The following is a 461373-nucleotide window of genomic DNA, read 5'->3' as shown; positions in this document are numbered from 1 at the left end:
CTATATTTAAATTTTGCTGACACTTCGAGTTTCGAGACACACAGAGGGTAGAGAATCGGGATTTCCTGCCCGAACTGCCCCCCGAAGGTGGGTGGCCATAAAGCGAATTTTCTCTGAGAAACAGTCGCTGCATCATACTCTCTCGTCTTGATAAATATGAAAAGATGGTCCCAACGCTAGCGGTGATGACAGAGTTTGGTCAAGAGCCCTAACAGAATCCTGACAATTCAACACAGATTGGCATTTAAACTTTGCGAACAAGAGGCACAGCCAAAGCCGCCGTCCCCACACCAATTAAAACCAAAGCTGCAAACTGCGAAGCACTAATAAGATCGCTACGATACGCATAGTGAGCAGCCAATATCTCCATAGCTCCGCGGGCATTCAAAAGAGCCGCCATATTCAGGGAATCACGATGCGACTTTCCCGCCCAACGAGAAAAAAGATACGAGCCCGCCCCCTTTGCGACAACCGCCACTGCAAAAAATTCGATAAACACAAGAAACGAAAAATCCTGCGCAATATTGAGCTTCCATCCCAAGCCGACGAAAAATAGCGGTGCCAGCAACCACAGCTGAAGTTTCAGAACCAACGAATCGTCTTTCAAAGGCTTCCACCGCCCCACCAACAATCCCACGAAAAAAGCCAAGACGATCCAGTGACTGACAATCCAAGAGGCTACATCGTTTTTCGGCAAAAGAAAAAGAAACAACAACCAGGCGATGACATCACAAATACTCGCAAGCGTGATCGTACGCCGACCCACATCCGTGTGGAATAAATTCTTTTCTTTTAAGATTTGAATGGAGACCGGCAAAGCAGAGATCGCCATTGCCAGCGCTAAGAATAAATTCCGGCCTAACAAAAAATATCCCGCCAGCCAGGGGATTACAAAACTCCCCGCCAAAAGAATTCCGTAAAAGCGAAGATCTTTGCGCATGTTTAGAAAACGCAGTTCCCAGCCCGCGAAAAAAAGAAAAATACCACCCGCGATTTGCGAAAGGGATTGGAATATCGAAGGGTAAGGTACATCGATGAAGGTGGGACCTAAAAGAAGGCCGAGAACGAGCCACGCGACAAACTTCACTTCGTCTTCCTACGTGACTTGCGATAAGCAAACCAGCCCAAAGAAACGACGGAGAAAAGCATCGCCAGAACCACGTACACGCGGCCTTCAGAGGAATCCTCCGCCGCTGATTTGATTCCGAAATAGAAAATCACAGTCTTGACGATAAAAGTCGCCTGCAACAAGATCCAAATATAAGAGAACAACTCCCAGAAAATACGGTCTTCTTCTGTTTCCGGTTTCTTCTCTTTTTTTAGAAGCCGGGTTTCTCCCCAAGCGGAGTGTTGATGAAAATCGCGAACGACTTCTGTCCATGCCTCAGAAACTTTCATCTGCGGATTTTTTTGCAGCTGCTCCGCGAGTTTCTGCATTGCCGTTTGACGGAAGACATTGATGGAAGCCTCACTCCATATTCCGCCAACACTTCCCCAAAGATCTTGGGCTATGGACTTTTCCAATTGCTGCAGGAACGCAGTCGTTTCTGCAGTCAGCGGGCCATATTCTCCAAAAAGAGTGGGTAACGAAGTCATATCTATTTTTATCTCAGATAGTTATACAACTCAATGAACAATAGCAGTAATATGTGCGTGTGAACGAAGTCCAAGCATCCACTCTTTCTCAAAGTTTTAGGTACCACGGCGAACAAATATGCGATCTTATTTGCGATGAAGGCATTGTCTTCAGACCTTACCGCAGCACCTTGTTGCCCTATTTTAATTTGCTGACTAAGGAAGATCAGGAAGATGTCGTGCGCGACCTTAAACGGTTTCATGCCATTTGCTCTGAAGTAAAAAAAGAAAATCACAGCCTGAAAGACGTGCGTTTCCTTACGGAGACAGCTTTGAAACATCTTGGTCTTACGACAGATCCGGAGTTTCTGAAACTGATTGAGCCTCATCACCTCACAGAGATTTATACGCTTTCACATTTGCAGATCTTTAGAAGCTTCCGCTTCTTCGAACTTTCTAGTTATACGTTAGAGGATCTTTACTGTCGCAAATGGTATCACCTGTACGATCGTGAAGAAGGGGATCAAGAGGAAGCGTCAAACAAGGCCCTCGAATTCATGAGTTTAAAACCGCTCCGTGCTTTCGAAACGCACATGAAAGAACACAAAATCAAAGAGCGGGATACTCTCGAGCGACTTACTATTTACAGCCAAATTCACTGGCTTATTCCTCTTTACAAAGAGGGCGTATTCAAAGCCTTTCTTGTGATCGAAACCAGTCACAACTAATAAAAAAAGGAAGGTTTCCCTTCCCTTTTTCTTATCTGTCTTCTACGACAATCAAGGTTCGCCATTTCACAGCGCGCATCGCGCGTCCGTAACGGTCCCGTGAAATCATTCCGTTGCGTTTTACAAGTGGCACAAGGCCTCGTCCCTCTTCTTTGATACGCGTGTATAAATACTGCGCGTGCTCTTTTTGCAATCGAACACAGCCCCCCGAAGCGCGGGAACCTAGCTCTTTATAGTGGCTGGGTGTTGTTGCATGCGTAGCAATTCCGCCGTTAAAAAACACACTGTACTCCATTGATGTTTGCCATGTATGCGACCAGTGATCGCGCACTAACTCGCGCGGATAGAAGTATCCGACAGGGGTAACGGAAAAGTATGTACGCCCACTGCGCGCACGCTCCCATCTTTCACGTCCTGTCGAAACCGCCCACTCATGTGTCAGATATCCATTTTGATAAACCCGCATTCTTTGGGATCCAGGGCCCCGGGCTTTTTTATTGATAATAATCACAATTGGAAAAGAACGTAAAAGGTCTACCGCTTCGGTATTGGCGACGTCTTCCACGTTAAGAACGCTGATATCGTCCGCCTCGGTTCTTGGTAAGCCCAATTCCTCGGCGATTTCATCAGGCGCCATAATATCATCCATGGGCGTGTATTCGCCCTCAGTTGCATAAGCGGATGAAAGAAATGATACGAAAAGAACAAAGGACAGAACTATTTTTTTCATGAGAGCCCCCTTCTCATCGGTGATTAAATTATAAAATGCATTCAAGTGATGAATGAACTTAAAAAATCCTAACCACTATAGAGAGATTCGAAAGGGATGTAAGGGGCTTAGTTCATGCTTTTAGACAGATCGATGAGACTTTGTTCGCCCACTTGAATGAGCCCTCGGCCCGGGCGATCTAAATCTTGAATCATGATAATAACGAAGGCAAAAAGTACTGCGAGAAATAAGGACGCCGAATTTCTTTGCCCTTTATAACCTATGACAAAACTCAACGTCGTGAGACCCAACAGAGTAATCAGAATAATGATATAGTACACGATTTCAGGAACGTGATTTTTCGAAGCGAAGACTCTTTCTGTATCCAAATCAATGACATCATTTAATGAGCTTACGAACAGCCCCGCAATCGGTGACTTGTCTTTTTGTGTGACAGTCACGGCCAGCTGCCACATTTGGCTCAGAAGATCCTGGGAGTGTGAATTAAAGGTGGTCACCTTCTGAGCATCTTTCATGACGTCAAAAAAGACCAAGCGATGCTGGGTGTACTGTTTTAAAAGTTCTCGCAAAGGTCGTCCTTGTTCCGGCGCCAGCATTTGCGTGCGCAAATAAGTCGTCCCCAGAGCATTCGCCTCTTTCATAACGAGTGACTTGCGATCTTCGTAGCGATTGATCGCCATCGAAAATGTGAAACCCAGAAGAAGAGCCAACAGACCTAAAATACTTGTCGGCAGAATTTCCGTCACCGCTTCTGCCGACGCATTTGGTTTTTTTCGGGAGATGCGACCCCACCAGTGAGCACCCCACGCCGATCCCACAAAAAGACCTATCAATACAATCGCGATAAGCCACAGAGGAACGCTATAGAGAAACTCCTGTTGCATCGGTCACATCCTAGTAAGATTTAGCGAACAAAACCCATTTCGTCGCTGGTTTGCCAGAGAAAATACAATTTCCCTGAACCGCGTCTTGTTGAAGAGGCGCACAACGAGGAGTGACTTTCAGCTTTGCCAACAACTCATGTCCCATACCTTCTTCACACCAAGGCACCATAGCAAAACCAGGAGCCGTCGTTTCATCGCCGGCGAAGAACTTTTCAAAGTCCTGCAAGTTCGTGATGCGTTTGATGTGTTCATCGCGGAACTTTTTCGCTCTTTCGAAAAGACCGTCTTGAATTTCTTGTAGAAGATTTGCGATTCCTTCAACAAAAGCCGTTTTCGTTTGCGATGCCTTGTCTTTGGGACCACGATCGCGACGACCGACAAACACTTCACCTTTCGCCATATCACGAGGACCGACTTCCACACGCACAGGCACACCTTGCTTGATGTACTGCCATGCTTTTTCACCACCACGCATATCACGGTCGTCGATTTTCACACGAACAGAGCCGCCCGCGTAATTTTGTTGTTTCAAATCTTTCGCCAAGCCTTGAACGTACTCAAGAACTTGCGCTTTTTCCTCGTCGTTGCGATAGATCGGGATAATCACGACGTGCAACGGAGCAATTCTTGGCGGAGCCACAAAACCGTTGTCATCACTGTGGGTCATGATCAAGCCGCCGATAAGACGTGTGGAGACACCCCACGATGTTGTCCAAGCAAACTCTTCTTTGCCTTCCGCACTGAGATATTTGATTTCTGAGGCTTTCGCAAAGTTCTGACCAAGAAAGTGCGACGTTCCCGCCTGCAAAGCCTTACGGTCTTGCATCAACGCTTCAATCGTATAAGTGTCTACCGCGCCCGGGAATCTTTCATCCGGTGTTTTCATCCCTTTGATTACAGGCATCGCCATGTACTTTTCTGCAAAGTCAGCGTAAACATCCAACATCTGCAAAGTTTCCTGCTCAGCTTCTTTCGCCGTCGCGTGCACTGTATGGCCTTCTTGCCAAAGGAATTCCGCCGTTCTTAGGAACATGCGCGTACGCATTTCCCATCTCATCACGTTACACCATTGGTTCACCAAGATTGGCAGGTCACGGTAAGACTTCACCCATTTCGCGAACTGGTGGCCGATGATTGTTTCACTCGTTGGACGAATGATGAGCGGCTCTTCCAACTCGCCATCTGGTACTAGCTTGCCATTGCCGTCGCCTTTAAGACGGTGATGTGTAACAACCGCGCACTCCTTCGCGAAGCCTTCGACGTGAGCGGCTTCTTTTTCCAGGAAGCTTAAAGGAATCAACAAAGGGAAGTAGGCATTCACGTGGCCCGTATCTTTGAACATGCGATCTAAAACCGCCTGCATGTTTTCCCAAACGGCGTAACCCCAGGGTTTAATAACCATACAACCACGAACAGGCGAATTCTCTGCCATGTCAGCGGCGACAATAACTTGTTGGTACCACTCAGGGTAGTTCTGGGCGCGTGTTGGAACAATTGCTGTATCTGCCATCTTCTAATCTCTTTCTCATGGGAAAAGGGAACCTGGTACCTTTTTCCCTAGTTGTCTTTCGTGTCGATGCCGTAGGCTTTGATTTTTCTGTGAAGGTAACTTCTTTCCAAACCAATGACTTCGGCGGTTCTGCTGATGTTTCCGTTGTTCTCGGAAATTTTTCGCAGAAGATATTCTTTTTCAAATTGAGCGCGGGCCTCTCGGAATGTCGAAAGGTCTTGCATCTCGACCGCTTTTTCGTCGTCTTTGTCGATCAAACCTGCAAAGCGCAAGTCATGCACGTCAACGAAATCGCTCGGAGTTAAAATATACACGCGCTCGATGAAGTTTTTAAGTTCTCTCACGTTCCCCGGCCAGAGGTAAGAAACCATTTTCTCGATCGCTTTTTCAGAGAAAACCTTTTTAGGGTAACCGCTTTCACGAGCGACGTTGTCAGAGAAATAGGAAACCAGCACCGGGATGTCTTCCATGTGTTCACGTAACGCCGGCACACGGAAAGGAATCACATTGAGGCGATAATAAAGATCTTCGCGGAAACGGCCTTCTTTAACTTCTTTTTCAAGTTCACGGGAAGAAGCCGCAATCACGCGCACGTCATTTTCGATCTGTTCGTTGCCGCCCACGCGCGAATATTTTTTGGCATCCAAGTAATTCAAAAGTTTTGCCTGGACCGCCATGTTCATTTCACAGATCTCGGCGATATACAAAGTTCCGCCTTGAGCCAGATCCAACTTTCCTTTTTTAGGACGGTCCACACCCGGCATCGCGCCTTTTTCGATACCGAAAATTTCTGATTCGAGAAGATCTTCAGGAATACCGCCGCAATTGATTTCCACAAACGGACGGCTGGCACGTGCACTCATGTAGTGAATGTTCTGTGCGACAAGCTCTTTGCCTGTGCCCGCTTCACCTTGAATCAAAACCCAAGAGTTTGTCGGCGCCACACGCGCGATAATTTGTTTCGTCGTCACAATCGATGGTGCTTCACCGATCAATGCGATTGATTTACGAAGCTTATTCAACAAAAGAACTTTTTCTTCTTTTTGTTGTTGGTAGCTTAAGATGTTTGAAATCACGATAAGGATCTTATCCATCGACAATGGTTTTTCAATGAAGTCCCAAGCGCCTAGCTTCGTGGCTTTCACCGCTGTCTCAATCGTGCCGTGACCTGAGATCATCACGAACTCGACGTGCGGGAATTCTTTGCGAGCCATCGTCAAAACTTCGATACCGTCATATTTGCCCGGCATCCAAATATCGAGGAAGACAATGTCAGGTTGAAAATCGCGAAGCGCTTGCAAACCCGACTCTCCGTCGTGGGCCAAAGAAATCTGATAGCCTTCGTCTTGCAAAGAAGCCGAAAGCACATCCCGAATCGGAGCTTCGTCGTCGATAATTAAAATTTTTGTTGTGAGTGCCGTCATGACGGAACCTTCTTTCTTACTCTCCAGATGGCTTCCATGCCCCAACTTCGTTGACAGGCATTTCGATCACCATCTTCACCCCGCGGGGCTCGTTAGCAGTCGCGCGAATAAAACCATTGTGATCTTCAATGATTCTTTTCACAATGGCTAAACCTAACCCAGTTCCGCCTTCTTTTGTAGAGTAGTATGGCTCAAAAATGCGACTTCGATCTGCCGCAGGAATACCTTCCCCGTTATCCGCCACCGTCAAACGCACCGTTTTAATGTCTTTATCGTATCGAGTCATAACCTGAACTGTGGCCTGTGGCTCTTTTGCAACAGCGGAAACAGAGTTATCGACCAAATTCACAAGGACCCGCTTGATCTGATCGGGGTCAAATTTGAAATCGGGAAGCTCCCCATCCTTATTAAATTCAAAGCGGATCTGCGGATGAGCCTGGCGATAAAGTCCCAATGATTCTTCCACCACGCTGTTCAAGTTCGCCACCACAGGCCGAGCCTGAGGCAAACGCGCAAAGTTACTAAACTCGTTCACAAGATTTTTCAAACCGTCCACTTGTTTCACGATCATCGTCGTGCATTCACTGAACGCAGGGTCCGTGATGGAAGTTCCGAACTTTCTTTGCAAACGTTCTGCGGAAAGTTTGATTGGAGTTAACGGGTTCTTAATTTCATGCGCGATACGACGAGCCACTTCCGTCCAGGCGGCCGCTCTCTGCGCGTTCACAATCGGAGTCATGTCGTCGAACACAAGAATCTTCCCGATCTCTTGGCCCTTCTCATCTTTCAGCATAGAAAGCGTCATCAAAAGAGGAATCGCCTCCCCTTGCACATTCAGACGAAGTTCTTTTTGGATACTTTCGATTTTATGATCCACCATGGTTTTCTGTAATTCCGCGAAAGTACGGAAGTACTCTAACGTCAGAAGATCGCGCACGGATTTGCCAATGAATTTTTCAGGCTCGATTTTCAGCAACTGAGCGGCATGGCGATTGATCGTCGTCACGAAACCCAGTTCGTCCACCGAAATCACGCCCGCACTCACGTTTCTCAACACGGTGTCTGTGTAACGCGCGTGCTGATCGAGTTCTTCAAGCGTTCGCTCCAAAGTGATCGTCATAGAGTTGAAGCTCGCAATAAGATCGTTGATCTCTTCCGATCCGGAGCGCACTTCTAACGGCGTGTAATCCCCACCCGCAACCCGGCGTGTGGCCCGGCCCAATTGCACCAACGGGATGGACAGCTGTTTGGCCAGATAGAAGCCAAACCATGTCGCCGCCAATAGGATCACGAAGGTCATCAAAACGAGGATGTAGAGATAAATCGACTTCAAAGGATATTCGAGCGGATTGATATCGCGGAACTCGTCGTAAGCTGTCGAGATGTCGTTCATCTTTGAAATCAATGAAAGAGGCAAGAAGCTTGAAACCACCACCGCGCCTTTTTCAGCACCTTCTTGTACAGGCACAATCACTCGCACCAAGTTTCCGTCACCGAATTGATGGATGATGCTGGCTTCGGCTTGCAGCTTAATACCTTTTTGCAAGAACTCGAGCGAAACCGCCGGCACTGTCGGAACATTGTCGTCCTCGGCCGTCACAACCTGTCTTTTTCCAAACAGAGAAGGATAGTATTCCACGGCATCTAAGCTGAAATCTTTGCGCAGCTTTTCGATGCGATTCTTGACATCGTTTTGCGAACGCAAAGGACGAATGGAATCCGCGATCTGATGTGCAAAGTGATAGTTCTTTTTCTTCGCATTAAAATAATAAGCGTTCGTCACTTCAATGGAGCTTTTTAAAACGCCCGCCATCTTTGCACTAAACCACTTATCGAAACTCGAATTGATATAAAAGACCGAGATGATAAACATCAACACGGTCGGAACAAAACTGAACGCCACGAATGCGGCAATCAACTTTGCTTTCAGACTGCTGCCGAAGATCTTCCCCTGTCTTTCGACGAACACCTTCACGACGTTTCGGAAAATCATAAAGAGCAGCAACAGCAACAAGATGATGTTGAAGTTCACCAAACCGAAGAAGAAAATACTGTGAACAAAGGGAAGCTGTTGGCTTGTGGCGAAGAGACGAATCTCAAACCAAGTTAGAAGACCAAACAAAAACGACACCACAAGGACCAAGAGGATCTCGCGGCGTCGTTTTCTAAATTCCTGAGGACCAGGAGGCAAGAACTCGTCATTTACAGGTGTATTTTCCATCACCTCTACATGCTAGGTTCTATAGAGACTACTTTCTAGCTTTTTTCTTCTTTTTTGACGCTTTAGCAGCGGTTTTGGAAGTGCTCTTCGCGGACTTCGTCGACTGGCCCTTGGCCATAATCGCAGCGGTTTTCAAAGCCGCAGGAATCTCTTGAGTCAAACCGATCATTTCCATCACGACTTGGGCCGCTTCCGCACCCTTGTTACCGTGCTTACCACCGGCTCTATCAAGAGCTTGCTCTTCGTTTTCTGTCGTCAGGACGCCAAACCCGACCGGTTTTTTATAATCAAGCATCAAACGAGTGATACCGTCGGTCACAGAGTTGCAAACGTAGTCATAGTGAGAAGTTTCACCACGGATCACAGCACCCAAGGCCACCACACCGTCACAACCAGCGTCGAGGAACGCCTGACATGCCAAAGGAAGCTCGACTGCACCCGGAACAAGAGCCGCGAAAATCTCTACGCCATCGCAAGACTCTAGATAGCTGATCGCGCCTTCTTCTAATTTTTCTGTGATTTCGTTGTTAAAACGAGCTGTGACAACACCAACTTTGATACTCATTATTTCTGCCCCTTTATATTTTCGATAGCGACGATTTCTACGATTTCAATTCCGAAGGCTTTGAGGCCTACTTTTTTCTCTGGTTTGTTTGTAAGAAGACGAATCTTATGAGCGCCGATTTCACGCAAGATCTGCGCGCCGATACCGTAATCTCTTTCGTCCATCAATGGCGTAGCTGGACGAACATCCCCCATGCCGACAAGAACTTGCAGTTCTTGCACAAGACCTTGAGTGCGGTTGTTCCCACGCAGCAAAACAAAAACGCCGGATTTTTCTTCGTTGATCAGTTTCAGGCTTTCAACAACTGTCGAGGCGCCTCTTTGCAAAACCGCCATGAAGTCGCGAGTGAAGTTGTCGACGTGAACACGCACCAAAGTTTCAGACTCTGGATGGACTTCGCCTTTTTGAATCACCAAATGTTCAAGGCCATCAACAGTGCTGCGGAAAACACGCGCTTTCATATTTTCGCCGAAAGAAGCCGGAAGATCGAAACCACCCAACTCTTCCACCAAAGTTTCATTCGCCAAACGGTAGGCGATCAAATCCACGATCGTACCAATTTTGAGGCCATGCTTCTTCGCGAACTCTTTGAGGTCGCCGACACGAGCCATAGTGCCGTCAGGATTCATCACTTCACAAATAACAGCGGCAGGATTCAAACCGGCAAGACGCGCTAAATCCACGCTCGCCTCAGTATGCCCCGCACGCTTGAGAACACCGCCTTGTTGCGCGCGAATCGGGAAAATATGTCCCGGCATGTGGATATCAGAAGGTTTTGCATGCGGGTTGGCAGCGACTCTCAAAGTGTGCGCACGATCGGCTGCGGAAATCCCTGTCGAGATTCCTTCAGCAGCTTCGATGCTCACTGTGAACGCTGTCTTGTTCGGAGCGAAGTTCATTTCGTCACGAACCATCAACGGCAATTGCAGACGTTCGATCTGCTGAGCTGTCACAGTCAAGCACACCAAACCGCGCGCCTCTGTGATCATAAAATTAATTGCTTGAGTTGTTACGTGATCTGTCGCGAGGATCAAATCACCTTCGTTCTCACGATCTTCATCATCAACGAGGATGACCATTTTCCCTGCGCGGATATCGTCAATAATTTCAGGAATTGTATTGAAGGACATTAATCTTTCCTCACTTCAAGAGAACGTTGAATAGCGCGAGCCATATAATCAGGCTCGACATTGATCGACGCTCCCACTTTAAGAGCGCCCAAGTTTGTGCGCTTCAAAGTTTCAGGAATCAAACAAACCGACACTGTATCGGCACGAAGATCATTCACCGTAAGGCTCACCCCGTTTAAAGTGATGCTGCCTTTTTTCCACACGTACGGAAGAATGCTGTCTTTGACTTTCACGTCGAGAAAGAAAGACTCACCTTCCAGCTCGGCCCGCATGACCGTCCCAAGACTGTCCACGTGACCTGTCACCAAATGTCCGTGAATACGGTCGCCAAAACGCAAGGATCTCTCAAGATTAACTTGTTTGCCGATCCAGCTCTGGGGATTCCAATTCAAAACCTGGATTGTCTCTGCCGCTAGAGCAAAGGTCATTTGCTCGTTATCGAAGGCTTCAACCGTCAAACAAACGCCATCACAGGCAATGCTGTCGCCAAGTTTTATATCATTGAATTCACTAGGTTTTTTGATTTTAATACGATAGGCGTTTTGCAGTTCCTCAGAACTCACAATGGGCATCACTGATTCTACGATTCCAGAAAACATAAGGGCCTCGAGCTTGAATGGCCGAACCCTACACTTTTGCTCTTGGAATAGCAAGAAAAGTGGCACTTTTACAACCAAGCGCCAGAACCGCGCTGGGAACGCGGTTCTTAGATTTAGCTAGGAGCGTCTTTTAGCCCCGGCCCGGTTTGGAAGGAGCTTGCTGGTCTGGGTTGCTGCCCGGATTTGTCGGGTTCACAGGCTGCACGCCAGGATCTTGCGGTTTGTAATCAGGCGCATGGAACTTAAAGAGTTTCACCTTCGCCCCGATCACCGCGTTTTCATCGTTTTGTTCAATCACGCGACCGCGAGAGATCTCGTCTCCGACCCAGTCGATTTCTATCTTCGCCACGGCCGAACCCGCTTGCGCGCCACCCCCGAGGTAACGAGAATCGCACGGCTCACCTTCCCAATAGTACTCTTCGTTATAGACCAGCAACTGGTCGCCGGGCTCTAACTTCACGTCAGCGCCACCAACAACAATCAAGTGCGTGTCGTGGTTGGCAAGAACGCGCGTGTACCATTCTTCTGACTTAAGCTGCGTGTTCAGATTTCCCACCGCTGTCACCAAAGCATTCTTGGTAACTTGCGCTAGCGGAGTTTGATAATAAGCACTCGGCCCGATCGAGAACGCGCCGAAATTCAAACCGAAGTTGACCTTCGTTTTTGTTTGCTTTGAATTCACGTTCGCGGCCGCCATCACTTTCGAAGTCAAAGGACGGAGAGCCATCATGGAAAGATCCAACTGCGCCCATTCCACGTTGATACCTGCAGAAGCAAGGCCGTTGGTAGGATAGGCGCCATTCGGTGTGAAACCGATGGTCAACCCTCCTCCGCCGATCAATTCAAAAGAGTTCACAGAGCCCGCGATTTTCGCTTGCGGGATGTTCACCATACACCAAGCCGTCTTTGCATATTGCACGTTGTAGTTGTCTTTTCCTGCGGCTTGCGCGAAAGCTTTCATCATCTGACCGTCCGCTTTGGTCAGATTGAAGAAGCTGTTATCCCCCGTCGTAGCTTCCTGCGGAGGGATCGCGATAGGAGGCGCATATCTTAGCGCAAATTCTTTGCTCTCCATGAGCACTCCATAAATTTGTTGATTCGCGACAAATTGAAAATCGAACGCCGTACCGCCAGGGAACATGACGGAACTGGAGCGAATAGAACCAAGTTCGACAAGTTTTTTCAGAGAGCGCGCGGGGGCGGCTTGAGGTTGCTGCTCACATTTTTGGTTACCCATTGTCATCGCAGCACCGGCAATCATAATGCCTGCCTTCATTAGTTTTTTCGACCAAGACGTCCCTTGTAGCTTCATGGCTCTTTCCCTTTCCACGCGTTTTTGTTCGCAGCGGTTCTTGCACAGTATACGGAAAGGAACGCCTGGACCTTAAACCAGCGCTAAGTTATTGACGTCACTTGCAAAAGAAAAACCGGTCTTATCCTGAGACGGGTTAAGTCTTTGATTTCATTCGGAAGGTAAAAAATTTGAATTTACAAAAAAATTTTCGCTTGTCGAAAGTTTCGACTGTTTTGTTCAACCTTTCACCGAAGAAAAATCGAGTTCAAACTCAGTATGTAAATTCTTTATCCACAATCAGTTGAAATAGGATTTAGAGCGGTTCGCGGTACGAACACAATCTTAACTTGCGGTTTCCTCTTCGCGCGTGATTTAAGAGCTGCAAAATCTTGGAGGTCTTATGAAAATGTTCGCACTATTGGCTGCTTTCCTTTTTTCCTTTTCTGCAATGGCGCAAGAGTCTTGCATCAGTGAAAATCAAGCTCGCGAAATTCTACTTCAAAACGAATCTTCATTGATGAAGCAAGTTCGATCGCACGCGAACGTACGTCCTTGCCGCTCGAATGAAACGCCTCACCAAGGCTGCATCACAAAGACTCACTTTGTGAGAGCTATGTTGGTTGCTCACTGGAACGAGGCAAAGCAAGTTTACCTCAGCGCTTCTCTTTACAACTGGCTTTGCGCTGCTGGCGCGGATTGCTGGGTCCACGCGACTGTGAACTGTCAGGGCGAAACAAACGTAACCATTATCGGAGACTAAACTCCAAAAACAGAAAAGCTCCTTGGTTGCAAGGAGCTTTTTTTATTTTCATTTTTCCGTTCAGATTTAATAGTGGACTGGATAGATCGAAGGCGCTCCGTCATTCGACGTCACTGTCACGCTCACATCCGCATTCGCGCCCATAGACTCTGCACGAATATCCACGGCAACGATGCGCTCACCGGCACGAATATATTCCGAGCTTATGGAGCGACCTGCATAGAAAGTTCCTGAATAAGACAAACCGTTCAAGTAAACGCGGCGGCCTGACTCTGTGATGGCATAAGCTTCGTGAATTTGCAAAGCTGCACGGTAAAGTTCCACACGCACGTAATCAATGTAAGAGGGATAGCTAAAGCCAACACGCAACCATTCACCACCAGATTGTCTTGTGACGCCATAGAATTGCACGCTCGCTTCACCATAGTTATGGCGCGGATAATCTGGGTAAGGACGCGGCTCTGGATTGTGACGTGGCGGAGGTGTGTACGGAGGATAATGCGGATTGGGTCTTGGGCGATAACCGCCATGACGTCCATCACGATCGTCGCGGCCGCGGCGTCCTTCACGACCCTCACGGCATTCGTTGCGGTAAGGATTGCAAATCTCACGACCGTGGTCATCACGAGGATTCACACGTCTGTCTCCAGGGCGAGGGTCAGGACGCACTTGTGCGAAGACAGGCGTTTGAAAAAGTGTCGCAGCGACAAGAATACTTGAAAGAATAGGTAGTTTCATAAAGACTCCTTTTAGTCAGCCTAAGGAGCTTATCCAAGATCCATGCCCGGTCAAAGTGACACCAAAGTCTTTGCCTACCTACAAATATTTGTGTTGGGAGTACTTAGAACGAACCGCCGCCAGCCAAAGTAATAAAGTATTGCACTTCATCTTTGTTGAGCACGTTGTCATTTTTATCCGTGCGGTCTTCGAGGTAATGAAAAGCCTGAACGCCACCACCGATACGCAAGCCTCCCAACGCAAAGGTCAGTCCCGCTTTGCCAAAAGCGGCATTGGAATTTTCCGTCGCCAAGCGCACGCCGGGCCCCGCATAAAACTCAACGCCTAAAGCTCTGTCGTCGGTGTAAGCGTCAAAACGAAAAAGGGCCGCAGAATCCAAACCGTACACGGTCTTTACTTCACTTCCAAATTGCGTGAAAAGAGAGTTGCGCCAGTTCAACCACTCCTGAGCATAGTAATTGAGACCCAAGTGCACTTCGCTATACGATTCACCATCGCGCGTTCCCGAAGAACCGCTGATATCGTATGTAAAGCGCGACTGCGCAAATGCATTGCCGGAGAAACCACAAAGTACAACGAAAAGCAGAGTGAGTTTTTTCATGCTTTTATTGTGAGAAGCTTAAACGATTTCGGTCAAACTCTTTTTTGTTACCGGCGCTTTAGACCCGCGAGATCTTATTAAATAAAGAACAATAAGAATATTAATGACAGTGACCGCCACTTTCATCCAGCTAAAGCGTGCGATCAGTTCGTAGACCTCATACGGAAGATAAATACCGCCGGAGACAATTCCAAACCAACGTGCCCAGTTCCGCTCTTTCCACAGGCCGAAAGCTTCAATAAAACGAAGCACACTGTAAAGCACGACGCCGCTAGCGAGCAGAAGAATTTTTTGTTCCGTAACCCCCGAAAGAAGATGCGCCAAAGACTGCGCGTGTTCGGACTGAGGGTTCAGACCGCAAAGCTGCAACACATGTTCACCGAAGGTTTGCATGTGCAAATGAATGTATTCCAAAACACCCAGGCCCGCTGTTAAAACCACGAAGCCTTTCGTGGCTTCCAAGAGGGCGATGAGTTGTAGACCTGTAGGCATGACCGACTCCTCAAGGATGAATGGACTGAAAGTATTTTAAAACTGACTGATGCAGTTTTGAATAATAAGGCTGAGAATAAAAGGAAAGATAAACTGGGACCTTTAGAACCGTTTGCGGAGAAAGAATCTGCAGATTTTTTTCCTGCTTCACCAAATGCAGCGGCAGGACCGCTCGCCCTACGCCTAACTTAACGGCTTCAATAATACCGTGAATCTCATCAAGGTATTGGCGTTTAATATTTTTCTGTTTGACTCCGGCAAAGCGCAAATATTTAAAAGTCGTCGTGTCTTGCTCATCATGATCGAGATAGATATCAGGCCCGTCGTAGTTCTTTTTTTCTGTTAAGACATAGGACTCATCAAAAAGATGCACTTGTTCGAGGTCTTCCCAATCGAGTTTATGATCCAAGAGCATATAGTCGATTTCACCTCTCTTCAACATATCGGGAAGGTGACTCATCTCGCGATTAAAGGCATGAAATGAAACGGACGAATTGTCCTTAAAAAACGGCGCAAATGCCGGAAGCACCAACGAACTCATCACAGACGAAAAAGCGCCTATCCGCAAAACACCTGCAAGCTTTTCCGCCGTTTTATTTTTCAATGAATTAAGAAACTCTTCTTCAAGCTGATTTTTAATTCGGCAATAACGAACAAGTTCGTTCGCGGTCTCAGTCAGCTTTATTCCTCCACGATCACGAATAAACAGAGTTGTGCCGAGTTCTTTTTCTAAATTCAAAATTCTTTGTGACAATGCAGATTGCGTAACATGCAATTCCGCCGCCGCTTTGGTGAAATTCAAATTTCGTGAAACAGCTAAAAATGCATCGAGGTGGGTTGTAGTAAGCATCATGAGCCATTAGATATATCGATTGTTTAATTAAAACAAATAATTTTAATCGCCGCTGCAAACGAGGTAAATGCTTCATCACAACATCTAACGACAAAGGAGAATTTATGAAATCATTAATTACAGGACTTGTTCTACTCATGGGATTGTCTGCTCAGGCTGAAACTTGGAACTGCCAAACTGAAAGCAGTGAATATATTCAAGTTTCATTGCGCACAGACAATAGCGCCTTCGTAAATATCGGGAACGAACTTTTTGCAGGTTCCTACTCCCTGGTATACGGGCATCCGAAAACTAGAAACGCCGGTGTCTCTCAAGGAGTCCTCATTAAGGCAAATACCGGAAATTCATCGGTAAGCATCAATATCAGTCATGAGGGTCAAGGCTCTTTGTCTTTATTTAAGAACGGAAAGTTAGAAACTCAAAGATTGTTCTGCGATTCGATCTAGCTAACAAGGCGCTCCCTCTTTCCTGGAAGAGGAAGCGCCTCTTCCACTCTTAAAAGATCAAATGCGATTCGTTGCCTTTCACTTTCACAGTGTCACCCGCTTTGACTTTGCCAGAGATGATCTCTTTAGAAAGCGGATTTAAAAGCTCCGTTTGGATCACACGCTTCAAAGGACGGGCCCCGTAAATGGGGTCATAACCTTTCTTCGCGAGAAGATCGACAGCGGACTTATCAAAGTCGATGTTGATTTTCTTCGCACGCAATCTTTGCGCGACGAGATCCAGCTGCACTTGTACGATACCGGAAATCTGCGCCTCACCTAATGAGTGGAACATCACGATTTCGTCGATACGGTTTAAGAACTCCGGACGGAATCTTTCACGAAGAGCTTCCATCACGGCGTCCCGTTTCTTGTCCTCGCCCATGTGACTGTCCAAAATGGACTGCGAGCCCACGTTTGAAGTCATGATCAAAACGGTGTTCTTGAAGTCCACGGTTCTGCCTTGACCGTCTGTCAAACGCCCGTCATCCAAAACTTGCAACAGGATATTGAAGACGTCGTTGTGAGCTTTTTCGATCTCATCCAACAAGACCACGCTGTAGGGACGACGACGAACAGCTTCTGTCAACTGACCGCCTTCTTCGTAACCCACATAGCCCGGAGGCGCGCCGATCAAACGAGATACGGAGTGTTTCTCCATGTACTCGCTCATATCGATGCGCACAACGGCTTGTTCGTCGTCGAAAAGAAATTCTGCGAGCGCCTTCACGGTTTCGGTTTTTCCCACGCCCGTAGGCCCGAGGAAAATAAATGTTCCAATCGGACGATTCGGATCGGAGATCTCGGCACGCGCACGGCGAATCGCATCGGAGACGACCGTTAAAGCATGATCTTGGCCGACGACACGTTTCTTTAGAACGTCTTCCATATGCAAAAGCTTTTGCGATTCGCTTTCAAGCATTTTGCTGACGGGAATTCCCGTCCACTTCGCGACGACTTCGGCGATATCTTCGGGACCGACCTCTTCTTTGAGCATGCGGTTTTCGGTCGCCTTTTGCTCTTTGCTTCTTTCCTCCAAAGACTTCAATTTCTTCTCGGACTCGGGAAGCTTTCCATATTTGAGTTCGGCCGCCTTGCCCAGATCCCCCTCACGTTCTGCACGAGAAATCGCGAGTTTCAAATCCTCGATATCGGCTTTGAGTTTCTTAATCTGATCAATGCCGCCTTTTTCAAATTCCCATTGCTCGCGAAGAAGCTGGTTTTTCGCGTTCAAAGAACTGATTTCTTTATCAATGACGGATAGGCGTTCTTTCGAGCTATCGTCTTTTTCTTTTTTCAAAGCTTCTTTTTCGATACGCAGCTGCATCAACTCACGCTCAATTTTATCGACCTCTTCAGGAACGGAACGCGTTTCAATGCCGAGCTTGCTCGCCGCTTCGTCCACAAGGTCGATGGCCTTGTCAGGTAAAAAGCGGTTTGTGATATATCTGTGTGAAAGCTTCACCGCCGCCACCAAAGCAGCGTCAGTAATACGAATACCATGATGTACTTCGTATTTTTCTTTCAGACCACGCAGAATCGTAATCGCATCGTCAACACTCGGCTCTTCCACCATCACCGTTTGGAAACGGCGTTCAAGGGCAGCGTCTTTCTCGATATACTTGCGATACTCATCCAGAGTTGTGGCCCCGATACAGCGAAGTTCTCCGCGTGCTAATGCCGGTTTTAACAACTGACCTGCATCCATCGCGCCTTCAGTTTTTCCGGCACCGACAAGCGTGTGCAACTCATCGATGAAAAGGATGATCTGTCCATCACTCGAGGTGACTTCCTTGATCACGGCCTTAAGGCGGTCTTCAAACTCCCCGCGATATTTCGCGCCGGCGATCAAAGCCCCCATATCCAAGGACATCAGTTTTTTGCCGACAAGATTGTCAGGCACGTCGTGTTTGATAATTCTTAAAGCCAAACCTTCAGCAATCGCCGTTTTACCCACACCCGGTTCACCAATAAGAACGGGATTGTTTTTTGTACGACGGGACAGAACCTGCACCACGCGACGAATTTCTTCATCACGACCGACGACGGGATCTAGTTTGCCCTCGGCAGCCAGCGCTGTCAGATCGCGGGCGTATTTGTGCAGAACTTCATACTTGTTCTCAGGATCATCGTCCGTGACTTTTTGATTGCCACGCATCTCCTGTAGCGCCGTCTTCACAGCTTCCACAGACAGTTTGGATTTTTTTAAAAGATTTAACAGATCACTATCGCCGGCTTTGAACATCGCAAGAAAGAAATGCTCCGTTGAAATATAAGAGTCACCCCATTCTTGGGCTTCGTCTTCGGCGGCTTTAAAGACCTTTTCCAAGCGAGGGCTGGCAAACAGCTTTTGGCCTCCGCCGGTCACTTGCGGAAAACGATCCATCTTAGCACGCAGGTCCGTCAGGAACTGCGCTTGAGGCACATTGAGCTTGTCTAATATACGAGGCACAATCCCTTCCGACTGCTGCACCAGTTCCATCAAAAGATGCTCTGGCTCTACAGAAGGACTGTTCTTGCGTTCCGCCAAGCGCGCCGCTGCTTGCATTGCTTCCTGGCTTTTTCGCGTCATTTTTTCAATATCGTTGCTCATACTCGCTCCATCTGAAATAAAGGATGAGTCTTATTTTTGCATTGTCAAGGAACCTCACAAATGCCCGGAATCGTAAATCCCAAAGGTAAAGGCAAATCACAGCCGCGCTTGCATGCGTCTATCAAAAAGGATGCTGTAAACCCACACGATTACCTCACTTACGATACGCGTTTTTCCTGCGAAGATTGCTCTCACTATGATGGAGACAAGGTGGTTTGCACGATTGGCTACAATCCTCGCCACCATCTCAAGGCCGAGCAAACGCATCAGTATTTGTTAGCGGGCAATATGGCCTTTTGCCGCTTTTTAGAAATCGATTAATTGATTCATTTCAGACATTCGTCCGCTCCCGAAAAATTGACCGATCTTAAGGCCTGTTTCCACGCCTTTTTCCCTCTGAAAGTATTGTGTACAAATGATTCAGGACGAACCTAGGTCTTGAACCCTCGATCTGTCGTTAGACCAGTATTGTAGAAAACAAACAAAACCCGCCCGACGTCCTGTCAAGAGATCGTCTCAAATCCCGATCAATCTCACATCAACGATTCACTCAGAAGGAGTCAGAGAGAGAAGGTCGCTCTCTCTGCATAGGACCGAAAGGAGGGCCTTCAAGGATGACGTAACAGAACAATAGATTGTTCAGAGAACTCTCACTCGGAGAGTAAAAATAAAAAAGGCCATTCAAGCACAGACTCGGATGTCAGTGCCGGCAAAGCAGATGTAGGTTTCTGCGATTGCCAAAAACAAAAATCAAGGAGGGTATTGAAAATGAAAAATAAATATTAACGGAGGAATTTAAAATGGGAATGAGAGTAACAACTAACATCAGCGCGATCAATGCTCAACGTAACCTAGTTGGTTCACAAAGAGCGATCAACGACTCAATGGCGAAACTTGCTTCTGGTAGCCGTATCAATAAAGCGGCAGACGACGCAGCCGGTTTGGCGATCTCTGAAGGCTTGAAAGCTCAGATTCGTTCTGCAGCACAAGCTCAAAGAAATGCGAACGATGGTATCTCAATGGTTCAAACTGCTGAGGGTGGCTTGAACGAAATCGGTAACATCGTGGTTCGTCTTCGTGAGTTGGGAATCCAAGCGGCTTCTGACACTGTTGGTGAAACAGAGCGTGGCATGTTGAATAAAGAGGTTCAGCAATTGAAATCTGAGATTCAACGTATCGCTTCTGTAACTACTTGGGGTACTACTAAACTTCTTGATGGTTCATCTCCGAAGTTTGATTTCCAAGTTGGTTTGTTCAACAACTCTGAAGAAGATCGTATCTCCTTCAACGCTGGTGAAAACGTTGCGACTTTGGACGCTCTTGGATTGAGTGGTGTAGACTTCTCTTCTAAAGAGGGCGCTCAAGAAGCTCTTTCAATGCTCGATGCTGCTCAGACTTCAATCTCTGGAACACGCGCTAATCTTGGTGCCCTCCAAAACAGATTGACTTCAACAGTAGACAACTTGGGTGTTGCACAAGAGAACTTGTCTGCAGCTAACAGCCGTATCCGTGACACAGACGTTGCTCAAGCATCTTCAGAGATGACTCGTAACAACATCTTGTTGCAAGCTGGTACTTCAACATTGGCTCAAGCGAACCAATCTAACCAATTGGCTCTTAAGTTGATCGGTTAATCCGCGGCAGCGAACAGTGATAAGGGCGACATCGTCGCCCGAATCTGAAGTAGTTAAAAACTTAAAGCCCGGTGAATTTGTTCACCGGGCTTTCTTTTATTTAAAATATCTTGTGCAAAGTTTTTTCAGTCCCTGCACTCGATGTGGACATTGCATAAAAAACTGTCAAACTTTTTTACCAATAATTTCAAATATTTAGCTAAAGTTACCGAAAATTTCCGCCGAAAGGTCTAGGGTCACGGAGGAAATATTATGTTCGTTTCGAAATTAACAAACACGATGATGATCCTCGCTGCTACATCATTGCTTGCAGCTTGCGGTAACCAAGGCGGGTTTCAAACTCTTCCTTCCACTATTTCTGACAATACAGGACAGGGCTCCACAGGTGGAGATAACTCTGGCGGCTCGACTCCGACTCCAAAACCTCCGACGGCTTATGACAAACTCGAAATGAATGGTGTGGTGAGTGGGACCTCTTACGAAAACGAACGAGTGATCGCATTAGATAAAGCCAATAACGCACTTCTTCTTTATCTTCCTTTGCCTCCGGGGCCGTTCAGCAATTTATATATAGACGTACCGAACGCAAAAGGCGTGAAAGTCACGACGGTTTTGGATTCTCAACAAAAAGCCCGCGTTGCGGTCAGTATTCCGCTTCGCCTGCTTGCCAAGGACAAACTTTCTTTCCCATCCTCTTCAACCCTTCCGGGGGGCCGCCCGCTTCCTATGATGCCGAGCGGAGAGATGCCATCCCTAGCCCTGGGTCTTAATCCCAACTCCGATAACAAGGTGTACTTGTACTTCGGCGTCAATGCGGTCGGAATGTTCGTGGAAAGCTCCTTCTTTCCAGAGCTTCCCGGTGGAATTAACCTCGGCATTACAGTTCCGATCAAGAACCAAGCGGGAACAAGAACCTTGGGCTACTTTACGATTGTCCCCAAATCAGGCGTGAACAATGGCGGCCTTTTCCTTTCGTTCATCCTTCCTAACGATCTTGCAAAGATCATTGATGATCACTTGAGTGGTATTATCAACTAAACAAGACCGAACAAAAACTCATTCAGTTTTGCATTGCCTGCCCTCTTAGATCTCGCTAGTCTAAGAGGGCAAATCATTTGAACCAGGACCTTTCAGGGAGCGTAATCATGGCAAAGAAAAAAGCAAAAAAGGTAGCTAAAAAAGCAGCAAAGCCTGCGAAAAAAGCTGCTGCAAAAAAAGCAACTAAGAAAACAGCAAAACCTGCGAAGAAAGCTGCAACTAAAAAGGCTGCGAAACCCGCTAAAAAAGCTGCAACAAAGAAAGCCGCGACTAAAAAAGCAGCTCCCAAGAAAGCTGCTACAAAAAAAGCCGCTGCTAAAAAACCTGCTGCGAAAAAAGCAGCTCCAAAAAAAGAAAAAGTAGCTAAGGCCGCTGTTGTCGGCGCTGGCGCTGCTGAAGTTCTTAAACCTACAACTCCTGTTATCGATGACATGTCTTCTGAGTTTGAAGACGAAAACGAAATGGATAACATGATCGACATCGAAGAAGAGTCTGTTTCTGACGACACTGATGAGTGGTCTGATGAAGACGAATCTGAAGAAGAGTCTGAAGGCTCTTTCGGTGAAGACGAAGAAGAAGAAACTGAAGATGAAGTTTCTAAATCTGATGACGACGATGATGACGAAGACGATGAAGATGATGACGACTTCGGTGATGACGAAGGTTACTTCTAGTCTTTAAAAGCTTCATTGCTATCAAGAAAAAGCGCTCGCAGGAGCGCTTTTTCTTTTTGAAGAGCCTGCCGTTAAAGCTATGATGCTCTTATGTACAAACACCTTTACAGTCGTTTTTTACAAGCCCACGCCGAGAGTCTTCATTTCGCGTGTCACAGTCATCACTACTGGCCCGATGTCACCCGGGAAGCCCACTTACAATATTGGGACGATGCCTGCCGCTATGTTGATACGAAGTGGGAGTACATTTTTTCTAAAAAAGTTCCGCAAGCGCAAAAACTGATCGCACACGCTTTAAAACTTTCACACTCTTCGCAAATCGTTTTTGCTCCGAATACGCATGAATTTGTGTTTCGTCTTTTTAGTTCTTTGGATTGGAGCAAAAAAGTAAAAATCCTGACAACCGATTCCGAGTTTTACAGTTTTGACCGTCAAGCCAACCGTCTTTCAGAACTCACCCAGTTTGAAATCACAAAAGTTCCCACCCTGCCCTTCGCGACATTTCATGAACGCTTTGAAAAAGAGCTGCGTTCCCAAGAATGGGACATGGTTTTTATCAGCCACGTGTTTTTCAATTCAGGGCTGGTCGCTGACATTCATAGACTTGCGAAAGCCGCGTCGGAAAAAACTTTGTTCGCTGTTGACGGTTACCATGGCTTTATGGCGGTGCCGACGGATTTGTCGTCCTTGGAAGATCGTATTTTTTACGTCGCCGGTTCTTACAAATACGCCCAAGGGGGCGAGGGGGCTTGTTTTCTTTATGTGCCTCCGTCCACACGCCACCGTCCTTTGCATACGGGATGGTTTGCGGAGCTTTCGCATCTCTCCGCCGTGGGGAGCCAGGTCGGCTATCCCACAGACGCCCTTCAATATGCCGGCAGCACCATGGATTTCTCCGGCCTTTATCGCTTGATCGCGACGCTTGAGACATTCACGGGCGAGGGTCTTACGGTTGAAAGAATTCATGAAATAGTGACTCGCAACCAACAGTTGTTCGTCACAGAGCTCGAAAAAACAGGGCATCCCCTTTTGCAGCAGAAAAACCTGCTTAAACAGAACTCTGTCCATGGACACTTTCTGACGTTCGAACTTCCCGATACGGAAACGACGCAAAAACTGGTTAAAACGCTGAAGGAGCGCGGGCTTCTGACGGATTCGCGCGGAAATCGCCTGCGCTTTGGCTTTGGTCTTTACCATTCCGAAGAAGATATTCTTAAAGCCGTACAAATAATCGCTTCTAGCAAATAAGAATTATTCACCCCAAGCATAATTACTTATTTTTGATGTATTTGATATATGGATGAGGGATTGTTAAACCCTCCTTCGAACAAAACATTTGAAGGAGTTTTTCCCATGAAAAAGATTTTATTCTCCGTTGCCTTTTTTGCATCCGCGATAGCATTCGCAGAGGCACCTGCCCACGTCGAACTTTGTGCTTTGGAAATATACGAAGAACAAGAAGTCCAGTTCACGACGAAAGAACTTTTCGATATTAAAACGGCAAAGAGCATCTCTCCGTTTTTTCTGTCTCTTTTGAATCACTACTATGGTGGTGAACCAAAGACTTTTGCAGAATTCAAAGCTCTTTATGGCGAACACGGTGACGAAAGTTATAACGATCTTATTATCTACGAATTGACTTCAAACACGACAGGCCGGGTTTATCTTGAAGTGAAATCTTGGCCGGGCGACAACCCTGTAGGTTTTGTTCACGATCCGAAAACAGGTGAAGTTTTAGCTTCCAATGGTGACGACAGCTACACCCTTTTCTATGGTAATAACCAGGAGTTTTCTTGTTACGAATTGAACAAAGATAAGTACTAATAAGTCCGCGTTTTGCCGCTGATTTCCTAGAGTATTTATTCGATGCGCCCGACACCTGGGCGCATTTTTTTTGGCACGTATTTAGCTTTCGCTTTCCTAGCTACTTTCAATCGAATTTCCGGTGACGTTTGATTTGGATTTGAAGAGGTTTTAGGTGAAGCGTTCCGCTTTTCTCATAACAATTTTGGCTTTCTTGGGCTCATTTTGCGCCCAGGCCTTAACGTCGACGAGCACCTTGCCCGAAGGGATCAACAGTCCCTCCTTCCGCATGGGAAACATTGAAGGAATCGATCAGCGTTATACTGAAAACGGAACGCTGATGAAGTTAGGAGATTACAAGTCCGTTATCTTTGATGCTCCCACCTTGGCGAAATTTAACTCTGATGCAAAAAGATTGATCGATGCTCTGAACCGTTTCGGCGCGCACAACCTGGGTGACAATTTTAATCTTGGTGTTTTGCGTGTGGAGACGATGCCTAAAGTGCAGTATTTTGCCCCCGTCTTCGCCCGCGGAATTACAAAAAATTGGACGCTAGGTGTGGGCCTGCCGATCGTGTCCTATCAAAATCAGATCAAAGTGTCGCAACAGTTTTCCAATATCGAATATTATCGCGCGCAGTTTTCCGGTTTAAGTCCCGAGCTTGATGACGCTCTTAATACCAATTTGGCGACGGCGACTCACCAAACATTGCAGCAAAAAGGTTATAAACCTTTAGAAAACCGCAGCGAAAGTTTCCTCGGCGACGTGCAAATCGCAAGCATCTATAAGTTCTTTGAAAACCGTTCTTCCGCTTTGATCTATCAGGCGCAAATCAGTCTTCCCACGGGCCCCCGGTATGACCCTGATGATTTGGCGGCTCTGAATATTTTTGGCCGAACGAATATCAATAATACCGTGGCTTACTCGCACCGCCTTTCTTCACGAATCAGCCTGGTGCCGTACATTTCTTACTTTTTAAATATTCCTGACACCGTGACAGCGCGCGTACCGACGAATGAAGATGACACTCTTCCCGATAGTTCCAGCAAAGAGGACGTGACCAGAGAGATCGGAAACACGACCACCTTGGGTGGCAATATGTTCTATGAGCTGACAGACAGTTGGACTCTTGGAGCGGGCTACGAGTATGCAGTGAAGGAAGAGGACCACTTCGCCGGCTCCCGCCCTTCCCGGTATGATCTTTTGTCATTGAATACGGACATGAAAGCGCAAAGAGTGAAGGGAGAAATCTCTTACAGCTCCGTGAAGTCCTATTTCAAAAAAAGGGCGCTGATTCCTATGATCGTGTCTTTGGAAGTTTCTGATGTAATTGCCGGGCACAACGTCGAAAGACAGTTGCTGCAAGAACTGAACGTAATGATGTTTTTCTAAAGGATGGGGAAATGAAAAACGGACTGCGAATTTTTATTGCGACAAGTTTTCTGCTCGGTGCCTGTGCTCCTAAGGTGGAAGATCGCCGTTTTGATGCACCGACAACTTCTTTTGGCCCCCGCTCTTCTGATACCAAGTTAAATTCTGACATTAAGTCTTTTGAAAAAATCTCTCCGAACCTGACGTGGCAAGCGACTGTGCCGACCGCTCTTTTCTTTGAGCAGGCAGAAAATCTGGTGACTCTGGGAAAACTCACCGGAAATGAGGCGTTGAAGGAAAAGGGTTTGCAGTGGATTCGCAGCTTTTATCAGCAGCCTCAAGCGACCCAGTCCGTCGACTTGGCGCAAAGTCCGTTTGCCGCTTTGGCCGTCGCGCAGACTCAGGAAGAAGTGCAGAAAACCTTGCATGACGTAAAAGCGGACATTCAAAACTCCCGCGCCATTCTAAGAGCTGAAATTCTGGCTTTAGGTAAAGAATATCCGTGGCCTGCTCAAGCACAAAGCCTCGATAAATTTGTGGCGCACGCCCAAGCTTTTACGGATTTGTTATTGGAAAAACTTGTCGACGTTGAAATTTCCCCATTAATTCAAGAAGGCGTTCGTGAGGAATTGTTGGCCCAAACAAAACCTTTGTTCACGGATATCCATCAGTTGTTACAGCGGCTGCAAAACAGCGCCACGCTCAGTGAAACACTGAATCTTGTCGAAGCAGCCATTCGAAAATTTGAAGTTTCACTGCCGCCGGAGTTACAAAAAAGTTTGCAGCAAGGACGTCTTATTGGCGCGGGTCTTGATCACATCCAAGACGCTCAGGGTGGTCTGACCGTTTTGATTGATATTTGGCGCATCCTCACTCCGGCGGAACAAGCGATTTACTTTAAAGCCGTTAACGAAGACCTCTATGACTTCTTGAAAGATCAGGATGACAAAGATCTCGACTGTCTTCGCCGTGACGGTTGTTCCGGCGGTATTTTTAAAGGCATCGCAAAGAAACTTTTTATTCTTCCTAAAATCAAAAAATACGGCCTTGAACAGCTGCAACTTGAGATGAATCAAAAAACGCGTGGCTACGTCATTTCCGAGATCGAAAAATTCGCACAAAGTTTTGCGACGGATTTGCCCGGCATTTTTGCCGATAAAATCGAACAAGGTCTTATCGCCAAAAATGGTGAATTAGAGTCGGTGCAGAAGAATTATCACGAGTATATTAAAACCTTGCTTGGCAAATGGGGCGAAAAAGTTCTGCCGCAGTCACAGGGCCATATCTCGGGCTTTGAAGTTTCAAATGTAAAAGTGGATCTTTCAATGAAAACGGCGCTGTCTTTACAGGCCGTCGGCGCTTTGAATGACCTTAAGGCCAACACCGCGGGCACGTCCATGATGGTGAACACATTATTGATGGAACATGGCAATCCGGAAGAAGCCTCGAGCCTGCAATTTGCTTTATCTCAAGTGAACAAGCTGATTAGTATCGGGGGCTACCGCGATTACGAAAATAAATTGATTCCCGCCTTACTATCTCCTGTTGAGTACGAAAAAAAGCCTCTCGACATCATGGACTTTGCCAACAACCTCATCTCTTATCGTATTCCCGACAGAATTCGCATGCGCGATGCTTTTCATGCCGATCACAAGATGATCTATGAGAAAAACTTTTCAGCGTCTGCTTTTGCCGAGCAGATCAAGGGCCTAAGCCACATGCTGCGCCAAACAGCCGACTGGAAAGAGACTAATTTTGATCACATCTTAGGTCATATCAAAGCACAAGAACTCACTGATGAAATTCAAACCTCGGCATTGGATCGCTCTTTATTCCCGAAAGATATGCTTTTTGCCTTGAATATGGGGAATGTCGCGATTCTGCTTCAAGATATTACAAAAAAAGCGACACCCGTCTTTTTGCTCACGCTGAACAACAAAGTGTTGTGGGCCGATCAATACTCTTCAAGTTCAGAAACGGCCATCATGGCGGGAATTGTCGATATCAAAGACGGTCGCAAATCTAATATCGTGCGTGCGCAAGACGTCGCGAAATTTCTTTTGGCTCTCGGTGATTTCCTTGAGGCGACGGACGGCGTGGAAAACACCAAGTCAGCGATCTTGCTTGAAAAGAACGACAAAGGCCGTGCTCCGCTTGATGAACTCAAAGAGGGCCGTAAAGATCTTAAGCTTTTGGTCATCGCTTTGGGCAACTTTATCTCGAATCAGCTCATGATTAAAAAATCATTGGTGCAAGATCACTATTACTTGAATCAACAAGAACGCGCCAACAATCCGGAGTTCAAGGTTGAGGAACAGGCTTATGCTATTCGCGCGCTATTAAAAGCCTGGGAGATCTCGAAGCTCGATGTCTATCTTTGGTCGGCGCAAGAAATCTTTTTTGCCATGAACAAGCAGCTCTTTAATAGCAAAGAAGGCTTCTATAAGAACGGCGACGGAACATCTCTGGATTTCCCTCAACGAATCAATACTCTTTTGGCGCTGATGACTTTGAAACCGCACTTGCCGGAACAAAGCCAAACACAATTAGACATGCTCGCGAAGCCTTGGCTGCAGGCGCTTCAAGGATTGCAATAATCAAATGGTTCCCTTATGGAAGAATCCATAGAGACATGTTATCACTCCAGGAAAAGGACGTGATCCATGAACATGAAACAAGCCGCTTTCTTTCTTATTCTGTCTTTATTCTTCTCCACGAACGCTTTTGCTTATGGCCTGATCTGCCAGTCTTCTTCCGCGCAGGTTCAGTCCATCGAACTCAACCGTGACGGCGGTGAAGAAACTGTGACTGTCGTTCATCCGCACGGCGAGCAACGCTATCTTGTTCTTTATCATCAAACGGGAAATGTTGTCGCGATCATCGACACAGATATCGAAGGCGGCGCCCCTAACCGTGGCATCGCTCTCGTCTATAATCCCAGTTCGGGCCGTGGCTATCTTTCCATGGATGGCAGCATCACCGACATTCATTGCCAAAACAAGTAACTCAAAAATAATAGCGAACTCCAAACCCACTCGCCCAATAGGCTTCGGGTTTGGAGGCATAGCGATTGTTGTTGTAAATCGCTATGGCCACTTGATCTAAAAGTGTCCAATCCCAATAACCTTCCCAATTCCGCCAGTTCAGTTTCGTCGCGAAAACAAGTCCGACACGATAAGCGGTTTCGTCATAATAATTGCTTTCGGGGTAGACGTCCGGATTTGTCACAAAGGTGTCACTGCAAAGGCAGCGGCTCAACAAGGCACCAATGCCAATCCAGTTCGTCGTGACTTCGTGATAAATGCTCTGAAGCGGAGAATAGACATATTTTAAATTGAGCTGCCGAACGCGACCGCCTAAAATTCCCGGAGTTTCCCCATAAGAAAACTCCGTCATATGTCTTTGCGATTCGGAAGTATAATTCACGCCAAAATGCCGGTCTCCCATGTAAGAGCCCGTTCCAGCGCCCACTCCCCAATCGGCATAAGCCATTCCACTACATAGTAATAGCAGGAGGATAATCTTGCTGAGTTTCATAACGACATTCTTTCTGAAGGCATTTCTCCACCTTCACCATGTCGTCCGTGAGCGTGATGCGGGACCAGGCGCCGTTTTGTAGACGTTCTACCTGGTGTCTAAGAACTCCTTCTTTGAATTCAGTTTGATAGATGTGCTTATGTCCATTCATAATCAAACGAACATTTGCATCGCGCACGATATCCCAAAAAAGATCCCGATCCTGGGGTCTAAAGTATTCGAAATTGTCGGGATCGACGTGCATAAAAAGAACAATCGGCAATGAACTTGAGCGCACTTCCAGCGCGAGCCAATTCCAATCTACACCCTCATTTATAAAGTCGAGACGATTGTTGTTAAAAACAATGAATCGATAGCCTTTTAGATCAAAGTGAAAATTGTAAGGGCCGAACAAACGCTGATAAAGAAGTTTGCCTTTGGCAACCGTATCGTGATTTCCGATCACCGTGACGAGCGGTACCTTCAAAGGACTGATCAAATTCAAATAAGCATCGTACTCGAAATTAAGCCCTTGATTTGTAAAGTCGCCAAGATGAACGGCGAAATCCAGCGAGGTGGTATTAGTCACTTTCACCCAATCTTCCAGAGCGGAATAATTCTGATGAGTGTCGGCGACCGCGCCAAAAACGATTTTATCTTCTCTCGCTTGGAGCGAGATTTTTTCATTGAGTGCGACCAACTGATGTTGATTGCGATTTGTTACTGAGCTCTGAGTTTCTTCTGAAAACGGAGAGTTCTTGAGAGGCGCACAACCGAGGGCCAAGCCCACGGTTAATGCCATCAATAGCTGTTTCATAACTCTCTCCAATGTAAATTGGACAGTTAAAGGTTAATTCATACGAAGCAATCCTGTATTTTGAACCATCTTTTCGAGTGCTTTGCCGATGACTTCTTTTTCTTGAGCGTCGAATTGATTCCAGAACGCTGCAATTGTCGGAGCCCACTTCGGAAAGATCTCTTTCAGGGTTTGATCCCCTTTGTCCGTCAACTTAATGACAAAAGAGCGTCCGTCTTTTTGATGAATTTCTCGCGTGACCAGTTCTGCTTTCTCAAGTCCATTGATTAAACCAGAAATCGTCGCCTGAGTAACTCCCACTTTCTGCGAAAGCTCCGAAGGCATTAATCCTTCCGGGGAATCCTTCAAAAGATACAGCAACGTAAAGCGTCCTGCTGAAAGATTGTAGGGAGCCAGCAAGCTCTCGATGTGGTTTTCCAAATCGTTGCCTACTTTTCTGAATAGCAAGTTCGCATACAAAGCCCACGAATCCACGCCTTCGTGGATTCGCGAGAGAGCTGTTTTTACCTGGTCTTGGGACGGCATTTCTTGGATAAAAAGTTTTGCCATAAAATCCTCCTTATTAACTCTCGGATGTTGTTAATGCGTAATCACCCGTAGCTTCATCAGGAGCTGCTGGAGATCTCACTTCTACAACGACCTGTTGGTCTTTTTTCTTTGTGGATGTGAATTTCGCACCAATGTTATTTGCCCAAATTCTAAAACGATCTACGTATGTAAATACCGCTGGTACGACAATCAAAGTCAGAATTGTCGAAGAAATCATACCGCCGATAATCGCAACACCCATCGCCGTACGAGATTTCGAAGCTTCGTTCAAACCGATCGCAACAGGCAATGTACCTGCGATCAACGCGAACGACGTCATCAAGATCGGACGAAGACGCGTTTTACCCGCTTCAACCAAGGCTTCGCCTCTTTCTTTGCCTGCCGCCATCATTTGTCTTGTGTAGTCGACAAGCAAGATACCGTTTTTACCGGCAACCCCGATCAACATGAAGAAACCGAAGATCGCAAAGATCGTCATTGTTTCGCTCATCAAGAACAATCCAAGGAAAGCACCGCACAGAGCCAGTGGCAACGCCACCATGATCGTGATTGGCGTGATGAAAGACTCATACAAGCTCGAAAGGATCAAGTAGATGAACATGATCGCAAAGCCCAACGCAAGAACCGTTGAAGTCGCCAACTCTTGCATGTTTTCCGCGTCACCACCCCAAGAGAAACGCACGCTCGAAGGGAATGCTGTTTCACCTGTCGTCATCATTTTTACCGTATCATTCACGACTTCACTTAAGCCCGCACCTGGCGCAACACCCGCAGTGATTTGAATGTAACGACCGCGGTCTTGACGCTCAATTGATGCAGGACCTGAAGCCAAATCCCCTGTTGCGACGTCAGACAAGCGCACCAGTTTTCCATTCACGTTCGGAACGTAAACCTGGTTGAAGCTTTCTTTAAGGTCACGTTGCTCTGGCATCAAACGCACGCGCACTTCATACTCACGACCTTTTTCACGGAACTTCGCTGGAGTCAGACCTTCTACTTGCGCACGAAGCTCTCCACCCATTGTTTTCGTGTTGATACCATAAAGTTTGGCAGCGCCCGACTTCAAGTGAACTTGCATCTCGGGTTTACCGGGACGGAAGTTCGTATCCACGTCTGTCAAACGAGGATCCGCTTTGAGTTTGGCAAGAACCTTCGTTGCGGCCGCTTCAAGCTCTTGAGGATCGGCAGAGATGATATTCAAAGTAAACGGCTGTCCACCCATACCACCTGTCGCATCGTACTCTTTCACAACAGGATTTGCTGTTGCAGCGAAACCTGCCAATTGTTGACGGATCTTATCGCGGAACGCTTCTGTTGTGTAACCGTTACGAGCTTTGCCTTCTTTCATCTTGACGTAGAAGTTCGATTTATTCGACTCCCCGTAAAGACTTCCGATGATCATCGCAGTGTAATCCACTTCAGGGTTTGCGCGGATGATTTTATCTACCTCATCACCGACTTTGTTCATACCGTCCAAGCTTGTGCCCGGTTGCATTTCAAGAGTTACAGTAAACTCACCGGCATCGTCGTCCGTGATAAACGCCCCTGGAACTTTCGTCACCGTGTAAATACTTAGCACGAACACCATGAACGTCGCTCCGATCGTCATCAAGGGATGACGAAGAGTCACACGCAGAAGCTTTTCGTAGATTTTCTCAAGCCATGCTTGGAAACGGTCGAAACCTTTTACAAGACGACCCAAAGTTTTATCGTACAACGACGCTGGTTTATGATGATTGCTATGCGCTCCGTGGCCTTCGCCACCGAAGTAGGCTGTCAGCATTGGAATGATCGTCATCGCCACGAACCAGCTGATCATCATCGAGAACACAACGGTCATACCGAACTGTTTCAAGAACTGACCGATGGTGCCAGACATCGTACCAACCGGCACGAACACCGCGATCACCACAAGAGTGATGGCCATGACCGCCATTTGGATCTCGGTCGTACCTTTTTCCGCGGCAGTGAGTGAATCTTCACCCAGTTCCATACGACGGTAGATGTTTTCGATAACCACGATCGCGTCGTCGATCAAAAGACCCACGGCCAAAGTCAAAGCCAACATGGATACGATGTTAATCGAGAAGCCCGCAACCTTCATAATCATGAAGGCACCGATCAATGAAATCGGCAAGGAAAGGGCCGTAATAAATGTTGATCGCGCACTTCCCAAGAAGAAGAACACCGTGATGATTGTCAAAACGATACCGATAATGATCGTTTCGTTCACGTCATAAATATTGTTCTTAATTTTTGTAGAAGCATTCGTAACAAGTTGAACTTGGGGAGCACCCTCCATTTTTGCAAGCTCAGGCTTCAACTTTTCGAGTTGTTTAATAACGTCGTCCGCTACTCTGACAGTGTTAGAGCCCGATTGACGATAGACTTGCAAGAAAAGCGCTTTGTCACCGTTCACGAAGGCACGGGACTTTTCATCCTCCAATGTATCTACAACCGTTCCCAGATCTGCAACACGCGTAGGAACCTCGTTTCCGTAGAGGTTTACGAGAGTGTCTGCAATCTCAGGAACGGTTTTAAATTCACCTAAACCACGGAACACAAGTTCTTTCCCGCCTTGTTCCACTTTACCGCTCGGAATATTCTCACCCGAAGCACCGACTTGACCGGCAACTTGGCTGACAGAAATTTCGCGCGCTTTTAATTTTTTACGATCCAAAAGAACGTGAACTTCCCTTTCGCGGCCCCCGAAAATCTCGATCGCACCGACGTTGTTCACTTGTTCCAAACGAGGCTTGATGAACTGGTCTGCGATATCGAATAGTTGGGCGTCTCCCAATCCATTCGCGGTCAATGACACCATGATGATGGGAGTGTCTGAGGGGTCGAACTTTTTGATCACTGGATCGTCGACTTCATCGGGAAGTTTTGGTTTTGCGATATTTACTTTATCGCGAACTTGTTGTTCGGCGTACTTCACGTCAACGCTGCTGTTAAATTCAACGATAACTTGCGAAACACCTTCCAAACTTTTTGAAGTCAAACGTTTGATACCAGAGATGGTACTGACTTCTTCCTCGATAGGACGGCTCACCAAAGTTTCGATCTCAGAAGGACCCGCACCTTGATAAGTCGTTTGCACTGTGACAACCGGGATACTGACGTCAGGGAATAAGTCCACGCTCATAGATTTGAACGAGGCCCATCCAACCACCACGAGGGCGATCGTCACGCACGTAATAAAGATCGGTCTGCTAATGGATATTTTAGGTAAGCTCATGGTTAGTTTCCTCCTTCAACAGAGGCTTGGTAAAGTTTAACTCTTGCTTGTAATCCAAGAATCTGAGCAGCCGCTTGAACGCGGTTTACTTCAGATTGCGAGAAGTCTTGTTCGAAAAGAAGAACCTGATATGTCGTTGTTCTTCCTTGGCGCAGACGTCCTCTTTCGTTTTCAAGTTTGGCTTTTTGCGCATTCACGATGTTCGTCGCCAAACGAAGACTTTCTTTTGCTTCACTCATTTGTTGCACAAGATTTGTCCATTCTTGCTCTTGATTGAACTTCTTGCTTTCATAAGAGAGTTCAGCGGCCCGACTGGCTTTTAAAGCACCAGACTTTACATCTGACGTTGCGGAAAGATTCAAAGGCATCGAAAAACGCACGCCGACATAAGCCGTGTCGTGCTCTGTCTTACCTGCATTCTTCATCGCTTCGTTGAACTCTTCATCACGCCCGTTCAAAGCGTAACTCCCGTAAAGATCCAAACTGGGTTTGTTTCTTTCAGCTGTGAGTTGCGCTGAAGCTTGAGCAAGCTGTGCTTGGGCTCCTGCCGCTTTCACATCGTAACGATCGCCGGGTCTTTGCGTCGGTACAGGAACTTTCTCAAGAGCTCCATAGTTGATACCTTCAAGAGCAGACACCGGAGTCTCTGCCTCTTTATTAATAAAAGTATTAAACGCACGGCGAGCCGCTTTTTCTTGCGTCTCTGCTATTTGCACTTGAAAAGTAACGGCCTCTACCATCGCTTTGGCTTGAAGGACGTCCGCATTTTCTCCCAAGTTCATTTTCGCTTTGCGAGTCACATAAGACAGAATGCTTTGTGCTTGCGTAAGAGCTCTCTTTTGCACTTGCACGAGTTCTTGCGCCGAAGCGAGAGTCCAATAAGCGGCCTCGGCCTCGACCAATGTTCCTTGCGCTTGAGCATCCGCGCCGAATTGTTCAGCAACGTTTTGCTGGCGAGTCAGTTCTTCATTCGCACGCGCGGAACGGCCAAAACCGTTCGCCCACAAAGGCATGGACAATTCTAATGTCGGAGTCGCCGTCCAAAAACTATTGGACATTCCCGCGGGAAGAGTCGCGCCTTCGACTTCAATACGATCCATGGCATAAGATAATTTGGTCTGCAGACCAAAGCTGAAGTCTTGAGAAACACCTAATGAATAGTTTTGTGTTTTCAAGCGATCGTATGTAATTGCAGAAGCAAATTGCTCTTTCCCGTCGTGTCCAATTCGCGCATCAGCGAAAAGACGCGGAGTAAAGAAAAGATCCGCTTCGCGAGACTTTAATTGAGACGCTTCAGACTGCTCAGCGCTCGCTTTATAGCCCAAACTTTCTTGCTTCACTTGATTTAAATATTCATTAAGGCTTATCGCAGAGGCGGAATTCCCTATCAGGGTCGCCGCGAGGATGAGCGACAAACTACACACATTTAGGACATCAGCTCGTTTCATCGGATTCTCCATTATGTAATCGCTTACATACTTAACCTAACCGAAACCACTTAAGTATGCAATCAATTACTTTCTTGCTGTACCATCGGCCTTATGATACATTATATAAAGATAAGCATTTTCAGGTATTTATAGTATTCTCAGGAGGTTTTCATGACGGAAACATCTCACAGCAAAACCCAAAAGGACGTAAGTCCAGCTCACGTTAAGGGCAAAAAAAGGGATCGTTCTGCGTCTGAGGAGCGCCTTATTCAAGCGGGCCTTGAGGTCTTCTCGAAGCACGGCTTTAATGGTGCGACGACAAAAGAGATCGCAAAAAAAGCTGACGTCAATGAGTCCCTCATCGGCCGCTACTTCGACGGAAAAGAAGGCCTGCTTGTCGCCATTATCGAAAGATTTATCGAGGAAGTTGTTCAGGAAGCCCTCCCCTACGAGCCTCAAGAAACTTTAGCCGATGAGCTTGAGCACTATGTAAAGAACAGAGTGAATCAGGGCTGCATGCACGAAGATTTCGCGCGCATCGTTTTTTCACAAGCGCTTGTCGATAAAAAGTTTAAACGTCGCGTGCGCGAAACGATTCCTTTGCAAATCGATCCGCACTTAGTGGAGCGAGTCACTCGTCTTGCGAATGCGGGGAAATTAAACCTTGGAACGATAACTATCGAGGAGATCTGTCAGCAGATCGATACCTATATGGATGGTGTGTTTTTCTTTGATCGCATTCTGCACGAAGAGACGAATGATAACATGATCGCGAAGACCGTACGCTTTATGCGTCTGTACGCGCGATTGTTTGATAAAAAATAATCTCTGCAACTGGAAACAAACCCGCTTGAGAATTACAGCGGCACCGGAAATAAAAAACCCACAACTGAATTTCGGTTGTGGGTTTTGTTTTTTTGACTCAATGACTTCCTTACTCGAAGTTTGGAAGATCCACGATCACACCGCCCTCTGAATCCGACGGAGTGGAAGGCGTTGAAGGCTGCTGTTGTTTTTGCTGCTCTTCCTGGCGCTTGCGCTCTTCTTCTTTTCTACGCGCTTCTTCTTGTTGCTGTCTGCGCACTTCATCTTGCTTGCGGATCTCGTCTTGTCTACGAGCTTCATCTTGTCTACGAATCTCTTCTTGGCGACGGCGCTCTTCGTCTTTACGGCGCTGATCTTCCTGCGCACGTCCTTGCTCATTTTGTCTGCGTTGTTCGTCTAATTTGCGTTGTTCCTCTGCTCGGCGAGCTTCGTCCTTACGACGCTGTTCTTCCGCAATGCGCTTCGCCTCTTCTTGACGTCTCAATTCTGCCTGACGACGCTGCTCCGCCGCTCTTTGTTCAGCAGCACGGCGCTCCGCCTCGATACGACGTTGCTCAGCTGCGCGACGTTCGGCTTCTTTGCGAGCTTTAATGACAGGATCATGTTTTTCAATACATATTCTTGCGGCGTCTTCGCCTGACTGTCCCTTATCGTATAAATCGATGATACAGTCATTCATTTGACGATTTGTCGAGCTTCGGCAAAGGCGGTTTGCATCCGTATATAAATAATTATCCGAAATAACCTGGCCACCCTTAGAGTAAAGCTCCTTTACACAGCTTGCGTATTGGATATTTACACTGCCTTTACAAAGATCCAGGGCATAAGTTCGATAATCAAAATCAGGATAATTACCGTTATCTCTCGTTTTAAAAAATCTCCACAGATCTAATGTACATTGTTGCACTACGCTTCTAACTTCACCTTTTGAACAAAAATATCCGGCCAAACTCAGATTGTCTTTGAAACGTGAAGCCTGACTAATTACGCAGTTCTGAAATTCAACATCGGTTCGCCCATGCATGCAAGCCGCATCCGTTGCTGACTGAAAAGTACTCAATTTTTGATATAAGCTATCAGAACATTCTTCGACACTAATATACCTAGTGCCTTTTTGAATAGATCCATTTCCTTTCACAATCCACGCGTGAGAGACACTGCTTAACATTACGGTTAGTGAGATTAAAATCTTCAATCTACTCATATAAACCCTCGTCACCAAAGATTTGCTTTACAGATGGTGCCACTTCAGTTTTTTCGCCTTCAGTAGCATCAAAGTATTTACGTCGAATTCTATTTTTAAAAAAATCTACAAAATAGCCCGTTAAGACGAGCGCCAGCGCTAAGAATACGCCTCTCATATACATCCCTTTTACATCGTTTGAAATAAATGCAATGGGTACGCCAGGGGTTAAGAGCGTTTGGGTGAGGACTAAGGGCGAGGGTTTGATTAAGAATTAAACAGGAAAGCCAATTTGAGACACTTTATTTGGATGCGAGCAAGTTTCGGTCAAGAGGGTCTCTAGTAGAGTGGGCGTTGCTCCGAAAAGTTCCCTATGAGAACTGGAACGTTACTGCTTCTTCTTGTCTTATTTTGGGACAGTCTTTCTATGGCTGCGCCTAAATACTTCACGTATCAAGGCCGTATCATCAAATCTGATGGAACAACGTTGGAATATAACAACGTCAGTTTTCTTTTTGAAATCACGAATCCCAATGGAACTTGCGTTATTTACCGAGAGCAAAAAGATGGAATCAACATGCAAAGTTCGAAGGGCGTGTTCGATGTTCCTATCGGAAGCGGAACGAAACTTTTTCCGGTCGATCCTCTCTTTACTCTTCTCGATGCTTTTAACAACTCGGTGACACAAAATTGTTATGGCGGATCGACGTATACGCCGGTGTCTGGAGATTCTCGTCTTTTGAAAGTGCAATTTCACGATGGAAGCGGATGGAAAGTCATTGATCCCCCGAATGAAATCCGTACCGTTCCGTTTTCTGCTTATGCACAGTCAGCGGAAAAAATCGGCGACAAACTTCCTTCTGACTTCGTATTAAAGAATGCGGTGACGAGTTGTTCACCAGGACAGTATCTGACTTTCGACGGAACAAACTTCGCCTGTCAAAACGATGCCGGTGGAGCAGGCATGGTGGCAGACATCAATGTCGCGGCTCCCCTCACAAAAGGCGGTACGGCTTCCATCCCTACTCTTGGAGTTTCTGTCGGCACGACGGCAGGAACTGTGGCTGCCGGGAATGATGCGCGTTTCACGGACGCTCGCCCTCCAACAGGTTCTGCAAGCGGAGATCTTAGTGGATCTTATCCAAACCCCACAGTTGCAAAAATTCAAGGCGTGAACGTTTCATCGGGTGCTCCGACTTCGGGTCACTTCATGAAGTTCGATGGAGCACAATGGACAGGGTCCGCCATTGCGATGAGTGACGTTAGTAATTTAAATACGACTCTCAATAACTATCATACTGTGGCGGCCTTTAATACCGCTGTGGGAAGTGGGAACTGTGCGGCCCATCAAACGCCTTACTGGAATTCTGTTTCGGGATCTTTCCAATGTCAGGCGATCAATGTTTCCGTTGCGGGTGATGTGAGCGGAACTATCGGTGCAGTGTCTGTGAATAAGATTAAAGGCGTGGATGTTGATACGACGGGTTTAACTTCCGGCCAGGTTTTGAAATACGATGGAACGAAATGGGCTCCTGCTAGTGATTCGAATGCGGGTGGTACTGTTACGAATATCGCGACGGGCACGGGCCTTAGTGGCGGACCAATTACTTCTACTGGAACTATTTCTCTTGCGAATACTTCTGTGACTGCGGGTTCTTATGGCTCAACAACGCAAGTTGGAACATTCACCGTGGACGCGCAAGGGCGTTTAACGGCAGCAGCGAATTCTGCGATCGCTTTCCCCGTTTCTTCTGTAGCGACGAAAACAGGTGCTGTGACTCTTGATTATGGTGATATTAATAAACTCAGCTCAGCCTTCAGGACTTCAGTGGATCACTCCAACAAACGGAACTGTGACGAGCGTTTCTGGGACAGCACCGATTTCCGTTGCGACCGGAACATCAACACCGGTGATTTCAATTGATGATGCGACAACAACAACAAAAGGGGCTGTGCAAGTCGGTGCAGGTATTGCGGTCTCTGCCGGATCGATCAGCGTGGACCCTGCCAACTTCCCTTCTGCAGTTCCAGTTTCTAAAGGTGGTACCGGAGCAACATCCCTCACCGCCAACAGACTTCTTGCTTCAAACGGCACCGGAAGCGCCGTGACTGCTTTTAACTGTGCAACGGGACAGCTCTTAACGTTCGATGCCACAGGAATGATGACTTGTACCTCATTCGCAAACGGGTCCGTCTTCCTCAATGGCGGTAACTCTTTTGCAGCCAATGCGACTCTTGGCACAAATGACAACTTTGCTCTTCAATTTGAAACTAACTCATCCACAAAAATGACGATTCTTGCAAACGGCAACGTCGGTATTGGCAATACAAATCCAACCGACCTCCTCGAGGTTTACTCAACGGCGGCTGGCGCATTCAAACGTATACATAATAAAAACACAGATGCTACCGGCGGCGCAGGAGTCGCTGCCACAGCCGGAACAAATAGCATTACCATGGGAACGTGGGGCCAAACTGCTTCAAGCACACTCACTTTTATTGAGTCAAATTCTTCGCACGGTCTCTTGATCGATACTTATACAAATACTCCGATAAGATTTGCTACAAACACCGCAAGCAACGAACGCATGCGTATTGATGCCAATGGTCTTGTGGGTATCGGAGATACAACCCCGACGGCACAACTCGATGTTCTGACAACCAATGCAGCGACAACTGTCGTGGGACGCTTTAACAGCATCCCAACACCCGCGGCGGATGTTACAGCGAACTTGCATGGCTCATGGTCGACGATTGCCCCTAGCTCTGCTTATAACTTTACAGGCACTCTTTACGGAGCTGTGAATCGCATCGAAGCAAGTGCAGGTCAAACCGGAACAATTAATGGCGCAACTGGAACCACCGCGGATGTCTATTTGAAATCAGCGGGAACAATAAATAGTGCTATCGGCATTTATGGCGCCGTTTTAAATACCTCCACAGGAACCATTGGCAACGCAAAGGCTGGTTATTTTAGTCTATCCAACACCGGCGGAGGAACCGTCACAACAGGTTATGGCGTTTACATCGATAACGTCACAGGAACCTCAAAATGGGGTCTCTATCAAGCCGATGCCACCGCTCCGAACTATTTCGCAGGCAAACTTGGCGTAAATACAAATGCGCCTCTTGCGAACTTGCATATCGGTAGTTCGGGCACGGGAGCTTCCGCTTATTCATCATTTCAAATGGGTAGTGATGCGACAGCTTCGCAAAACTTCCACTGGGTCAACGAAGTCACTGCAGGAGTAAGAGCTCTTCGCCTTTATAATGGAAACCTGGGATCGGGAACAGCGATTATGTCGGTTTCATCTATGGGTGGAGTCACTATCGGTGAAAACACGATCGGCGCCGGCGGATTGACTCTGAAAGCGGGAACCAGTGATCACACTTATATGCAATTTTATGCACGAACAGCAGCGCCGACACTGCGCTCCGCGTGGATCGGTTATGGAGCAGCCGGCACCAATGAACTTTCTATTACGAACGAGATTGAAGGCGGCCAAGTTTATATCAGCACAAAATCGGGCGGAGCTCAGAGCGCGCGTATTACGTTCTCCGCCGACGGTAACGCTTACAAGCCTGGAGGCGGTTCGTGGTTAGCCACTTCAGACAGTCGCCTTAAAACCGACATCAAAGATTTCAATCCCGGCCTGAATGAACTCCTCAAAGTTCATCCTGTCTGGTTCCGCTATAATGGTAAAGGCGGCACGGTGGATGATGGCAAACAGTACGTCGGGGTTATCGCGCAAGAGCTGGCTCCGATAGCGCCGTATATGGTGCAAAAGGAAAAAGCAAAGATCGAGAAAACAGATAAAGCAGAATCTGAAATTTACAAAGTGGACCCATCCGCTTTCACATATATGATCATCAATTCGGTCAAACAACTGACTCAAAAGTTTTCATCTTTCGAGAACAAGGTGAAGTCATGGTTCAACAATCATGAAGATCGCCTGCAGCGTCTTGAAAACCAAATGGCCGCATTACAAAAGCAAAACGATGAATTGAAGAAACAGAACGAAGAACTTATGAAGCACTTGAAGTCTCAAAGTGAGACGCGCGCTCCCGCTTCGTCGCAATAAGCGCTTAGGAAAACATTGAATTCGGCCGATAAGTCTTATGTCGGAGGTTGTACGTGAAAAAACTAATTCTGCTTTCGCTAGTAGTCTTGGCTACGGGTTGTTCGATGGAAGCATCCCTGCAAAACCTTTCCGAACTCTCTCCAATTAAGTTCCAGGATCCTGCGAAAACTACAGGCCTTGTCTCTGGTTCGACACAAACCGGAACGGCCACTGGTGGCGGCGTTACTTACCACGTGCAAAGCACAGTCGGTAACTATATGTCGGGAATCGAACAAACGACTTCAGACAACACTTATAAAGTCTATAGCTCTGTTCAAGGGGCTATCGTTTCCAACTAAAATCTATTCACTCCTAAAATGCTTTTAAAATCTTCTCTCCTGCGAGAGAAGATTTTTTGTTTTTAAAGCCGTCCCGCTCTCTTGGAGAGCCCTTTCTTCCTTGTAATATGTAGAATCACTCGCAATAAACCGATAAGTTTTTATTATGAAAACCTTGAACGTTTCGGTTATTTTCATGTCTCTTGTTGGGACTGCAACAGCCTTCGCAGTTCCAGGATCTTTAACCTACCAGGGAAGAATAAAAAACTCCGACGGGCTGCCTCTTGAAGTCAACGGAGTGCGTTTCGAATTTTCGGTCACCAACCCCGCCGGCACCTGCGTTTTGTATAAAGAAGTTTCTTCGTCAATTGATATGCGCAATTCTGCCGGTGTATTTGATGTGCCTATCGGAACGGGTACAAAAAATTATCCTGCAGATCCTGGATTCAAACTTCTCGATGCTTTTGATAACACAGTCACGCTGAATTGCGAAGGTGGCGGCACCTATGCACCCGTCGCCGACGATAAACGTCTCTTAAGAGTTCAATTCTATGATGGCACCGGTTGGAAACTCATCAGCCCGGATAGCGAAATTCGCAGCGTGCCTTTTGCCGGGCACGCTCAGTATGCGCAGTCCGCGCAAAAGCTCGGGACGAATATCGCCGCCGACTTTATTCTCAAATCAGGCCTGCCTCTTTGCGGAGCCGGAGAGTATCTGCGACATATCGCGCCCGCGGGAACTTTTGAGTGCACTGTGCCCGCTGTGAACGGGAGTGACGTCAGCGGAAATATTTCAGGCAGCTCCGCAGGCTTTACGGGAAATTTAAGCGGTGATGTCTCGGGAACGCAAAGTGCGACGAGCGTTGATAAGATCAAAGGTGTCTCTGTGAATATGGCCGGTCTCGCTTCCGGAAAAATTCTTAAGTATAACGGTACCAACTGGGCGCCTGCAGACGATACGGATACCAACACGGACGATAAAATTCGCGGCGTTAACGTTTCGGCAACAACACCACAGACGGGACAAGTTTTAGTTCACGATGGGTCTCAGTGGGCACCACAATATTTCGGTATGGGGCAATTGCGTTCGACTGTCACGGGAACCGCGCAAGTTCCAGCTTCGTGCTCAACGGCTGATAAAACTTTGACTTGGAATGCGATCACGGACTCTTTTGCTTGTACGACGATCGCGATCGCCAACACGCAAGTCACCGGTCTTGGTACGGCGGCGACGAAAAACTTCGGAACCTCTTCTGGAAATCTTGTGGAGCTTGATGGTTCCGGAAAAATTCCCGCAGCCCTCCTCCCCTCTTCCGCCGGATCTGTTTTAGACGGAGGCAACGCCACGGGAGCCACGGTGAGCGTCGGTACCAACGATGGACAAGCATTGAGCTTCGAGACGAACAATTCAGCACGCATGACAATCACTAGTGCCGGCGACATCGGAATAGGCACGGCCTCTCCCGGTTATAGACTGCAGGTAAATAAAACTTCTAATTCTACCACAGCCGGAAATGTCGCAGCCTCATTCAACTTCATGTGGGCGGCACCCACAAGTTCCAGCGCCAGCACCTTTGTCGGCCAGTATAACGGAGCCGAGAGTGACGGAACCTCAGCCGCCATTACGGGAGATATTTTGGCGCAAATCAACTACACACATCACAACGGTTCAAACACTTTGAACAAACTCGTTGCTTCGTGGTCAGGTACTTACAATAAATCATCGGCCACGGTGGGAACATCCCTTGGTGTTCAAGGTGAAGTTAACAATGACGCCTCGGGAATTATCACGAACGCAATGGGCTTTCACTCGCGCATAAAAAACAACGGCAGCGGTTCCATCACGAATGCATATGGCGTGTACGTCGACAGTGTGCAAGGAACGAACAAATGGTCGATTTACACCACCGATGCAACGGCTCCGTCTTACTTTGCAGGTAACGTTGGCATTGGCACTGTACTGCCTGATAACGTCAAATTCGAAGTAAATGGACCGCCGCGAGGAACTTTGATCGGCATTCCTGGAAAATATCTTTGGAACATTCACGCCACTGATTCGAGCACTACGGCCGCAGGTGTCGGAGGCGGAATCGGCTTTCAAGGAAAAATAGATGGGAGTGCCACGGCTTGGACTTTTTCTGGAATCCATGGCGGGAAAGAGAACGCCACTTCCGGAAACTACGCAGGATATCTTTCCTTTCACACGCGAGCGAACGGAAGTCATGAAACCGAAACAATGCGCATAACTTCTGCCGGTAACGTTGGTATCGGCACGACAAGTCCTTCGCGCAAACTGGCCGTCAGTGGTACAGCCGAAGTCAGTAATTCTTTATATATCAAAGATACTAACTCTGCTTCGAGTTCTTTCGATGCTGCGGAGCTTAGTACTTATATGTGGGACAACACTGCGGGTGCAGAAGGTTCTGGTCTTTCTATTTATACGAAAACAAATGGTTCACGGACGGCCATCATTGATTTCACAGATAGCATCTTCACTTATTATCCTCTTCGCGCTGAAACAGACTGGACATATTTGGAGCGCGCCGAAAATACGGTCTACGGCCACTGGTTGTACTTCCAAAAGGCGCGCGGCAACTACACGACGACTGCGGCCGTTCAATCCGGAGATGAACTGATGAACCTCGCATCCATCGGCGCCACAGGCACCACTTATAATTGGAGCGGCTATTCAACAAACATTCGCGCACTCGCCACTGAAAACTTCACGGCGGGCGGACAGGGCGGAAAGCTGCAATTTATGACGGCCGCTAACGGCACGACAACAGCTGTAACCAGAATGACAATAGACCAAAACGGCAACGTCGGTATTGGCGCGGCAACCCCCGCAGAACGTTTGGATCTGGGCGGAGGCAATATTAAAATCGGCCACGAAATCGTCGTCGCCAACCAAGCTGCCGGTGCGGCTGCTGGCTGGTACTACGCCACTTGTCCTGCAGGAAAATACGTCACAGGGGGTTCCTGCTCCAGTGGCTCCGGCACAATGAACTTAAACTCAGACCTCACCCAGACCACCTACGGCTGCTACAAACCCGACACCAGCTCCAACATTGTCATCAAAGCCGTCTGCATGAACGTGCGCTAAACCCAAGTCCAGTCGGTGGGACCTTTTTCATCAACCGACCTTAAGTTTCGAATTGAGACAGCCGATAGAGTGATCGAAGTAGTAGTCATTTCAAAAACCATGGAAGGGTTTTCTTATGATGATCACAGCGATTCTTATGATCCTGTTTGGATTCACACACGAATCTAAAGCCGCCGACATCTCTATCGTCGATGTCCGCCGCAACATCACGATGGCTGAAGACGATCCCGTTTATAAAGATTTTTATATCAATGCCGGCCCCACTTCCGGATTAAAAAAGAATCTGGTGGTGACAGCCGTTCGTAAGATCAACATTCGCGATGCCAGCGGAGCCAACGCTGTCGGCGAGATTCTCGTCCCAGTAGGACAACTTAAAATTATCGCCGTCTATGATCGCGTCGCCGTAGCTCGCGAGTTCACCTTGCTTTCACGCGATGAGCTTCCGATGCTTGAACAAACGGGCATTATGGCGGGCGATCGTATCGAACTTAAAGGGTCTTTCATTGACAACTCCAAACCAAAACCTCGTAAGACAGCCTCTGAAACAGCTTTGCCTGCGGGCACAACCACTGTCGTGACGACGACGACAACGACGTTTGTTCCGTTGGCGGCAGCGGCACCAATTGTTCCGTCCCCGATGTCCCCTCCCCCGGTGACGGTCGCCCCTCAAGCTCCCGTGACAGTGGGCCCTGTAGATTCTGCAAAAGTGAAAGCGGATAGCCTCCTTTCGGCTCCCGCTGGAGAAATCCTTGAAAAAACGGCGGATTCTGGTAACAACACTCCCCTATGAGTGACACTTCGTATTTTCGTATCCGTTTAAGCCAGGTTCCTGCTGAACTTGAAGACATCATCACTACACACTGCTTTGAATGCGGAGCCTCTGGAGTTACAGAGGCTTTGGCTTTTACACAGCCGGATCTCACATACGATCCGCAACTTCTGCACGTTCGCGCGCATGAGATGGACGTGTTTTTTCAAGAGCGCCCAGGCTGCCAATTCTTCGATGGTTTGATTGAATACAATCCCGATATCAAGTGGCACATCTTCGAAGAAGAAACCAAAGACTGGCTTGAAGAGTGGAAAAAGGGATTCAAACCTTTCAAACTTGTCGGCGACTTCTGGGTTGTGCCTTCTTGGTTGCAGCCGCCTGCAGAGTGCAAGCACGCGATCTATATCGATCCGGGTATGGCGTTCGGAACCGGCACGCACGCGACAACGCAAATGATGGCGTTCTTCATTCACAAGCTCGCGGAGAAATACAAAAACAATATCGCTGACTGGGCGATGCTCGATGTCGGCACAGGTACAGCGATTCTAGCAATGCTCGCGCAAATGAGCGGCATGGGCTTGGTCACAGGCATTGAGATTGATCCGGAAGCTCGTCGTGTCGCGCGCGAAAACGTGAAGCTCAATCACCTTGAACAAATTGATATTCCTGAAACACAAATCGAAGACATTCGCGAGCAATACGATGTTGTCGTCGCGAACATCATCGATGGCGTTCTAATCAACATCAAAAAAGATCTTCTGCGCGTTTTAAAACCGGGCGGCCACATGCTTCTGACAGGAATTCTTGAGGAACGTGACAACCACTTCTTCGAGAAGTTCATGGAAAACTCGGGCCTCACTGTTATTCGTCGTCTTGAAAAAGATGAATGGGTCGGTTACTGGGTTCAGTCATGAGACGCTATTGGATTGAAAAAAAAGATCTCTTCCAAAATCAAGTGAACTTCACGGGCGATGTCTTTCACCACATCTTCGATGTCTGCCGTCAGGATGTCGGATCTAAATTTGAAGTCCTCACCGAAGACAGCAAAGCATATTTTGTCGAAGTCACTCAGGTAAGCAAAAAATCCGCGACGGCGCAGATTCTGGAAGAGCGCTCGATTCCGCCCTTGAAAGAACCGCACATCCATGTCGCTCTTTCAATTTCCCGCTTCCCTGTGATGGACGCCATCATGGAAAAAGCTGTGGAGATGGGCGTGAAGAGCATTCAACCGTTCTTTTCCGAATTCAGCTTCCTTCGTAAAGAAGATAAACTTTCTGACAACAAGGTCGAACGTTGGGAAAAGATTGTCCGCTCTGCAACCCAGCAATCGGGTCGCGGCGACCTGATGATTATTCGCCCTGCCATTCCTTTCGAGAAAGTTTCAGGTTTGATTAACCGAAACGAAGGCAAAGTCGGTCTATTCGCTTATGAGGGTCCGTCGACTCTAAGCATCAAGGAATATATCAACAAGGTAAAAGCCGAAAATCCTCAAGGGATCAAAGAGGTTTGGATTATTGTAGGCAGCGAGGGTGGCTTCTCTCACGGCGAAGTCCAAGAATTCAGCAAACTAGGCCTTCATCCAGTGACCCTCGGACCCCAGGTTTTGCGAGTTGAAACGGCTTGCATGGCTCTGGTATCAGTCCTAAAGTATGACTTTGATCTGATGTGTTGAAAGGAGAGGGAATGGATCCCTTCGAGGAATTTGAGTTTAAGCCGCTCACGGACGGTCTTGGTTTCCACAAAAAGAAATCATCAACTCCTGCCAAAGACGAAAAGTCTGCGGACTCTTTTTCTAGCACCATGATTAAAAATCAGGGCTTGGAACTCATCGAAGAAACTTCGACGGATCCGTTGCGCCCGCCTCTTCCACGCAAAAAGTCTTCGCCGATCCCACAAGCTCCGGGTTCCCTGACTGAAGTGGGCGGTGACGGGACAGCAACTGGCGCCGTTGACGAAATTCTTAAAACTCTGCAAAAAAACCGTCACTTGGATTTTGAATCTTCCAAACAGAAGATTTCGCAAACAACAGCAAAAGAAGAGTACAAAAAAACTATCTGGAGCTTTTCGGCTGCTTTGCTTGACGGCATGTTAGTGATTGCTTCAAGTCTTCTCTGCATGATTCTTCTTTTAGTCATCACAAAAGTGGACTTGATCGGCAACCTCACGAATCCAGATGCGCAAGGCATGATCTATCTTTCAACTTTGGCGATGTTTGGCGGCGTGGCTTTCATCTATCTGGTTTTGAATCGCATTTACTTGGGATGCACTCCAGGGGAATGGGCTTTCGATCAACGCATCGGTAAACCGGAAGAGCTGAATAAGGCGATGTTCTCTCTCAAGGTAGTAGCTCGCTCCTTCTTGGTGGTGGCTACAGGTTTGATCGTATTCCCTGTTCTTTCTCTTCTTTTCAATAAAGATATGGCGGGCTCTATCACGGGCGCGCAGCTTTACAAAAAGGCCTAACGACCATGGGACAAGTTCGCGATTTGAATTCTATTGAAGCGACCTTGGCCCCTTTGCGCCAGCAGGGAAAGAAAGTCGTTTTTACGAACGGCTGCTTTGACCTTCTTCACGTCGGACATGTTCGTTATCTTCAAGAAGCTCGCAATCTCGGAGACATTCTTGTTGTCGGTGTTAATTCCGATGCGAGCGTGAAACGTCTAAAAGGACCTACTCGCCCCGTACAAATTGAAAACGACAGAGCTGAGATCCTCGCCGCCCTGAACGCGGTGGACTTCACCGTTATTTTTACGGAAGACACGCCAGAGAACTTGATCCACAAAGTCCGTCCCGACATTCTTGTCAAAGGCGGCGACTGGAAGATCGAGCAGATCGTCGGCGCTCCCTTCGTTATGAGCTACGGTGGAAAAGTCATGTCCTTGCAATTTGTTGACGGCAAATCCACGACAAAGCTGATCGAAAAAGCTCAAAAGTAATCTCCGTTCCAATAATCTCAATCCGAAAACTAAGACAGAATCCAGAAAACGGACGCCAGTTCGATTTAAATAGCGTTTCACGCCGTTTTACCGTGGTCCAACAACTGCTTTAGGGGAAGGCCATAACCAAACCCTCAAGGAGTTTAAAATGAAAAAGTTCATTCAACCGTTAATCGCTCTGAGCCTTCTTTATTCAGCCGCCTGTTCCCAGAAAGGCGGTTCTCAGGAAGAGATCGTGTCCCAGCGTACGAATATGAAATCTGAAATCTCGCTCAACAATGAAATGATTGGAGAAATCGAGCGCACGGTAGCCTCTGAAGCTGATATTGAAAAAGCCCGCGAGCGCAAACGTGCCTCCAGTCTTTTACCTTTACCTATTTCACCCGATCATAATGCAACGGTTTTCAAAGTCAGTGGCCTGGCTGACGAGAATCAATATCTTGTCGCACCTCGTGTGTATGTTTACTCGACCCAAACGAACACATTGCCTAAGAACTCCCAAGATGAAGTGATGATCCCTTTTAACATCGCCATCATTGACGGTCTTTCTGCTAATATAAACACCGTCGAGTTCAACGGAAATCAATTCAAGGTTCCACAAGCCTTGCGTGTGACTGACTATGACAATCTTAAGGCGGAAATAATCAATAAAGAAAAACTGAATGCGGAAGGGTTCAATATTGGAGTTCTTCCCGGATGTCCTTCACGCATTTCTATCGTCGCAGCAGGAACTTACTATGATGTTACTCCTAAGGATCTGCGCGAATCCGACTATTGTGAGTTAAATACGCCGTTCACGGTTCACCTCAAAGTTCCAGCCCCAACGGCCCAATACATTCTTGGAACTGCCTTGCGCTCAAATCTCGTCGACATTGTCGTTAACTATGCTGTCATGGCACCAGTGCCCGTCAGTCAGATGTCCGTTAAATTCGATAAGGAAAAACTTTTTGAATCCATTCAGATGAACCTCACAGCTAAATATCCTCCTTACGCTGAAGCTGATGTGCGAATTGCTGTAGAAAAAGTCATGAAATCCAGCCGCATGAATATTCACATTCAAGGCGATTACAATGAACAAATGAAACTCATCGTGCAAAAGGCCATCGAAACCTTCTTTGTGCCTTACAAGCCAGACCCTAAAGTGCCGGCTCCTAGCTCGTGCAACTCGGCTGTATGCTTGAATATCAGTTATACGGCTCAGTCCTATAAGGAATATTTCTCAGTTGAATGGACTCAATCAGAGAACATGAAAATTGAAAAAGTCATCCGTATTGGATCGAAACTTCAACCCATCAATGATCAAACTGTAACTATTGGACGCGACAAAAAATTAAATACCTTGGATGCCATCGAGTTTACAAACATGAATCCGAATCCAGTCACGAACCCCGGCAATGTCTATTCTGTGGGCTTAACTCCGCAGCGCGGAAATATGGTAGAGTTCATTCCAACCGTATATGCCTGGGAACGCCGCGATCGCGGCGAAGAGAAAGAGTTAAACAGCCGCGTCTGGGAAGATTGCACAGGGCGCGTGGGCTGGGAGAATAAATGCAGTTATACAACGAGAATCGAGTCTTTGCGAACAAGAGAATTCTCAGGCGAAGAAGTATGGGTAAAAACTGAAAATCCGTTGGGCTCAGTTCCCCGTCTGATGAGTGGAATCAAAGCTTACTTCCGATTCTCAAACGGCGAAAGCCTAGAGTGCCCTATCGACGTGATGGAAGGTTTTAATCAAACAGACAGAAGGGTCATTAAAATTGAAAACACACCGCAATGCCACCTGTTTGATAATGGAAGAACTACTATCACCGACTTCGGACTTATTAACAGCACAAGACTGGACAACATCACTTATACCGCAGGACAAAGATATGTGACTAACTATGGAAAGGATTGGGACAAGTACAAGACGGTTACTTATTCTCCGGAAGTTCGTATCGCAGGAATGCTTAAGCTGATTGGCGCAGGATTCATCTCAGTTTCAGAAATCAAGTAAACGAAAAAAGGTACGGACTTACTTTTGGTAGAGCATGTGCGCTACCAAAAGTAAGTCCGTACCTAATCGATTATTCTTGAGGGCAGATTAAAGCTCTTTCCGCCGCTGTGATAGAATACTTCACAAGCGGTTTGAATTCACGAAGTCTTCTGCGGATGCTATCAAAACCTTTGTTGTTACCATCCGTATTTTTCATCCAGTAAGCGTCCGCTTTTTCGTTGCTCCAGCCGCAGAACTGCTTCAAGACGATTCCAGAAATCAATCCAGAGGAGTGCCAGCCGTTCCAGCAGTGTGCATAGATAGGACCGTCGAGTTTACCCTTAATACGGTCGTAAACCATTTGCAGAATCTTTTCTTTTTCACCAGCCGCTGCGTACTGTTTGTAATTCAACTTATGATCCTGGTGCGAAGTATCTTTACAAGACACGCTTTTCGGAGCCGTGTTGAAATTTTCAGAGTAAAGATAAACGGCCGCAGAGAAGTCTTCTTTACAGAGGTTGTTCAAACCCACTGTCGGCAAAGGATTTACGTTCGAACGAGGCGTGCTGAGATATTTGTTGTTAGCGCCACCACGGTACATAACCCCGTGAAGAACCACGCGGAAATTGCGTGTGCCGTAAAGCTCATCCACCCCTTGACCTTTGTTATCAGTCAATTTGGCAAAAGTGTTTTCAAGCTCGTATCTGTCTTTGTATTTTTTAACCTCTTGATCGAGGCGAAATCCATTCTCCACCACGGGAGCTTCAGTTGAAGGAGTTTCAGGTGAAGTCGTCTCACCGTTGTTATTTCCGTCTTGGGGTTCCTGCCCCAGAGTTGATTCATCGCCGGGAAGCGATGCGAGTTGATCACCAAGATTCCCTTTCGCACATGCAACAAACTGGACCGCAATAAGGGAAAGCAAAATAAACTTTGTGAGTGTTTTGTGGTTTTGTTTTTTCATTCCTTCATCATGAAGGAAGAATGTCAAAAATCACAAGCTTGCTGGACCGTAATTTTTCGAATGCGAGGTCATTCAGTGACAAAGTTCATTTTTTAGTCCGCAATATTGACGAAAAAGTTCAACTTTAGTCCTACTCGTGGAAATGGATTTCGTTTTGTGGAATTTTTTTGCGGGGTTCGCCGAGGGAGAATTTCATCAATACATTTCTTTCCATCTCATGATTGTAAGGTGTCGTCCCTAGTCTTTGTTCATATAAACACATTTAACTCCAACAATAATAACGAAGGAAACGACACTATGAAATCCTTGGTCCTCTCGAAAATCGTCGTCATTGCGCCGATGACTCTGTCTTTTTCCACCGCCTTAGCGCTCAATCTTAGCGAGCTTCGCGGTGATGCCCGAACGGAGTATCGCTCTCCTCAAGGCCTTACCGAGCTTTGTGTTATTTCGAAAAAATATCCCGGCGGAAAATATAAGAACGGCGATATCGAAAAAGAACGCCAGCTCTGCGCATACAACTTCTATACGAACATGGGTATCTGCCCAAAATACAACTCGACGAACCCGGCTATTTTGATGTTACAGCCTAACGCCAAATACAGCAAACCGGCTATCGATGCCTCTAACTGCAATTTAGACAAAATGGATGTGAAGACAGAAGCCAAATTCAAACAGAGCATTACCTGTTCGCACACTCCGTCGATTTTATCTTACTATCATGTCTCGCGCATTCTTGGCGGAGTAGGACGCGTGCCTCCGACGGTCATTCGCACAATGGATAAATCCATTCATCAAAGATTGACTGTCAAAGCGAACAATTACCTGCGTGGAAGCCGCGAAGAAATAGCGCAAGCCTGGCGCATCTTCGCTGATTGGCATAAATCCCCGCGTTTACATCCGAACGTTTTCGACAATTCGCAAACCCAGGTTTTTGGCGCTTTGAGTGACAACGTCAAGAACGAAGAAAAATACATGGAAGTCAGCGGGCGTGGCAGTTATGAAACTCGTTATGAGCGTTTCATGAAACAGGCTCCGTTCTTGCGCGTTTCCAGCGCCCAGTCCGTGGCACAACTTGCGGGTTCCACGAATTTTAAGAATGTCGCGCAGACAGCTTTGCAGATGAAGGATGTCTCTGACATGATCCTTTTGGACACTCTGCTCAATCAGCAGGACCGTATCGGCAATATTCACTACAAATTCTACTGGTACTATCTTGACCCACAGAATCCCGGAAAAATTCAAAGAGACAAATCAGACGCCGAATGGGTGAACGAGCAACTTGTAGTTCCACCGCAAGAAACTCAAAAGATGGCTCCGTACCAAGCGGCTCTGGTAAAAGAAATGGTCTTAAAGGATAACGATTGCGGCATTTCCAAAACGAATATGATGCGCAAGTATTCCGTACTCGAAAAGGTTCGTCATATGAGCTACCAGACATATAGAAATTTTCTGGCGTTTCACCAAAGCTTGAATACGCAAGACTCGCGCGATTATTTCCAACAAGAGCTGCTGTTCTCTTCAGCGGAATTTGCTTCTTTGCAACAGAATGCCGCGAAGGCCCGTCAAATTCTTGTAGAGAAATGTCAAAGCGGCCAACTGAAGTTTGACGTCGACTTGGAAAACTACGTTCCAGGCGCAAACTTGCCAAGCGTTTCTTGTCTTTAACGATAGAGACTCCCCGGCGATAACACGTCGGGGATGTTTAAGTGCGTGGCCATGGAGTTTCCGAATTTGGAAAAATTGCCACCCACAAGCTGGAAATGTCTGATCATCTCGACCATCCATACCGGAATCTTTTTTTCGCATTTCAATTCCAGAATCACATTGCACCCCGGCTCTTCGAAAGAGTCTGGATGGTCATAATGGCAAAGGGCCTTTTCATCCGGCACCACACACCACTCGTTCTTTTCCTGATAACGAAGGTCACGATCAAAGGTCACTCGGGCATAGTCGTCGACGTGGGAGATATAGGCCTTACGGCGATACTGGGTCAAAATCACAGGTCCCACATTATAAGTTATCTTCTGACGCAGAAAATCCTCGAGGTTCGCTTTTGACGATTCGTCGAGCCCTTCCGGTATCATGTCGTTTTCCAGGATCTCAATCCAATTTTCAGAAACTTTAGCTCTTTTCTTTCGAACAAATTCACGGATCTTGTACTTGGTTTCGAAAAAATAGGGAGGCTTCGGATCGCTTCCGTAAGAACGAATGCGCATATTAAAGTTAAAGGCGTTCGCTCGTTCTTTAAACTGCAGAATATACAAAGCCGGAGTATCCAGATACAAACTGTTAATCACGTAAAAGTGATCAGGAGATATCTCGGAATAATAATCCATGTAACAATACGCCTCCACATACCGAGAGATCGGTTCGATCAGCTCCTTCGGAATCAAATATTTCAGCTCGTATCGCTCCAGACTTAAGGGAGAAACTTGCGTACTCATGGCTGATCCTTCGCCGCCGTTTGCACTAAATAATTCGGTTCCGGATGTTTAATCAGGATTTCACTTTCAAGAAGATAATCAATGTAAAGATTCGTGATCTCTTGCTGTTGATTGAGCAGTTCAATTTGTTCTTCCTGCATCGAAATCTTCCGCTCGATATTGGCCAAAGGATCTAAGCTCCCCGGCGCGTTCGACATAGGCAGTTTTTTCGCCGCTCCATAAATATCGATAAGATTGAGAATTTGAACTTTCAAGGTTTGCAGGCGATCCGTAGTCTCTTCCAAATCCCGCTGTTTCAAGGCCCGTTTCAAAGTCAAATCATTGAGCTTCTGTTTTGCCAATGTATCGTAACCCAAACCGGGAATCTGAATATTAATTCCCAGCTTGTACTTTGTTTCATCGTCGTTATTAGACTGACTGACCTCAAAAGCTTTAATCCATTGATGATCTCGACCGCGAACAATTTCCAGTTCTTGGGTCATCTGGTTGATTTCTTCCTTTGCCAGTTTTTTTGTTAAAGAATCTGTCCCGGAGGAATGTCCCTGCAAAAACTCTGAAATTTTCTTTACACTAATCAAGTTAATCGGCTCAAGTTCTGTGGATTTTTCGTTTACCACCCAGACTTCTAATTTTTTCCGCAAAACTTCTTTTTCTTGCTCGAGAGCGTTTTTGAGGCGCTGAAATTTATAAAGATCTGTCTTCGCCGAAAGAAATGATTTCGATGAGCCTCGGCCCGCCTGCAGCGCCAGAGTTTGCGCCTTAAGATATCCATCGGCAAGACGAATGGCCTCATCGACATATTTCATTTTCTGCCGATTCAATTCCACAAAAAGCAAAACAGTGTAACGATTGCGAAGCGCCCACCCGAGAGAACTATCTTTAAGCAGGTGGGAATCCGTGTCCTTCTTTTGCTCTCCCAGCCGCCATTCCGGCCACGACTTAAGCTGAAACTTAAGGCCAAATTCCGTTTCGCGATCGCTGTTTTTACTATTAGATTCCGTGTTTACAAAACCCTCCACATTGCGCAAAGGATTGCGGGAATCCACGGATTCCATGCCGTCATAGGAAAGATAGGTTTTATCATTCCACGCCGTTTTCAAAACTTGTTCAGACGTCAGAGCTTGCGCTTTGACACCCATCAGAACTAAGAACAAAACAAACATCACAGAGCCCTTTTTCCCACATAAGGAATGGAAACAAACTTGCCGCTCTTCTTGTTGTCAAAGACACCGTAGAGCTGGCGTCGGCCCGGATGCATTGCTAAACCCTCGAGTTTGTCGACGTCAAATTCTTGCAGAAGCTCCGCTGTCTCGAAGCCTTTGGGAATGCGCCAAACAGCGCTGCACTTCGCCCCACGGCAAGACGTTGAAATAAACATGTCGTCACCCTCAAGAACCAAGTCCGTTAAATAGAGTCCGTTATTTTTTTGCGGCAATTTCATTGAGAACTGCGAGGCCACGCTGACGTCGGCTGGAGCTATTTTTCCTTTTCCGAAAATGCGGTCGAAATTTTTAATTTTTAGAATAAGTCCTTGATTCTCGATGAGGATCGGACGCTTAAGAGCCAAATAAAGATCGCCGTCTTTCACAGAGTGCGCTTCAACTTCAAGATCGTCTTTTTTTGTGCCCAAGGAACGACCTGCGATTTCTCTTAAAACCGGATCGCTGGACTTTTCGAGCGCCGAAAGAAGTGCCTTGCGCAGATCCACTTCTTCGACAAGCTCAAACTGCATTCCTTTTCGCGCGACCTTTACAAAAAGCTGCCGCTCTCTTTTGAGTTTTTCTTTTTTCGTCGCGGACAGAGAACTGAGAAGATAAATGTTGTCGTTCGCAGCCGAGATGGACTCGATGTCCTCCATATGTTCAAGGCCCGAAATAGGCAACATTTGTTCTTGAATAGCTCCATTTTCATCCATCAACATAATCATAGGACGGTCATCGGGGTAATCATCAGAGATCAACGCAAACTTGCGAAGTTCTGCAAGATAAACGATACCGGAAATTTCGGGATGAAACTGATCCGTGATATTCATAGGAATCTGAATGTCCATCGTCACAGAGGCGGCATCCCAGCTCTTTTCGCTTTCGTCGGCCTGAGCAGTGCTGAACAAAGTAACTCCCCAGGATTTTTGGACGCTGACTCGTTCACCTAAAAGAAATTCATTCTCTGTCGGAATCTTGACGGTGACTTCACGTCCCCATGCCGGCAAAGTTTGGATGCGCAGCAGGCGATCGGGAATCTGAACAATGCGGGAACCGACGCTGACCACTCGTCCCTGAACGGTTTTTCCGCCAGAGGAAGAAACTTCGACGATTTGTCCAACCTTGATCGTCGAGCGCAGGTTTTCATTCACATATCCATTGACGTAGCTGGGATTGATCGGAAGAAGAGTCAACAACGGCGCAAAGGCCGGTGCTTTCTCGCCGCTTTTGAAATTCACGGCACCGACGGCACCATCGACCTCGGCAAAAACATAAAGATTGCGCAAACGATTTTCGATTAAGTCGATTTCGCGTTTGGTATCCGTGATATCAACCTGAAGCGGATCCGCTCCTTCCGAAAGATACACTTTGTCTCGCGCCAGCTCCGATAATTGTTTACGCAGCTTCATTTCCGCGATGAGCTTATCGTATTTGGAACGTAGAACTCGCAATTGCAAATCCAAATCCGACTGACCTAGTTCCAAAAGCAAATCGCCTTTTTTAACGATCTGACTGGGAATGACGTGCACGTGCTTGATCTCGACAGAATCTGAAAAATTCACCTGGTATTCTCGGGACTCGGCAACCCCTAGTATACTCACCGATTCAGAACTTAAAACAACGCCTAAAGTAAGCACGAGAAAGACAGCGGTACACCAAGAAAAGAAAAGAAGTTTATTGTCTGTACCTACGATGTCTTGAAAAAGGGAACGAACAACCGACTTGAATGTTTTCATATTAAACCTCAATGACCGATTCTTGATTCATAAAATTCAAGCCTCGGACGGACTGAACTTTTCCGAGATCTTCAACAAGCTGTGCAGAAGTTGCCTGAGGTTTCAAACGAACTTGGTAAGAAAAATCAAGACGCTCGCCCTGACCAACTTCGCGAATCGTTGCCAATGCGAAGTGGCGGCACTTTTCCTCCAGGATGTTCTCGACAGCCCGCTGTTCATCCGCGGAACGAGACAAATTAAATCTTAAAAGTCCATCGAACTGCGGTCCAGCGGCGAAGGGTGATCCTTGCAAAATAACTAAGGCAAGAACGAAGCACGCTGTACCTAGGACAGCAATTCCATAAGCATGAACTCCAGAGGCCAGTCCAACCGCCAAGGATGCAAAGATAAAGAACATATCGCGTGGATCTTTGACGTTCGTGCGAAAACGCAAAAGAGACAAAGCCCCGATCATCCCGATACCGCGAGCGACGTTGTCACCGATGGCTTGCATCGCGATCGCAATCACGATGGGTAACAAGACAAGACCGTGCAGAAAATTAAGAGAATAAGAAAGACCTCGAAAAGTTTTGACATAAACAATCGCCAAAACTGTTCCGAGAATAAAGCTAAGTAAAAAAGCGTAGATAATCGAAATCCATGTCGGATTCGAGAATGAAGAATTCAGCACGGAAAAGTCCAACATAAAGGCTCCTCAAAAGCCTCGCCACTATTGAACTATCGCGCATTAAAGTCACATGACAGTCTAGTAAGACACTTCAATTACTTGCCCAGCGACAGTTTTTTCACAGACATCTGAGGCGTGATCGCTAGCTTTCTTGTCTGTAAGAAATACTGATTCAGTCACGATATCTGAGATTTAAAAACGAAAACCGATTTTTCCGCTGTACATGGAATCGACATAACGATCAATTTGCAAAGCGATAAACATTTTTGCAACGTCGACGTTGATACCGAACACCGTATGATCTTCAACCACATCTTGTTCGATGGTTTCTCCGGTATCTGTCAACCCGCCGTAAAACTTCCCGGCGGCGCGCACGCGACCACCGCCGACATAGATGGCAACGTTATCCATTGTCACCGTCGCAAGCAAGTCCGTACCGAAAGTTGAAACGCCTAAAAGATTTTGGAAGTTGGCTCCGCCACCATAGACTGTCGCTGTTAAAGTCAGAGGAAAAAAAGAAGCTTCGTAAAAACCCCAGCGGATCTGACCACCGAAAGTTTGCACCTCTTCACTTTGCGAGAACGGAGCAAAATAAACCATGGTGTCGATGTTGTAATAAAGACCTTTGCCAAAGTTCAAAGTGTAGTAATTGTATTCGCCTTTGTCGTTCGTCTTGTCGCCAAGGCTCGCTAAATCTTCGGCCGGAATGAACTGTGATGACAGACCGACTTCAACACCTGAATACCCACCCAACGGATAAGGATTGTCGAGCGTTTTTGCCGCCGAGCCCATTCCCAAAATTTGCAGCATGCGTGTGCGATCGGAGGAGCTCAGATTTCGCGGCAAATCTGTGGCCGCCCAAGCAAACGAAGAACTTAACAATAGAAAAAGAAAAATACGCATCGCCATGAGAGGCTATTGTTGACCACAATGACCGGGGCTGTCCAGTTTTAAAGAGCAGCCACCGCTGTTGTTTGAATTTGACTCAAAGCCGAACTTGCAAGACCTGCAATTGTCGCATCTTGGCTTTGTGAAAGCTGTTGGAAGATCGGAATGAACTTCGCGTAACCGGCAACTCCGTTCACAACCACGTCACCACGCGAGTTGCGTGGGTCCGAGCCTGGGTTCACACCGTCTTTAGCTTGTTGGTGACCATGCTTCACTACTTCAACCGCTGTCATGACAACTTCTGCATTGGAACTTTGCAGAGCTGACGCCAAGATTGGCAAGCGTCCTGAAACCGCGTAAGTCAACAAGTACGCGTGCGCTTGCGTTTGAACTTCCGGAGTCAACTGATCGTAATACTGTGCCGTGATGCTGAAGCTTTTCACGTTATAGGCGCCTTTAACTGCAACCAATCCCAAAGCTTGAACCTCTGATTTATTGTTGCGGAAAAGATCCGTCACGATCGTATAATACATTTGCTCGTCAATTTCGTTATTCGAAAAGGCCGCCATAAGTTTCGCGACATTTTCTTTCGTTGGCTGCGCCATTAAAAGCGCGCGCCATTGATCTCCACCCATCACATTCTTATCTTCTTTAGCTTGAGCTGGATTGGAATTGTTCGCAGTATCGCTGTAGTTTTGGTTATAGCGCTGTCCTTCTGGGAAGATCTCATCGCCGCCCAATGTTTTTGTATCGTTACCGCCAACAACTTGCACGTCGACTTTAGGCTTTCGAGCCTCCGCCGTCTTTTTAGTATCCTGTTTTTTCTGCGCTACGGGCTTCGCAGGGGCCGCCTTATCGTTCTTTTTAGCATCAGCCGTTTTGGCCGCTTCTTTTTTCGCAAAAGGATTTACGTATTTTCTAGAAACTTCACGGTCACCAAGATCGAACAAAGAAGCCAAGAAGGACTTCTTAGGACGTGGCATTTCGTAAACCACTTCCGCCTCGCTCAAAACCGCTTGAACAGGAGTTTTCAAGACATAACCGAGTCCCCCCACCAGCAAAATGGCGAGACCGAGAATCGCAGTTTCAAGTTTTCTGTCATTGAAGCCCATAAAGCCTCCTGTTCTTACAGACTGTAAGAGCAGCGCTTGTGCCACGAGGGAAGCCATATAGAGGACCTGGCACATACCAGCCTGAGACAGAGACAAACTTGCGTAAAGGGGTGTCTAGAACACTGACAGTCTCAATGTGAGACGCTATTGCGAGGACCCTGGACAAAATCCAGGGCGCGGCCCTATAGAGGGAAACTGACGGCAGGTATCGGGTCGCTTGTCATAGACAGTGCAAAGGCGCGTTTTTGAGTCGAGAAAAAGACAGTCGCGGTTGGCTTTTTGCGAGAGCATGAAGAACTCCGTACCTTGACGGTAAGAGACAATGAAGCCCTCTTTAATTAAACGTTTCGCCATTTTTTTTATGGAGCCCGCTGCCTCATCTTCAGTCACGAGTTGCAGGCGGATTAAATCTGAAAGCTTCACTTCCACAGGCATTGTGCAACAGCCGCCCCAGCAGCCTTTGCACATATCCGTTTTATATAATTTCCAAGTCGAAGGACGGTCTACGTCAGGTCGTTTCATTTTCCATTACGGAAGAGGATTGCTTCTCTTCCTCACCAATTTACTGTTGTATCTTGCATTCGGGTCTGCCGATTGAAGTAATACAACACTGAAGCCTCGCATGTAAAGTTCGCGCAAGAACTGCGGCATAATTTCCGCCGTTCTTCTTTGAATATCATGGAACAAAACGATCCCGCGGCCTTTCGCATCCACTTGAGCCAGGGTATTACGAAGAAGATTTTCATTGGATTGCCCGCGCCAGTCTTCGCTGTCGATCACCCACGCAAATTCCGCCGTCGAATTCGCCTTTAAGAACTGGCGGAGCTCAGGACTTCCTTCCGCATAAGGAAATCTAAAGAAAGGATCTACCCATCCCAAGATGTCATAGATTGCTTGATGGCCGCCTTTGATTTCAGCGACAGCTTCATCAAAACTCAAATTATAACCGTTGTTTCTACGGCAAGCGGCGCTCGTTCCCAAACATTTGTGTCCAATGGAGTGACTGCCAATGGCGTGACCGTCCGCCGCGACTTTTCTGACGATTCCAGGATTCAGCGACGCGTTTTTGCCAAGCTGGAAAAAGATCGCCTTTGCATTCACTTCTCGAAGTGAGCGCAAGATCGACTCTGTGTAAACTCCCGTAGGACCATCATCAAAAGTCAGAACGATTTCCTTGCGGGCGACATCCCCGTAAGAAGCGTAGTACCCTTTTGAGGTATCGCGCTTTTGCACGTTATCGGAAAAACGGAAATTGTTTGGCGAAGGCTGCGTCGAATTCGCGTCTACCGCAACAGGCAGCGTTTCTCTTTCTTTGCTAAAGAAGATGTCGAGTTTAGATAAAAGTTCGTTCTTGCAGGAAGTCACCAGCGGAGCGTTACTTTTTCTGCGCAACTCTTCTTCGAAAATCGTAAGAGCCACTCCATCCAGCGAGTGCAGCGCCGTACATAGCTCACTTTTCATTTTATCTTGCTCGCTAGGGTTCTTCTTAAAATCTTCGCGCCACTGCGCAAACAAAGTTTCCGGATTTCCTTCCGAGAGTTTCCACTCCATCAGGTTCTTGGCTTCTTTATTATCCGTTACCGCTTTTTGAACGCCGGAATCGTATTTATTACCGCAACCAATCAACACAGATACCGACAACAACAACAATCCGCTTACGCACGACTTCATCATAATCACACCCTACTGAGAGATATCGCTTCCTTGTCCTACATTAAGAACATTCCAAGCGATTTTCTCTTGGTCTGTTTCCTCAACGTCACCATCTTTTTTAGGCTCCGGCTTTTTCAGACTGAATTTGATTTTTGAATTCTCGATAATCACGCGTGGATCCACGGAGTGGTTGTCGAAGATAACCAAGTTGCGCGACGCTTGCGCCGTAACCACATGCGGATTCCAAAGGTACCGGAAATAAATAACCAAAGATCCCGCAAATTGACTGATAAGCAAGGACAGCAAACCTAAGCTGAGCAACCCGATCTGCGGCAAAGTGCTTTCCCAGCGGGCTCTTTCCAAAACTTCGAAACGCGTATCGATAGAGATTTTTTGCGCCTCAAGTTTCGCCAATGAAGTTGAAAGCTCTTTATACCGCGCAAACTCAAGCTCTGACTTCTTTTTTAGGTCCTCGACCATTTGTGCGGCAAACGGCAACTGACGGACTTCTTTTCTGAGACGATTAATACTGCTTTGAATTTGGCCGAGTTTTGAAGACAGCAAACTGTTTTCAATTTTAAGACCTTCAATTTTACCGCCCACACCATAAAGAGAACTTTCTCTTTGGCCCGTGCGGCCTCTTTCAAGATATTGAATCATTTTACGATTCTCTGCCATCTTGAGCTTGATTTCATTAGCGCGAACAATGAGCTCCGACACGTAGTCACCCATTTTTTCTTTGGCCGCCAACGGCATCAAGTTTTCATCTTTGTTTTGCAGGTCCGCGAGTTGTTTTCCAAGCACCGCCAGCTTTTGATCAGCGTCGGTTTTCTGTTTCGCCATGAAGTTCTCGACACGAGCGATCTCTTCCAGTTCTCTTTTCTTAAGCGTTTCCGCCGCCAGCTCAGAGGCCGTGTTTGACAAGAACAAAGAAAGTGACTTAATCGGAGTCACCGCGGAAACCTTGATCGCAAAGTCCGAATCTAATTGGATCCGAGTCCATCGATCCAGAGTTTGCAAGACTTCAATACGGTTCGCCGGCTTCTCATTTAAAGCGGCAAGATATTTTTCCTTAAAGATGTCGAAGCCTTTTCTTTCCTCCATCGTGATGGAAGGACTGTTGCCACGCACAGGAATTCGCTGCAGCAAGGCTTCGTAAAACTCGCGCGTTTTTAAATATTCAATGTGTTTGGAAAGAACGCTGCTGCCTTTTTTTGATTCTTGAACGGATTTGGAAAGACCAAAAAACTGATTCGAAAACGCCTGCAAAGACGAGTTCTGCGAGTCGTTAATAACTATCGTCGATGATGCGACGAAAGGAATTTTGACTGCATAGATAAGCGCACTAATGCCAAATAGGACCGCGGTAAACAAGACGAACATTCGCCAATGGGACAAATAAAGCTTTATAATTTCGCCAACTGTTAACTCAGGTTCAATATGTTGATCACTCATATTTCCCCACCTTCTGTGATACGTCCCCTCAAGCACTGGTTGTGCCACTGAAATTCAGCCTTGGCCTCTGTTTAATCTGTAATGAGGATTAAGACTTTGAAATTAGTTCAGGGGTGTGCGGTGAATTGACAGCCTCCACAGGATCAGAACTGATCCAATGAAGAAGCAGCCTGTAAGAGGACCAATGGCAAAACTAAGTCGGACAAATGACGACTCCCCATCTTCGACACGAGCCCATGCCAGAATTTGCCCGGTGACAGCCAAGGCCAACCCTCGAGAGATCTTGCCGATCATCCGCCAAATTCCAAAATAGAGGCCGAGTTCATCGCGACCGGTACGCACCTCTTCCTCTTTCACGATATCGGTCAATAGCGACTCCAAGAGAACTGCAGAACCCACCAGTGCGCCAACCACTCCGGAGGCAAATATTAATGTCCACAACAAGCGTTGCGAAGGTAAGAGCGGATAAATAAGCGAAGCCGAGATTCCCAAAATAAAAACGCCGCCCATAAGCGCTTTGCGTTTTGCCACAAAGCGAACCAGGAAAAGCCACAGCGGAATCGAAAGCGTAAAGACCACGAGGAAACTCAATAAGACTGTGCGTATTTCTTCTTCGCTTAAGCGCAAACGCTGCCGGTAATAATAGAGCGCCAATGAAGAGTTAAATGTCAGTCCCATATTTGCCACAAAGTAAGCGGCCGCCAATGGCATGAAGTGTTTGTTCTTTAAAGGCGACACCAACGAAAATTTTGCGTGCGCCACAGTTTGCGTGACGGGTTTATTATAAGTACGCGCCGTCAACCAAGAGATGCTTGTGCCAATTGCAAGCAGACCGACAATGACCCACGCGGTTTGCGCGTAAGGATCTGCTTCCTTTGCGATAATAAAATAACTTGGAACTGCGATACCGAAAATCGCACCGAGATTGGCAAAAGCCAAACGCCACCCGATCAATCGCGCGCGCTCTCGCTCATCTTGCGACAGATCTCCAACGAGAGCGGAGTAAGGAACGCTTAAGGCTGTGTAAGCGGTGTTCACCAACAAAGAAAAAAGCAAGAGAAAGAAAAACTGGCTCCAGGCGTTTTTGAGAACCGGAGGATGCAAAATTCCTAAGACAGAAAATGATAAAAGCAGAAATCCCCAAGGCAGAAATGAATAGCGCTCGCCCCGGCGCATACGCACGCGATCGGAATAGTAACCCACAATCGGATCAATGATGGCATCCCAAAAAATCGCAAGGCCAAGAGCTAAACCGGCCAGCGCCGAGTTCATGCCCACATGTTCAGTGTAGAAAACCAGGAGATGGAGTCGCAAAAAGATCTCAACACAGTTTATGCCGAGTTCCGCGAAACCATACCCTGGGCCCTTCATGATTTGTCCGTCTGCGAGACCGACATGGCGACAAAACCAAAGACCATCCAATACAAACGATCCGCCATGCCGCCAATAGAAAGATGGATGTGATAAATCACAAGAATAGGTATATGAGCCAAAAGATATATCGCCACTTGCCGTTTGGCGATGTCGAAAGATCCAAGAGCTTTAAAGGATCCAATGATCATAAAGATCACAGCAAAACCGCTTAGAATAAGCAACGGCCATCCCCCGATCACGCCCGCGGAAATAAATATATTATGGGGATCTTTCATCGCATTATAGTTGGAAACGTCAACCTCATTACCCGATGCAAACTTTGACAGAAGCCCCTGACCAAACCACGGTTCCTGCATAAAGATCTGACTGCCCCTCTGCACTTCCTCCCAGCGAGACGCGATACCGTCTTGCGCCTCTCGATTTCCTAAAGCGCTTTCGCCTGTCGCAACACCGTGTGCGAAATCATAAGCTTGCGGGCCGAAAAAAAGAGAGAAGGTAATTGCAATGGATACGAAAGCAAACTTGAAGATACGTCCTTCGTTCGTTTTCGTCTGATGCAGAATCATTGTTACGATGAAAGCCAATAAAGCTGCCGCTGCCGCGGAACGAGTTCCCGTTAAGATGATCGCGGCAAAACTTCCGCCAAGAACCAACACATTCCAAATCTTATGTTTCAAATTTCCATCTTGCAGAAAAGTGCCCAGTGAAAAAATAAAAGCCACCGTCGCACACGTCACCATGTGGGGAATATGCTTAAAGACGCCGACAAAACGGCCGCCTTTAAAAACACTGCCACCGGCGACAAAGTACAATATCAGTGACAAGAGAACTAAAGCCCCCGACCAGCGCTGTATAAAACGAAGAAAGTCTTCAACAGACCACAAGCTCGGAATGATCAATCCGTAAATACCCACCATGAATAGAGAAACACCCAAGGCGCCGATTTGCATAATCGTCGATTCACTCGGATTGACGTAATGAGCCTGCAACAGCGTTTGCACCGTTAAAACCAGCATCATCACGTATACGAACAACTTATAAAAACCACTCAGATGATTCCGCTCCCGCACGCGCAACCACATCAAAATCAAAGGGAAACCGAAAAGAAAACAAAGAAAGACGTTAACGAACGGATGCAGTCCGCCTTGAAAAAGGAGAAAGGAAAAATTGCGTGGAATAGGCAAAAGGCTCCCCAATGAAACTTTGGAGATAAAAATCAAGGCCACCAAGGCCTTGATCAAAAACCGAATGCGACCATCCCGAGCTAAAAGCATTACTTATCCGTGTTTTTATCGATAAGAACCACAGTCAATACGATGCCCAATACTACAGATAAAATCGTGATTCCGCGAGAAGCCTCTTGGCTGATCCAGGGCGTACGTGGAGGTACATAAATAAAATCATCTTGAGCGAGCTTCAGATTTCTTGCTCCGCCATATTTAATAAACTTTTCCGCATCGACTTCATATGCGCCCTGATATTCGCTGATCGCTTTGGATTTAATCTCGGCCCAGCTCTTAGGCTCCATCTTGCGAACCAGAATTTCAGAAAGATCTCCGCCGTTTGTCGTCCCGCCGGCCAATGTCACCAGCTTCAAAAGATCCGTATTCGCCGGGACATAATAAATTCCGGGTTTATTGACAGCACCCAAAAGCTGCACAGTGATCAAGGATTCCTTAGGAGAAGATCTAAAGATGTATTCAGAAGCTTGCTGAGGAGGTTTAATGTCGCTCAACAATCCCATGTCTTGAGCATGCGCCGTGCTCACACATGTTAAACAGAAGATAAAAGCCATAATACCGCGTAGAACTCTTTGCACCGTCATAACTGTCTCCTTCTCACCCTGGACCTAAATCGAGAGCCTCGACTCTTGTCAATAATATTCGATGACTTGACTTCGGTCTGTGCATCACAATGAAGTCTATGACGACTTCCGTTCCTGAGCACGAAAAACTTTTTAATGAAATTTGCAATAAACTCAATGAGCTTAGCACTCAGAATCAAGGAGAGGAGCCACTTTTGCCTCCACAACCGAAGTATGAGCAAATGCAAGTTCAGATGAAGAAATTCCATTCAGAGTTAAAAGGCACACAAGAAGAGCTTCGCGAGAAGATCAAAACTCTTGAGAACGTGTCTTACGGACCTGAAACGTTGGACGCACAAATCAAACAATTGGCGGATCAACTTTCAGCAGAACGCGCGAACAACACAAAGATGAGTGCTGACCTGGCGAAATCTTTAGAGTTGAGTTTACAACTTCAACTGGAAATCCAAGGTCTTAAAGCGCGTGCTTTGCAAATGCAAAGCGAAGAGAAAAAATACAGCCAAGCGCTTTTTGAAAAGAACAAAGTTTTGCAAAGAGACCTCGAGTTGAATCAAGCTCTCAAAGACGAAACGGCCATGGAATTGATGAAGGCGAAAAGCGCCTTTGCCAAGGAACAAGCTCTTTGGGAAGAGCAGCGCGAACAGTTTGAAATGCAGATTCAAGGTTTGCGAAACGACAAACATGAGATGCAACAAACGATTGAGGAACTGCAAGCCACTGTGGCAGAACGCGATCAAACGATCTCGTCTTTGAATGAGGAGATCGAAAAAATCTCGGCGTCATTCAGCGAAGTGGAATCTTCCGCCCAACAACAAAACGATGTGCTTAAAAATCTGATGTCTGTGGCGGAAACCAAAATTGTCGAAATGAAACTCGCTTTGGACAAAAAAGCTTTGGAAGCCCAGGACTACTACAGCCATCTGCAACAGGCTTTGACTCAGTTGGGAGTTTTAAAGCAAGAAAACGCGGCTCTGAAAGAATATGTCGCGAAATTAAACTACTACCATCAGCAAGCACAACATGCACAGATGGCGGTGGCACAAATGGCTCAAGTCGCAGCGGCGCAAGTACAAGCGCCTCAGCAACAAACGGCGCAAATGACCGGCACGACCACGAAAGTCACCCAATAAAAACAAAAAGCCCGCTGCAAACAGCGGGCTTTTTTTATTTCAATTCAAGATTTTCATTTTCAGCGCTAAGAACGATCAAATTCTTAGGAGGAAGTTGCGGGAAGCCTCTTGTCTTTAGGATCTTCTTCGCCGTCTCGCCTTTGACTCGGAAATAAGGAATGTTGGTATTGACGTCGCCAAAACCGATTCTCTTAAACGGATTGGCAGAATCGTTCCAGCTATAAAAACCGCTATAGAAATCAAAGCGCCCGTAACCCTTAATGCCGTGACCCTGATCACGGATTACAAAGTAGCCCGTGTGCTTCGAGCCATCCGGAAGAACCAACCCCACAACAGCCGGAATATAAATAACCTCACCGGGTTTATAAATCTCAAGATCCGCTGCCAATGTGTAAAATGGATCCAAACAAGAACTCTGAACTCCGTAACCAAAGCGGCATCCATCTTCTTCAATCTCGAAAAAACGCGCCTGGCCGCCAAAAACGCCGATGATATTAAACGTATGTGTTTTTTCTTTTTGAATCACAGCACAAGAACCTTGCAGACTGCATGTCGCTAAAGTTCCCGGGCATACGCTTAATAGAACTTTTCCACCGACACCATGAAGATTTACTTTTGTTTCGCAGGTTTTTTTATCTTCGTTGATCACCGCAAAATAGTACACCGTCGGCTTCAAAACACCCGGTCCCACCATTTCATTTTTTGGCGGTGCCGTTGGCGCGACAGGTTGTTTGGGCGTTTCTGGAACAGAAGGAATAGTGGGCTCGCCGGGATTGGACTCTGGCGATTTTTCTTGAGAGACTTTTTCTTTTTCCTTCTCTTCGACTTGAACCTCTTCCACAGTTTCATTGGCATCAAACTCCGGAGCAGGAATCATATCGATTTCCACGGGAGTTTTGCCAGCCACCATGGGCCCCGCAATATTGGCGTTCATGTTCCCGCAGGACACCAAGAACGTCGTAAGAATGAAAAGACTCGCGAACTTCATAGAACCTCTCGCACCCGCGCAGAATACCAATTTCTTTTTCATGGGTGGGAGACTAATTGGTTCCCTTGAAAAGAGGAAAAAAACGGTGACAAAGAACGGCTTTTCTCGACCAAAGGGCCCGCCGACGTTTGTGGAAGTTGCGAGAATCTGCTAGGTTTTCGTGATGAGCACAGATAGTTTTCTTTCCATCGACTTCGGGACCAGCAATTCACTTGTAGGCGCATATCACCAGGGAAAAAGATTTGAAGCCCTGCCTTTGGACGAAAAAGCCGCCGATCCCACGATGATGCGAACTCTTCTCTACTTTCCAAACCCGGATCTTTGTTATTACGGTGCCGACGCCATTGAACAATATATTGAGCAGGATATGGAAGGGCGTCTTTTCCGCTCTTTTAAATCGCATCTTCCGAACCAAAACTATCTGGGAACTGTTCTCGACAACCGTATTCTGACCTTAGAGTCTTTGATTGGTATTTTTCTTCTCGAACTCAAAAAGAGAGCTGAAAAAATATTAGACACTTCGATTGAGAAGGCCGTGATCGGCCGCCCTGCCCGTTACTCAATGGATTCGGTCGCGGATGGCTTTGCCCTCCACCGCATGCAAAAGGCCGCGACGTTTGCAGGCTTTAAAGACGTGCAGTTCGTGCCCGAGCCTTTGGCCGCCGCCTTCGATTATCGCCGCCAATTGCAATCGGAAAAAATCGTTTTGATCGGCGACTTCGGCGGAGGAACCTCTGACTTTACTTTGATCAAACTTCGTCCCGACGGTTTCGCCAAAGAAGACGTTCTGGCGATTGATGGTTGCCCGCTTGCCGGGGATGCGTTGGATAGTGTTTTCATGAGCCATCGACTGAACGAATATTTCGGTGCAAAGTCGCGCTACCGCCTGCCGATGGGCAGTAACGTTCTCACAATGCCGCCGGCCGTATCGCAAAGACTGAATCATCCTGCGCATATCGTGCATCTTAAAGAAAAAGACACTTATGAATTCATTCGCGAAGTAAAAAAGTGTTCCCTGACGAAAAAAGATGCCGACGCCGTCGAGCGATTGTTTATTCTGATTGAAGACCAACAAATTTTCCCGTTTTTCGAAACCATCGAAAAAACCAAACGCGGTCTTTCAAATTCTTCGGAAGTCCTTTTCGATTTCGATTATCCGGGATTAGAAATTAAAGAGAATTTTACGACGGCCCAATTTATTGAATGGGCCCATAACACACGAGAAAAAATCTTTGCCTCATTAGAGGAATGCTTAACTTCGGCAGGCGTTCCCGCCGAAAAAGTCGATCTTGTCTGCCTCACCGGAGGAACCGCCAAGGTCCCTTTCATCCAGCAGGAATTCGAAAAACGTTTCGGCCAGAAGAGATTGCAAACCCAATCGCACTTCCACTCCGTCCTTTCAGGCCTCACAGAATCCGCCGGCTTCTGGTCACAAGGCCAAAAAGTCGTTTAAGAGGTACCCGCTTCCCTTTGTAAAAGAAAGGTACCTTAGACGACGTAGTGGACGTACATTTTTAGGTAGAAGCCTTCTGGGAATTGCATCAGGGTTGGGTGGTCGGCAGCGTGACCTCCGCGTAAAACGCTACGCACTTCCGAGAAGTTTCGGAGTGAGGCTTTGCGAATAGCGTCGCGGAATTCTTCTTCTTCAAGAAGGCCCGAGCAAGAACATGACGCCACGAAACCGTTGCGTTTGATCATGCGGAAAGCATGTGTGTTCATCTTCAAGTAAGCCGCTTTACCGATAGGAATATCTTTTTTAGATTTGATGAATGCCGGAGGGTCCGCAATCACGATATCGTAATGCGCACTCGGCAACTGAGTCAGGCCTTCAGAAACATCCATTTCATGAACGATGACTTCAGCGCCCTCGCGTTCTGCATTTCTTTTTGCGAAAGACAGCGCCGTTTTCGACACGTCCACCAAAGAAACTTCAACTTCAAAGCCAAGAGATTTTAAGGCTCTCGTGATCTGTGTAGACCAGTGGCCCACGTAGCAGCACAAATCTAAGACACGGATTTTGCGCTTCTCTTGCGTCTTGGCCCAGTTTTTAAAGAGATTGATCGCCAAATAAATATTGTGCGTTTGATCGAGAAAGAAACCCGTTTTCTGGCCTTCCGCGACGTCACAACTCATAGCCACAAGGCCGTCGTCACTTGCCGCATTCAGCAGAATTTCAATATTGCTGAGATCAAACCCCGGAAGATCTTTGATCATCTTAGGTTCTTCAACATTCAAACCCTCGAGCTTGCGAATGTTGACGTCATTGCGAATAACGACAGCTGTTTGGTCCCAAGAGTATTCAGACAACCCTTGGGCTTTGGCTTTTTCAACCAAACCTTTAAAAAACTCTTCGGCATTTTTAAGCGCCTCATTCATGCCGGCAGTCACGAGTTGAGCTGCGAAAACCTGCGCCCTTTTTCCGTTTTGCTCTACCAAATAGTAATCCAAAACAAGGCCGGGAATATAATCCGATTCACCGAAGGCCAAACGGAAACTTCCGCGAAAGCCCGCCGCTTTACGCACGGACCATGCTTTCAAAACTTTATCTTGAAGAAAAGAAAAGCTTGTTGGCTCTTGATCCTGACTGGAAAAACTCAAAGCACGAAAAGCAATCAATGAATGAGGATTGCCGTAACCACGCGCTAGAAACTGCCCCTTGGCGTCTTGCAACTCGACTGGCGATCCGGGAATAAGACCCTTCGGGCTTGCAGAAAGTTCATTGGAAAAAACCCAAGGATGTCCGCTACGAATTCTTTTATCAGCTCCGGGACGGAGTCTCCACACTGTCATCATGACTTATTCACCTTCAACTGCGAAAACCAAGAACTCGGTGATTTCATTTTTGGAAAAATTATTGTCACCCATTACAAGCAGACTCTTACGACCGTCTGCCAAAGTCGGACCCCACGCTAGCGCCTCAAAGTTTTGAATTGTTTTTGCGCCACGCTCTTTCGTCAGATCTGTTTCAAAATCGATAAGCTTGATTTTTTCGACTCCGGTAAATTTACCATCACTCAGCTTCGCGAGGCCTGTAATATTCGTGCCTTTAGAAAGATCCACAAGGTACAATGCCACCGTTTGCGCCCACATGTTTTTAGAGAAAATGCGCACGCCTCTTTCAAGCACAATCAGCTTTGTTTCTGAAAGTGCCAGAATTTCCGAAACACCGCGGAAGACTTCTTTGCCTGCTTGATTGTCTTTGAACGCATCAACACGGTAGGCGTACTCTGCAACGGCTTTGTACCCGCCTTGTTGCCCTTTGTCTTCGTACTTAAGAATACGAATCCAGTCGCCCGTCGCATCTTCGCCAGAAACATAGTCTTGCTGTAAAGACGACTCCGTACTTGTGAACACAAATTTGCCGTCAGCAAAACTTGTCAGCCCTTCGAAGGCCGCATTGTTTTGAATGCCCTTTTTTTGTTGTCCTGTCGTTTCGGGCAAAAATTTATCGGGAACAGGCAAGTCAGATTTCCAGGCACCTTCGGAAGAGACGCGGAAAATACGCGGCATCTCGCGAGGCTTCGCATCGTTATTTCCTTCAGAGGAAATCAACAAATCTCCACTTGGCAAACGTACGAGTCCTTCCGGATCCACACCGGCTTTCTTTTCTCCTTCTGCAGGAAGACCCGTAATGAAATGCACAGCTTTCGGAGTCAACGTCACTGTTTTTTTATCGATCGTCACATCGAACTCGTAAAAGCGAGGCTCACCGGCTCTGCCTTTATCGTCGGAAAGCGCGAACAAAGTATTATTCTGCCAAACAATACCTGACAAACCACCGATGGTTGTCTTGTTGTACTTTGTGCCCGTTTTAATGGACGTCTCGCCGACATACTCGAGCTTCATAGCGAAAGCTTGAAGACTGAAAAGAAGAATTGCTAAAGACATTACAAATTTCATTTTAACTTCTCCAACGAAGTTCGGTTTCTTTCACGGGATGCTGGAATTCACGTTTTTGTTCAAGATGCTCGTGGTACTCCGTTTTCAAGGAATAGTACCACTTCGCTTGCGTATCGGCGTCTTTGATCAACATCAAACTTGGATCGTACTTAAGACCGTCTTGCTGTTTCGTCACGGCATCCATGTCCTGGCCCAAGAAATTTTTTGAAAAAGCATTCAAAGCCGGTTTCAAAAGAGAAAGCCAAGGAATATCCCAGTAAGCCAACTGCGTAACACGCGTGTTCATGTCATCCACAGGTGTGAGCGCCGTGAAGGAATAGAAATTGCGCGGACCTACTTCGATGTGCTCAACGCGCACGCAAGGCAAAGTGAAAGTAATTTCCGTCGTCGGAGCTCCGCCCAAGATTTTATACGCTTTGGAATTTTTCGAAGGTTGATGGCGAACCATTTGAAAACCAAAATCCACTGGAGCGAATTTCTTTTTCTTTTCAAGCATGGTTTTTTCAGAACGCCAGAACCAGCTTTTGTGCACATAAGGTCCATGTGCAGGATCCATCAGACCGATCACGGCGTGGTCCACGTGACAAGGAAAGTTCACGACATAGGTGAGCTTCGGTTTCACGTCTTGAGGCAAGGCCTTCATCACCGGAACTGCGGGAGCTTTCGTCATGTCATAATCTTTGTCGCCGACGAAAATCCAAATCAGACCTTGCGCCTCGTGCACAGGATAAGAGCGCACCTTGATTTTATTAGGATTCAAATCTTGATCAGGACACAACGAAGGAATCTCCGTGCACACACCGGAGCCATTGAATTTCCAACCGTGATAAGGACACTCCAGCTGATCATTCACGACACGGCCGTAGCTCAAAGGAATTCCGCGATGAGGGCAAATATCACGCATTGCGGAGGCTTTTCCCTTAGAGTCGCGGAAGAATACCACGGGCTCATTCATAATTTTTCGTGCTTGCGCTTTTCCGATAGCCAACTCATGGCTGGGAAGTCCCACATACCAAACGTTCTTCAAAAATCCAGTGTACATTAATTTCCTCTAACTCTGACTTCTAACGAAAACCGGCCCGCTTTTCTGCGAGCAAACATGTATTTTGCAACAAGGTCGCGATGGTCATTGGTCCGACTCCGCCAGGAACAGGAGTTGCTGCTTTCGCCCATCCTTCAAGCTCCTCAAAGCGCACATCTCCACAGAGTTTTCCTCCATGGCCGCTTTGGTGCATACCAACGTCAATTACGACCGAACCTTTTTTAAAGGCGTCTTTTCCTAACAACCGCGCTTTGCCCGCTGCCACCACGACGATATCCGCGTGCTTCGTGACTTCGTGAAGATCCTTCGTGCGCGAATGACAAAGTGTGACCGTCGCGTTGGCTTCCGTCAGCATCTGCGCCATGGGTTTTCCCACGATGTTGCTGCGACCGACGACAACCGCTTTTGCACCCTCCGTTTCGATTTGGTAGTGCTTGAGAATCGTCATGACTCCTTCCGGAGTGCACGGGCGCACCAAGGGTTTTCCAGCAAAAAAGTAACCAAGGGAAGCATAAGTTAAACCGTCGGCATCTTTTTCAGGGGACACCAGCTTCAGCACTTCATCCGCATTCAAGTGCGGTGGCAGAGGAAACTGAACCAAAATACCATCGACATTTTCGTCCTGGTTTAAAGCCATAATGTGATTGTCGAGTTCTTGCTGGGTGGTACTGACTGGAAGCGCATGAATGGTCGAGGTCATACCGACGGATTCGCAGGCGATTTTTTTATTGCGAACGTAAATATGGCTCGCCTTATCGTCGCCGACGATGATTACTGACAGATGTGGGGCTCTTCCCATGTCTTTGAAAAACTTCAGAACTCGCGGTGTGAGAGATGAACGCACTTCTTTGGCGACTTCCTTACCATTGAGAATGAGCATCGCGAACCTCCCGATTTTGTGTCTTCAATCTCGTCTATTTACTGAAGAAATTCAATGGTTTATTCCATGTCATGAAGCTCCAGAAAACGAGTCTAACTGAACTCTGACAATCCATTTTATTCTTGCTTAAAGACCCCAAGCCGTTGTACAAACCCTTTAAAACATTAGGGGATTTTAGAATGGCTGAAAAAGTTAAACTTTCCAAAGACGGCAGTTCCATTGACTTCGTACAATCTGACAGCCTTCCGACGTCCCTAAAAAAGTTCCGTCAAAGCCCCGAGATCGAGGGTTTCTATCGTTTTATCTTCGAAAACGATTTGCAAAAAGAAGCTTACGAAATCTTGGACCGTATTATTTTGCAGCGTAAGGCTAAAAAAGCCGGCGCTAAAAAAGAAGCCGCTGCTGCTGCCAAAGAAGAAAAAGCAGCTGCCGCAGCCAAAGCCGCCGCTGCTGCAAAATCTAAAAAGAAATAACAATAAAGTCCGGACCTCCGGACTTTATTTTTTGTTTCTTTCGCTTTAGGCCCCGCACCTTCCTTGCTTGTCCTCCCGCTGTGGAGGACTCATGCACAAAAAATCCCTTTTAAAAAATGCAAAAGGCCAAGGCCTTATCGAATATCTCATTATCGTGGCCATCGTCGCGGTCGGCAGTATTTCCGTTATCAAAGTGGTCGGAGCGAATATTGACGTGCAGTTTGCCAACGTCGCACAGGCTCTTGGCGGCAATGATGCCCGAAAAAAAGAGGCACATCAGGTCACAGACACGATGATCAAAAAGCGCGACTTCAGTGACTTCTTCGAAGGCGCTGTGAATCCTTCCAAGTCCGATTCACAACGGAAATAAAATGACACTCTCTTCAGAAAAGGGGCAGGGGCTGGTCGAAACGATACTTCTCCTGCCTCTCCTCATCTTAACCGGCGGAATTTTTATCGCTCTTTTGTATCGTGCCGTACTCTTTTGTTCCGCGGATTATCATCTGCATGAAGCCCTCGTTTGTCTCGAGGACTCGAGCCCCCGCGAGTGTGAGAAGGAACTCAAAAACAGAATAGCGCGACTGCTTGTTTTTCCGACAACTTACAGCGTGATCTTGCGGCGATCGCCGATAGCGCTGTCGGGATCCATCAGCTTCGACCTGAAGCCTCCGCTGAAAATCGAAAAACGGATATCCAAGAACTCGTTATGAAAAACGACAAAGGTTTTGCACTTGCGATTATTATCAGTCTCTTGCCGTTATTTCTTGGCGGCTTCCTTCTTGCTTTTGCAACAGCGGGTTTCATCGCTCATGATCTTTCTCTTAAACATATTTGTCGTGAAGAAGGATTGCGGACTCAGAAAAAGGTCGTGCCTCTGCTTAAAAAACTTCTTTCCTTAAACCCTTTGGCTCGCCGTCTGAAGGAACGCGAAGTTCGTGCACAGAAAAATCTAGCAAAAGCGCAAGCAACGGGATTGCCGAATGTCATCGCGGCCGCAGCAGCGGAGCTGGCACTAGCAAAACTTAGAAGGCTTGAGCTCGATGTAAAACAGAAACAACTGATTCAGGAAAGCAATCGCTTGTTGCGCACGAACCATCTCTTAACGCAACGAAAGCTGTCTTCGAGCACCCGAGGTCTTTCATCGGCGTTTCTCGAAATTCAAAATGTTCGAATAGATGGCACGGCTCCACGGCTGGCTGTGCGTCCGGAGCAAATGGAAATCGCTCCGGCTTACCATCCTCAGCCTGAGTTTGCACAAGCCCAGGCTTTGGCACACGAATGGCATTATCAAACCAAAGTACTTCCGCCCTTCTCGCATTTTTTGAGCGGAGTTTTTCAGTTTCGAAAATCGTGCTCAGTGACTTTAACAGAGGAAAATTCCCAATGGGTAGCAAAAATAATCAAGGGCAGATCTTCATTGAAGTCTGTTTGGTAATGTCTCTTGTGGTACTGGTCGGCTTCGCCGGATTTCACCAGCTTGCAAAGTTAGAAAAGACCTCAAGACGATTTCAATTTAGTGAAAGGACAACTCATGCTGAAAAAAGCTCTTACCTTCGCAAAAAATAATTATCTGCTTGTGGCTTTCTTGTTTCTTGGCGTTTTATCTTTTGTCTTTTCTAAATCTCCAGAAGACAAACCCGAAACCTTTATACCCGCGCCGAGATCCGTGGACACTTTTATTCCCAGAGGATTTGTTCTTGTGCCCATTGAAATTGCCAATGCCTCGTCCCTTGCCTCATTAGTGGGAGATGTCGGCGGCGTTGTCGATCTCTATCTCGCTTCCGGAGAGAATAAAAAAGGTGGATACAAAGTTGGCACAAAATTAAAACTGCTCCGTGCTCCTCTGAATCCTGAACAATATGCCGTTCTAGTTCGGGAGGATGAAAGTTCCCGCCTGCTAAGCCACACCGGTCCTTTTATTGCCGTGGTTCAGAACCCCGATGAGAAGGGCAATCAAGTGGCTTCGACCGCGACATCATCACGCATTCGCGTTGAATATCAAAACTAAGGATTACTTATGCGTATCTTTCTTTTACTTTTGCCTCTGCTCGTTGCGGTTCACGGGAAAGCGGAAACAATTCTGATACAAGCGCCAGGAAGCTCTCCCGGACGTTTTCGAGAATATTTAGATAGTCAGAAATCAACTTTACCGTACAGCGCCTTTGTCTTGCGTGGCTTACAAAAAAATGATCTGCAGGAGCAACGTCTTTTTCAATTAGCGGATTCTTTAGAGAGCGATCTCACAAACGTTTGGATCAATTTAAAAAACATTCAAACGACGTCACCGCTGACAATCACCAGCCTCCGTTACTTGCGGGATTTTACGGAAAACATTTTGAAAAGGAATTTAAGTGCAAACGAAAAAACAGAGGCTGTGCATTTGTATTGTAAGACGGCTTCTCTTTTAAACGAAGCTCCCGGAGCCTTTCGCTGTCCTACCGAGGTTGTTCTTTCATCGACGCTAAAGAAGGCGTTTCCTTCTGTGGATGTTATTGCCATAGAATCTTTGGCCTACTCTGTGTCCGAAGATTGGAGTTTTCAGATTGCGCCGCAAACCGCTTATCAATGGACGTTGGTATCAAACTCACAAAAGCCCGTTCAATTCTACGGCACTTTTGAACAGCTGCTTCACCAACACTTTGTTTTTACGAATTTAATCGAGGGCACTTGTGAACAGTTTTCCAATCAGGAGCTTGAATTTGAGCTCCTACAAAGAGGCCGGATTTTCTTTGATTCCCAATGTGTGCGAAATGCCGATCTTACAGATCGAAAAACTTGGATCGAAAGCAACAAACCCTGGCTTTATACCGCAGGAGTCGTGCTTCTTGGCGGACTCGTTTTATCGTTGCAAGATAAGTCGCTCGTGATTAATTCGCCTTAGTTCGTTTTTGACAATGAAAGTTCCAGCGGTTTGCCGTTGAAAACGATCTCGCGGACCTCATCGTTTTCAATGATCGTGTACGAATTGCCGGCAAAGTTGGGATCCGGATGGGCATGAACAACCGTGATGTCTCCGGTGAACTTTTTAATTTTGGCTTTCACACTTTCATCTAACGCCACTTTATTGCGCCAAAAAGAAGGCGGTTCGATCGGACTGTCACAGCCAAAGGACATTGGAATCTGAGCTGCCCGCAAAGCTTCCCATGGGAATACATAGCGATAAAGATCGCCCAGTTTTTCTTCAAGCCAAACACGGTCGCTCAGCCAGTGACATGGCTGCAAATGGCAACGTACATGCAATGGTTTCATCATCTGAATCGTTTCGGGTCTTAAAAGCTGCGTGTGCTCTAAATTCAAACGGCCCACGGCACCTTGAGCAGAAATCTTTCGTGCAGCTTGAACGATCAAATGTGCGGCCTCATCACCGATCGTATGAACGGAGAACTCAAGACCCGCGGCCCAAGTTCTTTTCAGAATTTCTTCAATATGCGACAACTCCCAAAGAGTCCGACCGCGAGCTCCCTCTGGCATATTACGATAAGGCTTTGAAAGATAAGCCGTTTCAGAACCTAAAGACCCGTCGAAGAAAACTTTCACGCCCTTACAACGAACCAAAGCTCTCTCATCCTGGCGTGCCTGAATAACAGACTTCAGAATCTTGTCGAAGTCTTGCAAGCTGTGAGAGGTGTAGTTCTCTTCAATGGCAACTGTGAGTTCCCCGCGATCCGCCAGCGTACATAGTGAGTTCCATAATGAATCCGTGCACGACATATCACGCACATGCGTAAAGCCTGCATTATTGAAAACACCGCACGCGGCAAGAATGTGCCCACGCTCTTGCGCAAACGTAAAAGCAGGCAAACGCTCCCAAGCTTGCAAATGATCTTTCTCTGTGAGAATGCCTGTCTCTGAATTGACGCCGAAATATTCCAATGCTTTGGAATTCACCCAGCAACGATGCCCGTCATTACGCGCAAAAAATACGGGACGATCAGGAAAAACTTTATCAAGAACATTTTTATGAGGAGCTTCGGGCCAAGCCTTGTCATCCCAGCCGAAGCCAATCAACCAATCGCCACGATAGTAAGCGGGATTATTAAGATCAATGGCGGCGACATCTTGTGCTTTTTGCATCCAGCCCAAATTCAAACCGGCGGCGAATTCGCCGGTGGCAAGAAAGTGAGTATGACTGTCGTAAAGACGCGGGATTTTAAAAAGCATAAGGCCCTCTGTTTTAGCAGAGGGCCCTCTTAATTTTAACTAAATAATTTTATTAGCGAGGTGCAGGGATCGGAGCAGGACCTGTTCCAGTCACACCGCCCGTTCCAGGGACAGGGATTGGAGAGATTGTAGCTCCACCGCCGACAGAACCCGGAAGAGGAGTGATCACACCACCACCAGTAACTCCGCCGATAGCTCCACCGATGCCGATACCGCCACCAATTGAACCACCGATGTAACCGCCCATGCCACCGTAAGAAACTTGCTGGATTCTATACAACAATCCGTAAAGTTCTTGTTGAAGGCCTGCAACGACTTGTTGTCTTTGCATTTGCTGTTGCATGTAAGACTGCTGTTGTTGGATGTACATTTGGTACTGTTGCATTTGCATTTGCATCATTTGTTGCTGCATTTGCAATGCGCCCAGGTTGCCACCCATCATCGGCATACCCATCATACCGCCAGCCATTCCGCCCATCATTGGCATTCCCATCATACCACCGGCCATCGGCATACCCATCATGCCTCCAGCCATTCCGCCCATCATTGCACCCATCGGCATACCCATCATGCCGCCGGCCATAGGCATTCCCATCATTCCACCCATTGGCATACCCATCATACCGCCGCCCATAGGCATTCCCATGACACCGCCAATAGCTCCACCCATCATGGCTCCCATTGGCATGCCCATCATACCGCCCATCGGCATACCCATCATGCCGCCGGCCATAGGCATTCCCATCATTCCGCCCATTGGCATACCCATCATACCGCCGCCCATAGGCATTCCCATGACACCGCCAATAGCTCCACCCATCATGGCTCCCATTGGCATTCCCATCATTCCACCCATCGGCATACCCATCATACCGCCGCCCATAGGCATTCCCATCATGCTACCCATAGGCATGCCCATCATACCGCCGATAACTCCGCCGATCATATTACCCATCGGCATACCCATCATGCCGCCCATCATTGGGTAGCCCATCGCTCCTGGGAATGGTCCACCCATACCCCAAGGACCGGCCATACCCCAAGGGCCCATGCCAGGCATATAAATTCCGCCACCAAGACCGCCCATGCCCATGCCGGCCATTGCATAAGGGTTGCCCCACATGCCGCCACCGTTCATGCCGCCGAAAGGTCCCATCATTCCGTAAGCGCCACCGTTCATTCCCGCACAACCGAAACCACCGGCACCGATACCGCCACCGATTGCTCCATAAATTCCGCTACCACCACCGATCGCTTGACCGATACCTTGAGCAAGGAATGGGAAGCCGTAGCCCCATGCAGGATATGGTTGAGTTGGCCAACCGATATTTGCATTCGCGTTCGCCACCATTTTATTTGTTTGATAACCCATGTAAGTGGCAGCCAGGCCAAGACCGATGTTACCGATCACTGAACCCCAGTCTGTTTCCGGTTTTTGATAAGTGTAACCGCTGCCTTGAGAGATACACTCGATACAAACGCCACCTTCAAGTTGTTCACGCTGTCTTTCACGTTGTTCATCAGCGTAATTTTGTTTTGAATCTTGAATGTCTTCTTTACTACGACGGATCAAGTTCTCGAGACCTTCGATCTCACGTTGAACTTTATTTGATTGAGCATAAGTTTTTCTGTAATCAGTAAGACCTTTTTTACAATCTAGAGACGTCGCACGGCCTTTCTCTGGTTGACGGAAACGAGAGCCGTCACACACGGAGCCGGAAACGGAGCCGCTTTTGTTAGCGTCACAAAGTTGCGACCATTCGCCGATCGTGAAAGAGCGAACTTCGCGCGAACCTGGAGCTTGAACAGCAACATCGCCTTGTTGTCCGCCGGCGATAAACTCTTCGTTGGCACCCATGCCTTTATACTCTTTACAGCTTACGTTGTTCTCGATGTGTTCGAACATGAACTCTGTGTAGTCTTCCGACACCACTTCTTCAACATCTCGGCGAGAACGCTCAAGATTTCTTTCCAATCTTTTCTTTTCTGTTTTCTTAGAGCGAAGTTGCTTTTCAGCTTCACGAATGGCTGCTTGCGCTTCTTTGATTTCATCGAGATAGCTCGAAGAACCAGCCGCTGCGGAGTAATTATATGGACAGGATTGCATCCCTCCATACATACCGGTGCCCCACATTTGAGCTTGAGCACCTACTGCAAAACTCATCACCACAGTGATTGGAGTTGCAATGCGCATCCATAATTTCATACACGATCTCCTGATAAGGATAAAAAACACTTCTACAGTTCTCTCATCGTCAGGAGGCGACTCAGACTTGACTCATTTCTGAGCAAAGTTTGTGGAAAGAGTGTGAAACTAGACTGTGGTCCAGCATAGTTTTTCACTATCTTATCATCATCCATGACAACAAGAAGCCCGCGTGCAAATTTCCCTTTGCACTGCTCTTTTTCAAATCCTACACTAGCTTTCATGACGAAGCACACAATTCTTTGTGTAGATGATGAAATAGATAATGTTGACGCTCTAGAACGACTGTTTCGAAAGAAATATTCAGTACTAAAGGCCACCTCAGGTAAGGAGGCTTTAGCTGTTCTCGACCAACATCCAGGGCCCGTTGCTCTTATTATTACCGACCAACGCATGCCCGAAATGACCGGCGTGGAATTTTTAGAGCGCACATTGGAGTCTCATCCTGAGACAGTGCGCATTCTCCTCACAGGATACACAGATCTTGAGTCTGTCATCATGGCCGTCAATAAAGGGCAGATCTTCCGCTATCTCACCAAACCGTGGGACCCGACGGATCTTTCAAATACTGTTGAACACGCGGTCGAAAGATTCGTTTTAGGCCAAGAGTTAAAACAAAAAAATGCAGAGCTTGCGAAAGCGCTGGATGAATTGAAAAGTTTGGACGTGGCCAAATCGAACTTCATGATTCTGATCAATCATGAATTAAAAACTCCCCTGACTTCGATCTTAAGTTTTTCGTCATTGCTCGCGGAATCTAAGCTCAGTGATGAAGACAAGCTGATGGTCAATCGCATCACCAAGAGTGCCGAGCGTTTGAAGTCTTTGGTCGAAGACGTTCTTCTTATTGTTCGCGCAGAAACCAATCAGCTGAAAATCGACATGCAAAGTGTTTCGTTCACGCAGTTCGACGAGAACTTAAGCAAAGACGTCTTGGAATTACTCGCGAAGAAACATCAAAAGATCACTTCCAAACTCGAAGACGTTCACGTGAAAGCAGACGTCCGCTTGATTAAACAAGTGATGCTGCGCCTGATTCACAATGCCGCGAAATTCGGTGAAGAGAGCAGTGAAATTCACGTCGAAAGCGTTCGCAACGGCTCGCAGCTTCGTTTTCTTGTTTCCAATAAAGGCCCTCACCTGCCGGTCGCTGTCATGGACAAAATCATGAAGCCGTTTTATATCGACGAAGATGTTATGCACCATTCTTCCGGCACAGGTTTAGGTTTGACCATTTGTCAGTCGATTCTTAAATCGCATCAATCCTCGCTGCAGTTTAAGAATACAGATCAGGGCGTGATGGTTTTCTTTGAATTGCCCGTCGGCTCATAGTCAGCGTCCGAACCATGAACTTTCATAGCAAAAGGAAGTTTCGGGAAACTGTCCTTCCTTTTGCTTTCGCCAGAGAGCATGAAAAACTTTTTGCTTCTCTTCTTTCTTACTATTCCCGCTTTTGCCCAACCGAAAAAACTTCTTTTAGCTTTAGGCGACAGTCGGAGAATCACCGTCTCTGGAAACTCATCCGTATGGATTCAGGATCGCGACATTCTTAAAGCGGAGGGTGCGGGCTCTTCCCTTGTCATTCGCGGTTTGCGCGAAGGTACGACCCTTATAAAAACAGGTTCGGATACATTTTACGTTCAGGTCGTACATCCGACGAAAACGAATGCTTTTGCCGCCTTTGAAGCTCACGTCAAAAACATCGTCGGCTTGCAAGCGACTCTCGCCGAGGGCGATCTTCTTATCAGCGGACAGCTCTACCGTTTTCAAGATTGGCTTAAGCTGCGTTCTTTGGCTCTGGATCATACCGTGACTTATCAAATGCGCGCAATGCTTGCACCAGCCGTGAAAGCGGCGGCGGAAAGATACTTTGAAAACCTTTTTGAGCGCACCAAGCTGCCCCCGCAAACAGTTTTGTTTGAACCGCATGCGGAAGTCCGCGTGAATGCCAACGAAGTCTTGGTAAAGAGATATCAGAAAATTCTAGCGCCTTTTGGAATCCACGTTCTGCGCGACGAAACAAGCCTCGACATTGCGCCGACCATTAAAGTTCAAATCACAGTCGCGGAAATTCGCAAAGATTTTTCGTTAAAGTATGGTCTGCGCTGGCCTTCGAGTTATTCAGCTCAGGTTTTGCAAAATGGCGAAGTGGAGGGTTCGAACCTTCCTTTTGATCTTACGGCCCTTGAAGGCAACGGCACAGCCAAAATTCTTGCCAGCCCCAATATTCTTTGTCGCAGCGGCAAAGAAGCTGAATTCCTGGCCGGAGGAGAATTCCCCATCAAGATCATGAATTATAAAATTCAAGATATCGTATGGAAGCGTTATGGAATTCTTTTGCGCGTAAAACCAAAAGCGGATTCCGCGGGAAGAATCAGCTTGTCCATCGATACGGAAGTTTCAACCTTGGACAAGTCCACCGCTGTCGACGATATTCCCGGCGTTCTTACCAACCGAGTTTCCAGCCATTTTGACTTATCGAAACCCAAGACGATTGCTCTTTCCGGTTTGTTGAAAAACGAAGACAGCGATAAGTCGGAAGGTCTGCCCTTTTTATCGCGCCTGCCGATCTTGGGGCCTCTGTTTTCAAGCAAGGATTTTCGCGAAAATCGGACGGAGCTTGTTATTTTTGTTCGCCCCACAATTCTCAAAGATGGCGAAGAAAGTTCCGAGAATCCAACACATCTTAAGGATGGACTTCAATGATTTCCGCAGCCAAGAAACTCTATGATTATATCCAAGAAGATATTCAAAAACTTCCCTTGAATGAATTTATGCTTTCTCCGGAAGAAGCACAGACGTTGCGTTCGCAAAAAGTCAGTCAGATTATTTTAAAGCACACGGAGAGGGCGGATGCTCCGGTCAAGAACCGCCTTCTGCAAGAGCTAAATCACTGGGGCCCCTTGTCTGAGCTTTTCCAAGATGAAGAGATCACAGAAATCATTGTTAACGGGCCTGACAAAATCTGGCTTGAAAAGAACGGCCGCCTGACCCAGCACCCTGACTTCTTTTTCTCTGACTTGAGCTTCCGCAACTGCGTGGACCGAATTTGCCATGAAGCGAAAACACATATCACTAAAGAGCATCCCTCTGCCGACGGAAGCTTTCTGGATTTTCGCTTAAGCCTTATCGGGGCAGATCTTACGCAAGCTTCAGTTCACTTGTCATTGCGACGGCATCCTAAAAATCCTTGGACATTTTCTAAACTCGCGGAAAGATCGTGGTGTTCTGACGAAAAACTTTCTGTTTTTCGCGAGCTGATTGACAAGCGCAAGAACATTCTTGTTATCGGTTCAACAGGTTCCGGCAAAACGTCCGTGTTAAATTCATTTTTAAATCTGCTTCCCGATAACGAGCGGCTTGTCGTGATTGAAGACACGCCTGAAATCGCTCTTCCGAATAAAGCCAGCATGAAACTTTTAACTCGGGAAGACCCGCAAGGAGTTTTACCCAGCGTCGACCAAACTCAGTTGGTGAAAAGATCTTTGCGTTTGCGTCCCGATCGTATTGTGATGGGTGAAATTCGCGGTGCTGAAGCCAAAGATTTTTTGATGGCTTTGGCGACGGGCCATTCTGGAAGTCTCGGGACTCTTCATGCGCAGGACGCGGCTCAAGCATTGATTCGTTTGGAGATGCTGATTCAGATGGGAGCTCCGCAATGGAGCCTGCAAGCGATCCGTCGTTTGATTCAGCTTTCTTTAGATTATGTTGTTGTCACGACACGTGCTTCAGACGGTCAACGCAAATTTGCCGGACTTTACCGGATTTGCTCTTTAGAGGAAAACGGCTTTCTTTTGGAAAAGGAAAACTAGTTGTCCCATTCGGTTTCGGCTTTTTCGATTTTTACTTCCGGCTCTTCATAATGGGTTTCAGTCACGACAGCGGCCGCAAAAGTTTTTCGGCGCAGGAAGTAATAAAGAAATCCGCAAACAATTCCCAACAGAAATCCTACGAAATGCGCTTGATAACTGATCTGCGGATCAAATGCGGTGGACGGCATAAAAACACCTAAAGCGACACCCACCGAGCGCAGAATTCGCTGCACCCATGTTCGCTGTTTATCCAGCAGCAGATAAAGAACAAGCCACATCCCGCCCATCCAATAAACAACCCCTGATACACCAATCAGTTTCACGGTGGGAGGATAAGTGGAAAGTACTAGAGCATTCGTGATACCGCCGAAAACCAAAGCCGCCAGAGGAAAAACCAACACTCCGAAATAACCATTTAAAAAATATCCAAAAATAAAAAAGAGAAGTGAGTTCGAAAGAAGATGCCCTAAATCGGCGTGCGCAAAAAGAGTCGTCCACAATCGCCAATATTGACCTTGCTTAAAGACAGCTTGAAAAGAAGCCGGCATCCACTCGGCGGCGCCTAGATAATTGTTCCAATAAAATGTACTCGCTAATAGAATAAGAAAGACACTCCACGCGGCAACAAACCACGCGAAACGATGAGGCCTCTGTGTAAGCCAAGTCGCACGAACGACCTTCCAGGAAGACAACGCGGATTCCATGAGACCTCCGCCCCTAACGTGTGTTCAGGGCGGCAGATGTCAAGATAGGCTCAATTATTTTGCCTGTATTTGATTTAAAGGCGCTTCGGCTTGAGGGCGCAGTTCTTTTTCAACATAGAAAAGACCTTCATTGTCAGCCGTCTTCGTCAAAGCTTCTTCGGATTTTGTCATATCCCCTTCGCGCGCAATGCCTTTCGGGTTTGCGAAGAATTTTGAGTTCAGATCTTCGATCACTTTAAGCTTTTTTACTTCAGTAGGGTTTTTATAAACAGGTGCTGCTTCGGGCTCAGGAAGCTGTCCTGTGGCTCTAAGTTCTTCCAACTGTTTACTGAGAGTGATGCGATCTCCAAGAGAATTTTTTCCCATAGGACGACCAAGAGCTAAAGCTCCGGGACGCGCCGGCTGAGAGTTTGAAGTATCGACCGCACGTGTTCTCGGGCTTGCCGGAAGAATGCCGCTGATTTTTTCCATTCCACACCTCCGTGTGTGTATTGAGGACACCATCCTGGCATCCACGAGGTATGTATCGGAATTAAACGTTTAAACTTGAGACAGCAAAGAATATTCTAGACCTACGTCGTACAACGACCGCTTAAGTCCAAGAGATAAATTGCCAAGGACTTGCCGGATGCCCCAGAAGTTTTTCACAAATGCCTTTTACTTGCGGATCGTCGGAGCCGGACCAGAATGTTCGACCGATAAGAAAACTTTGCGAAAATTCCATCCAGGTTGTGAAGTGACCCTCGACCAGAGGAGCCAGTTTTAAAACCGCCGCCCAAGCTTGATTGTCGTCCAGATATCCCGCCACAAAACTTAAGCGCACAAGTTGCACATAGCGAGCGGCATCCCAACCGAGAATCCCCGCCTCTTTAAGATATTTATTCGTTCTTTGAATCCACTGAGCAAGCTTGCGATAATCTTCATCGCTCATCTGTAAATTCTGACTGTCTTCAAAATCAAAACAGAAAATCTGCTTAAATTTATCAAGAGAAACGGCGTCCATGCTTCCATCTGCAGGAAGAACGGATCGCAAAACATTGAACTTTGTGCGATGACCTTGAGTGCGAATATTTTCCAAAGTCTGCTCTGCGGATTTGGTATCGCGCACGCCCCAGAAATCTTCGAGAATTTCGATGCAGTCGGCTTTGATATCTGGACCGTAGTTCATATCGAGTCTGAAAAAGTACTCGCCTATTTCATTAAGAATCTGCTCGCGCTGTTCTTCGGAAAGCTCCTGACCGTCTATCAAGTCGGACCCTACCACTTGAAACAGCTCATCAAGAACTTGATTTTCTTCAATAAAAGCGGCACCCAGGCACATCATTTTCATTTCAAGCGCTGTTTCTGGCAGAATTCGTTGCATGTCTTTCCTCGCTCAACAGGCACCAGAATAACTCAAAAACAAAAGAAGCGCATTCTTCAAAATAGTGGTAATACTAAGAACCGGAGTGCTGTCATGTTTAAGAAAATTCTGTTCGGTATAGGCGCTTTATTTTTCGTCCTCACGGGAGGACTGATCCTTATTATGGGATACGTCTTTAACAACCCCGACTCCGTTTTCAATGCTTTCCATTCCGTGACGGACAAACTGATGCAGGGTCAGAAATATGAAGAAAATGGAGAATTTTTTCTTCAAGGTATTTCCAAGCTTGGTTTTGAAACCCGCAACGTCGAAATCGACGTCCAGACACACAACGGTCCCACTTTGAAAGTCCTCTTGGAAGGAAAAGTTCCGCGCTTTGAGCAAGGTCCTTTCATTCTACAAACGGCTGATAGCGAGTCTGTGAATATTCGTTTTCAAGAACCTCTCGCAAGCCACTGGATTCAAATGAACGTGAACGGCCAAGAGGTCACGCAAGATTCCAATGCGAAACTAAAAGCACATGTTTATTTGCCATCATCGTTTAAAGGACACATCTTGATTAGCACCCGCTCAGGCAATATCAAGCTGAGTCTGCCCGAACAAGAGCTCTATGAGTTGGACTTGCAAACTGTTTCCGGGAAAATTGACAACACTTTGGTGGCGAAAGCCGCGCCCGGCGTTTCGCCTGATCAAGTCGGTCACATCAAAGTGACTTCAGAAGAAGGCTCCATCACCGTGGAACCTTCACACTAGGACTTCTTTAAATCTTCGAGATGTTTTTCCGCCAAGTTGCTGAGTCGAACACCGACTTCCGCCAACTGATCACGGCTGACTTCACTTGGGCAATCCGCCATCAGGTCTGTCGCTTTCGCCGTTTTCGGGAATGCAATCACTTCACGAATCGCATCCGTCTCACAAAGTAACATCACAAGACGGTCCATACCCCATGCGATACCACCATGCGGAGGTGTTCCGTATTTCAAAGCTTCCAAGAAGAAACCAAACTTGTGCTGAGTTTCTTCCGGGCTCATACCCAAAAGACGGAACATCGCTTGTTGAATCTCGTTACGATAGATACGAATACTTCCGCCACCCATTTCGTAACCGTTACAAACAAGGTCGTACGCTTTTGCCAACATCTTGCCTAAAACGGCTTCGTTGTTGTTCAAAAGATCTTGTGCGAACTCGTCCTTAGGAGACGTAAACGGATGGTGACGAGCGACCCAGCGCTTTTCATCCGGAGAGTACTCAAGAAGTGGGAAGTCGATCACCCACAAGAATTTATCTTTGGATGTATCGATCAAATTCAACTCTTTACCTAAGTGCAAACGCAAAGTCGAAAGCGAAGCACAAGCCGTATCAAACTCATCCGCAACGACCAAAGCCGCATCGCCAGATTGTGCACCGACGGTTTTGAAAATCTCCGCCAACTTTTCGTTGTTGAAGAATTTCGAAACCGGAGACGAGTACGTGCCATCTGCTTCGGACTTGATCCAGACAAGACCTTTTGCTCCGCCCCGTTTCGCAACTTCCGTCAATTTATCGAATTGACCGCGAGAGAACGTGCCGCCTTTAGGAACCGCGATACCACGCACGATTCCACCACGCGATAAAACGTCGTCGAAAACTTTAAAGCCAGAACCTGTGACCACGGCTTTCAGATCTTTGATCTCCATGCCGAAACGCGTATCTGGTTTATCAATACCATAACGGTCCATGGCCTCTTGATATGTCATACGAGGAATGTCGCCCACATCGACGCCTTTGATCTCTTTCCAGATCGTGCGCAAAAGTTTTTCATTCATCTGCATGATATCTTCTTGATCAATGAAAGACATTTCCATGTCGATCTGAGAGAACTCAGGCTGGCGGTCCGCACGCAAGTCCTCGTCGCGGAAGCAACGCGCGATTTGGAAGTAACGGTCGTAGCCGGAAATCATCAAAAGCTGTTTCAATGTTTGCGGTGATTGCGGCAAAGCATAGAAGTGTCCTGGGTTCACACGCGAAGGAACAAGGTAATCACGCGCGCCTTCCGGAGTCGATTTATAAAGGATCGGTGTTTCAACTTCGATGAAGCCGTTCTCTGAAAGGAAACGACGAACGAGTTGTGCCACTTTATGACGAACCATCAAATGACGAGTCAAACGCGGTGAACGCAAATCCAAGTAACGATACTTCAAACGCAACATCTCGTTGACGTTGTCATCATCCGTTTGGAAAGGAGGCACGGCAGATTCATTCAAAATCTCGCAACGAGTGGCTTCGATTTCGACCTCACCTGTTTTGATTTTTGCGTTTTTCATACCTTCAGGACGGGCACGAACAACACCTTCGACAGCCAAAACAAATTCACCACGCAAGTTTTTTGCCGCCGAAGTTTCTGCTTTATTAGGATCCAAAACGACTTGCACAATCCCTTCACGGTCACGCAGATCAATGAAAACCAAGCTGCCGTGATCTCGGCGAACATCCACCCACCCCATAAGGACAACTTTCTGTCCTACTTGGGGAAGACCTAGACTTCCGCAATAATTTGTTCGTTTTAGCTCTTTTACAAACTTCATAGGTGTACCTTTTTGTGAAGGGAATACTTCAGAGGCCCCAGGTTGACATATTGTGCCTACACAGTCAAAACGCATCTTTTTATCCTTTCCAAAACCGTCCCTAATGGATCCGTAATTACCTCTATAAAGGCCGTTCAAAAAGATCCAGGCGCCATTCCTTAGCTGACACAAAAATAGCAGGATGCTATTTTTGAGCGATAGCCCGAAGGGTTGAGGGCAGGAGCCCGAACCAACGCAGTCGGATGGGTCTTTTTCAACGGCCGGATCGCAGCTATACTCGAAAGACGTTAACAAAGGATGTTACAATGCCGAAATTTACAATCGATCACCAAAGCACTCAGAATGTGGAAGAGGCTTACCAGAAAATTAAAGAATTCCTTTCAAACGATCAGGATATTCGACGCTTCGACCCAAAGATTCAGTGCTCTTTTAACGAGTCCGCGAAAAGTGCGGCGCTAAAAGGTTCGCAATTTAAGGCCGATATGGCCGTTGTTTCCTCTGGCACGGGTTGCAAAGTCTCTGTCACGGTGGATCTGCCGTTGATGCTCACGCCGTTCAAAGGTAAAGTCCAAGAGACCTTGCAAAGGAAATTGGCTAAGTATCTAGCCTAGAACTCTCATGGCAAAAACCAAGGCAAAGACCTCCACCCCGAAAAGTAAGACGAGCAAAGAAAAAGCGGAGCCCGCTTCTTCCAAGGCCGCGTCTACTCGCGGAGCCAAAAAAAAGGTGGAGCCTAGAAACGTCGTCGCCGAGATCGTTGAAGATCCTCACCACGAGGACGTTCACCCCTCTACGGAAGCCGAAAAAGCCTATGCCGTTTCTAACGCCGACGAAGATTTAGATATTAATGAGTCGCTGGAAGACTCGAAATCGCTCGCCATTGCGGGCTCTTCAAAAGCGATTACTTCGGCCGATCCATTAGTGATGTATTTGAACGAAATTCGTCGCTATAAAGTTCTTTCGAAAGAGGAAGAGACGGCCATTGCAAAACGCTATTTTGAATCCAAAGATCCTGAGGCCGCGCAAGCTTTAGTCAAAGCCAACTTGCGTTTCGTCGTCAAGATTGCGGCGGAGTATTCTAAATTCGGCGCAAAAATGATCGATCTCATTCAAGAGGGCAACGTCGGGTTGATGCATGCGGTTCGCGAGTTCAATCCTTACAAAGGAGCCCGCCTTATCACGTATGCGGTATGGTGGATTCGCGGTTACATTCAAGAGTTTCTGATGCGTCAGTACTCAATGGTGCGTATTGGTACGACTCAAAATCAAAGAAAACTGTTCTATCAATTGCAAAAAGAAAAAGAGGCGTTGGACGCCATGGGTATTGAACCCAACACCGCTTTAATCAGCAGCCGTTTGGGAATTCCCGAAGATGAAGTTCGCGATATGGCGATGCGTATGTCAGGCCGCGATCTGAGCTTAGACCGTCCTATTGATGAAGATTCAGGAACAAGCTTGGGAGACATGCAGCGCGATTCTTCGCAACAGCCTTTGGATGAAGTGCTTGCGAAAGAAGAGCAGCTCGAAATTCTTAAAAAGAAAATTGAAGAAATCCGCCCTGAGCTTTCCGAGCGCGAAAAAATCATTCTTGATGAGCGCATCTTGAATGACGATCCTCTGACCCTGCAAGAGATCGGCGAGAAATATAAAATCACTCGCGAAGCCGTTCGCCAGATGGAAGTTCGCGTGATGAAAAAGATCAAAGCCAAAATGGAAGAGGATGACAAGTAATGAGTCATCCCCTGTTCTCTGCAATGAACATGGAGCAGCTTCGTCCCGCGACATTCGATCAGCGTCTTTCTGAAAATGCTAATGACCTTGTCGCCGTTTTTTTCTGGGGTCACGATTGCCCGAATTGCGAAGTCGCGAAAAAGATGCTTTTTCAAGATGTGGAGCTTGTAACAGCATTGCGTTTTAAATGGTTCCATGTAAATACCTATGAGGATTTCGATCTTGCGACTCGTTTTGGGCTGCACGGAATTCCGACTTTTCTCTTTTTTTATCAAGGCAAAAAACTTGGAAAAATTTCGCCTTTTCCTGGGATGGAGCCGTTTATGGTCGCTCTTCGCGATCTCAAATCGAAATATTCTCCTTAGAGTTCTCGAGGGCATATTACTAAATAGTAAGGCTGCAGTGTATTGACTGAGCTCTCTGAAAGACCGATAAAAGTCTTATGAAAGCAATATGGGTTCTAATACTTATCGTTCTCCATACTCTTCTTAGCTTTGCAGAAACATCGACCACAACTGAGACACCACTTAAAGACATTACTTTTATAACTATGGAGATTCCACCGTTCATGAGCGAAAGCATGCCCGAACAAGGAGCTGCGACTTACGCGATGAAAGAGACATTTAAGAAACTCGGCTATAACTTCAAAGTGCGCTTTGTTCCTATCATGCGAACTCGTACGGTCGGATTCGATCCGAGTGTCACTGGATTTTTCCCTTCGTTTAAAGATGATGATTTTCTGCGCGGAATGGTTCTTTCCAAAACTGTTTATGACACGCCTTGGGTGATCGTTGAAAGAAAGGACAAACCTATCCATTGGGAAAAGCCGGAGGATCTTGCCAAATACAAAGGCGGCAACGTCAATGGTTATACAATTCGTTCGCTTCTAAGAACTGTGCACAAACAGAAAAAACTGAATCTGGAAACGGCCCCGAACGATGCCCTCAACGTTTTGAAACTGGCGAACAAACGTGTGGATTATATTTTTATTGATGCCGGCGTTTTCAAGTTTCTGGCTGCCGCGGATCCTCGAGTTAAGCAAGTCGCCGACAGTTTACAAATCAATCCCAAGATTGTGATGATGAATCATTATGGCGCCGCTTTTAAAACAGATCCAGCCAATCAAAAAATTATGGAAGAGTTCAACAAACACGCTGACAGCACCGAGTTCACTCTGCTTGTCGAAAAATATTTCCGCGAGAAAATGAAATAAAAAAAGGACGCTTGAGGCGTCCTTTTTATTCTTGGGAAAAAAGGCACCAGGTACCTTTTTCTTAAGCGACTTCTAGTTCACCGGCGCCAATTGTTGCCGCAAGTTTTGCACGAAGGCGTGCAACGGCCTGAGCATGAAGCTGAGATACGCGTGACTCTGTCACACGTAGAACTTGTCCGATCTCTTTAAGATTTAGATCTTCATAGTAATAAAGAGAAAGAACCAAACGTTGTCTTTCCGGAAGTTCTTCGATCGCTTGCGCAACGACCTCTTTAATGTTCTTTACATTCAATTGATTAAACGGACTGTTTGTGCGCGAACCTTCCAAAATATCCATGATGGATTTTTTGTCAGTGTTGCTGAACGTTGTCGCCTGATCAATAGGCAGAAGGCTGACAGGACGAACTTGGTTCACAAGGTCATGGAATTCGTCGATGCTGACATTCAATGCTTTTGCCACTTCTTCGTCGGTTGGTGAACGGCCTAAGTCCGCTTCCAATTGCACCATTGTTTTATCAAGAAGTTTTGCTTTATCACGAATAGAACGCGGCACCCAGTCTTGCGCTCTGAGTTCATCAAGAATAGCACCACGGATGCGGAATTCAGCGTATGTTTTGAATTTGTTATCGCGTGTGGAATCGTATTTTTCGATGGCATCCATCAAACCGATCACACCTGCAGAAATCAAATCGTCAAGTTCGATATTAGAGGGAAGACGAACCGCGATTTTTTGAGCAATGAATTTGATCAAGGGCGCGTATTCTTTAATTAGATCATCTTTTTGATTGGCAGCAAGCTTACGTGGCTCTTCTTTGTACTTCTTCAACAATGCCGCATTTTTCCCCATATTTTTCCCTCTTAGACACTATGTTAACAAACAGGTGCTTACGCTGAAAGTCCAATTCTACTAGGCAAATCCAACGACCTGATCCCAGAACATTTGCATGCCGCCGGTCGTTTCTATTTGCTTTGAAGATTTCTCGACATGATTACAAATTTGACGAATCGCCTTGGACGATTCCGCGCCGATATCATGTCTCACGATGAGACGCTGCATTTGATTGGCCTTGCGAAGAACCACGTCATTGGGGACCGATCCCCAGTAATCCAAACCGATGTACAAGAATTTGTTTACGACGTCATTAAAACGCTGATAAAGACTCAAACCTTCCGCTTCGTCTTTCACCTGATTGCAAATGATGGAGAAACGATTCACTTTATATTGCTTATTAAGAACTTTGATTAAAGCGTAAGCATCCGCGAAACTGGCAGGGTCGGGAGTAATCACTACAGAAACTGTTTGCGCCGCGGAGTTAAGGAACAAAACGTTCTCGGCAATGCCCGGAGCTGTATCAATCAATAAATAGTCGAATCCCAACGGCAAAGAACTGACAGCCTCTACCATCGCACGACGCTCGAAGTGATTCATATTGTTGAATTCAACAACGCCGCTTCCGCCGGGAATCAAAAAGACATCTTTAGAAACTTCCGTCAGGATGTCTTTCATTTCTTTTCGGCCAGAGATAATATCGTGAACATTTCCACACGTTTTTACGCCGAAAAGAATATCTACGTTGGCCATGCCCAGATCCCCGTCCAGAATCAAAACCTTTTTGCCTTTTTGCGCCAGGCTCAATGCCAGATTGGCAACGAGAGTTGTTTTACCCACGCCGCCCTTTCCTGAAGTGACGCTGATAGTGCGAGTGCGATACATATCAAAGACATTCATGTTTCTCATACGGCTTCAGATTCCTGTTGTTTGATTTTAGTGATCTTAAAGATCAAATCCAAAAGACGTTCTTTTGTTGCAAACTCAAAGTCTTCCGGTACACGCGAACCGATACCGAATGAATGCAATGGAACGTCGAAGCGTTTCATGAAGTTGTAGATTGTCCCGTGCTGCGTGGATTCGTCCAAAGAAGTGAAGACCACATCTTTATAACTTACCATCGAATAACGGCGGCCTAACTCTGTCGCATCAGAATCTTTCGCGTTTGTTGAAAGCACCAAGTGAATGTTTGGATTCAATGCTGCCGGCGGCAACAAGCTTTTCAGCATTTGAATTTCATCGTTGTTCTTTAAGCTCAAGCCTGTGTAGTCAACCAAAACACAGTCGACATTCGCAAGATAGCGCATCAAGTTTGTCCAATCGTTCTGTGAGCGAATCACTGAGAATGGAACGTTAAGAATCTGCGCATAAATCTTCATCTGATCGGCAGCGCCCACTTTGAAAGTGTCCGTTGTGAACAATGCGATCTTCTTGCCCTCACGCACCACCATGTGGCTGGCCATTTTGATCAACGCCGAAGTTTTTCCGCTGCCTGCGGGACCTACGAAACAATGGATTTTTCCCTGCGTCGGATGGTGAGCGATTTTAGTCGCATCCAAAACGTGACGGGCAACGTACGCTTCCACCAAAGCGCGGTTTTTCAATTTCAAAGCCGGCAAACTGTCTTGCGCGCTTGTGAGAATTTCGGCCGCGATTTCCGGTGCCATACCCGCGCTTGTGAGTTTTTCAAAAACAAAACTCAAGTCGTAATTGATCCCGTAGTCCGCGCCAGGATGAGTGCCGACGAAACTTTGCGGGATTTGTTGGAATTGACTGATGACGTTTTTCAAACTTGCGATTTCATTTTTCAATGCAAGAATTTCCGCCGACTCCGCCGCTGCCACGGGAGCCGGTGCCGGTCTTGCGACGACAGCCGCAGGAGCCGCCGCCGTTTTTTTCATAGCGGCACCTTTAGTGGCAAAGATTTCTTCTTGCTCTTGGAAAGCATTCAAAGCTCTTTGTGCCGCGGAACGCACGCGTTCATCAGCTACTTGTCTTTGGCGCATCTCTGCTTCATCTTCGATATCGATGTAACGACGTTGCGTGATGGGAGCCGGAGCCTGGCTCTTTTGCACATGTTTTTCCACCATCTTGTGGATCAATTCTTTCTGTTGACGAGCCGGACTCTTCAGGAATTTTTCACGATCCTGTTCGCGCAAACGGGACTCTGCAAATCTTTTCTTTTGCAAAGTCTCTTCGGAAACGGCTGCTGTGATTTCCACACTACCCTCTCCGACAAGACCGTAGCTCTTGTTATTGTCTCGGGCCGAAAGAATGATGGCGTCGGGACCCAACTGGGTCTTCACCATCTCCAAGGCTTCTTTCATAGTCCGGGCTTCAAATTTCTTAACCTGCATGGCTCATCTCCACGAGTGCAACGGATTGAACATCCGCATCAGACGTCAACTCATTGTGCGAAAGCACCACAAGTTGAGGAATAAAGCGGGATGTAAGCTTATATAAATGACGGCGCGATGTCGGGCTCGTCAGCAAGATCGGCTGACTTGCCACCTCAGGATGACCTTCCACCGTACGCGCGATTTCATTGATCAAACGATGGGCCGTTGTCGGGTCCATCACAAGTTGCACGCCCTGCTCGGTCTGCAACAAGGAGTTGGCAATCAACTCTTCGATATGAGGGTGAAGGGTCATTACAGGGATGTTGCCCATTTCAGTCGTGTACTTCGCTGTGATACCACGAGCGAGAGCGCGGCGAACCTGCTCCGTAAGAACCTCGATGTCCTTCGTGCGAGGGGCCTCATCCGCCAAAGTTTCAAAAATTGTAAGAAGGTTGCGGATAGAAACTTGTTCTTTGAGCAAGTTTTGCAATACGCGCACAACAGACCCCAATGGAAGAAGATCCGGCACCAGCTCTTCCACAACTTTGGGATGCGACTTCTTGAAGTTCTCGATAAGTGTCGATGCTTCCTGACGTCCCAAAAGCTCGTGCGCGTGGGTACGAATGATCTCTGTAAGATGTGTTGCCATAACTGTCGGCAAATCCACCACCGTGTAACCAGCGATCTCGGCGTCTTCCTTGCGGGCAGGAGAAATCCACAATGCATCCAAACCGAAAGCGGGTTCTTTCGTCGGAATACCTTCGATTCTTTCCGCGACATTGCCCGGATCCATTGCAAGCATAGATTCTGGACGAAGAGTACCACCACCCACTCTGTTTCCTTTGAGCAGAACGCGGTATTCGCCTGGAGCCAATTGCAAGTTGTCGCGAATATGAATACTTGGAACGACGATTCCCAGATCCAAAGCAAACTGCTTGCGGATACTGACGATACGCTCAAGCAAGTCGCCACTTTGATCCGACTCCACGATATTGATCAGGCCATAACCCACTTCGAGTTCGACCATATCGAGTGGCAACATTGTTTCGATGTTTTCTTTTTTCGGAACGTTGAGTGCCGCTTCGGATTGCTTCTTTTCGCTTTCAGCTCTTTCTTCACGTGATTTTCGGATGATCCAAGCTGTTCCGCACAAAAGAGATCCCATCACCAAGAACGGAATTGTCGGAAGCCCCGGAACCAAGCCCATCAAAACCAAAACGCCACCTGAAATCATGACCGCGCGAGGTTTGACGAAAAGTTGTCCCGTAACTTCTTCACCCACGTCTTTGTCGGAATTCGAAGTTCTTGTCACGATGATACCGGCTGCAGTTGAGATCACAAGAGCAGGAATCTGCGCAAGAAGACCGTCACCGATCGTTAACATTGTGTAGTATTTTGCAGCGGTCCCGACATCAAGACCTTTTTGAATCACACCGATAGCCAAACCGCCCAGGATGTTGATCATTGTGATAATGATACCGGCGATAGCGTCACCACGTACGAACTTAGAGGCACCGTCCATCGCGCCGTAGAAATCCGCTTCACCTTCGATTTGCTTACGGCGTTTGCGCGCCTCTGCTTCGGTGATGTGACCGGAGTTCAACTCCGCATCAATGGACATTTGCTTACCAGGCATCGCATCCAAAGTGAAACGAGCTGCAACTTCCGCCACGCGGCCCGAACCTTTAGTGATAACCATGAAATTGATGACCATCAAGATGATGAACATCACGAAACCGATGACATAATTTCCGCCGACTACGAAATTCGCAAAGGACGCAATGACGTCCCCGGCCGCCTTTTCACCTTCATGTCCATGCGTCAGGATCAAACGTGTTGTTGCCACGTTCAAAGACAAGCGGAACAACGTCGTCATCAGAAGAAGTGACGGGAAAGATGTGAAATCTAAAGCTCTGTCAGTGTAGATACTGACCAGCAAAATTAAAACACTGATCGCCAAAGAGAAAGTCAAAGAAATGTCGAGAAGAAACGGAGGTAATGGAATGATCATCACTGCCAAAACCGACAGCAAACCAAACGCAATCAAAAGATCCGTATTCTTCGTGAACTTTTCGAACCTTTTCATGAACTGAAAAAATTGATCCATTATCTTTTCTTCCTACGCAAACGATAAACATACGAAAGCACTTCGGCGACGGCGACGAAGAGCTCTCGAGGAATGACTTGTCCAATTTTCATTGTCTTAAAGATCGTTCGCGCCAACGGTTTGTTTTCCACGATAGGAATATTGTTTTCGCGAGCGATCTCTTTAATTTTTTCCGCAACGTGATCCGCGCCCATCGCGATAAGCTGTGGCGCCGGCAAGTTGTCCGTATACTTAAGAACAACCGCAATATGTGTCGGATTCGTGATGACCACATCGGCCTTGGGAACCTCGGACATCATGCGCTTACTCGCCATTTCACGCTGAATACGGCGAATGCGCGATTTGATCATCGGATCACCCTCGCGCTGCTTGTGTTCTTCTTTGACTTCTTGTTTGGTCATCATCATCTTTTTTTCAAGATCCCAACGTTGATAGAAGTAATCCGCCAACGCGATGATAAGCATGACGGCACCAACGCCGCCCAAGAGTTTTACGACAACCGTGCCGATATAAGAGATGATTTGTTCTACTGAGAACGTCAGCATGTAGGGAACTTGTCTGACTTCCCCACGAAGAAGGAAATAAACAACAATTCCCACCGCGGCCATTTTTAGAATCGACTTCAAAGCCTCAACAACGGCACGCAAACTGAAAATACGTTTAAAGCCCTCTACCGGGCTCAATTTTTCGAAATTAGGAGAAAGGGCGTCTTCCACTTGCAAGAAACCGACTTGCATGATCGACGAGGCCGCACCGAGAATACCGGTGATACCCATAACAGGCGCAATCAGAATGAAAGCTTTTTCACCGCAGAAGCGAAAGGCTTCCGTGAAATTACCTTCACGCACTAATACGACCATGTCATTTCCGAATGAATAATGAAAAACTTCGAAGAGATTTTTGAAGAAGAAACGGCCCAACGCATACACGCCACCAGCCGCAGCAAGCAATAGCACTGCTGACGCAAGTTCCTTTGTATGAGCGACGTTCCCTTTTTTGCGAAACTCTTCCCGTCTCGCGTCCGTCGCCTGTTCGGTTTTTTCGCCGTTGTCCTCAGACATTCAGTTCCTTCCTAGAACTTAAAAGCCTTGTTACTATAAGTGTTTCATCACCGCGATCAGTTTGCTAGCGGTGATTTCAACTAAACCATTCATTTCAATCACCATCAGGGGAAGACAGATAAACACCACCGTCATTCCCAACAAGATTGTGACTGGCATACTCGTGACCAGGACGTTGATCTGGGGAACTGCTCTTCCCAAGATTCCCATCGCTAGATTTACCAACAACACCGCTACGAGCACGGGTGCGCACATTTTAATGGCCATCATCATGACCGTCTGTCCAAAGACGGCCATTTCGGCGAAAGGCCCCACATTCAACGCAAGAGAACTTACAGGCACAAGTTCATAACTTTGCGCGATTCCACTGATCAACATGTGGTGACCGTTAATTGCTAAGAAAACTAAAGTTCCGATAGTAGAGTAAAATTGATCGATGGTATTTCCATGACTTCCCAACATCGGGTTGTACATTTGCGAGGCGCTGAGGCCCACGGACATCGACACCAAATCCCCTGTCATTGTGACAACAAAGAAAAACAGACGGGTTAAAAATCCTAGCGACAATCCGACGACTAACTCACGGACGGCTAAGCTGATGATTTCATTAGAGATCAAAGAATAATCGACGTTGCCAACCTTCACTAAAGGGAAGAGGACCACGCTTAATACGATGGAAAGCAGAACCTTAATTGGCGTATTCACCAAAGGAGATCCGAAAACAGCCGAAGACACGACAAATGCAATCATGCGCAGGAGAACCAGCGCAAAAAGCAAAATCTGTGCTTCCGTCATCGCACTCCAGTTCAACACTTTATTCCCTCACCATCACGGCAATATTTTCAAAAAGATTTACAGTATAAGTACTCATCACATCCATCATCCAGGGCCCGGCCAAAACAAAGACCAACGCGACGACGATCATCTTAGGAATAAAAGTCAAAGTCGCTTCGTTGATTTGAGTCAAAGCCTGGAAAATACTCACGGCCAAACCGACAACTAATGTGCTGATCAAAAGAGGCGCCGCCAACATTGCTGTTGTACGAAGCGCATCTTGTCCAAGTCGAATCACTAATTCTTCTGTCATCTTTCACCTCACCCGAAACTCTTGACCATTGAACCGATGAGAAGCCCCCATCCATCCACTAAGACAAAGAGCATGATCTTAAAGGGTAACGAAATCACTACCGGCGGAAGCATCATCATCCCCATCGCCATCAAGACCGAAGCCGCTACGATGTCGATAACCAAAAACGGAAGGAAAATAATGAAACCGATTTGAAACGACGTTTTCAGTTCCGAAACGACAAATGCCGGAACAAGCACCATTGTCGGTACATCCGCGCGTGTTTTCGGTTTGTCGACCTTGGCCAACTTAATGAACAATGCAAGATCCGAATCGCGCGTTTGATTGAACATAAATTTACGAAGAGGCGCCAATGTGTTTTCAATCGCCACCTCTTGAGAAATTTTTCCCGCCATATAAGGCTGAATGCCTTTTTGGTTCATTTCATTGAATGCCGGCTGCATTACAAAGAACGTCAGGAACAACGCCAAACCCACGAGCAATTGATTTGGCGGCATTTGCTGCACACCCATTGCTTGGCGCAAGAAAGAAAGAACGATAATGATGCGAGTAAAACCCGTCATCATGATCAAAATCGCCGGCGCCAAAGTCAGCACCGTCATGATCAAAATCAATTTTACGGCGTTAACAACTTCATTCGGATTGTCTGTCGTTTTAAAACCCAGATTCACTGTCGGCAAAGTGACTTGGGCCCACGCACTTGAGCTGATAAAAAGAATCAAAGGTAAGAGAAGAAGACTGCAAAGAGTCCAGTTAAACTTTCTCACTGAAGAGACCTCATTCCTTTAAGACGCTTAGAAACAATGTCTTTGATTCCGCTAATTGCGAACTCGTCATCGGATTCGATCTCTTTAGCAACGCGCTTTGATTTTGCCGGAGCGTCATCTTCTGCTCCGTCGAACTCAACTTTAGAATCGAGAACTTTGCCGAAATTCTTCGGAGCTTCTTCGGGGACTTCGTCATCCAATAGCGACAAAGACTTAATCATGGAAATATTATGGTCAGTGACCCCGATAAGAATCGACTCACCGGCCACGCGCACGATCGCAAGACTTTTCTTCGGTCCCAAATAATGCTGTTGCAAGATTTTGATTTGCGTTTGGTGCTTCATCGCTTTGGGAACGGAATACTTACGGAGGAAAAAGTAAGCGCCCGTACCGACAAGGCCCAAAATCGAAATCGTAAAAAGGATTCTAAAAAGACTTCCGCCGTCGGAAGATGCTTTCTTGTCCTTTTCCAAATTCAATGGAATTTCAGACTCTTTACGTGAATCCGGTTTATTCTTTTCAATCGGAAGATTTTCGCTGGCAGCGGCATTCGCCGTTTCAACGCTAGCCACTTCCGTTGCCGTTGCAACTGTTGCAGCTTCTTCCGCCGCGTGAGCGGAAACTGAAATCACAAAGATCAAAGAAAGCAACCAACGCATTCTAAACCTCTTATTTAAGTTGTTCTACGCGCTCAGCTGGCGAGATGATATCCGTCAAACGCACACCGAACTTTTCATTCACCACGACGGCCTCACCGCGAGCGATCAATTTGTCGTTCACGTAGACTTCCATAGGTTCACCGGCCAATTTGTTCAATTCGATCACGCTGCCTTGTGTGAGATTCAAAAGTTCGCTCACTGGCATTTTTGTGCGACCCAACTCCACTGACACTTTTAATGGAATATCCAAGATCAAGCTCAAGTTGCGATCTGTCGCACTTGGAGCTGCTGCCGATGCTTTCTTGGTATTTTCCGCCATTCCCGCGGCTTCAGCTACGAGCTGATCCGCCAAATTGTCCAATGTATCGTCACCCATTTATCCCCCTACCCTTTTTGCACCGGGCGAGTAACTTGGACCGCCACAGTTCCATGATGTATTCCGTAATAACCTTTAAACTTTTTAACGCCTTCAACATTCACGTCAAACTCACCGGAGGCGTCCTGATCCAATGGAATCACGTCGCCCACTTTCAAATTCATCATATCTTTGAGTTTGATTTCTGTTTCGCCAAGATTCACTTTGATCTCCATGTCCGTTTCAAGAAGCTGTTCTTGAATGATCGAAGTCCAAAGTTTTTTATCCGTTTGATCCGACTCCACTTGGAAACCAGTAGAGAGTTTTTGTTTGATCGGTTCGATTGTCGCATAAGGAATCACGATCGAAATCGTGCCTGTCGCGTTTTCAAGTTCGACGTCGAACGTCGATGCAATGACCACGTCCGTCGGAGGAACGATACCCACAAACTGTGGATTCACTTCGGTACGAACGAAAGAACAACCGATCTTCTCGATCGAAGCCCATGCCATTTCCAAATCATTGATCGCAAGACCTACGACTTTTTGCACGATAGAAAGTTCAATCGGAGTGAAGTCTTTTCCGTCGATTTTTGTATAAGGACGATCCGCGCCACCGAAGAAGCTGTCCACCAATGCGTAAGCCAATTTACTTTCAATAACGAAAAGAGCTGAACCGCGCAGATTCCCGAAACGCAGAACGCTCATGCACGTTGGCATCGGAAGCGTGTTGATGAACTCACCGAACTTCAAAAATTCCGTCGAAGTCAAAGTGATCGAAGCGATTTTACGAAGCGCTGAAGACAATGAAACGCGGAAGGCGCGCATGAATTTTTCGTAAATAACTTCCAACTGCGGAAGTCGACCGCGAATAATACGGTCTTGGCTTGTCAGATCGTAAGAAACAATCTTGCGATCTTCGACTTTTCCTACGTTCTGGGACTCGGCCTTGGGAGAATCCGAAGACGACACGTCCCCGTCGGAGACCGCCGCTAACAGAGCATCCACTTCGCTTTGCGAAAGTACCTGATTCATATTCCTGCCTTAGTTGTAAAGGAACTCAGTGAAGAACACGTTCGAAATTTTTCCTTGAACCAGGAAAGAGTTAATCGTGTCCTTGATTTCATTTCTTAAACTGTCTTTACCTTCACGCGATGAAACGTCTTCATACGTTTTGGAAGAAAGAATAATGATAATAATATCGCGGATCTGAGCTTTGCGCTTTTCGATCTCTTCAAGAACATGGTCCCCTTTTACTTCGAGCTCCATGTTTACTTTCGCGACTTTACGTCCCTTAGAACCGGCAAGATTGATAATGAAAGTTTCAAGCGGCACGACTTTGCCCACCACTTCTTTTTCTTCTGTGGCTTCCTTGTGCTGAGCTTCCGCTTCACCTTTAATTACGTGTTCGATTTTTGGTTCAGCCGCTTCCTTTTTGCGTCCTTGATAAAGCATAAACCCAACGCCAGCGACGACGAGCATGTTGATAACCGCCAAGGCAATTAAGAGTATAGGCTTTTGTCCAGATCCCCCGCTCGGGCCTGACGACGCTTCCACTGCTGCCGCTTTTTCTTCAGCCACTTCATCCTCCATGATGACGGACCACAGAGTGGCCCTGAAAATACATTAAGCAACACGGATGCCAACAGGACCGTGGTCGAGGCGCAGCGACTGCGAACCAACATATTTGATTTCAGGCAAATTTTGCCCCGGGGGAAAATGTTTCCATGCAGAAATTCCCTGACAGGAGTCAAAGTTTTGGCGTGGGAAATTTGACTATTTCGCGAAACAGGCGCCTGATTATAGAGAGGTATTCTCAACTAAGGAGGTTCCCATGAACAAGGATATCTTCCAAGGAAAGCTGAAAGAAATCTCGGGTGAATTGCGCAAAAAATGGGGCGCCCTCACCGACGACGATATCGAACAAACAAAAGGAAATTTAGAATCACTGAGCGGTCTAGTGCAACAGAAAGCCGGATTGTCCAGAGAAGAAGCAGAGAAACAAGTCTCTCAATTTCTGGCCGAAATGGATAAAAAATATGAAAGCGCCGGCAGCAGTGTGACCGCTAAATTTAACGAGAAAGTAGATAAAATCAAAAACAAACTCTCACACTGAGGTTCCTTGAAAAAGGAAGGAGTTGTCTATGGACACTCAAGCACTACAAACGAAATTCAATGAGTTTTCCGGAGCATTGAAAGAAAAGTTCGGCAACATCGATCTTTCGCAAGATGAACTCCGTAAAGCCATGACAAGCCCTGATGAATTCGCGGAACTGGTATCTGAAAAAACCGGTCTTCCTAAAGAAGAATGCAATCAAAAGGTACATCAAGTAATGGACAGCCTTCATATTGATGATGCCACTGCAAAAGGTTTTATGGCTAAGTTCAGCGACACGATCGAAAAGAAATACGATCAATTCAAAAGCAAATTCACTCATCACTGATGAGATGATGAAAAAGGGAGCAGGAATGCTCTCTTTTTCGTCTAACTTCTGGACATTGATTTGCACACTTCTTCCGTGAGAAAATAATCGAATGAGACTTTATATATTTACTCTCTTCGTACTCTTCCTTGCGGCGTGCAGCACTTCTCCGAAAAATGAAACTGTGGAGATTCCTCCCGTCGTGCCGACCGCGGCTCCGGAAGAAGCGGTCTCCTCTATTGATGTTCAAGCCATCCAAAGACATCTCGGGATGGAGAGAGCTTCGGATACATTGGGTGTCTCTGAAAAAGCTTTTAATACTTGTGACGTGGGTTATGGATTTTCCCGCGCACAAAACTGCCATCGTGAATTTTTAACGGTGGTGCACTTCCGCCTTCTTTGCCGTGACTCCGTGGGCACGATATCCAACATTCTTACCGAAATGGATACAACACCCTTGGCGGGACGCTCTGTGAAATGGAATTTAAAAAAGAATTCAGGCATCATTGCTACGGATGGTTTAGGTTACGGACAGATTCTTGTGGTCTCTCCACAATCTCTGCGCAAAGAACGCCTGCGCTTAGCAATTGGCTCCGAGTTTTTATATATGAGGGCCAATGAAATCACAAAAGTAATTACACCTCAAAACTGGTGTTCGCAATACTGATGCAAAAATACAGCTAGCAGATCGTTTCCTGTAATGATGCACTTAGAGCGGTATTCTCTTTTCCTTTTGCGAAGGTGACTTATCCTTCGCACATGCGAAAGATCTTACTTTCTATTCTCGTTATTCTGATTGTCATCCGCATTGCCGCGCCTCCGATTATTCTGAGCCAAATCAATAAATTTTTGGAAGACTTTTCCCCGAGCTATCAAATTCACATCGGCGGACTTGATCTTGCCATTTGGCGTGGCGCTTATCGCTTTGAAAAAATCGATGGCAGAATTAAAACACAAAAAGATCCCTTTATGACAGTCGACGCTGTCGACGTCTCGATTGCCTGGCGAGAGATCATTCGCGGCACGATAAAAACGGATATCGTAGTCACCGGCGCCAATCTTTTGCTCAGCAAAGAACTTATGGACGTCGCCAGTAAAGCTCCAAAAAAACCAAAAGACGAAGCGCAAGAGTTAGGTGACAAACTTTTCCCTTTGGAAATTGACCGGATCGATATACGTTCTTCGAATTTTCAATTTGCGGACGTTCCAGGTTTGCCTCCCGAGCTGCGCTTAAGGGTTTCCGACCTTGACGGCCGCCTGACAAATTTAACTCCTGATAAAGAAAATCCGTGGTCCCTGGCGACCGTGCGGGGAACCGTTCAAGGTTCTTCCGTCCTAAAATTGGTTGGCGAATACAGCACTATCATCAAACCTCTGCCATGGCATGTTTCCGCGGAAGTTCAAAAGTTCGAAATGAAAAATCTAAATCCCTTCACCCAAAGAGCGGCTCCCATCAGTTTTCAGCAAGGATATCTTGATGCCTTCGTCGAAGCTAAGTCCGAAGAAAATGTCATCGTTGGGTACGTGAAACCCTTCGTCAGCAAATTGGATGTCGTCGGAAACGAAAAAGACTTTCAAGGTTTCAAACATTTTGGCATTGAGCTGTCGGCGGCCACAGCCAACCTGATTTTTCGCAGAGCCTCAGACAATACTGTCGCCACAATCATAGATTTTTCCGTAAAAGATGGAAAATTCGATTGGAATGCCAGCAAAGCTTTTAAGGAAGCCGTGGAACATGGGTTTGCACAACCGATCTCTCCCGGTCTGGAAAATCGCTATGACATTATGACCAAGCAGAAAGGTAAAATACAATGAAGTATCTTCTTGCAGTGATTCTATTAAGTGTTGTTGTCGGTTGCGCTTCTTCCAAAAAAGATGAAAGCCCTGCCGAACAGGCGCCCGAGGTGAAAAAACAAGCTCAGAAAAAAGCTCCTACGGTCAGCATCGAGTCGAAACAGCTGGCTGCGGAAGAAGAAACCCCTTTTGTCACCGAGTTCTCATTCAAGAAGGGATCCGCCGATCTTTCGCAAACTGCCAAAAACGAAATTGAAAGCTTGATCAAGAAGGCCGAAAAAAAAGGCAAGATTGAGGAGATCAAGGTTATCTCTTGGGCTGACGAAGAATATCCTTCCGTGCACACGAAAAAACTTTCCACCGCAGAAAGAAACATCGCCAATAATCGTAATAAAAGCATTGAAAGTTTCGTCAATGATTTCCCTCTGGACGCCAAGGTGTCGACTTATAGCATGGCGGAACGGCCGAACATTCTTAAAGACGTGATTAGCACCTCGGATGCGCGTATCAAAAAATCTTTGGAAACTGCGGGAATTCCGAATACGGATACCTCCGTCAAGGTTCCTGCCAAAGCTTCTAAAGCCATTGTCATCGTCATCGTCGAGTAAAATGAACTCGTCATCACAAAGAATTGTCATTGTCGGAGCCGGTCTTGCGGGACTCGCCTGTGCACAAAAACTTGTCGAAGCGGATTTCGACGTGATTCTTTTAGAAGCCCGGGACCGGCTTGGCGGCCGTGCCTATCAGCATGAATCTTCGAGTTATCACCCGCCTCTGGAGTTCGGCGCCGAGTACATTCACGGCGCTCCTTCTGCCCTCTTAAAACTTCTTGAGCAAGAAAGCTTTGTCGATGTGAATGACGAACATCTGTCTTTGCGCCAGGGACGTCTTCGCTCGCATAAAGACTATTGGGGACTTTTGGAAAAAGTCACCGCCAAACTCAATCCCCATCCCAGCAAAGACCGCAGCATTAAAGAATTTTTAAAGAAAGAAGGGCAGCGACTTCTGCCCGAAAAAAAGGAGCTCTTTGCCGCTTATGTCGAAGGATTTCACGCGGCGGATTTGAATCTGATCGGTGAAAAGTCTTTAGCCCTTTCTGAAAAAGAAGAGGAAGGTGCTTTGAATGGCCGCTTTCTATTCCGTCTGCAGAACGGAACATCCTCAATCATCGAAAAAATCAGCGCGCGCCTCGAAGCCAAGATCAAACTGCAACACCGAGTGAAAAGAATCGATTGGGGGCCCGACAAAGCGGAAGTCATCGTGCAAAACAACTGGCAGGAAGTTCACTTCACCGCACGCCATGTGGTGTTGACGGCGCCTATCGGCGTATTAAAAAGTCTGCACCCGGAATCGCACATTGAACTGAATCCCGTTATTCCGGAGTTTACGAAAGCTCTGTCGACGCTGCATATGGGACATGTACAAAAGATCAATTTCATTTTCAAAAAACGTTTTTGGGAAACTCTGTCGAAAGAACCGGTTTCATTTCTGCATACGGGACCAGAGTTTTATTTCCCGACGTGGTGGACGCAAAGTCCTGTGCGCAGTCCCGTTCTTGTAGCCTGGCAAGGAGGGCCGAAAGCTTTGGAGATGAGCCTTTGGCCCGAACAAAAAGTTATCGAAATGGCTTTCAAAACCCTTTCTAAAATAAGCAAAAGAAGTATGGATTTTCTAAAAGAAAATCTTGTCGCCCATCACTGGCATAATTGGAGTGAAGATCCTTTTGCTCTCGGGGCTTACAGTTACCTTGGCGTGCAGAGTTCCCGATCGCATTGGAATAAACCTTTTCGAGATTTTTTATGGCTGGCCGGAGAAGGAACCGCGAAAAATTCGCAACAAGGAACCATGCACGGAGCGATCGAAAGCGGATGGAGCGCGGCTAAGGAAATTATCAAAAGGGAAAAGCCCGCAGCCTTATAAGTTTATAATGATTTATCAGCAACTTGTAAAAAAATAGGAGACCTTTGAATCTTACCCAAAAAACAAACTCAAAGGAGTCTTCAATGAAATCGACATATGGAAAACTACTTGCTCTTCCTTTATTAATTGTCTCTTTTTCTTTTGCGGGAACTTCTTTCGCTCAAGATACAACGACGCCGACGACACCCTCATCAACGCAAATGAAAAGTGGAGACATGAGCTCAATGATTTCTGAAAGCGAAATTGCTGAGATCCTGAAAACTGCCAACGATGCAGAAATTGATGCCGCGAAAGCAGCAAAATCCCGTGCAAGCAGCTCGCAAGTAAAAGATTTTGCGAAACACATGGAAACCGAGCATGAATCGAACAATAAAGAAGCGAAATCTGTTCTTAAAAAGGCCGACATCAAAATGAAATCCAACGAGATGGCAAAAACTTTGAAGAAAGACTCGAAAGAGCAGTTGTCACAGTTGAAAAAGAAAAAAGGTGCGGACTTCGACAGTGCTTACATCGAAAATCAAATCTCGATGCACCAGCAACTTCTTTCCGATTTAGAACAAAAGTTCATTCCTTCGGCAAAGAATCCAGAATTCAAATCTTTCCTAGAAAAGACAAAAACACACGTGCAACAGCACTTGTCGAAAGCTCAAGAAGTTCAACAATCCATGACAAAATAGTTTTAGTGAGTTTCCTCACTGACATGATTCTGAAGGACCTTTTGCATTTCGCGCACAAGGTCCTTGTTACCTGCTACAATTGAATTCTTATAGGGGTGATACTTTTCACCGCGATATGTTTCGACGACACCACCCGCTTCCTCGACTAAAAGAATTCCGGCAGCGGCATCCCAGGGCTGAATGTTGCGTTCCCAATAGCCATCGAAAACTCCGCGCGCTACTTGTGCTAAATCGTAGGCGGCGGCTCCAGGACGACGAACACCACGACACTCGCGCACCATTTCTCCAAAAACTTTTAATTGTTCGGAAATGACGTGTTCATGTTCAGCGACAAAGCCGGTCGCCAGAAGAGCTTTTCCCAGCTCTGCAGTTTTGCTGACACGCAAAGGGCGGCCGTTGACAAACGCGCCCTGCCCGCGAATAGCGGTGTAAGTTTCTTTCAGCATGGGAACATCAATGACCGCTAATTGCATTTGTCCATTGATCTCTAAACCCAAACTAATACAAAAAATAGGAAAGCGATGAATGTAGTTCGTTGTTCCATCCAGAGGATCTAAAATCCAACGACCCTCGGGACCCGCCGGTGCCGCCTGGACCTTCGCCCCAGGAGCGTGTTTCGCCGCGAAAGTTTCCTCACCTAAAAACTCGATTGTGGGAAAATTTTTCTTAAGATGCTCTGCAATGACTCGTTCTGATTCTTTATCGGCTTCACTAACTAAGCCTGCTTGGAATTTTTCTTCGATGTGTTCTAAGTTACCGAAATAATTGAGAAGGACCTCTCTGCCGAGACTCACCGCTTTGATCGCTTGACCTAAGACCTGCTTCCAATCCATTGATTTTACGCCACTTTCCACGCTCTACTCCTTTAGGCCAGGACTCTCAGATGATTGACCAGTTCCGCGACTTAAAGCTACCATGATTGAAGGGCCAAAGGAAGGGCTCTAAACTAAGCATTCAAGCGAGTTTAAAACTATGAGGATTGAAAAAATGGGTTCTAAAACGGATGCAGGCGTGAAACTAGCAATAGTTTTCTTTATCTCTTTGTTGTCATTTTCCATCGGGATATTTGCAGGCAAGAAGTACAGTGACAATCAACACCAATTGTCTTCATTGGAACCACAATCCACTCACTCTGCAGAACGCGAAGTCGCTTCTGTTCCTTCACATGAACCAGAGCAAAAAACCGGCGCCATGACAGATGAAGAGATCGCCAAGCTGGCGGAAGAATTCGTTGCTGACGAGACAACGGAAGCGCACGGCGAAACGGCGAAAACAGAAGAGCACGGAACACACGCTGAAACTGTCGCTGCTGACACTAAAACAAAAACAGAAGATAAAATCGAAGTTAACAAGCCAAAATCAGGTGCTCAAGGCCACACACCCGTAACTCAACACGAAGAGCCTTCAACAGCTGCGAAAAATATTGCAGCAGGAAAAGCGCCAGCAACTGAAACCGTAGAAAAGAAAGCAGCTCCGCAACATGAGCGCGTGCCTTCTTCTTTACCAAAAGACGTTGCTCAGTACGCAGTAGGTAAGTTCACTGTACAAGTGGCTTCTTATGCGGATGAAGCGGAAGCACAAAAAATGGCTTCCAGCCTTAAAGGCAAAGGCTACAGCGCTTTCTACATTCCAGCGAATATCAAAGGTAAGACTTGGTACCGCGTAAGCGTTGGTCAGTTTGCGACACAAAAAGAAGCGCAGTCGTACCGCAACGAGTTCCTTACGAAATCAAAAGTAGAATCAGCGATCGTACAAAAAATCACTGAATAATTCTTAGTTTTCAATTCAATCCAAGAAACCCCCGATAAGCTCGGGGGTTTTCTTTTTAAGACGTCTGTGCGGGGCTTCGGCGGCTCCTTCGTAGACACGCAAAGCGAATTCCCAAGCACTCTCCCCGGCCGAGTTTTTTTGATCCACTGTGGATGAGCGCAGTAAAAACGTGTGCGTCATCACGTCAATAATCCACACATAAGTATTCGGATAATCTTTTGCAACCGTTGCAATACCCTGGGGCCCCAGCACAAGTTTTTTATGATCTTCGGGACTGATGTCGCCAAAGACCAGTGACATCACGATATCTTTTGTCGACTGCAGGATTCCTATTTTCCAATCGCTTAACTTCACGAACACCGGGCCCATATAGGGCGTCAGCAATCCGGTGTCTTCAGAGTAATTCAAATCTATTTTGCCAAAGCTGCTACGAAAATCGCGACTGAGCTCTGGCGTAAATTTATGCCAAAAGTTTTTTCCGAAATGTAAACCCGGGCTGTCTGCGATCAATGTTTTGCGCGTGTTTGTGTTGAAATAAGGAGCCAGGGTTTGTGTATGCAAGAACGCGCCGATGGCTCCGGCGGAGTATCCCCAGACAATCAGATCATTCACGTCATGAAACGGAATAAGATTTAAATCTTGCAGGTGTTGTAACGCTTTCTGCACGTTCAACGCGCCATAATGATAAATCTGTACGCCCTGCTTATAGGAATTCTGATGAAAGCCCGCGTGTACATCTCCCGTACAATACGGGAAATACAAAGCGGTGTAATCAACCCACGGGCTCGGCTTGGATGCCATCATACTGGTGGTGGGATTTCCCGGCAGAGGAGCCAGGTTCGTCAAAGGACTGTTGCCATAGCAAGTGCCTTCGGACCAACACGCTCCGCCGCCCATGAATTCCACCAGCAGTTTGTCGCCGGCTCTTTTATCTATAAAAACGCTGTAGGGTTCGCCGTTGCCGCAAAGAGCGCCGGGAATTTCGATGCGTTGCCAGTTTCGAGCGAAAGAAAAAGAAGACGAAAAAACAATAACTAGGAATAGTATTTTTGTTTTCATGGCCCCATTTTTTAGCGAGGCACTAGGTCATGGGAATATGTACTTTGATGACATTAGACTTCTGTCGGAACAGTCCAGTGCAAAGAGGCAGGTCAAAGTGGGAATTGCAAACCTAAGCGCAAAACAGCGCTCCAAATGGGATTGGGATCAAAATCGGAAGCCAGCAACGCGCGCCCTTCGACTCCGGCAAGCAAGCCGAAACGCGGGTTCACGGAGTAAGCCACTTCACCACCAAGCACAAGGCCCGACATGAATTTCAAATCAGATTTATCCGTACGACTGTCGCCCATAAGGGTTGTCTTTACTTCCTCTTGGTAGCCACCGGCACCCGCCCCCGTAAAAAGCTTCCAGGAAAATTCAGGCAGTTTTCTTTGCATAAAAGAATAGCGCAACCACAGAACAAGATCTTGGTGCGTTCTATCTATGGAAGATGTCGCATTTCCCGTTTCTTCCGTGAAGCGCGCGTACTCTGCCATGAAATTCAGTTTCGCGTATTCAAAAGAAAATGCGAAGTTCAAGGGCCTGCGGTTGACAAGCTCTTGTGAGGAATCCCGTTCATAGCGCAATTCCGGATTTAAAAGATATAAATTCACAGCGGAAAAAGGCGGCGGAGGTTGTACTTTCAGACGAGACACCTGCGCCTGCGCACTCCATGAGAGCAGAAAAGAAAATATCAGAATACTGATTCTCATTTTGCGAGGCCTTCATCTTTTGCTTCGGGATTTGTCGGACCTTCCGCGTTGACAGCTTTACCCAAAATGATTTGGCCGTTGCCATCGATGCAAGAATAAGAAGTTCCGATATTATCGACGGAGTTGTTGATCACTTCTTTCAGATACTCACACTCAGCTTGTTTCAGATCCGGCATCTTTGCCGCCAAAGTCTGCAGGAACAGTTCAGAAGAATAAAAACTCTTTTCTAAATTCTGCAGGGATTTTTTTACCTCGGGCAGAATCTGCACGATAATCTTCGCCACTTCTTTTCTTGCGGCTAAAGCTTCAACGCCACGAGCTTTCGCATAAATATCAGTAAAGCGCTTTAATACGCGAGAAAACTGGGTTCCCAACGAATATGAGTAACCAATGCTGTAGTCGCGAAACTTTTCTTTGTCTCCTGCACTAAAATAAATTCGCAAAGCGGCCTGGATGGATTCGCTTGTAGGCAACTCGTTCACGTCACCGTCCACATGCAAAGAGCGCAAAGATTTTTCGCTTGGCAAAGATTGCGCGATAAAGTCGGGATCTCCCGTGTACATCCAACCCCAGAAGTCCGCCAAACCTTCATTCAAACCACGTGACAAAGCAACGTGATAATAGAAATGCATGATCGTCGGATCGATTTCTTTTGCACCTTTGATGATCGGTAAAATACGACGCTCGCGGATCATGAAGTCATCTTCTTGCACTTCCTCAAAGAAATCTTTGCGGTTGTGGGCATTGCCTTTAAATGGAAGATCCTTCATGACCAGTTTAAAAAATAAAGAATGAAAGTGTTCGTGCGCAAGAATTCCGGCGTTGATTGCGATCGGAAGATTTTGTTGATTGTACGGAACAAAAAGCATCGAATCCGTTTCGCCGTCATAATAAGCATTGTTCGCTCCATTACGACCTTTCACACGAACGGCAACACCGATATCCCGAGGCCATGTGTTCACGCCTTCGGCTCCTAGCTCCGTATCAAGTTCCGCCAGCTTTTGCATGTGCGCATAGACAGTGACCATCTGCTGAGTCAGCTCGTTCGCTGGAATGTAATTGCCGTCGGAATTACGGATAAATCGGGTGTGCGGGGCTTCGCCGTGCAATCGCTTATTCACGATTTTCGGAGCAATAAAAAAGCGCGCGAATTCACCCGCCATCGTTTGCAGGTCTTTAAGACCTTTAAGATCGAGGAAACCCAGAGAGTAAGAACCTTTTGTATTCGCCGTTGGAGCCAGAATGCGGACCGTGCCTGCTTCTTGTCCGGAATCCGATTGAGGAGCACAGGCGCCTACCAGTCCTGATATCAAAATTGCTGCTGTGATCCGGCCAAAAACGCGCTTCACAAATTCCTCTCTAAGCACTATAAACGGAAGGTCTATTCCGTCCATTGACTTATTGCGTTATAGTTGTAGTGGATACCGCCAAAAAACTCAATGAAAACTTGAGGATAGACAAACTTTGTCAGTCTCACTAAAGGTTGGACACTCGGCCCGCCTTGGCAGAAGCTACACGCGAAGGAACGATATCCATGGATGTACTTGATTTTGTTACCAAAAATCTGAACCCAGCACAGAAAGAGGCAGTTGAAACCCTCAACGGCCCCCTGCTTATTTTGGCGGGCGCAGGTTCTGGTAAAACGCGTGTTCTTACCCACCGCATGGCAAACATTATCGGCCAAGGCATCGCGGCCCCCGATGAAATCCTCTGCGTAACCTTTACGAACAAGGCCGCCAAAGAGATGGAACATCGTATTTACAAGATTTTGAATGAGATGGGAGCGGCCGTTCGCTCGCAGCTCTGGATCAGCACCTTCCATAGTTTCTGTGTACGCGTTCTTCGTCAGCACATCACTCTTCTCGACTACAAACCTTTCTTCGGTATTTACGATTCTTCGGACACTTTGAGCCAGATCAAAAAAGTTATGACGGCTCTGAACATCAACGACAAAATGTATCCGGCTAAAAACTTTCAAAGCCGCATTAGCAGTGCAAAAATGCTGGGCTTGTCTCCGGATGCTTTTGAGAAAAACAACAAGCGTTTGATGGATCAAAAAACCGTCGACGTGTATCGCGCCTATGAAGCCGAAATGAAAAAAGCCAACAGCCTTGATTTCGACGATCTGTTGATGAAAACGTACGATCTCTTCCGCATGTATCCGGATGTTTTGCAGATGTATCAGGAAAAGTTCCGCTACATCATGGTTGACGAGTATCAAGACACGAATCACATCCAGTATCTGCTTGTGCAAATGCTGGCCAAAGCGCATCGCAATCTTTGTGTGGTCGGCGACGAAGACCAGTCGATTTACAGCTGGCGTGGAGCTGACATTAAAAACATTCTCGATTTCGAAAAAGATTTCCGCGAGGCCAAAGTGGTTAAGCTGGAAGAGAACTATCGCTCTTCAGCCAACATCGTGAATGCGGCGACGGCCGTGATCAAAAACAACTCGCAAAGAAAAGACAAAACTCTTTTCACCTCGAATCCCGACGGAGACCTGATTCAGGTTCGTGAAGAGAAAAATGAATACGACGAAGCTCGCTTTGTCGCGAAGACGATTCAGACAATGATGAATGAGGGCGAAGGTTCTTATAACGACTACGCTGTTTTCTATCGCACGAATGCGCAGTCTCGCGTTCTTGAAGAACAGCTTCGCACTTTGGCGATTCCTTACCGTCTTGTCGGCGGCGTGCGGTTCTATGAGCGCATGGAAATCAAAGACATGCTTTCTTATATGAAGCTCGCAATCAATCCGGCGGATGATATCGCTCTTAAACGTATCATCAACGTTCCTGCACGCGGGATTGGCAAAACGACAATCGAGAAAATCGAAGAGTTTTCTCAGCAACACAACGTCAGTATGTTCGTTGGCGCGCAAAAGGCCTGCGAAGCGCGCATTTTCAACGCCGGCACAACCGGTAAAATTCGCCACTTCTTGAATCTGATGGAAGAGCTGGAAGGCCACGCGACAAGTTTCAAGCTGGTCGATTTTTATCACATCGTTTTGGATCGTACCGAGTATTTGCTCGCGCTGAAAAAAGATGAGTCACCGGAATCTCAAGCTCGTATCGAGAACTTGGAAGAATTAGACAACGCCATCGCGCAGTTCGCAAAAGAACGCGGCGAAGAAGCGACTTTGACAAGCTTCCTTGAAGAGATGGCCTTGGTCAGCGATGTCGATTCTTTGGATCAAGAGCAAAACTCTGTCACGCTGATGACTCTGCATATTTCAAAAGGTCTTGAATACCCTTACGTTTTTGTTGTCGGTATGGAGGAAAATCTTTTCCCAAGCGGTCGCAGTGTTGACAGCGAAGGCGAGGACGAAATCGAAGAAGAGCGTCGCCTGGCTTACGTCGGTATGACTCGCGCGCGCCAAAAGCTGTGGCTGACTTATACCAAAATGCGTCGCGTATGGGGGCAAGAACAGTTCAATCCGCCTTCACGCTTTATCAAAGAAATTCCATCAGAATTGATGGAGTTGAAAACGGCCGTCGAAGCACCGCGCTTTGTTTCCCGTTATGGTTCCAGCTCATACGATTCAGAAACTTCCTTTGGCAGAACGCAATGGGGTGCCACCAGCTCTGATCGCAATCGTGCGCGCACAACAAACTATGACGATACGCAGTCCTTCCCTGACTACGACGGTGACGGGGGCGGCGGAGGCAGCACGTACACGAAAGGCATGCGTGTGCGCCATCCTACCTTTGGTGTCGGCACCATCTATGCGACCGAGGGAACGGGCGAAAACTTCAAGGTCAGCGTGATGTTCACGGATAACACGGTGAAGAAATTTGTCGTGAAGTATGCCCGCCTGGAACGAATTTGATATTGAGCGCAAAATAAATTTTTTGTTTGCAATATGACAGGTTCACGCCAAAAAATATGTCGGTTGCCTAAGGAGGCTTTGTGAAAAAATTAATCGTAATGGCGTGTGTTTTGACTTCTTCAATCGCATTTGCACAAAAAAACAACAGAATGGTTGCAAACAGCTACTCTGAAAAAACAGCAAGCGTGAGCCTTGGTATGACAAGCTCTGCTTTGAACATCGGTGGTCGTATGGAATTCGACAATGAGCAAGGCGCTCTTGGCGGTTACATCTTCCTTCAAACTGAGAAGAAAGATGCTGGCGTTCCGCAAGTTCTTAGCTTCGGCGCTCACTCTTTGATCAAGCTTGTTGATACTGCGAAAATCGGAGCTTACTTGGCTCCTGGTATCGGTATCTCTATGATCAAAATGGATGGTGCTGACGATGTGACTGCTGTTGGCCCAAGCTTCAGATACGGTGCGCAGTACAAGCTTTCTGGCATGAACGGCGCAATCGGTGTTGAACGCATTGAAGTATGGAACTGGTTTGACAGCAAATCTCAATCAAACGCAGCTTTCACTTCTGCAGTTTTCTCTTTCGGTTTCTAATCATCTGATTTAAAGACGATCGAATAATAAGTGCCGGGGCCTCAAACCCTGGCATTTTTTATTTTTCGGCTTCCTTCTTGTTATAACGCAAAGAACTCGGCCCCAATTCAAAGATAAATCCAAAGTAAGTGGCTCCTTGAAATAAAATATGATCTTTTTGTACGGCAGAATATTGGTGGCCTATCAACAAGGAGTTTTAAATGAAACTGTTTACTTTGAGTCTTCTGGCATTGATGTTCACTGTGACGGCTCAAGCGCAATCTAGAAATTATGCTTCTTCTTCTTACTATGGCGGTTCTTACACGCATGAGATCCTGACAAGTTTTACGCAAGGGTCTTTTGTTTCCGGCAAAGAGTGTGAAGACTGTGACTCTTCCACAAACCTCACTTTGCAAGCTTCTTATTTGCAAACCTGGAAAAACAATATGCAATGGGGTTTTGAAGGCGGCATTCGCATGCTTTCCGAGGAAATCTCCGGCACCGGCAGCAGCGAAACACTTTTTCAAATCGTCGCCCTTGGCGTTTACAATTTCGATAACGACATGAAAAATGCGATTTATGCAAAAGCCGGAATCGGTCTTTACCCTATCTTGGAAAGAGATGCCGGTGGCAATGATTATGAAAACCAGTTTGGCTTTTTTCTGGGAATCGGAAAACGTTTTGCCTGGCTGAACAACGTGTCTTATACACCCGAACTGCGCATGGTCAAACGCGGTGACATCGACATCGGTTTTCAAATTGATGTTTTGCAGTTCTCTATTTATTGGTAATTGCCGACTTCAGACATTGACAATAACTCAAGAGAGACCGGAAAAATTCCGGTCTCTTTTTTATTCGCTGGGCTTATGTCCATGGAACCTCGCGAACGTCTTGGTGAAAACCAACTGTCATTGCCGCAGTTGTCGTAAGTTGTTAGTGTTAACTTATGAACTCACTACAAAAATTTCTTCTCGCTTCGCTTCTGTGTTTTTCTTCTATCAGCTTTGCCGCTCCCGTCGGATTTAAACTTATCGGAACAAAAGAATTGCAGGAAGACGATGTGACTTTCCGCTATCAATCCAGTGACGGCACTTTGGATTTAAAATGCACGCATGTCTTTGATCAACCGGAAGCTCACGATTGGGATGTGTGGTGTGGCAAGGGCACAAAATGGTTACGCCAGTTCCGTGTGCATTTTCTTGTTCGTCAATATGAAACGCGCACTGCAGACCGCTCCGCTTTTGAAGTTCTATATTGGGTGATCGACCGCGATACACCGACACCCAAATTTTCATCAACGTCTTCATGGCTGCAATTCAGAAACAAATCCAATCTTGAAGTCATGTCTTTCAGTCAAGGTGTCGAGAACGATTACGCTTATCTGACTGTGGAGTTAAAACCTAAAAAATAGGATGGGCCTGGGAAGGCCCACCCTCACGAAGGAATCAGCCAATCAGCTTCAGCGCTAATTGGTTTGCTTGATTTGCTTGAGCAAGAACTGACGTTCCCGCCTGTAATAAAATATTATTTCGAGTCATTTCGCTTGAGGCCGCTGCGATATCAGTGTCACGAATACGACTGTTCGCTGCGGAAAGATTCTCTGCCGTCACGCCAAGATTATCTACCGTTGACGTCAAACGATTTTGCAAAGCCCCTAGATTCGCGCGCGTTCCGCTGACCGCCGTTTGCGCCGTATCGAGTTTAGAAAGAGCTTCTTGCGCGCCTTCTTTCGTGGAGTAATCAAGTCCCACAAGGCCCAACGCATCCAATGTCGCAGCACTGCTCCCCGCATCGAAACTGATACGATCCGCGAAAGCGTCATTACCAATGCCTACTTGAAAATCAAACGTCGGAGCGGAACCATCAAGAAGTTTGGTCGTTCCCCAGGTCGTTGATTTCGCGATTCTCTGAATTTCTTCAGAGAGCTGCGTGACCTCTTTATTGAGCATGCCTCTTTCCGTCTCTCCGACAGTATCGGAAGCGGCTTGGATACCCAACTCACGCAAACGCACGATGATATTTCCGATTTCATTCAAACCGCCTTCCGCCGTTTGAATCAAAGAAATACCGTCATTCGCATTTCGCTGCGCTTGATTCGCAGAACGAATCTGCGCTTTTAATCTTTCTGAAATTGCTAAACCTGCGGCATCATCGGCCGCTTTGTTGATACGACTTCCACTTGCCAGCTTTGCCATCGAATCGTTGATAAGGCGTTGCGACCCAATCAAGTTTCGTTGCGCATTCAATGCAGCGATATTTGTCGTTATTCTCATTCCCATTGTCTTCCCCGTTGACTCATCAATACTACTAAGTAACTTTTCGGGAATCGCAGAGTGAACTTCACGCGACCATAGAATGAATTTCTCGACTCATGGTGAAACAGAAAACATAGACGAGTTTTCTTTTTTCAGAGTGTCGTCTTATTCTGAATCAGCTCTTATGGACTTCAGTTTGTTTCGATGCTTTGAGAGCGGACCACTCTGCTTCGTATGCAGAGGCATCCGGTTTTCTGATTTTTTCGGGAGAAGGACTGACATACTCGGCCTTCACGCCATCCCAACCTTCATAGTAGCGAGTCAATCCTTCTTGTCCCGTTTGAAAATTCGGAACGAGATAAGTTTTGCCTCCGCCATTGGGAATGTCGACGGAAAGATTCGGCATCGCCAAGCCAGAGAGATGACCCCACAATTCTTTTTGAATCGCTAAGGAATCTTCAACAGACGTGCGCAAGTGATCCGTTCCAATAGAAGGATCACACTGGAACATGTAGTATGGTTTCACACGAAGATAAAGCAAACGACGGCTCAAGGCCTGCACGATCGCCGGATGATTGTTGATGCCGTTCAGAAGAACCATCTGATTCATCACAGGCACGCCGTTATCCACGAATCTTTCCAGAGCTTCAACAGCCTCCGCCGTCAATTCGCGCGGATGATTGAAGTGCGACATTAAGAATACCGGTTTGTGTTTTTTCAGGATCTTCACCAAATCATCGGTCACACGCATTGGACACACAACAGGCATGCGCGTGCCGATGCGAATAATCTCAATGTGCTCAATTCGGCGCAAGTCACCCAAGACGCGGTCTAACTGCGCATCACTCACCGTCAGCGGATCGCCGCCGGAAAGAATGACTTCACGAATTCCAGGATGTGTTTGAATGTACTTCAGAGCTTGTTCGTACTCTTCGTTGCGAATGAAGGCTTGCTCTTGCCCCGTAAAATGTTTGCGTGTGCAAAAGCGGCAGTAAACACTGCAAATATCCGTGATCAAAAAGAGCACGCGATCGGAATAGCGATGGATCAGGCGAGGAGCCGGATTGTTTTTTCTTTCTCCCAAAGGGTCCAACATCTGTTGCGAACCTTCTTCGATTTCAAAACGATGTGGCATCAAAATCTGGCGCAAGGACTCCCCGCCCTCGCCCGCGAGGCTGGCGTAGTAAGGTGTCGTGCGGATGTTGAAAAGCTCTTTACCTCCTTGGAAGGCGGCTTTTTCATCAGCACTCAGAATAAAATGCTTTTCGAAATCGGCTTGAGTTTTCAAAGAATGACGAAGCTGCCACGTCCAATTGTTCCAATCGGATTCAGCAATGTGATCAGGCTTAGGGCTTCGCGGGAAATGAAACTTCATGGCACGTTTATGGAGGAAAGAGGCGTATTTAGCAAGGCGCCTTTTTTGTGACCAAATTGGGCGTTTTCGCAGGTTTTTATCAAAACCCGCATCGACAACTCTAACCCCCTAAGATCACACTCTTTTTTCGCAATCTCACAGGGAGACACCAGAAGTTCGACAGACCCTCGCCCCGAACGCCGCTTTTCTCAACATGAGAACCTTTAGGCATTTCACCCACTTACTCCCATTTCGGGGACCCTCGCCCGCTGGCCCGGCCCTCGCTTTACATACCTCTAGATAAAAGGGTCGGGATGATCCTAACAATAGGAGGACTTATGAAAACTTTCACTTACCCCAATAAAAAGTGGGTCATGACAGGAGCCCTGCTCGCTGTTCTTGGTTTCAATGTATCTTTCAACTCTCATCAAGCTGGAATTGCTTCCGCGGATTTCGCTTCCACAAGCGGCGATCTTGTAGAAAGCAAAGTAGCGACCGTTGAAGGCGTGTTGCCAGTTAAATACATTAATAATGGTGAAAGCTCAGTCCTTGCGATTGTTCCAAAGAAAATGACTGAAGGTAAAGTGTGTGAAAACTGTGGTTACGACACGATTCCTTTGAGCATTAAAAACAAAGAAGACATCGATGCGATGAACGTAGAGCTTTTAAAAGCTCTTTCCAAAGGCAAACCGAAAGCGGAAGCAAAAGAAGAAGACGCTGACGAAGTCGTTGAGGAAAAAGTTGTCGAGAAAAAGAATCCATTCGACAGAATCAAAAAAGCTTGCGCAAGACCAACCGACAAAACAGAGGCTTTGGATTGCTACAAAACAAAATTCATCGCGCTTTTGAAAGATAAATCGGCAAGCAAGATCGAAACAAACGAAGCGTTGCAATTCTACCGCGCTGAGATTGAAAACCGCATCTTGAGCCAAATTTCTGATGCTCGCCGTATCTCTGCCCGCGCAAGAAGAGCTTCAACAAACATGTCTTCTTGGCAGGCGTTTGAAAATTCAGACGATGCTTTCGCTAACACTGATGAAATGATCAACAAAACACTTTTCGTGATCGAAGACTTGATCCGCGAAATGCCGGCGAAGTTTGAGCCGATTAGACAACGCCTGATCGTTGCAGAGACAATGATTTTGAAACAGGAAGCTGCACAAGTTCAGCAAACAAAAGCTCAGTCTGAAGCACAAAAAGGAACACCGGAAGGTTTGTACCTGGGCCAAGAGACTTTGGTAAGAAACTCTGAGTTCCACGATCTTTGGAACACAATGGGTTACTCGACAAACCAAGCTCTGCGTGAAGCTCAAGGTAACAATACAATCACTCCAGAGTTGTACAACCAGTACAATAAGTTCTTGCAAGAGTTCAATTCAAGCTTGATGAGCGCAATCTCTGGCAATAACAGCAACGGCCTCTTGAATGGCGTGACGACAACTCCGGGCGTACCTGGCGTGAACCTCTTGCCACGCTTGCAAAACCCAGGTCGTACTTCAGGAGCTCCTGGTGTAATCACACAACCAAACCCCATCTCAACAAGAACGGGTGCGAATTTGACGACAACAATGCCAGGCACACAAACACAAACAGTGTTGGTGCCAGTGCAGATTCCGACACAAAACACAGGAGTCAGCTTCGGAACAGTGTCGCCAATCTCTCAAGAATCTTTGAGAATGAGACAACAAATCCGCGGTCAGTAATCAGAAGCGACAGTTAATTAGAATCGATCCTCCAAAGGGCCCATGACGGGCCCTTTTTATTTTCTCAAGGCTGTGCCTCGACGGAGGTTCACAGAGAAAAATTATTGAAGAAAGACAACCAAACGAACCGAATCCAACGGCTCCAAAGTCGTCACATAAAAGCGCATCGCGCGAATCTTGGTTTTTTCAAATGTATCCGTCGCAACATCTCCATACTTATAATCACCCTCAAGATGCCAAACAGGAATCGAACGCATACGATCCGTAATCAACTCCACTCTTTGCAGCCGCACACCCTCACTCATAAACTGCACTTTCACTTCGGAGTACTCTTTCTCAGAACTATTGCGCAGACTGATATCCCGATAAGTCGTATCCTCCGCATAAATAATCTCATAAGCCACTTCTTCCCAAGCGTGCGCATTCACACCAAAAAGCATCAAAGTCATCAAAACAAAAACGATCTTCTTCATCGCAAAAACTCCTTCTAAAAATATTCAGTAAGGCCTCATGCCAAAAAATACTTTAGCCACCTCACCGAACGAAGGTAAAGAAAGCGAAAGCCCCCCTAACGATTTACAAAAAACAAGCGAAAGCCACACAAAACACTATGGCAATCCACAACTTAAAATGCGCGGCACACGGCGGATTTTTTTGATTGAAAATGGTTTGTGAATTCTAGCAAATCCGTCGCTAGAAACCATAATCCACGGAAAAGGCAAAAAAAATCCCCGGGGGTTTCCCCCCGGGGCCCTGCTCACCACCAAACAAGATGTTTCAAGTAGTCATCAAGCTGTCGTACAAGTTGCAATCGCGCTGTAATCAAAAGCTGATGGCGGCTTTAGATGCAAATCCAAAAGTAAAACTATTCTCAAACTGGCTGCCGTCTTTCCAAGCAGAACCAGGGAAGAGAAGACCAAGTTGATTCACCCACTGAATTCTTTCGATCGGTTTGTAAATCACCTCGATATCCCATTCTAGGCCTAGATCTTTTGCAGAATCAACAGAGTTTTTTGCGGAGTTCATCATTTGTGCATAAACGAGTGTATTGCGAACATCGACTTTCTCGTTCCATGCATAACCTACGGACGGTGCAAGATAGAAAGCGTTGCTGAGATATTCATCATCCGCAGAATTTCCAACATCTTCAATTCCACCATTGCCAGCAACAACCGGATCAACTCCCGTGCGATAAACGTTAGTGTTCAAGAAGTCTTTGTTTCCAAGACGGTGATTGAAAAGCAACATACCGACATCGTAGTTGCGGTTGAAAGCATAACCGCTGAACTCAGAAGATCCAGAGTCATCGCCTGTCGCCATACCGGCTTTCAAAGTCCAATCCCATTTAGATTCTGCACGTGGGAAATAAAGTTCCGCAGCAATACCGTAACCATTTACGCTCACGTTGCTACCGCTCGCCGTTGTCACACCTGTTTCACCTGTTTGGAAACCAGCTTCCAACTTGAATCCGAAGGAATCAAATCCGCGACCCAAAACAAAGTTTGTTCTTTGGATGCTCATATCAGAGCCAACCGCTGTGCCACCAAAAGCCGCGATTTGACCAGCATCATAACCAAGAGATCCTTGCGAACCTTTTACTTGTTCCATGAAAACGCCGAGCAAAGATTTATTCTCTACACTTTCATACTGAAGTTGCGCCCCCAAAGTACTGATTGTTCCGCCTTGGCCGTAACCGTTTGTGCTCGCTTTGCGGCCAATCATTGGCATAATGAACCAGTCACCGATCACAACTTTGTAAGCAACCATATCACGAGTGTCATACCAGTGATCGAAAGCGCCTTTGCCAGAGCTGTAAGTCATGCCCAAACCGAAATCAAATGGCGCGCGACCTACGATCAAAGCACCGTACTCTTGATTTACGTTCAAGTACAATTGACTTGTTCTCACAGCGACAGAACCTTGGTTGGTTGAAGTTGCTGCAGATGTATTTTGATTCAATCCCCAGATCTCACCAAGTTGTGAGTTTTGATAATCAGGATTTGCATTGCTGCTGCTCATGATATCAAAACGGGAGATGATGTTTACACCATCAGCCGCGATGATTTTCGGACTCAAATAAAGATAGTTCAAACCATACGCTTTACGCTCGGAAGGAGAACCCAAAGAAGGCTTATCCACTTCAGTCCATTCAAAACGGTACCCACCGTTCCAATCCAAAGACATGGCATTGGCCGTTGTGGACAAAAGTGCCACTGAAAGACCCAAGGCTTTCAAGAAATTCTTTTTCAACATTTTCATTCCTTTATTTTGCGACCACGCCCATCACATCTGCTTCACGCAAAATGATGAGGTCTTCGTTTTGAATTTTAATTTTTGAACCCGCGTATTCAGAGAAAACAACGCGGTCGCCGACTTGCACATCCATGGGACGAACATGGCCCTTCTTGCCCATATGACCACGGCCCACAGCCACGACATAACCTTCCAAATTTCCGGAAGTGTCAGCCACAGTGTCTGGAATATAAAGTCCACCGGCTGTCATTTTTTCTGCTCCCGAAATTTGCACGATCAACCGATCATCCAAAGGAGTCACAAACTGACTTAAATCCAACTTTTTCTGCGGAGCTGTCGATTTAAGCAAATGCGCCGGAGCCGCTGCCACTTTAGGAGCAGTCGCTTTCTTCGCCACGGTTTTTTGCACGGCAGCTTTCTTCGCGACGGATTTTTTAGGAACCGACTTCGTCACCTTTTTAGAAGAGACTTTGGAAGCCGTCTTCTTTGCGGAAGACTTTGCTGTAGCCTTCTTTGCGGGAGCTGATTTCTTAGTTACCTTTTTTGCGGTTTTCTTTGCAGCGGGCTTTGCTGCTTTAGATTTCACGGCCTTTTTAACGACCTTTTTTACATTGGCTTTTTTTGCAGAAGCTTTCTTCTTAGCCACAAACAATCCTTTCATCCAAATGAGCGAGAAACATTGAAGAGGCTCATTTGCTTCAGAGAGAATTTCGTACTACTCTGTCACTATGTTGCGACCTCGATTAAAGACTATTTTAATTGCTTTTACAATCCTTGTGACGCTTGTAATCATCTCGGGGATTGGCTTTGCCACTTACTCTTACTTCGCGTTGGAAAAAGAACTGACCGAAAAATTAGAGTCGAAAAAGTTCATTGTGCCGACCGAATTCTATGCGGCTCCGCCCACTTTTTATACAAAAAGCACTCTGCAAGTGAGTGACGTCGAGAAGCAGCTTCTGCGCCAAAATTATCGTCGTCGCAATTATGATCAGCGTTTGTTGGCGGGCGACTATTTCGTTGCGGACCGCGATCAGTGTGCTGCGCGACTTCAAATCGGTCTGAACGATCTTCAAGAGTCATGTATTGGCTGGGTCACGCAAGACACACCAACGCAAAAAGTAGATGAAAGTATCCAAATCTTGGTTTTGCAAAAGGACCACGTCGTTTCACAAATTTTTAAGGGAGCCCCTTTTGTTGAGGTCAGTGAAGCTCTCAGTGAAGCGCCTCTTCTTGCTCAGTACATCGGAAACGAACCTTTGATGCAAAGAACCGTCACATTGGGAGAAGTTCCGCCCATGTGTTTGAACGCGATCATGGCGATCGAAGATGCGCAATTCCTTGAACATAGCGGAGTCAGCCTTAAAGGCATCTTCCGCGCCTTGGTAAAAAACATAACCAAAGGCCGCCGCGCTCAAGGGGGAAGTACGATCACACAACAGCTTGTGAAAAACTACTTCCTGACAAGTGAACGCACGATCAAAAGAAAGTTCCAGGAATTTGTGATGTCGATTCTTTTGGAGTCGCGTTTCAGTAAAGACGAAATTCTGGAAACCTATTTGAACGTGATCTATATGGGGCAAAACGGAGCGTTTCAAGTGCGCGGTTATGGATCGGCATCACGCTACTATTTCGGAAAAGAAATTTCCGACCTCAATCTGAGCGAATGCTCTTTGATGGCAGCGATTGTCAACAGTCCCGGTCTTTACAATCCTTTCCGCAAGCCTGTGAATGCCGAACGCCGCCGCCACCTAGTTCTCGAAAAGATGCAAGGTTTAAACTACATCTCTCCTGAGGAGTTTACTGACGCTGATCGCACACCACTTCCGAATGAGCCGCGCACGCTGGCCGTTGAAACGGCTCCTTATTATCTCGACGCCGTCAGAAAACAGCTACAGACGCAAGGCCTGAGCCCGGATGGACTAAAAATTTACACCGCTTTGGATCTTGAAGCGCAAGATGTCGCGCAGGAAGCCCTTCGCAATCATCTCGACAATCTGGAAAAAAACAACAAATACATCAAAGGCCTGAAAGAAAAGAACAACAGCCTTGAAGGCAGCATTCTGGTTGGCAATAACAAAACAGGCCTGGTCAGTGTCGTTGTCGGAGGCCGCAACTATCGCATGACTCAGTTCAATCGCGCGATTGATGGCCACCGCCAGGTAGGTTCGATCATGAAGCCGTTTGTGTATCTGACGGCTCTTTTAAACGATACGGACGAGGGCCATCCCTATACGCCGATCACTCTCTTGAATGACGAAAAATTCACTTACAAATACGAGCGCCAAGCCTGGTCGCCGGATAACTACGGCAAAAAGTACTATGGCACTGTGCCGATGTTTTATGCTTTAAAAAACTCTTTGAACGCGGCGACAGCTTCATTGGGAATCGCTGTGGGTTTAGGCAATGTGATCGATGTCACGCATGAGATGGGCGTTACTTCCGCTCTTAAATCTTTTCCCGCGATGACTTTAGGTGCCTTTGAAATGTATCCGCGCGAAGTTTTGCAAAGCTATATGACACTCGCACGCATGGGTGAAAAGCAAGGCATCTCGTTCATCCGCCGCGCGCTGAACAGTGATGGGCAAGAAGTTTTTGTTCACGATCCAAAACCTACGAACACGGTCGATGCCGCAGCTGTGGCAAGTTTAGTGGGCATGATGAAGCAGACAGTTCTTTCGGGAACGGCACGCTCCATCACTCTGAATGGTTTCTTTCATCCCGCTGCGGGAAAAACAGGAACGACGAGTGACAATAAAGATGCCTGGTTTGCCGGCTTCACGCCTTACCTTACAACAGTTGTTTGGGTGGGATATGATAATAATCTGCCGCACAAGTTAACGGGCTCCAACGGCGCTGTGCCGGTCTGGACTCAGTTCATGAAAAAAATCGGCACGCGCTTCCCAGCGGATGATTTTGCATGGCCGGAAAACACTCAGAAAGTTTTGCTCGATCAAAAAACACTGGAAGACTTGAATGCTTATCGGGAAAATGATCCAAGCCAAGTTGAATTGATTTTTGATTCGGCGAAAGTGCCAAGCGGATTTTAAAGTTTGATTTCGAGGCCTTCGTAAGCGAAGTCCCAAGGAATCTGCGGCAGCTTGGAGTTATTCTGAGAAGCAAAACGATCTCGCGATTCATAGTATTCGCGGGTCTGTCTTTTCAGCTCCAACACTTGCTCAATACGCGCGCCTGGGTCGTGATGTGCGAAAAGAACTCTTTTGATGCCTTCGCGTAAAGCGATATCCAAACCGACTTGCGCGGCACTATGACCCCAGTTGGCTTTTTCCGCCAACTCCGGCAGCGTGTACTGCGCATCGAAGTACATCAAATCAACATTTTGATAAAGCGGCAGGTCTTCCGCCAACTCTTCTCTGGAGATGCGCGTGCCTTCCGTATCCACACAATGAGCGTAAGACTTCCCGCCCGATTCGACTCGTAAACCCCAGCATGGATCCGGATGATCCAACTTATAGGGAGTGATTGTCATGTCGCCGATTTGATGAGGCTTGCGCGGTTCTAAAACATGGAAGAAGACTTTCGCCTTCAACGCTTCAAAAGGCACCGGAAAATAAGGACGACAGAACACGCCGCGAATCAGTTTTTCAAGATCGTCTTGCACGGCATAGTAATGAACTTCGCAACCTGGGATAAAATGCGGAGTGAAAAACGGCAAGCCGATCACATGATCCCAATGGAAGTGAGTCATGAAGATATGAAAGGGCCCCTTCGAGCGCCCTGTCGTTCCCGTCATGATTTTTTCGCTCAAATTGCGAATGCCGCTGCCACCGTCAATGATGAGTTGCGATTGCGCGCTTTGCAGTTCCACGCATGTTGTTGCCGCTCCATAACCACCAAGCAATGGAACTTCCATGTTTTGAATGTATTTGGAAACTTGCGATGGCTCCCGATAGCCCATGGAGAAGAAGTTACGAAGCACTCCTTCTATATGATAAGACCAATCCAAGGGTGGAGGTGACGACGGCAAGGAGCCACGGACCCCCCAAAATTTCACGGTAAGCGACATACTTAAATTAGAATACGTGTTTGCAAACACGAATCAAACACATATTAATTGGACTGGCCTTTATCGTAATCGACAACAACGTAGTCCGACTTAGGTAGTGCCTGACAGGTGCGAACTTTTCCATCGGGAGTCTTGTCTTCGCTGACCTCGCCCACTTCGATTTTCGCCGTGCAAGTGCCGCAATGACCTTCCATACAAGAGTACGGTGGATGAATGCCGGCAATCAGAGCAATATCAAGAATGCTACGCCCGGATTCTCCTTCGACTTCGATTTCTTCACCGTTCAAAATGAACTTCACCTTCATACATTCATCTCATCATTCACATGCAGGACCGACAATCTCTTTCTGAAGCCAAGCGGCATTTACCGGTAATTATCGAGCGTTTACTCTTTTTGGTTTTGTGTTTCGGGAATTCCTTGTTATTCAGCTCTTCCTCGTGAATCTGAGGTGTTTTTGGAAAGTTCTGGAGCACTTCGCAGGTTTGCAAGAAATACTCGAGTTGTAAAAAAACTCGATATCTGACTTAATGGGCGCGCCCTTGTACTTGCACGTATTGGAACTGAAGGGAAACTTTTCCGGTACGAGTCCTGCAGTCTAACTGGGCGCTTTAGAGAGAGGGAGAGCTTTATGACGCTCAAAAAGAACCTCCTGACGCTAGTTTTAGCTTCGGGATTCACGGTACTTTCCGCAACGCCGGCACAAGCTGGCTGGGAAGTTCTAAAACCTGCCAACATTTGGGAACGAATCCAAAAAGAAGTGGCAAAACAAGAGATCGGTGCGAACATCAGCCTCGTGAATGCAGAAATCCTGGAAGGTATTTCGACTTCACTTCGCTACCGTATTGAATCAGAACCGTCTTACGTAGATGGCTTCTACACTCGCATCGACAAATACAGCCTTAAATTCGGTTTGAATCCGGGCGATTTCATCGACGATCTTGATACTCCGGTGGGAATGAACCTGGAAAAAGGTTCTGACATTATCTTTGCTCGTCAGTTTAAAAATCAAAAAGACTCTTTGCTGGCGCTTCCTTACACGCCAAGAAATCTTCCGTTCACTGCAAAAAAAGCCATCGAACGTCTTGTACCTGGCGACTTCGTTGCATTTGAAGGAAAACTTTCTTTCGTCGTTTCTTTGAGTCACGACGTTCTTAAAGGTGATTTTACGGCGGGCGCTTCAACGCACGCGTTTATCTCTGGTGAATTTATGGTTCACCTTTTCCGTATGGCTGACAACAAAATGCGCGTGAAGTTGATTGCTATTCGTGGCAAAGGTGTCGGTGCTAACGCCGGCGTTGATCTAGCGGAAGAACTCGACATCTTCGGCATCAGCATTTTCGATAACAAAATCGAAAAGTGGTTGAGCATCACGCCATTTGACGTACGCACCGGTCTTTCTAAAAATGACGTGATCATGCTTGATTACGTTTTCGACTTGAACAACGCACAGGCGGCGCAAGCTTACGACAGCTTGATGCTTAATAAAGTTCAATTGAAAGACATCAAAATTGCGAATCCAACGGCGTCTCGCAAAGATTTGACTCAAGAACTTTTGACGGATTTGACGGATATCGAAGACATCGCTTTGGAAGATTCACTTTTGCCTCCGCAAGAGCGTCGTATTGACCGCGTCTTCAAAGGCTCTTCTGAAGGTTACAATAAAGATGCCCGTATTAAATTCGGTTTGAGCTTGTGGAAGTTTGAAGCTGGTAAAGCTTACGGCGAAAACAAAGTTCTTTCTTATGACAAACGCGATCAAGAACAGTATTTCTTGCTTGATACTCTTTCTCGCTACAAAAAAACGAAAATCCTTTTCGGTCTTTTCGGTGAAGAAACATTGATGACGTCTAACTTGCTTTTCACGGCGGATAGAAACTGGGCTCCGACTCGTTTTGTGACTCTGACTTCCAGCGCAGAAATGAAGATGAAGGACGTTTCCAAAAAAGATCTCACTGAAATTCAACGCCTGGTTCGTGAAACAATCGGCAATGAAGAGTACAACAAGGTAAACTGGTCGGCATGGAACAGCGTCAACGGCAAATTGGTGAACGGGTACTTTAAACAAGAAGTGTTCTTTAACCCTGAAGCTTTGAGCATGCTTCCGTACCTTGGCAAAGAGGCTATCGCAGCTCGCTTCGAAAAGTACATCGAGTTGAAAGGCCGTCCTCGTTCACGTCCTTTGATCGGTGGAAACGCTCCGATCGATTACCTCTTCAACTGGATTTCTGCTTTCACAGGCGATATCCGTCGTGTAGGCGACCGTCTTGCGATCGTGATCGACCCAACGAAAACAGTTCAACAGCGCTTCGAAGCGTTTGAAGACTTGCAGCAAATTCCAGTTTGGAAAGAGCGTGGCATTGGTTTCTTAATGTCATTCTTGCCAATGGAACAACGTTCAAATCTTTTGCGCTACGAATTGATCGTCTCTGCGAAAGGCGTTCCGCAAATCCAGCACAGTTTCGGTAACTTTGCAGAAGAAAAACTGTATCGCTCTTTGATGTATATCCAGAATATCATCCACGACAGATCTTTCGATCTTCGTTTGTTCACGGATTCAAACGGCGAGTTCAGCGCTTCCGCTGTTCCAGCGCCTCTGCAATAGTATTGAAAAGATATTTTTGAATGCAAAAGCCCAGGTCTTCCTGGGCTTTTTTATTTTAGATAGGATCGATAAAGAGATCGAGAACCTGATTCTGATAAGCATCGCTTGTAAAGATGACGTGCGTATTTGTCACAGCATGGTTATTCCAGACTCCGCTGCTTCCAGAAAGTCCTGGCATGTAGTTCTTCAAACCCGTCCCGTCCAAAGCCACTGAATAAAGGCTGAGTGTTCCATCTTTCGAAAGATCCGAACGGAAGAACACACGATTTGAATTCGGCACCACATTGAAATCGTAAATATCGGCGTAAGCCGGCAGAGTCACAAGCTTGCGTTTCTGTGTTCCGTCCCACTTGACGGCGTAAAGATCCCACTGACCCAAGGTATCAATCAAACCGGAATAAACAATCGTGCGATCCGCATCGTTCATGATTCGCACAGCTTGACCATTACTCGCGTTAACCTGCCCGCCCGCATAAGGATTTTGGCTGATCTTTTTGTTGTCAGTGCCATCGAAGTTCATGCTGTACAGTTCAAAAACTTCCGGTACCGTTTCACTGAGAGTGATGAATCTTTTATTCCCTCCCTCTATCAGAGTTTCCGACCAACTGGTGTGGGAGTTCGTTGGCAACGAAGCATTCAACGTATACAGATTTTGCGTCGCCACGTTGAAAGTTTTTATCATTATTTTCGCATCGGTCAGCCAGTCTCCTTTAATAACCGCGTATTCAGAGTCGGGAGTGAATTCACAATCAGTGACCATTCTTGTGGTATCAAAACCGACGTCCACCAAATAGTTTGTCGCCGGTGTTGCGGCATTTACGACTCTCACGTCGCTTCTTCTTGCGACTGTTAAACCACCATAATAACAAACCCAATTCGAGTCCGGTGAAATCGCGAAGCCGACAAGATCTAATGAGTTCGCAATCGCCGCGTTCAACGCAATCGGAGCTCCGCCAGCCAAAGGAATTTTATCCAGTTCGACTTTTTCAGCGACTCGGTAATCCCAAAGCACGGCGACGAAATCACCATTAGCAGCGACGTCCCAGTCCGTAAACTTAGTTGTATGCGAATAAGCGGGCGTCAGTTTTGTATGCCCGGTTCCATCCAAATTCACAGCGTAAAGATCCATCACAGAATCTGTCGTCAAATCCGCTTGATAAACCACTTTATTGATCGAAGGCACATACTTGAACTTCGTGACATTACCACCCACGGCCGTAATTGCGGCATTCAGTTTCACAGGCGTCCCAACCGCGATGTCGGTTACGTAAAGCTCTTCGACTCCCGCATTATCTTGGTCGGCGATGTAGAAGACTTTTGTTCCATCGTCACTCAACAACCAAGTTCGCAACGTGCCGCCGCCCGCAGGATAATTCTTCGTCACTCGGTTTAAATTCGATCCGTCAGCATCGCCAAGATATAAGTGCATTTCACCGTCGTTCGTTGGATTCACCCGCACAAGAACTTTCGCGCCATTGGCTGAGCCTTGAGCCGTGACGAAGTCTCCTGATATCACCGTTGGCAGCGTAATGCTGGTTAAAGTCGGCGTCGGCAGACTAAGACTTGACAGGTAAATGCCCTGAACGCCATCCGTTATCGTATCCGCAAGGAAAACTGCTGTGTTACGGACCCAGTCATAGAAATAGTTTTGCGAGCCCGTGGCGACATTACTTTGCGATGACAAGAGAGGCGGATTGAGTTTTTTCGTCACGCTGCCATCCAGCGCGGCTAAATAAATTTCGTATCTACCGTCAACTTCCAAGTCCGCAATGAAAACAACGCGATCGCCTGTAGGACTAATCTCCACGCCATAATAATCACGATAGACAGAGGGATTCGACATGTTCGTCAGCTTCACAGGAGCTTCGGAACCATCCGCTTTCGTCGAATAAAGATCAAACTTCATGTCGCCCGTCGCAGCTCGCGCCACTCCCGAAAGATCCGCCTGAAAAACAATCTTGGAGTCATCCGGAGTAAAGAGAAGCGCACGGTCTTTATATCCGCCATGCACACCATTTCTTGCCGTTGCAACAGAGGTCAGTTTAAGCAAACCCGTTTTATCGATATTTACAACGTGAAGATCATAGTAAGCCGCACTCGAACCCAAGCCGAAAGCCAGCTTTTGCGAATTATTCGACCATGCGTATGTCATAACGTCGCTCGACACCGTCGCGCACGGAGGAGAAAGCTCCGTTTCAACTTTCGTTTGCAAGTTGAAAATCTCGAGCGCGTAACACGTGGCTGTCGTTCTATCGACGCGATAAGCGACATATTTCGAGTCGGGACTGAACGAACCTAGCTCTGTGAAACCGGTCGTAGATGAGCCGAGCAAACTATGCACTTCTCCCGTCTCGAGGGACACGACAGACATTCCCGTGTTTGTACCGCTCAGAAAACTTTGATTATCACGGAACAGCACCCACTTGCTGTCAGGACTGACTTTGAATCCCGTATAAGTCATCTTGCCGCTTGCCATCGCAGGACCCAAGCGGCGCAAGTTCGTACCATCGACTTTCACGGCGTAAAGATTGACACCTTCATCCGTGTCTTTGTCGGCGCGGAAAACAACTTCCTCACCGTTTGGTGTAATCACAAATTCCCGCACGTCACCGCCGGCCACCATGGCACCATTAAGTTTGATTTTGACGCCCGAAAGAACACTAATGGCATAAAGATTAAACTCATTATCCGTACCTTCGATGTCACCTGCGGCTATCAAAAGATCTTGATTCGGAGTCAAAGCATAAGCAAAAGTTCCAACGCCACCCACGGGATTTTCCGGCGTGGGCCCCATCAAAACTTTGTCATCAGTACCATCAATTTTAATCGAGTGAATTTCACGCAGCTGTGCTCGACCGACAGTTGCCCGAGCATAAATCGCACGACCATGTTTAGGCACGGCAATTATGGGTCTTGTATAATCCAAAGCCCACTGACCTGATAGAGGATTGATTCGACTTAAACCCGTATTATTGAAATTCACGATTCCAATATCGATGAGATCATCATTGCGCAAAGGCACAGCAACAAGCAAACGGCCGGAGTCACCGTATTGCGTGATCGTGCGCGCGCTCGGCACACCTGTAGATGAAATGGCCGGGCCGATTTTCTGCCATTGTGGGTAAGCGATATTCGTCGTCGCCGTCGTCGACACGTTTCCAGCAGCATCGAAATGCTGAACGTAGAAATCGATCGAACCCGCTGTCTCAGAAGAAAGATTCAGTTTAATTTCCCAACGCAGCGATGCCGAACACACCGCCATGTATTCCTGAGACAATGAAGTTGAAATTTTCACGACATTGAAAGCATCCGAACAGGTTCCCGCGATAGGATAGTTCGCGCGCAACGACGACACCGAATAGTTTTGTTTATTATCCGGAGGATCCACGGTCACAGTCGGTGGAGTTAAGTCCACCGTGATATTTTTTTGGTCCTGGGAAGTTTTCTTGATTTCCGTTTCTTCTTGTTTCGCGCTGATGAAAAATTCGCCTTCAGAAATGCCGTTCAAGTCCAAATTCATCGAAAATGTTTTGTCACTTTGGCACGTTGTTGTGAAAACACCGAAGCCTTCCACGTCAATCTGAACGTCTTCACCCACGTTTTGGCAGACGCCCTTAACCGCGTAAGAACGATAATTCGCTGACGTCACCGCCTTGTTATTCTCGTCAAACGAAAGAAAGAGTTGGTTCTTGCTGTTGAAATCATCAAGTTGGGCTTCTAAAGAGCAAGCCGGTAAAGCGAAGATTCCGAGGACTGCAAGTACGTACAGTAATCCACGTGTCATCATAGGAATCTTATCGGTCGTTCCCTAGCCTAAATTTAGGAAATCACTCTTATTTTGGGAATGCTTTATTCGAGAAATTATTCTCGGGTTGAAACAGGCCAGAAGAGAACGATTTTACCTCGACAGAGGTCTCTTGAATGTTAATAAAGTTCGGATGTATGAGCCACGAGCCGCTATTAAAATAACGCCCTTGAGGCAAAGGCAGTTCCCCAGCGTGATGAGTGTGACCGAAAATAATGGCATCAAAACCGCGCGAGCAAATCTCTTCAGCCGCGATAACGAAATCAGGATGTTCACCGGGAAGAGTTTCCACTTCACTTTTCACCGTAAGAATTCGGCGCACTCTTGATTTCCATTCTTCAAACTTAATCCACGCTTTGTAGGCGCGAGGACTGACCATCAAAACGAATCCTCCCAACCACGTCAGGAATTCATAGAGATCAGGACGTTTCACAAAAAACGGGTCATACAGATGACCGTGCTCGATGCGAATTCTTTGCGAACCACAGCGCACGTTAAGAAAAGGAGCCAGGATCAACGAGCCCCAATCTTCCAGGAAATTTTCGAGTAGAATATCGTGATTTCCGACAATGTAAAAAACGCGATTGCCCGCGCGCGAGATCGCCTTCACCGCGCGGAAGACTTCGGGCACATCCTCCGCCAGTTTTCTGAATGACACTTGTGCGATTTCAAGCCCGTCTCCGTTAATGCACACGTCGTATTTGTTTTCCGCCGCCCAATAAAGAAACTCAATCAGCTGTTTCTTGGAGCTTGAAAATGGATTTCCCAAATGAAGATCCGAGATGACCACCATTTTTTCAGTCGTCACGTCGATAATCATAAATTCGACTCAACCACTTTTTCGAGAGCGTTTTTAGAGAGCTGTTCCGCAGCCAACAATGCTACCAACTTTTCGTTGGTCTGACGGATGCGACCACTTAGAAGCTTCATCAGCTCAAAAGCAAATGTGGGGTCGCGGCGAATTTTTAAAAGAAAGCTGCCCGGATCAAAAACCAAAAGCGTGGTCTCGCCCACCGCTTGCGCTGAAGCCGAGCGCGGCAGAGATTCCAGAAGTGACATCTCTCCCACCATACTGCCTCTTTCCACACGACCGAGGATAATGGTTTTCTCATCGACCTTTTTAAAAACTTCGATGCTCCCGTGTTGCACGATATACATTTCACGACTGAGATCACCTTCACGAAAAAGGATTTCCCCATTCTTGAGTTTGAGCACCTGTTGATCTACGAATCTTTTGCCGTGGGAAGTACTTGCATTGAACATATAGATACAAAGGCTACCAAAAATCCGGATTCAATCCACGGCCCTTGAAAAAGTATAGCCCTAAGTACCCACGACCTGACGAGGGCCATGAGGCCATAAAACAAATATGTTTTCGTTGAGTTGAGCCTTTTGACATTCATGAAATAGTTTCCTTTTGTCCCCGGGTGCCTATTTTAAGGGTTCAATTTGCACCACTTTTCAAAAGGTAAGTTGTTGATTTTAAAAGATATTTTAACGACCTTCGGATGTCTCATTATGGAACGCTTATTGCAGTCCTCACTTACGGCATGGAACAACGACGATTCAAAGACATTGTGGCATTTAAATGGAACCAGGGAGCTCCGCTGGCTTTCCATGCCCGCAATCTTGAAGTCGCTGAGATCTCGGAAGAGATGTGGGAAGTAATGGAAAAACAAATCCTGACTTCCGACGTTTCTGAAGAATTGCAAAACTGGGAACAAGAAAATAACCCTGAGGTGAAATCAGGAAAGCTTTCTCCGGGCATCCGTAGCCTTACCATCAACGTCACGCAAATCTGCAATTTGAAGTGCACTTATTGCGCGGCCGGCGGAGACGGAACTTACGGCTCTCCGCAAACAAAAATCAACGTTGAAAAAACTTTGCCACAATTGAAGTTCTTTATCGAACGCCTTCCCGACAACAGCCGTTTTAAAATCACTTTCTTGGGCGGCGAGCCGCTTTTGTATCCTGAGGGAATTCAGGAAATCAGCAATTACGTGCGCTTGATGACGGCGGGAAGAAATATTCAAGCTGGTTTTTCCATCGTGACAAATGGAACTTTAATTAACGAAAAAACTTTGCAAGTTTTGAAAAACATCAAAGCCAACGTGACTGTCAGCGTGGACGGTCCTGCAGAGTCTAACGACAAAGCTCGCCCTATGAAAAACGGCGCTGGCAGCACAGCTCTTGTCGTCGAAGGTCTTCGTCAGCTTGTAGCAGCTAAAGAGTCTTTGGGCCTTCTTACCGCGCACGGCGTTTTCAATCGCGAAAACTTGAACGTGATTGCGGCTTATGAGTTTTACCGTTCGCTGAACGTCGATCGTTACGAATTCACTTACTCCGTTGAAGAAAACGACGACGCCAGCAATAAAGAGTTCGTAGCGCAAATGAATGAAATCGCCGCCCGCGCTTATGCTGCAGGCGGTGAATCTGAGTTGCGCAAAATCGGCCTTTTTGATCAATACTTCTCGGCGCTCGATAACCAACAACAGACAGAAAATTTCTGTGGCGCCGGCAAGTCCTTCTTGATGGTGGATGCGAAGAACAACCTCTTCACATGCCCGTGGGAAGTCGGCAATAAGGCCGAACAAGTGGGACAAGGAAGCGAACTCAATGAGGAGCGTCTGAAAGGGTATGAGGCGCCCCTTATTGAACAGAACAGCTGCCAAAACTGCTGGGCCCGCTTTATGTGCGGCGGTGGCTGTATGTTCATTCACAAGCAAGCAACCGGAAACAAACACCAAAAAGATGGTCAGTTTTGCTTCCGCACTCGCAGCTTGATTGGAACTGCATTGTTATATTATAAAAAAAGCAGGGTTTCCTGCTAATGAGGACATTTATGAAACAGACACATATTAAAAAAATCAAACCTCTGAAACCCGTGACAACTCCGTCGACTCAATTGATGGGACCTGGCACTGGTGGAACTGGTGAAGGCTGCATTCCGGTACGTTAGTTTTTTAGAAACTTAAATAAAGAATCGAGATTATGACTCTTCCTCCCTCCCTTGAAGAGACATCCTCCTCCAAAAGAGGAGCTTATAAGGTCGCTTTGCGTATGGCGTTCGCCATGGGCATCTCATTCTTTATTGCGCAGATTAATCTTGAATATATTGAATCGTACCTTTACGACCTTCGCGTTCGCACTAAGCTTTTTAATCCGACTTCTGGGAATATCGAACTCATCTACATCACGCCGCAAACCGTACAGCTTTATAAGGGCCTGCCTTCCGCAAAAGAACAAAACGCCCTTTTGAAAAACCTGGAAGCTGCCGGTGCAAAAGCGGTGGTTTATGATTTCAACGTGGTTGAAACACCCGGCTCCACTCCCGAGAAAAACGAGTGGGAAGCCACCGTCGTACAAAGTGGAAATGTTTTTGTCGCGGGACGAACGACACCGCTTAAGGGCGAAGAAAATCAACTTTTCTTGGCTGATCCTCTGGAAAAAATGTCGTTGTCTCCGGCTCCGAAGACAACGGATCTCGTCAACTTCGCAAAAGACGGTGTTACTCGCCGTATGATTTTGACGTACCAGGGCCGCTCGTTGTTGCCTGTTCAACTTGCTAGTCTCGTAAATCCTGCGGCGGCGGATATTAAAAACGTTCGCGGGCATTTTGATTTCTATGGAACCGATCAAGCATACATTGATTTCCATCCCGCGAAAACTTACCCTTCGTCTTCCTTCGAGTCCGTTGTTTCGGGACAGGCAGAGGCTTCACGCTTTAAAGACAAAATCGTTTTGATCGGGACCGATTTAGGTTTGGACGAAGCGGAATACATCACAAGTCCTTACAGCCGCGAAGTCACCGCGATGACTCGTATTGAGTTGCAGGCTAACACGATCGACACTTTGATTCGCAACTCGGGTCCGCAAAAAGCGCCTAAGTTTGTGAACTGGCTCTTTATTTTATTAGCATCGATTCTTACGACACATGTTGTGCTGACGATGAAACCTACGCGGGGTCTTATCGTTTTAGCGAGCACGCTTGCCGGCTTCGTGGGCTTTAGCGCCGTTGCATTTTGGTTGGGCGGCTGGTGGCTTCCGATGGCAGCCCCTCTTTTAACTATTTTCCTCTGTTATTACTTCTTCATTCCTTACCGTCTGATCGTCGAAAACCGCCGCAGCTGGGAATACTACCAAAAGAATAAACTATTAAGCCAAGTTGAAGAGTTAAAAACGAACTTCATTTCGATGATGTCGCACGACTTGAAAACACCGATTGCGCGCATTCAGGGAATGACGGACATGATTCTTTCCGATACCGTACAACTCAGCCCGCAACAGCGCGAAGCGGTCGATACAATCAAACACTCTTCCGACGACCTTCTAAAATTTATCAATGCGATTTTGAATTACGGCCGGATCGAAAGCCAAGGCGTGCAGCTTAATTTGCAAAGCAAGGATATCAACAACCTTCTGCAAGAGGTGATTCGTAAGCACGAGTTCCTTGCAAAAGTGAAACGAATCCAAATCGTTTCTGAACTGGAACCCATGTTCCCAGTCCCTGTTGATGCCGATTTGATGAAACAGGTCTTTTCGAACCTGGTTGAAAATGCGATTAAGTACAGTCCCGAAGACACGAAAATCATGGTTTCCAGCGAGGAAACCAGCGAAAAAGTGATCGTCCAAGTCGCCGATCAGGGGCCCGGCATTCCTTCGGATGAATTACAGAATATTTTTATGAAGTTTTTCCGCTCAAAGAATGCCAAAAGCTCTCCTATCAAGGGTTCCGGCTTAGGTTTGTATTTGGCGAAATATTTTACAGAACTGCACAGGGGACGGATTTTTGTAGAATCTTCCCATGGTAATGGATCGACTTTTACGGTAGAACTACCAATCGAGCAAGGGGGTACACATGCTTAAGGTTTTGGTTGTTGATGACGATCAGGGCTTAAGATTGTCCGTCAAATCGGCACTCGCAATCACGCAACGTTTCGAAGTGGATGAAGCTTTCGACGGCGTCAATGCACTTGAGAAAGTTAAAGCGAGTGAGAAGAAATATGACCTCGTCATTCTCGATGTCGACATGCCTCGCATGAACGGACTAGAGGCTCTTCGCCAAATCAAAGAATTCGATCCAGGTATCATCGTTATCATCATGACAGCTCACGCGACTTTGAACGACGCGATTCAAGCTGTAAAAGACGGTGCCTACAACTATCTGCAAAAACCGGTTGGCAGTGAAGATCTTCTGCAGCTGATCGACAAAGCTGTGAATGCCCACAATTTGATTTCAAATATTGCAGCCTCTGCTCCTGTGATGGTTGAGGCCGGCCGCAAAATCATCGGTCATACTTCGCAAATGCAGAAGGTGTTTAACATCATTCACCGTCTTGCTAAAGTTGACACTCCGGTTTTGATTCGCGGGGCTTCGGGAACAGGTAAAGAGCTTGTTGCTAAAGCGATCCACTACAACTCTGCACGCAAAGACGAAAAATTTGTTGCGATCAACTGCTCGGCTATTCCTGAAAACTTATTTGAGTCTGAGCTTTTTGGACACGAAAAAGGTTCTTTCACGGGCGCGGATCAGCGTAAAATCGGTAAATTCCAATTTGCTGAAGGCGGAACGCTTTTCTTGGATGAAGTGGGCGATATGCCGCAATTGATGCAAGTTAAAATCTTGCGCGTTCTTCAAGAAAAGGTTTTCACTCCTGTAGGTTCTAACCGCGAATTCCCAACAAACGTTCGCATCATCGCTGCGACCAATCGTCCGTTGGAAGATATGATCAAAGCGGGCACATTCCGCGAAGATCTTTTCTATCGCCTGAACGTCGTACCTATCTTCTTGCCGGCTTTGGCTGAACGCAAAGACGATATGGAACACATGGTGAATATCTTTATTAAGAAATTCAACCAAGCGCACGGCAAGCGTATCAACGGTATTGCTCCCGACGCCATGGCTGTTTTGAAAAAGCACTCTTGGCCGGGAAATATTCGTGAACTTGAAAACGTGATTGAACACGCCTTCGTTCTTGAGATGACAAACATCATCACAATCGCGTCGTTGCCAGAATCTTTGCTGATCGCTACGGGAACAAATCTAATCGATGTTCCTGTTCTAGAAACGGCTCAAAGCATTGCTTCTGCGGGAATTGCTCCGGCTGTCCAGGCTCACGCGAATCTCAACGATGATGAAGACGGCGACATGGATTCTGATTCCGACGAACTAGATAGCGAAGAAATCGTTCCTTTCTCTGGTGCAGAAAGCCTTGATTTCAATGCGCAGAAAGAAGCGTTCGAAAAAGAATTTATCATCAAAGCTTTGAAGACCTTCCGCGGCCGTATCAATCAAACAGCGCTCCACGCGAATATTCCGAAGAAAACACTTCTTCGGAAGATTGAAAAATACGGCATCAACGCCAAAGACTACGTGAACTAACTAATCCTTAGAAAAAAACCGGCTGGGAAAAATCAAGAAAAACTCCGCCGGTTTTTTTCATTTTCTGCAACGCCTCTAGTTTTGTAATCAGAAAAAAGCCCGCTATCTAGAGATGCGTATTTTTTAAGCATTGAATTGTTTGGATTTTCTCACGACTCTACATTGACTCGTCGTAATGGAATCTGTAGTTTCAGTCCCCTGCCCCCGGAGACTTTTGCTGATGACGATGAACCCACTGCCACCACAGGCTTACACGAAAGATATTTTGCTCAAAGCCTACCAATGGCTGATGGTGCAAAACTCTTCGATCAAAGAGATGGCAACGACTCCGGACATTCTTGTTAGCTTGTATCTTAAAGCCACTCGCGACGGTGACCATGCTCTTGAAAGACCGAGCATTCAGAACTTCAAAAATGAATTGAAGAACCTTGCTGGTATCATGGGCGAACTCGATGGACCGGTCCGTTCGGCACCTGTAGCGGCTCAGACAGTTGTGCACACGCCTCCTCCTGTGCAGCCGGTACAGCAGGCTCAGGTCGTTACAATGCAAGCGGCAGCAGCGCACAGCCAAACACAAACGGCGATGGCGACTCCGACACAAACTCAGGTTTCTTATACCGAAAAGACGGTGACGGCGATGACCCGCAATACTGATATTTTGGAACAGCTGGATTCCTGCTCTAGAGGCATGATTCAGGAAGTCAAAGAGGACTTTAACCTCAGTTCGGATCTCGAAGCGCTTCGCATGTTGATAAAAATCGGCTTTAGCCGCTCAAAGAGCCTTTTGAAGTAGAGTTCTCCCGCAAAAATCATTATACTCGAAATCACGCTGTTTTTTGCAGAGGACGCACATGAAGAAAAAATACATCTGGCTAGTTCTAATCTCTGGATTCCTGGTTGCCTTGGATCAGGTGATTAAAGTTTACGTGCACACGCACTTTCACTTGGGTGAATCTGTCAGCGTGATCCCCAACTTCTTCAATCTTACTTATGTTAGAAATTTCGGAGCGGCTTTTGGATTCCTGGCGGAAAGCCATCCTTCATTCCGCGAGATTTTCTTCCTTTCTATGCCGCCGATCGCTTTGGTGATCATCTTGGGAATTCTTCGCGGCGTGAAAGACGACGACACAAAACAAATCATCGCACTTTCCAGCATCTTTGGCGGTGCTATCGGAAATTACATCGACCGTTTGCGCTTCCGCTACGTGATCGACTTTTTGGATTTCCATATTTACGGGCGCTGGAGCTGGCCAGCCTTTAACGTTGCCGATATGGCGATTGTTGGCGGCGTCGGAATGCTTCTGCTCTTGATGGTTCTTGATAAGAAAAAAGAAAACAAAGAAGGCGCTGCTTAGGCGCCTTTTTTATTTGGGAATGTTCTTGCGAAGTTTTCTTTGCAAACTTTGACGATGCAAACCGAGCTTCTTCGCGGCTTGCGTGATGTTGCCTTCGGAATTCTGCAAAATATAATCGATATATTCGCGCTCCATCCGCGCCAGGGAAATTTCTTTCTCGGGAACATCTTCGCCCAGAGGCTGATCGGTAAACGCCTTAAGAATCATATCTGTCGTTACAGGTTTTGCTATAAAGTTAAAAGCTCCGAGCTGCATGGCCTTTACCGCCGAAGCGACACTGCCGAATCCGCTCATCATGACGACTTTGGTGCCGAAATATTTCGCCTTCAGTTCTTTTAAAAAATCCAAACTGTTTTCAGAGCCTACACGCAAATCAAGAAGAGCCCAATCATGCTCTCCGATTTCGGCAATAGGTGGAGTTTCGGCAAAAGCTGTTACGATCAATCCGCGCTCTTGCAATTCTTCTGTCAGAACTTCGCGCAAACCTTTGTCGTCTTCGACTAATAAAAGTTTTTTACCTTTGATATCCATCATGCTTCCTCCAAAGGCAGACGCAGTTTCGCCGTCGCGCCCTTACCGGAACTGTTATTAAAAATTTCAAACTCCCCGCCGGCAGCTTGCGCCATCATCGAGGCGGAGTAAAGACCTAAACCATTGCCGTCCGCTTTGCTGGTAACAAAAGGCTCGCCTAAGCGAGACAGAATTTCTTGCGACAATCCTGGTCCCAAATCCGTTACTTCAAGCACCGCCCAATTCATATCCTTATACAGTCGCACATAGAGAGGTTGGGATGAAGTCGAAGCTTCATAGGCATTGTCCAACAAGTCCAAGAAAGTTTGCGAGAAGGCCAGCACATGCAAACGACATTTCATCGTCTCTGCCATGGCCTGGTGTTCAACTTGCGTTGGCGGATGTTCTTTTTCCCACACTTTGATTAAATCCGGCACCAGGCGATTCAGAGTCACGGTTTGCAATTCAGCTTCCGAAGAGCGGGAAAAGATCGAAGCCATGTGTTGAAAAACCTGAACACATTCTTGTAAAGAGTTTTGCGCTTTTACAAACTCTTCGCGGGCCGAGAGCACTTCTTGAGTTTCAAGTTTGCGCAGGCCTCTTTCCATTCTTAAAGACAAAGAATTCATCGGCGTTGCCAGTTGATGCGAAAAACCGGCCGTTAAAGCTCCCAAGGATTTTAAGCGGTCGGCTTGATGCTGACGGTTTTGCAGCAGGCGAATGCGCATTTCGTTTTTGTGCAAGAGCTGTGAAAAATAATGACTGACAAGCCAAGAAGCCGTGATCAAAACCCATTGCGACAGAAAACTGACAAACAACTCGGAAGGATCAAAGCCCACCGTCATGCGTGCATCAAGATAAGTTTCGATTTGCAGCAATCCCAAAAGAATCAGGACCGTCGCCCCGAACAGGTAAGAACCGCGACCGCGCAAAAGCATGCCTCCCAAAAAGGAATGGATGCAAAGAATGCTGACAAAGGGATTGTTTGCGGAACCACTGACAAATAAAAGTCCGACCGCTGCCAGAAGGTCAATCCACAGATGAACAAGAACGTGTCTTTGTTTCGCTGTTTCTTCTTTCGGCCAAATCCCCTGCGCTAAGATATTGAAGATCCCCAGCAAAATAAGAACTGCGATGACGTACGGAAAATCACGGCGTTGCAGATACCCCCACTTCAGAAGCGGCAAAGTTCCTAGCAACAAAAAGACAATGGCGATCCAGCGAAAGCGAATAAGTCCGGGCATGGACACTTCATATATGAGGGGCGAGGGTCCCGCAATGGCGTTCTGAGGCCGCAACAATTCGCTGCTGCGACATAACATCTCAGCATTGCGGCCTTCGCGGCATAGAATAATGGGGGGCAGCGTAAAAATATAAATGCAAATTACTTGCATCTAAAAAATGCGGGTGTTAGGAGAAACGAAGATGAAAAAATATGTTTTTGCCATCTTACTTTTAACTTTCGTCGCTTGCAGTGGGGGCGCCTTTCCAGATGCGGAGCCTTTTCGCCAATCTATCGATCTCGGCAAATCCACTTATTACGATCTTGGCGACGGGCGAGGGTTGATGTCAGATTCCATGACGTCCATCTTCAGCGGCGCTAACTTTGAAGTGAGCTTCGAATTGAGTGACGGCGGATCGTTCGAACTCTACACATTTGCAAATTCCTATTTAGATATGGGGCTTTCTTTTACTTTCACTCGTCGAGGCAACCAGTTATTGGTGTTCGCGAATTGGCAAAGCAAAACGCAGGACTGGTCCTCGAAGTTTGCAGGCGTGAATGCAGCCTCTACGATCACGATGACTTTAGAAGTTCACAATCAGGAGACACCTGCCCACGTTCTTATGTGGAATGCCTCCCGTTCTTCGCAGCTTAATATTTTGAATACGATTTATAACAGTGCCAATGACAGTCAGAGCCTGGGATATTCCGGAAGTCCCGGCAACGGAATTTCTCTTTCATGGGGATTTCGCGTTGAGAGCTCGCGGCTGTTAAAGGCTTCACTCTCTAACCCACAGGAACATCCTTAATGAAGAAGTTTTTCGTAGCGACCGTTGTAGCCCTGGCTTCGCAGGCCGTTTTTGCCCAGGGGATTTTGCAGAACATTCAAACGTCGGCGGCACTGGATATTACGGCACCGATCGATTTTGAACATTCCGAAGATAATAAATTGGACATCCGCTCAGCTGAAGTGATGTTCTTTGGCCCGTTAGATCCGACTTTTGATGCGACGGTGCTTTTGGCAGCTCACAATGAAGAAGGCGTTTTTGTCGCGGAGCTTGAAGAGGCTTTTCTTTCTTCCAGCAAATTGATCCCGTCATCACGCTTTAAGCTTGGAAAATTTTTGCTGGGTGTGGGACGCTTGAATCAGATTCACCAACATGACTGGGCTTTCATTTCCGCTCCGCGCGTGCAAGCGGAGTTTTTCGGTGACGAAGGCGTGGCGGATACCGGCGGTGAGTTTTCTGTTTTGCTTCCAACGGACTCTTATTGGGATATCACAGTAGGTATCACAAACGGATACACTTTCGGGCATGGGCATGAATCCCACGAAGAACATGAACACGGTGTCGGTGAAAGACCTCACGTCCCGACTCATTATATTCATCCTGTGAACTTCATCGACTTCGGTGATCGCGGTGCTCTTCAGTGGGGCATGAATTATCTTGGCAGAACGGATGCGGAGGGTGTGAAAACGCAACTCTATGGTTTGGATTTCGTGTTCAAGAAACAAGAAGGTAAAACCGTGAACTTTTTGTTCCAATCAGAACTTTGGTATCGCAATTTAGATACTCCGGGCGAAGAGCGCGGCGAAGAAATCGGTGCTTACTTCTATCCGCAAACGTCTTTAACCCAACAATTGTTCCTAGGTTTGCGCGTGGATTTATTCTCGGAGCTTTCACGTAAATTTGCTTCTGACGGAAGCAAACAAGATAACTTGGATTATGGTTTTGTCCCGACTTTAACATACAAGCACAGTGAATTTACTTGGTTCCGTGTTGCCTATACTTATGACGTACAAACATACCAAGATGAACCAAGCACGACGTCGCAAAAAATTGAATTCCAACTTGTTTCGATTTTGGGCGCTCATCCAGCGCACTCATTCTAGGAGTTTACTTATGATGAAATATATTGCTCTCTTTTTCCTTCTTAGCGGTGTCGCCCAAGCGAAAATTAAAGTGGTCACGACTTTACCGGATATTGCGGAAGTCGTTCAAGCCATTGGCGGTGACCAAGTTGAAGCGCAAAGCCTTTTGCGCGGAAGCGAAGATGCTCACTATGCGGAGGCTCGTCCCGATTATATTCTCAAGGTCAACCGCGCTGACGTGGTTTGCTCAATGGGTTTGGACTTGGAAATCGGCTGGTTGCCAAAAGTTCTTAGCAAATCCGGCAACAGCAAAGTTCAGGAAGGCGGCATCGGTTCCTGCATTCTTGGAAAAGCCGTGAAGCCTTTGGACATCCCCGTGGGAGTTATCAATCGCTCTATGGGTGACGTGCACATTCTTGGCAATCCCCATTTCAATCTTTCTCCTGTAAAATTTGCGGAAGGTGGCGCGGAAGTTTTAAAAGTTCTTTCGGCCATTGCGCCCGAAAAAGCTTCTGAATTTCAGAAAAATTATGATGCATTTTCGGCGAAGATGAAAACCTTGCAGGCGGATCTGCAAAAGTCCGTCAAGAAAGCCAAGGTCATGGAATATCACAAAGAGTTTACCTATTTCTTTAATGCCTACGGCGTGGAATCTTTAGGCTCTCTGGAAGAAAAACCGGGAATGCCACCATCAGCAGCTCGTATCGCCGAAGCGGCGAAGATGGCAAAAGACAATAAAGTCGTCGTGTTGTTCGCAACGCCTTCGGCTCCTCACAAAACCTTAGAGCGCTTTACAGAGCTTTCAGGCATTCCCGTCGTCACAGTGCCTTCCTATGTTCAGACCAGCGGTAACGCGAAGACTATTGAGGCTTTGCAGAATCTCCTAGTAAAATCAATTCCATGAATCCTATCCTTGAAGTTCGCAATCTGAGGTCTTTAAGCGCGGAGGGAGTGCCCCTCTCTCCGTCCGTTCATTTTGAATTGCATGCCGGTGAAGTTCTTTTTTTTCGTGGCGAAAACGGCGCCGGCAAAAGTACGTTGTTAAAAACTCTTTTGGGGTTGCACAAGTATTTCGAGGGACAGTTTTCTTTTTCCATTCGCAAAGATGAAATTCATTATCTGCCGCAACTTGGAAATCTGCATTTCCATCTTCCGCTTACTTTAAAAGACATGTTACCGATCCAAACGAAATCTCCCCTTCTTGAGGGACTCGATTTGAGCAAAAAGTGGAATACCGCCAGCGGAGGCGAAAGGCAGAAAGTCCTCTTAGCTTCCGTTCTTGCACAGGAGCCTAAACTCTTAATCTTAGATGAGCCCTTTAATCATGTCGATCGTGAGTCGAGCGTTCTTTTAGAAAGTTCTTTGAACGATTTTCTGCGTACGCATCCGCAAAGTTCACTGATTTTAGTCACGCATCGGGCTTTGATTGAAGCTTGGCCGCAAGTTCGTTTCTTGGAGATTCGATGACACAGTTTTTAGAACTGCTGCAAATCTATAAATGGTCTTTGCCAGCGAGTATTTTTATGGCGGCGGTCTTGGCACTTATCGGCGCGCAGTGGACAGCTCGGGAAAAGAGTGCGCAGATTTTTGTTCTTGGCCAAGGCTCTTCATTGGGTGTTGTCTTGGGGCTGGCGCTGAATCTTCTTTTGGGAACGGACTTTCATGGGCTCAGTCTGCTTCTTGGGTTTTGTTTAGGATGGGTGGTGTTGGTTGTCACGGAAGCGCTCATTGAAAAGCGCACGGGTCGCAATCACATTTATCTGACGCTTTTTGTTTTCTTCCTGGCGCTGACATATCTTCTTACTTCGATAACGCCGTCTTTAGAATCACACATGGCGGCCTCTTACTTTGGCGACGTGGCCGTGATGAGTGATACGGGCGCGCAGGTGTGTTTGCTTTTCGCTTTGCTCTTTGGCGGTTTTTTATTAAAGCAATGGCGTCTGCTGACACAAATCTCTTTTCAACAGGTGAATCACAGCTGGATTCATCGCAGCCGCAAGAATTTGCTTTTTGATTTCGGAACGTTGCTTGTCACCACGATGTCCGTTCAAAACATGGGTTATCTTTTTACAACGGGCTCGTTATTCATCGCGACAACTTTCGCAGCGGCCCGAAGTCATAACCTAAAAACTTACACTGTAAAATTAGTTTTGATTTCCCTGATCGGGAGCGCTTTGGGTTTCGCGCTTTCTCTTTTGTCCACAGTGTTTCCCACAGTTCCCTGCATTCTGATAGGTCAGATCATTGTGGGTTTCTTGCTTTATACGAAGAAGTAATGAAACGACGGCTGAGCTTCGCGCTTTTGGCCGTCGATATTAAACAGACAAATCACTTCCGTACGAACGCCTTTTTTCACGTTGAATACAGTCAAATCCGCATTCTCGATGATTTGATGCAGACCACGACCGGCTCCGCCTTTATTAGTATTCATACTCCCCGCCTGACCGTTATAACAGCTGAGCAGATAATCGACGATGATATCTTTCGTTAAAGAACCGAATGGATCTTTAACCGCCACCGCCAAAAGAACGCCGTCACTGGCATAACGCAGAAGAGATTGTTGATGTGTATCGAGCTGGATTTCTTCTTTGCGCGAAATGTGATTGAAAATAGACTTACCCTGCCCATCGACAGGAGCATCGTAAATCGCATTCATCAGCATCTCTTCCACAACAGTGTTCACGCGATCAAGAACGGTGCTGCGAATGCCCATTTTCTTGAAGTACGTATACATATCCCCGCGCAACTCTTCGCGCTGGCCGGAGTGAGTGACTTTTTTGCTTTGAATATCCACGCCCCAAGTCAGATATTTTTCGACTCCGAAAAGATCTTTATTCAGAAGCTTGCTCAAAGCGGTCAGTACGTAGCGAATTGTCGCATTCTTGTCTTCCGCATCCCGGGAAATAATGTGATCCACGAAACGGTTGTTTTCAAGAATCTTTAAATTTCCTTGTACGTCCTTGCTGGTTAGAAGAACCGCATAAGGAGAAGACTTGTTTTCATGAACATCTTTAAGAACGTCCACGCAGCCTTCTTCACAAAGAACGATATCGTATTTATTTTCTGCCAGATAGACGCGCGCGCCCTCTGAGTCGTTGGCGATATCTAGTTGCACGCCCGTTCCACCCAGAGCCATACGCACTGGCAGCTGTTGTTTCTTATCAGGTTCAACTAAAAGAACACGACCACCGCCACTTTGTTCGATGGCGTTTTGGGCTTCGTGCAATTCCCGGTTGAGGATTTCAAACAAACGCGCTTTTTCATTCGTGCGCATCAAACGCTCGGTCAAAATGCGACAGTAAATTTGATAAAGCAAAGATTGAAAGCGGTCTTTGTCTTTCGGATGCACGTGCGCGAAATCCTCCGCGTTGATCGTGAAACACTCTGTCGGTGCTAATGCCTTCACCGTCGTTGACGTGAGGTTCGACGTGATCACGCTCATTTCGCCAAAAACTTCGCCCGGATGATCCAAGGTTGCAATCACCTCCCCCGCCAGGGAGACTTCGATTTTGCCGGACCGCAAGAAATAGAGAGTGTTGTTCTTTTTTCCCTCTTGCAGGATGAAAGACCCCGGCGCAAAAGATTCTGTGTGAACCATAGCTGAAGCTTGTAAAAGCAAATCCTCACTAAAGGACTTGAAGAAAGAAAAGGCTTTAATTTCCTTAGCTATTTCGGCCGGATGCAATTTCATATAGGTTTAATTATGTAATTAGATGCAAGTCCTTGACCAGAATCGTCTTGAAAATTTTTACGAATAAAAGAAAATTAAGTCTATCGTCGGTATGGAGGCCTTTTGTATCCAGCAATACCCGTCACTAGTACATTTTCGATACCGACTTACTATCTCGTTTTGAGTCTGACTGTTTGTATCTGTCTCATTTGGATCACGCGCAGAGCTGTTTCACACCGGCTCTCCCGCAAGCGCGCCCTGGACGTTAGTCTGATCATTATGGTGAGCGGCTTCATCGGTGGCCGCCTGTTTCACGTGCTTTACGAAAATTTCGATTACTATCGGCAAAGTCCCGTACGCGTCCTGCACGTCTGGAACGGCGGATTTGTTTTTTATGGCGGCGCTTTGCTAGCGGGTCTTTTAAGTATTCTATTTTTAGCTTACAAGAATAAAAACGATTATGAAAAGTATCTCGATCTTTTCGCTCCGGTTCTGTCTTTCGCTTATGCTGCCGGCCGCTCTGCCTGTTTCTTAGCGGGCTGTTGTTATGGCAAGTTTTGCGATTTGCCTTGGGCTGTCGAGGGCCGCCATCCCACTCAAGCTTACGCCGTGCTGTGGGAGTTGGGCGTGATCTTCGTTCTTATCGGTTGCGAGAAAGTCCCGCGCGAGTTTCGTAAACCTGAAGCTCTGAGAAATCCCGGAAGCATTTTTTATTTGTGGATGATCCTGCACGGTCTGGGTCGTTTCTTCATGGAATTGCAAAGAGATGACTTCCGCGGCCCTTCGTTAGGACTTTCCATTTCCAGCTGGATAAGTTTGATGGTTGTATCGTTAGGATTATTTTTGCTCTTCAGGAAGCCAACAAACCGGAGCTCGGCAAGCGCTCCCTAACTGACAAAGAGCCCCTTGGACAAAAGTATCCAAACGACATTGATCCGTGGGATAGCGATTGCGGATAAGCTCTGTCGCTGCGACCTCGGATGCTGTCACCTGCACCGGAGTATAATCTCTGTACGAATATCTTTGCGTGAGTTGAATCATCTCCAAACCAGCTTGCATTGTTCTGGCGCAAAGTAAGTTTTCGCCGCACTTCTGCAGCACTTCCTGACTCGGTTCACTTGCTAATTCCGGATAACTTTGCAGCATCTCTGGCAAACACTGTGTGGCTGCATAGAAATCGGATTGCCCCTCAGAAGAAGACCACTCAACACTCGGGATAGTTTGCAAAGGCGCGCCGCCAATATGATGGCCCAACTCATGGCAGAGAATAGCGACTAACGCCGCTTTCGTTGCGCCGGGTGCTCGCGCCATTCCGCCTAAAAGGGAAATCTGCGAATAATCTTCCGTTCTTTTCGCGTAAGCACCAAACCACGGGCTTTGCCATTCGAAAGGCACGTACAATGAAAGACCCGTTTGCTCTTTTGCTTTCAAAAAATTTTTCGTCACGAATTTTCCGATGATCTCCAGATAATCCCGTTCGGAAATCGCCGAGACATTTTGTGATCCCGGCGGCAAATGAAAATATCCCGCATCCGTCGCGTGTGCGGATCCGTCACCCACGCGTGTTTTCAGTAAAACGCGCGGCGATTGCGCCATGCTGATAAGAGCCAGAAGCAAGAGTGAAGCTAAAATGTACGGAAGAGCTTTCTGAATTTTCATCGCGAAGGGACCATATCACACTTCGTGCAAAACCTCCTCTGCAAAATAGCGAATCGAGAGTGTCTCACTTTGAGACATTCTCGCTGTGACACAAATTGGCTCTCGAATGAAAAATGTAAACAGTCATTTCACATCGCTCTGCAATTTAGCCTTGTTTGGCGAAGCGGATGTTTTGGCACGAGTCCTGAAACGCATAGATATTGAAGAAGTTTATCGAGAGAGAGGTTTATTATGAAAAAGCTCTTAGCATCATTCTTGGCGATTTATAGCGCCTTATTGATGGCAGGTTGCGGGAAAGACGGCGGTGGTTCACCTGCTCCGGTCAATCCGGTTCCTACTTGTCCTTCAGGTCAAGTTTGGAATGGCAATGTCTGTGTTAACGGCAACCCTGGCCAAATTCCAACATCGCGTGTGCAGTTCTACGACTATAATAAGTACTATCAACAAACCGGAGCATGGATGCCTACAGTCTATAACGGGGACATGCGCATCACTGACACAACCGTTTACAAAAATTTTCTAAAAGAAGCGCTAGCTATCTGTGATCGAAGTATCGGATGGCGAGGCGGACTGGCGGATTGCAACCAATGGATTGATGGCTCTTTTCAGGTATCTTGGGCTATGGATTCATCTATGAAACCAGTGGTTCAGTTCTATGCTTATCCTGCGCCATCGTATTTTCAATATTATTTTGACATCGGAGTTAATGCCAATGGAGTAGCGTTCAATCCATTGATCTTGTCGTCAAACAACACATACAACCTGATCAATCAAAGTAAAGGCTTTGAAATCCGCGCACAAGGCACTATGTGGAATGCTAGTGGATTACGAACAATCTACATCCAAGTTCTAAATGGTACTTTGGCGGATTCTTACGTTTATTACGACATCTATTACAAACACCCAGATAGAAATGAAAATATTAAATTTGCTACGGGTAAATTCAAAAAGTTCTAGTAACAAAATACTAAGCTGCGCGTCTTGCACTTGCTGCAAGACTCAGCAAAAATCTGAAACATGGCTGAACCTTCTCAACCTCGACAAGTCAAATGCCCGCAGTGCGGGCGTTTGTCGTTGTACTCAACGCAAAATCCTTATCGCCCTTTCTGCTCGGAAAGATGCCGACTGATTGATCTCGGCGCTTGGGCCTCCGAGGCTTACAAAATTCCCGTGAAAGATTCTTCAAGTGATTCTTTAAGTATGGATGAAAACGGCGACTATTCTGAAGAAGACGACGAATAAGCTTCACATTTTGTATTGACGAAAATCTGTTTTTGCATTTTCATGAGGCTGTCATTGGATGACGAAGAGTTATCATCAAGATTTTAATTACAACGAGAGACACACAAATGTGTCCAAAGAGGAGTTCACATGAACAAAGCACAACTCATCGAAAAAATCGCTGGCGAAACTAAAGTTTCTAAAGCTCAAGCAGAAGCTATCCTTGATTGCGCAGTAGAAAACATCAAGAAAGCTGTTAAAAAAGGCGACGACGTTAAACTTGTTGGCTTCGGTACTTTCACTAAAGCTAAACGTAAAGCTCGCACTGGTCGCAACCCACAAACTGGTAAAGCGATCAAAATCCCAGCTTCTTGGGCTCCAAAATTCCGCGCTGGCGCTGAATTCAAAGCAATGGTTAAGTAATCGTTTTTTTTAAAAGACGGTCTAACCACCTAAAAGGCGTTCTTCGGAACGCCTTTTTTATTACAGGAATACTCCGTCAAATTAAAAAAGGAAGCGTATGCACATTCCCCGGCGTTTTTTTCTTTTCGTAGTTTTTGAAAATTTCTTTGCTTAAACGATCCAGATATTCGATGTCGGCTTTCAACATCTCTTCAGAGGCGCCCTCGCCCGCTGTACGTACAATCACACCGCCAGAGGGATTGATCTTTTGTACAAGTTTGCGCAAACGTTCACGCTCACCTTCATCTTCAATACGACGGGAAATTCCCAAGTGACGAACTGTCGGTAGAAAGACGACGAAGCGACCCGGCAAAGACAAGTGAGTTGTGAGGCGGGCTCCTTTTGTGCCAAGAGGATCTTTGGCAACTTGAACAAGAATGGATTGGCCTTCTTTCAAAAGATCTTGGATCGGAGTTTTGTTATGATGCGTGGGAATTTTTTCGTCGTCGCCTTCGTCTAGCGGTTCATCGCGATCGACGTCGGATAAAAAGTTATCGTCGACGTCTTCACGAATATCGCCGACGTAAAGAAACGCGGCTTTCTCTAGACCAATGTCTACGAAAGCGGCTTGCATACCCGGCAAGACCCGAATCACGGTACCACGATGAATGGACCCTACTAAGGTAGGTGAAGTTTTTCGTTCGATTTTCAAATCTGTGAGAACACCGGCTTCCACGTAAGCCACACGCGTTTCTTGAGGTCGAACATTGATGAGAATTTCTGCGGACACCGCTCCTCCAATAGTCTAGAAACAAGACTCATATCAAATAATATTTAATATTGAAACACATCTGGCCGAAAAGATCATGGAAATAGAGCCTTTACGGAGTGAATGATGGCTACAATTGATGAACTGTTTAAACTCATGGTAGAACAAGGTGCTTCCGACTTGCACATCACAAGCGGCGCTCCTCCCTATCTTCGTCTCCATGGAAACATGGTTCCATTGAATTATCGCGAGCTTACAAATCAGGACGTGCAAGGTTTGCTCTTCGAAATTTTGTCTGAGAAACAAAAGAAAGCTTTCGTTGAAAAATGGGAGCTGGATTTTGCCTACACGCTTTCAGGCATCGGTCGTTTCCGTTGCAATATCTTTATGCAGCGTAAAGGACTCGGGGCGGTTATGCGTATCATCCCAGAGAAAATTAAAACCGCGCAAGAGTTGGGATTGCCTCCTGCAATCATGGACATGATTGATTGTGATCGCGGTCTTATTCTTGTTACGGGTCCAACGGGTTCGGGTAAATCAACGTCGCTGGCGGCGATGATTCACCAAATCAACATGACTCGTGAAGCTCACATCATCACTGTTGAAGATCCTATCGAGTTCGTTCATCCGAATTTGAAAGCCTTGGTGAATCAACGTGAAGTCGGAAGTCACACGAAAAGTTTCGCCAACGCTTTGAAGGCGGCTCTGCGTGAAGACCCGGATATCTTGCTTGTGGGTGAGTTGCGTGACTTGGAGACTATCTCTTTGGCTTTGACGGCAGCGGAGACAGGTCACATTGTTTTCGGAACTCTACACACGAACAGTGCCGCGAAAACTATTGACCGTATCATTGACGTTTTCCCTGCGGGACAACAGCAACAAATCCGTACGATGCTTGCAGAAAGTTTGCGCGGAGTTGTGGCGCAAACTCTTTTCTCGCGCGCTGACGGACAAGGGCGGGTTGCCGCTTACGAGATTATGAGAAACACAAAAGCCATTGCGAACTTGATTCGTGAAGGTAAAGTGCACCAAATTCCTTCGGCGATGCAAACCGGTTCTAGCCAGGGGATGGTTCTGTTTGAAAAATACATCGAAGACTTGGTTCGTAAAGGGAAAGTCTCTGCAGCGGATGCAAAAACTTTCTTGGGTCAAGCTGGCGGTGGCGACACAGCGATTGGCACCATGGCAGGAACTGCCGGGAATCCAAGAACGAAAGTCGGCTAATTAAAAATCAAATTTAAATTGAACAAGAGGGGCTTTTGCAGAAGACATCGCAAAAGCCCTTCTGCTTTTCTGGTCCAGGTCCCCTACTTGCGAATAATCGAAAGTCGACGGCGCAGGGCGCGAAGAGTCATAAGCGACGTATCCAACTCCCCCGATGAATCCGATCAAAGCTCCCGTTGTGATGTTATCTGTATGTTCTTCGGGCTCTCCGTAAAACGAAAGCGTGCTCAAACCCAAGATGGCTCCGCCTAAGCTGGCGAAAAGAACAGTTGCGATATTTCTTTTTACAGAGCTATGCGTTTGCTGCGCATAAGAGACCGATGACGCCAAAAAAACGAGCGAGATCAAAATTGAGGTCCACTTCCTTGGTGTCATGATTGCCTCCTGCAACGAACTAAGATAACTTTTCTTATTTAAACACTGTGAGGTGTCCTGTGCAACTAAGTCGTTATATTGATCACACTCTTCTGAAGCCGGAAGCGCAACTGGCGCAAATCGAAAAACTTTGCGCGGAAGCTAAGGAACACGGTTTTTTCAGTGTTTGTGTAAACACCTCATACGTGAAGACGTGCGCAGAGCTTTTGCAAGGCTCTTCCGTTAAAGTTTGCTGTGTTGTCGGCTTCCCCTTGGGAGCTATGGATACGGAAAGCAAAGCCCTTGAAACCAAAACAGCTATTAAAAACGGCGCGCAAGAAATCGATATGGTCATTCAAGTCGGCGCCTTAAAAGACCGTCGCTTGGATTATGTTCGGGACGACATCAAAGCGGTCGTGCAAGCAGCCCAAGGTCACACTGTTAAGGTGATCATCGAAACTTCACTTTTAAATCAAGAAGACAAGATCCTCGCATGCAAAGCAGCAATGGAGGCCGGCGCGCATTTCGTAAAAACGTCGACTGGATTCGGCGGCGGTGGTGCTACCATAGACGACGTCAAACTTATGAAGTCGGTGGTCGGTTCACAACTTGAAGTCAAAGCTTCGGGCGGCGTTAAAGATGCGGCTCAAGCCAAAGCCATGATCGATGCGGGCGCGACACGCTTGGGAACAAGCTCGGGCGTTTTGATCGTTCAAGGCGGAACATCCCAAGGAGGCTACTAAGATGGCTTTTCTTCCAGCAGAAATTATTAAAACAAAACGTAACGGCGGCGAACTCTCTTACGATGAGATCAACGAATTTATTTTAGGTTACGCTCGCGGGCAGATTCCTGATTATCAAATGTCGGCTCTTTTGATGGCGACTTTCTTTAAGGGCATGAGCAAAGAGGAAACTCTTTCACTTACAAAAGCCATGCTTCATTCAGGTGAAGTTGTGGATTTTTCTTCTGTGCCCGGTTTCAAAGTCGACAAGCACTCAACAGGCGGCGTGGGCGATAAGACAAGCTTGATCCTTGGACCGATCGTGGCGGCTGCGGGTGTTGCCGTGCCGATGATTTCCGGTCGCGGTTTGGGTCACACCGGCGGAACTCTTGATAAGCTTGAATCTATTCCGGGATTCAACACGCAAAAATCTTTACCAGAGTTTGTGGAGCTTGTTCGTAAACACAAAATCTGTTTTATCGGACAAACAAAAGAGATCTGCCCGGCTGATAAAAAAATCTATGCTCTTCGCGATGTCACGGCGACGGTGGAAAGTCTGCCATTGATTTGCGCTTCGATCATGTCCAAAAAATTGGCTGAAGGCATTGACGGTCTGGTGCTTGACGTGAAGTACGGTTCCGGCGCCTTCATGAAAACACCGGCATTGGCGGAAGAGCTTGCTGTGAATTTGATGTCGATTGCAAAAGGCTACGGCAAAAAAGTAACGGCTCTTTTGACGAACATGGATCAGCCGTTGGGTCGTTATGCGGGCAACTCTGTGGAAGTCGAAGAATGTGTCGCGATCATGAAGAATGAAAAATTCATGGGGCCTGGCGGTTACGATCTTTACGAAGACACCCGAGAGTTGAGCCTGCGTCTTTCCGCACATATGTTGTTACTTGCAGGTGTTGGTAAAAACGAAGAAGAATCTTACAAGATCGCGACAGATATTTTGGTGTCTGGGAAAGCGATGGAAAAATTTGAAGAGCTTTGCAAAATCCACGGCGGTGATTTACGCGCACTTCCTCGTCCTCGTCACCACATTGAAATTAAAAGTGATAAGGACGGTTTTGTGCACGGTTTCCATACCGAAAGCATCGGCGTAGCGGGTATTATTATTAAAGCCGGTCGCGCGCAAACGACGGATATTATTGCTCCGACAGCGGGAATCGAATTCCACGTGAAAGTTGGAGACACGGTCAAAGCTGGCGATACGGTGTTCACACTGCATGGCGATGACAAAGATCTCTTGCAGTCCGCAGTGCCGCTCTTGCGTTCGGCGATTAATATTTCCTTGCCAAAAATGACGAAGCCTAGTTTGATACTGAAGACTTTGAGTTAATTCTCGAAGGACGCAAAGGGAGATATTTTGGTACTCAATAAGCTTCAAGAAACTGTTACCTATATTCGAACAAAAACTTCGGCGAAACCGAAGATCGGCGTCGTCTTGGGTTCGGGCCTTGGCGCTTTTGTGAAAGATGTGGAAATTGAAACCACTCTTCCTTACAAAGATATTCCCCACTTTTCTCCACCGACAGTGGAAGGTCATTCCGGAAATTTGATTTTCGGTAAGATCAACGGTCAATCGATTGTGATTCTTCAAGGTCGCAATCACTATTATGAAGGGCACAGCATGGAAAGTGTTGTGTTCCCGACAAGAACTTTGGCGATGCTGGGTGTAGAGACATTGGTTCTGACAAACTCCGCGGGCGGTTTTGGTGAGAACATGCAAGCCGGTGATTTTATGATCATCGAAGATCATATTAATCTTATGGGCACAAACCCGCTGATGGGACCGAATATCAAAGAACTCGGCCCTCGCTTCCCTGACATGACTGAAGCTTACGATAAGCGCTTGATCTCTCTTATGGAGCAGGTTCTACAAAAACAAGGAACTCGCTATCATAAAGGCGTGTACTGTGGCGTGAGTGGTCCTACTTATGAAACTCCGGCAGAAGTTCGTTACTTGAAACTCATTGGCGGAAAAGCCGTGGGCATGAGTACAGTTCCTGAAACAATCGCAGCCAATCACTTGGGTCTGCGCGTGGCGGCTCTTAGCTGTATCACGAATTTGGCAGCAGGAATTTCGGCGCAAAAACTTTCACACGATGAAGTCACGGAGACTGCAAAGCGAGTGGAAATTCAGTTCATCTCTTTTCTTAAAGAATTTATTGGCCAAATCTAAATTTCATTCTGATTCTCGTAATTTTTACGACTGGGCTTTCCTTTAAATCCGAGGGTCCAGGTCTAGTTTAAACGCTTCTAGCCTCAAATTAAGACATATAATGACCGAAGAGCTAACCGGCCGGGCCTGCAGTCTGAGTCCTATTGATGGGACCAGTAAGGCCCGCACAGGGAGTGAACATGGATGTTCAAAAGTTTCTCTCGGCGGTTGCTTGCATCTTCGTACTCGCATCTTGTAGCAACAAAAAGTCGACTAGTTCGGTGTTTCCGGAAAATGGGGCATTGGACTCTAGCGCCTGCATGGGTCAGGCAATTCAAAATAAATTCATCGTCCAATGGGAAGACGGAAAATTCACGGTAGAGACTGCTGAGAATGCGGAAGCTTTTACGAAAAATTTCGTAGAACCTAATCTTGAAAAAATTCGTTTTGTAGAATTTGACCGCGACCTTCAGCTGGAAAAACCGCAAACGGTTCAAGCAACGGCCTTTGGCGATAGCTGGGGGCAAGATAAAATCGGTGCGCGCAGTTTGTGGTCTAAAGGTATTTACGGACAAAACATCAAAGTTGCGGTGGTTGATGCCTACGTCGATTACACTCACCCGCAGCTTGCTCCGCGCATTGCTGTGAATACGGCTGAAGTTCCTAATAACGGTCGCGATGATGACGGCAACGGGGTGATTGACGATTACTATGGCGCGAGCTTCGTTTCGATTCCAAGTTCAAATCCAAACGTCAGCGCGCACGGTTCGCACGTTGCGGGAATCATTGCTGCCGACAATCGTTATGGCTCGATTGAAGGTGTCGCTCCTCGTTCATTAATTATTCCTGCGCAATTCATTGCTAATGATGGCGGTGGATCTTTGGGCGACGCTGTTCTTGCTTTGCAATACTCTGCAAGTCGTGGAGCTAAAATTATCAATGCCAGCTGGGGTGGAGCGCCTTGCGTGGCTTCTCTTCGTAATGCCTTTATCGAATTACAGAATAAAGGAATTCTTGTCATCGTTGCCGCAGGTAATGACGGCCGTGATGTCGATGTTTATCCCGAGTTCCCCGCTTCATTTAATCTTTCATCGCAAATCACTGTGGCGGCTTCTTCCGTCAGTGACTTCATGACCTCATGGTCTAACAGTGGATTTCAAACTGTGCATGTCGCCGCTCCGGGTGAAAGAATTTTGAGTACTGTTCCTGGCAACACAACGGCTTATATGGATGGAACGAGTATGGCGGCTCCGTTCGTCAGTGGTGCGGCAGCCCTTCTTTGGAGTGCCAAACCGAGCGCCACAGCCCTGCAAATTAAATCAGCACTTTTGCAGTCCGTGGATGTGTCGACAGGCCATGAATTTAAAGTAAATACTCGAGGACGCATTAACGTCGAAAAGGCTCTTGAGGCTCTGCAGCAGTTAGTTCCATAAATTCAATAACATAGCTCGATTTGCGCGCGGCATAAATAGTAGGCGGCGCGTCTCTGTTTTTCAGTGATTCTTAAGGACCTCGTGATAGATTGGTTCCTTGTTTTTTAGAACAAAGGAACCCTAAATGAGCACTGAAATTCCATCTGGCATTCAAGCACGATTGGCAGATCTCGAAAAAAGAAATGAAGCCGCGATGAACGGTGGCGGCGCTGCCCGTCTTGCTAAACATAAACAAGGCGGTCGTTTGACTGCTCGTGAGCGTATTGACGTTCTTGTCGATCCAGGAAGCTTTGTTGAAATGGATCGCTTCGTCACACATCGCTGTACAAACTTCGGCATGGATAAAAACGTTGTTCCAGGTGACGGTGTTGTCACTGGTTACGGTCGTATCAACGGAAAACTCATCTATCTTTCTTCCCAAGACTTTACGGTTATTGGCGGATCGATGTCTCGCACACAAGCGAACAAGATTTGCAAAGTGATGGATCTTGCGATGAAGAACGGAGCGCCCTTTATCTCTATCAACGACTCTGGTGGAGCGCGTATTCAAGAAGGAATTGAATCGCTTGGCGGTTACGCTGACATTTTCACTCGCAACACAATGTCTTCCGGCTTGATCCCGCAAATCACGGCGATCATGGGGCCATGCGCGGGTGGTGCAGTTTACTCTCCGTCAATCACGGACTTCGTGTTCATGGTTAAGAACACAAGCTACATGTTTGTCACAGGTCCAGATGTTATTAAAACCGTGACTCATGAAGAAGTGACCAAAGAAGAACTGGGTGGAGCAACAACTCACTCTGCAAAATCAGGTGTCGCGCACTTCGCTGCGGAAGACGACAAGCACTGCTTGCTTTTGATCCGCGAGTTGATGAACTTCCTTCCTTCAAACAATTTGGATGATGCTCCTGTGCTTCCGACAAATGATCGTCCTGATCGCGTGACGGAAACGCTGAACACATTGATCCCTGAAAATCCTAAGAAACCTTACGACATGCTTTCAGTTATCACGGAGTGCGTGGACGAAGGTTACTTCTTGGAGGTTCACAAACACTTTGCTCAAAACATCATTGTAGGTTTTGCACGTTTCAACGGTCGTCCTGTTGGTATCGTTGCAAACCAACCGAATGTTTTGGCAGGCTGCTTGAACATCGAAGCATCTCGTAAAGCGGCGCGCTTCATCCGTTTCTGTGATGCCTTCAACATTCCTATCGTTTCTTTCGTCGACGTTCCTGGTTTCTTGCCTGGTAAAGATCAAGAGTGGAACGGCATCATCACTCACGGTGCGAAACTTCTTTACGCTTATGCGGAAGCAACAGTTCCAAAAATCACTGTGATCACACGTAAGGCGTACGGTGGTGCTTATATCGTGATGGGATCTAAACTTCTTCGCTCTGACGTCAACTTGGCTTACCCGTCTGCGGAAATCGCGGTGATGGGCGCTGAAGGTGCCGTGAGCATCATCAGCCGCGAAGAAATTTCGAAAGCGAAAGATCCTGCTGCGGAAAAAGCTCGTTTAACAGCAGAGTACGAAGCGAAATTCAGCAATCCATACGTATCTGCTGAACTTGGCTACACGGATGAAGTGATTGAGCCTGCGATGACTCGTAAGCGCATCATTGATTCTTTGGAAATGCTTAAACATAAACGCGATATCACTCCAGCGAAGAAACACGGAAACATTCCTCTTTAAGAAGTGTTTCGGAACTGGATTAAGGAAAGATTATGGCATTATTTAAAAAAATCCTGATCGCCAACCGTGGAGAGATCGCCATTCGTATCACTCGCGCTTGCCGTGAGTTGGGTATTGCGTCTGTAGCGGTTTTCTCGGACGCGGATCGCGACAGTCTTCATGTCTTTTTGGCGGACGAGGCTTATCATATCGGGCCTTCTCCTTCTAAAGAGAGTTATTTGAATTATAAAAAGATTATCGAAGTCGCTAAACAAGCAGGCGTGGACGCTGTTCACCCTGGCTATGGCTTCCTCTCTGAAAACACGACGTTTGCAAAAGCTCTTGAAGAAGCTGGCATCACATTCATCGGTCCGACTGTGGCAAACATCGAATCCATGGGCGATAAACTTTCGGCAAAAGCTTTGATGAAAAAAGCCGGCGTTCCGACTGTTCCTGGTTCTGATGGTGGCGTTGACACTGTTGAGCAGGCTCAAGCGATCGCTGAAAAAATCGGTCTTCCAGTTATCATCAAAGCTTCTGCAGGCGGTGGTGGTAAAGGGATGCGTGTTGTTCGCAAGATGGACGAGCTTGAAAGTGCTTTCCGTGCTTGTCGCTCTGAAGGTCAGAACTACTTCGCAGATCCGACTGTCTATATTGAAAAATTCGTCAACGACCCGAAACACATCGAGATCCAAGTGTTCGGCGATAAACACGGCAACCATGTTCACTTGTTTGAGCGTGAATGCTCCGTACAACGTCGTCACCAAAAGATCATCGAGGAATGTCCGTCCCCATCTGTTCCGCAAGACGTTCGCTTGCGCATGGGTGAAGCGGCAGTTCGCGCAGCTAAACAGATCAATTACGTTGGTGCGGGAACAATTGAGTTTATCTTCGACAACGCAACTAAAGATTTCTACTTCATGGAGATGAACACGCGTCTTCAGGTAGAACATCCGATCACTGAGATTGTTACTGGTTACGACTTGGTGAAAGAGCAAATCTACGTCGCCGCCGGCAAACCTTTGTCTTTCAAACAAGAAGACATCAAACAAAAAGGTCATGCTATCGAAGCTCGTATCTGCGCCGAAGATCCAATCACATACAAACCACACCCTGGTGTGATCCGCGCTTGCCGCCACCCACAGGGACCCTTTATGCGTGTGGACTCTTACGCTTATCCTGGTTACGAAGTACCTATCTATTACGATCCTATGATCGCTAAGTTGATCACTTGGGGTGAAACGCGCGAAGAAGCTATTGATAGAATGCAACGTGCGCTGTCTGAATTCGTATTAACAGGAATTAAAACTAATATCGTTCTTCATAAAACGATCTTGGATCACGCAAAATTCCGCGACGGATCTTACACGACTCAATTTATCGAGAAGAACTTTGAGGTTATCGAACCGCAACTCTTCAAAGAAGTTGAAGATCCTGTATTCCTTATCGCAGCCGCTATCACGGCTTATAACGATCGCAAATCTAAAGATGTTCGCCAGCTCAATCTCACTTCCACTTGGAAGCGTGTGGGCCGCAAACTTCAATTGAGGACGTAAGCATGTACTTTGAAGCAGAACTCAAAGGTAAAAAGTATAAAGTCGATGTGACGGAACAAAAGTCCGCTTGGAAACTTTCTTTGCAAGAAGAAGGAAAAGAGTGGGTTCACTACGACATTTCAAAAAACGATTACAAACAAGCAGAGCAATACATCAGCTTCCTTTTCGACGGAAAATCTTATCTGATCGACGTGATCGGACAAGACACTGAGTACACAGTTTTCACGCGTAACTCCTTCCGTACGATCAAAGTATTCAACGACGAAATGCTGTTGCATGAATCGTTGAAAAAAGGTGGCGGATTCGGCGGCGATCAAGAACTCAAAGCCGGCATGCCTGGTAAGATCATCGAGATCTTTGCAAAAGAAGGCGAAATCGTAAAAGCCAATAAGCCGCTTCTTATTATGGAAGCGATGAAAATGGAAAACGAAATGCGCGCCGCTCGCGATGTAAAGATCAAAGAAGTGAAAGTAAAACAGGGTGACTCCGTGGAATCCGGAGCTGTTCTTATCAAGTTTGAAGAACCTTAATTAAAAGGGGCTGGAAACAGCCCCTTTTTCTTTTTGTAACCAGCCCTAAGCATTCGCCGTATCGACAAATTCCTCGGATTGATGAAAAATAAAGACGGGGGACTTATTATGTCGGCACAAATTCTCGGAAGCTTTTTTATTCTGATTTTTTCCATTGGCTGCGCTTCGACTTCACCAACTCCCCAAAGACAACCCTCTTCGGCTCCCCTGCTTTGTCAGAATATTTCGCGCATGGAAATTCACTCTCATCGCGGTGCTTGGGATCGCCCGGAGAACATGCTTTCTGCGTTTCACCGCGGTGTCGAACAGGGTGCTGATTTTATCGAAATGGATCTTCAAGTCAGTAAGGACAATCAACTCGTCGTTGCACACGATGTTTTTATGAAAGACGAGTGTCTTGATGCCCACGGAAAATCACTTCCGCAACGGGTTTACTATCGCAATATGACTGTTCAAGAGATCAAGTCTTATGATTGCGGCAGCAAAGTTAAAACGGGCACACCTGTTCCCGGCGAAAAAATTTCGACTTTAACTGAAGTTATCAAAAGCTTAAAGAATCGTAAAACCAGCCGCGGTCTTCCGCTCGGTTTGAATATCGAAATCAAATACAACCCCACACAACCGCAGTATTATCCTTCCCGTGATTTTTACGTCGATCGCTTGCTGGAAGTTTTAGATCAAACGCAAGTCAATCCCGGACAAGTGATGGTGCAATCATTCGATGTGGAAATTCTGAAAGTCGTGCGCAAGAAAAGGCCTTCTATTCGGCTTTCTCCCCTTTTCGGTGACGCAAAGAACGCGCTACAAATCGCTAAAGACCTGAACGTGGAGCTTATTACGCCCCACTATGGCCAAGTCTCTCCCGCAATGCTGGCAAGTTTTCACAGTAACGGCATTCGCGTGATTCCTTGGACTGTAAATTATCCCGAAGAAGCTTTGAAACTTGTTGAGTGGGGTGTGGATGGGCTGATTACCGACCATCCCGAATGGATCGACTTTACAAAAAAGTTCTGCCAATAAAAAAGGTGCTAGGAAGCGACAAAAAACAAGACCTGGCACCTTTTCCGGAAGCTGATGTTATGGAAGTGAGAGTTGCGGGCAGCGAGAGTTTAAAAGTGCTTTCAGCGATTTGTCTGAGTACTTGAAAATGATTTCGCCGTCGCTTGTGTACTTGAAAAGTTCACTGTTCTTCATTCGGCATGTCTTACCATTGAAGTCTTTGAATGTGGAATAAGCATTCGCATTGCTAGTGGGAGATCTTCCCAATGTGAAGCCACTATCCAAAAGAATTCCCTGGTAGTTGGAAATTTCAATGCCACCACGATTGCTTGGTACAACATAATCGGCAACGGTCACATTCGCGCGCGTGACACTTTTTAATCGTGCTTTTTTAATATCGAAAACGAAAGTGTCGCCTGTTACGTGAACAACCTCTAATTCATTGGCTTCATCGTTCCACTTGTAAGAATATCTGTCATTAGGACGTGGAAACATAAAGAACTCACGGGCCCCGGTCGTCTTAGATTCATCACCAGGTCCGAACGAGTTGAAAACCATAAAAAGCCCGTTCGATGCGAAAAGATGATCGCGATATTCCAAATCAACGTACGCATCTTGTGGTGTTACCGTAAAAAAACAAGAGTACGAGGCATCCGACCAGATCTGTTGAATTTTTGTTCCTTCACGACGCTCGTAAATGTCGGGACATGTTTGTGGGCCTTCTGCGTGGGCAAGGCCCATCATCATAAGAATACCGATTAACATAGACATAAGAAATTCCCCCCTGATTAAGCACACCTTACCTCAAAGGGCTTGTCAGCTTCCGCGACGTTCCGTCATAAATTTATGGACGTTCGCAGAGGGGCAAATTGGCACTATTCGCGTTCATTAACACGAGCTTGGACTTCTCTTTTGTTTTCAAAAATGCCGACAATAATCACGGCCGCTTCGAAGAGGATCCACATCGGAGCGAGCATCATTACCATGCTAAGAAGATCCGGTGGAGTAATAATCGCCGCGATCACCGCAATAGTCATAACCGCATAGCGACGGTTCTTTCTTAAGAACTCCTGGCTGACGATACCAAACATGCCCAAAAGCACAATGATAAGCGGCAACTCAAAGGCCACGCCAAACATCAGACACATTTGCGTGAAAAAGCCCATGTACTGATCAATCGAGATCATTGGCTTATCGACGTCACCACCAAAGGTCATAAGAAATTCGAAGGCCATCGGAAGCGCAACCCAGTAAGAAAAAGCCGCGCCTAAAAGAAATAATCCCGTTCCCGAGATAATAAAGCCCATCGTGTATTTGCGCTCTTTCGCATAAAGGCCCGGAGCAATAAACTTCCAAACTTGATAGAGCCAGAACGGACAAGACAGAAGAATACCGCAGACAAACGCGAGTTTTAAATGCGCGATGAATTTGTCGAGGGGGCCCGTATAGATCAATCCTCCACCAGGAAGGTAAGGTGAAATCGGTGCTCTGACAAAATTGAAAATCTTTTCGCTGAAGCCGTAACAAATGCCTGTGGCAATAATCAAAATAAAAACGCAGTTGATAAGTCTTTTGCGGAGTTCCGCTAAGTGTTCATAGAGGGACTGAGCTTTGGAGTCGAGTTCTTCGCGATTCATGAGGGTTTTTGATCTTCCGGTTTTTCTTCAGCAGCCGGCTTTTGCTCCGACAGTTCCATTTGTTCGGGAACAACGGAAGCGTCCTCTTTTTGAGGTTGCTGTTCTTCAACAAGTTCCTGCTGACGCGGGAACGGCTCGTTGAAATTAATGCGATCAATGCGTGCTTGTTGTTTCAATTCCTCACCAAGAACGTTGGTGCTGCGCTTGAGTTCGTTAATAAAGCGACCCAATGTGCGCGCCAACTCTGGCAATTCCTTCGGCCCGATAATAATCAGGGCGAGAACTCCGAGGAAAATGATTTCTGACATGCCTAAGCCGAACATGGCGTCAGCATAGAGGAATCAGCCTTGCTTGCCAAGCTTTACTTGGTCTTGAGGAAGAGTCAAAACTCCCATTTCCACCAGTTTTTCACGAGCAAGCTCAGACCCCGTTCGCATATAGCGGTCGTAGAGCCTCAGGATGCTCTCGTCGCTTTTGATAAACGAGTGATGGCTGATATACGTGAGTACGTCCACGAAATCCAAAAAATTTTGTGCGAAAGTCGAATAGACTTTGGCCAAAGTATCTTCGCGTGTGCAATGAGCCAGCGACGCATAGGCCGCTCCGCCAATATCAGCATAGTAATCAATATCAACTATTTTGCGCGACAGTGAGTCGCCGAAAAAGCCGCTGATATACAGAGTGCGATCCCCTAATTTGCGCAGCATCTCGATTCTGGTAGAAAGCTCCGCGCTTTGGGCGATTAAGAAAGTCTCTGCCAACGTTTGTGGATTCTTCTGTCCACTTTCATTAGCGTATTCACTTTCAAATAAATTGCGCGCATCAAGATAATATTGAAGAAGGTTCACCAGGTAGTTTTCCACCACCGGATAAGTTTGAATCTTCCTTTGACTGAGGCCCTTTTGGACCATCTCTTGGAAGTATCCCTCTGGACTTACAAAAAGCTCAACTGACGTTGTCGACGGCTTTTCCCTCATACTCTAAGTTTAACAAAAACGAAGGCCACTTCGGTTAGTTGTTTTTTGGTTTCTAGGCCTTTGTCTCACATTGAAACAGTTCTAGGGCACATCTTTTGTAACACTTATCTGTGACATATCTCAAAGAAGGAGAGCGCGTGGTAAAGCCACTTAAGACGGCTATTGTATTGTCACTAGTGAGCAGTTTTTGTTCATCGCTTTCCTTTGCGCAAAGTCAGTGTTCTTCGCTATTTACTTCAACTTTCGCTTTGAACGGAAGAATTGAGGTTCACGCCACTGCCGGTCACGGCGCACAGGCCGAGTCCTACGCAAAAACTTTAACCGAGATTGAACGCCTTATCGCACCTCTGGCCATTCCCAAAGAAACAAACGTCCAAGTGGGCACCGCATTTCGCTTGTCGAGTTTCAATGCCGAAGACTTCAACATCTACGTGGGTCTGCGACCAGACCGCATGGGCAAGATTCATCCGAAGTCCAGTCTCACCACCCTGGCACATGAATACGGTCACGCTATTTTTGAAAAGAACCTGATGAAGGATCTTGAGAGTTACAAAAGCATCCGTCAGGAGGCTTTGACTCTTGAGACCCGTGTGGAAAAAGCTGTGGAAGAGGCCAAGAGCCTGGCTTACAGACATTCAGTCACCTTTAATAAAGAGAAAAAGGCGCTTCTTCAGACACAAGCTATTGATAAGGCGCTGGAGGCAAAAAGTCTCGGCGACCAAGTGAAATCACTTCGCGGCTACTGGAGCATCCGCGGCGCGCATCATGAACTTTTCGCGGATGTCATAGCTTTGGTGGCGACCAAAGATCCCCACGCCGTTCGCGATGTTCTTATCGATAAATCTGAAAAACTCAAAGAGCATAGCTCAAGTCTTATCGGTCTTCGCGATTTCACCGATGGACGGCATCACCTTAACAGAAAGACATGGGAAAAAGAGCATCCTCTTTTCACGGGACTTTTCGGAGATATTTATTATGCATTCCTGCCGGCACGATGGGAGTTATGGAACCTTACAAAGAACAAAATTAAAAGCGAAAACTATCGAAAAGAGTTGCCGCTGAAGGTATTTCAAATTCTTGAAAAGAATCTTTCCGAATCCTTCGCTAAGGATCCGGCAGATATAGGAACTAATGGTTTCAAAGATATTAAAAGAATGAACGAACAGCTGATTGAAGACTTCCGACGTGAGCTATAATTTCACGTCAGAAGGCCCCACAAGACTCACAATCGTTGGCTGCGAGAAAATTCTTTGCGCCATCTTTTGAACATCTTCAGGCGTTACGGCGAAATATTTATCGGCCACATCCAGGCTTTCGCGATAATCCAAACCATAGATATCATCAAAAAGAATCGCATTTCCAATCGTGCTCTTTCTTTGTAATTCGATGTCGTGACGACCGATCAAATAACGTTGCGCTCTCGTTAGTTCTTCTGCGCTGATTTTCGTTTCCGCAAGTTTTTGGAATTCAGCTTTCAGCATTTGAATCGCTTTTTCGGACTTCTCTGGCGAACAACCGATATATCCACCAAAATATCCACACTCCAAGCCTTCCATGTGCATTGGCGACACGGAATAAGCGAGGGAGTTTTTATCACGGAGCTCCAGGAACAGACGACCACCTTGACCACTCAAAATAGATTGAATGATTTCCAGAGTGAATCTGTTTGGATCTTTTAGCGTCAGGCCTGGATAACCTACGATAATGTGGGTTTGTTCTTTTTTAAGCTCTGTGAAAAGCTTTTTATCTTGCTGCAAAGGCTCGACGGCGAAGCTGTTGGTGATCTTTTCACCCTTAGGAAGCTCTTTCGTGATCTCTTCAAGAGTTTTCACCCACTTCTTCGTATCCACATCGCCGACAACCGAGAAAGTTACATTCTTAGCGTGCGCGATTTTCTTGTAATAATCTTTTAGATCTTGGCTGGTGATCGCGTTGATCGACTCTTCACTTCCAATGAGGTCGCGCGAGTAAGGATGACCCCTAAAGATTTCCTTCATGAAGTTAAGAACACAGATTTGCGCAGGATTATCGTTGCGCGACTTGATTTGGTTCTTAATCACGACTTTTTCACGCTCAAGAATCTGTTCGGGGAATTGCGGATTCAAAAGCGAATCAGCGTACACCTCAAGCATGCGATCTTCAAACGGCGACAAGTAGTCCATGGAAAGTCCCGCGGAGTTTCTTCCGCCAAAAGCCCCAATGCCCGCTGCTAGTTCATCCACACGAAGGTTGATGTCGTCTTCACTGAACTTTTTAGATCCGGACAGCCAGTTGCGAGAGAACAGCTCGGTCAAACCGTTCTGATTTTCCTTTTCAACGCGAACGCCCCCCAAGAAAGCCGCTTTCATCGCGACATAAGGAGTGTCTTTTTGTTCGCGAATCAAAAGCGTCGCGCCGGAAGAAAGAACGATTCTTTGCGTTTCCGGAGTATGCTTCACCGCTTCTGCATTAATATTGAATTTTTTGGCAACGAATTTTTCTTTTCGCTTCGAGATTTTTGTGCGCGCCAAAGTCTTATTCAAATCCTTGGCAAAAGACTTAAGGATTTTTTCCGCCTCTTTCTTTTCCATGTTTGTCATTAAAGACAAACCGAAAGCATCGGCTTTGAAATACTTTTTTGCCACTTTTTGGATATCTTCAGGCTTCAATGTATAAACCTGCTTCATGTACTTGCGATAGAAATCGTGATCGCCGTAATAGAATTCATTGCTTCCGGCTTTTCTCGCAATGTTATCCACAGTCTCCATGGAATAAACTTCATGGCTCGCGAAGTTCGTAATAGCTTTCTGCATTTCCGCCGCTGTCGGAGGCTCTTCAATCAAGCGCGTGATTTCCGGAATCATCGTCGCTAAAGCGCGCGCCAGATTTTCTTTTTCCAAATTAAAAGAAATCGCGAACAAGCCGTCATCCTGCATAGAGTAGCTGAACGAGCCCACAGAGTTTGTCAGGGGTTCACGGATACGCAAGCTTTGCATAAGGCGCGATGAATCGCCCTGTCCCAGAATCGCGGAAAGAACTTCAAGGGCGGCAATGTCTTTATTTTTAACTGAAGGAATTCTCCATGTCAGATAACCAGTCGTTTGCTCGAACTTAGCTTGTTCGACTTTAATGCGGATGCCTTTTTGTGCAGGTTCCTTTCCGCGTGACACCTTACGAAGTTTGAAAGGTTCGAAGGAGCCGAACATTTCTTCGACCTTCTTTTTCATTTCCTTGGATTCAAAGTCGCCCGCAATAACCAGGAACATGTTCGAAGGAACGTAACGGCTTTGATAATACTCGCGGATTTTTTTAACAGAAACTTTGCGCACGACCTTGTCATAACCGATGACGGGACGGCCATAAGGGTGTTTTTTGAAAACGTTCGTGAAAAGAAGCTGGCTGGCGCGACGGCCGGGACTGTCTTGGCCTCTCTTAATTTCTTCAATAACGACTTCCCGCTCGTTGTCGATTTCCTGCGGGTCAAACGTCGGAAAGCCCATCATTTCGCTAATGACGTCTAAAGCGACATTGGTGAATTGTTTGGAAATCGTGACGTAAAAGACCGTTTGGTCAAAAGAAGTGTAAGCATTCAGCTCCCCGCCGGAACCTTCTACTGTCGCGGCGATTTCGCCGACGCCATACTTGCGTGTGCCTTTAAAAACCAAATGCTCAATAAAGTGAGAAATGCCCTCTTCTCCCTTTTTTTCATCAGCCGAGCCTGTCTTCACCCACATTTGCACTGAAACCACCGGGGATTTGTGACTTTCTAAGAAAAGGACTTTCAGACCGTTTTTTAGTTGAAATTTTTTAGACATACTCTAGATAACTCCCATGGCATTTGGCGTCTACGTTCATATTCCTTATTGTATCCAGCGCTGCACTTACTGTGACTTCGCGACTTATGAGCAAAGTAAAATTTTGCCGCCGGATCAGTACGTCGAATTGCTGTTTAAAGAAATTCGTCAGAAGCACCGCTATTACACACCTCAAAAACTCGACACGCTTTATTTCGGTGGCGGAACTCCGAGTCTGATACCCGCTCCTCTCATTGTATCGATTATCAAAGAGCTGGGTAGATACGGATATACAACTGGACCTGACACGGAAATCACAATTGAGATCAATCCGGCAACAATCAACGAAGACAAACTCAAAATCTATTTGGATGCCGGAGTAAATCGTTTCAGTGTGGGCGCTCAAACCTTTGATGACAAACTTTTGAAGATGGTTCATCGCGAGCATTCTGCGAAACAAACTCTCGAGACGCTCGACCTTTTGCGAGCTCACAATCTTAATTTCAGTTTCGATATTCTTTTTGCGCTGCCTTCACAAACTGTTGAAGGACTGAAGAACGATGTGAAAATCGCGATCGAACAGGGCGCCAAACATATCAGCCCTTACTGTCTGACAGTGCCTGATGGTCATCCGTTGTCAAAAGGGCGGCCGGTGGATGACGAGCAAGTTGAAATGTTCGACATCATTGCGGATGAACTGACAAAAAAAGGTTTTCAGCAATACGAAATCTCGAATTTTGCCATTCCCGGATATGAGTCACGACATAATCTGTTGTATTGGGTGGATGAGCCTTATTGGAGCTTGGGACTTAGCGCACATTCCTATTCAAAAGAGTCGCCTTGGGGAACGCGTTATTGGAATCTCAATTCCATTGGCGAATACCAAAAACAGATCCTTGCATTCGACAGCCAGGAGTTTTCTTCTCCGCAGAAACACCTCCCCGTTGGGCAGTTTGAAGTTTTAGAGATGCACCAAGCTCTTACAGACTTTTGTCATACTTCGATGCGTTTAATGCGCGGTCTCAGCGACGAAAAACTTGCCGCAAAATTTCCCGATTACGTTGTGGAAAAAGTGAAATTTCTTTTAACGGGTCTGCAGAAAAAAGCATGGGTTCAACATGACGACGGGCATTGGTCTTTAACTCGTGAAGGCCTTGTCATCAGCAACCGTGTATTTCAAGAATTGACCTTTTTTGCTGAGGATCTTTACCCCTAGTCCAGGTCCTTTTCATTCGCTCTCCGCACATTGACATTCCCAAATGAATACACAATCTTAAGTATTGCGAAAGGACGTGTCATGTCAGAGGAAAACAACTCTCAAAATTCAAACACACCCAAGGCCGAAAATCTTGAAGCCACTTCTGAAATTCAAAAGCTGCAAGAGCAAGCTGAAAAATTTAAGAACGACTATCTTTATCTTCGCGCGGAATTTGAGAATTATAAAAGAAACGCCATTAAAGAACGTGCCGATTTGTTGAAATACGGCGGTGAGCGTTTTATTCGCGATCTTTTGGATGTTGTTGATAATTTCGAACGCGCTTTGCAGTTCAACGTCACAGCGGAAAATTTCAACTCTTTTAAACAAGGGATTGAAATGACGGCTCAGGAATTAAGAGGTCTATTGCAACGTCACTCTGTTCAAGAGGTTCCATCTCAAGGGGCTCCGTTTGACCCCGCAGTTCATGAAGCCCTCAGCAGTGAAGCCACCGATCAAGTGGCGCCAGGGCACATTGCTCGCGTATTTAAGAAGCCATATAAACTTCACGATAAAGTTATTCGCACAGGCCAAGTCGTAGTTGCGAAGAAACCTGAATAAGAGGGTGCCGATTGGCTAAGAAGGACTTCTACTCCATTTTAGGTGTTTCAAGATCTGCTTCCGCGGAAGAGATCAAGAAAGCCTATCGCAAATTGGCGATGCAGTTTCACCCGGACAAGAATCCCGGTGATAAAAAGGCAGAAGAAAAATTCAAAGAAATCAGCGAAGCCTACGATGTTTTGAGCGATCAGAAAAAACGCGACATGTACGATCAATTTGGACATGCGGGTTCTCAAGGCTTCGGTGGAGCTGGTGGTCCTTTTGGCGGTGCTGGCGGATTCGGTGGTTTTGGTGGAGGAGCAGGCGGTGCTGGTCACGGCCAAGGCGGTGATCCCTTCCAAGATATTTTCGGCGATGTGTTTAGTGAAATTTTCGGTGCTCGCGGTGGTCCAGGTGCTGCGGGCGCACGCGGCGGCCGTCGCCAACAAGCGAAAGGCACGGACCTTCGCTATACTTTGAATATCTCTTTCGAAGAATCCGCTCTGGGTACAGAAAAAGTTATCAGCTTCATGCGCCAACGCAGCGGTAAAGAAGAATCCGCAAAGCTTTCGGTGAATGTTCCTGCCGGAGTTAAAGAAGGCCAACGATTGAAACTTGCGGGCGAAGGCGACTCCACATCGGGAGCAGGCTCCGCCGGCGATCTTTACGTTATCATCAATATTCAAGATCATCCTCTCTTTAAGAGAAACGAAAACGATGTCACTTTGGATCTTCCGATTATGTATACGGATGCCATCCTGGGAACAAACATCGAAGTGCCGACTCTCACTGGAAAAGCGATGATTCGTATTCCGCCGGGAACTCACTCCGGCCAGACCTTCCGTCTTAAAGGCAAAGGTTTTCCGAAACTGGGCGGTTTCGGATCGGGAGACATGTTAGTTAAAGTGGTTGTCGATACGCCTCACCACTTGTCTTCACGACAAAAAGAATTGATTGAAGAGCTTTCGAAATCTGCAGAGACAACACCTTTAGTGAAAGCTTTCCAAGATAAAGTGTCTCAACTTATGAGGAACAGAAAATGAAATCGGGATTTTCACTTTTGCTGGGCGCTTGCCTTTTAGTCTCTTGTACAACTGTCGCAACAAGAAAACGCCCGCCATTCAGACCACCGACGGCATCGCAAAAACAACCCAAAGCCATCGGCGGAATGACTCCGAGCAAACCCGAGAAAATTGAAACAGAAACATTGAAGCTTCCAGAGGCCGCACAGAAAACCGACGATGCGATGGTTTATCTGAAAGCTTTGGTCACGCAATCCGTTCAGGCTCCGAAGCAAGATCAAGAGGCCTATCGTCTTCGCGCGATCGACATCGTCGAAAACAAACTTAACGATGAACAGCTTGAAGAAGTCGCCGATGATTCCGACTTTGGATACTTGCGTGCCCACGCCATGTATCGTTTAGGCGAAATGGCTTTGGATCGTAAAGACACTTCCGATGCCAAAAAATATTTTTCAGGCGTAATGGATTTTGTGCCGGGCACGGATCTCGCTTTGCGCGCACAAGAAATCATTCAGCAGTTAGAGTCTTCAAAAGCAGTGCAATCACAAACTGTCGGCGTGATCCTGCCCTTGAGCGGCAAGAATGCTCCGGTTGGACAAAGAGCTTTGCGCGGACTTGAAATGGGCCTAGGTCTTCATATTCCAGGTTCGGGATTTAATTTAGCCGTGATGGACAGTGAAGGAAATCCTGATTCTGCTCGTCGTGGTGTTGAAAGACTTGTGAAAGAAGACAATGTCATTGCCATTGTGGGAAGTCTTCTTAGTAAAACAGCTCCAGCCGTCGCGGCAAAATCGGACGAGCTCGGCGTGCCTTCGCTTGCGCTCTCACAACGCTCTGGCCTTACAGAGATCGGCCCGAATGTCTTCAGAAATTCTTTAACAAGCGGAATGCAAGTGCGCGCTTTGGTTCGTACAGCGATGGAAGACATGGGCATGCGAAAGTTCGCCATTCTTTATCCAAACGATCCTTATGGCGTCGAATTTACAAACATCTTCTGGGATGAAGTTTTGGCGCGCGGCGGGCAAATCACGGCTGTGCAAGTTTACTCTACAAAAGAAACTGATTTCCGTCTGGTGATTCAACGTCTTGTCGGAACTTATTTTGGTGAAGCTCGCCAGGACGAGTTCGCAGTTCGCCTTAAAGAGTTAAAACAGACGGATAAAAAGCGCTCCGTCCGTCAGTCCAATTTGGAAACAGTTCTTCCTCCTATTACGGATTTCGATGCGATCTATATTCCCGACAGTGTAAAAGCGATGGGACAAATTTCCGCGATGCTTTCTTATAACGACGTGAAAGGTGTGAGACTGCTTGGCACGAATTTGTGGAATACAAAAGACGTCGCTCGTCGCGCCGGCAATTTCGCTAACAGTCTGCTTTTCGTAGATAGTATGTCTCCGACAGCGCACGATAGATCGCGTTTCATCAGTGAATACAAAAATATTTACAACGAAGAGCCTTCCTTGATTGAAATCCAAGCCTACGATTCAGGCCTTATTTTGCGCCAGCTCATCGCTTCGGGAGCGTCTTCCCGCGAAGAACTTACGCAGCGCCTGACGTCTTTAAACAAGTTTCCGGGCTCTTTGGGGCTGCTCAATATGAATGCCGAAAGGGAGATTGAACGCCCCGTTTCCGCTTTAACTGTGGATAAAGGTGAGGTTATCCCGTTTAAGGCTCATAAATAGCTCCCATAAAATAATTTAATGACAAAAAATTAACCCCCTCTTTTGGGTGTCCAGTCTAAGGAACACGAGCTGACACAGAGTCGCTCAAGTCTATAGAAGGGGGTTGTTATGAAGAGCCATATTTCTGAAAATTTATTAATGGAATGCAGAAGAAAACTTCTCATCACCAAGCAGGATGTTTTGAATCGCTCCAGAACAGCCCAACGCGAACTCGCGAATGTGGAAAAAGGTGGTGACGAAGCGGATCAATCCGTGGCTCACATCGCGGAACACTCCTTCTTGGTCTCTCAAGAGCGTATGAGAAATCAACTTGTCGAAATTGAAATGGCTTTAGCACGCATCGAGCAAGGAACTTTTGGAATCTGTGAAGAGACGGAAGAACCTATCGAAACTGAAAGACTGCTTGCCGTTCCTTGGACACGCCTCAGTATAGAAGGCGCAGAACTTCGAGAAGCAGTTAGTCGTAGGTTTGCTCGCTAAATAATCACGCGCTGCTTTTTTAGTGACACTCTCTCAATCCCCCGTAATAAGGAATCCAATTTCGGCCAGGATCATCATATCGGGGGGTGAGATGAACGTAACCGAACTGACAGAAACAGATTTGAAAAACTTGCGAGAGTCGCTGCTTTTCCAAAAGAGCGCGATCCTCAATAAGACACACGAATTCAAAGCTGAACAATCCAGCATCGCGAATGTCGCTGACGAAGCAGAGGCTGCTTCTCAAGATATCTCCAACAACATGTCTATCCATCTTCATGAAAGAGATCGCACAGCTCTTTATGCGATCGAACGCGCTCTTAGCAAAATCGCAGACGGGACCTATGGCCAGTGCGAAGCCTGCGGAGAAATCATCGGAGCTCGCCGTCTTCAAGCAAGACCGTTCACAGCCCTTTGTATTGAATGCATGGAAGAACAAGAGAGCCATTCTAATCTTTTCCAGTAATTTCTAATTTAACTCATTGGACGAGGTCCGCTGACATGGATGTCAGTCCAATTTTTTAAATTAGTTCTGAAACTGCATTTAGCAAAAATCGTCCCAAGCCGAGAAGACTCATACGAGAAATCAACAATTCCCGCATCACGCGGAGGAGCGGTATGAGTTTTGACGATAAAGTTCTAGAAATCCCACAGACACTTCCAATGCTACCTGTGAGAGATATCGTAGTTTTCCCCTACATGATTATTCCATTGTTTGTAGGTCGCGATGCTTCCATCCGCTCAGTCGAAGAAGCTTTAGCAAAAAATCGCCTTATCTTCTTGGCTTCACAAAAAGATATCACTGAGGAAAACCCAACTCCTGACAACATCTACACAGTGGGTACTGTGGCGATGATCATGAGAATGAGAAAACTTTCTGACGGCCGTGTTAAAATCCTTATTCAAGGTGTTGCAAAAGGCCGCGTAAAGAATTTCACGAAGACAGCTCCTTCTTTCGAAGTAGCCGTTGAAAAGATCGAAGAGATCCCAACACAGAAAACTGTTGTTGAGAATGAAGCTTTGATCAGAACTGCAAAAGAGCACATCGAGCGCATCATCGCTTTGGGTCGCCCTCTTTCTCCAGACATCTTGTTGGTGTTGGATGATGTTTCTGATCCAGGCCGTATCGCTGACTTGATCGCTTCGAACTTGGGTATCAAAGTCCAAGACGCTCAAAAAGTTCTTGAGACTTCAGACGCGACAGAAAGATTGAAACTTGTTAACGAGATCTTGGCTGCAGAACTTGAAGTTATGCAGACTCAACAAAAAGGTCGCGCTGGCGGTAAAGAAGATATGTCTAAGTCTCAACGCGAGTACTTCTTGCGTGAGCAAATGAAAGCTATAAAGAATGAGCTTGGCGAAGGCGATTCTAAATCTGAAGAGATGGATGAATTGCGTGAGAAGCTTGTTAACGCCGGAATGCCTGCAAATGTTGAAGCAGAAGCTTTGAAACAGTTGGGCCGTTTGGAGCGTATGCATCCAGATGCTTCCGAAGCGACAATGGTTCGTACATACCTTGATTGGATGGCGGATCTTCCTTGGAGTAAAAAATCTGAAGATCATATCGATCTTAAGAGAGCCAAAGAGATTCTTGATGAAGATCACTACGAGCTTGAAAAAGCTAAAGATCGCGTGATGGAGTTCTTGGCTGTTAGAAAATTGAAACCAAATCTTAAAGGGCCCATCCTCTGCTTCGGCGGCCCTCCAGGCGTAGGTAAAACTTCTCTTGGTAAATCTATCGCAAGAGCCATGGGTCGTGAATACTTCCGTATCGCTCTTGGTGGTGTGAAAGATGAAGCTGAGATCCGTGGTCACCGCCGCACTTATGTAGGTGCGATGCCAGGTAAGATCATCCAAGCTCTTCGCCAAGCGAAAACAAACAATCCTGTTATCGTTCTCGATGAGATCGATAAATTGGGTTCTGATTTCCGCGGCGATCCTTCGGCAGCAATGCTTGAGGTTTTGGATCCAGAACAGAATTCAACTTTCCGTGACAACTACTTGAACGTCGACTTCGATCTTTCAAATGTGTTGTTCATTGCGACAGCGAACGTGTTGGAAAATATTCCGCCGGCTCTTCGCGATCGTATGGAAATCTTGAACATCCCTGGTTACACAGAGAACGACAAACTTTTGATCACGAAGAAACACTTGATCAGAAGACAAATTGAAGCCAACGGTATCACAGAAGAGAACATCAAGTTCACTGACGAAGGTATCAAGTACCTTATCGCAGGCTACACACGCGAAGCAGGTCTTCGTAACCTTGAGCGTGAAGTAGGTTCTGTATGTCGTAAAGTGGCTAAAATGGTTGTGATGGAAGAGACAAACTTTGTTGAAATTAACGCAACAACAGTTCCAGAACTCTTGGGTCCTCCACGCTTCCAACGCGACGACAAGATCGCTGACTCACAAGTAGGTGTTGTGCAAGGTCTTGCATGGACACAAGCTGGTGGTGAAGTGTTGACTGTCGAAGCTTTGAAAATGAAAGGTAAAGGTCATCTTTCTCTCACAGGTCAACTTGGCGATGTGATGAAAGAATCCGCTCACGCTGCGATGTCTTATGCTCGTGCTCACATGGAAGAGCTTGGCATCCCAGAGGATTTCTTCGAGAAATATGACATCCACGTTCACTTGCCTGCAGGTGCGATCCCTAAAGACGGTCCTTCTGCTGGTATCACTCTCACAACAGCTCTTGTGAGTTTGATGACGGGAACTCCTGTTCGTCACGATATCGCGATGACAGGTGAAGTGACTCTTCAGGGTCGCGTGCTTCCGGTCGGTGGTATCCGTGAAAAATGTCTTGCTGCTTTGAACTTGGGAATTACAAACATCATTATCCCATTGGCTTGCCAAAAGGATCTTGCTGATATCCCTAAAGTCTTCAAAGACAAGATCAACTTCATCTTGGCTGAAAACCTCGACGAAGTCTTCGCAGTCGCTTTCGACAGAAATGCAACAAGCACGGCAAAAAAGCCGGGCGCGAAAAAAGATCCAAAGAAATCAAAGAGCTTGGCTGCTTAATCAGTAGCTCAAGCCCATCGCCCCTCCCAAAACGATGACGGGAACAAGGTACCAGGTACCTTTTTCCCAATAAAAAAGGCCGAACGAGAGTTCGGCCTTTTTGTTTTCGTCGTTAAAACTTATGAGCGAATGTTTCTAGAAATTACGGCTGAACCGTAATCCAAGTTTTATAAATGCCGTACTGTCTTACAAGACGATTGAAGTAGTAAGCATTGTCTGGATGAACACGAATGCAACCATGAGATGCCGGAGTTCCCAATTTCTTCCAGTTGCTAGTACCGGTGCCATGAATCGCGAATCCACCGCTGATGAAAACAGCGTAAGGCATATTGCCAAGACCTTTGTAGTCTCCGCCTGGATATTTTGAAGACGTGTACTTGTCGTAAATTCTGCCGTTCGGGTGCGTATCAAAGTTTGGAGTACCGTGACCAGGAGCTCCTGTTGAAACATCCCAAGTCTGTTGATGAACGCCATTCACGTACAAATAAAGTTTTTGGCGAGATTTAGAAACTTGCACCCATACAGTACAAGACTCACGGAAACAGCCTGGGCCCATAGGCTGCAAAAGACTTTCGATAAATGGAGAAAGACCTGTTTCTTCTTGGTAGGCCTGATCCATTTGTTCAAGAGTCGCCTCGATGTTTTCGTCGAATGGATTGATCTCATCCATCGCGTTTTCTTCAACTAGAACTGAGTTCGTTACTTCAGCAGATACTTCTTGAGCTTGTGCAGAGACTGCGAAACCGCACAAAGCCATCATCACAACAAACAACTTCATTTCAAAACCCCTTCTCTCTGGGGCTTTGATAGTGAATGCATTAACTTTTGGCAATGAAGTTATTGTAAGAAAACGCGCCGCTCGCAACATCGTCTAGATGATGCGCTGTAGCCAGAAAAAACAAGCAGGCACTTTTTTATTGTTTGAAACCTTTGAGGCGGTCGTTTTCGGATTCTAGAACGCGAACCAAAGTTTTTAGGTCAGAGACTTCGTCTTTGAGCTGAAAAATTTGTTCTTCTTTTTCCTGAAGGATTTGCGTGTAGGCTTTTTTCAACTCGTTGAGGAGTTTGTTTGCGGCAGTCAAAATGGGCTCATCCTTGTTTGCCTTTACAGCGTTTAGGTCCTGAGCCTTCATTTCGTCTTTTGAAGAAGCTGACATAGTGTCGTTACCTTTCATCATTCCTTGATGAGCACCCACCAAAGCGAGGTCGCTTTCTTGGGAGGGGCGATGTACTCTTTGATGGGTACCCATCGGTTCATCCATGATGAAGTACTTGCCGTCTTCAAATCGGAACTTAATGTCGTCGGCTTTGATTCTACGGCGGAGTGTACTCACACTAATTTTGTACTTAGTGGAATAGTCCGTTAGCGGTAACCAAGAACCGTGAGTTTCGACGTTCATTAAATCCCCTTATTTCAAGCCTTTTGGGAAGGTGGTCACCCTACTTGGCTTGCGTATCCAACCTTATCACACGACTTCGGTCTGTCAAATTTTGTGTGAGTAGTTATTCAAATTCCACCAATTTCAGGACCTTGATCTGGCTAATCAATGCCTATTCACTAGACCAAGGTCTGATTAAGCATTCCTAAGTCATGGATTTATCGTCAAGAAAAAGATTTCTTTGCTCCTTTTCCGCAGAATACCGATACTTAAGAATAGATTATGCGGATACGTGATAAGAAGAAGGTGGCTCTAGTCCTAAGTGGTGGCGGCATTAAAGCGGCGGCTTTCCATATTGGCGTTTGCCTTGCCCTCCAAGAAAAAGGCTTCAAGTTTGCTGGCGGAACCAAAGAGATGGTGCGTCAGAATTTTGGAGACGAGGGCCCTCTCACGATTCGTCTTTATGTGGGCTCAAGTGCGGGAGCTTTCGTTGCTTCCATCTTGGCTGCCGGATACTCCGTTGAATCACTAGTAAACGCATTTCAAATCGGCTCGGGAACAAATCCAACCTTCGATAAAACGGATCTTCGTTATCTTAAGCCGATTTCTTACCGTGATATTTTCAATCTCAACTCAAGCGGTCTTCTCAAGTTCATTCCAAGAACTTTGATGGAGAAAGCTTTAGTCACGGGTGGTTTTGAATCTCTTTTGAAGAACGGTTTGAAACTGAACGGTCTCTTTTCAACACGCGGCATCGAAAGTTATCTACGTAAAGAGGTTCTGCTCGATAACGACTTCGCTCGTTTGGGTGTCGGTCTTTTTATTATCGGAACTCAGCTTAATCACACCCGCAAAGCGATCTTCGGAAACTTTCCAGAGTCTTATAAAACAGGCGACACAAAATACATCAACTACGCGACGATCAGCGATGCCGTCGCTTGTTCGACAGCTTTGCCGCCGGTGTTTGCTCCTTACGGAGTAAAACGTCCTGATGGAAAAGAGATTTTCTATTATGACGGAGAAATTCGCGACACGCTTTCGACCCACGTGGCGGCCGATTATGGCGCCGATCTTGTGATTTCATCTTATTCGATTCAACCGTATCACTATACGGAAGAAATGGGTTCGCTTCACAACTATGGAATTCCACTGATCGCGAATCAGGCATTGTATCAAGTTGTGCAACAAAAGATCATGCGTCACATTCAATACAAGAATGACATTCGCGGTATCTACAATGCTGTTGATGGTTACTTCAAGCAGATGAACTTGCCACCAGAGCACAGAGACAAACTGCTTGAAATCATTCGCCATCGTGTGAACTATCGCCCCGAAGTCGACTACATTTACATCTCTCCACGTCCACAAAACTACGAGATGTTCTTCGTCGATCACTTCAGTTTAAATCCGGCGATTCTTGCGCGCATTGTGCGCATCGGATTCAAATCGGGAATCAACGTCCTTCGCCAATACGATATCTAACTTGGGAAAAAGGTACCTGGCACCTTTTTCCCAACTTTTTTCCAGAGTTTGAGCAGTTCTTTGCTTGAACTCGATGGAGCTTTTTGTGCATACACGACGGAATCATAGTGTTCTTGAACCATCTCCAAAACAGATCTCGTCTGTGGGAATTTCTCGCTGAGTTTTTCGAAATACTGCAAAGGCGTTTCGGCCGGATCTCTTGGTACACGCTGACTTGTGCCCCACCTTTCGATTGCTTGTAACAGAACTTGTTCTTCGTTGAGTAAATCTTTCTGCCTGAAAAGACTTCGGAAAATTAAAACAAAAAGGAGTATCACGAGCAGCACGATGACAATGGCTTCGGCTTTGTAGGCGCCTATTCCTTTCCAAAAACTTTGTTGAGAGCCCCGATCGAACTCAACAAGAAAGTAAGTCCAACGATAGTTTAAATCCTCAAACCAATAGCTCAGATCGTCCCATCCCCAAAGACTTTGCGTTTGCGACGGCCGCCAATCCATACTTCGCGCAAAAGCACTTTGTTCTTCCTCTGAAAGATTGAAGAATTCTTCTCCACCAAGTGACAGACGTAACGGAGCCACCCAGTTTGTCGGGTCCACCCGCCTCCACGCGCCTTGCGTGTAAACTTCAACCCAGGCATGCGCATCTCTTTGCGAAACTTTCCAGAACTCACCGCGCGGATTGTACTTTCCGCCGTGATAACCAACGACGACTCTTGCAGGAATTCCCAAGGCTCTTGCCAAAGTGGCGTAAGATCCTGCGAAGTGTTCACAAAACCCACGCTTGCGATGAAATAGAAAGGCCTCTAGGTCATTGACGCCATAAATTCCTGGCGACAGGGTGTAAGCAAATCCTTTATCGGAAAAGAATTTTTCTAGCTCAGCAAGCCTTCCGGTTTCATCAAGATTGCGGTCTTGAATAGACTCAACGAAATCAAGCACTCGGCCCCGAAGCGGTGGTGTTTGCAGAAATTCTTCCGCCGGAGTTTGGTTGTCGACAAAGTTCTCGTCCCAGAACCCCTGATAGACCGTCGTTTTCGTAATCGGTCTTGTCGATCTGAACAGAGAATATCGCAATGGCATGACCGGGTTTTCCATAACCACGTTCACAGTTCCATCTAGAACGAAGATGAAATTTTGCCCCGTGGGTTCGAGCGCCACTTCATAAGTCGCAAGGCTGTGGTTTATGTTTGGCGGAGTTTGTAAGCCGACTCTTTGCGGGCGCCAGCTTAATCCACGCGATTCACTCAAGACGGAGCCGCGCCAATAAAGATCGCGAATTCGTTTTTGATCCAAGTTCTGAATCTTAGCACGAAAAGCCGTTTCCAAATTGGTGGCGAGTTCGGCAACACGGCCCGGATTCATTTCGTCACTAAAGCCAACTTCGCCATAAGAAGAACTACTTCGCGACATCGCCCATGGTAAAACAAAACGTGGAAACGCAAAGAAAAGAATCAAAGCTAAAGGAGTTGAAATCAAAAATATTTTCGCCAGCGCTGAAGTTCTTTGCGGCAAATGCGCTGGTAAAAGTGAAAACCACAAGCCCGCAAAACACAAAGCCGACGGAAGAATCCAATAGATATCGAGACTAAAAAGAGCCTTCACGGAAACAAGTACAAAACCCAAAAGAACAAGAAACTTATGATCTCGTTCGTTTTCATAATCCATCACTCGCAGCGCAGAAAGTCCCAGCAAGAATGTATACGCAGGCTCTTGACCGATGAGTGTTCTAAACTGCACAAGCACCTGAATCAATAGAAGGATACTGAGTACACCGGTCCACCGCCGCGGCAACGGCTTCCACTTCTTGGCTTCTGCGGCCCACTTCCAAAGAACAATAATAAGACTGAAAACAGCGATCCACGCAGGCACTTCAATGGCAAGCATGAGCATCGCGCCCAAGAAAGCTAAGGCAAAATATATTTGTGCGAAGAACGACCTTTTCATACGACGTCCTCGGCATTTAAGCGGGCAAGAATTTCCAAACAGGACTTTCTATGCAGAGGACCGCGCGAAAAAGCGGTTTTGTTAGCACCAACTAGAAGAGCGTATTTATGACCTTGCTTTTCCGCCTCATCAATCCAAAGGCACAATTGCGAAACACGCATTTCAAAATCCGAAATTCCCGCGGTCATGTCCCACGAAAAATAGAGCGACGGCTTTTCGTTTTCTTCATAGTTCTTAACCAACAACTCCTGTCGGCGGGCGCTCGCTTTCCAATCAACGCGCGCCACAGGATCAGAACTTTGATAAGGGCGATGATCCCGGAAAAGACCTGACTTTAAATGTTCATCTCCCTGCACGGACTTTTGGGGAAATTTTAAATCCCCCACTCTTGCAGGATAGACAAGGAAGGGCGGCGTTTTCTTGTAAACCTTCCAAGCGCGCAACAATCCGAAAGGAAATGTACTTTGAATCACAACACGCGGAAGCGTGACTTCTCCCCGTTGCGTCGGAGCAAATGGAATTTCCACCTGAGCCGTCTCTTGAGAAGAAAGAGCGATACTATTGGAAACCGCCTGCGGCTTTGGCAGTGAGGCCGACAGATCCCAAGAGGATCCGTTAGCGGTATTCTTAAGCTCTGCTCGTAAGAAATTTTTTTCGCCGACAAAAAGTTCGTCCCCATGCAGAGCTTGCAGTTCTACACTGTCGACATTTCGATTTGTTATAAGTATTCCCGTGAAGGCTACTGAAACTAAAAAGAAGAAAAAGATATAAACGAGATTGTTAGAATATCCGACGGCCAGAAAAAACAAAACCAGACACATCAATCCGAAAGAAGTTCCGAAGCGTGTTGGCATAATGTATGTGCGGGTTCTGATTCTTCTAGGAAGGAACGGGAGTATTCTTTTGTAAGATCCCGGCCCATTCACGACCTCTCTTGATGCCATGATTTCCTCCCAAACGATGACCTAGAACTGGAACCAAAACTTGTTGTACATCTTCTGGCCGAACGTGATTGCGCCCCTCAAGAAATGCCCATGCCTTCGCGGCTTTTGCTAAAGACATTCCCGCTCTCGTTGAAAGCGGAGCTCCTTCGAACCCAGGACGGCGCGATTTCTCTAGAAGGTCTGCGATATACTGTGCAACTGCCGATGAAAGTATGATCTTGTCGACTTGACCAAGAGCTTCTGAAATTTCTTCTTCCGTGAAAAGTGCTGTCAGCTTTTGCAGCGAGTGCCGCGGATCTTCTCCTTGTAGAATTCTAACTTCTGTCGTCTTTGAGGCATGATGCAACTCGAGGCTCATCAGGAAACGATCTAGCTGGCTTTCCGGCAAAGGAAAGGTACCCGTTTGCTGATGCGGATTTTGTGTCGCAATAACATAGAACGGTTTTGGCAAAACATGTGTGACGCCATCGACTGAAACTTCTCCCTCTTCCATCGCTTGCAGTAAGGCACTTTGTGTGCGTGGACTTGCACGATTGAGTTCATCCGCCATCACGAGTTGTGAAAACAAAGGGCCTGGATGGAAAATAAAGCGATGCTCTTGCGGATGAAAGATTTGACCGCCAATAACATCCGCCGGAAGAAGATCAATCGTAAATTGGATTCTGCGTGTTTTTAATCCAGTGAGTTTTCCCAGAACTTGAACGAGAGTGGTTTTGCCAACGCCGGGAAGATCCTCAATCAAAAGATGTCCTCCAGCCAAGAGACAGGTCATCGCTAAACGGATTTCCACATCTTTATCAAGAACGACTTTGGAAGCTTCATGAATGAGGTCGTGAAATTTCTTGTTCATCTCACGCTATGATAACAAAAAACCCCGGTTATCACACCAGGGTTTCTTGTTTTCGTCTTTATATTGGAAAATTATAAAAGACTTTTTTCCACGGCCGCAAAAATGGGACCAGATACAAAGCCCATCAAAACGATGGCAACTGCCATAACTACAGCTGTCACAGTCGTTGCGTTCAAAGAATGGCCTGCAACTTCCGCGTTTCCATCTTTCATGTACATAACAACGATAGGTCTCAAGTAGTAGTAAACGCCGATCACGGAGCTGATCATACCCCATACAGCCAACCACAATAAACCTTCGCCGATAGCTGCATTAAAAAGGTAAAACTTACCGAAGAATCCAAGCGTTGGCGGGATGCCTGCCAAAGACAACAAGAACACAGTAAAGCACAATGCCAACATAGGTCTTTGTCTTGCGAAGCCTGCAAGATCTTCCACGTTCACGATATGATTTTCAGATTTTTCCATCATGCTCGTGATCGCGAAGGCACCCAAAGTCATCAAAGCGTAACTCAAAAGATAGAAGATCACGCCGGAAGCACCGAATGCGCCGTTATCACTCACACCCGCAGTGACAATTCCCACAAGGATGTAACCAGAGTGCGCGACTGAAGAGTACGCAATCATACGCTTCAAATTGTTTTGCAATAAAGCCGCCGTATTACCCACGATCATCGTGATAACTGCCAACCATTGCAAGATATCGAACAAGTGGTCCGAACCAACCAAAGACTTCGTCGCAATCACGCGCAAGAAAGCGGCGAAAGAAACTGTCTTTACCGCTGTCGCCATAAAGGCCGTGTGCGGAGTTGGAGCTCCTTGATAAACATCCGGAGTCCATGCGTGGAATGGAGCAATTGAAACCTTGAAGCAGAAGCCCAAGATCACAAAAGTGATACCGAACAAGAACAAACGGCTGCTTTGCACTAGCTCTGCCGCGCTATCCATGAACGCCAAGATGTTTGTTCCACCTGTTGAACCGAAAATGAAAGCGACACCGTACAAGAAAACCGCGGAGGCAAAAGAACCAAGAACGAAGTATTTCAAAGCCGCTTCTTTCGAAAGCTTTTCTTCGTGGCTCATTGCGATCATCAAGTAAAGCGCCAAAGACATCATCTCAAGACCGATGAAGACCATCAAAAGATCTACGGCCGCAACCAGGATCAACATCCCTACGGCAGAACTCATCGCCAAGAAAATCAACTCAGAGAATTGTTTTCCCGTCGTTGAAGGATTTTCGTACATCATCACCATGGCAGCACCAGCCGCCGCCAAAGCAATCACGCCCATCCACTGAGTCACGCCGTCAAAGATCAATCCGTTATTGAACGCCGTTTTACCAGCGCCACCGAAAACGATCAAAAGACCGACAGCCACCACGATCCCGATCATTGCCTGAGACAATGTTACGAGAGGGTGTTGCTCGCGGTTTCCACGAAGAACTTTTACCGTGATAGGAATCAAGCTCGCCAAAAACAAAGCGATCATCGGAGAAACTAGAAGGATGTCGCTAAGACCAATATTAATGTTATTCATTAGTTACCTCCCTGAGCTTGCTCAGCCGCAGGAGCACCAGGTTGTACAATCGTCAGGTTGTAGTTGGATCTGTTGTTCACCAAGTAGTCGATACTTGCTTTGGAGTAATTCAAGAAATGGTTCGGGAAAAGACCCATCCAGAACACCATGATCACCATTGGAACAAGCACAACGATCTCGCGCGCATTCAAATCATGAAGAGGATGATGCTCGTCTTTTACAAGCTCACCTTCCGGCCCGAAGAACACACGCTTAAACATCCACAACATGTACACCGCACCCAAAACAACACCTGTCACCGCGAAGTAAGCGAAAACCGGTTGTGCTTGGAAAGTTCCAAGAAGGATGAAGAATTCACCTACGAATCCGTTCGTCATTGGAACCGCGATGGAAGACAAGGTGATGATAAAGAAGAAGATCGTGAAGATCGGAAGAACGCCCGCCAATCCGCCGTATTTTGAAATTTCACGAGAATGCGTTCTTTCGTAGATCATACCGATCAAGATGAACAGAGCACCCGTAGAAATACCGTGGTTCAACATTTGGTAAAGTCCGCCGGCCATACCGAAAGCATTGAAAGCAAAAAGACCCAACAAAATGTAACCCATGTGCGATACGGAAGAGTACGCGACAAGTTTTTTTACATCCGGCTGAACCATCGCAACCAACGCACCGTAAATGATACCGACAACACCGATCAGCATGAACAACCAAGCCCAGTATTCAGAAGCCTCTGGGAAAAGAGGAATCACCCAGCGCATGAAACCGTAAGTACCCATCTTAAGCATGACACCGGCAAGAATTACAGAGCCAGGAGTCGGAGCTTCAACGTGGGCATCAGGCAACCAAGTATGAAGTGGGAACACCGGAACTTTTACAGAGAAAGCCAACGCAAACGCGAAGAACATCAAAGTCTGCAAACTGAAGAATGTGCCGCCGACGAATGGGATTTTCAATTTATAGAAATCCAAAAGGCTTGCGCTCATTTGACCAGTAGCTTCTTGAGTGAGGTACATCATGTAAATGATCGCTACCAACATCAAAACCGAACCGGCCATTGTGTAGATGAAGAACTTCACCGTTGCATAAAGTCTGCGAGCTCCACCCCAGATACCTACCATGAAATACATTGGTACAAGAGAAAGTTCCCAGAATACGTAGAAGAAGATCGCATCCATCGCAAGGAAAGTACCCAACATCGCCGTTTGCAAAATGAACAAGGCAACGTGGAAGCCTTTTACTCGCTCAGTGATCGAAGTCCAGCTCGCCAAGATAATGATCGGAGTTAAGAATGTAGTTAAAAGCACCAACCACAAGGAGATCCCGTCGATCCCCATGAAGTATTGGATGCCGAATCTTTCAATCCACATGAACTTCTCAACCATTTGCAAACCCGCAGAAGACGGATCGAAGTGTTTGAAGATCGAAAGACTGAAAAGGAACTCGACGACAGAAAGACCCAAAGCCAAATGACGAATCGTATTTGACTTAGGCCATACTGCAACGATCAGAGCGAACAAAAGAGGTAGGAAAACAATGCTACTCAGGATCATACATTACCTCATGATCACAAATGAAAGAGCCACAACGACACCGATCCCGATGTACATCGCGTACTGCTGCATATTACCAGTTTGGATAGAACGAACGAAGGAACCCATACCGCGCATAAGATCGCTCGCCCAGTACGTCATCTTGTCGATGAAGTTCACATCAACGTAGTACCACGTATTTTTACTGATGTTTACAAGCGGGTTGATAATCGCACCGAAGTAAAGCTCGTCCACGAAATACTTGTTATACACAAGGTTGTACACAGGCTTGATGCTCTCAGCGATTTTCTTCGGAGTTTCAGGAGCTTTCACATAGAAGTGATACGCTACGAACGCGGAAATCGCTGCCAAACCAACAGAGACACCCATCAAAGTCCACTCTGTTGTATGATCAATCGCTTGCCATCCTGGAATTGGAGAAATCTTAGGATGCAACCAGTGCTCCCAAACATTCGGCAAATGACCAAGGTGCTCGCCGATAACGTGAGGAATACCGATCCAACCACCAATCACAGAAAGAACCGCAAGAACAATCAACGGAATCGTCATCAAGGCTGGAGACTCATGCGGGTGAACATCGCTAGGAACGCGGCTCTTACCCCAGAAAGTCAATGCCATCAAACGAGTCATGTAGAACGCAGTCAAAGTCGCACCCAACGCCCCCATCGCCCACAATACTGGAGATCCAAATGGAGAGTTGAATGTGTAAGCCAAGATTTCATCCTTCGAGAAGAAACCGGCAAATGGCGGCATACCGATGATCGCCAACCAGCCTAACAAGAACGTGATGTGCGTGATCGGCATGTACTTTTTCAGTGCGCCCATCTTGCGAATATCCTGTTCTTCGTGCATCGCATGGATCACGGAACCAGAACCCAAGAACATCAAGGCTTTGAAGAATGCGTGAGTCATCAAGTGGAACATTGCTGCTCCGAATGCACCCACACCGCAAGCCAAGAACATATAACCAAGTTGAGAAACCGTAGAATAGGCAAGAACCTTTTTGATATCCCATTGGGTCATACCGATTGTCGCTGCAAGAACCGCTGTCGCCGCACCAATAATCGCAATAACCATCATTGTGTTCGGAGCCATGATAAAGAGCGGATTCAAACGCACGATCATGTAAACACCGGCAGTCACCATCGTCGCCGCGTGGATAAGAGCGGAAACTGGCGTTGGACCTGCCATCGCATCTGGAAGCCAAACGTACAATGGAATTTGCGCTGACTTACCCGTCGCACCGATGAACAAGAACAACGTTCCCAAAGTCACGGCACCCAACCAAGAAGCCTCTGCTGTCGTTGGCGCCAAAGCGTTCAACTCAGAGAAGTTCAAAGTTCCGAATGTCATGAAAAGAACGAACATGCCTAACAAGAAAGCCGCGTCACCGATACGGTTTGTGATGAAGGCCTTCATACCTGCGGCCGCTTTTTCAGAATCAGAGAACCAGAAACCGATCAAGAGGTAAGAACAAAGTCCCACGCCTTCCCAACCAACGAACATCACAAGCAAGCTGTCACCCAAAACAAGCAACAACATATTGAAGATGAACAGGTTCAGGTAAGCGAAGTATTTTGCCACACCTTTATCGTGATGCATGTATCCGATTGAGAACATGTGGATCAACGTACCCACACCTGTCACAACCAAGATCATGATCGCGCTGATTTGATCGACAAGGAATCCCGCATCGATCTTAAACTTACCAATCGCCATCCATTCGAAGAATTTCGCAGAGATTTGACGAGATTCCGCCGGCATTGCGATAAGGTCTGTCACCAACAAGATCGAGCAGACAAAAGAAATAGCTACTGCCACAGTTGCAATAACACCCGCTACGTTTGCAGAGTGTTTTTTATAGCGAGCTCCATTGATAAGAAAGCCAACCAAAGGGCAGAGGATAACAAGGGCAATTAATAGAGAGTGATTCACTGCTGATTCCCTTAACCTTTCAAGTGCTCAAAGAAGCGAATATTAACTTCGTTGAAACGTTTAAAGATCGAAACTGCCAGCGCCAGACCCACAGCCGCTTCCGCCGCTGCGATCGTCATTACGAAGAACACCATGATGTGTCCGTCTAGAAGTCCCATAAACTTGCTGAACGCAACGAATGTCAAATTCACAGAGTTCAACATCAACTCGATAGACATCAAAAGTACGATCACGTTACGACGAAGAAGAACACCCGCCATACCCGTTACGAACAAAAGAGCCGCCAAAACCAAGTAGTGAGTCAAACCGATATTATTGATGATATCAGTGTTCATGAGTTCCACCTTTACTGCGCGCCAATGCTACTGCTCCGACAGCGATCACCAAAAGAAGAACGCCCAAAGCTTCAAATCCGAAAATGTATTTTGTGAAAAGGATGTGTCCCAGAGCCTTCGTCGACTCCATTCCCGTTCCTGCTGTCACTACGTTGTCTGTTGTTTTTTCAACAAACTGACCTGCCAAAGACACAGCTTTGATAGCGCCGACAACAAGACCTGCAAGCAAACCGACACAGGCGATTTTCACAGCTCCTGTGAACTTACCTTTCGTAAACGCCTGTAAATCCTTCTTCAAGTCGAAGAGCATGATCACCATGACGAAAAGAACCATCACGGCGCCGGCATAAACGATCAGCTGAACACCCGCAATAAAGTAAGCATTCAATGTCACGAAAAGAGCGGAGATACCCACCATAGTCATCGCCAAACAAAGCGAAGAATAAATTGGGTTCGACATAAGGATCACACTCAGGCCGCTAACCAGAGTGACGATCGCCAGGAACCAAAAAAGAAATGCATCTGCTGTCACGTTATACTCCTAAAGATGCGATGTAGATCACGAACGCAGTGATGATAGTGTTTGCCAATGCCCAAGGGAGCAAAGTCTTCCAACCGAAATCCATCAATTGGTCATAACGGAAGCGCGGAAGCGTCCAACGAACCCAGATGAAAACCCAAAGGAAGAAAGCAAATTTAACGAAGAACGAAAGGAAGTGAACAAGAGCTGTTAATGCGCTTGCACCACCCGCCGTCGAAGTTACAGACGTCGCCCACTCTTGAACTTGCGCTACGGACACGTAAGGAATACCGAAGCCGCCGAAGAAGAATAAAGCCATCAAACCGGATGCGATCATCATATGACCGTATTCACCGATGAAGAACATGTTGAACTTGAATCCGCCGTACTCTGTGTGGAAGCCGGCAACAAGCTCAGACTCACCCTCTGCCAAGTCGAATGGAAGACGATTGGATTCCGCGAACGTTGTCGTAAAGAATAACAAAGCACCTAGGGGTTGGTAGAAGATGCCCCAGTTAGGAAGCCAGTTTGCTGTTACTGTGTAACCGAAGAAAGAGAAGTGCAAAGGACCTTGTTGAGCCAATGTCATGTCTTGGAGATTGAACGTACCATAAAGCATGATCACGCCCACGATCGAAAGACCCAAAGCCAATTCGTAAGAGATCGTTTGCGCCGATGCACGCAAAGCACCCATCAAAGAGTATTTGTTTCCGGAACCCCAACCCGCCATCAACAACGTGTAAGCAGCTAAAGAGGAAACACCCAAGATGAATACGATACCAACGCCGATATCATAACCTTGAACCAAGAACGTATAAGGACCCCAAGTTGAGCCGAACATTTCAAACGTGCCGATTTGAATTGGTGTCGACATTGGGATTGCAGAGAAAGCCACTGCACCTGGAATCAAAGCGAAGATCGGAGCTGCGTAGTACAACAATGGTTTCGCGGTATCAGGAACGAAGTTTTCCTTCGTCAAGAATTTCACCGCATCCGCAAGAAGCTGCATCAAACCAAGAGGACCAACACGGTTCGGACCCAAACGGTTTTGAATGAAAGCGGAACCACGGCGTTCAAGCCAAACCAAGATAGGTACTGCCTGAACCATCATCAAAAAGATGACAACGAGTTTTAAACCGTTGACGGTTATTTCAAAAATATCTTTACCCATTCCCATGAACTAGTCCCATTCCAATGCTTTTGATTTTACTTCCCAGAAGAGGCCGAAGATGAATACTGCGATGAAGACCATCATCGAGATAAATACAAAGGCACCCATGCCAGTGGAAATGAATTCGCGGAATGAAGTTGCCCACGGATACATGAAGATGATCTCGATATCGAAAAGGATAAAGAGAATCGCCGTGAGATAATACTTCACCGACACTTTCGTGTCTTTTTTATCAAGTGCTGGGATACCGCACTCGTAGGGTTCGTATTTTACCGGATGATATTTCGGTGTCCCGCCTGTTTTGGACGCGACCCATACTAAGAATGCTCCGAAAAGAGCGATGAAGATGACGATGAAAATGATTCCACCGAGTGGCACTGACCCCTCCAAAGTTGTCGTTATTATTTGGATTTCAATTAGTTATATATGTGTCGTCAGTGAAATCCAAGAAATATGAATGGAAACAAGGCGATAAGCGTGGCAAGATGAGCCCACCAAATGAAAGCCGAAATGACTCATACGAGGCTTGAAACCATCCTGGAAAGAGCCTTCGAAACAACCCGAGGAAAGATTCAAGTGACCGGAGCTGCGTCTCCGCTCGCGCTTGCTTACTTTTTGTCGCAGACATACTCTAAAAAAATCAACGGCTTGCCGCACTTAGTTGTGGTTGGGAGTGCGTCTGAAGCCGCTCGTTTGCAGCAGCTTATTGAGTTCTTTGACCCAACTCGTCAAAGCTATATTCTGCCGGCTTTCGATGTCTCTCCATATTCCGGGCTTTACCCGAACTCACGGATCATCGCCGACCGTCTTCGTTTTCTTTCAAAAGCTCAAAACGCGAAAGCTGGAGAAATCTTCATATCTTCATCTGACGCGTTGATGCAAAAGACCTTGCCGGTAAAAATTTTGAAGGATTTTTCAAAAACTCTGTCTAGCGGAGACGAGCTTCCTGAAGATATCGCCGAATATTTAAATTCGCTCGGATATGTTTCAGCGCCCATGGTCGAAGACAAAGGTCAGTATGCTTTGCGCGGAGGTATCGTCGATCTCTTCCCGCCAACCGAAGATCATCCAGTACGCCTGGATCTTTTTGGGGATCAAATCGAATCGATTCGTCATTTCAATGTTTCTGATCAGCGCAGCGAAGATGAAGTCAAACAGTTTACGCTCACGCCGGCACGAGAAGTTTTATTTCGCGACGAAACCCATGAACGACTTTTACAGCGTGTGCGCGCGACATTAGAAAATCGCGAAGTCGATAAAGCCGATGCGGAAGAGACGTTGCGTTCGTTGGTTTTAAAAAATGCCTTCCCGGGAATTGAGTTTCTTCTGCCCTATTTCTATGGCGAATTGTCACATCCTTCGGATCATTTCCCTGGCGCCGTAAATCTTTGGTTCTTGGACCCTGTTGAGATCTCACGCTGGGCCGATGAAACAACGGCAGAGCTTAAAGCGGATTACGCTTCAAGCTCAACTCATGTGATTCGTCCTGAATTAGATTTGCTTTACACCTCGTTTGAAAAACTTTCGTTTCCGGAAAACTCTCGGCAAATTTACTTTTCTTCTCTTGAATACTTTGAAGAAGAAGAGTCGCAAGATGCACGAGTGGAATACCGCGCTTCGCTGACTCAAGATTTTAGCAATCTAAGTCTGGCAAACCCCGTCGGTTCAGAGATGTGGCTGCAAGCGGCGACAAATAAACTTCATCGTTGGCGCGATGAAGGCTATCGCATTTTCATCGGGACGAAAAATCAATCTCACATTGAACGTCTGAAGCTGGTCTTTGACAAACTGGGGTTGAAAGTCGCTCGTGCGAACGAAGATGAGTACCGCTGGGATTCATGGTTGTTAGAACAAGACAGCGATTCTCAACTTGTGCATGTTATTCCTCGCTATCTTTCTGAAAGCCTTCGTCTTGATGAAGAGAAAATTGTTTTTCTTCGTGATGAAGATTTTTATGGGAAAAAACAACGCGCGCGTGAGTCATCGGGAGCCGAAGATTTTCAGAAACAAGCCAAGCGTCTTGCGTTCGGTGATTTAAAACCCGGCGATCTGGTTGCGCACGTTAAACACGGTGTGGGTCAGTACGAAGGCCTTAAGCTGATGAACATCGGCGGCGTTGAGTCCGAATACATTCAGATCGGCTACAAAGATAAGGATAAACTTTATTTACCTGTCTATCGCGTTGGTCAGTTGCAAAAATTTTCTGGAGCTGCCGCAACGACAATCTTAGATAAATTAGGCGGCACGGCCTGGGAAAAAACCAAAGCCAAAGTTAAGGCGCACGTGCGCGATATCGCTGCGGACTTGCTTGCCCTCTACGCCAAGCGCGCTGAAATGCATCGCCCGCCGTTTGCTTTCAACGAAAATGAAATTCAGCTTTTCGAAAACAGTTTTCCTTACGAGGAAACCGCTGATCAAATGCGTGCGATCAACGACATTCTTAAAGATCTTAAGTCGACAAAACCGATGGACCGTTTGGTTTGCGGTGACGTTGGCTTCGGCAAAACGGAAGTCGCGATGCGCGCGGCTTTCTTTGCAGTGCAAGCAAAGAAACAAGTGGCGTTGCTTGCGCCAACGACCGTCCTTACCTTCCAGCACTTCGAAACTTTAAAGAAGCGTTTTGACGGCTGGCCGGTGGACATTCGCGTTTTAAATCGTTTTGTTCCTCCGGCAGAAACGAAAAAGACTTTGCAAGATCTTAAGGACGGCAAAGTCGATATCGTCGTTGGCACTCATAAGCTTTTAGGCTCGACAATCGGCTTTAAAGATCTGGGTCTTTTGATCGTCGACGAAGAACAAAAGTTCGGCGTCACTCATAAAGAAAAAATCAAAAAGATGAAAACGAGCGTCGACACTTTGACTTTGTCGGCAACGCCGATCCCACGCACGCTGAATATGGGCCTTGTGGGAATCCGCGATCTGAGCTTGATTAACACGGCTCCCGTAGACCGTCTTCCCACGCGTACTTTTGTAACGAAGTTTGATGAAGAGACAATACGTAAAGCCATTACTGCGGAAATCTCCCGCGGCGGACAAGTTTACTTTATCCATAACCGCATTGAATCTATTTACGGCTTGGCTGATGAAATTCGCAACATCGTTCCTGAGGCGCGCATCCGCGTGGGTCACGGACAGATGGAAGAGCATGAACTGGAAAAAACAATGCTCGCGTTTTTCCATCACGAAATCGATGTTCTTATTTGTACGGCGATTGTTGAATCCGGTATGGACGTTCCTCGTGCGAATACCATGTTTATCGACTCCGCACACATGTTCGGCCTGTCGCAGCTTTATCAGCTTCGCGGACGTGTCGGTCGCAGTAAGACACGTGCTTATTGTTATCTAATGATGCCAAGAAATCGTAAGCTCGATAAAGAACAGCAAGAGCGACTTAAAATTATTCAAGAGAACACAGCTCTTGGCAGCGGTATTAAAATCGCTCAATACGATCTTGAACTTCGCGGTGCCGGAAATATTCTTGGCGAAGAACAATCGGGTCACATCAATTCTGTCGGCTACGAAATGTACATGGATCTTTTGAATGAGGCTTTGGCTGAAGCAAAAGGCGAAAAAGTCGAAGACATGGAGCTGGATCCAGAGATCAATCTCAGAATCCCTGCGATGATTCCGGATAACTACATTTCTGATATTCGTATTCGTCTGAGTTATTATAAAGCTTTGGCAGAAATCACCTCAAACGACGATCTTGATCGCATCGAAGAAGAATTGCGCGATCAATTCGGTCCCATTCCTGAGCCGACCGTGAACTTGATGGGTCTTATGCTCATTCGTAGACAATGTAAAGAGCTTGGCGTGCGTGACATCAGTGCGGGCGTTAAATCTGTTTCATTGATCTTCACTGAAAAAACAAAACTCAAACCGGAAACGGTTATTCAATTGGCGGTCCGCGAGAGCAAAAAATACTCGATCACGCCAGACAACCGCCTCAATATCAAACTCCCAACAATCTCTTGGTCCGCTGTCCACGAAGAGCTAGAATCCCTCCTCCGTCTGATCTAAGAATGCTCTGAAAAGGTGCCTGCTTGTTTTTTCTGGCAATGCCGCATTAAAAACTTTAAAAATCTAGAATTCTAAACGCAAACCCGCGCCATATAGGAAATCCGTTTCGGTATTCGGATCGTCGTCCGCCGAAGTTTTCGCGTACTGAGTGGCGTAGATATCTACGAAGGTGTTTTCAAGTCCCCAATTGAAAGTTGTCTCTTTGGCTGTTTGATAATCCAACCAATCGAGCTGTAGTAAGGCACCGATTGTGTAGTTATAACCCATCTGTGTCGTCGCAGAAAATGAGTCCGTCGGGCTTTCTTCAGAAATACCCATCTGCCAAATATTCAGTCCGACATAAGGAGCGATGTAAGGTTCATTCATCAAGTTGTCGAGTGTGAACTTCAGACCGACGCCATACTTTGTAATATCCAAAGTTCTTTCAGAGCCACTCTTGTCGGCAGATAGGCTGCCTTTTCCGAAATCAATTCCGAAAGCCAGAGAACCCAAGACAAAGTTGTACTTATAATCAACACTCAGGTGCAAAAGCGGAATTGTCTCGGAGCCAAACATCGCATCGTAAGTCAGACCATCCAATGTCGAAACATAGTTTTTTAGTTCGAGCATTTCATAATCGATCCCGAAATAAATTCCATGCGTCTCGCGGCGCTCTTTATACGGAGCCAAGTTGTCTTGATAGAATTCCACCTCGACTAGCGGCGCTTCGCGGTCGTCAATTTCTCTTTCGACCAATTGAGGCTCAGGCTGTTGTTGCACATCGGAAGAAGGAGCTGGAATAACCGGTGCTTCTTCGACAACTTCCGGTTGCGGCGTCATCTCGGGCTCTGGTGCCGGTATAACGAATTCATCTTCTTGAACCGTGGTTTCGCTTTCAACAGGTGGCGGTGGGGTTTCTTCGGTAATGACGGCTTCATCACTGGGAGTTTCCGAGATGGCTGCATCGAATTCTTCTTCAAGACCTGTCTCATCCTGAGCCCATGACACGGAAGTAAGGCATATCAGCAACAATATACAAACTAGTGATCTCAGACCTTGGTGCAATTTCATGCTGTCTCTCAAATCTCGTCTACCTTCAAAAGCTGCGAGTGATACTCTTAAGTTATATGCATAAGTATATCAGGGAAATTCTTCAGATTTTGAGTCTTACTCTACTGAGCACTTTATTTCCCCACCTTGTGCTAGCTAAGCCGACGCCTTTAACTACTCTTATCGATAAAAAAATCGCGCAGATGACTGTGGACGAAAAAGTCGGGCAGCTTTTTATCGTCGGATTCCCGCAAAAAACGATCACCCCGGATTTAGAGAAATTCATCGGACAATACAAGCCTGGAGCGTACTTGCTGTTTAAACGCAACATCGTCTCTGGAGAACAGATTCGCGATCTCAACACCGCTCTTTATAAAACCAGCTTTAAGTACTCGAAGCTTCCACCACTTATCGCCATCGACCAAGAAGGCGGCTCGGTCTCTCGCCTTCCGATTACGCCGGCGCCACCAAATGCGCTCGCACTAGGACAGACACAGTCTCCGCTTTTGGCTGAGGAGATGGGATACCAAACTGGACTTTTTCTTCGTGAGGTCGGATTCAATATGAATCTCGCACCCGTGCTGGATGTAACGGATCCTCTTTCAAGCAGCTTTATCGGCGTGCGCTCGTTTGGCTCGGACCCGCAGCTTGTCGGTGAGCTCGGAGTTGCCTACTCGAAAGGATTACTCAAAGCGCGTGTGATTCCTACAGCAAAGCATTTCCCTGGTACGGGAAATCTTAAAGCTGACCCGCACACGTCGGTTGTGCAGAACACCTCTTCGCTTGAGTTTTTGAAAAACAATGATCTTCGACCTTACGAATCTTACGCCAAGCTGGGTGATCGTGTCGCACTCATGTTGTCACATTTGATTTATCCTGCACTGGATGAATCGCGCGAGCCCGCCAGTTTTTCCAAAAAGATTTCCACATCTCTTTTGCGCGAGGAGCTGCAGTACAAGGGTCTTGTCGTGACTGACGACTTGCAGATGCAAGGCTCAAAACAACTTCTTCGCCCGGAAGCGGCCGCCTTAAAAGCACTTCAAGCAGGTGCAGATATTGTGATGCTCACGTGGTCTTTTGCCGATCAAGGACGCGCGTTTGAGTACGTGAAAAATGCCGTTCACAAGAATGAACTCAAGAAAGAAGATCTCGACAATAAACTGCGCCGAATCCTGACGGTGAAGGCATTCGCCAATCTTTATAGAAGAAATCCTTCACAGTCTCCCCTGCTGCAAGGACCGTCATTAACCTCGAAAGACTATTCCGAGTTAGAGTCGAACATCTTTGCACTCAATCTAAAATCGAGCCTGATCCCGCGCACGCTTCCCACGAAGGGCGGCAAACAAAGAAAACCTGCTTCGACGCCAAAAATCTGCGTCGTAGCTCCGTCCGCATCCTTCATAAAGTCTTTTAAAAGTTCCGCCCACAGAAGTGTCGACAGTCTTATGCTCGCGGGAGATTTTAAGAAAGAAACCGTCGCAGAGTGGATGAAAGCCAAGAAGTGTTCGTTCACACTCGCAGCCGTCACGGGGCCGCGCACGTCGGCACTTGTGAGGTCGATGCCGATGGAAACTAAAAAGAGACTTGTCGTAGTGAATTTAGGATCTCCGCGCCTTGTGAGAAGTGAAAAAGGTTATCTGCGAGTTCTACAGCTTTATTTCAATCATGCGGATTCAGGAAAAAAAATCGCGCAGCACCTGGATGAGATACTGCGCGATTTAGAAATTCAAATAGCTAGAAACTAAGACTACTTCTTAGCGTGGCCTTCAGCCACTTCAACTTTCGCTCTTGCACGAGCCCATTCACGTTGGAAGTCATTCCAGTCTTCGTCAGTGATAAGTTCGTTCATGATGCGTTTTTCAGATTGCGCCAAATATTCTTTTGTCGCTTGAAGATCAATCTCTTCTGGAAGATCCGCGATGTTCGCAAGAACGTTCACGCCTTCAGGGCTGACTTGGCAATAACCCCAGCTAATAACAGCTTGGTCTTGCTTTTCTTTACCCTTCAATTTCCATCTCATAACACCTGTTTCAAGTGTCGTGATCAATGGCGCGTGACCAGGAAGAATGTTGAGTTCTCCTTTGAAGCCAGGAACAGTCACTTCTTCAACCTCTTGGTTGATAAGAAGACGTCTCTCTGGAGTCACGATCGTAAGTTTAAACATATCTCAACCTTTCAACGGCAGACTATGCAGCCTGCCCTTTGATCAGAAGAGCAGGATTAACCCTGCAACTTCTTCGCTTTCTCGATAACGTCTTCGATAGTTCCAACAAGGTAGAACGCTTGCTCAGGAAGAGCATCGTGTTTACCGTCAAGGATCTCGCGGAAACCTTTAACAGTGTCTTTGATATCAACGTATTTACCTTGCAAGCCAGTGAACTGCTCCGCAACGAAGAATGGTTGAGACAAGAAACGTTGGATTTTACGAGAACGAGATACAACAAGTTTATCCGCTTCAGACAACTCGTCCATACCCAAGATCGCGATGATATCTTGAAGTTCACGGTAACGTTGCAACAATGCTTGAACGTCACGAGCACACTTATAGTGTTCTTCACCGATAACGTTCGGATCCAAAAGACGTGAAGTAGACGTCAATGGGTGAACCGCAGGGAAGATCGCCATTGCCGCGATATCACGGTCAAGGTTCGTCGTCGCATCCAAGTGAGTAAATGTCGTAGCTGGAGCTGGATCCGTGTAGTCATCCGCAGGAACGTAAACCGCTTGTACGGAAGTGATAGAACCTTTTTTAGTCGATGTAATACGCTCTTGAAGAGCACCCATCTCAGTTGCCAATGTTGGTTGGTAACCTACCGCAGAAGGGATACGACCCAACAATGCAGAAACTTCGGCACCCGCTTGAGTAAAGCGGAAGATGTTATCAACGAAGAAAAGAACGTCTTGATTTTCAACGTCACGGAAGTATTCCGCAACTGTCAAACCAGTCAATGCAACACGCGCACGTGCTCCAGGAGGTTCATTCATCTGACCGAATACAAGCGCTGTCTTAGAGATAACGCCTGACTCTTTCATTTCACGCCACAAGTCGTTTCCTTCACGAGTACGTTCACCAACGCCCGCGAATACAGAGAAACCACCGTGCTCAGTCGCGATGTTACGGATAAGTTCTTGGATAAGAACTGTTTTACCAACACCCGCACCACCGAACAAACCGATCTTACCGCCCTTTGCGTAAGGTGCTAGCAAGTCAACGACCTTAATACCAGTCATCAACATCGCAGCTGCAGTTGCTTGATCTTCAAATTTAGGAGCAGATCTGTGGATGCCCCAGTTTTCTTTTGCGTTTACTGGACCCATTTCGTCGATAGGTTCACCAACTACGTTGATGATACGACCCAAAGCTTCACGGCCTACTGGAGCTGTGATTTGAGTTCCCAAAGACTTCACCTTTTCACCACGAACAAGACCTTCAGTTTGGTCCATCGCGATAGTTCTAACAACACCGTCACCCAAGTGCTGAGCAACTTCTAGAACAAGGTTCATTTCAGCGTCAGAGATAAATTTATTTGTTACACGAAGAGCAGAGTTGATAGCAGGCAATTCACCGCCTTCGAACTCTACGTCCACTACGGGACCCAATACCTGTTTTACTTTACCGAATGCCATTATTCAGCTCCCTATTTAAGCGCTTCCGCGCCAGATACGATTTCAGTCAATTCTGTAGTAATCTTTTCTTGTCTCAATTTGTTGTATGTCAGAGTGAGTTTGTTGATCATCTCTTTCGCGTTGTTTGTCGCGTTTTCCATCGCGCTCATACGAGCACCATGTTCGCCGGCAACGGATTCAGACATACATCTGTAAACTTGAAGGTCGAAGTGCTTCTCAAGCAATTCTTTGATGATTTGCTCAGGAGCTGGTTCGAAAATCATGTCTACGGCAAAGTCGTTGGACTTCTCTGTTTCAGTTTTGAAAGTCGTCAAGCCAAGATCAATTGGCAAGATTGTTTCAGCAACTACAACCTGAGAGATCGCAGACTTAAACTCGTTATGAACGATACGAACTTCATCGTATTGACCTTCGAGGTAGTCGTTCATTACGCGGTTTGCGACTTTGGATGCCAACTCGTAAGAAATATCCTTATCAAGTTTCGTGATATAATCCACGGACTTGATTCCTCTTCTTGAGAAGTAGTCATGACCACGACGGCCGATGAAAAGGAAATCGATCTTTTCAAGTTTGCTTTTATTCTCGTTATAATAAGCTTCGGTAAATTTGTTGATATTGCTGTTGAAAGCGCCGCAAAGACCGCGATCAGAAGTGATAACAACAAGCAAAACATTCTTCACTTGTTCTTTCTTCTCCATCAACGGATGCGACACTTTGTTTGTCACAGCGATATCCGCAATCACCTTACGCAAAGTCAGAGCATAAGGACGCATATTAACGATGTTATTCTGCGCCTTTCTCAACTTTGCAGCAGACACGAGCTTCATCGCTTTCGTGATCTGCTGGGTGTTTTTTGTGGACTCGATCCGAGCCCGGATATCCTTCAAGCTTGCCATTTAAGCACCAAATTATTGTTTAGAAGGTTGGAAGATAGCTTTGAACTCTTCAAGAGCTGCCAACAACGCTTTTTTAGTGTCGTCGCCGATCGCTTTCTTCTCAGAAATAGTCTTAAGAATGTCAGAGTGCTTGTTCTTCAAGAACTCGATCATTTCTTTTTCGTATCTCTTAACGTCAGTCTCTGGGTAAGCATCAACGAATGCATTAGATGCAGCAAAGATCATAACGATTTGCTCTTCAACTTTTACTGGTTGGTACTGAGCTTGTTTCAAAACTTCAACAAGACGGCGACCACGAGAAAGCTGTTGTTGAGTTGCTTTATCTAGATCAGATGCGAATGCAGCAAACGCCTCCATCGCACGGAACTGAGCAAGCTCAAGTTTCATAGAACCCGCAACTTGTTTCATCGCTTTAATTTGAGCGGCACCACCCACGCGAGATACAGATTTACCTACAGAGATAGCCGGACGGATACCTTTGTAGAACAAATCAGACTCAAGGAAGATCTGACCGTCAGTGATAGAGATAACATTAGTTGGGATGTATGCAGAGATATCGCCCGCTTGAGTCTCGATGATTGGCAATGCAGTCAATGAACCGCCGCCTTTATCGGCAGACAATTTAGAAGCACGCTCCAACAAACGGCTGTGGCAATAGAATACGTCGCCTGGGTATGCTTCACGTCCTGGGGGACGGCGCAACAACAATGACAACTGACGGTAAGCTTGAGCTTGTTTCGTCAAGTCATCGTAAACGATCAATGCATGTCTGCCAGTATCACGGAAGTATTCCGCCATTGCCGTACCAGAGTAAGCAGCAAGATATTGAAGTGGAGCTGGATCAGACGCATTCGCCGCGATGATAGTTGTGTACTCAAGAGCACCTGCTGCACGAAGCTTTTCAACAACAAGAGCAACTGTAGATTGCTTTTGACCGATAGCTACGTAGAAGCAGTGAACGCCTTGACCTTTTTGATTGATGATCGTGTCAACGGCGATAGTTGTTTTACCAGTTTGACGGTCACCGATGATCAACTCACGTTGACCACGTCCGATTGGTACAAGAGCGTCGATAGCTTTGATACCTGTTTGAAGAGGTTCTTCAACTGGGTGACGGTAAACGATACCAGGAGCTTTCAATTCAACAACGCGAGAGTGAGGCGTATTAAGAGCACCACGGCCATCAATTGGATTGCCAAGAGCGTCTACTACGCGACCAAGAAGAGCTTCACCAACTGGTACGGAAACGATTTTTTTAGTTCTTTTAACAGTATCGCCTTCTTTAATCTGACGATCTTCACCGAACAAAACGGCACCAACGTGACCTTCTTCAAGGTTCAAAACCATTCCGAATACTTCACCTGGGAACTCAACGAGCTCACCCGCCATTGCATTTTCAAGACCGTAAATACGGGCAACACCGTCCCCTACGGAAAGAACGCTACCTGTTTCGCTTACTTCAATCTTTTTGTTGTATTGATTGATTTGTTCTTTGAGAACACGACTGATTTCGTCAGCACGAATTTGTGTTTCCATTGTTAGTTGGCTCTCCTGTTTAATTCTTCATTCAATTTTTTAAGATGTGTGTCGATGCTATCGTCGAACGTCCATCCACCCACTTGAGCAACAACGCCGCCCAAAAGCTTAGGATCTTGTTCGTAAGTCAATACGATCTTCTTGTTCAAAACCTTATTGATCTTTTGTTCGATCTCTTTTTGCGCATCAGCTGATAGAGGCTGAGCAGAGCGAACGACTCCGCGGGTAACGCCTTCTTCGATGTCCAACATTTGTTGAAAAGCTTCAACAACTTGATCAAGGATATCGAGACGATTTTTCTCACCCAATAGGACAAGAGTATTTAGAACCTCTTGAGAAACTCCTTTATTAAGAGCCGCTTTTACAGCCGCTACTTTTTGATCAGAAGAAACCATTGGATTTGCAAAATATGTTTTTACAGAAGCGTCTGCTTTGAAAGCTTGTGCAAGAGCTTGAAGCTCTGCAAACGCCTGCTTGAATGTGCCTTGTTGTTTTGTAACAGCCAAGAGGGCCTTGGCATATCTTCTAGCAACTTCACTGACTCTCATGGGTTACACTCCAACGTTGTTGATGAAATCTTTTTGAAGTTTTTGTTGATCAGAAGATCCAAGATCTTTCGTCAACACATTGCGAGCGGCTTCCAAAGAATCCTTCAAAAGTTGCGCGCGCAATTCGTTTTGTGCACGTTGAACTTCAAGCTTTGCAGTCAGCTCTGCATCTTGACGAATACGTTTCGTAACGTCTTCAGCTTCAGTCATGATTTGTTTCTTCATGTCTTCCGCGTGCAGCTGAGCTTTACGAAGAGACTCTTCGCGAGTCGCATCCAAAGTTGCAAGCTTGTGCTTGATATCTACGAATTCTTTTTCTGCTTGCTCACGCGCGAAGGCAGACTTTTCTGCAGCCTCAAGGTAAGCCGCTTTTCTTCCTGCGAAGAAAGAAACGATTCCGTCTTTTGTGAAATAAATAAGACCTGCAACCAAAATCGCAACGTTGATTGCTTGGTACATAACAGCTTTAGGAATGTGCCCGTCGCCGTGACCGCCACCAGCAGCCATCGCAAGAGCAGGAGCCAAGATAATGAAAAGATTCAAAAGCAACTTCATGTCTTCTCTCTTTTTATTTTAACAACTTAGTAGTGATCGCCATTGCAACTGCATTTGTTTGAGACTTCAAGTCAGCCGCAGCTGATTGAATGGCAGTTGTGATTTTGTTGCGGTTGTCTTGAACCATTTTTTCAGATTCAGCACGCGCTTTTGCTACAAGAGTTTCATACTCTTTATTAGCTTGAGATTTCGCAGCATCTACGATGCCTTTAATTTGAGAATTCAACTCACGCGTTTTTGTTTCGTATTCGCTTTGCAACTCTACGGATTTGTTTTGAAATTCAAGGGCTAGATCTTCGCCCCCTTTAGTTCTTCTTTGTCGTTCTTCAAGAGCATGCGCATAGGGCGCGAATACAACTTTGCTTAGAAAGATCAAAGCAATAGCAAAAAGAACAAACTGAAAGGCTGCCGTGGTATTGATACCTAATTGTCCAAAAATGTCCATTTGGTTGAAATCCCTACTGATTTTTTGAGCCTAGGGAGTAGCATCCGGACTCGGAACTGGTCAAGGTCAATTTACTTATTGATAATGTTGCTGCCTAAGACTTAGGCATGTAGGACGCCCCTTCGAATACAACCCCTTCATCGATACGCAAACTCGGGGATGTCACTGTGCCTTTAAACACAGCCGGCGGGTGCATGATAACTCTGCGGCGGGCAAAGAGATTTCCCTCTACCCGGCCACTTATAACGATTGTATCGGCCTCAATTTGAGCTGAAACGGTGGCACCTTCGTTAATAACGATAGTGTCCTTAGTAAAGATTTCCCCCTTAAAATCCCCGCCGATTTGCACGGTGCCTTCGAAGCTGAGCTTTCCTTCGAAATGCGTCCCCTGGTCAAGGATTGCTGTCACATGACCAGAAAGGAGATCTTCTTGAAGTGAGGGAGGAAAAGTTACTGCCATCCTTCTTTGAGCCTATCTACTAAATTAGTAAGTTCGTCGTCTGAGTAAAAATGAATACTGATTTTACCCTTTGAATTGGAATAATCAATGTTCACTTTTGTTCCGAGCATTTTTTGAAGCTCGTCACTCAAACCGGAAATAAGACGTTGCGTAACGTTTGAATCAAAACTTGGCGACTCATCCGCTTCATCCGCGTTACCCTTTACAACAGCTTGCACCATTTTTTCGAGCTTACGAACCGCAATTTTCTCGTTCACGACTTTCTTCGCGAATTCGATTTGTTTTTTTGGCTCTGGCAAAGAAAGAAGAACTTTCGCATGACCCACTGACAAATCATTAGCTGTGATCATGGATTTTACTTCTTCAGGCAAAGACAAAAGACGAACCGCATTAGCTACGGTCGCACGATCTTTACCCACCTTCTCTGCAACTTGTTGCTGAGACAGTTTGAATTCAGAAATAAGGCGCGCATAACCTTCCGCCTCTTCGATTGGATTCAAATCTTCACGTTGAATATTCTCAACAATCGCAAGTTCCAACGCTTGTTTGTCATCGTAATTCTTAAGGATAACTGGAACTTCATGCAGACCTGCAAGTTGCGCAGCTCTCCAGCGACGTTCACCGGCTACGATTTCCAATTTTCCAGAACTCGTACGACGAGCCACGATCGGCTGAAGAATTCCGTTCTCTTTAATAGACTGAGAAAGCTCTTGTAGCGGCTCTTTCTCAAAAGATGTACGAGGCTGATATTTACCTGGAGAAAGTTTATCAATCCCTACTTTCCAAATCTTGCTCTCTGGGTCTACGGGAGGGGCGACGGGAGCAGGAGTTGGCGCAGCTACTGTCGTATTATTAACAGGAGTTGGAGCCGGAGCTGAAGTCGTGGAAGCTTTTGGCGTTGGAATTTCCGCAGGAGCCGGGCCACCTAAAAGAGAACCCAATCCGCGGCCAAGGCCTTTCTTTTTGTTTGATGATTCAACAGCAAAATCAGACATTTACTTCCCCTTCATAAGCATTTTGTTCAGTCTGTGGAGTCGCAGCTGTCGTCGTTTTTGCGTCTGAACGAGCAATCACTTCTTTAGCTAGCTCCAAGTATCTTTGTGCGCCGATGGATTTGCTGTCGTATTCGAGGATGGATTGACCATGGCTTGGTGCCTCACTGAGGCGAACATTTCTTGGAATGATGGCGTTGAAAACTTTCTCGCCAAAATGATTTTTAATCTCAGTCACAACTTGGTGGCTGAGGTTGTTACGAACATCAAACATTGTAAGGACGATGCCTTCGATGTGCAGTTGCGGATTCAAATTCTTTTTGATCAAACCCGCCGTATTCAAAAGCTGGCTCAAACCTTCAAGCGCATAGTATTCACACTGAAGAGGAACCAAGAAACTGTCTGCCGCATTCAATGCATTCAAAGTCAAAAGACCCAAAGACGGAGGACAATCAATAAAGACAAAATCAAATTGATCAGCCACTGTCGCGATTGCTTGCTTTAGGCGATATTCACGCTGCGGCATATCAACAAGCTCGATCTCTGCACCCACAAGGTCAGGATTTGCTGTTGAAATTTTTAGATTAGGATTTGCTGTGTTTTGAATAGCCTCGCTGAGAGTTTTCTCACCGATAAGGACGTGGTAGCTATTCGCGTCTTGGCTGTCGTATCTTTTGATACCCAAACCGCTCGAAGCATTGCCCTGAGGATCCATATCGATCAAGAGTACTCGTTTTCCAAGAGTAGCCAGCGCAGAGGAGAGGTTTACAGACGTCGTTGTCTTACCAACACCACCTTTTTGGTTAGCTATGCAGATTGTTTTTGCCATTTTTCCTCCTTGAGAATCAAAAATCTGACTTTTTCGAAAAACATGCAAGCGTAAAGACCAGTTTATCGCGCCACACCTTATGTTTTTCCATCAAAATGCCGATGTTCCACGTGGAACAATTGTCTGTATGAGATTAATCAGCATAATCACCATCTGTTTTTTCCTAGTCGCGTGTAATAAGCCCGATCCAAATCCGGAGCTGAAGGATCCTATTTACGGTGATCTTACTTCTTCTCTTGCATCGATATCCCAGCAGCTCGAAGCACAGAAAAAGACTCTCGAAGAGCACGAGCAGGCATTGAAAGACGTCGTTCCGCAAACAGGGCAAATTAAATACGCGCAAAAGCGTGTGAATGAAACAAAGGCGCTTATTACTCGCCTCGATCAGGAAAAACAGTATCTAGAACTCAAAATCGAAGCCCGCAAGAAACAATCGAAGAAATCCTACCTCCAGGCATTCAAAAAGAATGAACCTTGGCCTGATCCTAAGGAGTGGGACTCCTATCAGGTGGAAAAAAAGCTCCGAGCCGCAAAGAAAGACTGGAGCGTGCAAGAACGCATGAAAGAACTGGGTTTTGGAAACGAAAAAGCCCCCGCACCGACGGCCGAGGGCTCTTCTCATTGATGTTCCACGTGGAACATTTCGAATTATGCGATTTTATCTGTTTTAACGACTGAAAACTTCACAGCGCCAACCGGAAGTTTGTATTCTCCCACAAGTGAAGGGCTCCAAATAGAACAAAGCTGTGTCGGAATTTCCCCCACTTCAATACCCCACTCTTCACTCTTAAGATGATAGAAAACGCCGCCCTTAGGAACGGTCTTTCTTGTAAGAAGAATGGCTTTAGAAATAGAAGCAAAACCGCGAGCCATGGCAAACGGCATAGAACCATCCGGAAATGCATCGACGGGTTTGTTTTCGACAGTCACGTTCGTAAGTTTCAACGAAGACGCCAGATGTTTCAGGAATTCGCACTTGCGCTGATCGGTATCTACCAACACTACTTGCACCTGCGGATATAAAATCGCAAATACCATCCCTGGAAAGCCATTACCGCTTCCGAGGTCATAGATTTTGTCCATCTTAGGATTTGCAGTATAAATAATTCGAGATGCGAGAATAGAGTCAGCAAAGTGAATGGCATCAGCGACAAAGAGGGTCTTTGGAGAGATTAAATTCAACGTACGATTAAACTTAATCAGCTCCTCATGATAGGTCTTAAGTCGAGATCTGACCTCAGGACTTAGATCCGGAAACCACTCATCTGTGCGCCAGTATATGATCGGCGCTTCCTGTTCCTTGTTGTCCTTCAAGCTGCATCTCCTTGATTTTTTTATGACCCTTTAGATGAATCATTATAGCCTGAATCGCAGATGGATTGACACCACTGATGCGCTGAGCTTGGCCTAAGGTACGTGGCTTAACGCGTTGCAGCTTATCTTTCTCCTCGTTAGAAAGACCACGAATGTCAGCATACACAAGGCCTTCTGGAAGAAGCATTTCTTCGAGTCTTTTGGACTGATTGATAAGTTCCATCTGCCTTTTCACATAACCAGAATATTTGACTTCAATTTCAACCGGCTCGTTGACGTTCGGATCAGCGTCCACGCTGAAATTGAACATCTCTAGATGCGAACTCGAAATCTCAGGACGACGCAGTAACTCTTCAAATGTTAAGGACTTTGTTAGTTCTGGAGTCGGAATTGTCTTTAACAATTCTTGCACATCTTTGGTTGGATAAATCTTTTCCGTGCGCAATTTTTCAAGCAAAGACTTACGTTTCCCTTGAAGGCTCTCAAGAACATTCATCGAGGCTTCAGAAACAATACCAATTTTCGCAGCGATAGCACCTAACCTGTCGATAGTATTATCTTCTCGAAGAACAAGACGGTGTTCTGCGCGTGACGTGAACATGCGATAAGGTTCTTTCGTTCCTTTTGTCACAAGGTCATCAATCAAGACGCCGATGTAAGCTTCGTCACGGCCAAGAATAAATTCATCACGGCCCAAGATGCTGTGAGCGGCATTAATTCCCGCTACCAAACCTTGAGCAGCAGCCTCTTCGTAACCGGAAGTTCCATTGATTTGTCCCGCAAGGAACAACTGACGAATCGTACGAGTTTCAAGACGATGCCAGATTTGTGTTGGTTCTATATAGTCGTACTCAACGGCATACCCGTAACGAGCGACTTTAACACTCTCTAAGCCAGGAATGGTTTTCAAAAATTCATCCTGAACTTCTTCAGGCAGACTTGTTGAAATGCCTTGAAGATAAATGAGGTCCGTTGAAAGACCTTCCGGCTCTAAGAAAGTTTGGTGACTTGTTTTTTCCGCAAAACGAGTGATTTTATCTTCGATAGATGGGCAATAGCGTGGGCCAACACCTTCGATAATCCCGCAGAACATCGGAGATTTATCCAAGTTATTACGAATAATTTCGTGCGTTTGTTCACTCGTGCGAGTCAAATAACAGAGAACTTGAGGAAGTTTTAATTTATCAGAAGAGCGATAGCTGAACGGATAAATCTTTTCGTCGCCACCTTGAGGAACTGTTTTTGACCAATCGATACTATCGCGCAAAAGACGCGCCGGAGTTCCGGTTTTTAAACGCTTCACTTCAAAACCAAATTGCGCCAATTGATCAGACAAACCAATAGAAGGCTTATCACCGACACGGCCGCCAGCTTCCTGACGAAGACCGATATGCATGACACCATTCATAAAAGTACCGGTTGTGATGATCGTGGCTTTCGCAAAAATCTCGGAACCATCTTGAAGAACAACACCCACGCAAAGATCTTTTTCCAAGATCAGACGTTTTACTTCACCTTCTAGAAGATCTAAGTTCGCTTGATTTTTTAAAGCTTCCGTTTGGAATTGAGAGTAAAGATGCTTGTCATTCTGAACGCGAGTTCCGCGAACCGCGGGACCTTTCGAAGAGTTAAGGCGTTTGTACTGAATGCAAGTTTCATCGGCGGCAACACCCATTTGTCCACCAAGGACATCAATTTCACGAACCATGTGACCTTTTGCAAGTCCACCGATCGAAGGGTTGCAGCTCATATAAGCAATACGAGAAATATTTGATGTAACCATCAACGTTTGAAGTCCAAGACGAGCCGAAGCCAAACAAGCTTCCACGCCCGCATGTCCCGCGCCGACTACTATGACATCATACTTTTTTGTGCTCATAATTTTTCTCTGGCTTATTTGCCGATACAAAACTCTTTAAAAACACGATCCATGATTTGATCATCGAATCGTTTGCCGAGAGTTTCGTGGATCGCGATCAGAGCTTCTTTGAGTTCAATTGCTAAGAACTCTTCGCCCATTCCCTGCTCCACTAAACCTTTCGAGCGGCGTGTGTTCTCAAGAGCTCGAGAGAGATTTTCCAAATGACGAGAGTTGGAAATCAAAACCGTGTTTTCCATCTGCAAGTCAGCGAATTCCTTCACAAGTTCTTCAAGGACACGAGAACGCACCTTTTTATCAAGAGCGCTGACAAAGAACACCCTTCTTTTGAGGAAGCTCTCTAAGTCCCCGATTTTTTGGAAAAATTTACTGTTTTTCAGAGATTTTTCGACACTTTCCACGGTTGGAGAAGCTGAAAGACGGTCTGTTTTATTAGCTAAAATATAGGTTCTTTGTGGGTCTAAACCATCCAAAATAGACAACTCTTCGGCAGAAAGACCCTGCTCGATATCAAAAACAAAAAAAACGACGTCAGATTCGCCGGTGGCCTCACGACTTTTCTGGATACCGATTTTTTCGACAAGATCTGAAACCGATTCACGCAAGCCGGCTGTATCTAAAAAGGTGAACTTTACACCCTTGTAGCTTGTATCTCCGTGGATCACATCGCGAGTTGTCCCAGGAATATCTGTGACAATAGCGCGCTCATCTTCCAAGAAAAGATTTAACAGACTTGATTTTCCCACGTTGGGAAGACCTGTTAAAACCACACGGAATCCGTCTTTCAAAAGACGACCGACTTTGAAAGTACCGACAAGTTCCTCAAGACCATTTTCAATTTTATCAAGGCGACCAAGAACCACATCGTTTTCGACAACTTTAATACCTTCGGTAGAAAAATCGATTCCCGCTTCCGCATGCGCAAGAATCCATGTCATGTCGTTTTCGATGTCTTCTAATTTATGAGAAACGGAGCCCTTCAACTGACGAAGAGCTAAACGAGCGGCCTGCTGACTTTGACTCTCAATCAAGGAAAGGACACTTTCCGCCTGAACCAGATCTAGTTTTCCATTCATAAAGGCGCGGTATGTGAACTCACCGCGATCCGCGGGACGCGCGCCTAAAAGAACCAACTGCTGCAAAATACTTTGGCAAATAACGGGACTTCCGTGACAAGAAATTTCGATAACTTCTTCACCCGTAAAAGAACGGCCATGCTTGAAGTATGTCGCCAAAACCTCATCAATCTCATTGCTTGTTTCGTGGTCGCTCGACGTCGCCGTCAAAACACCGAAATAAACTTTATGAGACTCAGGATGTTCAGGCAAAAACTGACAGATTTGTGAAACGATCGAAAGAGTGCGTGGACCGCTAACTCTTATAACAGAAATTCCGCCCACTCCGTGAGGAGTGGAGACCGCACAAATAGTGTCTTGATCACGATCTCCTCGGAACATTTTTTCCTCTCGGGCCTTGCGGCCCTTACTCTACCCGCTTGTGCGGATTAATCATTAGACGATGCTTCTTCAGCAGCGCCGCCTTGGGATTGTCCCTTGGCAGGATAAATTTTGATCTTTTTGTAAAGACCGTCACCTAGTGAGCGGCTTTTTACGCGTGGATCCTTCGCCAAATACTGGTGAACCACTTTACGATCTTTTGGTGGTAAAGCACGGTAGTATACAGATTTGCCTTGCTCAATGCAGATTGCTTTCAAGTTTTCTGCGCGCTCGATCAAAGCGTTTGCAGACTCATCACGGTAACCACCGCAGTCAACAGTGACGTTTGTTTTATCTTCAGGGAAGTTATGTTGAATAACGCGCTTAAGGAACAATTGGAAAGCGTCCAACATCTGACCTTTTTTATCTTTCAAGATCTCTTCGTCTGCGCCGTTGAATTCAACAGCCAAAGTAGCGCTGCCATCTTCGTCTTTATCCGTTCTTACTTCGAACGAAAGATCAAATTGCGCTTTCTCGATGATTCCCTCTAAGGTCTTTTGAACAAGTGCTTCAACTTCGTTGTTTGCACCCTTGCTTTTCCCCCCGAAAAGCTTACTGAAAAAACCCATGATACCTCCTAGTTAAAACAAATTTAAAAATTAAGCTGCCTTCGGCGTTCTGTCTCTCATGATCAACCACTGCTGAACGATACCGAAAAGAGTACTTACAACCATGTAAAGCGTAAGACCCGCAGGCAATTGCAACATGAAAAGAGAGAACACAACTGGCAAGAACAACATGATCTTCGCTTGCGTCGGATCCATTGTGGATGGCGTGATCTTTTGTTGGATAAACATGAACACAGACATCAACACCGGAAGAACATAGAACGGATCATGCGCACTAAGGTCATGAATCCATCCAACAAATGGAGAGTTGTACAATTCAACAGAAGAACCGATCACACGATAAAGAGCGAAGAAAATAGGAATCTGCAACAACATCGGCAAACATCCACCCATTGGATTCGCGCCGTTTTGTTTCATTACAGACATCATTTCCTGATTCAAACGCATTGGATCGTCTTTATACTTCTCACGCAAAGATTGGATGATCGGCTGAACCTTTTGCATCGCTTTCATCGACTTGAAAGACATGATGTTGAAAGGAAGAACGACAAGACGAACAAGAAGAGTCAGAAGAATGATCGCGAAACCCCAGTTTCCGACCATCGCATGAAACGCCTTCATCACGTAAAGAAGGGGACGCGCGATAAAACCAAAGAAACCAAGATCAATGATTTGTGCAAGCTCAGGATCCACGGCCTTTAAAGCGTCGATGGATTTAGGACCCGCATAGAAGATCTCAGAGAAGATCATTTCTGATTTCAATTGCACAGGCTTATAAACAAGTTCCGCCAATGCTTTTTTCTCTGCCACCTGCGCAGACAAATTCACTTCAGGAATGATTTCAGACTTATCTAGAATAGCCGCCGCGAAATATTGAGAACTTACAGAGATAATAGACGTGCCGCCGATCGTTTGATTCACATTCTCTTTGGCATTACTGAAGTTCACTGTTTCATGTTTTCCGCCTGTATGAACGACGAAGAAATCTTGGTGCTCATAAGAAGGAAGGAAGAAAGAGGAAGATCCTTGCACAGTGACCGCCTCAGGAATAAGAAGCGAGAAACCTTTTTTGAAGTCTTCTGTCGGATTAGAAATAGAAACTGTATTTGAGAAAGAAGAGTTTTCCGGATTGTACTTCAACTCTCTTTTAACAACTGTCGTTCCTACTTGCGCAGTACCAATATAATGACCTGGAGCTTGCTCAGTCACTGCAAAATCAAGCGGCTTCGTATCGCCTGCAAAACGCATTTCGAAAAGACCAGTGTGCTCAGAAGTTCCAAGCTTGATGTTGTTCTTTTCTTTATCTTGATAGTTATTCACCGTGAAGTTCTTCAAACCCATTCCGTGATTAGTCAGGGTGAACGCCACTTTTTCGTTTGAGAATGTAAAAGTTTGTTCCGGATTTACCGGAGCGCCGGCAACTACTTCAGATTTTGTTTCAAGAGTTTTTGCGGTATCGGCAGGAGTCGCAGTTGCCGCTGGAGTTTGCGCCTCTTTCTTTTCAGAAGTGGCGTTAATAGCTTTTCCGTAAGAAGGATATTTTTTGCCGAGGTAAGTTTGCCAGCCGAAGTAAACCAGAGCAACAGTGGCTACGGCGATGATAGTTTTTGGTTCAAAAAAAGAAGGGTTGTTATTCTTTTGTTGCATGGAGCTTTCCTCCTCTAGGGGGAACCGGATCGTACCCAAAAGGTCCACCGGGACGGCATTTACACACTCTTTTTGTGATTAACCACAAAGCTTTATGTGTGTGATGAGTTTTAATTGCATCGAGTGCATAGGCAGAACAACTAGGTTCAAAGCGACAAGAACCACCCAGATGAGTAGTTACAACAGTACGATAAGAAGCTACGAAGAACCAAAGAAGACCTTTAGATATTCTTTCGTACGACTTCCAAACCGCGATCCATAGCTTTGACAAATTCCTCATGTGGAAGGCCTTTGTAAAAGTTGGATTCCATAGGTTTAAAGATGATGTTGATGTCGGCTTCAATAGATTTTCCCGCCACAAGAGAAGCTCGGAAATACTCTCGACTCCAACGTTTCAGTTTATTTCGGACGACTGCAGACCCAACTTTGCGGCTCGCAGTTACACCAAAACGCAACTGACCTACAGAGTTCTTTTGATAATTCAAAAGCAACCATTTCGTAGGCCAGTATCTTTTTCCCGATTGTTTGAGAGAGAGAAACTCAGAGCTTCGCTTTATAATGTGTGGAGAACTATTTTCCACCTGTAGAAACCGTCAAACGCTTTCTTCCTTTAGCGCGACGACGATTAAGAACTTCTTGGCCAGCTTTAGAAGCCATGCGAGCACGGAAACCGTGTGTAGCTTTACGACGTTTATTTGAAGGTTGGTATGTACGTTTCATGACTAACTCCCCGAGTGCTAAATTACGACGCTAATTGACGTCAGTTACATCTATATATGTATTCCACAAAGTTGTTCACAACTAGATACGTGGGGCATAAATAAAGCACATCGCGGCAATAAGGTCAACTGTTGAAAACTTCAGCTCCCCTTGTTAAGAAGCCCGTGGTTTTGAGGGGAATCGCGTGGAGTTAAACTCGTCATTTTGGACACTAATCAAATCAAAGATGAAGAGCAGGAACGACAATAACAAGTTGTTGGATACCTGGCTTGATCCTATTGAGTACGTGAATACGACTGGGACCATCGAACGTCCCAGATTGATACTCGGAGTACCCAATGCTCTTCATCAGTACTTCGTTATCGAGAACCTTCAAGATAAGATTTATACTGAAATTTCAGATACTTATGGAAAACCGTTTGAGGTCGAGTTTAGTATTACGGGCAACAAAGTAAATACTCATATTGAGACTTCTTACACACCGGACGACGCTATGAGCGGCACTGAAATCCTGCAAGCTCAGCTGGCTCGTACTCAGAATATCCAGGTTACTCAACCAAGGTCGGGTCCGGATACTCTCAACTCAGAACTGACTTTTTCGACCTTTGTCGTGGGTAAAAACTCTGAATTTGCGCATGCGGCTTGCTTTAACGTGGCTAGAAACCCGGGAGCAGACGATTACAACCCTCTCTATATATATGGACCGGTTGGGATGGGTAAAACCCATCTTTTACACGCCGCTGGAAACCATATTCGTGAGCAATATCAACAACTTAGAATCACCTATATCTCGGCTGAACGTTTCATGAATGAGTGTATTTCAGCCATCCGCCGCCATGAAATGGATAAGTTTAGACAAAAATATCGAGAGAATTCCGATATTTTGCTCGTCGACGACGTTCAGTTCATTGCTCGCGGGGAAGCTGTTCAAGAAGAGTTTTTCCACACGATCAACAGCTTTATTGATTCCCGTAAGCAAGTTATTCTAGCCAGCGACCGAATGCCGAAGGATATCCACGGCCTCGAAGACCGCAGCCGAACGCGCCTTGAGCGTGGTTTGATCGCGGATATCACAATGCCGGATCTGGAAACACGTATTGCGATCCTTCGTTATAAGGCTGAAAAGTTTAACGTGCGTCTTCCTGAAGACGTTGTGAACTACATCGCGCGTATTTCCAAACGTTCTATTCGTGAGTTGGAAGGCAACTTAAAGAAGATCAAAATGTTCTCGGAGCTTCAGGGTCTTCCGATCGACTATGACCTCGTGAAACGCATTCTTTCGCATCATGAAACTCAGTCCACAATCTCTGTGGAGGAGATCATGAAGCTCGTTGCGGACCACTATAAAGTACGTGTTTTAGACTTAAAGTCTTCAACTCGTGCGAAACCTATTGTCGTTCCACGTCAAATCGCGATGTATCTGATTAAGAAGTTCCTCGACAAGTCTCTTGTGGATATCGGTAAAGCTTTTGGCGGAAAAGACCACACTACTGTGATGAATGCTCTAGAACGTGTGAAGAATCTACAGGCGACGGATCAAGATATTTCTAAAGATATCGAAGATTTAGAACAGAGGATCCACAATATCACAGGTGTGTGAATGTGGACTGTGGATAGAGCTGTGGAAGATTTTGGGGTTCAAAATGTGGATCAAAGTTACCCCCAAAATCGAAGAGTTTCACCGGGGTTTGTACAGAGAGCTTATCCACAAGTGTTTTTTAGTGTTTACATGCACTTAGGAGATTTGTTAGGTTTTCCACGCCCCTACTACTACTACTAGTTATTTATATTAATAGTAATAGATAATAAGAGGGTCTTTAAAAGAGGGTTTTTCATGAAACTTGAAATTGATAAGAGAGATCTATTAAGCCTTATCGGAAAAACACAGAACATCGTTGAGAAACGCAACACAATGCCTATTCTCATCAACGTTCTTCTTGAAGCGGATCAAAACTCTTTGAAAGTTTTCGCAACGGATTTGGAAGTCAGCCTTACAGACCAAATCAAAGTTCAAGTTCATCAACCTGGTAAAGTTGCGGTGAGTGCAAAAAGTCTTTTTGAAATTGCCAAAGAACTTTCAGAAGGTCCTATCACTCTAATCAAAAAAGAAAATAACTGGCTTGAAATTAAACAAGGTAAGTACACTTCAAAAATCGTAGGTATCTCGGCTGAAGAGTATCCGATCTTCCCAACTTACAACTCGCAAGCTTTCATCTCTATTCATGCGCAAGTGTTGAAAGAGATGATTGATAAAACAATCTACTCTGTTTCAAATGATGAGACTCGGTACCACTTGAACGGTGTCTTCTTCGAGTTGAATGCACAAGGTGGATTCAAAATGGTGGCGACAGACGGTCATCGTATGAGCTTGGTCAATAAACCTTCTTCCGAGGTGAAAGTAAACGCAACTCAAGGCGTGATCATTCCTCGTAAAGGCCTTCATGAAATCAAAAAGATTTTGGAGAGCATCGAGGGAAATGTTGAAATCGCTATCGAAGGTTCGCAATTCGTATTGAAACATTCGTCAACAATCTTGATGATTCGTTTGATCGAAGGAAAGTACCCGAATTATCAACAGTTTATTCCACAGAAACTTTCACAAAAAGTGATGATCAGCCGAGAAGCTTTCCTCACTTCGTTGAAACGTGTTTCTCTTTTAGCAAATCAAAAATCAAAAGCGGTTCTTTTGAATCTTTCAAATGGCCGTATGGAGATTTCTTCGAACAATCCTGAGTTGGGTGACGCGAAAGAAGAAATCGAAGTTGAATATGCCGGCAACGATATCAAGATCGGCTTCAACGCGAAGTATATCACGGATATCTTGACGAGCATGAATCAAGACAAAATTGATTTCGAATTGAATGACCATCTTTCGCCAGGTTTGATGAGACCTCACAACGACGCTTCTTACACTTGCGTTGTGATGCCTATGAGAATCTGATGATCTTCGAAAAACTTCGTCTTGTTAATTTTCGCAATTATCGGGACGTTGTTGTTCCCTTCTCTCCGAGAGTGAATGTTTTCCTCGGAGAGAACGGCCAAGGAAAAACAAATCTCCTTGAAGCTTTATATCTCGTTTCCCAAGGTGAATCTTTTCGCTATAGCGACAACTCAACTCTTATCAACGCGCAATTTTCTGAATCGGTTATCCAAGCTTTGGTTAGGCAAAATGATCTAAGCTACAAACTCACACTGGGACTATCCAAATCGCGCAAGGTACTTACACTCAACGATAAAAAAGTTCGACCGACCGACATTCGCAAAATTTTCGCGAGCGTTGTGTTTAGTCCGGAAAGTTTGGCGTCGATCAAAGAAGGCGCTGATTATCGCCGTGAACTTGTGGATGATTTGCTTGTCACCTTTGACCGGAAAAACGCCGATTTGATATCGGATTACCGAAAAGCACTCAAAACTCGTAACAAGATCCTTAAAAACCATTTAGAGGGTTTGAACGACAAAACGGTCACCGAGAACCTTTTGGACGCTCTAAACCCCCAATTCTTGCGTTTAGGAGCCGATTTAGCGTACGCCCGCATCGCTGCACTAGCGGGTCTCTCCAAAGATTTTAATAATGCCATGCAGTACATTTCTGGGAACACGGCTGTGGATATCTCCGTGGAATACGTGATTTCCGATCAAAATGCGGTGAGTTTTTCCCGAGAAGAAGTCTATTTTGCGCTCGAAAAACGTCTTCGCGAGTTGCATGATGCGGAGCTCTCTTCGGGCTCCAGTCTAGTAGGCCCGCACAAGCACGATATTGTGTTCCTATATGGGCAAAAAGACTCAAGATTTTACTGTAGCCAAGGGCAGCAAAGAGCCATCATATTATCTTTCAAAATGGCCCAAATTGTGTATCATAGGAAGGCTCACGGAACCTATCCCGTGCTGATGTTAGATGATGTTTTATCTGAGCTCGATAAAGCCAAAAGAGATGCGTTGATTACGTTCTTACATGAGATCAATACGCAGATTTTTGTAACGACAACAGATTTTTCATTACCTGATTCTTTCAGCCTCGATCAGCTCTCCGTTCTGCGCATCAAGGATGGTCACATTCTTGATTAACGCGACTCCAGAATAAGAAAACTGGAGTACGCCCGTTTTCTAAGTAAGGGGTTACAGTGTCAGTCGAAGAACAAAAAACATATTCCGCCGACTCGATTCAAGTCCTTGAAGGTCTTGAAGCCGTTCGTAAACGTCCAGGGATGTATATCGGTGATACCGCTTTCAAAGGTTATCACCATCTTGTGTATGAAATTGTGGATAACTCCGTAGACGAACACCTTGCAGGATATTGCAAAACAATCAAAGTTTCTATCAATGCGGATGAATCAATCACTGTCGAAGATGACGGTCGTGGTATTCCGGTTGCGGTTCAAAAACAAACTGGAAAATCCGCTCTTGAACTTGTTATGACAGTTCTTCACGCCGGCGGTAAGTTCGACGGTGGCGGTTATAAAGTTTCCGGTGGTCTTCATGGTGTGGGTGCTTCCGTTGTGAATGCCCTTTCCACTCGTGTAAGTGTTGAAGTTCAACGTGATGGTCATTTTTGGAGACAAAACTACGAGCGCGGAAAAATTTTAGCGCCTATTGAAAAAGGCGAAGCAACTACTAAAACTGGTACGAAAACGACTTTCAAACCAGATCGCGATATTTTCAAAGACGAGACCTTGTCTTATGACTTCGCGACTTTGGCGAATCGTTTCCGTGAATTGGCTTTCTTAAATGCCGGTCTTCACATCTCATTGACGGACGAGCGCACAGGAAAGAAACAAGACTTTCAATACGCGGAAGGTGTTGCTGAATTCGTTCAGTACATGAATCAATCTAAAAAATCTCTTCACAATGAAGTGATTTACTTCCGTGGTGAGAAAGACAATGTCGATGTTGAAATCGCAATGCAGTGGAATGATTCTTACTCTGAATCTATTTTCACATATTGTAACAACATCAATACACATGAAGGTGGTACTCACCTTGTTGGTTTCCGTGCGGCATTGACTCGTACAACGAATGCTTACGCGACGGAAAAAAATCTTTTGAAAGATCTTAAAACAAACCTTGAGGGTGAAGACATCCGTGAAGGTTTGGCAGCGGTCATCTCTGTCAAAGTTCGTGAGCCGCAATTCGAAGGTCAAACGAAAACAAAACTAGGAAATGCCGAAGTTAAAGGTATCGTTGAATCTTTGGTGAATGAAAAACTTGCGGACTGGATGGATCGCAATCCTTCCGTTTCTAAAAACATCATCAGCAAGTGTGTGGAATCGGCGCGTGCCCGCGAAGCGGCTCGTAAAGCTCGTGATTTGACTCGTCGTAAAACAGCTCTTGATGGCGGCTCATTGCCAGGAAAAATGGCGGACTGCCAAGAACGTGATCCTGCTCTTTGCGAATTATACCTGGTGGAGGGTGACTCTGCCGGTGGATCCGCGAAACAAGGTCGCGATCGTCGTACGCAAGCAATCTTGCCGTTGAAAGGTAAGATCTTGAACGTCGAAAAAGCGCGTTTTGATAAAATCATTTCCTCAGAAGAGATTAAAGTTATCATCTCGGCTTTGGGAACTGGGATCGGCAAAGATAACGTGAACGTGGATAAAATCCGCTATCACAAAATTATCATCATGACCGATGCCGACGTCGACGGATCGCACATCATGACTCTTCTTTTGACGTTCTTCTATCGTCAAATGCCGATGGTTCTTGAGCGTGGTTACGTTTACATTGCGCAACCGCCTCTTTACAGAGCGAAAAAAGGCAAAGAAGAAACTTATTTGAAAAATGAAGCGGCTCTGACAGAGTATCTTTTGAGCTCTGGTTTGAATAACTTCAAAATTAAAGGCAAAGAAAATCTTCCTGAATCAGAACTTCGTCAGTTGATCTTGAATATTCAACGTTTCAACGACTTGCTTCGTGTTTCCTCGAAAAAATACGACAAAGATGTTTTGTATTTCTTGTTAAGCAAAGTGAACGACTTCGAAGGTTTGCTGGCTGACGATAAGAAAATCGAAACCGCTTTGAAAGATTTGGGCGCATGGATTAATGCGGATCAAAAATTGGGAATCACGGAGTACAAAGGCGAAGTTAAAAAAGATGAAGCAGGCCGTTCTTATGCTGACATCTACACTGTTCGATACGCCGATCGCATGACGACGAAGTTTGGTCAGGACAACCTACGTTCTTCAGAGATTATCGAACTTCGTAAGATCTGGGCGCAAATCCAAACTATCAGTACTCTTCCGTTGACGATTCTTGAAGGTGAAACAGAAGTTCAGTTTGAAAACTACAACGACTTCTATACGCATGTGATGGAATCTACGAAAAAAGGAATCTACATCCAACGTTACAAAGGATTGGGAGAGATGAACCCAGAGCAGTTGTGGGAAACAACGCTCAATAAAGAAAACAGAACCCTTTTGAAAGTGACGATCGACGACGCTGTTGCGGCCGACGAGACGTTCTCGATTCTGATGGGTGAAATGGTTGAGCCTCGTCGTCAGTTTATCCACGACAATGCTCTTCTTGCTCGTAGTTTGGATGTTTAATTTTAGTTTTTGAAACTGGTGATCTATGGAAAATAATCAAGAAAAAGGCGTAACCCTCGTCGATATTAGTAAGGAAATGCGCGGAGCATACTTGCAGTACTCGATGTCAGTTATCGTGGGACGTGCTCTTCCTGACGTGCGTGACGGTTTGAAACCGGTTCACCGTCGCGTTCTTTTTGCACAAAGTGAAATGAACAACCGCCACAACAGACCGTACTTGAAGTCGGCTCGTGTGGTCGGGGATGTTATCGGTAAATACCATCCGCATGGTGACGCTTCCGTTTACGATACAATGGTTCGTATGGCGCAAGACTTCTCTTTGCGCTACCCGCTTGAGGATGGACAAGGAAACTTCGGTTCTATCGACGGTGATAGCCCGGCAGCCATGCGTTACACGGAGATTCGTTTAACGAGCCTTGCTGAAGAACTTCTTAACGACCTCGAAAAAGAAACAGTTTCTTTCGGTCCGAACTACGATGACTCTTTAGAAATTCCAACGGTTCTTCCTGCAAAGTTTCCGAATCTTTTAGTGAACGGTTCTGCGGGTATCGCCGTAGGTATGGCGACGAACATTCCTCCACATAACTTAGGAGAAGTGATCGACGGTTGCGTGCACTTGATCAATAATCCGGACTGCCAACTTGAAGATCTCATGCAACATATCAAGGGACCGGACTTCCCGTCTTACGGTGTGATTGCAGGTCGCGAAGGTATTCTTCAGGCTTATAAAAAAGGCCGCGGAATTATCTCTTTGAAAGCGGTTGCGGAAATCGTTCAGGTTAAAGACCGTGAAGAAATCATCGTTACCGAGATTCCTTACCAAGTTAATAAAGCAAAATTGATCGAAAGCATTGCGGACCTTGTTCGTGACAAACAAATCGAAGGTATCTCTGATATCCGCGATGAGTCTTCGCGTGAAGGTATGCGTATCGTGATTCAATTGAAGCGCGGTGAAAACGCCAGCGTGATCTTGAATCGTCTTTACAAATTCACGCAAATGCAAATCAGCTTGGGTATTATCATGCTGGCTTTGGATGCGAAAAACCAACCGGTTACTTTCGATCTTAAAGGCATGCTGGAAGCGTTCGTGGATCACCGTCGTGACGTTGTTACGAAACGTTGTATCTTTGAACTTAAGAAAGCCCAAGAGCGCGCGCATATCTTGGAAGGTTTGAAAAAAGCCCTCGATCATATCGAAGAGGTTATCAAAACTATCCGTGCTTCTAAGGAGGCAAACGCTGCCCGCGAAGCTTTGATGCAGAAATTCGAATTCTCTGAAAAACAAGCCGTTGCGATTTTGGAAATGCGTCTTCAACGTTTGACAGGTTTGGAGCGTGATAAAATCATCGCTGAACTTGCAGAATTGATGAAACAAATCGACTGGTTGAAATTCGTCCTTTCCGACGTTCGTGAAATTTATAAAATTATCGTATCTGAGCTTGAAGATATCAAAAAACGTTACGCAGATCCTCGCCGCACACAAATCCAAGGAAGCTTGGATGATATCGAAGACGAAGATTTGATCGCCGATGAAGACATGGTTGTCACTGTGACAAACACAGGTCTGATTAAGCGAATGCCGACAGCGGAATACCGCACGCAAAAACGTGGTGGTAAAGGTTTGAAAGGCATGGAGACGAAAGAAGAAGACTATGTAACGGATCTTTTCTCTGCGAGCACGAAGACAATGCTTTTAGTGTTCACAGATAAAGGTAAAGTTTACTGGTGTAAGGTGCACAAACTTCCTCTAGGAACAAGAACGTCTAAAGGTAAATCTTTGGCGAACGTTGTTCAGCTTGCTAGCGGTGAAAGTGTTCGTGCAATTCTTCCGGTAGATGAGTTCAACGAAAACAAATACGTTGTAATGTTGACAGAAAAAGGTGTGATCAAGAAAACATCTTTGGATGCTTTCGCGAATCCAAGAACAGCCGGTATCATTGCGTTGACGACGGATCTAGATGACGGCGTTATCGACGTTAAGATTTCTGATGGACAAAGCGATATCTTCATTGCAACTAAAGAAGGTATGTCGATTCGTTTCAACGAAAACGACGTTCGTGGTATGGGTCGTACTGCTCGCGGCGTGAAAGCAATCACTCTTGCGAAAGACGACATTGTTGTTGCGATGGAAGTTCTTGAGAAGAACACGACAGACACAATCTTGATGGTGACATCTAAAGGCTACGGTAAACGTTCTGAAACTGGTGAATATCGCGTTCAGTCCCGTGGTGGTGTTGGTATCATCACTCAGAAAACGACTGACAAAGTGGGTGTGGTCATCGGAACCAAGAAGGTTTCCGAGAAACACGAACTGATTCTTTCTACAGATAAAGGACAAGTGATTCGCATGAAGATGACGGACATCTCTGTTCTTGGCCGTAACACTCAAGGTGTTCGCCTTATCAATATCGACGAGAAAGAAGAAACAGTTACCGGCGTAGCCGTCGTTGAGGATGAAGGCAGCGAGGAATCGACTCCAGCTCCAACAACAGAGGGAGTTACTCAGTAAGATGATCAGAATTTTTCTGATTGTTTTAGTGCTAGGACTCACCGCCTGCTCTTCCCAGGAAGAAGCAGATTTTAAACAAGCCGAAAAAGAGATCGCCCAGGAGCACTACCGAATTGCCCTGGGTTATCTTGACCGAGTTATCAAAAGAAATGCGCCGACGAAATATCCACTGGAAGCAGCTCGCGAAGCCGCGCGTATTTCATTCTTTGAAATCAAAGACTTCAATAAGGCGATTGAATACCATCACTTTATTGTTTTGCACTCTCCGGATGAAAAAGAGCGTCTTGAGTCGCAAAAGCAAATCGCGGCGATTTATTTTAATAATCTGCAGAATTATCAGCGCTCGATTATTGAGTATTCCAAACTGCAACAGATGCCTCACACGGATTTTGAGGCGGCTCAGTACAAAATGAATATTGCGCGTGCGCAGTACTATCAAAATAATTTTTTCCAATCTGAATCGGAGATCGATTCATTGCTGAAACTCAAAAGTGACGACAACACTCGATTCAACGCCTTGATGTTGAAAGGGAATATTCTTGTCGCACGAAAAGATTTTGGAAAAGCTGCGGATATCTTTAAAAGTCTTATTCAAAAATATCCGGAAAAAGCGATTCAGGAAAACGTCGCTCTGACCCTGGCAGTTTGTTACGAAGAAAATTTTGACTTCAAAAGTGCGATTGCCGTTTTAGAAGAGCATAAATCCAACTATCAACCTCCCGAGTATATCGAGCTTCGTATCAAACGTTTGCAAGAGCGTATGAAAAACGCTCCGGGTGCGAAAGGCTTCAGGAAGTAATGAAGAAGTATATAATTTTTGCATCCATGGGCTTTGAACTTGTCGGTTTGATCTTGGGATGTTTTTACCTAGGGCAATTCCTCGATCAGAAGTATCAAACGAAGGGACTTATTTTTGTGGGTCTTACGTTTGCGGCTTTGATTGGTTGGCTTTGGAGAGTCATTTGGCTGCTTCGCAAGCTGCAAAAAGAGGAAGAGAAAAACTCAGATTCCGATAAACCCTAGGTTTTCATGAAGTCTATTCTCATCACGCAAATTTTTGTGATCGCGCTTGGCGGCCTGCTTTTAGGGTTGTTTGCTGCGCCACCCCAAGCTTATTCCTATATGGCGGGCTCGGGGACCATCTTTTTGAGCTTTTTACTCCTCGCTTGGGGATGGGGATTGATCTTCCAGAAGAAATTGGTTGCCCTATCTATCGGGATCATTGTATTTAAGTACGCGATTTTAGGGATTATTATCTTTAAGCTTACGGCTCTTCCATGGTTCGACACTTTATGGTTCGCCATCGGAGTTGCCAGCTTTATTCTCGCTGCATTTGTGTATGCAGTGAAAGAATCCTTACGAGAAGGAAAAGACCATGTCGTTTAACTGGACACAATTGATTCCTGGTGTAGGTCACGAGTACGCACACGTTGCAACTCTTGGCGCTGCTACTGTTGCTACTGTCGCTATCGGCGTTGCTGCTCGCGCATCACTTGGTAAAGGTGAAGTTGCAGTTCTTCCTGCTAGCAAATTCTCTCTTCGTGGCATCATGGAAATGTTGACGGAGATGATGTCAGGTCTTGCTGACATGGTTATCGGCGAACACGGCAAACACTATGTTCCGTTCTTCACTTCAGTTTTCTTTTTCATCTTACTTAACAACTTGATCGGTATGATTCCAGGTATGACTCCTGCGACTGAGAACATCAACACGACATTCGGTTTCGGTGTTTTGATGTTCTTGTTCTACAACTTCCAAGGTGTGAAAGAAAACGGCATCTTCGCTTACCTTAAGCACTTCATGGGCCCGGTTCTTTTCTTGGCACCTTTGATGTTCGTGATTGAACTTGTTTCACACATGGTTCGTCCGTTCTCATTGGGTCTTCGTCTTGCGAACGTTATGATGGGTGACCACACAGTATTGTCTGTGTTCTTGGATCTAGTACCAATTGGTGTACCGATCCCATTCTACATCATGGGATTGTTCGTATGTTTTGTTCAGGCTTTTGTATTTACATTGCTTTCAATGGTCTACGTGGCATTCGCGATTGCACACGATCACTAGAGAGCAAACTTAACCACTCATATTGAGGAGAAATCACATGAAAAAAATGATCGTTGCTATGGTTGCTTTGTTGGCTTCTGTATCTGCATTCGCACAAGACGCTGCTCCAGCTGCTACTGAAGCTGCTGCTTCTGTTGCTACTGACCGCGGTTTGGTTGCTATCGCAGCTGCTATCGCTATCGCATTGTCTGTATTCGCAGGTGCAATGGCTCAAGGTAAAACAGCTTCTACAGCTCTTGATGGTATCGCTCGTAACCCAGCAGCTTCTGGTAAACTATTGATCCCAATGATCTTGGGTCTAGCTCTTATTGAGTCTCTAGTTATCTACGCGTTGATCATCGCTCTTCGTTTGGCGTAATCGCGGTCGTCGCTAAGGACCCGATCGACTTCTTTGTCGGGTCTCGACTTGCGCCCTTATCGCCAACCTTAGTTGGTTGGTGTAAATGATTAAAATTAAAAGGCTGGTAGCAATACCGGCCTTTTTTATTTTGTGGACCTCTAAAATCAATGAGGTCTAAAAATGCAAAAGCCCGCTCTTTTGGAACGGGCTTTTGTTTTTTACAGTGTACTATTCGTGAAGAATAGGAAGCGGGTACCTTTTAGAGGTACTTGTTTACTACGGCTTCTACGCGGTTGCGGATTTTGTCGAGGCCGGCTTGAGTTGTGGATTCGTAGCGAACGACGACAACTGGTTGTGTGTTGGATGAGCGGCAAAGAGCCCAGCCGTCTGCAAAACTTAAGCGGATGCCGTCAGTGAAATCAACTTTGTAGTCTGTGCCTGGTTTATCCGGAAAAGCCTCGATCATTTTTTCCACGATCAAAACTTTTTTCTCTTCTGTTGTGTCGATGCGGATTTCTGGTGTGTTGAATGATGGTGGCAAACCTTCAAGCAATTGCGGAATTGTTTTTCCTGTTTTCGCCAAGATCTCTACCAAGCGCAAAGCTGCGTAAGGAGCATCGTCATACCCGTAGTTGCGATCCGCGAAGAATACGTGACCGGACATTTCTCCACCGAATGGAGCTTTTTCTACTTTGATTTTTTCTTTCACCAAAGAGTGCCCCGTCTTCCACATAATCGGTTGACCGCCATGTTTTGCAACGTCTTGGTACAAACGATCAGAGCACTTTACGTCGCCAATGATCTTTGCACCTTTTTGTGTTTCAAGAATCGCGCGGGAAATGATGACCATCAACTCGTCACCGTAAACCATTTTTCCAGTATGATCGACAACCCCGATACGGTCGGCGTCTCCGTCGAAACCGATACCAGCAACTGCGCCTTCTTTAAGAACTTGTTTTTTAAGATCTTCCAAGTTTTCTTCAACTGTCGGGTCTGGATGGTGATTTGGAAATTTCCCGTCTGGCTCTTCGAAAAGAATCGTCGGATTCAAACCGACGGCGTTGAACAAACCGCGAACAACGGAACCACCGGCTCCATTACCACAATCCAAAACGACTTTTACGTTTTTGATCTCGCCGAATTCTTTATGGTAGCGCTCGTAGTACATCGGTTTGATATCGAATGTTTCTTCAGAGCCTTTGCCGTCGATGAATTGTCCCTTGTCGATGATCTGGCGAAGCTTTTGGATCTCCGCGCCGAAGATAGTGCCTTTGCCGACAGAGATTTTAAAACCGTTGTATTCGGGTGGATTGTGCGAACCTGTAACTTGAATGGCTCCGTTAACACCCTTCAACTCAAATGTTGAGAAATAGCAAACAGGAGTCGTTACAAGACCCAAGTGAATAACTTTAGCACCCGACTCCATCATACCTTTTGCAAGATTTCTGATGATAGCTGGAGAGCTTTCGCGCGCATCGTGACCAAGAGCAATTGTTGGATTGCTGACGCCTGCGACGTCTTTCATGTAAACGATATAAGCGCGGCCAAGGAGGTATGCGAAGTTATCGTCGAATTGTCCGTTATAGACACCGCGAATATCGTATTCTCTAAAAATGACAGGTTGGAACATAATCACCTCAATTATTTCAGGTATTTAGAAATATATTCTTAGAGCTCTACAGTCGAGCTAATTTTATCGCCCAGCGAATGGCATCAATCATGGAATGTGGATTGGCTTTGTTTTGACCGAAAATATCCTTCGCCGTCCCGTGATCTACACTGGTGCGGACGAAAGGAATACCGAGAGTCATGTGGACTCCGCTGTCTTGGCCATGAATTGTTTTAAAAGGAATAAGACCCTGATCGTGATAGAGCGCAAGATAGACCGAATACTTTTTCCAATTCGTAGGAAAAAATGCGGCGTCAGGAACGAGGGGGCCATCCACGGGAATCTTATTATCCCTTGCGAAGTCTTTGATGTGCGGAAATAAGGACAATTCTTCTGTGCCGATCAAACCTTTTTCTCCGGCGTGCGGGTTTAAGCCCAAAATCGCGATAGGTTTCTTTTGTTGATTGGCAGGAAGTTTCTTTCGCAGGTCATTGGCATTCAGTAAGGACTCGGAAAGAATTTTGAAATTCAAACTCTTAGAAATTTTAGCAACAGGAATATGGGCCGTCGTTAACACGACGTTAAACTTACTTCCGACAAATCCCATATTTACGAAATGGCTTTTAGAAAGACGCTTTAAAATATCTGTGTGACCAAGATCTTTAAATCCGGCCTCTTTGATTGAAGTTTTTGATAAAGGCGCCGTTGCGATACCGTCGATTTTTTTCGCGAGACAAGCCTTCGCGCTGATCTCAACCCAGTGAGCTGGTGAAAGATCCGAAGCGATGTCGACAAGATAAGGTCCATCAATCTTTAAAGCCTCTTCTAATGAATCAACTGTGATTCGCTCGAACTTTTGATCAATAAGACGAAGATATCTTTTGTCGACGTTTTCAGAACGCCAAAGGATTAATTGTGCGTTCTTTTGCGGGCCGAGGTGATGCAAGGCTTTGGCAGTGACTTCAAAGCCAATGCCATCGACATCACCCGTGGTAAGAGCAATTCTAACTTTACTCATTGATACGAACGAAAGATTCGTCGCGCTTAGATTGCAACCAGCTCTTAAGTTGACGTTTGAAACTCGCCTCAAGCAACTGAGCCTTAATGCGCTCTTTTGCTTTTTCAAACTTAGGATCCGGAGTCAGTTTTTTACCCGTGAGTTTTACGATATGAAAACCCATGCGCGACTTAACAATGGGAGTGGTCTCGCCCACTTTCAAGTTTGAAATAGCCTCTTCAATCTCTGGAAGGAACTCGCCGGACTTAAAGGTTCCGAGGCTGCCGCCTGCGGAAAAATTCGGATCTTCACTAAACTGTTGTGCAAGATTATCGAAGCTGTCGCCCGTGCGAAGCTTACCCAAAACAGTTTCTGCACGTTTCAACGAAGCTTCCGCTCCGCCCTTTTTCGGGTTAAAGAAGATGTGCGCTACTGAGAATTCGTCGATGGAAGGACGATTGTTTGGATTTGTTTTTAAATACTCATTCAAAGCATCTTCGTCAGAGATACGAAGTTTTGAAATAATCTCTGTATCCATCAAAGCGCGTTTTTCAATACTGTCTTTAAGAAACGCTTTATATTCGTCATACGTGATGCCTTGGCTGCGAATGATGTTAGGCAAATCCGCAACACTCACGTTGTTTCTTTTTGCCATGTCCTTCAATTCCGCTTCGACGCGATCACTTGTCACTGTGAGGTTCAAGCGTTTGATTTCAGCCTGCAAAAGGGCTTCATTGATCAAGTAATCAAGTTGCGCTTTGCGATTTCCTTTAAGGCTGGATGCAGGTTTGTCGAAAAGAAGACTCTCGTCGATAAGACCCGGCTTGCCAATTTTCTTCTCAAGTTCTTTAAAGTCAGACTCTAGGACGAGTTCCGTATTCACGATAGCCACAGTTTTTTCCACAATCTCAGCGTGGACAGGAGCCGCTACTAGCAAAGAAAAGAGAATATTAATCATTGGTTCCTCGTGTATCTACCTTAATGGAATTCATCAAATCGTAGTCTTTTAAGACTTTACTACTTCTGAGCTGAGCATCAAGCCAAGCCACGTATTCTGCCTGCTCGCGTTGTGCGCGCAAAGCGCGAATAATCTGTGATTTAACTTCTTCCAGGGGAAGAGTCGTCGCCGGAGCTTTCTTTTCAACGCGAATCAGATGCACGCCAAAAGGACTTTTAACAGTTTGTACTCCAGATCCTGCGGTAAAAAGAGGATCGAAGTAATCGACAGAACCTTTTTCAATCCAGCCAACAACACCGCCCGTTTTTGCTTCAGGAGTGATGGAATATTTCTTTGCCAGCTCCGAAAACTCGTTCGTTTTTAGATCGACCTTAATGGCGTCCGCTTTCGCATCCTCATCGACAACGATTTGGCGAATGTAAATACGCTCTTTGCGTTTGAAGCGGTCTTTATTGTCTTCGTAGTAACGTTTAATTTCTTCGTCCGTCGGAGGTTTGACCTTCTCGTTGATCTTTTTGAAAACTTCTTTTTCAACTAGAGAATAACGAAGTTCTTCGCGCCATTCGGAAAACGAGAGGTTTTCCTGCGCCAAAGCTCTGCGGAACGAAAGGTCGTCAGGATAATTCGCTCGCAACTTATCCACCTCTTTATCCAGAGTCGATTCCGTAATGACAATGCTCTGTGCGCGCGCCCAATCAAGCGTAAGACTTTTAACTAAGAAGTCTTTAAGGATCTCTTCTTTCACGCGGTGGATGTTATTGGGGTCTTTTGCGGCAAGTGCATCGAAGTTACGAAGTCTACGCGCTAATTGATTGGCGAACTGTTTGGAGGTCAGGACGTGATCGTTCACTTTCTCTACGGGTTTCGTAGAGATCTTTTGGTAACTGGAAGGGCAACCCACCAAAGACAGAGTTAAAGTAAGGCCCAAAAAAGTCAAAAGCCCCGTCTTAGCGGGGCTCTTTAGAGATTTCATCTAGTAAGTTTCCTTATCTGATCGCACTCTTGTTTTCTTTGATTGTGTACGACTTTTTCAATCTATCGAAATAGTCGTTGAAGATCTGTTTTCTTTTTTCATCGAAAACAGCGGCTCTGATTTGGCGCTTATTTGCGTTTTCAAAGCTGCGCTTGCCTGTCAACTTGATGATGTGGAAGCCGAATTGAGTTTCGATGAGCCCCTTGATTTCACCGACCTTCATAGACGCTGCCGCCTCATAATATCCAGGAACAAGTGTTACACGAGATTGCCAGCCGATATCACCGCCGGCTTGTTTCGAAAGAGCGTCGTCTGAATAAAGTTTTACAAGTTCTTCAAACGGTCTTTTACTCTTTTTAACTTCGTCATAAATTTCCGTCGCGCGTTTTTTTGCTTCAGCGACTTGCGCCGCCGTTGCGCCCGGCTTGAATTCAATCAAGATGTGGCTTGTACGAAGCTCAGGATTTTTCGCATACCAAGCTTGCATTTCTTTGTCAGAAACTTGGATCTTTTGAATGCGAGGTCCAATTTCTTTTTCAAGCAATGCCTTGTACATTTCCTGGTTGAAGCGCTCTTGTACGATAGGATCTTTCTGCAAATTACGCTTTTCGGCTTCTTGCAAACCTACTTCGTAACGAATCAAATCTTCCAAGAAAAGCTCTTTAGAAGGTGGATTGATTGTTTGCGATTTTACTTCGTTGTATTTTTTGTTGAACTCTTCAACCGTGATAGATTTTTTGCCAACCTGAGCCACCACTTCTGTGGATTTTTGAGCGTAGGAAGTCGCAGAGATGAGCAACAAGATGCTGATAAAAAGTTTCATACTTTAAAAGTCCCTTTAAAAAGTTGAAGACATGTTACCTAAAAACGCTAGCACTAGGCATCATTATCCGCAATGAATTTAAGAGCTTGCTGTCTCGCGTGGTGCAAAAGAGCTTCTAACTCTAGAGCAAGGTCTGGGTTTCTTGGATCCTCTTCGCGAGTGACGGCGACACGAGGTCCGACCCAATAAATAATGACCTTCGCAAAAGGTTTGGGAAGAAAAGTTTTATTCCATGATTTAGGAAAATGAATCGCGCGATCACACGCGACGCCGGCCGCATAAATCGGACCGTTAATCATACGTGAAAGTTCAAAAACACCGGGTTTCACTTTGTGTAACGGACCCTTAGGGCCATCAACTGCAAAGCTGCAATTTCCCCCGTCTTTTACTAAACGCAAAAGACCTTTAAGAGCTTGAACTCCTCCACGTGTAGACGACCCGCGACTGGTTTTCGCGCCCAACCATTTAAGTACAGTCGCCATCAGCTCACCGTCTTTGGATTGCGAAGCAATCGTAGCGATACGATAACGCTTAACGATCGAAAGAAGCGCGAGCTCATCACCATGCCAGTGAGCTAAAACAACAGGATTTTTTTGTTCAAGAGAGTTTGCCAGAGAATCCGGCTCGATAACCCGAACCCTCCATGTCCATGAGAGGGTTCGGTAGAATGCAAACACAATAATCGGAAGAATATACTTTCTAAACACGATTAGTGGTGAAGAGCTTTTTTGAACTCTTCTGTAAGTTTAGGAACGATTTCAAAAGCGTCACCCACGATACCGTAAGTGGCTTTTTGGAAGATAGGAGCATTTGGATCATTGTTGATCGCAACGATCACTTTTGAACCGCTCATACCTGCCAAGTGTTGAATCGCGCCAGAAATGCCGACAGCGATGTACAATGTTGGAGCGACTGTTTTACCAGTTTGACCCACTTGCATTCCGTGTCCAACCCAACCCGCGTCAACAACGGCACGTGAAGCACCTACTGTCGCGCCCAAAACATCCGCGAGATCGTGAAGCATTTTAAAGTTGCCCGCTTCTTTCAAACCGCGGCCGCCGCTTACGATGACATTCGCTTCAGTCAAATCAAGTTTCTCGCTTGCACCTTTAACAACTTCTTTAATCAAAGTTTTAAGATCCGGTTTAACAGCCGCTTGTTCTACAACGTTCGCAGATTTTGCGGTGTCAGCGGCAGCAACTGGAAGTTGATTTGCACGCATCAAAACGATTTTTACAGAGCTGTTTTCAAAGTTTGCTTTCGCAAAACATTTACCAGAGTACATAGGCTTAGTTGCCGTTACGTTGTCGCCAGAGATATTAAGCTCTGTGCAATCACTCGCAATACCTGTGTTCAAGCGAGCGGCTACGCGCGGGAACAAATCACGTCCTGTTGAAGAAGCAGAAGCCAAGAGAATCGAAGGCTGTACTTTTTCAACAATCGCAGCGATGTTCGCTGTGAAAAGTTCAGGATTGTAGGCATCCAAAGCCGCGTCTTTAACGACGTGAACTTCGTTAGCACCGTTATGACCGATGGCCGCAGTAACATCGCCCGCGTGAGAACCGAAAACAACAGCAACAACTGTGTTTCCAGATTTCGCCGCCGCCTGCAAAAGTTCAATAGAGCTGCGTTTAAGTTTACCGTTTGTTTGTTCAGCAAAAACTAATATTTTTCCCATTGTCGCCGCTCCTTACAAAACTTTCGCTTCGTCGCGAAGAAGTTTTACGAGTTCAGATGCTTGCGCTGAAGCATCGCCAGAGATCATTTTCACTGCAGGTTTTTCAGCAGGAAGAGTGAAGCCGGAGTATTTAACTTTGATGTCGCTTGCAGGAATGTTCAAAGAAGAGAATTCAACCTCTTTGATCACTTTCTTTTTCGCCTTCATGATACCAGGCAAGCTTGCATAACGAGGCATATTAAGACCTTTGTTCGCAGCTACAACCGCCGGAGTCATCATTTGCACAACTTCTTTTGCTCCGCCTTCAACATCGCGCTCAACAACAACGTTTTCGCCATTGAAAGCAAATTTAGAAACAACTGTCGTGTGAGGAACATTCAAAAACTCAGCAAGCATTTGGCTTACAGATGAAGCGTTGTCGTCAATCGCGAGTTTACCAGAGAAGATAACCTTAGCGCCGCCTTCAGCTTTGATAACCTCTGCCAAAGCTTTTGCTGTGGAGAAATTGTCTACATTTTCAGCATTTACTACGATCGCCTCATCAGCGCCCATAGCCAAAGCCGTACGAAGAGATTCTACAACACGCGCCTTAGGTCCAACGCTCAACACCCATACTTGGGAACCAGGATTTGCATCGCGAAGCTTGTTAGCTTCTTCAACGGCAAATTCGTCGTAAGGGTTCAAAACCCATTTAATTCCCGCCGTGTCGATTCCGTTTTGGTCGGGAGTGATTTTAATCTTTGTTTCGGTGTCGGGCACCTGCTTGATACACACAAAAATCTTCATGTTTTTACCCCGTTTTTTTAGAGGTTTTGTTCTATCCCAAGTCCAGGAAAGGCAAAACTAAATTCCATATTTAACGTGTCGCGAAACATGACGGGTGTCATAGACAACTTAGACCCCCCGGGAGTAAGTTAATGTAAACTTATTGAGAAAATACAAAGCAATAAAACAAGGGGTTTTTCACCATGTCTGGATTTCTCGGTTCAACCGTCGGGAAAAAATACATAATGGGAATCTCTGGTCTTGTATGGGCAGGTTTCGTACTCGCTCACATGGCCGGAAATCTGTTAATCTTCGTCAGTCACGATGCTTACAATGCTTACGGACACGCGATCACGAGTGGCAATTTACTTTACGTTGCTGAAGCGATTTTGCTTTTGGCTTTGTTCACTCACGTCTACATGGCGTTTTCGCTGACGGCGCAAAATAGAGCCGCGAAGTCGTCTCGTTATGCAGTCTCGGCAAAAGGACAAAAGCGTGTGAGTCTTGCGTCCCGCACGATGGCCATTCAGGGCTCATTGATTCTTGTATTTGTGATCTTGCACTTAATTACGTTCAAGTACGGAACGCATTATGAAACGAACGTGAACGGCGTTGTGATGCGCGATCTTGCGCGCTTGATGGCAGAGGTCTTCCAACAGCCTGGTTACGTGATCTGGTATGTTATCGCTCTTATTCTTCTTGGTTTCCACTTAAGTCATGGTGTCGGCTCTTCTTTCCAATCGCTTGGTTTGATGGAAGGCACTTACCGTGGACTTTGGAAAAAACTGAGCTACGCATACGGTATTATCGTTGCTTTGGGTTTTATCGCTCAACCACTTTACCTCTTCGTGTTTGCGCACTAAGGAGCACTTCAAATGGCTAACAAATTAGATAGCAAAATTCCTAGTGGACCTATCGAATCTAAATGGGAAAAGTCGAAGTTTGATTACAAACTCGTCAATCCTGCGAACAAAAGAAAACACTCCATCATCGTTGTAGGTACCGGTCTTGCTGGTGCCTCTGCAGCGGCTTCTTTGGGTGAGCTTGGTTATAAAGTTAAAGCTTTTTGCGTGCATGAATCTCCTCGCCGTGCTCACTCCGTAGCTGCGCAAGGTGGTATTAATGCCGCGAAAAACTATCAAAATGATGGTGACTCTACTTACCGTCTTTTCTACGACACAGTTAAAGGCGGAGACTTCCGTGCACGTGAAGCCAACGTTTACCGTCTAGCTGAAGTGTCTGCGAACATCATCGATCAAATGGTCGCGCAAGGTGTTCCGTTTGCGCGTGAATACGGCGGAACTTTGGCGAACCGCTCATTCGGTGGCGCGCAAGTTTCCCGTACTTTCTATGCTCGCGGGCAAACTGGTCAGCAATTGTTGTTGGGCGCTTACTCTGAAATGATGAGGCAAGTTGACGCCGGCAACGTGGAGCTTCGCTACCGTCGTGAAATGTTGGATCTTGTGATCATCGACGGAAAAGCGCGCGGTATTATCGTAAGAAATCTTCTTACGGGTGAGATCGAATCTTACGAAGCAGATGCTGTTGTTATCGCGAGTGGCGGATACTCTAACGTTTTCTTCCTCTCGACAAATGCGATGGCTTGTGCGGTGACGGCGGCGTGGAAGGCGCACAAACGTGGCGCTTACTTTGCAAACCCTTGTTACACACAAATCCACCCTACGTGCATTCCCGTTCATGGAGAAAATCAGTCTAAATTGACTTTGATGTCTGAATCTCTGCGCAACGACGGTCGCGTGTGGGTTCCAAAAGCTGTTGGCGACAAACGTCATCCTAACGATATTCCTGAAAGCGAACGCGATTACTATCTTGAGCGCGTGTATCCTTCATTCGGTAACTTGGCTCCACGTGACGTGGCTTCTCGTCAAGCGAAGTATCGCTGTGATGAAGGCCGCGGTGTAAATGAATCAGGTAAAGCCGTTTACCTTGATTTCGCAGACGCTATCAAACGTTTGGGCGAAGACAAGATTTCTGAGAGATACGGAAACTTGTTCGAAATGTACGACAAAATCACGGGTCAAAATCCGTACAAACAACCGATGATGATCTACCCGGCTCCGCACTACACAATGGGTGGCTTGTGGGTCGATTACAACTTGGAATCCACGATTCCAGGTCTTTTCGTTGCGGGTGAAGCGAACTTCTCTGACCACGGTGCGAACCGCTTGGGAGCTTCGGCCTTGATGCAAGGTTTGGCGGACGGTTACTTCGTTCTTCCATACACTTTGGGTAATTACCTTGGCGGAACGAAGCTTGAGAAAGTTTCTACATCGAATGACGCCTTTAAAGCGGCGGAAGACGGTGTAAGAAAAGAAATTTCGAAACTTATGGGTATTAAAGGAAACCGCACAGTTGACAGCTTCCATAAAGAGCTTGGTCACATTATGTGGGAATACTGCGGAATGGGTCGTAACGAAGCGGGCCTTAAAAAAGCTCTTCAAGAGATTCCAAAACTTCGCGAAGAATTCTGGCAAAACGTGCGCATCCCTGGTGATGCAAATTATCTCAATGTTGAGCTTGAAAAAGCCGGGCGTGTTGCCGACTTCTTGGAGCTTGGCGAGTTGATGTGCCGTGATGCTTTGGAGCGCCAAGAGTCCTGTGGTGGTCACTTCCGTGAAGAATATCAAGTCGATGGCGAAGCAAAACGTGACGATGCGAATTTCTGTCACGTGGCTGCGTGGGAATACACGGGTGAAAACAAAGCATCCATTCGCCACAAAGAAGAACTTGTTTTCGAAAACGTACATCTAGCAACTCGTAGCTACAAATAAGAGGCGTAAAATGGCTGGAAAAACACTGAATTTGACATTGAAAGTATGGAGACAAAAAGGTCCTAAAGACCAAGGTGGCTTCGTTGAATTGCAAGCGAAGAACGTTTCTGAAGACGCTTCTTTCTTGGAGATGCTCGATGCTGTGAACGAAGAGCTTGTTTCTAAAGGCGACGAGCCGATCGCGTTTGACCATGACTGCCGTGAAGGTATTTGTGGTGCTTGCGGATTCGTTATCGATGGCGAAGCTCACGGTCCAATGAAATCTACAACTGTCTGCCAGTTGCATATGAGAAACTTCACGGACGGCGCGACTTTGACGATCGAACCTTTCCGCGCACAAGCTTTCCCTGTAATTAAAGACTTGATGGTGAACCGCTCAGCGTTTGACCGTATTATTTCTTCAGGTGGATATATTTCTCAGAACACAGGCAATGCTGTTGACGCCAATGCGATTCTTGTTCCAAAGGCAGACGCTGACGAAGCGATGTCTTCTGCAACTTGTATCGGTTGTGGCGCGTGCGTAGCGGCTTGTAAAAATGCTTCTGCAGCTTTGTTTACATCTGCAAAAATCTCTCACATGGCTCTTCTTCCGCAAGGCCAAGTTGAAAGAAAAGAGCGCGCGTTGCGCATGGTTGCAGCGATGGACGCTGAAGGTTTCGGCGCTTGTACAACAACAGGTGCGTGTGAGGCGGCTTGTCCTAAAGACATCCAGCTTACAAACATCTCTCGCATGAACCGCGAATTCTTCGTGGCCAACGCAACAAAACGTCCGAAACATTCGGATGGCGGCGCAGGCTAAGCGAATACGAAAATTTAAAAATGAATGAGGGCTCTCGCAAGAGGGCCCTTTGTTTTTTCGACGCGCTATCGCCAGAAAAAAGAAGCAGGCACCTTTTAACCTTTAAACTTTGCGTCGTTGGTCTGTCTCAATAAGAGACGGAGATGGCAGAATGCTGTTTCTGTGGCGAGTCCATGAAGGACTGAGAGCAGAATGCTCGAAGTGCATCTTTGTTAACAACATCATCTTGAATTCTTCTAAAGCTCGATCAGAAAACTTCCGAAACTAGACCAAGGATTGGCTTATGAAGAAGATAGATGTTTTAATGCAGGAATTGGGCTTCAACAAAAACGCTCCAGATAGCGTTAAAGAAGCATTCATCAAACACCTTATTAAGGCCTCGACTGGCGTTTCCGTTACAACTCCTTCAGAGAAAAAAGAGATCGCTGAGAACCCGCAAAGAATCGTGCAATTCAAAACTCCTCAGCAATTGAGCTTCGACTTTGGCGAAGAAAAACCCAAACCTTCGTCTGGGAAAAAAGCAGTTTCTTAGTCCAGCATACTAGTGCAAGGACCTGTTTTTCTCTCGACGTAAGTCTTATTTTGTCCCGACCTTCAGCCAAAAAATCGACGTTTGTCTTTCAAACAAAAAAATAAATAACCAGCTCACCTTCACATTGGTACCATTTTGGAACTGGCACGTTGAGGGAAATATTTTCCTCGTTCGTTCGAAAAAATCACCCAATGAAGGAGGGGATTATTATGAAAAGGCTTATCGGAAGAGCCTCCAAAGCAGCCATGGCGGGTTTGTTTTTCGCTGGAGTTAACGCATTCGCAGCAGCACCTGAGTCCGTACCAGGCGAATTCATCGTTAAACTCAAAGATTCTGTTTCAGCTAAATCCAATATCAATGTGTTGAGCCAACAACTTGGTTCATACGTTAAAGACACTATTCCTGGACAAAACATCGTTGTTATCAAAAGACCGGTGTTCGAGATCCAATCGAATGTTGTTAAGTCACTTTCACAGAATCCTCTCGTAGATATCGTTGAACCCAACTACATCTACAGAATCAACAGAGCACCGAACGATCCAATGTTGGGTCAGCTTTGGGGTATGATCAATACGGGTCAACAAGACTCTCAACGTCGCGCAGGTATCGCGGGTGTTGATATCGGAGCGGAACAAGCTTGGGATATCACAACGGGATCTAAAGATGTGATCGTTGCGGTTATCGATACAGGTCTTAACTACAATCATCCAGACTTAAAAGACAACGTTTGGGTGAATGAAGCTGAGTTGAACGGTCAAGCTGGAATCGACGACGATGGAAACGGTATCGTCGACGATATCCACGGTGCCAATTTCGTGAATGCAAATGCTCCAACGGGAAATCCTTTGGACGACCACGGTCACGGTTCACACTGCTCTGGAACAATCGGTGCTACAGGTAACGATGGTAAAGGTATTGTGGGCGTTGCGTGGAATGTTCGTATCATGGGTGTGAAGTTCCTTTCTGCGAGCGGCTCGGGTTCTCTTGATGGCGCTTTGAAAGGTATCGATTACGCAACTAAAATGGGTGCGAAAATCATGTCGAACTCTTGGGGTGGCGGTGGCTACTCTGAAACACTGAAACAAGCGATCGAAAGATCTAATGCAGCAGGCGCTCTTTTCGTAGCAGCCGCTGGTAATGAATCTAATAATAATGATGCGAACCCCACTTACCCTGCGACTTACGACGTTCCAAACGTTCTTTCCGTAGCGGCTGTAGATAACAGAGGCCAAATCGCTTCTTTCTCTAACTACGGAAGAAACAAAGTTCACGTAGGTGCTCCTGGTGTAAATATCGTATCTTCAATCACTGACTCTGCTTACGATTCTTGGTCAGGTACTTCTATGGCGACACCGCACGTGTCGGGTATGGCGGTATTGTTGGCAACAAACGAACCGAACCTAACAAATGTTGAGATGAAAAACAGAATCATCGCAACTTCGAAGCCTGTTGCAGGTCTTCGCGGTAAGGTTAAAGGCGGTATGGCGAATGCCTACGCAATGTTGACGAACACATTGCCTGAGCCAGATCAAAACGATCCAATCAACTGGCAAACAGTTCCAGTAAGCGTTTCTTCTGCTCATCCATACAAAGAAAAAGCAAAAGAAGAATTTGAAGTTCGTGTTCCAGGCGCAAAACAAATCGCTTTGTACTTCTCTAAATTCGACACAGAAAGAGATTACGATAAAGTAGAATTGTTCGACGCTAAAGGAAACAAAGTGGCGACGATCAGCGGTAAAAACGACGACAGCTTCTCAACACCAATCGATGGTGAATACGTGAAAATCGTTTTCACATCTGATGACTCTGTAAACCGTTACGGTTTCGACATCACAAAAGCTGCTTGGAAGTAATTTTCTAGGATAAAGCTCATTGAGAAAAGCCACCTTACGAGGTGGCTTTTCTTTTTAACTGTACGGCAGCGAGAGTATAGCCGCCGTGAGCGCCGTCAATAAAGTGCAGATGTTGATTCTGACTTGCAGAATGCACGAGGCATGTCATAAGGGCTTCCGAAGAACGATGCACGCCAAACTTAAGTGCACCCGCCTGTTCTCGTTCTAAAAGAAATTTTTCGATCTTATCAGCCTGAGTGTTTGAACAGTCTAAGACCATTCTTAAGATGTCATCAAACTTTTGAAAATCGGAATTGGAAATCATCTCGCTGCGATAGCGCCCCGGTGAAAAACCACCGACTGAAATATTAAATCGAAACAGCGCGAATGAAAAAAGTGTGCGCAACAAAGTCCTTCCCACGCGTAAAGGATAAAATCCTGGCAGTGCTTTGGCTTCCGCAAACAATGTCTTTGGCGGCCAGGTTACGCTGAGCGCCCCTTCTTGCGTAGGACAGGCATTTCTGAAGTCTCCGCCTAAAATTTCGCGAATCGTGGCAAGCGCAAGGCCGTATTCAGAAAACTGCGCCTCTTTCGGACCCGTCGCTTTTGCAAGCACGGTAAGAACAGTGCCTCGTTGAGTTTTAAGAGGCAGCCAACGACAAGAAAGACCGGTGAGGTTGGGTTGTTTTTCCAGGCGCGCAGGGCGAACTTCCATGCCGCCATTTAGAGACTTCATTCTTTCATCTGCGACCGAAAGGGCTCCGCCACGAAACTGATAGATTTCATTTCCTTTTGATAATTGATACTTCCCAATCAGGAGCTGCTGACCGGAGCTGTAAATTTCCGCCAATTCAAAATAGTGACCGCGCAGCTCAAAGCCGAATTCCTTTTGAGCCCATCTTTGCACTCGACGCAAGACTGCGGCAGCATCCTTCTTAAGTTCTGGCGGCACAAGAAGAGTGGCGCCGTCTCCGCCAAAAACAAAAGGCAAATTTCGATTGTTAAATTCGTTCAAAAGAGCGGTGATGCTAGCCGCGCCGACCATGTTCACGTCTTGATAGCGGCCGGCTTGCACTGCTTTCGTTGAGCCCTTCACGTCTGTCAGAATCAGCGCCCAGTCGCTGGGCACGGCCACGAAATAGTTGCTGTTCGCGATATTAAGAAAGTCATCAAAGACAGGGACGCGTTCTAGAAAACTTTTATAGCTTTCCATCGCGACTTACTTCTCTTAAAAACTTTTCCATTTTTAGATTCGTGTAATCGGGGAAATCCAGTTGCGTGCAGTGTGAACCGTAAGGAACCAGCACAAACTCAGAGTGTTTAATCTTTTCTTTAAAGTGATATTGAAAACGTATCGGCGTAACCATATCTTTTTCACCGGAAATAATCAGCGCGGGAACGTTGATTTTTTCAAGCACAGGTTCGCCGTTGTACTCCATCAAAGCTTCGAAAAGACGAATGAAGACATCCAGGTTCAACCGCGCGACACCGCGAGCGTAAATTTCAATATCTTTGAAGTGTGACACTCGCAAGTTAAAGCCGCCGGCCAGGGCCGCCACATAAACGGACATGGGATTTTCAACAGCCAATTTCCACAGAGTATTCCACAGCGTCGGTTGCGCGAGATACTGACTTTTCACGAAGAAAAAGAAAGGCTCGATCACATCAAGGCCAAACATTCCTTTGATCGGATTTCTGGCAAAGCCGTTGATGAAGGTCATGGAAAGAAATAACTGAGGCTTTTGATCGTAAACCTTTAAGATGACCGGAGCGCCAAAGCTGTGACCCGCGAAATGGGCTTTGTCGATGCCGAGATGGTTCATTAAACCAATCACGTCTTTTGCCAGCGAGTCCATCGTGAGTTCATTCATGTCGCGCACCGGAGCGCTCTTCTGATGACCACGCAGATCGAAGGTGATCACTTTGTATTTTTTTGTGAAGTATTCAACTTGATGATGCCAATGATTGATAATGCACGCGATGCCGTACACCAGAATGAGCGGCTCACCCTCGCCGCGCACTTCGTAGTAAATTGAAGTGCCGTCAAAGCTCTCAAAGCTGCCGGTTGTTTTTGGTGTCGTCTCCATGGGCCTTCCAAGTTGCGTTTACAGATAGCTCACCTTAATGAGGGTGTTTCCGATAGAAATCAAGTCGCCATCTTTAAGCATTTCGGCATCTATGGATTTATTGTTAAGAGTCACTCGACCAGGAGATTTATTTTTTAATTCAACCATCCCTGGACCTGGATGAAGTTCGAAGGCCTCTTTCGGAGCCTCCTCATCGAGCAGTTCGATGTCCAAGGAGTCCGCCCCTGCCTTTCGGGGGCCGTAGCCTAAAATAATTTCCTCATCCGTCTGTATGCCCTGAATAAAGGTCAATTTCAGGGCAGGACTGAAGCGTTGAAGCCGGGCTTTTTTGGATTTTTTAGGAGCCTCAACGTTTGACAAAGAGTCTTTCAGAATACTGCGCCACGTTATCAAGCGACTGAAGTCGATGGCGAGCTCTTCTTCGACCGTTACGACTCTAAACTGAGTGCGCCCAAGCTCAAAGATAACCCCTGGTAATAACGCGACTTTTTTCACACGGCGACCATTGATATGAATGCCGTTGGACGACTCTAAGTCGACCAGAACAAACTGTCCTTTACCATCTAATGAGAACTGAGCATGACGGCTGGAAACCTTGGGATCTTTAACGACAATGTCCGCGTTGGAGCGGCCTAAAGTAAGCCCCTCCTCGACTTTAAAGCGAGAACCTTCGTTTGGACCGTCCACTATCTCAATAAATGTGACCATTTACACATTCTAGGACCGGATTCTTGTCGATTCAAATGCCTAATCCTTGTGCTTGGTCCAAAGCCGTGCTAAACCCAACAAACATTTTTAAAAAAGTCATCCTTGCGCCCACTCTCGGTGGTGGGGGCTATAAACCGAAAGGATAGTTCAATGGAAACTAAAACGACTGCTAAAATGCCTTACGAAGTTGTCGTTCTTATGCACCCAGATGCAACTCTTGAAGAGCAAAAAGACCTTTTCAAGAAAAACAAAGCGACGATCGAATCTTACAAAGGTTCAATCAACTCTTTGGAAACTTGGGGTAAAAGAACTTTGGCGACTCCGATCGGCAAATTGAGAAAAGCGATCTACTTCCACTCTACATTCGAAGCAGATACTCAAGCTATCGCAGAGCTTGAAAGAACTATGCGTATCAACGACAAAGTTCTTCGCTTTATGCACACTCGCCTTGATGAGCGTGTTTCTTTGGCTAAATTCATGGAAGGCTTCAAAAAAGGTCTTGCTGAATCTGCTGCTCGTGAAAAAGAGCGCGAAGCTAAAATGGCTGCACGTAAAGCTGCATTTGCTGCTGCAAAAGCAGAACGTTCAGAACGCTACGACAAAGGCGAATAATTTTGTAAAGGCGTAAGCCCATGAAGAAGACAGCGACACCACAAAAATTCATCACAATTTCATCACTCTCGATTTTGTTGTCGATGCTGACGGTGGTTTTCGGCGCTCCCCTTCTTCGCGTGCTTCGCCAAGCCTACGGTCCTTGGGCTTTTTGGGTTCTCGGACTTGTAGTTACAGGAGCTGCGTGGCTCCTGAACGCTCAACCTCTCGCACTTTTTATAGGCTCTGTTTGGATGACTTTAGGGGCTTATATGGAAATGGAGCAAAGAGGACTTGGGTGGTGGATCTCAGGATTGTTGAGCGTTGCTCTTGGTTCCGGGGCTGCAGGCCTTGGTATTATCGGCGCCTTCAATAAGACAGGGATCAACACGTATGCTGAGGTACAGAAACTCGCAGAGCAATTCGTCCAACGTGTTCAACAAATGAATCCGGCGGTCAAATTAGATGCGGCGATCTTGGTTCAGCAAATCCCATCAGCCATCGTCATTGTTTTAATTATGGCGTTAGGTGTGGGGCTTATTTTTGAGAGAAGGGTTTTTTCATGGCTCAATATGCCCCGTGAGAAAATTGCCTCTCAGCTCAAGTTGTTAGAATATCGTGTGCCTGATTATTTTATTTGGGTTGCGATGATTGCCTTCCTTCTGACAATGGTGAGTTTTGGCGGTAAGGCCGTTGCCATCCTCGCAGTAAATATTGTGAACGTAGCTATCGTTCTTTATTTCTTTCAAGGGCTGGCAGTGTTGGAAGTATTTCTGAACTCGATAAGAGCCGGTGTGTTCACAAGAGTTCTGACATACATAATCTTGGTCGGCCAATTGCTACTTATTTTGAGTGTTGTTGGTTTGATCGATTACTGGATTGATTTCAGAGGCCGCATCAAAAAAATGAAGGCTGCTTCTGAAAACAACTAAGAATATGGGGATCACATGAAAGTTATTCTTCAAAAAGATGTTAAGGATGTAGGTAAAGTTGGTGAGTTGGTGAACGTTTCTGAAGGTTTCGCGAGAAACTTCTTGTTCCCTCGTAAACTTGCAGCTGAAGCAACTGAAAAACGCGTAAAAGAATACGAACACTTGAAGCGTGTTGCTGAAACTAAAAAGAAAAAAGCCCTTGCTGAAAGACAAGAGCTTTTGAACAAAATCAACGGCACAACTGTTACATTCAAATTGGCAGCTGGTGAGACTGATAAACTTTTCGGTACTGTAACAACTACAGATATCTCTAAAGAACTTCAAAAGTTGGGTCACTCTGTAGATCGTCGTGACATCCACTTGGAAGAGCCTATTAAGGTTCTTGGTCAGCACAAAGCTGTTGTTCGTTACGCAGAAGGTATGGAAGCTAAAATCCAAATCTCTGTTGAGCGCGCATAAATTGAATTTGAGATCACTCTTTGAATGAGTGTTCGCAAAATCTAGAGAGAAACTCTCGAAAGGACTCCGTAACAACGGGGTCCTTTTTTCTTTTTAAGACCCTCCTTAGAGCTGCTTATTTTTAACGCAGTTTTTCATAAAAAATTCTTATGGAATACATTTGAATAATTTCATTGCACCGGTGCCATTTTGGGTGTTTAACCACCGCACCTTGGAGGGGTTATGAAATCTACAAATCTTTTGAAAGCAGTGTTGGCAGCAGGTCTATTCGGATCTTTGCTTGCTTGTTCTCCGGCGCAACAAAACGCTGTAAATCTTGGCGCTGATAACTCTTCTATAATTGGTGGCGTTCCTGTAGACGCTAAAGACTCTATCGCTAAATCAACTGTTGCGATCGTGGCTTCTGTTGTAACTCACGATGATCAAGAGGGTCAGTTCATTTGCACAGGTTCTCTTCTTGCTGAAAACATCGTTTTGACAGCAGGTCACTGCGTTCCTAACAGCGCTGACTACAAAGAAGTTGCCTTGTACGTGATCTTCAATACAGATCTTAGAAAAATGGCGAAGACAGATATCCGTCTTGTTGTTGATACTGAAGTTCACACGGAGTACGGCAAAGCTGGCGAGCACGGCGAAGATGCAAACGATCTAGCACTTATCAAGTTCGCGGGCCCAATGGCGCCTGGATATACTCTTGCAAAATTCTTGGATGACGAAACTTTGTTGAAGCCAGGTACGAAAGTAACTTTGGCAGGCTACGGTTTGATTGAAACTGATGGCGTGAACACAAAGTCTGACGACCGTCTTCGTAAAGTAGATGTAGAAGTTGTCGAGGATTTCGGAAAAACAGAAATTTTATTAGATCAAACACAAGGTAAAGGGGCTTGCCACGGAGACTCTGGCGGTCCCGCTTTCCTTGAAGTAAAAGGTGTTCAATACGTATGGGGTGTCACTAGCCGTGGCGCTGGTAAAGACGGCGTAGACGATTGCTCTCTTGTGAGCGTTTACACGAAGGTGAAGTCACAATCGGAGTTCATCGAAAAAGCTCTTAAAAAGCTGACTGCAAAAAACTAATCAGAAATAAAGATTAAGAGTTTTAGAAAGGGTCCCTAGCGGACCCTTTTTTATTTTTGGAATGCGACGCCGAGTTCATCCGGGGATGGGTGCGATTAAGCGCTCTGTTCGTTCTGCATTTCCAAGAAAACTGTTTGAAGGTAATCTGCCATCACCTCGCGCAGCTCTTCAAGGGTGAGCGTTTCTGGCGATTTACCGTGCTTTGCCAGCAAAGTGTTGAATTCTCTTTCGACCGGATCCTGTGGCAGTCCTGTTGCCGCAATCACCGTCTTTGTTAAGGTCTCTCCCATGATCAGCCTCCGTGCTTTCCAAGGGTTCCTATTTTTAAGACAGCCCTAGTCCATCAAGAGGTTAAACTGAAAACAACCAAAATCCTTCAACAGGACATTGGTCCTGCTGGCGCTATTTGCGGCGATGGGAATAAGACTTGGACCACTTCCGTGCCTTTGGCAAATTCCAATAAAGGAACGGCAAAAGCATACGGCGAGGCAAAAGCCGGCGAATATAATAAAAAAGTTTTGCATCGAGAGTCGCCGGAATCCACAGCGGTGGATTTTCCTTTTTCATCGTCTTTAGAACAATCTTCGCCACTTTTTCTGGAGTTGTGAGAGACATATTCATCATTCTTTCCACGAACGGAGTCATGTTTTCGTAGAAATCACAGTAAGGCCCGCTCCAGTTGCGCGTGGGATCTGACAGTTCTGTGTGGTAGACGTTGCGGAAAGAATTGCTGTGAATAAATCCTGGCTGAACAAGGGTGATCGTCACTCCGAACGGGCGCATTTCATACCACAAGGCCTCACTCGCGCCTTCAAGCGCGTATTTAGAGGCCGAGTAAGAGGCCATCGTCGGCATCGCCAACATTCCGCTGACCGAGGATATGTTAATGATCTTTCCACGGCCCGTGTCGCGCATATGTGGCAAAGCCAAACGAATCAGTCCCATCGGACCGAAATAGTTTGTCGCCATTTGCAGCTCTTCGTCTTTTTCCGTCATGTGCTCAATCACAGAGCGATAAGAAATACCGGCATTGTTAATTAAAATATCAACGCCACCCCAAAGCTTTTTGATTTCATTGTAAAGGCGAATGCGGTCTGCTTCTGACGTCACATCAAGGGGACGAACAATAAAACGTTCGTCGTCGAGAAAGAAATTGCGCAACTTATCCATGCTTTTTTCGCGGCAAGTGGCAACCACACGATATTCAGTATGTTCGTGCAGAAGTTTGGCTAAGGCTAAGCCAATACCCGAAGAACAACCTGTCACCAAAACAACAGGTTTAAAGTTTTGAGCTTTCTTACGTTGAAATAAAAAAAGTAAGGGCCTCATCGAGGCCCATTATCTTAAACACCTGCGCCAGGTGCAAAGTTTTTAGGTCTGCCGCCCGGCATCGGAGGCGGCGCTTGTGGAGGAGGAAGTGGACTCACGCCCCCTGCCTCAGGTTCAGCATCACGGAATCTATTGTATTGAGCATCGAAACGCATTTTAACGGGGCCGGTAGCACCGTTACGCTGTTTACCGACGATCACTTCCGCATGACCCTGTTTGTCTGGATTTTCTTTGTCATAGTAGTCATCACGATAAAGCATCATGATAACGTCGGCATCTTGCTCAATAGATCCGGACTCACGCAGATCCGAGAGCATCGGTTTCTTTTCTGTACGACCCTCAACACCACGGTTGAGCTGAGCAAGTGCGATCACTGGAATCTGCAATTCCTTGGCAATGGCTTTCAAAGATTTAGAAATCTCCGCGACCTCTTGCTCACGTGACTGCATTTTTTGTTTCATGCTCATAAGCTGCAAGTAGTCGATCATGATTAGATCAAGACCGTGTTCCGCTTTCAAACGTCTTGCGCGCGAACGAATCTCAAACGGTGAAACACCCGGAGTATCATCGATAAAAATCGAAGCTTCACTGAGTGCACTGGCAGCATTGATAAGTTTCGGCCAAGCAGAGTCTTGAATACGGCCGTTACGGATTTCACTCATGCTCACTTTGGATTCCGCAGAAAGCATACGCATCATCATGGACTCTTTACCCATCTCCAAAGAGAAGTAAGCAACAGTCTTTTTCAGACGAAGCGCCACGTGTTGCGCGATGTTCAGAGAGAACGCTGTTTTACCCATCGACGGACGTGCTGCGATGATCGTCATCTCGCCAGGGTGAAGACCCGCAGTCATTTCATCGAGCTTTTTAAAGCCCGTTGCAAGACCTGTGATCTCGGCTTTGTTCTTATAAAGTTCTTCAATCTTTTGGATGGAAGCTTTAACGATTTCCATGGAGCCGACAAGACCACTTTGCGTTTTGTTCTCGCCGATTTTGAAAATCTCGCTTTCCGCTTGGTCCACAAAAGATTCCACATCCTGGAATTCTTGATTGTAGGCCTTTTCAATCAACTGACTGTTGATAGTGATAAGGCGGCGAAGTGTGGCTTTATCTTTAACGATCTTCGCATGCGAAGTGATATTGGCTGCAGAAATCGTTTTATCTAGAAGACTGATTAAATATTCAGGTCCACCGGCCATATCCATGTGTCCGCCTGCTTGCAGCAAGTTTGTCACAGTGATGATGTCGATCGGTTGGCTTTTGGCGTGAAGCTCTTTAATAGCTTCATAAATCTTTTGATGAGCAGGCTTATAGAAGTCATCGGCCATAAGCATATCGCCTACCTGGTCGAGAGCTTCCCTGTCGAGCATCAAGCCGCCCAAAATGGATTGTTCGGCCTCAAGATTTTGAGGTGGAATTCGCGTACTCATTGAACCCCTCTAGAGTAACGAAATTTAAGTTCAGTCAAAAATTTGCGAGCCCTGTGCAAAAGATGGTGGTTCTGGATGGCTCGCTGATGAAATACTATGAACGAATCTATTAATTCATTTTTTTGACACGAATCTTGTAGTTGTCAATTTTCTTCTTAAGAGTATTGCGGTTGATGCCGAGCATTTGCGCCGTTTTTACTTGATTGCCGTTATAGGCGCGCAAAGCCAGCTCAAGAAGAGGCTTTTCTACTTGTTCGATCACGACATTGTACAAACCATTCAACTCAACTTGTGCTTCTTTTTGTTGAGCAAACAAAACTTCCAGTTTGCTCTTTACAAGCTTTTCCAAGCTTACGGACTGAAGATTAGCGACAAAAAGATTATCAGAACTGTTTAGGTTCGGCGTCATGGAACTCCCAAAATTTCTGCTTAATTAAAAGTGGAGACTATACTCCGCGTGTTTCGGAAGACCAGATATACTTATGCAGCTGCAATTGCAACCTTGCAGATGAATTTTTTTGCAGAATTTTTTCTGCCAACCAGCGTTCAGACACTTGGCCGTATGATGGGCTGTATAAAACCACAAATTTTTCAAATAAATTATGTTGACGACAGAATTCTTCAGACCACTCGAAATCTTTTTCGGAACAGATCACAAACTTGTATTCCGTGCTAGGAGTGGAAAAGCGGATGTTGTCCATCAAAAAAGAATTTGCTGCTCCACTGTCAGGAGTTTTTACATCTAAAATAATTTTCACGCGCGGATCTACATGCTCAACAGTTTTTGATCCGCTGGTTTCCAACGAAACTTTGTAGCCGCGATCGCACAATGTCTTCATCAACGTGTGAACTTCTTTTTGTAAAAGAGGTTCGCCGCCGGTAACGCAAACATACGGAGCTTTGTGAGAATCAATTTCCTTAAGAATGTTTTCGAAGGTCTGCATCTCGCCTTCGTAGTACGAGTATTTGGTGTCGCAATAAGTGCAACGCAGATTACAAGCCGTCAGACGCACAAAAACAGTGGGATTTCCCACGTACGTTGTTTCACCCTGAATACTGTAAAAAATCTCGTTTATCTTAAGCATAACTTCTTAAAACTCTATCTTGGTCTTTGCGCAATGTCCTGCTAGCCAGGTCCTAAGTCAAGGAACCGAGCGGGGCGCATGACTAACTCGTTGGAATTTCGTAAATTTTTTAAATGAACCAATTACTGAAAAAGTTTCGTCAGGACGTTATCGCAATCGGCTTTTTAGGTTTAGGGCTCTTTCTCGCCCTGGCTTTGATTAGTTACAATCCTTTAGACCCCTCCTTCAATTCTATTGGGGGCCAAGGCTTAAAAGCACTGAATTATTGTGGAATTGTGGGGAGCTTTCTTGCTGATGCGCTCTATCAGTTTTTCGGTTTGGCAGCCTGGGTTGTTGTTGCGAGCCTTGTTCGCATGGCCTACTCCGCCTTCCAGGGGGAGTCTCTTAATCTTAAAAACATTCGCTTTGTCTGGGCTCTGTTGGCGATTGTGAATATCGCGTCGTTACTGTCCCTCTATTTGCCGAATACAAAGGTTTTTTCGAATCAGATTTATTTGGGCGGCCTTTTGGGGTTGGGCGTTTCTCAGGCGCTGACGCGGGCTTTTAATTTTGCTGGCGTCCAAGTGATCCTGTGGTCCTTGATGGCGGTTCTGATTGTTTTCTATTTCGAAAAAAGCCTGCAAGAGTTGACGGAAGCTCCGCGCGGATTTCTGGCGTGGATGAAAAAGAAAAAAGTCATGGATAAAATCGCGACGTTTTTCTCGGGCATGTTCGTGAAAAACACAAAAAAAGCAAAGAGCCCAAAAAAGGCCGAAGCAAAAGAAGCCAAACCTGCGACCGTGTTTCCTTTGTCCGATAAAAAGTTTGTAGAAAAAGAAGAAGAGGACGAGGAAGAAGAGGAACTTGAAGCTTCTGCCGACGATGAATCTGAAGAAGAATCAGAAGAGGAAGAAGATGAAGAAGAAGTTCCCGCAGTGAAGCTTGCGCAAAAACGCAAGGTCGTGATGAAAGCGAAACCGCCTCGTCGCATCGAGAACTGGGAAATGCCAAAGCTCGCTTTACTGGAGGATCCTCCGGCGTCCCGTATTAAAATCGATAAGGCCGAGATTCAAAGAAAAGCGGATTCATTGGTCGAAAAACTTAAGAACTTCTCTATCGAAGGGCAAATCCAGGATGCGAAGCCGGGTCCTTTGGTGACGATGTACGAATTTAAACCCAATGCCGATGTTAAAATCAGTAAGATCTCGGAGCTTGAGGATGATCTTTCATTGGCGCTTTCTTCAGAATCAGTGCGTGTTGTCGGTCACATCCCTGGAACGGATGTTGTCGGTATCGAGACCGCGAATCTGAAGCGTGAAACTGTTTATTACAAAGACTTGATCGCCGAAGATCAATTTTGGAGTGAAGACTTGGCACTGCCGATGGCCGTGGGCCGCGCGGTCGATGGTGAACCGAAGGTCGTTGATTTGCGTAAGATGCCGCACTTATTGATCGCCGGTACAACGGGCTCTGGTAAGTCGGTTTTTGTCGGCTCTATCATTACGGGTCTTCTTTTCCGTCACTCGCCGAAAACGTTGCGCCTTGTTTTGATCGATCCAAAAATGGTCGACTTGGCTCCGTTCTCAACAGTGCCGCACTTGGTTCTGCCGCATGTGACAGAGCCGAAGAAAGCTGCAACAGCTTTGAAGTGGGCTGTGCGCGAAATGGAAAAACGTTATAAGTCTCTTTCAAAGTTCGGTGTGGGTAAGATTGAAGCCTTCAACGAAAAAACCGGAGCTTTAACGAAAGCAGAGATTGAAGAGCACGAAAAAATCAATCTTGAACTGGAAGAAGGCAAAGCGAAGTTAGAACAATACTACTTCCAACCGCTTCCATTTATCGTCATCGTGGTCGATGAGCTTGCGGATCTCATGATCGTGGAAAAACAAAATATCGAAGAGCCGATTCAGCGTCTGACGCAAAAGGCGCGTGCCTGCGGGATCCACTTGATTGTGGCGACGCAATCGCCGCGTAAAGATGTCGTTACAGGTTTGATTAAAACGAATATTCCAGGCCGCGTGGCTTTGAAGGTTGCTTCCAAGATGGACTCGCGAATTATCATCGATGATTCGGGTGCGGAACGCCTTCTTCCGAATGGAGACATGCTTTTCCAAGCTCCGGGCGTTGGTAAGCCGACTCGTCACCATGGGCCTTATCTTGCGGATCGCGAAATCAATAACGTTGTGAAGCACTGGGCATCTCAAGCCGAACCTGAGTACGATCCACTCGCAATGAAAGCTCTTGATGGCTTTGCGGGTGGCGATGGCGCTGAAGCTGGTGACGGCGGAAGCGGTGGCGGTTTCGGTGAAGAAGAATACGATGAGAGATACGACGAAATCCTCGCGTGGACGTCGGGACAAAAGGAAGTTTCTGCGTCTCTCATTCAGCGAAAGTTTAGACTCGGTTATCCTCGCGCTGCACGCTTGATTGAAATCTTTGAAAAAGAAGGTGTTGTGGGCCCCGCTAATGGCAGCAAGCCGCGTCAAGTTTTAGTGAGTAGTTTTAGAGAACAATAAATAGAGCCTTGACTGTACCTCCCTAAGTCGTGGTGTGATTAAGACACACAAAAGAATACGAAAACCATTCAAGGAGGAATTTATGGTTAAGGCTCTTATCGCCGTTCTAGGTCTTGCGTTCTCACTAAACGCGGTTGCTGCTCCATCTGCAGTTGAAGTTGTTGCTGGCATTCAAAATGCGGCAATCATGGATCAAGCTCAAACAATGGGTTTGGACTGGAAAGTTGGCGATCAAGCTAACTACAACATCGACATGGGCTTCATCAAAGGTTCTATGACAATGTCAGTTCGCTCTGTAGAAGCTGATGGCATCTGGATGGATCAAAACATGGATCTTGGTTTCGCTGGAAAACAAAAAGTTGAAACTTTGATCGATCCAAACACTGGTGAAATCAAAAAAATGATCGTTAACGGTAAAGAACAACAACCACCAAAACAAGACGTTGAAGTTATCGAAGTTAAAGAAGACAGAATCACTGTTCCTGCTGGTACTTTCGATTGCATCCACGCTCGTCTTAAAGACAAAGAGCAAAATGCAGAAATCAACGCATGGATCAACCCACAACAAGTTCCACTTTCTGGTATGTTGAAACAAGTTGCTCCAAGCCAATTCGGTAACGTGACAGTTGTTTTGAAATCTTTCAAAAAGAACTAATCAATGAATTTGATTTTGATAAGAGCCGCTTTCATAGCGGCTCTTTCTTTTCTGCCCGCCTCTAGTTTCGCTCAGAATAAAATTCCAAAGTCTGAGACGTACAAAGATATTATTGAAAAAGCCTACAACTTAAGTCTTCAGCGCGATCGCCAGCAGGCTTTAAATATTCTCACGAATGCCTTGCAAAAAGAGACGCGACCGCAGGCTATTGCCGAACTTAAAAAAACGGTGAACGAAGTTTCCCATATTTTCTTTAGTGACAAAGCCCAACAGCTTTATGAAACCGGCGTTTCGCTTAGAAAAACAGAATTGAACCAGGCTTTTGATAAAATGACGGAAGCCTCACGAATTGAACCTGATAACTTTTTGATTGTGACGGAGCTGGCCCATTTGATGATCGCGAAGGGTGATTGCAAAGCGGCACAAGAATTAGTGCAAAAGCAGCTCGCTTTGGTCGGTTTCGACGAAGAACTCAAACTGACATCGGCGCAAGCTTTGGCCTGCATGGGTAAATGGACCGATTATCAGAAGCTGGCGGACTCGGTTCTTATTAAACGGTCCCCGCAGCAAAAATTCTGGTGGGCGTTGGAAACGGAAAAATTCCTGACGGCCAAGAACTTTGCTAAGGCACAAGAAGCTCTTAGCAATATGAAGAAAAGTGACGAAAAGTACCCGGAGCTTTTCTATTGGGCCTGGAAGTTGGAATACGCGGCTAAAAAAGCCAAAGCCAACACCGATGAGGCTCAGAAATACGTGATGACCTGCAAAAACATTTCAGCGATTCAGTATAGACAGTATATGATAGACCCCATGCTTTGCCGTCGCCTGACAGAAGTTGAAGGCGAACTCAAGGGGTTGAATGGAACGTCTGAATAAATTAACACTTGCGCTGGTTCTGTTGCTGGGGCCTCTTGGCTGTGGGGTGAAAGGTCGTCCCCTCCCCCCACTCAATCCCGCACCTCTTGGACGTGGTGAACCTACTTACAAAGAGACGCAGAAAAAAACTAAAAAGAACAACTACAATATTCAAGACGAGGATAGCTCTTCTGCCGAGACGGAGGAGCGATGAAACCTCTTTGGCCTGTGACGATCACGAAAATGTCGGGAACAGGAAACACCTTTGCTTTGATCGACGCCCGCGCAGGCAGCGCGTGGAAAAAAGAAGAACAACGCCTGGGAATGTCGCGTCCTGAGTTTGCAAAACTTATTTGCGATCGAGTGATCGGCGTAAGTACAGATGGCCTGCTTTTAATTGAAGAGGGCTCTGAAGGATACGACTTCAATTGGGATTTTTATAACTCCGACGGCTCCACCGCAGAGATGTGTGGAAACGCCGCTCGTTGTGCGGCCCGTTTTTGTCGTGAAACTCTTTCGGGTGGATCGAGCTTGCGCTTTAAAACCGGTGCCGGCTTAGTCACGGCTCAGGTTCTTGAAAAGAATCAGATCCGTGTTCGCATGCCTGAAGCTAAATTTGTGCAGAAAAACATAGAACTTAAAACCAGCGCTGGTTCTGTCGAGACGTTTGCGCTCGTGAACACCGGAGTTCCACATCTTGTGCAAAAGATTTCAGAATTTTCACAAGTCGAAAGCTTAAAAACTATGGCAAAAGAAATGCGCAACCACGCAGCTTTGAAACCTGCGGGGGCGAATGTCACGTTTTATAGCGAAGAGACCATCGGCAAGCTTCTCGCTGTGACTTTCGAGCGCGGCGTTGAGGATTATACCTTGGCTTGCGGTACGGGAGCCGTAGCGGCCGCTTTTGTTCACGCTCATATGGCAAATCAAGATCAGGTGAATGTACAAATGCCAGGCGGTCTGTTGCAGGTGACGTTCGAAGAAGAAAATCCCTGCCCACTGATGGTGGGTGAAGCCGTCTTTGTTGGAAACTTTAATATCAATCTTGAGGTGGTGAAATGAAAAATTTCAAAGGAACTTTCACAGCGCTAGTAACGCCTTTTAAAAGCGACAAAGTAGATTACGCATCTTTGGATCGTTTGTTGAAGCAACAATTGGATGGTGGAGTTGACGGATTTGTCATCAACGGGACAACAGGCGAAAGCCCGACTCTGACTTCAGAGGAAAAAACAGAAATTTTCAAACATGTACGTGCCTTCTGCGGTGACAAAATTCCGTTAATTATGGGAACAGGCTCGAACAACACGGCCAAGACGATTGAGGACTCCAAGAAGGCCGAGGCACTTGGTGCGGATGCTCTTCTTGTTGTTGTCCCTTATTACAACAAACCTCCGCAACGAGGATTGTATGAGCACTTTAAGGCGGTTGCGACTGCAGTTAAAACACCTGTGATGCTTTACAACGTTCCAGGCAGAACGATTACGTCTTTGGCGACGGAAACGATTCGTGACCTGGCAAAAGTTCCCGGCATCATGGGTATCAAAGAGGCGACAGGAAAAGCAGATTTCGCGGCGGAAATTATTAAAGCTTGTGGAAATGAATTTGTCGTTCTTTCCGGAGACGATGGAAGCTATGTTGAGTTCTTAGGTGTTGGCGGCCATGGCGTTATTTCTGTAGCAAGCCACGTGATTCCTCAGCAAATGGTGCAGTGGAAAAAATGGGTGCAAGATAATCAAATCGAAAAAGCGCGTGCGGACATTAAAAAATATCTTCCTTTGATTGATCTTCTTTTTGTCGAAGCCAATCCGATTCCTGTGAAAAAGGCCCTGGCGTTAATGGGAATTTTGGATTCAGCTTCTTTGCGTTTGCCTCTAGTTGAACTGGCTCCTGAGCACACCGAAAAGTTGAAAGAAGAAATGAAAAAAGTGGGTGTTCTGTGAAGAAAGTGAAAGTCGGTCTTGTTGGCGCTTCGGGAAGAATGGGCCAAGAGATCGTGAAGGTGATCGAAGCTAATCCGCGCTGTGAAGTTTTTTATGCCTTCGATCGCGAAATGAAATATGACACGAAAAAAGCAGCGGCGGTGGATGTATGGATCGACTTTTCGTCCCCCGATGCATTGAAAGACGTTTTAAAGCGCGCCGCCGAAAATAAGACACCGGTGGTTTGTGGCACAACGGGATTTTCCAAAAAAGAAAAAGATCTGTTGGTACAATACGGGAAAAAAATTCCCGTGTTGTGGTCTTCGAACATGAGCCTGGGTGTTGCTGTTCTTAACGAAGCTTTGAAATCTTTGTCGGCAATTTCTCATTTTGATTTTCAAATTGAAGAACTTCATCACAACAAAAAGAAAGACAAGCCTTCAGGCACGGCGATCACTCTCCAGGAAAACTTGGAAAAAGCCGTGGGCAGAGAGCTCCCCGAAGCGCTGGCTATTCGTGGCGGCGGCATCTTTGGCGTTCATAAGATCTATGCGATGAGCGACGAAGAAGTTCTGACATTTGAGCACACAGCCTTAAATCGCACGGTCTTTGCCAAGGGCGCGGTTCAGGCGGCAGAATGGCTGGTAAAACAGAAACCGGGTTTGTATCAAATTCGTGACGTCCTTTTTGGAAAGAATAAATGAGTCCAACGCAACACTCGGCTTTGATTCATTTGTCTTTGGACTTGATGGGTGGCGTGGAAAAATCACGCGCCCTTTTAAAAAAGATTCTAGAGTGTGGAGAGATCTCCGCTATTTCCTCTATCTATAAAAGATATCTGACGCCTGAAAGACTGGATCTGAGCGCCCGCCTGGAGTTTGTCATTCGTTTTGAAACTTCTTGGGGTGTGGATCAAGTTCTTCACTTAGTCCTGTCGTTGTGTGAGCAAGGCCAGCCGGGTCTTTTGCAGAATCGACATGCAGAGCTGACTCTGCTGACATTTGATGACATGATACTGATGTCGCCGCGTCTGACCTTGCCCTACCCGCAATTGCATCAAGACCCTCTGATTATTCGCTGTGCTGCGGAAGCTTGGGGGCAATACTCACATCCGATCTATCAGAAAAATTTAAGCGAAATTTCAAAATCAGCTCTGCCTGCGAAGCAAGCCGAGTTTTATATGCAGGGAAAAAGCCTGGTTGATTTTTAAATTCAGCCAACGTACAAACAGTATGTACATTTATTTCCATATTTAAGGGGAGTTCCCATGAAGTTTTTCATTGATACAGCGAACATTGAAGAAATCAGACAAGCAAATATGCGCGGCTGGGTTGACGGTGTTACAACAAATCCTTCTCTTGTCGCTAAAGAGGGAAAACCTTTTCACGACGTAATCAAAGAGATCTGCAAAGAGATTCCTGGACCTGTGTCTGCAGAAGTGATCAGTCTGCAACACGAAGAAATGGTTCGTGAAGGTAAAGAGCTTGCGAAGCTGGCTTCGAACGTGGTGGTGAAAATCCCTATGTGCGAAGATGGCATGATTGCTGTAAAAAAACTCACGGCAGAAGGTATCAAGACAAATGTCACGTTGGTGTTCTCTCCAATGCAAGCGTTGTTGGCGGCGAAGGCGGGCGCGACAATGGTTTCTCCATTCGTGGGACGCTTGGATGACATTGGTGTTGAAGGCATGACGATGGTTAATCAGGTTATTCAGATGTATCAAAACTACGATTTCTCGACAGAGGTCCTAGTCGCGAGCGTAAGAAGCCCGATGCATATTCAATTGGCTGCGGAAATGGGCGCGGATATCGCGACAATTCCATTCAAGGTTATGCAACAGATGACTCACCATCCGCTCACTGACAAAGGAATTAAACAATTTCTTGATGACTGGAATAAAGGTCTTAAGAAGTAATGAAATACGTTTCGGCTCTGTTTTTGGTTACCGTATCACTGCTTTTGTCTAGTTGCCGTACTGGGGGCGTTGTTATTCGCGAAACGCCTCTGAACGTCAGCGAAACTCGTCGAGTGGTTTTTAGTGTGATTGGCGAGCCCCGCTCTGTCAGTCAAAACGGGCGCGAAATGTTTTCCCAGTACTATGACAAAAAAAACAAGGTCATCGAAAAGATGAACATGGCGCGTGAGCGCTATTATACCCACGTTTTAATTCTTGGCAGCCGCCGCCCGTATGACGTTCAGGTCGAGGTCCTAGTCGAAGGTCGTAATGAAGATGGCGGTTTCGACGTTGTGGACAGAGATGACGATCGCGCGGCAGGAATCGCCGAAAAAATTCGTCAGGCGCTTAACCAAAGTCGCGACAATCGCAACATCATTGACGACTTCCGATCCTTCTAAATACGATTAAGACTAGTCAGAAATGACTATTCTTCAAATGAGGTGAATGTTGCAAGGAATGCAACTGAAGCGGTTTCTACCGTTCGCAGTACTAGCGGGATGCTTCTGCTGGTCAAGCCATTTAGGTGGCTTGAAGTTCATTCCTATTTATGAAGCACTCACCATTAAAGCGCAAAAAAACTCCCCTCCCCATATTGCCTTCGAAGAAGTTCTTGAATCTGAAAGACGTGATTCCGAATGGGCACGTATTGAAAAAATAAAACCCGTTAACCTTGCTCACGAAAATACGTCGTCTGCTCCTTTGTTTGCAAAACGTGTGGAATTGCCGGCGATGGTAATTCAAAAGACAAGCGAAAGGATCTTGGCTTCTGAGGCGTTGCCGTTGTCTGCGGAAAGAGAAGAAGAAGTCAATAACACTTGGATAGAGCAGCTTCCTCGTACACAAGCGGTTCGCCTGCAAGAAGCGCAAAGAAGAAGTGAAGTTCTGGGACAAGACTGGCAAGGTTCTACGTGGTCAGCTATGGCCAAAGAAACTTTGGAAAAATCCGGAGTTCTTAATCCAGCTCCGGAAAAAACAAACGTCTATGTTGCTGGCGCAGGTCCTTCTGGAAAAACGACGCAAGTTCCGAAATCGAAAGTGTTTTTCCCGAATGAAAGCCAAGGTCGCACACCTTCTTCTTCCGATACTTCAGCCACTGGTGGTGGCGAGATGCTGCCTTCTTATGGTCTGGTCGGCGAAACGGCCGGAGCTAAATCTATTGTCGGCCCACTTGAGATTACCGGCGGTCTTGCAGTTACAAATGAGCATCATATCGAAATCCGCCGAAGTGACGAAGGAATCTTAAAAGAACTCGGCAGCGTGGATTTACAACAAGGTCTTTATAATATCCAAGTGCAAGAGCCGACGGGTTCCGTGATTGCCCGTTTGGTAGATAAAGATGGCAAAACTTTGGGCGAAGGTTCTTTCCGACTGACTCACGTAGCGACAAATCAGGCAGAGCGTGTTTCAGGCCCTAAATTGAAGATTGAACCGCATCCTGACTTCGCAGGCATTGTAACAAGTGCTTATAACGCAAAACCGACCGACGCGGCTCCTTCGCAAACAAAAGTGACCTTCGTAAAAGGTCTTAGCGAAGTCGCAGCAAAAAAAGACGGTTTTGTTTCTATGGATAACGTCACAAAGGGTTCAAGCACTGTGATGAGAGCGGCCGCTCCTCGTCATATGCAGACAGCTTCCATTGTTGTTTCCGGGAAAGAATTTAAATCCCAACTTTATCCGGACTCTATGATTCAAGCTTTGCAAAACATCGTTGCTCAGCAAAGAGCTCAGTCCTTTGAGGGTGCCCCGACCATCATTTGGGGTAAGGTCGCCTTGGATGGGAAAAATGTTTCGGGCATTGATGTAGTTGTCGAATCAGATCCAAGTTTGCAACCAGTCTACTTTAATCAATTCATGATTCCAGATGCGACATTAAAAACGACAAGTGAAAACGGACTTTTTGCTTTTGTAAACGTGCAACCGGGCTTCCATTCTCTTTTAGCGACACGAGCTGATTCTATCTTTGGATATCAGAACGTCGTAGTGGAAGAAGGGTCTGTAGCTCAAGGTGACATCGAATCGACGATTAAGTCCGAAGCCGTGCCTTTACGGGTTTACGATGCATTCACGGGTGAGGCGCGTTCGGCAACAGTCACCATGCAGAGCTTGCAAGAAGACTTGGAAGTAAAAACCGGAACAACAACGATCAGTCTTCCACATATTAGCCGTTTAGGTATGATGCGCATTCAGCCCGAAGGGGCAGACTACGTGGCCGCTCGTTACCTCTATAACGATACGGACGCTTTCATCCACGCGCCTCTTGTTCACTGGTCATGGCTGTCTTCTATTAAATCTTATTTGCGTATTGACGATGCGCCGAGTGCCGGCTTGATCGTGGGATTTGTGCCCGACGAAGACTTTGAAGTTTACTTGGCTGCCTACGATGGATTCGAGAGCCGCCACATTGTGTACTTTGATATGCAGGGACGGATTCTGCAAAATCGCAAAGGCATCGCAGGTGGAGGATTCATCCTTTACAACGTTCCTGAGGACATCCACGAAGTGGTGGTCGTAGGAGCGCGCACGCAAAAAGTATATTCTCGCGTGCTGCCGGTGGATGCGAACTCTTTGTCGGTTCTAAACTTCCGCGAATAATTATCTCTTCGCGAAATCTTCGATTTTTTTCTTAAAAAAGTTTCCGCGATCTTCAAAGGATTTAAACTCGTCGAGACTGGTGCCGCCGGGACTTAGAAGAACCGTGTCTTTTTCTTTCGCCTCTTGAAGAGCATAGTGAAGAGCCTCCTCAAGACGAGCAAATGCCTTTCCGGGCAGTAAAGATTTATTTTGCGCGATAACTCGGCATTCACCGAAGAAGATAAACTCCATGCCTTTAAAATTTTTTAGAGGAATCAAATCTTGCCATGGAAGATTTTTGTCTCTTCCGCCAAGAAGAAGATAAAGCTTTCCTTGATTCGCAAGAGTGTCATAGGCCGCAGTTGTCGCGATAAGAACGCTGTCCATCGCCGTGGCTTTGCTGTCGTTGATAAAGCGAATGCCTTTATAGGTGCCGACATTTTCCAAACGATGCGCAAGTCCTTTAAAGTTTTTCATCGCTTCGACGGAAGATTTTGGCCACCCTGCCTCTAGGGCAAGAGCCGAAGCTAAAGCAAGATTGTCTTGATTGTGCTGGCCAATCAGAAGCGCTTTTTCCAAGTGCAAAGCGGCCATCGCAGGATCATTTTTTGAGATGATCTTTACCTGTTCATGATCTCCGTTGGTTTTATAGTACTCAACCAGATCGCCGCCTTCACTATTTAAGAACATCGCGTTTTTGGTAAGAGAAAGAATACTCCACTTCGTATCGTAGTAGTGCTGTAAACTTTCGTAACGCTCAAGATGATTGGATGTAAAATACGTAATAGCAGAGTAATCGAGTTTCAATCCTTCGCAATTTTCGAGCTGGTAGCTTGAAAGCTCAAGAACCACCCAGTCTGCCGCAGGTCTTTTGCCTTCAACGACTTGCAGGGCATATTCACAGAAAGGAATACCTAAGTTTCCTCCGACAAACCCTGTGTGAGAAAAAGACTCAAGACCGGCGCCTAAAAGTGAAACAGTCGTGCTTTTTCCGACCGAACCGGTCACGCCGATAAGCTTTTCGGAAGTTAAGCATGCTGCTGCCAAAGAAATTTCACTGGTGATTTTAACGCCGTTTTGTCGCGCTTTTTGAATCCATCCTGCCGTTAGCGGCACCCCCGGAGACACCACCAAAGTTTGCGGCTGGGCGGTTGCCATCATTGCTTCGGGGTCTTTAAAGTGAGCCGTCTCTAGTTTTCCATCAAATGTGAATAGAGATTCCTTCGCGAAGCCGAAGTGTTGAAGCAATTTATAGGCGGCATCACCGCTTTTTCCCATTCCGACAATGGCAATTGGTGTTTTCAGGTTCTTGATAAATTCGTTCATCTGCACGATCATATTCTTGGGAGGCAGATTTGCCCACGTCTTTTTCACAACCTTATCCTGATTTTAGATCCGCGTCGCATACGGCGATTATTAGTGATTTGCATTTAAGCGAAGCGGAGCCCGTGAATCTTAAATTTCCATTATGGAAAAAATTTAAGACAAGACAGTTTTTCTTCGATGATATCTTTGAAAGTTTCTTGAAACATATTGAAGAAAAAGCCGCAGGCGCACCGGTAGAGCTTATTTTAAACGGTGACATCTTCGACTTCGACAGTGTTTTGCGTCTGCCGGAAGAGCCGGTATTTCACATTAGCTGGCTTGAAAAACACCGTGGTCTTTATCCGCAAGAAGAAAGATCCCGCTACAAAATCGAAGTGATTTTGAAAGATCATGCGGAGTTTGTGCGCGCCTTGCGTGAATTCGTATTGCGCGGCAACCGTGTGATTTTTGTCATGGGAAATCATGACCTGGAACTACATTTTGCCGAAGTCCAAGAGGAAATCCATCGTCATATTGCTCTTCCAGAGCATAAACGCAACGAAGTCCGCTTCGTTGAATGGTTCTATATCAGCAATCAAGACACTTTGGTTGAGCACGGCAATCAATACGATCCCTATTGCATGTGTGAAGATCCTATCAATCCTTATGTTCGCGGCTACAATTTTGTCTCTTTGAAGCTGCCGTTCGGAAATCTGGCGTGCCGATACATTATGAATGGCATGGGATTTTTCAATCCGCACGTGGATACGAACTATATCATGAGTTTGCCAGAGTATATTCGCTTCTTCTTAAAGTACATGGTTCGTGCTCAACCGGGACTTGTTATCACATGGTTTTGGGGTGCAATGGTGACTCTCCTTCACTCGTTTTTTGATCGTTTGGCGGCGCCTATCAGAAATCCCCTTAAAATTGAAGACCGTGTTGCTTTGATCGCCGAAAAAGCCAATGCAGAACCGCGCATGGTTCGCGAACTCAAAGAACTTTTTGTTGCTCCGGCCGCAAGCAATCCTTTTTTACTGGCTCGGGAACTTTGGCTTGATAGAGCGTTCATCGTCTTTTTAGCCTTCTTTTTGATTTTTCAACTTATGGTCTTTGTTCGATCCGTGTATGAAATTTCTTTCTTCTGGGCGTTCATTCCACTGTTCTTACTTTTGCCGTTCTTCTTGTTTTACAGTAAGTCAGTAACGTCGTTGGTGTCGGGGTACAAAGAACCCGATGACCGGGTCCTGGCAATGGCGAGTGCAATCACAAAAGCGCAGCGCATTGTTTTTGGCCACACCCATAATGCCCGTCATGAAATTTTTGGTTCGGTTGAGCATCTTAATAGCGGGTGTTGGTCGCCGGCATTTTTGGATGTGGAGTGTACAAAGGCCGTCGATCAAAAAACATTCGTGTGGATCTCTCCGACGGAAAATGGACCGAGACAGGCGGAACTTTTTAAATTCGTGGATGGTAAATCAGAATTAGTTACTAATCCTGGAAGAGGATAGTGCGCCGCACGAAGAGATTTCATATTGTCAATCACTGGACCCTATGCAAACCTTTTATTGTTCAAATAACACGGATGGAGAGGTTCAATCATGGCAGAGGTACTTGTAGTTACAAGCAAAGTTAAAAAACTTATCAAGGAAAAAGGTCAAATGAACACATCTGCTGAGACAATCGATGTACTTAGCAAAGCTATTGAGCAACTTTGCTTGAAAGGTATCGAAAGTGCGAAAGCTGATGGTCGTAAGACTGTTATGGCGCGTGATATCGTCATTGACCACCTATAAGTTTTAGGTCGATTTCTTATTGAAATTAAAAACCCACATCCAAAAGATGTGGGTTTTCTTTTTAGATCATTTTCTGAAGATCATCCCAAGAGATGATTTTGACTCCGAGGGTTTGGGCTTTCTCTACTTTTGAGCCCGGGTCGTCCCCCACAACCAAGTAATTCAACTTCGAAGAAACAGATCCCAGGATTTTTCCGCCATTTTTCTCGATCAAATCTTTCGCATCGTCGCGCTTTACGGGCAGTGTTCCTGTGATAAGGAAACTCATTCCTGAAAGGCTTCCCTCATGCGAACGCACAGGGCTTGAGATTTTCACGCCCAGTTTTTCCATGTCGTGAATTTCTTTAACAAGACGGCCATCCGCAGTCCACGTGACAATCGCTTTAGCCACCTTGGGTCCAATTTCAGGAACTTGTAAAAGATCTTCTTCACTCGCGTCGATAAACTTTTCAATCGTCAGGAAGTGATCCGCAAGGTGTTTTGCGGTTTGTTCCCCGACGAAGCGAATTCCTAAGGCAAAGATAAAACGTGCAAGCGTAGGACGTTTGCTGTTTTCAATGCTCTTAATGACATTCTCTGCCGATTTTTCCCCTTGTCGTTCCAAAGACAAAATATCTTCTTTCGTGAGGCGATAAAAATCTGAAAAACGGGAAACGAGTTTGTTATCAACAAGAGTTTCAATCAAACGGTCGCCGACTTTGTCGATGTTCATTGCTCGTCTTGCAACGAAATGCTTCAAAGATTCTTTCACCATCGCGATACAAAGCGGGTTCACACAACGAGTGACGACTTCGCCCTCGAGTTTTTGCACCAAAGATCCACAAGCAGGGCATTCCTCAGGCAAAAGAAATGGTTTTGAATTTTTCGGGCGCTTGTCCAAAATGACAGAGACGACTTCAGGAATGACATCTCCTGCCCGTTGTACAATCACCGTGTCATGGACACGTACGTCCTTGCGGTTTATTTCATCTTGATTGTGAAGAGTTGCGTTTGTGACCGTCACACCACCGACCTTGACGGGCTTCATAATTGCGACGGGTGTAAGCGCTCCGGTACGACCTACTTGCACTTGAATATCTTCAATCACCGTAATCGCTTGTTCAGGCTTGAACTTCGCAGCCGTCGCCCAACGCGGGCTTCGCGCCACCAATCCCAGATCGTCTTGTTCTCTTAGAGAGTTCACCTTGATAACAATACCATCGATATCAAACGGAAGCTTCGGACGAATTTTTTCGATCATGTGATAGTATGCAACGACAGCGTCCGGGCCCTTGCATACTTGCACTAGATCTGCGTTGAGTTTCGGCGCAGTAGGAATGCCGTGATCCGCAAAGTATTCTTCAATCTCAAATTGCGTTTTAAATGTGACTCCTTCGCTTGCTCCCAAGGCATAAGCGAAAAAACGCAGCGGACGAGAAGCCGCGATTTTTGAATCAAGTTGGCGAACGGTTCCCGCGGCGGCGTTGCGCGGATTTGCGAAAGTTTGTTGCCCGCTTTCTTGCTGGGCTTCGTTCAGCTTCGCAAAATCCTGTTTAAACATTAAAACTTCGCCACGAACTTCCAAAAGTTCTGGTGCTTTTTTCAAATTCAATTTTAATGGCACACTTTTAATAGTTCGCACATTGTGGGTGACATCTTCACCAACACTGCCGTCTCCGCGCGTGAGAGCTCTTACAAAAACGCCATCTTCATAGATCAACTCCATGGACAGACCGTCGAACTTCGGCTCGCAAAGATACTCAATATCTTTATCGGTATTCAGAAATTTTTTGATTCTTTCATCAAAGTCAAAAATATCCTCGGGAGAGTAACTGTTCGCCAGGGAAAGCATAGGAAGGCGATGGGCGACTTTTTCGAAGGAAGCCAGCGGAGTTCCGCCCACTCTTTGCGTCGGAGAGTCGGAAATATCAAGTCCCTTTTCTTTCTTTTCAAGTTGCACGAGTTCCTCGAAAAGTTGGTCGTATTCGAAATCTGTAATCGAAGGACGATCAAGAACGTAGTAGCTATAGTCGTGCTGGGAGATGATTTTTTTGAGCTCTTCGTGGCGCTTTTTAGACATAGTAAGGAATCTATCATTCTCTTTCTCATGATGTAAAAGGTCCAGTCGGAATAGGATGCAACGCCCAAAGAGTGACGGGTGCCATATTTTTGTTCTAGTTTAGAGCCTTCCAATCCCACGAAGGAGAGGTCCCTGTGATTGACAAGAAAACGATCGAACACATTGCCAAACTCGCGCGCCTTCATGTGACAGACGAAGAGGCTCAAGAGTACAGCGCCCAACTGGCAAAAGCCCTGAATCATTTCGAGCAAATTTCCAAAATCAATACGGCAGGTGTTGAGCCCTTAATTACACCGACAGAAATCGAAGCCTACTGGCGCGAAGATGTTGTTAAGCAAGAGTTCACGGCCGAAGAAATGACGGCCAATGCTCCAGCCAAAGCGGGCAACCTCTTTAAAGTTCCACCTGTGGTTTAAGGAATAGAACATGGATTTAACATTTGCCTCGATCTCTGAAATTTCAGATGCCGTAAAAGCAAAAAAAGTCAGTGCGAAGGAAGTGACGAAACACTTTCAGGGTCGTATTGAAAATCTGGACGGAAAACTTAATTCCTTCACTTCAAAAAATGAAAATGCTTTGCAAGATGCGGAGGCCATTGATTCCCGCATTGCCAAAGGTGAAGACGTCGGGCCTATGGCGGGCGTTCCTTTTGGAATTAAAGAAATGCTTTGTGCAAAGGGCATGAAGGCGACAGCGGGCTCTAAAATTCTTGAAAACTTTGTGGCACCTTACGATTCTACGGTTGTAGCGCGCCTAAAAAAAGCCGGCATCGTCGTCATGGGAAAGTTGAACCAAGATGAATTTGCGATGGGCTCTTCCAACGAAACATCCTACTTCGGAGCCGTTAAAAACCCTTGGAATCTTGAATGTGTGCCAGGCGGGTCCTCCGGCGGTTCAGCCGCAGCTCAAGCAGCACGCTTGGTTGTAGGAACAATCGGAACCGATACCGGCGGATCGATTCGTCAACCTGCAAGTTTCTGCGGCGTGGTTGGTGTCAAACCAACGTACGGCCGAGTCAGTCGTTATGGGATCATCGCCTACGCTTCCTCCTTGGATCAGGCCGGCCCGATGGTGAGCAGTGTGAAAGACGCGGCCTTGACGATGGAAGTGATCTCGGGTTTTGACGATCGTGATTCCACGACAACACAAAAAGCGGTCCCGCAGTGGAGCAAAAATCTTAAGGCGGATGTAAAAGGTCTTAAGATCGGCCTCATGAAAGAGTACATGAAAGGCAGCTTGCACCCGGATGTGCAGAAGACTGTGGAAAACTCGATTGAAACATTAAAGAAAATGGGCGCGGAGATTGTTGAAGTCTCCGTGCCAATGACCGAGTTCGCCGTTCCTGTATACTATCTTGTTGCGGCCAGCGAAGCTTCTTCGAACTTAGCTCGTTATGATGGCGTTAAATATGGTCATCGTGCCGAGATCAAAAATCTTTCAGCGATAGAGCTGGAGGATTTCTACGGTCTGACTCGCGGTGAAGGTTTTGGTAAAGAAGTAAAACGCCGTATTATGCTTGGAACTTACTGTCTTTCCAGCGGTTACTACGATGCCTACTACAACAAAGCAGGCCAAGTGCGCCGCTTGATCATGAATCAATATTTGGAAGCCTTCAAAAGTTGCGACGTGATTCTAAGTGCGGTGACAACAGCACCAGCTTTTAAAATTGGCGAGCGCATTTCTGATCCTTTGACGATGTATCTCAATGATATTTTCACAACTTCAACAAATCTTGCCGGTCTGCCCGGCTTGAGCGTTCCTTTTGGAATGTCTCAAGACGGTTTGCCGATCGGAATCCAACTGACCGCGGGTCATTTTGAAGAACAAAAAATGTTGGATGTCGCCGCCGCACTGGAAAGTGCTTCTGCTGTGAAAGGAAAACATCCCCATGTCATCTAGAGGTTATGAAGCCGTCATCGGTATTGAAATTCACGTGCAACTAAGCACTGCCACAAAGATGTTTTGCGCGGATCCAACGACATTCAATGCGGGAGACAACGAAAATACTTCTCCCGTCAGCGTGGGTATGCCTGGAACTTTGCCCGTTGTGAATAAGAAAGCGATCGAGTATTCGATCAAAACCGGCCTCGCGTTGGGATGCGATATTCGTCGCAAATCTATTTTCGCTCGTAAGAACTATTTTTATCCGGATCTTCCCAAGGGTTATCAGATTTCTCAATATGATCAGCCTCTATGTGAAAATGGAACCATCACATTCAAAGTCGGCGACACATCAAAAACTGTTTCTATCACCCGTGCTCACATGGAGGAAGACGCCGGCAAGTCCACTCACCATGGTGAATACACACTTATCAATTACAACCGCTCGGGCATTCCTCTTCTTGAAATCGTTTCCGGTCCAGACATAAGAACGCCTGTTGAGGCGGCGGAGTATGCGAGAAACATCCGCCAAATTGTTCGTTACTTGGATGTTTGCGACGGCAACCTCGAAGAAGGTTCCATGCGCTGCGACTGTAACGTGTCTGTACGCAAGATCGGCGAAACACAATTCGGAACAAAAGTTGAAATTAAAAACGTCAACTCTTTCCGTTTCGTGGAAAAGGCGATTGAGTACGAAATCGAACGTCAGATTGATGCCGTTGAAAGGGGCGAAAAGATCATTCAAGAGACTCGCCTCTGGGACCCGGATAAAAACCGCACGTTCTCGATGCGCACAAAAGAAGATGCGCAGGACTATCGCTACTTTGCCGATCCGGATTTATTGCCTGTGATTGTAAGCGACTCGATGATTGAGCAGTTCCGCAAAGAGCTGCCAGAGCTTCCCATCGCCAGAGCAAAACGCTTTCAAGACGAACACGCCCTTCCAGAATATGATGCAACGGTTTTGACAACGGAAAAAGACCTGGCAGATTTCTACGAGGCGACGGCAACTGAATCCAAAAATTTTAAAGCGTCTTCAAACTGGATTATGACAGAGCTTTTGCGCGAGTTAAATCAGGCAAATAAACAAATTAAAGACTCCCCGATCAAACCCCAACAGTTAGGTCGAATGATTGCTTTGATTGATAAAGGGACGATCTCAGGAAAAATTGCGAAAACCGTTTTCCAGGAGATGTGGGACTCAGGTAAAGATCCAGAAGTGATCATCAAAGAAAAAGGCCTTGTCCAGATTTCTGATCCGGCGGCCTTGGAAAAGATCATCGACGAAGTTTTAGCTGCAAATGCGCAAAATGTGGAAGATCATAAGACAGGTAAGAAGAAAAACCTTTTTGGATTTTTCGTGGGTGCAGTGATGAAGGCTTCAAAAGGCCAAGCAAATCCTGAACTCGTTAATAAGATTCTTCAGGAGAAGTTAAAATAAGATGAAAGTTGCGGCTTTAGATCTGGGAACAAATACTTTTCTGTGCCTGATTGCGGAAGGCACAGAAAACGGCATCACAAAAGTTCATAAAGACCTTGTTCAGGTTGTGCGTTTAGGTCAGGGAGTCGACAAAACGGGAGAGTTTCATCCCGACGCTTTGGCAAGAGCACGCCAATGTCTGACCGAATTTAAAAAAGAAATTGATGCGCAGAAAGTGGATAAGATTCTTGCGATGGCAACATCAGCAGCCCGCGACGCGAAAAACGGTCGAGAGCTTTTTAAAATCGGCGAAGACCTTGGTATCCCTATAGAAATCATTCCCGGAGAAGATGAAGCGCGCATTACTTATCAAGGCGCAACCGCGGGACTTAATGACAATAAAAAAACATCTTTGGTCATTGATGTCGGTGGCGGATCAACGGAACTTATCTCTGGAAGAGGATCGCAAATCTTTTTCGGAGAGAGCTTAAATATCGGCGGAGTTCGCCTCACTGAAAAATTCATTAGCACACAGCCAGTTCCAAATAACGAACGCACAACGCTTGTTCAATATATTCAAGAGCAGATCGCAAAGATTCTTCCGGAACTAAAAAAGCATCCGATCGATCAAATCATCGCGGTGGCTGGAACACCGACTTCTTTGGTGGCCATCGAAGTGGGCGGATTCGACGAGAAAAAAGTGGATGGCTTTTTCTTGAAAAAAGAACGTTTGCAGTATTGGGTCGACGAGTTTGCCAATACGACCGTTGAAGAAAAGAAGAACAAATATGGTCTAGGAGGCCGTGCTGACATTATATATGCTGGCGCCTCTATATTATTATCTGTCATTGAGGCCTTGGGTCTTTCGGGAATGATCGTCTCCACAAAAGGAGTTCGTTATGGGGTTGCTCTTGAAATGTTTAAAAAATAAGTGGGCGTTCGTTTTTACGGTCCTTTTTGCGAGCTTTGTAGTTTTCTCCGCTAACGCCGCTGACTTTCAGAAGAAGACGATCAAACTGGGAGCTAAGACTTTGGTCGTGGAGGTGGCGGAAACACCCGATCAACACGAACGCGGTTTGATGTTTCGAGATAAATTGCCAGAAAACGAGGGAATGCTTTTCATCTTTAAAAATGAAGAGACAAGATTTTTCTGGATGAAGAATACTTTGATTGATCTCTCTATTGCCTACTTCGATAAAAACGGAACGCTGATCGACATCCAAGAAATGAAATCGGGAAAAGGTGTTCCTGAAGCGGCTCTACCCTCTTATCCCAGCGCAAAGCCGGCCAAGTACGCTCTTGAAATGAGCAAAGGCTGGTTTGACAAAAACAAGATTAAAATTGGCAGCAAGCTGAAAGTCCCATAGGTCCCTAAGTCCAGGGACTTTTTATTAGTGTTTGCACGCCTTCGATCTTGTGTTTTAGATTGTTAATAACGCTTTACTGAAACAGTATGTTTCATAGCATCACTCAAGGATGAAGACATGATGAAAAAATTCGTTATCTTACTAGCGTGCTTAAGTCTGGGATTCCAGCTAACAAGCTGTACGTCCAAAGATAGCCAATCTGACGCAGAAGTCGCAGCAGATATGGATTCTGCGGATCTTGAAAAGCTCGAAGGCGATGAAGCTCTTGAAATCGCTGGTGATGATTCGTTGGCAAGCGACCAACTTCCTGAAGATGCTCTAGGCGAAACTACAACAACGACGGAAACGACGACAACGACTACCGAAACAACTGTAGGCGAAGATCAAGCGACAACGGAAAAGACCGACGTTGCGACAAGCACAGAGACACTTCCAGCAGATCCGTTTGCAGAGACAACAGAAATCACTCCTCCTGTCGATGCTCCATCAACAACTGTGACAGAGACAGCTCCAACGGTACCTGATAATACAACGATGGTTGAAAGCTCCACGCACACAGAAACTTCAACAACAACAGTTGTTGAAAGCGGCGAAGAAGCTCCAAAGAAAGCCAATATTCCTCTTCAGAAAGTTGCGACAGCTCCTTGGAAGGTTGGAAAAACTTGGTACAACACAGTTTACTTTGCACGCCCTGGCGATTCTTTGGCTAGCATCAGCCAAATGATCTACGGCGCTGATAAAACAGCTGAGTTGAAAAAAGGAAATCCTACTTATAAATCTCGTGATGTAAGACCTGGCGATAAAGTTTATTACAATTCTCCAAATCGTCCTGATGATTCTTCAAGAATGATCACTTATTACGAAGATAATGGCGTTGCGCCTGAAATGTATGTTGCAAGACCTGGCGACAATATCAGAAAAGTTTCCAAAGATTTGTTGGGTTACGACAATGCATGGAAAGAAGTTTGGTCGAGCAATTCTGTAGACTCTAAAGGAAACATTGCTGAAGGAACGGAACTTCGTTTCTGGAGAGGCGGCGCGGTTGCAGCGGCTCCTTCTCAGCAGCAACAACAAATGGCTCACCAAGAGGTAGCGGGTTCAATGCAAGAACCACAAGCTCCTTCAATGCCGGCTCCGCCAGCACCTGAAGAGATGATGCCTCCGCAACAAGCGCAAGGAGAAATTCCTCCTCCGCCAATGCCTGAGCAGCCTGGAATGGAAATGGCTCCGCCACCTCCTCCTCCACAAGATCTAGCGCAAGAACAAATGGCTCCACCGCCACCACCTCCAGTGGAAGCTGTGAACCCACCGGCGCCAGCTCCGCAAATGGCTGAAGAAGCTCCGCAAGGAATGGATAACGACACAACTCTTGCTTTGTCAGTGGTTGGTTTGTCAGCAGCAGGTCTTGCAGTTCTCATCGTGATGAGAAAGAAAAGAAAACAAAAAGAGCTTGAACAACAAGCGATGGATAATACACACGTCGGAACTTAATAACGACAAAAAAGAACCCACACCTCGAAGAGATGTGGGTTTGGTGTTTTAAAACGGACTACAAAGATACTTATCCTACTTTTTTGAAGATAGTATCCATAACAGAGCGACGGTCGTTACGGCTGTTCTCTACGAAGTAGATCAAGTCGTCGACGATTTGCACGTCTCTGTTATTTACAGGCATGAATTTCACTCCACAACCTGCTGAGTTTGTCCAGATCACATGAGCTGCAACTTTGCGCTCGCGACCTGCAACGACAAACATCAGATTTAGCTTTTCGTTGGCGCGTACTTCACCGCCAGTAAACTCAAGAAAGGCTCCCGTGATGCTGATGTTCTTAAGCGTGCCTTTTGTCTCTTCTCGTGCGTAATTGCGTTTGAAGGAAACCTCGAGGTTTAGAGGGGTTCTTGGTGCCGGAACATTTAATGTATCCTCCACTTTAGACTCCTTGTGCTTAAAAAATGGATACCTATCCTTTCGGTATTACTTACGAAAAATTAATAGGGGGTCGAGGTCTTTTTCATTAAATAAGAGCAAATTCTCGTGAAACTAGACTTAGCGTGGCTCATATTTAAACATTTGATTATCCTCACTTTTTTATAAACATGTCTTTGGGCCCCTAGGAGAACTCATAAAATGATGAACCAATTTGAGACGGCAAGAATTATTAGAATCTTCACTCCATTTCACCGCTTTTCGATTGACAAGAACACCCGTTCCTTAGGACAGTGGTGGCAGAACTTATACATAAATCCAATCGGATCATTCTTTTCAAAGTTATCGTTCTTTATTTTCTTTATAAAATCCCACAAGGAGAATCTGTTTGTCTGAACCTAAAGATCAAGGCGTTGAGGTAGTTAAAAAGCGTACCCGCACTAAAAACGTCGAAGAAGCTGCTCCAACAGCTCAAGAAACTGCAGAAGCAATGGCTCCAGCGCCAACCTCCGCTCCTGCAACTGAAACGGCTCCAGCCGCCGCGGCCCCTGAAGCAACTGCAACACCTTCTGCAGCTCCGCAAGAAAGTCGTCCAGAAAGACCGCAACAACAGCAACACCAACGCCGCGAATTCCGCCCTCACAACCGAGACAATAGAGATAGAGACAACCGTGGCGATCGCGATCGCGACCGTGACCGCGGTCACCGTCATGGCAGCAACGGCAGCAATCAACGCCGTGACTTCCGTCAAGACAGACACCGTGGTGACGAAGGCCAACCTTCTGATGAAGCACAATCCACTCCACCGGCACAAACTCAAGAAGTTGATTTGGCTGACATTCAACTGACTGATGAAGAAAAAACATGGCTTTCTTCAAAAGACCTTAAATCTAAAAACATCACTCAGCTCACAGAGCTTGCGACAAAATTAAAAATTGAAAACGCTGCCGGCCTTCGCCGTCAGGATATGATCTTTGAAATTTTGAAACGTGCTGCGAAGCTGGGTCAGGACATTTATGGTTCTGGCGTTCTTGAAATCTTGCCTGACGGTTACGGTTTCTTGCGTTCTCCAGATTACAACTATCTTCCAGGTCCGGATGATATCTACGTCAGCCCATCACAAATTCGCCGCTTCGGTTTAAGAACAGGTGATACTGTGACTGGTACTGTTCGTCCGCCAAAAGAGGGTGAGCGTTACTTCGCACTTCTCAAAGTTGATTCTTTGAACTTCGAGACGACGGAAAAGGGTAAAGATAAAATCCTTTTCGACAACTTAACTCCGCTTTATCCAAATGAAAGACTGAAACTTGAGCACAGCCCTGGCGAGTACACGACACGCGTTGTGGACTTGATGGCTCCGCTTGGAAAAGGTCAGCGTGCATTGATCGTGGCACCTCCAAGAACTGGTAAAACAGTTTTGATGCAACAAATTGCTAACGCTATCACGCACAATCACCCTGAAGTGAAGTTGATCGTTCTATTGATCGATGAACGTCCGGAAGAGGTGACTGACATGCAACGTACTGTAAAAGGTGAAGTTGTATCGTCAACATTCGACGAACCACCAACTCGCCACGTTCAAGTTGCAGAGATGGTTATCGAAAAAGCAAAACGTCTGGTTGAGCACAAGCATGACGTGGTTATCTTGCTTGATTCCATCACTCGTCTGGCGCGCGCTTACAACACGGTTGTTCCTCCTTCTGGAAAAATCTTGTCGGGTGGTGTGGATTCCAACGCCCTTCATAAACCAAAACGTTTCTTCGGTGCGGCTCGTAACATTGAAGAAGGTGGATCTTTGACTATCATCGCAACAGCGTTGATCGACACGGGTTCTCGTATGGATGAGGTTATCTTCGAAGAATTTAAGGGTACAGGTAACGCCGAGATCCACTTGGATCGTAAGCTTATGGAAAAACGTATCTTCCCTTGTATGGACATCAACAAATCGGGTACTCGTAAAGAGGACTTGTTGGTTGAAAGAGCAGATCTCAATCGCCTATGGGTTTTGAGAAAAGTTTTGGCGCCAATGAACGTCGTTGATGCGATGGAATTCTTGATCGACAAAGTTCAAGGCACGAAGACAAACACCGACTTCCTTAAGGCAATGTCTGGTCCTGGCTAGTGGAGCATTGGACATTGGAGATTGGAAATTAGATTTGAAATAAAAAAAGGGAGTCGCGAGACTCCCTTTTTTATTGAGAATGGGAAAAAGATACCTGGTACCTTTTTCTTAGGCTTTGTTGGCTTTTGCTGTCATGTCGAGCATGAGTTGTTCAACTTCGTTGAGGTCTTGCTCTGTGATTTCGAAAACTTGTTTGTGACCGATTTTCTCCATGATGGCGTTGAAAAGCTCAGGAGAAAGGAAGGAAAGAACTTTTCCTGATTGGTACTCACGCTCTTTTTCGTCGTAAAGTCCCAAGAATGTTTCATCACGGAACCAGCTTTGTTTGTTGGCTTTTTGAATTTGGGCAAGTTCATTATCGCTTGGATCGCGTTGCAAGAACTCAAAGAAGAATCCAGATGGCTTTCCACCCGGCAAGAACCACTCACCAGAGAAAACTTGGATCAAGTTTTCGTGATCGTCTTTCAAGATTGGAGTTACGAACTGAACGCCGCGCTCAACACAATGTTTGTGGAAAGCAATCAAATCCGGCGTACGCAAAGCCACGTGCTGCAAGTGCGCGACGTTTTCATGGCCATCCAACATTTGACGAACGTGGGAAGGAGTTCCCTCTGGCTCGGAAGGTTGAACAATCGCAAAGATCGTGTTGAGAGGATCTTTGTCGCCGCGAGGTTGCCATTCACCCACGCGAGTTGCGTAAGTCATGGAAACATCTTTCGCACCATTTTTACCAGCACGCTTTTTTTCATAAAGAAGGTCGTCGGGAGTTGTGCCGAAGATAATGCGGAACACAGCATAGGAAAGAGTGTACAGTTTCGGATGCAGAAGCATCGTCATGTGATCCACTGTGAAGTTCATAAAGGGCTTCTTAGTCATAGAATCATTCCTCCAAATAAAGGCTGATATTAGGAACCTAAAGAAGCCCGGTCAACGTCATTGACGTTTTTTCAGAGTGTCGGTTTCGCAGCCGCCCACAAGAAGCTCACTGATCTTTCCTTCAAAGGGATAAATCGCGTCAGACATTCCGTCGGAACCTTCTTTTGTAAGATTCACTTCGAGGTACTGAGTGATTCCCTCAGCGTCAATGTGCAAAATTCCGCCGGATTTGAAAATCACGTGCGCTGTTGTTTCCGCAGAGCCGTGCTCGGCCGAGTCCACGCGAATTTTGTTTGTTTCCGAGTTGTATGTGACTGTTAAGAAGGGCTCCGTGAATGTGCAGTAAATACTTTCTGCCGAAGCAGATACCGACATAAGTGAAAGAGCCAGAATCAAAAGTGCTTTCATTGAAAACCTCCGATGAAGCGCACTTTCTATCAACTGCAGGAAGTTCTCAAGTTTCCCCTCTGTAATCAAGTAAATGGCAAATCACCACATTCTTTGCGATTTGTTGAGCCAGCGTAAAAGCGGCATCATCAGCTTGAATTCCGCGGCAATCTTTTTGGGAAGATCTTTTTTAAGAGCAGCGTCCTCGGGGAGGCTGATCGAGATAAAGAATTGTTTAAGGCGTAAATATTCAACAAGAGGATGATCCGGAGAAATCCCTCGCGGAGTGGTTTTGAGTTTTTCTCCCTGAATGCTACCAAAATGCTTTTTAAAATTTTTATCCTCGATGATCTCTAAGAAAGCATCTGGATCTTGCAGCATAAACTGACGGATTTTTCGCAGCTGTAAAGAAGAGGGCTTCCACAAGCCACCACCGATGAAAACTTCTCCCGGTTCTATTTGCATGTAGAGTCCGGTGCTATCCACGGTTTTCGGGAAATTTCCGTACGGAAAACTGGCGCCCACAAAAGTTTTGTAGGGCGTTTTATCTTTGCCAAAGCGAGTGTCGCGATAAACGCGCAGAATATTTCTTTGCGGGTTGAACGGAACTTCGGGAGCGAAACCGCGACAGACCTCACCCAGCTCCATGATCAGCCCCATCATCGGTAGATGGACCAAGCGTTGGTAGTCCTCTTTTCGCGGCTGAAACCATTCACGGCGATTGTTCTTTTTCAGAGAGCGCAGAAAGCGAAAGGCCTCGGGAGAGAAGCCCTTAAAGTCCGGAATTTCGATCACAGTGGCCTTTTTCATGAACGAACAGCTCCTACTAAAGTATTAAGATAAAGCCTTGAAAATACGAGGATATTTTGAAACATAAGGGCCCCATCTGCAAGGTGTTTGTTGCCAAAAAAAGCAGCGATTAATGCTCGACACGGGGGACCCACTGTGTTAAACCCTTACATCTTAAGACCATAGTTTTTGATTATTTAGAAGGAATCAGGTCATGAAACAAAACCTACATCCAAAAGTAAATACTGTTGTATTTAAAGATATCTCTTGCGATTTCTCTTTCTTGGGAACTTCCACTCTTCACTCTAGCGAAACTGTTAAATGGGAAGACGGCAAAGAATATCCTCTTATTAAAGTTGAGATCTCTTCTGCATCTCACCCGTTCTTCACTGGTAAGCAACGTGTGATGGATACTGAAGGTCGTATCGATCGTTTCAAAAAACGTTACGGCAAAAAGTAAATCCCGTCGGCTCTTCAATGAGCCGCCCTCAGTTTCGAGCCTCTTGCTCGAAACCCTTACGGGGCTGACGCGAAAAAAGGCCACAGCGGCCTTTTTTCCGTTTCAGAGTCTCAACTCGATTTTGCAACCGATCTAGGAGTTACTCCCATGTTCTCAAAATTGGATGAAGTGGAATCACGCTATGAAGAAGTCAATATGGCTCTTCAAAGGCCCGATATTGCTTCAAACCAAACTCAGTACCGTGCCTTGATGAAAGAGCTGGGAAATCTTGAGAAGATCGTTGTTGTCTATCGTGACTACAAAAAGAAAACGGAAAATCTAAAAGCCAGCAAAGAACTTCTTACGGCAGAACAAGATTCTGAAATGCGCGAGCTTATCCGCGAAGAAGTGAAAGAACTTGAAGCCCAACTCCCTGAGCTTGAGCAACAACTTAAAATTGCCCTGATTCCTAAAGATCCTAACGATGATAAGAATATTATCTTAGAGATTCGTGCTGGAGCCGGCGGTGACGAGGCTTCTCTTTTTGCTGACGAGCTTTTCCGCGGTTACGTTCACTACGCAAGCACTCAAGGCTGGAAAGTGGAAATGCTTTCTTTCTCCGAAGGTAACGTGGGTGGAGCGAAAGAGATCATCGCCAGTATCACAGGCGATTCCGTTTTCAGTAAATTGAAATACGAATCCGGCGTTCACCGCGTTCAACGTGTTCCAAAAACAGAAGCTGCGGGCCGTATTCATACGTCGACAGTGACTGTGGCGGTTATTCCAGAAGTGGAAGTGAACGAAATCAAAATCCCAATGAGTGATGTGCGTATCGAAACAATGCGTTCACAAGGTTCTGGTGGTCAGTCGGTCAACAGAACGGAGTCAGCGGTTCGTGTCGTGCATATTCCAACGGGTATCGATGTGAAGTGCCAAGAAGGTAAATCACAATCCGCAAATAGAGAGCGCGCTTTCCAAATTCTTTACGCTAAACTTCAACAAATCGAAGACGAAAAAGCGCGTAAAGAGGCTTCTGACGTTCGTTTGGAGCAAATTGGAACGGGCGATCGCTCAGAGCGTATCCGCACTTATAACTTCCCGCAAACTCGCATTACTGATCACCGTATTGGTTTGACGATCCATCAGTTGGATCAAGTCATGGGTGGTGCATTTGAGTTGCTTATTGATCCACTCGTGGCAAACTTCCAAGCCGAGGCGTTGAAGAAGCAAACTTCTTAAGACTGATAAGTCTTCTTCCGCTTCAGGACTCGAAAGCAGAGAAAATGAAGCTTAAAGAAATTCTCGATAAAACAACGGCGTTTTTTAAAGACAAAAAATTCGAGACTCCGCGCTTGGATGCTGAGCTTTTGTTTGCGCACGGTTTGAAGCTTGAAAGAATTCAGCTCTATCTAAAGTTTGACCAGCCGATGAAAGAAGACGAACTCAATACCCTGCGCGAGTTGGTTCGTCGTCGTGGAGGTACGGGCTTAACGGGTGGACCTATTACTTCGACCGGAACTATTTCTCTTGCGAATACAGCGGTGACTGCAGGTTCTTACACTCGTGCTAATATCACCGTCGATGCTCAAGGCCGTTTGACAGCCGCTTCGAACGGAGCTGCGGTTAATCTTGCAACCGAAGTCACTGGAACTTTACCGATCGCAAACGGTGGTACGGGTCAAACATCGGCAACAGCCGCGTTTAATGCTCTCTCCCCGCTGACAACAAAAGGTGACATCGTTGTTAACGACGGCACAAATGATATTCGTCTCGGTGTCGGCACCAACGGACAAGTTCTTTCCGCAAACTCAGCTCAGCCTTCAGGACTTCAGTGGATCACTCCAACAAACGGAACTGTGACGAGCGTTTCTGGGACAGCACCGATTTCCGTTGCGACCGGAACATCAACACCGGTGATTTCAATTGCTGACGCAACAACGTTGGCGAAAGGCGCTGTGCAAGTCGGCGCAGGTATCGCTGTCTCTGCCGGAACGATCAGTGCGGATCCTGCGAACTTCCCTTCGGCAGTTCCTGTTAGTAAAGGCGGTACGGGCTCGACATCTCTCACAGCCAACCGACTTCTTGCTTCGAATGGAACGGGTTCGGCCGTCACGGCATTTAACTGCGCAACCGGACAACTCTTAACATTCGATGCGACAGGAATGATGACATGTACTTCCTTTACGAACGGCTCCGTGTTTGTAAATGGGGGAAACTCCTTCGCGACAAATGCAACGCTGGGAACAAATGACAACTATCCTTTGGCTTTCGAAACGAACGCAACAACACGAATGACTATTGATTCCAACGGTCAGATCGGGATCGGTACTGGCTCACCGACCAGAGCTTTGGACGTACAAACGAACGTCTCGGGAATGGACGGCATTAGTTATACAAATACAAACACGGGCTCGGCGGCAATCGCCAACATGCGTATTACGAATAGTTCTGGAAAACAATTGTCCTTCAGTCAATACGCCGCAACTCTCAGTGGCGGTACGAACTCGTTTCAACCGAACGGAAGTTTGATTTCTGCAAACGGTGCTGGCGGTCTCAGCATTGAAACCTCTGTCGCTTCAGCTATCCGTTTCTATACCGGAGGCTCTTCGATCAATGAAGAGCGTATGCGCATTCAGGCTACGGGTGAGGTCGGCGTGGGCACGAGTGCTCCTGCTGCAAAACTTCATGTCAATGGCGGTGTGGTTCGCGTTGAGAACTCGGGCGGCGAAGCGATCATGATCCATCGCCCTGCCGGTCTTTTTAGTTACATCAATTTTACAAGCGCAGGCAGTCGCCGCTGGCATATGGGTGTTAACAACGTTGGAGAAAGTGGCTCGAATATCGGCTCTGATTTTTATATCAATCGCGCGAATGACTCCGGCGTTTATATTGATACACCGTTGGTTATTTCCCGCTCGACAGGCGACGTCACTTTGACTGGAAATGTCACGACGGGCGCCCGCATCTTGATGGGAAGAGACGGCGTCAACAATGCGTACTTAAGCGCAACAGGAACTGGGACCGACACTCAGAAGGCGGCGATTGGTTTTAACTCGAATGCAACAACGGGTATGATCAACGAACTTATGTTCCGGATTAAAGATACCGACGCCGCTCGCCTCGTGACAGCGGGTTCGGGAGGACCTTTCTTAAAACTTCACCCAACGACACTGAGTTCAGCTCCAACAGGTTGGGGCGGAGGCCTTTGGACCTGGGACGCGTATGTCGAAGCGACGTTAGGTCTTGGAAAAAATGGTGCGATCAATACAACATTTAGCTGGGATGGAAATGGAAGTATGGCGGGAACGCTGACGCAAAACTCGGACATCCGTCTTAAAGAAGACATTCATCGCATCCCCGCGAGTCTTGCGAAGATCGAACAGCTTAACGGTGTGACTTACTACTGGAAAGACCGCGAAAGAGATCCGCGCAAACAAATGGGTTTGATCGCACAAGATGTCCAAAAAGTTTTTCCTGAAGCTGTTAGAAAAGCGCCGAATGGATATCTGAGCGTAGCGTATCAAAACCTTGTGTCGCCGATCATTGAGGCAATCAAAGAATTGCATAAGCTGTATCTGGATCAAAAAGAAGAAGTCGAAGCTTTGAAAAAAGAAAATCAGGATTTAAAGGAACGCTTAGACAGACTTGAGCAGCGTCTAGAAAAAATCGAGCCCGAAGTGGGAAGAGAGAAAACCACTCCGGGCCGCGCTAGTAACTAATTTATTTCATCGGCTTCGTGTGAACCGCGAATTTTTCGAATTCGCCGTACTCATGAAGTTTGTTATAAAGAGTCTTGATCGTAATACCCAAGTTGTTCGCAGCTTGCGTCTTGTTCCCACCAAAGTGAGCCAAAGCTTTCAAGATGTAGCGCTTCTCAAGATCATGCAAAGTCATGCTTGGATCGTATTCGATCACGTCTTTTTCCATCTCGCCATTACGGATGTTTTCTGGAATATCGTTCAACATGATCATATGACCTTCAGACAAGATCTGAAGTCTTTCACACACGTTCTGAAGCTCACGGATATTACCTGGCCAGTCGTAACGAACAAGGGCTTTCATAGCTTCTTCATTCACAGAACGACCACGGTTCAAGTAAGCGTGTTGTGAATTATTCAAGAAATGATTCACAAGAGCGGGGATGTCCTCTTTACGACGACGGAGAGGAGGAGCGCTCACCACGATTGTATTAATACGATAGAAAAGGTCTTCACGGAAATTACCTTTTACAACTTCTTGGTCCAACTCTCTGTTCGTCGCACAGATCAAACGGATATCAACTTTGATTGGATCCTTACCGCCCACGCGATAGATTTCACCTTCTTGAATGAAGCGAAGAAGTTTAGCTTGGATCGCTGGATCCAACTCACCGATTTCATCAAGGAACAAAGTTCCGCCATTAGCAGCCTCAGCCAAACCGATCTTGCGGTTGTAAGCGCCCGTGAAAGAGCCTTTTTCATGACCGAAAAGTTCTGACTCAAGAAGAGTCTCGCGAAGAGCACCGCAGTTGATCGCGATGAAGGGTTTGTTTTTGCGGCCTGAACGCTCATGGATCGAACGAGCGATCAACTCTTTACCTGTACCCGACTCACCCAGAACCAAGATGTTCGCCGTTGAAGGAGCCACTCGGTCTATCATCTTCATCAAGCTACCCATCACCTCGGATTGGTAGACGATAGTCTTGTTTTCTACGACTTTCGAAGTTTGATTTGTGTTCCACATAACTTGGTTTGCATTCTGTGAAGAGGGCAAAACAGTTGTTGAGTTGTTTTCGTTCATGGGGACTCCCTTTCGGTAAACGTACTTTTTTTAAAACTTCTTGGGTGTCTCAAATTGAATGGCTCAACTTGATACGCCGCGACAACGCATTGAGTTATAACTTTGGTCGTGTAAGATTTGCAAGAAAAATATTGCATGGCGTTAGATTTTTTTTAGGGGCCGTGTTTCATATAAATGAAAGATCAGGCATGAATTATGGCTTTTAGACTTATTGAAAATATAGATAAGTATCTGAAATACATGACGTTTATAAAATCGGCATCACCCTTGACGATCAAGCACTATCGCTTGGACCTCAACCAAGTTTATAATTTCGAGAATAACTCATCTTCTATAAAAACGAGCTGGACCGAGGCCGAGCTCCTAGCCTCCGCCCGGGCTGCCTTTAATGGCTGGGCTCATCTTTCCCTGGCCTCCCGCAATCGCAAAGCCTCAACGCTAAAGAGCTTTTTTTCCTGGGCCTTTGATCAAGGTCTGACAGAGCGCGATCTCTCTTTACAAATCGTCAGCCCTAAAGTGCCGAAGAAGCTTCCGCATTTTTTAAGCGTCGATGAGACTCTCGCTGTGCTTAAAAGTTTTGATGATGCAAAGGTCACGATTCCCTTAAAAGAAAAAGTCCTTTTCCTTCTTCTTTATGGCGGCGGCCTGCGAGTCAGCGAAGCCTGCAACCTGCAATGGGCCAGTGTGCAGTTGTCGCAAAAAGTTTTGCGTGTGAAAGGAAAGGGCTCGAAAGAAAGAGTTGTGGCTCTCCCCTCCTTGACGATTCAAGTTTTGCAAAAGTGGAAAAAAGAAAGTTCGTTTGATGAATATGTCTTCGGCGAAAAACCGTTGAATACAAGAACAGCGTACGAGATGGTTCGTCAGAGCGGAATTCGCGCGGGCCTTCTTAAGCCACTTCATCCTCATGCTCTAAGACACAGCTTTGCAACTCATCTTTTAAGCAGTGGAGCTAATCTCAGAACACTTCAAGAACTCCTCGGCCACGAAAGTCTACAAGCCACCGAGAAGTACACGCACTTAGGAATTGATCAACTGGCGCGCACGATGGAAAAAGCGCATCCGCTGGGAAAAAAGAGCGGCTAGCGAAGGCCGCATGTACCTTTCGTGCGCAAAGGGAAGCGGGTACCTAGAGAGTGGCGTGTTCTAGGTAGTGGCGGACCATTTGTTCGACGTTTTGGAGTTCTTCGTCGACGATTTGTCTTTGATTTAAGAGCTGATTTGTATCCTGCAGGTTTGTGCGCAGAAAGGGAGTCATCCATGGCTCTGCGTTCACCACCCCTTGTTGCAAAAGAAATTTCAGATAGAAGTGCATTTTCACAATCAGTGGATCTTGGGCCGTCTCCATCGCCTTCAAAGTGTTGCCTAAGAGATTGAACAAGAAGTCCGAAGTTTTGTCGCCTTCCTGACTGACTTTGCTGACACATTCCAAAATGTGCAAAGCTAAATCGAGGCGGTCATAGTCCGTGCGCAATCCTGGAAAATCATTTACCAGATTGGCTTCTTGCAAAACGTTGAGCTGGCCTTCTTCATTCGCCATCTTATAGGTGAAAGTAACGAAATGCGTGGGTTCAAGAACGCCTCCGCCGAAACGCTTTTTACTTTTCAAAGCTCCGCGCGCGATAAAAGACAGCTTCTCTCCTTGCGTGGAAATAGCGTGCAGAATCAGATCCGCTTCTGAGTATTTGATTTTTCGAAGAATGATGAAGCGTTCTTTGGCTTGTGTCAAACGTCCCAACTTTGCTGTGCTTTTACTTCTTCATACGAAGATATCAACATCTTGGCAAAGTCTTTTGTATTTAACAATTCGGGGCTGATCACAAGAAGGCCGCGCAAGTCCTCGGCGGAGGGAGTCGGTTCCCACCAGTGCCGAAACATTTTTGTCGCCGACCAATGACACATATTGGTGCTGTTGATTTTCTGCCAACCCTGTTCTGCGCTGAGACCTAATTTCTTAAAAAGATTTTGTGCAACAGCTTCCGCGCTCACGTCAGGAAGAATGGCCACGGCACGATCAAATAAACGAAGGCTGTCCTGTTTAAAGAATTTTTTGGCAACGGAGGAAATTTCTTGTTCAAACTTTTCAATCAATGTCGCGTTCGTCGCACGGCCTTGTTGCGACGTCTTGAGTTCATTTAAAAATCCGTCCGCGTTCCAAGACATGTTTTGCGCCATGAGTGTGGGAGAACGAAACCTCTCTCCTAAAACAGCGACCGCGGCGGAGGCAGTGAAAGAACAAAGACGGACCGTGTAAGGTCTGATTTCTATTTTTTCGTGAAAATGTGTCGCATGAGATACGCGAAAAGAAAAAATTCTTTTCTCGTTAAGCAGTTTATCCAATTCTTCGACAAAGCCGTATTTTTCTCCTGTCACCGGATGATCTTCACTGTAAAGAACAAAACAAGTGTCCTTCTTAAGTCCTTCGACCCACTCCTTCACATTCGCGAGCTTAAGATGTGACAGCACGGCGACGTCGTAAGTTTCTTTGTAGTAGTACGGCAGTAAAGAATCAAAAACGGAGGTTTGACCTTGGAGCACACCAATGGCTTTTTTATGCGACATAAATTGCGCTGTTCCCTGCGAAATCTCGAACACAGCTTGGCCTAATCCCGCATAAGAACGCGCGCGGATTTTTACATCCAACTCGAGGGAAGTTTTAACGCGGTCATTTAAATCTTCCCAAGCTTCCGGGCGCAGTACATCGATGAGCATAGATTGAAGTTAACAAATTACCTCACAAAAGAGAGTACGACGAAGGTCTTAATCTCCAATCAGGATGGTAAAAAAAACGATTTATTTCGGGAAATTCCGCGAACTCTAATGAGAGCGTTTTAATCACCAACGCACCCGCTAAAATGAGTAAAGGAACCGTCATTTTGCACTTGGCTAATGCATTTAAGTATTGAATTCTTGGGCCCTCTGATAGACTTCAAGGCTAGAGGTGCAAATGACTAAAAAACGTATTGAATGGCCGGTGGCGCTCTTCCTCACAATCAATCCACTGGTGACTCTGATTCTTGCTCCCATTTACTTCTATAACTATGGTTTTCAATGGGACCTTCTCCTCTTTGCTCTTATCTTTGCAGCCGCGACAAACTTGAGTATCACAGCGGGCTACCACCGTCTTTTCTCTCATAAAAGTTATGATGCGCATCCTATCGCAAAGGCCTTATTCCTCTTGGTGGGTGCTTCGGGCTTCCAAGGCTCTGCCTTGAAATGGTCTTCAGACCACCGCCGTCACCACACGCACATTGATGGAGAGAAAGATCCTTACAACATCAATGAAGGCTTCTGGTACGCACACATGGGCTGGTTGTTCTTTAAGGACTCTGTCGATCAAAAAATCGTGGCTCCGGATTTACAAAAAGACTGGATGGTCACATTCCAACACAAATATTATGTGCCCTTGGCGATTCTTACAGGTTTTGCCCTTCCGACTTTGATTGGCTGGATGATGGGTTCGTGGTTGGGCGGCTTGGTGATCGGTGGCGGTCTACGCATCGCTTTGACTCAACAAAGCACTTTCTTTGTGAACTCTCTTTGCCATACTTTGGGCAAACAAACCTACTCTAAAGAGATCTCTGCGCGCGATTCATGGTTCGTGGCGGTTTTGACTCATGGAGAAGGTTATCATAACTTCCATCATAAATTTCAAATCGACTATCGTAACGGTATCAAGTGGTATCACTGGGATCCGACTAAGTGGACGATTCGCACTTTGAACTTCATGGGCTTGGCGACAAAGCTTCGTCAAATCTCCAATGCCGAGATTTTGAAAGCTCGCTTGCAGGCAGAAGCTGCTGAAATGAAAATGCATGGCTTCGCGGACGAGAAACTGCAAGCCATGAAAGAAAAAATTCTTGAAGCGCAAAACAAAATGAAAAAGTTGCGTGAAGACTACGAACAATTCAAAGTCGATGCGGCTCGCAAACGTGAAGAGCTGAAAGAGGCTTACGATCACAAGCTTGCAGAAATCAGACGTGAGATGGAAATTGCCAAGCTGGAATTCCAAATGGGAATGAAGCAATGGCAAGTCTGCTTAAGATCTGTTTAATTGTTTAAAAAAGAAAAAGCCTCTGTGCGAAACACAGAGGCTTTTTTATTTCTTCGTCGTCTGGATTAGTTGCAGCTTCGCTTGTCGTTATAGAAGAACCAGTGGAATCTCGATGTATCGACATTGTTTCTGCGATCGTCATCATGGAAAGGTGCATTGCTCTCGCGTCGGAATGTTTGATTCTCAAGACAGTCAGTACGGCGGAACTCTTCATTCATCGCCAGCATATCCTGGAAGGACGGCAAGTAGCCTTTCTTTTTATAGAACTCATCTTCTTTTTTATAGATGTTCTTCTCTAGAACTTTGGCAACGGCTTCAAACTTCACGTTGGTTTGAATGCTATCGATAGGCATGTATTTAGGAAGCGTATCCGCTGCAATACCGAACTGGCGCACGAACTTCGCAAAGTAACCTTTAATAGAATGTTGTGGCGCCCAGTGGAAAGTATAATCCTTATCGATCATCCAAGAGTAAATACTTTGCAGAACCGCGTCCTGCATACGCACTTGTCTTAGCAGAGGATAGAAGCGGTATTCCGCGATGAAATTAAAGCGCGGGTCGACCTCAATATCATACGGCGCAAAAAGAGTGGATTTCGTGACACCCAGGCTTTTTGGATAATCCGTATTCTTGAATTTTGTAACGGTACTGCGGAATTTCGGAACCATGAACTTGCCATCCGAAGCCATGTCATAGGCATAGCGAATCACTTCCGAGCAGAAAATCGTCGAATAGTCGTCGTCGTCCATCGCGAAGTCATAGCGAATGCCTTTGTTTCTGTCTAAAGCATACTGGGCTCTTTCCCAGATTTTACGGCCGGCTTGCTTCGCCAGAACTTCATCCGGTTGACGATACAAAGCCACTCGCGCATCTTCCGCTTGGCGCCACTTTTCCAAAGGCGTTACAATAACTCCGTATTGGATGAGTGCCTCGACAACGTATTTACGGCCCTTTTTATCTTCACCTACGATCGCCAAGTGCGAAAAGTTGCCTTCTTCATCACCGATACGCGCGATCATCGCAGACACATAAGACTTCCCGCGGACCAACATCACGTCGCCCGTTTTCAACTGAAAGCCCGCATACTTGGGATTTGTCCAAGTGCTTGGTTTTGAGCTGTCCATAATCGGTGTCTTTTTAAACGTATAAACTTTTTGTGAATACAACCATTCCAAAAGATATTCTTCCGCGAAACGCGCGTATTGGAAACCTTCGCGAACTTCCTGAGTACATTCTTTTGTAAGTTCATTTCGAGAGTCGAACTCTTGCAATTTTTCGTGCAGGACGACGCGGATTTGGAAGATCGTATTCATGACATCGTCGCCATGAGTTTTTAGTTTCTCCACTTCTTGAGGCGTTTTGGGAATGAAATGATCCGCCGGAAGATAATAAAGATAATCTGTCACTTTGTTCACGAAGGTAGCGCACGTACGTGCATTGAAGATTTGCGGATTGGACAAATCGGAAAGAACCTTTTGGCTTCCCGTAATCAATTCTTCGGTGCTTGCTGGTTTGCGGTAAGATGTCTCTTCACTTTTAAACAAGGGACTTTGGCATGCTGAAAATAAAAGTACGCTCAGGCCACCCAAAAGGTATCTCTTCATACAAATCTCCTCGGTATATCCCCGTCTATTTCGGAAATTCCTCGGGATTACGTAACTCGACCTTGAGCGAGTTCCTTTAGAGAGTAACGCCGTATTTTGTTTCAATAAGAGATTTAACGTCTTTGTAATTCACCGGCTTTGTGAAGTAGCCCTGAGCTCCTAAATTAAAAGACTTACTAATACTTGTTGAGTCGTCATAAGCACTCATCATGTACACCGGAAGTTGCGGAAATTTTTCCCTGATATCTTCCAGCAATTCGTAGCCTGACACTTCGGGCATATTGATATCCGTAAAGACGATGATGTCGTCCATATCTTTACGACGAGATTCCAAGTACTTCATTGTTTCCGCCGCGTTTTCAAAAAAATGCAGATCCACTGTGCCATTCTGAATCGCATTGCGAAATTTCATGCGGGAAAGAAATCCCACGCTGGATTCATCGTCAACAATCACTACGGTGAGAGGTTTCTCGATGACCATACGCCTTTACCCTCCTTTCTGTCCAAAGTGGAAAAATGAACGGTCACTTCTGTGAATTCCCCCTCCTTGCTGTTGATTTTAATTTCGCCGTGATTTTTTTCGATCACTTGTCGCGCAATGGAAAGCCCCAGACCTGTGCCTTCTCCAGCAGGTTTGGTCGTGTAAAACTCGTCAAAGATTCGTTGCAGATTGCTGCGCGAAATACCGGTGCCGTTATCTCGAATGCGAATGATGATGTGGTCTTTGACTTTCGAAAGATCGACAAAGAGTTCCGGTGTGAAAATGTCCTTACCAAGGTATCCAAACTTGGTTTTTAAAGCATAAAGTGCATTGTCGATAAGATTGATAAAGCCCCGCTCGACACTTGGATGATCAAGTAAGTCCATTTCCACTTGCGGCTGGATGTCTTTTTTTACGGCGCATTTAGCCTTGAATTCAAGATCCAATATAGAGCGGACACTGAGATCTAAACAGCGTTCCAGCATTTCGGACAAATTTGTGTTCTCAGGTGGCGCATCCGCAGGCTCTTGGCGGGCCTGACGAAGCATATTGGTGATAATGACGTTCGCCCGTTGCGCCTGTTGATGAACCATATCGACGGCGGTTTTAATTTCCCCGTCGATATTCTTTTCTTCCATAAGATCTTTTAAAACTTCCGAGCCGTTGATAATGACATTCAGCGGGTTTTTCAACTCATGCGCGATGCCGAAAGTAATACGCCCGATTGTCGCGAGTTTTTCCTGGGACAATAGCTGTCTTTGCGTGCGTTTTAAATCTTCAAATGCAAAACTCAACTCTTGGGTTCGCAAGTTCACTTGGTGCTGCAAGGAATCCTCGAAGGCTTGACGTCGATACTCCGTACCAATACGCGCCGCAAAGAATTCAACAACGAAAGTGAAAAGTTCCCGATCGTACAAGGGCTTATCGTCGAGAATAATCAAAAGACCTACCAAGCCGCCGTCCGGGTTTAAAAAGGGGGCTCCGATATAAGCTTCCGCTCCCAGATCTTTGAGCATTTTATCTTCGGGAAACTGCTGTTGCACACGTTCCGCGAAACAGTTTACGCGCGTTCCGCAAATAACGTTTACGCATGGAGTGCCCTTCAAATCATAGACAATATTCGCGGCAAACCCATTTCCCGACCATACAAAGTCAGTCTGGATAGCGGCTCTTTCTGGCTCAACGGCATGTCCGACAAGAACGTATTTTACTTCCAGAGTTTGCGCGAGACTTCGTACAAGTTCCCGCACGTACTCCTTCCCGTAAAGGAGCTGGTCGATGTTATAAATTTTTTTGACCATTTTCAGGACTTCAAGAGTTGATGCTTCCATAGGTAAACCTCACCTTTAATTATATTCCTGTCTGGGAAATCAGCCGCGTTTCGCCACATCTTCCGTCTGGTTTCGTGTCTAAATACAGTCCTATAACGAAGGTCCTGTAAACTTCTTAAACTCGAAAGACGATAAGGAAATGCACATTTTTTCTAACATTGGTTCGACAGCACTGAGGAGACAGCATGAGTAACAATGCTATGAAGCAAGAATTTTTTCATATCGACGAGAATAGCCGCAAAAAAGTCGTACGTCAGGATCGTACCGCTTTGGAGCCGGGCTCTTGCTTCCTCGACTTTCAAGGACGTCAGTTTGAAATCCTCAACATCAGTTCTTTTGGTTGCGGCGTTTTGGTTTCCGCAACAGATTATCAAGATCTGCAAAAGTGGTTCGAAAAACATCCTCATCTTGAAGGAAGTCTTCTTTATAAAAACATTCAAACTCAAAGCATCGCTTTACGCTGGGCTCGTGCCGAAAATCATACAAAATCCGTGACGGGCGAAATGATTATTGGTTTTGAAATTCTTGGCGAGCCTCTAAAAGTTGAGCGCATCAAAGCCTTGGAAGTTTCCTCTGAAGTCATTACCGAACAAACAAGATATGCCCAAGAACTCGCGCAATTGCCCGCGGAGTTTAAAACTTTCGTATACGAAATGAAGGATTGGCTCGAAAAGCTAAAAGCTCGTATTGATAAACTGGAGGCGGATTCTCCGGTTGATAACTGGAAGGAAGCGCAAGACTATCGCCTGACGATTGCAGATACGGTTTCTGACTACCTAGGCCAAGTCATTCCAATGAAGTATTCCCAAGTTCCGCAATTTATTAAGAACTTTACTCCTGAACAAATGAAATGGGCGACAGAGTTTGCCCGTGAACAAATCGGCTATCTTGTTTACGGCGCCCCGTTTGCGAACCGCGCCTACTTCAAACCGCGCGGTTATGCCGGGGATTACGAAATGATGAATCATCTTTATCGTGATGAATTGGTGGGCAAAACTTTGTTCGACCAGTGCATGCACAAATACTTTATTGATGAGCCTGCGGGAGCTGCGGTTAAAAACCGTGGTCAGTATCTTTTTGAAAAGATCACGGAGCTTTTCACGGCGACACCGCCAAACCAGCCGCTGAAAATTCTTTCAGTCGCCAGCGGTCCTGCAATGGAGCAACAACTTTTCCTGCAAAATGCCAACACCTTCTATGGCCGTCCCGTCGAGTTCACGTGCTTGGATCAAGATGAAGAATCTTTAAAGCATGCTCACCGCCAGTTGCACTCCATCGAGCGTTTTGTGCGATCGGGTTTTAAATTTAAATTCAACAATATGGCCATTCGTAACGTGATCGCGGCAGGTTGTCCTGAAACGGATTACGATCTTATTTACTCTGCGGGTCTCTTTGACTATTTCACAGAGCCGGTCGCCCAAATGGCAGCACAAAAAATGTTGGCCTCCGTTAAACCGGGCGGCCGCGTTGTTATCGGAAACTTCAGCAAAGACAATCCTTGCGTTCCCTTTATGGAACTTGTTTTGGATTGGCACTTGATCTACAGATCCGAAGAGGATCTTCTGCGTATTTTCAAAGGCCTTGGCTCAAAAATCTGGGTTGAAAAAGAACCTTTGGGCGTAAACCTTTTCGTTGTTATTCAGAAGTAAGGACGTTGATTGTTTTTCACAGGCAAAGAAATCACCTCCAGCGAACTGCGTGAGCACGAGGTGGTAGAAGAAATCAGATCTGTTCTAAATGTGATCGCCAACTGGATGGCAGTGCCCCTCTTTTTGGCGTTCTGGGTTGCAGATCTTATTTATGTTCCTCAGTTCAAGTGGCCGTTTCTAGCGCTGAGACTGACGATCATTCCTCTTTGTTTTGTGACGAAAAAACTTATTGAAAGAGAACAGACCGCTCTTCGAGCCCGGTCCATCTTGGCTCTCTATGTGGGTTTGGTCGCACTTCCTATCAATGTGATGATCGCGATGATCCCCGACGTGGGCACCGGTTATTACGCGGGTCTTAACCTCGTTGCTATCGGTGGTCTTTCTTTCATTCCTTTTTCGACAAGCTTTTTCGCAGGTGTCGCTTTAGCCATCTATTTGCCTTACTACGTGGTTGTCTTTGCAAAGATGCAGAATCTTCAGGATGCCTGGGCGATTGCGCTGAATTCATTTTTTATTATCGGCTCCATCGTCATCTGCTTTTTGATTCGCTTTTTTCAGGAAAAATTGCGTATTCGGGAACTCAACAGCCGTCTGGCTTTGAAATCTGAAATCGCCAATCGTGACAATATTATTCGCGCCAAAACAGAAGAAGCCGTGCGCCTCAATACACTGAGCACGCAATTCAGCCCTCAGGTGGTGCAAGCCATCCGTGATGGACGCGTGGATATTGAGAAAGGCGTTCGCCGCTCGCAGATTTGCGCCATCTTCGTGGACATCGTCGGTTCCACAGAACGCGTTGTCCGCTTGGATCAGGCGAAAGTGGATCTGGTTCTGGCTCGGTTCATGGACACTGTGGTGACGATTTTCCTCAAATACGATATCACGATTGATAAGTTCCAAGGTGACGGGATTTTGGCGTTTGCCAATGATCCAATTCGCTATGGCGATTTCGTACAAAGAACTTGCCTCGCCGCCTTAGAGGTACGCGAAGCTTTGCGCCAGGACCGGGAATTTTATCTAATGAACTGGAAAAAAGAGATGCAAATCCGTGTCGGCATTTCCGCGGGTTATGCCAATGTGGGCTTCTATGGTAACAAAAAGTTTTTCCGCTCTTACACGGCTATTGGCGCTCCATTACCTTTTGCTTCTCGTTTAACGAATTTGGCAGAGCCCAATCAAATTCTTATCGACTCTGATATTGCACAAACACTGGAACGCGAAAATTTCATTGTGAAAAATATCGGAGAAAAAGTGATCAAAGGTTTCGAAGACGATCAGCATTTTGTTTTTGAACTTCTTCGTTCTCCTGAAGGATCAAAAGAAGCGAATGCCGCGCACTGTCCGCACTGCGTGGATTCGGTTTTACATCTTGATACGAACGCACAAGGAATTTTTGTCATGAAATGTCGTCAATGTGGTTATGAGCTTGCCGACACGGAAAAAAGTCCTATGCTAAGAGCATGAGCATTCCGGCCGACTCGTGGAATCCACGACAATACGACAAATATAAGTCCGAAAGATCGCAGCCATTTTACGACCTCATGAACATGCTGCAAAGCACGTCTCATCCTCGAGTCCTTGATCTTGGTTGCGGCACCGGCGAGCTTACAAGCGAGCTGCATCACTTTGTAAAAGCAGATCAAACTTGCGGTCTTGATTCTTCCGACAAAATGTTAGAACAAGCCCGCAAGCATGAGTCAGCGACTTTACGTTTTCAAAAAGGCGCTATCGAAACATGGACGACGGCAGACAAGTTCGATATCGTTTTTTCGAATGCGGCTCTGCAATGGTGTTCTGATCATCCCCGTCTTTTTGCGAGAATAAAAAACTTTTTGGAACCTCATGGGCAACTGGCTATCCAAATGCCGATGAATCATGATTACCCCACGCACGTTTTGGCAAAGAAGATGAGCGAAGAAGAACCCTGGAATTCGCTGCTTCAAGGCGAAGCGTACGATAAATATAGCTCTCTTCTCTCCCCCGAAAAATATGCAACCCTTCTTTATCATCTTGGGTTTAAAGAACAAAAAGTTTTACAAAGAGTTTACGGCCATCAGCTCGAGTCTCGCGATGACGTGATCGAATGGGTGAAAGGCAGTCTTCTGACTTACTTCCAATCGCGCTTATCAGCCCAGGATTATGAAAGATTCTTGCGCGAGTTTAAAGAGCGCTTATTTAAAGAGCTTCCCGACGAGAAGCCCTTTTTCTATCCATTCAAAAGAATATTTATTTGGGGTCAGCTCTAGCCAACTCTTTTTTGCGGACGCGCTTTGACTTTTTTAAGGCGATGCGTGGCTATGTATTCGTCGGTTTTTGCTTCCACTTCTTCCAATCCACCGGGAGTATCTCGAAAAGAAGCTCCTAATTCTCCGCGCGGGCTGTCTTCGTCCGCTCTGTTTTGCAAACCTCGCCAAGAAGTATCCATGGCATCGGCGGCGCGATCCATTTGCTCGCGCACATCAATATCTCCGCGCATAAAATCGCCGGGAAGATCCTCTAAAGGCTCCGGTGCGATATCATTCAGTTTCATTCTTTTGACGGCATTCGTAATCGTGGTTCTTGCCGTTTGATCCTTATCTGTCAGAATTTCGTCTTCGTCGAAAGTGCTTTCGGAGGTCTCACCTTTTTTAATTTCGGTAAATACTGGCAGGGAAACGCTTCTTTCCTTTTCCTCCGGCAGCATCAATATTGAAGAGTATTTGTCGAATGTTTTCATAACAAACCTCCGTTACTTTTATTATGACTCTTGACCCAACAAATAAGTCAGACAGTTTCAAAATACAGGGTTTGGCCTCTTCTATAGTCTGTATATAAAGTGAACAGCCATGCGCCTGTTTAGGCCTCCTTGCGAGTCTTCTCATTTTGAGACAAGCACCGACTTCTTAAATATTTGAAATGACTCGGGTCCTTTTGGCAGACCTCTTGCTCTTCTAGAATCTGAGGAGATTCTTCACATGAGAACTGCCCTGCCTTTTTTATACAAGCTGCTATTCGTAAGTGCCTGCTTCACTGCCGGCATGAATATGATCGTTTCAGGGCCTCAAGCATCTACGGACTTATCCTCTAAAGAGCTTTCTGCTCCTTTCACAATCCCCATGGGGGAACCGGGTCCCAAAGAAGGTAAAAAGGAAGAGAAAAAAGAAGAAGCTCCTGCGGAACCTGCTCCTATTATTGAGCACGCTTTGGATCAAATCGATAAAGCCAAACGAGTGCAAGACTTGATCGGTGGAATAAACAACGTTGCGAACCGAAACTGCGAAGACTGCCAGAAGGAAGTCTCTGATATTCGTTACATGCAGTGCAATCGCCAAAACGACTACTTGGAAAAAGAATTAGATCAGATTTCAAAAGGCAACAGCCTGCTTTCAGGTCTCACGGCCGCTCCCGTGCGTGCGAACTCCATTATTAAACCCGCGTGTATGCGCGTAAGTATGGAAGCCCGTTTCGGCGCGAGCAGCAAAACCTTCAGAGAATGCTCGGCAAATGGCAGTTCCCGTCAGGCTTTCCGTCCTTGCATTTCTGAAAACTATTTCAAACTTATCAATAACAGCTTTGATCTTGTCAGCTCTTGCATGAAGGATTTCATTGCGCCAGACCAGGGCGTGGAAAATCAGAAATTGGATGTGCGTGCCGTTTACGCTCTTATCAACGTTGAATCAGGTTTTCATGTGAATGCGATGAGCGGAACGGGTGCCGGTGGTATCGGTCAATTCACTTCCCCAGCGATTCAAGACGTGAACACGAATGAATTGCGCGACGTGCGCATTTCTTTAGAGGGTAACCAGAATCAACAATGTAATCAGCTTTCCATGCAATTCTTGGATTCCATGGAGCCGATTCGCCCGCAAAAATCACTTTCTTGCGACCGCATTTCTTTGCGCAACGGAAATCCCGTAAAAAACATGATCTACACGTTTGCCTATCTCAAAGGTGTAAAAAAAGATCTGGATACAATGATTTTCGCGAACAAAAACTATCGCAATAAATTCAAACTTTCAGAGTTTGACTTAAATAAAGTAAAACGCGCATTGATGGTTTGGTCTCATAATACGGGTCCTGCTGGAACTTGGACTCCAGTGAAAGCTTTACTGAACTCCTTCTATCGCAACCGTTCAGTGACGGATGCCGATCAATTCATCAATCAAGTTCAACAATACATGCAGAAGTTCCCTGCGAGCGCCAATAAGAGTTCTGCGCGCCGTAAGGAAACGTCTCATTATTTCCCATCTATCACGAACACTTTGAATACAATCGAAAAAAATGCCGGAGGTGGTTCATGCGTCAACTAATTTTAGCTCTGACTCTTGTGCTCGCAGCGGGTTCCGCACATGCATTCGAAGATGCCATGACGATTCAAGTAACGGGTCAATTGACTTTACGACTTCAACAAGAAGCCGACCCGCAAGTTCGTCTGCAACTTTTAGAAAAGTATAAAGAATTTCTTTTTGAGAGACTCAATACGGTCGAGCTTCCCGAGGATTTAACTTCGCTTCCTGATAACTCCCCTATTATCGAGGAATTCCGAAGTCTCACGGAATACGATAACTATATCAATCTTATCCGCATTAAAACACTGAACGAAAGAAACTGTCAGCTTGCGAAGATGCGCATTGAAAACTCGACCAGCCGTGAAGGCGGAGTCGTTCCTGAAGCTGTCGAAGCTTTGAAAGTTCTCAACGCTCTTTGCAAATAAACGCAGGCTAAAGCGAAAAGCCCTTCATCAATTTGGCGGCGATCGGATTGTCGATCTTGCGGTCTGCCGCCATCAACCAGATCTCCTCATAGACACCGCGAAGTTTTCCTAGCTTCACTAATTTTTTCTCTTTAAGCAGATCTGAGGCGGCGACCTCGGCAATAGGAATCAGACCGACACCTTCCTGCCCCAATAACTTTTGTAAACTTGTGTCCTGCGTTTCGGAAATGCGATCGACGTGGATCCCGTTCACCGCAAAGAAATGATCGAGGTCCCGGCGCAACTTACTGTGCATCGTTGGAAAAATAAACGGTTGGCCCTGCAGCGAAGCCGGGAAGTTCTTTTTAAGATGCAGAAATTGCGGCGAACCACAAACCACCACATCAAGTTTTGCAATGGATTTCGCATGCAGGGTTTTAAAATCCACATTGGGCGGATAGTTCGATAAAAGCAGATCGATCTGATGCGCACTTAAAGCGCGCATCAAATCTCCGCCATGCCCTTCCAAGACCGACACCATGCAATTTCCTGTACGGTAAGCCTGCAAGATCACTTCCGCGATAATGTGCTTCGGAACACTGTCTAGTGCGCCAATCTGCACGTGCACACGATTGTTCTGCAAACGATCCTGCAAGGCTTCGACCATCTCCGCCCCCAAACGAAAAACTTGATCCGCATATTCATAGGCGATCTTGCCCGCCTCTGTGAGATGCAGACGTTGCTTGCGTCTTTCGAAAAGATTTTTTCCTAAGGATTCCTCAAGGTGGCGCAGCTGTGTACTAAGTGTCGGCTGACCAATATTCAATTTGTCGGCCGCCTTGGCGATGCTGCCTTCTTTGGCAATGGTATAAAAATAGTGTAAATGATGATAGTTCAACCACTGCAGCTGATTCTGGATTTTTACGGACAAAGCGACCTCTTCGTTAAAAACAAATAACTTGTTAAAGATTATCTATTTTTTAAAAATGAGGAAAGGGTTTACTCTCGCGGTCTGGAGGATTTCTTCGTGACACAGACTTTGCTTTTCCCTTTTGCCGACTATTGGTGGTTTTATCTCGGCTTTATCTTATTCGTTATCGGTATGCTCGCTCTGGATTTGGGCGTATTTCATAAACACTCACATACGGTCAGCTTTAAAGAAGCCACGCTTTGGTCCATCGTTTGGATCAGCATCGCCATGCTCTTTAACCTGGGGCTTTATTACTATACTCTCCATAAGTTTTCCGACATCGGTGTCGCGCGGGAAGTCGCCCTGCAATTCCTCACCGGTTATGTCATTGAGAAGTCCCTCTCCATAGATAATATCTTTGTTTTCGTTGTTGTCTTTGGCTTCTTCGCGGTTCCTGCCAAGTATCAACATCGTGTGCTTTTCTTCGGGATTATTGGCGCGTTGGTCTTCCGTGCGATCTTTATCGCTCTGGGATCTCTGCTTATGCAATACCAGGCCGTCGTCATTATTTTCGGTGCTTTCTTGATTATTACCGGTATCAAGATGATGTTTTCGCCTGACAAAGAGATTGATCCTTCACAAAACTGGATCATTCGTCAGTTGAAGAAATACATCCCTGTATCACACAAAATGGACGCTGATCATTTCTTTACTATCGAGAACGGCGTGAAGATGGCGACACCTCTCTTTGTCGCGTTGGTGTTCCTGGAATTTACGGACATTATTTTCGCCGTGGACTCCGTGCCTGCGATTTTCGCGATCACTGACGAACCTCTTCTGGTATTTACATCGAACATCTTCGCGATCCTCGGTCTGCGCTCTCTTTATTTCCTTCTCGCAGGCGTCGTCGATAAGTTCCACTTGTTGAAGTACGGCCTTGCCGCTGTCTTGATTTTCGTGGGCTTAAAGATGGTGTGGCTGAACAAGCTTTTTGACGGTCACTTCCCGATCGGCCTCTCTTTGGGCATCATCGCCTTCTTTATCGGCGGTTCGATTGTCGCTTCTTTGTTAATTAAACCAAAGAAAGCATGACAAAGCTCCCCTAAGGCCGAATAATGGTCTTAGGGGGTTTTCAATGAATAAGAGACTCTTCTTCGCGCTCAATGCTACGGATCCTCTTTCCGAAACCTTTCTGCCGACCTACAAAAAACTGAAAATAAATGCCGATCGTCGCGATATGACGGTGAAATGGGTTCCGCCCGACAACTTTCATATCACTCTGACTTTTTTAGGCGAGCGCCCGGAAGAAGAAATTCCCGCTATCATGCAAGCTCTCGAAAATGTCTGCACACAGTTTGCCCCTTTTGATTTAAAAGTCGATGATGTTGGCGCTTTCTCGAATGAACACGATGCGCGCGTTCTCTGGTTGGGCGTACAAAAAAAACGTCGTCTTGCTGAACTCAAAGTTCTTTTGGATCAAACCTTGATTGAGCGGCAACTGCTTTTGCAACCGGATGAAAGAGAGTTCTCTCCGCACCTGACGTTTGCTCGCCTTCGCAATCCCCGCAGTGTGAAAGACATGATTTCACCCTTTAAGCGCAAAAGTTTCGGCAAGATTCATATTGATGAAGTGGTTTTGTACGAATCGAAACTACAAGGAGTATTTCCCGTTTACACACCGATCTTGCGATGTAAGCTCACGGGTGAAGAGAAGACTCTTGAAGAAGAGCCTTCTCACCTTTTTTACTAAAGGCTTAGCGCCAAGTTGCACCGAAAAGACGGATGTAGATGTTGTTCTGACCGAGAACGAACGTCAACTCTCCCCAATGGTGGCCTTCCGCATAGGGCCAGAAGAAAACACGCGCCGTGCACTTCTCTCCTGGATTTAAAATTTCCGGACAGTTTGTATCCGCGCTGTACATCGCTCCGCTGATCCAAATACGACGAATCACTGTAGGCTCATCACCTGTCGCCGATAAAGTGAAGTCCACAAAATGGCGGCTGTTCACAAACACCGTACCGAAATTGTAGTTGTAGTATTGATCCTGTCCTTGCGCTTCGATTTTTAGATTTTGCACATCCGCCGCAAAAGCGAAGACAGGAGCCAAAAGCAAAGTCGCTACAAAGATAAGTTTTTTCATAGTTCCCCCTCCCTTTAAGTCTGGAAGAGGACACCCAGACGATCAACCAAAATATCGAGACGAAGACGTTTAGCCTCTATGGGAGTCGGCATTCCTAAGGCAGAGCGTACTGGGTGCCGTGCTTCTCCGCTCTATGGCGCACTGTAGCCAGAAAAAAGAAGCAGGCACCTTTTAGCGGGCACCTTTTAGCGTTCGAAGCGTTTGTCGGGAATGAACCAGAGAGCTGCGACAGCGATGTAAAGAACGTAAGAAAGCCAATGGGCCCAGAACGAGAGAGCAATAGCGGCAGCATACATGACGACCGAAATTTTTCCTTTGAAGTCGTTGCCTAAGTTTTTTACGAACTCCGCGTTTTTACCAGGCATGCTCATAAGGGCTTTGGTGAGGATGTAGTAAGCAATCGCACAGGCCATAAGAACCACGCCGTAAGCAGCGAGCGGCCACGATTCATGTACGTGTTCTCCCATCCAGGCCGTTACGACTGGAATTAAAGACAACCAGAAAAGCAGATGCAAGTTCGCCCATAACACCCGCCCGTTCACGTGTTGAACCGCATGAAACATGTTGTGATGATTGTTCCAGTAAATACCGACGTAAATGAAACTGAGAATATAACTGCAAAAAACCGGAATGAGCGGCAGAAGATCCTTCAAGCTTCCACCGTGCGGAGCTTTCACTTCCAACACCATGATCGTAATGATGATCGCCAAAACACCGTCACTGAAAGCTTCGAGTCTTCCTTTAGTCATTTGCAGATCTCCTTAATAAAAAAAGGGAGCATATAGCTCCCTTTTTGATGCGCTGTCCACAGAACAGGCCTGGCACCCTTATTAGATGCCGGCTTTGAGGCGTTCTTCGTCGTCGACGTGAGTTTGGATGCCGCCTTTCAAAGAAGGACGGTAAGCCAAATAATTGATGTCGTAGATAAAGTTTGCGCCGTTGATCGCAGGAGTTTGCCACTCAGGTCCGAGACGGATTGCATCCACTGGGCAGGCTTCTTCACAGTAGCCGCAGAATACGCAGCGAAGGATGTCGATCTCATAGCTGATTGGGTACTTCTCAACGTGCGGATCGTTGTGCTCCGCCGCTGTGATCTTGATACACTCAGCCGGACAGTTCGTCGCGCACAACATACAAGCCGTGCAACGAAGAGATCCGTCTTTTTTCACCGTCAAAACGTGATTTCCTTTGAAGCGCGGAGAGTATTCATACTTCTCTTCCGGATAGTTCAAAGTCATCATTTTCTTGCGGTTCAAGAGGTTCCCCAACAAGTGCTTCATCGTGATCCACAGACCACCCAAAACACCCGGCAAATACCACTTCGCCTTTTCAGAGTTATTTTGCATTACGCTCATAAGCTACCTCTTCTAAATACAAACTCGTTCTTTTTACGAGCTTCCAACGCAACTTGGTCTTCACGTTGATTCAATGGCAAGAACGTTTGCGCCGTTGTCGGGATCGCCAAGTTTTTACCAGCCAACAACAAAGCCGCTTCCGTCAAAGTCAAAGCTTCGGAAACTACTGTCGTTACTTTTTTGAATTTCTGTTCAAGACCTGCATGGTTAACGAAAGTTCCGTCTTTTTCTACGAAAGATTTCATCGGGATCAACCAAACGTTGCCCGTCAAAGACATCAAAGCGTCGTTCTTACCGGATTGCATCCAGATCAAGTTTTGCGCTTTCGAAAGTTCTTTCACGCGCTCTGCAAAGTCAGGGAACACCGCTTGGTTTTCCGGACCGGCAACGACGATCGTTTTGATAGAGCCGTTGGCCAGACCCGCTGACAAGTCAGACCAAGTCGCTGTGATACCGTGCTTTTCAAGAACCTTAAGAAGACCTTTTGTATTCGGGTTTTTATCACCGCGAAGAAGAAGGCCGTCAAAGTTGTCGAAAGATTCTTTGTTATTGATCCAGAAGAATACTTTTTTCGTTTTGAATTCGTTCACGAATGTTGAAACAATCGCATCGAATTCTTCCACAGTGTATTGCGCTGTCAAAACAAGAGCCAAAGAATCGCCGGAAGCATTTTTCAATACTTCATTTGCGTTCTTCGCCGCAGCACCCGCCGTCATTTCTGTCCAGCCCGAAGCATTGCGAACTTGTGCTTTCAACAAACGATGTTCACGGTTTACGAATTTATAGATGTCACGACCTTCATCGCACATCCAGTGGCCGTTTACTTTTTCGTTGTAAACCGGCTTCACGCGGAAGAAACCTTCCTTATTGTAGTAAACTTTAACAGAACAACCCGTTGCACAGCCGTTACAAACAGTTTCAGCATCTTTTAGATACCAAACGCGCTGGCGGAAACGGAAGTCTTTGGAAGTCAAAGCTCCTACAGGACAGATATCCACTGTGTTCAATGAATACTTGTTGTTCAATTCCAAACCATCGTGAGTTCCGATTTCAGAACGGTCACCACGGTTGAAGATCCCCAACTCATTGGTCTTAGAAACTTCTTCTGTGAAACGAACGCAACGAGAGCACAAGATACATCTTTCAGAGTCCAAAACCACTGTCGGGCCCAAGTCCACAACCTTGTGTTTCTTTTGTTTTGGCTCTGCCATTTCTGGATCGTACTTGCCGTACTCCATGTATTGGTCTTGAAGACCGCACTCACCGGCTTGGTCACAGATCGGGCAATCCAAAGGATGGTTGATCAAGTGGAAATCAAGTCCCCACTTCACAGCATCGCGAACTTTTTCGGACGTGTTGTTGATCTTCATGCCTTCCGTAACCATTGTGTTACAAGCGATTTGCACACGTGGATTTCCTTCGATCTCCACCATACAAAGACGGCATACACCGGCTACAGACAATCCTGGGTGCCAGCAATAGTGAGCGATACGATCGCCAGACTGTTGCATGGCTTCGATGATCGACGTGCCTTCTTTTACTTCGACTTCTTTGCCATTAATGGTGCATTTCGGCATATGTCGTTCCTTTTACTTTCGAGCGTCCTTCACGAACGTAGAATTCAAATTCATCTCTAAACTTAGTTACAAAGCTCAATACGGGAAGAGCTGCTGCATCTGAAAGGGCACAGATTGTTTTACCTTTCATGTTGTCAGCCACTTTGATCAAAAGATCGATGTCCTGAAGACGACCGCGACCTTCCAAGATCGAGTGAAGAATCTTATTCAACCAGCCTGTACCTTCACGGCAAGGCGTACATTGACCGCAAGATTCGTGAGCGTAGAAGTGAGTCAATACACCCAACATATCAACCATACATTGAGAGTCATCCATCACGATCACCGCACCGGAACCCAACATCGTTCCAAGACCTGCCAATGATTCGTAATCAAGATTGGCTTTGGCAACTTCTTCCGCTGTCAAAACAGGCGCGGAAGATCCACCAGGAATGATCGCTTTCAAGCGACGGCCTGGTTTCATGCCTCCACACTCTTTCATGATCAAATCCATCAAAGGATAACCGAGTGGAACTTCGTAGTTGCCTGGTTTCATCACGTTACCGGAAACAGAGAACAATTTTGTTCCTGCTGATTTCTCAGTGCCATGTTTGCGGTAAGCCTGCGCGCCATCTTTAATGATGTAAGTCACAGCTGCCAAAGTTTCCACGTTGTTTACGATTGTTGGTTTACGCAAGTAACCTTGAACCGCGGGGAACGGCGGCTTCAATTTTGGTTGGCCTTTCAAACCTTCCAAAGAAGAAATCATACCTGTTTCTTCACCGCAGATATAAGCGCCGGCGCCACGGTACACATCAAGGTCAAAGTCGAAACCAGAACCCAAGATGTTTTTGCCAAGAAGACCCGCCGCATACGCTTCTTTGATTGCTTTGTTCAAGCATTCGATCGGGTAAACGTATTCACCACGAACGTAGATATAACCTTTATTAGAACCAATCGCGAAAGCCGAGATAATCATACCTTCGATCAATTGATGTGGAGCACGCTCCATCATCATACGGTCTTTAAATGTTCCCGGCTCGCCTTCATCGGCGTTACACAATAGATAACGAGGCTCTCCGTTTTTAGGAAGGAAACCCCATTTCATACCCGTCGGGAAACCTGCGCCCCCACGACCGCGAAGACCGGAAGCCTTCACCTCGTCGATGATTTGTTGAGGTTGCATTTTCAAAGCCTTCGGCAAAGTTTCGTAACCGCCTTTTGCTTTGTAGCCGGCCAAAGTTTGAAACTCAGGCAAGTGGTAGAATTCGGTAAGTACTTTTGCTTCAGCCATTATTTCATACCTCGCAACAAATTCATTGCTGTCTCAGGAGTCAGCTTCTCGTGATAAGTGTCGTTCACTTGCATCATCGGAGCGGTTCCGCATGAACCCAAGCACTCCACCTTAGAAACAGTGAAACGACCATCCGAAGTCACTTCGTCGAACTTCACGCCTAACTCATGACAGATGTGTTTCGCCATTTCACGTCCACCTTCCAACGCGCAGGAAATATTCGTGCACACTTGCACGTGGTATTTACCCACAGGTTTTTGGTTGAACATTGTATAGAATTTGAAAACTTCGTTGATACGCGCTTCAGGAATATCCATCACTTGAGACAAGTGACGGATGATATCCGGAGTGATGAACCCGTTGTTTTCTTTTTGCGCAATATAAAGGCTTGGAATGATCGCAGAGTCTTTCGCCTCGTAACGATTCAATTCTTTTTTAACTTCGGCCAAGCCTTGTTCTGAAAGTTTAAACATTGTTGTCACTCCAATTAACGATCTAGCTCGCCAGCGATAAGATTCATAGATGCAATCGTCGCAATCGCGTCCGCAAGCATCGCGCCCTTCACCACTTCTGGATAAGACTGGTAAATCGCGAAGCAAGGTGGGCGAACTTTCAAACGATATGGATTCGCAGAACCATCGGATACAAGGTAGAAGCCCAACTCACCGTTAGCGGCTTCTGTTGCATCATAAACTTCGCCCACTGGAGGACGAAGACCTTTGATGATCAACATGAAGTGATTCATCAAACCTTCGATGTTTCCGTAAACGTCTTTTTTCTCTGGAAGAACGATGCCTTTGTCGCGGATTGTGTAATCACCGCCAGGAACGTTCTTACAAACTTGCTCGATGATACGAACGGATTGGCGCATTTCTTCGAAACGAACCAAGTAACGATCGTAGATATCGCCGGAAGTTCCTACTGGAACGTCGAAATCAAGAGCGTCGTAACCGTAATAAGGTTTCGCTTTACGCAAATCCAAGCTCACGCCAGAAGCGCGGAGCAAAGGACCTGTGTAACCCCATTGAATCGCATCTTGTGCGGAAACAGGGCAGATACCTCTTGTACGTTGGATGAAGATTTTATTGTCGACAACCATGCTGGCCATTTCATCTGTGCCTTTGCGGATTTCTTTGCAAAGAGCCAGAACTTCGTCGAACCAACCTTCAGGCGCATCTTGAGCCATACCACCGACGCGAGTCATAGATACAGTCAAACGAGCACCGCAAAGTTTTTCGAACAAACCGTAAACTTGTTCACGGAGACCGAACATGTAGAAGAAAGAAGTCAAAGCCCCTAAGTCCATCGCACCCGTACCGATAGCAATCGTGTGGTCGATGATACGAGAAAGCTCTGCCAAGATCACACGCATCGCTTGCGCTTTTGGTGGGATTTCAACGCCCAACAAACGCTCTACCGCTTTACAGTAACCAATGTTGTTCATTGGCGCCGAGCAATAGTTCAAACGGTCAGTGTAAGGAATAACTTGGTTGTACGGATGCGTCTCTGCCATTTTCTCGAAACAGCGGTGAAGATATCCGATTTCATTGTTACAACGAACGATCGTCTCGCCGTCCATCTCCGCCATCACACGAAGAGTTCCGTGCATCGCTGTATGCGCAGGACCGATGTTCAATGGAACGTATTTATCATTCAGCACGTCACCAGGAGAGCCCGGTTCGTTATTGAAGTGAATTGGCAAAGACGTCGTGCACGGCTGTTGCAAGTTCGCATCGTAGTCTTTACGCAATGGATGACCCACGAATTGGTGGTGAGTCAAAATCTTGCGCAGATTTGGATGGCCTTCGAATTTGATACCGAACATGTCGTAAGCTTCACGCTCAAACCAGTCAGCACCTTTCCACGCAGGAAGAGCCGTACCGATAGATTCGTTTTCGCCCACTTGCGCTTTCAAACGCAAACGAGACGCATCTTTCGAAGAGAAAAGGTGATACACAACATCGAAACGTTTTTCGCGGCTTGGATAGTCCACACCACAAACGTCCATCAAGAAATCAAACGTGCCGCTTTCACGGAAATGCTTCAGTACAGCAGGAACGTCTTCTTTAGGAACTTCAAGAACGTCATCACCCACGGCGTGAGTGAATTTGTAATTGCCGATGTTAAACTTGCCGCTAAGGCTTTGTTTTAGATTCTCAAGCTTGTTCATAAGGATTTTTCCAGTTGTCTTTCCAAGGGCGTGGTTGACGAGTTGCAATCATACGCTGCAAAGCCATGATACCGTCCATCACCGCTTCGGGCGTTGGAGGGCAACCAGGAATGTAAACGTCGACAGGGATGACTTTATCAACGCCTTGAAGAACGTGATAAGCGCGATAGAAACCGCCAGAGCTTGCGCATGCACCCATAGAGATCACATATTTTGGCTCGAGCATTTGTTGGTAGATACGAGTGATAACAGGCGCCATCTTTTCAGTGATCGTACCTGCAACAACCAACAAGTCCGCTTGACGAGGAGAGAAGCGCGCTACCTCCGCACCGAAACGTGCGAGGTCATACTTCGGTCCCATCACGGACATAAACTCGATACCGCAACAAGCAGTACCATAAGGCATTGGCCACAAAGAATTTTTTTGCCCCCACGCCACCAAAGCATCGAGCCTTGATGTGAAGGCAAAGCTTCGCGACATATCATCTACAGCTTGAGTTCCAGTTGCTCCTGCATGAGACACTGAACCCTGCACTTGATCATTGTGCATAAATACACCTCTGCAATTTCATTTAGCTATCATTAAGTAGTTACTGAAAATCCGTAATCCTGACAACTAGATATGTATTATAGGGGCCGCGTCTGATTTCTTCAACGCACCCTAGCAAAAGGCGCCAATTGAAATTGATTCTCTAGTCTACTCACTTCTAAACTTTAATCTCACTCGAAGAAGGAGAAAAAATGAAAAGATTGGCGCTGTACGTGAGTTCTGCCATCGTTGCATTGGGCGTTTCTGCTCAAGCTAACTCGAAAAAACAGGATTTGCTTATTAAACTAGCACCTGGCTTCGTGGAGTTCCAGATGGATGGAACTAAAGTCGAGAAACTGAGCGAATCATGGGTTCGTGTTCAAGCTCCTCGTCACATGAATTTGCAAAGTCTTGAGAAAAATCCTGCGGTTGAATACGTTCAGCCAAATTATAAAATCACTCTTCTTGAGGACTATAGAATTCAAGATCCTCTTCGTCGTGCCGCTCTAGCAAAGATGCTTGCAAGAAATCCTCAGCTTCGTGCGGCCGCTCGTCAGGATAATCCAGCGATCCCCGACGCTCCGCAGCCCACAACAGGGGCGGATCCTTTGTTCTCCAAACAGTGGGGCATGCTTGATATCGGCGTGATCGACGGTTGGAAGACGACAAAAGGAAATTCCGAGATGATCGTGGCTGTGATCGACACGGGTGTTGATTATACACACGAAGATCTGGTTCCGAACTTGTGGAGAAACCAGCGCGAAATCCCAGACAATGGTATCGATGACGACAACAATGGTTACGTTGACGACTCTATCGGTTGGGACTTTGTTGGTAACGACAACAAACCTTATGACTTGGCCGTCGACTCTTTGGATGGCTTGTTCAAAGGTGGCAATCCCGGTCACGGCACGCATTGCGCGGGTAACGTGGCGGCTCGTGGCGATAACGGAAAAGGCATCGCAGGTGTTGCACCAAATGTAAAAATCATGTCTTTGCGTTTCATCGGTATGACTGGCGGCGGAACAACAGCGGATGCGATCAAAGCGATTCGCTATGCGGTTGATAACGGCGCAAAAATCATGAACAACTCTTGGGGATCTGAAGGCGAAGAGCCTGGCGCTCCAGAAAACCAAGCTTTGCGTGATGCCGTTCAGTACGCGCAAGATAAAGGTGTTCTTTTCGTCGCTGCGGCCGGCAACGGTCACAAAGGTGTTGGTTACGACAACGACACGGACAAACTTCCTGCTTACCCGGCTTCTTACGACCACGACATCATTATCTCTGTGGCGGCTCTTGATTCCAGCGATCGCTTGGGCTCTTTCTCGAACTGGGGCGCACGCTCTGTCGATATCGGCGCACCGGGCGTGAAAGTGTTCTCAACTGTGGTCGATCAAGGCTACACGGACACAGTGATTGATAAGTTCGGCTTTAAAGCGACTTGGGATGGAACGTCTATGGCGGCTCCGCATGTGGCTGGTGCAGCAGCTCTTTACTGGTCTGCGCATCCGGAAAAATCATGGCAAGATGTCAAAGCAGCGATCATCGGTTCTGCAAAACCTATCAACGCTTTGAAAAATAAATCTGTGTCAGGCGGCAAATTGGACGTGAAAGCTTTGATGGCTTTCTAGGAAAGGATTTTCTTTCCTAAACTTAATTTGTAAAAGCTGAGTTCCTCTAAAAAAGTAGAATGTGCCACGAACCGAAAGGAAGAGTATGCGCATTCTACTTTTTTCATTTTTAGGCCTGTCTGTTTTCTCTCTTAATTCCTACGCGGAAAAATTTGAACTTGATAAAGCGCACACCAACGTCACCTTCGAGGCGCCACACTTGATGGTTTCGAAAGTTCGCGGGCGCTTTGACAAATATGACGGCACCTTCGACTTCGATGAACAATCCATGAAACTGGACAATGTCGTCGTGACGATTCGCACGGATTCTTTAAACACCAACGAAAAAGACCGCGACAAACACTTGCGCAGTCCGGATTTTTTTGACGTCGCCAAATACCCCGAAATGAAATTCGTCGGCAAAAAAACGATTTATGACGATGGCAAACCGGACAAAGTGGAAGGCGATCTGACCATTCGCGGAATCACCAAACCCGTCGTCTTGGATGTCGACTATAATGGCGCTGTCACCGACCCTTGGGGAAACCGTGTCGTTTCCTTCGATGCAGAGACAAAAGTAAATCGTCGTGATTTCGGTCTTAATTGGAACAAAGCGCTTGATAAGGGTGGCTGGGTAGTCGGCGACGACATCAAAATTGAAATCGAAGGTGAAGCGAAACCCGCTAAAGCCGCCGGCCCGGCAGCAACGCCAAAAAAGAAATAGGACACGAAATGCATCCATCATCATTCACTCACAAAGTGGGTTTGGGCCTGCGCCCGCCCCATTATACTTATTTAGAACAACGGCCTGCCACCGAAGTCGCGTGGTTTGAGGCGACTTCGGAAAGTTATATGAATTCGCGCGGTCGCCCGATCGAGATGCTGCAAAAAATTCGGCAGGACTATCCCGTCGCTTTGCACGGCATCTCCATGAACATCGGATCCCCTGCGGGAATTCGTCTGGATTATCTGCAAAAACTTCGCGAGCTGATTGAACGCGTAGAGCCTTTTATTGTTTCGGATCATCTGTCATGGACAGGAACTTCCGATTTGAACTTGCACGATCTTCTGCCGTTGCCTTTCACCGAGGACAGTGTCGAGACTTTGGTGAGCAATATTGATTTCGTCCAAAACTTTTTACGACGCCCGCTTATTCTTGAAAACGTTTCGACTTATATCAGTTATCGCAAAAACGAAATGGACGAATGGGATTTTGTCAGCGAAGTCAGCAAACGCTCCGGCTGCGGTCTGCTTCTTGATATTAACAACGTCTATGTGAACTCGTACAACCATGGTTTCGATCCGCAATATTATTTGAATCATATTCCTATGGACCGGGTCGCGCAGATTCATCTGGCAGGACCGACTGATTACGGCGGTTATCTTTTCGATACGCACTCTACCGAAATTCCCGACAAGGTCTGGGATTTCTTTAAACTCATAGCGCCGCGGATTCGCCACTTGCCGGTGCTCATCGAGCGCGACGAAGACATCCCCGATTTCCGCGAGCTTGAAACCGAAGTAATGAAAGCGGTCTACATATTGGAGAACTCCTATGACTCTGAACGAAACGCAGAACCTGTTTAAAAAAAGTCTTGTTTCCATGCAGGTAGATCCCAAGATGCTTGCCGAGCTCAAACCCGCAGGAAAACTGTCCTTGGAGCAAGCTTTTGAAATTTATCATCAAGGCTATATCAAGCGTCTCACGGACACGCTGAAAAAAACTTACGAGGGCGTGTGGTGGGTTTTAGGCGAAGCTCTGTTCAGTAAAATGGCGCGGCGATTTATCGAATCCCAACCCTCGGTCTCTTACGATCTTTCCGAGTATGGCGAAGCCTTTCCCGATTTTTTGCGCACACTGAGCGCCACCAAAGTGATTCCGTTTATTTATGACTTGGCTCGCTTTGAGTGGACGTTTAAAAGCCTCATCAATACGCCGACGCCCGATCCTCTTTCAACGGAGCAAGCCGAAGAGCTGATTCGCTCGGACGATTTCAAAGTGCATTTTATTGAAGCCATGGAGATCTTTGAAAGTCCTTACGCGATTTACGATATTTGGACCCGTCGTAAAGAGCCCGCTTATGAATTCGAAGGCATCAACTGGGATCGCCCCGAAAGTTTGATGATTTATAAAAAAAACAACCGCATCTATGTTCAGCGCATGGATAAGATCGAGGCGCAAGTGATCAACGCCATGAAAGACGGAGCCTCCATCGGCTCGGCGCTGGCAGAGCATACCACTTCGCTCGCGCCAGAACAGATTTCACAGTTTTATCAGATGATGATCGGTGCCGGAATTATCGAGGACGTTACGACCCTGGAAAATCATAGCGGCCTTTAGGCCGCTTTACCGATCACTTCCGTCGCCATATTGTGAACCATGTGTTGAAGCGTGGTCGCCTGCGCCGACATTTCTTCCGACGTCGCGGCGGTTTCTTCAGCCGCTGCTGAAAACGCCTGGGTTTGTCTTTCTAAAGATCCCATCGCTTCTTGAATAGCATTGATACCCTCGGACTGATGCATGGAAGTCTGCGCGATTTCGTGATTAAGGACGTTGACCTTCTGAACAGACGTTACGATACCATCAAGAACCTTGTCGCTTCTTTCCGCCAACTCTAAAGACACCCGCGTTTGTTCAACGCTGCTCGAAATAACAGTCTTCACTTCTTTCGCCGCTTGCGCAGATTTTAAAGCAAGATTGCGCACAGCTTCGGCAACAACGGCAAAACCTTTTCCTTGTTCGCCGGCGCGGGCCGCTTCCACGGCCGCGTTCAGAGCCAAAAGATTCGTTTGAAAAGCGATATCGTCGATAATATCCATGGCGGACGTAATCTCCCTCGAGATTTTTGCCATGACTCCAATAGATTCGATAAGACGTTTTACTTCTTCCGCTCCCTGCGAAGCGCCCAACTCCGAGTTCTTTGCAAGATCCGATGCGGAACTGGCGCGCTCTTGATTCGCGCGCACGATCTCGTTCAGATCTTTCACGGCTTTCAAAGTTTCTTCAATGCGTGCAGCGGACTCGACCGCCCCCTGTGCGACGTTTTGTCCTGCGCTGGAAAGCATGCTCGAAGCTTCCAAAACTTGTTTGCTGGCTTCATTCGTATCTGTCACTGTGCGCGCCAAGAAGCTCATCAATTTACCTGCAAAAACGTAAAACAAGGCAAACGCCGCTAAAAATGCCAATGAAAAACTAATAAGTACTTTCATACGGAACGCGGCAATCGCTTTTTCTACATCATCCACATAAACACCGCTGCCAAGAATCCACTTCCATTGTTTGAACTGTCTTACGAAACTGATTTTTGGCTCCGGATGAGGCGAGCCCGGCTTCGGCCACATATAAGAAACAAAACCTTCCGCTGCGGGAGTTTCACCGACCTTCACAAATTCAACGAAAAGAGCCACACCATTCGGGTCCTTCATTCCGGAAAGATCTTTACCGTTAAGCTCCGGCTTCATCGGATGCATCATCATGGTTGGATGAAGGTCATTGATCCAAAAATATTCATTGCCTTGATAACGAAGCTGCGACACTGCGACCAGCGCCTGTTTTTTGGCTTCGTCTTCGCTTAAGACCTTTGTTTCATAAAGGTTATAGTAGTGTTGCAGAACAGTCGTTGCGACATCCACGGTATTACGCACAGCTGTTTTGCGATCTTCATACATGGAATCGCGAACCAGCGGCAGAACGTAAAATAAAACGATGGCCCATAATGGAAGAATGGCGCCAATCAAAAGTGCGAGAATTTTATAGCGATAGCTGCGTGCTTTCCAGACCTTATTCCACATACGATCAATTCCTCCGAGGATGTATAACGCACGGGGAGTTCATCGGTATTTACTTAATGACCTGAAGCAGTCTCGAAAGATTGCGAGGAGAATATATTTTTCCGTTTCAGATTAAAACGGTTCCTGAACTCCATTGCCAACGAATCCTCCGCCCTCTCCCGGCGTTCGTCGGGTGTTGACTCCGGGCGGGAGAATTTCCTGGCCATAAAGACTTTGATCGGATGGATAGCGGCGGGAAAGTCCTATGAGATCTTTGTGATAAGAAAAAAGAATACTGCCATTCTGGAGCAGATTCACAAGAGTGTTAACGTGCTCTAGACCGACGGCAAAACACCCTTCACTCCACCCTAGTCTTCCGTTATTGCGGATGAACTCTTCACTGACATACTTTGCTCCGTGCAAAACGATCGCGCGATTTTTGGCGTTGTCATTCGAGCGATCAATTCCCTCCAGATAAAGAGACAAGCCATTTTTCTGACTGTTATAAGTGCCTTTTGCAAAGAAAAATCCCAACGAGCTTTTCCACGAGTCCGTCATGTTGGAAAAGCTGCGCGACTCGACGACGCCCGAACGAATCCCGTGCGCGACATAAAAACTTTCCACTAGGGCCGTCTCTAGATTGATCAAAAAAAGGCGTTTGCTTGTCGAGGGCAAAGAGTAATCGACCAACACCGTATGCGTGGTGTTCGGAATTAAACCTTCATTGTAGTCATACATGCGAAAAATCAAATCGAGCGCGGGCCGCGGAATTCCTTGTTCAAGAATCGCATCGAAAACGAGGCGCCCGTCGGGAAGCTGACGCTGAAACAGCGACTCCGCATGGGCAATGGAATTGGCAATAAAGATTATGAAAAAAGAAATTTGCAAAAGAGTTCGTGTAAGCGTCGCCATGCAAACACTCTTGTACGACCACGGAACATCAGCAAATTAAGTTTACGAAAGGTCATGGCCAAGGAATGGCGGGAACATCCTGACAGACGATTGGCAAACCTTCGGATTGCAAAGGAGCCGCTAGCGTATCGATCAAAGTGGATTCATCCAAAAGAAGAATGTGTGATCTTAATACTGTTCGCGATAGGAACAAGGAGGAAACTCCCAAGGAGTGCCGCGCCTTTTGATCGTGAAGAGGCGCCAGTGCCGCCATTCTGCGAATGGATTCAAGCACGTGACGGACCATGCAGTTGTAGCGAGGCACGCTTTCAAGTTCATGAATTTTGTGATCGGCGTAGTAAGCCAGCCCCTGATAGTCTTTGGCTTTATACAATTCAAAAAGACGCGCTTTGATAGTTTCCACGTTAGGACGACGAAAGTTTAAAATAGAATCAGCGCCCTCAGGATTTTGCGAGCGAAATTTCGGCGTATAAGCCATGTCGATAAAGTCATCGCAAAGAATATTGACTCCGGCCATGTGATACGGAATCGCCCATGCATCTGCAAATGGCACGATAAACGACAATTTTCTTTCCATGCTGATGAGACGTTTTGAAATCTCGGCACTGCGCCCTTGTGAAAGACGCGCATAGTGAGGCGCGCGCTCTTTGTTAATTTTCAAAGCGTCACGGATGTGATCGGTCAGACAAGCGCGCGCCTGAACTGTTTCTACGAAAAAAACAGAGAGCAGAATCATCGGTACGAGACGAAGCACGCGCTTTAAAAACATATCTTTTTATAGCATAAACCCCTGAAGGTTCCCGACCGAAACCTCCAGGAACATGAAAAAAATGCGGGCCTGTCAAAAATCTCGACAGAGAACTAATCTTTCTTTTTGATCGCGCCCATATAAGAGTACTGCCAAGGCCGGAATGACAAAAGAATCCCGGTATCGCCGACAGGAACGTTGTGCTCCCCTTCAAATTTGGCCTCTTCCTGCATCTCCATAAGCAGACGATCCAATTTCGCTTTGTATTTCGCCAAAGTCGACGGACTGATTTTTATCAGGGCAAAACGAATATAATCCTCGGTGCGGAAGTCGTAGTTTAGGTAGTTGCTTTTTGTTTGCTCGAAAAGAGCTTTCCCGACAGGTCCGTCCCGGCGAAAACGCAGAAAACCTTGGCGTTTCAGTTTCACTTTATCCCGCGGATGAAGTTCGATCAAATTCAGTCGATCCAGTTGAAATAGATATTTTTTTGATTCTGCACTGGGGATTTGATACTCGCGCTCAATTTTTTGCGGCGTTTTTCCTTCATGCAACATCATGAAGTAATGCAAAAGACGCGCGTTTTCAGCCAACGCTTTTTCTTGCTCGTCCGAGAGAAGCATCACTTGATTGGCTTCGTCGAGATTTGCCGATTTCACGACTTCGGAAAAGCTGAGATCCGCGACACGACAGATCTCCTCCAAGCGTTCCAAGCTGAGACTTTTATTCGAGAGGATTCTCTTTACGCTAGATTCACTCAGATTCAAAGCCTTCGCTAGATCCTTGTAGAGAATATTCTTCGTCTTTAAAGCGCGTTTTAATGAACTTAAAAATTGGTCAATCTGTGACATATCAACTCCCAAAACCAGGGTATTGCATAATAGTACTTAGATCAAGGGTATTGAATGATAGGACCAAACAGCCGAATCTATATTTAGGAATGAGGAGGCTGTATGAACATCTTTAAGTTTCTTGTAGATCGTTTTTTACAAAAGAGACCTTTTTTCTATGGCTGGGAACAAAGAGCCTTTGAACGACGCCAGGAGCAATACGGTCTTTGGACCCAAAGTTCTTGCCGACTCGGTAAGGATTAAATAGAGTTCCTGGTGAATGCAAAGCTCCTCTGAAAACCCGACCTTATTCAATCGTCCTCTTTGGTTTTACATTAAAAACAATCCCCGAGCTTTCAGTTTGGGGATGATTTTTCTGATCATCACAAACGTGCTTGACGGCATTTATCCGTTGATCATGAAAACGGCGATTGATCAAATCGAGTCTCAAGTTCCGCTGAACGCCATCGGAAAAACTTGTTTGATCTTTTTTGCCGTCATGGCGGGTCTTGCGATCAGCCGCTATAGCTGGCGCACGAATTTCGGGAAGTTTCACACGCATGCGGCGGAACACATCCGCCAAAAAATTTTCCGCCACATGACTTCCTTAGGTCCGAACTTCTTTCACAAGAATCAAGTAGGTGAATTGATGAGCTTGGTGACCAACGACGTGCAGTCGTTCCGTCAGGCTATCGGGCCCGGTCTTTTGATCCTCGCTGACGGCGTGATCATTATCGCCGTGGTCCTTCCGATCATGATTAGCATGAATTGGGAATGGACTTGGAAAACGTTGGTCTTTCTGCCTCTTGTGCCTCTTTTAATTTGGCGAGTGATGCGTTTGATTCACACCAATTATAAAGCGCAACAGGATCGTTTTTCCGAACTGACCGGCGTTGCGCAAGAAACCGTCGGCGGCATTCGCGTGATAAAAAGTTTCGCGCAGGAAGACAATCGCACAAAACTTTTTAACTCGGTCAGCTCCGCATTTGAAAAGGCCTGCAACAAAGTCGCACGCGTTGATGCTTTCTTTATTCCGGTCATGGAGTTCGGCGTGACCTCCGGAAGCGTGATCCTGCTTTTTGTCGCTAAGGATGATATTTATTCTGGTGTAGTTTCTATCGGTACTTTCGTTGCTTTTCACCGCTATATTCAAAAAATGGTGTGGCCGATGACGGCGTTGGGAATGGGCTTTTCTTATTTCCAAAAAGGTTACGCATCCTTTGATCGCATCAAAGAAGTTCTGAAAACGGAAACCGACATTCCCGACAATGGAACGCACGTGCTTAAGACTTTCGAAAGTCTTGAGTTCAAAAATGTTTCTTACCGACACAACCGCGGTTCTGTCTACGTTCTTAAAAACGTGTCCTTCACTCTGAAGGCCGGCGAAAGCCTCGGTATCATGGGGCCGGTGGGCGCAGGCAAAACGACGTTATTGCACTTGCTTTCGCGGATGTATCCTTTGGAAGAAGGCGAAATTCTTATCAATGGCATTCCGATCGAACAAATCACTCAGGATTCACTACGCCGCACATTCCTGCTTGTTCCGCAAGAGGCGTTCTTATTTAGCGAAACCATTTCCGACAACGTCAGCTTCGGTCTGAAAGAGAGAGCTTCGGAAGAAGAGATCCTGCGCATGACAGAAATCGTGGATCTTAGCAAAGAAATCGACTCTTTACCGCACAAGTACGATTCACAACTTGGCGAAAGAGGCGTCAATCTTTCGGGCGGACAAAAACAGCGTCTGACGATTGCGCGCGGCCTTATTATGAAGACGCCCGTTTTAGTTTTAGACGATTCTTTAAGTGCTGTCGACACGCGCACAGAAAAAGCCATCGAAGAGGAACTTGCAAAAAGCCGCTCCACGATGACTCGTATTATTGTGGCGCACCGTCTGTCTTCGTTAAAGGCCGTGAACAAATTGCTGATTCTTAAAGACGGACAAGTGGAAGCATTGGGAGCTTTCGAAGACGTTCTGAAGAGCAGTCCGACCTTCCAAAAAATTGTTCAAATCCAAGGCCAAGGAGACTCCCATGAGTGAGAATTTCATGCATGAGGATTTGGTTAAAACCAAAATCACTTACCCCGGCCTTTTTAAAAGATTATGGCCTTATGCCCGCAAAGAAAAGGTTCTGCTTTTCTCGGCGATTTTTGCCGTTGCCGGCGGCGCCATTGTCGCACGTTTGATACCCGCGCTTATCGGTTATGCGATCGATCACGGCATCAAAGGCAAAGACTATAGCGTTTTCACGCAAGTGGCTTATGCTTACTTGATCCTGGAAATTTTCCGTTCTTGTTTTTCATTTGCCAACGTCTATCTGTTCCAGCTTTTTGGCAATCGCATGCTGTTTCATTTGCGTGAAGATTTGATGGGTCACGTGCAAAGACTGCCCCTGCAGTTTTTCAATAAGACACCCACTGGGCGTATTGTGACCCGTCTGACCAATGACGTGATGTCCTTGGGCGAGCTTTTCACCGATGGCGTGATCGCGGTCTTTACTCATACTGTGATCATTATCTCGGTCGTTATCGCATTAGCGGTGATTTCATGGAAGCTGACACTGGTGTCGTTGCTTTTAGCGCCGCTATTCATTTGGGCGTCGTTTTATTTAAGCAATCGCATCCGCGACATCTTGCGCGAACAGAAAAAGAAACTGTCGCTGATCAACGCTTTTTTGGCGGAGAATCTTAACGGCATTAAAGTCGTTCAGCTCTACAACCGCGTGACTCGCAATCGCGATACGTTTTCGGTGCTTTCAAACGATTACCGCGAAACGAATATGCGTTCGATCCGGGCTTATGCGCTGATGCAACCGATTATGAATCTTTTCAACGCGACAACAATCACCGCAGCTCTTTATTATGGCGGTCTGTTAAGTGCTGAAGGCTCTATCGCCATCGGCGCCTTGGTCGCGTTTTTGATGAACATTCAAGACTTCATCCCGCCGTTACGTGAGATCCTGGAAAAATACCAACAATTCCAAAACTCATTGACCAGTGCCGAGCGTATTTTCACGCTGATGGATGAGCCGGAAGAATATGAACTGGAAAATCTGCATTCACCAGGCATGATTCGCGGTGAGCTCGACATTCGCAATTTGAATTTCCAATACGAAGCCAATTTGCCGATGGTGCTGAAAGGTATTTCCCTGCACATCAAACCCGGTGAATCTATCGCATTGGTCGGCCGCACAGGCAGCGGCAAATCCACGTTCATTTCGTTATTGCAGCGTTTTTACGATGCCCCTGAAAAATCCATCTTTGTCGATGGCATTGCGCTGGAGCGTATTCCTCGTGAAGAGATCCGCCATCATGTCGGCGTTGTTCAGCAGGACAATTTTATTTTCCGCGGAACCGTTCGCGAGAATATCGGTTTGGGAGACCCACGCATCAGCGAAGAACAAATACAGCGTGCCTGCGAGAAAACCGGCTACATGGGGCTTTTAACTCGCACAGGCCGGGATCTTTCAAGTGCCGTGGATGAGCGCGGCGCCAATCTGTCCGTCGGTGAACGCCAATTGATTGCCTTTGCCCGTATTCTTGCCTTCAACCCCGATATTTTAATTTTGGATGAAGCCACAGCGAACATTGACTCGGAAAGTGAGCACATCATCCAAGAAGCGACCAAGGAAATCACGAAAGGCCGCACGAGCATCATCATCGCTCACCGCCTGTCGACGATTGAACAATGCGATCGCATCGTTGTTTTGAATCAGGGTGAAATTGCTGAGATCGGCTCGCATGCGGAGTTAATGAAGGCAGAAGGTCTTTATTATCAGTTCGCCTCTGTCGGCGTGAAGACCAATGTGATTGATGAATCCGCCAATGGTCCCGCAGGCACTGAGCCCGGGGACCCTTCTTAAGTCGCATCCTTAAAAATGTAGATTGTCATTTTTATTTCGTCTTCCTAGAGATTTTGCCGAACACCCCTCATGCTTAAGGTATGAGGAGGTTTTTATGAAGAAAAAATCCACACAGCTCATCACGCTGGGAATCCTCTATGTTCTTTTGGGAATTGGTGCATTGATTTTTGCATCCGCTTCCACCTTGGCTTCAGTCATGACTTTGGGAGCTGTGTTGTTTGTCGCCGGCATCGCCCAAATAGTTTATGGCATTCAAGGGCGCAAGACAGGTCAGCTCTGGCCCCATGTAGCATTGGGCTGCTTGGCTCTGGCCTGTTCCGTTCTTATCTTCGTCAATCCTGTTGCCAACACCATGGGGCTGACATTGATGATCGGCTTTCTTTTGCTCGCAAGTGGCTGCGCCAAAGTTATTGGTGCGTTCGTGGAACGTTCATCAGGCTGGGGATATTACGCGCTCAACGGCGCGATTTCTATTTTGCTGGCGGCGATGATTCTGTACACCTTCCCGGCTTCAGCTCTTTGGACCATCGGAACGTTTGTCGGAGTGGATCTTATTTTAGGCGGCGCTACACTTATCGGCTTAGGTTCCGCGATGAGAAAAATGGGGCAAGATCTTGTCAGTACCGTTAACTCTCTTTTACCGGAATCCCACGAAGAGGTGGAGTATCGTCACTACACGCGAAATGGCGACCGACATGGCGATTTAAATCGCAGCGAGAAAAAAGAAGATTACAGAGAGCCACCTTCTTTACATTAAACGGTGTCTTGCAAATTTAATTTGCCAAACTAAGACAGTTTCATTGATGCTTTTCTTATGAAGAACATTTTTTCTTTATTCCTCGTGGTTTTCCCTGGATTGGCTCAAGCTCAGCAACTGAAGTGCGAATACGGCTTTATGGGAAGTCCGATGGGATCCGTCGCGATGACATTGGATGAAACAGGACGACCTGGAGAATATGCGACAGTGTCTTTGTTCTTTTCTCCAGCCCGACAGATGCCTGTCACAATCGAAGTCCCCGCCGCAGGAGAACTTCTTCGCCTCATTCTTTCAAAGGATGATCCGTCAAACGAAGTCCATTTGACGGTCTTTGAAGATTATAAAAGCAAGCTGGTGAACCCGGCGGCTCCCGTTGGAAAAGAACTCCAAGGAGCCTGCACTCTGCTTTAGTTCGCTTCTTTTGGTTTGAAGTCTACTTTGATAGACGCATCGGCAGCAGGAACAGCCGATCCATAGAAGCGAATCACGTTACGCGCTTCAATATAGTCCCAACCGTTGATCGAACTGCGCGGGACAACCTGACCGTTGATGGTGACAGAGATGGACTCAATCACTGGAATTTTCGAAAGCTTAAAGTCAGTAAGAATCTGATAAATACGCGAACGGATGTTCGTCACTGCCGAAGAAAGATTGGAGCTGCAAATAGACTCTTGCACGCCGCCTGATTCTTTTACGATATCAATGAAGGTCAAACCGGCTTCCGCATAATCGTTATATGTTCGGCAGTTCGTACTCGTAGGCAGAACGCCAATAAAGTTAAAGACCCACGAACGCGTGCCATCCACCCAAGGAGTTTTTAATCCATCCAAAAAATTAACGTAATGACTTACGGGATTTGAAACGACACTTTTGTCATTCTCGTCAGATAAGGCGATCACAACGAGCAAAGCGTCTTCGCGGAAAAAACCGCGGCCTTCGTTAGAAAGATAACTATTGGATAGAGCGTTTTGCATCGACTCCAGACCACGTTCGTTATTACTTCCCGCCTCGCCGACGATCATGCGATTTTTAAGACTGTTCACAAGATCGGGAGTGGAAGCCGTCACGTATTTAGGACTTCCGATGAACTTACCTCCGTCAGGTGTTGTTCCCCCCATACTCGTTGTCACCACGGCCATGTGATAGTCCATCTTTAGTGAATTGAGTTTCGTGACAAGGTCAGGAACCTGGGCTGAAAGATTTTGTTGATGCTTCAACATCGAAGACGAGTTGTCGACGATCCAGAGAATGTCGACTTTATTATTGTAGGTTATATTTTGTCCGAAGTTATCTGAGGTCGCTGGGAGATCGAACGAAACGCCGCCGGAGCAGGCCATGAGAGTTGATGCAATCACGGCCACAAACACTGCTGAAAAATCCTTTTTCATAGTTCCTCTTTCACGTCCAGGAAGCGGCAGAATTATGCCGCTTTAGTTGTAAAGTTCTTAATTGATTCGCGCACAGATTGACTGAGCGTCGTGAATTTCACACCGTACTTCACAGGCTCTGTGTCAGTCTTAGCGTCTTTCACAAACTGTTTGCTAACGATCTGGCAAACAGCGTTGAAAGGAGGAACGCCATCGCCCGGTTGAAAATGCAAGAACAGGGATTGACCTGGTTGCAAATTCGGCGTGTCGATCAAAACACCCGCACCACCTGCGCTGATTTCCAGCGCCTGGCCACGGAAGACAGTTTTGTTGTTATGAACAATCAAAGAGGCTCCGTAAGAAGCACGCGCGTGACGGCGACGGAAAAAGATTTCCGCAACGTCGGCGTCTTTAGAGTCACGCATACTGCGAATTTTATCGGAGGAGAACTCTTCAAGCTCAGCCACACGTTTCCAGGCCGGCAGTTTCGCGTGCCAAATGTAATCGTATTCGAACAACGCTTTTTCTTGGAGCATCTGAATGATTTCTAATTGGCAGAAAGGACCGTAGTTGTTTCCTTCCTTCAGGATGAACCACTCTTTATCCTTCAAAGTTTGTTTCGAAGGAACGGGAGCCGCCATTTTACCTGGACGAGCCGAAGGCTTTTGCGCCAGCTTTGCTGCGAACTCAGGGTGCTCCAACAACATCAACCATTCTCCGACGGTTTCATCGTAAACATAGTCAGTCCATTGGTTCTCTTGAGCCTCAATCTTTTTTAAGATCGTCTCATGCGTGTACGGACCAATATGAGTCCCGTTGTTAGATAGATAATACTGTTTTGCCATGTTCTCGTACTCCTTAGAGAGCCTATCGGCGCAAACAAGACTAGACTTAACTGTAGGAAATTAGACATTTTATTTCAAAAAAGTTGGAAAATTTCGTCGAACTTTTAGACAAAAAATATAATTCAAGCCTTCCTCAAAGACGCCGAATAGATTACCGCCGCTTAAGATAATCTTAAGAAGGCGTCTCTTTAAACCGATACGAGTTTATGGTTTTTATACAGAAGAAAGAAATGAAGCTAAGAAAGAACATCCTCATTGTGGATAACAACAGCGAACTCGAACAATTGGTTAAAGAGCCATTGTTGAAAAAGCTGGAGAACTCAGGAGTATCCCCTGTAGTTGTTCGCGCCAAAGATGGTGCTGAAGCTGCTATTAAATCTGAAAACCAAAAATTCGATATGGTCCTCATCGATACCGAAGTTCCCCGTCTGATGGATGGCGGTTTCGTTTACGGCATCCATACTTACAAAAACACTCAAGACGCGGAGATCATCGTGATCTCGCAAAGAGAACTCGCGGATTTGCCAGAGTCTTTGCAAAGTTCTAAATTTTTTAAAAAACCCGTAACACCTGACGAGTTGATTACGGCGATGATTTGCATCCTTAACGTTGAACACAATGGTCAAGCCGGCGATGCCAAAACAACGGCGGCTGCCACGAAGTATGCTGTTGACGTGCGCGTTATCAACGCCATGATCAAAGCGACGATGACCGTCTTCCAACAATTCGGTATCGCTGACGTGAAAATGGAAAAAGTATGTCAGAAATCGCCGCAGGATTGCATGCTCGGCGAAGTGTCTTCAGTGATCGATATTAAGAGTCAATCTTTCCAAGGCTATCTTACGATCTCTTTTGATAAAGGCAGCTATCTGGAAGTCGTCTCGACAATGTTGATGGAAGAACAAACCGAAATCACGCCTGACAACCAAGATGCGGTCGGTGAAATCAACAATATCATCTTCGGAAATGCCAAAGCTGAGATCACAAGCTATGGCGTCCAGATGACAACTCCGCGGGTAGTTCTTGGCGCCAATCAAAAAGTAACGTGTCCTCAAGGCTCTGCGGGAATGATGATTCCTTTCTCTACAAGCAAAGGAAAATTCTTTCTGACGGTTGTGGCCTTGCCTGTTGCGAAAGCCGCCTAACCTTCCACTTGCTGGCGCGCAAGCCCACCGAGCGTTTTGATCGCCGCCTCCACATCGGATCTCCACGGCAGACCACAATTCAAGCGAATGTAATTGCGATAATTTCCGTTGGCTGAAAACATCACGCCCGGTGCAATACTGATTTTTTTCGCCGCCGCCTGAGAGTACAAAAGAACCGAATCGATTTCTTTCGGCAACTCGACCCACAACATAAAGCCACCCTGAGGTTGCGTGATCCGCGTTCCTTCCGGAAAATACCGCAGAACAGCCTGAGAAATCTTTTGCACTTGCAGATGCAGGAGTGGACGCAATTTGCGAAGATGACGCTCATAACTTCCTGATGCCAGAAACTCCGCCAAAATCTTTTGCTGCAAACGATTGATTCCCAAAGTGGAGCTGATCTGATAGTTCCGAAACAGCGACAGGTGTTTTCCCGGCAAAATCCACCCGCATCGGGAACCTGGTGCCACAGTCTTTGAAAAAGAGGAACAGGTCAGGACCAAGCCTTCTTCGTCAAAGTGCCGAAGAAGTTTAGGACGAACGCCTGAAAAATCGAGATCACCATAAACGTCATCCTCAATCACAGGTGTCCCAAACTTACTAAAAACTTTCATCACTTCTTTTTTGTTCGCATCAGGCATGCGGGAACCCAAGGGATTGTTAAAGTTCGGCATCATCACCGCACCCGCTATTTTGTAGCGCGAAAGAATTTTTTTTACGTCATCGGGATCGACTCCCCAACGCGCATCCGCAGGCACTTCGATCACTTTCATGCCTAAATCCGCAATGGCCTGGAGAACTCCGAAATAATTCGGTGATTCGATCAAAACCGTATCCCCATTTTTCATCAGCGTTCTTAACGCTAAGTGCAGAGCTTCTTGAGCGCCGTTGGTAATAACAAGATCTTCGGCGGCAACTTTGTTTCCCTGACGGGTCAGGCGTTTGGCGATCTGCTGGCGAAGTTCCAAACTTCCAGGTGAAAATTCGTAACGTGCGTTGATCTCTGCTGTTTTGCGCAGAACGGATCGTGTGATACGCGCCAAAGCCGCATTGGGATAAAGTTCCGAAGCCAGACATGCGGCTCCCAAATTCAGATAATTCGCACGGCTTGCGACTTCGAGCATTTCAGCCACAAGATCAGGAATTTGAATAGCTGCTGGTTTTTTCTGAATTTCAGTTTCTTTGCGCACTTCCTCCGTGATTTGAAAAGCCGAGACATAAAATCCCGATTGCGCCCGCGACTCGATGAGGCCCTTTTGCTCTAGCAACAAATACGCTTGCAGAACCGTGTTCACGCTGACACCCATAATCTCGCTCTGCTTGCGGATGGACGTGATCTTGTCCCCTACCTGAATAGCTCCGCGACGAATTTGGGATTCAACGTCGGTAGCGACTTTTTCGTAAAGCATTTGTTCTTTTTGGCCCATGATCCAACTATACCTCAAATACAGCCGATTTGAAAACTGTACCCATGAATATTCATACTATCTGTATCTGTATCCATTAAAGACTTAAAGGTATTATAAGCGTCAGAGGTGTGAAATGGGTGATAGCAACCACATTCACTTATCCAAAGGTGACCTTTACACGCAATCGTCTCAGAACGTAAAAGTACGGTGCTTTCGCGGTTGCCTATGGCTGACCCAGCCGGGAGAAGGAAGTGATATCATCCTTCATGCTGGAGACACGTACATCTCAGACGTAAAAAAAGGAAAACTCGTGATCGAAGCGATTCACGAGTCCCTGGCAGAAGTTCAGACTATAAAATGCGAAAAAAGATCTACTCGATGGCGAGAGCTTTTTTCCACTCGGCTGTGGGCTCAATCAATTTTCTTTCCTTCATATCGAAAAGACCGAAAGTGAAAAGAGCTTCGCTGGCTACGGTGCCGTCTTCTTTAACCATCTGCTGCAGCATCTGACCGATTTTACCTTTGTAGCCGACAAGCTTCGTCGTAATGTTGATGGTTTCGCGCAAACGGATTTCGCGGAGGAATTTAAGATGGACCTCCAAAATGACCGGACCTTGTTTCAAACGATGAATATCGTTAAAGCCGTAACCGCGAGGCGTGATGAGTTCCCAGCGTGCTTCCTCGTACAACGACAGATAAGTCGCGTTATTCACATGCCCATAAGAATCGACATGATGTTCTTTGATTTGAACTTTGTAAGAGCTGACTTCCGACATACATCACCTTCTTTGCAGAATTACTTCAAGGCTTCGCGAATATGCGCAGAGGCTTGATCCAAAGCCCACACGACCACGGCGATAACCACAATGATACAACCGACTTCACGCCACATTGCCTGTCCTTGATATTGTACAAGCATCGTCCCGATACCTCCGCCTCCGACCAGACCAATGATAGTCGCCATGCGCACGTTGATATCCCAGCGGTACACCGTAAATGAAATATACGGCAAAAGCACTTGAGGAACAATCGCATACCAAATGGTTTGCAGTTTACCGGCACCCGTCGATTCGATGGCTTCAATAGGTCCTTCTTCAACGGACTCCACCATTTCCGAATATTGCTTCGCCAAAGAAGCAATAGAGTGAATCATAAGCGCCAGCATTCCCGCAAACGGACCAATTCCAACCCACACAGAAAATATAATCGCCCAGATCAAAGCCTCAATCGAACGTGTGACATTTAAAATCGTTCGCAGGACGAAATACACTCCGCGGGAAAAAGAACCTTGCATGACGTTCTTCGCACAGAAAAAACTGAGAACAAAAGCAAACGGTATCGCGAGCGTCGTCGCAAGGAACGCCATAAAAATAGTTTCAACGATATTTAGAACCGCTCGCGGTAAAACATCCCAGTTAGGGTTAAAGAGTCCTTGAAACAAGCGCATCGCGCCGGCAAAACCACTTTCATCCAAAAGTTCAATCAGTGAAAACTCGGTCTTTGCAAAGGCCACCAAAAAAGCCAGCGTAAAGGACAAAGCCAGCTGCCAGCCCCAAAAAGTTTTGTACCAGGAAATCTCCTCACTCGCCGCTGAGGTTTTAAAAAGGATATCCCCCGACGTGACGACATGAAATCTTTTAAGCACCAGACTCAAACCGCAACCGGCAATAAAAAATATAAAGACGATCAAAGCGACCGTTCCCAATTGCAACAGCTGTTCTTCGCTGGGCGATATTACGACCGTCGCCAAAACGGACAGCAGAAATGCGAACAGAATACCGTCAAAGATCGTTCTGCGAAAAAGCATGGGCGTCCTCTCCGTAAATACGTTTGAACCACTCCTCGGTGATTTCTTCCGGTCGGCCCGTGAAAACGATTTCTCCGTCTTTAAGCGCAATCACGCGCGTCGCATACATGCGCACCAAAGACAAGAAATGCAGATTCGCGATCACTGTAATGCCGAGTTCTTGATTGATCTTCCGCAAATAATCCATCACCACACGACAAGTCGCGGGATCTAAGGAAGACACCGGTTCGTCGGCCAAAAGCAAGGTCGGTTTCTGAGTTAATGCGCGCGCAATGGCGACTCTTTGTTTCTGTCCGCCGGAAAGCTGATCGGCTCTTAAAGAGGCTTTTTCAGAAATGCCCACCAGTTTCAAATTGGCAAGAGCGTCTTTCTTCTCCGTTTCGGAAAACAATCCCAAAATACTTTGCAACGTCGATTTTTCCGCAAGGACTCCCATCAAGACATTTTTCAAAACACTTTGACGGGGAATTAAATTGAAGTGTTGAAAAATCATCGCGATCTTTTTCCGAAGAGCGCGAATAGCCCTTTTATCTTGCAAAGCTCCGATTTCGCGGCCTTCAAAAAAAATCTCTCCAGAGGTGGGTTCGTGCAGACGATTTAAACAGCGAAGCAACGTGGACTTGCCCGATCCGCTCAGACCGATCACCACCAAAAATTCGCCTTTATGCACTTCGAGCGAGACGTTCTTCAGGGCCGTGACCCCATTGGCATAAGTTTTAGTTAAATTGCGAACCCGCAACAGCGCATCGGCCACGTTATTTCCCTTCGGGCGATAAAGTCTTTAGCATTTCGCGGACAGTGTCATAGTCGGCGTCAGAAGCTTTCTTTAAGTTCGTTGCCCCTAACATCAGATCCAAGGATTTTTGGCCCTCGGATGTACTCACAAACTCCAGAAGGGTTGAAACGATTTTTTCTTTCATTTCTTCAGGCATGTCTTTTCTAAAGACGATAGGATCGTTTGGAATCGGCTCTGACAACTCGATGATACGCACTTTCTTTTCCACATCAGGGTACTGCGTTTTCACCATCCGACGAGCATCTTCGATATTCCCATTCTGCGGAGGGCTGTAGTAAGTAGCTCCGGCGTCGACTTGCCCCTGATAGATCATCGAGACCACGGAATCATGTTTCATGGCGAAAACGATTTCTTTAGGCTCGATCTTTTTATCCTTCAAAGTTTTTAACGGCAAAAGATAACCCGATGTTGAAGCGGGATCGACAAAAGCTAATTTCTTGCCGGCAAGGTCCGCCAAAGTTTTTATTTTACTGTCGGCGCGAGTAAGAAACTGCGACTGATAAGTCGCAAGGCCGTAACGTATAACTGTGAGCTTGGCTTCAACACCGTACTGCTTGTGCGCAAGATAATAACCGTAGGTATTTATCGCCGCGACATCAGCCCTTTTAGTGCCAAACGCTTCTACAACTGCAACAAAGGACTGTGGAATTGTGATTTGGTATTTGTAAGGCGTGTGTTTTTCTAAGTACGTTTTTAGAATTTCGGCATTGTCGGCGAGGACTTTGGCATCCACCGCAGGAACAAGATGAAGCTTGATGGGATTTTCTTTCGTTCCCAGAGCATCTTTTTTGAACTGACATCCCGTCGCAAACATAGCTGCTAACAGGACCATCGTTGAGAGAAGTCTTTTCATGCTGTCGGCCTCCAATTTCATTATAGAAAATAGCCTTGCACGAGCAAGAAAAGTCTTTGATTTCACTAGACTTGTATGGCTAGATGGCCCCATATGCTAGAGCGTATCCTTGCAAAGATTCAAACCCTGCACAATGAACACAAAAAAAGTCTGGTTGTATTCGATTTGGATTCGACTCTTTTTGACGTTAGCCCGCGCTTGGAAAGAATTCTTCTCGACTTTGCAGCCTCCCCTTACAACAAAAGAAAATTTCCGGAACAAGTCGCTCTGTTGAAGGACATTAAGACCTTGCGTTCTGATTGGGGAATCACGGGCGCTTTGCAACGCGCAGGCTTGGACGGCCACCACGCCGAATTTCAAGAAGCCATCCGCGCATACTGGTTAAAAAACTTTTTTTCCAGCCACTATCTTCAGTTCGACAATCCTTATGAAGGCGCCATTGAGTTTGTTCAAGCCGTCGATAAAGCCGGAGCTGAAATCGCTTATCTTACCGGCCGAGACGTCGAACGCATGGGCGTGGGCTCGCTTGAAATTCTTCAGCAATGGGACTTTCCTTTGCATGAAAAAGCGCATCTCGTTTTAAAGCCTCATCGCAGTATGGATGATGCCCAATTCAAAACGGATTATTTTATCGAAGCTGATAAACGCGGCTATGAGCACATCTGGTTCTTTGAAAATGAACCCGTTAATCTTCGCCATCTTGAACAGTTCTGCCCGCACGTAGAAATGATCTTTTTTGAAAGCACTCATGCCGGCAAAGCTGAACCACCTGAAGATCTTCCGCGGATTATGAACTTCCTGCTTAACCAAAAGGAATCTTAAATGCTTTATCTTGTTGCGACTCCCATTGGGGAAGTGGGTGAAATCACTCTTCGCGCGTTGGAAGTTTTAAAAAACTGTGAAGTCGTTATTTGCGAGAGCACGAAGGAAGCCTCCAAACTTTTGCGCGCCCATGGCATTTCCGGAAAAACTTACGAAATTCTGGATGAACATTCCAAACCCGAAGACAAAGCCGCTTTGGTTCCTTTGTGCGCGGAAAAGAATGTCGCATTAGTGACCGATTGCGGAACACCAGGCTTCTGCGATCCCGGTGCAGACCTTGTACGTTTATGCCGTCAAAAAGGAATTGCCGTTAAATCCGTTCTGGGCGCTTCCTCTTTGATGGGTCTTCTTTCTTTAAGCGGCCAGCGTTTGGATGAGTTTGTCTTTCGCGGCTTTTTACCTGCGGAAACAGAAGCCCGCGGTAAAGCTCTGCGCGAACTCACGAAAGAAAAGCGCGCCGTGATTATTATGGATACACCCTATCGTTTGAAAAAAACCTTAAACGATATGAAAGAACATTTTCCGCAAAGAAAATTCTTATTAACCCTCAACTTGTCGCAAGAGGATGAAACCATCCTTGAAGGCGCCATTGAAAAAATCATCTCGGGACTGCCGTTTGAAAAAGCGGAGTTCATGCTCTTGATGTATCCCGCATAATGAGTTCTTTGATCTCCCTTCCTGTCGACAGCTTTATTCCGCAAATCAGCGAAGAACTTCGTCAGGGAAGAAATTTGGTTATCACCGCCGCACCAGGGGCCGGAAAAACCACTCGCCTGCCTCCTGCATTGTTGCAAGTCGTTCCCCGTAAAATCGTTGTGCTTGAGCCGCGCCGTATGGCGGCCATCGCCGCGGCCCACCGTATTGCCGAGGAACAGGGCTGGCAGGTCGGAAAAGAAATCGGCTATCAAGTGCGTTTCGCAAATAAAACGTCCGCGCAAACGCGTTTGATTTTTATGACCGAAGCTCTGTTAGCAAGACAGATGATCGAAGACCCGGAACTTTCTGATGTCGATCTTGTGATCCTCGATGAGTTCCACGAAAGATCCATGCATGTCGATCTTGCGCTCGGCCTTTTGCGCGAACTGCAAGAGCTCGGCCGGGACATCAAAATTCTTGTGATGTCCGCCACTCTTGAAGCTGAAAAGATTTCTTCTTATTTGGGAGAAGCCCCGATCATCAGCATTCCTGGAAAGCTCTTTGAGCTGGAAGTCAAATATCAGAAGAGCTCGCAGGTTTTACAGACATCTCCGGCCTTTTTTGAAAACCTGGTTCAAACGGTCAAAGACGCGCAAATGCAGACGGCAAAAGATATTCTGGTCTTTCTTCCCGGAGTCGGAGAGATCGACCGAAGCAAAGATCTTTTACAAGCCTGGGCTGATACGAAAAATATCGAACTTATTCCCCTGCACGGATCTTTGAATCTGGAAGATCAAAGAAAAGCTTTGCAGAAGTCGTCGCGACAAAGAGTGATCCTGTCGACCAATATCGCCGAGTCCTCGGTAACTTTGGATGGCGTGAATACCGTGATTGATTCGGGTCTTGCAAAAAACATGAAGCAAGATCACCGCACGGGTTTTTCGCGATTGGAATTAGGGCGTATCAGTCTTTCAAGCTCCATTCAAAGAGCAGGACGCGCCGCCCGTCAGTTCCCCGGCGTGGCATACCGTTTGTGGAATAAAATGGACGAACTTTCTTTTAGCAAAAGTGAAGTCGCCGAAATTCAGCGTATCGATCTTACTGAAAGTTTATTGTTTTTGAGCGCTCAAGGTGTCACCGATTTTGATTCTTTCAGCTGGTTTGAAAAACCGCCCGCAGCCGCGATTCAAAGCGCTTTGCGATTTTTAAAAATTTCCGGTGCCTTGGATGACGCCGGTAAAATCACGGGCCTTGGCAAAAAACTTCTGCACTTTCCGCTTCCCGTGCGCCTGGCCAAATTGATGCTGGTCGGAATCGAAGACGGCAGCGTCGATCTTGCTGCGGAAATGGCGGCGCTATTACAAGAGCGTGACGTCCTCAAAAAAGATTCTGTGAATTCATTCTTGGGAGATCAACTGGAATGTGATTTAACGGCCCGTCTATTAACGTTAGAGGAATACCGTACCACGCAACGAGCTCCGCGCGAGGCACACTACTTTGCCTTGCAGACTGTGGATCAGGCCGCTCGACAAATTCAAGAGACGGCGCAAAGGCTGCAAAAGACTTCCATCGCAAAACGAAAGCGTGAAGCCCAGCTTGAAAAGATCAAAGAAATCTTGATCCAAGCCTATGCGGATCGTTTGTGCCGACGCCGCGGCAAAAGCGAAAGAGCCCTCATGGTCGGAGGACGCGGCGTAAAGCTGCAAAACGAAAGCTTGGTGAAATCCTCCGAATTCTTCGTCGCTCTTAGCGGCGTTGAAGGAAGTTCGGATGCGGAAACAATTGTCAGTGTCGCTTCCGGCTTCGATAAAGAGTTTGTCTTAAGGATTTTTAAAAACGAAATTGAAAAGATTCGTGACGTCACATTTATCGAAGAAAAGGGACAGTTCTTTTTGCGCGAGTACCGCGCGCTTTACGGCCTTCCTTTGGATGAACCAAATCTTCTGCCCGCTTCCAGCCAAGACATCGCGGAAAAATTGCCGCAGATTTTAAGCGACAAGTTCGATCTCGTCCTTAAGAATAACGAAAACCTTGCGCATTGGTGGTCACGCTTGTTGTTCCTAAACCAACAAGAATCTTTGGATGTCGATCTTGAGGCGCTTAAACTCGAAGCGTTCACGCAGGCCTGCATGGGCGAAAGCAAGATGCAGACCGTGATGGAAAAAGATCTCGTGTTCTTTTTTGAAAATGTTTTTCCTGCCGCTCTGATCGAAAAAATGCGCAAAGAAATTCCTGAACGCATTACCGTTCCCAGCGGCAGTAAAATACGCGTGATTTATCCTTTAGATAAAGCGCCTTATTTGGAAGTCCGTATTCAAGAGATCTTTGGTTTAATGGCGACGCCGAGAGTGTATTTCGGGCAGATCCCCATCACTTTTCATTTGTTAGGTCCTAATTTCCGTCCAGTCCAAGTGACATCCAACCTGGAAAGCTTTTGGAAGAACGGATATCCCGAGGTCCGCAAAGAACTACGTATCAAATACCCCAAACACCAATGGCCCGAGGACCCTGCAGATGGAACTCCAGAGGCAAAAGGCCGCCGTCGTACCTAGTTGAAACGTTCCCAATCTTCGTGGAACAAGAAGCATGTCTCATCCTGAGATCTGAGTGAACTATTTCAACAAATTTCCGAAAAGAGATATAGGCTTTTAGTATTCCGGGGGGAATGAAATGAGAAGTGCTATATTCGCATTAGCTCTTCCGTCGTTGTTTTCTTTAACAGCGTCGGCACAAGAGTTATCGCCACAAAGCCTCTTTAATCGCTGTTATATCCAACTCACTGGAAAACCAGTGCCGTTGAATCATTCCTTAATGAATCAAGTGAAGTCAGGAAAAATCAACGCGCTTGATGCGTGCAGAACAATCCTTCATAAGGGGCAGCTTTCCGCTTCCGGTGAAGTGAATCGCAACGATGCAGAGGCGAAAGCCGTGCTCAACACGTTCTATAGCTTTCACCGCACTTGGTTCACCAGTAACAACCTCGATACTATCTCCGGATACAATAGCGGCGAGCATAACGGAACGGTCGATATTTACGATGCGACGGAACCCGCGTTGTCCGTGACTTACTCTGTCTTTGGCGCCGGTCAAAAATACGAACAGACGCTAAGAAGAACTACAGGCGTAAAAGCCATTCGTGTCGAAGACGAAGCAATCAAAGCCCGTCAAAAATGGATCGGTTCACATGCGGGCCGCTTTATGGCCAATAATCTGGACATGCAAAATTCATTGTTCAGCTTCCGCGACCCTACAAAAGTTTTCACAACTGTGAGCCGTAACATCAACCGCCACGTGGCTGTATTCAAGTCAATGCCGACAATTCAGGTCGGTGATCTTGTCGGTATTCGCCCTATCAGCGATCAGTTCAATGTTCCTAATATTTCCTTGAAGCCACAGGGGGACTCGCGCTCTGACAAAGGTTCCCTTGATGAAAATTTGAATTACAGTTACGAGTTTTTCCAAAACTACGGTGGGGGCGTGATTGGCTCGCCAATCTATCTTCTGCAGTACTTCGGCCACAGCTTCAATATGAAGTTCAATGGTGGATCGAAAGTTGCGCGCCGCTGGTCACAACAAAATATGGAATCTTTCCTTTGTGCGTCTCTTCCCGCTTTGCGTGAATCCGATGTCACACAGTTCGTAGATGCAAAGTCATCTTTGGCGTTCCGTAACTCCACAAGCTGCGTAATGTGCCATGCGACTTTGGATCCTATGGCGTATACAGCTCGCAACCTGACAACAGGCGCAATGGATATCTTCCGCGTCACCCAAAATGGGGATGTGACTCGTGATGCAGACGGAAAACAAATCAATCCACCGCCAGCGTTCGTTAGAAATGCGGTGGCTATCACTTCATATAAAGCTTCGAAAGCTTCCGTTGCCGGCTGGCCTTCAGAGGCGGTCGCAGACTTCCACTTGCAAAAGCCGACAGGGCGTTTGTACTTCCGCTCTGTAACGGGAGCTCTGATTAACAAACCGGTTACAAACATGGCGGATCTAGGTAAAGCGATGAGCGAAACCGAAGATTATTATCTTTGCGCAGCTAAAAGATATTTTGAATTCATGACAGGAATCCAAGTGCCTCTTTACGATCGCACGGATCCCCGCAACTCGGAACTCAACCGCTCTCTGTCTAAAGAGGCGAAAGAGGACAGGGCTTACGTTGAAAGCCTTGCCAAGGTCTTGGCGGGTAACGGCTCGGTTCTCGAAGTAGTAGAAGAAATTATGCGCTCGCCTTATTACACCAAAGAGAATTTCAGATAAGGGGCATGGGGGGAACAAAATATGTGTAACGATTCTTCAAATAACAATCCGTTCTCTCGAAGAAGTTTTCTTGGCGGAGCATTGACTCTGGGGGCAGGAACATTTCTTTTCGATCCATTTCGCTCTTTAACCGAAGGCATCGCTGACGGCTTGATCATGAAAGCTTATGGCGAGTCCGGTGGCGTGAATGCATCCCGCAACTACATCAATATCCAAATGCCGGGCGCTCCCCTTCGATATCAATTCGACCAGTGGTTGCGTGTCAGCAATTCCGATCCTGCGTTGGCAATGGTCGCAGCAACGAAGAAAATCAATCCAATGATTGCGAACTCCTTTACGATTGATTCCCAAGGCAAAGTGGATCTCGCATACAAAACATTCGCTTTTAACAACGTCTTGGCTCCGCACATGTTCAGCCATCACGTTTACAACTCGAAAGGTCAGAAGAGACCTTTGACGGATCTACTCAAACACATGCTCGTCGTGCGCGGCTTCGGCAGCGGCTTGGACGGACATCAATTCAATATGCTTGCGCAACAAGTTCCTATTGGTGGTGTCTCGACAATCTCGGGCTTGGTTGCCGAAAATACAAAAGCGACTTTTGATTCGGTTCAGTGGCCTGACCGTGGCGGTAACGGAGCTTTCGTTTCAAACCAAGGTAAAGCGCAAAGTAAAGTAGGCGGAACAAAACCGTTGAATACTTTGATGGAAGGCTTCGGCCAACCGTCAGCAAAAGGCACACGCAACTTGAAGACTGCTCATGCCGAAGCTATGGAACTTGCACAAGCTCGCTTGAAAGCCTACTCTCGTTCGGAAAACACCGGTGCGAAAGTGGTTTCTCAGAATCTTTCAAATGCTTCTAACATGATGAAAAAAGGCGTTGGCAACCTGGATTCTTTCTGGACCGATGCGGTGGCACGATACAAAGCGGCTATTGAAGCTTCTATGCGTGAAATCAACCTTGTCGGGATCAGCGACAAGCCTTTGACGTCCGATGAAAGCGCGATTTGGAATTTAGGAACCGGCGATATTATCAAACAAAGCAAAGAGCGTGACGTGCGCGAAGCTATTAAAAATGTTTCGTTGCAAAATTACGCTGAAAGCCTGGCGATGGCTGAATACCTCATCAAACAAGGTCTTTCGAACTCCATCGACATTCGTGCTGATGCATTAATGAATCTTTCTATTTTAACTCCGGGCACGACTGCGGCGACGGCTCGCAACCTCGGACTTGATATGCACGCGACTGGCGGGGCTGCGGCAGTCCTTTTTGCGACGTCTTATTATCGCGGTATTGCTGCGGGAATTCTTGAACTGATGGATCAACTCGGTCCCCAAGTTTGGCAAAACACCGTTGTGCAAGTGCAAGGCGACTTCGGTCGTACAGCGCGCTCTAACGGCTCCGGCAGCGACCATGGTTTCAATCAGATGGTTACTTCCGCTTATTCAGGTGCCTTCTCGAACGGTCCTGTGGTTGTTGGCAACATCAAGTTGGCCGGTCACAGCGCGGCTTACGACGGCACACAAGGCATCGCTGCGGAAATCCCTGGTTACAACCAAAAAGGCATGCCGTCACCAACTATGGCGTCTGCGACTGTGACGACTCTTTTAGGTGTCGATCACAATCCGTATAAGAATACGGCGGCGTCTTTGGTGTCTTTGACAAATGGAACTCTTAAACCTGTCGTTCCTGCGAAAATCGTAGCGTAAGAGGAGATCGTATGAGACAGAAGTTAAGACAGAAATTCTCGATTATAGTTCTCCTTATGTGGGGCACGGTGATGACTCAGCTTTATCAAAACTGTGCGCCTTTAAATATGCAGGGTTTTGAAATGGCGAGTTCCGAAGTCGTGATACCGCAAGGTCACGACGAGGGTTCGGGTATGGGCTCGCATCCTGTCGACAATACAAATACGAAAATTGCACCGACAAGAAAACAGCTTGTCGCAAACCGTACTTACGTTGCGGGAATTTTTCGTGAAGTCTTCACTTCAACGAAATACCCGATCTCTAACTTAGAAGCATTGATCGACAAATGGATTGAGTTCAAAGGCGCGCAATACGGCGGCGCTTGTAATCTCTATTCCAGTTATTCTTCGCGCGATTGCTCCGGTTCTTTGGCAAATACAAACATCGGGCACTATACGGAGGACAACACAGTTCGCGAATCGTTCCGTATTCAAATGTGTGAAAACGTTTTGGGTGCGGATGCGGGTGTGAACGCGGCCCTTGAAAAGGTCGGTTTGACAACGGCGTCGGCCATCAGTACGGCCAATGTCGCTGCCGCTTACGGCTTGTTCTATCGCAACGATCCGCCCGAAGAACTCGTCGTCAATTCACTTTTGGATTTAAATCAAACTTTGGCTGCGAAAAAAGTTTCAGCCATGGATCGCTGGCGAGCGATTCTCAGTCAAGTCTGTGAATCACCCGCTTGGCAGTTATTCTAAGATTAATGAACTTTAGAATCAGAATGTTCGCAAGAGGAGCAGAGTTTCTGCTCCTCTTGATTTTCAAGGTACGCCAAAAACGAAGCGCAACGGAAAGACAGATCAAACAAAGTATCCACGTCGATCACGTACTTTTCCTCTCCGAATTTTACGGCCACCCAGTTTTCTGATACTTCTTCGAAGGCAATTTGTTCTGCCTCGATGAATTTCGTCGTTTTCATTAGCCCCTCATTGAGTAGTAACCGATGATCAGGCCCGGATCGAATGTGAATGGCACTGCTTCGATTGTCGGCTCATCCGTCAAACGGCCTTCTTCTTTCCCCGCCACTTCTTCTTTCGTCATAAATGTCGGCAAGGGAAGACGAGGGTTTTGTTTCGCCTGCATATAGACTTGGTTGTCATAAGCAGCGGCTTTAAGGCTGATTTTTTCGCCCACGCGAATGATTTGCGAAGGAATATCGACCTTCTTACCATTCACCATCACTTTTCCGTGCGTGATCAATTGTTTTGCCGCAGGAATGCTGGGCGCAAATCCCAAACGGAAAACAACATTGTCCAAACGCTTCTCAAGAAGATTTACCAAAGACTCCACCCAGTTTGTCGCCGCAGAACGCTTCGCCTTATTAATCATGCGGCGGAATTGTTCTTCGCGAACTCCATAGTGAAATCTCAATTTTTGTTTTTCTTCCAATTGCAAAGCAAACTCAGAGTACTTACGTCTTTGCAAACCGTGTTGGCCCGGCGGGTAAGGACGTCTTTCAAGCGCCCCCGCCTTCCCCATACCAGGAAGTTCCGTGAGCAAACGTCTTTGTCTTTTAAAGCGAGGTGTTTTGCCTGTTCTGTTCATAGAAATCTTATCCTTCAAATAGTCGTAGGATGATTTAAGAGTGTCCCAACAGAAAGAACAGAACTTCTTGAAATTTTAAAGATGATGAAAGCGCGACGAAAAGATTTTGAAAGTCGATTGAGATTGAAAACGTGTTGAGAGAAAAAGCGCAGAAATAAAAAAAGCCCCCCGGAAATTCGGGAGGCCTTTTACTTACCAAGCTGGTAAGCGTCTGCGACGGTTGCGTTTACGAACAGGAGCAGTCGTTCCGTTGCTCTCGCCCTGATGAGTGTTCGAAGCTGGCACCGTCTGAATTGTTTCTGTCTGCTTCATAGCCGAACTCCTTTCGCCTAGATTAAGAACACCTCTATTCTCTCAGAAACGCGGAGCAGCAAGCGACGCTTTTAATATTAGTCTTGGGTCATGAAAACAGGTTGAGAATGTTTTTCAAGCGAGAACAAATATAACGACCAATGGAATTAAAGAAGAACTCATCTAAATATTACACAATGAGTCATCGTTGCGCGGCGAGAGGTCCCAACATCACAGCGCCGGCAGGAACGTCTTTAACGACGACGGCATTTGCGCCAATCGTGGCGCCGTCACCGATCGTGATAGGCCCCAATACTTTGGCGCCTGTTCCGATCATTACTTTGTTACCCACCGTAGGATGACGTTTGACGGGATCGAATTTCGTTCCCCCCAAAGTCACGCCATGAAAGATGATACAGTCGTCACCGATCACCGCCGTTTCGCCGATCACAACGCCGACACCGTGATCGATCACTAAACGATGACCGACTGTCGCGCCAGGATGAATTTCAATGCCCGTCAACCAGCGAGAGATTTCCGCCACCAGCCGCGCAAGGAAGTACATCTTATCTTTGTAAAGACGATGTGCCAGACGATGGAATAAAAGAGCTTTCGGTCCCGGATACAGAAGCGCAATCTCCACCAAAGATTTCGCTGCGGGATCGTAGTTTTTATAAGTTTGAAGAAGCTCTAAGAATCGGTTCATTTCTCAAATTTTTCTTTCATGTCATCGAGGAGGAAGTAACGGTCAAAGAGCTCGTTGTAGCGTGACCACTTTTCACCGGAACCACGCTCATTATCGATGATGGTTTTGAGCGTGCTGACCTTGCTGTCAAAGTCATCTACCATAGCTACCACCATGGCCTCAAGGAACTTAGGTCGTTTCGGCGATCCATATTCTAATTTGCCGTGATGACTCAGAATGATGTGTTTGCAAATATCTCTCAGCTCTTCACTGAATCCTAAAATGCGAGACGCTTTTTTATCTATCAACTCACAGGCGATCTGCATATGACCGATCAGACGGCCGCGATCCGTGTAAGCGATGCCGTTATCATAAGAAAGCTCCCACACTTTTCCGATGTCGTGGAAGATTCCGCCGAACAACAACAAATCGCGGTTTAAAAAACTGTAGTGCGTGCCCATGAAATCCATGATCTTGCAAATCGATAAGATATGTTCAAGCAGTCCGCCAAGCCACGCGTGATGAATTGATTTCGCGGCGGGAGCCCGTAACAACAAAGGATGAATCTCTGGATCTTCTAACGTATCCATCACCAATTGTCGAATGTGATCGTTTTTAATCGATCGCACCATCTGTACAAGTTCAACGAACATGTCTTCAGAATTGCGCGACGTGCTTGGAATAAAATCCGCAAAGTTCACAGTTGCAGAGTCGACTCTTTCCAGACGATGAACGATCAACTGTTTGCGATTCTGAAAAATCTGCACCAAGCCCTTGACGTGCAAAACGTCACCCACTTCGAATTCTTTCGCCAGTTCGTCCACGCGGTCCCACAGGCGAGCATCCACGGAACCCGTGGCATCCCCCAACTGCAGACCCATAAAAGGACGGCCGTTTTTTCCATTGGCAACGTGCTTTTCTTTAACGAGGAAAAGAGAATCCACACTGTCTTTGTCTTTAAGACTTTGAACGGTTTGTTTTTCCATTTTTACTCCTCACAAAAAAGAGGGGCGTGTTGAGAACTTTTGAAAGTGACCTGCGCCAGGTGAATATCTTTGTCCTTTTGTGCAGCAAAGAAAAAAGTTCCGCCCAGGACACTGAGATGACGGTTCTGGGTCGTGTTTACTTTGATACCCTCCCCCTTCATCTGTGTAAAAAACTTTTCGCTGATATCGAAGAACTGATTGCAGCCCGCGCCGAAAACTTGATTTCCAATTCTTCTTTTGCGCGCATGACTGACGAATATAACTTTTTTCGCCGTCGCATTTTCAAATTCAGGAAACTCGAAGCCGACATAGAAGGAGCCGCGCTGATCTTTAATAAACCGGGACAAGTCCACTTCTCCCCCGCCTCGCGGTAAGGAAATACGCAGCGCCTGGCCTTCGACGATTCCTTTGTTTTTCTCTACTAAAAAGACCGCGACTTCAGAAAAGATAAGATTATTCTGCGAAACGCCGCCACCGCCACCGTGATCATCGGCGTTTTCTGCGACTTTAAACTCCATGAGATTCCAGGCTTGCGTCGGAACTTTGAGGTCTTCGGGCGGATCTTCGATCTTAATATCGCCGTATTCGCTCACGTGATAACCAGGAACCGCTGTGCAGGCTCCGCTAAAAAAAGACATCCAGATAACAAGGGCCTGGACGAACTTTTTCATTACTCATTCTCCAGTTGGTCCCGCATCTCTAACAATGGAAGGAAATTAGGCTCTGATTGAAGACCCGCACGGACATATTCGTAAGCGCCTGCTCTGTCATTGTTATGCATAACCACCCAAGCTAAACCATAGAGTGCCGTCGCATTCTTTTTATCCTGATTATAAGCTTGTGTGTAGGCTGCTTGCGCGCATCCGACGTCTTGTGTGTTAATACAAATATCGCCCATCAAAAGATTTTTAACGGACAAAGTTTGTAACTCTGGCATTTTCAAAATGGTCATGGCTTCAGGAAGACGGCCGATTTTAGCCAAATAACTTGCTTGTGTCGCCAGAACATAAGGATCTTTAGGAGACTCCGCCATTGCCTCTTGCAGAAGTTTTGCCGCTTCGGCATCGCGGTTCACTTCCATAAAGCAGACAGCGCGCAATGCTTTGAGTTCCGGGTTCGGCGTTTGTTTTTGATAGATCTCTGCGCAGTATTTTTCCAAGTAATCCCACTGTGTGAAACGCCATTCGACATGCAATGGATGCGTGTAGTTGCGCGCTTGTCCCGGGATCTGATTCAGGAATTGCACCACCGACTGATTTACGCCGTCGACATCGCCCAAAAGATTGTGAGCATAGACAAGGAAAAGCATCAGTTCTTGGCGAAGATATCCGGTCTTTTGCGCATTCGCTTTAATATCGCGGATCAACCCTTGCAAGTCGGAACCGTCGTTGCGGGTTTTTGCATTTTCCACGGTGGAAAGAGCACGGCCAAAAAGAGCTAAGACCGATTGCGGATTTTTACGATAAATCGTATCGAAGTCGCGCATCGCCTCGGCGTAATTTCCCTTTTTCTGCTGGATGATCGCGAGGTTTAATAAAGCAGAGATATTGAACGGTTCATGCCCGATCGCTTTTTGCAAAGTATCTTCGGCCTGTTTTAAATCTCCGTCCATCATGTAAGAAACAGCAATGCCCAGATAAGCGTCGACGATTTCCGCACGACTGCGATTTTCTTGAACCAAAGCTCTTTCCAAAATACGGCGGCCTAAAAGACTTTGGCGATCTTCAGAAATAAGAACCGGAGCCATCTGCACTTGCGATTCGATATCGGGCTCTTTAAGTTTTGAAGCGCGCATGTATGTTTGCAATGATCTTTCGTAAAGTCCGAGGCTCTTATAGCGAATAGCTTGCGCCATCAATTCATCATAACCCAGGCTTTTCTTTTTATCTTTTTGTGACAAAGTCAAAACCACGCCGACCGCGACAAGAACAGCGGCGCCAATCATCGCCCAGCGCAGAACGTTCGACTTCTTGCGAATCTTGCCCTGCAAACGGGAATCGCCTGTAGCTCCATAACTTTTTGCCGGAGCGGCAGCCACCGAGCGGCTGCTGACAGGTTCAATCGGCGGCGTCACATCTTTGATCGACGCTGGTGGAGGCGTAATATCCAAGTGATGCGGAACCGGTGTCGGCGTCAACTCGTCGGTCATTGCAGGAACATCGGTGCGAGTGATATTCGTCACCGTGTGCTGCGCAATGGATTGAGTCATGGTCTGTTCGGAACTTGCATCTTGCTCTTCGCGAATGTTGCGCACGATTTCCATGAAAAGTTTGTTTTCACGGATGTAGCTCCAACGGCCTTCGGGCTGGCGAATTTCATCAATGATTGAAATCTGTTTGGTGCGCAGCTGTTCTGTGACTTCAGACAACGTAAAAGGGCCAAGGATTCTTGTAGAAGACTTAACGAGCCAATTCTTTTCCGTGCTGTTCACATTATCGCCGTTCATATCACTAGAATGGTGCTTTCGTCAGAAGAAGTTTTAAATCGTCGTTTGTAAGGAATAGACCCATACCCAAATATCCTGAACGAGAATCTTTTTCGTTCAAAGAATCGTTGATACCACCCGTAACGTAAATACCGCGATAAAGCGTATAAGAAAGCGCGGCCCTGATATTGGTATCTTGGAAGTCGAAAGCCTCCAAAGTGAACTTCAGCTTACGACGGAAGAAATGGTAGTCGATTCCGAAACCACCCGAGTTTTCGATCAAACCACCCTTCAAAGTCAGGTCCCAGAAGTTCTTCGCAAAAAGAACCGTGAACTTGATTTGATTGAAGTAAGTTTTCTTTTCAGTGTAATCGCCATTTGTTGTGCCGTTGTATTCGTAACGGGTTTTTTCAACAACGCCGGCTGGATCATCCACGACCGCGATATAATAATAACGGTCCAGGCCCGGCTGGATTTGCACCCCGATGTAAGACTTTGTCGCGCCCACATCGTTCAGGTACTCACCGCGGAAATCAAAGGCTGTCTGAATTCTGTTCGCCGTATCCAACATGCCGCTCAAACCGTCGATCGCGGAGCTGACGTTTTCCGCCGTCTGCTCATCGCTGACAAGTTTACCGATCGCGCCTTCGCCGTTGTTGATTTTAGCCGTGATGTCTTCAAGGTTTTTCATGGAGTTCGACAAACGAGTCCACGTTTTCTTAAGACCCGTGTCGCTTGTGTCATTCATGACTTCACGTAAAGAGGTCGTGATCTCGTGAATGTCGTCGACGACATCGCCGATTTTATCTTTGTTCTCTGTCGTCATCTGCGCCAGATCACCCGTCAATGTTTCGATATTCTTTACGATACGGCCCAAAACATGTTTGCGAGTGCCATCTTCAGACGTCGCTTCTTCGAGGTTTTTCGCGACGACTTTCAATGAACTTGCCACGTCGGAAACTTGCGCCATCAAATTATCCAGCGAACCGCCGTCTTTGATCGTCAGAATTTGCGCGTTGTCTTCTAAAGGAGGATCCGTCGGAGAACCCGGATAGACTTCCACGTGCTTGTCACCCAAGATCCCTTGAGCTTTGATTTCAACAGCCGCAGAAGTCGTCAGTGGAACGTCGGATTTAACAGTGATATCAATACGCGCCATTCCGTCTTGCAAAGTGATGTTCTTAATCACACCGACCGGAATACCCGCCGAACGAACCGCCGAATTTTTTACCAGACCTCCCGCATTCGGAAGAAGAAACCAGGCTTTTTTAGAACGACCTAGATAGGATGGATCATCGCTCACCTGCATAGACATGACGGCGATCAAAGATCCCACCACGATCACTAACAAACCCACTTTAAATTCGGCGCCGCGAAGCCAATTCATTGATGTTTCATCCCTTTATTCACGAACCTCTTCACCAACTCTATATCGGTGTTGAAGAAGTCCTCTGGAGTACCAAATAATAGAACCCGGCCACTATCTAACATCGCGATATGGTCGGCAATCCTAAACGCAGCGGACAAATCATGCGATACCATGATGGATGTCACGCCTTCTCGCATTTTATGAGTACTCAGAATCAAATTATCCACCATTTCCGTCAGAATGGGATCTAAACCCGTGGTCGGCTCATCATAGATCAAAATTTCTGGATCTAGGGCGAGAGCACGGGCTAGTCCTGTTCTCTTCTGCATACCGCCGCTGATCTGACTCGGAAGTTTGTGGAAATGTTTGGCTTCCAAACCAACCTGTAAAAGTTTTTCTTCCGCTATACGAAGGACCTGAGCTTCCTTCAACTCGCGCCTATGTTCGAACAAAGGAAAGCACACGTTTTCCAAAACAGTCATGTCATCAAAAAGCGCTGCTGATTGAAACAGCACTCCGAATTTCTGGCGAAACTTTGTGAGTTCGTCGGGGCTGAGTTGCGAGATGTCCGTGCCCAAAACATCAATTTGTCCCGATGTGGGTTTAAACAATCCCAACAAGTGTTTCAGCATCACGCTTTTTCCCGTACCGGAAAAACCGATGATCGCCGTCAAACTCCCCTTGGGAATTTCCAGGTTGATACCTTTAAGAACGAATTCTTTTCCGCCATCAAAAGATTTTTTCACGTCTCGCATAGAGACTGCAGATTCGCCGTTCATTAAGAAATTCCCATCACGTTATAGAAGAAACGAATTAAGTTCGTCGCGAAATAATCAAGAATGATGATGCCGACCATGCTTTGTACGACGCCCTGATTGGTTGCTTCACCGACACCTTTGGCTCCGCCTGTGGTATTAAATCCACGATACGTACAGACTGTCGCGAAGTAGATGCCGAAGATCATGCCTTTAAAAAGACCTTCATTGATATGTTTAACTTCGATAAAGTCGGCGATTTTTTGCCAGAACACCGCTTCGTCAAGAGCCACAAGCTTCACGCACAGGAAATAGCTTCCCAACATCGCCACGAAGTCGAAAACCGCCACAAGCAACGGCATACAAATAAATGCCGCCACCAAACGTGGAGAGATTAAGTATTGTTTGGTATTCACGCCCATTACATCCAGCGCGTCGATTTGCTCATTCACGCGCATTGTTCCTAAGCGCGCGGCCATGGCTCCGCCTGCACGGGCTGCCACGATCAAGCCGGTTAATACCGGACCAAGCTCACGCGTGATCCCCAGGGCCACAGTCGGCCCCACCATATTAACGGCGTTAAAAAGTTTGAACCCTAAATAAAGCTGAAAAGAAAGTGCCAGCCCCGTGAAGATTCCCGTCAAACAAATGATGCCGACGGATTGATTTCCGATGAACTCCATGTGACGGATGATTTCGTTAAAACGCGAAGGTTTTGCAAAGATGAGACGGATGCTTTCATTGAAGAAGAGCATGATCTTACCCGTCTCGGTCACAAGGCCGCGCACGACGCGCAAAACAAGAGCTCCGATTCCTGAAACAATTCTTGAGAAATTCTCTGTGAGAGTCACTTACTCTCCTCCAATATCTGCACTGATAAAATCGGCATCAAGCCCGGTGTAAACTCGTGGCACCCGTTCGCCGACACTCGTGAGCATTTCCCAGGTGATCGTTTTCGCGTGTTGTGCCAATTCTTCCGGCGACAAAAACTCTTCGTTTAAGCCATAGCCAAAGAGAGTGACCTCTTGCTCTTTAAATTCTTTGAGATCTTTTCCTTTTACGACATCGGTCACATCGAGCATGAGATAGTCCATACAGATGTTGCCAACCACGGGAACTTTATGGCCGGCAAAAAGAACTGACGACTTATTGGATAAAATACGATGATAGCCATCAGCATATCCGATCGGCACGACAGCGATCACAGATTCGCGCGCAGCCTTCCAAGTTCCGCCGTAAGACACGGTTTCGCCGATTTGAAGGTTGCGAAGTGTCGCCACTTGCGATTTTAAACTCATCACCGGCTTAAGCTCACAAACATCTTTGTCCGCCACCGGGTTGTAACCGTAAATCATCAGACCAGGACGCAATCCCCAGTTTTGTAAAAACAAGGGATGATCCTTTGGCAAAGATTTTTTCTGCGCCGCTAAGTGATTCAAAATTCCCGCGCTATTCAGAGCGTGGCAGAAAATATTAAAAGGTTTAAAAAGCTGGCTGACCTGGTGAAGCGCACGCAACTGCGTGGCACTTTGCCCCTGAGGATCCAGCGCATCCTCGCCGTTATAAAGATGGGTCAATAACGCCTTCAAACGGATCTTTTTATTCTGCCACAGGCGATCGTACAGTTTTTGGGCTTCGTCGGGACGGAATCCCAAACGGTTCATTCCCGTATCAAATTTCAAGTGAATCGTGACAGGAGAAGACGCCGCCGCCTCAAGATGTTCAATCTGTTCCCAATTGCTTACGACCGGAGTCATATTGTACTGAATGATTTTTTCAGCTCCGGCACGATCAAATCCCCGGAAAACCAGAATATCGGTTTTCACACCGAGGTTGCGTAAAAGAAGTCCTTCTTCAATTAAACAGACACCGACATGCTCGATTCCTAAAGTCTCGAGAAAACGCGCTAATTCAACGTCCCCGTGTCCATAGGCATTGGCTTTCACCATCGGGCAAAGAAACGGCGTCTGAGGAAAAGACTTTTGCAACACACGGATATTGTGTGCGAAGTGATCCAAGTTGATTTCTGCAAAAGTCCGACGAAACATTTCCATTAAATATCTTTTTCCAATTCTAGTTCTCTGTTTTACTCCGCTGGCACATCAAATTCAGGACGATGCGATTCCGGGGCTTTGTACAAACAGATTTTATTTCCGCCTTTGTCAGTGATATGCAAAAGCGCTTTGGTCGCAGTTTCGTCCAAAGTTTTCGCCGAATCACACAGCGAAGGATATTCGCTGATACCGAGGCTGATGGAGACTTTCATTCCGTTATCCATGAATGAAGTGCCTTCGATTATACGACGTAATCTTTCCGCGCGCAGTGCCGCCCCTTTTTTTGGACAATGGGGCAGGATCATCGCCATTTCATTGGCCGCCGTTCTGCAAGTCACATCGTTGGTTCGACTTGTCTTAGTGATGATGGTCGCGACGGATTTTAGCAACTCATCTCTCACTGCTTCACCTAAAGATGACTCAATCTCATAAAAGTCATCCAAGGCCACCTTCACAACCGAGATCGGCTGCTTCAAACGGCGGGCGCGAGACACTTCGTCACCCAAAACTTTATGGTAATAATTTTTATTAAAGAGTTCTGTGACGAAATCTTGGACCTCTAAGGAATCGACTTTTTTCTCTAACGAGAAGTTCGAATAACACAAAGACATCAAAGTGAATTCTTCATTCAACGCGGAAACCTCGGCGGCGCTCACATTTCCCGAATAAGTGAACACGCCTTCCAAAGCATTGTGCGCATAAAGCGGCAAGGCTTTCGGCGGATTGAAGCGGAAAGCCTCGACAAGCATTTCCGAAAAACGCGGCGGCAAAAGACCCATGGCCATCTGTGAACTCAGTTCTTTCATATCGCCGGATTCTAATTGCACGCCCACACCTTGAATGTCGGAAGCCGGAATTCCCTGCGCATGGGTCGCCACAAAAGAACGAACGGACGGAAGAAATTTAAAATAAACACAAATAAGACCGGATTGCTGGTGCAAATATTTTTGAATCAGATCTTCTTTGCTTTGTGCGGAACGATAATCAGCAATGCGCATGGAGATCGGTGGCGTTGCCTGCGCGATCTCGGTTTTTTTCATGCTCTCCAAAGCGGCGGCATGCGCCTCTTCCATTTTTTCTTTGGTCGTATTCAAGTCGTCGAAAAGCTGTTCATTCTGATAAGTCAGATAGATTTTTTCACAAGCGCGATCGACGGACCACACGATGCGCGACTCAAGAGCCGCCGTTTCATCCGAAATCACGTCAACAAAACCATGACTGTTGTACTGCGCGAGAATATCAAACTGCGAAATGGAACTGACCGCGATAAAACGAATCTCATCGTTGATTTCCTGAATCGACGTCACGAAATCGCTTAAAGCGCCCGCTAACGAAGCCGTCGAAAACACAAGAAGATGCGGGGGATTTTCGCGCACGCGCTGCAGGAGTGTTTCTTGATCCTGGAAAAAATAAGCATCGTATCCAGCTTGCGAAAGATACACTTTCGCCGAAGCCCCCAAGTCCACGTTGGTGGTGAAAACGAAAACCGTAAATTGCCCACTGTAATCACGAATGTTCAATTAAATCCTCTTTCCGGGACGACGAATTTCCACATGGTATGAATCAAGTTTCGAAGTTTTCTGTTTTGCCGGCGCTTTCGGCGGAGCGATCAAATTCACTGGAGTCAATTCATCGCTGATCGGAGCGGCATCCAAAGGCATCTCTGCCAAAGTCGTTGCCGCTTCCGCCAGATCAGCGGGAACCGCCGTTTCCGCGCTTGCTTCCGTCGCCACGGGTGCCGGCGCAGCCGCCACGGGCTCTTCTTCCCCTAGGAAACCGTCAATGAAGGTCAGCTCGTCTTCGTTTGCTTTTTTAGGCAACACGGCTGCGGCTTTTTTCGTGACAACGGCAGGTTCTTCTTTCACGGGCTCATTGACTTCTGGTAGTTCCAAAAGATTGTCGATATTCACATCCAGAGGAGACACCGGTGTTCCCGCAGGAATCGCCGCTTGCACTTCAGCGAATTGCGCTTCCGCTTCTTCGCGATGTGCCGATTCTTCTTTCAACTGAGGTAATTCGGGAGAGATCATCATCGGTTCTTCCTTTGGAGCTTCAACAGGCGCACGCAACACCGTTTGCGTTTGTAATTTTTTGAACACAACCATGACCTTTGTTCCCTGGCCACGTTGCGATTCCACTTTGATTTCAGCGTTATGTTCTTTCAAGATTCCGAAAGCGACGGCCAAGCCCAAGCCCATATGATTGTGGAACGAGCGTGTCGTAAAGAACGGATCGAAGATCTGCCCCAGATTCGCAGCTTCAATACCCTCGCCGGTGTCTTCGATATTGAGATGAATTCCTTCGCTGTCTTCAAAAAGATCTATCTTGATTTCTTTTTTTGCCATTCGCTCCATAGCTTCTACGGAGTTTTGCAAAATATTGCTGATGGCTTTTACAAGAGCTTCGACTTGCAAATCCATCGCTGACGTCTCTTGAAGATTTTTAATTAGCTTTACACCTTTGGCAGAAAACTGGGCTTCAAGATTTTTCAACGCTTTCACCACGGGGCCTTCGACCTTCATAGTGATTTTCTCGTTCACTTGCTCGCCGGCATAACCCAAGAGTTTATCAAGCACACCGCGTGCGGCGCGTGTTTCACGCAAAATAGAATCCGTGCTTTGCACGATATCGCTTTCAGGATTTTTTGCGAGAATCATTTGCGAGTAACCCAAGATCGAAGCCAAAGGTCCGCGCATCTCGTGCGCCAATGCCGAAGCCACACGCATCGAAGCCTGCACTTTTTCTTTTTGCGCCACCTCAGGATCAAGAGCGACCACCTTTTCAGGAGCCGCCGCCGGAGCCGGTTTTGATTTTGCCTCTTGCAGTTGATGTTCCAAGGTTTCTATTTCTTTTTCCGCCGGTGCGATGATGTACAGTGCCGCGGCGATCCCCACAAGAGCGACACCACAGCCCATCAACAGAAATTGCCACCACAATCCCGTGCGACCCTTCATCGTTTCCTTCAAAGGCGCCGAACTCAAAACTAAAAGATTACTTTGCGGCACGGCTTCGTACATGCCGTAAAGTTCCCCGGATTTAAGACGGAAAATATTGCTGCCATGAGAAGAACCGCTTTGTTGCGCTTCTTTAAAAACCGGATCGTCGCGCATGATCGTACCCAGGTACTCTGGTACCGAGTGCCCTACGGTCAATCCCGTTGTCGTCACAATAGAAAAAGCCGAAAGCGATCCTCTTTGCGCATCGATCAACGATTGAAAAATTTCTCCGGAACCAAAAAGCGCATAGGCTCTTTGTCCTTCAAGAAAAACCAAAGCGACATAACGGCCGCGCTGAGAATCCTGAAAAGGCTTCACAAAAAAACGCATGTCTGGTGTGCGCGCCAAAGAACCCAACGCCGACTTCACGAAGTCTTTGTTCCAGCTCGCCGCTTTTGAATTTTCTTTAGCAAGAATAGTTTGTGGCTCTAAGTTTGAACCGCTCACGCTGAAAGAGGCCGCCGCGTAGTAAGGAGCCAAAGAACTCCAATTCAATTTTCCTTTTTGAAAGTTTTCCGCGTTGAAGGTTGCAACAACTCTTTGCAAAGACTTCAGCTCTGTCGCCAAGGAGTGATTCATCGCGCCCAGCTGTGTGCGCGTTTGTGCCTCCACCCAACTCATGCGATCGCCATAAACGAAACTATCCGTACGCCACAATACCGCACCGATAAAGAGCGCCGAAATTCCAACCAGCACAATGATGAGTTTTGTTTTCATGGAGACGATTCCTTCCTCCCCGTGTCGGGCTTCTTGCACCGACGTGAGTCTTTGATTTTATTGTAGTTTTAGAAACTGGTAAGAATCAAGCAAGAGTCCTTTGCAAATCCGATTAAAAGGAGTAAGAAGGAGCCACTATGAGTACTCATCGCAGCGATGTTTTAATAATTGGCTCGGGAACTGCGGGCCTTGCCTTGGCCCTTAAGCTCTCCTCATTCGGAAAAGTCACTATTCTTGCGAAAGAAACTGCGGGTGGCAGCAATTCCGCGATGGCTCAAGGAGGCATCTCTGCTGTGATGTCTGAACAGGACAGCTTCGAGGCGCACGTGCAGGACACTTTGGTCGCCGGCGCCGGCCTTTGCAAAGAAACTGTCGTACGCGATTATGTCGAGCAAGCCCCTGATCGCATTCAAGATTTGATAAACTGGGGCGTACATTTCGATGTGCGCAGAAAAGGCTCGGAAGAGACCAATGAAATCGATTTGACGCGCGAAGGCGGACATAGTTTCCGTCGCATTTTGCACTTTGAAGATCAAACCGGTCTCGAAATACATCGCACACTTTTGCAGCACGTCCGCAACAATCCTAACATCACTTTGCTGGAAAGATTTTATGCGATCGACCTCATCGTAAACAAAGAGGTCGATCCTGATGACATGAATCCGGTGACTTGCGTGGGCTGCTACGCCCTTAATAAAAATGATGGCGAGGTGCATACATTTTTAGCAAAGAACACGGTTCTTGCGACAGGCGGTGCGGGCAAGGTTTATCTGTACACCTCAAACTGGAGTGGCGCCACAGGTGACGGTATCGCGATGGCGTACCGAGTAGGCGCACGCATTGCGAATCTCGAGTTCATGCAATTTCATCCAACTTGTTTATATCACCGCGAATCGCGCAACTTCCTGATCAGCGAAGCTTTGCGCGGCGAAGGCGGAGAGCTCGTCGACAGCAACGGTCACGCTTTCATGCACAAATATCACAAGCTCGGTTCACTGGCTCCCCGTGATGTCGTCGCACGTTCCATCGACAGTGAGATGAAAAAAACAGGTGCGGAGTGTGTGTATCTTGATATGCGCAAATTGGACCGTGAATTTTTAAAACAAAGATTTCCGACTATTTTCAACAAATGCCTGGAGTACGGCATTGATATGAGCGTGCAACCGATTCCTGTGGTGCCTGCAGCTCACTATCTTTGCGGCGGCGTGCTTACGGATAAAAACGGAAAAACCGACATCCCGGGTTTATGGGCAATTGGCGAAACGGCCTGCACGGGCCTACACGGGGCCAACCGTCTGGCATCGAACTCTTTACTTGAATGTTTAACGACCGCGCATGATTGCGCTGAGATGATCCAGCAGCAAGGTCCGGAGCCACTGAAGCTGGCAAAAGAACCGAAGCCCTGGACTCATCCGCAAGAATCCAACGACGATGAAATGATCGTGATCACTCATATGTGGGATGAAATCCGCCGCTTGATGTGGAACTACATGGGGATTGTCCGCTCTAACAAACGTCTGGAAAGAGCCCAACACCGTCTTAAAAATATTCTCGCGGAGACGAAAGAATATTACTCGCACATGAAAATTCATTCGGACATCTTAGAGTTGCGCAATATCGCGGTGGTGGCGGATCTTTCCGTGGAATGCGCCCTTCGCCGTCACGAATCGCGCGGTATTCATTACAACATTGACTACCCTGAAACGAGCGAGACGGCTCACGATACAATCGTGGTCCGGGGCCTCATTTGAACTTGCCCGCCCCCGGGGTCTCACGGCAATCTAGAATGTATGTATAAAAGATCAGAAGGCTTCTTCAAAGGATACCAAGATATCAATCTGTTTTTCCAAATTTGGGAAAACCCCGAAGCGCGCGGCACGATCATTATCAATCATGGTCATGGCGAGCATTCCGAATCTTATCACCGCTTGATCAAAGCTTTTGAAAACGACAAATGGTCTTTTTATGGTTGGGATTTACGCGGACATGGTCGTTCTGACGGTCGTCGTGGTTACGTTGAAAATTTCGATGACTACTGCAAAGATTATAAAATCTTTCTCGACATGGTTTTGAAAGAAGAAAAAGTGCGCAAAGGCCCGGTGATTTTATTCTGTCACTCTATGGGCGGTCTTATTCAGCTTAAAACAATGCTGCGCAATCCTGATATTCCTTGTGACGGCATCATCGTCAGTGCGCCTCTCTTGGGAGTTTCTGTTCCAGTTCCGGTTTACAAAGCAAAGGGTGCTGCCTTGATGAACGTGATCCTGCCCAAGATCACGATGAGCAATGAACTTTCCAACGACATGCTGACTCGCGATCCCGATGTGATTCGTGAGTACGAACAAGATGCTCTTCGCCACAATCGTGTTTCTCCGGGCGCCTTCTTAGGGTTCCTGGAATCTTTTGAATACGTTAGACCACGGGCGAATGAGATCACAAAGCCCGCTCTTTTCATTCTTCCTGAAAATGATCCGGTCGTAAGCACGCCGGAAGGCAAAGCTTTCTATGAAAGATTGGGCAGCTCGCACAAAGAGCTTTACGTTTATCCCGATTCAAAACACGAGTTGGTGAACGATATCAATCGTCAAACTGTATACGCCGATATTAAAAAGTTCCTGGATGGTTTTTTGGAGTCTAAATAATGAGATACCTGTTAAGTCTATTTTTGTTGGTTCTTTCCGCTTGCGCTAGTTACGAAGTGACTCCTTCCGGTCGCACCATCAAAACGGCCGATGACTATATGAAAGTGATCGAGCGTTACTCTGACAGCGAACGCCGCTATTCGGGTTTCTATAATACCCTTGATATCGAAGCGACGCTCTTGAACTCAAAAATCGCACAAGCGCAGCTTGAGCAAAATCAGATGCTCTACCAATGGGACGACGCTCGCTTCAATGAAAAGAAAGCGGAATATGAAACCCGCCTCAGTCGTGAGACCGAATTGTTCCTGAGCTTTTATACTCCCGACAGAAAGAACGACGATCTTTCCAAGACGAACACGATGTGGAAGATCTTCCTTGATGTCGACGGACGTCGCTATGAAGGCAAAGCAAAGAAGATCAAATTGCAGTTAGCGGAAATTGAAGGCATGTACCCTTATCATAACCGCTTCTACACACCTTATTCTGTGATCTTCCCTGTTCCCATGCGCACAATTGAAAACAAACCGATTAAGGTGACAGTCACAGGCGTCATTGGCTCGGGCACTCTTGAATTTAATCCTTAATTATTAAGACGACGAAGAGCTTGCTCTTCGCTCATGTATTTAGAAAAGATGCGGAGGAAACTCCCATCTTTTTTAATTTCAGCCAAAGCATGCGCAAACATTTCACGCTCCGCGGAGCTGACTCGTCGAGCGGATAAATAGAAACCCACTTCGGCTTTTCTTCCAGTGTCCGCCACACGATGAATCTTATCAATGCTCATTTGCCGAATATAATAATCTGTCACAAGCGAAGAAAACAAAAGCGCCTGAACTCGCCCTTCTTTGAGTAATCGGAAAGCACCTTCAGGATCGGGAGTTCCGATAAGACGGGCCCCCTTTAACAAAGTTTTTTCTTCTTCTTCCGAGATAACCGTGCGATTGCCAATCATGTAAGCGAATTTGATGTTTTCGTCGGCAAGATAATCTTCAATTTTTTTATTCTTGGCGAAAATTTTTGCCGCGACAGTCAGTTCGCGATGGCTGTTGTAGAACGGAACGAAGACGCCGCCTTTTTCGTACTCCGTCGACTTCACTAACAACGCCAGCATATCAACGCGATCGTTGTTGATTCTCTCTGCCGCCGTAGGACGTCCCATTTCAATCTCGGTGAATTCGCATCCCGTTTTTTCTTCAAGTTCTTTGATAAGATCGTGCGCCAAGCCGTAAAGACGACCGTTTTCCCGGTAGGCCAAAGGTTTGTAGTTGTTCAAACCCACACTGAAGCGTCGTTCGCACTGCGATCTGTTTTTAGTTCCGTGAGAAGCGGGAACTTGAATTCCTAACCCCACAAAAAACAACAAACCTAGAGCGGCACGAGCATAAATCTTCATGCACACTCTAACGGAAAAATCAGGTGAGATAATAAGCGACCTTACGAGAAAGTAAGATTCACATTTTCTAGGAACGCTTAAAGCGTCTAGCTACTTCCATGTCGAACAAGGGTTTTACATACTTCGCGACTTTAAGACCGACGCCTGTCAGGCCTGCTGGCTCCACTGTCTCGAGGTCATGCAAGATCGCTTCACGGATCATCTGCACGTACTTAGTCGGCGAAATAGATTCCGTAGGAATTTGAAAGTTTTTAGAATAAAGCGTTTCGATTTCGTCGAACATGCGCGTTTTAATCGCCGGAGTCACCAAAAGAAGAGTCGATACTCCGGTGTCTTTAAGTTCCAATCTGATACAATCCGTAAAGGCTGCAACGGCTGCTTTTGAAGCGGCATAAGTCGAAGCACAAGGAAAATGCATGTACGCCGAAACGCTAGAGTTATTAATAATCTTGCCGCGTTTTCTTTGAATCATTCCAGGCAAAAACGCGTGCGTCAGATGAACGAGCGCATTGAGATTCACTTGAAACATTTTATAGATGTCGTCAATGGGCTGCTCTTCGATGAGTCCGCCCGTCAGCATGCCTGCATTGTTAAACAAAATATCAATCGGCGTCTCTTGCAGGTCTTTCACAAGTTTTTCAATGTCACTGCGAACGCTCAGATCGGCTTCCCATACCGTGACTGATTTTGCACCGGCTGCTTCGAGCTCTTGGCGCAACTCCCCGTCACCTTTACGAATCACGACATGAAGATGAGCTTTATCCTCTGCACACATTTTCGCGAAGGCTTTTCCAATTCCCCGGCTTGCGCCTGTTACTAAGACATGACGGTTTGCGATTTCCATTTTCTTAACCTTCTTTGATTTCTGTTTGTGGACTGAGTCCCCACGATTTCAAAATTTCAATTTCATCAGAGGCCGAAGTCGCCTTTTTAAATTTGGCTCCGGATTTTCCGCTGACACGGCGCTGGCAGGACGGCCAATCTTTGTGACGATAGACAAGCCCGCCAAGGTTGCTCAGATAACTGAAAGCAGCGGCCTTTTTTTCTCCCGGTTGTTTCATTTCCGGTAATGAAGTGTCAGCAGGGACTTCCATCAAGTTTACGGAATAAGAAGAGTAAGGGCCGCGATAAAGTTCGACGTGATCGTTTCTTGAAAAGGCCACAGCGATGCGGTCGCATCTTTCATTGCCTGGTGTTCCGACGTGCCCGCGCGCATAATGCCACTCAATCTTGCCTTGGGCGCCTCGCGCTTGAACAACGTCAGAAAGTTCTTCCCAAATATCGCGATTGGAAACATCGTCCCCTTCCGCCGTCTTCCAGTTTCTTTTGCGCCAGCCCCAAATCCACTGGGTGATACCGCGAATGACATAAGTCGAATCGGAATAGAACTTCACGGGTCTCTTGTCGCCGGCAATGAAGTTCAATGCTTGCAACACCGCCATCATTTCCATGCGATTGTTTGTAGTTTGTCTTTCACCGCCGCCAAGCTCTTGAACCTGATCTTCGGGAAAAAGAACGATGCTGCCCCAGCCGCCCGGGCCGGGATTTCCAGAGCAGGCACCATCAGAAAAAATAAGGATGTGATCTCGTTGTTTTTGCACAGCCCATCCTCGCGAGACGAAGATGAGCTGTCAATGCTCGTCGCTTCCTAGACCTAGGCCTCATTCTGCACGCAGGAAGTTTTTCAAAGTGATCATGTGCAGATTACGAACGGAATCGAACGAAACTTCGTAGGCCTGCGGATAGTAACCGGGATGCGGGAACTCTACGGGTAGTGGTACTTCTTTTTCGTGGTGAGTTTTCGCCAACAAGAACTCGCGCGTCACCATCGGCTCCACGAAAGTCATCTCACCTTTATAGAAACCGTAAATGTAGGTTGCCGTAAAAATCTGTCCGTTAAATTCAGGCGAACGCGGATCCACCCAGTGCCAGCCCATCAAAGGAACTCCCTCTGGCGTGGGCACATAGAACGGAGGAGTTTTGTTCGCAGCAATAGGAGTCAGACAGTTTGCACGGTCTTCATTCATACACGTGATTGTTTGGCGAAGTTCATTCGTTATAAAATAAAAATGAAAGTCAAAGTGAGGCAACGTGTACACGCGGTCAGGTTCGTGACCATGCGGCTCCCAGTTGATCACAAAGTGATTATAGGGCGGGATATTTAAAACACTGGGAAGCCTAAGAACGTATTCAGCGTGATCATGTTCGGGAAGACCTTGCATCGTTCCCTCCGTCATCGCCATTCCCACCTTCTGCACCCGACCATATTTGTCGATGTCGGCAAATGCTTTTGCTTTGCCGTTTCCTATGTGAACAGCCTCACCAAAAATGTAATACGCCTGCGCTTGCAGGCAGAGAAAAAGAGCACTTAGAAAAATTAAAATCTTCATGAGATTCCTCCGTGTTCCAGAATGCTCACGAGGCTTCACAGAAAAATCAACATCGGCGAAAACTCGTTGTATGAAATCATAAGGCTGGCTGAATTCCCACAGGCCGCTCGCCTAAGACTGTCCCCTGACTAATCCTTTGACAGGCAAACCCCTCTCGCCTGCAATCTAACCGCTTCAGGAATGGCACTCTCCCTGCAATCTTTACCCTGGAGGAGAGTGTCCTATGTCTTTAGCTATGCGTCCTATTCTCGGTTTTCTAACGACGGTATTATTGGCAAGCCAGGTGTTTGCGAATGCCGCCGTCAACTCTTCTACGGCCGTCGTTCAACAACCCAAAAAAGAAGGACGTATTTGGAGCGGATTCTTTAGCGCAAGCCGCTCGACCAATCTTTATGACTTCAACGACGGCACTCGCCGCGACGGCATGGACTATTCAACTCGTCTCAATGTGAAACTTGGTAAAAACTATTCTCTGCGCTTTCAGGGCGGCTATTCCCAAGATCTTAAGGACCCGGAGTACGACGACTTCTCTGACATCTCAACAACCTTGCAGCGTTCGCCTTTTGATCTAACAAAAAGCTTGATGATGAACTATCGTGTGGCAGCGACGGTGCCTGTTTCCAAAGATTCTAGAATCCGCACAAACCTGATCACGTCGCTTTCAACGGGTGTGACTTTCATTATTAATCCCGACCGTCTCATTTCGGGACTGGATATCACGGGCGGCTTGAGCGTGGCCCGCAGCTTTCACCGCTATGAAACGGCTTTGAACGGACCTGTGAATACGCAGTACTCTTCCAATCAAAGTTTTTCCGTCAGTTATAGCTTTAACTCTGGTGTTTACGTATCAGCGGATTTCTTGCACAGAAACACGTGGTCTTATCAAGACGTGATGAGAGACTCTTTCGATATCAGTCAAGAAATTGGCTATGAAATCAATCCTACATTTACGGTTGCCGCCGGCCACTCTAACAGCGGATCGACTTTGCGCCCGAACGGTCAAGACTCTGCCGTGGACATCGTCGACGAGAACAACTCTGTCGTCTACGGCTCTTTGACCGTTGTCTTCTAGGACCGCACATGAACCGATGGTTGGTCGCTTTCATTCTCATTTTGAGCTTCCAACCCTGGGCCTTCGCGCAAGGCCCGCTGCCCCCCATCGATATTATCTTCGACATCGATTGGACGACCTTCTACACCATCGACCCCAAAGATCCCGCTCAACAGACTTCCGAAAACGTTTCTGTCGAGGGGAAAACCTATCGCGCGACCGATCACTTGGGAAAAGTCATCGAGATCCTTCTTAAAGATCATCCGGAAGTTCGCATCAGTTTTTTTAGCGGCGGCGAAAGAACTCGCAATGAGCAGCTGCTTAAAACCGTGCGTCTTTCCGACGGCAGAACGCTGTTCGATATCGCTTACAAGGTGCTGTCGAAGGAACATCTGACAGTGGTTTCTCAAAATGAGAATCTTGGCTTTTCTGAGCGCTACAAGAAAGTCGTTGAAAAGCATATTCCTGACTGGAATCCGGCGCGAACGATCTTGATTGATGATCAGAAAAACTTCGCGGTGAAACCTCTTAAGGCCGTTTCCTCATTGGGCCATTTTAACTTTCAAAAACGTTTCAATGCGCGAGCTGCGACAGAGCTTTATTATCCTTCTGACGTCCACAGCTGGGAGATGGAAAGAAACAAAGCGCTTCTGTGGCTGGCGATGCTTGAGTCTTCGATTCAAGAATCCCGTCAGAGCGGAACAGACTTCGCCACAGCGACAGAAAACACCTGGAAAATGCATGCGGAAGACACCGTTTTCCTGCGCAAAGGCCGCTCTCATCTTGAGATGCGCTCCTGCGAAAAAGTTTTCGCATTCTAACTACTTAACCACCCTCGCCCCCTTCGGTATTCCTGTCTCGTTCCGGGAATTTCCCTGATTTGTCCTCTGATCAAACTCTAGACGCCTTTCTTCGCTGAAATGAAATGTATTCAAGATACGGTCAAATCGCCTCTGGCACCTTCAGTGCATTTATATCCCTTAAGGAGAGTGTCCTATTTCTAGCCCCCGTATATTCGATATGGGGATTAGAGGTGGTGACAATTTAGGAATGGAGAGAACTATGACTCAGAAGTCTCAATACGCAAAGGCCCTGACAGCATTGGTTGCCTTAGCCCTGTTTGTAACGGGTTGTGCGAAAAAGAGAGATGCCTCTTTGCCGGAAGAAGCGCAGGAAACTGTTTTTGCGATTTCCGACTTCGGTAATCTTGAGACTGAAAACTCGCAAATGAAGGTTAATACGGACGAGCGCCTTACAAGCCTCAGCCTCGGTGACTCTTCAAAAGCGACAGCGGAAAAAGGCATCGTTGCCGTGACGGACGTTCAGGTTCCTGAGCGTTTGAAGTTCATGTTTAAAGGTCTTGAAATGACAGGACAGGCGGGTCGCTCCTACCCGATCACTCTCTCTGTTGATAAGCAATTCGTAACGGCTTATAAAATTGTCTCTGACACTTCTGAAATGTCGATCCTTGAGAAACAATTGGCTCAAGTGAAAGACGAAGTTCTTTTGCAAAAACAAATTCAAAGAACTAAGGACAATACAAAAGTAAAATCTTTGTTGGCAAAGCTTAAAGAAGCTCGTTCACAAAAAGCAGCGGCTTTAACCAAAAGAAATGCCACAGTTCTTGTTCCTCTTTTCAAATTCAAAGTAGCTGGATACGGCGTCCTACAAAGAATGAAAAATGCTTTGAACGAAGAGACTTCGACTTTGCGAATGAAGACGACAGACTGGTCTGAGGCGACTCACATCCAAATGTCTATCAACCCTTCCGATCGTATGCCGGTAGGTATTGATCCTTCGTCTCGCGGTGATTTGGACCGCACATTCGTTATGGATCGTATCAACAATAAGATCATGACGGCAGAGACTTTGAAAAATGAATACCAAATTCCAGTGAACGTCAAAGACGGCACTCGCGTATTGACTCTTCTTGATGTCGACGCTCTTCATGTCTTTGAAATCGGTCAATTGGGTAAACTGGATCTTTCTGACTCTCAATTGCAACAGTTGAAATTGGGTTCTAATAAATCCAACGTTCGTCAATGTTCTGCGGATATCGTTAAAGCATTGCCTGCTGACGCGCAAAAAGATTGCGTGATGATCCTTCGTTACGATGTTCCGGTAGACTACGTTCGTCCTGAACTTCCAGTTGTTGACCACGACGGAAACCAAGACGCGACAATCCAATTCAAGTCGGTTCGCGCGGGCGAAGCTGTAGGTCTTGTACAAATCGCTCAAAACGTTCAACCAAGAAAAGTTGAAAACAACAACGAAATGGATCCTCGCACGACGATCCGTGTTTCTGACATCAAAGGTAAAGAGTTCTTCTTTAAACGTACTCTTGAAGACGCTCCTGTAACGACGATCTTCCCTCCAGGTATGGCCGGCAACTTGACGATCGTTAAATTCGAAATGCAGGAAAACCGCCTGGTTGTTCGTAAAGCTGACAAATTGATCGACTTCAAATCCGGTTCTAACGACACAGACTTTGAAGAATTGATGTCTATTCCAGTGAAGTACTTGAAGCACGAAACAAAAGACGCTGCAGGTGCTGACTATGCGATGTCTCGCCTTGTCTCTGCATCTCGCCAGGACGCTGAGTACATCGAGCTTGATTGGACAAGAAACACATTGTCTTCTGATTACTCTCCTTATGAGTCTCTTCAGGATCAATGCTTTAAGTCTATCGCTAACACAGAAGTTTCTGATGTTGATATGAAATTGGATCAAGGTGTATTGAACTTCACGTTCAACTACTCTGCAGGTCTTTCAGTATGGTGTATCACTGACTATTCAGTCGTAAACGATTACAACGGTACTGCAAACTACCAAACGACAGCTCGTATTAAAGAACGCGTTTCTTTCAAATTGAATGACGGCGCGACTGACAAGTCTTTCGTAGCAAAAGTTCCGTTCCGTGCACAAAACGAAATGGGCTACGGTGTATGGACTATCGGTCAATTGAATCCGACCAAAGAAGGTCTTTACGGTCGTGAAGGTCAAGAGATCAACTACCCAGTTGTCCATGACTTCCGCAACGGTAAAACTCTTGTTTACACAGTGACAGGTCTTGAGCCTTCCGTACAACTTGACGAAGAAATCCGTCAACTTTACAAAGACACAGCTCGCGACGTAGTTAACTCATGGGACTTGGCATACAGACAAGCCTTCAAAGGTTCGAAACTTGAGCGCGCAGGCCGTTACGTCGAGATCCAGTTCGCTGGTGAAAACGGTATCGAAGCGCACGTCGGTGATCTGGATAAAAACATCGTTCACTTCGAAAACAAGTTCAACGACAACCATGGTATCTTGGGTGTATCACAAGTTGGTTTCAACCCACGCTCTGGTATCGTTGTCGCGGACTCTTTGATTGTTTACGCAGGTAACTTGCAAAAGTTCGTAGCTTCTTCACAAAGAAATCTTAAGATCGCTCACAACTGGGCGGATATGAAGAAGAAGTTCAAAGAACAAGCTTTGGAAGAACTTTCTAAGCAAGAAAAAGCGGCGAAAGAAGCCCAAGCGCAAAAAGACGCTCCTAAAGCCGGCGGCACTGCTGCTGAAAAAGCGGAAGCGGCGACTCAGTTCACAAAACAACTTGTGAAAATGGCTCAAGGTAAAAAAGCGGACGCTTCAGCATTCCTTAAAGCGAAGAGCCTAGGATTGTCTGCTCGCGACGTACAAAACGCAGCGAAACAACAAAAAGCGTTGGGTGGCTCAGGTAAGTTTAAGTACTCCGCTCCACAAATGGAAAGCGCTTGGTTGGATCGCGTTATGCGCAAGCTTTCTGAAAACCGCTCTATGGATCCAATTGAGTTGGAAGGTCTTGTAGCGAAAGAATTCTTGGCTTCCAAAGGCATGAAGGTTTCTTCAATGCAAAGAGCTCAGCTTGAAAGATCCGTTCGTCGCGGTGAAATCCGTAACAAAATGAACGCGCAATTCAAGAATGCGCCGGGCTGCTTGCTCTCTGAGCGTGAGTCTGTCGGACGCGATTTCGCACAAAAGACATTCAAAGAAGCTCTTCGTGAAGAGTTGTTCTTCGACCTAGGCCATGAAATGGGTCACTCTCAAGGTTTGACTCATAACTTCATCGGTTCATTCGATAAAGCAAACTTCGTGAATGAAGACGGTTCGGCTTCTAAGCGTAATTACTCTTCCATCATGGATTACATCGAGCCAGGCAAGTTCCGTTGGGACGGTATCGGTTCTTACGATGTGCATGCATTGAGAGCTTCTCACCTTGGTCTTTTGGAAGTAACTCCGGAGTTCAAGAAAACTCTTGAAGACAAAGGTATCGCGGCAAAAGTTCTTACTAACGATAAGTTTATCTCGGTAGCGACGATCCAAGCGAACTTCGCGAAAAACGGCTGGAATGACTTCAGCAAAGCGAAGATCCAAGGCATCTTGAAGCCATACAAGTACTGCACGGACATCCACGTTGGTTACGAACCTACGTGCCAACGCTTCGACTTCGGTACTTCGGCGCAAGAGATCGTTGAAAACATCATCGCGGATTACGAAGACGCTTACGTTACGAACTACCACTCTTGGGGCCGTAACAACTTCGGTATTGGTACAGCTGGTTACGTGATTGGCAGCTCCATCGGAACTATGTTCCAAATGCGCCAGTTCATGGATGAGTTGTTCTACATGTTGGTGTTGAGAACAAATCAAGATCAGGTTCAAGACTATGTACAAGCGGCTTTGAAAGCGTACATTTTCTATAACCAAGTGATCAAAACACCAGATGCGAACTCTTACTTCCAAAGCGCAGATCGTTTCGTAGCGGTTCCATACCAATACAAAGAAAGAAACGAGAAAGGCGAAGAGACAGGTAAAGTTATCACGGATGTTGAAATCGTAGAAAAACGCGCGGTTTCTGACCTCGCGATCCGTGAAGACCGTCTCGACACTATCGGTATCGAGTACGATAAGATCATGGCGATGAACTTCCTGACTATGAAAGGTTTCCCAGAGTACAAGTACTGGTCTGCGAACATCGAGTTCTCTTTCCTAGACTTCGAAAAGTACATCTTGGGTATGTCTGGTGAGGAAAGCTTCTTCGTGAACACATTGACTGGAATGATGTTGGATCAGTTGCAACCGACATTCACGAACGCTCACGCGACATTGTCTCCGGTTCGTGGCGAGAAAGCGACTGTAACGTCTGCAATGAGAGCTTACGCAGGTATTTACGGTATCTTGAATCTTGAAGCTTCCACTTTAAGAGACAAGGACAACTTCGCGAACTTCTTCAAAGTAGGAAGCAGCGTAGGTAAAGCTCCAACAGACCGTATCGTGTTAAGCCAATTGGGTGTATCCGAAAAGTCTAAGACGCGCTTGAGCTTCTGGGCATTGGATAATGCGATTGCAACGAACACAATCATGCAAGTGGCTTCTGAAAAGAACTTCTTCTTGCAGAATACGGAAGTGATCCAGCCATTGATGGAAAAAATGATCATGGCTCAGTTCCAAAACTTGATGTCACAAGGTAAGAATGCGGAGGAAGTTACAAAAGCTAAAACCGAGCTTATCGCTAAGTTGAACGAGTTGAATAAAAATGGCCAAGTTGTTTCTCCTGACTTCGTGAAGGCGAATCCTCAGTTCGGTATTGAAGGCCAAGTTGAAAACATGATTATGTTCAACGACTCGGTGATTCAGGTGACTATTGCTTTGTTAACTGAGCAACAAGGCGCTCAAGAAGTGGCGCAACAACTTGCTGAACAAGCAAATATGTTGGCGGAAGCTCTTCCACTTGTAGCGATTGACCACTTGGCACTGAAAGCGGGCTTAACAAAGATCGGTCAGGCATTGGGCCAACAAAAAGGTATGGAAGCCCTTGCGCAAATGGGCGACGTTGTTGGTCAACTTGTTGACGGTACACAAACAGAGATTTCATACGGAATCATCATGAAGAACCTTGAGTTCTTGAACATGCTGACTCTTATGACAAATCCTGAGTACAACAGATAATAAATAGGTCTCTCCGGCGCAGGTTCGTTCTCTCTCTACGAACCTGCGCTTTTTTACGTTTAAAAACAACCATCCTTAAAATGGAGTCCTTCAATGAAAAAGACGATTTTGTTCGGAATGCTGATGCTCGGAACGTCTGTATCATCCGCATCCACGGTGCAAAAGTTTATTGGCGACTATCAGTTACAAAAAAGCCAAGTAGACGGCGAAACCTTTTGCTATCAAGGCATTATGATTCGTGAAGATGACGGCCTTTTGAGTCTCTATCGCAGCGATATCAGTTATTCAGCCCTTATCAGTGCGGAAGTAAACGGTGAAGCTCGCGAGGTTTCTGCATCCCACGGCGAAGCGATGACGTCGACGAAAGGTAAAGACACCGTCACTCTCGATAAATCCGGCACTTTGACTTTCGATTTCACGGGTCGTTCCAACATCCTGGGCATCCCGGCAATGCGTGAATCCGACAGCCTCGCTTTAAAACTTTCCGCTGACGGTAAAACAGCTTACGCGGTCAGAAAAACTTTTGAAGGTCCTGTGGCTGGCTTGGGCAAAAAAGGCAAAGCTCTTTGCGAGTATCGCAAAATCAATTAGTTTCTTGCTTCACTCTCTCCCAATAAAAAAAGGAATCCATCTCTGGATTCCTTTTTTATTTTGGGAAAAAGGCACCTGATACCTTTTTCTGATTACGAGCGAGCTTTAGGGAAAAGTCCTTCACCGCGGGTAACGAGTTTTTTTAACCAAACACCGAAGCTGTCTTCAGGGCCCGGCAAACGCTCGACCACAATCAATTTTTGTTCGTGCAAGCGGTCCGTCACTTGTTTCATTTGTTTTTGCGTTTCAGACGTGTGCTCAAATTTCACGCCGTATCCTGGAGCATTCGGGTTTTTATAAACCACCTGTCCTGAAACTTTATAATCCTTACCCTCGAATTGGAAAGTCGCTTCCACCTTGTCACCTTCTTTTAAAGAAGGACCTGTTGTGTAAAGCATTCCACCGGGAGACAAGTTTTTAATAAAGGCTTTCGTGCCGTTGATCAGACCTTCATGATTGAAGTTGTAACGAGGAGCCGCTTCCCACCAACGCATGCGCGGATCAAAGTAAACCTTTTGTACGGAAGGCACAACAAAGTAAGCCACCACCAAAAGATCGACGACGACAACAAGGACAAGAAGCAAAAGCGTATTCACGTTCATGCTCGTCCAGAAGCTGTAGAGATTCGAAAGGAAAATCACAGCCAAGCAACCGAGATAGGCCCAGTAACTCCAGCGGCGACATACGAAGATGAAAATCCCCGCCATGATCGGAACCGCGATGTAAATGAATAAAAGATATTTTGGCAAAACATCAAACCAGTAATGCCATTGCTGGGGAAGAGTTCTTCCGGCACGTAAGGCATTGAGTAGCATGTTTCCAAAAGGGGCGATGATATGAAGAAGAGCAAGTATGACGAGAGACCAAGGTTTTCTTTTCATAAGAAAATGATATGGAAGCCTCTGGACCTAGACAAGGGAAAACAAAGTTCAGGACTATTCTGAAGCGATGTACTCTTGAATCCGTTTTTCCATTCGCGCATCCATCTCTTCCAGGCTGCGTACATTTTCGATCTTTACCTTTTCGTCCATCGGATAAACGACAGCAAGTTTAATATTCTGTACGTTTGCCAGATACTTCATACGGTAAAGAGCCCAAGCATAGGCTTCCAACTGCCTAAACGCGGTCTCGGAATAGCGCTGGGATCCCGTTTTATAGTCGACCATCCACAAAGTCCCATCGACAATACCCCACAAGTCGATCTGCCCTTGCATCAAAGAGTTTTTATAGCTTAAGGCAAAACCCCACTCGACATGACCTTTTTCGATAATCTCTAAAAGAGGAATATCTTGCGTCTTCGCCAAGAACTCCAGGGGCTTCTTCAAGTCTTCTTCCGAGATCGCCAAAAGTTCTTCGTAAGGCGTGTATTTCAAAGCTTCAAAAAGACGATGGGCATTCGTTCCTTGTTGAGCCCGGGCTAAACCCTTTCCTAACTGCGACGCCTTCGGTTCATAAGTTTCAGCCGTTAATGCTTCCGGTGCCACAAGCTCTGTCACGGAAATATACTTACGGCGAGTTTCGCTGGCTTGAGTCTGCCATAAAGATCGTAAGTCTTTCTTAGCCAAATCCTGCTCGGACATTTTATGCGGTTGCGCATTTTCAACCCGCACGACGTAAGAGAAATCTTTTTCCTCGTGCAAGCCTTCTTCCAGGTTTAGCGGACATTGCGCGGCCCAGGATTTTTTCCCCATCTTACGGTCCCATAGCAACGTCACACCCGACTTTGCGCGCGTAAGAGCCACGTAAAGAACACGATTGAACTCTTCGCTTTCCCTTTTGCGAAGTTCGTCGGTCACTTGTTCGGCAAGAATACTCCCCGCCATAGCCTGCGATTCTTCATCGCGCACTTTTAAAGACCACAGGCCGTCTGTTTCACGAATACTTAAAACAGGGGCGTGGCTCGCGCGCGGGTCTTGCCCCATACCAGGCAAAATCACATGTTCAAACTGCAAACCTTTCGAGGCATGCACCGTCATAAAGTTCACTCGCTTCGGCTCAATAACCGGTGTCGCATCCGCATCCTCACCGCCTTCATCCGCCGATAAAGTTTCAAGGCTTGAATCCAAGAAATCGAGGAAATTAAATCCAGGACGACGTTCTTCCTGACTCAGAAGTGAAACCACTTTCCACAAGTTCGCTTCGCGACGTCCCGTTGGATCAATCTTTGCGGAGTAATCGAAAAGTCCCAATTCTATAAGAGCTTTTTTAAGCGTCCAAGACAGGCCTTCTTTTTCGCTCATGACGGAAAGATTTTTCAACAGACGCAAAGGATGATTCTCTTCTTTGCTGTCGAGGACTTTTGAAGCCTCCCGCCAGAATGAATGACGATACGAGTGACAATAGGTCGCGATCTCACTGTCTGAGAGCGCCAGCCACGGAGATCTTAGAAGCGCCACAAAGTTCGCATTGTCATGGGGATTCACTAAAAACTTCAATAACGCCAAAGCGTCTAAAACTTCGCGACGCTCATAAAATCCACTGCCGCTATGAAGCTGCAACGGCACTCCGAATTCTTGTGCCACCTTGGCGATATCTTCAAGGGTTCTGTGAGTTCGGCCCAGCACACAGATTTGTTCGGGACTAACTCCCTGCTGAAGAAGTTCCTGGATCCGGGCGACAGCACCCAAAATTTCTGCGGAGGTTTCTTCTTCGCCGGTTTCTGTGAGAAGAACTTGGACGACCGGGTCTGCAAGCCCTTTACGAACTTTATCTGGTGCCGGCGTCATCGCCGCGAACTGCGACCCCAGACGCGTGAAGTAGTGATTGAAAAATTCAAGAACTTCAGGAGAAGAACGATAGTTAACAAGCTTCACCTGAACGTCGCCGTCTTGTGCTTGGACTTCGTGGACTTTTTCTTGGAAAACCTCGGAGCGTGCGCCACGGAAAAGATAAATACTTTGTTGAGGGTCGCCGACGACGAACTGTGGTTTTTCACCGATCAAATGGCGGAGCAATGTCACTTGCACCGGGCTCGTGTCCTGATACTCGTCGACCATCCAGAAATCCCATTCCAAAGAGAATTTCTTTGCCGCTTCCGGAGCTTCTTCAATGATTTTATAAGACAAAGTTTCCAGATCGCTCATGGAAAGAAGTCCCTGCTCCAGCTTCGTTTTCATAAAGTCGTGGCAGAAGTTTTTCGCCAGCTCTGCAAAAAGCTCGCAGTTCTTCTGGTGTTTTTCCCAGTACTGCGGGCGATAGCGAGGTTCGTCGATCAATTTATCAACCCGATCCCGCAGCTCTTCAAGTTCTTCATGCAGACTCAAAGAAAATGGCGGCGTGGCCTTGCGGAAGACAGGCTTCGAAGTGAATTCCCAAAAACTCAGCAGTCTTTCAAAGTAAGCCGTCCAGTTGTCATCGGCTGGCACCCAAGTAAAACCCATAAGACTGCGCGCGTACTCTTCCCACTTGTCGTTTGTTGTCTCTTGCGCGATCTCAAGACAAACGCGGCGGATTTTTCCGGAAAGGTCTGTCAGAAGCTTTAAAACTTCTTTCTTCTGTTCGTCTTGCGAAACAAAAGTCATTTCCGGGAAAATCACGCTTTCAGAGAAGTATTTGAACAGAGCGCTTTCCAAAGTGTGAAAGTCGTACTCTTCTAAAAGCTCCTGCAATTGCGGATTTTCCAAAAGATACTTGCGCATAATTTTGCGCGCGCCCTTGCGAATTTCCGAGTCCGCCATGATTTTATAATCTGGAGTCAACCCGATAGAAGAACCATAGCGCGACAAGAAAAGACTCAACACGCCATGAATCGTTGAAATCTGCACCTGCGATTTGGAGCTGACATAATGGAATAGATCTTCGCGCTTCTCATCCAAGGCTTTGGCTAAAAGACGCTCTTTAAGTTCTTGTGTGGCCTTTCGCGTGAACGTCGTGACGACGATTCGAGGAAACTTGCCGTTTTTGTCTTTAAAGTCACTGGCGAACTTAAGAAACGTCTGGGTCAACGTCGTCGTCTTACCGGCACCAGCCCCTGCGCGCAGAACCGTGTTTTTTAATTGAGATGAGGTGCTCGACATTGTCGTCTCCACTCGCACGTTGCGCAGGTTTTAGAATCCGCAGGTTGCGCGTTGGCTTCCCCTTTTTGGATTCGATCCAAAGTTCCCATCAAAATGGAACTGAATTCCGTTAAATATTTTTCTTTGGCCTCGAAGCTTGCGTTTTTGTCTTTGCGTTTTGACGCCGGATAAAGACTGCCCGCCAGATCTTCAACTTTAAAGCCTTTTCTTTCAAAAGTTCTGAAGACGTAATAGAAAAGACCGATCACCTCACCGCGAATTTCATGGAGAAGTTCTTTTTCGATCACCCACATGTAAAACAGCAGCTGCAATTCGCGGTTCTTCAGCCACGAACCGTGTGCTGAAATTCCTCCCGCAGAGCTCTTATAATCAAGAACAAGAAGGTGCTGGCCGCCATCGCCGTCAACACGGTCGATTTGCCCGGAGATACGGAAACAGTTTTCTTTCGGTTCGCGGTGAATTTCTTCCGTTTTTGGATCGAGATAAAACTCAAAGCGTTTTTCCCGCGCCAGAGTTTTCGTTTTCTGAAACTCGTTGCGCCAGCGTTTTTCGAAATCAAGAAAACGAAGACCGAGACTCACATGTTTTTTCTTTAAAGGAATCCACAGGCGTTCGTCGGCGAAGATCATTTTCTTTTCGACTTTTATATCCTCAAGAATTTTTTCAAGTTCTTGAGTCGTCCAGTCAAAGCGCATCGGCTCGATAGTCAGTTTGTCGAACAAAGCATGGGCCAGTTGCCCGCGTGTGCGATGGTCAACGTCCAAGTCGATATCAGGCAAGTCTTTCAGTTTAAAGTATCTTTGCGCCGCGAAGATAAACGGACATTCAAGGAAACTCTCGATACTGGATGCGGAAATTCCAGGAAGCTCTTTCGGAGCGATCGGCTCCATTTCTTTTTTGCCAAGATCCTGTTCGATGCGTCTTTCAACGCTCTCTTTACGTGCGGCGATCCAGGGCCGTTGTCCGCGCTGATCCGAGTGCTGCAATTCATCCCAGCGAGTCTCTAGTGGCAACGTCAAACTTTCGTGGTCTCCGCTGAGACTCATCCAGAATGTCGACGGCGAACACAATGTGCCGTTTAAGTCCGTGGCGCCAAAACAATAAATGTCGAGAGCGCTTTCCGCCTCTGCCAAAAGACGCAGTTCAAAATCCAAATCGCTTTGATCCGGATTATCGAGATAAAATCCAATATCTTTTGCAAGTTCAAAATAATCCTGTCCCGACAACTGTGTCTTATTGCGAGAGCGCAAAGACTCGTCCGTCAAACCCAGGAAAATGCGATATTGGGCTTTTTCGCTATAACCCGACATCAGCTTCGTGACCATAACCCCTTCAGGTTGTCCTTTGGCCAGCGTGTATTCTTTCGCGGCAACAATGCTTTCAAGATAACTAAGCCACTCTTTCCAAATCAATCTTGTCGAACTGATGGCGTTTTGCAAAAGTTCGCGCAGCACGACTTGGACGATGTCTGTCTCGCTCGCATTCCAATAAAGCAGAGCTTTCGCCACAAATTCGTCACGAGTGATCAATCCCGTAAGATCCAGTTGCTCGTGGAAAATTTTATGAACGATTTCGTTGCGGGCTAAATCTTCGTTAACGTAAAGACTTTTGAACAAAGATTTGAATTCTTCGTACCGAAGATTCTGCGACTCTTCCTTTTCAAAAAAGGAAATTTCCAAGTCGGAACTGGAAAGACGTCCGCTCTTGGAGCGCAACAAAGCAAGCCAGCGCGTGACCGACGGAAGACTTTGCGCTTTGTGCGTAATATCCTTTTGAACGGGAATGCCTTCTTCCGCCAAGAAAGCTTGCAAAACAGGCCAGTAGATTTCAATATCCGGCGCAATCAGAGCGATCGAGTCTGGCGACTTCCCTTCCTCTAACCACTGACGAACTTGACCGACGCTGTTTTTAATCTCCGCCAGCATTCCCGAGAAACGCAGAACTTTCGTTTCTTTCGGCTTGGGTGTGTCTTTCGGCAACGGAGTGGCCTTCTGGCTTTGTGAGCGCAAATCCTCGTAAGGTTTGAGCAAGAAGTGGAAATCTTCGCGCCAAGCCGGACTTGGCTCTAGGATCACGACGTCGATGGTTCGAGAAAGCACGCGCAGAATCTCGGCCTCGACTCGCGAGATCTCGCCACTGAGATCCACAATCAACGGAATATTCCACACGCGTTCAAGCTCATTGAAGTTTTGCAGATAGGATGTAATCCAATCCGATGTTATCACGCGATGTTCATTCAAAAGTTTCAACGCGCAGAAACGCGCGCGCAGATACCATTCGCGCCAACGATTTTCGGCCTCAGGGTGAGTTTCAAACCATTCCTGCAAACGCGTTGTTCCTTCAGGATGGAAAAGAATCGCGGCCATTTGATCGATATAAGAAAAGACCGTGTCTTCGGCCGAGGAGTTTACACCCAAGATTTCGGCGTTCTCATCCATGATTGTGCGCAAAAGAGAACGCGCAAAAGGATCGCTCACCAAACGCAAACCCGGATCTAGACGCTTTAAAAGAATTTTCCAGAGATCACTGGCACGCAGAACAGACTCGTCAATGTATTGACCTTCACGCGCAAGAATTTTTTGTTGCAGCTCAAACTTGGTACGAAGATCCGATACCAGCCACGATTGCTCGCGGGGGTTGTACTTCGCAAAGATCTCTGAGATTTGAGATCTGTTTTCAAATGGAATCACTTGCAACATTTCAAATTACCGACGTTGTTTGAGTCTTCTCTTCTTTCCATTATTATCGGTGAATTTGAAGTTAGCATCAAAGCTTAAATCAATACTCAGACTCGCCATGTAACGGGCATCTCCCGCTTGACCAGGATAAAATCCTGTCTCTTCCGTATAACTAACGGCATCAATGTGGAATATGAAGAAATTCACACCCACACCATAACTGAGATACCCTTGATTATAACCCGCACGAAGATCAATCAGCGGCAAAGAAATTTCTGTCCCCAAGTGCAGCTTCTTTCCCAACTCGATATCCGGCTCCAAAAGATGACGAGCCTCCATACCGATAACCCAGTCCAAGCCGGGAAGATCCACGCCAACACCCGCGCCGAAAGTTAAGTTTTGCTCAATGTGCGGTGGAGCCTCCGTACCTGAGGTGACTTTGAAAGCCGTGCTGCCGACATCTTGCCACACTAAAGTCAAAGTCGGTTTCAAAACAGGCAAAGGAATTTCCGTCATGACAGCCAGGTCCACGCCGTACCCTTGTCCTTTATCGCTAAAGCGATCGCCCACGTCAGACAGACTGCTCGCGTTGGCGATATCGGAAACTCCCAGCTCCTGAACCGTGCCACCCCAGCGATTTATACGTTTTAAGTTCATACCAAGATAACTGGATGGACCGATTGAAACCGCGCCCCCTAAATAAATGGCTTCATCATTACGGAAATAAGTCTCAAACTGCGGAAACGCCGGATTGTGTAGTTCCGCCGAAACTTCCGAGTCATTCAAGTAACCGATGGCCACTAACGGGAGCGACACAGCAACTTTTCCTGTCGCCTGTGCCCATAATTTTTTTCCATAAAATGGGTCCAGCGTCGTGGGATCGTTGGGATCAATGTTTTGAAACGCTTCAAGATTTTCTACGATGTATTTTCCCGCACCGACTGAAACGTCGACCAGTTTGATGTCGATCAATGAGGCCCGCTTCAGAGCCGCCGGATTCACAAACAAAGCATCAGAGTCATTCGCAAAAGGCACAAGCACGCCCCCCATTGCACGAGAGCGAATGGAGCGTGAACTGTCCCCGAGCGACTGCGCGTGAGAGTTCATACCAGTAATGAGAAAACAGATCAGCAGCCAAAATCTCATGGTGTCGCCAATGCCGGACAACAATTTGAAGCGGCTGTGATAAGTGGATCATACGGAAGAACATCGCGGTTCGCGTTTTCGTCAAAGTTGAAAGTTACATTCGCGACGTCGCAAGTACCAAATCCTTGAGTTGAACTTGAAATCAATCTCCTAAAGATTCTTCGCATCTTTGCAGGGACCGCAGTGTCATCCGTATTCAAACAGTCAATCGGATCGGCAACATCCGCAGGAAGGCCTAAGTCAGCCCATGTTGGACTTGCCGGCAGTTTTAGATCCAACATTGGATCATCCCATCCTGTTCCTGGAGGAATGGTCGCTTCCCAATCATGAGGTTCACCGATTGCCGGAAGAGGGATCGTAGTTTCACAAAGAGTTTTCGCGGCATCAAAGGCTCCGCCGGCAGAACCGCTTGTCAACTCTCCGCCAAGCACAGCGAGATTTTCAAAAATCAATCCTACACCCGTGACGATCTTATCGACTTCCGCATCAGACAGGCGTCCTGCTGCGGAAGAGTTCGTGCAAGAGTCCCAGCCGGCATCTACAATCCCGTTACCAAGACCACTGGACTCCGTATCCAACTTTGCGTGCAGCGTGGTCGCCATGCGAGTCAGTCCCAAGATCGCGGCAAAAAGGTTTTGACTGTTTGTTCTTGCTGCTGCGGTTGTTCCGATACTTCTTAAGACGGCCACGGCATTATCACAGGCAGCAACGTCAACGACTTTGCCGTTAAAAATCTGCAGAGCAAACTCAAACATTTTAGACGAAGAGACATTTTTCAGCTGATTCACGAGTTCAAAGAAATCAATCCCGCATTTCCCGCCATAGGCATACATCAACGTTTCTTTCACATCCACGCGCGCCTGATATGAAGAGGACAACTCAGTGGTGATAATATTGATCGCTCCGTCCCAATCGGAATCATCCAATTTGTTTTTGGCATCCAGATAAAGAGCTTCATCCGAATCGGTGTTGGAGTATTCCGTTAATACGTTCGGCTGCCCACAGGAAGTGGTCAGAAGTAAACTCATGAAAATGATAAACACATTTCTAATCGTCATGCTTCATCCTTAAAACCGGTAAGCGAACTTTAAATTATAACGTCTGTCTTCTTTAGGTGAATCCGCGGTGCCGACTTCTTCGCCATATGTGGCGAATTGCCATTGAAAGTGCTCAGAGGCGAGTTCCAATCCTGCTGTCCAATACCTTTGATTATAACCGGCACGAGCAAAGAACACATCTCCGAAGTTCAATTCGAGACCGCCGTGTATCAACTTCGCTTTGTCTTCTTCGTCACTTGATGTTAATAAGCCACGGTACTCTACAGTCCATGCAGAGCGAACGTAATTAGAATGAATCGGAAAGATTGCCGCTGCGACATCTAGATCTTGCTTTACCATATTGGGACGAGCGGCTGTGTCTAATCGGACACCACTCGCTTTATCGAAACTCGTGCCGCCAACGTCGCGAACAACAGCTGTGATTGTTGGAATGTATTTCCACGGTGCCGCGAGAATCAGTCCTACATCCGTAGACAAACCCACACCCTCGCTCGCGATATTATCGTAGCTCAAGGAACCTGCGGAACTGAGAGTTGGATTGTCTACTTCCACGCGACTGATCAATTTTGTATTGAAACCAAGCTTGATACGGCCGTCAAAGAAACGAAAGTTGAAACCTAAAACGAACGCAATGTCGTTGCGATAAAAAGTATCGATCGTAGAACCATCATCTGACATTTGCGCATCCAAAAGATAATTCCCGTAGAGTCCGACGCCGAAATTTCTGCCGACAAAAGAAGGAAACACCTGCATTTTAGCGTGGTAGTAGTCACCGCGTTTTGCATCCAAAGCCGCTTTAATATCTTCAAGAGCAAATGGATTTGAAAACGAAGACTCCGAATAAAAACTGTAGGTTTCAGAGCCGAACTCCAGCTCGGGATCGATAATGGTGCCGTAAAAATCGCGCAATTTTCCCAGCCCTGCGGGATTCACTAACAGCGCTGTCTCATCATTCGTGACGGCAATACATGCTCCGCCCATTCCTAAACAGCGGACTCCACTATAAAAGTTATGACGCTCACGTGCATTCACCTTTGCTGTGAACGCAAAAAGAACAAAAGCTTGAATGAGCGCGATCCACAAAATCCTTTTCATAGATACCTCGGCTAACAAAAAATCAGATATATCAATGGACATATCGGCAACTTGGAGCCTCACATTGAGACAACGGAGGAAAATAAGGTCGAAAGTCGAGGATTAAGCTCTTTGCGGCAGAGCCGATACTCCTTTATATGATGATAAAGCGTCTGGCATTTCTTACTTTGTTTTCAGCGAATCTGGCTTTAGCCCAGGAGACGACACCCTGGCCCGCTCTGTCTTTTTCCTCCTCTCATATCGACAAGCAAGAACTTCGCAAGACTTACATTCATCTGTCGCAAGAAGCTTATGACAAAAAACTTCAAGCCTCGCTGGAAAGTCCTCTGCTGTTCTTTCGCTCCTTTGTGAATACGTATTATGCGGATCTTTCCGCCGTGACGACCCCATCGGATTTAATTCCTTGTTTTGGCGACCCGCACATCGAGAACTTTGGTTTCATGGAATTTCCTGACAAGACACGATTTGTCTTCAACGATCTCGACGATAGCGGACTCTGCCCGGTGCCTCTGGATCTCCTGCGCTACTTTTCTTCCTTAGTTATTTTTACGGGCAATGAAACTCTCTTGAAAGAAATGGCTGCCGAGTATACCGCAATCATCATCGGCGCAAAGAAAGCGCAACCGTTGCCTGCCGCGCTTTATCCTTCTCTTGAAAAGAAACGCTCCAGCTTTTTGAAAAAGCATACACATGGTGGCACTTTCAAATCTTCTGCCGAGATGAAGCCTCTGCCAGCACCCCAAAGATCCGAGATGCTGGCAGCATTGCAAAAACATGAGACGCTTAAAGACGTTCAGCTTCTTGATGTCGCGGAAACCGGAAAAGACTCTGGCGGAAGCGCAGGCCTTCGTCGCTATCTGCTCTTGATTGAGAAAGCGCAAAAGAAAGATGTGTTGGAGCTCAAAGAACTTAATAAACCCGGCACGACTTATGGAAGCTGGACAGAATCCGCAGATCCACTTTCCGCTCGTCTTGAAAAAATCAAACAACAGCTCTGGCACGGCAGTCCGCATTTTTACACCGTTGTCGAGTTGGAGAAAATTCCATTCTTATTACGCAGTCGAATTGATGATTCTCTGAATGTGAACAAAATGAACCCCGCGGAGATGCGCGAGTACTTCCGCGTGCAGGTCGGAATTCTGGCGACTCATCATCGTCCTTTCTTTAAAAAAAGTACGCACGGTCTGGAATCCTGGCTTTTGCAGAACACGGCGATTCTCAAAGATAGATACATTCATACCTATAAAATTTTAAAGCCGTAACAAAGGCCGCCTTTTCTCAAATTAAGACAGCTTTTGTGAGTTAAGACCTACGTAATAACTCCGATAAGTTCTATGTAAAGAAATGAACATTCTCTTGGAGGAGACTGATGAAGTCCAATAGAACGGCAGCCCTGATTTTAAGTCTGACACTTGCAGCATTACTGACTGGGTGTGAGGCGGAGCAAACGGAAAAGGATATGTTGGCAGAAGCGCAATTCTGTCTGGATAAAGCGCGTGACAAAGCTTCTGCGGATGCTTGTATGTCAAAGATTGCGGGTCTGTCTGGACCGCATGCTTCGACTCTGCGTTGTGCCGCTGGCTTTATCGGTGCTGAAGTGACAGATCCTGCAAACTTGTCGACGGCTTTGAATGCCATTCAAGACGGCCAAGGCGCTGCAGCTCTTTTGTCTTCTTTAAGCTTTCCAAGTGTTTCTGAAGCCAACGCGACATTCGAATCATGCAATCAGTCGGGTCAAGCCGGTTTGGCTTTGATCGGCGCGATGATGAAGAGTGCAACAGTTCTTGCCAATGCGGCAGGAAGCTTGGCTTCTTGTTCTTCTCCTGAATCTTGCGATACCGCACAGATCACGGAAACTATCACGGATCTAATCGCCAACTTAACGGCTGGTGGCGCCGCTCAAGACGAAGCGGAAGCAACGGTGGTTGCTATCGCGGAATCGATTCAAACAGTTTATACCACTACTTGCGGCGGAACATCGTCGGTGAACACGGATATTTGTGGTCAGATCGACACGGCGATCGCTCAATCAGGTGTCGATATCGTCAATGCAGATCCCACTCAATTACTTGCCTTAGGCAAGGACCTTTTAGAAGAGTGGAAAAATCCTTAATTACTTCGAACGCAACTGCTATAGGTACGGCCTTACTTTTGGTTGTGCAGCCGCGCAACCAAAAGTAAGGCCGTACCTTTTCTTAGAAGTCTAAGTTTAAGCGAGTGCCGTAGACGCGAGATTCTACTGGCGTGTTTTTCGTCCCGACGTCATCGGCATAACTGACTAGATCCAAGTTGAAAATACCAAGCTCCGCGGAAAGCCCCGCTGTCCAGAATCCTTGGCTTAAACCCACGCGATAGTGACCCTTCCACCAAGTGGACACGGTCCAGTCGAACTCAAAACCAAGGTGCGTGCCTTTTCTCCAGTTGAAGTCAGGATGACCGATATCGCGGAAATCCAAAACGCCACGACCACCAAAAATCCACGCCGTTGGATATTCCCAGCGTGTTCCGATGTCGACAACACGATACAACTTTTCCGGCGTGCCGTTTTGTTTTTCTTTGTTCACTAATTGCATCGTTTGACCGAAACCGGTTTCGGCAACGTTACGCACGACCATACCAAATGTTGGATGCGCTAAACGCAACACAGACCAGAAGCCCGAATCAGGAAGTTCCGGAGTCCACAAAAGGCCTACATCGGCATCTACGGTATAACCTTCCAGCAAATCTTCCTTTTTCACGATCTCGTCACTCGCCGCCAAATCCGTCGCGCTGATAGGTTTACTGAAGAAGCCGCGATTGACGAACTTGCCCGTCACACCCCAAGAGAAGCGACCATGACTGAAACCATGAAAGTCATCTCCGTAACCTAAAGCCAAAGTCGTGTCGGCATAAACAGTCGCGTTGATCGTTGGTCCAACCTGTTGGTGCATCGCCATCTCAACAGAGACATCCATTGGAATGAAAGCAAGACCCCAATTAGGACGAACCCATACACCTTCAAGAGGAGACAAGCGCATCGAATACACATCGCCATAATGTTTTTCGATCAACTGCAGATAGGCTGTTTGTTTGTCCGTTTCCGATTGATTGGATTGCTCGATGTCTTGGTACTCTTTATAGAAGTCCATTGCACCCGGTGTTCCCGCAGCACTCAGAGAAAGATTAATCTGCCCGTCATCGCGACGAGCCAACCCTGCCGGGTTGTAAAACAAAGCTGTGTAATCGTTTGCAACCGCAACGAAGGCGTCCCCCATCCCCAAAGCACGAGGTGATTGATAATGATGGTGAATGGTTGTGCTAATGCTTTCTGCGAATGCCGCCTGCGCCACGAACAAAGTGGTAAGGCCTGCGAGGAAAACAGATCCTCTAGACATATATTTTTGCCTCCAAAATGACTTAACAAAGATTGTAGACGTAATTTATACTTTGTCGTATGCGAGTTTTTCTCCCCCTTCTTTTTTTGACCTTGGTCGTAGGTTTGAATGCGGTTCACGCCGCGCCTCAAACAACAACGACTTTAGAAACGACACCTTTCCTGGGAGAAGACGATCCAGAACTATCGACCGTGGACGTGTCTCAGCTTCCTCCTCGACCTACTTTTCTTCTGAATGTTTCGGCGGGTTACTCTGGCGGCAATTACTTGGAAGACGACGAATACCATCAGGGAGTTCTTTTAGCGATTCGCTATTTGCCTCTGACAAGACGTCGTCCCACTTGGGACTATCAAGTGGATGTCAGCGAATCAAAAGCCGTGGGTCTTTCTCTGGGATATCGCTGGTATTCTTTCGATGAAGACTATTACATTCCTTATCTGCGATTAGCAGGAGCGACCTATCTGGATGGGGCTGGTGAATTGGCGGGCCTTGTGAATCTAGCGCGATGGAGAGTGCATGCTTCCGCAGGACTCGGCGACACCTTCACAGCGGAATTCGGCGTGGGTTATGCGATGAACGGTCCCGACTTGTTTGCCCTGCTCGGCTATAACTTTTCTTTCTAAGAGTTCTTTATTTCATTCAACCAACGCAAAAGACGATCTACTTCTTTGAGAAGATGTTGTTCGTCGCGGTTGTTATGCAAAACAAAGTCGGCCTCTTGTTCTTTGAACTGAATGGGAATCTGGGAGGCAATACGCATCTCGATTTCGTCATCTGTCCAATTGTGACGACGTCGTAAACGCTCTTTCTGTTGCCCTTTCGTGCACGAGACAACGACGATAGCATCGAATTGATCTTGCGCCTTCGTCTCGAAAAGCAGAGGAATATCGTACACAGCCAGAGGCTCATTCATATCTTCCAAAATACGACGACGTCTTCGCGTTTCCTCACGAATCAGCGGATGCAAAATAGCTTCCAAACGGTGCAGGAGATCGGGATGACCGAAGACGTGTTGACCGAGTTTTCGACGATCCAGGGAACCGTCTTCGAGCAGAAATTCAGAGCCAAACGTTTGTCCGATAGACTTAAGTCCAGGAGACCCCGCTTTCACAACTTCCTTAGCAATTTCATCAGCATCGATGACAGGAATGGAGTGTTCTTTGAGCGAGCGACTCACCGTGCTCTTGCCACAAGCTATACCTCCGGTCAGTCCTATCCATTTCATAGACAATTCTCCTCAAGGATTAGTTTTATTTTACCGATAGACTTCTCAAAGGGGAACAGGTTTTCATGTCTCAAGCCGTAGAGCAGTTTGGTAAATACATCCTTCTAGAGAGACTCGCAGCGGGCGGCATGGCTGAGGTGTATCTATCTAAGTCAACTGGAGCGGTCGGCGTCAATAAATTCGTCGCTATCAAACGCATCCTCCCCCAATACTCTGATCATCAAGAATTTATTGAGATGTTTAAGGAAGAGGCGAAAATCGCCGTGAATCTCAATCACGGAAACGTTGTCTCTATTTACGACTTCGGTGTCGAAAAAGGACAGTTCTTCCTGGTGATGGAATACGTTGAGGGCCGCAATTTGCGCCAAATCCTCAACGAACTTAAAAAATCAAATACGCAGTTCACGATTGAGCAAATCATTTACATGATGAAAGAGGTCGCTGCCGGTCTTGATCACGCTCACCGTTGCATCGACGGCACCACTGGCAAACCGTTGAATATCGTCCATCGTGACATGAGTCCGCAAAACATCATGGTGAGTTTCGAAGGCGAAGTGAAAATCATCGACTTCGGTATCGCTAAAGCGGAAACACAATTAGAAGCGACAAAAGCAGGAACGCTCAAAGGGAAATACGGCTATATGAGTCCCGAGCAGGCCGATGGACAATCCATCGATCCGCGCACGGATATTTTCTCTATGGGTATTGTCCTGTGGGAACTTTTGGCCAATGATCGTCTTTTCACTTCTAACAGCGAAGCGGCGATCTTAAGAAAAATCCGCGAGTGCCAGGTTCCGTCTATTCGCAAAATCAATCCTTCCGTTCCTCCGGAATTGGAAAGAATTGTTAATAAAGCTCTCGCAAAAGATAAAAGCCTTCGTTATCAAACGGCGGCGGCTTTGCATCGGGACTTGAACCGTTTCTTGAATACGCAGTATCCGGAGTTTTCTCCACACGATTTCAGCGTCTTCATGAAAAACGCTTTCTCTGCCGTTTTCCTTGAGCAACGCCGCAAACTTGTTGAGTTCGCGAAAGTTCAAGGCAACAACAGCGAAGACAAAACTGTTGTCACGCAAACAGATCACCGCGCGCCGGTGCGCACTCCTGCTTCGGCTCCAGCAATGGATGCGGGAGAAGACGAAGAAAAGCTGAACATTGATACTTCCACGGACATCCGTGTGAATTTGGACAATCTCAAGACTCCGCCTAAACCGTCCTTCGGCGGCGGAACGCCGGCGCCTTCAGCATCGACACAAACGAATACCAACATCACACAAACACGTACGTCAGCGACATCCGCAGGCTCGGGCACAATGACTCGCACGCCGACAGGCGTAGGTTTGGGAACACGGACTTCGATCAATCGCTCTGCTCCAACATCTTCGATTGAAGATCTTACGGGCAAAGTGATGAAGGCCGTCATCGGTCTGGTGGCGGTTGTGGGCGTATGGTGGGTTTACAATAATTTCTTTGCTAAAAAAGGCGCAGGTAAAGCTCCAGCGAGCACGATGGCGCCTGTGACAACAACGACGACGACTGCAAACAACGGTGGCAGCAATCAAACTGTGGAAATGGGATCGACGTCTCCAGAATACACAGTCACGATCTACAGCTCTCCCGATCGCGCGCGTGTTGTTATTGACGGAGTCGATACAGGTGAGTTCACGCCGACACGTAAAACTGTTAAAGCGAATACGCCTTTCAGTTTACGTCTCGTTAAAGAAGGATACACGGATCTAGTGACAACGATCACGCCGACTTATGAGGCTTATTCGTTCACGGGAACTATGCAACGTCTTCCACGCGTGGCTTCCATTATTATTAATATTGTGAACGGCGGAGCCAATCCAGAACTTCGCATCGCGGGCGTACCAGTGAATATCAAACCTTCCGGAGATGCTTATCTCATTCAAGCGGAAGTGGGCGTGAAGATTCAGGCCCGCAATAAAACCACAGGTCTTTCTGCGGAAGCGACTGTGACAGTTCCAGCCGATCAAAGAAAAATTGTCGATCTGTATTTGCGATAGAACCACACTTCGTTAGATGCAGCGAGCTTGAGGAGTTTTTCATCATGACGAAGCCCACCACCTTGGCTGATTGTATTCTGAACATGCGTTCGCGCGACCCTCACGATGTTGCCGTCAAATTCAAAACCAACGGAACTTGGATTTCAAAAAACTGGTCTGATTATTATCAAGACGTTGAAACAGTGGGCTCCGCCCTGCTTTCCTTGGGTATTAAGCCCGGCGATCGCGTGGCAATTATGGCCAACACTCGCTATGAATGGTCCGTCATGGATTTGGCGATTTTTGGCATTAAAGCTATCACCGTTCCTATCTACCAAAACAACACTCCGGAAGACGTTGAGTATATTCTAAACAACAGTGAATCCCGCATTTTGGTTTGCGAAACACGCGGTCCTTTGAAAACGTTCGATTCGATAAAAGATAAAACACCGAAAGTGGAAAAAGTAATTGTCTTTGAAGACACGTGCCCGAATCCAGACGCGATCACATGGAACCGACTGCGTGAGATCGGTAAAACTTATTTGCAATCTCACCCGAATAAGTATTCGGAGCTTTGTGCGACAATCACGCCTGAGGACACCGCGACGATTCTTTATACTTCCGGAACGACGGGAAAACCGAAAGGCGTTGTTCTAACACATCTTCAAGCTTTCAGTGAAGTCTCTGAAGCTTTCCCTTTTTGCGGAGCTTCACCCAAAGACACTTCTTTAACGTTTCTTCCCTACGCGCACATCTTGGGGCGCATTGAACATTGGGGACACCTCTTTATCGGCTTTACCATGGCGTATGCAGAGAGCCTGGAAAAAATCCGCAACAATCTGATCGACATCCGCCCGACCATTATGGTTTCAGTGCCGCGTATTTTTGAGAAAATATATGGAGCTATTTGGGCGCAAGTCCAAACGCAGCCTTTGAAAATGAAACTGTTCACGTGGGCCTTAGAGGTCGGAAAAAAGGTCGGCGAATACAAAATGAGTGGACAAATTCTGCCGCTGGATTTGCTTGTAAAATACGAATTAGCAAGAAAGCTGGTACTTAGCAAAATCACGGATGCTTTTGGCGGCCGTCTGCGTTTTGCCATCAGTGGCGGCGCCCCTATCTCCCGCGAGATCGCTATGTTTTTCCACTCTGCAGGTATTCTGATTCTTGAAGGCTACGGCCTGACGGAAACAACGGCCGCGATCACGGTCAATACGCCTTTCAACTATCGCTTCGGCAGTGTCGGCCGCCCTATCGGCGAAGTGAAACTGAAAATCGCTGAAGATGGCGAGATCCTTGTTAAAAGCGACAAGGTCATGAAAGAGTACTATAAAAATCCCGAGGCGACCGCTGCCGCTTTCACGGATGGCTGGTTTCACACAGGAGACATCGGCGAAATACTTCCCGGCGGCGACCTGCGCATCACTGACCGTAAGAAAGATTTGATCAAAACAGCGGGCGGAAAATACGTGGCTCCGCAAAGAGTCGAAGGTCTTTTGAAACTTTCACCTTACGTCGCGCACGTCCACGTGCACGGGGATCAAAAGAAATACATCGTGGCTTTGCTGACCCTGGATCGTCCGTCTGTTGAAAAACTCGCGAAAGAAAAAGGCGTGCCTTTTGAAAAATGGGAAACCTTGGTTTCAAGCCCGTTCGTTCAGGAACTGGCCCGTAAGGCCGTGTCTGATGCCAATGCCCAGCTTGCAAGCTTTGAAAGCATCAAAAAATATTTGGTGCTGCCAATTGAGTTCACGGTTGAAGGCGGCGAACTGACTCCGTCATTGAAAGTAAAAAGAAAAGTACTGGATCAACGTTACAAGGATAAAATTGACGAGCTCTATTTATGAGAACTTTATTGGTCACCTCTGCGGTGACCTTTGTTCCTCAAAACTATGACGGCTTGGTTTTGCCCTTAGCGCAAGACCCGCACATCACCGCTCTTGTCGTCATCGACAACAGGAGCTGGGATATTATCGTCAAAGCTCTGCTTCTTTTACTTTCCGGTGCAGCTCCTCTCATGGGCTGGCAACTTCTGAAAAATTTTTTCGACAATTCCTTAGAAAGAAAAAAGAAGGCTTTCTCTGCCGCCGGAAAAAAAGTCTGGGTCTTGAAAGACATCAACTCGGAAGAATCATTAAATATCCTCCATTCTTTGCAACCGGATTTGATCGTGAATGCGAGAACACGGTCTTTCTTTAAAAAGAAACTTCTCGCTATTCCCAAAATGGGATGCATCAACATCCACCATGGTCTTCTTCCGGACCAGCGGGGTCTAATGTGTGACTTTTGGGCTCATCTTTTTGACACTTCGTTTGGATTTTCCATTCATGAAATGACTTCCAAATTGGATGACGGGGCCCTGCTAAAGGTCGTGGAAGTTCACTCCGATAAATCCAATTATTTGGAGTCTTTAGCAACGGGAGCGTCCTTGGAAGCCAACGCGACCGCAGAAGTTCTGCGGCAGATCGCTGCGGAGAAAACAGTGCGCGGAGTGGAAAACACGAGAACACCGCAAACAGTTTATCGCACGAACCCTCAGCTCAGAGATTTTTACAAGTTACGCAGCAAAGGAACACGGATATGAAAACCATCATTGCCTTGCATGGCAACCCTGGACATCCTGACGATTGGTCTTCTTTAAGCAAATCTCTGCCCGCCGGCTATCAGCTTGTTGCCGTCGATGCGAATACGGATGAGTGGATTTCTTTGCTAACCAAGAGTAAAGACAAAAAGATTCTGATGGGTCACTCTTGGGGCTCTTACCGCATTCTAAAAAAACTTCCGGAATTGCACGACTACGTCGAACACGTCGTGCTTATTACGCCTTACTTGCAAGCGGAACGACCTCTTTCAGGCTTGGCGCAAACTCTTCTAAAAATCCCTGTACTGGGCGACTCTTTGATTCAGTCCAGTCACAAAAAAAGCAAGGAAGGTTTTCTTAAGGAGCTGTTTCATCCGCAAAATTCAGAGAGCCAGCCTTACTTCGCTAAAGTGCAAGAGCGCATGCAGGACTGGAAACTTTGGAAAAGAACCGCGTTCAACAAAATCCACATGCAAAACACGCCTTGGACAACCCGGGATATTTGCGGCGTTCCGGTCACTGCGATCTTCGGAAAGGAAGATCCACTGAGCAACTTCCCTCTTCAGAATAAAATTATTGAACAATATCCTTCACGCAAAGTGATCCATCTGGAAAAAGCCGGTCACGGTCTTTTGTGGTCTCATCCTGGCGAAATTCTTAAAGCATTGGAAGGAGCGCCCGTGTCTTCATCTTCTTCTTCGAATAAAATCGGCTACTATCCTGGTTCGGATGAACGTAACAACGTCATTACTTATATGGAAAAACATCTGCGTGAATTTCCGGATCGTGTGGCGCTCCGCTGGGCCAATCGACAAGGAATGGCTCAATGGGATGGCGATCCCAAGAAGCCGATTCCTCACGATCAAATCACCTACAGCCAATTCGCTTTAAGAATTAATTCTTTTGCCCGCGGTCTTTTGGACATCGGCATTAAAAAAGGCGACCGGGTCATTATCTTTTTGCCGATGAGTCTTGATATGTATACGGCGATGTTTGCCGTGCAAAGAATCGGCGCGATCGCGGTCTTCTTGGACTCCTGGGCGCGCAGCCATCACTTGGGAGCTTCCGCAGAATGCGTCGGTCCGAAAGCGATGATCAGTTTTAAAATGGCATTCGACCTGGTCGATCAAGTTCCTGAGTTCAAATCAATGCCGATCCGTGTGCTTTACGGACCTGGTGATAAATTCACGCATAAATTTGAAGAGCTTCTGAAAAAAGAGGCTTCTCCAATTGAACCGGTTGAAAGCGAATTCACAGCGCTCATCACCTTCACGACGGGATCGACAGGCAAACCAAAAGGTGCGAACCGCACACATCGTTTTTTGTCGGCACAACACCATGCTCTTTCACACGTGATTCCTTACACCGAAAAAGACAAGGACATGCCGGCCTTCCCGATTTTCAGCTTGAACAATCTGGCTTCAGGCGTGACGACGATTTTACCTGCCCTTGATTTAGCACAACCGAGCGAACGCGATCCAGCGATTTTGGCGTGCCAGATTATCAACGAGAATATCAACTGCACGACCTTATCCCCGAGTATGCTTGTGGGACTGGCGCGTTTCTGTAAAGAAAAAGGCATTACGTTGTCAGGACTTCGCCGTGTGGTGACAGGTGGAGCGCCGATTTCAAAAGACGATGTGAAAGCCTTCTATGACATCGCTCCGCAAACGGATCTCTGGATCCTGTACGGCTCGACGGAAGCAGAGCCCATGGCGCATATCGAAGGCCGTGACATGCTTAAAGAAAGCAAGATCACCGACCCTGAAATTATTGAAGAAGGTGTGAACGTCGGCCATATCAGTGACGACATTGATTTCAAATTTATTCGCATCAAAGACGGACCGATTGATTTGGCTGAAACAACGTGGAGTCAAATTGAAGTTCCGCGTGGTGAAGTCGGCGAATTTATCTGCACGGGCGACCACGTTTGCCGCGATTACTACAATAATCCGGACGCCTTTAAAACGACAAAAATTCTCGACGAAAAAAGCCGTGTTTGGCACAGAACCGGCGATTTAGCGTACATCGACGCCGATAAAAATCTTTGGATCGTAGGGCGCGTGAATAATGCCATCGAACGCGCTGGCAAGTACTACTTCCCTGTTCGCGCTGAGGTTCTTTTAAAACGTATGGACTTCACATACCGCTGCGCTTTCTTGGGTATGGACGACAAGAGTTTAGGTCAGGCTACTTACGCCGTCGTTGAACTTAAGGCCGACATCAACGTGGCTTCTTTTGACTTCGTCAAAGCTAAAGACGAGATCCGCCGCGTCTTCGACAAGAACAAAATCCCTGTGGATGAAATCAAATTCGTCAGCAAGATCCCGATGGATCCGCGCCATCACTCAAAAGTAGAGTACAAAGTCTTGCGCGAGCAGCTTAAAGAACCAGGAGTTGTGATTGGTTAAATGGTGGACTCTGATTCGCGAAAGATTTAGTCCCGCTTCTTACGTGCCCATGATTTTATTATTCACATGGGCCAACGGGTATTTTCTGACCACAACTCAAGGTTATTCTTGGAGTTGGACTCGTTTTGCAATCGCGTTCGGTGTTCTGCTCTCCTTCTTCTTGCGCATGCGTCTTTTCGATGAGATCAAAGATTATGAGGTCGATCTTAAAGTGAATCCAACCCGCCCTTTGGCTCGCGGAGTTCTTACTGTTCCTCAGGTTAAGAAAGCTTTGCTTCTGCTTATCATTTTTGAACTTGTGGCGATTTCAATTTTGGGCTTGAACGCCTTCTTCGTTCACGCGGTAGCGATCGCATACAGCCTTTTGATGTATGAAGAGTTTTTTATCGGCGATCTCCTTCGTCCTCATCTAACGACGTATGCTGTGACTCACACTTTTGTCAGCTGCCTTTTAGGATTGAGTGCCGCCATTGCTATGACCGGAGAATCCGTCGCAAACCTCTCTTTGCAACACGTCTTGTTCTTTTTGATGAACTGGGCTTTCTTCAACCTTTTCGAGTTTGCCCGCAAAACTTATGCGCCTCCGGAAGAACGGCCGCATGTCCCGAGTTATTCAAACATTTTCGGCTGCAACGGCGCTTTGTATCTTTCCCTCAGCCAAGCTATTTTAGGTGTCGGACTTGTCTGTTACTTCAAACCGCACGTTGTACTTGTTGCAGCGTTGGTTCTTTATATTATTGCCAGCCATTTTTATCTTCTTAAGCGAACAGAACAATCAGCGCGTTTCTTTAGAAACATCTCGGGAGTTTATCTCCTTCTTCACTACATCCTTCTTATTTACGTACTGGGGACCTAAACATGCTTGTCACACCCAAATCGACTCTTTTTTTCGCGAAGAATGAAGCCGGAGGCAAAGGCTTCAATCTTTATTTAATGTCGCAAGCCGGCCTGCCCGTCCCTGAGTGGGTGGTCTTTGGCAAACGATATTTTCAAGAATTCTTGGATACGCCCGGAGTAAAAATCAATCTGGAAAATATTCTAGAGAGATTGCAAAGCTCGCAGATCACCGGCGCTCAGGCGGAAAAAGAAGTTTTAAGTCTGTTTGAAAAGACCGCTCTGCCGGCGAATGTGGCAAAGTCTTTGGACGAGGCTTTAAAAACTCTCGGTCATGACAAAGTATTTTCTGTGCGTTCCTCTGCCGCGGATGAAGACAGTCTGGCGCATTCGTTTGCAGGGCAGCTCTCAAGTTTCCTTTATGTTTCGGGCAAAGAAGACATCTTAAAGTTCATACGTCTTTGCTGGGCCTCCGCATTTTCCGAGCGCGGGCTTGCTTACCGTATTGAAAACAAAATAGATCTTAAGAAAATTTCTGTCTCCGTTGTATTGCAACGAATGATTGATCCAGAAAAATCAGGAGTTCTTTTTACCTGCGATCCTGTCGCGAAGAAAGTGGATGCCTTTGTCGTGTCTTCAGTTTACGGAGTCGGTGAAGGCTTGGTTTCAGGAGCACTCGATGCAGATTCGTTTTGGGTCGACGCCAAGACGGGTAAACTTTTGCGTGAAGAGCTGGTCGAGAAAAAAGAAATGATGAAAAAGTCTTCATCAGGGCATTGTGAAACTCTTCCCGTCCCGGTGCCGCTGATCAACGGACCCTCTTTGAATCAAGACGAGATCACAAAGCTCTACAAACTGGGTGCGCAGATTCAAGAGCAGTATCATCGCCCGCAAGATATTGAGTGGGCCGTCGAAAACGGCCGTTTTTATATTCTGCAGACCCGCCCGGTCACAAGCTTGGATCAGGACTTGATCGGTTACCCCAATCTTTGGGACAACTCGAATATTATTGAGTCTTACGGCGGTCTGACTTCGCCTCTGAGTTTTAGTTTCGCCCTTCGCAATTACAAAGCCGTCTATGTGCAGTTTTGTGAGGTCTTGGGCGTTCCGAATGAAATCATCAAAGACATGGATTCATATTTGGGTTACATGCTGGGCTCGTTGAACGGTCGCGTGTACTACAATCTTTTCAACTGGTACAAACTTGTCGGCGTACTTCCCGGCTTCAAACAAAATCGCGAATTCATGGAAACCATGATGGGCGTTTCGGAAGCCTTAAGTGACGAGATCGCCAACCGCATTAAACCGCATCCTTCATGGGATACGTTCTCGGGCCGTATCCGCAAAATGATCACGGGCTTTAATTTCATTAAGTATCATTTCACAATTCAAAGCGTGGTTGATGATTTCTTGCAGACCTTCCATCGCGACTATGACAAGTACCGTGCGATGCCACTGAAACGCATGCGCGGAGACCAGCTCATTCGCGTCTATATGGAACTGGAAAGAAACATGTTGGGCCGGTGGAAAGCTCCCATCATTAATGACTTCCTCTGCATGGTGCACTTTGGTCTTTTGCGCAAGCTCACAACAACGTGGCTGAAGGAACTTGATTCGACGATTCAAAATGATTTACTCGCTGGTGAGGGCGGACTAGAAAGTGCGGAGCCGACAAAGGCCCTGCTGCGTTTAGCGAATAAAGCCGCACAGAATGAAGGTCTTCGTCAGTTGCTTGAAACCACTGATCCGAAAGAGGGTCTTGAGGCGCTCAACCAATCTCCTTATCAAGAGTTCTACAAGTCCGTGCTGGATTATTTAGATCGCTTCGGATTCCGCTGTATGAGCGAAATGAAACTTGAAGAAATCGATCTTCTCACCGATCCAAGTTATCTCTTTGTCTGTCTGAAGAATTACTTGAAATCGGGACAGACGGAAATTCATGACGATTCTCACGAAAAGTCCCTGCGTGCCCAGGCCGAAGAAAAAGTGGCAGCGCACTTAACGGGCTTTAAGAAGAAATTTTATTTCTGGGTTCTTAAGCACGCTCGTAAAGCCGTTAAGAATCGAGAGAACACGCGCTTTGCCCGCACACGTATTTACGGGATTGCCCGCACGATCTTCCAAACCGTAGGTGAAGATTTAGCTTCATTGGGAGCGATCGAACATCCTCGCGATATTTTCTGGCTTACGATTGAAGAAATCTTTGGAATCTACAACGGCACTTTGCCGTCGATGGACTTGAAAGGCTTTATCAATCTTCGCAAAAAAGATTACGAGCGCTTCACTGAGGACACCGATCCGCGTGTGCTGACTCGCGGTGCGGTCTATTGGAACAATCAGTTTATCAAAGAAGAAGATCTGTCTCAGATTCAGACGGAAACCGGTGACTGGCACCTCAAAGGTCTGCCGTGCTGTCCCGGCGTTTTAGAAGGCACCGTAAAAGTGATCCTAAACCCGTCAGACAACTTGGAACTCAACGGTGAGATCTTAGTGACCGCCCGCACAGATCCAGGCTGGGTGCCTTTATATCCGTCTATCTCGGGCCTTCTTGTTGAGCGCGGAAGTCTGCTGTCTCACTCTGCGATTGTCGCTCGAGAGATGGGAATTCCTGCTATTGTTAGTATTCCGGGGCTTACGAAGCGGATTAAATCCGGCATGAAGGTTCGGATTGATGCTAAGGCGGGGACTATTAAGATTCTTGATGAGGGTTAGTTTGGTAGCTCGTCGCTTCGTGAGGCACGCTCGTCCTTGAGCTCTGCTGCCATCGCCCTGCGGGCGAACGCGTCACGCTTGGCAGAGGCCTCACTTCGGACCAGCTACCAAACTGGGCCAGCCAAATCTTTGCTTGAATCAGAAATAGGATCATGAAGATTTAATTATGCTTAGATCAAACTGTTTCAGGGTTTTGCTTTGAAGAGTTTTTGGTTGTGGATTATGAATAAAAAAAACGGAACCTTTTTTGGGGTTCCGTTTTTTTGTTTTGGAGATGATTGAAATTCTTTTTTATGGCAATACGTTTATGAGGGCGCTGCGAGTTTCTCGGCCTTCGGCGTCTTTGGAGATGGCTTGGACTTGGTAGTAGATGCCGTGGACGAGGCCGCTGAGTTCGACGGTGTGTTCGTTTACGAGGTTCGCGTCAACCTCTGTGAGCATTTCTTCGCCTGTGTAGACGTTGAGAATGCGCAGCTGAGTTGAAGACGGTAAATTCGTTGTCCATGCTACCGTGGCGTTTGGCGCTTGAGCTGAAACAACGCGGAAGTCATTAATCACCAAAGGTTCTTGTGAACAAGGGTTTGGCTTTTGTTCTGGCATTTTGAAGTTAGCAGCGGCGATGGTTCGCCACCCTGTCGCTTCAAGGAAATGAATTGCCGGTTTTTTCTTTCCGTTCTTTGAATCATAGAAGTATTGATTGCTTGCAATCCCGCACAGCGAATGACGTGAAGGCTCTTTCCAAGTGTGTGCTTTTTTATGATGCTTCCATATCAAGACGTTCGCGATATGATAGCGCGGTCCTTGGTAATAAAGAAGTTTCACAGGAACTTCAGAGTTTTTTGTCATTGTGATTGTGCGATAAGGACAGCCCATGCGTGTCGGATGATTCCCGTCATTGTTAATGAGCTCATTCCACTTATCACCTTCTTTGATAAACATACGAGCCCCGTCGTCGGAAAGGACCGCAATCTCGTACTCCCCTTCCTTATCATTCTCAGAGAGCTTCAATGTCGATGTGTACTCAATCGCGAAATTCTCGATCAATTTATTCCCATCGGCACCAACCAACACCTCACCCGATAAAGTAGAGAACCCTTGAGTGAAAGAGCGTGTAGGAACATTCACGTCGGCAAAGAACAAGTCTTTGTCGATTTTTTGTCCCTTATTATAGTAGTCCATCACGCTAGAAACTTTGTTGCCCATTTCCGGAGTTTTAAGAATTAATTTTCCTAAAAGACCGTTTTCAGGCGACGGGCTTGAGGTGTTCGAGAGGGGATCACAGACGGTTTTTTCAGGATCTACGAAATCCACGGAACCGATGCTGTCTCCAGTGGAAGTGCGTGTACCGGAAAAATGACAAGAGATTTTCTTAAGAAGCCCTCTTTGGTAGCGGTTCACGCTGCTCGAACTTTTTGTATTCGACGATTTGGCATCGGATGCCGACGCAAACGAAAATGCAATGGCGATAGCGAAGAGTGTTTTTAACATACGTACCTCATGATTCCCAACGTTCCATCTAAAAGTTTAACAAATATGTAAGAACCCATAAAGTTATGGTTAAGAAACGTGTGACAATGAGATGTTTAAAAATGGGATTATTGAAGACCGAGTTTCTTTTTAATCAATTCGAGATCTTTTTTCAGCTCTTCATTCTCTTTTTCGAGACGCAGGATGCGAGCTTCTTTTGCAGCGTTGTCCGCTTCCACGGAAGCGATCTTACGCTCAAGCGAATGGCACATACCATAGAGTGATTTCGTCGACTCAATCAGCGGAGCAATCAATTTATTGTAGGCGATTCCTTTATAACCTTTTGCATCCGTCGTGACCGCTTCAGGATATACTTCTTCTACTTCTTGCGCGATTAAACCAATGTCAGATCCTTGCTGGAACTGTCTTTCTGGATACTCGTCATGGCGCCAAGTGTACGAAACACCACGCATTTGCAAAACTTTCTGCAATGCCAACGGCAAGGTTTGAATATGATCCTTGAATCTTCGGTCAGAAGATTGTGTCACCGACCCCGTAAAATAGCCGCTTCCGTTGACGTGCAAGCGAGACGTTGGATCACTCACGCCGATACCGACGTTACCGTCTGACTCGATTGTCAGTTTAGGCTGAGCATCCGGCAAACTGTTTTGATTCGTGATCGTGAAGGCATTCGACGAACCCCATGAAGTGCTCGTAGTATTGCTCGACTGAGCCAGCGTCCACGCCGTCATATTACCGCCCACGGTATTGAGGATTCTCAAACCGGAAGCGGACGCGTTTGCAGAGGCTACCTGCACGGGAGCAATTGCAACAGGATCTTCGACGGATAAACGGAAAAGCGGAGACGTCGTTCCAATACCCACCTTACCGGAGGAATCCAAAGTCATCGCCGTCGTCTGTCCGACGGTTCCATTTGCAACGACATTGAAATCCATCTTCATTCCCTGCGCTGAAGCCGTGTGATTTTCTGACGCTAAAATACTCACACCCGCATAGGTGTTCGTGCTCACTCCGTTGGCGCCGCCAAATACCGCCAAACGGTCATTGGCCAAGGGATGTTGCGGCGAGCCCGCGGTTCCACGAGCTTTGTATCCGAAGAAAAGTCCTGCGGCATTTACATCCGACATATAACTTCGATTGACGATCGAACTTGTCGCTCCGTCAGTGGCCACTTCCAGGCGAGCCGATGGAGAGGTGATGCCAATACCGACGTTTCCGTTCGGAAGAATCGACATTTTGTTAGTTCCGTTCACTTCAACATGAACAGCTTGCGCGTTGTTGGTTCCAATAGTCAGTGGCGATGCGGGACTATTACCCCCGTTCAGAACAAGACCTGCCGTATCGTAAGGTGTACAACCCATCATACCCGCACCGTCGAAGGTGATCATATTGCCAATGCCGCAAGTAAAGGTCGTCAACGTCGAGCCTGTTCCGTCGGAAGCAACCAAACGGTTTGCAACGAAAGTTCCCGTTCCCGTACCACCGTTAGCGACATTCAAAACACCTGTGGTCTCCGAACCGACATTCACAAATGAAGGTGTCCAATCTGTTCCGTTATATTTCAAAACATGTCCACCTGAAGGGGGCGTTGCACTGACAGGCCGTCCTTGAATTTTCACGACACTTGGATTCGGATAGACTCCTGACAAATCTCCACCGGCTGTTCCTCCGGGAGTGACTCCGCCAATGGTTACCGTGGATGCCGCTGTCAAACGGCCTTGTGAATCAACGGTAAAGGTAGGAACTTGCGTTGCGGAACCGTATGTACCCGCTGTCACTGAGGTGTTCGCCAATGAAATTGTGCCTGTGCTCGTAATAGGTCCGCCGACTAAGCCCGTACCTGTTGCGATGTTTGTGACAGTGCCCGTTCCGCCTCCGCCACCGCCCAATGTATCCCAGGCAGAGCCGTTATCTCGATAAATTTTCAGAGTGTCGGTCGCAATGAAAAGACGACCCGCAGTTCCCGCCGCGCCTTTCGCTGAATCCACATCCGACTTGATCCCCAGAGTTGATCCCAGATTTTTCACACCGTCTGTGATTCCGTAACCACTTAACGTCGTTGGCAGGCCAGTGATCTTCGTCGCAAAATCAAGAGAAGGAATATCTCCAGCAACCAAACTTGTACTTCCCGCAGTCACGCGGCCTTTCGTATCGGTCGTGACTTTATAATAAGTGCCTGCCGTTCCGATCGCAGAAAGCGTCAACGCTCCACTCGGAGCCAACGTCGCATCACCAGACACCGGAACAGAATTCGCCACACTGCTGCCGTTTCCTACGAAGATATTTCCCGGTGCCAGCGACGAAGAAAGTTTATCCGAAAAAACAGCAAAGTCTGTTGCCGCCAAGTATCCGTCTGTTGTCGACGTCGCCTTCGCAAGAGTAATATGCGGAGTCGTTGTTCCGGTCGCAACACTCAACGGCGCTGTTGACGTTACATTGGTGACGCTGCCGCCACTTCCCGTCGCGGAGATCGTGATATTACCTGCTCCTGAAGTGATATTAATGCCCGAACCCGCGGTGATATTTCCGGGAACATAGGTTCCGCTATTGCCCATCAACACTTGATTGTCGGCAGGAGCTGTCGCAAAAATTCCCGCGATAGAATTCATTAACGCCTGAGTCACCGATCCCGTGTTTTGCACGAAATCACTTGAAGTCTTATCCGCGAGTCTTTGCGCATTGATCGCAAAAGGAATGTTATTGATCGTGACATCGGGAGCAAGATCCGTAGCACCCACGCGAATGTGCAATGAACGGGAAGTAAATCCAGAGACGGCCGCTGTCGTGCCGCCCTGACAGTTCACACTTCCACTGGCCGCAAAGATACGATCCGCCGTATTTCCCGTCGAGTCTGTGCGTGAACCCGCACCAATCGTGGCACTGAATTCACCTTGTGTTCCCGGCGCAATATTCTGCGTCTCTTCATACACCACACAAGAGGGAGGATAGATCACTTGAAAGGTGACTGTTTGCGTGGTCGTGATCGGTGTACCCGTCGCATCCGTCAAAATACCTTCATAAGTAAACAGAGACCCGGGCGATACCGCCATGGCAGAAATGCTGATTAAAAAAAGTAAGACCATCAGGAAGAACTTCATTGCGCAATCCTTCCCTTAATCACAAAGCCACCGCCGGAAGCGACATGCTGCTCTTGCGCACGAACGCGGCCCTTCAAAACCATGTTGGTGCCGGTTTGTGTCTTCGCCCCTGCTAAGATCTCTTGTGAAATCGTTGTAGAAGGAGAGTATTTGATTGTGACATTACGATAAATCCAGTTGCCGATACGAGGTTGTGCGCGGAACTTCACGGTCACCATCTGGCCGTTCGTAAACGTCATCGAACTCCAAGGGGCCTTGCTGTCTGAAAGAGAAATTTGAAAACTGCCATTCGCACATTGGGAAGCCACGGCAGGGTCATACGACGTCGGAGTCACCCATGTTGTGCCGCCGTCGAAACTCATTTCAACAGCGCCCACGAACGAAGAACACGTTGCCTGCAAGGGCACATTGTTCATGCTCGCAGTCACGACATTTGTGGGATTAAAGTCAAAGCCTTCAATGGAACGAAGAATACTGACGGTAGGATTCGCGTCGGAGCATCCTGCCACCATAAACAACAAAGCTAAAATGTTGAATTTCCTCAATTCCCACAATTTCATCTTTATAAATATCGGTGAATTTTTGGGCGCCCTTGAGAATCAAAATGAGACAATCCCGGGAAACTAAGGAATATAAATAAAAAAAGCCCGCACATGTCTCACTTTGAAGTCTTCTATGAGTATGCACAGGCTTTAGAGTTACTAAAACGATAAAAAACTATAATGTCACTCGCCCCACAAGACCGCATTTAAAGGAGTCATAGGAACTAATATTCAAAAGACCCGGATGAGCTTTATGGTTGTCTCCTGTCCGCACATCATTGTTCGCTATAATCACTTATTTGTTTAACCCTAACTCAGTGGCTGGACCAAAATTGACTAGTTCTTCACAAAGATGTGGAACTGGTAAACGCCGGTGCCGTCTTTTTGGTGGGCCCATTTGTCTTTGTCGACCAAAGCTTTCCAGCCCGTTGTATCGATGGCCGTCGGTGCGCGCATGAAGGAACGAATCACCATTTTGCTGCCCGCTTTTGTTTCCGGCGAAAGCTTTTGCAAGATCTGATTGGCGTCGTTCGCATCCAAATAGGAAATCGTGTCGGACAAAGAAATAAAGTTGTAAGCGTGGCGAGGTAAATGTTCTAACAAGTTGCCATGCAAGTAATGAATTTCGGTTTTTGATTTTTTCACGGCATCGACAATGTGTTGGTGCGCTTCCAAAGGCAAACCTTCTTCATAGGCGATGCGGCCTAAGAAAAGAATCTGCATGAAATAGTTTTTGCGCACCAGCTGCGTTCTAAAAATACGATCGAACTCTTCCATGATAAATTGCGAAGGTCCGCGCTCTTCTGTTTTCGCTTCGGAACGTCCGCTGAAGTGACCTTTATAAAGGTACTTGTTAAAGACGTACTCGCTGGCGGCAATTTTGATAAAACTGTTCCAGCGAATCTTCGGCCAGTATTGTTCATACAATTCGATCTGTTCGTCCAAAGACTGTGCGGAAAAGATTTTACTGAAATCACACTGCAAGATGTCCCGGAAAACATAGCCGAGCTTTTGAAAATGCGATTCCCACTTCCCTAATAAAATAAAACCATGCGGTTTCCAGCCCTGCACGCGCTCGACCCAATACGCTTTCGCTTCTTTGGATAAAATCAAACGATGGAAAAGAACTTCTCGGTCGTCCCCCGAATCCGTTCCTACTTGCAAACCACCGCGATACCCCATAAAAAACAGATACTCTTCATACGACAACGTTTTCATCGCCTGTAAGCGCAACTCGCACAGATACAGTTGCGACACAGACATATCAATGACGTCGAGATGTTTGGGATTTTTCGCCAGCAAAGGCAAACAACGGGCGCCCGAACCTGCAATACTGAACACGCGCTCTACGTCATCCGCAAGCAATTCAAATTCGATGCGTGTATCTTCATTGGACAAAGTGTAGTTCAGATCAGAGAAATATTCTTTCGCCACAAACGCTCCTTAAAAGGGAAGATTTCCTGTCAGTTGCAAACGAAGCCCCGCGACGAAGCCCCCCGTGATATCTTCATATATTTTATAAAGGCCGTCATTACCTTCATAGTTTTGCGCGAAAATCGCGGCTGTAAAATAGTCCGTAAGATTGTATCCGTAGGTCACACTGAGGAAGGAATCCTCCGCTTTAGGATTTTGATAAAGCTGGAAATGCAGATCATGGCGGTCTGGGTTCCACTGCGCCGTCAGATAAAACGAAGTCTGGGTTTCATTCCCCGTGATGTCGCCAGTTTCAAAATAACTCAGCTGCGGGAGGATCACCCAGTTTCCTAAAAAAAGATCCACCCCGATCAAACCAAACAGACGCTCTTTCTTGATACCGGGAATTTCGTTGCCGGTGTCATTGCTATATCCGACTTCAACTTTGGGGACAGCATGATCAAAAGCGTAGTTCGCAGTCCCGCCATAATAGTACTTTTTCAAGACCTGCGCCGATAAAAAAGAAAACGCAAACCCACCGACATTCCATTTTGCACGTCCGCCGAAACTGGTGTTTTCTTCATTCTCGACTTCAGGAATGGGCTGAGGAAAATCATTCTCTGCAAGTTCGCCGATGCCGACTAACTCTAAAGAAAATACTTCCGTGGCATAGGTGAAAGAAGCTCCAGTGGAATGAGTCAGCTGGTCTTCAAACGGATCGAAGAATAAACGATTCCATCTTCGTCCCGTCCAAATATCCAAAGACGGCAAGGTCCAGCTTTCGCTCCACCGCAAAGCCTGGCGCCCGACACGCACAAAAAAAGATTCTAGCTTGAACTCCATGTAGGCTTCTTGCAGATAACCGCGCGAGGGAGAGCGGCGGATAAAAGCCTGGTCTTCGTTCATTTCGTATTCACCGAAACCTTCAGCGTAAATTCCAAAGGGTCCGGCCGTCGCGTTTAATTTGCCTTTAAGAATAAAACGATTCGCCAACTCTTCTTCTTGGCCTTGAATGTATTCATACCTTGGCGCCAAAACCAGATCCGCCTTGGCCAAAGAGGAGAACACAAGTAGAGCCAAGAAAAAAAGGCGTTTCACTATTTCATGCTTTCCATATTGCGAACGGTGAAGAACGAGTCAGGATAATCTTTCTTTCCCATGGAAAGAATGCGAATGTGACTGACTTGTTTATTGGTGTCTTCGATTTTCAGAGTCGTAGGACGGACCGCGCCCGAAATGTTTTTATAATCTTCAAAACTCGCGCGCTTTAAAACCGTTTTTCCATTGAGGCCCAGATACTCGGCACGCAACGGTTGATAACTGCCCTTCTTTAACCACAAGCGAATCGCCGCGTAAGTCAGATTGTCCTTCTTGCCCTTCAAAAACAACTGGACCTCGTCGCCGGTTTCTTTTTCCAGCTCAACAGAGTAATCGCCGTACCAACGCGTGCGCGAAATATCTCCGTTGGCGACCTGCCCGGAAAGTTTTTGCGCCAATGACAAACGCATGGATCTTTTCAAATTTGGTACGTACGCGTGGAAGTCACGGTCAAGCATCAGCATATTGCGGCCCTTGTCGCGAGCCGGCTCTTTGGTCACGATCAGAGTTTTATCTTGGCCTTTCAAATACACTTGAAAGACCGACGTGTTCTCTGAGGTTTCGACTTTGATTTTCATTTCGTAGGATTCCGCAGGATTGCGGATATTATCGGCTTTCTTGACCCACTCCGCAGGATCGTCTGCGGCTCCAGCTTGCAAGGTGAACAATAACGCACTCAAGGCCCAAAGAATCTTCATGATGTCTCCCCTATTTTCTTCGTGATAATGCCAGCTGTCTTGTGAGCTCGATTTCCTTATCCGTGATTATTCCGGCGTGGCCTTGGATCTCTGCCAATTGCACTCCATGGCGTTTCGCCATTTTGTAAACCTGCTTCACCTTGTTCCACTCAATGTCGCGGCCCATAGTGAAAGGCTCATACCGTTTTTCTAATGTTAAAAGAGCTGTCTCGGCGAGACAAGCATACACTGTATTACCCGGAAGTCCGATATCGCATGTCATTTCCACCGGTCCCGGTAAAACCACTTCCCCGGACTCAATAATCAAAACGTCGGGACGTCTTTTTGCGTCTTCGATGTCAAAATCCAACGGTCGAGAACAATCACACACCACCGCGCCCGGTTTCAACTTCATCACATCAACGATCTTATGGTCGAAAGCCGAGGTTGCGGTCACTAAAACGTCGGCATCCGACGCCAGTTCGTTGGCATCCGTCGAAATTGTGATTTCACAATGCGGAGCCATCTTTTCGATTTCCTGTTTAAGTTCTTGCAAACGATTCATCCGCGGAGCCACCAGGCAAAGTTTTTTAAAAACAATCGCCAAGAGTTTCGCTGACACCTGTCCGATAGAGCCCGTCGCGCCAATCACCATGGCCATGCCATTCACCCGGCCCGTGTCGGCATCCTGCTGCACCAAGCGCATTTTCCGAACAACATCGTTTAAGGCCCACAAAGTGGCCGAAGCACTTAAACTGTTTCCTGTCGTTACCGGAATCGGACTGTTTTGATTGATCGTGATTCCTTGGTCGCCAACGATCTTTGTGTAAGCGCCAAGGCCGATCATCTTCGCCCCGCGATTGGCGGCATCGTAACAGATGCCTTCAATCTTACGGTAAATCACTTCAGGATCTGCTTGCTTCAAAACTTTTGGTGTCGCCGGCAAAGCGTAAATAATCCCGTTGATTTCTTCGCCTGTTTCAGAGCTGATGATGTGTTTCACATGACCATGCACAAATGGCGGCACATTCGCAATCATGCGATCAAAGGGATCGTTCCACTGCTTCGGCATGTGCTTGATCACCGACATCCCGGGAATACGCGTGAAATCGTGGTGCGACAAGGCGTGAATCACGAAAGCAAAATCAGGTTCCGGTTGCTTGAATATTTTATTGCGAACCGAGTTCATCCCCTGCGAAATCTTCGCCTGCGTCGATGTTTTGCGGGTCTTAACGTACTTCCGCGTCACCTGACGAATCTCTGTATCTTCCGTCAGAATTTTTTCCCATTCTTCCAATGACAAAGCGGCCGTGCGGTTATGACTTAAACGCAAAGTCGCATCCAATACGGAGTAATTCATGTAAGGAGAAATTTTGCGATAATCTTCCGGAAAGAGATTGATGATACTGCGTGGAGCATACTTCATCGCCTCTTTTTCCATTTGCGGATGCGACGACCAAATCACCAAATCTTTTCCGCGCACAAACTCTGTCGCCTGATCAAACAGAAGAAGAAAAGGCAGATCACAAAACACATACTGGATGTTTTCAACCTGCGCAGCCAGCGACGAGCGACTCATCTTTTGCAATTTCGTTTCAGCCAACGGAGTGTTCTTGCGCAGATCCTTGAAGTTCGCGACATTCAACGCCAGCTTCGAAAGCGTCATCAATCCCGGAAAAGGCTGAATCAACCAGGGCACGCCCAATAAAGAGTAAGCGTCACCCAAATAAACCGATTTACGATAGCGATGACGAATGTACTCTTCAAGCTCTGTGGAAAACACGGCCGAAGGAAAGAACACACCTTGATCCGGCTGAATCACGCCAGATTCAATATTTTTGACCAAGGAATTGATGTTGGCAATTTCGCGCAGGCCTGTTCCGTCGCAAAGAGGCACCGGCGAAGGTGTCGCCATAATATCAAGATACTGACGATGCACGTAAGACTTTTGATCAAGGCGAATCACGGGAGGCAAACTCGTTAAAGCAAAAGCATCCACCTGATTGCGAAGCGTTTCGATATATCGCTGAACCGATTCCACGGAAAAGTTCGCACTAAAACGCTGAACCTCAAAGTGATTTCCAGCGAATTCAAATTCGTAAGCGGCATCCCAATAAGGGCGACCAAAACTAATTTCTGCGATTCGATAGGAATGCTTCATAGCCGCTCCAGAACGTCAGTTCATAATCTTTAAATTCGGGACACCAATTATCGCCAAGAATTTCTTTCGTCGCCGTTGTTTCGTAGCGAGGCAGGTTCAGTAAATAATAAATCTCTTCTTCAGGAAACTGAACAAGATACTTCGATGCTTTCATAACGACCGTATCAGAAATAGCACCGATCAAAGCAATCCCATTATGAGGAATCGCAAGACGTTTCAAAGTGGATTCGTAGAGTTCTTTGGCACTCAATCCTCGCGTCGGGGACACGTGAAAGCTGTGATACCCTTGAGGCTTCGTCTGTAAAGTCCATTCGCAAAACTTGACGATGGCTTCCGCCGCCTTATCAACGGGGACGATCGGCATACGAACTTTTTCATGACCCGGCAAAGGCAGCGCGGTTGGCAGAGCCTGAATCAACGTGCGAATTTTCGCAAACCCCTCTGCCGCATGATAAATGCCGTCGACTCTTTCGATCGTTCCCTTTTTCGTGTCTCCTACTAAAATTCCTAAGCGCAGATTCACCCGACCCGAAACGGTGTCTTGCGGCCAGTTTTGCAAAACCTGCTCACCCATGGCTTTTGATTCTGAATAAGCATCCGGAAACGGTTTCGAGAAATTCAAATCGAAAGGTTTGACCGTCGGAAGACTGGAGTTCACCGCCGCCGCGACAGTACTGGTGTTCACAAAGAACGGAATGTTCAAAAGACCGGCGATTTTCAATGCCGTTCCCATCGCTGCAATATTGTGTTGGTTGCAGTCTACCTTGTTGGCTTTTAAATCGTAAAGTCCCGCCATGTGCAGAAGAAGCGCATAATTTTTATTCTTTAGAGACGCCAGATCCAAGTCACCGTTCCACGCGGATAAATCCCCTTGCACTTCTGTTTTTCCAGAGCGCGAAAGCACATCGACTTCGAATTTTTCACGAAGCAAGGGAACAACATGCTTGCCAAGAAAACCGGTGCCTCCGGTTACAAGGATTCGCGGTTTCATTAGGAACGAACCATGACAGGTAAACCGCCGTGAATGCAGCGGATAGAAAGCTCTTGAACGTTTTTATGCAGGATTTCGCCGTCCCCAAAGAACGTCAGTTTACGTTCAGGGTTGACGCTGCGAAGTTTGAATTCTTTCAGTTCAAAGGACTTGAACGCCGGGAATTTTTCAACACTGCCACGGCGAATATGCAATGCCGCCAAAGCGTGCTCCGGAATATTCTTCGTCTCTGACAAAAGCAGATTGACCGTTCCGTCAGAGTTCGAAGTATAAGGCGCCGGCAAGAAGCTCGAACCGATCGTCTGTTGATTATTAACTAAAACAATTGGAGATTGCGTTTCGATATTTACTTTTCCAGGAATAGAAACTTCAAGCCCCCAGCCTTCAGGGTTCCACGTGCGAATCGCTTCAGCTGTCATCAAAGAGTAAACGCTCGGTCCCATGCGTTTCACAGCGTAATAACTTTTTTGCGCGAGATATTTATAAGCCTTCGCTGATTTAGGACAGTTTGCAAGATTCTGAAGATGTGAACGGAACTTATTGGCAAGCTCCGCCGCTTTCGCCGGCAGACCCAAGCCGCCGTTAGTCAGCATATAGGCTTTCGCGCCTTCTGCTTCCACTTCAATAACATCGATATATTTTGCAGTCCCTTCAAAAATATTTCGGATCGCCTGATCAATACGTTTCGAAACGCCGATCTCATGGGCAAGGTCATTCGCGGTGCCGGAGCGAATGATCGCAATCGGAGGAATATGGGAAGAGTCCTGGCACTTCATAAGACATTGCAGAGCTACGTTGATCGTTCCATCTCCGCCACAAATAATAATGTAATCGGTTTTCGCGGCGCGCTCGCCATGCAGGAAATCACACATTTCAGTGAGTGTCTGAGGCCGACAGAAACGCAAGTCGCAGCGAAATAAAGATTCGCGCACCTTGGCTTCAATCAACTCTGCATTCACAGAGCCGGCTTTAGAGTTAATAAGAACGGACACTCTCATAATATTTTGTCTCCGAGAAACTGAGGTAGCAAGTAACGTACCCAGTTCCACAAGTTCCCACGAGGGAATTAAATAGAATTGAGACTCTAGATCAAGCGGAAAATGTCACTTTGGCACCGTTGTCTAATCTCTAGACGCTTCGTGGCCGTGAAATTTTCGCGCCGATTCACATTTATTTTTTGCTGTGAGTGTCAGAAATTTGCTTTTTTGTAACGCAGTCGATTCAAAGAACTTTCTTCGCGGCTTTGCGAAAAGCCAACGGCGTCTTTTTGGTTTTCATTCGAAAAAATCGCGAGAAGTAATTAGGGTCTTCGTAACCTAGGGTCTCTGCAATTTCACCCACGGAAAGATCCGAGTAGGCCAAAAGCCTTTTGCCTTCAAGCAAACAGCGTTCTTGCACCAGGGTACGCGCTGATTTTCCCAGGCGTCGCGAAACTTTCATCGTCAGAGCTTTGGCGCTCATATTCATTTTGCGCGCATAGAATTCGACGTCGTGCTGCTTATTATAGTTTTCTTCAATCAATTGCAGAAATTTATCAGTCAGCGAGCTTTGCTGAAGAGACGGATCCTGCGACGGGACCTCGCGGAAGGCTTTCGCAAGAATCAAAAACAACGAAAGTGTGAGCACCAGATCATATTGGTTATTCTGTTCTGAGTATTCCGTAAGCATGTTTTCACACTGCACGCGAATGTCGCGCAGGCATTTCTCACTGACTTTAAAACTATCGGGCATCCGCGAAAGAAGATTTCTGATTTTATGACTGTGCGGCGTGTGCGAAAAAACCAGGTCTTCCTCGAACTCAATGACATAACCTTTGGCTTTTTCAACCACCCACGCATGCACTTGCGCCGGTTTCATAATAAAGAAACGGCCCGGTTCAATAGGATAACGTTGAAAGTCGATCTCGTGCCAGCCTTTGCCGGAAACGACAAAAACCAAATGATAAAAGTTATGTTTATGCGGAAAAGGAATCAAAGGCTCCACGCGATTTTCAAAACGCTGGATTCGTAAAGGCGTATCGAGGTTGGTCACAACGCCAAAGGCGTGCATTGGGTGAAGCTGATGAAGACTCTTAACTGGCACGAGATTTTTCTCCTAGTCCTATCCTAGCATAGAATGCTAAATTTAGAAGAAAATGGGAAGTTTGTGCTATTTTTAGGGAAGACTGTCTCTACATATTACGGGGACTTTGCCTTAATATAAGGGCGTTAGGAAAGGGGTTGTTTATGAACACTTGGATCTTTGTCGGAATCGCGGTTGTGTCGATCGCCTCTATCCTCGTCTATCTTTTCCTGATGTTTTTCTTCCCTGAGTGGGTTGGCATCACAGGAAGTGTGGCGAAAAAAGCCATCGAAAGTCACGAAACTGGAACGAACGCGACTCCCGACGATAAGTTCCTGCAATAAGTGAGCGCCTTATCATGTTGAGCGCAGAAGCTCTGGAATAGTCTTCTTTAAAAGTTTTACGGTTGGATACAAACTCGCGATCACTGTTGCGAGCATCGGCAAAAGCACAGCTTGGATGTAGTGGCGAGGCATAATATCCAAAAAGACAAAGAACTGTCTTGTGATTCCCGGAGCCGGCGGCATCGGCACTCCTTTTACCAACAAAGTTTTATCGATCAAAATCGCGATACAAATTCCCAGGATTCCGCCTAAGACTCCCAACAAACTGTTTTCAATCAAAAGAATTCTTAGCAAACGACTGCGCTTTTCGCCGTTCGCTCGCAAAGCTCCAACCTCACCGGCTCTTTCCAAAAGACCGACCGAGATCACGTTGAAAATCCCCATGCCGACAATCACCAAAATGATCGAGCGGATGAAGGCGAATTGCGCATTTAAAAAATCCACGGAGTTCTGATAGTAGTTCTTGTCGAGAATTTCGAAGGGCACGGCCTCTAGCGACGAGTTGGCCTTACGAATGTCTTTTTCGACTTGGGGCCATGCCTCAACACCTTTTGTCGCAAGAGAAAACATTTCGATTCTGTTCGTATCAAGCAAGGCCTGGGCCTGCTTTAACTCCACACGATAGAAGGAATCATCAATGATTTTCTTTCCCGTAAAAAAGATCCCCGCGACTTTTAGATCGGCACCGTTCAACTGTCCGTTCACCGTTTGCGTCAGCAGCGTGACCGTGTCGCCGACTTTGGCATCCACACTTTCCGCCAAACCTTTTCCCAGAATGATTTCATCGTCGTGCTGTAAATCGTGACCTGCGATAAAATTCATCTGTGTGAAGAAAGTGTTTTCTCGTTCCGGTATCACACCTTCACCTTTACCGCCCAAAGTGATCCCGCCTTTGACGATAAAAGAATAAAACGAAACGCGCGGAAACACCTGTGTGACGGAAGAAGAACTGCGAATCTGTTGCTCCACTTCTTCGGCGTTTTCAAACCACAGCTTCCACGGCTGTTCATGCACTTTACCGAAATAATTTTGCGGGAAAACTTGGCCGTAACCATAGTAACCGTGAATGACGTTTTCACGATACTGATTCATAACCCCGGTATTAAAACCTTGATAAATCAAAAGACCGGCAGAGCCCAATGCCACCGTACAAAGGCTGGCCCACGTGCGACGAGGATTGCGAAAGAGATTGCGCCAGGCAATTTTTAGAAGATCCAACATGACTACACCCTTCCTTCAATCTGACCGTCTTTCATGCGAAAGACCGACTTCGCAAAACTCACAAGATGCGAATCGTGAGTCGAGAAAATAAAACTGGTATTCTCTGTTTTTTGCAGCTCTTTAAAAGCATTGATCGTCTTTTCCGCTGTCACGGAATCGAGATTCGCCGTGGGCTCATCGGCTAAAACCACTTCCGGTTTTTTCGCAATCGCGCGGGCAATCGCCACTCGCTGACGTTGGCCTCCGGAAAGCTCCAGCGGTTTTTTCTTCGCATGGTCTGCTAAACCAAGAAGATCCAACGTCTCCATCGCCGTTTTCATGGACGCTGCATGTGAATATCCTAACGAAGGTAAAAAGTAAGACGTGTTTTCAAGAACAGTCAAAGTCGGAATTAGGTAAAAAGATTGGAAAATAAAACCGACTTTGTGCAAACGCACTTGTTCTTTTTCATTCTCATTCAAATGTGTGACATCTTCACCGGAAAATTCGATGTGACCGCTGGAAGGCGTGTCGATAAGACCGAGTAAATTTAAGAGTGTCGTCTTCCCCGTGCCGCTGGGCCCGACAATACAAGCAAAGCAGCCCTTTTCGAGTTCAAGGTCAATGCCTTTGAGAACGGGCACTTGTTGCTTGTTCCAAAGATACGAGTATTCAAGCGCCTTGAGACGATAAAGTGCACTCATGCTGCGACTCCTTAAAGTTGTAACAGGATAGCGTATGTTCTGTTAGAGATAGAAGCGAAAACCGATGGAAATAAAGGCGCCGGAAAAGTCGAGTTCTCTCTTAGAGCCGGAACTTGTGAGGACAGGATCTCCGCTGTTTTTCGCACCCGAAAAAGTCGTGACACTTTTGGTATATTCAAGATTGTCGACTTTCAACTGACGATAGCCAAATTCGACAAGCACCGTTGTCGTGTCGGTCATAATACCTTCATACCCCAGAGAGGCGCCCAACAAAGTTCCAGAACCTTTCGCTTCCACGGCATGATCGGAAACCCCGGGAAACGCGGTCTGTCCTGCCGCCGTCAAAGTGTAATCATTTTTCATCGTGACGTTGGCATAACCACCCGTTAGTGAAACAAAAGAACGGTACGTGTTGGTTCTTTGCAAGTTCACTTCCAAAGTCAGCTTCGGAGCATATCCCAAAAGATCGCTTGAAGCCGTGTAGAGATCGTCCGTTCCATTATTTGCCGTGGAGTTGTTCATCGTTTGAGGTTTTAAAATTTCAAACCCAAATCGCAAGCTCGCCTGAGGACGCGAATACAAAAACCCAAACTCGCCGGAGTAATTGTATTTCACTTCTTCGCTAAACCCGATAGTGGCGCCGCTTTCGCCTTTCACCGCCGAGTCACCTAAGGCGGAACCTCCACCTGTCGCAAGGAAGTAGGCGGCGAAAGTTTCTTTATTGATATTGAAAACCCGCGCCTGCGCCGTTGATGTCACTAAAAGCAGAAGCGGCAAAAACAAACGTGTCACTCTTACTCCGTCATCAAATCAACGACCACTTTGCTTGTCGTCTTTTTTCCGGCTACTTGGTAAACGCGCACTTTCGTATTCTTTTTCAAATCCAAAGTCAGATTCAAAGAACTGTCGATAGGATCCAGACTCATGGACGTTTTTGTGACGGCCAAAGAACCTTTAAGACGGTTTGTCAGCTGGTTCTGATCCAAATTGGCATTTGGCATTTGCGCGAAGTCAATCACGAGGCGAGATGGATTTTTCTTCAGCTCCGCATAATAATAACCCGGCCACCCACGCAAAAGCGCGCCGTTCATATCACCCACGTCAATGACGATGCGCTCGACTTTTTTCTTTGCGTCCGCAGTTCTGCGCACATCCATCAAAGTAAAACCGGTTCCGGCAAGACCGCCGAAGCTCACGCCTTCACCCACAAGAATTTTTGATACAGACGGTTTCGCTTTTTGTGAAGAAATAGCTGCGCCCGCAGGGAGGGCTAAAAGCAGCGCCATCATACATCCCATGTACTTCATGCTCGACTCCTTCGCTTCATAAGAAAAAGGTACCGGGTACCGTTTTCCTCTTTAATTAGGGTACGGAAGAAGCCGGTCTCTGCCAACCCTTTTGCGGCGCAAGGGGCCCAAAAAAGTCACCGCCCCTAAAAGTTTTACGTCTCAAAACGATTTTATTTAGGGAAGAAGAAATCCTCATAAGGCACAAAACTTGGAATGAGGACTCATGTTGATAATTTTCCTGTAAGGGAGCCTTTTATGAAACGCTTGGTGTTCTTCTTATTTGCGTTGTTTCTCGTAGCCTGCCAAGGCAACGACAATGGCGGCGGCAATGCACCCGTCACAACGCCTTTGAGCATGAGCTGCATTAACGGTTCAGCTTATTGCAACAACAACATTTATTATACGTATCGTGGATTCATTCCTTATCCGGGACTGGCGAACTACGCTTACAACTACATGGGCTACTTCAATCAGTACGGATTCTGCGGATGCCCGGCTGGTTATCAGCCGGTGTATAACGGAGTTTACGGTCTTGGTTGTATGCAAACGGCCCTTCTTGTCCCGACAGCTGACATTTTCTTTTATTGGACATTTGGTGGCTGGGGCTATACGACGGCCGCACCACAAGCCTCGATCAATATTCCTCAGTACTCTAATATTCCAAGTGCCAGCAATAGCGTAAGTTCATGCTCGAGAAACCTCACTCAGAGCTGCTTACTGGATAATACGATTACTTGCGGCGCAGGGGCGACGTGCCGCCAAGCGATCGCTGGATCAAATCTTGGAGTCTGCGTTCAGAACTAGAGTGAGAGCGGCACTCCTCGACCGTTTTTACGGATAATATGCCGCATTATCATGGGCCCTTGGAAGGATAAAACCACCAAGGGCCCTTTCCTTTTTTCCTTAACGATCGGTCAAAAAGGTTCAGATGCTAGGCGGAGGACCTTCGCTGCCACGGAGGCGTACTCCTAGTACGCCGGAGAGCAAGTGAAGGTCTGACAACGACGCAGATGAGCCTTTTTCACCGATCGCTTTTTCGCTTTATTTTCCAGTGCAATCGTGGAAGAAAAGAAGGGTGTTTTTTCACTCTATGGAGGCACCTATGAATGCGACAAATCCTCTCTTAAAACCCTTCACAAACAAAGACCAGGCTGTGCCCTTTGATCAAATCAAAGTGGAGCATTACCTTCCCGCTTTGGATGAAGCGATCAAAATCGCCAAAGACAAAGTAGCGAAAATCAAAAGCAACCCGGCGACACCGGACTTCGAGAACACGATTGTAGCTCTCGAGGCGGCGTCTGAGCTTCCAGATAAAATTTCTTTGATCTATGGAAATTTGGAAGTGGCTCATGCTGACGAAGCGTTGCAAGCACTGGCGAAAGAGATCTATCCAAAACTCACAGCGTTCGCATCGGACGTTTCTTTGGATGACGAAATCTTTAAACGCGTGAAAACCGTTTACGACAACCGCGCGACAATGAACTTGAATAAAGAACAAACTCGCTTGCTCGAGAAAACTTATTTGTCTTTCACTCGCAACGGCGCTTTGTTGTCAGCTGACGACAAAGAAAAACTTCGCCAGATTGACCAAGAACTTTCCGTTTTAGGACCGAAGTTCTCTGAAAACGTTTTGAAGGCGACGAACGCTTTTGAAATGGTTTTGGATAAGAAAGAAGATGTCGACGGTCTTCCTGAGGGAATTCTTGAGGGAGCCGCGGCCATGGCTGAAGCCAAAGGCCACAAAGGCAAATGGCTTTTCAATTTGCAAATCCCCAGCTACTTGCCGTTCATGACTTACGCGAAAAATCGCGCCCTTCGTGAAAAAATGTGGAAGGCTTATTCTTCCCGCGCCTTCAAAGGCGAGTTCGACAATCAAAACACCGTTTTGAAAATCGTTGAGCTTCGTGCTAAGCGCGCGAAGCTTTTGGGCTTCTCGACACATGCAGATTTCGTTTTGGCCGAGCGCATGGCAAAGAGCCCGCAAACTGTGACGGAGTTTTTGCATAAGCTTTTGCAAGCTTCCAAAACAGCGGGTCAAAAAGATGTGGCAGAACTTGCCGACTTCGCCAAGAAGATCGACGGCCTTGCGGATTTAAAACCTTGGGATATTGCTTATTACTCTGAAAAATTGAAAGAAGAAAAATACGCTTTCAATGAAGAAGATCTTCGCCCGTACTTCAAATTGGAAAATGTGGTTGAAGGTGTTTTCGCGCACGCTAAAAAACTTTACGGTTTGACGTTCAAAGAAAACAAAGACATCCCGGTTTATCACCCGGAAGTGAAAGCTTACGAAATCTATGAAGAGAAGTCCGGCAAATACATGGGCTTGTTCTATACAGATTTCTTCCCGCGCGAGACGAAAAAAGGCGGCGCCTGGATGACACAATTCCGTGGGCAAGGTTTGATCGAAGGCGATATGAAGCGCCCGCACGTCAGCATCGTGTGCAACTTCACGAAACCGACTCCGACAAAACCATCGCTTTTGACTTACGACGAAGTTCGCACTTTGTTCCATGAATTCGGTCATGCTTTGCATGGCATGTTGTCTGAGTGCACGTACCCGTCTTTGAGCGGCACGAATGTTTACTGGGACTTCGTAGAACTTCCGTCACAAATCATGGAAAACTGGGCCGGAGAAAAAGAAGGCTTGGACCTTTTCGCTCGTCATTACGAAACGAATGAAACGATGCCAGCTTCTTTGATCGAAAAACTGAAGGCCTCGCAAAAATTCCAAGCGGGTTATATGTCTTGCCGCCAACTTCAATTCGGTATGATGGATATGGCTTGGCACTCGACAGACCCCGCGACGATCAAAGACGTCGATGCGTTTGAAGAAAAGGCGACAGCCGAAACTCGACTCTTCCCTAAGGTGGAAGGTTCGAATAACTCTTGCAGCTTCAGCCACATCTTTGCAGGTGGTTACTCTGCAGGTTATTACTCTTACAAATGGGCGGAAGTTTTGGATGCGGATGCGTTTGAGTACTTCAAAGAAAAAGGCCTCTTCAATCAAGAAGTGGCTCAGAAGTTCAAAGAAAACATCCTCAGCCGCGGCGGTACGGAACATCCGATGGATCTTTACAAGAAGTTCCGCGGTCGTGAGCCAGATCCGAACGCGCTTTTGCGCCGTGATGGTTTGATCTAAGTGGTTAGCACTTCGGCCCCGCCGGAGTAAGAAAGAGTTCGATGAGCAAAAATAAACTTATCCTCGAAGAAAACTGCAGCATTGCTTTAGTTTATCGCCTGGAGACCGCAACCGCGGTCTCTTTGGCAAAAAAAGTGGGCGAATATCTGAAAGACCGCGGCTTTAACGTGCTGACGGCTCCAGAACAAAAAGTCGTTCCCGGCACCAAGCCTGCTAAGACGAAAAAACAAATGGACGATCTTAAGCTTGTGATCGTTTTGGGTGGCGACGGAACTTATCTGCGTGCCGTCCGTTTGCTCGAAGGACGTAGCGTTCCTATCTTGGGTTTCAACATGGGTTCGCTGGGTTTCCTCACAGCTCACAGTGCCGAGTCTGTTTTTGAAATCATCGACAAAACTCTTGCCGCAAAAATGGTTTTGCGTCCGCGCTCGATGCTCTTTGCAAAAATTCTTCGCAAAGGCAAAACGCGCGGCGAATACCACGCTTTGAATGACATCGTGATCGAAAGAGGTTCGATGTCTCAATTGATCAACACAGCGATCTATTCAGAAAAATTCCTGGTGAGCGAAGTGAAAGCCGACGGTTTTATCGTGGCTTCGCCATCGGGTTCAACGGCGTACAACTTAGCAGCCGGTGGTCCGATTCTGCATCCGGAATCTCCGGTGTTTGTGGTGACTCCGGTGGCGCCGCACAGTTTGACGTCGCGTCCTTTGATCTTCCCGGATGACCGTGAACTCTCGTTTAAACTCGATGGAAAAACGCAGAAAGCGCATTTCATCGTCGACGGTCAGAAAATGATGGAAATTACGGCGGATGACGAAGTGATCCTGACTCGTTCTTGTTACGATCATTGGATGGTGCGCGAACCGAATCACAATTACTTCCATCTCTTGCGTGAAAAACTTAAATTTGGCGATCGAAGCTAGTTCTTACGATATCTGGAGAAATTATGTTACTCGAACTCAAAGTTTCTAATTTTGCGATCATCGAAAACCTGCACATCTCTTTTAAAGAAGGCTTGAACATCTTGAGCGGTGAAACCGGTGCCGGCAAATCCGTTCTTCTTAAAAGCCTTTCTTTATTGATGGGTGGAAAAGCTTCCAGCGACACCATTCGCACGGGCGCTTCACAAGCGACGATCGAAGGCTCTTTTGATATCAGCAACCGTCCTGACGTTATTCAGTCTCTCAAAGACATGGGGATCGAAGTGGACGAGGATACTTTGATCGTTCGCCGTGTTTTGAGTTCCGGCGATAAATCGAAAGTGTATTTGAACGGCGGTCTAAGCACGTTGAACAGCTTGCGTGACATCGTGGCTCCCCTTGTGGAGTTGGCGGGTCACTCTGCACCTCTGATTGAAATGACCGGCCAGCACGAAAACCGCAATCTGATGTCCAAGAATTATCACTTGGATCTTTTGGATCAATATGCGGGAACTTGGGACAAGCGTCTTTTGTTCACGGAAAAGTACAATCGCTATCATGCGATTTTCGCGGAAATTAAAAAACTTGAAAACGATGCGAAACAAAAAGCACAACGTTTGGATTTCCTGATTTATCAACGCGATGAAATCGCGAACTTGGATCTGTCTCCGGGTGAAGATCATGAGTTGGAAGTCGAAGTAAAGAAGCTTAAAAACTCTAACCGCATTGGCTCTTTCGTTGATGCCGCGGAATCCGCGCTTTATACCGATGATGACTCTGCCATCAGCCGTTTGAATGCCGTGCTTAAAAAAGGTCTCGAGCTTTCTACGGTCGACCCGCAAATCGCCGCGAAACTAGAGAACCTCGAACAGGCAAAAGCTTTGATCGATGAAAGCGTTTACGAACTTCGTCAATATGCTTCAAAGATTGATGCCGATCCTCAGCGCCTGGAAGAGCTTGAAGGACGCTTAAGCGACGTGCGTAAGCTTCAGAAAAAATATGGCTCCACTGTTGATGATATTCTTAAAGCATTGATGGAAATGGAGATTGAAATCTCCAATCTGCAAAACTCAGAAACTAAAATCGAATCTTTGAAAAAAGAGGCCGCTGTTCTTTTGAAAGAACTCGAAGCCTTGGGTTTGGATCTGCACAAACGCCGTCAAAAAGGCGCCGATCTTTTGGCTGACAGCGTGAATGCCGAGTTGTCGGAACTCAACATGAAGGGCGTGACTTTCCACGTCCAAGTCGAAAAACTCACGGAACTTTCTTCAACCGGTTTGTCTGATGTGGAATTCCTAAGTCAGACCTCCGCAAAAGACGTCAAACGTCCTCTGGCGAAGTTTGCGTCCGGCGGTGAACTGAGCCGTATTCTACTTTCTTTGAAGCGTGTCGTGGGCTCAAGCAATCAGCCACGCACGTATCTGTTTGATGAAGTAGATACGGGTGTTTCGGGAGAGACGGCGGAAAAAGTCGGTCGAAAATTGAAAACCATTGCCAAAGGTCAACAAGTTATCTGCGTGACTCACTTGCCACAAGTTGCGGCTTTTGGTCACAGCCATTTCTTTATTCAGAAATCTCCGCAAAAAGATTCTGTGGCGATGCTTGTGTCAGAACTCAAAACGAAGGATCGCGTGCAAGAAATCGCCCGCCTTATCAGCGGCGAAAAAATCACAAAAACTTCGTTGGCGCATGCTGAACAACTTTTGGCAGATGCCAAAGCCTAGAGCGATAAAATATTTGTAAGTAATAAACCTCCTTGCTTGTCTCGTAGAATATCGGGATCACAAGGAGGTTTTTTTATGATTCTGGTTATGGGAGCCACTGGGAATATCGGCTCTAAGATCGTCACTCATCTTCTCGCGAACGGTCAAAAGGTTCGCTGTGTCGCTCGTAAATTTCCGAATAAAGAAGCCTTCCAGGGTGCCGAGCTGGCCATCGGCGATGCCAATAACGTTTCCTTCTTGATGGATGCCATGCGCGGCTGTTCAGCGATTTTCACGATGATTCCGCCGAACATGCAGGCCGAGGAAGTTCGCTTCTATCAAAACAAATTCGGCGAGGTCATTGCCGAGGCGATCGAAGAAGCGAGCATTAAAAAAGTCGTTAACCTCAGCAGCATCGGCGCCGATCTTGAAAGCGGCACCGGGCCTGTTTTGGGACTGCATGATCAGGAAGAGCGTCTTAATGAAATCACTCATGCCGATATCGTTCACCTCCGCCCGACTTATTTTATGGAAAATCTTTTGGCGCATATCTCTAGCATCAAATCCATGAATCGCATCTTTGGTGTTTTCCCGGAAGATGTTCCCATGCCAATGATAGCTACTCGTGATATTGCGGCACGAGCGGCGTTCTTGCTGATGAATCCGGATTTCAAATCCCATAACGTCGAGTATCTTTTAGGTCAGCGTGACGTTTCTCATGCGGAAGTCGCAAAAATACTGGGTCAGGCGATCGGCAAACCTGACTTGGAATACGTCGAGGTGCCACCGAAGGAAATGCGTAACTCTCTTATCGGCGCGGGTATGACAAAAGATTGGGCCGACGTCATGCTTGAAATGGCGGAGTCCTTTTCGAACGGTACCATCGGCGCGACTGTACAACGTGACAAGACAAACACCACCGCGACGACTTTGGAAGAATTCGCGCGCACAACCTTCTTGGATGCTTACAACCGCGCTCCAACCGCTGCCGGAGCGGATCGCTCTCGTCCCCGCGAAACCGGTGGCGAAGCCCGCCCTTAATGTTGAATAAAAAAGCCTCTTCATCATTCGGAAGAGGCTTTTTCTTTATTTAGTTACAAGGATTTGCGGCGGTCACTTCTTCAAATGTACACTGCGGCTCATAGTACTTTGAAATCGCCTGAGCATCTTCCAAACGACATGCGAAAACGGTTTTTACACCGGGGGACCACATAAGTCTTCCTTCAGAGTCATAACACTTTCTGCAAAGATCAAAACGAGTATTGCAAGCAGGTGTTGTCGGCTGGTTGACTTCCGTACTCGCTGGAAAACGTGACTTCTGAGAAATCGAAGATGTATGCGTCGCCAGCTTCGCTTCCACTTTATATGAAATTGATCCTTCGCCTAAATGCACGCCTTTTCTATGATCCACATAAAGGCCTCGGGATTCAAAATTTGAATTTGCCAGCTCTGTATGAATGAGATCTTCTCCACGATAGATGCCCACCCAAGAAGCTCCCTTTGCATCCCATGAAATAGGAACATCAATCTTTGTTGTGTCCTCCGAAAGACGTTGAACATTCGCAGGGATGCCAACCCCCAACTGAGGCTTACCTTCTCGTGCTACTTTCATGGAAATACTTTTTCTTTTTTTATTTGGATCATTGTCGTAACTGGGATTGATCGACTCTTCCGTGAATACAATGTCGATCACTTTAGACGTGCCAATAGGCTCATTGAAATGCGGGTTATTGATAGAAATACTGCGTTCCCAGATTGCCGTTGCGGAGTCCGCTTTAATATCTGCGGATGTATAGAAATACTTTTTCTGTGCGATGAGTTCGCTTGAGCGTCGAGGAATATCAGTCACGTATTCAATCTCTTGTCCATTCACTTGAACCTTGAGTGGATTCAAAAGCCCTTGTCGAACAACGAAGTGAATAGAAGAATCGCCTTTTAAGACAACGCGGTTTTTGGGGTGTTCTAAGACAGTCACCATTGCTGGCTGTCCACCTTTGCGAATATCCTCAAGAGCTTTCTTGTAAGACTGACATGCCGTCAAACTTAAAACCGTAAGACCCGCGAACAAAACAGTAAACCAATTGAACATAGACCTTCCTTTTTTAAAAGAAATCCTTGCACAACCACACTTCAATTCAACACCATATTTTGTTTATTACATTATCGAGACTTTTGAAGTACCGTCTTAAGTCCTGGATCTTCAGCGAAGGTGATCCTTAAACACCTTCATGTTACTGTGAACCTCATGAAAAAATGGATCTATTTGTTATTCATCTTCGGAGCGTCTTGTATGCATAAAAGTCCTTTGCAGTATCCTCATCCCGAAAAGAAACCTGTCACTCTGACGAAACACGGTGATGTTCGTACGGACGATTATTTTTGGCTGCGTGAAAGAGAAGACCAGAAAGTCATTGCCCATCTGACGGCTGAAAATCTTTATACGGCGGAAATGATGGCTCCTGTGAAAGAACTGGAGCAAAAGATCTTTCAAGAACTCAAATCCCGAGTCAAAGAGGACGAGTCTACAGCTCCTGTAAAATGGGACGATTTTTATTACTCTGCCCGCTACGAAGTCGGCCAGCAGTATCCCTTGTTTGTCCGACAAAAACATACGACGAAAGCACCCGAAGAAATTCTTTTGAACGGACCCGAGCTCGCCAAAGGCCACCCGTTTTTTGAAACGACAGGACCTCGTGTAAGTCCCAATCACAAGATGATGGCTTTCGGAATGGACACCGTGGGTAGACGTTTCTATACCTTGCACTTTAAGGATTTGACGACAGGACAAACCTTGCCGGAAAAAATTGAAAACGTCACCGGCAACTTAGAGTGGGCCGACGACAATGAAACGATCTTCTATACGCAGCAAAACCCAGAGACATTGCGTTGGGAAAAAGTCTTCCGTTACAACATCAAAACTAAACAGACCGACCTTATTTACGAAGAAAAGGACGAAACCTTTTCCGTCTACGTGAATACGTCCCTTTCCGGCAAGTACATTTATATCACTTCGTTCAGTACTTTGACGACGGAAGTGCAATATCTGGAGTCGAACAAACCACACGGCAAATTCAAACTCTTTGCCCCGCGTGAAAGAGAGCACGAGTACTCCGTTGAAGACGGCGAAGATATCTTCTATGTTCGCACGAATAAAAATGCGAAGAACTATAAGCTGATGACGGCGAAAGCAGGCCACACGAATGTCAGCGAATGGAAGGAGTTCATTCCTCACCGTTCTGACACTTACTTGGAAGACGTGACGGTTTTTAAAGATTATCTTGTTCTCGACGAACGCAAAAACGGCCTGACTCAGATTCAGATTCTCGATCGCGAAGGAAAAAACTCTTTTTACATTCCTTTTGCCGATGAAAGTTACTTAGCGCATGTTGGGAATAATAAAGAGTATAAAACGGAATGGGTGCGCTACAACTACGAGTCGATGCGCTTACCGCCTTCGGTTTACGACTTCAATATGAAAACCCATCTGCAAGAACTTAAAAAGGTTCGCGAAGTTCCCAACTACAATCCAGAACTTTATAAAACAGAGCGCATGTTTTTTACAGCCCGTGACGGTACGAAAGTTCCTGTGTCCATGGTGATGAAGAAAGAGCATAAGCTTGACGGAACGGCTCCCGTGCTCGTTTATGGTTACGGCTCTTACGGCGCGAACATGGATCCAGATTTTAGTTCATCTGTTTTCAGTCTGGTGGACCGCGGTTTTGTCTTTGCTTTGGCGCATATTCGCGGCGGCTCAGAAATGGGTCGTGATTGGTACGATCATGGTCGCACGATGAATAAGAAAAACACGTTCTTCGATTTCATCGACGTCACGGAGGCCCTTATCAAAAACAAATACGCAAATCCTCACCGTGTGTATGCAATGGGTGGAAGCGCGGGGGGGCTTTTAATGGGCTCCATCATGAATCTTCGTCCTGATCTTTACCGCGGCATTGTTGCGCAAGTGCCGTTTGTCGACGTGATTACGACGATGCTGGATGACACTATCCCTTTGACGACGTCGGAGTATGACGAATGGGGCAATCCGAATGAAAAGGCGGCTTACGATTACATTAAAACGTATTCGCCTTACGACAACGTGAAAGACATGAAGTATCCAAACACTTTGGTGACGACAGGATTGCACGATTCGCAAGTTCAGTATTGGGAGCCGGCAAAATGGGTGGCGAAACTTCGCGAACACAACACCGGTGATTCTATGATCCTGCTTAAGACGGACATGGAATCCGGTCACGGTGGAGCTTCTGGCCGATTCGACGCCTTGAAAGACACCGCCACCGAGTACGCTTTTATTTTGATGGTAGATAAAGACGCCGCAAATAAATAGCTTGGAGTTCTCATACTAAAATAAAAAGGCCAGGAAAAACCTGGCCTTTTTTATTTCAATTTGGGCAAACGTTATTACTGAACGTTTTCAATGATGATCAAAGCGCTGAATGTATTAAAGCGCATCAACTCGCCCGTTCTAGAGTGAACGATACGTTGCTGAGTGATGTACTTCACTTGTCCGTTTTCATCCAACACAGGAGTTCCGTTAGGATTGATTTGCGGGATGCGAGAACCTTCTGTTTCTTTCACGCGATTGAAAAGAGCTTCCGCAGTGTCGCCATCTTGACGAACACAGCCGCCCGAAGCGCGATTACCAAGACGACCGATGTAAGCTTTGCTTACTTCGTGCAATGCCAAACCGTTTTCTACGTCATAGAAAATTGCAAATGGCATATCAGAATCCCATGAACTCGATTTGTGGTCTTTATTTAGGTATTGCGGAGTGTAGTATCCTGTCGGAGTTTGTGACCAATAAGATTTTGGAGGAGCTCCCGCGCAAACTTTGTTTTTACGGCGAAGCTCGAAACCTTCACGACCTGTCGAAACGTTCGAAATATGCGTCAAACGACCATATTCATAGATACGCATTTGCTGCGCATACGGGCCTCTTTCAGCTTTATTCACAACGATCACGTAACGGAAATCGCGCATCCAAGGTTTTTCATTGAAATCGCGTTCATCGAAGCGACCACTGTAATGCTCAGGAAGGCGTGCGGTGATCTGCTTTTCGAGCTGCAAAGTTTGGCTGTATTCTACGTCAGAATAATCACAGTCGTTAAAAGCGTTCTTGACCTTACCCCAAAAAGAGATTGCGAAAGCGGACTGGGAAAGCATCAACGCAGCCAGAACCACACCGTATTTACCGAATTTCATATAGGCTCCATTCTTCAATAAAAATTGCGAATCGCAAGAATGTGAGCAAATTCGTTGCCAAGTTTTTAAGGTTCAAGTGGACCGTGGAATAGCCCACCCCTCGCCCCTCCGCTCATCACGGAAGGAAATACAGGGGTGGCCAAATATTAGACACTCAGCTTTCTGAGCACGTAGTGAAGGATGCCGCCGTTTTTGTAGTACTCAAGCTCCACCGCCGTATCGATACGTGAGCGAACCTTGATTTCTTCTTTTTTGCCGTTCGAGCGAGTGACGATCAACTGCAGATCTTGAAGTGGCTTCATTCCCGCTTCAATCCCCACGATATCAATCGCCTCCGAGCCGTCTAACTGCAAAGTTTTACGATCCGTGCCCGGATGGAATTGCAAAGGCAATACACCCATTCCGATAAGATTCGAACGATGGATACGTTCAAAGCTTTCAGCAATAACCGCTTTCACGCCTAAAAGACGCGTGCCCTTCGCGGCCCAGTCACGTGATGAGCCGGTCCCGTATTCTTTACCGGCTATTACAACCAGGCCCGTGTTCATCGCTTGATACTTCATCGATGCATCGTAGATCGACATCACATCCCCGGAAGGAATATATTTCGTCAAGCCACCTTCCGTTCCATGCAACATTTCGTTTTTGATGCGGATATTCGCAAAAGTCCCGCGCACCATCACCTCATCATTCCCACGACGTGAGCCGTAAGAGTTAAAGTCGATCGCGTCCACGCCTTTGCTGATGAGGTATTTTCCAGCCGGAGAATCTTTCTTAATATTTCCAGCAGGCGAAATATGATCCGTCGTGATGGAGTCACCTAAAATCGCGAGCACTCGGGCCGCCCGAATATCTTGCAAACGTGCCGGCTCTTTTGTCATGCCCACGAAGTACGGTGGGTTTTTAATGTAAGTGCTGTCGGCCCATGAGTATGTTTGTGACGGTGTTGTCTCAATGCGCTTCCAGTCCGTCGTCCCAGCAAAAACATTGCCGTAACGAGAGTCGAACATTTTTGTTTCCACCGTTTTATTAACGATGTCTTGAATCTCTTGATTCGTCGGCCAGATATCGCGAAGGAAAACAGGTTTGCCTTCTTTATCCGTACCCAATGATTCTTTCATCACGTCAACATGCATGCTGCCCGCTAATGCATAGGCAACAACCAGCATCGGTGACGCCAGATAATTCGCTTTCACATGTGGATTGATACGACCTTCAAAGTTTCTGTTTCCAGAAAGCACGGAAGCCACAACCAGATTGCCTTTTTCAACAGCCGCAGCAATCGGGCCCGGCAATGGACCGGAGTTTCCGATACAAGTTGTGCAACCGTACCCGACAAGATTAAAACCGATTTGATCGAGATACTTTTGCAGACCGGATCTTTCCAAATAGTCGGTCACGACTTGAGAGCCCGGAGCCAAAGAGGTCTTCACCCAAGGCTTCACCTTCAAACCTTTTTCCACCGCTTTTTTCGCCACAAGACCCGCGCCCATCATGACGGATGGATTGGAAGTATTCGTGCAGCTCGTAATCGCCGCGATAACAACATCCCCTTGGCCCAAGGAATAATTGCCGCCTTCAACAGGGACTTCTGAATGTCTTTTGCTTGTAAGCTCCGCCGGAACTTGGAAGCCAGATATCAATTGATTTTGGAAGTCTGTCGTCGCATGACTCAAAGGTACCCGATCTTGCGGACGCTTCGGTCCTGCCAATGACGGCTCGACCGTTGCAAGATCCAATTGAAGTGTGTCGCTGAATGCAAAATGGCGTTCATTTTCTTCATTGCGCCACAAGCCGGTTTTCTTGGCATAACCTTCAACCAAAGCCACTGTCGCTTCATCACGACCGGACAAACGCAGATACTTCAACGTTTCGTCATCAATTGGGAAAAATCCGCAAGTCGCTCCATACTCAGGAGCCATGTTCGCGATCGTCGCGCGATCCGCCAAAGACATCGAAGCAAGTCCCGAGCCATAGAACTCCACGAACTTACCCACAACACCTTTTTTACGCAGCATCTGGGTGACCATCAAAACAAGATCAGTTGCTGTCGTGCCTTCTTTAAGTTTTCCTTCTAAACGGAAACCGATGACTTCAGGGATCAACATGCTTAGCGGCTGCCCCAACATCACGGCCTCAGCTTCGATGCCGCCCACACCCCAACCTAATACAGCAAGACCATTGATCATCGTCGTATGGCTGTCTGTTCCGACAAGAGTGTCAGGGAATGCATACGTGCCTTCTGGTCCTTGATTTTGCCAAACCGTTTTTCCGAGATACTCCAAATTCACCTGATGGCAAATCCCCGTTCCCGGAGGAACCACTTTGAAGTTTTGGAAAGCTTCTTGCCCCCACTTCAAAAACACGTAGCGTTCGTGATTGCGCTGGAATTCCATGCGCACGTTTTCGTCAAAGGATTGAGGTGACGCAAAAGAGTCCACCATCACAGAGTGGTCAATCACCAGGTCTACCGGCACAAGAGGATTGATTTTCTTCGGATCACCGCCCAGAGCTTTCATCGCGTCTCGCATCGCCGCAAGATCGACAACCGCAGGCACACCGGTGAAGTCTTGCATCAACACACGCGCCGGGAAGAACGAAATTTCTCGGGTCAGAGATTTGCTGTCCATACTCAAGAGCGCATCAATATCGTCTTTGGAAACGTGAAGACCGTCTTCATGGCGAAGAAGATTTTCTAAAAGAACTTTGAGTGAAACAGGTAATTTTTTAATGTTGGGGTGAGAGATCTTTTGCAGATTGAAGATCGTGTACTCTTTCGCTCCCACCTGAAGCTTTTCTTTTGTTTTAAAACTATCGTTGGACTTGATATGCATGAGAGGGTCCTCCCCTCTCAATTCCACTCCTCACGCAGGATTTTATCAAGCCAAAAAGCCCCAATCTGGGTTTTCACATCGCTGACATTTCCTTCGCGTACAAACCTCATGAGTTCTTGAGGTTTTATTTCGACAACCTCAATAAATTCTCCATGATCGAGTTTTTGTTCTACGTGCACCAAATTCTTGGCTAAATACAGGTCGATATGTTCGTTTGAGTAACCAATCACTGGATGAATTGTGGTCAGGAAAGTCCACTCCTTGGCATCATATCCCGTTTCTTCCATGAGTTCTCTTTTTGCTGTTACTAAAGAATCCTCGCCGTGATCGCGTTTTCCTGCGGGAAATTCTAGAAAAACTTTTTTCACTGCGTGCCGGTACTGATGAATCATGACCACATTGCCATTGGGAAGCAGAGGAATCATCATCGCAGCGCCAGGATGAAGTATGTATTCCCTCGTATAGGTTTTTCCATCGGGAGCCTGCACTTCGTCCTGTTCGACTTTTAAAAAACGACCGCGGAAAATTTGCTTAGTAGACAGAGTTTTTTCTTCTAGATGTTTCATACAAACACAATCTCATAGAGAGACCCCGTTGTCTCAATATTATTCTCTGGACGAAAGATCGTCCCGTCCTTTGTCCAAAAGATGTAGAATGATAGTTGCTCAAGGAGTTGTATTAAAAGATTCTAATATTAATAGCCATTAGATCAGGAGGATCTTCATGAGAGCTTTCAATCAAGCAAGCCTCTTTCTTTCAACAGTACTTCTAATCTCTGTCTTCTTTGTTCAAGATGCAAATGCGCAAAGACGTTTCGGCAGCTCACGCGGCCTGTCCGGTGATATGTCGATCGGTTTAGGTATCTCGACCGTTTCTGCGGGCCAAGACGACTTGAACAGCGCGATCGACCAAGCGGTGACGGATAGAACAGCGAGCACTAAGAACCTAGGCTCTGCGTGGGAGTTTTATGCAAACTGGAGCTATCGCTTCTCTGGCACGCCTTACGCTTTTGTTTTCCGCCCTTCTTATTTCACGCAATCTACAGAGGGCTCCGCTGCGGATGGCTCTTATGACTACAAATTAACGGGCTTCACTGTGTTCCCAATCTTCCGTCTTTACCCGCTTGAGAACTCGTTCATCAAGTTCTACATGCAAACAGGTCTGGGCTATGGCTCCTTAAATGGTGCGATCACCGCGGGCGCAAAGAATCTTGATTTCAAAGGAAGTGCCTTCGGAGCGATGGGCGGCATCGGTGTCGACTTCTGTTTCACAGATGCTCACTGTTTAACTGTGGAAGGTAACATCCGCTATATGCCAATCGAGAGAAATATCACGACAGGCGGTAACTGTTCCGCTGCGAACGATATTCCGGGAGTCAGGCAGTGTGGTGGCAGCAGCGAAGTGGAAATCGGTGGTAGCGACTTAAGAACAACAATGTCGGGCGTTCAGGGTCTTATCGGTTACACGATGAACTTCTAACGTTCTTAAATAAATGATTTCTAAACGAAGGCTCTTCCAAAAGAAGAGCCTTTTTTATTTGGGAACGTACCCGCTTCCGTTTCTCAACAGAAGGAACGGTGTTCTTTCGGTGAAGAAATGGAAGCGGGTACCTTTCGCTTCCGCAAGTTTCCACGAGATGGATCTGCATTTTCGGTTATTTCCATTAAATACAAGACACCTTTGATTCCTTTGTTGTGTGCGATAAAAAAATTGTTATAACCCGCGCTCGATTCAAAAAATACAAAGGAGATTTCTATGAAATCAGTTTCGAAAAAATTAGCGATGCTTTCACTTGCGGGTGTGATGGCGGCGGCGACTCCGTCGCAAGCTGTTGTCTGCTTTATGCCTCATCCTGTTTGTGGCGTTGTTATCGTCGGCGGCTTGGTGGTTTCGATCATCGCAGCTCGTGATGCGGCAAAAAAAGGTCATCACCTGGATCCGATTTCTCTTGAACAAAATCAAGCGAAGTTGGCGCGCATTTCACGTCGTCTTGATGGCACGAACTATTTGCTCCGAATGCAACAATACGAACGCTACTCTCAAGGCTATCGCTCTGTGATCAGCCGCTATGACAGCGGACGCATCTCCGGCCGCTTAAGCCTTGAGAGCTTGATGGACTTCAGCCCGCAACTTTTCCGTGACTTAGACACTATGGAAAGAATGCTCGCTGAGGAGTACGGGCAAGAACTGGTCCTGCAGGTTTACGGACCGAAATACAAAGAAAATGGTCAGATCAACTGGAAGCGCTATAAGCTCCTCTCGCAAGACTCCCTGGCTATCTACTCAAATTCATTCAAAGACTAAACCTCATCGGAGCTTGCCTATTTGAGAGGGCAGGCTCCATTATTCTTTAGTTGAATAATAATTTGGTTATTAGAAATTGGCCGTTTTTTAGAGGCCCGCTTATACAAGGGTCCATGAAAACACTTTTAATTCCCGCCCTATTAATTCTTGCCTCTGTCACCCACGCGGCTGTGGAGGGCAGTTCCATCAGCAATGCGTACGTAATTTACGAAACGGAAGAAGCGCAGATCATTCGCGGCAAAGCTCCGGCAAATAAAATACAATTCCAAGAATTGATCGATTTGGGCGTCACGGAATTTCTGATTTTTAAAATGGATACCAAAGGTGAAGTGGAAAAAGAAAAAGCCCTTCTGCAAAACTTGGGAATCACAAAAAGTTCAATCACACATATTTCATTTCCATGGAAAGATCTGCACGATTTTCAAAGCGCTTGCACGATGACGATTCAAGCTTTGCAAACGATCGAAGAAGCGGCGCAAAGAAATAGAAGCCTCTACTTTCATTGCACCGTGGGCGAAGATCGCACGGGATACCTCGCCGGTTTGTGGGGCTTGTGGGCCGGGACTTATTCCTCTGTTCCAGAATCCGTTGAAAAAGAATTGTGCGCGCGAGGCTATGAAGCGGGAAACCCTGGAAAACCCTATCGCGATGTTGTGTTGAAGATCCGCGAAACGCTGACACCGACCTACTTAAAAATGGTCATGGTTCTGAGCGAGGCACGCCAACGCGGAAAAGGCTTGGATGAATCTCTTTGTGATAAAGAGCCTTCATTAAAGGTGGCGGTAAACAAGTACTACTGCAAAAAAGTATCAGACCGCTAACTTTCGCGTTTCACTTTGAGATTCTCCTGAGTTATTGAGCCTGTACACTTCAGATCCCCTTGTTAAAAACCGAAAAATATAATGAGTAACCATAAGGAAATTCATGAACGTCGGTTTTCTCCAAGTTCTATTCGGGATCCTCTTATTGACAGGATGTACGCTAGATATGAAGCTGGCGAATCTCGATTTAGATTCTCTAAATCCCGTGCATTCCCCCTCTGGTCCTCTGCCCGGAAAATTCCCTCTTGGTAAAAGTAAATATAATTTTGCCTTTCCGGTAAGTATTGAGCTGACTCCCGAAGGCCACCTTCTTGTCGCAAGCCAAGGTGAATTATCCGGTGGCGTGCATGAGTATGACCCGGCAACGGATGAACTTGTGTTGGCGTTTGGCCCTCCAGGCTCTGCGGATCAACAACTGAATGCTCCGATCAGCGCGACTCTTCATAACAATCTTATTTATGTTCTCGACGTTGATTCTTATAAAATTTTCGACCGCAACGGGACTTTTCTTAGCAAGGTAGGAACTAGCGGTTTCGCCAACGGGCAGTTTAACTCTCCCATGGATATCGCTGTCGACAAGAATGGACTTATTTACATCGCGGATTGCGGCAACGACCGTGTGCAGGTTTTTAATTCGAATGGCACGCACAATCGAAATATTGGTTTAGGATTCGGCTCCGGAAATGGGCAAATGAATTGTCCTTACGGCATCGACGTGGATGACGATTTGAATGTTTATGTCGTCGAGTATGATAATGATCGCGTGCAGAAGTTCGATTCTTCAGGAAATTTCGTCATGAAGTTTGGCGTCTCTGGGATCGGTGTCGGTCAATTTCAGCAAGCGGCCCGCGTGCGAGTTGATTCGCTTGGAAATATTTGGGTTGCGGAGATCTCCCGTCAGGAGCTTATTAAGTTTTCTTCTGCAGGTACTTACATAGCGACCTATAAAGGCGACGCCGGCGGGCATGACCCTATTGGAGTTCCTTTTGATTTTTTCTTTGGGCCGGATGATTCCATTTACATTGCCGACGGTAATAACAAAAGAATCGAAGTTTGGGATAAAAACGGCGTGAACCAAAAAACTTATAGAAACTATACCTCTGCTGAAGGTGCTTTATCTTTACCGACAGGGCTTTGGATCGACTCTGCGGATAATTTCTTTGTCGCCCAATCAGGAGCCGGCACGAGTCCTCAAGGATCTTATAAGTTTGATTCGCGGGGAAATTATCTTGTGACTTATGGAAGCAAGGGTACAGGTGTTGGACAATTGGAGTATGGTTTCGACAGTGCCACGGACTCCGAAGGCCATATTTATATCACCGACAACCTAGCCAACAACATCGAGAAGTTCGCTTCCGACGGCACCCACCTTCTGACAATTGGATCTGCTGGTACCAATCCTGGGCAATTCAATGGCCCCTCTGGTATCTACATCGACAAAAATGACATCATCTATGTCGCTGATTTAGGCAATTCGCGTGTACAAAAACTAAGTAAGGATGGAACTTATCTTGGTGAGATAGGAAACTCCGGAGGAGCAGGGCAACTAGATCAGCCTTCGACAGTCCATCTAGACAAAGACGGAAACATCTACGTTTGCACCATAGGAGCATCAAGGAAAATTTATAAATACGATGCCTCCGGAAACTTTTTGTTCTCTTTCGGTGACGGCCCGTACAGATTCGGTATTTACGTCGATTCGGTAGGCAATATCTATTCCACGAACTATGACCAAAACAGAGTAGACAAATTCGATAGTGGCGGAAATTTTTTGGTCAGCTTTGGCAGTCTCGGATCATTTCTTGGAGAACTCCAAGCCCCCGCCGATATAGCCGGAGATTCTTACGGAAACCTTTATGTCGTGGATGTCTACAATCATCGCGTGCAAAAATTCAGTCCGCTCGGCATTCCGCTTGAGGAATAAAACTTTATCGTTCGTTTCCGACAGCGAACCAATCAATATTTAGACAGCGAAGAACTTCAGAATCGGAGCTCGCCGCCTTCTTCGTGGTTTTCTCTACAAGTTCAATCAGGAGCTTGCGAACCTCCTGAGTCGATTCTTCCGATAAAGCCATCGGACCGGTATAAAATAAATTCTTCCCTGAAACACGCTCCATTGCCTGCATTCCCTTCAATCGCCAATTGGTGTGATGTCTATTTACAAACGGGGAATCATGCCCAACATGAGTGACCTGGGGACCCATATCCAAATGACCTTTATGCTCCACAATCAACTTATGCTGCAAGAGAAAGTCCACCACCTTGGTTACAAGAACACGATCTAAGTTCAAGTAACTGGCGATAGAGGCCGCCGTATTAAGCTGAGGAATAGAGACGCCCAGTCGAACAGCGCTGTAATACCACTGAGAGTAAAATGTGGCTCTGTCTTCGTCTGTGAACTTTTGATGCTTCACCCTATTCTTCAACGCAAGTGCGGATTCTTTTAAGTTTGCGATCTGCTTTTCTAAAACATTCTTTAGTTCCACGGTACCGGCCCGGCTTTTTTGAACTAATAATAGAAAGTAGTCCCTTTCTAACTCCGAAAGCCCAATAAATCGCGTTACTAACAAAGCTTGCTCTAGAGTTAGCTCACGTTCTCCTCTAAAAATCTGGCTCATGACAACTGAGTTTATATCCAGATAAAGCGCGAGCTGTCGAAGTTGCCCGTGACCATTGCGTGGTTGCTCTCCGATCCATGCGTTGACACAGTGTTTATAGTCGTGAAAGTCGAAAACATTCATGAAATGCTCCCTTTGAGTTTCAAGAAAATTAGCATATTTGTTAATTTTATAGATAACAAATAAATTAATAAATGTAGAGAGAGTCTACTTAGATTGCGATACTGACAAGCAAAACATGGAGGTATCAATGATCCGGATTTTCGTTCTTTTAGTGATGAGTTACTCAGTGTGCACACATGCGGCGACTTCCACGGGTGGCGTCGATGGAGGAGGCGGAAAAAGCGTCGTCTGCCGTGATTCAAAAAATAAAATTACGTCAGCTGAGACACTGGACTTGTATGAAGCCAAGAATGTCTATGGACTGACATTGGTTCCTCAAAAAGGCTCAGTGGAAGACATTGTTTCAGTAATTCAAAAGAAACTTGAAGGCACGATGTCTCAGGCAGAACTCCATCTCCTTCCACTTTTTGAGCGTGTAACGAAGATTATGAAATTTGTTCCACCGACAGCCGTCATTAAACCAGTGGACGATGCAGCAGAAGTGGTACTTCCTAAAAACTGTAAACTCGAGCAACTCGCTCATTATGTTGATGACGAAACATTGATCGTAAGCCAAGAAATTTGGAACGCCCTCAGTGCAACAGACAAGGCTGCTTTAATTACCCACGAAGCTATCTATCGCCTAGAAAGAACTTATGGCGCGAAGGATTCACGTCGAGCCCGAAAAATTGTAGGTCATGTATTCTCTGATTTTGCTTTTGAAAAAGTGGATGCAGATCTCCCGCCAGGAGCCAAATTTTGTTCTGCAAAGAACAAAGGAAAAATGACCTATCAATTTGCTTATTACCCGAGCTCCAATGCGAGACACACCGTCTTGCAATTTATGTGGTTTGAAGGAAAGCCCGTCTTCAGTAAAAAAACCGTCGTTCTTCCCCTTCAACTTCCATGGCTAAAAAATGTTCCAGCAAGCTGCCCAGATGGCGACGGCTGCAATATCTCCGGTGGCGATATCTCTTCCAATTTTGAAGGTGGGGTTTTTTTTACAGTGGGCATCAAGAGAAAGATCACGCCTCGTTCTATCCAGGAATATCTTTATATCGACTCAAAGTCGGGACAGCACATTCTTGATTGCTTTCCTTCAAACGAAGGCAAAGAGAATGCCGTAGTTCTTCCTTATTTAAGCTTCCCAATTATTCCCGCAACAGCCAGCAGTTGCATTAACCTCCGTCAAGCCGGAGATTTAGATAAACCTGTTGTTGATGTTCCTGCGAGCTACTTCAGAATTCCAAGGATTCAAATTCAGAGAAATAACCCGGATACGGAGCTCACGATCGCTTATCTTCGCGCTGTAGTTAAGTCAGCCAATGGCGGTAATTACTATTGCAAAATTGGCGGAGACAATCTCAAGGCTTTGAGTTCTGACTGGTGGAATAAACAAAATGCCGTCATCCCTGCTGGGGTCACTCAATTCGACACTGATTGCGCCATGTACTGCGGTGGTTTACAAGTCAATGCCATGTCTTCGTATGCTGGAACCTTGGAAGTATACGGGATGGAACTAGACATCCCCACACAAGAAGTTAGACCTGTGAAACTTTCAACGCCCTTTTCTGTTTCTTCCTACTAATACAGATACCTGGTACTTTTTCCTAAAAAGGTACCAGATGTCTTTTAGAGATAGAGATCTTTATAAATTTTGTGAGTCGAGATAAACCCACTCGCCGTGACCGTGGTGGATTCGGAAGACTTTAACCTTCTCCTCAAACCACGAACCGAGGTTGATCGAGCGCACTTTGCGCCCGTCCACATCCACTGTGTGATCGTCAAAAACGTGCATGTGGCCTGAGATAATTATATCAAAGGGTTTTTCCTGATAAGCTTTCGTCGCGTGCGAACGAATCATTTCGACCAATGAACTCTCATTGGCTGAACGATAGTGCCCGGTGCGTGCGCGGCTTTTTTTGCTCGCTTTATTGCCGATATGATCCCAGAAACGACCGGGAAGAATATTTCCCAGGGGTTTAATATAAGGATTGCGGATGATGCTGCGGTATTTGAGATACTTTTCATCCGTCAAATTGATCAAGTCACCGTGTTCACAGCGCACGGTCACTCCATCAATTCGATAGTATTGAGCTTCGACAAAAACTTCGACGCCGAGTTTTTTCTGAAAGAATCCTTCGACGTGCACATCGTGATTGCCTTCGATGTATGTAATACGCGCGCCCGCCTTTTTCAAATCATGAAGAGCGTCGATCAACGGTTTAAACTTTTTTGCAAAGTAAGAATGACCGCCCACCCATAAATCAAAGATGTCGCCGAGAAGGAAAAGATGAATTTCAGATGGATTTTTCTCCAGCAAAGAACGCAAAAAGCGCAACAGGATTTTCCCATTGCGCTCTTCTGCGGTTTTTAAGTGAATGTCGGATAAAAACCAGGCTTCCACTATTCTTTGTTCAAATCAAAACCTTGTTTCTTGCGGATGAACGCTGGAACTTCAAGATTTTGGCTAGAGAATGGAGAGCTCAATACTTCGCGAGCCATGCGACGAGCTTCTTCCAAAGATTGCTGTTCGTGATCCACGTTCATAGACAACTGTTCAGGGTTGTTGTGACGTGATTTCAAGTCTTGGCTTTCTTTGAAAGCGCGTGCTTTCGCAAGCAACATATCGCGAGGAGAAACTGCCGCTTCAACTTGTGGTTGGATCGGAGTTGCTACTTCAGTTTGTTGCACAGGTGCTTGAGGCATCATGTTCTGAGCGGCTTGCTGCGCTACTTGTGGAGCGACAGGAGCTACTGGCGGAACAACAACAGTCTCAGTTACCTGGGGAACCTCCTGTTGTGAAGGTTGCGTGAAGTTCATCACTTGAGATTGAACTGCAGAGATCGGCGGCAATTCCACAGGAGCCATTTGCGGCATTTGTGGCATTGTCGGCATCACAGGCATTTGCGGGAACTGAGGCATCTGTGGCATTGTCGGCATTTGCGGCATAGATGGCATTTGTGGCATCTGAGGCATTTGCATACCTTGCATGTTCATTTGACCGAACTGCATTGCATTTTGCTGGTTCAAGAAATTTTGCATTTGATTTACTTGAGCCATGTCGTTCACAAGTTTTACATCGTGAGAGTCAAAACCCGTTGCGATCACAGTCACGCGAACTTCGTCACCCATGTTGTCGTCGATAACTGCACCAAAGATGATTTCCGCATCTTCATGAGCCGCTTCCGTGATCAAAGTTGTCGCTTCGTTCACTTCGTACAATGACAAGCTAGAGCTTGCAGTCACGTTGATAATGATGCCAGTTGCACCATCGATTTTTACATTCTCAAGAAGAGGAGAAGAAATCGCTGCTGTTGCTGCTTCCACTGCGCGGTTGTCACCTTTTGCAGAACCAGTACCCATGATAGCGATACCTTTAGAAGACATCACTGTGCGGATATCCGCGAAGTCCAAGTTGATCAAACCGCGGATGTTGATAAGGTCTGAAATCCCTTTTACGGCTTGCAAAAGAACTTCGTCCGCTTTTTTGAATGTCTCAAGAAGAGGAGTTTTCTCTGCCGCCACAGAAAGAAGTTTTTGGTTCGGGATTACGATCAATGTATCAACATTGTCTTTAAGCTCAGACAAACCGCCTTCAGCGTGTTTGCCGCGCTTTTTACCTTCAAACAGGAAGGGCTTAGTGACTACACCAATTGTTAAAGCGCCAAGTTCGCGCGCAATCTTCGCAACAATCGGAGCGCCACCCGTACCTGTTCCGCCACCCATACCCGCAGTGACGAACACCATGTCCGCGCCTTCCAATTTCTCAACAATCTCATTATATGATTCAATCGCGGCTCTGCGACCCACATCTGGATTCGCGCCTGCGCCCAAACCTTTTGTCAAATCAAGGCCCAATTGAATTTTGTTAGATGCCTTATTTGCGTTCAAAGCTTGGATGTCTGTATTCGCAACAATGAACTCTACGCCGCCCATGCCAGATTCGATCATTGTGGAAACCGCGTTGCTTCCGCCTCCACCGACACCTACGACTTTAATGTTTGCACCGATATTGATATTTTCTTCTAATTCAAACATTCGATCCTCCCCACAGAATCAAGCGCCCTCTTGGCGCTCACCGAGTAAAATTAAAAAATCTGTCCAAAAAAATCTTTGATCTTCTTCGTGATTCCATCCAAGGACTCACCAATGTTGACTTCTTGTTGATTCGAATTGAGCAGCTCTTTCTTCTGCGCCAACGCGTACAACAAAAGTCCAACGGCTGCAGAGAATTCTCCAGACTTCACTACATCCGTCAATCCACCGATCTCGCGAGGAGTTCCTCTGCGTACGGGAATATCAAAAATAAACTCGCCCATCTCAATCAATCCATCGAGCTGACTTGCGCCGCCTGTAAGAACAATTCCTGATCCCAACATCGGCATCAAACCGCTCATGCGAATATCGTTAGCGATCAAGTTCAAAGTTTCCTCTGCACGTGCCTCAATAACATCCGCAAGATCTTTGCGCGGAATCACGCGAGCTTTTCTTCCGCCCACGCCTTCCACTTCAATGGTTTCATTTTCATTCACAAGAGAAGCCATGGCAGTTCCATGCTTCTTTTTCAACTCCTCAGCCGCAACTTGTGGAGTTCTCAATCCCACAGCGACGTCATGAGTGAAGTGTTGGCCGCCAACAGGAATAGTTGAAGAATGCGCCACACTTCCGTTGACGAAGTACAAAGCGTTACAAGCGCCGCCGCCCATGTCGACAACACTCACGCCCAAGTTTTTCTCGTCATTAGAAATAACTGCTGTTGCAGAAGCCAATTGGCCTAACACCAGGCCCGCAACTTTAAGACCGGCTTTTTCAACACATTTTACCGTGTTGTTGATCGCGCTTTGGCTGCCCGTCACGATGTGCACGTTGGCCTCCAAGCGGATGCCTGACATACCGATAGGATCTGTGATTCCATCTTGGCCATCGACTTTGAATTCACGCGGAAGAACGTGCAAAACGGTACGATCCGCAGGGACCGCCACCGCTTTCGCCGCTTCAATCACGCGGTCGATTTCTGAAGCTGTGACTTCACGATTCTTGATCGCAACCATGCCTTTAGAATCGAAAGAAGAGATATGCGTTCCAAGAACTCCCACCCACACTTCGGAGATGGAATATCCAGACATCAACTCTGCTTCTTCTTTTGCTTTTTTAATGGATTCTGTTGTCGCTTCGATATTAACGACAACGCCTTGGCGAATGCCTGTATTAGGAGCCGTGCCTACGCCTGCAACTTCGATTTTTCCGTCGGGATTGACTGTGCCGATAACAAAAGAGACTTTGGAAGAACCAATGTCCAAACCAGCCAATACCGGTGCTTTCGGTTTTGTTGTACTCATCCTTAAGTCCTCACGGATGCTTCGCTAAAATGTCGTTGGACCACTCACTAAAATCATTTCAATGAGTTATAAAGCCGATTTAACCCGACTTTGATCGGTCCTCCAGACTTAAGCTTAGGGATCCTTACGCAACCTGACAAGGACTTTCTTTGACAGATTCGCATCTATGACGCGCGCGTCAAACTGGCGGGATTCGAGATAGTCAACCACTTGAGAAACTCGGGCAGCCTTCAGAGCCACTTGATCTTCACCCATCTTCACTTGAATTCCGGTTTTGATCAGAGTCATCCAAAAACCTTCTTTGTTGTCGTAGCGAATTTCAGAAATCGTTTTTTTACTGAACGATCCTTCAGCAGGAATTTGCTCGATCACTTCCACTGCTTTTTTTCTGAGCTCCGTTTTCTTGACGAAACTTTCGCCTTCAAGAAGTGCGACATCGGGAGCTTGCTTGATTTCGATCGGCTCCAAGAACGAACCGTCTTTGATGATTGGAACAAGCTTGCCACTTTTTGCCATGAAAAGAAGTTTCACTTCATGGGGACGTACACGAATCGACAATGTCGCCGGCCAACTGCGCTTCACGTTCAAACCTTCCACCCAGCCAAGCTTCTTGACGTCACCCGAAACTTTCTTAAGTTTGATATTCCAAAGCGAGAGACCTTTGTATTTTGCGAGTGAAGATTCGAGGTTGTCTACGAGTGGGCGAAGAAATTGCTCCTGACCCCGGGGTGGATTTTCCAAAACAACTTCGACTTTGCTGATGTTGAAAAATCCGTTTTTGTTCAGATAATAAAGAGTTCCTGCCAAAGACAAAGGAAGAATAACGAATCCAAAGATGAGTTGTAAAACGAGCTTCTTCACTGAATATATCTCCGCAAATCCTCTGCTGCCGTAGATTTTAGAGTAGCAATAACATTCTGAACATTGAATCACGACAGAGGACGCGTCCGCAAATCAAGACCATTGTCATGGCGAAAAAGGCGCCCCGACTTTTATCCGTAAACATATCTTTGGTGTAAGAAATACGATTGTTAGTCTATGTTGTTTACGCCGCTTCCTCCGATAGGGTTTTCATCTATCGGAGGCTTCATGAAACTTGGCAGTAAAATTATTCTTAACGTTGCTCTCTCCGGCATTATCTGCACGATCGCCGCCGTGGCGATTTCTTCTTCGCATATTCACAAACAAGGCCGAGAACAACTGACGGACAAATCCCGCGCTATTCTTTCGCGCTTGGAATCGATTCGTTCTTACATCGCCACTCAAGGCGGTCTGCACAGTGATTTTGCTCAAGCCGTTGCACAAAATCCCGACGGAAATCTTCCCGAAGAAGAACGCCAGCATCTTCTGCGCAAGGTTCCCATTTTCGCTTCAATCAGTGTCGGTTTTGAAAACGCCGAAAAGGACGGTTATAAGTTTCGGGTCTTTGCCCGCGAGCCACGCCGCGAAGGCAATGCCCCCACGGCACACGAAAAAGAAATTCTGCAAAAATTCGAAGCAGATGAAAATCTGCACGAAATCGTCGAAGGAGATGATACCGCTGTCATCGTTTACCGTCCCGTTCGTCTTTCTGAAAAACAAGGCTGCTTGTTGTGTCATGGCGATCCCGCGCAAAGCCCCTGGAAAAACGGAAAAGATATATTGGGATATCCCATGGAAAACTGGAAAGATGGAAAGCTTCATGGCGTCTTTGCCGTCACCTCTTCCACCGATCGTGTTGCCGCGGCAGCAACTGAAACGACCTATTCAATCTTAATGTGGGCGCTTCTGATTTCAGTCATTGTGCTTCTTGTTTCATTCTTCTTTGTGCGCCGTCCATTGCAGGCTTTGATGACGGGAATTCAGAAGCTGACCAGCGCAGGCAATCAAGTTTCAACAACGGGCGGAGAAATTCTTGTTGCCAGCCAGAACCTGAGCAATGCCGCGGTGAAAGCCGCCGCCTCCATCGAAGAAACCTCGGCCTCGACCGAAGAGGTTTCCAGCATGGTGAAAATGAATACAAAGAACGCTGAACAAGCGCGCGATCTTGCACACCAAGCGCAAGAAAAAGCGCGTGTCGGCGAAGCCGAAGTTCGCAAACTCACGTCTTCGATGAACGATATCACGGCGAGTTCTAAAAAAATTGAAGAGATCATCACCGTGATCGACGACATCGCTTTTCAGACAAATCTTTTGGCATTGAATGCTTCTGTCGAGGCGGCTCGCGCCGGAGAGCACGGAAAAGGCTTTGCCGTTGTCGCCGATGCCGTTCGCAGTCTTGCCCAACGAAGCGCAAACTCCGCTAAAGAAATTTCTTCTTTGATCAACGAGAGTGTTGAAAAAATTGAACAAGGCCACAAAGTCGTGCAGTCGAGTGAAACTTCTTTGCAGGAAATCGTCACCGCAATTGTGCAACTTTCCACTCTGAATGTTGAAATCTCAACGGCGAGCGGCGAGCAAGAACTTGGAGTTACGCAAATTAACAAAGCCTTGAACGATATGGATAAGATCACTCAAGCCAATGCCGCTGCTGCGGAAGAATGTGCGGCAGCTTCTGAAGAACTGCATCGTCAATCCACTCTCGTTGGAGAAGCTGTCGTTCAGTTGCACGAGATTATTATTGGGAGCCCTTCGAAATCCGCTTAATATGAACTTACGAAGGGCGAGCTATCGTCCTTCGTCTTCATTACAAATTCTTCCCAGTCCTTTCAGAGCCATAGTGCTCTCTTTGTTCCGTTACTTCTTAAAATCCAATACGAGTTTACCCCTGTAATAAATGGTGCGAAAAGTCTGCATACAACAGATGTTGTATGACAAACTTATAACGAATGTGTGACGAACCTTCGTTCGATAAAGAGTCATCGACAAATAAATATATATTTAAGGAGCGTCACCCATGAAGTTTAACACGAAAGTTATGGCAAGCATTGCCCTCGCCTGCGTTATTTGTACGACGGCGGCTGTTTTCGTTTCTTCGTCCCGCATTTCGGGCCAAGGGGAACAACAGCTTATTGAAAAATCGAAGGCCATCTTGACACGTCTTGAAGCGGTTCGCTCTTACATCGCCTCTCAAGGCGGACTGGATGCGAGTATTGAAAAAGCTATTCACGAGCATCCAGATGGAAATCTTCCAAAAGAATCTAAACTGACGATTCTTAAACAAGTTCCGATCTTTGCAGCGATGAAAGTGGGAGCAGAAGGCGCGAAAGCAGAAGGTTATACTTTCCGTATTTTTTCCGACGAACCTCGCAATCCCGAGAATCGTGCAACAGCAAAAGAATTGGAGATTCTTAAGAAGTTTGAAGCCGATCCGAGTCTTCAAGAGCTTTCTGAATCCACAGACACGGATACTATCGTTTACCGCCCTGTTCGCCTCAGTGAGAATCAAGGCTGCATGAGTTGTCATGGTGATCCGGCGCAGTCGCCTTGGAAGAACGGCAAAGATATTTTGGGTTATCCGATGGAAAACTGGAAGGACGGAAAACTTCACGGTGGATTCGCCGTTGTCTCCAGCAAAGCCAACATCCAAGCGGCGGCGACAAATGCCACATGGTACATTATTGGCTGGTCGGCAGGTTTGTCGATTGTGGCGATGTTCCTCTCTTTTATGTTCTTGAAAACGCCCATGCGTGCTTTGTCCGGTATTGCTGAAAAACTTCAGGAAACGGGAACAAGCGTTGCGGCCGCAAGTGTCGAGATCACGAAATCATCACAAGATCTAAGCAATGCTGCGACGACAGCTGCCGCTTCTATCGAACAAACCACTTCTGCGACAGAGGAAATGTCGAGCATGATTAAACTTAATGCGGGCCATACTAGCGAAGCCAAAAATCTGGCGGAGCTTGCGCAAACGAAAGCTCGCACAGGTAAAGATGAAGTTGAAAAACTTATTCTTTCTATGGATGAAATCGCGAAGAGTTCGAAGAAGATCGAAGAGATCATCACAGTTATCGATGACATCGCTTTCCAAACAAACCTTCTTGCCTTGAATGCCGCGGTCGAAGCGGCCCGCGCCGGAGAGCAAGGGAAAGGTTTCGCGGTTGTTGCCGAAGCAGTCCGTGCCCTTGCCCAAAGAAGTGCGACGTCTGCCAAAGAAATTTCCGATCTTATCCGTGATAGCGTTGAAAAGATCGAGAACGGCCACGAAGTCGTTCAAGCCAGCGGCGTGATGCTTAACGAAATCGTTTTGCAGATCGAAAAACTGACGAATTTGAATATCGAGATCTCTACGGCGAGTTCGGAGCAAGCTCAGGGCGTAAATTCGATTAACATGTCGATCAATGAGTTGGACCGTGTTACACAAAACAATGCTTCCGCTGCCGGTGAATGTGCGTCTGCCGCGGAAACTTTATCGGAAAGATCGCAGCAAATGCACAATATGGTGCAAGAGTTGATCTCCATCGTTGAAGGCGCCCGCCGTCAGCACGAGACTCCGCCACCTGCTGCCGAAGTGCCAAAGACGATGAAGAAGGCTCCACTTGCTTCCTCCCCTGCGCGCAAAGAACAACAACATGAAGATCTTCTTCCGCTGAACAAAGTTTCTTAGACATAAAGGAAGCATACTAGAAATAAAAAAAGAGACTGGAAATTTCCAGTCTCTTTTGTTTTAAAGACTCATTGAATTCCTGAAACGCTTAGAGAGCGTTCAGCACGTCAAGGCCGAGCTTCCAGCCATCGCCCGCACCCAAAGTCACGAAGACATCGCCTTCTTTAAGAAGACCCAAAATTCTTTGCGCCGATTTGTCGTCGCGAGTGAAGTACTGAGCTCTTTCGTGTTTCATCTCTTGCGCGAGCTGCATGCTGCTGACCCCTGGGATCGGAGCCTCGCCTGCAGGATAAATATCCGTCAGAAGAACTTCGTCCGCCTCTTTGAAAGCGGTTGTGAAGTCATGCCAGCAATGTTGTGTGCGAGTGAAACGGTGCGGTTGGAAGAAGACGACCAAACGCTGATTCGGGTATTTTTCACGGAAGGCTTGCAAAACAGCGCGTACTTCCGTCGGATGATGCCCGTAATCGTCGTAAACTTTGATGCCGCGTTTTTCACCTTTGAAGTGGAAACGTCTGTCGACACCTTCGAAACGCTGCAAACCTTTCGCGCACGTCGCAAACGGAATGCCCGCTGCCACGCCCGCACAAATCGCCGCCACCGCATTCAAGGCGTTGTGACGTCCCGGCACTTTCAAACTGAATTCGCCGACAAGGTGTTTCGTTCCTAGCAAACGGTCGCTGCGATACAAAGAATATTTGCCTTGCTCGCCGCTAAGAACAAGATCGTTCTTTTCATCGAAACCATAGAAAAGAATTCGTTTCGGGAAATTTTCGAAAATTTGACGAATCACCGGATCGTCACCACACGCGATCACTTTTCCGTAGAATGGAACTTTCAAAGCAAAGTCGTAGAAATTTTTTTGCAAATTCTCGAATGTTTTAAAATGATCCAAGTGGTCGGAATCGACGTTTGTGATAATTGCAATCTCGGGCGAAAGCTTATGGAAACTTCCGTCAGACTCATCGGCTTCCGCCACCAACCAGTCTCCTGTTCCCAGAAGAGCTGTGGATTTGATCAACTCAAAGCGTCCGCCCACCATGATCGTGGGACTCAGGTTTGCTTCGAGAAAGATCGCCGAGGTCATGGATGTTGTTGTCGTTTTTCCGTGCGTTCCGGCAACGGCCACTCCGCGCTTTAAACGCATGATCTCAGCCAATGCTTCCGCGCGGGGAATCAGAGGAATCTGTCTAGCGCGCGCTTCTGAGATTTCGGGATTACCGTATTGAATAGCGCTGGAGTAAACCACCACATCGGCTTCACCAACGTTGGAAGCCGCGTGGCCTTTGAAGATTTTGACTCCCATTTCTTTCAGGCGCTCTGTATTCGCATTGTCTGCGAGGTCGCTGCCTGTGACTTTAGCACCGATATTGTGGAGCAGTTCCGCAAGACCACACATACCGATTCCACCGATACCTACAAAATGAAATTTGGCGTATTGTAGTTTCATTGCAAGATTTCCTTCGCGATCGTCGTCGCCGCTTGAGGGATATAGAAGCTCTTTATATTCCGAACCATCTCTTCGTGCAAAGCTTTATCCTTGCGCAAAGATTGGACTTCGGTAATGAGCCGCTCTGGAGTCAAATCTTGCTGTAAAATCATTCGACCGGCATTTTTTTTGACAAGACTTTCCGCATTCTTTTGCTGATGATTGTCAGCGGCAGGCAGCGGAATAATGATAGGAATAATGCCAAAAGCCGCAGCTTCGGCAATGGAGCTCGCTCCTCCTCGACTCACGATAATATCAGCCCATTGATAATATTTGGGCATGTCGTAGATAAACTCGTGAGGCTGAACTTCACAAGGAGCATTTTGGTATTTCGCAGAAACCGTCGCGAAATCGTACGCGCCAAGCTGATGAACTACAGAGAGACCTTTGACCCATTCACCGCCTGACAAAATCGCGTCGCTCAAACAATAGTTGATCACGCGCGATCCCTGACTGCCACCGAAAGCCAAAAGGTGGAACTTTTCGTCTCTTTCAGTCTGACGGACAGCATTTTCGATCTCTTCGCGGATCGGCATTCCCGCTTGGATGATTTGATCGTTTTTTAAAAACTTTTTTGATTCAGAAAAAACGACAAAACACTTATCGACAAAGCGGGACAAAATGCGGTTCGCCATTCCCGGCATCGCATTCGGCTCCCAAATCGCTGTGTTAAATCCAATAAAGCTGGCAGCCAACACGAAGGGACCGGAAGCATAACCACCGACGCCGATAACATACAAGGGTTTCAGTTGACCCAAAAGGCGAATCGACTGCCATAAGCCGTAAGGAATTTTGAAAAGCGTTTTTAGTTTTTCCAGGGGGCTTTTAACGTTCAACTGGCCGGACTCGATCAAATGCAGAGGAAATCCCTCGCGAGGAACAATCTTCGATTCCAAACCTCTTGATGTCCCAACGAAATGAACTTCGATGCTGGGATCTAGTTTTTGAATGGCCCGGGCAATCGCGATTCCCGGGTAAATGTGACCGCCGGTTCCTCCCCCTGCGATCACAATGGTTTTCTTACTCATGAATTCTTCACCTTTGACGTTGTCCATCGAGAGCCAAAACGGCGTGAAAATTTATCTTCTTCCAATGAATTTTCAATGTTTAGGATCAGACCGAACATAAAACACAAAGAAACAAGGGAACTGCCGCCATAACTGAGGAATGGAAGTGTCAAACCTTTGGTTGGCAACAAGCCCATTACCACCCCGGCATTGATAAAGACACTCAGAGCAAAAGTCACTGATAAACCCAACGCCAAAGATCTTTTAAAGGTCTCCTCAGTTTTGACCGCGATTTGAATTCCGCGGAAAACCACGAAGCCATAAAGGGCAAGAATCAAAACGAAGCCGATGAAACCCATTTCTTCACCCAGAACCGCCATCGTGAAATCAGTATGCGCTTCAGGCAGGAAGAAGAGTTTGCCTTGGCCTTGTCCCAAGCCCGCTCCCGTAAGGCCGCCCGAATGAAAACTGAGCATACTCTGAATCACTTGGAAACCTTTTTGCGCCGGATCCGACCACGGGTCCAAGAACGCAAGAACGCGCGCACGACGGTAAGGAACAGACATCACAAGGAAATAAAACGCCGGGAGCATAACCGCCAGCGCCGCGAAAATATATTTCCACTGCAGACCGAAAGCGAAAAGCAACGTCACGCCCACCATGAGGATAATCGCAAATGTTCCGAAGTCAGGCTGTTTTAACAAAAGACCAAGAGGAGCAATCATCGCCAGCACCAGCCAATGCCATTTCACTTTCGCCAAGAAATTTTCGCGACGGACAAGCAAGCTTGCAAACCACACACTGAAAGCGATCTTCAGCAACTCCCCCGGCTCGAAACGAATACCGAAAGGAAGCTGAATCCAACGAAGAGCTCCACCGACACGAACACCCAATCCCGGAACGTAAGTTGCGAGAACGCCGATCGTAGCGACAAACCACAAAGCCCAGCCGTATTTTTCGATGTATTTAAAAGGGATGTGAATCGTTCCGATCAGAACTGCGAATGCAATCAAGGCGAAAACTAATTGGCGCTTAAAAAAGAAAAGCCCATCACCATAAGATTCAATCGCAAAAATGAAACTGGAAGAATAAACCTGAACAAGTCCGATACCAAGAAGCGTGATAATCGCAAGAAACAAGCTGCTGGACAAATATCTCAACATAGAAAGAACTCCCGACCTTTAGTTTAATCAGAAGTCCTTTTTTACGTCTATGTCCTAACTAAAAGCTGGACCCGGTTTTTTACTCGGAAATGACTTCCGCATCAGAGGCTTCGCTAGACTCTGTTTTCGCTGGAGTCGCCTTTTTTGGAGTCTGAGTTGTCATACGACTGCGTGTAGAGCAGCAGTAAATCACACCGTTTTGATCCGAAGAGTTTTTGTAGTTTGTGATCGAAAAAGTTTTATTCGCATCACAACGACGAGCCATCGACATACTAAGTTCCACATCCAAGTCAGGAAACATATCCCCACTTAAGAACTCACAGTACATCCCAGTTGAAGACGCCATTTTTTCGCGCTGCTCTTGACGAGCTTTGAAAGTTCCGGAAGCACATCCAGAAAGAAACAACATTCCAGACGTTAAAAGAAGAAAAAGACGTTGCGAAAACACTATAGCCCTCCTAGGCATTCTCAACCTGCATCCATACAGATTTCAATTATTTCAATGATTGCTGAAAGTTTCAGAGGAAGACTTCTGCCGTTCCTCAAAGGGCCTTTAGTTTGCCCGCCGGCAAGTTCCGCAGCAGCTCTCCCGAAGGGAGGCGTCCGCGAGGACTGTTCGAAGCCGAAGGGTAAGCTAAAGGCCCTTTGAGGAACGGCAGAACCGTCCGACTCAGTGAAACTTTCTCACGATTTCTTTGAAATAATCTCCTCGTTCTTCGAAACTGTCAAACATGTCAAAGGATGAACAACCTGGAGACAAGAGAACAGTATCGCCGATTCTCGACTTTTGGTAAGCGATAAGAACCGCTTCTTCGAAAGTACCGATCAAGAACGTCTCAGAGAAATCACCAAGGTCGCGATTGATACGCTCTTTGGCTTCCCCGACTAAGATCAAGGTCTTTACTTTTCTTTTCACAGCCGTGCGTAGTGGCTCGTAGTTCAAGTTGGTGTCTTTACCACCGGCGATCAAAATCACGTTTTCATCGAAAGTGTCCAAAGCGCGAAGAACTGCGTGCACGTTTGTCGCTTTGGAGTCGTTATAGAAAAGAACTCCGCCGACTTTACGAACGTACTCAATACGGTGAGCAAGGCCTGTGAAACTGTCGATCACGCGTTGAACTGCATCGCGAGTCGCACCATGTTCACGCGATGCCAAGATCGCCGCCATGATGTTTTCGACAGAGTGCTTACCGCGCATTTTCATGTTTTTGATTGTGAACGTTTCGATCTCGGGGCCTGTGCGAACACGGATTTCATCGCCAATGTTCACAGCTCCACCAATGTTCATGATTTGCGGCTCCAAAGCCGGTTTGCGCGAGAAGTAGAAAATACGTCCGCGCTGAACCGCTGGATCACGCGCCAACTCGACAACCGCGTTGTCGTCGGCATTCAAGATGCTTGTTGTCGCTTGGTTTGTGTTTTTGAAGATACGTCTTTTAGCATTTACGTACTCTTCCATAGAGCGATAACGGTCCAAGTGATTTTCAGCCAAGTTCGTGAACACGATGTTCATTGGATTGAAAGTATCGCAATGCTCAAGCATGAAGCTTGAAACTTCCGCGATAACAACTTGAGCTTTTTCATCCGAGCGCAAGTAATCAACAAGCGGTTTTTCATTCGCGCCGCCCACCCATGTTTTGACGCCGGACTCTTTCAAAATCGCTTCTGTGATTTTCGCCACAGTCGTTTTACCGTTGGTACCTGTAATACCAATGATCGGCTCTTTAATGAAACCCGCAGAGAATTCGAACTCTCCCGTGATCTTGATACCTTGTGAACGAGCGTAATCAAAGATTTTCAAATTGCTCGGAACACCCGGAGACAAAACAACAAGGTCTTGCGCAATGAAAGTTTTCGGACTGTGTCCGCCCAGCTCAAACTTGATTGGCAGATCGCCCAACTGCTCCAACTGCGTGGAAAGCTCTGGCTTTGATTTGTGATCTGTCACTGTCACTTGAGCGCCGTGTTTTGTAAGGAAGTGAGCCAACGAAGCTCCCGTCTTACCAAGACCCACTACAAGGATTCTTTTATCTTTTAAATCGCTAAACTCTTTATACATATTTACCTACCTCAACTTCAGGGTCGCAAGACTTAGAACTGCTAATAAAATAGAAATAATCCAAAACCGAACGATGATCTTCGTTTCGGTCAATCCGCCCAATTCAAAGTGGTGATGAATCGGCGCCATTTTGAAAACTCTTTTGCCAGTCATTTTAAAGGAAATAACTTGCGTTATAACAGAAAGAGCTTCCACCACGAAGACTCCGCCTAGAACCACCATCAAAAGTTCATTTTGAGTAATAACCGCCATCGAACCCAAGAATCCGCCGAGAGACAACGAACCCACGTCCCCCATGAAGACTTGTGCCGGATACGCGTTAAACCACAAGAAGCCCATGCCCGCCGCGACGATGGTCGCTGCCACAGGAGTTAACTCACCCGCTCCCACGACATGCGGGATTTGCAAATAAGCCGCGATAGAGTAGTGACCTGTAACGTAAGCAAAAAGTCCCAACGTCGCCGCAGAAATCATCACCGGTACAATCGCAAGTCCGTCAAGACCGTCCGTCAAATTCACCGCGTTTGCAGTCCCCACAACAACAAGTGCTGCAAACACGATGTAGAAATATCCAAGCTCGAGCGAAACGGATTTCACAAATGGTACTGCCACCGCTGTGCTTAGATTGTGATTGAAAACCAAGTAGGCAACGACGGCACCGCTGATAAGGAACTCCCCCGCCAAACGGATTTTTCCCGAAAGACCTTTGGAGTTTTTCTTGCTCACTTTAAGCCAGTCATCGATGTAACCAATGAAACCAAATCCCCATGTGATGATCAGAACAGCCCACACCAAAGGATTCATCATGTCGACCCACAACAAGCATGGAATCAAAGTCGACAAAAGAATCAAACCTCCGCCCATTGTTGGCGTGCCCGCTTTTTTCTTGTGTGTTTGAGGACCGTCATCACGGATCGCCTGACCGAAATGTTTTAACTGCAAGCGCTTGATGAAGTGCGGCCCCCACATCCAGCACAACAAGAATGCTGTGAAAAAGGCGATGAATGTACGAACGGTGATATACCTAAATACGTTCAGCGGCGAAAACTGATCCGCCATTGAATAAAGCCATTGATAGAGCATGTTGTGCTGATCCCCTGTTGTGACCTAAAAAATTAAATTTGCTAGGAACTTAAAGGATTTAGCACAGGTCCTTCGTCGGTTGCAAGAGAAAGTTTATAAGTTATTGATTTTACTTGAGATTATTAAAAACACTGATAAATAACAGCACCCTCACCCTTGGCGGCCTCTGCAGGAGTATAATAAGAAAAGATTCGCCAGGAGGTTTCTTGTGAAAATCGCTCTGAAGGATCACATGACTCGAAAATTAGTTACGATAGGCAAAGACGCCACGGTGGCCGAAGCGTATCGATTGATGACCAATTTTTGGATTCGTCACCTTCCTGTTATGGACGAAACCGATGAGTTCATTGTTGGAATGTTGTCGGAAAGAGATCTATTAAGAGCGCCTTCACAAGAAACTCCTGTTAACCAAGTCATGAGTTCGCCTCTGAAAGTTTTCGAAGTCGACGCCCCCATCAAAGCCGTCGTCGAGTCCATGATCGAAGAAAAAATCTCGGCCTTCCTCATCACCAAAGAAGACGAAGTCGTCGGCATCGTCACATCGGAAGACATGCTCGTCTTGCTCGATCAACTCCTCGAAAAAGGAGACCACCGCACCTGGAACCTCGGCGAACTCCTCTTCAACCCCGCCCTACAAAGAACCGCCTACCTCGTCGGCCAAGCGGGAATCTAAAAAGGTGCCTGCTTCTTTTTTCTGGCTACAGCGCGAAAAAAGTTAGTGATATGAGAACATCTTAGTGGAATCTTTTTGAGTATTTGCATTTAGAGCATTCGTTGGCCGAATGACGGCCTTGCTCGTCGGACCGTTTGGTCTCGGACTCGATAAATCGCAAAATTCTCCTGCTTCTTTTTCGCGGCGTAGCCAGAAAAAAGAAGCAGGCACCTTTTATTGTTTTTCGGAGAAGTCGAGGGGGTTGCAGGGGAAGACGAAGCGTTCGAGTTTTGTGCCTCGGGAGGCTTTGACGACGGCGATGTCGCCTTCTTTGAGGAAGTTGGCGAGGTCTTGGCCGGAAGAATCTTTGTAGTCTTTTTCAATTGATGATGGATTTTTGTAGCCGGCTTTTGTGAGGCCCTTGTTGAAAGCATCGTAGTCGTCGCCGATGAAATAAACTTTGTCGAAACCCGCAGCGCCAACCCAGGTGCCAAGTTCTTCGTGCAGACTTGCAGAGGCAGAGCCGAGCTCGCGCATTTGACCGAAGACGCCGACCTTGCGACCGGAAACTGTTAAGAGCTTCATGTTGTCGATCAGCGCCTTCATGCTGTCAGGGTTTGCGTTGTAAGCGTCGAAGATCATTTGTGCGCCCGACTTTAAATGCACCAACTGATTGCGGCCCCAGTTTGTTTTACAAGCAGGAAGACCCTTCCATACTTGCTCCGGCGTCATACCCACTGCCAGACCAATGCTCGCAGCCGCCATCAGGTTCGTTAAATTTTGTGCGCCGAAGACTTGCACTTGTGCCGTGCCCTCTTTACCGCCGATCACACCTTTCACAGTCAGCTCGCTCATGTTCATTGAGCTGATCATCAAGTGCACCGTCGCGCGCGGATCTTCGGAAGAGAACGTCAGGATTTTTTCTTTCGGATATTTCTCAAGAGCCTTCACATACATGTTGTGCGTCTGTTTGTTGTCAAGATTGTAAATTCGAACGGTCTCAGGAGAAGACGCTTCGTAGATCTCGGCCTTTGCTTCCGCAACTTTTTCGATCGTGCCAAAAAATTCCATGTGTGCGCGGCCGACCATCGTGCAGACAACAACGTCGGGTTCTGCAATATGCACAAGCTCCGTGATTTCACCGGCGTGATTCATCCCCATCTCGACAACCGCCACGTCTTTATCTGGCGGCAGTTGCAACAAAGTAAACGGTACACCCCAATGATTATTGAAACTGCCTTTGTTGTAGTGAACGGTTTTTACGGAACCGACAAGTGCCGCCGTGAATTCCTTCGTCGTTGTTTTGCCGTTAGAGCCCGTGATACCCACGACCTTTGCGCGCGCTTCACGGCGAGCCCATGTCCCCAGACGCTGCAAAGCTTTTAACGTATCAGGAACTTTAAGAATCGTGACCTTGCCTTTGAGCTTTTGCACTTGTTCATTTTCTTCGTGCACAAGCAGACCTGCGGCCCCTTGCTGAACAGCTTTATCCAAAAACTGATGCGCATCGAAAGCCTCGCCCTTCAAAGGAATAAAAAGCTGACCCTTCAAATCCACACGCGTATCAGTACCAATGCCGGAAAAGTTTTTTTCTTGAAGACTGAGAGTTTGCGCTCCCGTCACTTTCACAAGAGTTTGCACGTCCATGGCTCTCATCTTTTATCTCTCCTGCATTGCCTCTTGGGCGATTTTCACATCACTGAATGGGAATTTCTGCGTGCCGATGATTTGATAGTCTTCGTGGCCTTTGCCTGCGATAAGAATCACATCACCGGACTGCGCTTTTTTCAAAGTTTCATGAATCGCCTCTTTGCGATCCACGATCACAGTTGTTTTGGATTTATCCGCACCCGCAACCCCGGCGAGAATATCATTGATGATGGCCTGAGGATCTTCCGTGCGAGGATTGTCTGAAGTTACGATGACTTCGTCAGAATATTTCAAAGCCATTTGCGCCATTAAAGGACGTTTGCCTTTATCGCGGTCTCCACCACAGCCAAAGATCGTCCAGATACGCGCCGTTGATTGCAATGTCTCGCGCACTTTATTTAAAGCCGTTAAAACATTTTCCAAAGCATCCGGCGAGTGCGCGTAGTCGACAAAGACAGAAAGATTTTTATTATTTGGCACGGACTGCAAGCGCCCCGGAACGCCGGTGAATTCATCCAAAGCGGAAATACAAATCGACAGAGGAATTCCCGCAGACAAACCTGCTCCTAAAGCCGCCAAGGCATTCATCACGTTGTGCGTGCCAGACATGGGAAGGTGAACTTCACCGTCACCCATCGGCGTTTGCACTTTGAAATGAGTCAAAGCAAAATCCATGCGTTTGATGTCGTAACGAATGTCAGAGTCTTTTGCGCCATAGGTCCACAAGACCGCGGGATCGGCCACACGCAAGCGACGGCCAAACTTATCCGCCGTATTGATGATCGCAAAGCACGGACGCTTGTGCGTCTTCCACAAAAGATCCGTAAAAAGCTTTTGCTTCGCTTCGAAATAATTATCCATCGTCTGATGATAATCCAAATGATCGCGAGTGAGATTTGTGAAGATCACCGTATTGAACGGAACACTGTCGACACGTTTTTGATCCAAAGCGTGCGAGGAAACTTCCATCGCTACGGCCATGGCGCCTGCCGCGCGGAACTCGCGCAAACGCTTTTGCAAAAAGATCGGATCGGGAGTCGTCATTTCAGAAGGCCACACTTGCTCGCCCAGGTGATGATTGACTGTGCCGATCACTCCCGTTGGAATTTGGCCTTTGTTCAGAATTGCTTCCGTCATGTAAGTCACGGAAGTTTTGCCGTTTGTTCCGGTCACACCGACACAGAAAAGCTCTTGCCCCGGATCCCAATAAAAACGGCTCGCAAGAAGATCCAGAACCTCGCGGGTGTTTGGAACCTGTAAAACAAATCCACGGTATTCCACCGGCACGGAAGCGCGGTCTTCAACAACTAACACACCAGCGCCTTTGGCAATCGCATCTTTGATAAAACTATGCCCGTCGAGTTTGCTTCCACGAATCGCGACAAACACCGAGCCCGGAGTCACCAGACGCGCGTCATTAAAAATCCCCGACACCTCTGCTTCAGAGAAGTGATCGCTGGCGATGCCCGGAATGATAGAGAAAAGATGCTGTAACTTCATAGACTATCCATTGAGAGTAGCGTATGACAGAGTTATGAGACAACTCGGAAAAATACATTGCCAAGAAATAAATAATGACGATAACGCGCCCTGGGTTATCTTCTTTCACGGCTTCGGCGCCGACTGCAACGACTTGTTTTCTCTCGGAGAAATGATTTCAACGAAGAAAACTTACAATTGGCTTTTCCCCAATGGAATTCTCGAAGTGCCGATTGGTCCTGCTTGGATGGGACGCGCTTGGTGGACAATTGACATGATGGAGATTCAACGCGCGGCTGAACGCGGCGAACATCGTGATTTCAGCAACGACACTCCGAAAGGCATGACTAAGGCCTACGATATGACCTCGGAAATGATCCGTCAGCTTAAAGTCCCTTGGAGTAAAATCGTGCTTGGAGGCTTCAGCCAAGGTGCGATGCTAGCCACGGAACTTTACTTGCGCGCGCCGGAAACTCCGGCAGGTCTAGTTATTATGTCGGGCACTTTGCTGCATCAAGAAGAGTGGAAAAAGTTAATTCCTGCAAGACAAGGCCAGCGTTTCTTTCAAAGTCATGGCGAAGGCGATCCTATTCTTGGCTTTAAGCAGGCCCAGAAGCTCGAAACTCTGCTTACGCAAAATGGAATGAAGGGTTCTTTGACAAGTTTCCGAGGAGGACACGAAATTCCACCGCAGGTGATCACGAAGATTGGCGACTACTTAAACACGCTTTAAGAGTTTCCGAGTCCGACGACTTTCACCAAAACTCTTTTATCGCGGAGTCCATCAAACTCCGCATAAAAGATCTGCTGCCAAGTTCCGAAATCAAACTCCCCGCGAGTCACCGGCACAACAATCTGATGATTCGTTAAATAACTTTTTAAATGCGCATCGCCGTTGTCTTCACCAGTGCGATGATGATCGTAGTTTTGTCCAAAAGGTGCCAGGCGCTCAATCCAGCGCGAGATATCATGAAGCAAACCCGCCTCGGCATCATTCACGTAAATTCCGGCCGTGATATGCATGGCTCCGATATAACAAAGACCGTCTTGCACACCAGAACGAAGCAAAACTTCTTCAACCTTGTCCGTGATATTGATCAAACCATAGCGCTTCGGCACACGAAAATGCAAATACTCAGTCCAGGAAATATTTCCTGCGACTTTGTGTTCAGCGACTTTTTCTGTCTTTAGAAATCCAGTGGCATCATGCGGAGCCAAGCACCAGTCTTTATCTTGCAACATGGACGTCCCCCGCAAATTTTTGAATCAGTGCCGGCAACCATTCAGCCAAAGACTGCGCGACAAAACCCTCGCGCCGCGCTTTTTCAACATTCATAGACCAATCACTTGGCACACCAAACGGAGACCACGCTTCCTCAGAAGGGTGATCCAAAAGATGGGCTTTTTGCCCGGTCGCCTGCTCGATCAGCGCCACGAGTTCTTTCAGCTTTAAAGTTTCGGGCGAAGAAAAATTGTACGGGCCTTCTTTTTTATTTTCAACCAACCACGCCAGCGCGCGAGCCGCGTCGGCCGAGTTGATAAAACAAAAATGCGCTTCGATATTCGGGAAATAAAGAGGTTTACCAAGATAAATTTTCTTCACCTGATCAAAAAGTCTTAAGGTGTAGTCGTCCTCACCCAAAACAACTGGGAAGCGCGGGAACGCACATGGAAACGGTGCTTGTAGAAACGCCGCTTCCGCTGCACGCTTGCCCTCTTTGTAGCTCTCCATGGGGTTTGTCGGAGTTTGCGGCTGATAGTTTCCGCCATCAAAGTCGGCTTCATTTAAATTTCCATGAAAGTCATAAACGGAGAGTGTTGAAGTCATCACATAGTGCGAAGCTCTCCCCGCCAATGCCTCAATCGCGGCCCGAGCTTCGTCGGCATTCATGCACACTTGATCGACCACTGCATCGAAGTGCAAATTACCGACACCTTTTTTAAAAGCGGCAGCATCCCTGCGGTCCGCATGAATTCTTTCTACTCGAGCCCCGAAATCGTCTTGCGTGGTTCCGCGACTCAGCACCGTGACGTGATGACCAGCTTCGATCATCCTGTGCACAAAACGTTTTCCGAAGTAACGAGTTCCACCAATCACAAGAATCTTCATGAGGACATCCTTTTTTCTAAAATTCGCTGACGGATTTCCACCGCAAAATTTTTCATATCATTTATATCGTGAACTCTTAAATATTTCTCTATGCACTGCGCTTCAGCTTCAGGGAGGTCACGATAAATATAGCGCAAACCGAAGTCATGTTTCTGCGGGGAATGTTCGCGACGCAAAAGCTGCACCCATAATGCCACGAGCCTCTGATAAAAAACAAAACTGTCGATGTACTTTCCACGCAAGGCTTCTTTCGAGAAAGTCCGATAAAGAATTTCAAAACGCGCGCACCAATTCTTTTCATTTAAGGTCGTCGGGACTTCCGCTCGCGGCGAGAGCGCTGCTTTTTTTAGAATATCCTCGCGATCGAAAATAATTTGCGGCGAACCATGCCTCTCAACATTGAAATACTCGCGGTAGTCGTATTCGTCCGTGCTTTGAAAAACACCTGCGTCCACGTAATAGGTCGCAGGGCCGCCATTAAAAATATAAAACTTTTGAGAAAAGTTTTTCCACGGAGAATCTTCCACCTCCCAAATGTGAGTAATCTCAAATTTTTCCGAAAAAACTTTTTCCAACAAAGAAAAAACGAGTTCAGGCTGTCTGCAGATAGTGACAACATCCGTGTCAGACAGCGCATCTTCAAAACCTGTCGCCGTGGAGCCTCCGAACCACGCCGCAAGAATTTCCGATTCTGATTTTAGGACCGAAGAAATGATTTCTTTAATGTCTTTAGAAAAGTTCTGCATAAACAAATTGTGAACGAGCGTCGTGCGCATCTCCAGCGCGCAGTGCGAAGTATCGCTCCATGCACCTTCGGTTCAATCCCGTAATCCGAATTCACTTGGCTTCTTTCAATGGAAAAGAGAAAATGGGAACATATGTATTTCATTCTTCTGGTACTTTTCGGTCTGGCGTCTTCAGGGCATGCGGCAGAAACTTTGCGTGTCTCCTATTATAATTTTCCTCCCGAAATCTTAAAAACATCGACGGGCTTATACGGCGCCTCTCACGAAGTGTGGGAGAAAGCCGCGAAAAGAGCCCAAGTAAAAATCGAGTGGGTCGGTCCCGTTCCTTACATGCGCGCATTACATCTTTTAGAGACGGGAAAAGTCGACGCCATCTACCGTCTTGCGAAAACACCGGAGCGGGAAAAAGTTTTTGTTTTTTCAGAGGTTGCGCCGTTCTGGGGAAAAACAGGGATCGTCGTTCTCGCTTCCGATCGTCTCGAAAGAGTTACTACAGACGACGACATCAAAGGAAAGAAAATCGGCTGGCTGCGCGGAGGAACGCCTCCGCCATTTTTAGAAAAGAATAGAAAGAACATCGTTTGGGAGCCGGCGACGGATAACTCCATCCAGGTGAATATGGAGAAGTTAGCGCAAAAGAAAATCTGGGGCGCGTATTTTATTTTTTCAAGCACTGCTTATTTCTATAATGCGCAAAACAACGGTCCTGAAATCAAGGTTCTTCCTTTTCCAGGCAGCGAAAAACCCAATCGTATGTACGCGGCCTTTTCAAAAACTGCGAATCCTGCGATCGTTGAACGCATGAACAAAGCGTTTACGGCGGAATTGGACGGTTACAACTACGAAAAACTATCGCAAAAATATATCGATATGGCGGCAAAAGGACTTTTAAAATAATTAATTTTTAAGTTCGGCCAAAAGATCCCAACCAAATTTTTCAAGCTTCGCTTCGCCAATGCCGTGAATGGCTTTAAGACCGTCCATCGAGTGAGGGTTCTTGATAGCCAAATGTTTTAAAGTCTGGTCGCTAAAGACGACAAAGGCTGGAACATCAAGTTCCTTCGCTTTTTCTTTGCGCCAATGTTTAAGAAGCTGAAAGCGCTTTTCCTGCACTTCATCCAGAACCAGATCCGGATCCACTTTCTTTTTCTTCGCCTTCGTCAAAGCCGTTTTAATAACCTGCAAAGTTTCATCCACTTTTTGATACAGGGGCTTGGAGACTTTTCGTGCCGACTGAGGCGCACAATTATCGCAGTGACCACATCGCTCAATACGCTGCGAATCTTTGTAGTAGGTTAGAATTTCCGCGTGACGACACTCACCGCCCTCAGCATAGTTCACCAAGGCGTCTAAGTTTCGCCAGCGCGCGTCCTTGATTTCTTCCGGAGCCTCAGAGCTATGAATGAAATACGACTGCAGGCCTTTGTCTTTTTTAGAGTACAAAGTCAAACAAGTCGCATCCTCGCCGTCACGGCCCGCCCTGCCCATCTCTTGATAAAGAGCATCGATATTGGCTGGAATCTGATTATGCACCACTAAGCGCACGTCGGGCTGATCGATGCCCATACCGAAAGCATTCGTTGCAACAAGAATTCTTAGATCCCCCCGAGCGTAAGCGTCTTGCGTTTGCGCGCGCACCTCCGCCGAAAGACCCGCGTGATAGAAACCTACTTGCGAAAACTTTTTTTGCAGCAGCAGAGCGATACTTTCGGTCACCTTGCGAGTTCCGCAATAAACGATAATACGCCCTTGAGAATGCTGTTTAATACTTTGTAAAAGAAAGGCGACTTTTGCTTCTTCGTCTTCACAGAGCTCCACCTGGTAATACAAATTGGAGCGGTAAAATCCATGCACCATGCGCGCCGGATTTTTTAGATGCAAGTGTTTGGAAATATCATCCAAAACTGTCGGAGTCGCCGACGCGGTTAAAGCCAGGATCGGAACTTGCGGGCAGAGTTTTTTCAAATTATTGAGCTGAGCGTATTCTTCACGGAAGTCGTGCCCCCATTGTGAGACACAGTGGGCCTCATCAATCGCGAACAATGCGATTTGTTTGTGCTGCACCCATTTTTGGAAGCCTTCTTTTTGCGCACGCTCCGGAGAAAGATACAGAATAAAAGCGCCGCCTTTGTTGAGTTCCGCAAAAACCTCGCGTTTTTCATCATCAGATTGGCCCGAGTGAAGGCAGCCCGCTGGAATTCCCAACTTGCGCAAAGCCATCACTTGATCCTTCATCAAAGCGATCAGCGGAGAAATAACAATTACAAGCTGCTGGAAATGAACCGCGGGATATTGATAACAAAGAGACTTGCCACCACCGGTTGGTAGAACTGCAAGCACATCTCTTTTGGCCATCACCGCATCAATAATTTCTTTTTGACCGCGGCGAAACTGGGAAAGATTGAAATATTTTTGTAAAAGGCTTTCTTGCGGCCCGAGATCCACTTGCATACCCGCCACTTTCTTTCAAGGAGTTAGCGAGAGCAATAAGATTCCGAAAAAAAGGCACCTTACGCTCCCTGGCGAAGGCATAGCAAATGTTTGACTCGCGAAAAGATCTCCTCTTTCGCAAAGGAGATCCGGTATTCGCAAATTATTTCATGATGACGGTGATTTCTTTACTCTCTGGAAGTTGCGAGCCCACGTCGGGAACGATCTCGCTGACTGTCCCCTGACCGACAAACTTTACTTTGATATCTTGTCCGTTTACGCGACGAAGAACTTCACGAGTTGTCAGGTTCATAAGGTTCGGAACCGTTTCGCCCGTCGACACCGTCGTGACTTTATCCAGCTCCTCAGCGGTCAAGAGTGATTTCGCAGGAGTGGCTGGCTTTTTTACCGCCTTTGTTTCGGAAGCTACTTTACGGTTCTTAATATTGCTTGTTGATTCTTCGGCCATTTGTAAAGGCGCAATACCCTCTTTACGAACTGCATACGAAGCAATGCGCGAAAAGATCGGCGCCGCGACCGTACTGCCATAATAACCTTTTTTCGGAGAATCCAACGCTACGTAGATCACAAACTTCGGATCGTTCGCAGGAATAAATCCGCCGAAGCTAGAAATGTAAGCGCCACGAAGATAACCACGGCCGTTTGGATTTACTTTTTGCGCAGTTCCCGTTTTTCCACCCACCATAAAACCTTCAACGCGGGCGTTGATACCTGTTCCACCTTTCGTTGTGACTCCAACAAGCATCGCACGCATTTGCGCGGCTTGCTCGGCACTCAACACGCGACGGATGGGTTTCGCCTGAGTTTCAACAAGCTCGCCCGTTTCAGAATCGCGAATGGCTTTGACGATATAAGGTGTATTCAAAACTCCGCCGTTCGCGATCGCCGCAAAAGCATTTGCTACTTGCAAAGGAGTCGAAGAAATCCCGTGACCGAAAGAAATATTGCTGAGCAAATGCTGGCGCCAAGGAAGAGCTTGCACCATTCCGCGCGCTTCACCGGGAAGATCTACACCGGATCTTTGCCCGAAACCAAAATCAAGAAGACCTTGGCGCAAACGATCCGCGCCCATTTTGAAAGCGATCTTCGTCGTTCCTACGTTGGAGGAAACCGCGAGAATTTCTGAAACAGTCAAATCTTCAAATTTTTCTTTTGTCTCGGCTTCACGAATAATACGGTCGCCGACTTTGAAGCTGCCTTTTTCACAATAGAACTTTGAATTCGGTTGAATCAAACCGTCACGCAACGCCGACGCAATAACAAACGTCTTCATTGTCGAACCTGGCTCAAAAACATCCGTGACGATTTTATTGCGGCGATACTCTGCAGGGGCCTTCATCGCTTTATTCACATCAAACGTTGGCGCCGAAGCCAAAGCCAAAACCGCCGAGGTTTTCGCATCCAACACAACACCCACCGCGTGATCCGCTTCGAAAGTGGAAACCGCATTCGCAAGTTCGCTTTCCAAACGGTATTGCAGTTCGGAATCCACCGTCAGATGCAACTCGCTGCCTTCGGGATTTTCAATGAACATCAAACCGTCGTTAATAAGAGGGCGACCTCGCGCATCTCTTTTCACGGACATTTTCTTTTGATTACCCGCAAGAGTTTGGTTGTAACCAAGCTCTAAACCTTCAAGGCCCTGACCTTCGATTCCCAAGAAACCCAAAGTTTGGGCGAGCAAAGTTTCATTCGGATAAACGCGACGCCATTCTTCAACGAAAGACAGACCGCGAAGATCCCAAGACTTAATTTCGTTTGCTTTCTCCTGATCGAGCATGCGGTGAATCCATACGAAACGGCGGTTGCCATCTTTGATCTTCGCGTAAACGGATTCATAAGACTGATTTAAAACCTTCGCCAATTTTTTTGCGACAGTTTTGCGATTCTCTAAAATTTTCGGATCCGCATACAAAGAATATGCAGCCGCTGACATCGCAAGATCACGGCCATTGCTGTCGACGATAGCTCCGCGACGCGCCTGCAACGTCACCTTGGTTTGAAACTGTCTGTTTTGCAAAGAATTCAAACGGTCGTTCGGCAAGAACTGCAGATATCCCGCACGCAAAATCAAAGCGGACCAAAGAACCAAAATACCAACGAAAATGATAACAATACGTGATTTCAAACTACAGATCCTTTTTTGTCGCGTCTGCTTTCACTTCTTCCGACATCGTGCCGCTCAAATGAATGATTTGATTGGCTTGAACTTTTTTAAGCGTGAATTTTTGCTGCGCCATCGTATCCAGCAACTGCGGGCGCGTGATTTTCGCCAAAGCGATTTCCTTGCTGCGTTTCTCTTCGTTCACTTTTTTGTATTCACGAGTGAGCTTAAGGACGCTGTAACCCATGCGGCGTTCTTCCATTTGCAGGAAGACGATGGAAAATAAAGTCGCAATGATAAGTAAAATACTAAAGAAAGGTTTTAGCTGCCTAAAGTTCTCTGAGCTCATCCTGAGCACTCCTCTCGAATATTCTCAACTTCGCTGAGCGCGAGCGAGAATTTTTGTCACACTCTTCCTGAGTGGGAACAATCACTTTCTTATTCACAGGTCTTCCCAAATCTTCTGAATCGCGGAAGATATTTTTAACAATACGATCTTCAAGCGAGTGAAAGGTGATCACTGCAAGACGGCCCTTTGGATTCAGAGCTTTAATCATTGCAGGCAACGCTTCCGCCACCACTTCCAGTTCTGAATTCACAGCCAAGCGCAGAGCCATAAAATATTTCGTCGCAGGATGATGACCTTTAATCTGCCAGCCATCCACACGCTCAATAAGCCCTGCAAGTTGTTTGGTTGTTTGAAATGCTTTTGTTTTACGATCGTTCACGATCGCACGCACAACGCGAGACGGACGATGGACTTCGCCGTACTCTTTGAAGATTCGAATGAGATCGTCCTCTGTTGCCGTATTCACAAGCACCTCAGCTGTCAAACCTTGCTGCTGATTCATTCGCATATCTAGGGGGCCATCGTGATAAAAACTAAAGCCTCGTTCCGCCTGGTCCAATTGCGGTGAACTCACACCTAGATCTAAGAGCATCATATCAAAGTTTTTCAGATTGTGTTCCGAAAACTGTGAGAAGTTTCCATGTATTACATTTAACTGGCCCTGCTCGACTTCCGTCTTGAAGCGCTCTTTCGCGAAGGCCACCGCAGCTAGATCTTGGTCCATGACCGTGGCTTTGATCTGGGGGTAAGCGAATTTGACAGCGGAGTAGTGGCCGCCTCTTCCGAAAGTGCCGTCGAAGTAATGAAGTTCTTTTTTCTCGCGCAAAGGATAAAAAGCCGCGAGGACTTCTTGAAGCAAAACCGGATAGTGTTCAGGAGAAAACTCGAAAGGAAGCTCGACTTTCGGCGGTACGATTTCTTCTTCAATTTCAATGCGCTCACCGGATTTCGGCTTATACTTTTTCATTCACCACGCTCTTTCAACAGACCCTTCGCTGTAATATTCATTTTATTCTATTGTGGGTCAAGCCGCTTTGCTTTAGTCTATTTTTAAGGCTCTTTCGAAAATTTAAAAGGATTTGAATTTCGATGTTAATCAACTGTCCCCGCTGTGGTTTTCAACAACCTAAAGACAAGTACTGCGCTCAGTGTGGCGTGGACATGGAGACGTTTAAGCCTGCGACTCCTCCCGCTTGGAAAAGATTTTTTGGTAATCCGCTTATTCAGTTATCTCTGCTTGTTGTTGTCGCGGGCGGTGTCGGCGTCAGCCTTTATCAAAAAGGACAGCAGAATCTTGAACGTCGCGTGAGTTATCTCAAGTCCACGGTGCAAATCAATTCCACTTCGGGCGGACCTTCTGAAACTTTTGCGGCATCAGAGGAATCACTACCGACCGCCGATCAAGCTTCGCAAACCCCTGAAGCTCCAAGTGACGCCGCCGACGGAGTGATGAACGCTTACAAGGTGGCGGCGCCTACGGCTGCGGGATCCCCGACACCGGCAGCGGCTTCTGATGACAAGACAAAAGAGCGTTCCGTTGCAAAACTCCACGCGCCTCATCTTGTCGTTTACTATGCCGAGGTAGGACGTGGTCGCTTAAACGCGATCGTTGATGCCAGCCGCTCGACCGGTCAGTTCATGAATTTCAACGATTACTCTGCCGGCATTCTTCCGAATATCAGCAAAAATCTGCAGGGCCCGCAGATTAAAATCTTGCACAAAGAAGAGCGCGCTTTAGACCGCGCAAAATCCTTGCAATGGTTTTACGGCTGGAAAGACCGTCGCGATCTTTCCATTGAAATCGGTCACACGACTTTCTTTGAACTGAATGAGATGGATGCCAACAATCTGCGCGGTAACTTGGAGATCCAAAGAACGTGGCGTGAAATGGGTCCGAACGGTCAATTTGAAATCCAAAGAAAATCCTTCCCCGCCATCTTTGAAATCGGCGGCGAAACCGGCTTCTTCATGTCTGGCGTCATGCCTCCTCAGTCGAATCTTGAAAATGATGATGAACTGACTTCGGTGGATATTTATAAAATCTTGCGTTCACCGCAATTCCGCGCTGGTGAAAGCGAATTTGTGATTTTCATCGAGTTCGAAAAAGGCAACTAAGGACAAAACCACTATGGCATTCCAACAAGAGTTGAGGCACCACTACGGCCCTCAAGTACATCTTATTGAAAGTCCGTTCCTGAATGGACTCCTTGCGCAGCTTTGTTCTCCACAGACTTTTCAACCGGAGATCAATCGCATTGTCGAAGTTCTTTATACGCATTTGATTTCCATCACACTGAATAACGAGTTCGACATTGAAGACTTCACGCAAGACACGCGTATGACCGAAGTTCACCCTGATCAGAAACTTCACGGCCAACGTGTTTCAGCAAAGCAAAAAGCTGTCAGCGTCAACTTGGCGCGCGCCGGAACTTACCCCAGCCACATCTGTTACAACTTTCTGCACTTTGCTTTAGCCGCTCCCAATGTTCGGCAGGATCATATCTTTGCGGCGCGCGTGACAAACAGCAAAGACAAGGTCACGGGCGCCGAGTTTGGGGGCATGAAAATTGGCGGCGACGTCAAAGACGCTCATGTCATCTTTCCTGACCCCATGGGAGCCACAGGGAATACCATGGTGACGGCAGTGGACCACTATAAGACCCACATCGCAGGTCCCGCAAAGAAGTTTATCGCGCTTAATTTGATCGTGACGCCAGAGTATTTGAAGAATGTTCTCACTGCACACCCCGAGGTCGTAATCTATGCCTTAAGGCTTGACCGAGGACTATCTCCTCAGGCAGTTTTAGAGGCAACTCCCGGACAGTATTGGGATCAAGAACGCGGTCTGAACGACAAACAGTACATCGTTCCCGGCGGCGGCGGTTTCGGCGAGATTATGAACAACTCTTTCGTGTAAGAAGACGGAGAACAGGCTATGACAAATCTAACTCTTAAACCCTACATCACCGAAGAACAAATTCAGCAAAAAGTGAAAGAGTTGGGCGAGACGCTTTCTAAGAAATTCAAAAACGAGAAAGTGGTCGCAGTTTGTGTGCTTAAAGGTTCGTTCATGTTCTACTCTGACTTGATCCGCAACATCAACGCCGACATCACTTGCGAATTCTTCGGCGTTTCTTCTTACCATGGCGGCACGTCTTCTTCCGGCGAAGTGAAAGTGACTTTGGATTTGGCAAGCCCTGTTGAAAACTGCCACGTCGTCCTGGTTGAAGACATCATCGACACAGGTTTGACAATGAACTACTTGAAAAACTCAATCCTTTCACGCAAACCAAAGAGCCTGACAACAATCGCTCTTCTTGAAAAGCCAGATGCTTTGAAAGTGAAATGCGAAATCGATCACGTAGGTTTCAGAATTCCAAACGATTTCGTTGTCGGTTACGGTTTGGATTACCAAGGTTACTACAGAAACCTTCCGTACATCGCGCAAGTACAAAACTTCCAATAAATAAAAAAGTACCCGTTGATTTTTTATCGGAGATCGAAGAGTAAAAATTCGGTCTCTTTTTTTGCCTTAATATTCAAAACTTTTTCATCTTGAATTGCGACGCCGTCGCCTGATTTTAATGTCTTCCCGTTAACCTCGAGTTCGCCCTCCGCCAATTGCAGCCACGCTCCCCGTCCCGGGCGCAGCGGGAAGTCTTGTGAAAAACCTTCTGCAAAAACAGCGGCGTAAATGTCGACATCCTGATTGATTTTTTGACTGCCCTCGCGACCGTCTTGCGAAACCATCAGCTTAAAGTGATTCAACTTTTCTTCACGTGTGAAAGCTTGCTGTGTGTACCCAGGTTGAGCTCCTGACACACTCGGCATAACCCAGATCTGGAAAAGCTCAAGGTCTTCGTCAGGCGAAGGATTGTATTCACTATGGCGAATACCTGTGCCCGCGTGCATGGTCTGAATTTCTCCGGCTTTGATTTGCCCCGTATTCCCCAAGCTATCTTTATGCTCGACGGTGCCTTTTAAAACGTAGGTGATGATTTCCATATCGCGATGAGGATGCGCGGGAAAACCAGAACCCTTCTTAATCCAATCCTGGTTGATGACGCGTAAGTCGCGAAAGCCCATAAACTGAGGGTCGTAATAATCGCTGAACGAAAACGTGTGATGAGATTTCAGCCACCCCCCGAATTCCGCATAGCCACGATCCTCCGATTTGCGCACACTGAGCATAAGAACCCCCTACTCAGATCAGACTCCGCCTCATGCCTAAGCATGTCAAAAACAAATCCTATGATTTCTGGGAGCGACACCGAGCGGAAACGGGTTATTTGCATAGACAAAAAAGGAAGCTCCAATAAAATGCTAAAGAACACGCTCCCCTTCTTTAGGAGCGTCACCTCTGAGGAGGAGATTCCATGAAACAATACCATGATCTGATTAAAACCGTTCTTGAGCACGGAGTTAAAAAAGAAGACCGCACCGGAACCGGCACGATTTCCATGTTCGGCTATCAAATGCGCTACAATTTGCAGGAAGGTTTTCCTCTTTTGACGACTAAAAAATTGCATACGCGCTCAATCTTTCATGAGCTTTTGTGGTTCCTCAAAGGCGACACCAACATCAAATATCTTCACGACAATAAAGTGACGATCTGGGACGAGTGGGCGGATGAGAATGGCGACTTGGGTCCCGTTTACGGGAAACAATGGCGTTCGTGGGAAACAGCGGACGGTCGTACCATCGATCAAATCACAAACGTTGTTGAGCAAATCAAAAAAAATCCGAATTCGCGCCGTTTGTTGGTTGTGGCTTTCAATCCTGGCGACGTCGACAAAATGGCTTTGCCACCTTGTCATGCGTTCTTCCAGTTTTATGTGGCCGACGGAAAACTTTCTTGTCAGCTTTATCAGAGAAGCGCGGATATTTTCCTGGGCGTTCCGTTTAATATCGCAAGTTATGCTCTTCTCACGCACATGATCGCGCAAGTTTGCGATTTGCAAGTGGGAGACTTTGTTCACACCCTCGGTGATGCACACTTGTATCTGAATCACTTGGAACAAGCGAAATTGCAGCTTACCCGCGACTTCCGTCCTTTGCCGCAGTTGAAATTGAATCCGGCGAAGAAAAATCTTTTCGACTTCACTTACGAAGATATCGAGATCGTTGGCTACGACCCACACCCTGCAATCAAAGCTGAGGTGGCGGTATGATTTTGACTCACGTGGTGGCTTGCTCGCAAAACCGTGTTATCGGAGCTCAAGGAGATCTGCCTTGGAATCTTCCCGAGGATATGAAGTTTTTCCGCGAAACCACCAAGGGTCACATCATGATTATGGGAAGAAAAACTTTTGATTCTTTCAAAGGACGTGCTCTGCCCAATCGCTATCACATTGTGGTGACTCGCGATCCTTCCAAGCACCGCTTTCCGTCAACGGAAAGCAGCCCTGTGGTTTTCGTTTCTTCCATTGAGGAAGCGGTTGCTCACGCAAAGCCTTTGACTGGCAAATGGGGCGAGGAAGTCTTCATCATTGGTGGCGGAGAAATCTATAAACAGGCCATGCCGATGACGGATAAAATCTATCTCACCCTTATCCACCGCGAGTTTCCGGGCGATACGTATTATCCTGAAATCGACGAAAATCTGTTCACTCTTACGCAACGTCGTGATGTCGAATCGCCTATTCCTTTTTCATTTCTTACGTACGTTCGCAAATAGAGTCCAGAATTCAGTCCCAAAATGAGAATGCTGTAAATTGGACTCTACGAACGCGATTTTCTCTCCGAGAATAGAGTTAAGACACGATTCTTGGAGTGGCCATGAGCACAGCAAAACGCTATCAAACAAAAGAGACAGCTCAGATCGAAGTCTATGGCCACATTGGAACTCTCGTTGCTAATCTTAAAAACCTGTCACAGACTGGAGCCTTTCTGGAAGTCGCGCAAGGCGATTACGTTCCACAAAAAGGCGATTTGTTAAATATGACGGTCAACCTCAAATCCTTACGCCGTACGCACAATATCGCTGCGGAGGTGGTATGGAGTAAAGGTTTGGGACTTGGCATATGTTTTATTAACAAAGACGAAGTTCTTGAAAGAATGATGGCTAAAAGCAGCGGCTTCTAATAAAATGCTCCTTAATGAAAATCCAGACGAACACAGATCTTAGTCCATTAAACACGTTGCAGTTGCGCTCGCGTGCCGAGCACTTCGCAGAACTGCATACGCCGGATGATTTGCGTTCTCTTCTGAATGATTCGACTCTCCGAAAAATGCCCTGGAATATTCTTGGCGGTGGAAGCAATCTTGTGCTGCCTTCTTTGGTGCGCGGGCTTGTTGTCAAAGTGGGCCAGCAAGGTCGCGAGCTTCTTCATGAAGACCGTGACTATTGGTACGTGCGCGCACAAGGCGGAGAAACCTGGCACGACTTCGTACAATGGACTCTGCAGCAGGGTTACTGGGGACTTGAGAATCTTTCTTTGATTCCCGGAACTGTCGGTGCGGCTCCGATCCAAAACATCGGCGCTTACGGCGTTGAAGTGAAAGACACATTATGGGAAGTGAACTGCCTGGATCTGCAATCTGGAGAGAATAAAACTTTTTCCAACAAAGAGTGCCGTTTCGCTTACCGTGACAGCGTTTTCAAACAAGAAGCCGCGGGAAAATATCTGATTTGGGATGTGACTTTCCGTCTGCCAAAAAAGAACGTGCTGCATTTGGAGTACGGCGATATTCGCAAAGAAATCGAAAGACATCAGTGGGAAACCACGCCACGAACAATCTCGCAAGCCGTGATTAATATCCGCCAAAGCAAACTCCCCGATCCAAAAATGATTGGCAATGCGGGAAGTTTCTTTAAGAATCCGATCGTATCAAAAGCGATGCGCGAAACTTTGCTTTTAAAACATCCTGACCTTATCAGCTTTCCTTATCAAACAGAGCAATTCAAACTGGCGGCAGGTTGGTTGATTGATCGCGCCGGCTGGAAGGGTAAAAAGCTGGGACCTGTCGGCATGTATGAAAAGCAAGCTTTAGTGCTTGTCAATCATGGCGGCGCTTCCGCGGACGATGTGTGGAAACTCGCGCAGCAAGTTTCCGGTGACGTTAAAAATCTTTTCGGTGTTGAAATCGAAGCCGAACCTATTCGTTGGTAACTTTTCCGCCTTCAATACGAAGATCCGTCAGCGGGAACAAGTTGATCGTCAAACTGTAAACTTCCGTTTTCGGACCATCCTCCAAAAAGTCAGCAAGCTTGCGGCGGAATTCTTTGATTTTCTCGTTGGCTTCTTTGATTTTTTCAGGCGTTGTCGCGACCGTGACGGCAGAATGATTGCGATAAATCGGCGCGACGTGGGCCATCGCTTCCATGGATTTTTCCATCTTTAGACGTTCATGATGAACAGTGTCTTTGGTAGCTGTCGCCACCACTCGCGAAGAATTTCTTTCGATGGTGCCATTACCGACTTTCACCAGTTGATGCTGCTGGAGAATATCGAAACATTCCTCCACTCGTTCGACTGAAACATTGAGGCGCTCGGCAATCCATTCGAAGCTGGGCTCGAAGTCGTCGGTGCGAAGCAGGCTTAAGATCGCCAGATTTTCCCAACATCTTACGGACAGACCTTCTTCACGAGTCAGTTTGCGCACGCTGTGCACCTTGCGCGCCTTCGTGCTGATGAAGGAATACAGACGTCTTTTTTCCTGTAAATTCAAACCGAGTGCGATTGTGATCTTCTCTGCATAGAAATCGCTGAGGGCCCGTTTGTCATGAATGAGCTCATTCATGCGTCCCGCGGAAATCCCCACCTTTGCGGCAAATGAGCGCAAAGAAAAACGCGGGTTGCGCTGTTGCATTTCACTAAATTTCTCTTTCAGAAACTGACCTACTGAATCAGCCATTAAAAGCTCCTAGACCTTGGACTTGGCAGACAGACTAAAGACTGTACCTCAACATGAATCCTTATCAAAATAAACCATTGTCTGACTTTTGTCAGGACCCAAGGAGGGGTTATATGAAAATCACTAAATGGGTGGCGCTCGCAGGCTTTATGGCCTTGGGAGTTCTGCCGTTTCACAATGCCAACTCGGTCGATAGCACGCAATACTGGATGAAACTTCGTGCGAAGGACAAGTTCGAAAGATCGTTGATCGCTAATACGGGTGTCGCGATTGAAACCACTCGCGAAGACTTCGTCACGGCGCTGGGTTCTTTGGAAGAAATGAACGAACTGCAAGAGCTGGGCTTGGTTGAAGTCAGCTTCCCGATGACGGCGGAAATGGATTTTCCCGCGAAGGATTCGGCTTATCACAACTACGCTGAAATGACGGACAAGCTTCGCGCTTTGACAAACCAATACGCGAACATTTCGCAAATGTCTTCGATCGGCAAAACCGTGGAAGGCCGCGACATCTGGGCGGTTCGTATCTCTGGAAACTTGGCGCAAGCAGAGACTTTGCCAGCGGTGATTTTCATGGGCGGACATCATGCTCGCGAACACTTGTCGATTGAGCTTCCGCTTTACTACATCGAATATCTTTTGAAAGAATACACAAGCGGCAATCCCCGCGTTCAACGCCTGGTTAACACTCGTGACATTCACATGATTCCAGTCGTGAATCCTGACGGCGCGGAGTACGATATTTCGACAGGCAGTTATAAATCGTGGAGAAAAAATCGCACCCGTAACAGCAATGGAACTTACGGTGTCGACTTGAACCGCAATTACTCGTACGGCTGGGGCGGCGGCGGCGCAAGCACAAACCCTAGCAGCGACACTTACCGCGGACCTCAAGCTTTCAGTGAGCCTGAAACTCAGGCCATTAAAAAGTATGTGGAAAGCCACGAAAATATCACCATCCTTCTGTCCTTCCACACGTTCTCCCAATTGATTCTGTATCCATGGGGTCATGTGTATGAAGGCATCTCCAACACTCGTGATAAACAAGTCCACGAAGTGATGGCGCGCAAAATGGCTGAGTGGAACGGTTACACTCCACAACAGTCCTCTGAACTTTACATTGCCAGCGGTGATACCACAGATTGGTCTTACGGAGATCATAAAATCATCTCTTTCACTTTCGAACTTGATCCCGCAAATAGCGGCTGGGGATCAGGCGGTTTCTATCCCGGCGCGGATGTGATTCCGGAAGTGCAAAGAAAGAATTTAGAGCCGGTGCTTTACTTGATCGACCACGCAGACAATCCCTATCGCGTGTTAGAACAAGGAAACGGACCGATCTTTAGACCTTAATGAAACTCCCCGCGGCAAAGTCCGCGGGGTTTCGCTCATTGAGCAGAAGGCAGAATTTTTTTAGGTTTATACTGAGGTATACCAAAATTGCAACTTCCCATACAATACAGCTTTCCTTGCTGAGTTGCTATTAACACATTACTTCCCACTTCAAGGGTCGTCGGAGTAAAGCCCACAACCACGGAGGAAGTATCAACATATGTCGGCCCAATCACACCGCCACTGACGCCATTGAACCCCTGCTTTGCATTGCCCCAACAAGCCACTTTAGAATCAGCCATGATCGCGCATCCCAAGTCCCAACGGCTGTAATCCGCTCGGTGTTGTAATACGACCTGTGATCCTGAAAGAGAGCTAAAAGAAAAATTGGATACCGTGGACGATGCGATACCTCCCGCGCCCCAACATCCAAGCGCCCCGGCAGAGTCTAAAACACACCCGCCTGCCTGAATAGATGTCAAAGTACCAGAATGCGCAAATGAAGAGCTGGCTGTTTGCAAACTCGAATTAACAGTGCCACTACCCGGTTCGGGAAACACTCCCGAATATTTAATGCTAAAATCACTTTGAATAGCCACAATCTGATTTCCTATTGCATCAATATCTAAGAAAGCAGACGAATTTTTTAAAATCGGAATCGCCTCACTGCTTCCGCTATTACAGAAATAGGAAAATGGACTTCCCCAACAGTACAGTTTGTCATCAGTTCCCAACGCCATGAATGTTCCCGGTCCCGAGGAAGATACGGCGATTTTTTTAAAACCGACGCCTCCAGGAAGATTCGTTTTACTAACTTGCACGGGAAGATCGCTTTGACCGGCAGGCCCATTTCCTAGAAAACCGCTCCCCCAACAATAGGCTTCATTGTCTTCTGCTACCGCACAAGTCGTAACTCCCCCTACAACAACCGATATAAAATTCGTCGAACCCGCGACAGTTGTTGTATTCACAAGAACAGGTTTTTCTCGGTTCACTTTATCACCCGTGCCCAAGGATCCATTGGCATTCCCTCCCCAGCAATACAATTTCTTAAAGTTGTCGATAGCGCACGCATGGTTGTAACTTTCGGAGACTTGGGTAAAGTAAACTCCGAACGCAAGATCGCTGGTATCAATCTCATTCAGCGCTCCATTGTCGAAGGTTCCAACCAACCCATAATAGGATCCTCCCCAACAATAGGTCTCATCATTGGCGGTAATGGCACACATGGTTTCCTCGTGCCCGTTCATCGCTACGATCTGCTGCGCACCGTATTCAGAAAAATCCACTTTCGTCGGAGTCAAGCTGTCGGTTTCATTTCCAATCCCCAACGAACCATCCCAATTGCTCCCCACACAATATAGATTGTATTTATTCGTCGTGAAACAGGACCGGTAATAATAGCTATGCACAAGCACGGGATGTTCATCCGATAACAATCCAGACAGGTCCATGGGCGTAGGATTATAACTGACATTTGTGGTGCCGTTTCCCATCTCTCCGCCATTGTTTTCTCCCCAACACAAAATACGTTCCTTTGTCGTCAGGCCGCAAACGGTTCTTCCCGCTCCCACATGTAGACTTGTAAAACGCTCCTCAGGCAATAAGTTCGAAGTATTTACAGCAATAGGAATGTTAGATGGCGTCGCCGT

Annotated in this window: 425 protein-coding genes and 3 pseudogenes (1 of these 428 only partly in view); 199 read left to right on the top strand and 229 right to left on the bottom strand. The window is 46.6% G+C overall.

Annotated elements, in window-relative coordinates; genetic code table 11:
• Nucleotides 1–244: 244 nt before the first annotated feature.
• Both QJS83_RS04930 and QJS83_RS04925 read right to left on the bottom strand, forming a co-directional pair.
• A complete protein-coding gene (locus QJS83_RS04930) occupies nt 245–1087 on the bottom strand; it encodes a cation:proton antiporter (RefSeq protein WP_284608017.1) in 843 nt (280 codons plus the stop codon).
• Nucleotides 1084–1596 carry a hypothetical protein gene (locus QJS83_RS04925; protein WP_284608016.1) on the bottom strand — a complete coding sequence of 171 codons (513 nt, stop codon included), beginning with the start codon at nt 1594–1596 and terminating at the stop codon, nt 1084–1086. The genes QJS83_RS04930 and QJS83_RS04925 overlap by 4 nt, the downstream gene beginning before the upstream one ends.
• Before the next feature lie 59 nt (nt 1597–1655).
• Between QJS83_RS04925 and QJS83_RS04920 the strand changes: the two genes are divergently transcribed.
• Nucleotides 1656–2303, top strand: a complete 648-nt coding sequence (locus QJS83_RS04920) for a hypothetical protein (RefSeq protein ID WP_284608015.1) — start codon at nt 1656–1658, stop codon at nt 2301–2303.
• A gap of 31 nt (nt 2304–2334) precedes the next feature.
• Here the strand turns inward: QJS83_RS04920 and QJS83_RS04915 are convergent, their stop codons facing one another.
• The 9 genes from QJS83_RS04915 to QJS83_RS04875 all read right to left on the bottom strand — a co-directional run bounded on the left by QJS83_RS04915 (nt 2335) and on the right by QJS83_RS04875 (nt 12678).
• Complete coding sequence (locus tag QJS83_RS04915) at nt 2335–3033, bottom strand: L,D-transpeptidase (RefSeq protein ID WP_284608014.1); 699 nt, start codon at nt 3031–3033, stop codon at nt 2335–2337.
• A gap of 107 nt (nt 3034–3140) precedes the next feature.
• Complete coding sequence (locus QJS83_RS04910) at nt 3141–3917, bottom strand: bestrophin-like domain (RefSeq protein ID WP_284608013.1); 777 nt, start codon at nt 3915–3917, stop codon at nt 3141–3143.
• A gap of 10 nt (nt 3918–3927) precedes the next feature.
• Nucleotides 3928–5427 carry a proline--tRNA ligase gene (gene proS, locus QJS83_RS04905; protein ID WP_284608012.1) on the bottom strand — a complete coding sequence of 500 codons (1500 nt, stop codon included), beginning with the start codon at nt 5425–5427 and terminating at the stop codon, nt 3928–3930.
• Nucleotides 5428–5474: 47 nt separating this feature from the next.
• Nucleotides 5475–6851 (bottom strand): sigma-54-dependent transcriptional regulator, encoded by a 1377-nt coding sequence (locus QJS83_RS04900; protein ID WP_284608010.1) that lies wholly within the window; start codon nt 6849–6851, stop codon nt 5475–5477.
• 16 nt (nt 6852–6867) lie between these two features.
• Nucleotides 6868–9072, bottom strand: coding sequence for a sensor histidine kinase (locus tag QJS83_RS04895; protein ID WP_284608791.1), 2205 nt, complete (start codon nt 9070–9072; stop codon nt 6868–6870).
• A gap of 28 nt (nt 9073–9100) precedes the next feature.
• Nucleotides 9101–9637: a 6,7-dimethyl-8-ribityllumazine synthase gene (gene ribH / locus QJS83_RS04890; protein ID WP_284608009.1), complete on the bottom strand. Its 537-nt coding sequence runs from the start codon at nt 9635–9637 to the stop codon at nt 9101–9103.
• Nucleotides 9637–10767: a 3,4-dihydroxy-2-butanone-4-phosphate synthase gene (ribB, locus tag QJS83_RS04885; RefSeq protein WP_284608008.1), complete on the bottom strand. Its 1131-nt coding sequence runs from the start codon at nt 10765–10767 to the stop codon at nt 9637–9639. The genes ribH and ribB overlap by 1 nt, the downstream gene beginning before the upstream one ends.
• Nucleotides 10767–11366, bottom strand: coding sequence for a riboflavin synthase (locus tag QJS83_RS04880; RefSeq protein WP_284608007.1), 600 nt, complete (start codon nt 11364–11366; stop codon nt 10767–10769). Before QJS83_RS04880 ends, ribB begins: the two co-directional genes overlap by 1 nt.
• Nucleotides 11367–11496: 130 nt before the next feature.
• Nucleotides 11497–12678: a hypothetical protein gene (locus tag QJS83_RS04875; protein ID WP_284608006.1), complete on the bottom strand. Its 1182-nt coding sequence runs from the start codon at nt 12676–12678 to the stop codon at nt 11497–11499.
• Nucleotides 12679–13060: 382 nt separating this feature from the next.
• Between QJS83_RS04875 and QJS83_RS04870 the strand changes: the two genes are divergently transcribed.
• On the top strand, nt 13061–13420 hold the full coding sequence (locus QJS83_RS04870) for a hypothetical protein (RefSeq protein ID WP_284608004.1): 360 nt from the start codon (nt 13061–13063) through the stop codon (nt 13418–13420).
• A 66-nt stretch (nt 13421–13486) separates the two neighbouring features.
• Here the strand turns inward: QJS83_RS04870 and QJS83_RS04865 are convergent, their stop codons facing one another.
• The 4 genes from QJS83_RS04865 to QJS83_RS04850 form a co-directional block, all read right to left on the bottom strand.
• Nucleotides 13487–14158 (bottom strand): beta-sandwich domain-containing protein, encoded by a 672-nt coding sequence (locus tag QJS83_RS04865; protein WP_284608002.1) that lies wholly within the window; start codon nt 14156–14158, stop codon nt 13487–13489.
• Nucleotides 14159–14261: 103 nt separating this feature from the next.
• Nucleotides 14262–14759: a hypothetical protein gene (locus tag QJS83_RS04860; protein WP_284608000.1), complete on the bottom strand. Its 498-nt coding sequence runs from the start codon at nt 14757–14759 to the stop codon at nt 14262–14264.
• An 18-nt stretch (nt 14760–14777) separates the two neighbouring features.
• Complete coding sequence (locus QJS83_RS04855) at nt 14778–15251, bottom strand: DUF2127 domain-containing protein (protein WP_284607998.1); 474 nt, start codon at nt 15249–15251, stop codon at nt 14778–14780.
• A 10-nt stretch (nt 15252–15261) separates the two neighbouring features.
• Nucleotides 15262–16104 (bottom strand): LysR family transcriptional regulator, encoded by an 843-nt coding sequence (locus QJS83_RS04850; protein WP_284607996.1) that lies wholly within the window; start codon nt 16102–16104, stop codon nt 15262–15264.
• 104 nt (nt 16105–16208) lie between these two features.
• Between QJS83_RS04850 and QJS83_RS04845 the strand changes: the two genes are divergently transcribed.
• A complete protein-coding gene (locus QJS83_RS04845) occupies nt 16209–16550 on the top strand; it encodes a hypothetical protein (protein WP_284607995.1) in 342 nt (113 codons plus the stop codon).
• 49 nt (nt 16551–16599) lie between these two features.
• Here QJS83_RS04845 and clpB read toward each other — a convergent pair whose 3' ends face one another.
• Nucleotides 16600–19182, bottom strand: coding sequence for an ATP-dependent chaperone ClpB (gene clpB, locus QJS83_RS04840; protein ID WP_284607994.1), 2583 nt, complete (start codon nt 19180–19182; stop codon nt 16600–16602).
• A gap of 60 nt (nt 19183–19242) precedes the next feature.
• On the opposite strand from clpB, the gene QJS83_RS04835 reads away from it, so the two are divergent.
• The 9 genes from QJS83_RS04835 (at nt 19243) to QJS83_RS04795 (ending at nt 28708) form a co-directional block, all read left to right on the top strand.
• Complete coding sequence (locus tag QJS83_RS04835; RefSeq protein ID WP_284607993.1) at nt 19243–19503, top strand: hypothetical protein; 261 nt, start codon at nt 19243–19245, stop codon at nt 19501–19503.
• 479 nt (nt 19504–19982) lie between these two features.
• Nucleotides 19983–20816: a flagellin N-terminal helical domain-containing protein gene (locus QJS83_RS04830; RefSeq protein ID WP_284607991.1), complete on the top strand. Its 834-nt coding sequence runs from the start codon at nt 19983–19985 to the stop codon at nt 20814–20816.
• A 252-nt stretch (nt 20817–21068) separates the two neighbouring features.
• Nucleotides 21069–21854 carry a hypothetical protein gene (locus QJS83_RS04825; protein ID WP_284607990.1) on the top strand — a complete coding sequence of 262 codons (786 nt, stop codon included), beginning with the start codon at nt 21069–21071 and terminating at the stop codon, nt 21852–21854.
• A gap of 107 nt (nt 21855–21961) precedes the next feature.
• Nucleotides 21962–22528 carry a hypothetical protein gene (locus QJS83_RS04820; RefSeq protein ID WP_284607989.1) on the top strand — a complete coding sequence of 189 codons (567 nt, stop codon included), beginning with the start codon at nt 21962–21964 and terminating at the stop codon, nt 22526–22528.
• A 90-nt stretch (nt 22529–22618) separates the two neighbouring features.
• Nucleotides 22619–23776, top strand: a complete 1158-nt coding sequence (locus QJS83_RS04815) for an aminotransferase class V-fold PLP-dependent enzyme (RefSeq protein WP_284607988.1) — start codon at nt 22619–22621, stop codon at nt 23774–23776.
• A 105-nt stretch (nt 23777–23881) separates the two neighbouring features.
• Nucleotides 23882–24352: a hypothetical protein gene (locus tag QJS83_RS04810; protein ID WP_284607987.1), complete on the top strand. Its 471-nt coding sequence runs from the start codon at nt 23882–23884 to the stop codon at nt 24350–24352.
• 268 nt (nt 24353–24620) lie between these two features.
• On the top strand, nt 24621–25724 hold the full coding sequence (locus QJS83_RS04805) for a hypothetical protein (RefSeq protein ID WP_284607985.1): 1104 nt from the start codon (nt 24621–24623) through the stop codon (nt 25722–25724).
• A gap of 11 nt (nt 25725–25735) precedes the next feature.
• Nucleotides 25736–28300, top strand: coding sequence for a hypothetical protein (locus tag QJS83_RS04800; protein ID WP_284607983.1), 2565 nt, complete (start codon nt 25736–25738; stop codon nt 28298–28300).
• 66 nt (nt 28301–28366) lie between these two features.
• Nucleotides 28367–28708, top strand: coding sequence for a hypothetical protein (locus QJS83_RS04795; RefSeq protein WP_284607981.1), 342 nt, complete (start codon nt 28367–28369; stop codon nt 28706–28708).
• Between the two features lies 1 nt (nt 28709).
• Here the strand turns inward: QJS83_RS04795 and QJS83_RS04790 are convergent, their stop codons facing one another.
• Genes QJS83_RS04790 through QJS83_RS04770 form a run of 5 tightly spaced genes read right to left on the bottom strand, consistent with a single transcriptional unit; the run spans nt 28710 to nt 35166 of the window.
• The gene (locus QJS83_RS04790; protein WP_284607979.1) at nt 28710–29195 is read right to left on the bottom strand and encodes a hypothetical protein; all 486 of its coding nucleotides are present in this window, start codon (nt 29193–29195) and stop codon (nt 28710–28712) included.
• Nucleotides 29196–29199: 4 nt separating this feature from the next.
• Nucleotides 29200–30036, bottom strand: a complete 837-nt coding sequence (locus QJS83_RS04785; protein ID WP_284607977.1) for a metallophosphoesterase family protein — start codon at nt 30034–30036, stop codon at nt 29200–29202.
• Nucleotides 30037–30069: 33 nt separating this feature from the next.
• On the bottom strand, nt 30070–30585 hold the full coding sequence (locus QJS83_RS04780) for a MarR family winged helix-turn-helix transcriptional regulator (RefSeq protein ID WP_284607976.1): 516 nt from the start codon (nt 30583–30585) through the stop codon (nt 30070–30072).
• A gap of 13 nt (nt 30586–30598) precedes the next feature.
• A complete protein-coding gene (locus QJS83_RS04775; protein WP_284607975.1) occupies nt 30599–33826 on the bottom strand; it encodes an efflux RND transporter permease subunit in 3228 nt (1075 codons plus the stop codon).
• A gap of 2 nt (nt 33827–33828) precedes the next feature.
• Nucleotides 33829–35166, bottom strand: a complete 1338-nt coding sequence (locus QJS83_RS04770; protein ID WP_350159268.1) for a TolC family protein — start codon at nt 35164–35166, stop codon at nt 33829–33831.
• A gap of 261 nt (nt 35167–35427) precedes the next feature.
• Here QJS83_RS04770 and QJS83_RS04765 point away from each other — a divergent pair, with 261 nt between their 5' ends.
• Nucleotides 35428–36081, top strand: a complete 654-nt coding sequence (locus QJS83_RS04765) for a TetR/AcrR family transcriptional regulator (protein ID WP_284607972.1) — start codon at nt 35428–35430, stop codon at nt 36079–36081.
• Nucleotides 36082–36190: 109 nt separating this feature from the next.
• Here QJS83_RS04765 and QJS83_RS04760 read toward each other — a convergent pair whose 3' ends face one another.
• A complete protein-coding gene (locus QJS83_RS04760; protein ID WP_284607971.1) occupies nt 36191–36760 on the bottom strand; it encodes a hypothetical protein in 570 nt (189 codons plus the stop codon).
• 517 nt (nt 36761–37277) lie between these two features.
• Nucleotides 37278–37442: a hypothetical protein gene (locus QJS83_RS04755; RefSeq protein WP_284607969.1), complete on the bottom strand. Its 165-nt coding sequence runs from the start codon at nt 37440–37442 to the stop codon at nt 37278–37280.
• 195 nt (nt 37443–37637) lie between these two features.
• On the opposite strand from QJS83_RS04755, the pseudogene QJS83_RS17470 reads away from it, so the two are divergent.
• The 10 genes and pseudogenes from QJS83_RS17470 to QJS83_RS04710 form a co-directional block, all read left to right on the top strand.
• Nucleotides 37638–39546, top strand: a pseudogene (locus QJS83_RS17470) (tail fiber domain-containing protein); the annotation flags it as partial.
• 6 nt (nt 39547–39552) lie between these two features.
• The gene (locus tag QJS83_RS17465) at nt 39553–41346 is read left to right on the top strand and encodes a tail fiber domain-containing protein (RefSeq protein WP_470287791.1); all 1794 of its coding nucleotides are present in this window, start codon (nt 39553–39555) and stop codon (nt 41344–41346) included.
• A gap of 53 nt (nt 41347–41399) precedes the next feature.
• On the top strand, nt 41400–41684 hold the full coding sequence (locus QJS83_RS04745; RefSeq protein WP_284607968.1) for a hypothetical protein: 285 nt from the start codon (nt 41400–41402) through the stop codon (nt 41682–41684).
• 145 nt (nt 41685–41829) lie between these two features.
• The gene (locus tag QJS83_RS04740) at nt 41830–44766 is read left to right on the top strand and encodes a hypothetical protein (protein WP_284607967.1); all 2937 of its coding nucleotides are present in this window, start codon (nt 41830–41832) and stop codon (nt 44764–44766) included.
• 115 nt (nt 44767–44881) lie between these two features.
• Nucleotides 44882–45556, top strand: a complete 675-nt coding sequence (locus QJS83_RS04735; RefSeq protein ID WP_284607966.1) for a hypothetical protein — start codon at nt 44882–44884, stop codon at nt 45554–45556.
• Nucleotides 45553–46449, top strand: a complete 897-nt coding sequence (locus tag QJS83_RS04730) for a 50S ribosomal protein L11 methyltransferase (protein ID WP_284607965.1) — start codon at nt 45553–45555, stop codon at nt 46447–46449. The genes QJS83_RS04735 and QJS83_RS04730 overlap by 4 nt, the downstream gene beginning before the upstream one ends.
• On the top strand, nt 46446–47207 hold the full coding sequence (locus tag QJS83_RS04725) for an RsmE family RNA methyltransferase (RefSeq protein ID WP_284607962.1): 762 nt from the start codon (nt 46446–46448) through the stop codon (nt 47205–47207). The genes QJS83_RS04730 and QJS83_RS04725 overlap by 4 nt, the downstream gene beginning before the upstream one ends.
• Before the next feature lie 11 nt (nt 47208–47218).
• Nucleotides 47219–47998 carry an RDD family protein gene (locus QJS83_RS04720; protein WP_284607961.1) on the top strand — a complete coding sequence of 260 codons (780 nt, stop codon included), beginning with the start codon at nt 47219–47221 and terminating at the stop codon, nt 47996–47998.
• Between the two features lie 5 nt (nt 47999–48003).
• The gene (gene rfaE2, locus QJS83_RS04715) at nt 48004–48471 is read left to right on the top strand and encodes a D-glycero-beta-D-manno-heptose 1-phosphate adenylyltransferase (protein ID WP_284607960.1); all 468 of its coding nucleotides are present in this window, start codon (nt 48004–48006) and stop codon (nt 48469–48471) included.
• Nucleotides 48472–48619: 148 nt separating this feature from the next.
• Nucleotides 48620–50467: a hypothetical protein gene (locus tag QJS83_RS04710; RefSeq protein WP_284607957.1), complete on the top strand. Its 1848-nt coding sequence runs from the start codon at nt 48620–48622 to the stop codon at nt 50465–50467.
• Nucleotides 50468–50537: 70 nt separating this feature from the next.
• Here QJS83_RS04710 and QJS83_RS04705 read toward each other — a convergent pair whose 3' ends face one another.
• On the bottom strand, nt 50538–51407 hold the full coding sequence (locus QJS83_RS04705; protein ID WP_284607955.1) for a protein-tyrosine phosphatase family protein: 870 nt from the start codon (nt 51405–51407) through the stop codon (nt 50538–50540).
• Nucleotides 51408–51704: 297 nt separating this feature from the next.
• Between QJS83_RS04705 and QJS83_RS04700 the strand changes: the two genes are divergently transcribed.
• On the top strand, nt 51705–53072 hold the full coding sequence (locus QJS83_RS04700; protein ID WP_284607953.1) for a hypothetical protein: 1368 nt from the start codon (nt 51705–51707) through the stop codon (nt 53070–53072).
• Here QJS83_RS04700 and QJS83_RS04695 read toward each other — a convergent pair.
• The 12 genes from QJS83_RS04695 to QJS83_RS04640 form a co-directional block, all read right to left on the bottom strand.
• Nucleotides 53069–53851, bottom strand: coding sequence for a polyphosphate polymerase domain-containing protein (locus tag QJS83_RS04695; RefSeq protein WP_284607951.1), 783 nt, complete (start codon nt 53849–53851; stop codon nt 53069–53071). The two genes, QJS83_RS04700 and QJS83_RS04695, sit on opposite strands and share 4 nt — an antisense overlap.
• Nucleotides 53848–55017 (bottom strand): hypothetical protein, encoded by a 1170-nt coding sequence (locus QJS83_RS04690; protein WP_284607949.1) that lies wholly within the window; start codon nt 55015–55017, stop codon nt 53848–53850. Before QJS83_RS04690 ends, QJS83_RS04695 begins: the two co-directional genes overlap by 4 nt.
• Entirely contained in the window at nt 55014–56789 is a 1776-nt protein-coding gene (locus QJS83_RS04685) for an HlyD family secretion protein (protein WP_284607947.1), read from the bottom strand. Before QJS83_RS04685 ends, QJS83_RS04690 begins: the two co-directional genes overlap by 4 nt.
• A 1-nt stretch (nt 56790) precedes the next feature.
• Nucleotides 56791–57474 carry a DUF4956 domain-containing protein gene (locus QJS83_RS04680; RefSeq protein WP_284607946.1) on the bottom strand — a complete coding sequence of 228 codons (684 nt, stop codon included), beginning with the start codon at nt 57472–57474 and terminating at the stop codon, nt 56791–56793.
• Between the two features lie 174 nt (nt 57475–57648).
• Entirely contained in the window at nt 57649–58365 is a 717-nt protein-coding gene (locus QJS83_RS04675; RefSeq protein ID WP_284607945.1) for a hypothetical protein, read from the bottom strand.
• Nucleotides 58366–58406: 41 nt separating this feature from the next.
• Nucleotides 58407–59456, bottom strand: coding sequence for a hypothetical protein (locus tag QJS83_RS04670; protein ID WP_284607944.1), 1050 nt, complete (start codon nt 59454–59456; stop codon nt 58407–58409).
• A 144-nt stretch (nt 59457–59600) separates the two neighbouring features.
• Nucleotides 59601–59924: a YkgJ family cysteine cluster protein gene (locus QJS83_RS04665; RefSeq protein WP_284608790.1), complete on the bottom strand. Its 324-nt coding sequence runs from the start codon at nt 59922–59924 to the stop codon at nt 59601–59603.
• A gap of 60 nt (nt 59925–59984) precedes the next feature.
• The gene (locus tag QJS83_RS04660; RefSeq protein WP_284607943.1) at nt 59985–61130 is read right to left on the bottom strand and encodes a polysaccharide deacetylase family protein; all 1146 of its coding nucleotides are present in this window, start codon (nt 61128–61130) and stop codon (nt 59985–59987) included.
• 9 nt (nt 61131–61139) lie between these two features.
• Nucleotides 61140–62564: a GumC domain-containing protein gene (locus tag QJS83_RS04655; protein ID WP_284607942.1), complete on the bottom strand. Its 1425-nt coding sequence runs from the start codon at nt 62562–62564 to the stop codon at nt 61140–61142.
• 102 nt (nt 62565–62666) lie between these two features.
• Nucleotides 62667–63935 (bottom strand): MFS transporter, encoded by a 1269-nt coding sequence (locus QJS83_RS04650; protein ID WP_284607941.1) that lies wholly within the window; start codon nt 63933–63935, stop codon nt 62667–62669.
• On the bottom strand, nt 63932–65212 hold the full coding sequence (locus QJS83_RS04645) for an O-antigen ligase family protein (protein WP_284607940.1): 1281 nt from the start codon (nt 65210–65212) through the stop codon (nt 63932–63934). Before QJS83_RS04645 ends, QJS83_RS04650 begins: the two co-directional genes overlap by 4 nt.
• On the bottom strand, nt 65212–65763 hold the full coding sequence (locus QJS83_RS04640) for an SLBB domain-containing protein (RefSeq protein ID WP_284607939.1): 552 nt from the start codon (nt 65761–65763) through the stop codon (nt 65212–65214). The genes QJS83_RS04645 and QJS83_RS04640 overlap by 1 nt, the downstream gene beginning before the upstream one ends.
• A gap of 98 nt (nt 65764–65861) precedes the next feature.
• Between QJS83_RS04640 and QJS83_RS04635 the strand changes: the two genes are divergently transcribed.
• Nucleotides 65862–66893, top strand: a complete 1032-nt coding sequence (locus tag QJS83_RS04635) for a coiled-coil domain-containing protein (RefSeq protein ID WP_284607937.1) — start codon at nt 65862–65864, stop codon at nt 66891–66893.
• Between the two features lie 34 nt (nt 66894–66927).
• Here the strand turns inward: QJS83_RS04635 and QJS83_RS04630 are convergent, their stop codons facing one another.
• Nucleotides 66928–67923, bottom strand: a complete 996-nt coding sequence (locus QJS83_RS04630) for a 3D domain-containing protein (RefSeq protein ID WP_284607936.1) — start codon at nt 67921–67923, stop codon at nt 66928–66930.
• A 121-nt stretch (nt 67924–68044) separates the two neighbouring features.
• Here QJS83_RS04630 and QJS83_RS04625 point away from each other — a divergent pair, with 121 nt between their 5' ends.
• Entirely contained in the window at nt 68045–69334 is a 1290-nt protein-coding gene (locus tag QJS83_RS04625) for an Hsp70 family protein (protein ID WP_284607935.1), read from the top strand.
• A gap of 35 nt (nt 69335–69369) precedes the next feature.
• On the opposite strand, the gene QJS83_RS04620 is transcribed toward QJS83_RS04625, so the two are convergent.
• The 4 genes from QJS83_RS04620 to folD are packed head-to-tail and all read right to left on the bottom strand — an operon-like array spanning nt 69370 to nt 73703.
• Nucleotides 69370–70674, bottom strand: coding sequence for a class I SAM-dependent rRNA methyltransferase (locus QJS83_RS04620; RefSeq protein ID WP_284607934.1), 1305 nt, complete (start codon nt 70672–70674; stop codon nt 69370–69372).
• Nucleotides 70675–70677: 3 nt separating this feature from the next.
• Entirely contained in the window at nt 70678–71781 is a 1104-nt protein-coding gene (locus QJS83_RS04615; RefSeq protein WP_284607933.1) for an esterase-like activity of phytase family protein, read from the bottom strand.
• A gap of 1 nt (nt 71782) precedes the next feature.
• Nucleotides 71783–72823: an aromatic ring-hydroxylating oxygenase subunit alpha gene (locus tag QJS83_RS04610; protein ID WP_284607932.1), complete on the bottom strand. Its 1041-nt coding sequence runs from the start codon at nt 72821–72823 to the stop codon at nt 71783–71785.
• 22 nt (nt 72824–72845) lie between these two features.
• Nucleotides 72846–73703 (bottom strand): bifunctional methylenetetrahydrofolate dehydrogenase/methenyltetrahydrofolate cyclohydrolase FolD, encoded by an 858-nt coding sequence (folD, locus tag QJS83_RS04605; RefSeq protein WP_284607931.1) that lies wholly within the window; start codon nt 73701–73703, stop codon nt 72846–72848.
• 179 nt (nt 73704–73882) lie between these two features.
• Between folD and QJS83_RS04600 the strand changes: the two genes are divergently transcribed.
• The 5 genes from QJS83_RS04600 to QJS83_RS04580 all read left to right on the top strand — a co-directional run bounded on the left by QJS83_RS04600 (nt 73883) and on the right by QJS83_RS04580 (nt 77057).
• Nucleotides 73883–74176 (top strand): hypothetical protein, encoded by a 294-nt coding sequence (locus tag QJS83_RS04600; RefSeq protein WP_284607930.1) that lies wholly within the window; start codon nt 73883–73885, stop codon nt 74174–74176.
• Between the two features lie 91 nt (nt 74177–74267).
• Nucleotides 74268–74546 carry a Flp family type IVb pilin gene (locus tag QJS83_RS04595; RefSeq protein WP_284607929.1) on the top strand — a complete coding sequence of 93 codons (279 nt, stop codon included), beginning with the start codon at nt 74268–74270 and terminating at the stop codon, nt 74544–74546.
• Nucleotides 74547–74882: 336 nt separating this feature from the next.
• Entirely contained in the window at nt 74883–75611 is a 729-nt protein-coding gene (locus QJS83_RS04590; RefSeq protein ID WP_284607928.1) for a hypothetical protein, read from the top strand.
• A 96-nt stretch (nt 75612–75707) separates the two neighbouring features.
• Entirely contained in the window at nt 75708–76184 is a 477-nt protein-coding gene (locus tag QJS83_RS04585) for a hypothetical protein (RefSeq protein ID WP_284607927.1), read from the top strand.
• Nucleotides 76185–76193: 9 nt separating this feature from the next.
• A complete protein-coding gene (locus tag QJS83_RS04580) occupies nt 76194–77057 on the top strand; it encodes a hypothetical protein (protein ID WP_284607926.1) in 864 nt (287 codons plus the stop codon).
• Here QJS83_RS04580 and QJS83_RS04575 read toward each other — a convergent pair.
• Both QJS83_RS04575 and QJS83_RS04570 read right to left on the bottom strand, forming a co-directional pair.
• A complete protein-coding gene (locus QJS83_RS04575; RefSeq protein WP_284607925.1) occupies nt 77054–78337 on the bottom strand; it encodes an amidohydrolase in 1284 nt (427 codons plus the stop codon). The two genes, QJS83_RS04580 and QJS83_RS04575, sit on opposite strands and share 4 nt — an antisense overlap.
• 52 nt (nt 78338–78389) lie before the next feature.
• The gene (locus tag QJS83_RS04570; protein WP_284607924.1) at nt 78390–80543 is read right to left on the bottom strand and encodes a coiled-coil domain-containing protein; all 2154 of its coding nucleotides are present in this window, start codon (nt 80541–80543) and stop codon (nt 78390–78392) included.
• 222 nt (nt 80544–80765) lie between these two features.
• On the opposite strand from QJS83_RS04570, the gene QJS83_RS04565 reads away from it, so the two are divergent.
• From QJS83_RS04565 to QJS83_RS04555, 3 genes are all read left to right on the top strand, one after another.
• Nucleotides 80766–81875, top strand: coding sequence for a hybrid sensor histidine kinase/response regulator (locus QJS83_RS04565; protein WP_284607923.1), 1110 nt, complete (start codon nt 80766–80768; stop codon nt 81873–81875).
• 78 nt (nt 81876–81953) lie between these two features.
• Nucleotides 81954–83249 carry a type II and III secretion system protein family protein gene (locus QJS83_RS04560; protein WP_284607922.1) on the top strand — a complete coding sequence of 432 codons (1296 nt, stop codon included), beginning with the start codon at nt 81954–81956 and terminating at the stop codon, nt 83247–83249.
• Nucleotides 83246–84355 (top strand): TadA family conjugal transfer-associated ATPase, encoded by a 1110-nt coding sequence (locus QJS83_RS04555; RefSeq protein ID WP_284607921.1) that lies wholly within the window; start codon nt 83246–83248, stop codon nt 84353–84355. Before QJS83_RS04560 ends, QJS83_RS04555 begins: the two co-directional genes overlap by 4 nt.
• On the opposite strand, the gene QJS83_RS04550 is transcribed toward QJS83_RS04555, so the two are convergent.
• The 3 genes from QJS83_RS04550 to QJS83_RS04540 form a co-directional block, all read right to left on the bottom strand.
• Nucleotides 84352–85059: a rhomboid family intramembrane serine protease gene (locus QJS83_RS04550; RefSeq protein WP_284607920.1), complete on the bottom strand. Its 708-nt coding sequence runs from the start codon at nt 85057–85059 to the stop codon at nt 84352–84354. The genes QJS83_RS04555 and QJS83_RS04550 overlap by 4 nt on opposite strands.
• Nucleotides 85060–85113: 54 nt before the next feature.
• Nucleotides 85114–85530, bottom strand: a complete 417-nt coding sequence (locus tag QJS83_RS04545; protein ID WP_284607919.1) for a hypothetical protein — start codon at nt 85528–85530, stop codon at nt 85114–85116.
• A 121-nt stretch (nt 85531–85651) separates the two neighbouring features.
• Nucleotides 85652–86422, bottom strand: coding sequence for a DUF1266 domain-containing protein (locus QJS83_RS04540; protein WP_284607918.1), 771 nt, complete (start codon nt 86420–86422; stop codon nt 85652–85654).
• A gap of 93 nt (nt 86423–86515) precedes the next feature.
• Between QJS83_RS04540 and QJS83_RS04535 the strand changes: the two genes are divergently transcribed.
• Entirely contained in the window at nt 86516–87175 is a 660-nt protein-coding gene (locus QJS83_RS04535; protein WP_284607917.1) for a DUF4097 family beta strand repeat-containing protein, read from the top strand.
• Here the strand turns inward: QJS83_RS04535 and aspS are convergent.
• Nucleotides 87172–88986: an aspartate--tRNA ligase gene (gene aspS, locus QJS83_RS04530; RefSeq protein WP_284607916.1), complete on the bottom strand. Its 1815-nt coding sequence runs from the start codon at nt 88984–88986 to the stop codon at nt 87172–87174. The genes QJS83_RS04535 and aspS overlap by 4 nt on opposite strands.
• A gap of 305 nt (nt 88987–89291) precedes the next feature.
• On the opposite strand from aspS, the gene QJS83_RS04525 reads away from it, so the two are divergent.
• The 4 genes from QJS83_RS04525 to QJS83_RS04510 all read left to right on the top strand — a co-directional run bounded on the left by QJS83_RS04525 (nt 89292) and on the right by QJS83_RS04510 (nt 91930).
• Complete coding sequence (locus QJS83_RS04525; protein WP_284607915.1) at nt 89292–89597, top strand: polyhydroxyalkanoic acid system family protein; 306 nt, start codon at nt 89292–89294, stop codon at nt 89595–89597.
• A 7-nt stretch (nt 89598–89604) separates the two neighbouring features.
• On the top strand, nt 89605–90717 hold the full coding sequence (locus tag QJS83_RS04520) for a sigma-70 family RNA polymerase sigma factor (RefSeq protein ID WP_284607914.1): 1113 nt from the start codon (nt 89605–89607) through the stop codon (nt 90715–90717).
• On the top strand, nt 90717–91082 hold the full coding sequence (locus QJS83_RS04515; RefSeq protein WP_284607913.1) for a thioredoxin family protein: 366 nt from the start codon (nt 90717–90719) through the stop codon (nt 91080–91082). The genes QJS83_RS04520 and QJS83_RS04515 overlap by 1 nt, the downstream gene beginning before the upstream one ends.
• A 77-nt stretch (nt 91083–91159) precedes the next feature.
• Nucleotides 91160–91930 carry a substrate-binding periplasmic protein gene (locus QJS83_RS04510; protein ID WP_284607912.1) on the top strand — a complete coding sequence of 257 codons (771 nt, stop codon included), beginning with the start codon at nt 91160–91162 and terminating at the stop codon, nt 91928–91930.
• Between the two features lie 61 nt (nt 91931–91991).
• On the opposite strand, the gene QJS83_RS04505 is transcribed toward QJS83_RS04510, so the two are convergent.
• The 12 genes and pseudogenes from QJS83_RS04505 to QJS83_RS04450 all read right to left on the bottom strand — a co-directional run bounded on the left by QJS83_RS04505 (nt 91992) and on the right by QJS83_RS04450 (nt 102714).
• Nucleotides 91992–92777: a FliA/WhiG family RNA polymerase sigma factor gene (locus QJS83_RS04505; RefSeq protein ID WP_284607911.1), complete on the bottom strand. Its 786-nt coding sequence runs from the start codon at nt 92775–92777 to the stop codon at nt 91992–91994.
• Between the two features lie 60 nt (nt 92778–92837).
• Nucleotides 92838–93668 carry a MinD/ParA family protein gene (locus tag QJS83_RS04500; protein ID WP_284607910.1) on the bottom strand — a complete coding sequence of 277 codons (831 nt, stop codon included), beginning with the start codon at nt 93666–93668 and terminating at the stop codon, nt 92838–92840.
• The gene (gene flhF / locus QJS83_RS04495) at nt 93665–95116 is read right to left on the bottom strand and encodes a flagellar biosynthesis protein FlhF (protein WP_284607909.1); all 1452 of its coding nucleotides are present in this window, start codon (nt 95114–95116) and stop codon (nt 93665–93667) included. Before flhF ends, QJS83_RS04500 begins: the two co-directional genes overlap by 4 nt.
• On the bottom strand, nt 95106–97205 hold the full coding sequence (gene flhA, locus QJS83_RS04490; protein WP_284607908.1) for a flagellar biosynthesis protein FlhA: 2100 nt from the start codon (nt 97203–97205) through the stop codon (nt 95106–95108). The genes flhF and flhA overlap by 11 nt, the downstream gene beginning before the upstream one ends.
• On the bottom strand, nt 97205–98266 hold the full coding sequence (gene flhB / locus QJS83_RS04485; protein ID WP_284607907.1) for a flagellar biosynthesis protein FlhB: 1062 nt from the start codon (nt 98264–98266) through the stop codon (nt 97205–97207). The genes flhA and flhB overlap by 1 nt, the downstream gene beginning before the upstream one ends.
• A gap of 33 nt (nt 98267–98299) precedes the next feature.
• Nucleotides 98300–99079: a flagellar biosynthetic protein FliR gene (gene fliR, locus QJS83_RS04480; RefSeq protein WP_284607906.1), complete on the bottom strand. Its 780-nt coding sequence runs from the start codon at nt 99077–99079 to the stop codon at nt 98300–98302.
• Nucleotide 99080: 1 nt separating this feature from the next.
• A complete protein-coding gene (gene fliQ, locus QJS83_RS04475) occupies nt 99081–99353 on the bottom strand; it encodes a flagellar biosynthesis protein FliQ (protein ID WP_284607905.1) in 273 nt (90 codons plus the stop codon).
• A gap of 8 nt (nt 99354–99361) precedes the next feature.
• Nucleotides 99362–100120 carry a flagellar type III secretion system pore protein FliP gene (gene fliP, locus QJS83_RS04470; RefSeq protein WP_284607904.1) on the bottom strand — a complete coding sequence of 253 codons (759 nt, stop codon included), beginning with the start codon at nt 100118–100120 and terminating at the stop codon, nt 99362–99364.
• Nucleotides 100117–100779 carry a flagellar biosynthetic protein FliO gene (gene fliO, locus QJS83_RS04465; RefSeq protein ID WP_284607903.1) on the bottom strand — a complete coding sequence of 221 codons (663 nt, stop codon included), beginning with the start codon at nt 100777–100779 and terminating at the stop codon, nt 100117–100119. Before fliO ends, fliP begins: the two co-directional genes overlap by 4 nt.
• Before the next feature lie 10 nt (nt 100780–100789).
• Nucleotides 100790–101041: pseudogene (fliN, locus tag QJS83_RS04460) on the bottom strand (flagellar motor switch protein FliN); the annotation flags it as partial.
• 122 nt (nt 101042–101163) lie between these two features.
• Nucleotides 101164–102168: a flagellar motor switch protein FliM gene (gene fliM, locus QJS83_RS04455; RefSeq protein WP_284607901.1), complete on the bottom strand. Its 1005-nt coding sequence runs from the start codon at nt 102166–102168 to the stop codon at nt 101164–101166.
• Nucleotides 102169–102177: 9 nt separating this feature from the next.
• Nucleotides 102178–102714, bottom strand: a complete 537-nt coding sequence (locus tag QJS83_RS04450) for a flagellar basal body-associated FliL family protein (RefSeq protein ID WP_284607900.1) — start codon at nt 102712–102714, stop codon at nt 102178–102180.
• Nucleotides 102715–102967: 253 nt separating this feature from the next.
• Between QJS83_RS04450 and QJS83_RS04445 the strand changes: the two genes are divergently transcribed.
• The 7 genes from QJS83_RS04445 (at nt 102968) to QJS83_RS04415 (ending at nt 107947) form a co-directional block, all read left to right on the top strand.
• A complete protein-coding gene (locus QJS83_RS04445; protein ID WP_284607899.1) occupies nt 102968–103249 on the top strand; it encodes a CsbD family protein in 282 nt (93 codons plus the stop codon).
• A 28-nt stretch (nt 103250–103277) separates the two neighbouring features.
• Nucleotides 103278–103577: a hypothetical protein gene (locus QJS83_RS04440; protein ID WP_284607898.1), complete on the top strand. Its 300-nt coding sequence runs from the start codon at nt 103278–103280 to the stop codon at nt 103575–103577.
• 91 nt (nt 103578–103668) lie between these two features.
• Nucleotides 103669–104223 carry a hypothetical protein gene (locus tag QJS83_RS04435; protein ID WP_284607897.1) on the top strand — a complete coding sequence of 185 codons (555 nt, stop codon included), beginning with the start codon at nt 103669–103671 and terminating at the stop codon, nt 104221–104223.
• 92 nt (nt 104224–104315) lie between these two features.
• Nucleotides 104316–105371, top strand: coding sequence for a DUF748 domain-containing protein (locus tag QJS83_RS04430; RefSeq protein WP_284607896.1), 1056 nt, complete (start codon nt 104316–104318; stop codon nt 105369–105371).
• Complete coding sequence (locus tag QJS83_RS04425; protein ID WP_284607895.1) at nt 105368–105958, top strand: hypothetical protein; 591 nt, start codon at nt 105368–105370, stop codon at nt 105956–105958. The genes QJS83_RS04430 and QJS83_RS04425 overlap by 4 nt, the downstream gene beginning before the upstream one ends.
• A gap of 1 nt (nt 105959) precedes the next feature.
• Complete coding sequence (locus QJS83_RS04420; protein ID WP_284607894.1) at nt 105960–107270, top strand: flavin monoamine oxidase family protein; 1311 nt, start codon at nt 105960–105962, stop codon at nt 107268–107270.
• Nucleotides 107271–107353: 83 nt separating this feature from the next.
• Complete coding sequence (locus QJS83_RS04415) at nt 107354–107947, top strand: DUF4142 domain-containing protein (RefSeq protein WP_284607893.1); 594 nt, start codon at nt 107354–107356, stop codon at nt 107945–107947.
• Nucleotides 107948–107949: 2 nt separating this feature from the next.
• On the opposite strand, the gene QJS83_RS04410 is transcribed toward QJS83_RS04415, so the two are convergent.
• Nucleotides 107950–108801, bottom strand: coding sequence for an inositol monophosphatase family protein (locus QJS83_RS04410; RefSeq protein WP_284607892.1), 852 nt, complete (start codon nt 108799–108801; stop codon nt 107950–107952).
• A 133-nt stretch (nt 108802–108934) separates the two neighbouring features.
• On the opposite strand from QJS83_RS04410, the gene QJS83_RS04405 reads away from it, so the two are divergent.
• A complete protein-coding gene (locus tag QJS83_RS04405) occupies nt 108935–109717 on the top strand; it encodes an SPOR domain-containing protein (protein WP_284607891.1) in 783 nt (260 codons plus the stop codon).
• A 15-nt stretch (nt 109718–109732) separates the two neighbouring features.
• Here QJS83_RS04405 and QJS83_RS04400 read toward each other — a convergent pair whose 3' ends face one another.
• The 3 genes from QJS83_RS04400 to QJS83_RS04390 form a co-directional block, all read right to left on the bottom strand.
• Nucleotides 109733–110776, bottom strand: coding sequence for a pectin acetylesterase-family hydrolase (locus QJS83_RS04400; protein WP_284607890.1), 1044 nt, complete (start codon nt 110774–110776; stop codon nt 109733–109735).
• 92 nt (nt 110777–110868) lie between these two features.
• Nucleotides 110869–111468, bottom strand: coding sequence for a hypothetical protein (locus tag QJS83_RS04395; RefSeq protein WP_284607889.1), 600 nt, complete (start codon nt 111466–111468; stop codon nt 110869–110871).
• The gene (locus QJS83_RS04390) at nt 111465–112817 is read right to left on the bottom strand and encodes a lysophospholipid acyltransferase family protein (RefSeq protein ID WP_284607888.1); all 1353 of its coding nucleotides are present in this window, start codon (nt 112815–112817) and stop codon (nt 111465–111467) included. The genes QJS83_RS04395 and QJS83_RS04390 overlap by 4 nt, the downstream gene beginning before the upstream one ends.
• Nucleotides 112818–113002: 185 nt before the next feature.
• Here QJS83_RS04390 and QJS83_RS04385 point away from each other — a divergent pair, with 185 nt between their 5' ends.
• The 4 genes from QJS83_RS04385 (at nt 113003) to QJS83_RS04370 (ending at nt 117274) form a co-directional block, all read left to right on the top strand.
• Complete coding sequence (locus QJS83_RS04385; protein WP_284607887.1) at nt 113003–115297, top strand: ATP-dependent helicase; 2295 nt, start codon at nt 113003–113005, stop codon at nt 115295–115297.
• An 80-nt stretch (nt 115298–115377) separates the two neighbouring features.
• Nucleotides 115378–115884 (top strand): hypothetical protein, encoded by a 507-nt coding sequence (locus QJS83_RS04380; RefSeq protein ID WP_284607886.1) that lies wholly within the window; start codon nt 115378–115380, stop codon nt 115882–115884.
• A 200-nt stretch (nt 115885–116084) separates the two neighbouring features.
• Nucleotides 116085–116654: an outer membrane beta-barrel protein gene (locus QJS83_RS04375; RefSeq protein WP_284607885.1), complete on the top strand. Its 570-nt coding sequence runs from the start codon at nt 116085–116087 to the stop codon at nt 116652–116654.
• A gap of 155 nt (nt 116655–116809) precedes the next feature.
• Nucleotides 116810–117274, top strand: coding sequence for a hypothetical protein (locus tag QJS83_RS04370; RefSeq protein ID WP_284607884.1), 465 nt, complete (start codon nt 116810–116812; stop codon nt 117272–117274).
• 34 nt (nt 117275–117308) lie between these two features.
• Here the strand turns inward: QJS83_RS04370 and QJS83_RS04365 are convergent, their stop codons facing one another.
• Nucleotides 117309–118142, bottom strand: coding sequence for a flagellin N-terminal helical domain-containing protein (locus QJS83_RS04365; protein ID WP_284607883.1), 834 nt, complete (start codon nt 118140–118142; stop codon nt 117309–117311).
• A 151-nt stretch (nt 118143–118293) separates the two neighbouring features.
• A complete protein-coding gene (locus tag QJS83_RS04360) occupies nt 118294–119493 on the bottom strand; it encodes a KamA family radical SAM protein (protein WP_284607882.1) in 1200 nt (399 codons plus the stop codon).
• A 317-nt stretch (nt 119494–119810) separates the two neighbouring features.
• On the opposite strand from QJS83_RS04360, the gene QJS83_RS04355 reads away from it, so the two are divergent.
• The gene (locus QJS83_RS04355; RefSeq protein ID WP_284607881.1) at nt 119811–121175 is read left to right on the top strand and encodes a hypothetical protein; all 1365 of its coding nucleotides are present in this window, start codon (nt 119811–119813) and stop codon (nt 121173–121175) included.
• A gap of 101 nt (nt 121176–121276) precedes the next feature.
• On the opposite strand, the gene QJS83_RS04350 is transcribed toward QJS83_RS04355, so the two are convergent.
• Entirely contained in the window at nt 121277–121648 is a 372-nt protein-coding gene (locus tag QJS83_RS04350) for a hypothetical protein (RefSeq protein ID WP_284607880.1), read from the bottom strand.
• Nucleotides 121649–121685: 37 nt separating this feature from the next.
• Here QJS83_RS04350 and QJS83_RS04345 point away from each other — a divergent pair, with 37 nt between their 5' ends.
• Complete coding sequence (locus tag QJS83_RS04345; protein ID WP_284607879.1) at nt 121686–121850, top strand: hypothetical protein; 165 nt, start codon at nt 121686–121688, stop codon at nt 121848–121850.
• Between the two features lie 147 nt (nt 121851–121997).
• Here QJS83_RS04345 and QJS83_RS04340 read toward each other — a convergent pair whose 3' ends face one another.
• Together QJS83_RS04340 and QJS83_RS17460 are read right to left on the bottom strand one after the other, a co-directional pair.
• Complete coding sequence (locus QJS83_RS04340; RefSeq protein ID WP_284607878.1) at nt 121998–123434, bottom strand: hypothetical protein; 1437 nt, start codon at nt 123432–123434, stop codon at nt 121998–122000.
• 4 nt (nt 123435–123438) lie between these two features.
• The gene (locus QJS83_RS17460) at nt 123439–123729 is read right to left on the bottom strand and encodes a co-chaperone GroES (RefSeq protein WP_350159280.1); all 291 of its coding nucleotides are present in this window, start codon (nt 123727–123729) and stop codon (nt 123439–123441) included.
• Between the two features lie 475 nt (nt 123730–124204).
• Here QJS83_RS17460 and QJS83_RS04330 point away from each other — a divergent pair, with 475 nt between their 5' ends.
• Nucleotides 124205–126475, top strand: a complete 2271-nt coding sequence (locus QJS83_RS04330; protein ID WP_284607876.1) for a transglycosylase domain-containing protein — start codon at nt 124205–124207, stop codon at nt 126473–126475.
• Here the strand turns inward: QJS83_RS04330 and QJS83_RS04325 are convergent.
• Entirely contained in the window at nt 126472–127365 is an 894-nt protein-coding gene (locus QJS83_RS04325; RefSeq protein ID WP_284607875.1) for an MBL fold metallo-hydrolase, read from the bottom strand. The genes QJS83_RS04330 and QJS83_RS04325 overlap by 4 nt on opposite strands.
• Nucleotides 127366–127496: 131 nt before the next feature.
• Entirely contained in the window at nt 127497–127757 is a 261-nt protein-coding gene (locus QJS83_RS04320; protein ID WP_284607874.1) for a 2Fe-2S iron-sulfur cluster binding domain-containing protein, read from the bottom strand.
• Between the two features lie 324 nt (nt 127758–128081).
• On the opposite strand from QJS83_RS04320, the gene QJS83_RS04315 reads away from it, so the two are divergent.
• Nucleotides 128082–130055, top strand: coding sequence for a hypothetical protein (locus QJS83_RS04315; protein ID WP_284607873.1), 1974 nt, complete (start codon nt 128082–128084; stop codon nt 130053–130055).
• A 55-nt stretch (nt 130056–130110) separates the two neighbouring features.
• Here QJS83_RS04315 and QJS83_RS04310 read toward each other — a convergent pair whose 3' ends face one another.
• The 3 genes from QJS83_RS04310 to QJS83_RS04300 are packed head-to-tail and all read right to left on the bottom strand — an operon-like array spanning nt 130111 to nt 135123.
• A complete protein-coding gene (locus QJS83_RS04310) occupies nt 130111–133842 on the bottom strand; it encodes a TolB-like translocation protein (RefSeq protein ID WP_284607872.1) in 3732 nt (1243 codons plus the stop codon).
• Nucleotides 133843–133888: 46 nt separating this feature from the next.
• Nucleotides 133889–134680, bottom strand: coding sequence for a UDP-2,3-diacylglucosamine diphosphatase (locus QJS83_RS04305; RefSeq protein WP_284607871.1), 792 nt, complete (start codon nt 134678–134680; stop codon nt 133889–133891).
• Nucleotides 134677–135123 (bottom strand): Crp/Fnr family transcriptional regulator, encoded by a 447-nt coding sequence (locus QJS83_RS04300; RefSeq protein WP_284607870.1) that lies wholly within the window; start codon nt 135121–135123, stop codon nt 134677–134679. The genes QJS83_RS04305 and QJS83_RS04300 overlap by 4 nt, the downstream gene beginning before the upstream one ends.
• Before the next feature lie 245 nt (nt 135124–135368).
• On the opposite strand from QJS83_RS04300, the gene QJS83_RS04295 reads away from it, so the two are divergent.
• From QJS83_RS04295 to lspA, 5 genes are all read left to right on the top strand, one after another.
• Entirely contained in the window at nt 135369–136691 is a 1323-nt protein-coding gene (locus QJS83_RS04295; RefSeq protein WP_284607869.1) for a radical SAM/SPASM domain-containing protein, read from the top strand.
• Nucleotides 136692–136851: 160 nt separating this feature from the next.
• Complete coding sequence (locus tag QJS83_RS04290; protein WP_284607868.1) at nt 136852–138726, top strand: ATP-binding protein; 1875 nt, start codon at nt 136852–136854, stop codon at nt 138724–138726.
• A complete protein-coding gene (locus QJS83_RS04285; RefSeq protein WP_284607867.1) occupies nt 138719–140242 on the top strand; it encodes a sigma-54-dependent transcriptional regulator in 1524 nt (507 codons plus the stop codon). Before QJS83_RS04290 ends, QJS83_RS04285 begins: the two co-directional genes overlap by 8 nt.
• A gap of 220 nt (nt 140243–140462) precedes the next feature.
• Nucleotides 140463–141035, top strand: coding sequence for a hypothetical protein (locus QJS83_RS04280; RefSeq protein WP_284607866.1), 573 nt, complete (start codon nt 140463–140465; stop codon nt 141033–141035).
• A gap of 58 nt (nt 141036–141093) precedes the next feature.
• A complete protein-coding gene (lspA, locus tag QJS83_RS04275; RefSeq protein ID WP_284607865.1) occupies nt 141094–141597 on the top strand; it encodes a signal peptidase II in 504 nt (167 codons plus the stop codon).
• A 9-nt stretch (nt 141598–141606) separates the two neighbouring features.
• Here the strand turns inward: lspA and QJS83_RS04270 are convergent, their stop codons facing one another.
• Nucleotides 141607–142131 (bottom strand): response regulator transcription factor, encoded by a 525-nt coding sequence (locus QJS83_RS04270; protein WP_284607864.1) that lies wholly within the window; start codon nt 142129–142131, stop codon nt 141607–141609.
• Entirely contained in the window at nt 142128–143351 is a 1224-nt protein-coding gene (locus QJS83_RS04265) for a sensor histidine kinase (protein WP_284607863.1), read from the bottom strand. The genes QJS83_RS04270 and QJS83_RS04265 overlap by 4 nt, the downstream gene beginning before the upstream one ends.
• A gap of 181 nt (nt 143352–143532) precedes the next feature.
• Here QJS83_RS04265 and QJS83_RS04260 point away from each other — a divergent pair, with 181 nt between their 5' ends.
• Genes QJS83_RS04260 through QJS83_RS04240 form a run of 5 tightly spaced genes read left to right on the top strand, consistent with a single transcriptional unit; the run spans nt 143533 to nt 147475 of the window.
• Complete coding sequence (locus QJS83_RS04260) at nt 143533–144138, top strand: hypothetical protein (protein ID WP_284607862.1); 606 nt, start codon at nt 143533–143535, stop codon at nt 144136–144138.
• Nucleotides 144138–145220, top strand: coding sequence for a hypothetical protein (locus QJS83_RS04255; RefSeq protein ID WP_284607861.1), 1083 nt, complete (start codon nt 144138–144140; stop codon nt 145218–145220). Before QJS83_RS04260 ends, QJS83_RS04255 begins: the two co-directional genes overlap by 1 nt.
• Before the next feature lie 10 nt (nt 145221–145230).
• The gene (locus QJS83_RS04250) at nt 145231–146103 is read left to right on the top strand and encodes a metal ABC transporter substrate-binding protein (RefSeq protein WP_284607860.1); all 873 of its coding nucleotides are present in this window, start codon (nt 145231–145233) and stop codon (nt 146101–146103) included.
• A complete protein-coding gene (locus QJS83_RS04245; protein ID WP_284607859.1) occupies nt 146100–146666 on the top strand; it encodes an ATP-binding cassette domain-containing protein in 567 nt (188 codons plus the stop codon). Before QJS83_RS04250 ends, QJS83_RS04245 begins: the two co-directional genes overlap by 4 nt.
• Nucleotides 146663–147475 (top strand): metal ABC transporter permease, encoded by an 813-nt coding sequence (locus tag QJS83_RS04240; RefSeq protein WP_284607858.1) that lies wholly within the window; start codon nt 146663–146665, stop codon nt 147473–147475. Before QJS83_RS04245 ends, QJS83_RS04240 begins: the two co-directional genes overlap by 4 nt.
• Here QJS83_RS04240 and QJS83_RS04235 read toward each other — a convergent pair.
• Entirely contained in the window at nt 147460–148797 is a 1338-nt protein-coding gene (locus QJS83_RS04235; RefSeq protein ID WP_284607857.1) for a cyclic nucleotide-binding domain-containing protein, read from the bottom strand. The two genes, QJS83_RS04240 and QJS83_RS04235, sit on opposite strands and share 16 nt — an antisense overlap.
• A gap of 195 nt (nt 148798–148992) precedes the next feature.
• Between QJS83_RS04235 and QJS83_RS04230 the strand changes: the two genes are divergently transcribed.
• Nucleotides 148993–149760, top strand: coding sequence for a prolipoprotein diacylglyceryl transferase (locus QJS83_RS04230; protein ID WP_350159266.1), 768 nt, complete (start codon nt 148993–148995; stop codon nt 149758–149760).
• Here the strand turns inward: QJS83_RS04230 and QJS83_RS04225 are convergent.
• Nucleotides 149707–150528 (bottom strand): hypothetical protein, encoded by an 822-nt coding sequence (locus tag QJS83_RS04225; protein ID WP_284607856.1) that lies wholly within the window; start codon nt 150526–150528, stop codon nt 149707–149709. The two genes, QJS83_RS04230 and QJS83_RS04225, sit on opposite strands and share 54 nt — an antisense overlap.
• A 279-nt stretch (nt 150529–150807) precedes the next feature.
• Here QJS83_RS04225 and QJS83_RS04220 point away from each other — a divergent pair, with 279 nt between their 5' ends.
• The 3 genes and pseudogenes from QJS83_RS04220 to QJS83_RS04210 all read left to right on the top strand — a co-directional run.
• Nucleotides 150808–151485: a hypothetical protein gene (locus QJS83_RS04220; RefSeq protein ID WP_284607855.1), complete on the top strand. Its 678-nt coding sequence runs from the start codon at nt 150808–150810 to the stop codon at nt 151483–151485.
• 60 nt (nt 151486–151545) lie between these two features.
• Nucleotides 151546–151770: a DNA gyrase inhibitor YacG gene (locus QJS83_RS04215; RefSeq protein ID WP_284607854.1), complete on the top strand. Its 225-nt coding sequence runs from the start codon at nt 151546–151548 to the stop codon at nt 151768–151770.
• A gap of 114 nt (nt 151771–151884) precedes the next feature.
• A pseudogene (locus QJS83_RS04210) lies at nt 151885–152172 on the top strand (HU family DNA-binding protein); the annotation flags it as partial.
• Between the two features lie 76 nt (nt 152173–152248).
• Here the strand turns inward: QJS83_RS04210 and QJS83_RS04205 are convergent.
• Complete coding sequence (locus QJS83_RS04205; RefSeq protein ID WP_284607853.1) at nt 152249–152941, bottom strand: ribonuclease E/G; 693 nt, start codon at nt 152939–152941, stop codon at nt 152249–152251.
• A gap of 105 nt (nt 152942–153046) precedes the next feature.
• On the opposite strand from QJS83_RS04205, the gene QJS83_RS04200 reads away from it, so the two are divergent.
• A complete protein-coding gene (locus QJS83_RS04200) occupies nt 153047–154144 on the top strand; it encodes a type IV pilus twitching motility protein PilT (protein WP_350159279.1) in 1098 nt (365 codons plus the stop codon).
• On the opposite strand, the gene QJS83_RS04195 is transcribed toward QJS83_RS04200, so the two are convergent.
• The gene (locus tag QJS83_RS04195) at nt 154145–154519 is read right to left on the bottom strand and encodes a hypothetical protein (RefSeq protein ID WP_284607851.1); all 375 of its coding nucleotides are present in this window, start codon (nt 154517–154519) and stop codon (nt 154145–154147) included.
• A gap of 59 nt (nt 154520–154578) precedes the next feature.
• Between QJS83_RS04195 and deoC the strand changes: the two genes are divergently transcribed.
• From deoC to QJS83_RS04155, 8 genes are all read left to right on the top strand, one after another.
• Nucleotides 154579–155241, top strand: coding sequence for a deoxyribose-phosphate aldolase (deoC, locus tag QJS83_RS04190; protein WP_284607850.1), 663 nt, complete (start codon nt 154579–154581; stop codon nt 155239–155241).
• A 1-nt stretch (nt 155242) separates the two neighbouring features.
• Nucleotides 155243–156562 carry a thymidine phosphorylase gene (locus QJS83_RS04185; RefSeq protein ID WP_284607849.1) on the top strand — a complete coding sequence of 440 codons (1320 nt, stop codon included), beginning with the start codon at nt 155243–155245 and terminating at the stop codon, nt 156560–156562.
• A 27-nt stretch (nt 156563–156589) separates the two neighbouring features.
• On the top strand, nt 156590–157405 hold the full coding sequence (locus QJS83_RS04180) for a purine-nucleoside phosphorylase (protein ID WP_284607848.1): 816 nt from the start codon (nt 156590–156592) through the stop codon (nt 157403–157405).
• A gap of 299 nt (nt 157406–157704) precedes the next feature.
• On the top strand, nt 157705–158817 hold the full coding sequence (locus QJS83_RS04175; protein WP_284607847.1) for a S8 family peptidase: 1113 nt from the start codon (nt 157705–157707) through the stop codon (nt 158815–158817).
• Between the two features lie 124 nt (nt 158818–158941).
• On the top strand, nt 158942–160510 hold the full coding sequence (locus QJS83_RS04170; protein WP_284607846.1) for an acyl-CoA carboxylase subunit beta: 1569 nt from the start codon (nt 158942–158944) through the stop codon (nt 160508–160510).
• Nucleotides 160511–160542: 32 nt separating this feature from the next.
• Nucleotides 160543–162045 (top strand): acetyl-CoA carboxylase biotin carboxylase subunit, encoded by a 1503-nt coding sequence (accC, locus tag QJS83_RS04165; protein WP_284607845.1) that lies wholly within the window; start codon nt 160543–160545, stop codon nt 162043–162045.
• 2 nt (nt 162046–162047) lie between these two features.
• Nucleotides 162048–162575, top strand: coding sequence for an acyl-CoA carboxylase biotin carboxyl carrier protein subunit (locus QJS83_RS04160; protein ID WP_284607844.1), 528 nt, complete (start codon nt 162048–162050; stop codon nt 162573–162575).
• A 108-nt stretch (nt 162576–162683) separates the two neighbouring features.
• On the top strand, nt 162684–163595 hold the full coding sequence (locus tag QJS83_RS04155; RefSeq protein ID WP_284607843.1) for a glycerophosphodiester phosphodiesterase family protein: 912 nt from the start codon (nt 162684–162686) through the stop codon (nt 163593–163595).
• 57 nt (nt 163596–163652) lie between these two features.
• Here the strand turns inward: QJS83_RS04155 and QJS83_RS04150 are convergent, their stop codons facing one another.
• The 4 genes from QJS83_RS04150 to QJS83_RS04135 form a co-directional block, all read right to left on the bottom strand.
• On the bottom strand, nt 163653–164345 hold the full coding sequence (locus tag QJS83_RS04150) for a hypothetical protein (RefSeq protein ID WP_284607842.1): 693 nt from the start codon (nt 164343–164345) through the stop codon (nt 163653–163655).
• A 104-nt stretch (nt 164346–164449) separates the two neighbouring features.
• Entirely contained in the window at nt 164450–165211 is a 762-nt protein-coding gene (tatC, locus tag QJS83_RS04145) for a twin-arginine translocase subunit TatC (protein WP_284607841.1), read from the bottom strand.
• The gene (locus QJS83_RS04140; protein ID WP_284607840.1) at nt 165208–165534 is read right to left on the bottom strand and encodes a Sec-independent protein translocase subunit TatA/TatB; all 327 of its coding nucleotides are present in this window, start codon (nt 165532–165534) and stop codon (nt 165208–165210) included. The genes tatC and QJS83_RS04140 overlap by 4 nt, the downstream gene beginning before the upstream one ends.
• A gap of 18 nt (nt 165535–165552) precedes the next feature.
• Nucleotides 165553–166188, bottom strand: a complete 636-nt coding sequence (locus QJS83_RS04135) for a hypothetical protein (RefSeq protein WP_284607839.1) — start codon at nt 166186–166188, stop codon at nt 165553–165555.
• A 137-nt stretch (nt 166189–166325) separates the two neighbouring features.
• Here QJS83_RS04135 and QJS83_RS04130 point away from each other — a divergent pair, with 137 nt between their 5' ends.
• A complete protein-coding gene (locus QJS83_RS04130; RefSeq protein ID WP_284607838.1) occupies nt 166326–167384 on the top strand; it encodes a hypothetical protein in 1059 nt (352 codons plus the stop codon).
• On the opposite strand, the gene QJS83_RS04125 is transcribed toward QJS83_RS04130, so the two are convergent.
• Nucleotides 167379–169982, bottom strand: a complete 2604-nt coding sequence (locus QJS83_RS04125) for a M16 family metallopeptidase (protein ID WP_284607837.1) — start codon at nt 169980–169982, stop codon at nt 167379–167381. The two genes, QJS83_RS04130 and QJS83_RS04125, sit on opposite strands and share 6 nt — an antisense overlap.
• 16 nt (nt 169983–169998) lie before the next feature.
• Between QJS83_RS04125 and hemW the strand changes: the two genes are divergently transcribed.
• The 7 genes from hemW to lon all read left to right on the top strand — a co-directional run bounded on the left by hemW (nt 169999) and on the right by lon (nt 177961).
• Entirely contained in the window at nt 169999–171177 is a 1179-nt protein-coding gene (gene hemW, locus QJS83_RS04120; RefSeq protein ID WP_284607836.1) for a radical SAM family heme chaperone HemW, read from the top strand.
• An 81-nt stretch (nt 171178–171258) separates the two neighbouring features.
• Entirely contained in the window at nt 171259–171777 is a 519-nt protein-coding gene (gene grpE / locus QJS83_RS04115) for a nucleotide exchange factor GrpE (protein WP_284607835.1), read from the top strand.
• Between the two features lie 11 nt (nt 171778–171788).
• Nucleotides 171789–172799: a DnaJ C-terminal domain-containing protein gene (locus QJS83_RS04110; protein ID WP_284607834.1), complete on the top strand. Its 1011-nt coding sequence runs from the start codon at nt 171789–171791 to the stop codon at nt 172797–172799.
• The gene (locus QJS83_RS04105) at nt 172796–174460 is read left to right on the top strand and encodes a penicillin-binding protein activator (RefSeq protein WP_284607833.1); all 1665 of its coding nucleotides are present in this window, start codon (nt 172796–172798) and stop codon (nt 174458–174460) included. The genes QJS83_RS04110 and QJS83_RS04105 overlap by 4 nt, the downstream gene beginning before the upstream one ends.
• A gap of 108 nt (nt 174461–174568) precedes the next feature.
• Nucleotides 174569–174940 carry a TraR/DksA family transcriptional regulator gene (locus QJS83_RS04100; RefSeq protein WP_284607832.1) on the top strand — a complete coding sequence of 124 codons (372 nt, stop codon included), beginning with the start codon at nt 174569–174571 and terminating at the stop codon, nt 174938–174940.
• A 91-nt stretch (nt 174941–175031) separates the two neighbouring features.
• Nucleotides 175032–175403 (top strand): TraR/DksA family transcriptional regulator, encoded by a 372-nt coding sequence (locus QJS83_RS04095; RefSeq protein ID WP_284607831.1) that lies wholly within the window; start codon nt 175032–175034, stop codon nt 175401–175403.
• Between the two features lie 152 nt (nt 175404–175555).
• On the top strand, nt 175556–177961 hold the full coding sequence (gene lon, locus QJS83_RS04090; RefSeq protein ID WP_284607830.1) for an endopeptidase La: 2406 nt from the start codon (nt 175556–175558) through the stop codon (nt 177959–177961).
• Nucleotides 177962–178103: 142 nt separating this feature from the next.
• Here lon and QJS83_RS04085 read toward each other — a convergent pair whose 3' ends face one another.
• Both QJS83_RS04085 and QJS83_RS04080 read right to left on the bottom strand, forming a co-directional pair.
• The gene (locus tag QJS83_RS04085) at nt 178104–178739 is read right to left on the bottom strand and encodes a L,D-transpeptidase (protein WP_284607829.1); all 636 of its coding nucleotides are present in this window, start codon (nt 178737–178739) and stop codon (nt 178104–178106) included.
• A gap of 136 nt (nt 178740–178875) precedes the next feature.
• Nucleotides 178876–179361, bottom strand: coding sequence for a hypothetical protein (locus tag QJS83_RS04080; protein ID WP_284607828.1), 486 nt, complete (start codon nt 179359–179361; stop codon nt 178876–178878).
• A gap of 261 nt (nt 179362–179622) precedes the next feature.
• On the opposite strand from QJS83_RS04080, the gene QJS83_RS04075 reads away from it, so the two are divergent.
• Nucleotides 179623–180822, top strand: a complete 1200-nt coding sequence (locus tag QJS83_RS04075) for a patatin-like phospholipase family protein (RefSeq protein WP_284607827.1) — start codon at nt 179623–179625, stop codon at nt 180820–180822.
• Here QJS83_RS04075 and QJS83_RS04070 read toward each other — a convergent pair.
• The 10 genes from QJS83_RS04070 to QJS83_RS04025 form a co-directional block, all read right to left on the bottom strand.
• On the bottom strand, nt 180819–182765 hold the full coding sequence (locus tag QJS83_RS04070) for a transglutaminase TgpA family protein (RefSeq protein WP_284607826.1): 1947 nt from the start codon (nt 182763–182765) through the stop codon (nt 180819–180821). The two genes, QJS83_RS04075 and QJS83_RS04070, sit on opposite strands and share 4 nt — an antisense overlap.
• On the bottom strand, nt 182762–183709 hold the full coding sequence (locus QJS83_RS04065) for a DUF58 domain-containing protein (protein WP_284607825.1): 948 nt from the start codon (nt 183707–183709) through the stop codon (nt 182762–182764). Before QJS83_RS04065 ends, QJS83_RS04070 begins: the two co-directional genes overlap by 4 nt.
• A complete protein-coding gene (locus QJS83_RS04060; RefSeq protein ID WP_284607824.1) occupies nt 183645–184559 on the bottom strand; it encodes an AAA family ATPase in 915 nt (304 codons plus the stop codon). The genes QJS83_RS04065 and QJS83_RS04060 overlap by 65 nt, the downstream gene beginning before the upstream one ends.
• Nucleotides 184560–184630: 71 nt before the next feature.
• A complete protein-coding gene (locus QJS83_RS04055) occupies nt 184631–186094 on the bottom strand; it encodes an NADH-quinone oxidoreductase subunit N (RefSeq protein ID WP_284607823.1) in 1464 nt (487 codons plus the stop codon).
• Entirely contained in the window at nt 186094–187647 is a 1554-nt protein-coding gene (locus QJS83_RS04050; RefSeq protein WP_284607822.1) for a complex I subunit 4 family protein, read from the bottom strand. The genes QJS83_RS04055 and QJS83_RS04050 overlap by 1 nt, the downstream gene beginning before the upstream one ends.
• A gap of 3 nt (nt 187648–187650) precedes the next feature.
• Complete coding sequence (gene nuoL / locus QJS83_RS04045; RefSeq protein ID WP_284607821.1) at nt 187651–189582, bottom strand: NADH-quinone oxidoreductase subunit L; 1932 nt, start codon at nt 189580–189582, stop codon at nt 187651–187653.
• 11 nt (nt 189583–189593) lie between these two features.
• Nucleotides 189594–189917 (bottom strand): NADH-quinone oxidoreductase subunit NuoK, encoded by a 324-nt coding sequence (gene nuoK, locus QJS83_RS04040; RefSeq protein WP_284607820.1) that lies wholly within the window; start codon nt 189915–189917, stop codon nt 189594–189596.
• Entirely contained in the window at nt 189907–190449 is a 543-nt protein-coding gene (locus QJS83_RS04035) for an NADH-quinone oxidoreductase subunit J (RefSeq protein ID WP_284607819.1), read from the bottom strand. Before QJS83_RS04035 ends, nuoK begins: the two co-directional genes overlap by 11 nt.
• A 1-nt stretch (nt 190450) precedes the next feature.
• Nucleotides 190451–191614: a complex I subunit 1/NuoH family protein gene (locus tag QJS83_RS04030; RefSeq protein ID WP_284607818.1), complete on the bottom strand. Its 1164-nt coding sequence runs from the start codon at nt 191612–191614 to the stop codon at nt 190451–190453.
• A gap of 3 nt (nt 191615–191617) precedes the next feature.
• Nucleotides 191618–191986, bottom strand: coding sequence for an NADH-quinone oxidoreductase subunit A (locus tag QJS83_RS04025; protein ID WP_284607817.1), 369 nt, complete (start codon nt 191984–191986; stop codon nt 191618–191620).
• A gap of 120 nt (nt 191987–192106) precedes the next feature.
• On the opposite strand from QJS83_RS04025, the gene mfd reads away from it, so the two are divergent.
• Nucleotides 192107–195628, top strand: a complete 3522-nt coding sequence (mfd, locus tag QJS83_RS04020) for a transcription-repair coupling factor (RefSeq protein WP_284607816.1) — start codon at nt 192107–192109, stop codon at nt 195626–195628.
• Between the two features lie 63 nt (nt 195629–195691).
• Here the strand turns inward: mfd and QJS83_RS04015 are convergent, their stop codons facing one another.
• A complete protein-coding gene (locus QJS83_RS04015) occupies nt 195692–196615 on the bottom strand; it encodes a hypothetical protein (protein WP_284607815.1) in 924 nt (307 codons plus the stop codon).
• 191 nt (nt 196616–196806) lie between these two features.
• Between QJS83_RS04015 and QJS83_RS04010 the strand changes: the two genes are divergently transcribed.
• On the top strand, nt 196807–198402 hold the full coding sequence (locus QJS83_RS04010; RefSeq protein WP_284607814.1) for a glycoside hydrolase family 3 protein: 1596 nt from the start codon (nt 196807–196809) through the stop codon (nt 198400–198402).
• 2 nt (nt 198403–198404) lie between these two features.
• On the opposite strand, the gene atpC is transcribed toward QJS83_RS04010, so the two are convergent.
• From atpC to QJS83_RS03960, 10 genes are all read right to left on the bottom strand, one after another.
• Nucleotides 198405–198821, bottom strand: a complete 417-nt coding sequence (atpC, locus tag QJS83_RS04005; protein WP_284607813.1) for an ATP synthase F1 subunit epsilon — start codon at nt 198819–198821, stop codon at nt 198405–198407.
• Between the two features lie 56 nt (nt 198822–198877).
• Nucleotides 198878–200284: a F0F1 ATP synthase subunit beta gene (gene atpD / locus QJS83_RS04000; RefSeq protein WP_284607812.1), complete on the bottom strand. Its 1407-nt coding sequence runs from the start codon at nt 200282–200284 to the stop codon at nt 198878–198880.
• A gap of 11 nt (nt 200285–200295) precedes the next feature.
• Complete coding sequence (gene atpG, locus QJS83_RS03995; protein ID WP_284607811.1) at nt 200296–201180, bottom strand: ATP synthase F1 subunit gamma; 885 nt, start codon at nt 201178–201180, stop codon at nt 200296–200298.
• Nucleotides 201181–201192: 12 nt separating this feature from the next.
• Nucleotides 201193–202716, bottom strand: coding sequence for a F0F1 ATP synthase subunit alpha (atpA, locus tag QJS83_RS03990; RefSeq protein ID WP_284607810.1), 1524 nt, complete (start codon nt 202714–202716; stop codon nt 201193–201195).
• Between the two features lie 2 nt (nt 202717–202718).
• Nucleotides 202719–203264, bottom strand: a complete 546-nt coding sequence (atpH, locus tag QJS83_RS03985; protein ID WP_284607809.1) for an ATP synthase F1 subunit delta — start codon at nt 203262–203264, stop codon at nt 202719–202721.
• Nucleotides 203265–203267: 3 nt separating this feature from the next.
• Nucleotides 203268–203819, bottom strand: coding sequence for an ATP synthase F0 subunit B (locus tag QJS83_RS03980; protein WP_284607808.1), 552 nt, complete (start codon nt 203817–203819; stop codon nt 203268–203270).
• A 13-nt stretch (nt 203820–203832) separates the two neighbouring features.
• The gene (locus QJS83_RS03975) at nt 203833–204264 is read right to left on the bottom strand and encodes an ATP synthase F0 subunit B (RefSeq protein ID WP_284607807.1); all 432 of its coding nucleotides are present in this window, start codon (nt 204262–204264) and stop codon (nt 203833–203835) included.
• Between the two features lie 94 nt (nt 204265–204358).
• Nucleotides 204359–204673: a bactofilin family protein gene (locus tag QJS83_RS03970; RefSeq protein ID WP_284607806.1), complete on the bottom strand. Its 315-nt coding sequence runs from the start codon at nt 204671–204673 to the stop codon at nt 204359–204361.
• A gap of 41 nt (nt 204674–204714) precedes the next feature.
• Entirely contained in the window at nt 204715–205719 is a 1005-nt protein-coding gene (locus tag QJS83_RS03965) for a ParB/RepB/Spo0J family partition protein (RefSeq protein ID WP_284607805.1), read from the bottom strand.
• The gene (locus QJS83_RS03960) at nt 205712–206545 is read right to left on the bottom strand and encodes a ParA family protein (RefSeq protein WP_284607804.1); all 834 of its coding nucleotides are present in this window, start codon (nt 206543–206545) and stop codon (nt 205712–205714) included. Before QJS83_RS03960 ends, QJS83_RS03965 begins: the two co-directional genes overlap by 8 nt.
• 127 nt (nt 206546–206672) lie before the next feature.
• Here QJS83_RS03960 and QJS83_RS03955 point away from each other — a divergent pair, with 127 nt between their 5' ends.
• Nucleotides 206673–207170: a hypothetical protein gene (locus tag QJS83_RS03955; protein ID WP_284607803.1), complete on the top strand. Its 498-nt coding sequence runs from the start codon at nt 206673–206675 to the stop codon at nt 207168–207170.
• 23 nt (nt 207171–207193) lie between these two features.
• Here the strand turns inward: QJS83_RS03955 and rsmG are convergent, their stop codons facing one another.
• Genes rsmG through rpmH form a run of 8 tightly spaced genes read right to left on the bottom strand, consistent with a single transcriptional unit; the run spans nt 207194 to nt 214170 of the window.
• Complete coding sequence (gene rsmG / locus QJS83_RS03950; RefSeq protein WP_284607802.1) at nt 207194–207859, bottom strand: 16S rRNA (guanine(527)-N(7))-methyltransferase RsmG; 666 nt, start codon at nt 207857–207859, stop codon at nt 207194–207196.
• Nucleotides 207807–209738, bottom strand: a complete 1932-nt coding sequence (gene mnmG / locus QJS83_RS03945) for a tRNA uridine-5-carboxymethylaminomethyl(34) synthesis enzyme MnmG (RefSeq protein ID WP_284607801.1) — start codon at nt 209736–209738, stop codon at nt 207807–207809. The genes rsmG and mnmG overlap by 53 nt, the downstream gene beginning before the upstream one ends.
• A gap of 14 nt (nt 209739–209752) precedes the next feature.
• Nucleotides 209753–211195 carry a tRNA uridine-5-carboxymethylaminomethyl(34) synthesis GTPase MnmE gene (gene mnmE, locus QJS83_RS03940; RefSeq protein ID WP_284607800.1) on the bottom strand — a complete coding sequence of 481 codons (1443 nt, stop codon included), beginning with the start codon at nt 211193–211195 and terminating at the stop codon, nt 209753–209755.
• A 47-nt stretch (nt 211196–211242) separates the two neighbouring features.
• Nucleotides 211243–211803: a Jag family protein gene (locus QJS83_RS03935; RefSeq protein WP_284607799.1), complete on the bottom strand. Its 561-nt coding sequence runs from the start codon at nt 211801–211803 to the stop codon at nt 211243–211245.
• 30 nt (nt 211804–211833) lie between these two features.
• Nucleotides 211834–213450 carry a membrane protein insertase YidC gene (yidC, locus tag QJS83_RS03930; RefSeq protein ID WP_284607798.1) on the bottom strand — a complete coding sequence of 539 codons (1617 nt, stop codon included), beginning with the start codon at nt 213448–213450 and terminating at the stop codon, nt 211834–211836.
• Nucleotides 213434–213730, bottom strand: coding sequence for a membrane protein insertion efficiency factor YidD (gene yidD, locus QJS83_RS17455; RefSeq protein WP_350159260.1), 297 nt, complete (start codon nt 213728–213730; stop codon nt 213434–213436). Before yidD ends, yidC begins: the two co-directional genes overlap by 17 nt.
• Nucleotides 213672–214031: a ribonuclease P protein component gene (gene rnpA / locus QJS83_RS03925; protein ID WP_284607797.1), complete on the bottom strand. Its 360-nt coding sequence runs from the start codon at nt 214029–214031 to the stop codon at nt 213672–213674. Before rnpA ends, yidD begins: the two co-directional genes overlap by 59 nt.
• Nucleotides 214021–214170, bottom strand: a complete 150-nt coding sequence (rpmH, locus tag QJS83_RS03920) for a 50S ribosomal protein L34 (protein ID WP_284607796.1) — start codon at nt 214168–214170, stop codon at nt 214021–214023. Before rpmH ends, rnpA begins: the two co-directional genes overlap by 11 nt.
• A 184-nt stretch (nt 214171–214354) precedes the next feature.
• Between rpmH and dnaA the strand changes: the two genes are divergently transcribed.
• From dnaA to QJS83_RS03870, 10 genes are all read left to right on the top strand, one after another.
• Nucleotides 214355–215770, top strand: a complete 1416-nt coding sequence (dnaA, locus tag QJS83_RS03915; protein ID WP_284607795.1) for a chromosomal replication initiator protein DnaA — start codon at nt 214355–214357, stop codon at nt 215768–215770.
• Nucleotides 215771–216004: 234 nt separating this feature from the next.
• On the top strand, nt 216005–217111 hold the full coding sequence (gene dnaN / locus QJS83_RS03910) for a DNA polymerase III subunit beta (RefSeq protein ID WP_284607794.1): 1107 nt from the start codon (nt 216005–216007) through the stop codon (nt 217109–217111).
• Nucleotides 217111–218235, top strand: a complete 1125-nt coding sequence (recF, locus tag QJS83_RS03905; RefSeq protein WP_284607793.1) for a DNA replication/repair protein RecF — start codon at nt 217111–217113, stop codon at nt 218233–218235. The genes dnaN and recF overlap by 1 nt, the downstream gene beginning before the upstream one ends.
• 56 nt (nt 218236–218291) lie before the next feature.
• Nucleotides 218292–220709: a DNA topoisomerase (ATP-hydrolyzing) subunit B gene (gene gyrB / locus QJS83_RS03900; protein WP_284607792.1), complete on the top strand. Its 2418-nt coding sequence runs from the start codon at nt 218292–218294 to the stop codon at nt 220707–220709.
• Between the two features lie 25 nt (nt 220710–220734).
• Nucleotides 220735–223218 (top strand): DNA gyrase subunit A, encoded by a 2484-nt coding sequence (gene gyrA, locus QJS83_RS03895; RefSeq protein WP_284607791.1) that lies wholly within the window; start codon nt 220735–220737, stop codon nt 223216–223218.
• A gap of 1 nt (nt 223219) precedes the next feature.
• Nucleotides 223220–224017, top strand: coding sequence for a tetratricopeptide repeat protein (locus QJS83_RS03890; protein ID WP_284607790.1), 798 nt, complete (start codon nt 223220–223222; stop codon nt 224015–224017).
• On the top strand, nt 224017–224241 hold the full coding sequence (locus tag QJS83_RS03885) for an AtpZ/AtpI family protein (protein ID WP_284607789.1): 225 nt from the start codon (nt 224017–224019) through the stop codon (nt 224239–224241). Before QJS83_RS03890 ends, QJS83_RS03885 begins: the two co-directional genes overlap by 1 nt.
• A gap of 6 nt (nt 224242–224247) precedes the next feature.
• On the top strand, nt 224248–224604 hold the full coding sequence (locus tag QJS83_RS03880; RefSeq protein WP_284607788.1) for a hypothetical protein: 357 nt from the start codon (nt 224248–224250) through the stop codon (nt 224602–224604).
• Nucleotides 224594–225283, top strand: coding sequence for a F0F1 ATP synthase subunit A (atpB, locus tag QJS83_RS03875; protein ID WP_284607787.1), 690 nt, complete (start codon nt 224594–224596; stop codon nt 225281–225283). The genes QJS83_RS03880 and atpB overlap by 11 nt, the downstream gene beginning before the upstream one ends.
• A gap of 37 nt (nt 225284–225320) precedes the next feature.
• Nucleotides 225321–225641, top strand: a complete 321-nt coding sequence (locus tag QJS83_RS03870; RefSeq protein WP_284607786.1) for an ATP synthase F0 subunit C — start codon at nt 225321–225323, stop codon at nt 225639–225641.
• A gap of 241 nt (nt 225642–225882) precedes the next feature.
• Here QJS83_RS03870 and QJS83_RS03865 read toward each other — a convergent pair whose 3' ends face one another.
• The 8 genes from QJS83_RS03865 to QJS83_RS03830 are packed head-to-tail and all read right to left on the bottom strand — an operon-like array spanning nt 225883 to nt 233447.
• Entirely contained in the window at nt 225883–227253 is a 1371-nt protein-coding gene (locus QJS83_RS03865; protein WP_284607785.1) for a phosphomannomutase/phosphoglucomutase, read from the bottom strand.
• Nucleotides 227254–227299: 46 nt separating this feature from the next.
• Complete coding sequence (locus QJS83_RS03860) at nt 227300–228250, bottom strand: 4-hydroxythreonine-4-phosphate dehydrogenase PdxA (RefSeq protein WP_284607784.1); 951 nt, start codon at nt 228248–228250, stop codon at nt 227300–227302.
• Nucleotides 228243–229187, bottom strand: coding sequence for a peptidylprolyl isomerase (locus QJS83_RS03855; RefSeq protein WP_284607783.1), 945 nt, complete (start codon nt 229185–229187; stop codon nt 228243–228245). Before QJS83_RS03855 ends, QJS83_RS03860 begins: the two co-directional genes overlap by 8 nt.
• The gene (locus tag QJS83_RS03850; protein ID WP_284607782.1) at nt 229180–230160 is read right to left on the bottom strand and encodes a peptidylprolyl isomerase; all 981 of its coding nucleotides are present in this window, start codon (nt 230158–230160) and stop codon (nt 229180–229182) included. Before QJS83_RS03850 ends, QJS83_RS03855 begins: the two co-directional genes overlap by 8 nt.
• Nucleotides 230161–230173: 13 nt before the next feature.
• Complete coding sequence (locus QJS83_RS03845) at nt 230174–230983, bottom strand: peptidylprolyl isomerase (RefSeq protein ID WP_284607781.1); 810 nt, start codon at nt 230981–230983, stop codon at nt 230174–230176.
• Between the two features lie 53 nt (nt 230984–231036).
• Entirely contained in the window at nt 231037–231690 is a 654-nt protein-coding gene (locus tag QJS83_RS03840; protein ID WP_284607780.1) for a lysophospholipid acyltransferase family protein, read from the bottom strand.
• A 2-nt stretch (nt 231691–231692) separates the two neighbouring features.
• On the bottom strand, nt 231693–232661 hold the full coding sequence (locus tag QJS83_RS03835) for an electron transfer flavoprotein subunit alpha/FixB family protein (protein ID WP_284607779.1): 969 nt from the start codon (nt 232659–232661) through the stop codon (nt 231693–231695).
• A 12-nt stretch (nt 232662–232673) separates the two neighbouring features.
• Complete coding sequence (locus tag QJS83_RS03830; protein ID WP_284607778.1) at nt 232674–233447, bottom strand: electron transfer flavoprotein subunit beta/FixA family protein; 774 nt, start codon at nt 233445–233447, stop codon at nt 232674–232676.
• A gap of 182 nt (nt 233448–233629) precedes the next feature.
• Here QJS83_RS03830 and QJS83_RS03825 point away from each other — a divergent pair, with 182 nt between their 5' ends.
• From QJS83_RS03825 to QJS83_RS03805, 5 genes are all read left to right on the top strand, one after another.
• On the top strand, nt 233630–234289 hold the full coding sequence (locus QJS83_RS03825; protein WP_284607777.1) for a succinate dehydrogenase cytochrome b subunit: 660 nt from the start codon (nt 233630–233632) through the stop codon (nt 234287–234289).
• 12 nt (nt 234290–234301) lie between these two features.
• On the top strand, nt 234302–236218 hold the full coding sequence (locus QJS83_RS03820) for a fumarate reductase/succinate dehydrogenase flavoprotein subunit (protein ID WP_284607776.1): 1917 nt from the start codon (nt 234302–234304) through the stop codon (nt 236216–236218).
• Between the two features lie 10 nt (nt 236219–236228).
• Nucleotides 236229–237017: a succinate dehydrogenase/fumarate reductase iron-sulfur subunit gene (locus tag QJS83_RS03815; protein ID WP_284607775.1), complete on the top strand. Its 789-nt coding sequence runs from the start codon at nt 236229–236231 to the stop codon at nt 237015–237017.
• 283 nt (nt 237018–237300) lie between these two features.
• Complete coding sequence (locus QJS83_RS03810) at nt 237301–237549, top strand: hypothetical protein (RefSeq protein ID WP_284607774.1); 249 nt, start codon at nt 237301–237303, stop codon at nt 237547–237549.
• 209 nt (nt 237550–237758) lie between these two features.
• A complete protein-coding gene (locus QJS83_RS03805; RefSeq protein WP_284607773.1) occupies nt 237759–239402 on the top strand; it encodes a S8 family serine peptidase in 1644 nt (547 codons plus the stop codon).
• 34 nt (nt 239403–239436) lie between these two features.
• On the opposite strand, the gene QJS83_RS03800 is transcribed toward QJS83_RS03805, so the two are convergent.
• The 3 genes from QJS83_RS03800 to QJS83_RS03790 are packed head-to-tail and all read right to left on the bottom strand — an operon-like array spanning nt 239437 to nt 242176.
• Entirely contained in the window at nt 239437–240594 is a 1158-nt protein-coding gene (locus QJS83_RS03800) for a DUF3095 domain-containing protein (RefSeq protein WP_284607772.1), read from the bottom strand.
• Nucleotides 240581–241468 carry an alpha/beta fold hydrolase gene (locus QJS83_RS03795; RefSeq protein ID WP_284607771.1) on the bottom strand — a complete coding sequence of 296 codons (888 nt, stop codon included), beginning with the start codon at nt 241466–241468 and terminating at the stop codon, nt 240581–240583. The genes QJS83_RS03800 and QJS83_RS03795 overlap by 14 nt, the downstream gene beginning before the upstream one ends.
• A gap of 18 nt (nt 241469–241486) precedes the next feature.
• A complete protein-coding gene (locus QJS83_RS03790; protein ID WP_284607770.1) occupies nt 241487–242176 on the bottom strand; it encodes an FHA domain-containing protein in 690 nt (229 codons plus the stop codon).
• 150 nt (nt 242177–242326) lie between these two features.
• Between QJS83_RS03790 and rpsF the strand changes: the two genes are divergently transcribed.
• The 4 genes from rpsF to QJS83_RS03770 all read left to right on the top strand — a co-directional run bounded on the left by rpsF (nt 242327) and on the right by QJS83_RS03770 (nt 245232).
• Nucleotides 242327–242788: a 30S ribosomal protein S6 gene (gene rpsF, locus QJS83_RS03785; protein WP_284607769.1), complete on the top strand. Its 462-nt coding sequence runs from the start codon at nt 242327–242329 to the stop codon at nt 242786–242788.
• Between the two features lie 20 nt (nt 242789–242808).
• Complete coding sequence (locus QJS83_RS03780; protein ID WP_284607768.1) at nt 242809–243699, top strand: DUF2232 domain-containing protein; 891 nt, start codon at nt 242809–242811, stop codon at nt 243697–243699.
• 15 nt (nt 243700–243714) lie between these two features.
• Complete coding sequence (gene rplI, locus QJS83_RS03775) at nt 243715–244158, top strand: 50S ribosomal protein L9 (protein WP_284607767.1); 444 nt, start codon at nt 243715–243717, stop codon at nt 244156–244158.
• A gap of 222 nt (nt 244159–244380) precedes the next feature.
• Nucleotides 244381–245232, top strand: a complete 852-nt coding sequence (locus QJS83_RS03770; protein WP_284607766.1) for a S1 family peptidase — start codon at nt 244381–244383, stop codon at nt 245230–245232.
• Between the two features lie 95 nt (nt 245233–245327).
• Here the strand turns inward: QJS83_RS03770 and QJS83_RS03765 are convergent, their stop codons facing one another.
• From QJS83_RS03765 to QJS83_RS03745, 5 genes are all read right to left on the bottom strand, one after another.
• The gene (locus QJS83_RS03765; RefSeq protein WP_284607765.1) at nt 245328–245522 is read right to left on the bottom strand and encodes a hypothetical protein; all 195 of its coding nucleotides are present in this window, start codon (nt 245520–245522) and stop codon (nt 245328–245330) included.
• Nucleotides 245523–245634: 112 nt separating this feature from the next.
• Nucleotides 245635–246561, bottom strand: a complete 927-nt coding sequence (locus QJS83_RS03760; RefSeq protein ID WP_284607764.1) for an SDR family oxidoreductase — start codon at nt 246559–246561, stop codon at nt 245635–245637.
• Nucleotides 246562–246575: 14 nt separating this feature from the next.
• Nucleotides 246576–247991, bottom strand: a complete 1416-nt coding sequence (gene dnaB / locus QJS83_RS03755) for a replicative DNA helicase (RefSeq protein ID WP_284607763.1) — start codon at nt 247989–247991, stop codon at nt 246576–246578.
• 109 nt (nt 247992–248100) lie between these two features.
• Complete coding sequence (locus tag QJS83_RS03750) at nt 248101–248400, bottom strand: helix-turn-helix domain-containing protein (protein ID WP_243536234.1); 300 nt, start codon at nt 248398–248400, stop codon at nt 248101–248103.
• A gap of 37 nt (nt 248401–248437) precedes the next feature.
• Complete coding sequence (locus tag QJS83_RS03745; RefSeq protein ID WP_284607762.1) at nt 248438–249076, bottom strand: radical SAM protein; 639 nt, start codon at nt 249074–249076, stop codon at nt 248438–248440.
• Nucleotides 249077–249189: 113 nt separating this feature from the next.
• Between QJS83_RS03745 and QJS83_RS03740 the strand changes: the two genes are divergently transcribed.
• The 11 genes from QJS83_RS03740 (at nt 249190) to QJS83_RS03690 (ending at nt 259549) form a co-directional block, all read left to right on the top strand.
• Entirely contained in the window at nt 249190–251571 is a 2382-nt protein-coding gene (locus QJS83_RS03740; protein WP_284607761.1) for a DNA translocase FtsK, read from the top strand.
• 82 nt (nt 251572–251653) lie between these two features.
• On the top strand, nt 251654–252226 hold the full coding sequence (locus QJS83_RS03735; protein WP_284607760.1) for a hypothetical protein: 573 nt from the start codon (nt 251654–251656) through the stop codon (nt 252224–252226).
• A gap of 3 nt (nt 252227–252229) precedes the next feature.
• A complete protein-coding gene (locus tag QJS83_RS03730; RefSeq protein WP_284607759.1) occupies nt 252230–253102 on the top strand; it encodes a tetratricopeptide repeat protein in 873 nt (290 codons plus the stop codon).
• Nucleotides 253086–253295 (top strand): hypothetical protein, encoded by a 210-nt coding sequence (locus QJS83_RS03725; RefSeq protein WP_284607758.1) that lies wholly within the window; start codon nt 253086–253088, stop codon nt 253293–253295. The genes QJS83_RS03730 and QJS83_RS03725 overlap by 17 nt, the downstream gene beginning before the upstream one ends.
• A complete protein-coding gene (gene dapF, locus QJS83_RS03720) occupies nt 253292–254143 on the top strand; it encodes a diaminopimelate epimerase (protein WP_284607757.1) in 852 nt (283 codons plus the stop codon). The genes QJS83_RS03725 and dapF overlap by 4 nt, the downstream gene beginning before the upstream one ends.
• The gene (dapA, locus tag QJS83_RS03715) at nt 254140–255021 is read left to right on the top strand and encodes a 4-hydroxy-tetrahydrodipicolinate synthase (RefSeq protein WP_284607756.1); all 882 of its coding nucleotides are present in this window, start codon (nt 254140–254142) and stop codon (nt 255019–255021) included. Before dapF ends, dapA begins: the two co-directional genes overlap by 4 nt.
• A complete protein-coding gene (locus QJS83_RS03710; protein WP_284607755.1) occupies nt 255018–255704 on the top strand; it encodes a 4-hydroxy-tetrahydrodipicolinate reductase in 687 nt (228 codons plus the stop codon). Before dapA ends, QJS83_RS03710 begins: the two co-directional genes overlap by 4 nt.
• Complete coding sequence (locus tag QJS83_RS03705; RefSeq protein WP_284607754.1) at nt 255701–256210, top strand: hypothetical protein; 510 nt, start codon at nt 255701–255703, stop codon at nt 256208–256210. Before QJS83_RS03710 ends, QJS83_RS03705 begins: the two co-directional genes overlap by 4 nt.
• A 57-nt stretch (nt 256211–256267) precedes the next feature.
• Nucleotides 256268–256915: a fructose-6-phosphate aldolase gene (gene fsa, locus QJS83_RS03700; protein ID WP_284607753.1), complete on the top strand. Its 648-nt coding sequence runs from the start codon at nt 256268–256270 to the stop codon at nt 256913–256915.
• Nucleotides 256915–257355 carry a hypothetical protein gene (locus QJS83_RS03695; protein ID WP_284607752.1) on the top strand — a complete coding sequence of 147 codons (441 nt, stop codon included), beginning with the start codon at nt 256915–256917 and terminating at the stop codon, nt 257353–257355. Before fsa ends, QJS83_RS03695 begins: the two co-directional genes overlap by 1 nt.
• Before the next feature lie 130 nt (nt 257356–257485).
• Nucleotides 257486–259549: a hypothetical protein gene (locus QJS83_RS03690; protein WP_284607751.1), complete on the top strand. Its 2064-nt coding sequence runs from the start codon at nt 257486–257488 to the stop codon at nt 259547–259549.
• On the opposite strand, the gene murD (QJS83_RS03685) is transcribed toward QJS83_RS03690, so the two are convergent.
• A complete protein-coding gene (murD, locus tag QJS83_RS03685; protein WP_284607750.1) occupies nt 259550–260902 on the bottom strand; it encodes a UDP-N-acetylmuramoyl-L-alanine--D-glutamate ligase in 1353 nt (450 codons plus the stop codon).
• Between murD (QJS83_RS03685) and QJS83_RS03680 the strand changes: the two genes are divergently transcribed.
• On the top strand, nt 260884–262344 hold the full coding sequence (locus QJS83_RS03680; protein ID WP_284607749.1) for a metallophosphoesterase: 1461 nt from the start codon (nt 260884–260886) through the stop codon (nt 262342–262344). The genes murD (QJS83_RS03685) and QJS83_RS03680 overlap by 19 nt on opposite strands.
• A gap of 90 nt (nt 262345–262434) precedes the next feature.
• Entirely contained in the window at nt 262435–262629 is a 195-nt protein-coding gene (locus tag QJS83_RS03675; RefSeq protein ID WP_041872690.1) for a histone-like protein, read from the top strand.
• Between the two features lie 61 nt (nt 262630–262690).
• Here QJS83_RS03675 and ligA read toward each other — a convergent pair whose 3' ends face one another.
• A complete protein-coding gene (gene ligA / locus QJS83_RS03670) occupies nt 262691–264688 on the bottom strand; it encodes an NAD-dependent DNA ligase LigA (protein WP_284607748.1) in 1998 nt (665 codons plus the stop codon).
• Between the two features lie 134 nt (nt 264689–264822).
• On the opposite strand from ligA, the gene gatC reads away from it, so the two are divergent.
• The 6 genes from gatC to QJS83_RS03640 all read left to right on the top strand — a co-directional run bounded on the left by gatC (nt 264823) and on the right by QJS83_RS03640 (nt 270847).
• On the top strand, nt 264823–265104 hold the full coding sequence (gene gatC / locus QJS83_RS03665; RefSeq protein WP_284607747.1) for an Asp-tRNA(Asn)/Glu-tRNA(Gln) amidotransferase subunit GatC: 282 nt from the start codon (nt 264823–264825) through the stop codon (nt 265102–265104).
• 10 nt (nt 265105–265114) lie between these two features.
• Entirely contained in the window at nt 265115–266587 is a 1473-nt protein-coding gene (gene gatA / locus QJS83_RS03660; RefSeq protein ID WP_284607746.1) for an Asp-tRNA(Asn)/Glu-tRNA(Gln) amidotransferase subunit GatA, read from the top strand.
• Nucleotides 266577–268010: an Asp-tRNA(Asn)/Glu-tRNA(Gln) amidotransferase subunit GatB gene (gene gatB, locus QJS83_RS03655; RefSeq protein ID WP_284607745.1), complete on the top strand. Its 1434-nt coding sequence runs from the start codon at nt 266577–266579 to the stop codon at nt 268008–268010. The genes gatA and gatB overlap by 11 nt, the downstream gene beginning before the upstream one ends.
• A 1-nt stretch (nt 268011) precedes the next feature.
• A complete protein-coding gene (locus QJS83_RS03650; RefSeq protein ID WP_284607744.1) occupies nt 268012–268920 on the top strand; it encodes a Ppx/GppA phosphatase family protein in 909 nt (302 codons plus the stop codon).
• Nucleotides 268889–269356: a DUF192 domain-containing protein gene (locus QJS83_RS03645; protein ID WP_284607743.1), complete on the top strand. Its 468-nt coding sequence runs from the start codon at nt 268889–268891 to the stop codon at nt 269354–269356. The genes QJS83_RS03650 and QJS83_RS03645 overlap by 32 nt, the downstream gene beginning before the upstream one ends.
• A gap of 117 nt (nt 269357–269473) precedes the next feature.
• Entirely contained in the window at nt 269474–270847 is a 1374-nt protein-coding gene (locus tag QJS83_RS03640; RefSeq protein WP_284607742.1) for a hypothetical protein, read from the top strand.
• Nucleotides 270848–270917: 70 nt separating this feature from the next.
• On the opposite strand, the gene QJS83_RS03635 is transcribed toward QJS83_RS03640, so the two are convergent.
• Complete coding sequence (locus tag QJS83_RS03635) at nt 270918–271286, bottom strand: PilZ domain-containing protein (protein ID WP_284607741.1); 369 nt, start codon at nt 271284–271286, stop codon at nt 270918–270920.
• A 385-nt stretch (nt 271287–271671) separates the two neighbouring features.
• On the opposite strand from QJS83_RS03635, the gene rho reads away from it, so the two are divergent.
• The gene (rho, locus tag QJS83_RS03630) at nt 271672–273405 is read left to right on the top strand and encodes a transcription termination factor Rho (protein ID WP_470287787.1); all 1734 of its coding nucleotides are present in this window, start codon (nt 271672–271674) and stop codon (nt 273403–273405) included.
• Between the two features lie 108 nt (nt 273406–273513).
• Here rho and QJS83_RS03625 read toward each other — a convergent pair whose 3' ends face one another.
• The 3 genes from QJS83_RS03625 to QJS83_RS03615 form a co-directional block, all read right to left on the bottom strand.
• Nucleotides 273514–274281 (bottom strand): VOC family protein, encoded by a 768-nt coding sequence (locus tag QJS83_RS03625; RefSeq protein ID WP_284607740.1) that lies wholly within the window; start codon nt 274279–274281, stop codon nt 273514–273516.
• Nucleotides 274282–274338: 57 nt separating this feature from the next.
• Nucleotides 274339–274689 (bottom strand): hypothetical protein, encoded by a 351-nt coding sequence (locus QJS83_RS03620; RefSeq protein ID WP_284607739.1) that lies wholly within the window; start codon nt 274687–274689, stop codon nt 274339–274341.
• 81 nt (nt 274690–274770) lie between these two features.
• Nucleotides 274771–275478 carry a DUF2461 domain-containing protein gene (locus QJS83_RS03615; protein WP_284607738.1) on the bottom strand — a complete coding sequence of 236 codons (708 nt, stop codon included), beginning with the start codon at nt 275476–275478 and terminating at the stop codon, nt 274771–274773.
• Nucleotides 275479–275671: 193 nt separating this feature from the next.
• Between QJS83_RS03615 and QJS83_RS03610 the strand changes: the two genes are divergently transcribed.
• From QJS83_RS03610 to QJS83_RS03600, 3 genes are all read left to right on the top strand, one after another.
• Nucleotides 275672–275917: a type B 50S ribosomal protein L31 gene (locus QJS83_RS03610; protein WP_011162689.1), complete on the top strand. Its 246-nt coding sequence runs from the start codon at nt 275672–275674 to the stop codon at nt 275915–275917.
• 147 nt (nt 275918–276064) lie between these two features.
• On the top strand, nt 276065–277135 hold the full coding sequence (gene prfA, locus QJS83_RS03605; protein WP_284607737.1) for a peptide chain release factor 1: 1071 nt from the start codon (nt 276065–276067) through the stop codon (nt 277133–277135).
• A gap of 44 nt (nt 277136–277179) precedes the next feature.
• Nucleotides 277180–279615: a tail fiber domain-containing protein gene (locus QJS83_RS03600; protein ID WP_284607736.1), complete on the top strand. Its 2436-nt coding sequence runs from the start codon at nt 277180–277182 to the stop codon at nt 279613–279615.
• 1 nt (nt 279616) lies between these two features.
• On the opposite strand, the gene QJS83_RS03595 is transcribed toward QJS83_RS03600, so the two are convergent.
• Entirely contained in the window at nt 279617–280675 is a 1059-nt protein-coding gene (locus QJS83_RS03595) for a sigma-54 interaction domain-containing protein (RefSeq protein ID WP_284607735.1), read from the bottom strand.
• A 195-nt stretch (nt 280676–280870) separates the two neighbouring features.
• On the opposite strand from QJS83_RS03595, the gene QJS83_RS03590 reads away from it, so the two are divergent.
• Entirely contained in the window at nt 280871–281758 is an 888-nt protein-coding gene (locus QJS83_RS03590; protein ID WP_284607734.1) for a tyrosine-type recombinase/integrase, read from the top strand.
• 43 nt (nt 281759–281801) lie between these two features.
• Here QJS83_RS03590 and recO read toward each other — a convergent pair whose 3' ends face one another.
• Both recO and QJS83_RS03580 read right to left on the bottom strand, forming a co-directional pair.
• Nucleotides 281802–282401, bottom strand: coding sequence for a DNA repair protein RecO (recO, locus tag QJS83_RS03585; protein ID WP_284607733.1), 600 nt, complete (start codon nt 282399–282401; stop codon nt 281802–281804).
• A complete protein-coding gene (locus QJS83_RS03580; protein ID WP_284607732.1) occupies nt 282398–283384 on the bottom strand; it encodes a hypothetical protein in 987 nt (328 codons plus the stop codon). Before QJS83_RS03580 ends, recO begins: the two co-directional genes overlap by 4 nt.
• Nucleotides 283385–283619: 235 nt before the next feature.
• On the opposite strand from QJS83_RS03580, the gene QJS83_RS03575 reads away from it, so the two are divergent.
• Nucleotides 283620–284726 carry an acyl-CoA desaturase gene (locus QJS83_RS03575; protein WP_284607731.1) on the top strand — a complete coding sequence of 369 codons (1107 nt, stop codon included), beginning with the start codon at nt 283620–283622 and terminating at the stop codon, nt 284724–284726.
• 65 nt (nt 284727–284791) lie between these two features.
• Here the strand turns inward: QJS83_RS03575 and QJS83_RS03570 are convergent, their stop codons facing one another.
• The 3 genes from QJS83_RS03570 to QJS83_RS03560 form a co-directional block, all read right to left on the bottom strand.
• A complete protein-coding gene (locus QJS83_RS03570) occupies nt 284792–286330 on the bottom strand; it encodes a YiiX/YebB-like N1pC/P60 family cysteine hydrolase (RefSeq protein WP_284607730.1) in 1539 nt (512 codons plus the stop codon).
• A gap of 76 nt (nt 286331–286406) precedes the next feature.
• The gene (locus QJS83_RS03565) at nt 286407–286811 is read right to left on the bottom strand and encodes a response regulator (RefSeq protein WP_284607729.1); all 405 of its coding nucleotides are present in this window, start codon (nt 286809–286811) and stop codon (nt 286407–286409) included.
• Nucleotides 286784–288142: a sensor histidine kinase gene (locus QJS83_RS03560; RefSeq protein WP_284607728.1), complete on the bottom strand. Its 1359-nt coding sequence runs from the start codon at nt 288140–288142 to the stop codon at nt 286784–286786. The genes QJS83_RS03565 and QJS83_RS03560 overlap by 28 nt, the downstream gene beginning before the upstream one ends.
• A 185-nt stretch (nt 288143–288327) precedes the next feature.
• Between QJS83_RS03560 and QJS83_RS03555 the strand changes: the two genes are divergently transcribed.
• From QJS83_RS03555 to QJS83_RS03545, 3 genes are read left to right on the top strand one after another with little or no spacing between them, the layout of a single operon-like run.
• The gene (locus tag QJS83_RS03555) at nt 288328–289791 is read left to right on the top strand and encodes a class I SAM-dependent methyltransferase (RefSeq protein ID WP_284607727.1); all 1464 of its coding nucleotides are present in this window, start codon (nt 288328–288330) and stop codon (nt 289789–289791) included.
• 9 nt (nt 289792–289800) lie between these two features.
• Nucleotides 289801–291255, top strand: a complete 1455-nt coding sequence (locus QJS83_RS03550; protein WP_284607726.1) for an adenylate/guanylate cyclase domain-containing protein — start codon at nt 289801–289803, stop codon at nt 291253–291255.
• Nucleotides 291252–292037, top strand: coding sequence for a methyltransferase domain-containing protein (locus QJS83_RS03545; protein ID WP_284607725.1), 786 nt, complete (start codon nt 291252–291254; stop codon nt 292035–292037). The genes QJS83_RS03550 and QJS83_RS03545 overlap by 4 nt, the downstream gene beginning before the upstream one ends.
• Here the strand turns inward: QJS83_RS03545 and QJS83_RS03540 are convergent.
• Nucleotides 292034–292507 carry a hypothetical protein gene (locus QJS83_RS03540; protein ID WP_284607724.1) on the bottom strand — a complete coding sequence of 158 codons (474 nt, stop codon included), beginning with the start codon at nt 292505–292507 and terminating at the stop codon, nt 292034–292036. The genes QJS83_RS03545 and QJS83_RS03540 overlap by 4 nt on opposite strands.
• Nucleotides 292508–292745: 238 nt before the next feature.
• Between QJS83_RS03540 and QJS83_RS03535 the strand changes: the two genes are divergently transcribed.
• Complete coding sequence (locus QJS83_RS03535) at nt 292746–294080, top strand: transglycosylase SLT domain-containing protein (RefSeq protein ID WP_284607723.1); 1335 nt, start codon at nt 292746–292748, stop codon at nt 294078–294080.
• Nucleotides 294068–294484: a hypothetical protein gene (locus tag QJS83_RS03530; RefSeq protein ID WP_284607722.1), complete on the top strand. Its 417-nt coding sequence runs from the start codon at nt 294068–294070 to the stop codon at nt 294482–294484. The genes QJS83_RS03535 and QJS83_RS03530 overlap by 13 nt, the downstream gene beginning before the upstream one ends.
• 7 nt (nt 294485–294491) lie before the next feature.
• On the opposite strand, the gene QJS83_RS03525 is transcribed toward QJS83_RS03530, so the two are convergent.
• Nucleotides 294492–295394: a LysR family transcriptional regulator gene (locus tag QJS83_RS03525; protein WP_284607721.1), complete on the bottom strand. Its 903-nt coding sequence runs from the start codon at nt 295392–295394 to the stop codon at nt 294492–294494.
• A gap of 96 nt (nt 295395–295490) precedes the next feature.
• Between QJS83_RS03525 and QJS83_RS03520 the strand changes: the two genes are divergently transcribed.
• Nucleotides 295491–296465 carry a TerC family protein gene (locus tag QJS83_RS03520; RefSeq protein WP_284607720.1) on the top strand — a complete coding sequence of 325 codons (975 nt, stop codon included), beginning with the start codon at nt 295491–295493 and terminating at the stop codon, nt 296463–296465.
• A gap of 43 nt (nt 296466–296508) precedes the next feature.
• Entirely contained in the window at nt 296509–297123 is a 615-nt protein-coding gene (gene thpR, locus QJS83_RS03515; protein ID WP_284607719.1) for an RNA 2',3'-cyclic phosphodiesterase, read from the top strand.
• 4 nt (nt 297124–297127) lie between these two features.
• Here the strand turns inward: thpR and QJS83_RS03510 are convergent, their stop codons facing one another.
• The 8 genes from QJS83_RS03510 to QJS83_RS03475 all read right to left on the bottom strand — a co-directional run bounded on the left by QJS83_RS03510 (nt 297128) and on the right by QJS83_RS03475 (nt 304370).
• Entirely contained in the window at nt 297128–297514 is a 387-nt protein-coding gene (locus QJS83_RS03510; protein ID WP_284607718.1) for an Ig-like domain-containing protein, read from the bottom strand.
• Nucleotides 297515–297699: 185 nt separating this feature from the next.
• On the bottom strand, nt 297700–298263 hold the full coding sequence (locus tag QJS83_RS03505) for a TMEM175 family protein (RefSeq protein WP_284607717.1): 564 nt from the start codon (nt 298261–298263) through the stop codon (nt 297700–297702).
• 81 nt (nt 298264–298344) lie between these two features.
• A complete protein-coding gene (locus QJS83_RS03500; RefSeq protein WP_284607716.1) occupies nt 298345–298869 on the bottom strand; it encodes a NuoI/complex I 23 kDa subunit family protein in 525 nt (174 codons plus the stop codon).
• On the bottom strand, nt 298866–300446 hold the full coding sequence (locus QJS83_RS03495) for an NADH-quinone oxidoreductase subunit G (RefSeq protein ID WP_284607715.1): 1581 nt from the start codon (nt 300444–300446) through the stop codon (nt 298866–298868). Before QJS83_RS03495 ends, QJS83_RS03500 begins: the two co-directional genes overlap by 4 nt.
• Nucleotides 300427–301719 (bottom strand): NADH-quinone oxidoreductase subunit NuoF, encoded by a 1293-nt coding sequence (nuoF, locus tag QJS83_RS03490; RefSeq protein ID WP_284607714.1) that lies wholly within the window; start codon nt 301717–301719, stop codon nt 300427–300429. Before nuoF ends, QJS83_RS03495 begins: the two co-directional genes overlap by 20 nt.
• A complete protein-coding gene (locus tag QJS83_RS03485; protein WP_284607713.1) occupies nt 301719–302192 on the bottom strand; it encodes a complex I 24 kDa subunit family protein in 474 nt (157 codons plus the stop codon). Before QJS83_RS03485 ends, nuoF begins: the two co-directional genes overlap by 1 nt.
• A gap of 14 nt (nt 302193–302206) precedes the next feature.
• Nucleotides 302207–303889: an NADH dehydrogenase (quinone) subunit D gene (gene nuoD / locus QJS83_RS03480; RefSeq protein WP_284607712.1), complete on the bottom strand. Its 1683-nt coding sequence runs from the start codon at nt 303887–303889 to the stop codon at nt 302207–302209.
• On the bottom strand, nt 303876–304370 hold the full coding sequence (locus tag QJS83_RS03475) for an NADH-quinone oxidoreductase subunit B (protein ID WP_350159277.1): 495 nt from the start codon (nt 304368–304370) through the stop codon (nt 303876–303878). Before QJS83_RS03475 ends, nuoD begins: the two co-directional genes overlap by 14 nt.
• 260 nt (nt 304371–304630) lie before the next feature.
• Here QJS83_RS03475 and QJS83_RS03470 point away from each other — a divergent pair, with 260 nt between their 5' ends.
• From QJS83_RS03470 to QJS83_RS03455, 4 genes are all read left to right on the top strand, one after another.
• On the top strand, nt 304631–306049 hold the full coding sequence (locus tag QJS83_RS03470) for a S8 family serine peptidase (protein WP_284607710.1): 1419 nt from the start codon (nt 304631–304633) through the stop codon (nt 306047–306049).
• A gap of 85 nt (nt 306050–306134) precedes the next feature.
• Nucleotides 306135–306752, top strand: coding sequence for a YceI family protein (locus QJS83_RS03465; protein WP_284607709.1), 618 nt, complete (start codon nt 306135–306137; stop codon nt 306750–306752).
• An 8-nt stretch (nt 306753–306760) separates the two neighbouring features.
• Nucleotides 306761–307615 carry an MNIO family bufferin maturase gene (bufB, locus tag QJS83_RS03460; RefSeq protein WP_284607708.1) on the top strand — a complete coding sequence of 285 codons (855 nt, stop codon included), beginning with the start codon at nt 306761–306763 and terminating at the stop codon, nt 307613–307615.
• Complete coding sequence (locus QJS83_RS03455) at nt 307584–308369, top strand: HvfC/BufC N-terminal domain-containing protein (protein WP_284607707.1); 786 nt, start codon at nt 307584–307586, stop codon at nt 308367–308369. Before bufB ends, QJS83_RS03455 begins: the two co-directional genes overlap by 32 nt.
• Here QJS83_RS03455 and QJS83_RS03450 read toward each other — a convergent pair.
• The 4 genes from QJS83_RS03450 to QJS83_RS03435 all read right to left on the bottom strand — a co-directional run bounded on the left by QJS83_RS03450 (nt 308366) and on the right by QJS83_RS03435 (nt 312307).
• On the bottom strand, nt 308366–309820 hold the full coding sequence (locus tag QJS83_RS03450) for a cache domain-containing protein (RefSeq protein WP_284607706.1): 1455 nt from the start codon (nt 309818–309820) through the stop codon (nt 308366–308368). The genes QJS83_RS03455 and QJS83_RS03450 overlap by 4 nt on opposite strands.
• A gap of 111 nt (nt 309821–309931) precedes the next feature.
• On the bottom strand, nt 309932–310711 hold the full coding sequence (locus QJS83_RS03445) for a murein L,D-transpeptidase catalytic domain family protein (RefSeq protein WP_284607705.1): 780 nt from the start codon (nt 310709–310711) through the stop codon (nt 309932–309934).
• Between the two features lie 52 nt (nt 310712–310763).
• Nucleotides 310764–311480, bottom strand: a complete 717-nt coding sequence (locus QJS83_RS03440; protein ID WP_284607704.1) for a hypothetical protein — start codon at nt 311478–311480, stop codon at nt 310764–310766.
• A gap of 92 nt (nt 311481–311572) precedes the next feature.
• Nucleotides 311573–312307 (bottom strand): helix-turn-helix domain-containing protein, encoded by a 735-nt coding sequence (locus tag QJS83_RS03435; protein ID WP_284607703.1) that lies wholly within the window; start codon nt 312305–312307, stop codon nt 311573–311575.
• A gap of 102 nt (nt 312308–312409) precedes the next feature.
• Between QJS83_RS03435 and QJS83_RS03430 the strand changes: the two genes are divergently transcribed.
• The 5 genes from QJS83_RS03430 (at nt 312410) to QJS83_RS03410 (ending at nt 317314) form a co-directional block, all read left to right on the top strand.
• A complete protein-coding gene (locus tag QJS83_RS03430) occupies nt 312410–312550 on the top strand; it encodes a hypothetical protein (RefSeq protein WP_284607702.1) in 141 nt (46 codons plus the stop codon).
• A 103-nt stretch (nt 312551–312653) separates the two neighbouring features.
• Nucleotides 312654–314324 (top strand): ABC transporter ATP-binding protein, encoded by a 1671-nt coding sequence (locus tag QJS83_RS03425; protein WP_284607701.1) that lies wholly within the window; start codon nt 312654–312656, stop codon nt 314322–314324.
• The gene (locus QJS83_RS03420) at nt 314317–316146 is read left to right on the top strand and encodes an ABC transporter ATP-binding protein (protein WP_284607700.1); all 1830 of its coding nucleotides are present in this window, start codon (nt 314317–314319) and stop codon (nt 316144–316146) included. Before QJS83_RS03425 ends, QJS83_RS03420 begins: the two co-directional genes overlap by 8 nt.
• A 94-nt stretch (nt 316147–316240) precedes the next feature.
• Nucleotides 316241–316903: an HdeD family acid-resistance protein gene (locus tag QJS83_RS03415; protein WP_284607699.1), complete on the top strand. Its 663-nt coding sequence runs from the start codon at nt 316241–316243 to the stop codon at nt 316901–316903.
• 57 nt (nt 316904–316960) lie between these two features.
• A complete protein-coding gene (locus QJS83_RS03410) occupies nt 316961–317314 on the top strand; it encodes a hypothetical protein (protein ID WP_284607698.1) in 354 nt (117 codons plus the stop codon).
• Here QJS83_RS03410 and QJS83_RS03405 read toward each other — a convergent pair.
• Together QJS83_RS03405 and QJS83_RS03400 are read right to left on the bottom strand one after the other, a co-directional pair.
• Nucleotides 317311–318291: a hypothetical protein gene (locus tag QJS83_RS03405; protein ID WP_284607697.1), complete on the bottom strand. Its 981-nt coding sequence runs from the start codon at nt 318289–318291 to the stop codon at nt 317311–317313. The two genes, QJS83_RS03410 and QJS83_RS03405, sit on opposite strands and share 4 nt — an antisense overlap.
• 32 nt (nt 318292–318323) lie before the next feature.
• Complete coding sequence (locus QJS83_RS03400; RefSeq protein ID WP_284607696.1) at nt 318324–319115, bottom strand: GYF domain-containing protein; 792 nt, start codon at nt 319113–319115, stop codon at nt 318324–318326.
• 230 nt (nt 319116–319345) lie between these two features.
• On the opposite strand from QJS83_RS03400, the gene QJS83_RS03395 reads away from it, so the two are divergent.
• The gene (locus QJS83_RS03395) at nt 319346–320260 is read left to right on the top strand and encodes a chemotaxis protein CheX (protein ID WP_284607695.1); all 915 of its coding nucleotides are present in this window, start codon (nt 319346–319348) and stop codon (nt 320258–320260) included.
• Here the strand turns inward: QJS83_RS03395 and QJS83_RS03390 are convergent.
• Complete coding sequence (locus tag QJS83_RS03390) at nt 320257–321687, bottom strand: aminotransferase-like domain-containing protein (RefSeq protein ID WP_284607694.1); 1431 nt, start codon at nt 321685–321687, stop codon at nt 320257–320259. The genes QJS83_RS03395 and QJS83_RS03390 overlap by 4 nt on opposite strands.
• A 115-nt stretch (nt 321688–321802) precedes the next feature.
• On the opposite strand from QJS83_RS03390, the gene QJS83_RS17450 reads away from it, so the two are divergent.
• The gene (locus QJS83_RS17450; protein ID WP_350159238.1) at nt 321803–322123 is read left to right on the top strand and encodes a DUF2917 domain-containing protein; all 321 of its coding nucleotides are present in this window, start codon (nt 321803–321805) and stop codon (nt 322121–322123) included.
• Here QJS83_RS17450 and QJS83_RS03385 read toward each other — a convergent pair.
• From QJS83_RS03385 to QJS83_RS03370, 4 genes are read right to left on the bottom strand one after another with little or no spacing between them, the layout of a single operon-like run.
• Nucleotides 322041–322445 carry an acyl-CoA thioesterase gene (locus tag QJS83_RS03385; protein ID WP_284607693.1) on the bottom strand — a complete coding sequence of 135 codons (405 nt, stop codon included), beginning with the start codon at nt 322443–322445 and terminating at the stop codon, nt 322041–322043. The two genes, QJS83_RS17450 and QJS83_RS03385, sit on opposite strands and share 83 nt — an antisense overlap.
• Nucleotides 322446–322465: 20 nt before the next feature.
• Entirely contained in the window at nt 322466–323476 is a 1011-nt protein-coding gene (gene phnE, locus QJS83_RS03380) for a phosphonate ABC transporter, permease protein PhnE (protein WP_284607692.1), read from the bottom strand.
• A complete protein-coding gene (phnC, locus tag QJS83_RS03375) occupies nt 323451–324230 on the bottom strand; it encodes a phosphonate ABC transporter ATP-binding protein (RefSeq protein WP_284607691.1) in 780 nt (259 codons plus the stop codon). The genes phnE and phnC overlap by 26 nt, the downstream gene beginning before the upstream one ends.
• Before the next feature lies 1 nt (nt 324231).
• Entirely contained in the window at nt 324232–325125 is an 894-nt protein-coding gene (locus tag QJS83_RS03370; protein ID WP_284607690.1) for a phosphate/phosphite/phosphonate ABC transporter substrate-binding protein, read from the bottom strand.
• A 75-nt stretch (nt 325126–325200) separates the two neighbouring features.
• On the opposite strand from QJS83_RS03370, the gene QJS83_RS03365 reads away from it, so the two are divergent.
• The 6 genes from QJS83_RS03365 to QJS83_RS03340 all read left to right on the top strand — a co-directional run bounded on the left by QJS83_RS03365 (nt 325201) and on the right by QJS83_RS03340 (nt 333293).
• Nucleotides 325201–325947 carry an HAD family hydrolase gene (locus QJS83_RS03365; RefSeq protein WP_284607689.1) on the top strand — a complete coding sequence of 249 codons (747 nt, stop codon included), beginning with the start codon at nt 325201–325203 and terminating at the stop codon, nt 325945–325947.
• Complete coding sequence (gene rsmI / locus QJS83_RS03360; RefSeq protein ID WP_284607688.1) at nt 325948–326604, top strand: 16S rRNA (cytidine(1402)-2'-O)-methyltransferase; 657 nt, start codon at nt 325948–325950, stop codon at nt 326602–326604.
• Nucleotides 326604–329135 carry an ATP-dependent helicase HrpB gene (hrpB, locus tag QJS83_RS03355; RefSeq protein ID WP_284607687.1) on the top strand — a complete coding sequence of 844 codons (2532 nt, stop codon included), beginning with the start codon at nt 326604–326606 and terminating at the stop codon, nt 329133–329135. The genes rsmI and hrpB overlap by 1 nt, the downstream gene beginning before the upstream one ends.
• Before the next feature lie 118 nt (nt 329136–329253).
• Nucleotides 329254–330846, top strand: a complete 1593-nt coding sequence (locus tag QJS83_RS03350) for a hypothetical protein (protein ID WP_284607686.1) — start codon at nt 329254–329256, stop codon at nt 330844–330846.
• 21 nt (nt 330847–330867) lie between these two features.
• Nucleotides 330868–332556 (top strand): DUF1501 domain-containing protein, encoded by a 1689-nt coding sequence (locus tag QJS83_RS03345; RefSeq protein ID WP_284607685.1) that lies wholly within the window; start codon nt 330868–330870, stop codon nt 332554–332556.
• Between the two features lie 11 nt (nt 332557–332567).
• Complete coding sequence (locus QJS83_RS03340) at nt 332568–333293, top strand: hypothetical protein (RefSeq protein ID WP_284607684.1); 726 nt, start codon at nt 332568–332570, stop codon at nt 333291–333293.
• A 2-nt stretch (nt 333294–333295) separates the two neighbouring features.
• Here the strand turns inward: QJS83_RS03340 and QJS83_RS03335 are convergent, their stop codons facing one another.
• The 12 genes from QJS83_RS03335 to QJS83_RS03280 form a co-directional block, all read right to left on the bottom strand.
• Nucleotides 333296–333514: a hypothetical protein gene (locus QJS83_RS03335; protein WP_284607683.1), complete on the bottom strand. Its 219-nt coding sequence runs from the start codon at nt 333512–333514 to the stop codon at nt 333296–333298.
• Entirely contained in the window at nt 333514–334140 is a 627-nt protein-coding gene (gene rpsD / locus QJS83_RS03330; RefSeq protein WP_284607682.1) for a 30S ribosomal protein S4, read from the bottom strand. Before rpsD ends, QJS83_RS03335 begins: the two co-directional genes overlap by 1 nt.
• A 493-nt stretch (nt 334141–334633) precedes the next feature.
• A complete protein-coding gene (gene cysE, locus QJS83_RS03325) occupies nt 334634–335137 on the bottom strand; it encodes a serine O-acetyltransferase (protein WP_284607681.1) in 504 nt (167 codons plus the stop codon).
• Nucleotides 335134–336102 (bottom strand): 3'-5' exoribonuclease YhaM family protein, encoded by a 969-nt coding sequence (locus tag QJS83_RS03320; RefSeq protein WP_284607680.1) that lies wholly within the window; start codon nt 336100–336102, stop codon nt 335134–335136. Before QJS83_RS03320 ends, cysE begins: the two co-directional genes overlap by 4 nt.
• A gap of 2 nt (nt 336103–336104) precedes the next feature.
• Nucleotides 336105–336773: a hypothetical protein gene (locus QJS83_RS03315; protein ID WP_284607679.1), complete on the bottom strand. Its 669-nt coding sequence runs from the start codon at nt 336771–336773 to the stop codon at nt 336105–336107.
• Nucleotides 336773–338548, bottom strand: a complete 1776-nt coding sequence (locus QJS83_RS03310; RefSeq protein WP_284607678.1) for a tetratricopeptide repeat protein — start codon at nt 338546–338548, stop codon at nt 336773–336775. The genes QJS83_RS03315 and QJS83_RS03310 overlap by 1 nt, the downstream gene beginning before the upstream one ends.
• Nucleotides 338549–338552: 4 nt before the next feature.
• Nucleotides 338553–339914: an MlaD family protein gene (locus QJS83_RS03305; protein WP_284607677.1), complete on the bottom strand. Its 1362-nt coding sequence runs from the start codon at nt 339912–339914 to the stop codon at nt 338553–338555.
• Entirely contained in the window at nt 339911–340675 is a 765-nt protein-coding gene (locus tag QJS83_RS03300) for an ABC transporter ATP-binding protein (protein ID WP_284607676.1), read from the bottom strand. Before QJS83_RS03300 ends, QJS83_RS03305 begins: the two co-directional genes overlap by 4 nt.
• Entirely contained in the window at nt 340675–341502 is an 828-nt protein-coding gene (locus QJS83_RS03295; RefSeq protein ID WP_284607675.1) for an MlaE family ABC transporter permease, read from the bottom strand. The genes QJS83_RS03300 and QJS83_RS03295 overlap by 1 nt, the downstream gene beginning before the upstream one ends.
• Nucleotides 341503–342699 carry an alanine racemase gene (gene alr, locus QJS83_RS03290; protein WP_284607674.1) on the bottom strand — a complete coding sequence of 399 codons (1197 nt, stop codon included), beginning with the start codon at nt 342697–342699 and terminating at the stop codon, nt 341503–341505.
• Between the two features lie 38 nt (nt 342700–342737).
• The gene (locus tag QJS83_RS03285) at nt 342738–344225 is read right to left on the bottom strand and encodes a GGDEF domain-containing protein (protein ID WP_284607673.1); all 1488 of its coding nucleotides are present in this window, start codon (nt 344223–344225) and stop codon (nt 342738–342740) included.
• Complete coding sequence (locus tag QJS83_RS03280; protein WP_284607672.1) at nt 344226–346418, bottom strand: sensor histidine kinase; 2193 nt, start codon at nt 346416–346418, stop codon at nt 344226–344228.
• A 137-nt stretch (nt 346419–346555) separates the two neighbouring features.
• On the opposite strand from QJS83_RS03280, the gene nadB reads away from it, so the two are divergent.
• From nadB to QJS83_RS03265, 3 genes are read left to right on the top strand one after another with little or no spacing between them, the layout of a single operon-like run.
• On the top strand, nt 346556–348169 hold the full coding sequence (gene nadB, locus QJS83_RS03275) for an L-aspartate oxidase (RefSeq protein ID WP_284607671.1): 1614 nt from the start codon (nt 346556–346558) through the stop codon (nt 348167–348169).
• Nucleotides 348170–348208: 39 nt separating this feature from the next.
• Complete coding sequence (locus QJS83_RS03270; protein WP_284607670.1) at nt 348209–349060, top strand: alpha/beta hydrolase; 852 nt, start codon at nt 348209–348211, stop codon at nt 349058–349060.
• Entirely contained in the window at nt 349060–349644 is a 585-nt protein-coding gene (locus QJS83_RS03265; RefSeq protein ID WP_284607669.1) for a hypothetical protein, read from the top strand. The genes QJS83_RS03270 and QJS83_RS03265 overlap by 1 nt, the downstream gene beginning before the upstream one ends.
• Here QJS83_RS03265 and QJS83_RS03260 read toward each other — a convergent pair.
• The 4 genes from QJS83_RS03260 to QJS83_RS03245 form a co-directional block, all read right to left on the bottom strand.
• The gene (locus tag QJS83_RS03260; protein WP_284607668.1) at nt 349641–350453 is read right to left on the bottom strand and encodes a substrate-binding periplasmic protein; all 813 of its coding nucleotides are present in this window, start codon (nt 350451–350453) and stop codon (nt 349641–349643) included. The two genes, QJS83_RS03265 and QJS83_RS03260, sit on opposite strands and share 4 nt — an antisense overlap.
• 67 nt (nt 350454–350520) lie before the next feature.
• On the bottom strand, nt 350521–351297 hold the full coding sequence (locus QJS83_RS03255) for an SDR family NAD(P)-dependent oxidoreductase (RefSeq protein WP_284607667.1): 777 nt from the start codon (nt 351295–351297) through the stop codon (nt 350521–350523).
• 4 nt (nt 351298–351301) lie between these two features.
• On the bottom strand, nt 351302–352054 hold the full coding sequence (gene rnhA, locus QJS83_RS03250; protein ID WP_284607666.1) for a ribonuclease HI: 753 nt from the start codon (nt 352052–352054) through the stop codon (nt 351302–351304).
• Between the two features lie 60 nt (nt 352055–352114).
• The gene (locus QJS83_RS03245; protein WP_284607665.1) at nt 352115–352843 is read right to left on the bottom strand and encodes a DUF5602 domain-containing protein; all 729 of its coding nucleotides are present in this window, start codon (nt 352841–352843) and stop codon (nt 352115–352117) included.
• Between the two features lie 223 nt (nt 352844–353066).
• Here QJS83_RS03245 and QJS83_RS03240 point away from each other — a divergent pair, with 223 nt between their 5' ends.
• The 4 genes from QJS83_RS03240 to QJS83_RS03225 all read left to right on the top strand — a co-directional run bounded on the left by QJS83_RS03240 (nt 353067) and on the right by QJS83_RS03225 (nt 360455).
• Nucleotides 353067–353915 (top strand): hypothetical protein, encoded by an 849-nt coding sequence (locus QJS83_RS03240; protein WP_284607664.1) that lies wholly within the window; start codon nt 353067–353069, stop codon nt 353913–353915.
• An 8-nt stretch (nt 353916–353923) separates the two neighbouring features.
• Nucleotides 353924–354715 carry a hypothetical protein gene (locus QJS83_RS03235; protein ID WP_284607663.1) on the top strand — a complete coding sequence of 264 codons (792 nt, stop codon included), beginning with the start codon at nt 353924–353926 and terminating at the stop codon, nt 354713–354715.
• A gap of 241 nt (nt 354716–354956) precedes the next feature.
• Nucleotides 354957–359864 carry a zinc metalloprotease gene (locus QJS83_RS03230; protein WP_284607662.1) on the top strand — a complete coding sequence of 1636 codons (4908 nt, stop codon included), beginning with the start codon at nt 354957–354959 and terminating at the stop codon, nt 359862–359864.
• Between the two features lie 93 nt (nt 359865–359957).
• Complete coding sequence (locus tag QJS83_RS03225) at nt 359958–360455, top strand: hypothetical protein (protein ID WP_284607661.1); 498 nt, start codon at nt 359958–359960, stop codon at nt 360453–360455.
• Nucleotides 360456–360547: 92 nt separating this feature from the next.
• On the opposite strand, the gene QJS83_RS03220 is transcribed toward QJS83_RS03225, so the two are convergent.
• Genes QJS83_RS03220 through QJS83_RS03195 form a run of 6 tightly spaced genes read right to left on the bottom strand, consistent with a single transcriptional unit; the run spans nt 360548 to nt 370448 of the window.
• Nucleotides 360548–361336 carry a PilZ domain-containing protein gene (locus QJS83_RS03220; protein ID WP_284607660.1) on the bottom strand — a complete coding sequence of 263 codons (789 nt, stop codon included), beginning with the start codon at nt 361334–361336 and terminating at the stop codon, nt 360548–360550.
• Nucleotides 361337–361390: 54 nt separating this feature from the next.
• A complete protein-coding gene (locus QJS83_RS03215; protein ID WP_284607659.1) occupies nt 361391–364471 on the bottom strand; it encodes a UvrD-helicase domain-containing protein in 3081 nt (1026 codons plus the stop codon).
• On the bottom strand, nt 364447–367170 hold the full coding sequence (locus tag QJS83_RS03210; protein WP_284607658.1) for a PD-(D/E)XK nuclease family protein: 2724 nt from the start codon (nt 367168–367170) through the stop codon (nt 364447–364449). Before QJS83_RS03210 ends, QJS83_RS03215 begins: the two co-directional genes overlap by 25 nt.
• Nucleotides 367171–367176: 6 nt before the next feature.
• Entirely contained in the window at nt 367177–368295 is a 1119-nt protein-coding gene (locus QJS83_RS03205) for a hypothetical protein (protein ID WP_284607657.1), read from the bottom strand.
• Complete coding sequence (locus QJS83_RS03200) at nt 368292–369353, bottom strand: outer membrane protein assembly factor BamD (protein WP_284607656.1); 1062 nt, start codon at nt 369351–369353, stop codon at nt 368292–368294. Before QJS83_RS03200 ends, QJS83_RS03205 begins: the two co-directional genes overlap by 4 nt.
• Before the next feature lie 9 nt (nt 369354–369362).
• On the bottom strand, nt 369363–370448 hold the full coding sequence (locus QJS83_RS03195; protein WP_284607655.1) for a PorV/PorQ family protein: 1086 nt from the start codon (nt 370446–370448) through the stop codon (nt 369363–369365).
• 137 nt (nt 370449–370585) lie between these two features.
• Between QJS83_RS03195 and QJS83_RS03190 the strand changes: the two genes are divergently transcribed.
• Together QJS83_RS03190 and QJS83_RS03185 are read left to right on the top strand one after the other, a co-directional pair.
• Nucleotides 370586–371710 carry a DUF2252 family protein gene (locus tag QJS83_RS03190; protein WP_284607654.1) on the top strand — a complete coding sequence of 375 codons (1125 nt, stop codon included), beginning with the start codon at nt 370586–370588 and terminating at the stop codon, nt 371708–371710.
• A gap of 107 nt (nt 371711–371817) precedes the next feature.
• Entirely contained in the window at nt 371818–372561 is a 744-nt protein-coding gene (locus QJS83_RS03185; RefSeq protein WP_284607653.1) for a hypothetical protein, read from the top strand.
• 82 nt (nt 372562–372643) lie between these two features.
• Here QJS83_RS03185 and QJS83_RS03180 read toward each other — a convergent pair whose 3' ends face one another.
• Entirely contained in the window at nt 372644–373822 is a 1179-nt protein-coding gene (locus QJS83_RS03180; protein WP_284607652.1) for a PorV/PorQ family protein, read from the bottom strand.
• Nucleotides 373823–373881: 59 nt separating this feature from the next.
• Here QJS83_RS03180 and QJS83_RS03175 point away from each other — a divergent pair, with 59 nt between their 5' ends.
• Nucleotides 373882–374445: a hypothetical protein gene (locus tag QJS83_RS03175; protein ID WP_284607651.1), complete on the top strand. Its 564-nt coding sequence runs from the start codon at nt 373882–373884 to the stop codon at nt 374443–374445.
• Here QJS83_RS03175 and coaE read toward each other — a convergent pair.
• Nucleotides 374442–375047: a dephospho-CoA kinase gene (gene coaE, locus QJS83_RS03170; RefSeq protein ID WP_284607650.1), complete on the bottom strand. Its 606-nt coding sequence runs from the start codon at nt 375045–375047 to the stop codon at nt 374442–374444. The two genes, QJS83_RS03175 and coaE, sit on opposite strands and share 4 nt — an antisense overlap.
• A 65-nt stretch (nt 375048–375112) precedes the next feature.
• Here coaE and QJS83_RS03165 point away from each other — a divergent pair, with 65 nt between their 5' ends.
• The 6 genes from QJS83_RS03165 to QJS83_RS03140 are packed head-to-tail and all read left to right on the top strand — an operon-like array spanning nt 375113 to nt 385591.
• Nucleotides 375113–377074: a serine/threonine-protein kinase gene (locus tag QJS83_RS03165; protein WP_284607649.1), complete on the top strand. Its 1962-nt coding sequence runs from the start codon at nt 375113–375115 to the stop codon at nt 377072–377074.
• A 44-nt stretch (nt 377075–377118) separates the two neighbouring features.
• Entirely contained in the window at nt 377119–378900 is a 1782-nt protein-coding gene (locus tag QJS83_RS03160; protein ID WP_284607648.1) for an AMP-dependent synthetase/ligase, read from the top strand.
• The gene (locus tag QJS83_RS03155; RefSeq protein WP_284607647.1) at nt 378897–379637 is read left to right on the top strand and encodes a formyltransferase family protein; all 741 of its coding nucleotides are present in this window, start codon (nt 378897–378899) and stop codon (nt 379635–379637) included. The genes QJS83_RS03160 and QJS83_RS03155 overlap by 4 nt, the downstream gene beginning before the upstream one ends.
• Nucleotides 379634–382045, top strand: a complete 2412-nt coding sequence (locus tag QJS83_RS03150; protein ID WP_284607646.1) for an alpha/beta fold hydrolase — start codon at nt 379634–379636, stop codon at nt 382043–382045. The genes QJS83_RS03155 and QJS83_RS03150 overlap by 4 nt, the downstream gene beginning before the upstream one ends.
• Complete coding sequence (locus QJS83_RS03145) at nt 382038–382901, top strand: UbiA family prenyltransferase (RefSeq protein WP_284607645.1); 864 nt, start codon at nt 382038–382040, stop codon at nt 382899–382901. The genes QJS83_RS03150 and QJS83_RS03145 overlap by 8 nt, the downstream gene beginning before the upstream one ends.
• 2 nt (nt 382902–382903) lie before the next feature.
• Nucleotides 382904–385591 (top strand): phosphoenolpyruvate synthase, encoded by a 2688-nt coding sequence (locus tag QJS83_RS03140; RefSeq protein ID WP_284607644.1) that lies wholly within the window; start codon nt 382904–382906, stop codon nt 385589–385591.
• A 291-nt stretch (nt 385592–385882) separates the two neighbouring features.
• Here QJS83_RS03140 and QJS83_RS03135 read toward each other — a convergent pair whose 3' ends face one another.
• From QJS83_RS03135 to QJS83_RS03090, 10 genes are all read right to left on the bottom strand, one after another.
• Complete coding sequence (locus tag QJS83_RS03135) at nt 385883–387079, bottom strand: PA14 domain-containing protein (protein WP_284607643.1); 1197 nt, start codon at nt 387077–387079, stop codon at nt 385883–385885.
• A 107-nt stretch (nt 387080–387186) separates the two neighbouring features.
• The gene (locus QJS83_RS03130; RefSeq protein ID WP_284607642.1) at nt 387187–390177 is read right to left on the bottom strand and encodes a tail fiber domain-containing protein; all 2991 of its coding nucleotides are present in this window, start codon (nt 390175–390177) and stop codon (nt 387187–387189) included.
• On the bottom strand, nt 390174–390737 hold the full coding sequence (locus QJS83_RS03125) for a hypothetical protein (RefSeq protein WP_284607640.1): 564 nt from the start codon (nt 390735–390737) through the stop codon (nt 390174–390176). Before QJS83_RS03125 ends, QJS83_RS03130 begins: the two co-directional genes overlap by 4 nt.
• A 318-nt stretch (nt 390738–391055) precedes the next feature.
• Nucleotides 391056–392153 (bottom strand): DUF3419 family protein, encoded by a 1098-nt coding sequence (locus QJS83_RS03120; protein ID WP_284607639.1) that lies wholly within the window; start codon nt 392151–392153, stop codon nt 391056–391058.
• 9 nt (nt 392154–392162) lie between these two features.
• The gene (locus QJS83_RS03115) at nt 392163–393230 is read right to left on the bottom strand and encodes a hypothetical protein (protein ID WP_284607637.1); all 1068 of its coding nucleotides are present in this window, start codon (nt 393228–393230) and stop codon (nt 392163–392165) included.
• Entirely contained in the window at nt 393230–393928 is a 699-nt protein-coding gene (locus tag QJS83_RS03110) for an outer membrane lipoprotein-sorting protein (RefSeq protein WP_284607636.1), read from the bottom strand. Before QJS83_RS03110 ends, QJS83_RS03115 begins: the two co-directional genes overlap by 1 nt.
• Nucleotides 393929–393938: 10 nt before the next feature.
• Entirely contained in the window at nt 393939–396068 is a 2130-nt protein-coding gene (locus QJS83_RS03105; protein WP_284607635.1) for a dehydrogenase, read from the bottom strand.
• Nucleotides 396037–397059, bottom strand: coding sequence for an SDR family oxidoreductase (locus tag QJS83_RS03100; RefSeq protein WP_284607633.1), 1023 nt, complete (start codon nt 397057–397059; stop codon nt 396037–396039). Before QJS83_RS03100 ends, QJS83_RS03105 begins: the two co-directional genes overlap by 32 nt.
• Complete coding sequence (locus tag QJS83_RS03095) at nt 397059–398057, bottom strand: diacylglycerol/lipid kinase family protein (RefSeq protein ID WP_284607632.1); 999 nt, start codon at nt 398055–398057, stop codon at nt 397059–397061. The genes QJS83_RS03100 and QJS83_RS03095 overlap by 1 nt, the downstream gene beginning before the upstream one ends.
• A 223-nt stretch (nt 398058–398280) precedes the next feature.
• Complete coding sequence (locus tag QJS83_RS03090) at nt 398281–399141, bottom strand: helix-turn-helix domain-containing protein (RefSeq protein ID WP_284607631.1); 861 nt, start codon at nt 399139–399141, stop codon at nt 398281–398283.
• 143 nt (nt 399142–399284) lie between these two features.
• Between QJS83_RS03090 and QJS83_RS03085 the strand changes: the two genes are divergently transcribed.
• Entirely contained in the window at nt 399285–399464 is a 180-nt protein-coding gene (locus QJS83_RS03085) for a hypothetical protein (RefSeq protein ID WP_284607630.1), read from the top strand.
• A 12-nt stretch (nt 399465–399476) separates the two neighbouring features.
• Here QJS83_RS03085 and QJS83_RS03080 read toward each other — a convergent pair whose 3' ends face one another.
• From QJS83_RS03080 to QJS83_RS03065, 4 genes are read right to left on the bottom strand one after another with little or no spacing between them, the layout of a single operon-like run.
• Entirely contained in the window at nt 399477–400685 is a 1209-nt protein-coding gene (locus QJS83_RS03080) for an ABC transporter permease (protein ID WP_284607629.1), read from the bottom strand.
• Nucleotides 400686–400687: 2 nt separating this feature from the next.
• Nucleotides 400688–401368, bottom strand: a complete 681-nt coding sequence (locus QJS83_RS03075) for an ABC transporter ATP-binding protein (protein ID WP_284607628.1) — start codon at nt 401366–401368, stop codon at nt 400688–400690.
• Between the two features lie 42 nt (nt 401369–401410).
• The gene (locus QJS83_RS03070) at nt 401411–402160 is read right to left on the bottom strand and encodes a hypothetical protein (RefSeq protein ID WP_284607627.1); all 750 of its coding nucleotides are present in this window, start codon (nt 402158–402160) and stop codon (nt 401411–401413) included.
• Between the two features lie 2 nt (nt 402161–402162).
• Nucleotides 402163–402675 (bottom strand): hypothetical protein, encoded by a 513-nt coding sequence (locus QJS83_RS03065; RefSeq protein ID WP_284607626.1) that lies wholly within the window; start codon nt 402673–402675, stop codon nt 402163–402165.
• A gap of 237 nt (nt 402676–402912) precedes the next feature.
• Here QJS83_RS03065 and QJS83_RS03060 point away from each other — a divergent pair, with 237 nt between their 5' ends.
• The 5 genes from QJS83_RS03060 (at nt 402913) to QJS83_RS03040 (ending at nt 409466) form a co-directional block, all read left to right on the top strand.
• Nucleotides 402913–403461 carry a hypothetical protein gene (locus QJS83_RS03060; RefSeq protein ID WP_284607625.1) on the top strand — a complete coding sequence of 183 codons (549 nt, stop codon included), beginning with the start codon at nt 402913–402915 and terminating at the stop codon, nt 403459–403461.
• Nucleotides 403462–403759: 298 nt separating this feature from the next.
• Nucleotides 403760–405799, top strand: coding sequence for a M3 family metallopeptidase (locus QJS83_RS03055; RefSeq protein ID WP_284607624.1), 2040 nt, complete (start codon nt 403760–403762; stop codon nt 405797–405799).
• A gap of 41 nt (nt 405800–405840) precedes the next feature.
• Nucleotides 405841–406725 (top strand): NAD(+)/NADH kinase, encoded by an 885-nt coding sequence (locus QJS83_RS03050; RefSeq protein ID WP_284607623.1) that lies wholly within the window; start codon nt 405841–405843, stop codon nt 406723–406725.
• A gap of 23 nt (nt 406726–406748) precedes the next feature.
• Nucleotides 406749–408446, top strand: a complete 1698-nt coding sequence (recN, locus tag QJS83_RS03045) for a DNA repair protein RecN (RefSeq protein ID WP_284607622.1) — start codon at nt 406749–406751, stop codon at nt 408444–408446.
• Between the two features lie 75 nt (nt 408447–408521).
• Nucleotides 408522–409466: an NmrA family NAD(P)-binding protein gene (locus QJS83_RS03040; RefSeq protein WP_284607621.1), complete on the top strand. Its 945-nt coding sequence runs from the start codon at nt 408522–408524 to the stop codon at nt 409464–409466.
• A gap of 49 nt (nt 409467–409515) precedes the next feature.
• On the opposite strand, the gene QJS83_RS03035 is transcribed toward QJS83_RS03040, so the two are convergent.
• Complete coding sequence (locus tag QJS83_RS03035; RefSeq protein WP_284607620.1) at nt 409516–410514, bottom strand: hypothetical protein; 999 nt, start codon at nt 410512–410514, stop codon at nt 409516–409518.
• A gap of 156 nt (nt 410515–410670) precedes the next feature.
• Between QJS83_RS03035 and QJS83_RS03030 the strand changes: the two genes are divergently transcribed.
• Entirely contained in the window at nt 410671–412770 is a 2100-nt protein-coding gene (locus QJS83_RS03030) for a S9 family peptidase (protein ID WP_284607619.1), read from the top strand.
• 74 nt (nt 412771–412844) lie between these two features.
• On the opposite strand, the gene QJS83_RS03025 is transcribed toward QJS83_RS03030, so the two are convergent.
• The 3 genes from QJS83_RS03025 to QJS83_RS03015 form a co-directional block, all read right to left on the bottom strand.
• A complete protein-coding gene (locus QJS83_RS03025) occupies nt 412845–413645 on the bottom strand; it encodes a L,D-transpeptidase (RefSeq protein ID WP_284607618.1) in 801 nt (266 codons plus the stop codon).
• Between the two features lie 146 nt (nt 413646–413791).
• Nucleotides 413792–416479, bottom strand: a complete 2688-nt coding sequence (gene acnA / locus QJS83_RS03020; RefSeq protein ID WP_284607617.1) for an aconitate hydratase AcnA — start codon at nt 416477–416479, stop codon at nt 413792–413794.
• Nucleotides 416480–416496: 17 nt separating this feature from the next.
• Complete coding sequence (locus QJS83_RS03015) at nt 416497–417045, bottom strand: NUDIX domain-containing protein (RefSeq protein WP_284607616.1); 549 nt, start codon at nt 417043–417045, stop codon at nt 416497–416499.
• A 157-nt stretch (nt 417046–417202) separates the two neighbouring features.
• Here QJS83_RS03015 and QJS83_RS03010 point away from each other — a divergent pair, with 157 nt between their 5' ends.
• From QJS83_RS03010 to QJS83_RS02995, 4 genes are all read left to right on the top strand, one after another.
• Complete coding sequence (locus tag QJS83_RS03010; RefSeq protein ID WP_284607615.1) at nt 417203–417958, top strand: hypothetical protein; 756 nt, start codon at nt 417203–417205, stop codon at nt 417956–417958.
• 276 nt (nt 417959–418234) lie between these two features.
• On the top strand, nt 418235–418783 hold the full coding sequence (locus tag QJS83_RS03005; protein ID WP_284607613.1) for a hypothetical protein: 549 nt from the start codon (nt 418235–418237) through the stop codon (nt 418781–418783).
• A 113-nt stretch (nt 418784–418896) separates the two neighbouring features.
• Nucleotides 418897–419604 carry a tyrosine-protein phosphatase gene (locus tag QJS83_RS03000; protein WP_284607612.1) on the top strand — a complete coding sequence of 236 codons (708 nt, stop codon included), beginning with the start codon at nt 418897–418899 and terminating at the stop codon, nt 419602–419604.
• Nucleotides 419605–419707: 103 nt separating this feature from the next.
• The gene (locus QJS83_RS02995) at nt 419708–421528 is read left to right on the top strand and encodes an NHL repeat-containing protein (RefSeq protein WP_284607611.1); all 1821 of its coding nucleotides are present in this window, start codon (nt 419708–419710) and stop codon (nt 421526–421528) included.
• A 4-nt stretch (nt 421529–421532) separates the two neighbouring features.
• Here QJS83_RS02995 and QJS83_RS02990 read toward each other — a convergent pair whose 3' ends face one another.
• Nucleotides 421533–422345, bottom strand: a complete 813-nt coding sequence (locus tag QJS83_RS02990; RefSeq protein ID WP_284607609.1) for a TIGR02147 family protein — start codon at nt 422343–422345, stop codon at nt 421533–421535.
• A gap of 115 nt (nt 422346–422460) precedes the next feature.
• On the opposite strand from QJS83_RS02990, the gene QJS83_RS02985 reads away from it, so the two are divergent.
• Nucleotides 422461–423912 (top strand): hypothetical protein, encoded by a 1452-nt coding sequence (locus QJS83_RS02985; protein ID WP_284607608.1) that lies wholly within the window; start codon nt 422461–422463, stop codon nt 423910–423912.
• A 60-nt stretch (nt 423913–423972) separates the two neighbouring features.
• Here QJS83_RS02985 and QJS83_RS02980 read toward each other — a convergent pair whose 3' ends face one another.
• The 4 genes from QJS83_RS02980 to QJS83_RS02965 form a co-directional block, all read right to left on the bottom strand.
• The gene (locus tag QJS83_RS02980) at nt 423973–424731 is read right to left on the bottom strand and encodes a UDP-2,3-diacylglucosamine diphosphatase (RefSeq protein ID WP_284607606.1); all 759 of its coding nucleotides are present in this window, start codon (nt 424729–424731) and stop codon (nt 423973–423975) included.
• Complete coding sequence (gene ftsZ, locus QJS83_RS02975) at nt 424731–426365, bottom strand: cell division protein FtsZ (RefSeq protein WP_284607605.1); 1635 nt, start codon at nt 426363–426365, stop codon at nt 424731–424733. Before ftsZ ends, QJS83_RS02980 begins: the two co-directional genes overlap by 1 nt.
• A gap of 50 nt (nt 426366–426415) precedes the next feature.
• Nucleotides 426416–427666, bottom strand: coding sequence for a cell division protein FtsA (gene ftsA / locus QJS83_RS02970; RefSeq protein WP_284607604.1), 1251 nt, complete (start codon nt 427664–427666; stop codon nt 426416–426418).
• Between the two features lie 114 nt (nt 427667–427780).
• Nucleotides 427781–428527 (bottom strand): cell division protein FtsQ/DivIB, encoded by a 747-nt coding sequence (locus QJS83_RS02965; protein ID WP_284607603.1) that lies wholly within the window; start codon nt 428525–428527, stop codon nt 427781–427783.
• A gap of 228 nt (nt 428528–428755) precedes the next feature.
• Between QJS83_RS02965 and QJS83_RS02960 the strand changes: the two genes are divergently transcribed.
• Both QJS83_RS02960 and QJS83_RS02955 read left to right on the top strand, forming a co-directional pair.
• On the top strand, nt 428756–430291 hold the full coding sequence (locus tag QJS83_RS02960) for a methyl-accepting chemotaxis protein (RefSeq protein ID WP_284607601.1): 1536 nt from the start codon (nt 428756–428758) through the stop codon (nt 430289–430291).
• 250 nt (nt 430292–430541) lie between these two features.
• Nucleotides 430542–432191: a methyl-accepting chemotaxis protein gene (locus QJS83_RS02955; protein ID WP_284607599.1), complete on the top strand. Its 1650-nt coding sequence runs from the start codon at nt 430542–430544 to the stop codon at nt 432189–432191.
• A gap of 88 nt (nt 432192–432279) precedes the next feature.
• Here QJS83_RS02955 and murC read toward each other — a convergent pair whose 3' ends face one another.
• From murC to mraY, 6 genes are all read right to left on the bottom strand, one after another.
• Complete coding sequence (gene murC, locus QJS83_RS02950; protein ID WP_284607598.1) at nt 432280–433641, bottom strand: UDP-N-acetylmuramate--L-alanine ligase; 1362 nt, start codon at nt 433639–433641, stop codon at nt 432280–432282.
• Nucleotides 433638–434708, bottom strand: a complete 1071-nt coding sequence (gene murG / locus QJS83_RS02945; RefSeq protein ID WP_284607597.1) for an undecaprenyldiphospho-muramoylpentapeptide beta-N-acetylglucosaminyltransferase — start codon at nt 434706–434708, stop codon at nt 433638–433640. Before murG ends, murC begins: the two co-directional genes overlap by 4 nt.
• Complete coding sequence (ftsW, locus tag QJS83_RS02940) at nt 434705–435850, bottom strand: putative lipid II flippase FtsW (RefSeq protein WP_284607595.1); 1146 nt, start codon at nt 435848–435850, stop codon at nt 434705–434707. Before ftsW ends, murG begins: the two co-directional genes overlap by 4 nt.
• Nucleotides 435851–435929: 79 nt before the next feature.
• A complete protein-coding gene (locus tag QJS83_RS02935) occupies nt 435930–436298 on the bottom strand; it encodes a hypothetical protein (RefSeq protein ID WP_284607594.1) in 369 nt (122 codons plus the stop codon).
• A gap of 222 nt (nt 436299–436520) precedes the next feature.
• On the bottom strand, nt 436521–437909 hold the full coding sequence (gene murD, locus QJS83_RS02930; protein ID WP_284607593.1) for a UDP-N-acetylmuramoyl-L-alanine--D-glutamate ligase: 1389 nt from the start codon (nt 437907–437909) through the stop codon (nt 436521–436523).
• A gap of 6 nt (nt 437910–437915) precedes the next feature.
• Nucleotides 437916–438992 carry a phospho-N-acetylmuramoyl-pentapeptide-transferase gene (mraY, locus tag QJS83_RS02925; protein ID WP_284607592.1) on the bottom strand — a complete coding sequence of 359 codons (1077 nt, stop codon included), beginning with the start codon at nt 438990–438992 and terminating at the stop codon, nt 437916–437918.
• Between the two features lie 208 nt (nt 438993–439200).
• On the opposite strand from mraY, the gene QJS83_RS02920 reads away from it, so the two are divergent.
• Nucleotides 439201–439665: a CBS domain-containing protein gene (locus tag QJS83_RS02920; protein WP_284607591.1), complete on the top strand. Its 465-nt coding sequence runs from the start codon at nt 439201–439203 to the stop codon at nt 439663–439665.
• 213 nt (nt 439666–439878) lie between these two features.
• Here QJS83_RS02920 and QJS83_RS02915 read toward each other — a convergent pair whose 3' ends face one another.
• Both QJS83_RS02915 and QJS83_RS02910 read right to left on the bottom strand, forming a co-directional pair.
• On the bottom strand, nt 439879–441300 hold the full coding sequence (locus QJS83_RS02915; protein ID WP_284607590.1) for a UDP-N-acetylmuramoyl-tripeptide--D-alanyl-D-alanine ligase: 1422 nt from the start codon (nt 441298–441300) through the stop codon (nt 439879–439881).
• 3 nt (nt 441301–441303) lie between these two features.
• Nucleotides 441304–442794, bottom strand: coding sequence for a UDP-N-acetylmuramoyl-L-alanyl-D-glutamate--2,6-diaminopimelate ligase (locus tag QJS83_RS02910; protein ID WP_284607588.1), 1491 nt, complete (start codon nt 442792–442794; stop codon nt 441304–441306).
• A gap of 34 nt (nt 442795–442828) precedes the next feature.
• On the opposite strand from QJS83_RS02910, the gene QJS83_RS02905 reads away from it, so the two are divergent.
• Nucleotides 442829–443506, top strand: a complete 678-nt coding sequence (locus QJS83_RS02905; protein ID WP_284607587.1) for an alpha/beta hydrolase — start codon at nt 442829–442831, stop codon at nt 443504–443506.
• Here the strand turns inward: QJS83_RS02905 and QJS83_RS02900 are convergent.
• From QJS83_RS02900 to QJS83_RS02890, 3 genes are read right to left on the bottom strand one after another with little or no spacing between them, the layout of a single operon-like run.
• Complete coding sequence (locus QJS83_RS02900; RefSeq protein WP_284607586.1) at nt 443503–444015, bottom strand: secondary thiamine-phosphate synthase enzyme YjbQ; 513 nt, start codon at nt 444013–444015, stop codon at nt 443503–443505. The two genes, QJS83_RS02905 and QJS83_RS02900, sit on opposite strands and share 4 nt — an antisense overlap.
• Nucleotides 444002–444883 (bottom strand): NAD-dependent epimerase/dehydratase family protein, encoded by an 882-nt coding sequence (locus QJS83_RS02895; protein WP_284607584.1) that lies wholly within the window; start codon nt 444881–444883, stop codon nt 444002–444004. Before QJS83_RS02895 ends, QJS83_RS02900 begins: the two co-directional genes overlap by 14 nt.
• On the bottom strand, nt 444880–445629 hold the full coding sequence (locus tag QJS83_RS02890; RefSeq protein ID WP_284607581.1) for a hypothetical protein: 750 nt from the start codon (nt 445627–445629) through the stop codon (nt 444880–444882). The genes QJS83_RS02895 and QJS83_RS02890 overlap by 4 nt, the downstream gene beginning before the upstream one ends.
• Before the next feature lie 132 nt (nt 445630–445761).
• Here QJS83_RS02890 and QJS83_RS02885 point away from each other — a divergent pair, with 132 nt between their 5' ends.
• The gene (locus QJS83_RS02885) at nt 445762–446526 is read left to right on the top strand and encodes a substrate-binding periplasmic protein (RefSeq protein WP_284607579.1); all 765 of its coding nucleotides are present in this window, start codon (nt 445762–445764) and stop codon (nt 446524–446526) included.
• On the opposite strand, the gene QJS83_RS02880 is transcribed toward QJS83_RS02885, so the two are convergent.
• From QJS83_RS02880 to rsmH, 4 genes are all read right to left on the bottom strand, one after another.
• A complete protein-coding gene (locus QJS83_RS02880; RefSeq protein WP_284607578.1) occupies nt 446527–448080 on the bottom strand; it encodes a RecQ family ATP-dependent DNA helicase in 1554 nt (517 codons plus the stop codon).
• Between the two features lie 142 nt (nt 448081–448222).
• The gene (locus QJS83_RS02875; protein ID WP_284607577.1) at nt 448223–450208 is read right to left on the bottom strand and encodes a penicillin-binding transpeptidase domain-containing protein; all 1986 of its coding nucleotides are present in this window, start codon (nt 450206–450208) and stop codon (nt 448223–448225) included.
• A gap of 1 nt (nt 450209) precedes the next feature.
• Nucleotides 450210–450533, bottom strand: a complete 324-nt coding sequence (locus QJS83_RS02870; RefSeq protein WP_284607575.1) for a histidine kinase — start codon at nt 450531–450533, stop codon at nt 450210–450212.
• Nucleotides 450514–451500 carry a 16S rRNA (cytosine(1402)-N(4))-methyltransferase RsmH gene (gene rsmH, locus QJS83_RS02865; RefSeq protein ID WP_284607573.1) on the bottom strand — a complete coding sequence of 329 codons (987 nt, stop codon included), beginning with the start codon at nt 451498–451500 and terminating at the stop codon, nt 450514–450516. Before rsmH ends, QJS83_RS02870 begins: the two co-directional genes overlap by 20 nt.
• 194 nt (nt 451501–451694) lie before the next feature.
• On the opposite strand from rsmH, the gene QJS83_RS02860 reads away from it, so the two are divergent.
• Genes QJS83_RS02860 through hpt form a run of 3 tightly spaced genes read left to right on the top strand, consistent with a single transcriptional unit; the run spans nt 451695 to nt 453999 of the window.
• Nucleotides 451695–452648 (top strand): hypothetical protein, encoded by a 954-nt coding sequence (locus QJS83_RS02860; protein WP_284607571.1) that lies wholly within the window; start codon nt 451695–451697, stop codon nt 452646–452648.
• A 13-nt stretch (nt 452649–452661) separates the two neighbouring features.
• Nucleotides 452662–453450 carry a uracil phosphoribosyltransferase gene (locus QJS83_RS02855; RefSeq protein ID WP_284607570.1) on the top strand — a complete coding sequence of 263 codons (789 nt, stop codon included), beginning with the start codon at nt 452662–452664 and terminating at the stop codon, nt 453448–453450.
• Between the two features lie 18 nt (nt 453451–453468).
• On the top strand, nt 453469–453999 hold the full coding sequence (hpt, locus tag QJS83_RS02850) for a hypoxanthine phosphoribosyltransferase (protein ID WP_284607569.1): 531 nt from the start codon (nt 453469–453471) through the stop codon (nt 453997–453999).
• 23 nt (nt 454000–454022) lie between these two features.
• Here hpt and QJS83_RS02845 read toward each other — a convergent pair whose 3' ends face one another.
• Nucleotides 454023–454724 carry a pirin family protein gene (locus QJS83_RS02845; RefSeq protein WP_284607567.1) on the bottom strand — a complete coding sequence of 234 codons (702 nt, stop codon included), beginning with the start codon at nt 454722–454724 and terminating at the stop codon, nt 454023–454025.
• Between the two features lie 185 nt (nt 454725–454909).
• Here QJS83_RS02845 and QJS83_RS02840 point away from each other — a divergent pair, with 185 nt between their 5' ends.
• The 4 genes from QJS83_RS02840 to murB all read left to right on the top strand — a co-directional run bounded on the left by QJS83_RS02840 (nt 454910) and on the right by murB (nt 457645).
• Nucleotides 454910–455704: a thymidylate synthase gene (locus QJS83_RS02840; RefSeq protein WP_284607565.1), complete on the top strand. Its 795-nt coding sequence runs from the start codon at nt 454910–454912 to the stop codon at nt 455702–455704.
• Nucleotides 455701–456210, top strand: coding sequence for a dihydrofolate reductase (locus QJS83_RS02835; RefSeq protein WP_284607563.1), 510 nt, complete (start codon nt 455701–455703; stop codon nt 456208–456210). Before QJS83_RS02840 ends, QJS83_RS02835 begins: the two co-directional genes overlap by 4 nt.
• Nucleotides 456211–456311: 101 nt before the next feature.
• Nucleotides 456312–456617: a PilZ domain-containing protein gene (locus tag QJS83_RS02830; protein ID WP_284607562.1), complete on the top strand. Its 306-nt coding sequence runs from the start codon at nt 456312–456314 to the stop codon at nt 456615–456617.
• Between the two features lie 14 nt (nt 456618–456631).
• Nucleotides 456632–457645: a UDP-N-acetylmuramate dehydrogenase gene (gene murB / locus QJS83_RS02825; protein ID WP_284607560.1), complete on the top strand. Its 1014-nt coding sequence runs from the start codon at nt 456632–456634 to the stop codon at nt 457643–457645.
• Here murB and QJS83_RS02820 read toward each other — a convergent pair.
• Nucleotides 457632–458390 carry a TIGR02147 family protein gene (locus QJS83_RS02820; RefSeq protein WP_284607558.1) on the bottom strand — a complete coding sequence of 253 codons (759 nt, stop codon included), beginning with the start codon at nt 458388–458390 and terminating at the stop codon, nt 457632–457634. The two genes, murB and QJS83_RS02820, sit on opposite strands and share 14 nt — an antisense overlap.
• A 113-nt stretch (nt 458391–458503) precedes the next feature.
• On the opposite strand from QJS83_RS02820, the gene QJS83_RS02815 reads away from it, so the two are divergent.
• Nucleotides 458504–459742, top strand: coding sequence for a M14 family metallopeptidase (locus QJS83_RS02815; protein ID WP_284607556.1), 1239 nt, complete (start codon nt 458504–458506; stop codon nt 459740–459742).
• Nucleotides 459743–459777: 35 nt separating this feature from the next.
• Here the strand turns inward: QJS83_RS02815 and QJS83_RS02810 are convergent, their stop codons facing one another.
• Nucleotides 459778–461373: the 3' portion of an RCC1 domain-containing protein gene (locus QJS83_RS02810; protein WP_284607554.1), read on the bottom strand. It continues 1029 nt past the right edge of the window; 1596 of the gene's 2625 nt are visible here — the last part of the coding sequence; the start codon falls outside the window, past its right edge — the gene reads right to left on this strand; the stop codon is at nt 459778–459780.

The sequence above is a fragment of the Bdellovibrio sp. 22V genome (assembly GCF_030169785.1).
GTDB lineage: Bacteria > Bdellovibrionota > Bdellovibrionia > Bdellovibrionales > Bdellovibrionaceae > Bdellovibrio.
Note: the sequence above shows the minus strand (reverse complement) of the source record. Positions and strands in the feature narration are given on the sequence as shown.

Coding starts and splice junctions, on each gene's coding strand:
- QJS83_RS04925 (WP_284608016.1), bottom strand. CDS start 1,596: ATGACTTCGTTACCCACTCTTTTTGGAGAATATGGCCCGCTGACTGCA.
- QJS83_RS04915 (WP_284608014.1), bottom strand. CDS start 3,033: ATGAAAAAAATAGTTCTGTCCTTTGTTCTTTTCGTATCATTTCTTTCA.
- QJS83_RS04910 (WP_284608013.1), bottom strand. CDS start 3,917: ATGCAACAGGAGTTTCTCTATAGCGTTCCTCTGTGGCTTATCGCGATT.
- proS (WP_284608012.1), bottom strand. CDS start 5,427: ATGGCAGATACAGCAATTGTTCCAACACGCGCCCAGAACTACCCTGAG.
- QJS83_RS04900 (WP_284608010.1), bottom strand. CDS start 6,851: ATGACGGCACTCACAACAAAAATTTTAATTATCGACGACGAAGCTCCG.
- QJS83_RS04895 (WP_284608791.1), bottom strand. CDS start 9,072: ATGGAAAATACACCTGTAAATGACGAGTTCTTGCCTCCTGGTCCTCAG.
- ribH (WP_284608009.1), bottom strand. CDS start 9,637: ATGAGTATCAAAGTTGGTGTTGTCACAGCTCGTTTTAACAACGAAATC.
- ribB (WP_284608008.1), bottom strand. CDS start 10,767: ATGTCCTTCAATACAATTCCTGAAATTATTGACGATATCCGCGCAGGG.
- QJS83_RS04880 (WP_284608007.1), bottom strand. CDS start 11,366: ATGTTTTCTGGAATCGTAGAATCAGTGATGCCCATTGTGAGTTCTGAG.
- QJS83_RS04875 (WP_284608006.1), bottom strand. CDS start 12,678: ATGAAGCTACAAGGGACGTCTTGGTCGAAAAAACTAATGAAGGCAGGC.
- QJS83_RS04870 (WP_284608004.1), top strand. CDS start 13,061: ATGAAAATGTTCGCACTATTGGCTGCTTTCCTTTTTTCCTTTTCTGCA.
- QJS83_RS04865 (WP_284608002.1), bottom strand. CDS start 14,158: ATGAAACTACCTATTCTTTCAAGTATTCTTGTCGCTGCGACACTTTTT.
- QJS83_RS04860 (WP_284608000.1), bottom strand. CDS start 14,759: ATGAAAAAACTCACTCTGCTTTTCGTTGTACTTTGTGGTTTCTCCGGC.
- QJS83_RS04855 (WP_284607998.1), bottom strand. CDS start 15,251: ATGCCTACAGGTCTACAACTCATCGCCCTCTTGGAAGCCACGAAAGGC.
- QJS83_RS04850 (WP_284607996.1), bottom strand. CDS start 16,104: ATGATGCTTACTACAACCCACCTCGATGCATTTTTAGCTGTTTCACGA.
- QJS83_RS04845 (WP_284607995.1), top strand. CDS start 16,209: ATGAAATCATTAATTACAGGACTTGTTCTACTCATGGGATTGTCTGCT.
- clpB (WP_284607994.1), bottom strand. CDS start 19,182: ATGAGCAACGATATTGAAAAAATGACGCGAAAAAGCCAGGAAGCAATG.
- QJS83_RS04835 (WP_284607993.1), top strand. CDS start 19,243: ATGCCCGGAATCGTAAATCCCAAAGGTAAAGGCAAATCACAGCCGCGC.
- QJS83_RS04830 (WP_284607991.1), top strand. CDS start 19,983: ATGGGAATGAGAGTAACAACTAACATCAGCGCGATCAATGCTCAACGT.
- QJS83_RS04825 (WP_284607990.1), top strand. CDS start 21,069: ATGTTCGTTTCGAAATTAACAAACACGATGATGATCCTCGCTGCTACA.
- QJS83_RS04820 (WP_284607989.1), top strand. CDS start 21,962: ATGGCAAAGAAAAAAGCAAAAAAGGTAGCTAAAAAAGCAGCAAAGCCT.
- QJS83_RS04815 (WP_284607988.1), top strand. CDS start 22,619: ATGTACAAACACCTTTACAGTCGTTTTTTACAAGCCCACGCCGAGAGT.
- QJS83_RS04810 (WP_284607987.1), top strand. CDS start 23,882: ATGAAAAAGATTTTATTCTCCGTTGCCTTTTTTGCATCCGCGATAGCA.
- QJS83_RS04805 (WP_284607985.1), top strand. CDS start 24,621: ATGGGAAACATTGAAGGAATCGATCAGCGTTATACTGAAAACGGAACG.
- QJS83_RS04800 (WP_284607983.1), top strand. CDS start 25,736: ATGAAAAACGGACTGCGAATTTTTATTGCGACAAGTTTTCTGCTCGGT.
- QJS83_RS04795 (WP_284607981.1), top strand. CDS start 28,367: ATGAACATGAAACAAGCCGCTTTCTTTCTTATTCTGTCTTTATTCTTC.
- QJS83_RS04790 (WP_284607979.1), bottom strand. CDS start 29,195: ATGGCTTATGCCGATTGGGGAGTGGGCGCTGGAACGGGCTCTTACATG.
- QJS83_RS04785 (WP_284607977.1), bottom strand. CDS start 30,036: ATGAAACAGCTATTGATGGCATTAACCGTGGGCTTGGCCCTCGGTTGT.
- QJS83_RS04780 (WP_284607976.1), bottom strand. CDS start 30,585: ATGGCAAAACTTTTTATCCAAGAAATGCCGTCCCAAGACCAGGTAAAA.
- QJS83_RS04775 (WP_284607975.1), bottom strand. CDS start 33,826: ATGAGCTTACCTAAAATATCCATTAGCAGACCGATCTTTATTACGTGC.
- QJS83_RS04765 (WP_284607972.1), top strand. CDS start 35,428: ATGACGGAAACATCTCACAGCAAAACCCAAAAGGACGTAAGTCCAGCT.
- QJS83_RS04760 (WP_284607971.1), bottom strand. CDS start 36,760: ATGAATGACTGTATCATCGATTTATACGATAAGGGACAGTCAGGCGAA.
- QJS83_RS04755 (WP_284607969.1), bottom strand. CDS start 37,442: ATGAGAGGCGTATTCTTAGCGCTGGCGCTCGTCTTAACGGGCTATTTT.
- QJS83_RS17465 (WP_470287791.1), top strand. CDS start 39,553: ATGACGATTCTTGCAAACGGCAACGTCGGTATTGGCAATACAAATCCA.
- QJS83_RS04740 (WP_284607967.1), top strand. CDS start 41,830: ATGAAAACCTTGAACGTTTCGGTTATTTTCATGTCTCTTGTTGGGACT.
- QJS83_RS04735 (WP_284607966.1), top strand. CDS start 44,882: ATGATGATCACAGCGATTCTTATGATCCTGTTTGGATTCACACACGAA.
- QJS83_RS04730 (WP_284607965.1), top strand. CDS start 45,553: ATGAGTGACACTTCGTATTTTCGTATCCGTTTAAGCCAGGTTCCTGCT.
- QJS83_RS04725 (WP_284607962.1), top strand. CDS start 46,446: ATGAGACGCTATTGGATTGAAAAAAAAGATCTCTTCCAAAATCAAGTG.
- QJS83_RS04720 (WP_284607961.1), top strand. CDS start 47,219: ATGGATCCCTTCGAGGAATTTGAGTTTAAGCCGCTCACGGACGGTCTT.
- rfaE2 (WP_284607960.1), top strand. CDS start 48,004: ATGGGACAAGTTCGCGATTTGAATTCTATTGAAGCGACCTTGGCCCCT.
- QJS83_RS04710 (WP_284607957.1), top strand. CDS start 48,620: ATGAAAAAGTTCATTCAACCGTTAATCGCTCTGAGCCTTCTTTATTCA.
- QJS83_RS04705 (WP_284607955.1), bottom strand. CDS start 51,407: ATGAAAAAACAAAACCACAAAACACTCACAAAGTTTATTTTGCTTTCC.
- QJS83_RS04700 (WP_284607953.1), top strand. CDS start 51,705: ATGAAATCCTTGGTCCTCTCGAAAATCGTCGTCATTGCGCCGATGACT.
- QJS83_RS04695 (WP_284607951.1), bottom strand. CDS start 53,851: ATGAGTACGCAAGTTTCTCCCTTAAGTCTGGAGCGATACGAGCTGAAA.
- QJS83_RS04685 (WP_284607947.1), bottom strand. CDS start 56,789: ATGAAAACATTCAAGTCGGTTGTTCGTTCCCTTTTTCAAGACATCGTA.
- QJS83_RS04680 (WP_284607946.1), bottom strand. CDS start 57,474: ATGTTGGACTTTTCCGTGCTGAATTCTTCATTCTCGAATCCGACATGG.
- QJS83_RS04675 (WP_284607945.1), bottom strand. CDS start 58,365: ATGGCGATGCGTATTTTTCTTTTTCTATTGTTAAGTTCTTCGTTTGCT.
- QJS83_RS04670 (WP_284607944.1), bottom strand. CDS start 59,456: ATGGGCTTCAATGACAGAAAACTTGAAACTGCGATTCTCGGTCTCGCC.
- QJS83_RS04665 (WP_284608790.1), bottom strand. CDS start 59,924: ATGTGCAAAGGCTGCTGGGGCGGCTGTTGCACAATGCCTGTGGAAGTG.
- QJS83_RS04660 (WP_284607943.1), bottom strand. CDS start 61,130: ATGATGAAGTCGTGCGTAAGCGGATTGTTGTTGTTGTCGGTATCTGTG.
- QJS83_RS04655 (WP_284607942.1), bottom strand. CDS start 62,564: ATGAGTGATCAACATATTGAACCTGAGTTAACAGTTGGCGAAATTATA.
- QJS83_RS04650 (WP_284607941.1), bottom strand. CDS start 63,935: ATGAAGGGCCCAGGGTATGGTTTCGCGGAACTCGGCATAAACTGTGTT.
- QJS83_RS04645 (WP_284607940.1), bottom strand. CDS start 65,212: ATGCTTTTAGCTCGGGATGGTCGCATTCGGTTTTTGATCAAGGCCTTG.
- QJS83_RS04640 (WP_284607939.1), bottom strand. CDS start 65,763: ATGACGGTGCAAAGAGTTCTACGCGGTATTATGGCTTTTATCTTCTGT.
- QJS83_RS04635 (WP_284607937.1), top strand. CDS start 65,862: ATGACGACTTCCGTTCCTGAGCACGAAAAACTTTTTAATGAAATTTGC.
- QJS83_RS04630 (WP_284607936.1), bottom strand. CDS start 67,923: ATGAAAAAGAAATTGGTATTCTGCGCGGGTGCGAGAGGTTCTATGAAG.
- QJS83_RS04625 (WP_284607935.1), top strand. CDS start 68,045: ATGAGCACAGATAGTTTTCTTTCCATCGACTTCGGGACCAGCAATTCA.
- QJS83_RS04620 (WP_284607934.1), bottom strand. CDS start 70,674: ATGATGACAGTGTGGAGACTCCGTCCCGGAGCTGATAAAAGAATTCGT.
- QJS83_RS04615 (WP_284607933.1), bottom strand. CDS start 71,781: ATGAAATTTGTAATGTCTTTAGCAATTCTTCTTTTCAGTCTTCAAGCT.
- QJS83_RS04610 (WP_284607932.1), bottom strand. CDS start 72,823: ATGTACACTGGATTTTTGAAGAACGTTTGGTATGTGGGACTTCCCAGC.
- folD (WP_284607931.1), bottom strand. CDS start 73,703: ATGCTCATTCTCAATGGTAAGGAAGTCGCCAAAGAAGTGCGTTCATCT.
- QJS83_RS04600 (WP_284607930.1), top strand. CDS start 73,883: ATGGCTGAAAAAGTTAAACTTTCCAAAGACGGCAGTTCCATTGACTTC.
- QJS83_RS04595 (WP_284607929.1), top strand. CDS start 74,268: ATGCACAAAAAATCCCTTTTAAAAAATGCAAAAGGCCAAGGCCTTATC.
- QJS83_RS04590 (WP_284607928.1), top strand. CDS start 74,883: ATGAAAAACGACAAAGGTTTTGCACTTGCGATTATTATCAGTCTCTTG.
- QJS83_RS04585 (WP_284607927.1), top strand. CDS start 75,708: ATGCTGAAAAAAGCTCTTACCTTCGCAAAAAATAATTATCTGCTTGTG.
- QJS83_RS04580 (WP_284607926.1), top strand. CDS start 76,194: ATGCGTATCTTTCTTTTACTTTTGCCTCTGCTCGTTGCGGTTCACGGG.
- QJS83_RS04575 (WP_284607925.1), bottom strand. CDS start 78,337: ATGCTTTTTAAAATCCCGCGTCTTTACGACAGTCATACTCACTTTCTT.
- QJS83_RS04570 (WP_284607924.1), bottom strand. CDS start 80,543: ATGAAATTATGGATGCGCATTGCAACTCCAATCACTGTGGTGATGAGT.
- QJS83_RS04565 (WP_284607923.1), top strand. CDS start 80,766: ATGACGAAGCACACAATTCTTTGTGTAGATGATGAAATAGATAATGTT.
- QJS83_RS04560 (WP_284607922.1), top strand. CDS start 81,954: ATGAAAAACTTTTTGCTTCTCTTCTTTCTTACTATTCCCGCTTTTGCC.
- QJS83_RS04555 (WP_284607921.1), top strand. CDS start 83,246: ATGATTTCCGCAGCCAAGAAACTCTATGATTATATCCAAGAAGATATT.
- QJS83_RS04550 (WP_284607920.1), bottom strand. CDS start 85,059: ATGGAATCCGCGTTGTCTTCCTGGAAGGTCGTTCGTGCGACTTGGCTT.
- QJS83_RS04545 (WP_284607919.1), bottom strand. CDS start 85,530: ATGGAAAAAATCAGCGGCATTCTTCCGGCAAGCCCGAGAACACGTGCG.
- QJS83_RS04540 (WP_284607918.1), bottom strand. CDS start 86,422: ATGCAACGAATTCTGCCAGAAACAGCGCTTGAAATGAAAATGATGTGC.
- QJS83_RS04535 (WP_284607917.1), top strand. CDS start 86,516: ATGTTTAAGAAAATTCTGTTCGGTATAGGCGCTTTATTTTTCGTCCTC.
- aspS (WP_284607916.1), bottom strand. CDS start 88,986: ATGAAGTTTGTAAAAGAGCTAAAACGAACAAATTATTGCGGAAGTCTA.
- QJS83_RS04525 (WP_284607915.1), top strand. CDS start 89,292: ATGCCGAAATTTACAATCGATCACCAAAGCACTCAGAATGTGGAAGAG.
- QJS83_RS04520 (WP_284607914.1), top strand. CDS start 89,605: ATGGCAAAAACCAAGGCAAAGACCTCCACCCCGAAAAGTAAGACGAGC.
- QJS83_RS04515 (WP_284607913.1), top strand. CDS start 90,717: ATGAGTCATCCCCTGTTCTCTGCAATGAACATGGAGCAGCTTCGTCCC.
- QJS83_RS04510 (WP_284607912.1), top strand. CDS start 91,160: ATGAAAGCAATATGGGTTCTAATACTTATCGTTCTCCATACTCTTCTT.
- QJS83_RS04505 (WP_284607911.1), bottom strand. CDS start 92,777: ATGGGGAAAAATGCGGCATTGTTGAAGAAGTACAAAGAAGAGCCACGT.
- QJS83_RS04500 (WP_284607910.1), bottom strand. CDS start 93,668: ATGAGAAACATGAATGTCTTTGATATGTATCGCACTCGCACTATCAGC.
- flhF (WP_284607909.1), bottom strand. CDS start 95,116: ATGCAGGTTAAGAAATTTGAAGCCCGGACTATGAAAGAAGCCTTGGAG.
- flhA (WP_284607908.1), bottom strand. CDS start 97,205: ATGGATCAATTTTTTCAGTTCATGAAAAGGTTCGAAAAGTTCACGAAG.
- flhB (WP_284607907.1), bottom strand. CDS start 98,266: ATGTCTGAGGACAACGGCGAAAAAACCGAACAGGCGACGGACGCGAGA.
- fliQ (WP_284607905.1), bottom strand. CDS start 99,353: ATGACAGAAGAATTAGTGATTCGACTTGGACAAGATGCGCTTCGTACA.
- fliO (WP_284607903.1), bottom strand. CDS start 100,779: ATGCGTTGGTTGCTTTCTTTGATCTTTGTGATTTCAGTTTCCGCTCAC.
- fliM (WP_284607901.1), bottom strand. CDS start 102,168: ATGAATCAGGTACTTTCGCAAAGCGAAGTGGATGCTCTGTTAGCGGCG.
- QJS83_RS04445 (WP_284607899.1), top strand. CDS start 102,968: ATGAACAAGGATATCTTCCAAGGAAAGCTGAAAGAAATCTCGGGTGAA.
- QJS83_RS04440 (WP_284607898.1), top strand. CDS start 103,278: ATGGACACTCAAGCACTACAAACGAAATTCAATGAGTTTTCCGGAGCA.
- QJS83_RS04435 (WP_284607897.1), top strand. CDS start 103,669: ATGAGACTTTATATATTTACTCTCTTCGTACTCTTCCTTGCGGCGTGC.
- QJS83_RS04430 (WP_284607896.1), top strand. CDS start 104,316: ATGCGAAAGATCTTACTTTCTATTCTCGTTATTCTGATTGTCATCCGC.
- QJS83_RS04425 (WP_284607895.1), top strand. CDS start 105,368: ATGAAGTATCTTCTTGCAGTGATTCTATTAAGTGTTGTTGTCGGTTGC.
- QJS83_RS04420 (WP_284607894.1), top strand. CDS start 105,960: ATGAACTCGTCATCACAAAGAATTGTCATTGTCGGAGCCGGTCTTGCG.
- QJS83_RS04415 (WP_284607893.1), top strand. CDS start 107,354: ATGAAATCGACATATGGAAAACTACTTGCTCTTCCTTTATTAATTGTC.
- QJS83_RS04405 (WP_284607891.1), top strand. CDS start 108,935: ATGGGTTCTAAAACGGATGCAGGCGTGAAACTAGCAATAGTTTTCTTT.
- QJS83_RS04400 (WP_284607890.1), bottom strand. CDS start 110,776: ATGAAAACAAAAATACTATTCCTAGTTATTGTTTTTTCGTCTTCTTTT.
- QJS83_RS04395 (WP_284607889.1), bottom strand. CDS start 111,468: ATGAGAATCAGTATTCTGATATTTTCTTTTCTGCTCTCATGGAGTGCG.
- QJS83_RS04385 (WP_284607887.1), top strand. CDS start 113,003: ATGGATGTACTTGATTTTGTTACCAAAAATCTGAACCCAGCACAGAAA.
- QJS83_RS04375 (WP_284607885.1), top strand. CDS start 116,085: ATGAAACTGTTTACTTTGAGTCTTCTGGCATTGATGTTCACTGTGACG.
- QJS83_RS04370 (WP_284607884.1), top strand. CDS start 116,810: ATGAACTCACTACAAAAATTTCTTCTCGCTTCGCTTCTGTGTTTTTCT.
- QJS83_RS04365 (WP_284607883.1), bottom strand. CDS start 118,142: ATGGGAATGAGAATAACGACAAATATCGCTGCATTGAATGCGCAACGA.
- QJS83_RS04360 (WP_284607882.1), bottom strand. CDS start 119,493: ATGAAGTTTCATTTCCCGCGAAGCCCTAAGCCTGATCACATTGCTGAA.
- QJS83_RS04355 (WP_284607881.1), top strand. CDS start 119,811: ATGAAAACTTTCACTTACCCCAATAAAAAGTGGGTCATGACAGGAGCC.
- QJS83_RS04350 (WP_284607880.1), bottom strand. CDS start 121,648: ATGAAGAAGATCGTTTTTGTTTTGATGACTTTGATGCTTTTTGGTGTG.
- QJS83_RS04345 (WP_284607879.1), top strand. CDS start 121,686: ATGCCAAAAAATACTTTAGCCACCTCACCGAACGAAGGTAAAGAAAGC.
- QJS83_RS04340 (WP_284607878.1), bottom strand. CDS start 123,434: ATGAAAATGTTGAAAAAGAATTTCTTGAAAGCCTTGGGTCTTTCAGTG.
- QJS83_RS04320 (WP_284607874.1), bottom strand. CDS start 127,757: ATGAAGGTGAAGTTCATTTTGAACGGTGAAGAAATCGAAGTCGAAGGA.
- QJS83_RS04315 (WP_284607873.1), top strand. CDS start 128,082: ATGACGCTCAAAAAGAACCTCCTGACGCTAGTTTTAGCTTCGGGATTC.
- QJS83_RS04310 (WP_284607872.1), bottom strand. CDS start 133,842: ATGATGACACGTGGATTACTGTACGTACTTGCAGTCCTCGGAATCTTC.
- QJS83_RS04305 (WP_284607871.1), bottom strand. CDS start 134,680: ATGATTATCGACGTGACGACTGAAAAAATGGTGGTCATCTCGGATCTT.
- QJS83_RS04300 (WP_284607870.1), bottom strand. CDS start 135,123: ATGTTCAATGCAAGTACTTCCCACGGCAAAAGATTCGTAGATCAACAG.
- QJS83_RS04295 (WP_284607869.1), top strand. CDS start 135,369: ATGTCTCATTATGGAACGCTTATTGCAGTCCTCACTTACGGCATGGAA.
- QJS83_RS04290 (WP_284607868.1), top strand. CDS start 136,852: ATGACTCTTCCTCCCTCCCTTGAAGAGACATCCTCCTCCAAAAGAGGA.
- QJS83_RS04285 (WP_284607867.1), top strand. CDS start 138,719: ATGCTTAAGGTTTTGGTTGTTGATGACGATCAGGGCTTAAGATTGTCC.
- QJS83_RS04280 (WP_284607866.1), top strand. CDS start 140,463: ATGACGATGAACCCACTGCCACCACAGGCTTACACGAAAGATATTTTG.
- lspA (WP_284607865.1), top strand. CDS start 141,094: ATGAAGAAAAAATACATCTGGCTAGTTCTAATCTCTGGATTCCTGGTT.
- QJS83_RS04270 (WP_284607864.1), bottom strand. CDS start 142,131: ATGATGGATATCAAAGGTAAAAAACTTTTATTAGTCGAAGACGACAAA.
- QJS83_RS04265 (WP_284607863.1), bottom strand. CDS start 143,351: ATGCCCGGACTTATTCGCTTTCGCTGGATCGCCATTGTCTTTTTGTTG.
- QJS83_RS04260 (WP_284607862.1), top strand. CDS start 143,533: ATGAAAAAATATGTTTTTGCCATCTTACTTTTAACTTTCGTCGCTTGC.
- QJS83_RS04255 (WP_284607861.1), top strand. CDS start 144,138: ATGAAGAAGTTTTTCGTAGCGACCGTTGTAGCCCTGGCTTCGCAGGCC.
- QJS83_RS04250 (WP_284607860.1), top strand. CDS start 145,231: ATGATGAAATATATTGCTCTCTTTTTCCTTCTTAGCGGTGTCGCCCAA.
- QJS83_RS04245 (WP_284607859.1), top strand. CDS start 146,100: ATGAATCCTATCCTTGAAGTTCGCAATCTGAGGTCTTTAAGCGCGGAG.
- QJS83_RS04240 (WP_284607858.1), top strand. CDS start 146,663: ATGACACAGTTTTTAGAACTGCTGCAAATCTATAAATGGTCTTTGCCA.
- QJS83_RS04235 (WP_284607857.1), bottom strand. CDS start 148,797: ATGGTTCACACAGAATCTTTTGCGCCGGGGTCTTTCATCCTGCAAGAG.
- QJS83_RS04225 (WP_284607856.1), bottom strand. CDS start 150,528: ATGAAAATTCAGAAAGCTCTTCCGTACATTTTAGCTTCACTCTTGCTT.
- QJS83_RS04220 (WP_284607855.1), top strand. CDS start 150,808: ATGGCAGGTTGCGGGAAAGACGGCGGTGGTTCACCTGCTCCGGTCAAT.
- QJS83_RS04215 (WP_284607854.1), top strand. CDS start 151,546: ATGGCTGAACCTTCTCAACCTCGACAAGTCAAATGCCCGCAGTGCGGG.
- QJS83_RS04200 (WP_350159279.1), top strand. CDS start 153,047: ATGGCTACAATTGATGAACTGTTTAAACTCATGGTAGAACAAGGTGCT.
- QJS83_RS04195 (WP_284607851.1), bottom strand. CDS start 154,519: ATGACACCAAGGAAGTGGACCTCAATTTTGATCTCGCTCGTTTTTTTG.
- QJS83_RS04185 (WP_284607849.1), top strand. CDS start 155,243: ATGGCTTTTCTTCCAGCAGAAATTATTAAAACAAAACGTAACGGCGGC.
- QJS83_RS04175 (WP_284607847.1), top strand. CDS start 157,705: ATGGGTCAGGCAATTCAAAATAAATTCATCGTCCAATGGGAAGACGGA.
- QJS83_RS04170 (WP_284607846.1), top strand. CDS start 158,942: ATGAGCACTGAAATTCCATCTGGCATTCAAGCACGATTGGCAGATCTC.
- accC (WP_284607845.1), top strand. CDS start 160,543: ATGGCATTATTTAAAAAAATCCTGATCGCCAACCGTGGAGAGATCGCC.
- QJS83_RS04160 (WP_284607844.1), top strand. CDS start 162,048: ATGTACTTTGAAGCAGAACTCAAAGGTAAAAAGTATAAAGTCGATGTG.
- QJS83_RS04155 (WP_284607843.1), top strand. CDS start 162,684: ATGTCGGCACAAATTCTCGGAAGCTTTTTTATTCTGATTTTTTCCATT.
- QJS83_RS04150 (WP_284607842.1), bottom strand. CDS start 164,345: ATGTCTATGTTAATCGGTATTCTTATGATGATGGGCCTTGCCCACGCA.
- tatC (WP_284607841.1), bottom strand. CDS start 165,211: ATGAATCGCGAAGAACTCGACTCCAAAGCTCAGTCCCTCTATGAACAC.
- QJS83_RS04140 (WP_284607840.1), bottom strand. CDS start 165,534: ATGTTCGGCTTAGGCATGTCAGAAATCATTTTCCTCGGAGTTCTCGCC.
- QJS83_RS04135 (WP_284607839.1), bottom strand. CDS start 166,188: ATGAGGGAAAAGCCGTCGACAACGTCAGTTGAGCTTTTTGTAAGTCCA.
- QJS83_RS04125 (WP_284607837.1), bottom strand. CDS start 169,982: ATGTCTAAAAAATTTCAACTAAAAAACGGTCTGAAAGTCCTTTTCTTA.
- hemW (WP_284607836.1), top strand. CDS start 169,999: ATGGCATTTGGCGTCTACGTTCATATTCCTTATTGTATCCAGCGCTGC.
- grpE (WP_284607835.1), top strand. CDS start 171,259: ATGTCAGAGGAAAACAACTCTCAAAATTCAAACACACCCAAGGCCGAA.
- QJS83_RS04105 (WP_284607833.1), top strand. CDS start 172,796: ATGAAATCGGGATTTTCACTTTTGCTGGGCGCTTGCCTTTTAGTCTCT.
- QJS83_RS04100 (WP_284607832.1), top strand. CDS start 174,569: ATGAAGAGCCATATTTCTGAAAATTTATTAATGGAATGCAGAAGAAAA.
- QJS83_RS04095 (WP_284607831.1), top strand. CDS start 175,032: ATGAACGTAACCGAACTGACAGAAACAGATTTGAAAAACTTGCGAGAG.
- lon (WP_284607830.1), top strand. CDS start 175,556: ATGAGTTTTGACGATAAAGTTCTAGAAATCCCACAGACACTTCCAATG.
- QJS83_RS04085 (WP_284607829.1), bottom strand. CDS start 178,739: ATGAAGTTGTTTGTTGTGATGATGGCTTTGTGCGGTTTCGCAGTCTCT.
- QJS83_RS04080 (WP_284607828.1), bottom strand. CDS start 179,361: ATGAACGTCGAAACTCACGGTTCTTGGTTACCGCTAACGGACTATTCC.
- QJS83_RS04075 (WP_284607827.1), top strand. CDS start 179,623: ATGCGGATACGTGATAAGAAGAAGGTGGCTCTAGTCCTAAGTGGTGGC.
- QJS83_RS04070 (WP_284607826.1), bottom strand. CDS start 182,765: ATGAAAAGGTCGTTCTTCGCACAAATATATTTTGCCTTAGCTTTCTTG.
- QJS83_RS04065 (WP_284607825.1), bottom strand. CDS start 183,709: ATGGCATCAAGAGAGGTCGTGAATGGGCCGGGATCTTACAAAAGAATA.
- QJS83_RS04060 (WP_284607824.1), bottom strand. CDS start 184,559: ATGAACAAGAAATTTCACGACCTCATTCATGAAGCTTCCAAAGTCGTT.
- QJS83_RS04055 (WP_284607823.1), bottom strand. CDS start 186,094: ATGAATAACATTAATATTGGTCTTAGCGACATCCTTCTAGTTTCTCCG.
- QJS83_RS04050 (WP_284607822.1), bottom strand. CDS start 187,647: ATGATCCTGAGTAGCATTGTTTTCCTACCTCTTTTGTTCGCTCTGATC.
- nuoK (WP_284607820.1), bottom strand. CDS start 189,917: ATGAACACTGATATCATCAATAATATCGGTTTGACTCACTACTTGGTT.
- QJS83_RS04030 (WP_284607818.1), bottom strand. CDS start 191,614: ATGGGAATGGGTAAAGATATTTTTGAAATAACCGTCAACGGTTTAAAA.
- mfd (WP_284607816.1), top strand. CDS start 192,107: ATGAAAGCCGAAATGACTCATACGAGGCTTGAAACCATCCTGGAAAGA.
- atpC (WP_284607813.1), bottom strand. CDS start 198,821: ATGTTTAAACTTACGATCGTGACTCCAGAGAGACGTCTTCTTATCAAC.
- atpD (WP_284607812.1), bottom strand. CDS start 200,284: ATGGCATTCGGTAAAGTAAAACAGGTATTGGGTCCCGTAGTGGACGTA.
- atpG (WP_284607811.1), bottom strand. CDS start 201,180: ATGGCAAGCTTGAAGGATATCCGGGCTCGGATCGAGTCCACAAAAAAC.
- atpA (WP_284607810.1), bottom strand. CDS start 202,716: ATGGAAACACAAATTCGTGCTGACGAAATCAGTCGTGTTCTCAAAGAA.
- atpH (WP_284607809.1), bottom strand. CDS start 203,264: ATGAGAGTCAGTGAAGTTGCTAGAAGATATGCCAAGGCCCTCTTGGCT.
- QJS83_RS03980 (WP_284607808.1), bottom strand. CDS start 203,819: ATGAAGTTGCTTTTGAATCTTTTCATTATCTTGGCTCCTGCTCTTGCG.
- QJS83_RS03975 (WP_284607807.1), bottom strand. CDS start 204,264: ATGGACATTTTTGGACAATTAGGTATCAATACCACGGCAGCCTTTCAG.
- QJS83_RS03965 (WP_284607805.1), bottom strand. CDS start 205,719: ATGTCTGATTTTGCTGTTGAATCATCAAACAAAAAGAAAGGCCTTGGC.
- QJS83_RS03960 (WP_284607804.1), bottom strand. CDS start 206,545: ATGGCAAAAACAATCTGCATAGCTAACCAAAAAGGTGGTGTTGGTAAG.
- QJS83_RS03955 (WP_284607803.1), top strand. CDS start 206,673: ATGAGATTAATCAGCATAATCACCATCTGTTTTTTCCTAGTCGCGTGT.
- mnmG (WP_284607801.1), bottom strand. CDS start 209,738: ATGAGCACAAAAAAGTATGATGTCATAGTAGTCGGCGCGGGACATGCG.
- mnmE (WP_284607800.1), bottom strand. CDS start 211,195: ATGTTCCGAGGAGATCGTGATCAAGACACTATTTGTGCGGTCTCCACT.
- QJS83_RS03935 (WP_284607799.1), bottom strand. CDS start 211,803: ATGGGTTTTTTCAGTAAGCTTTTCGGGGGGAAAAGCAAGGGTGCAAAC.
- yidC (WP_284607798.1), bottom strand. CDS start 213,450: ATGCAACAAAAGAATAACAACCCTTCTTTTTTTGAACCAAAAACTATC.
- yidD (WP_350159260.1), bottom strand. CDS start 213,730: ATGAGGAATTTGTCAAAGCTATGGATCGCGGTTTGGAAGTCGTACGAA.
- rpmH (WP_284607796.1), bottom strand. CDS start 214,170: ATGAAACGTACATACCAACCTTCAAATAAACGTCGTAAAGCTACACAC.
- dnaN (WP_284607794.1), top strand. CDS start 216,005: ATGAAACTTGAAATTGATAAGAGAGATCTATTAAGCCTTATCGGAAAA.
- recF (WP_284607793.1), top strand. CDS start 217,111: ATGATCTTCGAAAAACTTCGTCTTGTTAATTTTCGCAATTATCGGGAC.
- gyrA (WP_284607791.1), top strand. CDS start 220,735: ATGGAAAATAATCAAGAAAAAGGCGTAACCCTCGTCGATATTAGTAAG.
- QJS83_RS03890 (WP_284607790.1), top strand. CDS start 223,220: ATGATCAGAATTTTTCTGATTGTTTTAGTGCTAGGACTCACCGCCTGC.
- QJS83_RS03885 (WP_284607789.1), top strand. CDS start 224,017: ATGAAGAAGTATATAATTTTTGCATCCATGGGCTTTGAACTTGTCGGT.
- QJS83_RS03880 (WP_284607788.1), top strand. CDS start 224,248: ATGAAGTCTATTCTCATCACGCAAATTTTTGTGATCGCGCTTGGCGGC.
- atpB (WP_284607787.1), top strand. CDS start 224,594: ATGTCGTTTAACTGGACACAATTGATTCCTGGTGTAGGTCACGAGTAC.
- QJS83_RS03870 (WP_284607786.1), top strand. CDS start 225,321: ATGAAAAAAATGATCGTTGCTATGGTTGCTTTGTTGGCTTCTGTATCT.
- QJS83_RS03865 (WP_284607785.1), bottom strand. CDS start 227,253: ATGTTCCAACCTGTCATTTTTAGAGAATACGATATTCGCGGTGTCTAT.
- QJS83_RS03860 (WP_284607784.1), bottom strand. CDS start 228,250: ATGAGTAAAGTTAGAATTGCTCTTACCACGGGTGATGTCGATGGCATT.
- QJS83_RS03855 (WP_284607783.1), bottom strand. CDS start 229,187: ATGATTAATATTCTCTTTTCTTTGCTAGTAGCGGCTCCTGTCCACGCT.
- QJS83_RS03850 (WP_284607782.1), bottom strand. CDS start 230,160: ATGAAATCTCTAAAGAGCCCCGCTAAGACGGGGCTTTTGACTTTTTTG.
- QJS83_RS03845 (WP_284607781.1), bottom strand. CDS start 230,983: ATGAAACTTTTTATCAGCATCTTGTTGCTCATCTCTGCGACTTCCTAC.
- QJS83_RS03835 (WP_284607779.1), bottom strand. CDS start 232,661: ATGGGAAAAATATTAGTTTTTGCTGAACAAACAAACGGTAAACTTAAA.
- QJS83_RS03830 (WP_284607778.1), bottom strand. CDS start 233,447: ATGAAGATTTTTGTGTGTATCAAGCAGGTGCCCGACACCGAAACAAAG.
- QJS83_RS03825 (WP_284607777.1), top strand. CDS start 233,630: ATGTCTGGATTTCTCGGTTCAACCGTCGGGAAAAAATACATAATGGGA.
- QJS83_RS03820 (WP_284607776.1), top strand. CDS start 234,302: ATGGCTAACAAATTAGATAGCAAAATTCCTAGTGGACCTATCGAATCT.
- QJS83_RS03815 (WP_284607775.1), top strand. CDS start 236,229: ATGGCTGGAAAAACACTGAATTTGACATTGAAAGTATGGAGACAAAAA.
- QJS83_RS03810 (WP_284607774.1), top strand. CDS start 237,301: ATGAAGAAGATAGATGTTTTAATGCAGGAATTGGGCTTCAACAAAAAC.
- QJS83_RS03805 (WP_284607773.1), top strand. CDS start 237,759: ATGAAAAGGCTTATCGGAAGAGCCTCCAAAGCAGCCATGGCGGGTTTG.
- QJS83_RS03800 (WP_284607772.1), bottom strand. CDS start 240,594: ATGGAAAGCTATAAAAGTTTTCTAGAACGCGTCCCTGTCTTTGATGAC.
- QJS83_RS03795 (WP_284607771.1), bottom strand. CDS start 241,468: ATGGAGACGACACCAAAAACAACCGGCAGCTTTGAGAGCTTTGACGGC.
- QJS83_RS03790 (WP_284607770.1), bottom strand. CDS start 242,176: ATGGTCACATTTATTGAGATAGTGGACGGTCCAAACGAAGGTTCTCGC.
- rpsF (WP_284607769.1), top strand. CDS start 242,327: ATGGAAACTAAAACGACTGCTAAAATGCCTTACGAAGTTGTCGTTCTT.
- QJS83_RS03780 (WP_284607768.1), top strand. CDS start 242,809: ATGAAGAAGACAGCGACACCACAAAAATTCATCACAATTTCATCACTC.
- rplI (WP_284607767.1), top strand. CDS start 243,715: ATGAAAGTTATTCTTCAAAAAGATGTTAAGGATGTAGGTAAAGTTGGT.
- QJS83_RS03770 (WP_284607766.1), top strand. CDS start 244,381: ATGAAATCTACAAATCTTTTGAAAGCAGTGTTGGCAGCAGGTCTATTC.
- QJS83_RS03765 (WP_284607765.1), bottom strand. CDS start 245,522: ATGGGAGAGACCTTAACAAAGACGGTGATTGCGGCAACAGGACTGCCA.
- QJS83_RS03760 (WP_284607764.1), bottom strand. CDS start 246,561: ATGAGGCCCTTACTTTTTTTATTTCAACGTAAGAAAGCTCAAAACTTT.
- dnaB (WP_284607763.1), bottom strand. CDS start 247,991: ATGAGTACGCGAATTCCACCTCAAAATCTTGAGGCCGAACAATCCATT.
- QJS83_RS03750 (WP_243536234.1), bottom strand. CDS start 248,400: ATGACGCCGAACCTAAACAGTTCTGATAATCTTTTTGTCGCTAATCTT.
- QJS83_RS03745 (WP_284607762.1), bottom strand. CDS start 249,076: ATGCTTAAGATAAACGAGATTTTTTACAGTATTCAGGGTGAAACAACG.
- QJS83_RS03740 (WP_284607761.1), top strand. CDS start 249,190: ATGAACCAATTACTGAAAAAGTTTCGTCAGGACGTTATCGCAATCGGC.
- QJS83_RS03735 (WP_284607760.1), top strand. CDS start 251,654: ATGGTTAAGGCTCTTATCGCCGTTCTAGGTCTTGCGTTCTCACTAAAC.
- QJS83_RS03730 (WP_284607759.1), top strand. CDS start 252,230: ATGAATTTGATTTTGATAAGAGCCGCTTTCATAGCGGCTCTTTCTTTT.
- QJS83_RS03725 (WP_284607758.1), top strand. CDS start 253,086: ATGGAACGTCTGAATAAATTAACACTTGCGCTGGTTCTGTTGCTGGGG.
- dapF (WP_284607757.1), top strand. CDS start 253,292: ATGAAACCTCTTTGGCCTGTGACGATCACGAAAATGTCGGGAACAGGA.
- dapA (WP_284607756.1), top strand. CDS start 254,140: ATGAAAAATTTCAAAGGAACTTTCACAGCGCTAGTAACGCCTTTTAAA.
- QJS83_RS03705 (WP_284607754.1), top strand. CDS start 255,701: ATGAGTCCAACGCAACACTCGGCTTTGATTCATTTGTCTTTGGACTTG.
- fsa (WP_284607753.1), top strand. CDS start 256,268: ATGAAGTTTTTCATTGATACAGCGAACATTGAAGAAATCAGACAAGCA.
- QJS83_RS03695 (WP_284607752.1), top strand. CDS start 256,915: ATGAAATACGTTTCGGCTCTGTTTTTGGTTACCGTATCACTGCTTTTG.
- QJS83_RS03675 (WP_041872690.1), top strand. CDS start 262,435: ATGGCAGAGGTACTTGTAGTTACAAGCAAAGTTAAAAAACTTATCAAG.
- ligA (WP_284607748.1), bottom strand. CDS start 264,688: ATGTCTAAAAAGCGCCACGAAGAGCTCAAAAAAATCATCTCCCAGCAC.
- gatA (WP_284607746.1), top strand. CDS start 265,115: ATGGATTTAACATTTGCCTCGATCTCTGAAATTTCAGATGCCGTAAAA.
- gatB (WP_284607745.1), top strand. CDS start 266,577: ATGTCATCTAGAGGTTATGAAGCCGTCATCGGTATTGAAATTCACGTG.
- QJS83_RS03650 (WP_284607744.1), top strand. CDS start 268,012: ATGAAAGTTGCGGCTTTAGATCTGGGAACAAATACTTTTCTGTGCCTG.
- QJS83_RS03645 (WP_284607743.1), top strand. CDS start 268,889: ATGGGGTTGCTCTTGAAATGTTTAAAAAATAAGTGGGCGTTCGTTTTT.
- QJS83_RS03640 (WP_284607742.1), top strand. CDS start 269,474: ATGATGAAAAAATTCGTTATCTTACTAGCGTGCTTAAGTCTGGGATTC.
- QJS83_RS03625 (WP_284607740.1), bottom strand. CDS start 274,281: ATGACTAAGAAGCCCTTTATGAACTTCACAGTGGATCACATGACGATG.
- QJS83_RS03620 (WP_284607739.1), bottom strand. CDS start 274,689: ATGAAAGCACTTTTGATTCTGGCTCTTTCACTTATGTCGGTATCTGCT.
- QJS83_RS03615 (WP_284607738.1), bottom strand. CDS start 275,478: ATGAAAAAGGCCACTGTGATCGAAATTCCGGACTTTAAGGGCTTCTCT.
- QJS83_RS03610 (WP_011162689.1), top strand. CDS start 275,672: ATGAAACAAAACCTACATCCAAAAGTAAATACTGTTGTATTTAAAGAT.
- prfA (WP_284607737.1), top strand. CDS start 276,065: ATGTTCTCAAAATTGGATGAAGTGGAATCACGCTATGAAGAAGTCAAT.
- QJS83_RS03600 (WP_284607736.1), top strand. CDS start 277,180: ATGAAGCTTAAAGAAATTCTCGATAAAACAACGGCGTTTTTTAAAGAC.
- QJS83_RS03595 (WP_284607735.1), bottom strand. CDS start 280,675: ATGAACGAAAACAACTCAACAACTGTTTTGCCCTCTTCACAGAATGCA.
- QJS83_RS03590 (WP_284607734.1), top strand. CDS start 280,871: ATGGCTTTTAGACTTATTGAAAATATAGATAAGTATCTGAAATACATG.
- QJS83_RS03580 (WP_284607732.1), bottom strand. CDS start 283,384: ATGCTCATCGATGTACTGCGCCCGGAAGCTTGGGAAGATTTAAATGAC.
- QJS83_RS03575 (WP_284607731.1), top strand. CDS start 283,620: ATGACTAAAAAACGTATTGAATGGCCGGTGGCGCTCTTCCTCACAATC.
- QJS83_RS03570 (WP_284607730.1), bottom strand. CDS start 286,330: ATGAAGAGATACCTTTTGGGTGGCCTGAGCGTACTTTTATTTTCAGCA.
- QJS83_RS03565 (WP_284607729.1), bottom strand. CDS start 286,811: ATGGTCATCGAGAAACCTCTCACCGTAGTGATTGTTGACGATGAATCC.
- QJS83_RS03560 (WP_284607728.1), bottom strand. CDS start 288,142: ATGGAAGCATCAACTCTTGAAGTCCTGAAAATGGTCAAAAAAATTTAT.
- QJS83_RS03555 (WP_284607727.1), top strand. CDS start 288,328: ATGAGTAACAATGCTATGAAGCAAGAATTTTTTCATATCGACGAGAAT.
- QJS83_RS03545 (WP_284607725.1), top strand. CDS start 291,252: ATGAGCATTCCGGCCGACTCGTGGAATCCACGACAATACGACAAATAT.
- QJS83_RS03540 (WP_284607724.1), bottom strand. CDS start 292,507: ATGAAAACATTCGACAAATACTCTTCAATATTGATGCTGCCGGAGGAA.
- QJS83_RS03535 (WP_284607723.1), top strand. CDS start 292,746: ATGAGAACTGCCCTGCCTTTTTTATACAAGCTGCTATTCGTAAGTGCC.
- QJS83_RS03530 (WP_284607722.1), top strand. CDS start 294,068: ATGCGTCAACTAATTTTAGCTCTGACTCTTGTGCTCGCAGCGGGTTCC.
- thpR (WP_284607719.1), top strand. CDS start 296,509: ATGAATAAGAGACTCTTCTTCGCGCTCAATGCTACGGATCCTCTTTCC.
- QJS83_RS03510 (WP_284607718.1), bottom strand. CDS start 297,514: ATGAAAAAACTTATCTTTGTAGCGACTTTGCTTTTGGCTCCTGTCTTC.
- QJS83_RS03505 (WP_284607717.1), bottom strand. CDS start 298,263: ATGACTAAAGGAAGACTCGAAGCTTTCAGTGACGGTGTTTTGGCGATC.
- QJS83_RS03500 (WP_284607716.1), bottom strand. CDS start 298,869: ATGAGCGTAATGCAAAATAACTCTGAAAAGGCGAAGTGGTATTTGCCG.
- QJS83_RS03495 (WP_284607715.1), bottom strand. CDS start 300,446: ATGCCGAAATGCACCATTAATGGCAAAGAAGTCGAAGTAAAAGAAGGC.
- nuoF (WP_284607714.1), bottom strand. CDS start 301,719: ATGGCTGAAGCAAAAGTACTTACCGAATTCTACCACTTGCCTGAGTTT.
- QJS83_RS03485 (WP_284607713.1), bottom strand. CDS start 302,192: ATGTTTAAACTTTCAGAACAAGGCTTGGCCGAAGTTAAAAAAGAATTG.
- nuoD (WP_284607712.1), bottom strand. CDS start 303,889: ATGAACAAGCTTGAGAATCTAAAACAAAGCCTTAGCGGCAAGTTTAAC.
- QJS83_RS03475 (WP_350159277.1), bottom strand. CDS start 304,370: ATGTCGCGAAGCTTTGCCTTCACATCAAGGCTCGATGCTTTGGTGGCG.
- QJS83_RS03470 (WP_284607710.1), top strand. CDS start 304,631: ATGAAAAGATTGGCGCTGTACGTGAGTTCTGCCATCGTTGCATTGGGC.
- QJS83_RS03465 (WP_284607709.1), top strand. CDS start 306,135: ATGCGCATTCTACTTTTTTCATTTTTAGGCCTGTCTGTTTTCTCTCTT.
- bufB (WP_284607708.1), top strand. CDS start 306,761: ATGCATCCATCATCATTCACTCACAAAGTGGGTTTGGGCCTGCGCCCG.
- QJS83_RS03455 (WP_284607707.1), top strand. CDS start 307,584: ATGACTCTGAACGAAACGCAGAACCTGTTTAAAAAAAGTCTTGTTTCC.
- QJS83_RS03450 (WP_284607706.1), bottom strand. CDS start 309,820: ATGTGGAATAAGGTCTGGAAAGCACGCAGCTATCGCTATAAAATTCTC.
- QJS83_RS03445 (WP_284607705.1), bottom strand. CDS start 310,711: ATGGCGACGCTTACACGAACTCTTTTGCAAATTTCTTTTTTCATAATC.
- QJS83_RS03440 (WP_284607704.1), bottom strand. CDS start 311,480: ATGTTTTTAAAGCGCGTGCTTCGTCTCGTACCGATGATTCTGCTCTCT.
- QJS83_RS03435 (WP_284607703.1), bottom strand. CDS start 312,307: ATGTCACAGATTGACCAATTTTTAAGTTCATTAAAACGCGCTTTAAAG.
- QJS83_RS03430 (WP_284607702.1), top strand. CDS start 312,410: ATGAACATCTTTAAGTTTCTTGTAGATCGTTTTTTACAAAAGAGACCT.
- QJS83_RS03425 (WP_284607701.1), top strand. CDS start 312,654: ATGATTTTTCTGATCATCACAAACGTGCTTGACGGCATTTATCCGTTG.
- QJS83_RS03420 (WP_284607700.1), top strand. CDS start 314,317: ATGAGTGAGAATTTCATGCATGAGGATTTGGTTAAAACCAAAATCACT.
- QJS83_RS03415 (WP_284607699.1), top strand. CDS start 316,241: ATGAAGAAAAAATCCACACAGCTCATCACGCTGGGAATCCTCTATGTT.
- QJS83_RS03410 (WP_284607698.1), top strand. CDS start 316,961: ATGAAGAACATTTTTTCTTTATTCCTCGTGGTTTTCCCTGGATTGGCT.
- QJS83_RS03405 (WP_284607697.1), bottom strand. CDS start 318,291: ATGAAAAAGGATTTTTCAGCAGTGTTTGTGGCCGTGATTGCATCAACT.
- QJS83_RS03400 (WP_284607696.1), bottom strand. CDS start 319,115: ATGGCAAAACAGTATTATCTATCTAACAACGGGACTCATATTGGTCCG.
- QJS83_RS03395 (WP_284607695.1), top strand. CDS start 319,346: ATGAAGCTAAGAAAGAACATCCTCATTGTGGATAACAACAGCGAACTC.
- QJS83_RS03390 (WP_284607694.1), bottom strand. CDS start 321,687: ATGGGCCAAAAAGAACAAATGCTTTACGAAAAAGTCGCTACCGACGTT.
- QJS83_RS17450 (WP_350159238.1), top strand. CDS start 321,803: ATGGGTGATAGCAACCACATTCACTTATCCAAAGGTGACCTTTACACG.
- QJS83_RS03385 (WP_284607693.1), bottom strand. CDS start 322,445: ATGTCGGAAGTCAGCTCTTACAAAGTTCAAATCAAAGAACATCATGTC.
- phnE (WP_284607692.1), bottom strand. CDS start 323,476: ATGCTTTTTCGCAGAACGATCTTTGACGGTATTCTGTTCGCATTTCTG.
- QJS83_RS03370 (WP_284607690.1), bottom strand. CDS start 325,125: ATGAAAAGACTTCTCTCAACGATGGTCCTGTTAGCAGCTATGTTTGCG.
- QJS83_RS03365 (WP_284607689.1), top strand. CDS start 325,201: ATGGCTAGATGGCCCCATATGCTAGAGCGTATCCTTGCAAAGATTCAA.
- rsmI (WP_284607688.1), top strand. CDS start 325,948: ATGCTTTATCTTGTTGCGACTCCCATTGGGGAAGTGGGTGAAATCACT.
- hrpB (WP_284607687.1), top strand. CDS start 326,604: ATGAGTTCTTTGATCTCCCTTCCTGTCGACAGCTTTATTCCGCAAATC.
- QJS83_RS03350 (WP_284607686.1), top strand. CDS start 329,254: ATGAGAAGTGCTATATTCGCATTAGCTCTTCCGTCGTTGTTTTCTTTA.
- QJS83_RS03345 (WP_284607685.1), top strand. CDS start 330,868: ATGTGTAACGATTCTTCAAATAACAATCCGTTCTCTCGAAGAAGTTTT.
- QJS83_RS03340 (WP_284607684.1), top strand. CDS start 332,568: ATGAGACAGAAGTTAAGACAGAAATTCTCGATTATAGTTCTCCTTATG.
- QJS83_RS03335 (WP_284607683.1), bottom strand. CDS start 333,514: ATGAAAACGACGAAATTCATCGAGGCAGAACAAATTGCCTTCGAAGAA.
- rpsD (WP_284607682.1), bottom strand. CDS start 334,140: ATGAACAGAACAGGCAAAACACCTCGCTTTAAAAGACAAAGACGTTTG.
- cysE (WP_284607681.1), bottom strand. CDS start 335,137: ATGAACCGATTCTTAGAGCTTCTTCAAACTTATAAAAACTACGATCCC.
- QJS83_RS03320 (WP_284607680.1), bottom strand. CDS start 336,102: ATGGAAAAACAAACCGTTCAAAGTCTTAAAGACAAAGACAGTGTGGAT.
- QJS83_RS03315 (WP_284607679.1), bottom strand. CDS start 336,773: ATGAAAAAGTTCGTCCAGGCCCTTGTTATCTGGATGTCTTTTTTTAGC.
- QJS83_RS03310 (WP_284607678.1), bottom strand. CDS start 338,548: ATGAACGGCGATAATGTGAACAGCACGGAAAAGAATTGGCTCGTTAAG.
- QJS83_RS03305 (WP_284607677.1), bottom strand. CDS start 339,914: ATGAATTGGCTTCGCGGCGCCGAATTTAAAGTGGGTTTGTTAGTGATC.
- QJS83_RS03300 (WP_284607676.1), bottom strand. CDS start 340,675: ATGAACGGCGAATCTGCAGTCTCTATGCGAGACGTGAAAAAATCTTTT.
- alr (WP_284607674.1), bottom strand. CDS start 342,699: ATGTTTCGTCGGACTTTTGCAGAAATCAACTTGGATCACTTCGCACAC.
- QJS83_RS03280 (WP_284607672.1), bottom strand. CDS start 346,418: ATGAAAACAAAACTCATCATTGTGCTGGTTGGAATTTCGGCGCTCTTT.
- nadB (WP_284607671.1), top strand. CDS start 346,556: ATGAGTACTCATCGCAGCGATGTTTTAATAATTGGCTCGGGAACTGCG.
- QJS83_RS03270 (WP_284607670.1), top strand. CDS start 348,209: ATGTATAAAAGATCAGAAGGCTTCTTCAAAGGATACCAAGATATCAAT.
- QJS83_RS03265 (WP_284607669.1), top strand. CDS start 349,060: ATGAGATACCTGTTAAGTCTATTTTTGTTGGTTCTTTCCGCTTGCGCT.
- QJS83_RS03260 (WP_284607668.1), bottom strand. CDS start 350,453: ATGAAGATTTATGCTCGTGCCGCTCTAGGTTTGTTGTTTTTTGTGGGG.
- QJS83_RS03255 (WP_284607667.1), bottom strand. CDS start 351,297: ATGGAAATCGCAAACCGTCATGTCTTAGTAACAGGCGCAAGCCGGGGA.
- QJS83_RS03245 (WP_284607665.1), bottom strand. CDS start 352,843: ATGAAGATTTTAATTTTTCTAAGTGCTCTTTTTCTCTGCCTGCAAGCG.
- QJS83_RS03240 (WP_284607664.1), top strand. CDS start 353,067: ATGTCTTTAGCTATGCGTCCTATTCTCGGTTTTCTAACGACGGTATTA.
- QJS83_RS03235 (WP_284607663.1), top strand. CDS start 353,924: ATGAACCGATGGTTGGTCGCTTTCATTCTCATTTTGAGCTTCCAACCC.
- QJS83_RS03230 (WP_284607662.1), top strand. CDS start 354,957: ATGACTCAGAAGTCTCAATACGCAAAGGCCCTGACAGCATTGGTTGCC.
- QJS83_RS03225 (WP_284607661.1), top strand. CDS start 359,958: ATGAAAAAGACGATTTTGTTCGGAATGCTGATGCTCGGAACGTCTGTA.
- QJS83_RS03220 (WP_284607660.1), bottom strand. CDS start 361,336: ATGAAAAGAAAACCTTGGTCTCTCGTCATACTTGCTCTTCTTCATATC.
- QJS83_RS03215 (WP_284607659.1), bottom strand. CDS start 364,471: ATGTCGAGCACCTCATCTCAATTAAAAAACACGGTTCTGCGCGCAGGG.
- QJS83_RS03210 (WP_284607658.1), bottom strand. CDS start 367,170: ATGTTGCAAGTGATTCCATTTGAAAACAGATCTCAAATCTCAGAGATC.
- QJS83_RS03205 (WP_284607657.1), bottom strand. CDS start 368,295: ATGAGATTTTGGCTGCTGATCTGTTTTCTCATTACTGGTATGAACTCT.
- QJS83_RS03200 (WP_284607656.1), bottom strand. CDS start 369,353: ATGACGATTAGAAATGTGTTTATCATTTTCATGAGTTTACTTCTGACC.
- QJS83_RS03195 (WP_284607655.1), bottom strand. CDS start 370,448: ATGAAAAGGATTTTGTGGATCGCGCTCATTCAAGCTTTTGTTCTTTTT.
- QJS83_RS03190 (WP_284607654.1), top strand. CDS start 370,586: ATGATGATAAAGCGTCTGGCATTTCTTACTTTGTTTTCAGCGAATCTG.
- QJS83_RS03185 (WP_284607653.1), top strand. CDS start 371,818: ATGAAGTCCAATAGAACGGCAGCCCTGATTTTAAGTCTGACACTTGCA.
- QJS83_RS03180 (WP_284607652.1), bottom strand. CDS start 373,822: ATGTCTAGAGGATCTGTTTTCCTCGCAGGCCTTACCACTTTGTTCGTG.
- QJS83_RS03175 (WP_284607651.1), top strand. CDS start 373,882: ATGCGAGTTTTTCTCCCCCTTCTTTTTTTGACCTTGGTCGTAGGTTTG.
- coaE (WP_284607650.1), bottom strand. CDS start 375,047: ATGAAATGGATAGGACTGACCGGAGGTATAGCTTGTGGCAAGAGCACG.
- QJS83_RS03165 (WP_284607649.1), top strand. CDS start 375,113: ATGTCTCAAGCCGTAGAGCAGTTTGGTAAATACATCCTTCTAGAGAGA.
- QJS83_RS03160 (WP_284607648.1), top strand. CDS start 377,119: ATGACGAAGCCCACCACCTTGGCTGATTGTATTCTGAACATGCGTTCG.
- QJS83_RS03155 (WP_284607647.1), top strand. CDS start 378,897: ATGAGAACTTTATTGGTCACCTCTGCGGTGACCTTTGTTCCTCAAAAC.
- QJS83_RS03150 (WP_284607646.1), top strand. CDS start 379,634: ATGAAAACCATCATTGCCTTGCATGGCAACCCTGGACATCCTGACGAT.
- QJS83_RS03140 (WP_284607644.1), top strand. CDS start 382,904: ATGCTTGTCACACCCAAATCGACTCTTTTTTTCGCGAAGAATGAAGCC.
- QJS83_RS03135 (WP_284607643.1), bottom strand. CDS start 387,079: ATGTTAAAAACACTCTTCGCTATCGCCATTGCATTTTCGTTTGCGTCG.
- QJS83_RS03130 (WP_284607642.1), bottom strand. CDS start 390,177: ATGAAGTTCTTCCTGATGGTCTTACTTTTTTTAATCAGCATTTCTGCC.
- QJS83_RS03125 (WP_284607640.1), bottom strand. CDS start 390,737: ATGAAATTGTGGGAATTGAGGAAATTCAACATTTTAGCTTTGTTGTTT.
- QJS83_RS03110 (WP_284607636.1), bottom strand. CDS start 393,928: ATGAAGATTCTTTGGGCCTTGAGTGCGTTATTGTTCACCTTGCAAGCT.
- QJS83_RS03105 (WP_284607635.1), bottom strand. CDS start 396,068: ATGAAGCATTCCTATCGAATCGCAGAAATTAGTTTTGGTCGCCCTTAT.
- QJS83_RS03100 (WP_284607633.1), bottom strand. CDS start 397,059: ATGAAACCGCGAATCCTTGTAACCGGAGGCACCGGTTTTCTTGGCAAG.
- QJS83_RS03095 (WP_284607632.1), bottom strand. CDS start 398,057: ATGAGAGTGTCCGTTCTTATTAACTCTAAAGCCGGCTCTGTGAATGCA.
- QJS83_RS03085 (WP_284607630.1), top strand. CDS start 399,285: ATGAACACTTGGATCTTTGTCGGAATCGCGGTTGTGTCGATCGCCTCT.
- QJS83_RS03080 (WP_284607629.1), bottom strand. CDS start 400,685: ATGTTGGATCTTCTAAAAATTGCCTGGCGCAATCTCTTTCGCAATCCT.
- QJS83_RS03075 (WP_284607628.1), bottom strand. CDS start 401,368: ATGAGTGCACTTTATCGTCTCAAGGCGCTTGAATACTCGTATCTTTGG.
- QJS83_RS03065 (WP_284607626.1), bottom strand. CDS start 402,675: ATGAAGTACATGGGATGTATGATGGCGCTGCTTTTAGCCCTCCCTGCG.
- QJS83_RS03060 (WP_284607625.1), top strand. CDS start 402,913: ATGAAACGCTTGGTGTTCTTCTTATTTGCGTTGTTTCTCGTAGCCTGC.
- QJS83_RS03055 (WP_284607624.1), top strand. CDS start 403,760: ATGAATGCGACAAATCCTCTCTTAAAACCCTTCACAAACAAAGACCAG.
- QJS83_RS03050 (WP_284607623.1), top strand. CDS start 405,841: ATGAGCAAAAATAAACTTATCCTCGAAGAAAACTGCAGCATTGCTTTA.
- recN (WP_284607622.1), top strand. CDS start 406,749: ATGTTACTCGAACTCAAAGTTTCTAATTTTGCGATCATCGAAAACCTG.
- QJS83_RS03040 (WP_284607621.1), top strand. CDS start 408,522: ATGATTCTGGTTATGGGAGCCACTGGGAATATCGGCTCTAAGATCGTC.
- QJS83_RS03035 (WP_284607620.1), bottom strand. CDS start 410,514: ATGTTCAATTGGTTTACTGTTTTGTTCGCGGGTCTTACGGTTTTAAGT.
- QJS83_RS03030 (WP_284607619.1), top strand. CDS start 410,671: ATGAAAAAATGGATCTATTTGTTATTCATCTTCGGAGCGTCTTGTATG.
- QJS83_RS03025 (WP_284607618.1), bottom strand. CDS start 413,645: ATGAAATTCGGTAAATACGGTGTGGTTCTGGCTGCGTTGATGCTTTCC.
- acnA (WP_284607617.1), bottom strand. CDS start 416,479: ATGCATATCAAGTCCAACGATAGTTTTAAAACAAAAGAAAAGCTTCAG.
- QJS83_RS03015 (WP_284607616.1), bottom strand. CDS start 417,045: ATGAAACATCTAGAAGAAAAAACTCTGTCTACTAAGCAAATTTTCCGC.
- QJS83_RS03010 (WP_284607615.1), top strand. CDS start 417,203: ATGAGAGCTTTCAATCAAGCAAGCCTCTTTCTTTCAACAGTACTTCTA.
- QJS83_RS03005 (WP_284607613.1), top strand. CDS start 418,235: ATGAAATCAGTTTCGAAAAAATTAGCGATGCTTTCACTTGCGGGTGTG.
- QJS83_RS03000 (WP_284607612.1), top strand. CDS start 418,897: ATGAAAACACTTTTAATTCCCGCCCTATTAATTCTTGCCTCTGTCACC.
- QJS83_RS02995 (WP_284607611.1), top strand. CDS start 419,708: ATGAACGTCGGTTTTCTCCAAGTTCTATTCGGGATCCTCTTATTGACA.
- QJS83_RS02990 (WP_284607609.1), bottom strand. CDS start 422,345: ATGAATGTTTTCGACTTTCACGACTATAAACACTGTGTCAACGCATGG.
- QJS83_RS02985 (WP_284607608.1), top strand. CDS start 422,461: ATGGAGGTATCAATGATCCGGATTTTCGTTCTTTTAGTGATGAGTTAC.
- ftsZ (WP_284607605.1), bottom strand. CDS start 426,365: ATGTTTGAATTAGAAGAAAATATCAATATCGGTGCAAACATTAAAGTC.
- ftsA (WP_284607604.1), bottom strand. CDS start 427,666: ATGAGTACAACAAAACCGAAAGCACCGGTATTGGCTGGTTTGGACATT.
- QJS83_RS02960 (WP_284607601.1), top strand. CDS start 428,756: ATGAAACTTGGCAGTAAAATTATTCTTAACGTTGCTCTCTCCGGCATT.
- QJS83_RS02955 (WP_284607599.1), top strand. CDS start 430,542: ATGAAGTTTAACACGAAAGTTATGGCAAGCATTGCCCTCGCCTGCGTT.
- murC (WP_284607598.1), bottom strand. CDS start 433,641: ATGAAACTACAATACGCCAAATTTCATTTTGTAGGTATCGGTGGAATC.
- murG (WP_284607597.1), bottom strand. CDS start 434,708: ATGAGTAAGAAAACCATTGTGATCGCAGGGGGAGGAACCGGCGGTCAC.
- ftsW (WP_284607595.1), bottom strand. CDS start 435,850: ATGTTGAGATATTTGTCCAGCAGCTTGTTTCTTGCGATTATCACGCTT.
- murD (WP_284607593.1), bottom strand. CDS start 437,909: ATGTATAAAGAGTTTAGCGATTTAAAAGATAAAAGAATCCTTGTAGTG.
- mraY (WP_284607592.1), bottom strand. CDS start 438,992: ATGCTCTATCAATGGCTTTATTCAATGGCGGATCAGTTTTCGCCGCTG.
- QJS83_RS02915 (WP_284607590.1), bottom strand. CDS start 441,300: ATGAGAGCCATGGACGTGCAAACTCTTGTGAAAGTGACGGGAGCGCAA.
- QJS83_RS02910 (WP_284607588.1), bottom strand. CDS start 442,794: ATGAAGTTACAGCATCTTTTCTCTATCATTCCGGGCATCGCCAGCGAT.
- QJS83_RS02905 (WP_284607587.1), top strand. CDS start 442,829: ATGAGACAACTCGGAAAAATACATTGCCAAGAAATAAATAATGACGAT.
- QJS83_RS02900 (WP_284607586.1), bottom strand. CDS start 444,015: ATGTTGCAAGATAAAGACTGGTGCTTGGCTCCGCATGATGCCACTGGA.
- QJS83_RS02895 (WP_284607584.1), bottom strand. CDS start 444,883: ATGAAGATTCTTGTGATTGGTGGAACTCGTTACTTCGGAAAACGTTTT.
- QJS83_RS02890 (WP_284607581.1), bottom strand. CDS start 445,629: ATGCAGAACTTTTCTAAAGACATTAAAGAAATCATTTCTTCGGTCCTA.
- QJS83_RS02885 (WP_284607579.1), top strand. CDS start 445,762: ATGTATTTCATTCTTCTGGTACTTTTCGGTCTGGCGTCTTCAGGGCAT.
- QJS83_RS02880 (WP_284607578.1), bottom strand. CDS start 448,080: ATGCAAGTGGATCTCGGGCCGCAAGAAAGCCTTTTACAAAAATATTTC.
- QJS83_RS02870 (WP_284607575.1), bottom strand. CDS start 450,533: ATGAGCTCAGAGAACTTTAGGCAGCTAAAACCTTTCTTTAGTATTTTA.
- rsmH (WP_284607573.1), bottom strand. CDS start 451,500: ATGAAAAAGTATAAGCCGAAATCCGGTGAGCGCATTGAAATTGAAGAA.
- QJS83_RS02860 (WP_284607571.1), top strand. CDS start 451,695: ATGGAGACGTTTAAGCCTGCGACTCCTCCCGCTTGGAAAAGATTTTTT.
- QJS83_RS02855 (WP_284607570.1), top strand. CDS start 452,662: ATGGCATTCCAACAAGAGTTGAGGCACCACTACGGCCCTCAAGTACAT.
- hpt (WP_284607569.1), top strand. CDS start 453,469: ATGACAAATCTAACTCTTAAACCCTACATCACCGAAGAACAAATTCAG.
- QJS83_RS02845 (WP_284607567.1), bottom strand. CDS start 454,724: ATGCTCAGTGTGCGCAAATCGGAGGATCGTGGCTATGCGGAATTCGGG.
- QJS83_RS02840 (WP_284607565.1), top strand. CDS start 454,910: ATGAAACAATACCATGATCTGATTAAAACCGTTCTTGAGCACGGAGTT.
- QJS83_RS02835 (WP_284607563.1), top strand. CDS start 455,701: ATGATTTTGACTCACGTGGTGGCTTGCTCGCAAAACCGTGTTATCGGA.
- QJS83_RS02830 (WP_284607562.1), top strand. CDS start 456,312: ATGAGCACAGCAAAACGCTATCAAACAAAAGAGACAGCTCAGATCGAA.
- murB (WP_284607560.1), top strand. CDS start 456,632: ATGAAAATCCAGACGAACACAGATCTTAGTCCATTAAACACGTTGCAG.
- QJS83_RS02820 (WP_284607558.1), bottom strand. CDS start 458,390: ATGGCTGATTCAGTAGGTCAGTTTCTGAAAGAGAAATTTAGTGAAATG.
- QJS83_RS02815 (WP_284607556.1), top strand. CDS start 458,504: ATGAAAATCACTAAATGGGTGGCGCTCGCAGGCTTTATGGCCTTGGGA.